The organism is Methanobacterium paludis, assembly GCF_000214725.1.
Taxonomy (GTDB): domain Archaea; phylum Methanobacteriota; class Methanobacteria; order Methanobacteriales; family Methanobacteriaceae; genus Methanobacterium_C; species Methanobacterium_C paludis.
Genome location: NC_015574.1, coordinates 1,341,372 through 1,802,744 on the forward strand (window position 1 = coordinate 1,341,372; position 461,373 = coordinate 1,802,744).

Here is a 461,373-nt window from a genome sequence, read left to right on the forward strand (position 1 = left end):
CTCCTTGAAACTCGTGCAGAAGCTGTTAAAACTTTACAAAGTCTTGATATGATCCCTGACGTTGTTGAGGTTTCCATTTCAAAGGGTAAAATTACAAAAAGGGGTACTATGATGATTGCAAACAATCCAATCACAATTATTTCCGCTACGAAAGTTTAGAGGATAAAATTAAATGATTAAATAGCGGATAAAATCAAATAGAAGAGTAAATAGAGGATTAAATTAATAAATAAAGTAATTAAGACAAATTTGATTAATTAAAATTAGATAAATTATTAATTTTTTATATTTTAAAGCTAAATTTTAAATACCATATATCTAAACAATTATCCATTGCTTTAAACAGACAAATTGTGTTAAATTTTTTTGTTTTTTAAAAAAAGTAAGAGGTAAAGGAATTTATGAAATTTCGTGGATGGAGAGTTCGTATAGGCTTATTACTGGTTTTAGCATCTGCAATTCTTTACGCAACCAACTTTTTAATTTTCCATGATACACATGATTTGTTTTTTTACATCAGCATTGACATTGCATTTGTACCTATCGAGGTTCTATTGGTTGTAATGGTTATAGAAGCAGCCATAGGTGAAAGAGAGAAAAATATAATGCTTGAAAAGCTCAACATGGTGATAGGGGCTTTTTTCAGCGAAGTTGGAACAGATTTATTGAAGGATATTTCTGAATTTGACTCCAGATCTGGAGAAATAAAAAAAAGCCTTATAATAAAAGATAACTGGTCCCAAAAAGATTTCCTTGAAGCTGAAAAATTTATAAACGATTACAACTACAAGCTCGATATTGAAGGAACGGATCCCAATTCAATATCATTCTTAAAGAATACCCAAAGTTTTCTTATCAATAAAAGAAAATTTTTACTTGCTCTTCTTGAAAATCCAAACCTTTTAGAACACGAAACATTCACAGAACTTTTAAGGGCTGTTTTCCATCTTACAGAGGAACTGGAAAACCGAGAAGATATGACCAAACTACCTGAATCAGATTATAAACACCTTAACTTAGATACAGAAAGGGCATACAATTTATTAATCTACGAGTGGTTGCAGTACATGGAACATTTAATGAACAACTATCCTTATCTATTCTCCCTTGCGCTGAGGACAAATCCATTTGACCCTGATGCAAAAGTTGAGATCCAAGATAGTTGAGATCCAAGATCGAACTAAATTTAGCGAAACCAGAAACATTTCATAAGATATTTATGCAAGTATTACCATATAATCCAAAAACTAGTGTGGTTGATTTAATGGAGAGGTTAACTCTCGAGCAGTATAGAAAAATGGTTGACAAGGTAATTAAGTTTGAAAAGTTGAATGGAGAAATGCCAGAATACACTGTTGTAGATGGTTGCAAAATAGGCAAAAAAAACTACATTGATATGATAGAAACTGTGAACAAGTTCCTCCTTGAAATGGGTCGAAGTCCTGGAATTGTTGAAATTGGATCGAGAAGTGGAACAGATTACAGTGAATGCGAATTTTTAATTCGATAGATCATATCAAATCCAATAAAATAATTGGCCTTAAGAATCTCCTTTCACCTTAATATTGTCTAACTAGGGTCATCTTTGATATCCTGATTGTTTTTCATATTCAATTGATCTTGATATTATTTGGGATATTCAATTTGGTATTTTAATTCCTTATTTTTTTATGTTGCAAAAAAAACTAATACAAAAAAAGATACTGTTAAATGGATATAAGAAGCCTTAAAGGATAATAACACTCCTTAAACATAGAATACATTCTATTTATTCTTTTTAAACCTTAATCTAATTGTTTAATTATTGCTTTAAATTAAACGCTCAAAACTTGGAAGCATCCTTAAAATTATTTTCGTAGATGTGTGCACTGATGGAATGGATTGTAATTGGCCCTAAAGTCACTTTAACAGCACCTGCAACGTGATCTGCAAGCCCACTAAGCCCAAAAAAGTTAGGAATCCATGCTCCATATATATCCTGACTTCTCCAGAGTGCTGTGGTATAAAGCTTATTTTTTCTTATCTTAAAGTCAACAAGAATCATGCACGGAATTTCATCCTGATAATGGTCAATAGAAGGGTCAAATGCTGTCATAGTTGCTCTTCTTGTCGTTTTATTCTCCCTTAAACGTTTTATAACAGCCTCAATCTGGTCAGTTTTAACACGATAAATGTTTTTACCAACCTTGAATCCAAAATGTTCCCTCAGCCGGTTACCATAGGTATATGCAAACCCCTGACCATCAGGGTCTAAAAACTGTTTTTTATACCGTTTAAGCTTTTCACCAGTCCAGAAATAGCCTTCAGGCGGTTTTGAAATTGAAGGTTCTTCAACTATTACAACAACATTTAAAAGCTCTTTTGTGACAGAATCCCGTTCATCTTCCAGTTGAATCCCATTTTTCATAACTTGCTTTACGATCATTTTCCATGCATCTTCAGCTGTGGCTGTTTTAATTGTAACCATATTATCTTCCTTTAAAATTCTTTTTATATTATTATTTCCATTACAATCCATAACCCCTTAGCCAATACCAAAAAAATCTTGTATGGACATAAATCTAATTTAATGTTGCTCCATTACTATTTTATTATTTACTATTCAAAAAAATTCAAAAGATTTATTTATGAGAACTGAAAAGGAGAGAAAATTAGGATATTCAGATTAAAAGAAGGGATAAGAAAGTAGATAAGAAAAGAACTGAAAAATAATTGACAGATAATAGGAACCATAATGATATTAAAACTAATAAAATAATTCAAATACTATTAAAACTAATTCAAATACTAATTAAAACTTAAAAACTAGTTCTCATCCAATAACTCAAATATTATTCATCCTTCTTAACATCATCCATCCTGTTCATATTCTGAAAACTCCTACCAGTTTTATCAAGAGACTCAACAGCAACGAATTTAACATTTATCATCTCAATTAAAGATTTAACATTCCTCAAATCATCTTTAAGGATTTTTTCAATCTTTTCTTTGTTATCTTTTTTATAAATGGAATGTAATGGTTCTACACGACCGTCAGGCCATCTTGGAACAACAGCATCAAATCTACTTCCATCTTCACCTTTATCTTCATCATAAAAACTGAAAATCTTCAAAACAAATGATTTTGAAACAAATGGAGAATCACAAGGTAAAACAAGGGCTTCATCTGATTTTATAAGTGAAAGACCTGTTAATATGCCCACAAGTGGCCCCTGATCCTTTATAATATCTGTACAAATTTTAAGGTCTATTTTAAAATTTGATTTTAGGTCGGAATTTAGATCAATTTCAAAGGATTTTAAAATCTTTTTATATGCATCAATCTGCTTTTCATCCCTTAAAACAAGCACAACTTCATCTACAACATTTTCGACAGCTTCAAGGACATGTAGCACCATTGGTTTGCCTTGAATGAGCATTGATCCTTTATCTTTTCCCATCCTCTGACTCAGACCACCACAGAGTATTATACAAGATTTCATGGTTTTTCATCTCAATTTGAGGATATATTTGATCTCAAACTTTTAATCAACTAATTCTGGTTCTCTAGATCTTACGAAGTTCCCTGAGTACAAGATACATATTATATTATTCTATAGATTTTTTTAATACAATATATCATAAACCCCAAAATATTGGACAATGCTTCGATCCAAATATAACTACTCATACTCCTCCAATACTATTAATTTAGTGTATACAATATTTAAATTTTATTAACTAAAAAACAGCTTTTTTTAAAGGAATATTAAAAACCATTCCCTTTTATTCAATGGAAAAACAAGCCTTTCACTAAGTTGAAAGAAAAATAAACAGCAAATAAATTAAAATGACATCAAAAACTTAGACTCCAAAAACATTGGGACAACTTACAAAATTTACAACCACTTTTTCTTAATTTGACTTGAATTGTACGAATAATCTATATTTAGCCTTAAATTATTTTACTATATATTTTTACGTTTGACAATGTCGGAAAATGCTGGAAAATGTCGGAAAATGTCGTTTTCTTTATAAAACCATTATATAATCCGAAACATTCATATATGAAGATATGCATAATTGGTATTAAGAAATGGAGGACTTAAAGAATTTTAGTTATAGAAATAATGGTTTTAACCAGGTAGAAATGTACATACTGTTTTTATATGCTGTAGTGATCAAGAATTAAGTACTAATGAGACTGATATTCTCTATTTTGGACATGATATATCTCCTCACAAAGAAATTCTGGAAGAGTTTGAAATTTTCGACGAAATCCAAGCATATAAAAATAAAAAAATTTTTACCTCAAAACCAAGTAAATCTGACCATTATGGCCCTGATATTATTTATCCTAATCATTTTTCGCCACATGATATAGGAATAATTAGTTTAGTCACGTCAGAACCATTTAAACTGATGTTTTTTATACTAATATTTGAAGAACAAAGCTTAACTATTCAAAAGGTGATTATAACTAGAGTAAGTGATGTATCAATTGAACAAGTTGATTTACAATTTAAGCCGTATATTGGTGGAAATTGAATTATATCATATTATTTTCAAGTGTGTTGAGGGATTTAAGTGAATATATTGGATTGGTTACAAGCTTATAGTGGATTATTATCATTTATATCAAGTATTATACTTGTTGTAGTAACGGGAATCTATGTTTATTTTACTAAAAAAATTATGGATACAAGTATTCGTCAATCTAATTTAGTTAGTAATCCTGTAGTTGGTATTAAACTTGGAAATATGGGAATTAGCACTGTATTTGGCCCATCACGTCGAAATATGGATATTGGATTAAACTTAACAAATGTCGGGAATGCCCCAGCAATTGAAGTTTTAGTTGATGCTGAGATAGAGTATCAATATACAAATATAAATGGAGAAAAAATTATTCCTGCTAGATTTGAACCATCTTCAATTCCATTTATCCGTCCAGGGGAAGAAGTATTAGAAGAAAACCAGCATAATCCTACTTTTGGAAACACTTGTATCGCTCATTTATTTGATGATAAACGTGAAAATTCTCGTCTCAATATTCATAGGATTGAAAACAATCCAAGAAAATATCCTTATCCTCATTCAATTTTAAGAGTTTATATATATTATCGGAATAATTTAGGGCAGTATTTTGAAAGTACTTATGAAACTCAATTTGATGTAGGTAACTCTATAAGAAAAGCAGGAGAGCCTCTAGATTTTATTCCACCTGCAGATGATGAAACTTGTGAATTAAGACAAATATTTATTCCTAGGCCCATATTTCATTCTGGTCCAATAAAAAAAGAAAAAATGGAAAAAGAAATAATCCATAGAGACTCTAAACGGAATTTATGTGGATGGTAAGAGTTTATTATAAAGTGTTGTAGCTGGATTTTTACAAATATCTTCCGTTGTATTTTTCAAAACTATGTTTTTAATATTATCATTATCTTCATTATATTTCCAGAAAGTATATTCCTATCAATATATAAGTTCGTTAAACCGCTCATAACGAAGTATTGTTTAAAAAACAATTTATAGAATCTTATATTAAAAATAGAACAATATAAATGGATGTATAGTTTTTAGGAAAATCAGTTAACAACAGGATGAATCGTGAGATTCTACAAGAGTAATCTTCTAAATAGCCATCTCGAAAAAGTGTATGAGATCCAGAATGTTTTTTAAATATAGATGGCAAGATATGAATTGCACGGAGCGATTTCTGTTTTTGGATGGATTTTTGTAGTTTTAGGCACTGTAATTTTATTTTTTTAGGTTTTCTGTGTTTTTTTATAATGTTAAATTTTTTTAGATGTTTTTGCGAATTTAAGTGATGAATTTTATTTTTTAAGCTGTTTAATATTTTTTGGTTTTTATGGACTTGAAGTAGTTGAACAGACCAAGATCAGCGAAAATTAAGCAGCATTACTAATTGTTTAATATATTGCTCATTAAAGAGGAACTGGATAAATAACTAGAGTAAAATAAGAGTTTATGAGTTTATTTAAAAGCAGTTTTGAGCGAATATGCAGGCAGGAAAGTGAAGATGATTGATTAATATTATAATCGGCATAATTGTTATTGCTGTAACTTCTTATTTATTATATCCTGTTTTACGTCATGAAACCACAAAAATAACTAAAAATAATGGTTTTAACTACTATTTTAGTTGGTCTAGCTAATATAATTGGTGAATTTGCTTTTTAAATAGTCATTTTTTCTATTTTTTAATAAATCTTGATTAGCCATAATGTGGAAATTCATAGTTGAATAAAAGATGCCACCAAGAAAATGCATCCATAATTTTATCATTATCTTCCGCATCTTTAGCATTTTTAGCGCGACTATAAGCTGTAGATAACTTTGAAAGAGATTCTTCCTTCTTTTTTTCAGTTGAGCAAGGTTCTATATAACCACATATACCCTGAGGGTCCTGCATAGAAGATAATTTTGTATCTAGCAGTGATTTAAATATATTCCTTATATCCCACGAGTAAATTATGGGAAAATTCGAAGATGCATATTTAGCCACACGCATTTCTAGATAGAAAGAAGAAATAGGAACATTTTGATAATATTTCCAAGCCTTTATAAATCTAATAAGTGGCTTAACTTTTCCATTACCTTTTGAATTGATCTCATTTACATATTCAATATGTTTTCTAGGGTTAGAAAGCATCCAACCTCCAGATCCGTCAGCAATTTTATAAATTAAGTTATCATTATCATCAAAAAGTGAAGTTGTAGGGATAACCTCGGTAGATTCAGATGCATCTGTTCCAAAAGGAACTAAAACTCCAGGAGTTCTAACAGAAACTCCAGTTTGAGGAAAACGATTATTCAATACCTCTCTAACTTCTCTTAAAGCATATGTGGAGTTAGTATTCATTTTAGATGGGGGTATATTTGCAAAATAATCAACATCACTATATCCTCTTATACTTGTTCCATTACCAAAAGAACCTGTTCTAAAAAAATTCCAAATTCCATATTTACTTTCAAGAGCGCTCTTTATAGAATTCCTATGATTTTTAGCAGCCTCAGATTCTTTTAAAGTTGGGGTAAGTTTCTTATGAAATTCATTAAATCCACTTTGAACAGTAGTAGCCATATTCATCACTCATCCCCATTATTTTTCCCAAAATTTTTATTAAAATCTTCAACCATATGTTCCATAGCAACCTTATTACTTTCTTCTTGCCTTCATGAATTAATTCATTTCTTTTTTTATGTAAAAAATGAATTCTTTTACTTAAAAAAGGATCATTACGATATAATTTGACTATATTTTTCATTATATTCAACATTTGGCCATCATTTTTCTTGCCTGACACTTTAAGGAGATATACATTAAGCTATCAATAAACTAGAAATAACCATGAATTACATAAATATTATATTAGAAACTTAAGTTCGTTAAATTTCTCTATAACGCATCAAAAATATTTAAACTTAATTTTAAATTTAAAACCAATAATTAAATTCATAAATACATTTAATTAAAAAAATGAACTACATTTTTTCGTTTTAATACTTAATTATTTGATTTTAAAATTTCAAAAAAACAACTCAACATTTAATGAACTCATATTATAATGAAACTCGTATTAATATAAATTCAAGAGTTCCATGGATTCTAATCCATACTAAAAAAAATAGAAAAACCCGGGAAAATATTTAATATAAACGAATATTCAAATATTTCTCTTTTTGGCTTAGATAAGCCTTGTTGTTGGATAGTTAGGGCTTTCGTTTGTTATTGTTATATCGTGGGGGTGGCTTTCTGCCATACCTCCTGCTGTGATCCGAACGAACTTGGCTTTTTCCTGCATTTCTTTAATATTATTTGCACCGCAGTAACCCATCGAAGCTTTAAGACCACCAATCAGCTGGAATAAAACCTCATTTACAGGTCCTTTGTAGGGTACAACTCCTTCAACCCCTTCAGGCACAAGTTTAGCATGTTTCATTGGTCCTTTAACATCCTGGAAGTATCTGTCTGTTCCTGCACCTACTCCACCAGTCATGGCTCCAAGGGATCCCATTCCTCTGTATTGTTTGAATTTACGGCCGTTCATTATAACAACATCCCCAGGAGATTCATGGGTTCCAGCAAGCAAACTTCCAAGCATTACAGCATCAGCACCAACAGCTATAGCCTTTGCAACATCACCAGAGTATCTTAAACCGCCGTCTCCTATTACAGGAACATCGTAGTCTTTTGCAACATCTGCAACATCAGATATGGCGGTGAGCTGTGGGACTCCCACTCCGGCTATTATCCGGGTTGTACAAATGGATCCCGGACCTATTCCTACCTTAAATCCATCTACTTCTGCAGCCATGAGGTCTTCTGCTGCTTCTTTGGTTGCTATGTTACCCATGAGCAAATCTGCATCTATATTTTCCTTCATGGTCTTTGCAAACTCAACAATTTCAGGTTTATGAGCGTGTGCACAGTCTATTGAGATTATATCCGCTCCTGCTTCATCAAGTGCTATTGCACGTTCCAGATCGAAGGGTCCTGTTGCAGCTGCAACCAAAAACCTTCCCTTTTTGTCTCTTGATGCATTTGGGAATTTTTTACGCTCAAGTATGTCCCGCATGGTAACTATACCCACTATTTTCCCCTTTTGAACAACTGGAAGTCTTTCTACCTTGTTTTCATACGCAACATCCAGTGCCTCTTCGGGCGTGGTTGACTCTTCAATGGTTACAACTTCTTCAGTCATTATGTCCCTTACTTTCTTTTGAGAGTCTGAATTTAAAATTGGTTTTATGTCCCTTCTACTTATTATTCCAATTACAATTCCATCCATCACAACAGGAAGTCCGCTTATTTCCTCTTCATCCATTATATTCTGGGCTTCTTTTATGGATTCTTCTGGACTGATTGTTATAACATCCCTTATTGTAAGGTCTCCGGAGAGTTTAACCTTATTTATCTCTCCAATTTGCTCGCTTATGGTCATGTTTCTGTGTATTATTCCTAAACCACCTTCTTGAGCCAGAGCTATGGCCATCTCTGCTTCTGTCACAGTGTCCATCGGTGAGCTGACAATTGGAATATTAATGTAATGATTTTTTGAAACACGAGTCTTTGTTACAACATCCTTAGGTTCAACAGAAGATACTGAAGGCACCATTAAAAAATCGTCGAATGTATAACCATTTGGGGCATTTTTTAATTTTTCTGAAAACATATAGTTACCTCCAACCTGTAAAAAGGTTGATTATTTTTAAAAATGATCGAAAACAAAATATCTTAGGATAAATTTTGAGTATACAATTATCCCATAAGATATATTTGCAAATTTTTCTTAAATATTATATTTCAATCCTTTAAAAGTTTTCTATCATTTTCTTCAATTTACTTACAGCACTTCTGTGAATCTTACCTGTATTACGGTCTCCACCCACACAAGCTGCACCCCTGATACCAACAATATCACAGCCAATGTCATAGAGCATTTCAAGCTGTTCTGCTTTCACAGAACCTGCAAGGGCGACTTTGAGGCCATATTTATGAGTATCATCTGTAAATTTGGTTAGAGCATCTTTATCCATGAAGTCAAAGAGTGTTTTACCGTCTTTAACTGCAGTATCCACCATTGCAATATCTGCACCGGATTCTGCAGCAACCCGAGGTATTTCCATTGGATCAACCGCACCAACCCTGTGGGCATCAGCATATCCAGATGCAACAACCAGCGCATCGTGATCAAATTCCCTAACAGATTTTACAACATTTTTCATAACTTCAAGAGCTTCATCATAGTTCTTTGTTCCATAAAGCCCAACTTTTATGTAATCTGCTCCTGAAACAACAGCTCCCGCAGCTGCAAGAGAAACTGTTCCAGGTTTGTAAGGCACGTCTCCAATTGTTGCACTAACGTGCATCGCTTCAGGAGTTAACTCCCTGATACTTTTTATTACCCATGGAAAATTTGCACCCAATGAACCTTCTTTTGGATTTTTAACATCAATTATATCAGCACTACCTTCTACGGCTTCCAGTGCTTCTTCAGTATTTATTGGACTGATTAAGAGAAGCAAATTTTATACCTCCTATTTTTAAATAAAACTACTATTTTCTATACTTATATCTTGTAAGCCCATAAAAATTATATGATAACTAAGGTTATCAAAGACAACCATATAAACATTGTTCTCATTAAGAATCAATGAAATAAAACACCAAAAAAATCATTTTTTATCTTGTTTAAGTCCAACAGAAATTTTTATTTATAAAAAATATTATATTCCACTATTAACCTAATTTGATTCAACTTTTAACCTAATTTAACCTACTAAAAAATGGAAATATGGAAATTATTAAACATTTGCAATTCTGGGAAACCCTCAACTGGGATAAGATGGAAAATATGTAACTTCTATTACTTCTCAACTGCTCCTCCCCAATGAGGATATTATTCTTATTTTCATAAATAATCTTAACTTAATTCAATTTTCGTGGATAAGTAAAGTGGATAGGTAAATATATAAAAAAAGAAAAAGGAAGATGTGAAATATGGTGAGAAGAATACAAAATAATAAAAATCAAGGATGGGAAGAGGTTAAAGATCCTGAAGATAGTATCTGGAGACCTGAGGCCATAGGTGATGAAATTAGTGGAATTTATTTATGCAAAGAGACTGATGTTGGAATATATCATAGTAATAAATACACATTGGAAACTGATAATGGAGAAGTAGATGTTTTTGGATCGGCAGTGTTAGATAAGAAATTTGATGACATTCCAATTGGTTATGAAGTGAAAATAATTTATCAAGGCGAAAAACCAAGCAAACCCCCAAAGAAACCATTTAAATTATTCCAGGTATTTAAAAGATCTGTTAATCCAGATTAAAGGAAGTGATTAAAAAAGCGTTGAGTTGGGAGTGTTGAAAATTTAAAGGAATGATATATCTTATCTTTTAATTTGGGATAAATTTAAGGATGTTATTTTCAATTAATATAATAAAAAAAACTTTAGATTTACAGAACGTCCTATTTTTTAAAGATTTAAAATTAGTCTTCTTTGAAAGAGTATATTATAAACACGCATTAGAATAAGTAGTTAAAGTATATTTATTTTGAGTAGATATCTTTAAAGCAGATATGTTTAAATAATTAAATTTAACAATAATTAAATTTCTTTACAATCAAATTATCTTTACCAATCACAGATTATCTTTACAATCAAATTAATTAAAAAAATAACATAAAACTAGTTATACTAAATCTAAGGGACTTGGAGTAATATAATGTTTTTAGTAGCTCAGAATAATCTTGAATTTATACTGGAAATTGCAATCATAATACAGATAGGGATAGTGTTATTTTTTAATATATTAAAAATGTCATTGAGCCGTGTGCTCTCCTTTTCATTAATTTTAGGGATTGGAATTACACTTCTTTTTAGTATGGATACATTAGGTTTGTTCATATCGTCATTGGGTTTCCATGAGTTTACACACACCTATGGTCCCATAGCACTTATGGTAATTGTAACCTCGTTGGCTGCTTTACCAATGATGGAAAATGTCGGAATAAGAGTAAGAAACCTCAGAGGGTTTATATACCTTCTTATGATCATTATAACAATTGTTGGGGGATTAATGCACAGGGATTTCCTTATGTTATGGTTAATGGGTTTATTTATAGGATTTTTACTAATTTCAAAATCCTTCCGTCAAAAATCATTTTTAACAGTCAAAAGGGTCATTGCTGCAATTGTAATTGTTGCTTTAGCATTTGGTTCACTTGAAGCAGTATCAAGACTGCTTTCCATGACCATATTGAGTCCTGTAACAAGGATAGAACGAATTTATGGGAATGCAATACCCAGCTTACAGCTGGTTATCCAGAATACAACGTTATTTGGTCATGTTCAGGGTTCATCATACTGGGGATCTGCTGATCTTGGAAGTTCAAGCGGTTACTTAGCACTTCCAATATCATTTATTTTGGCTTTTGGACTTCCTCTTCAGGTATTTTATGGAGTACTATCCACAAAAAAAGATGTAATAGATTACTTCCTACCCGGAATTTACGGAGTTGGATTTGACTTTGGATATGTGGCGCTTGTGCTTTTACTCATCTGGTGTGTTTTTGTAATTGTTTTAGGATTAAAAATACTCACCATATACAGAGAAAAAAGAGAAAAAGGAAACAAACGTCTCCTTGGAAGAGAAGCACTCCTCATAGGATCTGTTACAGCATTTGCAGCCCAAGCAATACTCGGACTATTCATACAGAACCGTGGAATAAACGGAACAGCAATGATAACATTCATGTTCCTAAGCGGCATGGTGCTTGCACACGCTTTGATCGTTAAAAGGAGTTAATTAAAAAAGTTAAAATAAAATACCCAACTAATAAAAAGGATACCAAACTAGAAGGGCGAGCCCTTCTTTTGGATCTTATGTGCAATTTTAGAGTGTTCTTCACAAAAAATATCAGATTCAACAGATTCTTTTCTTAATTTTTCGATTAATTGATTGGTTTTAATGCCAACAGGGCATTCTAATGTACATAAACCACATAAAGTGCATGTGAAGAGACCTGAATCAAAGCAAGATTTCTGATCTTCTACGAAACGGCTGAAAACCACACCTCTACCACCTAAATACCGTCTGTATCCAAAATCATATCCAACAGCATTGTAAATTGGACATGAGACAATACAGCTGCCACAGCCAATACATAAAAGGCATTCGCCACCTTCATCAATTGCACGGCTTCTTCCATTATCAAGGAGTATCACAACTACCCTTTTAGCGCCGTACATATCCTTCAAAAGCACTTTTTCAATGTCTGCTGTTTGTGAAGGGCCAGATATAACATTCATATATGCTGGTGTTGTTTGTCCGGTTGCGTATATGGTTTCCAGTTTTACAATTGATACTGCTTCTTCTATGGTTTTGACGAATTTATCTATACCCACAATCACAATATGGGTGTCCAGCATTGATACAAGGCTTATGTTGCCCTCGTTGTGGACTGTTATTATGGAACCATCTTCTGCTGCAACTGAATTTGCACCTGTAATTCCAACTTTACATTTTGAAAGCTTATCAAGAATGTCCGATTTAACTATATTTAATATGGCTCGGGGTTCAGGTTTCACATCCTGATTAAATTCATCTGAAACTATTTCAGATATTTTTTTGACATTTAAATGAGAAGCAGGTGCAGTAGGGTGGGAAGATCTGTTTTCAGGACCAAACTGGACAATTCTATCACCTAAATCAGTTTCAAGAACCTCAACACCATTGTTTTCAAGGAACTCTGAAAGCCTTATTTCCCCAGCAGTATTTGATTTGGACTTTGCAACCATTGATTCATCTTTAACTATATCATATATGGCTTCAAGAGCATTTTTAGAAGTTTCAGCTAATATAACTTCCATCCCATTTTTTTGAAGCTTTTTTATTCCAATATCCATCAATTCATCAAGGTTTGAGATTGAATACTGCCTTATTTCCTTAACCTTGTCTTTAAGTTCGAGAGTTCGCTCATCATTAAGAATGTGGGACCTCCTCTCAGTTAGTATCCCAAATGACCTGTTCATTACTTCAATCTCAGACTTCTTCATCTTCAAACTCCATTAATATGATTTCCGATACATCTAAAACTCTGGAAATATTTGTACTTTCTTTTTTATTTTTTTTAAAAATTTCAAGGGCATTTTTAAGGTTCAAAATACAAAAAGAACAGGATGTTACAATTAAATCTGATCCTGTGTTTTCTGCGTCTTTAATCCGTTTTTCTGCAACTTTTAATGCATTCTCTGGAAATGCAGATTTAACACCTGCACCTGCACCGCAACAGCGAGAATGCTCTCTGTTTCTTTCCATTTCAACCAAATTGGCAGTTTTGCTTAAAATTTCCCTTGGCTCATCATAAACCCCACAATGTCGTCCGAGGTGACATGGATCATGGTAAGTGACATTTACGGGATTTTTTTTAACCTTAAGTTTTCCTTTATTGATAAGATCGTTGAAAAACTGGGACGTGTGAACAACATCCAGTTCTACACCCAATAACTTTTTATAATCATTTTTTAAGGTATTGTAGCATCCAGCACAGGATACAAGTATTTTTTCGCCCTTTAGATCATTCAGAGTTTTTTCCATAACATTAAGTGCCTCACTTTGAAATCCAGTCCTTAAAAGAAAGGATCCGCAGCAGGTTTCATCATCAAGAACTCTGTAATCAACACTTGATAATTTTAATATCTTTTCTGTGGCTTGGGATATGTTTCCAAGCTTTTCTCTTACAACACAGCCTCTGAAGTATATCATTTTGGCACCTGATTATTTTATAGTAAACCCTACTTTCAAATTATCTTAACATTTTAAGAATTAAATATGGAATGTACTTTAAATTTTATTGGTAAAGAAAATATTCATTCAAACAACATCAAATCTACTTAAATCTATCCCATTATTTAATATAAAATTTAATGGTAAATAAAACTCATTTTGTAATTTGAATAATTAATGGTTATTATGAGATCCATGAGGGTTATAACATAATTGAGGGCATCAAAAATGAAGAAAAATCCAAAAGCTTCGTAAAAATTCTTTATGAATTTAAAATCAATGAAGTTGAAAACTTATATTTAATTACCAAGGTAATAGTTATATTAAAAATATTTAACTTGCGAGAAATGAATTGAAAGATAATGAATCATTTTACAGATTGTAATCAACCATCCTTAATTTTAAATTGTTCTACTGAACCAGCATTAATTCAATTATTGAATATCGAGGCAATTAAATGAAAAATAATCCTTTAATCTCTATAATTATACCAACTCTAAATTCTGAAAAAACATTAGAACAATGCTTAAAAAGCATTAAAAACCAAAGTTATCAGAATTATGAAATTATAATTGTTGATGGTGGCTCTGAAGATAAAACTATTGGGATTGCAGAAAAATTTAATGCAAAGGTCATTAATGCAAACATCAAAAATATGAGCAAACAGACTAATATTGGCATATCAAACTCTGATGGACTTTATATTTACCGGGTTGATTCTGATGTTATATTAAATCCTAAAATATTAGAAAAAAGCATTGAAAAATGTGAGAATGAAGGATATGATGGAGTTTGTATAAATTGGATCCCTGATGAATCTATAAGTTTCTGGGCTAAAGTCCGGAAAATCGAAAAAGAAAGTTATGTTAAACATCTGAATTATGTTGGAGCCATCAAATATGATAAAAATGTTGCAGGTGCAACATTTTTAAGAAGAGATGTAATAGACTCGGTTGGGGGATTTGAGGAGAATGTACCCACATTTGGGGAGGATTTTGCCCTTTTCAACAAATTGGCTAAAAGTAAGTTTCACTTTGCTGTTATTGATGTTTATGAACTCCATATTGGTGAACCCAAAACCTTAATGGAAGTAGTAAGAAAGAATTTTAGGTACGGACGTGCAGCAAAAACATTTTTAAAAGATCAAGGAACAAAAAAAGGGGCAAAACAATATTCTCCCGCAGGAAGGATACATTTAACCGATGCTTTTAAAAACGCTTTTAAAAATGATAAACGTCTTTTTTTGGGTCTTGCAATATATATATTCGCTTTATACGCCTCGGCGAGTATTGGGTTTATTTATAGTGTTATCAGAAGATCTCAAAACTGAGTGGAGTCCAAAAATACATTATCAAGTTCTAGAGAGAGGATTGTAAACCATCTAATTAGCAAAATAAATATTAAGGAATAATTTTTATATTTATTACATGAATGTTTAAAAGTATATCAAAGTACATGGTATAAACTCAAGAATTATTTTATTGGTGATAAAATGAACTGGAATAATAAAAATGTTTTGATAACAGGTATAAGTGGTTTTGTTGGTTCTTATTTAGCAGAAGAGCTTCTTAAAAATGATTCAAATGTTTTTGGATTGATCAAACGCCGGGCGGATGGGACGAAAGCCAAAAATCTGGTTGATCATGGTATTGACAATGATTTAAAGCTTTTAGAAGGAGATTTAACTGATATAACATCCCTTGCAAATGCTTTAGATGAATCACAACCAGATTATATATTCCACCTTGCAGCACAATCTTTTGTACCGCGCTCATTCAAAAATCCCATGGAAACACAGATGATAAATTCCATAGGAACAGCAAATTTATTGGATGCAATTAGAATAAAAAATTATGACCCTAAAATAGTTTTTGCAGGTTCAAGCGAAGAATATGGGCTTGTGATATCTTCCCCAACCCAGTATCAACAGGCACAAACACAGTACGGCACCATATTTCCTGAACCCGAAAAAATTCCAGAGGTACCTATAAAAGAAACCAATCCTTTAAGACCCATGTCACCATATGCAGTTTCCAAAGTCTATGGAGATTACCTGATGAGAAATTATTACCATTCTTATGGTTTGAATACAGTTGTTTCCAGGGCATTTAATCATGAAGGGGCAGGTAGAGGTTCAATGTTTGTAACATCAGTTATAACAAATCAGGTTATGAAACTGAAGTTTGAAGAAACAGATAAAATAACCATTGGAAATGTGAATGCTTTTAGAGATTGGTCGCATGTGAAAGACATAATAAAGGGTTATATGGTGCTTGCGGAAAACGGTAAATCTGGAGAAGTTTACAATCAGGGATCCATGAGAACAAATTCCATTTTAAGTTATATACTTTTAAGTTTGGAACATGCAGGTTGGAATATAAATAAAATAGAAACATTTAATGGTGAAAAATCTATCACAGATCCAACAGAAAATGATAACGATAAAATTTATGGAATTAAATTTGACAAAACCAAAGTTGACAAAATGATGCTGGAAGGAAACCTGGAATATTCCATTGAAGATAAAGGAATCCTCCTGGATACAGAAAAAGGCACAGTTTCTGTTGAATTTAATCCGGACAGATTCAGACCCGCTGAAGTTCCAATTCTTTTATCTAACACAGAAAAAATACAGAAGATCGGTGCAAAAACAGATTATAAACTGGATGATATAATAAAGGACCAGTTGAACTATTACATAAAAGAAGGGAATAGGGTTTAATGAAAACTCTCTTTTTAAACTTTTTTAACAAAAATAATTACATTTGACACAACAAAAAAATATGTCCTCCAAACACCCATGAAGGTAAAGAATAGTAGAAATTAGGTGAAATAAGAGAACTAAATGGAAAACCTAAAGGCTTAGTAAATATTTTAACCTTTTGGTAACCTGCATTTTTTATAAGTTTAGATAGTGTTAAAGGAGAAAATTCTGAAACATGTGTGGGGTCATAACAAAATTTTATTTTTTTACACCATGTATATGCCTTTAGGAAGTAAGCCCATTTATTGGGACAGGTGATAATTAACTTGCCTCCACAGTTCAAATTATCTTCTCTTAATTTAATCAATGCTCTTTCAGGTTCTTTAAGGTGCTCAATAACATGTTGCATATATATAATATCATATTTTTCTTTTTTTAATTCAAAAATATCTTTACTCTGAAACTTTAGATTTGGATATTTATCAGTTGCTACTATTATAGCATTTTTATTAATATCTACTCCATAAGTTTCGTTATTATACTTTTCTTTCAGTAAATTACAAAATTCTCCTGTGTTACAACCTATTTCTAAAATTTTATCTGTAGATTTAGGTTCATAAAGCTTGAAAATTGCCTTGAACTCCCAATAATCATTTGGATTTCTCTTTTCATGATCTTTCGCATATTCTAAATTATAAGTACTCCATTTGGTTCCTTTATTTCCCATGTTTTATATTAAAAATGTATTAACCAAAATACTTTTCTTTCAATGTATTTCTAATTTTAAATTTTGATCTTATCTAAAAATGAATAAAACTAGGAAATTTTGGAGTAAAAATTTTGAGGGTATATTTTAAGCATAAAAATACGAAAACTCTCGAACATTCAAATAATCTGTAGAAAATGATTTAAAGTTGATTAAAAATACTTTTAAGATATAAGGATTTAGTAAATTATATTTTCAATTAATATTAATATTAATAAGAAATTCTTAAAGTTGAAAATTTTAGAATTTATACTCAAAAAATTATTTTAGTATAGTTTGAGGGTATTACCCAAAAAGACAAATCAAGGGTGTTTTATGAGTAGAATAAGAACTTTAGCAAAAAATACGACTATGTTGTTCGTAGCAAATGTGATAAGTTACTTATTGGGCTTTTTCACAACGTTGTATACTGCCCGATATTTAGGAGTTGAAGGTTTTGGAGTTTTATCCCTGGCCTTATCTCTTACAGGAATTTTTGGAGTTTTTACAGACTTAGGTTTAGGAACTTTAACTACTAGAGAGGTTTCAAGGGATAAATCTCAGGCGAACAGATATATTGGAAATACTGCTGTGATGAAAGTATTTTTGGCTTTTTTAACCTTTGGACTCATTGCTCTGGCAGTGTACATCTTAAATTATCCTCAAACTGTTAAAAACGTTGTATACCTTATTACGTTGTCTGTTATATTCGGAGCATTTACTGGAATATTCAACTCAATATTTCAGGCATTTGAAAAAATGGAGTATATGTCTTTAAACATTATATTGAATGCTGTTTTAATGCTTGCAGGCGTTTTAACTGTAATATATTATGGATTTGACATCATAGCATTAGCATCAGTTTATTTTATTTCCAGTGGGATAATTCTAATTTTAACTTTCTTTATTTATTCATGGAAATTCTTTTTACCTAAAATCCATTTAGATCTAAATTTCTGGAAACCAACCCTTAATGAGGCATCATTTTTTGGATTATCCAGTATTTTAGTTGTTATTTATTTCTATATAGATTCTGTTATGCTGTCGATCATGGTTGGTAATTCTGCAGTGGGAATCTATAACGCAGCATACAAACTGATTTTTGTCTTACTATTCATACCCAGTGTTTTTGTAACGTCTATTTTCCCGTTAATGTCACAACATTTTGAATCCGCCAAAAATCTATTGAAATTAGAATACGAAAAATCTGTTAAATATCTATTTGCAATTGCCATGTTCATATTTGTGTACGGTTTTGTATTTGCAGACAAAATAATTTTGATTATTTATGGAGGAAATTATACAGCATCCATAGCAGCTTTACAAGCATTGATATTCGTTGTGCCAATAATCTTCATAACAAATTTATTTGGCAATATATTAGGAGCGATTAACAGACAAAAAGCAATTACAATTGTTACAGGTGCAAATGCATTGATTAATATAACTTTAAACTTAATTTTAATCCCAAAATTTAGTTATATTGGTGCTTCTGCCGCAACAGTTGCAACCGAAGGGTTAGGATTTATTTTAATGTTCACATATTTATCTAAATATTTTTTCAAAATTTCTCTGACTCAAAATATTTTGAAAACTATATTTAGCAGTATTTTAGTTTTAATATCCGTTTATTACTTGAAAATTAATGTAAACTGGATAACATCAGCCGTTTTCGGATTATTTGCATATGTGTTACTCCTTTACGCTATGAAAATAGTTACAAAAGATGATATAAAAATCTTTAAAGGAATTTTATAATTATAGTTAAGTACCAAAAGTTTTGCATCCTCAGTCCAAATAAACCTGAAAAAAGCAGTTTTCAGATTAAAAAACAGTTTAGTTGGACTCAGTAATTCAACAAGTTTAATAAGTTACTTCTTTAACTATAAAAAATGTGAATAATCTAATTATGTTTAGACCATTACTCAATAATTTTATTGAAAATATTTTCCATTCTTTTGCTGTAGGCTTCCCATGAATAATTTTCCGATATTGTTTCTGAAGTTTTCAGTGTTTTATCCTTGTACTCGTCGTAGTTATCTTTAATTTCCACTATTTTATCAACCAATTGTTTGATGTTCCCAGTTTCAACAACAAAATGATCATCTGGAAGTATATCCTTAACTCCACACTGATCAGAAATTATAGTAGGTATTCCTCCCAGTATAGTTTCTAATGGAAAAATACCCCACGGTTCAGATTCTGGCACAAAAACTGAGATGTCAGCAATATCATATAAATTATATAGCTCTTCATCTGAAATGGAATCATAAAAAAGTATTTCCAAACCATTTTTATCAGCCAAATCAATCATAGATTTTTTTAGAGTCTTTGAAGAAATACCAACGTTCCCCCCAACGAAGTGCATTCTTATATTTGGAATTTCACTTTCAATCAAAGAAAACGCTTTTATAATATCAAGTTGCCTTTTTCGAGGGTGCAAAGGTCCAACGAAAATAGAATTAAAATATCCATCATCACTGTGTTTGATAGGTCTGTACAAATTAACTCCAGATACATTGATTGCTACTTTGTTTTCAGGATAAATTTCCTGGATCATTTCTTGCATTCTGGAATTGAACGCAAGTGTTAAATTGACATTTGAAGTTAAAGATTTATCCATGCTGTAAAAGTTTAATTTATTTAAAGCTGACGAACCATACCTATAGGGTTCATTGCACGTCCATACTGTAGGTATATCTGTAAATTTAGATATCCATTGTGCAGGGTGATTATGTGCATTTACTATATCATGATCTCCAATTTTTGAGCTGATTTTTTTAATTAAATGAACCCATCTAAATTGGTTAAATCCAAAAATACAATTTATAACCCATTTTGTATCTAACGATATTATATTCACATTTTTAAGCAATGAATCAAAAATATAATTTTCTTCTTTTTCAAATGTATAAATTGTAACTTCATGACCCATTTTATTTAAATGATAACTTAATTCACAGACCTGTTTTTCAGCACCCCTCGGATATATTAATTCCGGATGCACAATTCCAATATCCATATTATCAAACCTACATTTATTCAGTTTTTGATTTTATTCAAAATTAATTTAAATTAATCATTTTATATGTTTTGAAGGTTTTTTTTGCGCTGTCTTCCCAGTTGAAACGTTTTGATTGTTCAAGTCCTTTTTTAGCTAATTCTTCTTTTAAATTATTGTTTGTTAGGACTTCATACATTTTATCAGCCATTAGATCATAGTCTTGTGGGTCTATCATTATACCCGCATCACCCACCACTTCCGGCAATGAAGTAGTGTTTGAGGTAATTACAGGTGTTCCACAAGCCATTGCCTCCAATGGGGGAAGACCAAATCCTGCATAGGCGCATGGATAAACCAAAATGTCAGCGGCATTGTACCATCTGGGCATATCCTCCTCCGGCACATACCCCGCAAAAATAACATCTTCCTGCAAATTCAAATCATTAATTAGATTTAAAATATTCTCACGTGCCTTAATACTCTGTGATTCGCCTATCTTTACCAATTTAACATCAGAAAATCTTTTCTTAAGTTCTGCAAAAGCTTTTATTAAAACTGGAACATTCTGTCTCGGCATTTCAGAACCCACATAAAGCACAACCTTCTCATCCTCTGAAACATCAATTTTACTTAAAATATCTTTATTTCTATTCTCATAATAAACAGAATGATCAACAGCAGGATAAACAATTCTAATCCTTTCCTCAGGATAATCCAAATATTTCATAATCTCTTCTTTAGAAAACTCAGAGATTGTAATAATACAATCCGCAACCCTCAAACCATCCATAATACTTCGCCACAAAGGAGAACGATCCCCTTCATATATCCATGGAATAAGATCATAACATGTTACAATACTTTTTTCAAGCTTAACCAAATTCAAAACAAAAGCAAATTCCTGCGAAGTGATATGATTAATAAATCCTTTTTTAATCTGTTTTTTAATGATTTGACTGTACCTGTATCGATCACTTTTGTCAAGTGTTTTTTTTCCAGTGTTAACTATAAAACTGATTAATTTATTATCTTTTTGTGTTTTGGTTTCAATTACATCATTTGTGAATTTTTCTTGTTTTGGAGTAAGATGAAATTTTTTCTTTATAATTTCAGCTAGAGGTTTGTATTCAATGATATTGAATTCAACTTTATCCAGTCTTTTAAATATTTCCCCTTGATATTTAGATCTTCCAAATATTTTATCGGTTTTTGGCCCATTTATGTAATCAATTTTCATAGAATCACTGTTATACCAATAACAATCAATTATATTTCTTCATATATTTCCAGGGTTTTTTTTGCACTGTCTTCCCAGTTGAAACGTTTTGATTGTTCAAGTCCCTTTTTAACTAATTCCTCTTTTAAACTATTGTTTGTAAAGACTTCATACATTTTATCAGCCATTAAATCAACATCTTGTGGATCTATCATTATGCCTGCATCACCCACCACTTCAGGCAGTGATGTGGTGTTTGATGTGATTACTGGTGTTCCGCAGGCCATAGCTTCTAATGGTGGAAGACCAAAACCTGCATAAGCACAGGGATAAACCAAGATGTCAGCGGCATTATACCATTTGGGCATGTCTTCCTCAGGTACGTATCCTGCAAAAATAACGTCTTCATGTAAATGAAGGTCCTTTATCAACTTTAAAATATTTTCACGTTCCCTATAACTCTGTGATTCGCCTATCTTTACCAGTTTAATGTCAGGAAATTTTTTCTTAAGTTCTGCAAAGGCCTTTATTAAAACTGGAACATTCTGTCTTGGCATTTCAGAACCCACATAAAGCACAACTTTCTGGTCATTTGAAATATTAAGTTTACTTAAAATCTCTTTATTCCGATTTTCATAATAAACAGAATGATCAGCAGCAGGGTAAACAATTTTAATCCTTTCCGCAGGATAATCCAAATATTTCATAATCTCCTCTTTAGAAAACTCAGAGATTGTAATAATACAATCTGCAAGCCTTAAACCCTTCATATTTTCTTTCCATATGGAAGATCTGTTTTTGTCATATGCCCATGGAATAAGATCGTAACATGTTACAATGCTATTTTCAAGTTTAACTGAATTCAGAATATATGCAAGTTCCTGTGATGTTATATGTTTAATGTTACCTTCTTTAACTTCATTCTTGACTGTATGAATATATCTATGTTTATCAAGGGTTTTTAAAGTTTTTTTTCCCATATCCTCAATAAATTTTAGTGATTTGATTTCATATATTGATCTGTTGCCAGTAGTCTGTGAGTGTGATCCGGACTTGGAATTCGCATTATATTTTTTTTCAAGAATTTGCATTAACGAATCATATTCAATAATATTCCACCCAACACCTTCAATTCTTCTGAAGATTTCCATCTGGTACTTGGATACCCCAAATATTTTATCTGTTCTGGGCCCGTTTATATAATCGATTTCCATTAATTTCACCATTAAAAGTATTCATGTCTTTTCATACTATTTGGATAAATGCGCAATTTGGATACATCGGAAAATTAGTATTTATTTTTGGCATTGATCTAAGATTTCAATACTTTTCAAGTAATTTCTTATAAATCTTCTCAGTTTCTTCAGCAATTTTTTCCCATGAATATCTCTTAACCTTTTTTAGCCCGTCATCACCCATTTTTCCCCTAACATCTTCATTTTTTAGCAGGTAAATCAATGCATCTGCCAGGCCTTCAACATCCCCTGGTTTAACAAGTAATCCATTTTCTCCATCTTTAACAATATCTGGGATCCCTCCCAGTTTAGATGATACAATTGGAATGCCTGAAGCCATGGCTTCTAAATTCACAATACCAAAAGATTCTGCCATTGTGGTTGAGGGTAAGCAAAAAACATTTGATGCTTTAAAGTACAGGGGTTTCAAAGATTCATCAACAAATCCCAAAAATTCAATATTTTCATCTAAACCCAATTTTTTAGATAACTCTTCAAGTTCAGTTAACATTGGCCCTCTACCTGCCAAAATTAATTTAACATCAGGAATTTCTTTTTTAACCCTATGAAGAGCTTTTAATAATATGTCTGGCCCTTTGTATGGAACCAAACTTCCCAAAAACAGTATTAAATTTTCATTATCAGGCAATTTCAATTTATTTCTGCATTCTTCTTTTGAATAGCTGGTTGTAACCTCTTCTATGTTTATTCCATTGGGTATTACAACTATTTTATCTTTATATCCCTTTAAAAACTTTGATTCATTCGCATACGAATTTGTAGTGGCTATTATGACGTCTGCATAATCCAGGACTTTATTAATAAAAACTTTGTTGTATAAAAAGACTCCAGCATTACGAATAAAACTTCCACCTGTCTCTTGACCATCATACTGATATGTTAAAATGAATGGAACTTTTTTACGTTTTGCATAGATTAAAGCCGGGATATCAGAGTAAGGAATTGGTGAATGTGCATGTATAATGTCCACATCATGATTTAAAGGTTTAAAAATCAATTTAAATGATGGATTAGCACTGGCAATCTTCATAGTTGTTCCATAACGATGAACCTTCATGTGAGGATAAGTTTCAAGGGAATCTTTTGAATCTATGGATGTTGTAAAAACATCTATTTCATGGCCCATATTTACCATATTAATGGCTAAATTGTAGGCTGCCATCTCTGTACCACCATGCGCATACTTTTTAACATAATCAGGATCATCAAGAAGATCAATATAAGGAAAATGACCGATAAAATATCCTACATTCATGTTTATCACTGCTCTTACAGATTTAAATAATCATTTAACAGTTTATTGCCGTTTTATTTATTTAGATAATTATTTAGCAATTAAATTTTATAATATAAACATCTAAAAATTATCACACACTTTTCAAGTTATATATGCACATTTTCATTATAAGTCTTTACGATTAATTCTTAGAAAATAAACTAAAATTTTAAATTGTGGTTATAATTTATAAAATACTGTATAATAAGCACAATAATTAATATTGATGATTAAAAGAGTCTCAAATCTTCTCATAACTTATCAAATCCTTAATGAATCTGCTTAAATAAATTTCAAATTGAATTTATTCTTAAATAGCACAAATTCTAATTAACCAATGGAATTAAATTATAAAAAAAAATTAATTGACAAATGATTGGAGGTTAACTTTGAAGAACGTTAACGTTGGAGTAATCGGAGTTGGAGCTATGGGTTACAACCATGTTAGGGTTTATTCTGAGCTTGAAAATGCCAACTTAATGGCAATTTCCGATATTATGAAGGGAACTTTGAATGAAGTTTCCCAGAAATTTAATACTATTGGTTTTGTTGATTATGATAACATACTTAAAATGCAAGATGTAGATGTTGTAAGTGTCTGTGTACCCACAACATACCACCATGAAGTTGTGATGGATGCTATCGAACATGGCAAAGATGTTTTAGTCGAGAAACCGATAGCATTCACCCTAAAAGAAGCAGAAGAAATGGTAAAAGCTGCAGATAAAGCAGGAGTTAAACTCGCAACAGGACACGTTGAAAGATTCAACCCTGCGGTTTTGGAGGCTAAAAAACTCATAAACGATCGTGCAATAGGGGACATTGTATCTGCATCAACAAAAAGGGTAGGGCCCTTTCCTCCCCGGATAAAAGACGTCGGTGTTACAACAGATCTCGCCATACACGATATTGACATTATGTTTTACTTGCTTAACAGCCCAATATCTAGGGTATATGCCAACATGGGTAGTAAACTTGAAAAATGTGAATACGAAGACCATGCAGAAATAATGATGAGATTCAAAAATGGTGTAATAGGCATTTTAGAAACTAACTGGCTCACTCCCTACAAAAAAAGACAGCTTGAGATAACTGGTGTTGAAGGGATTATATCCATAGATTATATAGATCAAAGCGTTGATGTTTACGGGAAAAATTCACAGAAAGTGAAATTGGAGCATAAAGAACCGTTGAAAGAAGAACTGAAATCATTTTTATCAGCAGTTACCATGGATGAAAAGCCCCAGATTACAGGAGCAGATGGGATACATGCCCTTAAAGTTGTTCTAGCTTCAATGAAATCTGCTAAAGATAAATCAGTAGTAGAATTAATTTGATTTAAAATTTGATTTAAGGGTTGTTAATTTAGTAGCGTAAAATTTTTAATGGACAGGAAAAAATGAAGAGATTTAAAGATCTTTTTGGAACTGAGTTTCATGAAGTATACACCCACCCATGCGGTCCACAAGTGGCTGAAAACTTTACAATTGGGGTAAAATACAAAAAAACATCTAAATATCCTCTTATTGGGAAAAATCCTCTTATTCGTTCAAACACAATAATATATAATGATGTTGAAATCGGGAACAATTTTAATACAGGCCACAACGTGGTAATACGTGAAAAAACAACAATAGGGGACGATGTACTTCTCGGAACAAATACAGTTATTGAAGGTCACTGTAAGATTGGAAGCAACGTCAGCATCCAATCAAACGTTTACATCCCTAAAAATGTTTTAATCGAAGATTATGTATTTATTGGGCCCTGTGTCTGCTTCACTAACGATAAATATCCAATAAGAGTTGATTACGAACTTAAAGGCCCCACAATTCGTAAAGGAGCTTCAATTGGAGCAAATTCTACTTTTTTATCAGATATTGAAATTGGTGAGGGTGCCATGGTAGCTGCAGGATCCATAGTAACACATGATGTTCCTCCTTTTTACCTGGCAATAGGTACACCTGCAAGGATAAAGAAGTTACCAAAGCATCTGAGAAGCATAAATAAAATTTGAAGATAGTTTCTTAAGGTTTATCTTTCTCATTATCTTCATCTGAAACACCTGAATTCTCATTTTGAATGGCGATCTTCCTCACAAGATCCGTGATCTCTTCTTCCATAGTTTCTAGTTTATTGTATAACTTGAAGATAAGATAGAAACAGGATAAAATACCCAGTATCAAAACAAAATCCAGTCCTCTTCCTATTCCAGCAGATTTTGCCAGAAATGATGTTGATTCAGGATATATGGAGACAAATATAACAATGAGCCAAATTAAAATCCAACCGACAAACATTCCCAGGGACATTTTACCATCTTTAAATCGGAGAATAGTCAGTAGTAAGGCTACAATTCCTAGTAAAATTCCAATTACCTGGTATATCAATATCATTTTAACACCTTCACTTCACGAAATTTAGTTTTCAAGTTTTTCACAATTTTAAGAGCTCTTTTACAAAGAGTTAGAACCCTCAAAATTTATAAATTATAAAACATTCATAACCTTATAAAATTTTTATTATTTTAAGACATTTATTATTAATTTAAGCAGTATTTTAAGTCCCACTTTAAGATTAGTCCCTTTTGACAGGGCATAAGGTGTATAAATTGTTTTAATTGGCACTTCTTCAAGTTTAAGATGATTTTTTTTGATCTCATTGACTATTTCAGATGAAACACCGTAATCCCTGGAGTTAAAATCAATTACCTCTGCAGCTTCTCTCTTAAAAGCTCTAAGACCCGATTGAGAATCATTCACTCGAACTCCATAAAAAATCCATGTTATCATATTCATGATTTGATTTGCAAGTTTTTTTGCAAGGGGCATTTCATTAAAGTCCCTTTTTCCAATAACCACATCCGCCTCACCCTTTATTAAGGGCCTGGAAACCTGGATTATATCCTCAGGGTCGTGCTGTCCATCTGCATCGAATGTCACTATGATGTCTGGATCGTGCAGAAGAGCTGCATCCATACCTGTCTTTAAGGAAGCTCCTAAACCCCTGTTTAAAAGATGTTTGTAAATAAATCCATGGTTTCCCTTTTTATCAATGATATTTTTTGCTATGTTGTATGTACCATCAACAGAACCGTCATCAACCACAAATAACTCAAATCCTCTATTAAAAAGTTCTTCCATGACCTCGGCTACAGTTTTTTCTTCATTGTAAGCAGGTAGAACGACGACTATCTTCATATAATCTCCTTGGATAAAGTAGCATAAGATAAAGTAGCATAAAGTAACGTTGTAATAATTTACTTGTCAGATGTTTATATTATTTAGTTTATATAAAGATTTAATTCTGGTTTTTTAAAATGATTTAATTTTAATGTAAATTCTATTAAAATGGACATAAATGAACTTATTTAAATTAGGAGGCAATTTATTGTATTGATTTTTCATTAAATGGAAATAATTAATACAATGTTCCAATATTCCCCCAGTTAATATCTACCTAACATTCTTTAATCTGTTAACTTCATTGCAAGTTCAGCAACACGTTTTCCAAGATTTTTAGATGTTTTAACACCAAAATCATCATTTTCTGTGTCGCCTTTAGGTCCTCCAACTCCAGTCCCACCGTAATGGGCAAGTGGTGCCCCATCTCCCACAATTATCATATCTTGAATAAGCATGAATTCATGTATTGCAGATATTGTTGTCTCCTGGCCACCGTTTCTTGAACCCCCTACAGCTATGGCACCACCAACTTTATTTCTAAGTTTGAAATCAATCCTTAAAGGTCTTGATCTGTCCATGAGCATTTTCATCTGGGATGTGACCCCTCCAAAGTAAACAGGGCTTCCCATGATTATCCCATCTGCATCCATGAGTTTTTCCATGACCTCCCTCATATCATCGTATATTCCACATTCACCCATAGTTTTACATATGTCACAGGCAATGCATGGCTCAACATCCATCAAAGCTATGTTTATTAGCTCAGTAGCCGCTCCCATTTCTTCTGCAGACTTTAAGGCAGTTTTAACAAGATATGCTGTGTTCCCATCTTTTCTTGGACTTCCTACAATACCAATTATCTTAACCAAGTTGATACCTCCATGTATTTAATCTATTTTAATATCAGTTTCTACTTTAATATAATTGGCAGCATATATATTAGCAAATCTATTAGCTATTAGCAAATCCTGAAAAATTTGAAGTTTGCTTCCAATACATTCATAAATACGGATGCAAAACTACAAGAGTTATTATTTCTTGTGAAAAATCCAAAAATTGATGGAGTAAATAACTCATGTGGTCTTTCTGGATAAAAATAAATAAAGCTAATTTAATAAGATTAGAGTAATTAGAATATTATTTTTTTACTAATAGTTAAAAATGAAAAAGTTGTATATCTGAAAAGCAGTTAAATAACAAGTAATTGATTTGTAATTTAATATAGGAATTTACTAAATTATAAAACCTAATTGATAAAAAGATTAATGAATAAAAGTTGATTTAAAGTATGAATACCCAAAAACACTATAATACACTTACAGTCACAGAAAACGTCTTGAAAATAGTTGAAAACTGGTTTAAAGCCGAAAAATTAGGGGACAAAAATGCAAGATCCCGTGCTGCATATGAATTAAACGAATTTTTAATAGAAACTGATGATGGATCTTATACACTCAGATCAGATGATTTCAATGGAAAATCTGAAACAATGCACACTCACCACGGTGCAATAACAGAATCAATTGAAAAATATGTTAAGCCGTCAAAACTCAAAGAAAAAATGGCTGATGGAAGGAATTTACATGTGCTGGACATCTGCAGCGGTCTTGGATACCATTCAGCTGCATGTATCGAATTTTTAAATGATAGTTTAAATGATAGAAATTTAAATAATGAAAACAAATCTGAACATCCATTAATTAAAGATCATCCAAAAATTTATCCCAAAATTAGAATTGACATGGTTGAAATTTCAATAGAAACCATTGCAGCTAATTTACTTATTCCAAGTCCAGTAAAATCCCATGAAATTATTAAAAAAGCAGTAGAAAACAAACTTTATGACGAAGGGGTCCTTAAATTTAAATTTCAGGATGAATTTCAACTCCAAGATGAATTTAAAAAATCAGATGTTTTGAATAAAAACATTCCAGAAAACCTCAAAATAAGCGAAAATTCAGATATAATCAATGAAAAGCCTGAAATAAAAGAAACACAGAATAAAATCTGTAAAAAGTATGAGGCAAAAGAAAAACCTGATAAAATCTCTAAAAACCTGGATATAAATATATACTGTGAAGATGCACGGGATTTAATTAAAAAAATAGTTAAAACCCATGATAAATCCAAAAATCAGGTTAACGAACATGATTATGGTGAAAATTGCGAAAATTATGATGCAATATTCCTAGCTCCATTCAGTCCTTCTAAATCTCCAGAACTTTGCACCGTTGAATTTTTCAATGCCCTCAAAACTATCCTGAAAGAAGACGGAATGATTTTAACGTACACATCTGCAGCACCTGTACGTTCCGGCCTCATAGAAGTAGGTTTCCATGTAGGGGAAGGACCGCGCTTCGGAAGAACTGGAGGCACAATTGCGTCACCTTCACTCCAAAATATTGACACCCCATTATCAATGAAAGATGAACGTATGATAGCATTAAGTGATGCAGGATTACCATTCAGGGACCATGAATTAAATAGTTCAGGATTTGAAATAGCTGAAAAACGTGCAAATAAACGAAAAATTGTGAGGGGTTCATCTAAATTTGCATCGAGTGTCAAAACACCCTTATATTTAGGTAGAAATATGGAAGATATTGATGATCCGCGATTAAAACGTAGGGTTCTTAAAAACGTTAAAAAACTTGGTTTTGAAGAGTTAAACTGTGAAAAATTAAAATATATTATCTGTCCTCAATTTGATAGTTGCATCTGCGGTTCTAACTGTCAAAAAATAGCAAATTCCCGTGATAGGGTTAAAGAGATGGTAAAAAGGCTTTCTGAACTTGTTGAATAATTTTTAGCATTTTAGTGGATAATTTTTATATTTAATAATAAAAAATAACGATTTATATTAGTTACAGAATTCATATTCATTATAAAAGGTGGAAAAAGTTGAATTTCGAGATAAAATACAAAGATGCAATGGGAAGAGTTGGAATACTCAAAACACCCCATGGAAACATTAAAACACCGGCTTTAATGCCTGTAATCCATCCAGGGAAGCAAACTCTGGACGTTAAAAAATTTGGGGCAGAAATAGTCATAACAAATGCTTACATAATGTATAAAAACGAAGATCTCAGGGCTAAAGTGCTTGAAGAGGGTGTTCATAAGTTCATAGACTTCCCAGGCCCTATTGTTACAGATTCCGGTTCATTCCAGCTTTCTGTTTACGGTGATATTGATGTCACAAACAGGGAGATCATAGAGTTCCAGGAAGCAATAGGCACCGATATAGGTACTTCTCTGGACATACCAACACCACCATATGTAAAAAGGGAACGTGCTGAGAGAGAACTTGAAATAACCCTTGAAAGGGCTAAAGAAGCTTTGGATGTTAGGGATAAACTCTTGTTGAACTCTGTTGTGCAGGGTTCCACATTTCCTGACCTTCGATCCCGATGTGCAGATGAAATAGGAAGTATGGGCTTCGATGTTTATCCAATAGGGGCTGTTGTTCCTTTAATGGAATCTTACAAATATTCAGACCTCCTGGATGTTGTAATGGCTTCTGTAACCCATTTACCTGAATCACAACCAAGACATCTCATGGGTGCCGGGCACCCTATGGTTTTTGCATTTGCAGTTGCCATGGGCTGCGACCTATTTGACTCAGCAGCTTACATTCTCTATGCCAAAGGTGACAGGTTCATGATGCCCACAGGCACCTACAAACTTGAAAATCTTGTTGAAATGCCGTGTTCATGTCCTGTTTGCAACAGTTACACTCCTGAAGACTTAAGGGGCATGGAAAAAGACAAGAGAATGAAATTAATAGCCCAGCACAACCTTCACATTAGTTTAGCAGAGATCAGGACAATAAGACAAGCCATTGTCGACGGTAACCTCATGGAACTTGTGGAGCAGAGATGCAGATCTCATCCTTACCTCCTTGACGGCCTCAGAAACTTCAAAAAATACACTTCAAACTTTGAGGAGTATGATCCTGCCTCTAAAAATTCTGCATTCTTCTATTCCGGCCCTGAATCACTGGCCAGATCTGAGATATACAGACATCTTAAAAAGATGGAAAGGCTTCCACCAAAGGAAAATCTTTTGCTGCTCCCAAGATCCCGAAAACCGTACTCAAAAAGTATTCGCAACGATCTAGGGGATTTTTATAAGGTTCAAAAAGATGGGTCAACTGAAAATATTTGGGACAACCTCCAGGTAGCTGTAGTTGATGTACCATTTGCAGTGATACCCCTAGAGATCGATGAGGTGTATCCTCTGGCTCAAAATGAATCACCCCTTGTAAATGATTTAGATTCCTTAAAATTCGTGAAAAATCAAGTAAAAAAATATATTGAAGGTTTTAATAATGTTATAATTAATGAAAAAGTTTTAAAAACCTTTGATCTTGATTTTAAAACTGAATATTATGATCTAGATCCATTAAAAATAAATATAAATGACAAGGATAAAGTGAAATATATAGCAGATTATCAGTTTGGGAGTGGATCCGGAAATGCGTTATTCAAGGGAGATATTAAGATAATTAAAAGCAAAAAAACCGGGAAAATCAGACACGTGTACGATGGAGAAACTCTTATTGCAACTCTGCGTGCAAGTGATGGTGTTTTCGTCCTTGACAGAGAAGGTGCCAGGAGACTGCATTCCCACCTTGAATATCCTAAAAATAGGGTTGCTGTGAATGCGGATGCTGAACCATTTGCCAAAGAAGGAAAAAGTATATTTGCTAAATTTGTTATAGATTGTGATATAAATATAAAATCTAATGAAGAAGTTTTGATAGTAAATCAAAACGATGATTTGATAGCCTTTGGTAAGGCAATTTTATGCGGTCGTGAAATAATGAATTTTAACACAGGTCAAGCTGTAAAGACAAGAAAAGGAGGATTATAATGTTACCTGGTGCAGGCATGAACCCAAAACAGTTAAAACAGATGCAGAGGTCAATGAAGCAAATGGGAATGGACATGAAGGACGTAAAGGGTGTAATAGAGGTCATCCTTAAATTTAAAAACAAGGAGATCTTAATTAAAAACCCCAAAGTAAATCTCATGGACTTCATGGGTCAAAAAACATACCAGATAAGCGGTAAAATAAAGGAAAGAGAAATTGAAGCCGAACTGGAGATCCCTACTGATGACATTGAACTGGTATCAAATCAAACTGGTGTAACGAAGGAGGAAGCTTTGAAAGCTCTGAAGGATACAGGTGGTGACCTTGCAGAGGCCATTTTGAGGTTAAGTTAAATGGTATTCATCGCTCATATATCTGATTTACACGTCGGATCTGTTAACTTCGAAGAAGATCTTCTCATAAAAGCATTATATGACATCAATGATATGCACCCAGATGTAACAATAGTTACAGGGGATATAACTGAAAACGGTTATTACCTTGAGTTTGAAAAGGCTGCTAAATATCTTGACATGATAAAATCTCCAATGTTAGTCGTTCCTGGAAACCACGATGCAAGACATGTTGGAGATGAATGCTTCGAAGAACTTATAAAAGAAAGATACGGCGTTTTAAACGTCAAAAAACATGGTTTAAAGGTTATTGGACTTGACAGCAGTGAACCAGACCTGGACTTTGGAAAGGTAGGAAGATCACAGCAGAGATGGATGGAAAATGAGCTTGAAAATGCCGGAGGAGATCATCTCTACAAAATAATAGCTCTGCACCACCATATAATACCGGTACCAAGAACCGGACGTGAAAGGAACGTTTTGAGCGATGCAGGAGATATTTTACAGTCTGTGATAAACGGAAACGCAGACCTTGTGCTTTCTGGCCATAAACACATGCCTCATGTATGGATGATGGAAAACACAGCCTTTGTAACAGCAGGTACAGTTTCATCATTGAGACTGAGGGGAAAAGAACTTTCTTCCTTTAACACCATAAATATAGAAGAAGATTTCATTGAAATTATTCTAAACCGTGCTGATGGAACACGGAGATGTCTTGCAAAATATGAAAACACTTGTAAGGTGATCGATTGAAAGCAATTGTTGATGCATCCAATGTAGCCCATTACGGGAAAGTTAAGGATGGAAAACCCATATTAGAAAACATTTTGAATGCTGTGAAGGCCCTTAAAGAATTAGGCTATGAACCTGTTTTAATAGCGGATGCATCGCTTAGACACGAAATAGATCAAAAAGAGGAATTTAACAAACTTCTTGATGAAGAGAAAGTAAAACAGGTTCCCTCAGGCACAACAGCAGACCACTTCATACTCAAAATAGCAGAAGAAGAAGATGCCAAAATACTATCAAACGATGTTTTCAGGGAATATTACGATGAGTTCCGGGATATCAGCAGCAGAAGAATTCCTTACAGTATAAATGATGGTACAGTGTCAATTGGAACCTCATCCAAACCAAAAAAGGTTAAAAACATACTGCAAAAGATATGCTCTCAAATAATGACAGACTTTGAAAAGAAAGGACTCGACAGCTACAAACAGAAGAAAAACAAGAAGTTAAGTGGTATCGCAGTTGCAAAAGAAGCTATCGACAGGATAAGTAAGAGCAAGGAAGAGAGTATTGATTCTAAGATAGAAGATATATTCATGAAAATTCCATTATTTGATAAGTTTCTCAACATGGTTGAAGATGCTGAAGAAACCAGCGATTTTATCATATTTGTACTTGTAAGTCCAAGGGACTACAAGGATGCGGTTAAAAATGCAGGAAACATTGCAGTTACAGTTGGAGATAGGTTAAAACTTGAACATGCCCCACTTGTCGCTGTTAGAAATGATCTTTTCACTAAACCCGGATCCTTTGAGCTTAATATTATTTATTCCGATGAAGTACTTGAAGAATCTCCCTACAATGTTAACATAACCATTAACGACCACGACTACGCATTTGTAAAGAAAAATTCAAGAAACATCGCCAGCACAGTGGCTGCAAGACTTGGAACATGGAAGTTCCCTATTGTGTCAGTAAAACCTAGTATGCTCATGGAAAAACCAGGACACTTCGATATAACATTAGAGAAGGGAGGAGAAAAGTAAATGGTCATGGATTACATCTCAAGAGCCATCTTTGGATTTCTAATAAAACACAGGGTTATAAGCATAGGAACCAAGTACTACCCAACCAATGACATGGAAAGGGATTACGTGGATATGATCAACTACACCAGGACCATGCTCCTTGAAATTGAACCGGCACATATAACAACCCAAAATATCTTTCACAACCTTGTAAATGAGGTAGGAAACGGGAACATTCCCCAAAACAGGAAATTCATTGAGATAAAACCAGCTGAAAATGAAATAAATGAATACGCTCTTTTGAGTAACATAATCATGGGAAGCGACAGATTCCTTTACGTTGAAGTCTTCAGAAGTGATAGAACTCTTATAAACGAATTCGTTGACATCATAAAGAAGGGTAAAGGCCAGATCATAGAGCAAAGTAATAGTGAAATCGTTTCCCGTTTATTATCCAAAAATGATGCTATAAGAATTGCTGTCAAACTCATATCTCTTGGTATGGAGAAGGGAACTGATGTAAGAGCTGCTGTTGGAATGACAGGGGCAGCATCAATAGAAAGATCAATAAATTTGAACAAACAGATTGGTGAAACATCAGGTGTAGGATTCACAAAACTCGGTGGAGAGTTTGCAGTTGTATTCTCATCAGCATTTGGTAGTTTAGAGGGGAACCCTACTTCTTATGATAATTATCTTTTCATTGATGCAGTAGATTCTACTCAGTTCATAGCAGAAAACGGCAGGGACAAGCTCGTTGAAATAATGAACGATGTGACAAATTTCATAGAAAATGACTGCGAAGGTAAGATCGAGGGTTACAGGGAAGGTGGAGACGACCTTATCGCCACCATGCCAACAAAAGACGCTGCACTTCGGGCAGGAATAGATTCTTCATGGCATTCTCTCAACAATGGGTTAAGATTAAGGGCAGGTATAGGTAAAAGCCGACGTGAAGCAGGGGAACGGGCCCAGATGGCAGATAACATAAAGATATGGAAAAACAGTCCAGTTGTGGTGTTTGACCTGGCTGATGGAATATACTCCTATTACATACCCTCAGAATTCACAAGGTCTATACTGGACTTTTTAATGGATAAAAAATCACGGATAGCTGTAATATTCATTTTCGTATTCTTTGCCACACTCATAGGGTGGAACGTTGGACATCCTGAATTCGGCCTTGTTGCAATAGTCTTAGCTGTAATATACGCACTTACAAACTGAATTCATACGATTTTGTCCATTAAATTTTTTGGTATGATTGTAAACAATGCAAAATCAAACCTCTCAAAAAAAATCAACCTCTCAAAAATATTAAACTAATCAAAGGTGCCAGAATGAAACCAAAAGTTAAGGGAAAGATTGCAATTTCAATGATTATTTCCATGATTGCATTTGGATTTGGAACAGGTGCTGCACTGATTGTGGGTATTAACTCCAACAGCACTTTCACCAATTTTAATCTTACACAGGGAGAGTTCCCATCTATACCGTATTCAACATCAAATGATAACATCACTACAACTCAAAATAATACTCAGTATACATCTCCGGTATCACAGACAGGAACTACACAGACCACTAAAAACACTTCAGGTTCTACCAGTTCTAATTCCGGTTCTAGTTCTACTCCAAATAACACCTCAAAAAATAGTAGTAGTAATAAGTAGCTAGATTAAGAGTTAGTAACCTAGTTATGGACTTTGAATGTTTTTGAAATTAAATAAGTCAATAATTAAGAATTACTCTAACAAATTAATGAAAATTAATTTACCTTTAACTAAAGCTAATTAACGGAATAATGCAGATTAATGGAGTAGCATAGATCTAAATAACAAAAAGGAGAAATTCCCATGAAAATAATCGAAGGGGGAATATGTGCTGTAAATGGAGTAACAGCTTCAGGAACATGTGAAGGTGATTATGGTGTTTCTTTGGTAGTTAGTAAAGGAAGCAGCACATCTGCAGTATTTACATCTAACAAAGTGGTTGCAGCACCTGTAATCATCACCAAAGAAGCTGTTTCAAATGGAAAACTATCCGCAATAGTTGCAAACAGTGGAAATGCAAACTGTTTCACAGGCCCTGAAGGCATGGAGGATGGGATGAAAATGGTCAAAAAGGTTGCAGAACATCTTCAACTTAAAGTGGATGATGTTGCAGTTGCATCTACCGGAATAATTGGTAGAAAAATGCCAATGCCCATTATAAGTAGCTTAATAGATGAAGCTATCCAAAATCTTCAAAATTCACCAAAATCTTCAAAAAACGCTGCAGAAGCTTTAATGACCACTGACACATTTCCAAAGGAATTTGCAGTTGAGACAACACTCAAAGATGGTAAAAATGTTAAAATTGGTGGTATAACCAAAGGATCCGGGATGATAGCACCTAACATGGGCACAATGCTCTGTTTCATAACAACAGACGTTGAAGCATCACCTTCCGAACTTCAGGAAGCCTTAAAATCGGCCGTTGATAAAAGTTTCAACATGGTTGTTATCGATGGTGATACAAGCACCAACGACATGGTTGTATTGATGGCAAACGGAAAATCTGGTCATATAGACGAAAACTTCCAGGAAGCCCTTGATTATCTATGTGCAAGCCTTGCAAAGATGATTGCAAAAGATGGGGAAGGTGCAACCAAGTTCATGGAAGTTGAAGTTAATGGGGCCGCATCAATTGACGATGCACGGTCTGCTGCAAAATCTGTTGTATCATCACCACTCGTTAAAACAGCGCTATTTGGTGCAGATCCCAACTGGGGACGTATAGTTGCTGCTGTGGGATATTCTAGTGCGGATATGGATGAAAACAGGATAACAGTGACCCTTCAATCTGAAGACAAAAATGTTAAAATTGTGGACAACGGGAACGTTAAAGCTTATGATGGTTCCCAAGAGCTTGTAACTGCAGAAGAAATAATGGAAAAACCTGAAATTAAAATAGTTGTCGATATAAACCTGGGAAATAATTCTGCAACAGCATATGGATGCGACTTAAGCTACGATTATGTGAGAATAAATTCTGAGTATTCCACATAAGTAACATAAATTCTGAGTATTCCACTAGGTAACAGCCAGAATGCATAGCAACTTACAAAAAATGCACTTACAAAGTTACAAGATTCAACTTACTAAATTGCAAAAAATATTTTCAAGAGTAAATAATATATTCAAATATTTTTGAGGAATTTGAAATGGTTTTTGAGGAATTTGAAATGGTTTTTGAGGAATTTGAAATGGAAACAGTTAATATTTTAGTTGAAGCACTTCCTTACATAAAGAAATTTCATAAGAAAAAGATTCTCATAAAGTATGGCGGACACGCCATGATAGATCAAAATGCCATGGAATCAACAGCACGTGATACCGTTCTTTTGAAATATGTGGGCATGAAACCAATAGTTGTGCATGGCGGCGGTCCTGAAATATCAAGATCAATGACCAAACTTGGGAAACAACCTAAATTCATAGGCGGCCTCAGGATAACTGACACAGAAACAATGGAAATCATTAAAATGGTTCTTGTTGGAAAGATAAATACAGATATAGTTTCAAAGGTGTGTTTACACGGTGGAAAAGGAATTGGGATCTCTGGAAAAGATAATATTCTTCTAAAAGCACGTAAACAGGCTCCTCAAGTGATACTGGATGGTACAACCGGTGAAGAAAAAACCGTTGACTTGGGACTTGTGGGTGAAATAGATTCTGTGAACCCTGAAGTAATTGATATGCTTACTTCAAATGATTATATCCCTATAATTTCCCCAATCGGTGTTGATGACAAAGGAAGCACTTTGAACTTGAACGCTGATACTGTAGCGGGTGATGTAGCATCTTCTGTGGATGCTGAAAAGTTAATAATCTTAACAGATGTACCTGGCATTCTTGAAGATCCAAAAGACCCTGAAACACTTATAAAAAGGGTAAAAGTAGATGAAGTTAAAGAGTTAATTGACAACGGTATTGTTAAAGATGGGATGATCCCTAAAGTTACAACCTGCGTTAATGCAATTCAAAACGGAGTTTCTTCAGCCCATATAATTGATGGAAGGATCAAGCACTCAGTCCTCCTTGAGATATTCACCAAAAAGGGTATAGGAACCATGATAACCAAATAGTTAGTTTTTGTGCATTTTTAATTTTAACTTTTTTATTCTTTATTTTTTAATTAACAATTTTAATTTTCTGTTTTAACTTTTTAATTTTCAGCTTTTTTAATTTTTATTCTCTGTTCACCGTTTTAATTCATATTCTTAAAAATCCTAAGAATTTTTTAACGATGATTTTTCTTACGTTGATTTTTTTGAAAAACATTTAAAAAAACATCTTAATTAAAAAAACATCTAATTTCTATTTAAATTTGCTTTTTTGAAATGTTTAAAAAGATATTAACTCCTAAAAGTTAACAAATTTTAAAAAAAATTTAAAAAATTTAAAAAGTATAGGAGGTTTACTGTATTTAAGACGATTTTAAAGTTATTTAAAACCATTTGGATTAACATTTGAAGTCTGCGCAGAGATAATAAAATGCATTGCATTGCAGTATACCCAACAAACCATGCACCTACCTATTTCCCTTTAAGTATACCATCTTGTGTCCAATATGTTCATTCAGACGGATTTGGAAAATAATGATCATTACCCCAAATACAAATCTTTCATTAATTCTCAAAAAAGACATTAATAGAACTATTTTTGAATTTAAGCAGTTTTAAAATAGTATTGAAATGGCAAAAGAGTATTGAAATGGCTCATTTTAATTTAAATAAATTTTCATAAAATTAAATAAAATCCTTTAAAACTGTTCAAAAAAAAAATAAAAAAAATTGGAAAATTAAAATGGTAGTTCCGCATATGTACCGTATATCGTTGCCGTTGCCGTGTTCCAGTTGTTTATAACTCCAAATGTGTTTCGAGAGCTTATAGCATCTGCACTATACCATTTTCCATCAACATACACCTGTGCCCAGACGTGACCGTACCAGGCAGTTGAAAACTTGCAGTAACCATGCTCATAACGAGCTGGAATACCTGCCGCCCTCTCAAGTGCGATTAGTAAATGAGAGGTGTCAACACAGTTTCCTGTTTTAGCATTCAACGTTCCAACTGCACCATAATTGGTGTTGTAATAGAATGAATAACCAATGTTATCCCTCACCCAATTGAAGATTGCCACTGCCTTAGCATACGTAGTAGTTGCACCGGCATTAGCAATAATAGATTTAGATAGCGCGATTATCTGAGCATTAGTAGACTGACAATTAGCTGTAGCCTGTAGATACTCCTTTAATTCTGCTGGTATTGTTGATGTACTTGTTTTGTTGGTTATTGTTGTCCATGGGCTTACTGTTACGTAGTTTGGTAGTGTACTACTGTTTGTGTAGTAGAAGTTCAGTATTTTGGAGTAAATGTATACCGCTGATTCGAACTGAATATTCCCTAGAGAACTTGAAACATAGTTAGGAGCCGTTCCATTCAAAGAAAAATTAACGATCCTTTGAGCCATGTCAAGATACTCTGTTTTGTTGATGTTTCCAGACTTAACAGTGTCCGTTGGATTTGCAGGTGCACTCACATTTGGCAGCGCAATATTTGATGTTGTTCCATTTTTTATCTGCAACAAACAAACACTCATCATCTGTAAAAACTGAGCCATTGAAACTTGCGTAGTACTTATCGTCACGTAGTTAGGCAAACCATAATTTGCTTCAACATAAGCCTTCACCCTTGCAGATGCATCAAGTATCTGAGCCCTGGTGAATGTCACTGTACTGCTGTCTGTGGTAAATCTGGATACGTAACCTGCTACATTGTTGCCTGCTAAATCTGTCACACTACCCGTGTGGATAAGTAAAAGATATTTAGTATCTTCACTTAGAGCACTGCTGGGCGTCACTGTCAATATATTACCATTGATAGACCAAGTAGTAGGCACAATCGTACCGTTACTGTTTTGAAGCTCGATCCAGCCCGTGCCAGCTTTGATTGATTCACTGAAAGTGACCTTAATCACCTTACTCACTGCAACATTCACTGCGTTGTTTGCAGGATCCACAGCTTTCACAGTAGGTGCAACAGTCTCAACAGTGAATCGAGACACATAACCAGCAATCTTATTACCAGCTAGATCAGTCACACTACCTGTATGGATAAGTAAAAGATACTTAACACCATGACTTAAAACACTGCTAGGCGTTACAGTCAAAACTTTACCATTGGTAGACCAGGTACTTGGTACGATTGTACCGTTACTAGTTACAAGCTCTATCCAGCCAGTACCTGCTTTAATTGCTTCACTGAAAGTGACATTAATCACCTTATCAGCTGCAACGTTCACTGCGTTGTTTGCAGGATCCACAGTTTTCACTGTAGGTGCAGTACTATCCGTGCTGGTGGTGAAACGAGACACATAACCAGCAATATTGTTACCAGCCAGATCCGTCACACTACCCGTATGAATAAGTAGAGTGTACTTAACACCATGACTCAAAACGCTGCTAGGCGTTATGGTCAATATATTACCATTGATAGACCATGTAATGGGTATAAGTGCGCCTTTACTGTTTACAAGTTCGATCCACTTGTTTCCTGCTTGTATGGGTTTGCTGAATGTGACTGTGATTACTTTATCCACTGCAATGCTCACAGCGTTGTTGACAGGATCTACTGCTGTCACCGTTAGCTTGGCAACCTCATTATAAAAGTTCTCATCAATCAGCCCGTATCTGAACAAAGCATAACCTGATGAACCATTACCAATGGCAACTTGTGTGTCATTTATAAGCTCACTGGCTGATAAAGGCGTAGTATCAGTGTCGTTTTTGTAGGTTTGAAGACCCGTCACAACAGGCGTTCCATTTGCATGAGCTACAATATAAGCAGTGGTTGTACCTACCCAAGCACTAGTCGCATTGTAGTTCCCTTTATAGACCATTGCAACCATGAAATCAAGATACTGCGCAAGCGCACTGTAATCCTGCCCATAATACTTAGCATTCACAGATCCTTCAGGCATAACAGCCGCAGAAACAGCCACATCTTGTTTTATAGCCTTCACAGCACTATAAACCCTCTCAACAAAAGAAGTCACAGCATTCGTTGATGCTTGAATATTCGCAGTCTCATTCAATGATGCATTGTTTTTGTAGGCTGTTCCGGGATACCTGACGTAGTCAAGATGAATTCCTGCAACATCGTAGTTTTTAACGATGTTTTCAATAGCAGCGATCACCTCTGCCTCATGAGACTGTCCTGTAGATGATTGAGGATCAATCCAGTTTCCACTGGCATCCTTAAAACAAGTGATCCAAGCATGAACCCCTATTCCTGTGCCGTTAAGCTGAGCTAACACACTAGATAAAACGGTTTGATATGTGGGAGTTGAATAAATATTCGATTTCACAAATACGTCAGTGATGTTTGCCTCTTCCAATTCAGTTACGTTTATATTTTTGTAATCGTTGGTATTAATCCATAATGCATGGATGTTGCTATAAACATCACCAGCAGCAGCTTGCGTTGTATTCTCAGATTGAGTTTGATTAACAATACTGTTTTTGGTAGTACTTGTTATCAAGTTACTACTCTGATTAACGCTAGTCTGGTTAATACTAGAGTTAGTAGCGTTGATCGTCAACTGGCTAGTGATATTTGTAGTGTTTTCTGCACTAGAATTGGTTGAATTTAAGATTGAGGCTGATGCACCACTTAGACCGTACAATGCCACTCCACATAGGAGAAACATTGTCATGAATAATTTCCACTTAATTATACCGCCTCCGTGTCCAATAACGCTAAAAATTATCACTCTTAAACGTTATAGACATAGGATCGTTAATTCCTTTACTATATAAAATTTTTGATTTAAAAATCCAAAAAAAAGGCAGTATTAACCTGTTTTTTTGATTTAAGAAGCTCTATGAGGGTATTGAAATGAGTTAATACGGATAAGCCCGCTCCATTCCTATTTTTATCATATCTCCTTATCTAAAACCATTTTTAATGAAAAAAGAAATATCAAACGCTTTTTCATTCTCCAATACCATTTTAAAATTTAATATCAATGGATTTCTATCTAAATCAAGAAAAAAGAAAGATATAAATGTATTTTTCTGATTAAAAACTTATTAAACGAGTATTGAATGTAAATTTTAATAGTATGTTCCATTAAATCTTGTAAATATCACTTAAAACTGTTTTAAAATTCTATTTAAAACTAAAAAAAGTTTTAATTAACTTATAAAGTTAATTTTAAACTTAAAAAATTGTAATATGATTACACTAAATTTGATTAAAAGGTTTAAAAATCTATTTTTGTAAATTATAAATCTAATTAAAGCTAAAATATTTCATTAATTCTGTAAATTTGATATACGAGATAGTTGAAGGATTATAATCTGGAATAAAGCTTCATTTTCTAGAAATTAGTTTTTATTATTCAAATATCATAAACATTGAATTTTAGATATGTTGAATTTTACATAAGTATCCTGAAAAAATCATGCTAATAACATTCAACAGTTGGATAAATATTCATGGAATTAATTAATTTATTTAAAACTGTTCAAAAAAAAGAAAAATTGGAAATTAAAATGTTAGTTCCGCATATGTACCGTATATCGTTGCCGTTGCCGTGTTCCAGTTGTTTATAACTCCAAATGTGTTTCGAGAGCTTACAGCATCTGCCGCATACCATTTTCCATTGACATAAACCTGCGCCCAGACATGGCCGTACCAAGCAGTTGAAAACTTACAGTAACCATGCACATAACGTGCCTGAATACCTGCAGCCCTTTCAAGTGCTATCAATAAATGGGTTGTGTCAACACAGTTTCCTGTTTTAGCATTCAACGTTCCAACTGCACCATACTTGGTGTTGGAATAGAACGAATAACCAATGTTATCCCTCACCCAGTTAAATATTGCCACTGCCTTAGTATACGTAGTAGTTGCACTTGCATTAGCAATAATAGATTTAGATAAAGCTATTATCTGAGCATTAGTAGACTGGCAATTCTTAGTCGCTTGAAGATAAGGGCTGGGACTGACTGTGGTGAATCTGGATACGTAACCAGCCACATTGTTGCCTGCTAAATCCGTCACACTACCTGTATGAATAAGTAAAGTATATTTAATACCTTTACTTAAGGTACTGTTAGGTGTTATGGTCAACACATTGCCATTAATAGACCAAGTAATAGGTATCACTGTACCATTGCTGCTTTGAAGTTCTATCCAACCGTTATTTGCTTGGATCGGTTCACTGAAGGTAACTTTAATCACCTTATCCACTGCAACGTTCACAGCATTGTTTGCAGGATCCACTGTTTTCACAGTAGGTGCAGTAGCATCAGCAGTGAATCTGGATACATAACCAGCCACATTATTACCAGCCAAATCAGTCACACTACCCGTGTGAACAAGTAGAAGATAGTTAACTCCTTTACTTAAGGTACTGTTGGGAGTTACAGTCAACACATTACCACTGATAGACCAATTACTAGGCACAACCGTACCATCACTAGTTACAAGCTCTATCCAACCAGTACCAGCTTTGATCGATTCATTGAAGGTAACCTTAATCACCTTGCTCAGCACGACTTCCATTGCGTTGTTTGCAGGATCCACAACTTTCACAGTAGGTGCAGTAGCATCAGCAGTGAATCTGGATACATAACCAGCTACATTATTACCGGCCAGATCCTTCACACTACCCGTGTGAATAAGCAGAAGATACTTAACTCCTTTACTTAAGGTACTGTTGGGAGTTACAGTCAACACATTACCACTGATAGACCAATTAGTAGGCACAATTGTACCATCACTAGTTACAAGCTCTATCCAACCAGTACCAGCTTTGATCGATTCACTGAAGGTAACCTTAATCACCTTATCCGCTGCAACGTTCACAGCATTGTTTGTAGGATCCACTGTTTTCACAGTAGGTGCAACACTATCCGTGCTGCTGGTGAATCGAGACACATAACCAGTCACATTATTACCGGTCAAATCAGTCACACTACCTGTGTGAATAAGCAGAAGATACTTAACTCCTTTACTTAAAACACTGCTAGGCGTTACAGTCAACACAGTACCATTGATAGACCATGTGATAGGCACAACCGTGCCGCTACTAGTTACAAGTTCTATCCAACCAGTACCCGCTTGGATTGGCTCTGTGAATGTAACATTAATCACCTTATCCACTGCAACGTTCACAGCATTGTTTGTAGGATCCACTGTTTTCACAGTAGGTGCAACACTGTCAGTACTCTGAACACTAGAACTAATAAGATTGGTTTTCAATTGACTGGTTTTCAATTGACTAGAAGTATTTGGACTAGAAGTATTTGTAGTATTTATTACACTAGAATTGTTTACTACACTAGAATTGGTTGAATTTAAACTTAAGGCCGATGCATCACTTAGATTGTACAATGCTACTCCACATAAGAGGAACATTGCCATGAATAATTTCCATCTAATTATACCGCCTCGTCATGAATAATTTCCACTTAATTATACCGCCTCCGTGTCCAATAAAACGCTAAAGATTATCAATCTTAAACGTTGTAGACGTAAGATCGTTAATTTATTTACTATATAAAATTTTTGGTTTTAAAATCCAAAAAAGAGGCATTATTAACCTGTTTTTTTGATTTAAGAAGCTCTATGAGGGTATTGAAATGAGTTAATACGGATAAGCCCGCTCCATTCCTACTTTTAACATATCTCCTTATCTAAAACCATTTTTAATGAAAAAAGAGATATCAAACGCTTTTTCATTCTCCAATACCATTTTAAAATCTAATACCAATGAATTTCTACCTAAAACGGGAAAAAAGAAAGATATAAATGTATTTTTTCAATTAATAACTTATTAACTGAGTATTGAATCTAAATTTCAAGAATATGTTCCATTAAATCTCACAAATATCATTTAAAATAATTTTAAATTCCTATTTAAAATTAAAAAAACTTTTAATTAACTTATAAAGTTAATTTTGAACTTGAAATAAATTTTAATAGAATTAAATTGAATTTTTTGATTAAAAAAGGTTTAAAAACCATTTATTCTCATTGAGTTTAAACAAAATTTTAGGAGTAACATACTTCCTAATTTTCTCCTAACTTTATTTAAAACATTAATTTTTAATAGAAACAAAATCAAAGAAAAGTTAAGGTGAAAATATGATCAAAGTAGGTATAGTAGGAGCAAGTGGCTACACAGGAGGAGAACTCCTGAGATTCTTAAAAAATCATTCTAATGCAGAAGTTGTTGCTGCAACATCAAGAAAGTTCGATGGCATTCCAATTCACAAAGTTCATCCACATTTAAGGGATATTGATCTTAAATTTGAAAACCTGAAGCCCAGTGAAATTGATGCGGACCTTGTTTTTACCGCAACACCTCATGGGGCTTCCATGAAGATCGTGCCAGAACTCATTGAAGAAGGAGTAAAGGTGGTGGACCTCAGCGGAGACTACCGTTTCGAAGACACTGATGTCTATGAAAAGTGGTACGGTTTCAAACACACAAACCCTTTAGATGCAGTCTACGGACTTCCTGAGATCAACAGGGCTGAGATAAAAAAAGCAGATCTAATTGCAAACCCAGGATGTTTCCCAACAGGAGCAATACTGGCCTGTCTGCCTATTGTAGCTGAAAAACTTGTTGATACAATTATAGTGGATTCAAAAAGTGGTGTAAGTGGAGCAGGTGTGAAACCAACTGAAGCTAGTCATTATCCAAACTGCAGTGATAATGTTGCCCCTTACGCTGTTACAAGCCACAGGCACATGCCTGAGATCCAGGAGAAGCTCAGAAAATTTGGGGATGTAAAAGTATCTTTCACTCCTCACCTTGTACCAGTTACAAGAGGTATCTTAACAACTGCCCACAGCTTCCTCAAAGAAGATGTAAGTTCTGATTATGTGAAAGAGATTTATGATAAATTCTATGAGGGTGAACCATTTGTGAGAGTCCTTGATACAAGCGAAATACCAAGATTAAGTTCTGTCAGGGGATCAAACTACTGCCACATTGGTTGCTTTGATATAGATGAAAATGGAAGGATTGTTTTAGTATCTGCCATTGATAATCTGGTTAAAGGTGCTTCAGGTCAGGCCATTCAAAATATGAATTTAATGTTCAGATTCCCAGAAACAGAATCCATTGAAACGGTGGGACTGCACCCCTAATTTCTTTATAATAGGTCTGGATTATTATAAAGAAATAATTATAAAGATTAAAAAATTGGATCTTGAACAATTTGCTAATTTTTTTTTATCTGATAAATTAACCTTATCTGCTAAATTAATACCATTTATCAGCATTATCATATCGGAAAAACCAAAATACAATTACATAAATGTTAAAGAACGTAAATAATTCAAAATAGCCCATTAAATGATGATCAAATGATAATATCTTCTCGATAAAATGGATTTATGATATAAGTTAAATCATAAAAAACTTTTATCAAAAAACTCTTTAATATGTATACTAATATTATTAACGATATAAAAAATAAAGTAATTATACTAAATAAAGTCATATTAAGTTATATCAACCAAATTTGTAAATATATAAAGTATATAAATATTTAAATTAACATTTATGAATTACCATTTACTCTGGGATTATTAGTAAATATCTTTAATTATCAATAAATTAATTTAAAACTTGTAAATTCACACATTATAACTCTAATAATTCCATAAGGGAATATAATTCATATAAATAATATAGAGATGAGGTGCCTCCATGAAGACCGTAATCTTGTACTATTCAAGAACCCGGAAAACTGCTGTAGTTGCAAAAATCCTTGCAGAAAAAGTTCAAGCTGATACTGTTGAGATTATAGATCTAAAAAATAGAATGGGAGCTTTGAATTATATGGCTGCTTCCATGGACGCTTTGCGAGAAAATAAAACCGATATTAAACCATCTTCTGTCGACCTTACTGAATATGGCCTGGTCTACATCGGCACTCCAACATGGGCCAGTAAACCCGCCCCAGCTATCATCACATTAATCGACAAATGTGACCTAAAGGGTAAAGATGTGATCCTTTTCACCACAATGGGTGGTAGAGGTGGAAGGAACGTTATCGAGAGGATGAAGGAAAAGGTAGAGGCCAGAGGTGGAAGGATGGTAAACTCATTTATAATCAAAAGCGGTAATCGGGAACTTGAAGAGATAAAAGAAGAAGTAGATACAGTAATTGAAGAAATGGACCTAGAGATATATGGAATATAAATGATATGTGAATGATATATGGATAAATGAATATGTGAAGTTCATTTAAGAATATTATAAAAGAACATGATTAATATGAATACGAGATATAATATGAAACTAATACGTGGAATAATCTGGTGATTCAATGGTAACGAAAGAGAAGATTTTAGAGTCTTACAAACCCTTAATATTAATTCCAGTAATAATCACAATACTGGCCTTGGCATTGATAGCAACAAACGGTTTGAATGAGGGTATAGATCTTAAAGGAGGGTCTATAGTTTCATTACAGCTTGAAAAATCCATAAGTCAAGGTGACTTAAAAACTACAATTCAAAATGGGATAGGAATAAGTGATGTGACGGTCTCTGAAAGTGGTAACCAGGCCACAGTCGAGGTAGGGGGCGCTGCAGATGTTGTGAAATTTGCAGACTCCATTAACGGGATAGCAACAATAAATAGTTTTAGATCAGTAGGGGCCTTGCTAAGTAAACAAGCACTGACCCAGGTTTACTGGGCAATTGCATTTGCATTTATTTTCATGTCCATAACTGTTTTCATAATATTCAGGGATTTTGTTCCGTCTATTGCAGTTATACTTTCTGCTTTTGTGGATATAATTGTGGCAGTCGGTGGAATGTCCCTTTTTGGAATACCTCTTTCAGTTGCATCCGTTGGTGCAATACTGATGCTCATAGGTTACAGTGTGGATACGGATATCCTTCTTACAACGCGACTCCTTAAAAGGAAGGAAGGAACCATAAATGAAAGGGCAATTGATGCTATGAAAACAGGTTTCACAATGACAGGAGCCGCCATTGGTTCAATGGTTACCCTTTACCTTGTGGTAGTATTCCTAATACCCTCTGCACAGACCTTGAGTCAGATAGCTTCTGTCTTGATAATTGGTCTTGTTGCGGATCTAATGGCGACGTGGCTTATGAACCTTGGATTACTAAGATGGCATTTGGAGGGTCGCAAATGAAGGAAGGATGGATAAATTTCCTCAAAGATTATCGTGTGATACTGCTTGCAGTGCTCATAGTTGTAAGCATAGGTGCGATCTCAACATTCGGAATACAACAAGGTTTGGACCTAAAAGGAGGATCCCTCATCCAGATACACCTTGATCAGCCGGTTGATCAAAGCACCATGAACACCGTTACAGCGGTACTTGATAAACGTCTAAACTTATACGGTGTTAAAGATGTTAAAGTGAGACAAAGCGGTGATCAGGATGTTATTGCAGAAATAGCAGGTGTGCAACCCCAGGATGTTGCCAATATTGTTGGAACGCCCGGTAAATTTGAAGCAAAAATAGACAATCAAACAGCCCTCCAGGGTTCAGATATAACCACGGTCGAAACTTCCTCAGTTACAGGCACAACATGGAGTGTTCCATTCAAAATATCTGTTGACGGTGCAAACAAGTTTGCACAGGTTGCAAAGGGTAAAGGAGGAGCAACTGTTGAAATGTACCTTGATGACAAGTTGGTGTCAAGTCCGGAGTTAAGTGATGAACTTGCAAATGGAGTGGCTACAACTGAGGTTCAAGTTTCAGGAACTGCCTCAACAAAGGCGGATGCAGAGGTACAGGCCAAACAGATTCAAACAGTTTTACAATCAGGTGCTTTACCTGTTAAAGTGAGTATTGTAGGTATAAGTAGCATATCTGCTGAATTGGGAAGCCAGTTTAAAGATGGGGCTATAATAGCTGGTCTTATTGCGATAATTGTAATATCTACAATAATCTTCATAAGGTACAGAACCCCTAAACTCGTGCTGCCAATCATATTCACAAGCCTCGCAGAGGTTCTCCTGATCTTGGGAGTGGCTTCAATAATCAAGTGGAACATAGACCTTCCTGCAATAGCGGGTATACTGGCGGCCATAGGTACCGGTGTGGACGATCAGATAATTATAACAGATGAAGTTTTAAAGGGCAGTTTAAGTGAAAAATCCAGAAGAAAAGCTACAGGTATAAAAGTGAAGATTCAACATGCATTCTTCATTGTATTCGCTTCAGCAGGTACATTAGTTGCAGCAATGCTTCCATTAGCATACATAGGCTTCGCAAGAGGAACCACCGGAATAGGAGTTCTATCTGGTTTCGCATTTACCACCATAGTTGGTGTGGTAATAGGAGTCTTTATAACAAGACCTGTGTTCGCTAAATTCATAGAACAGTTACTGCTAAAAGACCAACCTGAACCAACATATGCAAGGAAAAAAGCAGCAAAGCCCGGTAAAAAAGGTAAGGATAAGAAAGGTAAAAAAGGTAGGAAAAACTAAAAAACTAAAATTTAGGGAAGAATTTCCTAAAAAACCTTCTTTTTCCTCTTTTTCAATATTTTTTTTCTATTTAATTTTAATTTAAATTTTAAATTTTGATCTATTTTTAAATTTTTTCTAAATCAAATTTTTAGTCTAAATCTATCAAATTTTAAAATAAGATGTGAATTCACATTATTTCAGGTTAACAAAATAAATATTATACATCTTTTGAAATGTAAAATTTTATAAAGTATAAATAATGGATATATTCATTGGATAAACTTCTTAGATAAGCTTCTTAAAATAAAAGGGAGATTTAAGGATATACATGAAAACTCCAAAAGAACTCAAGGTCAAACCGATAAAAAATGGGACAGTTATTGATCATATAACAGCTAATAAAGCTTTAAACGTTCTTAAAATACTCAAATTACCGAGCAAAAAATCTGCAGTAACCATTGCCATGAATGTTCACTCTTCACAGATGGGAAGCAAGGACATAGTTAAAATAGAGGGACGCGAACTAAAGCAGAGAGAAGTTGATAAAATAGCTTTGATAGCACCCAACGCCACCATAAACATAGTTAGGGACTATGAAATTGTTGAAAAGGGTAAGGTAAATCTATTAGATGAAATAAACAATATTCTAGAATGCCCCAACCCAAACTGTATAACCAACACAAACGAACCCGTAAAAACAAAATTTTACGTGATTGAAAAGAAACCAGTAACCCTCAGATGTTACCACTGCGAAAGGATCATGAATAAAGAAGACATTGAATCAGATTTATATTAAATTGAATATTTCAATAAAATCTCATTTTTTAGATGATTTTGTTATTTTAACCGTTCTATTTTTTGTTAGGGTACTTCTATGAACTGTATTGATAATTCTATTGATAATAACTCCTTTTTGATGCTTTTTTTGCTATTCCCTAGTTAATACCAACAATCAAACTACAATCAAACTACAATCAAACTACAATCAAACTACAATCAAACTACAATCAAACTACAATCAAACTACAATCAAACTACAATCAAACTACAATCAAACTACAATCAAACTACAATCAAACTACAATCAAACTACAATCAAACTACAATCAAACTACAATCAAACTACAATCAAACTACAATCAAACTTAAATAATTTTTAATAAAGTTAATCCATTTAGCATATCCATTTGCACATTCATCTTTTACATTATTCCATAGTTACACAATTTTATTACAGCGATAAAAGATATTATAAACATAGAACTCTTTAAAAAATTTATCAAAAATTTATCAAAAAAATAAGTGGTCCTATGAATATGGTAAAGGATATTTTGGATGTAAAAACCAATGAAAGAGTTGAAATTCTAGATATAACACCCCAACTGAAAGCTGCCCTCACTAAAACTGGAATAAAAACTGGACTTGTAACTATTTTCAGCAGGCATTCAACCTCAGGAATTGTTATAAATGAGAATGAATCCGGACTTGTTGAAGACTTTAAGAATGCTTTAGAATCTCTTGTCCCAACAAGCAAAAGTTACAAGCACAACAAGATAGACAACAACGCAGATTCCCATATAAGATCATTTATCATAGGCAGCAGCGAGACGATCCCCATAGAAAGCAGATCTCTTGGTCTTGGCACATGGCAGAGTGTTTTCTTTGTAGAATTGGACGGTCCGAGGAATAGGAAGGTAACTCTTACATTTATTGAGGAATAATTCATATTGAAAAATAGGTTCCGTATTGAAAAATAGGTTCATATTAAAAAATAGATTCGTATTGAAGAGTATTTGGCTTTCAGAGAAAATAATAAGATAATAATTAGTGGATAAAATAGAGAATTAGATGAAATTAAAAATAAAATAAGATAAATGATGGATTAAAGCCATCAAATGTAAAAACACTCAGTTGCTTTTAAATTCAACTTCAAATGCCACAACAGGATATTCAAGCTCAAAGTTGGTTATAACCTTCGGATTGACCTCTCCGAAAAATCCTGTAATGGAACCGTTTGCAGAGATCTCGGAAAGATTTTTCTCGTCCAGTTCTTTGTTATGGATTCCCCTGATACTTGCACATCTTCCACTTATAAATGAAGGATGATCAACAGGTTCTATTTCCATTTTAAGTCCCAGATTTACAACCAGAGCATCAGCAATAGATTTTATTTCTGTGAAATTTGCACTTGAATGCACCACAGCCCCTGCAAGCTTTTTAACGACTTTTGTGTACGTTTCAGCATTTCCATCCAGATATACAACATCCCCAATCTCAAAAATCTTTTGAGGAAGTTCTTCATGTTTATTATCCTCCAGAAACTCCATTAAACCATTTAATAGGCTTTTTCTTATCATGGTTCTGTCCTGGGATATTGGCTGGGCCACCATCACCCTTTCATCTTCTGGAAGTCCCATATATTCGTAGTGATGTTCCTCGTTGGTCAACATCAGACTCATAAATTCGTTGAAGCCCATACCTATCATGATTTCCCGTACTTTGTTTTCAAAAGCATTTGCTTTATTTTCATTGGCTATGGTTGCAATATCTGGAAGTTCTGACCCGATCTTTCGAAATCCGTAGCCAATTGCAATATTTTCAATGACATCAACCTCATGTAAGATGTCTATTCTGTAGGCAGGGACAAGAACATGGATTTTATCCTCATCTTCAGCTTTGGCATCAAGTCTGACACGGCGAAGCATTTTTACAACGTCAGAAGCTGTAAGATCCTCACCTATCAATCTTTCTGCATTTTTAACACTTACGTAGATTTCTTTTGGAGTGAGATCCGGTGTTTGAACCTTATGATCCTCATATATAACATCCACAGTTTTTATTTTACCCCCAACTTCTGCAAAGGATGTTGCAATGATGTTGAGTGCGTTGTTTACAGCCCTTTCATCAGTTCCAGTTACATCAATCAAAACGTTTTTAGTGTCTTGTGAAAGTTTTGTAAGGTCACCATTTATTATAGGTGGCATTGAAAGTACATTACCCTCAGAATCAACTATGAGGGGATATTTATCGAATTTCTGAAGTAATCTTGCGTATTTAACTCCTTTTTTGTGGCTATTGAGTATCTCACGCAGTGTCATCTTCTCAGTCATTTCAAGGGCCACAAATGATTCTTTATCAGGGTCTGCAGCTTTGTAGAAGAAAGGAGGTTTTAAAACATCCAGGTTATGAATTCCAATTGCAACCTTCTTCCTGTCCCTTCCAAGAACCCAGTGAAGGTCCTCCTGGAAGTCCATAAGCTGCCTGAGCTTTTCTTCAGTTATTTCAATATCTTCAACTACACAACAGACCGTGTAAGGTCTTATATTTTCAAGTTCAGGGTCCACAGTCATGCTCATGCCTGAAGGTGAAGTACTGTATTCAGGCATTCCTCCATCTATATCAAGGAATCCTTTAAGAGTTCTTGCTATTCCCTCCACACTGTAGTGGTCTGGTCTGTTAGGGAAAAACTCAACCTTCAATTCTTCATCACCGTAATCTTCTATGTCACTTCCAATCATTGGAAGCATATTTATAAGCTCTTCTTTTGGAATTTCTCTTCCTAAAATTTCGTTAAGATCCTTATAGGTAAAGTTTATAACTGGCATTTCAATCTCCTACTTCAATTGAAAAATTAAATTGATAAAAATTGTCTTTTTGTTTAATTTAGTTTAATTAACTATTTTGAATATCTATTTTGATATTATAAAAAATGATCCCAAATAAGAGTATTGAATAAAAATTTAGAATCATTTTAATACCTTAAAACAATTATCAGATTGAAAATTTCTATAAAAGTTTCCACCTTACAGATTTATAACATATATAAAATAATTTTCATTGTAGTAAAACCTACAACTCTAAAGATTATTGGACTTTACAAATTATAAAGTAATTATTTTCATATACAACCGTCATATAACTAGGAAGTATGTTATTGATATTAGATGAAATATCTTCACTGTAATAAAACAGCTTATAAAATTTGCCATCATATTCTACTTTATAAAGTGTTCCGTTATCTGAATTAAAGGATAGTCTTTTATCCAAAACAACATAACCAATTTTATTTTTTTCAAAGAAAGATTCAGAAAGGTTTTTATTGAAATATTTAAATTTTGTATCACTAGCAAGAGACATTCCAGTCTGGGAAGTTACATAGGTGAGTGGAAAAAGATCATTGGACAGTATACTTTTATTTTTGTCACCGTTTTCATTGAACCAATTTACAAGATCCTCCTCTGAAGAAGAGGGTGGTGCAATCTGAAATGAGCCATATTGATTTGTAATTTCAAAAGAACTTATTAATGGATTTTCTACAGTCAAAACTCCATCAAATGTGGCCAATACAAAAATTGATATTAAAAATGCAGTTCTGAAGTTTTTGGAAGAGAATCTTTTGTAATCCTTGAGTTTATGGTAAACACTGCTTATACCAAAACCTCCCAGAATGGAAACAGGGATTAGAAGATAGACCAGTAAACGATAGGATATGCTGTTTATACCGTTTATACCAAATATGTATGCATTGATCAATAGAATAATTGTAAAAATCCATGTAAGGATAACTATATCTCTTTTTTGTCTTCTTTTAATTGCAGCAACGGCCCCAATTAAACCAAATATCAAAGTTAAAACACCAAGATTTCCATAGCTTGATATTTTTAAAGGTTGACTAGAAGCAACAGACGAAGTGGAAAATGCTTCTTGAACTCCGTGGTTTAAAATGTTGGAGAAAATATTTGTTAACCCTGGAATTAGTCCTAATAGAAATATCAGTAAAGTTAGGATAAGTAGGATTAAGGGAATGACAAGAAATACACCATAATTTTTAAAACTATGAATATTTCTGTAAAAAATCAATTCAACCACTGTAATTGCAGATATTACTAAAAATAAGATTAAAGGAGCACTTTGATGGATTAAAAGGATGATTATCAACAAAGATCCTGCCAGGACTGAATACTTGAGTGATTTTTCTTTTAAGGAATGATAATAGAAATAAACTGCTAAAGGAAAAAATATTAACGCCAAATTTTCTGGCAGGGGAAAAATGAGACGATTTCCTAGAAGCAAACTGGATAAAATCAAAAAGCCCGTGGATATTCCTGCAATGGTTCCATAAAATTTGCGACTTACATAAGAAACTGCCAGTACAATGAACATAACTAAAAATGGTTGAATAAACCTGGCAACCTGGAATAGATCAGCTTTTGTTACCATACCTATTGAAGCTATTAAAAAGTCAAAAAGCGGAGGATAACTTATTTTTTGACCCAAAGGTGCGTTTAATAATGGATTTGTTAAAACAAATCCATATTGTGCATAAACTTGAGCATATTGTACTTGGTAAATTGCATCCCAGCTTAAAGGCCATTGATATTTCAAAGTTGGAATCAAGACCAAAAAAAATGCTATTACAGCAGGTATAATAAAAATCAAACTTTTGAACTTTTTGGTAATTTCCATTTTATCACAAATTAATCAATACTGTGGATTTTTAATGAATTTAAGGTAAGGTAAACATAGTTCATATTACGTTATAAATACTTTGCGTCAGTCATAAAATAAGTATTCTACGTAATTGATAAAAATGAATTAATTATATGTAGCCCATATGGGAACTCTTTTACAAAAACTCCTTAAAATTCCATTTAAAACTTAAAATTAATTATAAAAATTCAAATTATAAATTACTTCAGATACACTAAGTTTAAATATAGTTAATTTCTTATATAATCGCCTATGGAGCTTTATAGAGAGTTTATACATAAATTAAGCACAAAACTTAATAAAAACTGGCCACTATTTATAGCTTTATCCATATTCTGGATTACCATTATATTGTTATCTGTTATTTCTCTTAAAATGAATCACGGCCATTTTGTTTACGGTCTTGATGATGCGTATATACACATGTCAATTGCGAAAAATTTTGCAATTCATGGTGTTTGGGGTGTAACTGAATATGGATTCACTTCTTCTTCATCTTCTCTTCTATGGACTCTTATAATATCTGTTATTTACTATTTAACAGGTGTAAATAATTTAATTCCTTTCATAGTAAACATTATTCTAGGCTCACTCACGATCTGTATAGTTTACTATATCCTTAAATCCCTAAAAATTCGCCCTATTTATACTTTAATAGTTTTACTTGGCATTATATTTTTTGCACCGATCCCCTACCTGATCTTTATTGGAATGGAACACATTCTACAAATAATTTTGGTAACTTCCTACCTTTATCTTTCAGTTCAAATTTTAACAAATTCAAACTCGAAACCTTTAAATGATTACTTATTATTACTATTAACGGTTCCTTTAGCATTGGTTCGCTATGAAAGTTTATTCCTAATTGTTATTGTAGCATTTTTATTTATTTTAAAAAGAAGATTCAAATATGCTTTTCTAATTGTAGGATTTGCAGTTCTTCCTTTAGCAATATATGGGCTAATTTCAGTTTTAAATGGATGGTCTTTTCTACCAAATTCCTTAATAATCAAAAGTTCAATAATCAAAAGTTCCATTAATACCATATCTAATACTGCTCCTGATTTAACTAAATCTTACTCTAATTATATCCCCAAAACAATCACCAGTCTTATAACTTATTCAATGGCAATTATCTCTGCTATTCTTTTCTTAACACTCGCCACATTCCGTTTTAAGAAAAGCAAAACCATATGGGAAGTCCCAACTCTTTGGTTGGTAATCACAGGAACATTGATGTTTATACAACTTATATTTGTTAACAATGACTGGATGTTGAGATACACAGCTTATTTAGTGGTTTTAGGATTAATAGCAATAACATTAGGAGTATCCGATTACATACCAGAAAAATTATATTTCAAATTTAACAAGAAATCTATGACCAAATATTTAGGAATTATCCTACTTCTAATCCTTTTATTATCGCCATTTGCAATTAAAATGTATGATCTAGCAATCACACCACAAGCCACAAATAACATTTATGAGCAGCAGTACCAAATGGCTTTATTTTTAAAAGAATACTATCCAAATGAGTCAGTTGCAGCAAATGATATTGGGCTCATTAACTATGATACAAATATTAAATGTTTGGATTTAGTGGGTTTAAGTAGTAATGATATAGCACAGGCACATGAAAACGATACTTTTGATGCAAGCGAAGTGTATAAACTAGCCAACCAGCATGATGTTAAAATAGCCATAATTTATGATGAATGGTGGACTGGAGATGTACCTTCAAGTTGGATCAAAGTTGGGGAATGGACAACTCCTCATAATGTAATTTTGGGAGGCAGTACAGTTTCATTCTATGCAACTTCCCCACAGTATGAAAATGAGTTAATCCAAAATCTAAAATCATTCTCTCCTAAATTACCAGAGGATATTGAACAAAATGGTCTTTACACAAACAGTTAAATTACCAATGTTTGAGGTTCCCCTGATATTTGGTGATTAACTTATAGTTTTACCATATCCTTTAATTTAAACCCCTCTTTATACATATAAAACAACCATAAAACATCTTTATATACATATTATGGATTATTGTTCCATATTTTTTACATATATCTTGAATGATCGAATGTTGTTGATCAATTTCTGGATTTAATCCTGTATTCTTCTTTAAAAATTATTTTAAATTCAATTGTACTCTTCTTACAGTATTTCTTTTTACTTAATACAAGGCTGTCCCATAGTCCCGAATTTACAAAAAAATAAGGCAAATAAAGCTTTAAATTCAAAAATAAGCAAAATTATAAATGTCAAACGTAATCATAAGACAGCCTCAATATTTAACTAAAAAACTAAAAATTTAGTTAGTTTCAATAATTGAAAATTTTAGGAAAGGATGTTTGAGATCTAAAAAAAAAGAAAATTTAAATAAAAAATTGGATTAATGATACATTTTATCCCAGAGATCCTGCAGACAGGATCAAGATAAAGAATATTGACTCTATTACGAAGTGCAGACATCTATGGTAAAGAGGTTTCAATTCAAGCCCTGAAAACTCGTGGTAAAGATCTATAACCATATGAATTGCAGCACCGAGTATTCCAATTTCAAGCGAGAAAAACACAATTGAAAGCACAATACAGTGAAATACAGCTTCCAGAGCCTCGTGAACTATCCACATCCTTATGTTGGAAACAACGGTTTTCTTAACCAGCCCTGCAAGTACTATATAAAAATCAAAAAATACATTCCACATTATCCTGCTGTGTACTTCGTCGCTTATTGCAAGAACAACTGCTATGTAAAACCACAAGATTTCCATTCGGTATCACCATAAATACATAAACTTTATAGATTTTTATTAGCAACAAATGATTCAATTTATACAATTATTGTTAAGTATTTACCTTGTTGCTAAGTATGTACCAACTCATTAAATATTCTTTACATATGGAAGTGGTTTTCATCCTAAAATAAGTTATCGTAAATCTTTCTACACATTATCAGTTTTCTTACAGTATCAATGGATGGGAGGATAATTCTGTAATTATTATGTTAAATAACAGTAATTTTTTCTCATTTGTTACAAATTTAACATTTTTATGAAAAAACTTTATTTTTGATAATATCCCAAATTAAGCCATAAAACCACTTTAAATCATTTGTATATACAATAATTTATTTATGGCATCACATTTTCATAATTTTTCCTTTTAAATTTATTTAGATCAACGTAAAAATCAATTATAGCATATAAATATTGCTCTTTTGAACTTTCAACAAGCCCATGAGTCCACTTAGAAACATATTTATCTGCAGAAATACTATTAAGCATATCCATTAATTTAGAGTATAATATTAAGAACTATAAAATTGTTAGCAAATGATTTTATCTGTAACATATTTTATCTTAAAACATATAGGATAGTAGTGAATTACTTATCTAAAACCATATAAATTAGTTTATCTTTATTCTTAAACTTATAATAAGCTTATAATTTAAAAAGGAGAAATGAAATGACCAAAGACGACATTCCAAAGGACTACGATCACAAAAAAGAGGTTGAATGGCAAACCCAGTGGCAGAAAGCCAATTTACACAAGTTCACAGGTGATGGAACCAGACCAAGGTACATCATAGACACTCCACCACCATATCCAACAGGTTCAATACACATGGGTCACGTCCTTAACTGGGCTTACATAGACATGATAGCACGATACAAACGCATGAACGGATTTGACGTGCTGTTCCCACAGGGATGGGACTGTCACGGTCTTCCAACTGAGGTTAAAGTGGAAGAAACCCAGGGAATACGAAAAAACGACGTTCCGAGGGATGAATTCAGGAAGATGTGCATAGAACTCACACAGGAGAACATTGCAAAGATGCGAACCCAGATGCAGTCACTGGGATTCTCACAGGATTGGTCAAGGGAATTTGTAACCATGACCCCGGAGTACAAGAGAAAAACACAGTTATCTTTCCTTAAACTCTATAATCAGGGCCTTATATACAGGGCAGTTCACCCTGTAAACTGGTGTCCTCGCTGCGAAACTGCAATTGCATTTGCAGAGGTCGAATACAATGAAAACCAGACCTACCTCAACTACCTCGAATTCCCTGAAACTGATGGGGAGGGAAATGTTCTGATAGCAACAACAAGGCCAGAACTTCTCTGTGCCTGCGTTGCCGTTGTTGTACATCCTGAAGATGAAAGGTACAAACACCTTGAAGGTAAATACGTAGAACTGCCCTTGTACAAACGTAACGTTAAGATAATTACAGACAGGGACGTTGATCCTGAATTCGGTACTGGAGCCGTTATGATCTGTACCTTCGGTGATAAAACAGATGTATCATGGGTAAACAGGTACGACTTAGATATAATTGAAGGAATTGATGAGCAGGGAGTAATGAAAGAAGTTTCAGGGAAATACACCGGGCTCACAATTCCAGAGTGTAAAAAAGCCATAATTGAAGACCTTAAATCTGCAGGATACCTCACCAAACAGGAAAAGGTAGACCAGAACGTCGGCCTCTGCTGGAGATGCAAAACACCAATAGAAATACTGGTAAAAAAACAGTGGTTCGTGGCAGTAAAAGAGCTTACAAGTCAAATTAAAGAGGCAACAGATGAAATGACCTGGATGCCCGAGCACATGAAAACCCGGCTTTTAAACTGGACAGGTTCCATGGACTGGGACTGGTGCATATCCCGTCAGAGACTGTTTGCAACCCCAATACCAATTTGGTACTGTAAAGACTGTGGAAAAGTGCAGTTACCATCCCCTGAGAACCTTCCAATTGACCCAACAGTTGACAAACCAAAAGAAGCATGTGAATGCGGATGCAGCGAATTTATAGGTGAAGCCGATGTTCTGGACACATGGATGGACAGTTCCATAACACCCCTTGTGAATGCAGGCTGGCCTGAACCCGACTTCAAAAAATTTTATCCTGCAGATTTAAGGCCGCAGGGACACGATATCATAAGGACATGGGCATTTTACACAATCTTGCGCTGTAAGGCACTCACAGGTGAAAAACCATTTGAAAGCATAGTTGTAAACGGTATGGTTTTCGGAGAAGACGGCCATAAAATGAGTAAATCCCTGGGCAACGTCATAGCTCCAGAAGAAGTTATTGAAGAGTACGGTGCAGACGCCCTGAGACTCTGGGCTGCAAACAGCGTGCCTGGTTCAGATGTTCCATTCGCCTGGAAAGATGTTAAACACGGTTACAAGTTCTTAAGGAAATTCTGGAACGCCTTCAGGTTCATAAACATGCACATAGCAGAGTTTGAAGTGGAAGGATCCGAAGAAATGATTATAGAAAATCTCAAACCACTTGATAAGTGGGTTCTATCCAAACTGAACCGTCTGGTGGATGATGTGACTGTCGCACTTGAAACCTACAACTTTGCAGAAGCCAGAAATAGGATACAAGCATTTGTATGGCATGATTTCTGTGATGAGTACATAGAAGCTGTGAAATACCGTTTATACACAGATTCTGAGGAAATGGCACTCTCAAAAGAGGCAGCTCAGTACACCCTTAAAACAGTCATAGAAACCTCCCTGAAAATTATGTCACCTTTGACACCCCACTTCACCGATGAAATTTACCAGTACATAGGTGATGAACGAGATGAGAATGTTAGTATCCATACAACATCATGGCCTGCAGTTAAAAAAGATTTAGTTAGTGATGAATCGGAAGAAACTGGTAAAACTGGTGTAACATTAATAGGGGATGTAAGGAGATTTAAATCATCTTCTGGAATGCCGTTGAACACTCCAATAAAATCCACAACCATTTATACATCCAAAAAGGAGTTATATGATAAATTAAGTGGTTTAAAAGAGGATATAATGGGTACAATGAGGATTAAAGACCTTAAAATAGAGATGGGAAAACCTGATGTCCAGGAAAAGGTTGTTGAATTAGAACCAGTTATGGCAAAGATAGGGCCGGAATTTAGAGGAGATGCTCCTAAAATCGTCAAATATTTACAGTCTGCTGATCCGCAGGAGGTTGCAGAGGTCCTTGATAGGGATGGTCAGATTTCAATTGAAGGTTCTGTTTTGACATGGGATTACATAGAATCCAGAAAAGAAGTTATTGGGCGAACCGGTGAAAAAGTTGAAATACTGCAGTCAGAGGAACTTGATGCAGTGCTGGAAGTAGTAAGAAACTGATTTATTTGAGTTAATTAAGTAAAAGAGTTTAAGTAACTTGATTATATCGGAGTAAAAGTTGAGCTAAAAACTGAATCTAGGCAAAAAATTGAGTAAAAGCGGGGTTGTATTTAAGTAAAAACCGGATTACCCGATCAAAACAGTGTTATCATAGGAGATAGTGATTCAATGGAACTTACAGTCCAACAGGCAGAGAGAATTGAAGGAATTGTTAAAGCTCCTCCATCTAAAAGTTACACCCACAGGGCATTTATAATAGCTGCCCTTGCAGAAGGAAAGTCCATAATCAGGGATCCTCTCTACTCAGAGGATACCAACGCATCTCTGGACGCATGTAGGGCCTTCGGATCTGAAGTTCAGGTTGATGAAGATGATGGTCACTGTACAATCAAAGGAGTTGGGGGACAGCTTAAAACCCCTGAAAATGTTTTAAATGTTAAAAACTCCGGTACAACCCTGAGAATAATGACCAGTGTCTCTGCACTTGCTCCGGGGTACACTGTTTTAACAGGAGATAAATCTTTAAGGAAACGTCCAATGCAGGACCTTTTAGATTCACTTAAACAACTTGAAGTATCTGCTTTTTCAACCAGAAACAATGGAATGCCACCTGTGATTGTTAAAGGCGGTTTTAAAGGTGGTAAAACTGAAATAAAAGGTAATGTAAGCTCTCAATTCATATCTTCAATCCTTATAGCCTCACCCTATGCAGAAAATGCTGTAAACCTCCATGTTAAAGGAAAATTCATATCAAAACCCTACGTTGACATGACCCTGGACATTATGAGGAAGTTTGGAGTACAGGCAGAATATGAAAGATCCGAAAGTTCATTTCACATTGAACCTCAAAGCTATAAAAAACGCAATTACACCGTTGAAGGAGATTACTCTTCAGCTTCTTATATAATTGCAGCTGCAGCTGCCCTCAAATCAGATGTTACTATTAAAAATCTTCTACATGATTCAAAACAGGGCGATAAATTGATAGTTGACATTGTCCAGGATATGGGTTGTGATGTTAAAGTTAAAAGGGATGAGGTTAAGATATCTGGACATGGGAAGTTAAAAGGAGTGGATGTGGATCTGCAAAATGCCCCGGATCTTCTGCCCACAGTTGCAGCCCTTGGAAGTATATCCCATGGCAAAACCAGGATAACTGGAGTTGAACATGCACGTTACAAGGAAACAGACCGGATCCAGACCTGCGCATCTGAGCTTTCAAAATTGGGAGTAAATGTTCAGGAAGAAAAAGACGGCCTTCTGATTGAAGGAGGGGTTCATGGTGGTGTTGTTGACTCACATATGGACCACAGGCTTGTTATGGCGCTTTACATAATCGGGCTGAAGGTTGGAAATGTTACAATTAAAAATGCATCTGTCTACGACGTTTCATTCCCCAAATTCCCCGAGATCATGAAAAAACTTTGCAGGCAGGAAAATGACACAAAAAAAGGATACTAAAATCGTTATCTTCGGGTCTTACAATTCTGGAAAGACAACCACCCTTGAGAACATATGCGAGAAAAAAGCCAAAGTTGAATATAAAGGCACAACTGTAGCCCTTGACTATGGGAACACCGTAATCAACGGCGAGAAAGTTCATATCTTCGGAACTCCAGGCCAGGAAAGATTTGAATTTATGCGTGAAATACTCTCAAACGGCCTCAACGGTGCAATTCTTGTCATAGACAACTCAAAAGGGATTACAAGTGCAGAAGAGGTTATACTGGAAAACTTAATTAATAGAAACATTCCTTACGTTGTATTTGCCAATAAACAGGATTTAAATCCAGGATTTCCTGAATTTGAAGGTATAAATAAGGAGGTTCCTGTTATACCAACTGTGGCCCTTAAAGGGAAGGGTATAAACGAGGGCTTGAACCTGCTTCTTGACATGATAAACAATGAAGCTTAAATCATCTGTTAAACTCTATTTTCAGGCTCCAATTAACTTACAATCCAGGATTAGATTAATCCTAATTAGGTTAACCCAATTAGATTACAATTGAAATAATTTAATAAATCTTTAAAACAATTATTTACTATTACTAAAAAGAAGAAAATGAGGTGGTACAGATTCCAAAAAGAATTGAAGAGATAGTAAAGCGTCTACAGGAAGAGTACACCCTCAGGATCTTTGAAGACAGCGACCCTTTTAGAGTTCTTATACGAACTATTCTATCCCAGAGGACAAGGGATGAGAACACAGACGCTGCATCAGCATCTTTATTTGCGAGATACCCTACCGCCAGGTTGATTGCAGATGCACCAATTGAAAATATTGAAATTTTGATTAAAAAATCCGGTTTTTATCATGTTAAAGCCAAAAGGGTGAAGGAAGTATCTAAAATTATCCACGAAGAATATGATGACGTGGTTCCAGATGATATGAAGGAACTTTTATCGCTTCCGGGGGTTGGACGGAAAACTGCAAACTGCGTTCTGGTTTATGGATTCCACAAAGATGCCATACCCGTGGATGTGCACGTGCACAGGATATCAAACCGGATCGGGCTTGTTGACACCAAAACTCCAGAACAGACTGAAGTTGAGCTCATGAAAACCGTGCCCAGGAAGTACTGGCTTCCATTAAACGACCTCTTGGTGCAGTTCGGGCAGACCATCTGCAGACCAATTGGACCGAAGCATGAAATTTGCCCGATAGCAGATCTCTGCGACTACTACAATAACTTGGAAAAAGAATAAAGTTTCAATAACTGTTTTTATTTAGATATTATTTATACAAAAACTTAATTTAGAATTAATTTACTTACTATTAGAATTTAATTTTAATCTACTTTAAAAGTTAATTCAGTTCAGTATTAATTAATTACTTAAACTCAACCTCCATAATAACTTTTGAGGTTTCTGCTGTGTTCCTTTTTTATTTGGAACTTAGAAATTACCATAAAACTATTAATATCAAATAGATAGATAATAAAACAGGAAAATTGAGTATTAGTATTTCAAAATATTTTTTATGGAAATAGATGGAATATAAATCTAATATTCAGATTTAATAAGGATTAAGCCATGGAGAACTGCAATGAATCTATATGCATTCATATCCATTTTTGCATCGATTTTAACCATCTTCCTTGGTAATTTCATTTATTACAAAAATCCAAAAAACAGATTGAACCAGTTAATAGCCATTTTATGCTTTTTAGTAGCTTACCTTTCATTTGTTAACTTTAGTTTGAGGAATGCTGAAAGTTACTATACTGCCTACTTATGGTTAAAGGCAAGTGTTCTCTGGCCTTTGATGACGCCACTTATTTTAACCATAGTTTTAATGGCTACAAAGAATGATCTTTTGAAAAACAGGATATTCTTAGTGTTGCTGTACATTCCATCGATTATAATTTCCATATTACAATTTACAACCAACCAGATCACAAGCAACATTATGGTAATGGAGTACTGGGGCTGGACAAGTCCTACAGCTTTTAATTCTCCAGTTTTATATTTGAGCATGTTATGGATCACCCTTTTGGGAATTACATCAATAACTTTGTCTTATTTGCACTACAGGAAAAGTAAGGGTCTTGAAAAACAACAAACATTCTATATACTAATGGGTTTAACTGTTGTGATAATTTTATCTCTAATTACCGAGGCAATTTTACCCTTAAGTTCAATAGAATTTCCAGGTATTACCTACTTCGCAGCTGCATTGGGACTCCTTCTTGTTTCATATGGAGTAAGTCAGTACAAATTGCCAGCTTTAACACCGGCAATTGCAGCCGATGAAATTGTTTCAACAATAACCAACTTCCTCGTAATAACAGATGACAACCATGAGATTAAATACATAAATCCAGCGGGTTTAAAGCTTTTAGAATATCGTTATGAAGAGATAGAGGGTAAAAATCTTAAAACAATTCTTCCAAAGCACGGAAGTCTGGATTCAAAGAGTTTAAATAGTTCTATAAACATCTCTGAAACCATTTTAAGGGATAGAAATGGAGAGGACATTCCCATATTACTATCAACTTCAGTTATATCAAAAAAATCAAGTTTGCTGGGCATTTTATATATGGGAACTGATATAAGGGAAAGAAAAGCTGTTGAAAGGAAGAAAAAGGCCCTTTCCAAACAAACCATTGTCAGGCAAGGTGTTCTGCTTGAACTTTACAGGGAAGATATATTTGATCTTGAAACAACCCTGAAAAAGCTTACAAAAACAGATTCCAGGACTCTTGATGTGGATCGGGTCGGTGTCTGGTTTTTCAAAAAGGATAAAACACTTATAGAATGTTCTGACATTTACATTTTAAATGAAGACCGCCATGAAGTAGGATTAACATTTAAAAAAGAGGATTATCCTAAGTACTTAGAGGCCCTTAAAAAATCCCACAACATCACTGCAAGAAACGCACAGAAACACCCTGTCACATCAGAATTTTCAGATTCGTACCTGAAACCAAACAGGATCCTTTCAGTGATGAATGTTCCAATATGGCTTCAAGGAGAAATGATTGGTATTTTAGCTCATGAGCAAACAAGAAACCTGAGAGAATGGACCTTGGAAGAGCAGGACTTTGCTGCATCCATTTCATACATGATATCTCTCTCATTAGAAGCTTCCAAACGGGAAAAGGCACAAAAACAAATTATCAATTCCTTGGAAGAGAAAGAGGTTCTGATTCGGGAGGTTCATCACCGTGTTAAAAACAACATGCAGATCATCTCAAGCCTCCTCAGCCTGCAGTCCAGCACCATTGACAACAAAAAAATGAAGGATATTCTCGAAGAGAGCCAGAACAGGGTTAAATCAATGTCAATGATACATGAACAACTTTATCAATCAGAAGACCTTGTAAAAATTGATTTCAGTAGCTACGTTAACGGCCTCGTAAAAAACCTCTTCCAAACTTACTCAACTGTTTCGCAAATTGAATTGGATGTGGATGTTGATGAAGAAGTTAAACTAAACATTGAAACGTCAATACCCTGCGGACTCATCATAAACGAACTGGTAAGCAACTCATTAAAACATGCCTTCAAAGATGGTATCAATGGAAAGATCTGGGTTAAAATGAAGAAAAAAGACGATCAAATTATCTTAAAATTGATTGATAACGGTGCTGGACTTCCAGATGATTTCCAATTAGAAAAAACCTCAACACTAGGTTTAAAACTTGTTAACGGTTTAGTTGAACAGATAAATGGGAAAATAGAGGTTAACACTGAACATGGCACATCTTTCATCATAAAGTTCAGGGAACTGGAATATAAACGGCGGGTGTGAAGTTAAAACATATTTGTAAATTAAAATATTAGTTAATCTAAAATATCAGTTAATCTGTAATTTTACCTCATCATAATAAACCAATCAAATAAAACAGTCAAATAACTAGAAATTAATAAAAAAAACTACAAAAAAAGGTGAAAAATCTTAGATTGACTCAATAAAAAGTAATTAAAACAAAAGTTGTCAAATAAACCCTGTTTTATTAGTTTTACATCAAATTCATCCAGAAAAGTTTACATGAACCTCTGGGAGGTCATGTCAGTCCTGTAAATAAAATCTGGATTTTATTTAGTATTCAATTTACTGAGATTTGCAACTTCATCTGCAAAGGATCCTAAAACCTGTTCAGACAAACCTTCCACAAATTTCAGGGAACCCGCACATTCGTGTCCTCCACCATCTATACCAGCTTCTGGAATTTCAACTGCAAGTTTTGATACGATGTTATTGAGGTTGAAACCGTACATCTCATTTACAGCATCAGTTGCCCTTATAACTGAAAAGTCAGGCCCAAATGCCAGTGTGATTATAGGTCTCTGCTCACCGTAACTTTGAACTATGTTATCGTGCACAAATCCGCATGTTTTACCCGGGGCAGGGTACGTGAACTTGTGGGCAAATTTCTCAACATCCAATATGCTGAAAACCAGTCCGTTTGGAAGTTCTTTGGTTTTGAGGTTTGGAAGAGCTGCCTTCATCTGGGTTGCAACCCTCTTTTGGGATTCATTGTAAAGGGCATCCACAAGTTTTTCGTGTTTTTCCTTGTTTCCAAGGCCGAGAATAGTGTCTATAAGTCCTCTACCATTCATGAACCTCAAGAAAAAGGCTTCAAAGTCTATGCATGTTGCAACTTTATCAAGGTCTTCTTCAGTGTATCCTTTCTCTTCTGCAAGTTTTATGTAAGCTTTTGCCTCTGTGGACCTTGCATGGTCACCTACTGCAGCAATACCTGGTAGATGCATCAGTTTGTCTTCAACTTCAGGATTTATCATCTTTGCAACTTCAACTGCAAGTGCACCGGCTGTTATCTGTGAATCGCCACCAACAAGGTATGGGTTAACGTGTGTGTCAACGTATTCATCTACAGCAACCTTTCCATCGTTCACTTCACCGGGGAAGTGGTGATCTATAACCACTACTTCAATATCGTAGATTTTAACCTGCATAATGGCAAGGATATCCTCTTCGGTGGATCCGTTGTCCAGTAAAACTAAAAGTGGAAGTTTCTGGCCGTGTCTTTCTGTATCTTCAAGGGAAAATGATAGATCCTTTACAACATCTTCTATCTCATAGAAAGGAGCTTTACTTGGTGCTCTTTTAAAGAAATGCCATTCTGCATCGCTGTCGTTGTTGATTTCCTTTAACAATGGTACAACGGCCTTTTCAATGGCAACTCCAGCACATATTCCGTCTGCATCTGCATGGTGCCTTACCAGAACTGATCTACCGTCAAGGATTGCTCTTCTTATGGCTTTTGCAGCCGCCATCATTTTTGGTTTGAGTTTTTCAAGGGTTTCACTTTGAATCAAGAATTCTGTGTCCTCGGGCTTGGCTTTTTCGTCTATTGCTTCATTTATAAGCCTTCTTGCCTCTGAAGCTTCGTCTCCGTCAACCGCTTCTACTGATTCAGATTCTATCTGTATCTTTCCACCATGAAGAGAAACTTCTCCAATGATTTCCACAATGTCTCCGGTGTTTATGCTTGGATAAACCCTTACACCAGGTTCGTCAAAGGCTGCTGCCCATGTTGTTGATGTTTCATCAGAAACCGTGAATATGGTGGGTCCTGAGGTCTGCTGTATCTGAACAATTTCACCAACAAGTTTTACTGTTTTTCCCATAGATTTTGTGGTTACATCACCTATTTTAACCCTTGGTACATTTTTTCTAAGGTTTACAAGTTCATATCCACCTTTGATATTGGACTGTGTAAGGTCTACTTCGCCTTTACCCCTTTTAATCTCAATTATCTTAACAAAAAGTTCATCACCAACTCTGTAGCCAGGTGATCTCATTCTGAGAAGACCGTATGCCTTTTTACTGAGGCTTACAAAGACTCCGTAGTTTTCAACTCGTGTGATTTTACCTTTGTAGTTTGATCCAACCTCAAGGTCGTCTATGTCACAGGATGGGTGAAGGGCATAAACTGTTTCTTTAACTTCACAACCGTCACAGAAGTCGCCAGAATCTATTTCTTTGCCGCATTTTTTGCAAACATTCTTTTCTCCTTTGCCGTTGCAGACAGGGCATGTTTCATGGACTTCTACTTCACCTTTACCGCCACAAACATCACAGGGAACTTCTTCTTCCCCATCGAGCTGGAAGTGTTTCACTGCTTTGGTTGCTACGCCTTTGAAGTGTTTTTTAAGGTCCACTTCACTTTTAACACCTGTACCATTACAGGTTTCACATTCCTTGTAACTTATTACTTTATATCCTTTACCTTTACATTCTAAACATCTTTTTATCATTTATTAACCTCATAACACGATCACTTAAATTTAGAAGGATTTTGTAACACTAAATTGTCTCTATCCGTTTTAAATTCTATTGCTTTATCCATATATCCATTTGAAAGACTGATATGGGTATTTGCATTTACAGTGTCGTTTTCTTGTAGATATGGAATCGCAGTTTTAAGTTCCGTTGTTGCATTTATTTTTGTATCTAACTCTGAAATAACGTACTGCATATAATTTACGTATATATTATCGTTGGAATCCTGCGCATATTTCAAACCAGTCTTTGCAGAGGATTCAGCTAGGTTGAAATCAGATAAAGCGTTGTTACAGTCTGTAAGTGCTTCATCATATTGAAATTTATTTGTAGCATTCGCTGCCTGATTAAAGCTAGCATCACCGCTTTTAAGATGGCTATTTATGGAAGTCGCATCAATGTTAGATGTACTTGAACCTATACATCCGCTCAAGAATACAACGAGAACAACGATAGACAGAATTAAGATTTTATTCTTCATATCAATCCACTTTCTAATTAACTGATATTAATTAATCAATTTTTTAATTTAAGTTATAATTACTCTTCTAAATTAGTTTTATCTTTAAATTATAGATCATCCTTTAGATTAATTTTATCTTAACTTATATATTAATCTCTGATTTCTTTATATGTTGTTTAAGTTTAAAAGAATTTACATTAATAGGTTTAATTTTCCTAAAAACAAGGAACTATTGACGTTTTAAATTAAATAAAATTTAAAAGAAGTATAATATCATATATATGTGTAGTTCATTTAAATAGATTGGGATCGCCATAACCCATGAACAGTACAGTACTCCCTGGCTTTGATAACGTCATTAAATTCTATTTCAAACTCAGCCTCAGGAGCATCACCAGGTTTGAGGAATTTCCTGTATACCCCACCATCTGTTGTTATTGAAATCCATTCTATGAAGTGTTTTTCTTCCATTGGATGTTTTAATGTACTGACTTTAACTTTAACACCTTTATCTGTTTTTTCTATTATTGGGATATGTTTTTCAGCCCCTGTTTCCTGTGGTGTGTCATCCAGAAGTTCCATACCGTTTCCACAGCAATTTAAACTTCCTCCCCCTACATGTATCACTTCAATAATGTTTCCACAAACATTGCACCTGTAAATTTGTCCTCTTTCAACCATAGTATCCCTCTAATTTTAATATGATCTAAATTTGATCTAGTAAGATGATCTAATTTAATCCATGTAATATGATCTAATTTAATCCATCTGGTTAACTCTTTTACTATTTAACTAAATATTTTTAACCAAATACTTTTCAAACTCATATTGTAACTTCAAAGAAAAATAAATTAAAGAAAATTCTCATTAATCTTTTAGTTTTACTGACGTTCATCAGTAAGTTTCACAAAGAATTTCGAAGTATTTGCTTGAATGGCCGCATGCAGGACATTTTGGTATCGGTTCATTTCCTGTATGAACGTATCCACATTTACGGCAGAGCCATTTAACTTCCTGCTCTTTTTTGAACACTGTTCCTGCCTCAACTTCACCTAAAAGTTTTGTGTAGCGTTCTTCATGATGTTCCTCTGCACGTCCGATTGCGCGCAGCCTGACAGCTATAATATCGTACCCTTCTTCATCAGCAGCATCTGCAAATTCAGGATACATCTGGCTGTTTTCGTAGTGTTCACCAGCTATTGCTGCTTTGAGGTTCTCAACCGTGTCACCCATTATTAGAGGTGCTTCTGCTTCCACAGTTACAGCATCTAAATCTTCACTGGACTCCTCTCTAAGCTCTTGTATCAACTTAAAAATCCATTTAGCATGTTGACGTTCATTTTCAGCCGTTACGAGGAATATTTCAGCTATCTGTTCATAACCTTCTTTCTTAGCGATTTTAGAATAAAAACTGTATCGATTCCTGGCCTGACTTTCACCAATGAATGCCTTGCTTAAGTTTTCCAACGTTTTTTTCATCATAAACACCAGCTAACTATTTATAAGTTCTATTTAATAAATTTTTATAATTAGTGATTATATGATTAGTTTCAAAAATTCCTCTTTTTTAATATTTTAGTGGATTTTAAGGTTAATTTGTCATATCCAAACTTCTAAAACCATTATAAACAAAATTCAAGGTTTATTGAAAATATTCCAACAACTTATGGAATCAACGAAACATAGAAGACATTTTAAATAATTTTAAAAAAAATACTCAGTTTTTTTTTCTTTTGCTATCTTGTCAAGTAATGAATTTAGTAACTATTTTTCTAGATCATAATGTTTATATATGGTCATATGTACTGTTATACATATGAAAGAAAATGATATTTGTGAAATTGAATGTATCCATGAAGAAGCAGTGAAACAAGCTAAATCTAATATGATGGATGAAAGTGTCCTCTTAGAAGTATCAGAGACTTTTAAGATATTCGGTGACCTTACAAGACTTAAAATTTTACAAGCTTTATATCACAAAGAGTTATGTGTGTGTGATTTAGCTGCAGTGCTTGATGCGAATCAATCAACAATATCTCACCAATTACGTTTATTAAGGAATAAAAATTTGGTTAAATTCCGAAAAGAAGGTAAAGTAGCTTATTATTCCCTTGCAGATGAACACGTAGTAAAAATAATGGAGATTGGAGTCGAACATGTCACAGAATAACAATAAAACCGAAGAAACCACTGTAGATACATGTAAATATTGTGATGCAAACTTATTTGAGGAAAAAGAAGAGGAAGAGAACAAAATCAAACCAAGTTATATTATAGGAATATCAGCTATAATCTTAGCTGTTGGTTTGTATCTTAACTTCTTTGCAGGCAAAAAATTATTTGCAGAAATCCTTTTTCTTGCAGTTGCAGTAATTTCAGGATATGAAATAATACCAAATGGAATAAAAAAGCTTTTTCAAGGAAAATTTAATATAAGTTTTTTAATTACCATTGCTGCTGCAGGGGCATTCATAATAGGTGAAGGAGCTGAAGGTGCAGCAGTAATATTTCTATTCTTTATTGCAGAGTATTTAGAAGACTATGCTGGAGAAAGAGCCAGAAGGTCAGTTGGAGCGTTAATAAAGCTCACCCCACAAAACGCAGTGGTCAAAAGAGATGGTAAAAATATTGAATTACATGCTCATGCAGTTGATATAAATGAAATTGTGGTTGTTAAGCCTGGAGATAAAATTCCATTAGATGGAATTGTAGTTAACGGTACTTCATCAGTAAATCAAGCTGCAATAACTGGTGAAAGTATACCTGAAACGAAAAAAGAAGGAGACACAGTTTTTGCAGGTACCTTAAATGAAGAAGGTTATCTTGAAGTAAGAGTAACAAAAAAATCAAATGAAACAGTATTATCTAAAATTATAGCGCTTGTTAAAGCATCCCAACAAAAGAAATCAAAAACTGAAGCATTTATAGACAGATTCTCCAATTATTACACTCCTGCAGTAATAGGACTTGCAATAATAGTAGCGACAGTACCACCATTTATTTTTGGCTTAAATTTTGACACATGGTTTTACAGAGCTTTAGTATTGCTTGTAGTATCTTGTCCATGTGCATTAGCCATGTCAACTCCGGTTTCCATAGTTTCAGGAATAACAGCAGGTACAAACAATGGTGTGTTAATTAAAGGCGGGGAATACGTTGAAGCAATGCAAAAAATCAAAACAATGGTTTTTGATAAAACTGGAACACTTACAGAAGGAAAATTAGAAGTAACAGACATTATATCATTAAATAACTATTCTGAAAAAGAAATTCTTCAGATAGCGGGTTCACTGGAATCAAAATCCAAACATCCTCTTGCTGAAGCAGTTATACAATGCATTGAAAAATCAGATATGGACCTAAAAGAAGTAGATAATTTTGAATCTATTACTGGAAAAGGTGTTAAAGGATTAATTAATGAAAAAATGTTTTACATCGGTAAAAGAAGCCTTTTTAAAGGTAGCCCTGATTTACCAGATGACCTCATACGGAAGCATGAAAATGAAGGTAAAACTATTGTTATTATCGGTAATGATGAACATATTATTGGATTGATAAGTTTAATGGATAAAATACGCCCACTTTCAAGAAGCACAATTCAGGAACTTAAAGAAAGCAATATTAAAACCGTAATGCTTACTGGTGATAATGAAGGCACAGCAAAAGCAGTATCATCTAAAATAGGTATTGACAATTATTATGCTGGTCTTTTACCTGAAGATAAGGTTAGAATAATTAATGAGTTACTTGAAAATGGGGAACAAGTTGCTATGGTTGGTGATGGTGTAAATGATGCTCCTGCACTTGCAGTATCCAATGTAGGTATTGCAATGGGCACTGCTGGTTCAGATGTGGCAATAGAAACCGCAGATATAGCTTTAATGCATGATGACATTTCCAAAGTTAATTATCTGATCAATTTAAGCAAAAAAACCATGTCTGTTGTTAAACAAAATGTTTCAGTATCCATTTTAGTTAAAGGGTCCTTCGCATTCTTCGCAGTGCTTGGATTTGTTTCATTATGGATGGCTGTAGCATTTGGAGATATGGGATTAACCCTTGCAGTAATCTTAAACGCTTTAAGAATAGGGAGCGCAGATTAAAGGTATTTTAGACTTTTCTTTATCTTTTTTTGTGGAAATTAAAATACAATCAAAAATCTCATCATATTTTCGCACTAGTTGACCATGGGTAAAAACGCTATATTTGCGCTTCCTTTCGTGTTTTAATCCTAATTTTTGTCATGATCATTGAATTAAACATATATCTAACTTTTAAAGAATTCAAATAATTTAAATTATAAATTTGAAAAATGAAATATTTATGGAAATATTGGATTTATTTAAAAAAAAAGTTATCTTTAGAATAAACACTATAAATAAAAAAGTAATTGTAGATAATCAGATTTTTTTAGGTTTTATCTTTTTAGGTTTTATGCGCCCGGTTATAGCATCACTGATAATATTTGAGTGGCAGGGGTCAGGATAACAAGAACAAAGTAAATTTAGGTTTTTTCCTTCTTCATGCAGCTTCTTCAAGTCGTCAATTCTTTGCCACTGGGGGCTATCCACAGGAAGACCCTTTAAATATTCCTTATATTGATCATTTAGCTTCCTTTTGCAGCCTTTGGTGTATGGGTTTTCAAGTACGGATCCTTTACCCACATACTCAACAAATTCACCTTCTTCACCTTTCCACGTATTTAAATTTCTTACCTTTATTGTCATGTATCGTACCTCACTCCCCTTTGATATTTTAACATGCTTTCTACTTTTATATCTGTCTTACATTACAGATATATTTTATTAATTATGATTGCAGTACTAACATATTTAATTAATTGTGATTGCGTACTTACTTCACATTTATCAAATAAATTAAACGATTTGATTACAATCAAAGGATGGAAAAAAATAATGCAGTGGCAGGACACAAATAGAAAGTGGTGATATAAATGGACGTTGAATGGGTAAGTCTGGAATTAGAAGCTGGTAAGGCAATAACCATTGATAAACGTGTTGACAAAACCATAAGCCTCATAAACCTTGGAACCAGGAAGATAACCATAACCTACAGCAGGAACTCCTACAGGGGCGAACCCTACAAAAGGGTGGTACTTATTTCTAATTTAGTGAGCTACGAGTATCCAGTTTAAAACCAAAAGCATATTCTGAATTTAACTGGCAAGTTCTGATTCAACATCTTCTTTTCAGACATTTATCTAGGTCTAATAAGTTAGACTAGTATATTTTAATGAATATACTTAAGTTCAAAGTTTATACTTTCACAGCATAAATTCAACAGGTTATACTTATTCCATGGGAATCAGTTCAATAACTTATATTGTTCCACATTAGGATATCAATTATTTATGCAGAATTCTCAAAAAATAAGAAACCCAAGGATAAAAAAATGATTTTCATACCCAAAAACTAAATCTTTTGAAATTAGGAAGAATAGACCATTCCATATACACCAAACATTTGAAATACACATGGTTTTCAGGAATTCCATGGACGTTATTATCTAAACATTCATATTAAAAATAGATTCGAAGTTATTATAGTTAGTTCGCTCCAGAACTGTTTGTTTTCCATGCTTTTATATTTAAATTTCGTGATTATTAAATTAGTTTTAAAATTTACCATTAAGTCTTTTTTCTAATACTGTTTGGAAATATAATAAATGGTTAGATAAATATTTAGATTATTAAATAAAGAAAATTTTAGGGAATTTCTTTGAATCTAAACTGGGAGCAAAGAGTTTCTTTTGTATATAAAGAAAAGAAAAATAAGACAGGCAGCTAAATCCTATAAAAAGATCATTAAATAACAGAGGGTTTAACATGTTTGAACGAAAATGCAGTAAATGTGGAAAAGAAACAAATTTTATAACTTATAGTACTAAGCGTTGTGGAAATTGTTTAATTAAGTACAGCCCAACAACAAGAAAACGTTATGAACTATTTAAAGAGATTTTACCTTCAAATTCTGATAAGGGGTTAATAGTCAAAGATATTAGAAAAATATTTAATGAAACGGAATCCTGTATAAATACAGCTTTAAATAATCTTTGGAGGGCAGGATTAGTACACAGGAAAATAAATGAAGATTATGTAGGTCCCGGAAGAGAGTATAAATATTTTATACCGTTGGATAAATGCAATAATGACTGTGAATGGTTTTTTAATAATTGGGACTGCCCGGAATGTAATCCAAAAAAACTCATTAATTCAAACTCATTAAATTAACTATTTATAAAAAAAATCTTTCTTGAAAACTAATAAATTTCAAAACTTCGTTATAGTCTTGTATGGCGAAGTAAAAATTTTTTGAATTGCAAATCATTTTCATTTATAAAACCAGTAAAAAAGCATGTATTTCAAACGCCAGATATACATCTAATCAACTATTTTGACCCAACTTCCAGGTATTTAAAAAAAAGTATGTTAATCTTATTAAAAATCCTTATTCTTGAAAAATAACATAATGACTCTAAAGTACATAATATTAACTAACCCCCATTTACCTTGGGTAAAATTATAAACAAATATAATAATTTTATTAGTTTAGATACTCTTTGATTTTTATCCAGTCCTGCTTTTGTAGTTCCCATTTTCGGTTTATACATCCTAGAGGGCTGCAGTGATACATTGCAAAAAGAATTCTGTCATTGGAAAGTTTAATGGGATTTTTTTTAATTAATTTACTCATTTTGTCTTTGTTAAGTCCATAAATGTCAGCAACAGAATCATAAGCAGGTTTTCCAAGGGTTATGATGATTTTAGGGTCTACAATCTCCAGTGTTGGTTTTAAAAATTCTTTTGAATGTTCTTTAACCCATTTATTTTTAATTTGTTGCGCTCTTATTGCCATTTTTAAGTCCTAAAACGACGTTTGTGAACAGGACGCATCCTTATTCGGGGTATTCAGAAGACCCACATCTATCCCCAATAAACCGAATACTTCTTTCATGCGAGAATTGGTTATGCCATAATCGTCGTGATCTCCTTTATTATCCAGATAATATTTTTCACTACCCCAGTCCTGTCCAATAAGCATAATTTCAGCATTGAGGTTTCCCTGCCACTTAGACCAAGGCCCAATATGGTCTTCTTTATCATAGATGCCTGATTCAATTTCTGATGGATTTTTAAGCCCTTCTGGAAACTTAAATTTCTTTCTTTTGTCTACAAGATCCGTGTAAAGTTCTTCTTTAGTTTTCATTTAATCACTGCGAAATTTATGGAAGTTTCTGTCCTCAACAGATCGCATTAAATCAACATGGTTAAATTAGTCTTTTTCCGTTAGTATTTTGAGGGATGTGAATATTAGTAGTGCACCTAGTATGATTTTCAGTAGTTCTGAAGGGGCATATATGACTAAGAATGCTCCAATTGAGGCACCTATTATGGATCCTATACCCATTGGTAAGACTAGAGCTTTGAGTTCTGATTTTTCAGTGTACATTTTGTTGTTTTTGTGTCTTGTGATTCCAACCATCATTGTGGGTAAGCTAATGATCAGGCTTAGTGTTCCTGCTAGTTTTATGTCTATTCCAAATATTAAGATTAATATGGGTATTATAACTTCTCCTCCAGCAACTCCTAAGAGGCTGCTAATAATCCCAATTAGTAATCCACATAATATGGCTACAATTAGTTCTATATAGATACTGCCAAATGTTACTCCCATTGATCCAAAGGTGAGGAAGCTTTCACTGATAAGAAGCAATCCCATAACCATAAGTAGGGTTAATAATACCTTTTTAAACAAAACGTCAGATATTTTATTGAATAGCCCTATTCCAAAGTAAGCACCTATAGTAGAGCCTACAATTATTCCAATCATTAAAAGTACTTGAGGATAGATAAGAGAGATATCAAAATTATTCATTCTAAAATAAATGGCAGATACAACTGTGATTAAACTTATTAACATATTTAGTGCCACTGCTTTTTTAGCAGTTTTGTTAAAAGTTTTTAATAAGAAAGGCAGCCTAAATTCAGCCCCTCCTAAACCTATTAAACCTCCTAAACAACCAATAGGAGCTCCTATAATAAATGACAAGAATGATGTTTTTTTATTATTCATGTTCTTTGTAAACCTCTATACCTAAAACCTAAATGAATGATTTAGGTTAATGATTATTTGGTTTAAGTTCTGGTTTAAGTTCAAGGTTGAAATGAATTTTTGATAGTTAACACACATTTACAAAGTTAAAAATTTCATAAATCCACCATGGATTTATCTAAAAAGAGTCTTAAACTAAAAAATTATGGATAATTAACAAGCTGATTAAAAAAAAGCTGGTAAAGATAATTCATTCCTCAATAAACTTCATTTGCTTTCTTTTACGGGAATCTTCCAAAGATAACCAACCTTACTTCCTCTTTCCTGTTTATTTTTTCCCTTCTTTTTTTTGACCTGAGCCTCACTACCTTCCCAGGTTCCTAATGTCTCGTCCAAGTATTTGGCTATTTTTTCACTGTAAATCTTCGTTCCAATAGTGTAAGTATCAACTTCATTGTGAATGTAGCCAATTCCCTCACCCTCTCTTTCCATTAACTGGGTTATTTCCATCAATTTTTTATAAAATTTTTCAGAAACCATTTTTACGTCTTCTCCCCTTATATTTTTACCAATAAGCCCTTGTTTATCTACTCTAAAGACGTATTTCATTTTCAAATACGAACAATATCCTATTTATTTATTATATCTGTTTAAAAGGGTATTTTAAATTTTAGGAAAAATAACAACTTCATATTTTTTAGGCTTTTGAATTACATATGTTCATTAGATGCAGATGATAATGATTTTATAGATAAATGAGGGGTATTTTGTATGAGTAACCGGAATAAATTGTACACAAAGAGCTCTGTAACATCTTATGACGGCACCATTATTGGTTATCGGCAAATGGGTAGTGGCCCGGGTCTTATTATCATGCACGGAGGTATAAGTTCATCTCAATACTTTATGAAGCTTGCCATGGTACTTTCCGATGATTTTACGGTATATATTCCAGACCGTCGTGGCCGTGGTTTGAGTGGACCGTTTGGCGATAACTACAGCTTACAAAGGAAAGTTGAAGATTTGGATGCTCTCCTAAAAAAAACAGATGCACACTATCTCTTCGGTGCCTCATCAGGTGCTCTTATCATATTGCAATCAACACTTACTTTGCCAGATATCCATGAAATTGCCCTCTATGAACCGCTCCTTTACGTTAACAAGTCAAAGATGAATAAATTTAACGCCACTGTACAGCGTTATGACAAGAAGATATCTGAGGGCAAATGGATTGCAGCAATGGTAGACATAACAAAAGCTAACGAAAACCCACCTTCAGTGTTTTATAAACTACCAGATTTTTTAATGGCAATAATTTTCACTCTCATATTGTGGATAGATGCCATGAGAGTCAAAGGTGATGATGTAACCATCAAAGATCTTATGCCCACACTGAAATTCGGCGTACAACTGGTCAACGAGACAAAGGGAAAACTTGAAAATTTCAAAGATGTACCTGCAGAAGTGTTACTACTCAACGGCAGCAAGAGCTCAACGTTATTGAAAGATAGCCTCGATGCTTTGAACAAAGTATTGCCACACGTTAATCGTGTTGAACTTCAAGGACTTGACCATGACTCAGCACAAAACTATGGCAAGCCAGAACGCGTCGCACACGAATTAAAACGTTTTTTCCAGTGAATGATTGTATTCCCTTTAAAGCACTATGATGCTGAAATTTATGGTGCTGAAATAGCCATAAAGATTGGAATAGTCCTGATGGTGCTGGAATAGCCCTAAAAGTGTCATGATAAAAAAAATGTAATTACAAATTCTAATTTTTTTTGTATAAATCAAAATGTATATGGACAAACCATTTCACCAGGAATAGATATTTATAAATGGATAAAAGGATAATCTAAAGCCACACAACGTATAAAGGTTTATTTAAAATGAGATCATCATCAAAAAAAAGGTTGGCAACTGCAGTAATTCTCATCATTCTACTTGCAGGACTCTGCCTTTACTATCAAGAAAATTACCAGAAACATACCAACTATCCAGATACCACAATGATACTGGCACACTACCCCCTCGGAGAATATGTATCAGTCTCTGGAGAGGTTAAATCTGTATACCCCTGCGGTTTTGAGCTGGAAGACACAGGAATGAACCAGAAGGTAAATTACAGTGTTGAATCATCCACCTCTGTATCTGTCGGAGATAATGTAGGTGTAATGGGAGTTTTAGAACCTTCATATCATGTTAAGGAGTATAAAATAATTGTAATTTCCAATTGGAGCTACCAATTCATGCTCATACGTTCATTTCTGGCAATCCTATTTTTAGCCTGGCTTTTCAACCGTTACTGGTATTTTAACCCCAAGAAAATGGAATTCAGGAGGCGGAAATAATGCCAGACTGGGTAACCCACATCGCTGCAGCATGGATAATCTGCAGACTTTTACGCTTTAAATATACGAGCTTCGGACCTGAAAACACCGTGCTGGTAATGATAGGAGCTCTGGTACCGGACATTGTGAAATTTGCCATGCTGTTTCAGGCAATGGGCTGGAACATCTGGAACTTCATAGAACCCATACACCTACCTGTAGGATCCTTCACAATTGCAGGTCTGCTATCCCTGCTCTTTCACAACAAAAAAACTGCATTTCTCATGTTAAGCTTCGGAGTGGTCACCCATTACATCCTGGATTTAACCCTGGAAAATGTCAACAACGGCATCTACCTATTTTACCCATTCAACTGGGGTTCATGGCAGTTGGGCTTAACCACAAGTGCTGATTACAACGTTACAGCTGTTGTTTTGGCCCTGGCCCTTGGAGTTTATTTGGTGGGAAGATACACTGACAAAAACCGGACCTAACTATAATTAAGTACCAAAAGTTTTACACCATTATTCAAATAAACCTGAAAAAAGCAGTTTAATCAGACTAAAAAAACAGTTTAATTGGACTTAGTATCTCAACAACTTTAATAAGTTATTTCCTTAAGTATAATTGGATTTACTAACATTACCCAATTTACTCAAAGATCCAATACAATATTTTTAATTATTAAGAATATAATACTACTATGAAAGAAATTTATAGTGAAATTCAGATAAATGCTTCAGCAAGTGTTGTATGGGGTATACTTACAGATTTTGATAAGTTTGGAGAATGGAACCCATTCATTAAGGAAATTTCAGGAACCCTAAAAGAAGGATCTGAACTTAGAATATTCATTGAACCTCCAAATTCAAAGGGTATGGAATTCAAACCAACTTTAAAGAAAGTTGAAATGGAAAAAAAAATTAAATGGCTTGGAAAAGTATGGATTCCAAAATTGATCGATGGAGAACATAGTTGGATTATTAATCAAATTGATGATAACACCGTTTTATTCATCCAAAAAGAAAGATTTACCGGAATATTCGTCCCATTTTTCTCTAAACTATTAAAAAATACTAAATCTGGATTTGAAATGATGAATCAAAATTTAAAACAAAGAGCAGAAAAAATGATGGGATAAAAACTCAATTTTCATTTAAAATCAATCTATTTCATTTAAAGTTTTTTTTATTGTAATTCTACAGAAAATTTTCTAAATTATAGTTAAGTATCCAAAAGTTTTACACTATCTATCTGAATAAACCTGAAAAAAGCAGTTTAATCAGACTAAAAAAACAGTTTAATTGGACTTAATCTCAACAAGTTTAATAAGTTATTTCCTTAAGTATATTAGATTTAAAAAACCTTTGATTAAGATTTGAGAAAATGAAGCTTGTTTATAAAAAAGGAGATAAGATTTAAACTCCTTTTTTTAAAAAAAAATCCTCTTTTGTTCTAAAAAAAAGTTTCAAAACGGGGAAATCATAAATTCATTTGTAACTGTCTTCTGTTAATTTAACTGTTAATTTAACTGTTTTCTCTTAATTTAAACTGTTTTCTGTTAATATCTCGTGAAAAGATTGTTGTTGCACCGATCACAGGAAGGTAAAGGGTCCGTATCGTAGTTGAGATCCCGGCATTCACCACAACCCGTACAAACGTAGGTGCCCCTTCCTGGTTTTTGTCCACTTCTGTAAGGCATTAATTCACCTCCTAACTATTTTTCAAGTAATTTTTGAAGTAATCATGTCCCATCATCGGAAGTAATGATCCTCCAATTTTTACAAGTAACGTATTACTAAATCAAATATAATAATACTATCGATGCACGAACAAAGCAAAAAGTATTAATATATGGTGTAAAAATTTATTTATTTTTAAGGTAAAACAAAAAAAAGATAAATTTAAGATTATTATTAAGTTCAGCCAAACATGTCTTATAAAAATGGTTAAAAACTAGGGATGATCTAGAAATATTAACCCATAAAATAGAATTTAAATTAATTGAAAGATCATCTAATGGGATAAGAAGGATATTAATGGAACGACGCCGAGTTATACTTTAAATCAACTTTTTAAACACGTTTCCCTTATTAAATTGATGAGTACCAAAGGTAAAATGTTTTGCTTACTTTCTTTTATGCTCTTAAACCGTACACAGGAAGCATGAATTCACTTATTTTTTAAACGTCTGGTGATTTGTCTTTAATATTAACAATGGATATAAAAAAAATAAGAAAAGAATTTTATTTAACTTTTAATATTCCTTTTTGTATTTCCCGAGGCTGTGTTACTGGCCACCTTTGATCCTTTACCTTTTGAGTAAATACCGTATAATTTATTATTCCTAGCTGTGTTTTTGGCAATTTTAGCCTTGGCACCTGAAGAATATATTCCATTTTGTTTGTTGTAAGAAGCGGTGTTGTAGTATATGGATGCTAATTTGCCTGTAGAATAAACACCGGTTTGGTAGTTGTTTTTTACTGTATTTTGATAGATGTATGCTGACAATCCTGTGGAACATCCCATGACCTTTATTTGAAAGTACAGTATTTCGGGTTATGGTGGCATATGACCCCACTGAATATATTCCGTTCAGTTTATTGGAATAAATATTATTTCCATAAATAACTGATTTTGATCCTTTAGAATAAACTCCATATTTATTAGCATATACGGTATTGATTTCTATATAAGCCTTGTATCCCGTGGAACTGATACCACAATTAGAATTTGAGTGGACATTACTATTTAGGATTTCAGCAGCAGAACCTGTAGAATAAATTCCATTAGCATTTTTTGTAGCGTTACAATAATATATAACAGCTGCATTACCCAAGGATAGAATACCTTGTTGTTTATTGGAATTAGATGTTGAATTCCTAATGAAAGCACTACTTCCAGAAGAATAAATTCCATTTAATAAGTTGTAGTTTGTATTTGCATAACCTATATAAACCTTGTATCCTGAAGATAAAATTCCATTATTTTTATTGGAATTTGCTTTAACACTTACAATATTAGCATTTGAACCTGTGGAACGTACACCATTTTGTGAATTGGAAGATGCTGTAGCCACATATATTGTTGCATTTTTACCTACAGTGTATATTCCATTTCCTGTGTTGTTACTGGCACTGGGTACGTAATATATATATAGGAAGAATCGCCTGTGCTGTATATTCCGTTTTGTCCATTTTTATCAGCTACAACATAGTCTAAATAAGCGTTATTCCCTGTAGTATAAATACCATTCAAGGAATTGGAATTAGCAGATGATACCCATACAATACGGACATTGTTTCCTGTAGAATAGATTCCATTCTGCTTGTTGCTGGTTGCATTAATACCAAACAAATAAGCATTGATCCCGGTAGTGTAAATTCCATTCATGGTGTTGTAACTAAGTGTTGCAGATGATACTGTATTTTTTTCACCAGTTATATGAATACCATCCCTGGAATTATATGCGGACTGTACAGATTCAAAAGTATTTCCCTGTCCTGCAGAATTAAAACCTGAGTAACTATTTAAATAAGTAGCTGAATTGGTAACAGTATTGTTGTTTCCTGAAACATATATTCCATTCATATAATTGGAATACGCATATGAGTTATTAACTGAATTATTGTTTCCTGAGATGTATATTCCATTACTGTTATAGTGGGTATAATCTTGAGATATGGTGGCTTTATTCCCTTCAGAATAAATTCCGGATTTGTTATTGTAGCTGGCTGTGCTGTTATATATAGTAACGTTGGCTCCGGATGAACTGATTCCGTTGGCAGTGTTATATGTTGCAGTATTAGTATCCAAATAAGCATTATTTCCAGTGGAATTTATTCCATTAGACTTGCTGTAGTGGATGGTATTATTTTTCATGACAACATTAGTTCCAGCAGAGTTTATACCATCTTCTCCACTGGAATTAATGGTATTATTTTCAATACGTGTATTGTCTCCATAAGATTTCACTCCAAATAAGTTACTGCCATTAATTATATTATTGGAAACAATAACATTGGCTCCTGAAACTAAAATGCCATCTCTTGTGGAAGACACTATGCTGTTATTAGTTATAGTTACATTATCTGCTGCTACAGCTAAAGACCCATTAATATAAAATCCAGAAACAAATGTATTTTTAGACGTGTTTAAAATCTGTATAATATGGCTACTGCCATCATAATGAGATTAACACTTCCATTGGCTAAAAGAGTCACAGGTTTATCTAAAATGATTTTCACATCATCATAGACACCATCCATGAATGTGAAAGTATCTCCATCTTCAAAGGTATAATTAGCACCATCCAAACTAAATTCACTTGCAATTCCAGTAGGAGTAAAAATAGTAAGATAACTACTGTTATTTACAGTATAACTGGCCGCCGAAGATGTGCCCGCCAGCGATAAAATAGTCAAGACCAATAATACATCAACAAATTAAACATAATTTATGGATAATTTTTTTCTATATGAAAAATTGTACTTATCGATTAAAAAAAAGAACTTTATAAAGTCAATAATCAACTTTTTAAACGCTTTCCTATATAAAATCCACCACATGGGCAACTATCCACTCTTGTATATAATTGGGACATGTTAACAGAAATAATTTTTCAAAAAAACGAATTATTATTGACCTTGAGATCAAAGCTAACTGAATTTTGGTATATACGGTATATACAAATATACGGTATATACAGCTTCCAGGATACCCTTGATTTTTTACTTATTTATTAATTAATTATTAATTAACATTTTTCAGTTATAATTAACATTTTTTGTAAATAGTTTATTATATTATCAAAACCTTTATATGTTATTAAAATATTCACTTAATATAATATCAGGATACTTAAACAGAGGTGATTTAATATGGACTTAGAAAAAGTTGGAAGTTTTTCCCTCCATAATGGGGGAGGCTTCGTTGCTAAAATACAGTTTAAATACTTGGAAGATGGTGCTTGGAAATATTCCAAAAAGGGAAGTGATATCACACTGGGGGTTACGAAAAAAGCTGATCCAGGGGAATATGGTGTTCCAAATGGAGTTCCTACTAGATTAAAAGTTTTCGTTGTAGCAGGGTATGATAACTTAGCTAATCAACAGTTTATTTATGATAAAAGTTACTCTGAGACTGCAAATTACCTTATTACTGGAACTACTTTGAACAATAAACTTGGCTTAATTGAATCTAAATAAACTAATACTCATTAATCTAGGAAATACTATGATATTAAACATATTTGAACAGGAGTGATTTAGTATGGACTTAGAAAAAGTTGGAAGCGTTTCTCTTCATAATGGCGGAGGCTTCGTTGCTAAAATACAGTTTAAATATTATGATGGTGCTGATTGGAAGGATTCAACCAAAAGTAGAGATATAACAGTAGGTGCTACAAAAAAAGTCGATCCAGGGGACTTTGCTATTCCGAACGGAACCCATATTAAATTAAAAGTTTTCGTTGTAGCAGGAAAAGATAACTTGGCCAACAGAGAATTGATCTATGATAACACATCTGATGAGACAGCTGAATATGTTATTACTGGAACTACTCTGAACAATAAACTTGGCTTAATTGGATTCATCCACTAACTTCCAAATATACTCTTATTTTTAAATCTTTTTTTCTCACTATAAATTCAATTGAAGAGGAAATTATCTTTCTAAACAGTATATGCAGCTTCCAGGATACCTTGATTTTTTATTTATTAATTGAATTATTTACTTATCTTTGGGATCTCTCCACACCCACTCTGAATAAATTTTATAATACTTTAAAAATAAGAGAAAAAATTAGATTAGATAATCTTAAAAATTTTATTAAAAAAGTATTTTCTCCTAAAAATAGGAGTTATTATTTTAAACAATATTTTCTAGGAGTTATGTTGATTTTTTTGTTCTTATTTTTGGAGTTGAGAACAATTTTAAACATTTTCTCAATAGATTCAGACATGTTAATTTCTTTGTTTGATCTCTTTTTTTGTGTTAAATATTCATGTGCAAAAGTTACTTAATCATTAATTGAATAATGTTTTATATTTAACAATCTTATTTTATTTCATGTTTGAAGAATCAACTGTTTTGGTTTTAGGAGCGGGGGCTAGTGCTCCATATGGGTATCCTATAGGAGTCAATAAAAAATATTATAATTGAAAATTTAGACAAAATGGTACGTACTGATTCCGGTTGGGTTAATGAACTGGGATTAGACACAAACTCTGTTTCAGACTTTAACACATATTTTTCAAGGCTCCACAACCTTCTATAGACTCTTTTTTAAAGTATCAAGATGATGAAGAGTTCACAGAAATTGGTAAAATTGCAATAGTGGATGCCATATCTAAATGTGAGAATGAAAGAAATAAGCTTCCAAAAGACAATAAAGATAATTGGTATAAGAAATTTGCTGAAGTCCTTTTTTATTGGCTGATTTAACTCTCGAAAGGTTATTTCGATTTTATCTATCGAAGTTAACATAATACTGACCATATAAAATATTATTAATTTAATATAATAAGTTATTAAAAAAGAGGAATATGGACAGATCCATGAAAAGTCTTGAGAGAATTAAGGTCCACTTTTATAAACTCGCTTTTTTGAAGTCATATCTAGTTTTAGAGATTTTATTAGCGTTTTTTGATTTAAAATTAGAATAACTTATGTTAAATGGAATTTGGTATTTATATATTATTTTTTAGGAGCAAATAGTAAGTTTTATATTGAGCTATCTGTGATAGCTCTTAATTAGGACTTAAAATATTATATTAAGGGTGATATTAACAGGATTCAACATTAAAAACAGTATTTCCAATTCATATATATTTTGTTTTGTGGAATTTAAGTGATTTACAGAAGTTTTCCAGAAGTTTTCATTTCATTTTCACCCATTTTTCTAGTATTTAATTTCCAAAAAAAAATAATTTATCAATTATAAAAGGAGGTGAAAAAGGCTTATGAAAACAAGTAAACACTTAAAAATTCCGTTGTTACTTTTAGGTCTCATGATTTTCATCAGTTTCGGATTAGGAGCAGCAAGCGCTGCTACTCCAGGTGATAATTCAACCATGTATGTCAGTACAACGGGTAATGATATCTGGGATGGACAATCAACAACCTATAATAGTACAACGGGAAGCGGGCCTAAAGCAACAATAAAAAACGCAACAGGTACAGTAACCACTGGTGGAAATGTATACATTGCAAATGGAATCTACAATGAATCCAACATTATCATTGACAAAAATATGAACATAGTAGGTGAAAGCCAAAGTGGGACTATAATAAACGGACAAAAATCCGGAAACAGTATATTCACAATAGCATCAGGAGTAACAGTCACTATAACCAACTTAACACTAACAAACGCAACCACAATCGATGGTGGAGCCATCTTCAACGATCATGGAACTTTAACTGTGAGGAACATTAAATTCACAAACAACACCGTAAATGAGTATGGTGGAGCTATCTTCAACAATGTTGGTAGTTTGACTGTGGAGAACAGTACATTCACAAACAACATCGCAAACGTTGATGGTGGAGCCATCTACAATAATGGTGGTAGTTTAACTGTGGAGAACAGTACATTCACAGGCAACGCAGCAAACAATGGTGGAGCCATCTCCAAAAATGATGGGGATATGACTGTGGAGAACAGTACATTCACAAACAACATCGCAACTGCTGGTGGAGCCATATGCAACAATAGTGGTAGTTCGACTGTGGAAAACAGTACATTCACAGGTAACACCGCAAATTACGGTGGTGGAGCCATTTTCAACTATAATAGTAGTTTGACTGTGGAAAACAGTACATTCACAGATAACGCTGCGCTTAATGGTGGAGCTATTTACAATGAGGGAATATTGGATATAGACTCATCTAATTTCAGTGGTAATACTGCTACTGCTATTGGTACAGGTACTGGAGGCGGAGCTATCTACAATGACGGTGCAATCTTGAATATTAATAAATCTGAGTTCACTGGAAATGCTGCAACTGACAACGCTGGTGGAGCTATCTACAGTTACAGTGGGACTACAATTACTGTGAGTAACTCCAAATTCACACAGAACACTTCTAAAACGGGCGGCGGTGCTATTCGCAATAACGGTAGTGGAACCACACTCACTGTGAGTAATTCCAAATTCACACGGAACCATGCAGAATATGGGGGAGCCATCTGTAACTCAGGAATAGCAAACATTACTAACTCTAACTTCACAGATAACAACGTAACCAACGCAGGAGGAGCCATCTGCAATGACCAAGGAACATTAAACGTAAACAACAGTACATTCACAAACAACACAGCACAAGAAAAAGGAGGAGTTCTCTACAACTACTTAAGCGGAAACTCAAACAGCACAATAACAGTAACAAACAGCACATTCACAGGTAACACAGCCCCTAACGGTGGAATATTCCATAATTCCGGAGGTAACGCAACAATATCATTCAGCGGGATCATAAACAACGGTTCAAACGAAATCTACAATGATCATGGAATGGTAGATGCCAGGTATAATTGGTGGGGATCTAACGACAATCCTTCAAACCATGTTAGTAATGATGTGAATGTTTCTCCTTGGCTTGTTTTGACTGTTACAAATGATAATTCCTCCATACTTATTGGGGGTAAGTCTATTGTAACTGCTGACTTACAACACGATTCCAAGGGAGGATACCATGACCCAGTAAACGGTCATGTGCCTGATGGAACCGTGGTAACCTTTAACCTGTTAAATACCAGGTTAGGCAGTTTAAACACAATATCAACCACATTGACAAACGGCACAGCCATAACAATGTTCACAGCAGCTAACAGTGGTAATGAAAATGTTACAGCGACAATTGACAATCAACTTGAATCAACATTAATCATAATTAACAAATCTAACAATAATAATAACACTAATGGAAACAACATTCCAAGCACAGTAAACGCAGCAACACAAACAATCAGCATGCAACACACAGGTGCACCATTAGCAGGATTAGCACTAGCAATCTTAGCCATATTCAGTGGAATGCTACCACGAAGGAAACAATAAAAACATTTTAACCCTTTTATTTTTTTTAAAACAGTCGGTCAAAAAAGGATTTTAAAAAAGTTTAAAGTAAAAATAACACATCCTATTTCTCCTTCAAAAGTTCCTCAACACGCTTCTGAATCTCCTCATCTTCCATGAAAACCTTTATTAAAGGTGCAAACTCTTTATAATCTTCCATTTCTCGTTTTATATCTTCAAACTCATCCATAGCAGTTTCATATTTTTTCAATTCTTCAGTTTTAACATCCTTAACTTCTGCACCATCCAGGGAAAGGTAAGGTAAAGCTTTCAGGTAAACTTTTTTTAACTTCTCATGATCAGCACGCCAGTAAGCCCGGTCCTGTAGTTCAAACCAAAAATCAACTATTTACTTCTCATCCATGTTTATTCCAACCCTGTTTTAGTCCATATATCCTATCATTTTTGTGTTAGAGAGTGCATGAAAATAAAAAAGTAGCCCACATGAAAAATTTTCTATACAAAATTGATAATTACTAAAAAAAAACGTTTACCCCACTTTGCAATCCATTATTCTATTATGCGAACTCATAAACAAGAAAGAATAATACGTCCATTAAACTAGTGATCGATTCAAAGCATTTTTTTTAAATTTAGAACATTTTTAGACTTTCAAAGTTTAAATTCTTCTTTTTAAATTTGATCTATACCAGTAGGGATTATTAAAACACTTCTGAGGTGTTTAGGCAGATAATAAAGATCTTAGTATAACCACAAACTATTAATACAAGGTTAGATCCACTTAATACGTTACTTGGCAGGTAGCAGTAGTAGCAAACATTTTTTGTTTGTGTTGGGGTAAAGAGGGCAATCAAACGCCCTTGGACGCCTCATTCTATAAAAACTCTTTTTACCATTATTTTCAAGCAGTATTTTAAACTATACCCTTTAAGAGCACTATTTCACCATATTTCCTTAAAGAGTATTAGTTTTAAATTATATTCCTTTAAATAGATTATACTCCCTTAAAATAGATTATATTCCTTTAAAATGGCAATATCTTATTATATTCCCTTAAAAAAACTCTATGATTTGTTAGGGACATCTCTTAGCCTAGATAGATAAAAGATCAAAAGCTGAATGACTTAATTTAAAAAAATATTCTGATTATTCCTTCTTAATTATTCTCCAATTCCTGGCAGATAAAACGAGGTTTACGTCCGTACTTTTTTATGAGATCTTTAATATCAGCTTCGCTGGCATCAACATGGTTTTTAACAATTTCTATTGTTTCTTCCTCAGAATATGAAATCTCAACCACTTCAAAGAGTAACTTAAGAAATCCCCTAATAATTCGGGATAAAACACCCAGATCAGTAAAGATATCGTACTTCTTACCCCTGAAATAAGTTCTCCAGGCTGTCTGGAATACAAGGTTCATGTCCTGAAAGTTCCTGCGGTGTCTTATGTACTCTGCAATGCACAGAATATAAAAATGGGCAGCTCGCCATCCAACAGTGTCTGTCCACATGCTGAAGCCCACCTTACCATGTTCAATATAATGAATATCATGAAACTTATCTGCAAAGAGTACAACATCAAAGTCCAAGAGACGTTTATAACTTTCCTCTTTTGAATTTACACCCAGTTGTTCTTCAAGTGATTTTAAAAATTCACAAAAAACCTCTTTTGAGCTCATTGAATCATTTGAAAGCTCAAACTCGAATTCAAACACGTTAAGGTTTAACTCACCCAGGGCCCTGTGAATATTGGTTGATTTACCGGTTCCAGGAGCCCCTAAAACATGGATTATTCTTCCCTTATCTATTTTTAAGCTTTGAAATTTTTTAGAAAGCTTTCTGTAGGAAGCCGTGCTCACAAAGTTTGTATTGTCCCCACTCGAACTAACCTTGAATTTAGGCATATTTAATGTTCTTTTGTTTAAAAGATATAACCTGTTTCATGATCCAGAGTTATCATAAGTTAGGACCCTACAATATCATGGCACATATAATTTAAGGTTTTTAAAACTTTTTTATTTTTTGGATATGTATAGAGATACGACTTTGAAGGCAATTTCAACCAACACAACAGGATCTGATTAGATCTCGTCATATATTATATCGTCACGTCAAAAATCCCCTGAAAAAATCATCAAGCAACACAGTAACTGCGATAATAAAAAGTTCATTATTTATTATTTGAAATTAATACCCCCCACAAGATCATAACAGTAACATTTATAATATTAAAAATTAGAGTAAGCATGACAATGATTTAGATCATTATTGGGCAATTAATGAAATATAATAAATTAATTAAAAGGTTTTCATGTGATCATTGGGTTTTGTTTATAAAAATATATAAAAGATGGTCAATATAATCTAAATAAGTTATTAGATCGTATTTTTAATACGATTGCAAAAATGGATGGAAGGACAAAATTAAATGACACATATAACAGCAATATTACCTGCATACAACGAACAGGTATCGATCGGAAGTACTGTTTTAAGTGCAAAAAAACATGTAAACCGTGTAATAGTGGTTGATGACGGAAGTACTGACAATACTGCATACATAGCAGATATGGCAGGAGCAGAGGTTATAAAGCACCTTGAAAACCTGGGAAAGGGTGCAGCCCTCAAAACTGGTTTTGACGCAGTTAATGGTTCAGATATCATTGTTACTGTGGATGCCGACGGCCAGCACAGCCCTTCACAGATACCATTACTCATAGAACCTATAATCAACGGGGAAGCAGACGTTGTAAACGGTAGTAGATACCTTAATGGGGGAGAAAAAAACACTCCAAAGTACAGGAGGGTGGGTCAAAGCGTGCTAGATATAGCAACTAACATAAACGGCAGAACCCATATAACTGACAGCCAAAGCGGTTTCAGAGCCTTCGCAGTACATTCAATTCCCGCATTCAGGTTTCGGCAAATGGGTTTCGGCATTGAAAGTGAGATGTTAACAGAAGCTTCAAATGCAGGTCTAAGGATAAAAGAAGTGGAAATAGGTGTCAGGTACGACGTGGCCAACAACAAAAGAAACCCGATAAGCCACGGTGTAGGTGTTTTAATTAAGGTAATTAACGACATGGAATTCAACAGACCGCTCTACTACTTCACAATGCCCGGACTCATACTGATCTTAATAGGATTAGTAGCAGGTCTGATCTTCTTTGGGGATTATCTGGGCGGGGAAAGCAGAAGCCTGGCACCAACAGTTGTTGCTGGTTTGATCTGCATAACCGGTATTTTCATATCATTTACAGGAATAATACTGGACACCATGACGAGAATGATCAACTACAACCTGAATAATAAATGATTCTTCTCTATTTTTTTATTTAAGATTACTCCAGTTTAAATCCAGATCTATTCCATGTATTTACAGTCAGAAAAGAATAGAAAATATCTTTAATATAATTGTTGCAAACCAACATTTTAATGTTGCAAAGCTGTTTAAGACGTTGTTAAGGATTCTTTTGCTTTGGTGATCTTGTATGCGTCGTACGTTGCGTATATAACCAGCACAAAGATTACAAGACCGACTATTGGGAACTTGTAGTATAATAAATAAAGTATTGTTACAGGAACCAGGAATATTAAACCTCTCTTGAATTTACCAGAAAGCATCTGACCTAGTCCGGGAATTACAAAAGAAGCCAATGCTGCTAACGCTGGGGTCATCACTATCCTCATTGTTTTTACCTCCACTATTTTTGTACATTCCACTATTTTTGTACAAATCTTTATAAAATCAAGCTGTACTTAAATACTTAAATTTACTTTAACAACCATACAAATAAGTTTTTCGAAAAAATTCGATTTAATTAAGTTTTATACGTAAATTTAATGATTTACTACTGGGTTTAGATTTAATGATTTAATACGGAGTTTAAATTCAGTCATCCGTTACAAGTTTTAGATTCATCTTCCAGTTAAAATTAAGATCTACAATCTAAATATTTATTTCAATTTTAAGCATCTTAATTTAATTTTAAGCGAATATTTATCTGTGAACAATTGGATTAAGCTAATCAACCCTCAAATTAAAGTTAATCAACCCTCAAATTAAAGTTAATCAACCCTCAAATTAAGCTAATCCACCTCAATAATCAGTGAATTCAAATATTTAATCATAATATGTTCTAACCTAAAAAATGGTTTTTTCTCATATCCTGTCCTTGTACTTCAGCTCCTTGAACTTTATCTGGTAACATGTTCCATTTTCTCTTTTAAGCTTAACAGTCCCGTCAAGCTGATTCACAAGTGCCGATACAAGCTGCAGACCCAAGGACTCTGTTGTTGTGAAATCTATTTCCTCGGGCATTCCAATCCCGTTATCTGATATCTGAAGTTCGAACCCTTCAGGTCTTCTGTGCAGTTTTAAAGTTATTTCACCTTCACCATGTGGAAATGCATATTTTAAGCTGTTTGATACCAGTTCATTTATTATTAAACCCAGAGGCACTGCAGTTTCTATTCCGAGAAAGATCTCCTCAACACCCAGCTTAATTGTTACAGCCCCAGAATTTCCGGTGTAAGAATCAGAAAGGTAATATAACAAACTTTCTATGTATTCTTTGAAGTTTATATGGGTTAGATCGTTGGATTGGTAGAGTTTCTCATGGATTATTGCCATGGACTTAACCCGGTTCTGGCTCTCCTTTAGAACGTTCACGGCTTCACCTTCCACGTAGTTGGACTGGAGCGAGAGCATGCTTGAGATGATCTGCATGTTGTTTTTAACGCGGTGGTGGATCTCCTTTAAAAGCAGTTCTTTCTCATTTAATGAAGTTTTAAGCTCTTTTTCAGCTTTCTCCTTTTCTTTAAGGGTGAAAGCGTTTGAAAGTGCTGTTTGAATGCCATTTGCAAATATTGTGTAAACTCTTCTCTCCCTATCTGTTATGGAGTTGTTACGTTCCATAAAAAGTATCATGGGCTTTTCACAGTTAAATGAAAAGAGGAACTGGTTGGGTTTTCCCTCCTCGATCTTTTTGATCAACAGAGCGGGATCCTTAAAACCGCTTGATGCCATTACATGGTATCCATCACCGCAGAGTGCGACAAGTCCAAAGTAGCGAACACCCAGAAGTAGAGTTGCCATGTTTACAGTTGCATGCAGCAGCTCTTCTTCCCGGTGAAAAGAAGATAGTGAAGAGATACTGTAGATAACTGAGAGTTCTGAAAGAAGTCTTTTTCCTGATTCCCTCTCTGAAGGAGTTAGTTGTTCTTTGGATGATTTATCCCTCTTTGAAACAATTTGTTCCTTGGAGGAATTATCCCCATCTGAAACAATCTGCCTTCCAGATGACTTGTTCCCCTTTGAAACATTCCATTTCTTAGGGGACTTATCTTCATTTGAAACAGCCTGTTTCTGGGAGGGTTCATCCTCCTTTGAAATAACTTGTTTCTGGGAGGGCTTATCTTGCTTCGAAAGATCCGCCTGTTCCTTATTTTTCCCTGAAAGATTTCTTTGCCGGTCCGGTTCATCCACAGTTCAATCCCCCATATCATCGTACACTGCGGTTATTATTAATGATTTGTTCTGCAGTATGGGCACATCAAAGTAACTGCCCACCTCTCCAAAGGTTAAAACTCCAAATATCGGAACATCTTCCCCAAAAACATCCTTTAAAACATCAAATTCTTCTTTAAATTCCCTGTTCACAATGTTGTAACGGAAAAGACAGTTGAATACCAGTACAAAACTTGGCTTTTTACCAGATTTGAGTGTACGTAGTGCAACTTCCCTTGTGTTTTGAAGAATAGCTTCAAGATCTGCCTCCATCAGGTAACCCACAGAGTACCTTGAGATCTCTGTTATGAAATCCATACTACCGTCGGGGTTTATCTCTATTGGATCCCTTATCAGGTAGTTACCTGAAAGATCAGGAAAGCCCAGTGGATTGGGTATGCCGTACTTTTTGAGTTCATAGGGATTGAATGCGTCAGCTTCTTCACAGTAAATATCCCATGCTGTTCTTCCGTTGATTTCGAAAATTCTTTTATCGTGAACCTGGTTCATAATCAGGGGCACCATCTTGGGCTTCCATCCATGACCCAAACATGTTTTTATGGACAGGCCGTCCACAAGGGCAACTGCAAGGGCTCCCTCCTCTGCACCTTCATCTGTGAACTGGTATGAATTTTTGGAGTTGAAGTTGTCACCTGAACCTCCTCCAACGTAGGTGTAATCAGGTCCCATGATGTTGTAGAGACCTGTTATCATTTCTGAAATATTTTTTGAAAGACTTTCAGGAAAGATAAAAACAGTACCCTCTGAAATACCACTTTTTAGAAGGTCTCTTCCTGCAGTCTCACCAACCTCCCGTGGATCGGTATTTCCACATATTTGGAGGGTTGTTTCAGCTTTTAGTTTACCTGCAACCGTCAGGACACCAACACCCTGATCCAGCATTCCATGGGATGTTAAAATACCACCTCCACAGATACCTGCAAACTTGGAGTTTCCAAGAAGTTCCTTTGCTGTTTTAACCACAGCTTCCTGGTCGTAACCAGCGGTTGTGAATATCATTGAAAAAACAGGGTCTTCAAAAACTCTAAAACTTTTTAAGGCTGTATTAATTGCTTCAACTGCTGCAGATTTTGAATCTTCTTTTGAGCTGAAACCGATTCCAAACTTCAAAAAATCACCTAACATTAAACTTCTGTTAAGAACTATTATCTGCTGCCCATTCCCCGCCATTATCCCATACAGCCGTCAGCAACACAGAGTGCCGCCATGAACAAATTAATATTAATTAATCTTTACTTTTACCATCATTTATTATATAAACTGTCCTATTTTCTGAGAGAATGTTGATAATTATTAGGAATAACAGTTTTTATAATATAATGCAAAATAATGTATCCCACTAACTTTTCTTTTATATTAAATTAACGTAATTTAACCTAATTATCATTGCTTATCAAACTATGAATCACTGTTTTGATGGTTACATTGGTTCTTTATTTAACTTTACCAACAGATTGAATAGTAGAGTTTAATAATAAATTTACATAGAAATATACTACACATTGAAGAAGAGGGAATATATGGGCACGGCAAAAAAAATAGCAAAAAATACGAGTTTACTCTTAATCTCCCAGGTTCTAAGTTATGCCATGGGATTTATTTATACAATATACATGGCCCGTTATTTGGGTGTGGAAAACTTTGGAATATTCTCCTTTGCCCTTGCACTTTCAAGTGTGCTTGGAATATTCACAGATTTAGGTTTAAACACATTGATGACACGAGAAATAGCCAGAGACCGATCTAAAACCTCAGAGTATATAAACAACATTTTTTCTATCAAACTGGTTCTTGCTACATTACTCCTGATTTTAACGGTTTTGATATTAAACTTGACATATAATTCAACTACAGAAGTATTTGTCATTTACTTCATTGTTTTGTCCTTTGTTTTCTCAACATTTTCATTGATGTTCTATGCAATGTTCCAAGGATATGAAATCCTTAAATACCAATCCATAGCGGTTATTCTTAATAGTTCATTAATGTTGATAGGTGTTTTTCTTGCTATGGCATTTAAATTTAATGTTATTGGATTTGCATTTATTTATTCTGTTGTTTCAGGACTTACATTGATTTATAATTTGAGGATATCATCTAATAACTTTGTTTTTCCAAAATTTGAGGTAAACTGGGATTTCTGGAGATCTGTGATCGGACTGTCACTGCAGTTTGGATTGATAGGAGTTTTTGCCACTGTGTATGTCTGGATAGATTCCATAATGCTATTTTTTATGCAGGGAAACATTGCAGTAGGACTTTATAATGCAGCATACAGAATTATAATCATCCTATTATTCATCCCCAACGTTATAAATGTTGCAGTTTTCCCTGTAATGTCCAGATTTTATGTTTCATCAAATAAACCAATCAGCAAAATTTTTGAAAAATATTTTAAATTAATGTTAATTATAGGTATTCCAATGGGATTAGGAGTAAGTATCTTATCCAGTAATATAATCAATATATTATTTGGAAATAATTATTCAGGAGCTGCTAATGCACTCCAAATTTTAATATGGGCCACTGTTTTTACATTTTTAAACGCAACCATTATACAGCTCTACCAATCCACAAACAAACAGATGGTTATAACAAAAATAACAGGACTGTGTATGCTAGAAAATATAGCACTTAATCTAGTATTCATTCCTAAATTCAGTTATATAGCTGCAAGTTTCAATACGGTAATTACAGAATTCACAGTTTTAATTTTACTCATTTTAGTTTTAAGTAAAGGTACTTATCGTAATACCATAATAAAAAAGAATATTTTAAATAATATGTTAAAAATAATTTTATCAAGTGCAGTCATGGGATTATCTGTGTGGTATTTCAAAAATTTAAATTTGTTAATACCAATTATAGCGGGCATAATTATATATTTTGCATGTTTATACGTAACCAGAGTGGTAAACAAGGACGATATTACAATATTGACCAATATTTGGAGATGAATTTATGAATAAATCAGGTTTGTATTCTTTTTACAATTCAGTCTTCCCCCACCCTATGGAAGTTTTTAAAAAAGAAATTTCAGGGTTTGATAAAGTTTTAGACGTTGGATGTGGAGATAATTCACCAATTCAATATTGCAATATTCCATTTTCTGTTGGATTGGATCTTTTTGAACCCTACATTCAAAGAAGTAAAGAAAAAGGGATACATGACCAGTACGTGAAATCAGATATTAGATACGCCAATTTTGAACCTGATTCTTTTGACTTAGTAATATGTATGGATGTTATTGAGCATTTAACGAAAAAGGAAGGTTTAATATTGATGGAAAATATGGGCGTGTGGGCTAAAAAAAAGGTTATTGTATACACAACCAATGGTTATGTTTCACAGGATGAGTATGACAGCAATCCATTACAGAAACACCGATCTGGATGGACTGTTCCGGAATTAAGGAATCTAGGTTACGACATCTATGGTATGTATGGCTGGAAGATGTTGAGAGGGCATAAAAGTCAACCTAGATACAGGCCACATATGGCGTTTAGGGTACTATCGGATATCACACAAAAAATAACGTACAGAATTCCAAACTATGCCTTTGGTTTGCTATCTGTTAAGGAGCTTAGTGATGCTGAAAACAATCATTAAATCCGTTAGAAGAGATAAATTAAAAAGGAAAAACGTAATCATAGGTAAGTACACATATGGAAATCCTAAAATTTTCATGTGGACAGATAAATATGTGGTTAAAATAGGGAATTTCTGTTCAATAGCTAAAAATTGTGTTATAATAGTGGATGGAAACCATAGAATGAATTTGATAACAACATATCCTCTCAAAGAAAAATTTATGAAGGAAGAATGTTCAAAATATCCTCTTGGTAAAGGAAAGGGTATTAAAATAGGTAATGATGTCTGGATCGGTTTGAATGTTACTATTTTACCAGGTGTTGAGATAGGTGATGGTGCAATTATTGGAGCCGGTTCTATGGTGACTAAAAATGTTGGAGATTATGAGATAGTGGCAGGTAATCCTACAAAACATATAAAATATCGTTTTAATGAAAAACAGAGGAAAGCACTTAAAAAAATAGCATGGTGGAATTGGGATATAGAACAGATCAGAGAAAATGCAGATATGATTCAATCATCCGAAATTGATGAGTTTATTGATGAGTTTTATGATTAAAATTATGGTATTATAAAATTTAAAGATGTATTCCAATAATTATGCGGAAGTTGATTTTTATGAGAGAATCTGTGAAGGAACTTGTGAAAATTTTTTCAGAAAAATACCCTATTAAAGAACCTGTTTTTGAATTTGGCTCATTTCAAGTACCTGAACAAAAAGATTTTGCAGATATGCGCCATATTTTTCCTGGAAAAACATATTTTGGTTGTGATATGAGATCAGGACCTGGAGTTGATCTTATTCTTGATCTTCATAACATAGATCTAAGTTCAAAATCAGCAGGCACAGTGCTGATACTGGACACATTTGAACATGTTGAATATCCCAGAAAGGCCATCAAAGAAGTGTACAGAATAATGAAATCAGACGGAATCGTCCTGATAACATCAGTTATGAACTTTCCTATCCATGAACATCCATCAGATTACTGGCGTTTTACTCCAGAAGGATTTAAGAGCCTTTTAGAGGATTTCAAATTTAAATACGTGGATTTTGTAGGAAATGAACTTTTCCCACATACTGTAGTAGGGATAGGGGCAAAAGATTTAAGTTACAACTATTATCTGGACAGTTTCAAAGAGGACATTATATCATGGAAAGAAAAGTGGAAAGTATCACCCTATGAAGAGTCCCAATTGAATTTTTATTCATTGATGAAATCCGGCATTAAAAACCCAGATAAAATACCTGATTTCTTGAAAGAAAAAATTTTCAGGAAGCTATGAGTCTAAACTACATCTTACTGTGTTTAATTTATCCAATCTCAAAAATTACAGTTATTAATCCAAAAAATAGTTATTTGATCCATAAAGTGATAAATTTAGTTATCTCTGAATCTTATGAAAGAACCAAAAGTTTCAATATTGATCCTTAACTGGAATGGCTGGAAAGATACTATAGAATGTCTTGAGTCACTTTCTCAGATTAGTTACCAGAATTATTCCGTTACAGTTGTGGATAATTCATCTAACGATGATTCAGTAGATAAGATAATAAACTATTGTAATGGGCATATAAAGATAAAATCCAAATTTTTCAGGTATAAAAATGATAACAAACCATTTAAAGTAGTAAAATTCAATAAAAAAGATATTGAGAATCCTAAAAACTATTTAAATATCAAAAATATGGTTAAAAATGTATACAAAAATAATAATATCACAATAATAAAAAATAAAAATAATTATGGTTTTGCAGAGGGAAATAACATTGGCATTCGATTTGTTTTAGATTATATGAATCCAGACTACATTTTACTCCTTAACAACGACACAGTGGTCGATGAAAATTTTTTATGTGAACTGGTAGAAATAGGAGAATCAAACCAATTTAACGGCATAATTGGCCCCAAAACATATTATTACCATAATCCTACTGTTTTACAGTCCACATCTATACGTTTAAACGTTTTAAAGAATAAATTTATTATAACAGGGGATGGGGAAGTAGATAAGGGGCAATGTAATTCTATTATGAAAACTGACTATGTTCCAGGCTCCTGTATCCTGATTAAAAAAATTGTTTTAGAGACTGTAGGATTACTCAACAGCGATTATTTCTGTTACTGGGAAGAGACAGAATTATGTTTCAGGGCAAAAAAATCCGGTTTTAACTGTATTTACAGCCCAAAATCTTGTATATGGCATAAAGTTTCAGCTGCAGCTGACAGTCAAACCAAGATTTATCTCATGACAAGAAACAAATTCTGGTTTATGGAAAAACAGGATAAGGTCCTACTAATCTCCTCGCTTTTTTATTTTTTCCTATTTGAAATATGGTACAAAATAGCAGTTTGTTTATTTTACCATAAAGATTTAAAATTATTAAAATCATTTTTAGCAGGTTTTATAGATGGTATTAGATAGATGACTGAAAAGGTACTGTTTTTGGTATTGAATATTGTTGAAACAGTACTATTTATCTGTATTTACAATTAAAAAATATTAATAATAAATAGTCACATTTCCATTGGTATAAATTTGGCTTTTCGTGTTGGCAAGAGAACTGTAATCCATATAAAAATCATTTTTTGTAGTTGTATTCTTATTACGAATAAGTATAGTGCCTGTTTTTGTATTGTAATTACCCAAGAATATATAAGAATCTGTTTTTAATTGGGAAAAGTTCTGAGGAATATCTTTGGACTCTGATACTGTAAAAGATCTACTTAAAAGAGATAGTCTATATCCATCGGCGTAGACATAGCCATGTTCCCTGTTGGTTGAAAGCCATTGTAATCCTTGAACTTCCTGATCATTGAAAACAGGATAATCAATATTACTCAAAGAGAATGAAGTGGGGTTATCACCACTAATTTCATAAATAAAACCTGAATAGAATAAGAATAAAACAACAACACCCATATATATTATTTTTAATTGGATATCACGGTCTTTTGTCCATGATTTATTGGATATTTTTGTTAAAAAGAATCTAATGAGTATAATACCACCTATTACAGAAAATGGTGCCAGTAAAAAGAGCGTAATGTGATACAATCGGGTTATATTTAATGCACTTGCAAAGTAAGGCACGACAATGCTTATTATTAAAATGATAAAGTTAACCATAGCAAATACCACATATTCTTTTTTAAATCTGTAATTTTTCAGTCTTCCCATTAAAAGTGCCAGAATTCCGATAAAAATTGAAAATTGAAAAAGTAAGTTGAGATACTTTGCTACTTCATGCAATAAAGACGTTGTTTTAAATGTTATGGCTGCTGCACCCTGAGCAGCTTCAGGATTTAAAAAATCTGTGAAAATACTGCTGGCTATGTGATTTCCTATGTTAAAAATTTTATAAATGATAGATGAACTTGAAAGGTACATGTACCAGGTTAAAGCAAAGACAATAAATAAAAAAACATATGTTGAAGTTAATATCGTTTGATTCCAATTATTAGAATCGGGATCAACGTTCGGTCTAAACTTTCTGACAATTTTTTTAAAAAAAGAACTTTTAACAAAGATCAGGATGATGTAAACCATGACCAAACTCATTAAATAGATGTATGAAAGTCCATAATGGGAAACAATTAGTGAAATTGCGAATATTACAGATAGGATAGCCCTCTTTGTTTTCTTCATGTTCGACGATACCATTAAAATGAACAACATTACCAGGAATAATTCTGCAATTTCCTGCCGTGCAAGTTGGTTCATCTCGGTATAAAATGTGAATATTGCCATTAAAAAGAAAACAGATAAAAAAGCAAGTTTATCATCAGTCTGTTTCTGGAAAAACCGGTATAACCCTAGAGGCACCAGAGAAAATACCAAAGGATAAATCAGTTTGAAAACCCATGTAATGTCCATACCGGTTAATTTAGAGAATATCGGAGCTAATATTACAATACTCAACATTGCATTTGTATTGTAGGGCAGGGAAGGATCCCAGTAAGAATATTCAATAACTTTATTTGCCAGGAAAAACTCATGTTGAATGTCCCAACCCCATAACTGCATTGAAATCAGGGAAGTATGGTATAAAAGGGAAATTGAGATGATAAAAACAAGGAAAGGATAAAATTTCTTCGGAATTTTGTTAAAAGCAACTGCAATCACCATGAATGCTATTAAAATTATTAAAATCATTAAAAGAATGTTTGTAGCATTAAAATTCTTCAAATACGTTCCAAAAATTGCTAAGAAAGGAATTAAACACATAAATAAAAAATAAGGAGAGAATATGTCTTTTGAATTGATAAAATCCGGATGAGAGAATTTCTTATCGATGACATAACTTAAGATACATAAAAAACCCACAAATAAACTGATGGCAACTATTAACACATTTACTGATATAGGTTTAAGAATTCCAAGAGCAGGCAACATGTTAATTAAAAATCCAAAAAACATGATGCTAAAAATACTTAATCCCACAGAGTACAGTAATGTTTCAATGTTTCCAAGTTTATGTATCCGGAAAATCCTGAGAAGAAGAATTCCAGGTATAAATAACAAGTATAAAGTGATTATAACTTCCCTTAGGATAGGAATTTTATGTCCCATTAAATCTAACAATATTATTCCCAGTACTGCGATTTGTACAGTTAATACAACTTTGAGAAACTTCTTTATTTCCCAGTCATTCATTTGGAGTATGTTAATCAATTATTCACCCAACATGTTGATTATTTCAGCAAATCCTGTTTCTTTGGAAAATAGGTCCAGTAAATTTTTACAAACTTTAAATAACATTGTATTAATTTGGGTATGGTTTATATTATTTAGATTTCTGTTCATGGAGAATAAGTTTAAACAATTTTTCAACCTGTGATTCCCATGAGAATTCTTTTGAGAGATTAAGGGCTTTAAAACCAATTTTATCCCTTAATTCTTTGTCTTTTAATAAAATTCTTATGTTATTCGTGAATTGGGCTTCATCTGCAGGATCACTTACAAGTGCTGCATTATTGTCCTTTAAAAACCTTGTTATATCACTTACCTCATCTAAAACCAGTGCTTTTCCAAATGCCATATATTCAAACACTTTTATTGGAGATGCGACCTCCGTACACAGATCCCTATTAAATGGTAATAAAACAATTTCTGAACTTAAAACAGTTTCATAAACTTTATCTATACTTAAGTACCCTGTAAATAGAACATTTTCAAGTTTAAACTTCTTTGCAAGTTCTTTAAGTTCAATGAAACAGTTTCCATCACCAACTATGCAAAATTCTACATTTTCATTTTTCAAATTTCGGGCTGCTTTAATAATTTTATCAACACTCGCCCACTTTGAAAGGGTCCCTACAAATGTAACTCTACCTTTTTTAATTTTAATATCTTTTTTAAATGTATTTAAAACTTTATAACCAAAATAACCATTGCTAATAACCTCAATTTTATCAGAAGATATTTTGAATTCATTAACAACCAAATTTTTCATGGAATCTGAAACCACAACAATCTTCGATGCATTTTTCAGGCCTGCAGATTCCAGATGCTTCACAGCAAACTTTAAAATTTTATGGGGAATATACCATGGTACTTTAGCATGTGCAACCTCATCGAAGTACATTCCGTGAACATCCAAGAAATAGTTATCAAAACCCAAAAAAGCGAAATATCCTCCTAAAAGACCCATCTCGATAACTAATACAGAATCGTCTGTTTTCAGTTCCTTAACCTTTTTTATCAGCTTATAATTTCTGGATAATATATTTACCAATGAGCCCTTTTTCTGTTTTATATCCAGATATTTTAGATAGATCCCCTGATCTTGAAACATCAACTTATTTTCAGAGGGTTCTGGTGTTATAAGAGTCACATGCAATCCTTTTGCAGTCAATTCAGATGCAAATGCCATTGTCCGTACAGTATCCCCACTAAATCTGCTTAAATCTACATCTGCAACTAAAACAACATTCATAGGATTTGAAGTATTCAAACCATTTTCAACGAATATTTTTTCCATGGGGATCCTACTCATTTTCTTTAATGACTTTTGCAGGTATACCTGCTGCTATTGAATTATCTGGAACATCATTTAAAACAACTGCATTTGCAGCAACCCTAGAATTGTTACCAACAGCCAATTTACCAAGTATTTTGGAACCTGCACCAATTTGAACGTTGTCCCCTATTGTAGGATACTCATGGAGCTCTTTTTTAAGTCCTATCGTAACTCCATGAAATACACTCACATTGCGCCCTATTTTACCGCCACCAATAACTATACATTGAGGGTGTGGAATATAAAAACCAGGTCCTATATCAGCCCTGCTGGATATTTCTATTGGGTTTAAAAGTAAATCAAACATTTTAGTCATGTAATATAAATATTTTTTATTATTCACATAGGAATAGCGCAGAATCCTGTAAAGGAAAATCGCCCTAAAACCTTTATAAACAAAAAATGCGGTGAAAATGGATATAACAGAAGGATTATTCTTTTTAGAGTTGTACCTGATGAAATCATTATTAATTGTTGATGGAAGTTCGTGCATTTTTCCCACATCTCTTTTTATAGATATCTTTTATTTTTGAGGTAGCAGATCATGGTAAAGACTTAGAACGCTCTTTGAATATTCATTCCACGTCCATTTTTCGTTTATAACCCTTTTTCGACTGTTTTTTTTCATTTTCTCCATAATTTTTTCATTTTCTATTAGATACTCCAAATTTTCTGCAAGTGCACTGGTGTTACAGGGTTCAAATAACAATCCATTGTAGCCATGTTTCACCTGTTCCGGTATTCCATCAATATCTGTGGCAACCACAGCACATTCACTGGCCATCGCTTCATAAATTGACATGGGTCTTCCTTCAGCAAGGGAAGGCATTACAAATATATCCCCTGCAGAATATAATTCAGTCAATTCCGCTCCCCTCACTTCTCCAAGAAATTTGACGACCCCATCAAGGTCCAGATCCTTTGATATATCTAAAAGCTTCCTTTTTTCAGGGCCATTCCCTGCTATGAAAACTTTAAAGTTTTTACAGGATCTGGAAAGTTTTGAAAGAGCATCAAGAAGATAACTAAGGCCTTTCCTTTTTATTAGCTGTCCTACAAAGATTATGATTTTTTCTTCGTTTACTTTGAGTTTTCTGCAGATTTTTTTCCTATTTCTGGGTTTGAATTTGTCTGTATCAACACCCAGAGGTATGTACTCTGTTTTTTCAGTGCCCAGATCCAGAGATTCAAGGCTGGGTTCAATACTCCGACTTATGTAAATAATTTTATCTGCAAAATTCAGGGTTTTTTTAACTTTATCCTCTGTTCCTCTATATTTTAACCATTTTTCAAGCGAATCTGTACTGTGCAAATCCACTATCAACGGGGCTGACCATTTTTCGCACAGTTTCATCACCCCATAGCCATCAGGATAAACATGATGTGCGTGTATTAGATCGGGTTTTGTGAGTTTTCGGAGTATGTAATCTGACACAGATCTCCTGTAAAAAAATCCCATTAACCCGTAGAAAAGTTTTTTAGGGAGGGGATAAAAAAATCTGGGCCTGTGTACAAGGCCTTCTTCACATATTTCAGTTTCAGGAATTTGTGACAGTTCATTGTATGGAAAATATTTAAACGGTACCAAAATAGGAAGTGGTGCAACCACATCCATATCAACATATCCTAAAATAGCCATGTTTGCTGTTTTATTCCATGGAGCCCATGAATAATATGGATTGGGATAGTTAACAGACACCATCAATGCTTTTATATTTTTCATAGATTCACCACATATTCTTGAGACGAGCTGAGACAGTCAAGGACTTCTGATGTCATGAAAACATCAGGATAATTATTAAAAGGTTCAACAGTTGATACTTTTCTGTTAGATACCTTTGAAACCATTTTAAAGACGTTATCACTCACATTCTGTGAAAATCTTCTCCTTGCAATCTGCCTGTAAAATCCATATGAAAGTCTGAAAAACTTTTCACTTGGAGAATAATCCCATGAAAATGCAGTTTTAAAGGTTAAAGGAAAAGATTGGAGAAAATTATCCCATCCATCCATTTCCCACCTTAACATCAGTCCAGAGGAATTCTTTTTTATCATTTCAAGAGATTTAGTCACATTTTCCATGTACTGCTTATTCCATCGGGATGAGTAAGATAATGATGCTAATGCAAAGCCATATGCTCCAGATAAATAATATGCAAACATTAAACCACTTTTTGACCATTTAAATTTACCATCAGCTTCTTGAACATCAGCAAGCCATTTTGATCCTTTAATCAGGGCTTCCTCTAATTTTTCTTCCCTTAAAACTTCGTGGATATGTGAGAGGTAGTAGAGTGTAACCCCTTGATAATGAATGCATGGAATATTCAGATTAAATGGGTAATTGCCCTTATTTGTGGTGTAAGGAAATGATCCATCGGAAAATTGATTGCTACAAATGTGTTCAGCTGTTCTCAAAGCAGTTTCAATGGCAGTATCATCAGAAAACCTAACACCGTAATCCGCTAAAAAAGAAGCGCATGTTGCATCCACATTAAGATGATCAGCAGTATAACCTTTTGATTTCATAAATTTACCTTCAAATTCCTGTGATAACACATAATCCCTTGCCAAATCCACATTTTCAAAATTTGGAACCAGTTTACGAGCCATCAGAAGTGATCCTGCGATTATGGCTGTTGCAAGTGCAGATGGTTGGCTGTATCTTGGGTGGATCTCGTTCCACGAGCCTTCCTTGTTCTGCCCAAGCAGAATGAAACTGATTATTTTTCGGGTTAAATCAGGGTTTTTTCGGGTCCTGATCAAGGTTTTCACAAGTTCAGCATTGACCCTGTTCCTCTTAATCCCAAAGACAGGGTCCAGAACATATGCAAGTTCTTCGTCTTCTTTTACGTGTTTCAAAATACAGTTGAGTTGATCATCAACCACATCTTTTATATCAGTTTTTAGATCCATTCTATCCCCATATAAATCTACATATTATCTAAAACACTTTTTAAGTCTTTTACTATCTCTTCGCGTCTGTAACAATTTTTAACATGCTTTGAACCGTTTTTTCCCATTTTCTCCCATTTTTTCATAAGTTCAATCATTGCCTCTGCTATTGAATCTGGATGATTGTCTGCAACCACACCTGCTTCTGATTTTTTTGCCAGGGTTTCTATCTCACCTGTTCCACAGCCAAGAAATGGAATTTCACATGCCATGTACTCATATATCTTTGAGGGCACCGCATAATCCAAACTTTCCAGGTTTTTTAGAGGTGCCAAACCAACAACTGACTCTGAAATTAATGTTGGGACCTCTTCACGCGGTACAGGTCCTTTAAACTCCACATATTTCTGGAGATCTCTGGATCTGGTTAATTCTTCCAAATCAGTTCTTTTATCTCCATCCCCAACAATCAAAAGTTTATAACCATATTTTTTTCCCACTTCTTCCATTGCCAGAACACAGTTTTCTAGGTCCTGTGCGTGTCCTATGTTTCCAGAATATATCAGCTGATCTTTTTTAAGTACTGAACGTGGATAAAATAGATCCACATCTACACCATTTGGAATGATTTCTATGGGTTTATAAACACCCTGGACCTTTAGTTTCTTTTTAATGCCTTCAGTTGTAACCAATACAATATCAACTCTATTAAAACAGATTTTAAGAAATTTTCTAGATATTTTTTCTGTTAAACTATCTTTTTTCAAGAATCCAAGAGATATAGCTGCTTCAAGCCACATATCCCGGTAATCTATTATCCACTTTTTTTTAAAAAACAGCTTCAAAAAAAGGCCAGGTATTACTGTGAAAATGGGTGGTGAAGATGTTATTATAACAGAATAACTTTTTGAATAAACAAATGCCCATAACATCGCGTGTAAAGGAAATGTAATATAATAAAGGGTTCTGGAGATAAATCCCGGGTCTTCTTTTCCAGGCTGCCACGAAGACAAGTTAATAACCTTTAACTTCGGATTGATGTTGTTTACATCGTGAGGTTTAAACCTTCTCCTGAAAATTCCATGGGGAAAAGATGGATAAGGGGCGAGTACAGTTAGATTAACATTATCTTTAGAGAGATTATTCGAAATATCATAAATTCTGGATGAATTGCCTGATTTATCCGGTGGAAAATGTTGTGAAACTATTAAAACATCATGAGTTTTAATTTCATCATTGGGCATGTTACAAACCCCCTTCACATTATTTATTATTTTCATCTAATCATTTATATACATACTTAAACAAAATTATTATTTGATTATTTAGTACTCAATGGTTCAAGTAAGGAGGGTATTTTAACATGGATGGTAATGATTTTAAAATAGCTGTATTTGGTCTTGGACATATTGGACTTCCTACAGCTGCAATTTTTGCAGATAAAGGTCTTGAAGTTGTTGGAGTGGCCAGAAATGAAAGAAAAATGGAAATGATAAACAATGGCATACCTCCAATAATGGAAACCGGGCTTAAAACCCTTTTAAATAGTGCAATTGAAAAAAATAAATTCATTGCAACTTCCGATGGAGTAGAAGCCTCTAAAATATCCAACGTCCATATAATAATCGTACCAACACCCAAAGACAATGCAAATAACTCTGAATTATCAGCCGTTACATCGGTAGCTGAAACTATTTCTAAAGGTCTTAAAAGTGGGGATCTTGTTATAGTGGAGAGTACAGTTCCCCCAAAAACCTGTGAAACCATTGTTGTTCCTTTACTTGAAAAAAGTGGATTTAATGCAGGTGAAGATTTTGGAGTGGCTTACACCCCTGAAAGAGCTATTCCCACAAGTACCATCCATGAAATGACCCATAACCCCCGGGTAATAGGAGGTATTGATGATAAAAGTACCGACACAGCTGCAGATCTTTACAGTATGGTTACAGAGGGAAAGATAATAAAGGTTAAAAATACCATGACAGCTGAAATTGTCAAGCTTATGGAAAACATATACAGGGACGTTAACATAGCCCTTGCAAACGAGTTTTCAATGATTTGTCGTGCACTTGGAGCAGATGTTATTGAGGCCATTGACGCTGCAAATCACCATCCCCGAGTTAACATCCACACACCCGGCCCCGGGGTTGGGGGACACTGTATTTCAATAGATCCTTACTTTCTTATTGAAAGTGCAAACAACAACGGTGTTAAAGTTTCTTTAATCCAAACTTCCAGGGATGTGAACAATTCCATGCCTTTACAAGTTGTAAAACTCGTTAAAAGTGCGCTGAAAGAATCTGGAAAATCTGTTTCACACTCAAAAATCGGGATACTTGGGGTTGCATACAAAGGAAACATTGCAGATACCAGAGAAACCCCTGCAAAACCACTCATAGAAACTTTGAATGATGAAGGTGGTGAAATCTACATCCACGACCCCTATGTGCCCCCTGAAACAATCCAGACATTTGCAGGTAAACCCGCAGCCCTCCAAGATGTTTTGAAATGTGATTGTGTGGTTCTTGTAACTGATCATGATTTATACAGAAATATAACCCCCGAAATGGTTGAAAAAAAAGTCTTTGTATCCACAAGACCCATAATAAACCCTGAAGATTTCCGGAAGAAAGGATTCATTTTCAGGGGAATAGGAAGATGCTGAGTTTATTTACAATAAAACTCTCTAAAAATAGCCTGCCAAAATACGATTAGATATTATTATATTTAAGTGCCAAAGGTTTTACACTACCTATCTGAATAAACCTGAAAAAGCAGTTTAATCAGACTAAAAAACAGTTTAATGAACTTATTATCCCAAAAAGTTTGATAAGTTACTTCCTTAATTATAATTTCATAAAAATAGAGGATTTTTTGATTTGGATCATATTTCAGTACAAAAGAATAAAGGGTGTCTCATGAATATTATTGAGTAAATTTTTTATACAATTGAATACTTTTACTCAACCCAACTATTTGTTAAGAATATACATAAAAGAGATTAACGTGTTAAACTCGACTTGTTTTAACCGCATGGTTGCTATATTACATTATAATGAAGTTTTTCTAATTGATAATACATAGTAACGAAATTATCCATTTTTTATGTTAAATTCTGTCTAAAATAGGAATTTACAATTATTTTTTGTGTATTTTAAGTTAATTTTTAGATGATTTTAACCGAAAAATTTATATCACTAATGGTGCATAAGGTTACAATGGTGATATTGGTGATAAAACAGAAATTGATATCAATGATTACAATACATACACATTGGTATAACAACATTTAGAGGTGTAATTATGACTGATGTTACCATAAGAGGAATTGATGACAAAATATACCGTCGTTTCTCTGCAGAAGCAAGAAATAGAGGCATAGCCATAGGTAAACTTGTTACTTTAGCTATGAGCAACCTGCTGGAGGTAAAACCAATGGGAAATTACAAAATAGAAATGAACGAGGAAGTTATAGTATCAAAAAGGGACCTTGAGTCTCTTGAAAAGCCTGTTATATTCGAAAAGATAACAAAACTTACATTTACAGAGGATGTTGACTGGCAAACATTTAGGGATCATGTTGAAAGAATAGAGATGATTGAAGAGCTTAACGTTCTAGGTACAGTAACAAAACTTCAAATTCTAGCTAAATCAAAAATGGTAAATAAACTTAATATCAATAAAAAAAACTGCTAAAATGGACTAGAATTTACTGTAGCCGGCTTTACCACTGAAAAAAGCTTAAGAATTTTTTTTTATGTTATTTCTTTTTAGATGGATTAAATGCTCAAATCCAGTTTATTGGATAAAAAAAAGAGAACACATATTGAAATATTTCTATATCTCAATTATCTAAAGTTTTAAAAAAAAAGTAACTGAATATTAAAAAGAATTTCCCTAAATGTTTTGAGAAAATATAAATTGATGAATTTTAAGGGAATACTCTCTTATTTAGCATCAAAAGAGAAACCAAACATTAAACTGTAAATATTTTATAATCTTTATTTTCATAAACTAATTCAGCATTGTTAAAGATTAACTCTGGAACATTGAAGATGTAAGAACCCGTATCAAGGATTTTTGTATTTTTAGAATTTATTAACCTTTTATCATAAACAAAATAGCCAATACCCAATTTATTTACCTTTGACTTATTAGATAACAACCACATAGAACTTTCTGAAGTTCCAAAACTACCTGTGGGTTGCATTGTTGTTGCTGACAAAAATTGGGTGGTGAAATAATTGTTTGATATCACAACAGATTTTTTATCCCCATTTTTATTGAACCAATCTGCAAGATCAGCATCTGATTCTGTAGGCGGAGCAACTTGAGGAGTTTTAAAATCAGTAGTATTTGTATATTTAGGAATTACACCGAAGTTAGGATCTGTAACCGTTGTAACCGCAAATAAAGAAGCAACCACAAATACTGCAATCAAAAACCCTGATCTAACTTTAACAGATGAAAATTCCTGTTTTTTGAAGTCTTTGTAAAGGTAACTTAAACCTAAACTCCCTAAAATAGAAAATGGAATCAGTAAATGTACCAGAAGTCTGATAGACAAAACATTTACACCAAACCAGTAGGATTTGCTGATTAAAAATATAACTAAAATCCACACCAGAATCAATATATCTTCATTACGCCTCCTTTTCAGTGCTACAACTCCCCCAGCTATTGCAAAAATCAACAAAATTCCCAGATATGCCACATACTTTAAATTACTTATTGGTCCATTGTTTGGAATTGTGGTCATGTATCCTGTAACTACTGTTAAACCATATGTTAAAATTTGTTGTATGAAACCTGGTGAAACAAACCATATTGCAACAACAGTTAATACCGCAACAATCACTGGAATGGTTAAAAACATAAAGTAACTTGTAAAAAACCTGATTTTTCTACGTAATATTCCCAAAACTAAAACAATTGAGGTTATCACCAAAAAAAGGATTAAAGTTGTAGCTTGATGAGTTAAAATCACCAATAAAAACAGGAAACTGGATAATAAAGCATATTTATATTTTTTGTCCAGCACTGATTTATAATAAAAGTACACTACCAACGGCACAAATATAAGCGCCATGGTTTCTGGAAGTGGTGATACCAATCTACTGAATAAATAACTGGACATTATCAAAAATCCAGCTGAAATTCCTGCAATTTCACCATAAAACTTTTTTGAAACATAAGAAACAGACAAAACAACTGAAAAAGCTAAAACCGGCTGTAACAAACGTGCAACCTGAACATAACTAATTTTCAGTAATGTCCCTAAAGCTGCTATAACCAGACTGAACAGAGGAGGATAATTTATCTTATGTCCCATACTGGGATCAATGAGTGGATCTGTTAATGTAAGTCCGTAATGACTGTAAACTTCAGCAATGTGAATATGATAAAATATATCAACAGTAAACGGCCACGGATGCGTCAAAGTGGGAATCAACGCTATAAAAAATGCTACCAGAGCTGGTATAACCCAAAGTAAGTTTTTGATTTGTTCCTTCTCAAAATTCATATTATCCACTAGTTGCGTATCTTAAGAAATTGAAGCAGACTGATATTAAACTATGATGTTTACAGGATTCCTAAATTCTATTTACATTTTGTTGCTATTTCCACTATCCTTAAATTTGTATTAATTAATATAAACGTTTTAGTACCCCTAATTATGTTCATAGTGACTTTTTAGTGATTGAGGTTATCTCACAGTTCAAACTTTGAAAAAAAATAAGAGCAAATAGAGCTCTAAATTCAAAAATAATGAAAATTATAGAAGTCATAAATAATCATGAGCCATCCTCTTTAAAAAAAATAGTAGAACTATCTTAAAGTTGTGATTATTAAAAATAGGAAAAGCCTATTTTAAAGTTGGAACTCTCCAGTATCGATCCATTCACCTTTCAGGAGAGTCCACCAGTCTTCTGCAATTCCATTAAGCACGTATTCATAAGGCAACCATCCGTAGCCCTTATCACCCCAATCTTTTCCCCATGAATTTCGTATTAATAGGGCCCCTGTGGTCTCGCCATTGCATGATGGGTTTTTGATCTTTTTATTGTCATCGAAACCTGCGGCCATTACTGCATGGCCACCTTCAACCTTCTCTCCCTTGCAGGGGTAAGGGATCTTTCCTTTTTCTGCCTGAGAAATTGAACTGTAAACTGTGAAACCAAAAATTGAGGGAAGTCCAGCTGCAAGGTTGGTTTTGATCCGACCTAAAAGCTCATCAGCTGTTGTATTTGGAGGATCAAGTCTTACATATTCTAAAGCTTGATAGTTCTGTGCAAATGCATAGCAGAATGCTGGAGGTTCTTCATCAAATTCTTTTATCTTGTAAGGGTAGTACTCCTCTGGTGGAACACCAAAAAGTGCCAGTGCACCCATGGTTGTTCTCAAGAATGCTCCTGTATCTCCTTCTTCCTTCATCATATTTCTGGTGGTCTTGTAAAGGAACAGTCTGGATGCATCTAAATGTTTCCCAAATGCTTTGCGTTCGTAGTACTCCACTATACCCACACCAGCATTTGCAGTACATGATCCAAGCTGTCCCTGGTCCTCCACTGGAGAGCACCACTGGCTCAAGTCCACAGATTCAGGAAGATCCGAAACAGTTTTTGAAACTCCTACCTTCTCAAGCATGGGCTTTATATTCTCATGGTCAACTGTGTAATCCCTGATGTCTGGGTAGTCAGGCAGCCATCCAAAATTCATTATTTTTATTTTATCCATATTCTACCTCCTTTTTTTGTCAAAAAAGTACAGTAAATAAAAAAATCCGGTCCATCTATCCGAAAATTTTATTACGATAATAATTTTATATACTTATAGATATAATTTGCGATTTTAAGATAAAATTAATTCAGATACTTAAATAATCTTTCATTTAGCATCAAAAGAAAAAAAACATTAAACTCTAAATATTTTATAATCTTTGTTTTCATAAACCAATTTTGCAGTACTTGGAATTAATTTGGGAACATTGAATATGTATGCACCTGTATCAAGGATTTTTGTACTATTTTTAGAGTTTATTAAACGTTTATCATAAACAAAATAGCCAACAGCAAATTTATTTAAGTTTGATTTGTTAAAAGCGGACCAGATACAACTTTCTGAAGTTATAAAACTACCCATAGGTTGTATTGTTGTTGCTGACAAAAATTGGATGGTAAAATAATTGTTTGATATCACAACAGAGTTGTTATCCCCATTTTTATTGAACCAATCCGCAATACCCTCATCTGAATCTGTAGGAGGAGCAATTTGAGGAGTTTTAAAATCAGAGGTGTTAGTATATTTGGGAATTACACCGAAGTTAGGATCTGTAACCGTTGTAACCGCAAATAAAGAAGCAACAACAAATACTACAATCAAAAACCCTGATCTAACTTTAACAGATGCAAATTCCTGTTTTTTAAAGTCCTTGTAAAGATAACTTAAACCTAAACCCCCCAAAATAGAAAATGGAATCAGTAAATGTACCAGAAGTCGAATAGACAAAACATTTACACCAAACCAGTAGGATTTGCTGATTAAAAATACAACTAAAATCCATACCAAAAGCAATATATCTTCATTAAGCCTCCTTTTCAGTGCCACAACTCCTCCAGCAATTGCAAAAATCAACAAAATTCCCAGATATGCCACATACTTTAAATTACTTATTGGTTCATTGTTTGGAAGTGTGGTCATGTATCCTGTAACTGCTGTTAAACCATACATCCAAATCTGTTGTATGAAACCTGGTGAAACAAACCATATTGCAACAACAGTTAATGCCGCAACAATCACTGGAAGAGCTAAAAACACAAAGTAACTTGTAAAAAACCTGATTTTTCTACGTAATATCCCCAAAACTAAAACAATTGAAGTTATCACCAAGAATAGTATTAAAGTTGTAGCTTGATGAGTTAAAATCACCAATAAAAATAGGAAACTGGATAATAAAGCATATTTATATTTTTCATCCATCACTGATTTATAATAAAAATACACAACCAACGGCACAAATATAAGCGCCATGGTTTCTGGAAGGGATGATACCAATCTACTAAATAAATAACTGGACATTATCAAAAATCCAGCTGAAATTCCTGCAATCTCCCCGTAAAACTTTTTTGAAACATAAGAAACAGATAAAACAACTGAAAAAGCTAAAACTGGTTGTAAAAACCGTGCAACTTGAACATAATTAATTTTCAGTAATGTTCCTAAAGCTGCTATAACCAGACTGAACAGAGGAGGATAACTTATTTTAGACCCCATAATTGGATCGGTTAATGTAAGTCCATAATGACTGTAAACTTCAGCAATATGAATATGATAAAATATATCAACAGTGAACGGCCATGGATGTGTCAAAGTAGGGATTAAGGCTATAAAAAACGCAATTACTGCTGGAACAACCCAGAGTAAATTTTTTATTTGTTTTTTCTCAAAATCCATTTATTCCACCAAGTTTACCCAATATTAATAACGTAAGCATGAATATATTCTATTAGTAGCATATAAATGGAAAATTAAAACATAATATCTTGTATAATGGATTTAATTTGGCTTTTAGACAGTTTTTCAACAGAATCAGAGTTATATTCAAAACCATTATCTGGATTACTCTCTTTTTTAGAATTTAAAATAAATACAGTCCCCTCATCAATTGCACAAAGAGCTTCATCTTCTGTCATAAGTTCTTCATACATTTTTTCGCCCAATCTTTTTCCCATAATCTCAATTTCAATTTTTTCAGGATTATATCCATATTCCGGGGCTAACTCTTCGATCATGACATCTGCAAGGTCAACTATATTCACTGAGGGCATCTTAAGTATGAATATTTCTTTACCATGTGCCATCTGGCCTGCCCTAAGTATCAATCCTGCAGCATCGGGAATATGCATTATGAAACGAGTCATTGCAGAATCTGTTACTGTAACTGGACCACCATTTTTGATTTGTTTTTTAAAAGTAGGTACAACTGAGCCTCTGGAATTTAAAACATTACCAAAACGAACACATGAAAATACAGTCCTTTTATTTCCACGATAATAATTTGCAGAGACTGTAAGGCGTTCAGCCAGGAGTTTTGTGGCTCCCATCACATTTATGGGATTGACTGCCTTGTCGGTACTTACCATTATCACTTTTTCTACGTTCTTATCTAAAGCCGCATCAAGAACATTTTGAGTACCGAGTACATTGGTTTTAACGGCATCAAATGGGTTGTATTCACAAAGGGGTACGTGTTTTAATGCAGCAGCATGGAAAATAATATCCACATTTTCAAAAGCCCTTTTTAACCTCTCTTTATCTCTAACATCTCCAATGAATGTTCTTATTTTGTCAGAACGTAATTCCTGTTCCAAATCGAATAATGCGGTTTCGTTGTTGTCAAGTATCCTAACAGATTTGGGTTCAGCTTCTAAAAGTTTTTTTACAATTTCACGGCCAATAGACCCAGAACCACCGGTTACCAGAACTACTTTGTCCTTATAAAAAGATTCCATATTATATCACCTGTAAAATTTTCCAATTGTTTCTGCCATAAAATCCATCTCTTCCCTGCTGAGTGAAGGGTACATTGGAAGAGTGATTGTTCTTTTTGCCATATCCTCTGTAACCGGAAGATCACAGTTATATCCGAGTTTTTCCCTGTAAAAATGGCTTAAGTGTACTGGATCAAAATATATTTTGGTTGTTACACCCTTATCTTTTAAATAAGATATTAAATCATCTCTTTGCTCTGCTATAACCGTGCAAAGCTGGTGAACATGATTATATCCATCAGGAAGTGGTAGTAATTTGATTTTATCGGTTTCTTCCATAATTTTCCGTGTTAAATACTCTGAATTCTTTTGCCTCATATCTATTATCTTATCTGCCTTTTTAATCTGTGATATGCCAAGTGCTGCTGTTATATTTGACATTCTGAAGTTGTATCCAAGATCTATGTAATCAAAGAGTCCTGCTGAACTGAAGTAATCTCCAGTTTCCAGTCTGCCGTGGGATCTTATAAGTAACAATTTTTCATAAATATCTTTGGAATCTGTTACAACTGCGCCACCTTCACCTGTTGTGATTATTTTATTCTGGCAGAAACTTAAAACTGCAGAATCCCCGAATGTACCAACTTTATCATCACCTATGCTTGCACCCATGGCTTCTGCAGCATCTTCTATTAATATTAAATCATTGTCATCTGCTATTTCCCTAAGTTCCCTTATTTTGCATGGGCATCCACCATAATGTATGGGTAAAATTGCCTTAGTTTTATCTGTAATATTCTTTTTTACACTTTCAGGATCTAAACCTAGTGTTTCTTCTTCAATATCTGCAAAAACAGGTTTTGCACCCATAAACATTGGTGAGTTGGCGGTTGCTATAAATGTAAAAGAAGGTACTATCACTTCATCACCTTTTTTTATGCCATGGGCCAACAGTAATGAATGTAGAGCCGATGTTCCGGAGTTGAAAACTGCAGCATAATCTGTTCCAATGTATTCTGCTATCAATTTTTCAAACTGTTCAACACGTGGTCCAACAGCCCAGTTCATTCCAGACTTTATCTCGTTTCCAACATTTTCAACGTCTTCTTCATCCCATAATATTTTGAATAACGGAATTTTAGATGTCATCAATATCCTCTCTTAATTTTTTTACTTCATCCGGACTCATTTCCCTTATCATTTTAACAGGGACCCCAAATGCCACAACATTCTTTGGAATGTCATTATTAACAAAGCTAAAAGCCCCTACAATGGAGTTTTCACCCACAGTAACATTTGGCATGATAATTGAGTGGCTTCCAATTCTACAGTTTTTTTTAAGTATAACCGGCCCTTCCTTGTTATCTATGGTTGAAATAGAGTAAATAGAGCAGTGAGAACCAATTTGAACATTGTCTCCAATTAAAACATCATTTTTAGCATTTATATATGTGAAAGCTCCTACATCTGTTTTATAACCTAATTTGAGATTTTCTTTATGTTGAATTACCCAGTTGTATTTGTTCAATTTTCCTTCTTCAATTATAGGGGGTTTCCAGTTTTCAAATCTTCTATTTTTCATAGATTTAACCTTTTTTCCAGTAATTCTTTATCTAAGGTTATTTTACTTAAAATTTCTGTAACTTTTAAAGAAGTTTTCCCCTTACCATAGGGATTTTCACATTTATTCAATTGTGTTTTAAAATTTTCGTCATAAAGAGCTTTTTTAATTGCATTTTTAATTTCTTTAACATTATAATCCACATCAATAACATTTGAAGCTCGTTCTCTTCCTTTTTGTCTTGAACCTATATTGATTACGGGAAGTTTAAATGAAGGAGATTCTATAATACCACTACTTGAATTTCCAACCAACACACTTGCAACATTCATTAAAATCAAATAATCTTTCCTCTGAATATTCATAAATGTTTTAACAAATGGGAGTTTTTCACATTTTTCTATGAGTTTTATGATCTCTCTACCACCTGCATCTGCATTGGGGTATATTAAGATAGTCTGATACTTCAAATCACAAATTGCTTTAAGGGTTTCCAGCATTTGTTTTGATGATTTTTCAGATTCAAGAGTTACTGGATGTTGTAACACTAAAATTATGGGCCTAGATAAATTTAAATCATATTTCAATGCCAATTGATCTTTTTTGATCATATCAATGTTTAATATTGCATCTAGTCCTGGTGCACCCACCACAAATACATGATCAGGGTTTTCACCCATATTTATTATTCTTTCTGCACTTTTTTCTGTTGCAGGAAGATGTATATTGACCAGTTTAGTGATTGCATGGCGTGCATACTCATCCACAGTGGATGTTATTTCTCCACCATGCAAATGGGCTGTTGGAATGTTTAGATAAGCTCCAACTATAGCACCAGCTAACATTTCACCCCTATCACCTAAAAGAAGTATTATATCTGGTTTTATTTTTTTTACCAGATCTGTTAAAAGTTCTATAAGTTTTCCAACAAATTTAGCCATGGAAAATTTATCATCTTCTTCAAAGACGGCGTTTAATTCATGTATTTTAAACTCATCCTTTCTTATTTCATTAATGGTCCTTCCAAACTCGTTCATGAGATGCATTCCAGTTACAGCCAGTTCTAGTTCCATCTCTGGATTCTTGTCTATTTCAAATAAAACAGAACGCATCAAACCATAATCTGCCCGGGTTCCAGTTATATAAAGTATTTTTCTCGTCATTTTATAAGATTCCATCTTAAAAAATCGTCTTTTTTTATTTTTGAAGTTGTTGTTTTCCCAATTAATGATTTAAGAAATTTAGGTTCAATTCCAGTTCCTGGCCTTTTAATTGCAAGCATTTCTTCAGTTATAACAGTTTCTGAGGGTATATTGGCTCTGGCAACAATACTTTTTCTTGCTATTTTCTTTATTTCTTTTTCTTCAATTGTTAATTCTTTTATTCCCGTGCCCATACCTTTTTCTACATTTCGTATTGCAAGTACCATTTTTTTGAAGTCTGCAGGTTCTAAAGAAGCTTTATGGTCTGGTCCATCTAGATTTTTATTTAATGTGAAATGTTTTTCTATTACACAGCTTCCCAGTGCTACAGCTGCTATGGGCATTTCAATTCCTAAGGTGTGATCTGAAAATCCTACTGGAAGTTTAAAAGTTGACCTGAGAGTTTCAATGACTTTAAGATTTATGTCATCAATCTTTGCAGGATAACTGGTTACACAATGCATTAAAATTAGATCATTTGTTTTATCTTCAAACAATTTTACAGCTTCTTTTATTTCATCCATAGTTGCCATTCCTGTGGATAAAATAACAGGTCTGCCCTTGCTTGCCACATGCTCAAGCAATGGAAAATTTGTAAGTTCACCAGAACCCAGTTTGAACGCAGGAACACCTATTTCATCAAGCAGATCAACACTTTCAAAATCAAATGGAGTGGATAAAAATATAATATCTTTTTCATCTGCATATTTGGCCAGTTCTCTAAAATTATCTTCAGATAATTCCAGTTTCTTAATCATTTCATACTGAGAGTTTTCTGTTGTTGTTTCCTTCTGGTATTCTGCTTTTTCAGCATTTTTTGTGACCAGATTTTCTGTTTTGAAGGTTTGGAATTTTACTGCATCTGCGCCGGATTCTTTTGCAGCATCTATTAACTTTTTTGCTAAATTCAACGAACCGTTATGGTTTACACCGGCTTCAGCCATTATAAAACATGAGCAATTATCTTTATTAAACTTATCAATTTCTTCCATGTTTCTCAAGCCCTTTTATTTTGTTGTATAAACTATTTGCAAGTATATCATGACCCTTTTTTGATATGTGTATACCATCTTCTAAAAGTAATTTTTCTTTATTTTTAGTTAGATCATAAAAATTTAGCAAATTACAAATGTCATAGTTTTTCTTCACAACTTCTTTTATAATTTCATTATAATTTTTTATGTTCTTTTCAAAATCATAAGACTTAAATTTGTTTCTTTCCGTTGTGTCTGCTATATTAATTAATATTATGGAAGAATTGGTCTTTTTTCTTATCTCATTTACTATGTATTCCAACCGTTCCCTAAATTTAGATTCTGAAACAAATGTTTTAGGGAAATAATGAGTCCAAAATCTTCTATATCGGGATTTAAATTTTATGAGTAAATAAGCAAGATTTTTTATAACAGGATATTGAAGAAAAAGATTCAAAATAAAATGCCTCTTTTTACCAAACAACCTAGGAGCACAGTCTACTATTCCAATATGGAAAACTACAACATTTGAACCATTATTTAAAACATCATCTTCCAATTGATAGGACTGACTCAAAAAATCGTTCATACGTTTACTGCGCTGTACCACATGAAACTCTGATCCCAAAAGTTTTTGCAGTTTAAAACTGTAAGTATCTTGATAAACAATTCCCTCAGAAGGACGGACCATAGACAAAGAATCACCAACTACAGTCACAATTTTAATTGATTCCTTATTATTAATTATCATTTAAACACCAAAAAAATAGTTAAAAGGGTTATCCAATTGAAATTTGTAAAGTTAAGATTCAGCTTTCCTTATAAATTTCTTTTTTTATATTTTTTATACTCTCTAAATTATTTTGGTATTCTCTTTCGATCTCTTTTTTTGTTTCATTATCTAAATCCATTTGAGCACAATTTTGATTTATCTGGGCAATTTCGGGGTTTTCATCCAGATAATCAATAATGTCATATAGATTAAGAACATTTTTGGAATGTACATTATTGTATATATTCCGAATTAATTCATAATCTTCCTCATAATCTACCGTAAACCTTAATTCAGGTCTTTTAAGTTTTCCTGTAACATTTATAGTTTTAATTTCAAAAATTTCAGGTCTGATGAAATATCCCCATATCTCTGTATCTTTGATCTTCTTAATTTCGCATACAGTTTCCAATGCTTTAACTCTCATCCCATAAGCAGCTGATCCCAAAGGAAGTCCTTCTAACTTTATAAAATCATATTTACCCGTTTTAATATCATTTATTAACAAATTAGAATAATAAATATCCATCAATGGATTGTCGGCAGTTATACTAACAAAATAATCCAAACTAAATAATTTAGATGCATCAAACAATCTTTTTAGTACATCTTCTTCATCCCCCGCAAAATAATATATACTATTATTTTTAGCAATATCTATTAGTGGCTTGTCTTGAGGATTGGTAGACGTACATAAAATAACCTCAGATATATCTTTAACATTTTTTGCCCTATCAATAACCCGTTCAAGAACGGTTTTGCCGTTTAAATCTTTTATTATCTTAAACGGCAATCGTTTAGATTTTAATCTTGCTGTTATTAAAAAACCAACTTTCATTTTTAACACTAAACCTGTAGATTTGTGAAATCTTCTAAATTGTTGTTTTTAAATTCATATTTAATTTTGTCAAATGTTATTAATTCATCTTCTTTTATATCCTTTATCGCCTTTAAACCCAATAATTTTAAAAATTCGTTTTGTTCTATTGGGCTTTCCTCAATAGTTCGTTTAAACCAAAGATTGTCTAAAGAAAGGTTTTCACCTTCCTTAATGAATTTTTTAGCCACAATTGCCTTCTTCATTGGTCCTACGTTGCCATATTTTTTTTCTGGATCTGAAAGTTCCAGTTCCCCAGTACCATAAACACATAATGCTAATTCAATCAACTTTTTTATTCTCAAAAACTGATTTTTACCAACTGCAGCATGATAATCTATCCTCTCTTTACCAAAATCCGGCGTATAATGTTTTTCTAGAATATTAAAACCCATAGAAGCAGGCATAACACTTACAAATTCATTGTTGGGATCATCAAAGGCTGTGTGATCTGCATATCCCACAGGTAAATCAAATAGGTCTTTGATCCTTATCATTTTAGATAAATTAATATCACTATAATTTGTAGGATAGTTCTGAAATCCATACATCAAAATAATCTTTTCTTTTCCATTATTTCTCAAAAAATTAACAGCATACAAAATTTCATCCAATTTAGATCCACCTATACCTAAAATAATTTCCTTAGGCCAATTAGACAAAGAATCAAGTAAAAAATAATCATTCAAACTTGAAGCATGTAACTCGATAAAATCAACATTTAAATCATTTTTTATGATATAATTGACACTTTCGACATCATCACATAACATTACAACATCCAATTTCTTTTCCTTCGAATAATTAATAAGTTCAAACCACTGATCCTTATTAAAAATCCATTTTTTTAATTCATTTAATAGAACATGTTTCTTGTGGATGTAACTTTGAGGATTTAACAAAATATGAAATTTAACCGCATTTAAACCCAATTCCGATATATCATCCACCATTTTATAAAGATATTCCAAATCACCTTCATGGTTGTAAGCTGTTTCACCAATTATGTAGGGTTTCTTGATATTTAACATAACATCACGATCCAATATTTGTTATCTGCGTTTATATAAATTTAAACAACATTTTAAGGGGTTTATAGATAATATAATTAAGTACCTTATTTATATTTTGTTTAGGTGAAATTTTTGAATGAATATAAGGTTTTTGTACAAAGAATCGGCTTGGTAGGATTTACAAACATTCTCATAGCTTTAAGCTCAATTATATTACTTCCAATCTTAACAAAAAATTTTACGACTAGTGATTATGGTATTTGGGTTCAGATTAATACAACCATATCCCTTATACCCAACCTTGCAATGTTAGGATTGCCCATGTCAATGGTTAGATATTTATCAGCAAAAAAAGAAAAAAAAGAGATACAAGAAGGTTTTTATTCAATTGCAAGCCTAGTTTTCGCTTCAACTATTGTTATATCTGCTCTATTGTTGTTATTTTCTAAAAATATAGCAGTAGCACTCTTTAATGGTAACGTTAATATTGCAATTTTATTAGCAGTAATAGTTTTCTTGGCATGTTTAAATGCACTTTTACTTAATTTCTTCCGAACATTCCAGCAGATGAAAAGATATTCTGTATTTTTACTTATTCAAACTTATTTAGGAGTATTTATTGTTTCTTATTTTGCAATAAAAGGATTCAGCATCTACACAGCAGCATTAGGACTTTTAATTGCAAATTTAATTATATTTGTCATTATGATTTCATTTATAATTTCGGATATAGGCTTGAAAATTCCTAAATTTAAAAATATGATGGAATATTTATCATTTGGATTACCAACAATTCCCAGCAATTTATCGTACTGGATCGTGGATTCCAGTGATCGTTATGCAATTGGAATAATTCTGGGTACATCTTTTGTTGGGTATTATTCCCCCGGTTACACTCTTGGAAACATTATAATAATGATGTTAGCCCCATTTTCCCTTCTTTTACCTTCATTACTTCCAAATTATTATGACAATGAAGAAATAGAAAAAGTCAAAACTTTTTTAAAATATTCCCTGAAATATTTCCTTTTAATTGCAATACCATCTGCATTTGGATTATCTATACTTTCAAAGCCTATTTTAACGATATTAACCACACCCGAAATTGCTTTGAACGGCTATTTGATAACTCCTTTCGTTGCTTTAAGTGCTCTTTTATTTGGTATTTATGGAATTATCAGCAATATAATCGTGCTTAAAAAGAAAACAAAAATTTTGGGCAATGTGTGGATTTTTGCAGCTGTCCTAAATGTTGTTCTGAATATATTACTCATTCCATATATTGGAATAATTGGTGCAGCTGCAGCAACTTTAGTTTCATATTTCATTGCATTCATTATAACTACTGTTTACTCATTCAAATACTTTAAATTTGATTTTGATTTGGTGTTTATAATGAAAAGTATTATTGCTTCAGTTTTAATGTCATTATGTATCTTTTTAATTAATCCAAGTGGAATTTTAAATGTTTTAATAACTGTTATAATTGGTGCAGTTGTTTATATGGGGTTATTATTAGTTTTAAAAGGAATAAAAAAAGAAGAGTTTGAATTCTTTAAAGAAATGTTAACAAACAGTTAGATTCAGTGATCATCTTTGCTTTCAATCATCTTAACTATTCCATCAACTATCCTTTCAGAAGCTTTTCCATCTTGCAAATAAACGTAATTATAAACAAATCGTTTACGGCATTCTGCAAGGTTTTTTCGTATTTTATCATCATACATAATATTGTTAATTTGGGATACAATATCTTTTAGATCTTTAGCTTCCAATGCAACCCCACCTTCAACATATACTGATTTTTGATCTGATAAATTCACACATATCATTGGCTTATCCAGTATAGCAGCATCTATACCCACAGTTGATGATATCATTATCGTAACATCTGCATTTAACAATAACTCTATTATATTGTCATTGTTGTCGGCTACATGGATCATATCATCTGCAAAATGTTCTACAAATTTTTTATAATAATCTGCAGTTTCAGCAGGATGAGGTTTTACAATTAAGTTTATTCCTTCATTTTTCTTTAAAAATAATCCAATTTCATCTATTATTTGAAGGTTTATATTACCTGGAAATGGCTGTGTTGCAAATAATATTGTCTTATTAAGAGGGTTAGTTATAGATTTAGAATAATCGTTCAACTTAGTTATCACTGAATCATATTTAGGAGATCCAGTAACTTCTATTTGATCATTATTTGCACCTGCTTCGACAAGTGCATTTTTAGTTGCTTCACCCCATACAAATATTTTGTCTGAAAGGGGTGTGGCCAGCAGAGAGTTTGTTGTGTAAATCCCATGTTGAACCTCAAAATGAGGAATACCCCTTTTCTTGCAGTACAAAATATCAATTCTAACAGAAGAAGGTGCTCGATCATCACCCACAATTACCAGATTCGGTTTTATAGTTTCAACAACCTTAAGAAAATTTTTTAAGTGATAAAGGAGAGCGGGTAATTTATTTTTATGAGAGTAATATAAATCATCTTCAATTAATTTCCATAAATCAACGTTTTCATATTTAAAAATATTATAATGATTTTTTCTTAAATATGAAAAGTATTTATTCAATTTTTTGTTTAAATCTTTATATTGAACTTTTTTAATCTTAATATTCAAGAAAGATTTGTATTTCTTGATATCATTGGATTTAGCTAACAAAAAAATTTTATAACCCTTAGAAATGAATTTTTGGATTGTGGGGTATACAACATCCAAATGATTTGGATAAGGTACGTCCATCAAAATTTTAATATCACTTTGAAATTTAGAAGCAGTTTGAGTACTATAAACGTTTATTGGATCTATTCCAGTTTTTTTGTACGTTCTATATTTAAGTTTGTTAATAAACCATGTTTTTAATTTCCCATAAAACGAAGGATACAATGGGATACAGTCTAATCCTAAATCTTCACAAATTAATTTAATTGCTTTTCCATCTGGAGAATAAGGATTTTCTATATACACCGTGTTTACTACATTTTTTTCTATTATTGATTTGTAGTTTAAAAATTTTTTAAAAAGCTGATCAATCAATTCCATTGTTTCTTGTTCTGTAGCTTTTCCTAAGTTAATTCCTTCAAAATCTAATAAATGCAAAGAACTCTGGTTATACCAATTTTTTGCAACATATTTACTAAATTTTTTTGATTTTTCTAGTTGATCTTGTGAAAATTGAATATTTCCTACTAAACTCGTTTTAATTCCATTTTTGTTTAAATATCTAGATTCATTAGAGTCTTGAGAACAAATTGTTCCATTCAAATTTCGAATTATCCTTTTTAATCTATATTTTAGTATTTTAAGTTCAAAAGATCTTATTAACTTTTCAAGGGTTACTAGAAAACCTCTTCGTGCACCTTGATTAGGTTCTAAAAGAATCAATGCTTTGTCCATTTCATCCCTGCTTTAATAAATTATAATCATTTAAATAATAACTTAGGATCTCTTGAAAGTGATTTAAATGCCTCACAAGGCGTCCAACATCTACACTTATTCTCTTTAATATGACTACGAATGTTGCTAGCATTTTCAGATAACCAAAAATTATCAAAATTAGTTTCAAGAGCATTACCCATCTTTTCATCAAGCATTATACATGGATAAACATTACCATAAGGATCTAGGAAACATGAGTGAGTTCCAGAGTAACAATTGTTCAAATTATCCCATTTATTTCTTTGAAACTTTACCATATTTCCCATAAAATATCTACTTACATCCAGCTTGTGAGCTATATTTTGCTTTGATCTAACATCAGATATAATCTGATAAATCATGTTTTCAACATCATTTAATTTAGCCGTATCCCACTCAAAACTTTTTTCTGAATTTAAATAGAATGAATCATTTATTTGGGCAAATTGAATTCCAAATCCAATCTCCATAGATTTTGAGAGTTCATAAACTTTTAAAATTTCTTTATAATTTTTGGGTGTTATTGTAAAACTTAAACTTTGTTTCATCTGAGGAAAATTGAGTTTAACAGATTTTATCATTTCCAAAATTTTTTCATAATTTCCAGAAATCCCTCTCATTTTGTCGTGAATTTCTTTGATACCATCTAAAGAAATAGAGAGATGAACATTTTCAAGCATTGGATTATATGTATCTACCAACTTTTCAATTTTACGCAGTAGGATATGAGGGAGTAGACCATTTGTTGATAACCCTAAGTTTATATTTGGATATTTTTCAATAAAAAACCCACATAAATCAACAAAATCTTTCCTGAGAATAGGCTCTCCGCCTGTAAGATTGATCCCTTGAATTCCAGACAAACAAGAAGAATTATTAAATATTGTACATATCTCATCCAACTTTAATTCATCATTTATTTTTTTAGGATTTTTTTTATAAATTTCCCATATATTACACGTTGAACAACGGCTATTGCATCTATAAGTAACTGCAAAATTGATGTGTACAACTTCTTTAGCATTTGGTTTTTTTAAAAACAACTTTGAAGTATTAATTAGATAATTTTGATAAAATTTAATCTTTGAAGTTTTTTCATAAATACTCATTTTATATCCTCACTTAACACCAAAGTTACTTTTTATTTATCACGTCATAATAGAGTTGAGAACCACCATTATCATATATTTTATTTTCAACATCAAATAAATCAGTTAAATTCTTATATTTTGCAACATTCAAATTTACACCTTCTTTATCCAAAACAATAGCTACATTATCATTTACATTCTTCGATCCAAAGAAAAAATAAACTGAATTGTACCTTGAATATTGTTTCATTAGATTAGTATTTAGATCGCTCACAGTTGAATTATTACCGTAAACTCTTGATAACACAACGGGTTCTATACCAAAACTTCTAAGTAAAGGTCTCCTATTATCATCAGAAATCGATATACTTTCAGTCGTGGAAATATTACCAAATTTACTTAATGATCCAAAATCATCCAGCCATTCCACACCATAAAATTCTTCTTGATTATAATTAGCTGTGTCATAAGTTGTATTCAAAGCCATAGATGACGAATCATCATCAAAAACATAATACATAAATCCAACATTGAATAATAAAAATACAACTAAGAATATGGAAATAAGCTTTAAATGAAAACTATCCTTATTTTTTAAAGAAGATTTGAAAATAACCCCAAAAATGAATTTAAAGATTGTTAATCCGCCAATAATACAGAAAGGTGCTAAAAATATAAGTGTAATTTGATATAACCTTTCTACATTAAGTGAACTTGCAAAAAAAGGCACTGTAACTGCCGCAACTAAAATTACAAAATTTACTAAAACAAATAATAAATAATTTCTATCAAAATTCATTCGATTACGTTTGAAGAGAGGAGTTAAAACCCCAATTACGATGAAAAATTGGATAATTAAATAGATATATTTACTTAACCTATGTAACGGAGATTGTATTTGATTCTGAATAACTGATAAGCCTTGTACTGCGTTAGGATTTAAAAAATCTGTTGATATGCTACTTGCAATATGATTTCCTATATTCAATATTGTAGTTAATGGTGCGGAATTTGAAACATACATATACCACGCAATTGTAAAAGTTATAAAAAAGATCACAAAAGTAGAACTGATAATTTGGTAGTTCATATTTTCTTTAAAAGCAATTACATGATTTTTATTTTTGTTTCTAAAACTAAAATCTAGCAATTTTTGTATATCGTAACGATCAAATAGTAAAATTAGCATATAAACAACAATCAAAGAAAACATGTAAATGTAAGACAAGCCGTAGTGTGATATCACTAAAGAGACCCCAAATATTATAAATAAAAGAGATCTTTTAGGATTACTTATCCTTCGATTTATCATTAACATTATCAATAAAACAAGGAAAAATTCCGCTATTTCTTGCCTCGCCAATCCAATCATTTCTGTATAAAATACATAAATAGACATAAATAAAAAACAAGACAAAAAAGCTATTTTTTCATTAGTTTGTTTTTGAAATATTTTATATAGCCCTACTGGCACAAAAGAAAAGATTAATGGATAGATTATCTTAAAAACCCAGTTTAAATTTATTTTTGTAATTATAGAGATTATAGGTGCCAACAGTGTAATACTTAACATTGCATTAACTATTGAATTAATTTTAAAGTTCCAAACAGCATTTTTTATTACAATATTTGCAAGATAATATTCGTTCTGTATATCCCAACCTGTAACATAATTCGAAATCAATGATGTGTGAAATAAAAGTGAAATTGCCACAATAAAAATTGTAAATGGATAAAATTTTTTGGGAATTTTACCATAAGCAAATAAAAGAAGTGTTATACAAATCAAAATTATCAATAACATTAAAACAATATTAATTTTGTGCCAGTTCATTAAATAAGTTCCAAATATTGCTAAAAAAGGAAATAAAGATAAAAATAAAACAACAGGAGATAATAACTCATCAGTATCTATAAAACTTGGCTCAGAAAAATCTTTGTCCCTTAAATAACTGAAAACAGATAAAACAGTAACAAATAGTGTCATTGTGATTATTAATGGCACCATAGATATTGGATTTGAAATTTTTAATAGTGGATAAACTAGGTTAATGATAAATCCTATAAACATTATGCTTGCAATACTAAGACCTACAGAATATAATAAAGATTCAACAGAGCCCAATTTATGCATCTTCAGTATTCTAAGAATCAAAACACCAGGAACAAATAAAAGATAAATTACAGAGATGATCTCTCCTAAAATAAGGAGATTTAAACCTAAACTATCCAATAATACTAAGCTTAATACTGAAATTTGTATGGCAAATATTACTTTAAGAAATTTATTGATTTCCCAATCATTCATTTGAAAAACATTATCAATCTGCATTTAAAACCTCATTATAAACTTTATTTAACGTTTTTTTATAAATTTGCCAATCATATTTAGATTTAATAAGTTTTTTGGCTTCTTTACCCAGTTGAGTTCTTCTTTTTTCATCTTTCAACAGATCATCAATTACAGCTGCAAAACTTTCAATATTATCTTCTATTACAATATGTTTATTATTAACATAATTTATGCCTTCTGCCCCTTTGGAAGTTGATACAACTGGTTTTCCCATTACCATATATTCTAATATTTTTAATCTTGTCCCACTGCCATATCTAAGGGGTGCAATACATATATCTGCTTCAGAAATACATTTTTTTAAGTCTTCAACATAACCTAAAAATTTTACATTTTTGGGTTTACTTTTAATAACGGGATGATTGTTACCAGCTATAAAAAATTCCACATTTTCATCACATTTAGGTGCTATATTATTGCATATGATATTTACAGCATCAGTATTCGGTTGGTAGGAAAGTAATCCCACAAATAACACTTTAAACTTGTTTCCAATATTTTTAAGATTTGCATAATTATCATAATTAACAGTACTAACACAATTGGGGATAACAGTAATTTTTCCTTCAACTTCAGGAACTTCATTTACCATTATCTGTTTATCCCTATCTGAACAAGCCAGCACATGGGTAGCATTTTTAAGAGATTCCATTTCAAGTCTTTTATCCCTTTCAGCTGTCATTTTATTGTAGATTCTATTTTTAAAGTCGAAATTTGGAAATTCTGAAAATTCCCAGTAAACATTTTGTTCATCCAGAACATAATTTTTAATGTTGTGTTGTTTTAGTAAATTATAAACCAGAGGTCCCTCAACATGGAAAACTGTCTTGTCATCATCAAAATTAAGAAAAGCTTTCTTAGATTTCATCAAACTATAATTTTCTGAAAGAAGTCCTTCTGAATAATGTTTAACTTTTTCCAATACATTTTTATGCTTTTTTTCTTGCACTAGATGAATTCCATCGAAATTATGCTCATACTCTTCATTTTCAGAAATACCAAAAATATAAGTTTTAAATTCTTTAGAAGCTAGTTTAGCTAGATTAAACGTCCTTAAAAACCCTCCAGTTAGCTTTTCTTGGTGAATTTGATCAGGGAACAGTATCCGTACTTGTTTTGACATTAAATTACCTCACAATCATAAGATTTTACTAGTCGTTCTTCCATAATTTTCCAGCTGTATTTAGTTTCATAAGCTCTTCTTCCATTTTTGCCCAGTTTTTCTCGGAGATCTGGACTTTGAAGTTTAATTAACGCATCTTTAATAGATTTAATATCTCCATAATTTACAGTAATTCCACAGTCTTCATTTTGAACTATTTTACTTGCACTTGTTTCAGAATTCATGATTATCGGCTTTCCACACATCATAGATTCAAATAATTTGTTAGGACTTGCATATTTATTATTTGGTATTATAGGATCATAGAATGCAAAAAGAACGTCTGCTTGAAAACTTATTTCAAGAACATCATCATGATTAAGCCATCCTAAATAAGTTATATTCTTAGTTAGTTCCGATTCTTTTTCAATGACATTTTTGTAGTTACCATTGCCTGCAATTATTAACTTAGTAAATTCCAGTTCTTTTACAGTAGCAATGATATATTCCAAACCTCTAGATTTGTCTAAAAGACCCGCATAAAATATCACCAAATTATCATTTGGAATTCCTGTTTCGTGGGTAATGGAATAATCAGGGGGAGAATTGTAAATATAAATTAATTTTTTTATTTTTGCTCCTTTAACTTGTTCATAGCGAGACTCATCTACCAAAAATAATGTGTCAGAAAACTTTATTCCACTCTTTTCCAAGAAAGCTATCGTTTTTCTTACAAATTCAGGCAATTTTATGAGGTTATCTGCGTAAAAATCATATATGATATAGAATAGTTTAAATTTTTTGATAAATTTAGCAATTACTGCAGGCCATAACGTATCAAAATCACAAGCATGAATAACATCTGCATTGTGGATTAGTAAAAAATAGAATTCATAAATCCACCACAATGGAAGATAAAACAATGCTGTCCATTTGTCATAAGGTGCTCTTAATGAAAATCTATGAACATTATATCCTTTATTTTCTCTTTTAAGGTTATTTTGCCTGTCCCAAACTAGTAAAGTCACTGAATGTCCATTTTTTGATAGAGTTTCTGCTAATTTAAATACTGCTGAATCTATCGATCTTGAACGTACTAATATTATTTTCATGTGCACTCCAACTAGTTTACCATTAAAAGTATACCCATTTTAAATTTAATGAGTTTAAAATTAGTAGTTTAATACTTCTCCAGTTCCTTAACTACTTCCCTTTCATCAGAATTTCTGAAGTGTTTAGCTACCCCATAGATCAAAGGTGTGACCGGTGAATCCATAACCAGCTTAGCCATGGTTTCACTTTTAAAAAGCAGCGTTGAAAAACTATCAATGATAGTTTTATTCGAACTAAACTGCATTTCAAATTTTTTCCAATCATCATTCATTTTGATCTTTTCAAGGTCAGTTATGCCTAAACCTTCTTTTTCTGCGATTAAAATGTGTTCAACCGTTTTAATTGGAATTCCCATAACAGATGCACCTAAAGAGTCAATTGCAACGGGGTTGTTTGATGAAAATATCATGTCCAATTTTTTTGGTTCCCCATACATAGGTCCGTGTCCATCTAAAGCATATTTAGCGTCCATGAGAACAATTTGTGGATTCAAAGCCTTCGTAATCAATGTTAATTTACGACTCAGATTTTTGTGGTGCAGACCCCTCATGGTGTCGGGATAACATCCCCATAGATTTTTCATACTTAAAGTAACATTTGTCATCACGTGTACCTTCAAAACTGGAACCGATACGAAACAGTCCACATCATTTAAAAGAAGTTCTGGAAGATGAACTTCAACTTTTTTCCCCTGTATGTTATCCTCAACTTTCTTTGAAGGTAATTTAGATAAATTTACCAATTCAACACCTGTTTCTTTACAAATTTCAGGCATGTTATGTCCTTCAAATGCATCATCCGCTGTAAATGAATGATTTCCCCCATCAGATTCGCCTAAAATTACATTATCTGCCCTATCTTTTAAAATTTCAAGGAAAGCTTTAATCAAATCCGGTGAAGTTGTTATACCTTCTTTATAATATGGATATGTGAAATTGGGTTTAACGAATACAGTTGAATCTGATTTAACCCTATCTTTCCATTTTATAAATTCAAGACTTTTTTTTATATCCTCTTTAAGGTCTGTGACCTTGGACATGTACGCTAAATAATCATTCAATTCTAACAACTCCATTCAAAGTACTCTCAAATTCATCAGTGATCTTATTCCAATCATTATCCTCAGCAAATCTCCTTGCCTTCCCACCTTCAATTATAACGTCAATATCAGAAGCCTTCACCAGAACATCAGAAGGTTTTTCAACATAGGAAATACCGTTGTCTTCTCCAAACTCCTTCACAACTCCTGGAAGTCTGGTGGTTATCACAGGTTTGCCCATGGCCATGTACTCATAGATCTTTATGGGTACTATGTCCTGCATTATCTCCTCATCTGGATAGGCAGGCAAAATGCAGATATCTGAGGCTGCCAAAAATTCAGGGATCTCGTTGTAAGGTTTATGTCCTACCAATATAACATTCCCACTTAAATCGTGTTCTTCCACGATATTTTGGAGATCTGAATATGCATCACCGTCTCCAACAATTAAAAGCTTTAAATTTTTATATTTATCTTTTTTGAACTCTAAAGCTACCTCTTTAAGTCCTGCAAACTGGTATAAAAATCCCATAAAGAACAATACTTTATCATCTTCAGTTATACTATACTGCTGGCGTATTGAAGTTCCTTCCAGATCAGGGTTGAACTTCTCAAGGTCTATACCTGCACCTATGACCCTGGTGTTGATGGCACCTAAACCTTTCACAAACTCCTCAAGCTTGTGGTTTATGGTGAGAACCTCTGTGGAATTCTGAATTGTTGCCCTTTCAAGATGCTCACCCAAAGCATGAAATCCTTTCTCAGGAATTAATCTGTGGAGAACATCGATCCAGTAATATATGAATGGTATTCCCTCTTTTTTAGCTGTACGCGAAGCAAAATAAGTGTTTATGATCCCAAATCCCACGATCACATCAGGTTTAAATTCTTTTATCTGGCGTTTTATCTCTCTTCTATGGGATAATATGAGTGAAGGATACACAAGGATCGGTACCTTTAGAATACTTGGACTTATTACATCTACGCTGGCTTCGGCATGGATCTTATGGTAATTTTCGACCACATTTCTCCTTTTGTATCTTCCTTTACACCAGTCAATAGGATAGTCAATAACCTTAACTTTGTGTCCTTTTAATGACAGCCGTTCCATTAAATGGTGCTGCTGGTGTGGGTTCCTTTTGATCCAGTCAGATTCCTGAACAACAAGTATATTCATTTAAAACTCCGCACTCTTGTCGATGTTTTCCCAGTTGTCAACAAACCAGTGGTGAGTCTTCTTCAAACCATCTTCAAAGCTCATTTTAGGTTTATAACCCAAAATATCCTGAGCTTTATCAATTGAAGATAACAAACAGGTTTTTGCATCCCAATTTCTACGCTCTGTGAATTTTATACCGGATTCATTTCCAGTCAAACCGTTCACAAGGTTGGCCATGTCCACAACCTTGTGATCCTTGGATGAACCTAAGTTTATGGCTTCCCCAACTGCTTCTTCAATAACTCCCATAGCTAAGAGTCCGGAAACAATATCCTCAACATAAGTCCAGTCCCTTGTTTCTGTACCGTTTCCAGTTATTGGTAAGGCTTGACCGTTCATGGACCAGTAAAAGAAGTTTGGAATCACGTTACGGTACTTTCCTGGGACTTCACCCGGCCCGAACACGTTAAAAAAACGTGCATTAACAATTGGGAGATTATAAAGATTATGGAAGTAATTGGTGTAAAGTTCCCCCAATAATTTCGTGACCTGGTAAGGTGTGTGAAGGTTTATTGAAATATCGTGTTCTTTGAAGGGCATTTTAGATTCCAATCCATAAACACCGCATCCGGATGAGGAATAAACAAATCTGTCAACACTTGTAAGCTGTGCATACTCCAATACCTTTAGAATTCCGATTCCGTTGACCATTAAATCCTTTTCAGGGTTGTCAACCGAGTTCTGGTTTGCAAAGTGTGCAGCCAGATGGAATACATAGTCAGGATTTTCCTTAAAAACCCTTTTCAAGTCTTCATCGTTGAGAATATCTCCTTCAACAAATTGAACCTTCTCAGAAGAAGGTATGTTCCATTCATAGGCAGATGAAAGGTTGTCAAGTATTATAACTTTTTCAACATCCAATTCAGACAATTTTCGGCATAGATTACTGCCGACACATCCTGCTCCACCTGTAACAAGCACTGTTTTTCCATCATATTCTGAGTAATCCATTTTAATCACCTAATTCCATAGTAACATCCCATTAAACTCTGTAGTACCATTTCATCCATTCAACTGTTTTTTTGATCCCCTCCGCCGGATTAACCTTAGGGTTATGTTTTAAGTCCCTGATAGATTTAGAGAAGTCTATGGTTTTCACCTGAGTTGTGAATGGTTCTGCCTCTTCGTAAGTGACCAGTGAATCATCCACTCCAACAGCATTTAAAACCAGATCAGAATAGTCCTTAATTTCCATTTCCCATTCCTGTTTTCCACCTATGTTGTAGGCCTCTCCTGGTTTGAAGTTATCCACTATATTTGCAAACGTCCTTGCAGTATCTTCAACGTAGTCTATAATACGTTTATGTCCCTTATAGACCGTGTAAGGTTTGTTAAATAGAGAATAATAAATAAATTTTGGTATGAAACCTCTGTAAGGTGTGAAATGTTCCTGCGGACCGTAACAGTTAACTGGGCGTACCCTGACGGTTTCTGTGTCAAACATGCTTGCAGAGTTCATGCACATGAGCTCCCCTGCCCATTTACTTATCGCATAGTCGTTCATTTGATAAGTATCTGAAATAGGATTTTTTTCCATGACATCTTCACTCATCACACCATTATAATCCCCGTAAACTTCAGCTGAAGAGAAAAAGATCATTCTGAAACCCAATTTTTCTTGGAGGCGTATCATGTTCTTTGTACCTATTACATTGGTCTGCCAGAGATTTTCGTAGTAGGCTTCACCGTTCCAGCGTCCGTATTCAGCTGCAAGATGGTAGACATAGTCATATTTTTGACCTTCAAATAGGTTTTCAACTTGCCTGTAATTTCTTACATCCGCCCTTATGTAATCATCTCTCTCATTGTTGTAGAGGTCAGCAGCTGTTACTTCATGGCCCCTGCTCATCAATTCGTTCACGAGGTTTGTTCCTATGAACCCTGCTCCCCCAGTTACCAATATTTTTTGGGTTTCTATTTTAATTCCTCCTAGTTTTGTTTAAAGAGAATGACTTTTCTTTGAAAGAAGTTAATAACTTTTCTGGATAATTATTAATTTAATGAATAAGTATTGATCATATTATAGTGTGTTTTAATTAATCAACATTTAATATAAATTTTTTCAATTAACTGAATGCTGTACTTTCATAAAAAGTCCTTGATCATTTTATAGAACAATCTTTTAACAAACATAGATACATTCCCAAAACAAATCAGTATTCCAATAAACTGCACACCCACAAATAATAAAAAAATATTTAACATAAAAACAATTATTTTCATTGAGATAGTTCTTGATAAACGTGACCATAATAAAGGATTAACACTTAATTGATCAAAATTTTAAGGTTAATAAGAAGGAATAGTGCAAAAAATGGGGGTTTAAACAATTAAAAATGGAGCTACAGTTCTGATTTTAATAATGATTGTACTTATTGTTGGAATATCCGGCTGCACAGAGAAAAAAGCCACAAACGGAACCTGGGGAGAAAAACCAGCTGCAAATTCATCTTCTTTGCAGGTGATAAATTCCACAGGAAATTATTACGATTACAACGGAACAAATTACTATTACGTTTCAGGATATATACAGAACAACGCTGAAAGCGACGCGTCCAACGTTAAGATAGTCACAACTGCATACGATTCATCAGGAAATGTATTTGCAGTCAATGACACTGCATATTTAAAACCACAAACAATCCCTGCAACTGGACAATCTAGGTTTTATGCAGGATTTGAGGATCCTGACAACAATATAGTGAGGTACGATGTGGAAGTAAGTATTACACAGTGAAACTGGTAAAGTTTAACTATTAATAACTGGTTTAACTATTAATAACTCCCTGCACTTCACAGAATGCTTTGAACTTCCCATTTTTAGACACTAGACCATTCCATGTTCCGGATTCAACCAGAGATCCACCATCAATCAGATAGATAACATCTGCCCTACGTATAGTGGACAGGCGGTGGGCAATGATCAGTATGGTTATAGAGCCATGCAGCCGCTCTATTGCTCCCAGTATATGCCTCTCATTTTCTGAGTCCAGGTTGCTTGTGGCCTCATCAAGTATCAAAAGGGAAGGTTTACGAAGAAGTGCCCGGGCCAGTGCTATTCTCTGCCTCTCACCCCCAGACAACTTAACCCCGCGGTCCCCTATAACTGTTTCCAGCCCATCAGGTAAATTTAAAACAAAATCATAGGCGGCTGCAAGCTTCAAAGCATCTTCAATATCCTTTTCATGCGCTTCAGGATTTGCAATTAATAAATTGGAACGTACTGTGTCGTTGAAAAGAAATGTTTCCTGTGCAACGTATCCTATCTGATTCCTCCATGAAACCATCTGATTGGCAGTTAACTTTTCTCCATTTAAAAACATTTCACCATTATCCGGTTGTATTAACCCCATGATCATGTCTGCAACCGTGCTTTTCCCTGCTCCAGATCTGCCGACAATTGCAGTTGTCTCTCCAGTTTTTATCATCAAGTTCAGTTCATTTATAGCAAAATTATTGTCTGAAAGGTAAGAAAATGAAACATTTCGAAGTTCAATTCCTCCATTTAAAACAGGACACTCATCTAAAACCGAACCTCCTTGAGCCTTATTATTTAAAAAAACCCCTGAAATTCCTTTGGAAATAAAGTTTTCTGGAATAGAACCTTTATGAATTTCTATTTCAGGTTCTGCAGCATCTTCACAGCGTTTTTCTAGATCCACAATCGTTCCAAATGCAGGTAACATGTTAATGAAATACTGGTAGCTCTGCTGGATACTTGAAAACATCGGAACCATACGAACAAATAAAAAGATCAACAAAAGAACCCCTGCAGTCGGAACGTTCATAACCTGGATCATAACAGCCACAATTACGCTCAAAAATACCACAGACCCAATTTCAAAGAACGCCCTCACATCTGCATAGCTTCGAATGGCATTGGTATATCTAAGGGCCACCTGGTCTGTTATCTTCGAAAATTCCCCAATATTGCTTTTTTGCATTCCAAAACTTTTGATGGTCTTCATACCGTCCATGTGCTGAATAATGGAGGAGTACATATCTTTGGATGTATAAGATAATTCTTCACCGCTAGAACGAGAGGAACTGGCTTTCTTTTTGAGTATGAGTATAAGCACAACCCCTACAAAGAGGATAAGAATTGTTAACAATCCATATACCTTTAATGTAAAAATTAGGTAAACAAAAAGTACCATTATACTTGATATCATGGTTAAAAACTGGTAGGTGCCGTTGCTTACCCTCTCAATTTCATAGGTTAAAGCATGGGCAAAGTCCGATGCCCTCATTTTAATGAAAAACAGCCAATTGGTATTGGTAATGCTCTTGTAAAGATGTTTTCTCAGGTGAGCTGCAAATTCGTATTCAATGGCGAAGCTTTTAATTGTCTGCCAGCGCCGTAAAATGGCATTCAGACTGATAACTGCCACATAAATAACCAGAACCATTACCAAAGTAGGTTTTAAACCTATAAAAGAAAAGAAGTATGCGGTTAAACCTGCTATCTGGCCCAGAGAACCCTGGCCAACATCCAAACCCACAAGCTGCATAAGTGGAAGCAGTAATAGGAGACCAACGGCTTCTGTGAGACTAATGAAAACCATCAAAGAAATGGCTAAGACAACCTTTCGGGACATAACCCTTTTTAAAGTTGACATATACATCCATGTACTGCTTTTTTGTATTTTGGCTTTAAAATTCTCCTTTTGGAACATTAAGTGCACCTTTAAAAATCATTGATTTTAAGAGATTTAAACAAGTATTGGTTTTGTGATACAAAATTAATATCTGAATGAAACTTATACAAGTCATGCATTTAATTCGGGAATGGAAAGGGTTATAATATTTTTTAATAATCCTTAAAAACATTTATAAACCTCAAAATGTAAGATACTGGTGGCAAAATCAGTTTTAATGATGATTCATCCCATTCTTTGTTTGTTGGATTAAATAAAATATTAAAAAGATCTTTAACCCGATTAGACCTGTTTTCCCGGATATTTAAACGTACATCTGCCATTTGGAAAATATTTTCAGAACCTTCCTGAAAAATCCTCTTTTTAACTTTAAAAACCAGATTTTTAACTTTCTCATCAGATTTTATATCTTCTAAAACAGCATCTGGAAGTTTTAAAGCAAATAGGCCCACCGCCAGAAGAAGACTAACCTTTAAAACTCGCTTAATTCCCAATTCATCAGCTTTTTCAAATACGTGTTCCCAATCCATCTCATGGGACTGGATCAACTTAGATATATCACATATCCACGATAAACGTTCCCAAAGGTGCCCAGAAGCATGTATACAGAGTATTAAAAACATATTCTCAGTTGAAAGAGAAGATATTTCCTTATTATTTACTTTAATCATTGTTCTACTTTCTGGATCCTCTAAAAATTTCGTTTCAGACGAAAATGAGAATGAAACTCCTGGAAACTGCCAGTGAATCTCAATATGCACATTAGTTTTAGGATTAACAAATTTGTACTCTCGCTGTGATTTGAGGAATCTCCTTTGCATGAACCCCTCTACTTCAAATTGGGGTTTGTATCCCTGAGAAACAAGAATTTCTTTAACCTTCAGCACATCCTTTCTATTAACAAAAATGTCAAGGTCATCGAACTGTCTAAGTGAAAGATTTTGGTATGCATAGAGGGCAAGAACCGGTCCTTTATATGGTACAGCAGTTATGCCCCCAGATCCAAACAATTTCAAAACTTTTAAAAGTTCCCCTAACATCAACAGGTTCCTTCGACCATTTCCCTCAAAATTCTCCTTTAACCTATCCAAAATAGTTTCAGGGACATTAAAATCCTTTAAATTCCAGTACAGAAGCTGTGTTAACCTATGTTGAGAAGCTCTCTGAATCAGATAATCCCAATTTAGACTTTCTTCAATTAAAGATCTGATTTTGACCTTAGTTTCAGACTCAAGAACCGTTCTGGCACATAACAAAAGTAATTTATCTTCAGGAACTATTTTCAATGCAAAATCAGTATTTTTTGTCATTTTCATATTTCCTCTTAACTTAAGATTTTTTAATGTTTTTGTGAAATATTAACGTTTTTATTAAAATTTTTGTGAATATCAAATTTTTTTTAAGCTTTTGTGAATTATTAAATTTCCATATTAAATTTTTATGTGAAGTTACTCACAAACTTCTAATCAATCAAAGGTAAATTTTAACGATTAAATAACTGCCTATTCTTTATAAATTATAAAATGCAATTAAATTCATATTCTGCTTCTTTTAATGCTTAAATAATAATATTTTTCGATTCTGCTTCTTTTAAGTGATAATTAATATTTTTAGCAGTTTTAATCCTGTGACTTGAATAGTGAATTTGTAATTCTGTTCCATATCAGTTTTTGTGAAACTATTCACAGTTATATAATAATATAAGTGAAAACTTTAAATAATACTCACATTATTATATACTATATGAGTTATTTATGTGAATCCTTTTCAATCACAATTCATACGATCATTAAAAAAAAAATAATGCGAAAAAATTGAAAAAGAGGTGGGAAAAATAAAAATTTTGAGAAAAAAACAAGTAATGCTGCTTTTATTCTCGTTTGTTTTTATAATTGCAATTTGTGGAACATCTGCAGCAGCCGTAACAGGCCAAAATACAAGTGTCTGTTCAAATGATTCAGTTTCAGCAGCTTCAAACAGTAGCGCTGATCCTGTAATCAATGGAACCGTTACTATAAATGAATATGGTACAGTAAGACCTTTACAAAACGCCACAGTTACTGTAAACTCAATGAGTAACCGAACCCTTGGAAGTGCAACCACTGACCAAAATGGATATTACTCAATAAGTTTTTACAGCACGGATAATCAGTTTAAAGTGACAGCGAGCTATCTTGGATGCAACCCAGTCAGCAAAACCGTAACAGTGACCCTGAATAATACTAACAATATTTCTTACGGTACATCAAACCTTCAATTAACCCCTATGAATGCAACCTTGGTCGACCTCGGAAACGGAGCATATGTCTATATCAAGTCAAAGGACAGTTACAACTTTGCAGGGATAATCCATGTGACTATCAATGGTACCACTTACGACGCCTACTGTATTGACCTGTATACGGATATTAGTACGGGAGATCGCCTTTTAGTTAACGGGGCTCTGCCTGGAACCACTGGAAATTTATCAACCCAGGTGGACTGGGGCAAAGTCAATTACATACTAAGCCACTACAGCGGCACAACCGACACTGAAGCCGCAGCAATACAATGTGCCATCTGGTACTTTACTTCAGTACAGTACGGAGTATACCCTGGAAATGATACATCACATTCAGGATACTACCAGTTCATGACCTACAATAAAAATAATTACAGCAGTGCAACTACACCTTACGATGGATACTGCAGAGGATGGTTTGGGTATGATAAATCTGTTTATAACAGGGCCTGGCAGATTATAAATGCTGCTGTTTCCATGCAGTACCCAACTAACATTACTTTAACTCCCGAAACAACCCGCGTATCCAACGGACAAAGCACAACATTAACTGCAACAGTAACAGACAAAAATGGCAACCCCCTATCTGGGATTACTGTCACATTCAAAACCAGTAAAGGAACCCTAAGCACCACCACAGGTACAACAAACTCTAACGGTCAGGTTTCCACAATTTTATCTGGATTAACAAACAGCACCGCAACAGTTACTGCAGGGGTTAGTGGAAATTACGGAGTATTATTATACGATAATCCAAAAGATCCTAAACAAGATTTAGTTACTGTTAAATTTTTACCTTACATCCTTTCAGACACTTCTATTGTAAACTTTGATGTAACAGCCAACGTTCAACTCAACCAAACAGCAAACTCACCTGTGAACGTTGGAGACAATGTAACTTATACCGTAACAGCTAAAAATAACGGACCAAACACTGCTACAGGTATAATTATTACTGATGCTGTGCCATCCGGATTAACAAACGTCACTGTAACACCATCAGCAGGAACCAGTTATGTAAATGGTGTGTGGACCATACCGACACTCATAAACGGAGCCACCGCAACCCTAACAATAACCGGAAACGCTGGAACAAGCATGGCAGGAACAACCACAACCAACACAGCAACCAGAACAGCACAAAATGAATACAACTCACAACCAACCACAACTTCAGCAAGTGTGTACACTAAAATGGCAGAAGTTAAATTCAGCCAGACTTCAACCACACCAGCAAATGTTGGAGATAACGTAACTTACGTGGTTACAGTAACCAATGAAGGACCAGACACAGCCACCAACACAATTATAACTGATAATGTGCCATCAGGACTGACAAACGTCACTGTAACACCATCAGCAGGGACCACATATGTCAATGGAGTTTGGACCATACCCTCACTAATAAACGGAGCCTCAGCAACCCTAACAATAACCGGAAACGCTGGAGCGGCCATGGCAGGAACAATCACAACCAACATTGCCACTAAAACTGGAGAAACAGAATACGACCCAACCACAATTGGTGAACAAACTACTGCAGATATTTATACTAAAGAAGCTGACGTGGTACTTACACAAACCGGAAATTATTCAGGTAGCACCGTAACGTTCGTTGTAACTGCAACCAACAACGGACCAGACACAGCCACCAACATAAACATAACTGATATAATACCTGCAGGGTTGACAAACTTTACTGTAAATCCAAGCATTGGAACTTACAGCAACGGAATATGGACCATACCAACACTTGCAAACGGAGCCATTGCAACCTTAACAATAACCGGAAATGCCACACCTGAGACAACCACAACCAACACAGCTAACAAAACCAGCCAGACAGAGTATGACCCTACACCTGACAGCACCACCAAGAGCATATACACTCCTGCTGTGGATATTAATGTGTTGCAGTATCCTTGGTATTATGACAGCACTGCAAAAGCATATGTTACAAGCTATGAACTGTATAACACTCCAGTATTCATTGTAGATGTTAGGAACTCTAAACTATATGATGATGCCACAGGCGTAATAATAGAATACATTGTTGGAACTGGTTTCAAATACATCGATCTCGACACCCACGGTATAGGAGTAGCCACATTTGACGGAAACCAAACTATAACATGGATCATTGGCAACATGCCAAAAAATAGTGACGTATTCATGACCGTCATGTGCCAAGCTATTGAAACAGGCAACAAAACAACGGATTTAACTAATATAGCTAAACTAAAAAGCGTGAATGAAAAAGATATGACCAGCACATATAACCAAGCTAACGTATCCATAGAAGTGCCACAATCCGCAGACATTCAAGTAAACCAAACGCAACAAAACAACACTCAAAACGTAACATATACCATAACCGTAACTAACAATGGACCCGAAAACGCCACAGGAGTACAAATAACAGACAAACTATCTACCGGATTAACATTCACATCAGCAGACACACACGGAATAGGAACCTACGACCCAACAACAGGAATATGGGACATAGGAACACTCAACAATGGAACAACAGTAACATTAACCTTAAATGCCAACATAACAGGAACCGGAACCATCAAAAACAACGCCGCAAAAACACAACAAACAAATAACGATTGGAACTTAGACAACAACTCACAACAAAACATCCTAATTATATCTGGACAATACACCCCAACTTGTGATATTCATGTGTTGCAGTATCCTTGGTATTATGACAGCACTGCAAAAGCATATGTTACAAGCTATGAACTGTATAACACTCCAGTATTCATTGTAGATGTTAGGAACTCTAAACTATATGATGATGCCACAGGCGTAATAATAGAATACATTGTTGGAACTGGTTTCAAATACATCGATCTCGACACCCACGGTATAGGAGTAGCCACATTTGACGGAAACCAAACTATAACATGGATCATTGGCAACATGCCAAAAAATAGTGACGTATTCATGACCGTCATGTGCCAAGCTATTGAAACAGGCAACAAAACAACGGATTTAACTAATATAGCTAAACTAAAAAGCGTGAATGAAAAAGATATGACCAGCACATATAACCAAGCTAACGTATCCATAGAAGTGCCACAATCCGCAGACATTCAAGTAAACCAAACGCAACAAAACAACACTCAAAACGTAACATATACCATAACCGTAACTAACAATGGACCCGAAAACGCCACAGGAGTACAAATAACAGACAAACTATCTACCGGATTAACATTCACATCAGCAGACACACACGGAATAGGAACCTACGACCCAACAACAGGAATATGGGACATAGGAACACTCAACAATGGAACAACAGTAACATTAACCTTAAATGCCAACATAACAGGAACCGGAACCATCAAAAACAACGCCGCAAAAACACAACAAACAAATAACGATTGGAACTTAGACAACAACTCACAACAAAACATCCTAATTACTACAACAACTTAAAATCAGTTATCGCAACATTTAGAAAAGAAATGATAGGGTTTACCTTAGGGTTAACCTTATGCATTTTTATATAAGTTTTTACAATACCAAAAACAGACTTAACCTTGCAAAGTGATAAAATGAAAGACAAAAAATCGTTGTATCAAAAACCCGAACTCAAAATTTATGGAAATTTGAAAGAACACACTAAAGGAACTCAATCTGGCGGAGTAGAGAATAACTCATTTAGACCATCCGGTCCAGAATAACCAGAATAACATTTCTTTCATTTTTTTGGTTAATATGACTAAATTCTATTTTTATAATGTTCACGGATTGAATGTTAAATCGTCCATCTATTTCCCAGAATTAACATCTGGAAAACAAGATTTTGATGTAACTATCCATTTTAAGAATGAGAAATCATTTTATCCTATAAAATCTAGTGAAAAGCAGGGTTTTAGCAAAATTATCGATACTGCTAAGAACATCATTTACTTACTGGACAACAAACCTCTTTTTAAAGTTAAAAATGGGCAGGAAATAATAGTAAATCCTAAATCAACTATTAACACAGATATAAACCTCAATTTTTTAAGATCATTAATTTTAGGTGCTGGAATGGGGATATTACTCATGCAAAGGGGTAATCTAGTACTGCATGCTAGTGCCCTAAATATGGGTGGGGGGGCTGTTGCTTTCCTAGGATGGTGTGGATCTGGTAAATCAACCATAGTAACTGCAATGAATAACAGAGGTTATCCCTTTGTAACAGATGATGTTTTAACAGTTAAAATTGATAAAATTGATATTCCCCTAGCATTTCCGAGTTTTCCAAGAGTTAAACTATGGGATGATACCATTAAACATATGCCAGATGATCCCACCTTATTTCAAAAAATTCACCCCGAAGTTCAAAAATATTTTTACAATTTGGAAAATAGTTTTTATCCAAATTCCTTGCCACTTAAAATGATTTATATAATTGAAGATGGTAAAAAAAATGAAATTATCCCCTTAAAAATGCAAGATGCATTGATAAATGTGGCAAAAAATTCGTATTGCATTAATACATTTGATTTTGACAGTAAGATGAAATCTCAAAACTTTTTTCAATGTGCAAATTTAGTGAAAAATGTTCCTGTAAAACGTTTAATAAGATATAAATCACTAGAAAAACTTGAATATTTAACACAAATCATTGAAGAAGATGTTTTTAATGTATTAAAATGAATAAACTTAAATTAAACAAAATTAATCTAATTTAGTGAAATATCACTCTTTTGCATCCATAAAAAGATTAATGTCACTAACCATATGTCCAATGAGTCATTACTATTATTTCCATGACTAAAGTTTCTATAGATATCCTGAAGCCTCTCCAAATCAATAAAATCTTTGATTATTTTATTATCAGAATATATAATATTTTCTAAACGTTTTTTTTCAAACAAAAGATTTCTATTGTACACAGGATCAACACCTGCTTTATAAGGACGCCATTGATTTTTTGGAGGTAATATCTTTTCCATAGAAACACGTAATATATATCGACTCCATCCAAACTTAAATTTCATTTCAGTGGGTATTGCATAACAAAATTCTATGAGTCTTTTATCTAAAAAAGGGAATCTGGACTCAATAGAAAAAGCTGAAGAAGATTTATTTTCTACTTCCATAATATGAAGATCCGTAAAAGAGTTGAGTAGTAGATGGTGAAGTTTTTTAGCTGTATGAATTCCTTGCCTAGGTTCCCAATAAATATCTTTCAGATATTTCTTAGCTTTTACTCTCTTTGCAAAGTCTTTATTTAATATTGAAATATTTGGTTTTTGATTATTATATGATGGTCTCAAACGCTTTATATAATCTGGAATCAATGGAAAAAAAACTTTAGTAAAAAAAAGATTAATAAAACTTATATTAGCCCGATTTGCATATCCTCTAAGCTCTCTTACCAATTTTTTCCATTTGAAGGTAAATGCAAGTTCTTGGAGGTAATTAGTACCGTATGAGATTACATTATCCCCACCGGTACCCCCCAAATTTATACGTACATCATTTTCGTACATTTTTTTGTATACATTCCATTTGGTTGATATAAAAGGAGTAAAAAATGGCTGTTCCTGATACCACAAAATAGTTTCTATTTGTTCCAAAGGACTAATCAAGTCACCAAAAATTAAAATAGATTCAATTCCACCAGTGTTTATTATACTATTGATGTAATATCTTTCATCAGACTGTGGAAATTCATCATAAACTATTGAAAATATTTTTATACTTAAATTGGATTTTTTGTCCTCGTTTAAAATTTTTTTTGCAATTGATACTATTGAAGAAGAATCCATCCCCCCACTCAGTTCAAAGCCTATAGGAAATGCACTTCTCAAACGGCACTTAACAGCTTCAGAAAATATCTCACGAAAAGCCATTATATACTCCTCTTCCGAATCTAATATTATCTCAGATTTCGCATCAATTTCCCAATATTCTTCTACTTTGTGCCCATTATGATCTATTGTTAAAGAATGTGCCGGTGCAAAACTAAAAATGTCCTTATAAAACGTTGATTTACTGTCTTCAATTACCATTAAATAAAATGCAAGGCCCACATCATTCAATTTATAAGGCACCTCAGGAATGATGAAAAGCGCCTTCATCTCAGTAGCAAAGAAAAAAGCATCATCCGACAGGTAATAGTAAAATGGTTTTACACCCATGTGGTCCCTGGCACAGAACAATTTTTCATTGTTTTTGTCCCAGATTGCAAAGGCAAAATCACCTAAAAGTTTATCAGGGCAGTCCTCACCCCATTTCTCATAAGCTTTGAGAATAAACAGACTGTCAGACACTTCTTTATTGTCATCAGGTTCCAAAAGTTCTGAAAGTTCTGCTCTATTATCAATCCGTGCATCTGCTGTTATGACCAGCCCAGACTCTTCATCTTCAAATGGTAGTTTTTCATGCAACGATTCAGGGGTTGTGAAGAGCATCTGGTGGCCAAAGGCAACAGGGCCTTCACACCATGTGCTTGATCCATCATGTCCCCTGTGGGCAAGTCTGTTATTCATTTTCTTTATCAATTCTGGATCAACTGACCTACCATCCCTGTAAAAAATACCTGTTATCGCACTCATGATTCATCCTCATTAAACAATTAATAAGTTAAAATCTACCATATTACATCTCTTATTATAATTAGAGAATCTTTACCACGTTCATTCCAAATTTCTAATTCTAAGACCCTTTAATTTTTATTCAACATCGTCATCATATCCCACATCATCCTCAACTACCCTCACAATTTTATGTATCTCCTCAATTGAATCAGGGATTTCTAAAATAGATACATCAACATTTTTTACAAGATTTTCACACTGAAAGAAGTTATTCGGAAGTTCTGATTTTGAAAACATATCAATTCCAAACGTGTTTTTTACAAGTTCCATAAACGCTTCTTGAGGCTTGAGTGTGGTTACACCTATTGTCTTACCCCTTTGAAGTATGTAAACCTTTTTTAGAGGTAATTTACTGTTTGAGAAAGATTCATGAAGTTCCACATATGTTTTAGGCATTATTTTCGGGTCCAGATCAGATTTCTTTAAACCCATATAACTTCTTGATTCATTTGAGAGTCTAAGGCTTGGAAAGCCTGGAGATACAAAGGGAACTTCCTTATCAAATTCCATGGTTATGTAATCATCTGCCACCACAGGGTATCCCTCTTTATAAAATGCCATGGCAGTGGTGGATTTTCCATAGCCTTTAAAACCTGAAAATGCAACTGCAGAATTATTTATATTAATTGAACTTGCTATGCAGTACAAATAATCCCCTTTGACGTAGAAACGTGGCAAACACTGTTCCCAAAAGAAAATTTCTTAAAACTAGTTTGTTCAGTCCAGAAACTGGATCCACCATAATAGAATCTTTTGTTATTTTAAATTTCCCTATAGTGTCCCAGAACCTGTATATGTTATTTTTTGTAGTTTTAAAACTAAACCCCTCATCTAAAGTGGTTTCTGAGTCTGGATCAACTTTTCCTAATTGGATTGTTAAATCAGGTATTTCTGATTCACAGGGTCTTAATTCTGGAAGTTTTATTTCAGAGTGAATTTTCAGTCCAAATGCTTCATACTCATTGTTAATTCCACATGTTTCATACCTGTTGTTCAGCCCAAATGATTCATACTTGCTCCTCATTGTTCCACATCCAGATCTAAAATAGGGACGTAATCACGTTTCGATTCACCAACAACCACTTCATCCTCAATTTCCACCCATGCGTGGGCTTCAAATTCATCCTCTTTAATCACCCCAATTTTCAGTTGAGAAGGATAGTTATGCCTTGAAAGGAGTATCTGTGCAGCCATGGCCTTTGAAAGGCATGTTGATCTGGGCACATACTCCCCTGCAACATTCACAGCCCACAGCAGATCAACCAAATCACTATTCCCCTTCTGTCCTGAAATCCTGGCTGAAAACTTCCGAACCGTGGAAAAAGGAAGTAAATATAACATTAAACGGATTAAAACGATTAAACATAGACTTTTCATCAGTAAAGTTTTCCTACGAAAGGGGAGCCGCATGAAAGTGTTGATTTTGCCCATAACCGTTACCACTGATTACAATCATTAAAACTCATTACAATCATAATATTTACGTTTCGTTACAACCATTAACTAACCAGTATCAGCCCGTTATCCGAAAGCTCTTTTATTAAATCACAGACGTCCCTTCTGCACTCTTCTAATTCCACATCGTACTCCTCTAAAAGAACTTTCAGGATCTCATCAACAGTTGTTGGTTCCTGCAAAAGGTTCCAGATCCGTGCACCCACAGGATTCAATCCGTAGTAAATTCCTTCTTTAAGGTCCAGGATGGCTGCTTCTCCAGCCAGATCGCATGAAACCACATCCTCTGCCACAACAACCCTCGAAGATTTTGACATATTTTCCATTTGAAACCTCCAGATTAAAGCTGATCTTTAAAAGTATAATAAAATAGTATTTCATAGTTTAAAAGATTTTAGTAGGACATCTCATACCAATCCTCCTGAATTGTGTTTGAAATATTATTTCTGGAGAATTTACTATAATCATATTAACAGATGAAATCTTTTTAATAAAAATAGGTGCATAATATTTTTTTCAGTGAAAAGTAGGTGCATAGTATCTTTGATGAAAAAGTAAGTGCATAATATTATCTTTGGTGAAACTGTGCACACCACCCAGAAATGGTTGTGATAGACATCACAGCCTATAACAAAAACGGATATTAAGTGGTGAATAGCCTTTAAAATCCTTATAAAAGTTAAAAACAATCAACAACCCCCTATTAATATATTTGAATCTTAAAAAATAAATTTATGAACGATTGAAAACTTCTAAATTTAAATATAAGTCAATAATTAAGTTTTAGGAATTTAAACAGCATAAAACGTGCAAATAACGCCCAAATATATTCCAATACCTTTTTATGATAAGAGCATGTCATATTTTAAATATAGATTAAACTAGATTTTTTCCGATCAAATAGGGCTCCGTAAGGAAGGAATGTTATCTCAATAAGCGAATGAATCTATCCCAATACAAAGTGAAAGAATTTATCTCGATACGAATTTGATTATTTCGATATGAATTGATAAAAGAGGTCTTAGTATGAATAAAACCAGACATGATCTGGAAGAGGAAATTATTCAACTAAAGAAGAAAATTGAAGATTTAGAAAATGTGAATAACCAACTTATCGACCAGTCTTCTGAGGGTATGCGGATCATGGACACAAATTACAATATTTTAGAAACTCCAGAATCAACAGTAAAAAGTGGCACAGATAAATATCCAATAAAACCTGCATCCAACGCCAGGATCAAAACAGAAAATATTATAAAAGGCCATCAAACAGGTATCGTGGAAAAATTTTCAGATAAAAGGGAAAAAATAGAGGAATTAAAAAAAAGCGAATCAATGTTCCGTTTGCTGGCTGACAGCTGCCCCGACGTCATATACCGAATTTCCATTCCTGAAGGACGCTACGAATATGTAAGCCCCTCTTCTACAGTTAACTGCGGCCGCAGTCCTGAAGAATTTTATAAAACTCCTTTATTGATAAAAGAAATACTGCACCCCGACTGGAAGGAAGAGTTCACCAAAAAATTTTCGGAAATGATCACAAAAAAATCCGTGTCCTACATAGAGTACCAGATCATCCACAAGTCCGGGGAGGTTGTCTGGGTTTCCCAAAGTGACGTGGTTATAAGGGATGAAAATGGAAATCCTGTGGCATTTCAGGGAATTGCCAGGAACGTAACCGAGAAAAAACGGGCGGAAGAAATAAAGGCCAGATTTGAGTCCATTGTGGAACATTCCAACGACGCTATCATCTCCAAAAATCTTGATGGAACCATAACAAGTTGGAACCACGCTGCAGAGAAGATTTATGGTTACTCAAAAGAGGAAATGCTGGGCAAATCCAACAAAAACCTTATACCCAAAGGTCATGACCCGGAAATATCTTCCTTCCTGGATATCATTCACGATGAGAACTACGACACTTTAAGGGTCAGAAAAGACGGGAAAATCATCAACGTTTCCATGACTCTTTCCCCAATAAGGAACAGTCGTGGGAAGATAACAGGGATCTCAATCATATCCAGAGACATAACCCAACAGAAAAAAGCAGAAAGAGAACTTAAAGCCAGTGAAAAACGTTATAAACTCCTTGTGGAGAATGTTCCCGTTGGAATACTTCATCTCGACAGAAATGGTGATGTAATTGATGTGAACCCCAAACTCATGGATATCGTGGGCTCAAAATCTGAAACTTACACCCGCCTTATTAACGTGCTGGAATTCCCTGAAACTGTTGTATCTGGATTCTCAAACGAATTCAGGGAATGTCTGGAAACTGGTAGGGTCATTAAGGGCAAACGCAGTTACACATCTGCCTGGGGAAAAGAGTCTCATCTGCAGTACCACATCACACCACTTCTGGACTCTGAAAACAATGTTACAAGCATTATTGGAACATGTGAAGATATCACAGAACGTAAAAAGGTGGAGGAAGCTCTTCTTGAAAGTGAGGAGAAGTTCCGTGAGGTTTTTAACAACGTCAGCGATGCAGTATTCTTATGCAAACTTGAAAATTGCTTACCGAAAAAGTTCATTGAGGTAAATGATGTTGCCTGCCAAAAGTTGGGTTACACCCGGGAAGAACTGCTGAAAATGTCCTGTAAAGATATAGATGACCCTCAGATGGAGGATAAATTGCCTTTAATGGCAGATAAACTTTACAAAAATGGAAAGGTCAGTTTTGAAACTTTCCAGATAACTAAAAACGGTTCCACCATACCTGTTGAGATCAACGCTCATATCTTCAAATTGGATGGTATGGATGTTTCAGTTTCAGTGGCCCGTGATATTACAGAGAGAAAAAAGGGTGAAAAGCTGGTAAAAAAGTCCTTGAAAGAGAAGGAACTGCTTTTAATGGAGATTCACCACAGGGTTAAGAACAATCTCATGGTAATCTCAAGCCTCCTGAACATGCAGTCCCGCCAGATCAAGGACAAAGAAGTTTTGAGCCTGTTAAAAGACAGCCAGAGCCGTGCCCGTTCCATGGCACTTATCCATGAAAAGCTTTACAGTTCAAATCTTAAACAGATAAATTTCGGTGAGTACATTCAAGATTTTACAGAAGAACTCTTCAAAACCTACTCAACCAACCCAAACGTAACTCTTAAAATGGATGTGGAAGATCGGATGCTTGACATCAACACTTCCATTCCGCTGGGACTCATTGTAAACGAACTTATCTCAAACAGTCTTAAATATGCATTTGCCAGTGAAGATAAAGGTACTGTGACTGTTAAATTCCATAAAAAAAATGATACTTATACCTTAACCGTTGGGGATGATGGTGTGGGAATACCGGACAATATTGACTGCCTCAACACAGAATCACTCGGAATGAAGCTTGTGACGAGTCTGACAGAACAGTTAGATGGTGAGCTGAAAATTGACACAACAAAGGGCACATGCTTTAACATAAGTTTCAGGGAAACTGAATTCATTTAAAGATTAATATTCATTTAAAGGTTGTAAATATATTTTAACAGTGCCACTGATATCAAGAAACAGATCTTCCGGGTATTATATTAAGAAAAAATTTAGATGGAATAATATCAATGATACAAAATGGAAAGAGAGCTTAAAATATAAAAATCGGATTTCAGTGCGTATTCATCCATTCTAAACATATATCTATTCATCCAATCTAAGCATAAAATATTGTTATTCATTCTAGACATAATAAAAACCACATTACTGCCTCTTACTGAACAAGTAGGACCCTATAACAACTACAGCCACATCAAAGATGCATATGATCAATAGATCGTAGTGCATTGGCAGTAGAGGCTGCCATCCGGGTATCATGACTGATCGTAGAGCATCTACACAGTAGGTCAGTGGATTAACATAGAACACCCATTGTATCCATGAGGGCAGGTTCGTGACAGGGAAAAGTGCTCCGCTTAAAAAGAACATGGGCATGTTGACAAAGGTCACAATCGTCCCGAAACTTTCCAGACTGGTCATGAGACTGGCTATGATAAGACCAATACAGGTCAAACCCACCGTGATGAGCATCATCAAAGGGATTGCCAATCCAACCGCATACCCTGTTAGGGGCACGCCGATGAGAAACCCCAGTACTATAACTATGAGTCCCTGTATCATGGCGCTGGTACCCACTCCAAGCATCTTACCTGTGAAGATGGAGATTCGGCTTATAGGTGCCACCAAAATTTCTTTCATAAAACCGAACTGCCTGTCCCAGATCACTGAGATGCCCAGGAATATGGCTGTAAAAAGAAGAGTTTGGGCAATTATACCTGGCAGGAGAAATTGCTGGTAATTAAAGCCAGACATTGGCAGAGAAAACCGTAAACCTGTACCAAAGATCACAAGCCACAGTACCGGTGTTATCACCGCACTTATCAACCTTGAACGGTCGCGTACAAACCGCTTGAGCTCACGCCGCCATAAAGCATAGATACCCCGAAACTCACTTATTTTATCTGCCCCCTAATTCGGGCAGCCATGCCCGTAAGCTCTTTACCGCCACTCTCCCGGATTTCCCGGCCTGTATGATACATGAACACATCATCCAGGTCGGGTTCGCGTATCGAAATATTGTCCACGTACACTCCTGCAGATACTGCCAGCACAACAACACGCGGCAGTGCCGTATGGGCATTTTTTACGCTCAAATTCAGCCCTTCATCAGTTTTTATGATCTTATCTACGAGGTTGGTCTCAGCAAGCTTGGCAGCAAGTAGATCGTTGTTTTTTGTCTGGATGGTGATCATCTCACTTTCCAGTTGTTCTTTGAGATTGTGTGGAGTATCCAGGGCAATGATCCGGCTTTTGTCTATGATGGCGATCCTGTCGCAGAGCTCATCAGCCTCTTCCATATAATGGGTCGTGAGGATGATTGTGATATTCTCCCTCTCCTTCAAATCTCTTATATAACTCCAGATATGGTCACGGCTCTGGGGATCGAGGCCAAGTGTGGGTTCATCCAGGAACAATATCTTGGGATAATGTATAAGGCTCCTTGCAATCTCGAGCCTGCGCCGCATACCCCCGGAGTAGGTGTTGACAAAACTTGATGCACGATCCTCCAGCTCCACGAGTTTCAGCATTTCATTTATTCTGGAGTGCATGACCTCCCTTGGCACGTCGTAGAGGTCAGCGTGCATTTCCATGTTTTCTCTACCTGTAAGCTTATCATCTATACTGGGATCCTGGAAGACTATGCCTATGGATTTCCGCACATCACCTGGCTGGTGGACAATATCGTAACCGTTCACTTTAGCCGTTCCAGATGTTGGTTTCAAAATTGTGCACAGCATGGAAATGGTTGTGCTTTTTCCAGCACCATTAGGGCCCAGCAATCCGAATATTTCGCCCTCTTCCACCTGTACACTCACCTTGTCAACAGCGGTTAGATCGCCGAACTTTTTCGTCAGGTCCATGGTTTCTATGGCGTGCATTTTTTTCACCTAAGTAAACACTATTTAAATAAAATAAAGGTGAACCCTTAAAAATGATTTTTAGTGGCTATTTTTCTTTTGCAAATCCAAAGTAAATCCTAGAATTGTTTTTTTGATTTTACATTCACCATTATATCATGGTTATTATTTTAACTGAACAATATCTTATATTTTATCTTTACATTTTTCAAGTCTATTGAACGCACTTATTCTTTGGGAATTGTAAAATTACAGTGGTCAACTTTAAAAAGGGATCTGGGTTTTCCAAGAAAACATTAAAGAGGAAGACATGTATATTTATAAATTAAAAACGATATAATTCTAACAAATTTATAAATTCGGAGCCCCATATGAAAAAACAATCCCTAAAAGATACTGCAGCTGTTTTATTGTTAATGATCCTGTCTTTAACTTGGCTGCTTACCCAAACTATCAACGAATTCAACGCAAGCATCATCCCCTACATTTTAATAATGTTTATATTACCTGGATACAGCTTTGTAAATGCATTAGTTCCTATAAAATCTGATTTAAGCCGTATTAAACGATTATTTTTAAGTATTATGACCATTTTTTTAATTACAGGTTTTTTCTTCATAGTTTCACGCCACCAGATCTTTGGAATAACTTTAAAAAGCGTATTTTTAATAATGGCCATGATAATAACAATTTTATCCATAATTACTATTTTAGAGAGACTTGCATTTTCAAACAGGGAAATTGATGTGGTTGAAGTAGATAGATCCAGTCACAATGCGGACTATGATGATCACGGGAAAGAAGAGGTTTACGGGAAAGATATTTACAGTAAAAAAGAGATTAAAAAAGAGGTTTACAGAACAAAAGATGACAGGAAAGAAGAGAGTCATGAAGAAGAGAATTATGATATAATAAAAATGCACAATGAGGATGAGATAAGCACTGATAGAAGAAGGAAGCATAGCACTGTTAAAAGGGGAAGAAAAAAACTTTTCATTCCAACCGACCTCATACTCGTGTTTTTGATCACCGCACTGTGCATTTTATTTGTTTTAACTCCCAAGTTAAGTCATACATTTGTCAGAACTCTTTTGGGATTATTTTTAATACTCTTCATACCAGGATACTCCCTGATAGCGGCTTTATTCCCTAAAAAGGATGATCTGGAGGGTATTGAACGGGCGGCTTTGAGTTTTGGTTTGAGCGTTGCTGTCACACCTCTTATTGGTCTTGCACTCAACTACACATCCTGGGGCATCAGACTCACACCCATATTAATCTCGCTGTCGGCTTTCACATTTATAATGGTGTTTGTGGCTTACCTGAGGAGGATAAGGGCACCTCTGGAGGAACGGTTCTCTGTTCCATTTGGAAGTTTACCCGATAGGATCAGGGGGCAGTTTAAGGGTGAATCCAGAAACAGTAAAATTCTTTCCATCGTCTTGATCATCACAATTGTCCTGGCCGTAGCAACAACTGTTTACATAGTAGTCAACCCCCATCAGGGTGAAAAATTCACAGAGTTTTATATATTGGGGCCCAACGGTACAGCTGCAGACTACCCAACCAACATGACATCTGGAGAAATTGGCAGTGTCATAATTGGTGTTGTTAACCATGAATATCAACCTGTTAATTACAGTCTGGTTGTCCAAGTTAACGGAACAATTCTAAAACAGGAAAACATCACTTTAAACACCACTCAAAAGCTTGAAATTCCGTACAACTTCACTGCAGGGTATGCTACAGGTAAAAAAGAGATAGAGTTCCAACTCTACAAACTACCTGATGAGACGAATGTTTACAGGTCACTGCACCTGTGGATTAATATTGAATAAACTTCAGGAACGTTGCTTTAACGTTCATGTTTATTTTCATGAATTAGGGAAGCTGGGTTTAAAAAGTACATATCATAGAATACGCAGCCATATAAAAAGATATATAAGTGAGTAAGTTAAGATTAAAGGTTATGATATCTACAGTAACTACAACCACTGCAGCTGTGACTACCACTCAGGCTATGACCTTTGGTATAATAGCTGTTCTGGCTTTGATAACATTACTTGCAATCAAAGAGATATTGAGTTCAGAGACAAACAATAAACGCGTGCAATCGTTTGTTAAGGGATCTAATATTGCAATAATACCATTACTGTTAGTCTTTGTGTCCATAGTAGGATTTAAAGTTGTATCTGTCATTTAAGCACTGGTACCATATCAGTGAGCCAGATACCAAATCTTGACCGACAACAACCTAACAATAAGCTCAGAATGATGCAGTTCCGTTATTCAGTACTGAAATTACGGGACCGCAACCAGTGAAGAGAACGTTGCAACGTTACAAACGATAAACGATAAATACTCTTAGTACAGTTAAACACCAACATTGCAATCATGGCACAATTTAAGGTTTTTAAAACCTTTTTTCTTTTTTTTTAGCATGTGAATAATCATCAAAATAACAGTTTAATATTCTTGTTTTTAAGTACTGGAAAATACTATCTTATATAGTTTGTATTCTTGTTTTGGGTTAAAATAAAATAATAAAACTTTTAGGGTCTTAGATTTTTCTCGGGTGAAAGAATGATTTTTCTTTTGTTTTTATGGATCTGAATGAGTATTCATCATCTTATTTCTAAAAATACATTTTTATATTTGTTTTATAAGAATATTAAGTCCTATAAAGCGTTAAATTTAAATATTGATGTTTACATATGATTATTTAGAGAATAAAATGAAGTACCATTTAGATTACAGTAAAGAAGACCCGAATTATATTTTGTTAAAGAAAACATTTAAAATAATCGGTTCTCACTACTTCGTTGTGAGTTTGCTGAACAAATTCAACAATTCTAGAAAATCAAAGATGATAATAGACCTCAAAAGATATTAAAAACATTTTAACAGCTATATTTTTCAATACAACTGTTGAATTCGTTGCTCAAGATTAAAAAGAGATAAAAAACTGAAAAAATTTTTCGAAATCTCCGATGACGTTCCGGATGCTATTCAAGTACTTAGAATTCTTGTCGCGATTTAAATCAACTATGTACGTTAAAATCATAAACAGCATATTAATGCCAATCAAACCTTTAAAAAGACGTGGAAAATTAACATTATTGTTGATGCCACATCTATAGATTTGGATTACAATATTAAACGCGAACATCGTTCTAAAAAACAGTTAAAAAAACAAAATCCTAGAATGGAGCTATTCAGCCCCATATGGTTTTTATATAGGATTTAAAGCAATAATAGTCATTGAACATAAATCTACAACGCCTGTTACCATTATAATCCACTACGAAACACCCCACAAAATTCTAAAATATTCCATGAAATAATAGAAAACTTGAAAAAACGAAGAATAATCCGAAAAGGAGACACAATAATATTCTACAGATAATTTCAAAATCCAAAAATTAAATGACAAATTAACTTATTCTCTGCAAGTATTTAAAGATAAAAAGACTGAAACATAAACTAAAAAACTATACAATACATTAAAAAAGATATTATTTGAAAAAATACAGAATAGGAGCATTACAAACCAGTACGTGGTAAAATCGAAGACTTTTTCAAATTGTGCAAATCATGACTAAGCCTGAAAAAATTACACAAATATACACCAGAATCCGCCGAAAGAACCATCATAATAACTGTATTTTTAGCAGAGCTCATCACAACACTAGGTTACAACTCAAAAACAGCCCTAAAAAAGCTCTCAGAAAACTAAAAAACTAAAAAACTAAAAAACTAAAATATTATATTTCCAATTTAAATGTATATCATCAGATTTAGACAAAAACAGAATTTCTTTGTGACCATTGGCACAAAAAAATTTAAAGATTAATATGAACTTTTATCCAAATCCAATATCTAAAATGGACTATAATTAAATTAAAAATGATATATAAGCATATAATCCATAAACTGACTTTTTAACCAATCCTTTTTAGTATTACTCTCTTTTAATTTTGTTTAATTAAATGATTTTTAGTGATTAGTTGCACCAAACTTTGTTGATATATTATTACATCTGTGAATCAAAAGGGCTACTTAGCTAAAAAAAACTCTAAAAATTAGTTATTGTTTTTTTTAGTTGAAATTTTGTTATAAAAAGATTTTAGGAGGAAAAAAAGATGAAATTAAACAAATTGGTTATAGTTTTGTCAATATTTATTGTTGCAACCATGGGAATTTCCCCAATATTTGCAGCAAACGTAACTACCGGAACTAGCCAGGCTTCAATAGGTGTTGGTGACACAATATCTCTATTAGTAAGTGGCGATGTAAGCTTTACTGATCTTCTTGCTGATAATATAATCTCAAATCAGGGTCAAAAGACTACTCTTACATCTGCATCAAACGTGCCTATAACTGTAGATGTAAATGCTGCTAATTTTGCAGATAACATGCCTATATCAGCACTACAAGTTCAAAATGCCAATACCACATTATACGCTCCAATGGTCTCCACTGGATCAGTAAATGTAATAACCGGCATGCCAGCACCAGCAGTAGGTGCAAGCACTACTCAAGATATCGGCCTACAAGCTCAGGTACCAAACGGTGTTAAAACAGGCACATACAACACAATCCTAACCTGGACTGCAAGTAAAACTGCTACTTAAACCATAAATTGTTTATTTTTTTTCTATTTTTTTAATATTAACCTGCCCAAGAACTGTTTATTCTAATTAAATTCAAATAATAATGTTTAAAGAGGTGCGCTTTATGTTATCTTCGAATTACTTAAAAAAACTCAGTATTATCGCGTTAATCCTAATATCATTAACAACTGCCTGTTGGGCAACTAGTGGACTGTCAGTTTCTCCGGCAGATATAACTGTTAAAATAAACTCCACCCAACTATTTCAAGAAGAAATCGCAGTTGCCAATATAGGTGACTCTACTTTGAACGTGACTATTACAAAAAAACGGATGATGAAAAACAATGCATATACTTTGTATACTGATGATGGAATAGCTACATGGATTACAGTTGATCCAGCTGAATTTACTCTTGCACCAAATGAAACAAAAAGTGTTAAGGTTTCAATTAACATTCCATCCAATTTAAACTACTCTGACGCTATGGGTGCTTTAATAATTAAAGGAAATCCCGTAGAAACCCAAACCAAAAACTCAAGTGGAACTAATTTAATACTTAAACAGGCCCCAGCAATATTAGTACCCGTAGTTGTGGGATTACCTGGCCAAATAATAGAATCTCTAAAACTTTCAAATCATAAATCTTCTCTATTACTTCTAAACTTTATGCCAGGAACCTTCAATTATAACGTGACAAATAACGGAACGGTTTCAGAAAATGCAACAGCCACAACACAGATAAACGGCTGGTTCAGCAAACATCAAGTAAATAGTTCCGGAACGGTGTATCCTGGAGACAATTACTATTTTAAAAATACATGGACACCGGATATCTATGACCTTGGAATGTACACAGCCGAAACCAACATAACCTACGGTAAATACGGTACAACCAAAACCATAGTTCAAAAGGATAATGTCTTTGTCATACCGGTATGGCTAATTATACTAATCATACTGGCTTTAACAGTATGGATTATCAGGAAAAAAGAGATAAAATCTCCAATAGTAATTAAAAGAAGAGATGATTAATATAGCCATCCTCATATTTTTTTTAGTTCCCTCTGGAAATCTTTGATTGACTTTTCTTTTTCTTAGTTTTTATTTTTTTAACTTCAACGTACGGATCTCATTAATCTTTACAAATTTACATCTAGATTAATTACTTCACTTGTTGAAAAAACTAATTTACAGTTAGAGTTGCGTAGTTTGTAGTTAAATGCCCTCAAATCAGGTTACATTTACATAACACCATATAATATGTGGAAGGGCTAGATGTTATTTTTTAGAATTTTCCAGCTGAAAAAATGGATGTAACATAAATAGGAAGTTAATATGGATGAGAATATTTCCATCTACATAAATTTCCATCTACATAAATAAGAAGGGTATTATAATAAACAAGAATGTATTGGATAATCCGTGGGATAGTGTAACTCCAAATAAGCTTCTTGTTTTTTGAAAGGAGTATCCATAAAACATTGCCACTCCAAATACGAAGAAAAGGTCGGGAATTGAGTTCCATCCTATGTGCATGCTTGTGAATATTAAAGCAGTATATAAAAGCCCGAAAAGTTTTCCAAAAACATTTTCTGCATTTTTCTGGATGATACCTCTGAACAGGAGTTCCTCTGCAAATCCTGTGGCTACTAAAAGTATGATCCCTGCAAAAAGAGCAGTTTCAAGGTTCAGTACAGATATAAGGGGTTTTGGTTTTAGTATCATATACTCGATGGCCCCTAGGAAAACTCCGCTTGATGCTATCATAAGTTGAACTGGTATTTTACCAAGCACCAGACCAACATCTGCCCTTCCAAGTCCTTGGGCTTTTATTATGATATAAGATGCTGCAAAGAGGGGTATGGATATTATAGGATACCAGTAAAGCGTTGGTATCTGCATCATAGGTATTGAAAGCCCAATTATTCGTATCATTGGCAGAACCATCATGGACCTCAGGAGATTTGCAAAATTGGAGGATGATTCAAGTGAAGACTGTATAAGGAGCGCAAACAGGATGCAGGTATGTAGTATAAGACCCAGCTCAACACCGTAATAAGTTGTTGTAACCTCTGCTACGATCAGTGCTGCAAGGTACGCTAGAACTGTTAATATCTTCGATTTAAGAGGTCCGTGTTCTTTCCTCTTTTTCGGGATTGTGCTGAGTTTTTTGTTGTACCTGTCCTCTTTTTCCTTGTTTCCGAATTTATTTGAGATATTAGAGGATTTACGGTACCCTGTTATTGCATCTTCCCATGCTTCCTGGGCTTCGTAAGTGTTGGCAATTAATGCTGCGACAATGGCTTCTCTTGAATGGTCTTTTGTTTTTTTGAATTTTTTAATAGATTTTCTGTAGTATGATCTGGCTTGTTCATATTCACCGCGTTTCTCGTTTATCATGCCAATACCTGTAAGGGCATAGCCTGCACCAATATGGTCTTTAACCTTATTATAACATTTTAAAGACATTTCATAATGCTTTTTTGCATTATCATAGTCTTTGATGTCAATGTAAAGATCTCCCATCTGCAGTAAAGTGTCAGCTTCCTTTTCAACAGCTTTAGTTTTTTTGAATATTTTCAAGGCCGTTTTGTAGTAAGATAATGATCCTTCAATGTTTCCATCCTCATAAAATTGGGATCCTTTTTCAAGGGACTTGATAGCTTCTTGTTGATCCATTGGTGACACCGTGTTAATTTCATTCAATTATTAAGTATATTTAGAATATCTTTTTAGGAATATATCTATTACATACATCTATAAATTTTTATCATATCTAAAAAATGGTTTAATTGTAAAAATAAAAGTATATGAAAGAAAGCATATAAACAGATACGTTAAAATGCATCATAAGTTAAGGGCCAATGACAACAGTCATGATATGAGGGGTTTCCATCCCCTGAAGTTCATGTTATATTAATTGCCAATAATGCATGGGATCAAATTCTTAAATATATCATGCTAATTTCATGTTCGTTAATTAACTAATCCCTCTTACTTTTTATCTTTTTAATAAACAATCTTTTTACATCTCTAACTCGTTAAGTAAACAAGATTTTGTACATTTTTATCTCTTTAAGTAACCAATCTTTACATCTACCATAACCAAGCTCTTTAGATCTCATTTTAAGTAAAAAAAACTCTTAAATCTCTATCTCTTTAAGTAACAATTTCTTTACATATTTATGTTAAAATAACCAAGCTTTTTTAAATCTTTAAGTTCGTTAAGATTAATTTTTTAAAACTTAAAATCTCCAAGTTAACCTTAACCTTAAAAATGGGCTCTTCGTTAAAACCAGTTAATCAATGATATTAACTAAAATTGTCCGTAAGTACAGTTGAATTAAAAATTTTAATCTTAACTGAAGGATATTTCCCAGTACAAACTTAGATCTTTAATAATAATCCTAGACAAAAATAATAAAGGCGCCGTTAGATTTGAAACATGTTAACTATAAAACATGGACACAAAGAAGGTTTTATATTATATGGCAGACCTAAATATTATAAGTAAAAGAATAGAATTAAAAATAAAGAATATATTTGGGTTAAGACTGAGGGGAATTATTAATGGTGAAGATAACGGCATTGTTACCTGCTTACAATGAGGAGATATCCATAGGCAGTATGGTGATAAAAACTAAAAAACACGTTGACGAAGTTATAGTTATTGATGATGGTAGTACAGATGCCACGGCAAAAATAGCAGAAGTTGCTGGTGCAAAGGTTATAAAACACGAATCCAACCTGGGAAAGGGGGCTGCCCTTAAAACTGGTTTTGAAGCTGTTGATGGGGCCGATGTTGTGGTCACAATAGATGCAGACGGCCAGCACAGCCCTTCAGAAATACCAAAACTCATAACTCCCATAATAAATGGGGAAACAGATGTTGTAAACGGCAGCAGGTACATTAATGGGGGAGAAAAGAACACTCCAACCTACAGAAGGGTGGGTCAAAGCGTGCTGGACATAGCAACCAACATAAACGGAAGAACCAACATCACCGATAGTCAAAGCGGTTTCAGAGCCTTCGCAGCACACACCATACCCGTGTTCCGATTCCATCAGAATGGTTTTGGTATTGAAAGTGAAATGTTAACAGATGCATCAAATGCAGGTTTAAGGATAGAGGAAGTAAGTGTAAGTGTTGAGTACCATGAAAATTCGCATAAAAAAAATCCCCTCAGCCATGGTGTGGGTGTGCTTGTCAAGGTGCTGCAGGACATGCAGTTCAAAAGACCAATTTATTACTTCACAATTCCAGGATTAGTGCTCATCGTGGTGGGTTTGGCTGCAGGTCTGGTTTTCTTTGGACAGTACCTTGGCGACCCCAATATGGGCGGACCCAGCGGACCGGGTAAGAGTCTTGCAACAACTGTTCTTGCAGGTTTAGTCACCATAACTGGGGTGTTCATTGCATTTACCGGGATAATACTTGACAGCATGACACAGATGATCAAAGAAAACATGATGCACATGAACAAATGATTTTTCAAACTCACTTACTCTTTTTATTTGAATTTAATCCAACTTTTGAGCCAAAACAAGCCAAAATACCAAATCGAACAAAATACCAAATCGAGCCAAAAATTAAATCAGGATAAAACTGAATTTAATTTTGCAGTCTACTATGATTTGCAGTCTAATTTTAACCTAAAACTGATTCAAAGTACGTTATAAGTAATTAACTAACATATTAAAGGTTAAATGACGGTAGCCGGAGTTTAGAATCTATTTTTCAAAAGAATATGTAATAACTTTTAGAGTTTAGGGTTACCTTAAAAAAATTTAGTTTCCATAGATTGTTGGTTTTCCTAAGAAACTCACATAACCCCATTTTTGAGTTTAATACAATAACCAGATTGTAGATGAAAAAATGGTGGATATTACTTTAAATTGGAGTTACATAATTAAATATTCATTTATAATCATTTTTGATTACTTAAAAATCTGTGTTCACCCATCGAAAACTTCAACGATTCCAGTTTAACGATACAACCTCCAGCATATCCCCATAAAAATATTAAATGGACTTTTTTTTGAGTAAGTACAGTTTTAAATGAGCTCTTTCATCAAAAAATGGATTGGATGAGTTTTATACAGATTTAGTGAATTTGAAAACTTCATAATCGGTCTTAAATTTAAAATACAGCACTATGAGGGCCTTTTTTTGTAAAAAAAATGAAAACATTTATATGGAAAGTTAGGGTTAGCTTAATATATTGTTTAATGTCCTATGGCTCTAATTTAGGGCAAAAAGACAAGGAGGTAATACAATCAAGAGAATGTTTACGATGATATTTCTTCTATTTGGAGTGTCAATTCTCTCTTTAAGCTGCGTATCAGCCACTGGATTAAACACAACTGTTACTCCTCATGTTACTGCAGTGAATCCATCCAATAACGCTGTTAACGTTGGGGTAGACAAGGTGATAAACGTCACTTTCAGCGAACCGATAAAGGCCGGTAGCAATTGGATAGAAGTCACAAACAGTAACGGCAAAGCAATACCAATCACCACATCAATCAACGGCAGCACACTAACCATAACACCAACCAACAATCTAACCAAAGCAACCAAATACACAGTACTCATACACACAGGCAGCATAACAGACATGGACAATAATAGCGTGTCTCCTTATGTAAGCCGTTTCACAACAGACAGCACAGTACCCACAGTAAAAACTGCAGACCCTGCAAACAGCGCCGTGAACATCGCAATAACTAAGGTGATCAAAATCACCTTCAGCGAAGCAATAAAAACCGGGAACAACTGGATAGAAGTCACAAACAGTAACGGCAAAGCAATACCAATCACCACATCAATCAACGGCAGCACACTAACCATAACACCAACCAACAACCTGACCAAAGCAACCAAATACACAGTACTCATACACACAGGCAGCATAACAGACCTGGCAGGTAACAACGTAGCAGGATACGTAACCAGATTCACAACAGACGGCACAGCACCCACAGTAAAAACTGCAGATCCTAAAAACAGCGCTACAAACATTGCAATAACCAAGGTAATTACAGTCACATTCAGCGAACCGATAAAAGCTGGTACCAGTTGGATAGAAGTCACAAACAGTAACGGCAAAGCAATACCAATCACCACATCAATCAACGGCAGCACACTAACCATAACACCAACCAACAACCTGACCAAAGCAACCAAATACACAGTACTCATACACACAGGCAGCATAACAGACCTGGCAGGTAACAACGTAGCAGGATACGTAACCAGATTCACAACAGACGGCACAGCACCCACAGTAAAAAGTTCAAACCCTGCAAACAGCGCTACAAACATTGCAATAACCAAGGTAATTACAGTCACATTCAGCGAAGCAATAAAGGCCGGTACCAGTTGGATAGAACTCATAAGCAGTAACGGAACATCGATAGATATCAAAATATCAATCAGCGGCAACACACTAACCATAACACCCACCAGCAACCTGACCAACGCAACCCCGTACACTGTACTCATACACACAGGCAGCATAACAGACCTGGCAGGTAACAACGTAGCAGGATACGTAACCAGATTCACAACCTACATGAACTCATGGTGCAGGCCAGTTTACATTATCAGTGATAACATAATCAACACTACAACAGACAACGCTCGTATAAATCAGATAATTGATGGATTAGCTACGTTGGGAGTTTATGCAGAGAATTGTGGTTTAGGTCCAAATAAACACATCGAAGTGCTGGAAAGTGCGCAAGTACCACAAAATGCACTGGTAGTGGATATATGTGGAGGTGCGTGTGCAGGGACAATCTATGAGATGAACACGACCTGGTATAAAGGTATAAAAGGAAGCAGGAAAGTATTTACAGTATTTTGGGCTCCTACTTCTGTTGATATAACTGGATTAGCATGGTTAGTTAGAGCACACGATGATGATTTCGATCCTGCGAGCTTTACAGGATTGGCACATCCAGATCAGTACATGTTAAGCAATGGGTACAACTACATCTACTCTGGAGATATGAACGCCATAATAAACAGCATATACAATGAATCAAAAATATAAACCCTATTTTCCTTTCTTTTTTATTTTTAGATATATTTTGTAGATAGATTGTTTTTAGATAGAATTTAAAATTAGATTTTGTCCTCAACTAATAGACCTCAACTAATAGACTTTTTTTCAATTAAGATTTAAAATTAGATAATTAGATTTTTTTAATTAGGTTTTAGTTTTAAAGATTTTTATTCTACATTTAGATTTTTTATTTTAGAATTTTAGTTTAGCCGGAGCATATGCTATGGAATTTTTGAAGACGTTTTATGTAATGAATCTGATTTAAATAAAACGTAATTAAATGAATTGGAAATAAACGAAATTTTAGAGTCGTAAAAAAAAGAGGTGGTTAAAAAAAGGATATTGATATCTGAGAAATGAGACCAAAGAAATATGTCTGATTTTCCCAATCAGAAGCATCTGACGTATTCAATCAACTGAAGCCATGGCAAGCCACTAGGTACGTGTCATGAGGTACATGTATCAAAGTATCAAACCAATCCAAATCAACTGCATCCAAAATAATCCCATGACGTATGCATCAGACACCAAACCAATCAACTAGGGGCCATGAAAAAGACCCCTGAATCCATTTATCAGGGGCCAACCAAAAACATCAACTGTTTATCGTGATCTCATATACATTATAGTCCGTATTTTCATAAACCAGTTTCATGTAAGGTAAGACCCATTTATCTGTACCGTAGGTTGCGTTGTTAACAAACGTGTACATACCACGTGTTAATGTCTTATTTTGAGATTTATCGCCGCTGAATGTGAGCCTCTTATCAAAAACCAGGTATCTGATGTTGTACTTAATCAAACTTGCATTATTAGGCATTTTTCCTATGGTGTAATGATTGAATACAGTTTGTCCTGTTGTTGAAACCAGGAACTGGTTGGTGTTCTGGTTGTTTGATACAACACCGTAGCTACTGTTTGCATTTTTGCTGAACCAGTCTGCAAGGCCCACATCCGAAGTTGTAGGCGGAGCAATCTGAGGATTCATTATGCTCATGTTCTGGTATGCGTACACATCGTACTTTGGAATCACATTGAAGTTCGGGTCTTGAACAGTTGTAATTCCATAGAGGGATGAAATCACAAACACTGAGATCAAAAATGCAGATCTGATGGATTTTGATGTGAATTCCTTTTTCTTGTACTCATTGTACAGGTAGCTTAAACCAGAACCTCCCAAAATGGAAAGGGGCAGTAATAGATAGACAAGAAGTCTGATGGAAGTAACATTAACCCCAAACCAGTAAGCTTTACTTGCGATGAGCATAACCACAGCCCAGGTTATGATAAATATATCTGCGGTTCTCCTCTTTTTATATGAAACAAATCCGCCTATAACCACAAACAATAGGAGGATGCCCAGGTATGCAATGTACTTCAGGTTGCTTATTGGGTCGTTTGTAGGTAGGGATGTGTGGTATCCGGTTGCTGCAAGAACACCCTTTGCCAGAACTGCGTGCATGATATTTGGTGCAATCAGGAAGAGTGCAAGGGCAACAATCAGGGCACCTACGATGTTGGTCGCGAGAAAAACAGCGTAGCTTTTGAAAAAGGAGGTATCCCTTTTTAAAATTCCTACAACCAATGTACATGCAGTTAAAATTGCAAATAGACATACTGGTGCTGATTGATGTGTTAAAACCACCAGTATAAACAGAAATCCTGAAATTACAGCGTATAAATATTTTTTATCCACAGCTGACCTGTAGAAAAGGTAAACTGCCAGCGTCACAAATATCAACGCCAGTGTCTCTGGTAAAGGGGACATCAGCCTGCTGAAAAGGAAACTTGATATTAACAGGAATCCTGCTGATATCCCTGCAACTTCACCGTAGAACTTTTTACCAGCATAAGTAACTGTTAAAACGGTTAAAAATGCAAATATGGGCTGTAATGCGCGTGCAACTGTGAAGTAGTTAAGTTTCAGCGTGGATGCCAGGAAAAGGAGCATCAAACTGAAAAGTGGAGGATAACCAATTTTACGCCCTAAACCAGGGTCCATAAGTGGATCTATTAATGTCAGCCCGTACTGGCCGTAAACCTGTGCAACATGTACTTGATAAAATATATCGGTTGTTAAGGGCCATCCATACTTTAAAGTCGGGATCAACGCTATTAAAAACGCCACCACAGCGGGGATAATCCATAAAAATTTTTTAAACTGTTTATAATCGAATGTCATAGAAGAACCATACCTGTAAAATTGTAAAAAACTGTTTTATATCAATGATCTGTATCTGGATGTAAAATTCGTATATAAACTTATTCTACATTTTAACAGTATAAAAATATTGTTACTCTCAAAAAAAATTGAAAAATTTTATATAAAAACTTTAATTGTATGGAACTTAATATAGAAGCAGATTCATGTAAAATCAAGCAGGTATTGAAATGAAAATCAGAATATTTATACTGAGTTGCGGAGAATACGGATCGAGGATCATAAATAATATTGCAAATAAGGGCCTTGGATCCTCCATAATTGGACTGCATGAATTTCCAGATGACCTCCCCGAATTCATAGACGATTTTGAAGAGTACATCCCAAAAGAACTGCCTGAATGCGACCTCATCTTATCACTGGACCTTTACGGGGACATAAACATGGTAATACCAGCCATAGCCCGTAAAACCGGTGCAAAATCCATAATTGTTCCTATACATGACCCTGCACAGATTCCACCTGGTCTTCAAAGGGAGATAGAGGAAGCTGCTGGAGATGTTACCATTGTGTTCCCAAAACCATTCTGTTCCCTTAAACCCACAGGGGATGAGGTTATAGATGAGTTTGTCAAATATTTCGGAAAACCCGAGGTAGAAATTGATTCAGACGAACGCATAAAGAGTGTAAAAATTTTAAGGGACGCTCCATGCGGTGCAGCAGGGTACGTGGCAGAAAACCTTGAAGGTTTGAATGTTGAAGACGCTGAAATGGAAGCAGGAAACAAGATCCATAATTATCCCTGCCTTGCATCCATGAAAACAGACCCCATGATTGGCGACACAATACTGCACCTTGCAGGTTATAAAATAAAAGAAGCCGTAAAGGAGAGTCTGGGATTTGCAGAGGCCTCTGCAGTTGTCGATGAAGAAAGCTGTATGGGAGATACTGAATGCGACCACAACTGCATAGATGTATGTCCAAACGTTAAGATAGGTGACGACACCATCATACTAAAAGACAATGGAAAAGTAGTTATAGACCCGGCTTCCTGCGGATGCTGTGAAATCTGCGTTCGAGAATGTCCTTACGGTGCTATTGAAATTGTAGATGAAGAAATACCTTTAAATAAATAGATCACAAGAAACAACTCTTAAACTTCTTGCAAGATCTTTACAATCTATTTATAAACAAAATAACATAAATCCAAGTCTGAAAGTTTACATTAACGTATCAATATGCTGAAAAATGGCTGTGAAAAACAATGAAAGGAAAAGTAGTATTCATAGGAGGGGGTCCTGGAGACCCTGAACTTTTAACCATCAAAGCATCTAAAGTGCTGAAAAATGCTGATGTTATCATATATGCAGGATCTCTTGTAAATAGGGATGTTTTAGGCTGTGCAAAGGCCGAAGCAGATATCTACAATAGTGCGTCCATGAACCTGGATGAGATCGTTGAACTGATGCGCAGAGAAACAGAAAAGGGCAGAGTTGTGGCAAGGGTTCACACAGGCGACCCATCTATCTACGGAGCTATCGGAGAACAGATAGAACGGCTCAAAAAGATGGAAATACCCTTTGAGATAATTCCGGGAGTTAGCTCACTTTTTGCAACTGCTGCGGCACTTGAAGCAGAGTTAACACTTCCTGAGGTATCCCAAACAGTTATAATAACCCGTCCTGAGGGAAGAACACCAAAACCATCATCTGAGGCTATTTCAAAGCTTGCAGAGCATAACGCAACCATGTGCATCTTCCTAGGGGTTCACATGATCAAAGAAGTTGCAGAGGATCTGAAAACACACTACCCCCCAAAAACCCCTGTTGCAGTTGTTCAGAAGGCTTCCTGGCCCGATGAAAAGGTTGTGAAGGGTACTCTTGAAAACATTGCATCCAGAGTCAAAGAATCTGGAATAGAAAAAACTGCAATAATCGTTGTTGGTAATGTGCTTGGTACATCTCACATCACGCCATCAAAGCTTTATGATTCCGGCTTCACACATGAGTACAGGAAGGGTACAGATTAATTGAAGATCTGCCCGGAACTATATCAAATAAATCAGGATTTTGAATTTTAAGCATAGGATATTTTTTTTATATTTTTATATTTTTATATTTTTTAAAATTTTAGAATTTTTGAAAAAAAGAAGTTTATTCTTTGTTATTTTGAATTTAAAAAAAAATGTTTATCTCTTGTTATTTGAATTTATTAAAATTAGAAAGTTAATCCATCTTATTAATAAAAGTTAATTTCCTGTTATTTTAAAGAATTTTAAGTTAAAATCTTAGATCGAATTTTTTTTAGATAATTCACAGATTCTTTTTAGATAATTAAAAACCCTCATTTTTTTGATCTGACAGTATAACTTTTATTTTTCATGGACTCTTTCACAAAAATTTCTAAGTGTGGAAAAAAGATGTTGAGATAAAACTATGAAACTGACTATTTGAAGGAGAAATAGAATGTGTTTATTTTACTTTAAAGTTTTTTAAAATCCTTTTTTTAACAATATATTTTGCAGTGTTTTAAAAAAAATAAAAAAGGTTAAAATGTTTTTATTGTTTTCTTCTTGGTAACATTCCACTGAATATGGTTAGGATTGCTAAGGCTAATCCTGCTAGTGGTACGCCTGTATGTTGCATGCTGATTGTTTGTGTTGCTGCGTTTACTGTGTTAGTGTTGTTTCCATTGGAATTATTGTTGTTTTGTGCTTGTACGTTGACTGTAAATGGTGTTAGTGGGTTTGTGTTCTGATTAAAGGTTTCTGAGGTTATTGTTGGTGTGATTATGTAACTTCCACTTCCTGATGCCTTGACTGTGAGGTATAAGTAAGGATCTCCCACAGCTACATTAGATAATGTCCAGGTTATTGTCCGATTGGCAGCGTTGTAGGTCCATGTTCCGTTATCAACACTTGCAGTTACAAATTCCAAACCAGATGGTATCTGGAAAGACATTGTAACATTGGTTGCATTATCCGGTCCATTGTTACCTAATTTGTAGGTTATAATGAATGTGTCACCCACAGTGGGGTTCTTGTTGGATGTTGTAGTGTTCAGGTACAGGTATGATGCCGGATTAATTGTTAATGTTGCGTTTCCAGTGCTGTTTCCATAACTTGTATCATTTCCAAAGTTTGCAGTTATGGTATAAGTTCCTGCTTCTGATAGTGTGTAACCTAGTGTAGCAACTCCATTACTATCAGTAACCGCAGTATAATCTTTCCCATTTACTGTGAAAGTAACAGTTTTACCCGTTAAAGGATTTCCATTTTCGTCTTTAAGAGTGGCTGTTAAATTAACATTTTGTCCATTACTACCCGTCACATTACCCACAATTAATGTAGTGTTCAATTTATTGATAGTGATTAATGTTGAAAGTAGTTGATTGTCAACTGTTGCTATAACATTTTCACTACCACTGTTAGTTGATGTGAACAGTGTTGTGGCTGTGCCGTTTGTTAATGTGGTTGATATTGTGCTTAAACTACCTAAACTGGTATCTGACAGGTTAAATATTACGGTGGTTCCATCAGGTACATGCCCTTCTTTTATAGGGTCATGGTATGTTTCTGTTGAGTCGTGTTGTAAGTCAACAGTTACAGTAGAGTTACCCCCAACAAGTATTGTGGAGTTATCACTTGTAACAGTTAAAACTAACCAAGGAGAAACATCCACACCATCGCTAACCTTGCTTGAGGGGTCATCGTTTGATCCCCACCAATTATACCTAGCAGTCACACTTCCAGCATCGTTGTAGATCTCGTTTGCCCCATTGTCTAAAATCCGACAAAACGAAACAGACACATCAGTATACCAGTTGGCGATGGCTCCACCAACATATGCGGTGTTGCCTGTAAATGTACTGTTCCCCACAGTCGAACTACCCCCACAATTGTAGATTGCTCCACCATTATGTGCGGTGTTGCCTGTAAATGTACTGTTCCCCACAGTTAAAGTTCCAAAAAAGTTGCGGATGGCCCCACCACTCACATTAGATCCATCAATTGAATTGTTTGTGAATGTACTGTTCCCCACAGTTAAAGTTCTAAAGTTGGCGATGGCTCCACCACCATATTGATTTGCGGTGTTGCCGGTGAATGTACTATTCCCCACAGTTAAATTACCTTCATTGTATATGGCTCCACCACAATTATCTGCGTTGTTGTTTGTGAATGTACTGTTATTTACAGTCAAATTGCCAAAGTTGCGGATGGCTCCACCATATTCCTCTGCGGTTCCGTTTGTTAGTGTTAGGTTGGTTATGGTGACTGTTACTCCTGATGCTATTGTGAATATGCTGTTTCCGGTTTTTTGTCCGTTTATTATGGTCCCACTTTGGCTTTCACCTATAATGTTCATATTTTTGTCAATGATAATGTTGGATTCATTGTAGGTTCCATTTGTTATGTATACTGTTCCGTTTGGTGCTAATATATTTATAGCGCCGGTTATTGTGGCTTTAGGTCCGCTTGTACCGTTCCATACAGGTGATAGTCCATCGTAATTGTCATTTCCATTGGTGCTGACGTATGCTATCAATGATTCCACGGTCACTGATGTTGATTCAAGTTGATTGTCAACTGTTGCTGTAACATTCTCTGTACCTGTACTTGTTGCTGTGAACATTGTTGTAGCTGTGCCGTTTGTTAGTGTGGTTGATATTGTGTTTAAACTGCCTAACCTGGTATTTGATAGGTTAAAGGTTATCAAAGTTCCATCAGGCACATGACCTTCTTTTGCTGGGTCATGGTATGTTCCCGTTGAGTCGTGTTGTAAGTCAGCAGTTACAGTAGAGTTACCCCCAACAAGTATTGTGGAGTTATCACTTGTAACAGTTAAAACTAACCAAGGAGAAACATCCACACCACTGTTAACGTAAGTTGAAGGATCATTGTTGGCCCACCAATTATACTTGGCAGTCACACTTCCTTGATCGTTGTAGATCTCGTTTGCCCCATTGTCTATGATCTGACAAAACGAAACAGACGCAGTTGAAAGTATGTTGTAGATGGCCCCACCGAAGATGGCTCTACCATTAATGGTTGCGTTATTGCCTGTGAATGTACTATTCCCCACATTTAAAGTTCCTTCATAGCTACTGATGGCTCCACCAGTGTCTGCGGTGTTGTTTGTGAATGTACTATTCTCAATGGTCAAACTACCACCATAGTTGTAGATAGCTCCACCATCCCATGCGGTGTTGCCTGTGAATGTACTGTTGGTTATGTTTAATGTGTTATCGTTGTAGATGGCCCCACCAACCCCACCACCTGAGGTTGCGGTGTTGTTTGTGAGTGTGCTGTTGGTTATTGTTAGTGTTCCACCGTTGTAGATGGCTCCACCAACATTAGTTGTGGTTCCATTTGTTAGTGTTAGGTTGGTTACGGTGACTGTTACTCCTGATACTATTAGGAATATGCTGTTTCCAGATTTTTGTCCGTTTATTATGGTCCCACTTTGGCTTTCACCTATAATGTTCATGTTTTTGTTGATGTTTATTCCGGATTCATAGTAGGTTCCATTTGCTATGTATATTGTTCCGTTTTCTGCAACTATTGTTGTTGCGTTTTTTATTGTTGCTTTTGGTCCACTTCCCGTTGTACTATTATAGGTTGTTGATTGTCCATCCCAACTATCATTACCAGTTGTACTGACATACATGGTTGAATTATCACCTGGAGTAGCAGCACTTACAGTGCTTAATCCGAAACTGATGAAAATCATGAGACCTAAAAGTAACAACGGAATTTTTAAGTGATTACTTGTTTTCATAAGCCTTTTTCACCTCCTTTTATAATTGATAATTATTTTTTTTGGAAATTAAATACCAGAAAAATGGGTGAAAATAAAATGAAAACTTCTGGAAAACTGTTGCAAATTCACTTAAACTCCACAAAATAAAACAAAATACTTAGTGAAAGAATTTGGAAAATACTGTTTTTAATGTTGAATTCTACTAATATCACCCTTAAAATAATATTTTAAGTCCTAATTAAGGTGATATCACAAAACCCCATAAAACTTACTATTCAATCATAAAAAATAATATATAAATACCAGATTCCATTTAACATTAATTACTCTAATTTTAAATCAAAAAACGCCAATAAAAGCCCTAGAACTAAATATGACTTCAAAAAAAGCGAGTTATAAAAGTGAACATCTCCTTTTAATAAAAAAATACTCATAAAAAATTTTATATAAATCTCTTTAAGTTAAAAATAGAGTATTATTTGTTTTAAAGTGAGGAGGAAAAGGGATTCCCTCTCAAAAGACCAAAGTTATAAGCAATGGACTGCTTATCAATCATACTATTTTTAATACAACCATGAAAAAAGTTTAGGGTCTTAGATTTTTTAGGTTTCTGAAAACTTTTTTAGGGCTGTTTTTGAGCTTTAAACCGGTGTTGTTATGAGCCCTGCTAAAAATACAGTTATAATAGTGGTTCTTTCAGTTGAATCTGGTGCATATTTGTGTATTTTAGGTTTACTGTCTAAAACGCCAATAATACCTTTAATTACAACCTCAATAATCTTTGCTTGTGTTCATTTCGGGGTATTATGGTTCAGATGTTTTTTTTTTCGACTGTATATGCAATAGTTAGTATACTTATTGGGGGAATAATTGGGCATAGTGGTATTGGGAGAAAAACAGCGATTGGAGGACATATTGCAAACAATATGTTTCTATCATTAACTTTCACAGGACAAGGAGGTGGACTTGGTAATATACCCCCATATTAACATTTTATAATGATTATTTTTTGGAACAAAAAGAGAAAATCCGTCAAATATTTAAATAAAAATAGTTAACAGAGAAAAATAAATAGACATTTCCACTCATTTATTTAAATTTCAGTTAAATTCCTTTGCAGGTTTTAAACATGAAAAGATATACAAAGATTGGGGCGGTGCTGGTAACTGTTTTGTTGACTGTTTTTGCAGGTCTTACTGGTTTTTTTGAATCTTTGTTCTGGTTTTTATATCCAGTTAAAGTTTATATGTTTTATTTGAACTCAGTTTTTTTGATGCTTGGTATCTGTTTGAATATAATTTCTGAATTTGTTGAAAAAAGGAAAAAATTATTGTTTAACAGTTCTATATTAATTACAGTAATTGGTTTATGCATAGTATCTGTTATTTGGGGTTATACACATCCAGAACAAGTCACAAACATTTCACATGCATATAATCTAACAGATTTTCTGACGAGTTCTATCTCAATATTCCTTGGTAACGTATTAGGTAATTTATTAGCAATTTTATTAAGTCCAACAATACTTGCCCCTTACTTCATACTCAGCCACACTATATACCGGTCTTATGATATAACCGGTGTAGTAAATTATTATGGGGTTAATGGTCTGTTATACTTCTTATTACAGCCCCACATATATGTTGAACTTTTTGCAACAGCATTATCCCTCATAGCAGGATTTAAAATAGTTTCAAAAACAGTTAAATCTGTTATATCCATTAAGAGTATTGGTGTGAAAAATTCATTAATAGAAATAAAGGACGCAGTAGTATACGAACTTAAAAACACCATGCCCAAAGTAATAATCCTATTACTCATTGCAGCACTCCTAGAAACATTATTCCCCATATACTTATTAGGAAAATACTTATTAGGAGTAGGTTTATGAAAAACAATATTATCATCTAAAACATCAGACATTTTAATAGATAGTGTGATAATTGTTTTATCTGCATTGGCTTTTATAATGATTATTTTCTGGAACAAAAAAGAGAAAATCCGTTAAATATTTAAATAAACATGATGCTTAACCTTGTTAAATTGAGGGAAGCTTAGATTAATTTTTTTTAGATAATAAACAGTACCATCAAAACTTAAAAAATAATTTAAAAAAGACTAATAAAAATTTAAAATAAAGTTTTAAAACTAAAATAAAACTTAAAAAATACAAAGAATGAATTTTCCCTAGAGCAGTTCTTCTCTTAGGTCAATTGTATCCTTGAGGTCCGGTCCTGTGGATATTATGGTTACAGGAACTTTTACCTCTGTTTCAATTTCATCTATGAACTTTTTAACTTCAGATGAAAGCTTGGAGTAATCATCTACACGTTCAGACTGCGGATATAACCTGTCAACGCATGTCAGGGCTATCTGGGTTGCACCGTTTATCATGCAGGATTCTTTGGCCATTTCCATGTCGAAGATACCCACCCTTCGCCTTCTTCCTGTGACAGTTCCGTACTCTTCTATGTTCATTTCCTCTGCTTCTTCCTGACTTATCTCTGTTTTGAAAGGTCCTGCACCTACACGGGTTATGTATGCTTTAAATACGTTTATAACTTCATCAACCCTTGTTGGTCCCACACCAACATCTGCTGCTGCGGTGCTTGCTGTGGTGTCCTTGCTTGTAACGTAGGGGTAGGTTCCGTAGTAGAGGGATAATCCGAATCCCTGGGATCCTTCTATGAAAACATCTTCACCCTCGTCAAGTGCCTGGTTGATCTCGGTTGGGACGTCTGTTGTGTGGCCGTTCATCTCCTCAACCTGGCCTGCAAGTTTTGCAGTCCTCATAACTCTTTCCGCATTTGCTGGTCCGCATCCGCTTCCTGTGGTTCCTATGTTCTTTGAAAGATAATCAGAAGACCTGTCCTGATCCATGTGCTTCTGTTCTATGATTGCACATCTGTAATCTGCAAATGTCCTTTCTGCAACTTTGTATTTTTTGAGGTAGCTGAGTTCGTAGAGGAAGACCTCAGGGTTTACCAGAACACCGGCTCCCACAAGTAGCCTTGCTCCTGTGTGCACAAATCCTGATGGAATTAATCTTAATCCATATTTTTCGCCGTTGAACTCTACTGAATGCCCTGCATTTGGGCCTACGCCCGCTCTTGCTATGATATCAGGTTTATCGTTGGAACAGAGGTAGGTGATACATTTACCTTTACCTTCATCTCCCCATTCTCCGCCAACTAATACGTTACATGTCATGTGAAATTCTCCTTATAAATCCATTCATTATAATGCCATATTTCTAACCTCTTTTATATTGTGAGGACTTGAATAAAAACCTTTCTCATCCATAAAAGAAGATCTGAAATTTCGGATCTAAATAGAAATATGGTTAATTTAGTTAATGTTTTTTGTTGATGATCCTCTCAAAGAGCTCTGGAGTGTACTTCCTCTGCAGAGCTATTAAAACGTGTTCATCCAATGCTTCTTCCAGAATATCCTCTGTAATCTGTTCTTCGCCCCGCCTTATCCTCACTGCCTGTGCTATCTGAGCAACATCCCTTGCATGGGCAAAGGTTGGTTTGAGCTGTTCCCCACCTTGAACCAGAGGAATATAAACCTTTTTAAACCTTTCCAAAATTTTATCATCGTACTTTTCGCGCAGGGTGTCTAGATTTTCCCGGAAAACCTCAACTATCTCATCGGGATGTGGAGGTCCGAGCAGAATGTGCATGGGCGCCCTTCGAAGGTGTGCCTCATCAATTATGGTTATTTCCAGGTTGGTTGAAAATGCAGGTATGAAGTGGGTGTGGACCATTGCAGGTGCACCCTTAACGTATATCACATCTTTTTTGTTCTCAAGGGGAACAATTAACCTGTTTAAAATTGCATTATGGTCTTCTTTCTGCCTTCCAAGGTCGTCCAGAAGCAGTACTCCTCCGTTTGCCTTTATAATTGGGGAAGTCTCATAAACACCCTTGTTCGGGTTGTAGTTGGTTTCGAGTTTTTCTGTTGAAAGTTCCGAACCTGTGAAAACAAATGGGGCATAAACCTTAACCCATCTGGGATCTTCAGGCTGTTCAGGGCGCATTTTATGAAAGTCAGGATCAAAAAGTTGTATAACACTTTCGCTGAACTCTATGTACTTTGGAATCAATAGAGGAGGTAGCAAATCTGACATCTTGCTTGTGAGAAATGTTTTACCGGTTCCAGGAGGTCCGTATATGAAAAATCCTTTTCCACCTATTGCAGATGCTACCAGAGTCTTTTTAGCATCCTCAACACCCACAACACCTTTTAATGCCTTCTCAACCACTTCAGGAGGGATTTCCAGGGGAAATCTGCCCTTGAGCTGTACTTCCATTATCTCAAAATACTCTTCATAGCTTACAGGAGCCATTCCAATATAGGGGTTTTCCTGTATGACCTGAAGCGCCTTTTCACGGCCCTGTTTTTTTATGGTGTATTCAACGCTGGGGAAAAGGAAGCCCCCTCCTGTCTGGGCACATAAATCCTGTTTTTCCAGAGCCCTGAGGACTTCCTCAAGGATGTCAACGTTTAAACCGGTTATTTCATTTATCTGGCTTACCTTGATGGACCCATAGGTTGATACTATCTTTAAAACCAGATTTTTTATAAATGAGTCGGATACATCCATATCTTTAAGGGATTTAGGTTGTTCAAGAAGTTTGAATAATTTCTGCATTTTTTCGTCGTGGTAATAGTCCATTGAAAATCACTTGCCTGATTTAAACATTATTCATGAATTTTTATACGCATAAATTTAGGTCACAGTCCAAGGGTATATTAATCCTATAAAATAGTTTTTACTATCCAGTTTAAGTATAATGGATTTGTTTGTCATAAAATCTGCTGATACAGTACGATCTTTCCAGAAAATCCAGATAAACAGGACAAAATAGTAAAGAATAATAAAAAGTTAATATAAAATTGAAAATGGTGTAAACAATGGAAAAATCAGATGAAATCAAAAAGATCAAGGTGGAAGAAGAGTTTAGAAAATGCACGGTCTGTGGATTCAATCGAGGATTTCATGCCTCATTTCTAAAAGATGATGACAGTTCGAAGTACAGGGTAATTTATATATGCCCCGAATGCGGAAGCCGTTACGATGTTGGGTTGAAGGTTGAACTTTAAATTAATCTTTTTTTGTTTTAGATAGAATCTTGACCGACCAAGTAAAGTACAGTAAACAAGTAAAGTCAAATAACAACTATACCCAAGTAAAGTACAATAAAACAAGTAAAGTCAAATAACAACTATACCCAAGTAAAGTACAATAAAACAAGTAAAGTCAAATAACAACTATACCCAAGTAAAGTACAATAAAACAAGTAAAGTCAAATAACAGCTATACCCAAGTAAAGTACAGCAAGCAAGTAAAGTTAAATAACAACTATACCTAAGTATAGTATAGGTGATAAAATGCCAAGTTTGCCATTGGGTATTCCTTCAGATCTGGACAGATACTTCTACAACCGGGAAAAAGAATTGATAAATCTCAAGTCCTTACTGAGTACACTTAATCAGAATGTAGCCAACCAAATCATCATTACAGGCCATAGAGGTATTGGAAAATCATTTCTTTTAAAAAAATTGGTTCAGGAACTTCCTTCTAATATTTTAACCGCTTATGTGGACATATCTAAAATATATGGAATACACAAAGGTGTTCTCACCGAAGAATCAATAATGGACAATCTTCTTGAAGAAATGAATAAAGCAATTGGAGAAGAATCAGATATTTCATTAAAAGTTTATAATGCAGGTAAGGATATTTTAAGAAGAATTAGAAGGAAAAATTATGATTTCAAAGAAGCAGGCAGTATTTTAGGCATACCAATTCCGGACGTTACCGATAATTATGAAAAGCTCAGTAAATTCGTCATGGAATACCCTCAAAAAGTGGTGGAATCTTCAGAAGGAAAAATTAATGGTTTTGTAATTGTAATTGATGAATTCCAACTTATAGGTGAAATAAATTCTCCAGAAGCTTTTTTCTGGATGTTCAGAAGTTACACACAGGACCAGGATAATGTGAGCTACATTTTTACAGGTTCTACATCCTCATCAAGTGATATTGTCGGGAAAATTAATGGAATCAACGGAGCATTTGGGGGTAGGATGATTCAGTTCAACGTTGACAATTTCTCAAGAGATGAAACTGAAGGATACCTTAAAGAAAAAGTTCCTGAAATAAAATTTACTGATGATGGTTTAGAAAGATTCTACAAGTGCACACGGGGATATCCATCTTATATAAACAGTTTCTGTAACACCATGTCCACAAATATTGTTTATGATAACGATAGAGTTGTTGAAGAGTTTTATCAGAAGATCGATCAGATTGCCATAAAATGGATCTTCCAGTGGGCCACCCTCTCTAAACGTGAAAAATGTATAATAACTGTAGTTATTGATAATGGACCTTTAACATGGGGTAATTTAGTGGACAAAGTGGATTTTTCCGATAGAACCCTGGCAAAGTATCTCAGTATACTTAAAAATAAGGGCATCATAACGCATTCTGACAGAAAGTATAAAATCGACGACCACATGCTGTCTGCATGGCTCAAATACAGAAAAGAAAATGACGGATTTTACCCACCCTAAAAGGATCGTCTCTACAATTAACTCCAGTTTTAGCTTTAAATGTACATTACTATAGTCTTCGTCTGCAAAAATGGGAAACCCCGTGGAAGCTAAAATTAAAGTTCATCAAAAACTTCTTTAGCTGCAGTTATACCATTTAAAGCCGCTGGAAAACCTGCATACACAGTCATGAGAATGATGGTTTCTTTTATTTCTTCTTTACTCAAACCTATATTAAGCCCGGCTTTAATATGGAATAAAAGCTGAGGTTGAGCTGTTCCAATTGCTGTAAGTGCAGCTATGGTTGCGATTTGTCTCATCTGAGGGTCAAGATTTTCCCGGGAGAATATATCCCCGTAGCCAAAAGCAACGGTAAATTCAACCATATCCAGGGATATATCTTTAAAATTCTCTTTTAAAACAGTGATTTGGTTTTTATCAAGTTTTGAGAGCCATTCTGCACCTTTAACGAACCTATCTCTTTTGGTGATTTCTTCTATCTGTTTAACATTTAGAGTTTTCTCATTTAAAACCTCTTTTAGAATGTTCATTCCGTTGAGGGCACTTGGAAACCCGCTGTATACAGCCATTTGCATTATGACTTCCACAAGTTCCTCTGGAGAACAACCAACATTCAGTGCTGATTTAATATGAAGCTTCAACTGAGGAGTGGCATTTCCCATGGCTGTTAAAGCTGCAACAACTGCTACTTCCTTCTGTCTAAGATCGGTGCCTTTTCGAGGGTAAATATCACCAAAAGCGAATTCAATAATATATTTACCTAAATCTGGGGCAATATCCTTCAAATTTTCAATAATAGCAAAACCTGCTTCATCGTCAACTTCTTTTAATTTTCTCAACCCTTTAGTGTACCTATCTTCCTCCACATTACCATCTCCACTAAAATGTAATACTTTGAAATATAAAAAAATTTCTGTAAAAAAAATAACTTATTTAATATTGTTTGTAACGTTGCGTTTCACTGAATTAATTTCAAACCCAGTTTTGTACTGTTTCAATCCTAACTTGAAATAATCATATGCCTAAAAATATATGCCTAAAAAATAATAATTAATCATAGTTAGTTATTCCATTATTAACAATTCAAATTTTCAACTGTTTAACGGCATTTTTATCACCATACACGGATGTTGGTACCCTGAATTTGGGGAGGAAATTCTTATTCACAAAAACTAAAAAAATCATTGAAATTAGGGGAGGTAATCCATGAAAAAAATAGATTACATCATGTTAGGGATGTTGTTATGTTTTGTAGTGGCAGCATCAGGATGTGTTAATCCATGGAGTGGGTCAGGAAATCAGACGGGAAATCAAACAGGGAATGGGACTGCAAATCAGACAGATGTTCAGGGAGTTAGTAACGTTGTTTTGAATGGTCCGGGTACTTTAATTATCCAGCAGGGCGACCAGGACTCACTTACTGTGGAAGCTGATAGTAGTATGATGTCCAAAATCACCACTCAGGTATCTGGAAATGCACTGTCAATTAGCAACCTTAACTCTGTCAGCAATGGGGCTGTGAAGTATCGCTTAACCCTTAAAAATCTGGATACCATTACTCTCCATGGAAATGGTGAAGCCCAGGTGACCAGCCTTAACACCAACAAACTCATAACCACAGTTGATGCGGGTAAAATAAGCCTTGCAGGTACAGCCAAAGATCATGTTGCAACTGTCAACGGAGGCGGGCAAATCAACGCCCGTGATCTGCAGAGCCAGACTGCCACCGTGACCATTAACGGAGAGGGTTCAGCAATTGTAAATGCTGTACAGACACTCAAAGCAGTTGTAAACGGGGGAGGTTCGATATCTTATCTCGGCAATCCTCAGGTGACCCAGCAAGTTAATGGTATGGGTACTGTGACAAAGACCAGTTAAATAGTGACTAAGTTGAATAAAGACTACAGATGGGTTAATGACTCAAAATGAAAAAATTTAAAACTGACACAGAACATTGATTCAATTGAAGCTGCACAACCAATATTCATATAAAAACGATTCATCTGACCCATCTCTTATTTACTTACGTTAAATGTTAAACACTGGTCTCAAGAGTTTGTAATTTAATGATTTTATAAAATAAGTTGGTTCATTAGTAGTTATTTTTAGTACACAGAATATCTTGGGCACCCAATAAGGAGGTAAAATGATGCCCAAGAAATTTGTGGTCCATATAGTACTAAGTTCGTAGTAATTAATATTCTTTCTGTTATTATTTCAAGCGAAAAAAACCATGGAAAAATTTTATCATACTGAATAAGACCAATTATCATGTTATAAAGTAAATATCGGAGGAATATTATATGAAAGTTAAATACGCAACCATTGCAGTTAAAGATATGGATGAATCAATAGAATTTTACTCGGAAGTTTTGGGCTTTAAAGTGGATGGTAAAATAAATCCCCATCAGGGATTGAATATCACATTTTTAAGGAATGAGGGAGATGCCATGATAGAACTCATAGAAAATGTGGAAGAACCCGAAAAACAGGGCATATTCATGGTTGGAATGGAAGTTTCTGACATGGAAACCACTGCAAAAGAGTTATTATCCAAGGGGGCTAAATTCACCCGAGGACCCATCGAAGTTGGTGATGGGGCTAAAATCGCCTTTTTAAAAGATCCTAACGGTGTTGAGATCGAACTCATCCAACACTAAAAAAAGGATATTCTTTTCCAGTATCCAATTTCTAAGCATCTTTTTTCCCACTTATTTTTCCCACTACCTTTTTTTTGCACATTCACCTTCTTCTATTACATAACACCTTGGCACGAATGATGGCCATTCCCTCAAACAGTATGGTTTGAGTTACCTTTTTTATGGGGAGATAAGCTAGACTGTTAACTTTTAACGGTATTATATCTTGTTTTACAATGAAAATAGCTAAAAAATAGATAGACGTATATATATGATAATAATAAATTAAGTGCGGAGAGTATTCATGTTAAAATATTTGGGCATATTAAAAGAACCAGAGGGTGGGAAGGATCCAACAGCCTCAAACTTCTTAGTGACGTTTGTGGAAGATGGTAAAGTAACAGAAATAGAATTTGCAAAATTAACAAAATTTATGGGCGAATATTATGGGTTAGCACGTCCTCAAATATCCATTACATGGAATTTAACTTATAACTTTGATTCAACAGTAATAATCCGATTAAAGTTCCAATATTTAGATATAGAATGGCCAAATGATATGATCAGACAGGAAAGACTTAATGAAGTCTTGATAGCCGAATTTGAAATAGTTTATAAGAAATTTTTTGAACCTAAATTGTTTAAATCAAAAATTAAATAATACGAAATAACGAGGAGTAATTATGGGGCTACAATTACATCCAATTATTTCTATACCTTTCGGAGTGATTACAACTATAGTATTCCTTCAAGTCTTTGGAATTCCCACATTACCGCTTGGTGGAAATGCAGGGATTTTAATTTTAATTCCTGTTGCAATTATATTTGGAGGATTCACAGCTACGTATTTTACCGACACTAACGACAAAAAAATAATATACAGTATTTGCGTAGGGATTATAATCTCATTTATAACACTGATCTTAGGATTAAAAGAGTACATAGGATATAACGACGTTGTAGTTATGTTTATATCTTTTTGCGTGATGGCAGGTATTGGTGGTTTTCTTGGAAAAATAGCAGATGAAGTTAACAGAAAAATATTAGAAATAAAATATAAAATATTATCAAATATTTCAGAAAGTAAAAAGAACATATTAAAGAACGTATTAATATCAATTTTATTTGTTGGTATGATGTCATTTATTTTTGTAGGATTAATTTTTATGCCCTTTGGAAATCCGGATATTATCATTATTCAAAGCTCAGGATTTAGCCCAAATTCTACTTTAATATCTCCTAGTACAGTTACTTGGATAAACAACGATACCAAAATACATCGTGTTGTAAGTGATTACGGATTATTTGATAGTGGTAACATAACCCCCGGACAGAGTTACAGTCATTATTTTAGGGACGTTAAAGCGTATCCATATCATGATTCAATAGATCCATCTATGAAAGGGACTGTACTACTCCCCATGTCACCTGGTGAATAAAATTATGAAACCCATTTTGAATAGGAAATTTACACCATCCCTTTTTACTGCGTCCCGTTTGTGATAATATCACTAAAAACTCGTTTTTGTTTAAAAGTCTTTCTGTTTGATTGTAGATCGAAAATAATATATTATTGTTTAAAATGACATAACTTTGGGGGATTGGATGAAATGTTCTGAATGTGGAATGGAGAATCCTGATAGTGCAGAATTTTGTCAGGAATGTGGGGAAAAATTAAACAATAGAAAGAATATTTCTAAAGAGGTTGTAGGTTTAAATTAAATTAAATTAAACGATTCAACTGAAACTAAAAAGGTTGGTTGGTGGAGGAGGCAAACAACAACTGGAAAAGTTTTGTCAATATTTTTTGCTATATGTATAATTGGAATAATATTAATCGTGGCAGTGGGAATCACAATTGCAGACGCTACCAAATTGGAAATTTCTAATCCATCTAATAATACTACTGATAATGATCTACCATTCGATAAATTGACTCTTTTTGGAGTAACTGACCCTAACGCCACAGTCGCAGTATATGTAAATGGTTCACAAATTAATTCTGGGAATATAACAGCCAATCAAAATGGTAAATTTAATTACACTGTAACTAAGCTTCCCTTTGGTGAAACTTTAATCACCGTTGTAGCTAAAGCTCCAAATAAATCACCCTCTCAAACTGCAATATTATATTACACTAGAACTGAATCAAACAGTGGGGAACAAGCTGCGATGAATTTAACCTATAATGCTACCTTTTAAGTTAACAGAACAAGAATTGCATTGCAGGTTATACCCAAACCAAACAAGTTCCCCCTGTTTTTTCCTTTTAATTTCTCCCTAAAAAACGCAGGATCCTCATTGAAAACTATACATAGTTCCAGGTTTTATGAAAATTCTGCCAAAAGGCTGTTTTGACACGAATGGCCTTGAAAACAGCATGAAATATTAAAAGAGTTGATATCCACAAAAAGAAGAATCAAATAACTAATAATTACCAAACAAGCTTAATAAAGGATATTTAGAAGGTTATTGTAGGCAATATCGAGCTTTAAAATAAAAATAAGGAAATAAGATCATATGTTCCTTAACATGTATCTAAATGACGTCATGTAAAGTTTTGAGACACTCCACTTAGTTTTGACTACATTAAATGATTTATAATTTCCCCATGGGGCCTTAGCAGTTGTTACAATCTGAATTTTGTTAGTTGAAATCTTTCTTAAATCTATTGTCATTCTACCAGATTTTCCATTTTTATATTTTACAGTAATGGCTGTTTGGATGTATTTTGTATTGTATTGGGTTGTAGTAAATGACATAGTTCCATAACAATGGAAGTTTGTGCTGTAAACTGTATGTGTATTCTTATCAACCACTTTGGCCGCTGATACAGGACCCATTAGAAGTAGTCCAGCTATCATTAACGCTGAATATTAATATATTCCTTTTCATTTTTTACACCTTTAAACTTGTAATATCCACTTATAACAAAAATAAAGGGAAATTAACCTTTTTTAATCAATATTATCTGATTTATGTGCTTTGTTTACCACACTAGTATCATTCACTAGATTCTTTGCTTGTTGAATTTGCATTTTAGATCCACAGATATAACTTAATTCTTCACCCTTCGTTCTTGTTACATTCTCGTATTACATTTAATATGCTTAAATCTTACGCTTTTAAACCTCTGCTTCTTGGCAAATTTCAATATTAAAGAGTCTGATGCTAACAGGTATTTCAACACTAGTTCTTAGCTTTGCACAACCATTTCAATCCTAAAATAGTCTGATTCTAACAATTTTTCCAGTACTAATATAGTAGTCAAGTATTAAGGTCTAGAATATCTATTTTTTTTATGTATAATTTATCTAAAAAGTATTATCTAAAATTTAAAAATAAACCATCTTATGAATAAATTGTTTAAGTAATATTAAAAACTCAAAAAAGTTGATAAAAAAATTTAGAATATTCTAAAAAATAAAAAAAGTGTTTAAGGATTTTTTTTACGCTGTGCTTGTAATAAAACGGGAAACATAACCGGATACGTTGTTACCCGCTAGATCAGCCACGCTACCTGTATGAATAAGCAAAGTGTACTCAACTCCCTTACTCAAAACACCGGTCGGGGTTACAGTCAACACATTACCATTGATAGACCATGTACTCGGTACAAGCGTACCATTACTGTTCACAAGTTCTATCCAACCAGTACCTGCTTTGATAGATTCACTGAATGTGACTTTACTTGCAACGTTTATATTGTTGTTTCCAGGATCCACAGATTTCACAGTAGGTGCAATAGTGTCCGCAGTGAAGCGAGACACATAACCTTTTGCACTGTTACCTGCTAGATCAGTGACACTGCCTGTGTGGACAAGCAAAAGATAGTTAACTCCCTTGCTTAGGGTACTGTTGAGTGTTATGGTTAACACATTACCGCTTATAGACCAATTACTTGGCACAGCCGTACCATTACTAGTTACAAGTTCTATCCAACCATTACCAGCTTTGATAGATTCACTGAATGTGACTTTAATCACCTTATCATGTGCAACATTCACTGCGTTGTTTGCAGGATCCACAGATTTCACAGCAGGTGCAACAACATCACCAGTGAAACGAGAAACGTAACCTGCAACCTTATTACCCTCCAGATCAGTAACACTGCCTGTGTGGATAAGCAGAAGATAGTTAACTCCTTTAGTTAAAGTACTGTTAAGAGTTACAGTCAAAATATTACCGCTGATGGACCAGCTACTAGGCACAACCGTACCATTACTAGTTACAAGCTCGATCCAACCAGTACCTGCTTTGATTGATTCACTGAATGTGACTTTAATCACCTTATCCAGTGCAACGTTCACAGCATTATTTGCAGGATCCACAGATTTCACAGTAGGTGCAGTGCTAAATGTCACGCTTCCAATATACTTTTTTGATGGATTTTTGGTAGTGATTTTGCTGATATTTTATGCCCCATAAAGATTATATTATCCGGGTTTCCTCTACTTGTTCCAATTAATTTTCCACCATCAAAGGATGCCCATATTTTAATTTTACTTGAACCCATGAGGTTTTCTACTTGGTAGGTAATTATGTTGCGCCTGTTAACACCCCATCTGTCAGTACCTGCCAGGTATATGGCCGCGGATACTGAATCGGATGTAAAACTTCCTTCTCTGTAAAATTTGGGACTGTTAGGCACGCTTACATAACTGCCATCTTTCATTTTAAATATTTTAAGTTTTAGTAATCCAGAATTGTAAGTAACAATTCCCACATTGCCCTTAGGATCTTTAATAAGGAAATGTCCCATTCCCATTTTCTTTATGAGGTTAGAAACTTGGTCCATACGGGTTTTAGTTATCTTTCCTTCCAGGGACATAGATCCTGCAATGCTTTCCAGGTTTTTATTTATCCAGACAACATCTGGACCTCCTGCTGAAACGATCCACCCCTTACTTGTGATTATGGTATGAAAGAAGTATCCATTAACTGTTTTGTACTCTTTAATTGCTTTTTTTCCATACCAGTTTACTTCTACCATGTAGAGATCGGCTGCATATGTTGAATCTCGTCTATATGCAAAAACATCAACACCATCTTTAACATGCAATAGAACAGAACAACATCCAGTTTCGTTAACAGCTGATGGCGATTTAACTGTTGTAAAATTAGTACTGCAAGAATTTTCATATGTACTGTAGTTACTATCTACAGAAGAATTTAAAGAAGAAATAGTTAAATTTGTACTTAAATCAGGAGTAGAATTATCTGAAATATTGTCTGCAGCAGCAGCACTCCCTAAAAATGCTAAATAAAAAATAATAAGTGATATGCTTATGAAAATTAATTTATGGTTCAATAACCTCCCCTCCCCTAATTCAATTATTATATTGCCCTGCATATCTCAGCATTTTCATCAATTGAGATCCACAATTTGAAATTTCATTCCTTCTAAATGAATGAATACCTCCAATTTAACTTTATTAATTTAATGTTTACTAGTTTATGATTTCTGGAACATTAATATATTATTTACTATTATAAACAAATCGGAAGAGTTATATGGATTATTAAAATTCAAATAGAAGATTAAATCAAAAAATAAGAGCTATAAAACTAGTAAACTGTTTAAAATTTCAGGAAAATGTTACATCACTGTTCACATATAATGTAATAATGTAATAATTAAACCATATTATTGAAGCAAATAGTATTATATGTTTAATCTTTATGTTTATTTTTGTAATATTTAAAATTTCAATCCTAAAATAGTCTGATTCTAACTTGTGTGATCTGATTCTATGAATAGTTTATCAGTCACATTTCAATCCTAAAATAGTCTGATTCTAACTGGTATAAGACATAAATTAGATGCATTTATAAATATATTTCAATCCTAAAATAGTCTGATTCTAACAACACCTGCATACAGCAATATCAATTTAATTTTATATATTTCAATCCTAAAATAGTCTGATTCTAACCTTTTAGGAACTGGAGATGGGTTCATAGAAGTAGCCAATTTCAATCCTAAAATAGTCTGATTCTAACTTACCACCCTTAACGGATGGCGTGATTGATGGTGCATATTTCAATCCTAAAATAGTCTGATTCTAACGCATTTGTGGACATCCAGATATTACGGTGTGGATGCTATTTCAATCCTAAAATAGTCTGATTCTAACAGGTTTCAAACCTCTTTCTTCATATTCAAGAGCCTTATTTCAATCCTAAAATAGTCTGATTCTAACAGTTCATAATTTACATCTGTACCAAATTTACTTTCTTATTTCAATCCTAAAATAGTCTGATTCTAACTCATGATCATGGTGTGTTACCTGATAGTGTTGCAATATTTCAATCCTAAAATAGTCTGATTCTAACTAACTCTTTATGGTTATCCATGTTTAACTTATACCAATTTCAATCCTAAAATAGTCTGATTCTAACTCCTTTTCTTCCATACACATCTATATCTCCAATCTTATTTCAATCCTAAAATAGTCTGATTCTAACTCAAAATGAAAATGGATCGAGATGCTTAGTAGGAATATTTCAATCCTAAAATAGTCTGATTCTAACAATTTTGGATTCATACTCCCCTACTCCAAAAGTCAAAATTTCAATCCTAAAATAGTCTGATTCTAACTACACTTATACGGGAACGATAAATTCTAGTATAACTAGATTTCAATCCTAAAATAGTCTGATTCTAACTTAAAACGTTGAAAGACTGCTTCCAAACCGATGAGTAATTTCAATCCTAAAATAGTCTGATTCTAACTGAAAGGGAAATTAGTAAACAGATAGACAAATTAGAATTTCAATCCTAAAATAGTCTGATTCTAACCCGCCATGGGACATGATTGGACACCCTACCCCCTCAATTTCAATCCTAAAATAGTCTGATTCTAACTTTTTTACCATTCCCCTTTAATTCTTCTTTTTCTTCATTTCAATCCTAAAATAGTCTGATTCTAACCAAAATCTATATAAGCTATGCTACCTAAGATCAACAATTTCAATCCTAAAATAGTCTGATTCTAACAAAGTTACAACGCTCTTAACGGGTGACGTGCTGTGATTTCAATCCTAAAATAGTCTGATTCTAACCGCTTTCAAAGTAGGAACGCTCCTTTTAGGTGAAAGATTTCAATCCTAAAATAGTCTGATTCTAACACCTCTTGATGATGAGGAATTAGAGTTTGTAGGCTCATTTCAATCCTAAAATAGTCTGATTCTAACTGCGAGCAGTAAGTGTAGTTGAAACGGAACTGAAAAGATTTCAATCCTAAAATAGTCTGATTCTAACAACCATTGTTCTGAAGAATATATTAAAAAATAAGGAATTTCAATCCTAAAATAGTCTGATTCTAACTCCAACATACACATCTTGGAATGAACTCATCTGTGTATTTCAATCCTAAAATAGTCTGATTCTAACTAATCTTGCATGACGCGACCTCCGTGGTTGTTGTCAATTTCAATCCTAAAATAGTCTGATTCTAACCCTTGTAATAGTAGCAAACAGCAACACCAAAATTGTATTTCAATCCTAAAATAGTCTGATTCTAACCCGCCTTCAAGTTCTTTTAAGATGATATTATTGCTATTTCAATCCTAAAATAGTCTGATTCTAACATTACCTAATTCTAATGTTCAATGCAATGATGCAGAATTTCAATCCTAAAATAGTCTGATTCTAACGATGGATGTTTTAGGGCAGATCAATTAATTAGATTAATTTCAATCCTAAAATAGTCTGATTCTAACGACTTCTACAACACTTATACGGTTGAAAGCTCCAGCATTTCAATCCTAAAATAGTCTGATTCTAACGAATCAAAATATGAAACGGGCTCATTTATGACCAAAATTTCAATCCTAAAATAGTCTGATTCTAACGATGCCAGCATTGCAGATGAAACCCAACATCAGCGAATTTCAATCCTAAAATAGTCTGATTCTAACCAGGTGTTGTCTCATATATGATCCCTGTTCCGAAGGAATTTCAATCCTAAAATAGTCTGATTCTAACACATTTAAGTTGAGGCCTTGAGGGTCGATTTTATCAATTTCAATCCTAAAATAGTCTGATTCTAACTTTAACATTCCCTATGACCAGTAATGAGGTTCAGGATATTTCAATCCTAAAATAGTCTGATTCTAACCAAGAGCAGTAAATCCAATCTTAATACATTCCTCAATATTTCAATCCTAAAATAGTCTGATTCTAACACATCTAATAGAAGCAGTTGCTTCTGTATATTCTCTAATTTCAATCCTAAAATAGTCTGATTCTAACTTGATACTTCAGTTCACTTAGAAACCTTGCTTTTTCATTTCAATCCTAAAATAGTCTGATTCTAACATGACAGGAAATGCCAACAAATAGAGTCGAATCTGGCATTTCAATCCTAAAATAGTCTGATTCTAACAAATCAAAGTTATCCATTTTAAGCTCAGTTATGTTGATTTCAATCCTAAAATAGTCTGATTCTAACATTTTATCAAGTAAGACCTCATGACCTTCCTCACTTCATTTCAATCCTAAAATAGTCTGATTCTAACAACAGATAACCAAACAACTGATAATAATTCAACTGAATTTCAATCCTAAAATAGTCTGATTCTAACAAAAAAAAAGTTAGAAGTGTAAAATTCTACACTTCATTTCAATCCTAAAATAGTCTGATTCTAACCTTAATATCGGTTGGTGTTTCCTTGTAATAACAATTATTTCAATCCTAAAATAGTCTGATTCTAACTCACGCGGTCTTTTTGCTTATGTTTATAAGTAAAAAATTTCAATCCTAAAATAGTCTGATTCTAACTCTTTATATGCGTCTAAATATATTAGGATTGAAAGAATTTCAATCCTAAAATAGTCTGATTCTAACATAATCATCATTATCCCAAACAAACACATGAATGAAATTTCAATCCTAAAATAGTCTGATTCTAACATGGTCATATACTTGTGCAACTGCATCAATCGCATTTATTTCAATCCTAAAATAGTCTGATTCTAACTCAAAAATAGGACGTTTATCATTCCCAAGTATAAGTATTTCAATCCTAAAATAGTCTGATTCTAACTCTTTATATGCGTCTAAATATATTAGGATTGAAAGAATTTCAATCCTAAAATAGTCTGATTCTAACATAATCATCATTATCCCAAACAAACACATGAATGAAATTTCAATCCTAAAATAGTCTGATTCTAACCCATTGTATCACCTCTTTTTCAGGACATACAACCCAATTTCAATCCTAAAATAGTCTGATTCTAACGTTCTAATCCATAAATAAAAGCCTATCATAGAGTGTATTTCAATCCTAAAATAGTCTGATTCTAACTATGTTAGCCCATGTTCCTCTGAGCAATACTTTTTCATTTCAATCCTAAAATAGTCTGATTCTAACTTAAATAATAAATGAACAATAAAACAATGTTTAAAAGATTTCAATCCTAAAATAGTCTGATTCTAACTATCCTTAATTGCTTTGGAACTAAGGTCGTATACTAATTTCAATCCTAAAATAGTCTGATTCTAACAGTAGACTGTTTCAAAGTCATAGGGCGGTCACTCTTATTTCAATCCTAAAATAGTCTGATTCTAACATAAATTTCTCCAACTTCATAATATGTCATATTATATATTTCAATCCTAAAATAGTCTGATTCTAACTAACAATAAATAGTAAATATGTAAGTGCAATAGCTAAATTTCAATCCTAAAATAGTCTGATTCTAACGGTTAAACAAGCTGAAAAAATAATTAATTTAATGAAATTTCAATCCTAAAATAGTCTGATTCTAACTCATAAAGACCATTTCTATAAATACTCATATAAACTATTTCAATCCTAAAATAGTCTGATTCTAACCCAATTTGCAGCGTTTGAAGCCCTCATGGTTTCGGTGATTTCAATCCTAAAATAGTCTGATTCTAACAAGATACAACACATTTAAAATCAATGATAAAAAAACATTTCAATCCTAAAATAGTCTGATTCTAACCTCATTTCTTTTTCAATGTTTCTTCTAATTCATCAAAATTTCAATCCTAAAATAGTCTGATTCTAACTGTAAATGGTGTTGTATCCGAACTTGTATCAACTGAATTTCAATCCTAAAATAGTCTGATTCTAACACATGTCATGGTCTAATGTAGCCCACCCGCCACATTATTTCAATCCTAAAATAGTCTGATTCTAACTGCAAGTTCTTGTTCCGTTCTTGCAACCTCATCAAGGATTTCAATCCTAAAATAGTCTGATTCTAACGGAACATGGACTTTTAGGTGGAATGTGGTTGCAAAATTTCAATCCTAAAATAGTCTGATTCTAACATTGAAAAACTCGATGGAAAAAAGGTTATTCCTTGTATTTCAATCCTAAAATAGTCTGATTCTAACTTGAAAGTCCACTGGCAGATGAACCCCGAAAATTTGATTTCAATCCTAAAATAGTCTGATTCTAACTTAAGTTATGGAGATGACTACACGGAAGATTTGGCATTTCAATCCTAAAATAGTCTGATTCTAACTTGTTTCTCTGTTGCATCTGATAAGCTTGTTACGATATTTCAATCCTAAAATAGTCTGATTCTAACTTTAATCCTTCTAAAGATTATTATGAGGGCAAATTAAATTTCAATCCTAAAATAGTCTGATTCTAACTAACAGATCAGGATCCTACTTTTGCAGAAAATACATATTTCAATCCTAAAATAGTCTGATTCTAACGTTGAACATGAAATCAAAGAACAGCTAAAAATGCGTATTTCAATCCTAAAATAGTCTGATTCTAACTGAAAGATTGAAGATACCAGAAACAATTACAGTTGCATTTCAATCCTAAAATAGTCTGATTCTAACAAATCTTTAGCGTTGATTGTAGCTGTTTGATCAACATTTCAATCCTAAAATAGTCTGATTCTAACAAAAAACCAGCTAAAAGAAGAACTCCAAAAGAAATCATTTCAATCCTAAAATAGTCTGATTCTAACAGGGCCGAAATTTCGCCTATTTCCCATGATACAGCTTATATTTTGGCCAATATCACACTTAAAATTATCCATCCACAATTTACAGATTATTTTATATGGATCAACGATTAATTGAATGAATTTTTTTGAACAAAACAAAATATTAAATGTCCCTAAATTTACTTTGAGAATTAAATATGATGCTACAGTAGAAATAAGAATCAAAAAGATCAATAGAAATAAATTGAAGTTGTTGTAATATTAGATTAAACTTATGTAATACATGAAGAACCCTTAATAAACGATCCAGTAATATCTGTTTAAAATCTCTGAAAAAAGAGTATAATGCCCTAAATAAATTAAAAAATGAAAATTAAAGTATTCCATTAATAGGGGCTTTTTCAACACCCATAACTCCTCGTTTAAATGCTTTCTCGCTCCGCATGGAATAAATTATCACTGAATCTTCTTTTTTATTTATAATACTTCTCAAACCAGATTTTATTTCCTCAAATTCACTTTTTGTAACTTCTCCCTCAAATACAGAGTTTTGAATCCAGTGCATATGGGTTCTGAGAAATGATTTGACCTTATTAACCCGATCAACATTGATATCGTAAACTATAATCACGTACACAAAGATCACCACCACATCACAAAGGGTTTGTACTCCTGCGTACCTAAAAGATGCTTGATTAACTTGTAAGCTTCCAACCGAATTAAACGCCTGTAAGAAACTTTCCTGTTGAGTTCTCTGTGTTTTATGGTTTTTTTGAGCCTTTCATCGTATTTCTTGATAAACCTTTTCCGTCCCTGGTCGTTCAGAAGGCAATAATTCAAGTCTCTTTCAAAATCATCCTCACTCAGCATTCTCTTGTTCACCATGTAAAAGATGAGCCTGTCAACCAGTATTGGTTTGAACATTTCACTTAAATCCAGTGCCAGAGAGTACCTCCTTTCAGAGGGTTCGTGAAGGTAGGAAATAGTTGGGTTGAGCTGGGTGTTATAAATTTCAGAGATAACAGTTGAATAAACAAGGGAGTTTCCAAAGCTTATAAGAGCGTTCACCATGTTTTCAGGAGGTCTTCTGCTTCGGCCTTCCATTTTAAATTTATCCGGCAGTATTTCATCCATTTTGGAGTAGTACTCTGAGCGCATCCTTGCCTCAACGTTCATGGCCTCTGTTATATTGCCAGAACCTTCAATATCATTTAATGTGTGACTTATACCATTTTCAAGACTGTAATAACTCAGAACCTTTTCCATATTCCCTGCAGCACCTTCAATGAATTGTTTAGCCAACCAAAGCCTCTTTTCAGGGTCGAGATAGTGTTCTACCTGTTTAACAAGGAGGTCTCCTGAAAGCAAAGTTTCTCTGGGATAAAAACTGCCATCGTAGAATCCATAATAATTAAAAAAGTGTATGGCAATGCCTTCCTTGGCCAGTAGATGCACAGCCTGGGATGAAAATGTCAATGAGCCGTAGGCATAGATCGCGTAGATCTTGTTTATGGGTATGGGCTTTTTACCGTCTTTATTTACAAAATACAGGGTGTTTTCCTTTCTTTTAAGTATTCCGTCCGACATTAAGTAGTAGTTCTTTTTCGTGTGAATCACCGGCTTTTTAGAATATTAAATGAAATTTAACATTTTAAATGAATGTTCAGTTTTCTGAACATATGTTCATATTTATGAACACTCTCTAAACCCAGCAGAATTCATAGTAAGCACACCTTCTGCATATCTTCATTTTTTCAGGTTCAGGGACATTTCCGCGAATTATCAGTTCAATATCATCCAGTATCTCTTTTAATCTTACTTCTTCAGTTTCATCAAGCTCCACAGCTTCCTTTTTCCTCATCTTCGGGTAGTCTATGGAACCCTTGATTTTCTCTATTCCCTTTTCATGTTTGAGGTAGTAAATGTAGTATAAAAGCTGGTAACGGTGGGCATCCTCCATTTTTGGGGTCTTTTTAACCTCATGGAGTTCCAGATACTCTCCGCGTCTTATGAAGTCCACACTTATAAGATTGTCAATTGTTACGTCCTTCTTCTCACGGCCGTAGGTCTTTTTGTGGAGAAGTTTGCCCATTGAAACATTTTCAGATTCCTGTTCCATCTGGATGTTGTGGGAAAAAAGCCAGAGCTTGGTCTTGCAGATGAAGTAATAGTTTATTTGGGTTCCCCTTATTCGGGGGTGTTTTTGGGTGTTTGATGATATCATTTCCTTTTCGCACTCATCATTCTTTCTAATCATTTTCGTTTCCAACCATTCCAAAGCCCATACTATTTTTTTCTCCCAATCCCGAGTCGTACATGAATTCTAAAAGTTTTGGATCCGCTTCCACATTGAAATACATTTGATAAGCTCGATGATACGTTTCCACACCGTCTTTCTTGATAGTAATCCTTTTACGTTTCACTGAACCCATATCTGGAACTACTTGGACGTACTCATCCCCATTGTAATCACCATAGAATGATCTGTACTTACGCAGGAGATTACCTTGAAGTGCTGTGTAAAATTGGCGATCGCCGGGGTTAAGGTCCCAGATTTTATCTTCCCGTTTTGTTCTGGCCATCACAGGGCTCATGGTTTTCATTATTGCACTTCTTTTGAATTCAGGTTTTTTAAGAAGTTCCACCTGTTCCACAAGAAGTCTGTCTCCCCTAAAAACCACTTGGGGATCTTCAAGGTAGCTTTCCACCATACTCTTAATCAAATAATCATTAGGAGATGAAATGTAAAACTCCAGCTTCCCATCCCTTGAGATAATGCCGTTTTTGGTGGTTCTTCTGTGTGGAACGTAAATTTGAGAAAAAGTAAAAAATTTAAAATCAGATGAGATATGGAGATCACTGGCCAGATCAAGGTCTGCAATCTTTCTGTAGATCAATGAAGAGAGTTGATAGTTATAATTGTAAGGAATCCTGTATTCACCATTTCCTGATGCCAAACTTATCTTTAAACGCATGATTTTTCACCAATTTTATTGTTAACTAACTTATCCAAAACCTAAGTTTGTATTATTCCTTACCCAAATGAACTCTCTTCCAGATCTAATCTTAATCCAAGCTTTTCATCATAAACCATGTTTACAAAATAGGTTTCGTTATCAAATTCCACGTTATCTTCATTTTCAAGCTTTTTAAACTGATTTATACTTATGGAAAGTATGTAACTCATTGCCTCAAAATATTTTTTCTCTTCTAATGCTTTGAGATAATCCAGTTTGTATTTAATAGGAACAACTTCATAGGACTTGAAAAGTGAATAAAAGTCCATTTCACTATTTCTGTCATTTATAAAAGGAACTATCTGTTTGTTGAATGATTCAAAATGATTTTGAACTGTTTCAAATTCCTCTTTATCCTTCCCAGTATACCCCACCCCATAAACATCATCAACAAGGTTCTGGATAAGATCTTCATCCAAAATTCCTACATTTTCAAGGCTTTTAACAGTTTTTTCAACGATTTCAGGAGGATATATGTATTTATCACTTTCTGAGCCTTCAGAAAATACATTCACTGGAGCTAGTTTTTTCCGCCTTCTTCTGTTTACCCTACCAAATCTCTGGATCAGTGCATCAATAGGGGCAGGTTCAGAGTATAGAACATCATAATCTATATCCAGAGATACTTCAATTGCCTGTGTACCAACAAGTAAATCCAAATTATCTAAAGATTTTTCAATTTTTTCCCTATCACGTAGCATAAATCTACTATGCAATAAAGCACTATTTTCTACTTCATCAGATAACTCTTCAAAAACTTCTTGAGCTCTTAAAACCGTGTTACAAACAATCAAAACCCTTTTATCGTTTTCCAGGTCTTCCATGATCAAATCAAGATTATCTATTATATCCTCTGGTACAACACTAACTTCATGCCGTGTGAATTTCTTAAGTTCTTCTTTTCCCATTTTTATTTCTGTTGAAATATCTAAATTTTCTTTAAAAAGAGTTTTAATAAAAGAAGGAAGAGTTGCAGACATTACAAAGATGTTTGCATTGTAATTATTTTTCAGAATTTTCAGGATCTCAAGGATCAACGATGTTGTATGTGCATCATAAGCATGTATTTCATCAAGGATAAAAAGGCCGTTTGTCATTTCTGAAAGCTGCATTTCAAATCCTTTAGATCCAAAAAATGCTTTTAATATTTGGAAAGGGGTTAGTACTTTATAAGGCCTATAAATTTTTTTAGTTAAACCTTTAATATTCCTAATACTGTTTTTTAAAATATTATAATCAGTTATATCATTAGATAACTCTTTATACAAAAAATAAGATGATTTACCATGCATTAATCCTACCAAGTTTTCATTTCCAAAGTCTTTCCGAAGTCTTTTATACATCGCATTTATGCTTGCTGTATACGGAAGCATGTAAAAAACACGTTTGGATTTATTTGGGCTCTGATTGTTGTCACTCCATAAGAGAGAAGCTTCTGTTTTGCCACTGCCTGTTGGAGAAATTAAAAATGCACTTCCTTTAACATTTGAGGCTTCTTCCTGAACTTTCCGAAGTTCTGGAAAGTTGTAGATGGATCTCATATCAGGAATTCCATTTAAAATCTCGTAGCTTGAACCAGAAGCCAGATGATCACATGCATTTACAAATCCTTTCAAGAAAATTCCATATTTTCCATGGAGATCCGTGTATTCCTCATCCTCCCATCTCTGAAAATAAGGATAAACATCGTTTTTATAAACATCTTCCAAATCATCCGGCGAAGAGAGTTTATTAAAATTAGTTACTTCATAACCGAGGTATTCTTTACTCCATTCAGGTATTTTATCAAAATAAGATGAAATCTCATCAAAATTGGGCTCTAACTCTGATAATTTTTTTTGATATAACTTTTTTCCATTGAGGCTTGAAAATGTGTTGTAACGCTCACGAAGCTTGGTTATATCTTTATGATGTGTTATTATTGCAAGTCCTATGGCGTCTTGATATATCTTGTCATAACTTAATGCAGATATAAAGCCTGCAGAGAGAATTTCATGGCGGTACTTCCACGGCGCATTTTGACTCCCTCTTTCAAGCATTTCCTGAAATCCAATAGCTCCCTTTCCAAAATCATGTAAAAATAAGGAGTAAAAAAGATGCTCCCAAAAACCATCAACTCCACATAACTCCGGGATATTAGGATATGCTTGTTTAATACTCTTAAAAACTTTTAAAGTATTTTCTGTATGTTCCAATATTGTTTCATCGGGTTTTGCCAATAAATCCATTTAAAACACCTACCTATGGAACCAAACTCCCCAATCCATTTCTTCATCATAGCAACATTCATTGGAATAGTCAAAAAACTGATTCATTAATATGAAAGGTTTAGTACCTGCTGCTTTTCTTGGTATTGTATCTGTAAAATGGGTCGGTAATGCTTGAATGGTTCCATAAGCCCCATTTAAACCAAAAGGTAAAATAGTTTTTCCAAGTTTTACATTGGCCTTTTTTGCCAGTTCTACTTCTTTGATTTCAGTGATATTCATAAGATCTGTGGAACGTCCAAGCAGGATAGGGTAATGGGGGTGTTCAAAGTATTTTTTGTATTCTGGATCATCTAAATATAGATAGATCTCAGGATCCACCAAAAATTCTCTTTTTATAACGTTTGATTTACCTTTCAAACCAGATAACTCATATATTGTCTCAAGGTCAACTGCCTTTCCATCATGCTTAAAGACGTATCCTATTGAAAGATCTTCAGGAGTAACTAACTCCCCTTTAGCTGCAGATATAAGGCCATAAATTGTACTTAATGGAGGAACAGGTAGAGTAGGTTGAAACCCACTGATAAAAGCAGGGTACCTGAAAGAGGTTACCCAACCTTTAATCAGAACTCTTAATGCTTTCATTCTTTCATCAGCTCTGGAATTTTATCTGAAAACTGATCCACAGTCTCTTTGATTGTTCCCACGTGTATTTTACTATTTTCTCCAGCTAATTTTGTAAGAGGTTCTTCTAACTCGTCCATGAATCCCTTTCTACGCCCCACGTAAACATCTGTGAGTAATGAATCATCGTACTCAGTTATAACTTCTTTAAGTGCTTCAATATCAATTATTGCTTCCCTATCTTCTTCTTTTGCTATGTTCATAAATATGTGGTTGCCACCGTCAATTGCAGCCAGAACTATGAATTTTGGAGAAACATCAGTCAGATGGGATGTTAATTTTGCTCCACCTTGAAGATAAGGAAGAGATTTAATAACATCCTGAGCTCTTCTTGTTCTCACATCATGAGGCATTGTCCATTTCTTACTTTCTTTTTCATGGGATAATCCCCGTTCTTCAGCTATTTCTTCAAGTTTTTGATGCATATTTTTGTAGCCTGTTTTTTCAGTTGAATAGAATACACCTAAACTGTCCAGATCAACTGAGAATATGCCTTTTAAGACTGTTGAATAAAATTCATGTTCATAAGGTACGGGATTACCTTCATGACGAGCCATAACACCAAAATCTTGGGTTGGAGCTTGGTTTATTACCGAAATTAGTGGTGAGTTTTTCAACGGAGATACCCGTGTCACTGTTCCTCCTTCTTTTGCTTTTAAAGCTCTCATATATCCAAAAACATCATCATCATCGTAATCGATTGGATTTGCACTTGTAAATGCTATTTTCTTTTCTCGACTTATAGGGGACATTTTCCAACCAAACCTCTGCTCTAATGTATCTCTCCACCAATACCTCAAAGCCTGTCCTGAAACATAGGGGTATTTTTTTTTCCCTTTCTGAATTGCTTTGACCCTTACAATGTTATCTGTTCTCTCCCCAGCATCTGCACCAGCATTATTGAGCGCTGAGTGCGGTGCATCAACCAACATGAAACCTACTATAGTCTTTGACATTTATTCTTCCTCCTGAATTTCTTCTTCCATTTCAGCCGATGTTAATATTTCATCTTGTTTTCCCTGTTCAATTATCCATGGTTGCAATTTTTCATAGATCCTGAATAAAATCAAATCCTGAGTTTCCCTCCAGGTTAAACTGCCTTCTGGAAAAAGATGATTAACATAATCATCAAATGTGAATAATGGATCTTCAATACCTTTCTCTATCCTTTTTTTGATAATAATCCTAAGTATATTACGATAATTTTTGTAATTACTGGCTGTTTCAAGTTTTTTCAGAGTTTTCGTATCATCAGCAGTTTCTATATATTCTGCAAGTTCATCTGCAACTTCTTTTATCACACCTATCCTTTTTTCATCCATATTTAACACCCCTACCAAATAATTTCTAATTAAATCCCATCCTCCAATTGCTTCCTTGTTTTTTTTATCAATAAAAAATCCAATGATGGATTTTCCTTCTAAAAGATTGTTATAAACAAGATTTTTTTTATTTTTATAGTCTCCTTCTTCTTTCACATTTTCCCAATCAACAAATTGATATCCTCTTTTTACGACTTTGTTCCATTCCGCACTATGTTCATCTTGCTGAATATCTGCTAAAAATTTGAAAACTGTTAATGGAAAATGAAATATATCTAAATTAGCTCCTTGATTAAAATTTTTGAAACGATAAAAAGTTATTGAAACTTCATTTTCAATAGCTCGCTCATTCACACGAACAATCATATCAGTTATAATGTGGAAAAAAGCATTTTTAACATTTTTATATCCTTCATCAAAGCACCCTGCCAGTGCGTTTCCTTTCAAGTTATGAATACTTTTTTTTGACCATATTTTCATTAGTGATTTAGAATCAGAATGGAATAATAAAAGATCTCCACATTTATACATCAACAAAGGCGAAAATTGAACTGCAAAAGCACATGCAGAGCAGTAATCAGCACCCTCTGATGCAAAAGAAAAATAATTTAACATTTTTCCGGAACCTGTCAATGGTATCTCTGATTTAAAAAACCTTCTTTGGATATTTCGTCTTCCACAAGCAATACAAGAACCCTGGTCGTTTAAGAAAGTTATCTCATCAATTAATCCATTAAAATGTTCCATAACCTTTTTTTTACGTTCTTCCAATGGTTTTTTAAAATCTCCAGGATTTGAAACCTTTCCATTTGGAAAAACCATTCCATGGAGGATAGAACTATACCACTTTTTATGTGAATATACTGTATCAAAAATATCTTCTGCAGCTTTTTTAAGGTCATCTTTGTCTAATTCTTCAGGTTTTTTATCATTCCATCGGCTCAAAGCCCAAATTCCGGCATCAACAAAAGGGTTACCAGTGAATTTGTATATTATTTCATTAGACATTTTTATCAGTTCCTTTCAAACTAAGTTCAATTGAATTTTTTTTTAATTTCCAATTGTCGTAGCTATTAATCTTAATTCAAGTTAGTTCACAAGTTATTAAGACAATAAGATCATATAATAACTTATAGAGTTCTGAATAAGAATACTCCATTAAACTATATAAATCTTCATGGTTTAAGGTGTACTGATCTACTTTACAACTATCATCATACTATTTAGTTTATTATGGATCTTCATCTTATAAATATATTTTTGTTTCATGGATTTCTTTCCATTTTATTGGAAATAAAATATTTATAGTATCAACTATTTAAATTGGGAATACAAAAATTAAAAATGGAATCAGACTAAATTAGGATTGAAACATAAAATGGAATGAAAGACCTGAATTTATTTGTTAAAATCTAAAATCAGACTATTTTAGGATTGAAATGCATTCATGTGTATGGTTCTGTTAGTGCCATCAGTAACCCTGGAAATATGCTTTAAAATTAGAATAAGGTTTTTTAGGGTTTAAATATCTTTTAAAACATTTTTTTGATTTTTTTTATAGTGTCCTCAATCTTAAGTGATGCTTCCCCTATTTTAGGGGTTAATCCCTCCAATTTGGCATAAACCCCCTTAAATTGGATTGAAAATACTATATAAATCTTAGACAAATTTCTCTAGTAATCTGTTTATTTCATGAAAGGCCCAGATAATGGCCCTAATTTATATCCAAACTTATTTAAAATAGTTAAATCTCTCTTTTCTAAAGCACCAGTAAATGCCAATATGAAGATATATGTATAAGGAAAAATTAACAGTGCAATTAATAGCCCCATAACTGTTTTAGGGATTAATCCAATTATTATACCCATTAAAACTGAAGCAAATATTATTTTAGCCAAATTAACAAAAGGTAATTGAGAATTGGTTATTATAAGAATTTTTCGCGTTGTAAATATCATGATCAAGAATGTGGCCACTGCTGTGGCCACTGCTGCTCCATTTAAACCATATAATGGAACAAGTGCTACTGTTAACACCAGATTCACAATACTTCCCAAGATTAAAAAGTACATTGGAAGATATGGTTTCCCCAATCCTTGTGAAATACTTGATGACACTACATAAATTGAGAAAAACGCCATTGCTACTATCAGAATCTTCAGAGCACCGCCTGCAAAAAGATAGGCTAAAGGAGCACCTGGAAACATGATAGCTAAGATTGGCTTGGAAAAAAGTATAATAATTACACATAAAGGAATAAGAACTAAAATCATGTATCTATAAGAATGTGCAACATATTTTTTAATCATATTTTTATTATTGAGACTTAAAGCTTCAGAGGTGGCGGGAAGCATGGCAACCGCAAGTGATGATGATATTACGAGTGCAAGTCTTGAAACAGGGCTGACAATATTATAATACCCCACATAGGTTTCATTCAAAAATATGTTAATGATATAAGTTCCCGTATCAAATAAAGCCAGTTCAGCCAGTCCAACTATAGTAACAGGTAATGAAAATATCAAAAGTTTTTTAGCCAAACCAAGTTCTTCAAAATGATTTAATGTTTTCTTGGCGCCTTTGATATCTTTCCATATTTTTTCTTTGAACAGTAATAATGAAACAACTGCTGCTGTAGCAAATTCTATTATAGTACCAATAACTGCACCTAAAACGTACCAACCCAACAATATCAAACTAACTGCTAATATTATCACAAATACTTGTTCAACGGCTCTACTTAAAAGAATAGAGTTCATATCTTGATAACCTTGAAATATGCCTCTTACTAAACCTAAAATTATACTGAAAGGTGTAATTAATCCAATTATCTGAAAAAGAATTATAATATTGGGCTGCCAGTGCAAAATGGGTGCTAAAGGATTTGCTAACAAGAAAATAAGTAAGGTGGCAAAAACACTCGTTATAAGCATAATTTTTGCAGAGGTTTTAATAACCATCTTGACCATATAATCATCATTTTTAGCATGATATTCAGCCACATATTTTGCTACAGCCGGAGGAACTCCCGCAGAAGTAATTAATACCAAAACATTTTGTAAAGGAAGAACAAGACTTACAATACCGTATCCAGATACACCTAATAAATATTGTATTAGTACTCTGTAAAGGTAACCACCTATTCTAAACAGAACAAAAAATAAAAATGAATTTGAACTTAAATATAATTATCATAAAAGAAACAATACGATTATTATAATTGTTGTAATTCATGACCCAATCAAAAAATCCATAAGGTTAGTAACAACATATAATGAATAAATGGTGTTATCTATGAAAAAAAGCAATGTTGAACTATCATTTGATATGGACTATGATTATGACTATCAAAATGATTCATTATTTTTATACATTACTGATGATTACGATTACAAAAGGTCATTACGTTTAGATAACGACTTAATACTCGATTTTGATGAATCAAATGTCCCTGTTGCTATGGAAATACTTCATGCTTCAAAAAGATTCAACACTGCTCGACTCAATTTAAGAAAGCCATTAGGGCTTAATATGAATATAGAAATTGGAAAAGATTATATCCGCATTAAAGCAGCTTTTAATATTAATATAAGGAATAAACCTACCCCTTTAGAATTGAATGCTGAAGGTGAAAATTCTATCAACTTACCTTCATGTGCAACCCATTTTGCTGCTGTTGCATAAATTTTTTATTTTCATACAATTTTTCTCTTTTGATTAAATCTCAACAAAATCAGTAATTGAATCTGTTATGGTTCATTCTTTACATTGAATACATCATAATTTATTTTTAATAATGAATTCAATACGGTTCATTTCTAATAGTGAACCCAACACGGTTCAAAGTTGTGCCTTAAGAAATTCTATTATAATTTTATTGAATTCTTCTTTTAAAATCTCTTCAGCATATCTGATTACTAGGTTAAATAAGAAAAAAAATTAAAATAAAAAAAATAGGAAACCCCTTAAATCTCAAGCTTGGACAATCTTTCCATAGCTTCCTTGGTGTTCTCCAGAGTGTTGAATGCAGTTATCCTGAAGTAACCCTCTCCGCTTGGTCCGAATCCTACACCCGGTGTTCCCACAACGTTGGCCTCTTTCAAGAGTAAATCGAAAAACTCCCAGGAATCCATGTTGTTAGGGGTTTTCACCCAGATATATGGGGAGTTAACTCCACCGTAGACCTTTAAACCAACGGTTTTAAGGCTTTCTCTTATGATCTCTGCATTTTTCATGTAGTAATCAATTGATTCTCTGATCTCCTTCTGCCCTTCCTTTGAGTAAACTGCCTTGGCTGCAACCTGAACAGGGTAAGATACACCATTGAACTTGGTTGTCTGCCTCCTGTTCCATAATGGGTTTACAGACTGCTGGTTGCCCAGTGAGTCTACAGCCATTATTTCCTTCGGCACAACTGTGAATGCACAGCGTGTACCTGTGAAACCTGCATTTTTAGAGAAGCTCCTGAATTCAATTGCAACATCCCAAGCACCTTCAATTTCATAGATGCTGTGGGGTACGTCGTCTTCTGTTATGTATGACTCGTAGGCGGCATCGAAAAGGATTATTGAATCGTTTTTTCTTGCGTATTCCACCCATTTGGCCAGCTCATCTCTGGTCAATGTCATTCCTGTTGGGTTGTTTGGGAAGCAGAGGTAAATGAGATCGACGTGTGTTTTTGGAAGTTCAGGGACAAATTCGTTTTCCTCGGTGCATGGTAGGTAGACCATTCCCTCGTAACGGCCTTCCTCGTTCATTGGTCCGCTTCTTCCTGCCATCACGTTGCTTTCCACGTAAACCGGGTAAACTGGATCTGTGACTGCCACGATATTGTCAAGGCCGAATATTTCCTGTATGTTTCCTGTGTCGCACTTTGCACCGTCGCTTATGAAAACTTCATCTTCTGATAGTTCGATTCCTAAAGGTGCGTAGTCTTTTTCGATTATTTCTTTTATTAAAAAAGAGTAGCCCTGTTCTGGACCGTAGCCCCTGAATGTCTCGGAATTACCCATTTCTTCGACTGCTTCTTTGAACTTGTCCACCACAGCTTTAGGTAGTGGGCGGGTTACATCTCCGATTCCCATTTTAATTATCTGGGCGTCGGGGTTTTCTTCTTGAAATTTATCAACCCTGTGGGCTATTTCAGCAAATATATAGTTGCTTTTAAGTAACTGGTAGTTTTCATTGATTTTTACTGCCATTTAAAAAATCTCTCCATTTTTTAGCTAATCATAAATTTGTGAATCATTTTTTAGCTAATTGTTAATTGTGAAATAAATCTTAAGTGTAGTTTATTTTTTCTCTTCAGATTTATAAAACCTATTCAAAAAAAGAATTAAAATAGTCGGATATCCGATATTTAAGTTCAGTTGAATTATAATTTATCTAACTCATCCAGACCGAACTTCAAACTCTTCCATCCATTTATAAATGAAGTAAGAACTTTAATTCACGGGCTGAATTTCAAACTCCTCAATCCTCATTTATGGGTGAAGTAGAACCTTATTTTGTCACCGACCTCATCAACCCTTGCAAATCCGAATCTTTCAAGCTGGACAATATCGTCAACTTTAAGTTTGGAAGCTGCAGGCTCGATAAAACCTGATACAACCGATGCATCTGGCATTACAACATCTGCAACAATGGATTTTGCAACTGGAACCCACTGAACTATGTGTGCACCAGCTTCCCGGGCTTCTTCAAGGTTTGAACTGTGGTAAACTGCTATCTTTTCACCGCAGCATTTGCATGAACCCTCTTTAAATCGTATGTTCACAGCATCCATCAACCTTAAAATTCCCTTTCCTGTTCTTGATACATCATCAAGCGTAAGGTAAACCTTGCCTGTGAATGGAATTTCACGGTCACCTCTTTCAGGGAAGTTTGGATGAAGGTGTCTTTTTATCGTACCTTCCTCTTCTTCGGGTAGGTTTGCTATCTGCACCTTCACAGGTTTTCCAACGAAGAAGTACCTGTCTGATGAGTCCTCAATAATTGAGCGGTTGAGTCCGTAAACCTTCTTCCAGCTCACTGTTGCATCTGCCATTTTGGAACCGATCTCAACCATCAACTCATAAAGTGCACCTCTTTTTATTCCACGACGTGCTATTGCCCTTATTGTTCCGAGTCTTGGGTCGTCCCAGCCTGTGTATGTACCGTCTTCTATTCCTGCCCTTGCTTTGGATGTGCTTAAGGCCACATCATCCATTTTGAGTCTTCCGTAGTGTATGAAAACCGGGATTTTCCATCCGAAATGTCTGTAAAGATATTTCTGTTTTTCTGAGTTTGCAAGATGGTCTTTACCCCTCAGCACATGGGTCATGCCCATGAGGTGGTCATCCACAGCAACTGAGAAGTTCATCATGGGATAGATCCTGTACTTGTTTCCTGTACGTGGGTGTTCTTCATCAACTATTCTCATTGCAACCCAGTCTCTTATTGCAGGGTTTTTATGATTTATGTCAGTTTTAACACGTAAAACAGCGTCTCCTTCATCCATTTGTCCGAATTTTTTCCAGAGTTCGAGGTTTTCTTCCACGGAAAGATTCCTGCATGGGCATGGTTTGGATTCGTCCTTGAGTTTTTTAAAATCAGCGCCGTTGCAGGTGCACATGTAGGCCTGGCCCAGTTTTATGAGCTCTTCAGCGTACTTGTAGTATATCTCCATACGGTCGCTTTGGATGAATTTTTCATCCCAGTTAAATCCCAGCCACTTCAGGTCTTCCTCTATGGTTTGGTAAGCTTCAGGGTCAACCCTTCGAGGGTCTGTGTCTTCGATCCTCAAGATAAGCTTACCTCCGTAACGTTTAACGTATTCACTGTTGAGGACTGCGGCTCTTGCATGTCCTATATGTAGGGGGCCCGATGGATTTGGGGCGAATCTGAGAACAACTTCACCTTCAACATCAGGCAGGTCTGAAAGTCCCTTCTCCTCAACCTTCTTTTTTTCCTCTTTCAGTCCACCGAGTTTTTCAAGCTCTGATTTTTGAAGCTCTGGATCCATTGCATTTACCTTTGCAACTATCTTTCCAGCTGCTGAACCTACTTCTTTGGCATGGGATCGAAGTTCTGCATGGGAACTCATTATGGAGCCAATTACAGAACCTGGATGTGCTTTACCTTTATGTTTCACGGCATTTATCAATGCATTTTTGTATACAATTTCTTCAAGGTCGTTGCCACTCATTTAGAATCACTTTTAAAGTTTTAAATTACATGAATTTCTTATAATATTTTTTATTTATTTGAATCGGTAGAAATATTCAATTTTTAAAATACATATTTCATTATAATGCAATTAAATAATTTTTAATTAAAATCTATAAGACTCTTTATGGTTTTTTAAATATTTTAATAATGGTTAAAATTCTTTTTATTTTGAGTTATAAAATGTAAAAAATTATGAAATAAAACTTTGAAAAAGGAATAAAAATAAATTTAAAATTTAAATAATTTATAAATCATTGAAATACGTTTAAAATCCACTGAAAACATTGATTCTTCTTAATAGAAAACATGAATCCTTTCTTAACTTGTAAAACATTAACTTTGGAATATTTTTTCTATAGATCATCTGAAATCAAGATTTATAAATCATTAATTTATTTGATAGGTGTATAATTATTGCCTTTTATAAAGATTGTAAATCCTTACCTAGTTGACATTCATTTTTTAAGGTTTAATTATTCCCTATCTTATGTAAGTACTGTTAATGATTCCTCTCCAGCATGAAATCTGCCATCTTGAGGAGTGCTTCTTTTGCAGGTGAGTCGTCTACAACATCAAGGAGCTTTTTGGCCCTTTCAACATTTTGAAGGGAGATGTTGTGGGTGTAGTTGATTGAATCATATTTTTCAAATAGTTCAATGGCTCTTGCAACATTTGTATCGCTTTTAGCATTTAATATGGATATTAACTCCGTTTTATCCTCTGGAGATGCCTTTGAAAGTGCGTTAACAACCATTAGGGTCATTTTACCTTCTACAACATCGCTTCCAACGGGTTTTCCAATGTCTTGCTCGTCGCTTACAACGTCGAGGTAGTCGTCCTGAATCTGGAATGCCAATCCTATAAGTCTACCGTACTCTGCAAGGGCTTCAACCTGTTCGGGACTTCCGCCTCCAACTATTGCGCCGGATTTGGTTGCTGCTGCTATGAGTGCACCTGTTTTCATGTAGATCATCTGCATGTACTCCTCTTCAGCTACATCGAAGTTTCCTTCAAAACACATGTCAAATGCCTGTCCTTCGCAGATCTTTGTACATGAATCTACTACAGTTTTAAGGGTGCCCACAACTCTTTCGTATGATACACCGTCGATTCTGGTTTCAAGAATTGTTTCAAATGCCTTGGAAAAGAGTGTGTCCCCTGCAAGGATTGCCATTGGCTCACCCCATAGAACGTGTACCGATGGTTTTCCCCTTCTCATATTATCTTCATCCATGATATCGTCGTGGATGAGTGAAAAGGTGTGTATCAATTCAACTGCTGCTGCTGTTTTCAGGGCTTCTTCTACATTTCCACCAACAGCTTGACATGTTAATATGACAAGTGCCGGGCGGATTTTTTTTCCGCCGGCTTTTATCAGATGTTCTGATGCTTTTTGAAGTTTTTCTGGGTCGACTGTGTTCAGTGACTTATCGATCTCTTCATCTACAATTGTGGAGTACTTCTTTAAAATGTCGATTACTTCCATTATTATCCCTCATTAGCTTAGTTCATTATTAATAATCTCTCATCCGATTAATCCATTACTAATAATCCCTCATTAGCTTTAATCCATTACTAATCTGATCCATCATTAAAAACTTGTGCCTGTCCATTTCTTAAGATGTGGAGGTTGTCACCCAGTTTGTAGCCCTCTTCTTCAGCAAGTTCTGTGTAAGCTGATAACATTTGGAGGTCTCCGTGGGATGGTATGATATTTTCTGGGTTGAGCATCCTGATAAAATCACGGTGATCTTCACGTCCAGCATGTCCTGAAACATGGACGTTAGGAAATATTCTTGCACCACATGATTTAAGTCTTCGCTCCATCAGGTTACGGTTGGCTATGTTCATTGGGTTTGGTATGACAGATGCGGATATCACAACGTTGTCCCCGGGTTTTACAGTGAACTGTGTTTTTCCGTTTGCAATACGTGGCAGGAGTGCATCTGGCTCGCCCTGATGGCCTGTTGTGATAAGAACGTAATCTGACCTTTTCTCATCAGCCCTTGCAAGAGCCCTGTTAACTGCTTTTGGGCTTCCATATACACTTGCTGTTTTTGGGAGGTTTATTATTCCCAATTTTTCTGCCATTGAACAGTAACGTTCCATTGATCTTCCAAGGAGGAGGATTTTACGGTTGCTTTGATTAGCAACGTCACATATTGCCTGGATCCTTTCTATATGGGACGAGAATGTTGTGACAATCATTCCGTCATTTCCTTTGAGAGGCTCTTCCATGGTATCCTTGAGCAGGATCCTGGCCACCTTCTCAGAGTGGGTTTTAACTTCGTCGTAGTTGGCTGCGTTGGTTGTCTCAACTATGAGTGCCAGTACTCCTTTTCTTCCAAGTTCCCTGAACCTCTGGTAGTTTGGTGGTGGGGAAAGTGTCTGGTGGTTGTCGAATTTAAAGTCGTTTGCGTAGACTATTATACCTTCTGAGGTATGGAGTGCTGCGGTAACCACATGAGGTATACTGTGAGTTGTTCCAACAAATTCCAGGGTTATGTCAGGGGATATCTGGCATTTTTCACCGGCGTTCAGGACTTGAAGTGGGTTTGTAACGTTGAACTTTTTCTCTCCCTTGATGGTCCTCTCTATCAGTCCCAATGTGTAGGGTGTTGCGATTATTGGTGCCTCGTATCTGTGTGCGAGTTTTGCAACTGCTCCTATATGGTCCAGGTGGCCGTGGGTGAAAACTATTGCCCTTACCTTACCGTCAACATCCTTCATGAGGGTGTCGTCTGGTATTATTCCCCTTTCAATTAAATCTAAACTATGCATCCTTGCTATGTCTGTATCTTCGTGAATGTGAATCCTATCAAGGTGAATTCCCATATCAAATATTACAACGTCGTCGCCGACCTTGACGGCGGACATGTTTTTACCTACTTCTTCATATCCGCCAACTGCTATTATTTCAACGCTCATTCTATTAATCTCCTCGCGTATTTTTTAGTATTAAAGCCCCTTTCTGTGAGCCATTCTTTTGTATTTCCTTTTATTATGAGATCTGATTTTCTAAGGTCCTCTATGTTTGATGCCCCGACAAGGAACATTGCAACACGAAGTTCCTCTTTAAACCTCTCAATTGCTGTTATAACGGACTCATGTCCTGTATAAGCTTCTTTTAATAATGGTGATGCTATTCCAACAGCGCTAGCACCTAATGCAAGTGCTTTTGCTGCGTCTAATCCGGTTCTTATTCCTCCGGATGATATTACTGGTAATTTAACAGATTCTAAAACCTCGATAGTGCTCACTGCGGTTGGTATTCCCCAATCCCAGAAGGCTTCTCCAAGGTGGTGGTCCTGAGCTCTGTAAGTTTCAACTGCAGCCCAACTGGTTCCACCAGCCCCTGCAACATCTATGGCATCTGCGCCTGCATTTTCAAGGGCTAATGCATCTTCTGCTTTGATGCCGGCTCCTGTTTCTTTAACTACAATAGGTATGTCAACTGTCTCAGAAATCTTCTTTATGGACTCAATATATCCTGTTGCATCCACATCTCCCTCTGGCTGGATTGCCTCTTGTAAGGGGTTTAAATGTATTGCTAGGGCATCTGCATCCATCATAGCAACGGCTTTTTCCGCATATTCTATCTGTGGCGCGCCGATATTCCCCAGTATAAATGCGTCTGGTGCTTCATCCCTTACAACCGTGTATGTTGGTGCAAGTTCAGGGTTTTCAATTGCTGCACGCTGGCTTCCAACGCCCATTCCTATGTTGAGTTTGTCTGCGGCCTTTGCAAGTTCTCTGTTAATTTTAAGGGATTCAGGATGTCCTCCGGTTATTGCAGAGATTATTATGGGTGCATCCATTTTCTTCCCGAAAAAATTTGCAGATAAGTCTATTTTTTCTTTATTCACCTCGGGAAGGGCTTTGTGGATGAGTTCTATATCCTCAAATCCTGTTTTTTTCTTGTACTCCACATCGCTGTGCAGACATAACTGTAAATGTTCTAATTTTCTATTTGAAATCATTTTTTACGTCCTTTTCATTTTTTTTTACTTTTAATCAAAGTTCCAATTCCTTTTTCACCATTTATGGCTTTTTTTACGAGATTATCGTGACCTGCATTCAAAATTTGCGATTCAATTCCTATTTCTGCAAGGCTCAGGAGTTCTTTGAGTTTACCTCCCATGCCCCCTGTAACGTCAACAGTTCCTGTGCCTTCTGTTGACTCCAGATCCTCAGAAGATGTAACCACCTGCACGAGTTCTGCGTCAGGATATTTTTTAGGATTTTTATCGTATATTCCATCAACATCAGAACCCAGAATAACTCTATTCGGCTTTAATTTTTCTCCAAGATAGTTTATTATCTGATCTCCTGATAATATGGCCATTTTAATGCTTTCGTCCAGATCAAGAACTGTGTCTCCATACAGGACAGGTACGAAACCTAGATCTAGGTATTTTTTAATTAAATCCAAATTAGCGTGATATATTCTCTTATTTTTTGTTACAACAAATGATGAGGGCTGGATTGATACTGCTAAAATTCCATGTTCTCTTAAGTTTTCACAAACCAGACTGTTCAGGTTCTTCACAGAGTTCTGGGTTATGCAGAATCCGAGCTTTTTTTTCTGAAGTTCTTCTTCAGTTTCTATTTTTTCGCCTATGCTGTACTCTTTGGCATATGGATGACCAAAAGAGCCTGCACCGTGCACTATTATTAGTTCATCGTATGATGAGTCTGATATTTCCTTTGCTATTCTACTGAGATTTTCATGATCCAGCAGTGGTGTTGCCGAATCTTTTCTGGTTATAACGCTTCCACCGAGTTTTAGGATTATCAATTGAGTAACACCCTTAAGTTTTTGCCATCATTCTATTATCAACAGGTTTTTTTTGTATCAACAGTTTTTACAATCAATTTTTGGTTTTAATTGATTTTATTGACTTAGTTGATTTTTTAATTGATTTAATTCATTTTAATCCACTGTAATTCTACTCTAATTCTAATTTAATTCATTTGACATCATTTATTTTTGAATTTAAATTTCCATTTTATTTTTGAATTAATTTGAAGATTTTTCTATTTCTAATTTAATTTTCATTTAATGAATTAAATTGTGAATGAATTTGATTCTAATCTTTATTTTTTAACCTAATTTTAATTTTAAATCGATCAAAGCCACTTAAACTCATTTTAATTTAATATCTATTCTAAATTAGTTGCCCAAATCTATTTTAAACTCATTTTTAAGTTAATGTCCAACTTTAAATCAAATTTATTTACTTAAATTTAGTTCATTGATTATAATTGTGAGTTTTATGAATTTGATAGGTAAAATCTCATTTAGTTATTAAATTTTTAAAGGATTTTTTAAAGAAATTTTGTAAAGTTTCAAACTAATGTAAATTTCAATCTATTCAATCTACTTCATCGAATTATAGTATAATCCAAACCAATGTAAACTTCAATCTAATCTACAATCGGAATAATAATGTAATTTCCAATATAGCTAATAAATCTAAATCTTTTAGTGATATTGATTTAATTTTTAATCGATTAAATCAACGTGAGCGTTATCAGATGTTTATCAAATTTTCAGTTTTGTTTTAATTTATTATTTTTACAAAGTTCTTTGAGTTTACAAATTCTTTGTAACTTCATCGACTTCGTTCTATTATTCAACTTCATTTCTTTCTTTATTCAACATCCATTACTATTCAATCTATATTTAATTCAATCTAATTTAGTTTAATCTGAATTGGTTTTAATCATTGACCTCGATTCTAACGCCTTCTTTTGATATCTCCACATTGAAAGCTTTTTCAATTGTATTGAGGTTTGATGTTACTTCTTCGATTTTACCAGGGCAGTAGGCTATGATACTGCCACCACCACCAGCTCCAGTTATCTTTGAACCCTTGGCTCCGGATTTCCGGGCAAGGTAGATCATTCTGGAAAGCTCTGTGGTGTTAACGCCCATGGCATCGAGAAGCCCCTGGTTGATGTTCATAAGTTCCCCTATTTTTTTTTCATCTTTTTTTTGTAGGGATATGACTGCATCATTTGTAAGAGCTTCAACAGCATTTAATATTGGATTTAAAACCTCAGGATAACCTTCTCTTTTCAATCTCACCGATTCAACAAGTTCTCCTGTGTTTCCCCTGTCCTGGGTGCATCCTATAACTAATGGAATGTTCCAGTTTATTTCAAGGGGTACGATATCTTCAGCATTTTTTGAAAGGTATATCACACCACCGTATGTGCTTAAAGTGGTGTCAATTCTGCTTGCAGCCCCCTGAACTTCAAGTTCAACATCATGGGCATATTCAGCTATTTCATCCTTTGAAAGATTCATGTTATTGAATTTTGAAACTGCTGCAATTGTTGCAACAGTAACAGCGGCTGATGATCCAAGCCCTGCTCCAATGGGGATGTCAAGGTTAATTTGAATCTCCATTCCCTGAGCAGATCCATGAACCATTTTCACAGCACTCAGTACATAATTTAAAATACCTTTTTTCGAGTTTTCTCGACTTTCAATTTCTATTTCGTTATTTTCAGGATCAATATATCCTGATAATTTAAGATCTTTAATATCCACATGTATTCTTTCATCTTCACGTTTCTGGACTGTTACATATGCTTTTTTATTTACTGCAACAGCAATGGCTGGTTTTCCATAGACTACAGCGTGTTCACCAAAAAGAATTGCCTTTCCTGGTGCTGATGCTGTAACCTGCATGAAAGATTCACCTATGATCGCGAATTTGAAAATTTTTGGGATATTTATGATAAATGATTTATGAGTGTGAATTTGTGATTTATTTTGATGATTTTTAAGTTTGATTCTTCTGTGAACCTGATTCATCTATAAATCTATTTGATTTATAGGTACTTAACTTGTAGCTATTGTAAATTCTATTTGTAAATTCTATTTCAAGTCTAAAAATTATTTTAAATAGGATATTTTTATTAGTTTTAGTTATAAATTATCCAAATTGAAATTATTAAATTAATATAGGGATTATAAGCTTTTAAACTATTATGTATTCTTATCTACTTTTCTTATTCAAATTTCATTTCCAACTATTTCAGTCAAATATAAATCCAATTAAAAATTCTTATTTTATCTGGTTCAAAATGTTATCTAGTTCAATCGTACGATTTAGATTATACGATTTTCAGGTTATTTAAAGAACACTAGCGAAGCGTATCCGACAACTGAGTTATAATCCTCTGTTGCATCACCGCTGGTTGCATATTTTTCGAATTCGCACCTGTCGGCTCCCCTCAATTTTGATGCTACCATTGTGGCTGCCACAGGTCCGTATCCACACATTGTGACATCAAGTGCTGATACTCTGGCCATCATGAGATTTTCATCCATGGATGTTATTGCATCTATAACCTGCATGTCGCCGTCGTGGGCAATATCTTGGGGTTTGTAGTGGGTGAAGTCTGTACTTGCAATTACAACCACATCTCTACCAAGATCTTCTGCGGTTTTTTGAATTGAAATACCCACTTCCATGGCTGTTTCAATATCTTGCATCCACATGCACACTGGAACAATTTTAAAATCCTTTTCCAAGTACTTATTTTTTAGGTACTGCAAAAATGGGATCTGCACTTCGGCACTGTGCTCCTGCATATGTGCTGATGGGTCTGAATCCATTATACTAGTATTTCTTACCAGATTCTGGGCAAATTCTTCGTCTATTTCCACGTTTCCCAGGGGTGTTTCCCATGCTCCTTCTGTCATGGCTGACACACCGGAACCCAGCCCAGTGTGGTTGGGGGAGAGTATCACGAAGGTCTCTGGAAAACCATCTTCAGCTATTTTGTAGTAGGAGTGTGCGGCCACAGGTCCAGAGTAGATATAGCCTGCGTGTGGGGCTATAACACCAGTAATGTTCCTTTTATTTCCTATTTTCTTTGGAACTTTGCCAGGACCTATCTGGCTTTTAAAGCACCATTCTATCTGTTCATTTAAAGAATCAGGATCTACTTCATAAAAAAGTCCTGCAACTGCAGGTTTTCTTATCATAAAATCACTGCCCTTCTTTTTTTAAAAATCATTAAGTCCTTGATCTATATTATAAGATCTCAAGAATTAATAATTTTTTTTATGGTATTGAAAGATTAAAATTTTTAAATATTAGTTAAATTGTCAAATTTAAACATTAACTAATCGTCAACACCATTTTAAATCCCTTAATTTTTATAAGAACTTGGTCTTTGATATTTTATCTGCAGGCCATTTAGCCATGTGATATCTAAAACCTATTTTAGTCCTTAATTTAAGATTAATTAATTAAAGATTAATTAACCTTCAATATTTGTCCTTTAATATCCTTGAATTACTTAAACTGCAATATTAAACAAAAATTAACCCAGAAAACTTAATTATTGATTAATTAAGAGTTTCTGTGTCTTTATTCTGGTCTTATATTTTGAGTTCAAAGTCTGATGGAAGGACATCAAGTTCTTCATCTTCTGCAAGTGCACCGGTTCCCCTGAGTGTCTGCCTTGCAAGGAGCCAGTATACAAGTGCTATGGCTTTTCTTCCTTTGTTGTTCACTGGTATAACAATATCAACATTTCCAAGGAGGTTTTCTGTGTCGCATAATGCAACTACTGGTATTCCTATCTGTTTTGCTTCAATTATTGCCTGTGAGTCAGATCTTGGGTCTGTGACAACTAGAACTTTAGGTTCTATGAATTTAGCGTAATTTGGGTTGGTTAATGTTCCTGGTATGAACCTTCCAGGGATTGTTTTAGCTCCTGTGATGTCTCCGAATTTTTTGACAGGTGCCTGACCATACTGTCTTGTTGATACAACAAGTATATCGTCTGGGTTGAATTTTGCAAGGAATTTACCTACAGACATTATCCTTTCGTTTGTTCTCTTAACATCAAGTACGTATAGACCGTCTGCTCTTACCCTGTAAATGTAGCGCTCCATATCCTTTGTTTTTTGTTGTGTACCTATGTGTAAACCTGCTGCTAAATATTTATCCAATGGAATTAGTAATTCTGACAACTTAACACCTCATTTAAAATTATTTTAATGATTTTAGAGATTATCCTTTATTTTAAATGTGTTAAACAAATTTTAATTGTTAGGTAATCCATAAAATCTATTTATAAGTTTTTTTTTAGTTCAATTTTATGTTCTACTTTTATTTGTAGTTTTATGTTATTGTAGAGATTCATCTAAAGATTTCATCCACAATTCTACTCTTCTACGTTGACTGCCTCATTTGGGCAGACATCCATGCATACTTCACAGAGACTGCAGTCTTCCTTGTTTTTTATAACTATTTTATCCCCTTCGAGAACAAGAATCTCCATTGGGCAGACGTCTGTGCATTCTGCGCAGTCTGCACCTTCGCATTTGTCGTAGTCGATTGTTATTTTAACCATTTTAAATTCTCCTCTAATTCTGTCTTAACCTGTATCAGTGCTCCTTAATCAGTGCCCCTTAGATTAATCTTAAATCAAAGTTATTCTGAATCTCTTCAATTTATTGTAGTTTTAATGATTTATTCTTTATTTACCTGTATTTGTTGATATCAGCCATTTTTGGATTTGTCATTTCTTCAGCAATCCTGACAAGCTCGTTGAGTTTGGCTATACGTTCACCGCCAACAGCTCCTGTCTTAATGATTGGGGATGAAAATGCCACTGCCATGTGGGCTATGGTATCATCTGTTGTCTCACCAGATCTGTGGGATACTACAGGTACATATTTATTGTTTTTTGCAAGCTCAACAGTTTTATAGGTGTCTGTTAGAGTTCCTATCTGGTTTGGCTTTATTATAATTGCATTACCGGCACCTGCTTCGATTCCCTCAGCAAGGATATCTTTGTTGGTTACGAAAATATCGTCTCCGCAGATTAAACATTTTTTACCGGATTTTTTTGTGAGTTCTGCAAATCCTGCAAAGTCTCCTTCACGAATTGGGTCTTCAACATAGAAGTAACCATATGTGTCAATGATATCAGCCACAAAGTCTACTTGCTCGCCTGTGCTTCTTCTTGCACCTTCTCTGTTGTATACGTACTCTTCAGATGCAGGGTCCCATAGTTCGCTTGCTGCCATGTCAAGTGATGGTTTAACAAGAACACCTGTTTCGTCGCTTACCATTTCACAGGCTTTAACCTGGATTTCAATTGCTTCTTCACTGGTGAGGTTGGGTGCCCATCCTCCTTCGTCTCCTTTACCGCCTGTGAATGATTTGTCTTTGGCTTGTATGAGTTCTCTGATCTTTTTGTGCACATTTACATTTGTAAATACTGCTTCTGTAATTGTTTCAGCACCTACTGGCACTACAAGAAATTCTTGTATGTCCGGTGCATTTTTACCTGCGTGTGCTCCTCCATTTATCATGTTTCCCAGTGGGTATGGTATTTCACATGGTATGTTTCCACCGAGGAATCTGTAGAGTGGCATGTTGTAGGATGATGCTGCTGCCTTGGCTACTGCCATGGACACCGCCACAGTGGTGTTGCCCCCTATTGCCGCCAGATTTTCTGTTCCGTCTATCTCTTTTAAAACAAGGTCTATTTCGTTCAGGTCTTCTGCATCCATTCCAATAAGTTCTGATGAGATTATATCTTCAACTTCACTTATTATTTTGTCAACTCCACCTTCAGGAAATGCCACTACCTCTCGAGCCCCGGTACTTGCACCGCTTGGTGCTGCAGCTCTTCCAAAACCGTTCCAGGTTATGACATCCACCTCTACTGTGGGGTTGCCTCTGCTGTCTAAAATTTTCCTAACACGAATGTCTTCAATAACGCTATCCACAAAAACACCTCTTTTCAAAAAATAGTGGTTATATTAGGTTGTTTGGACTTAGATCGTTTTATTAGTATATATTATACTATCCATTTTATTCAATTTTATATTATACAATTAGTTACATATTCGGAATTTACATTAAAAATTTATTCTACCTCTTGACATCAAGGGGTAGTTTATTCTTTTTAAGTTCCAAAGTTGCAATATCTATTGGATCAATTGAAGCAGATACATCAACCTGTGGTTTTGCTCCCATGGAAAGTTGTAAAGCTCTTGCACCTATTACTCTTGCCTTTTCAAACCTTGTGAGTTTTTTAGCTGGCATTAATATCTATCTCCTATTTTATATCCTTATCAACATTTAAATGGTTAAAACCAAAGGTTAAAACCCTAAATGAGTTGATTTGAATTTTTTATCAAATTTAGTTGATCTTCATCAAAAACATTTTGATTTTATCAATTAAATGATAAGATTAAGTGTAGATTAAGTGTAGATGGGGCCGCCGAGATTTGAACTCGGGTCTCCAGCATTTCGGTGTTTTGACCACATCCCCGTTCCAGTCGAAGAAATATTTGAGGGCCTTCCCGTTAGAGATCAGGTCCATCTGGTTATTTTTTTCAATAGCTGGGAGGATGGACCAAGCTACCCTACGGCCCCTATCATCAATTTTGTTACCACACCTCTACATGGGTTATGAACATTCTTCTACAACAGTATCTTGTGATTCCAAGATCGTCGAGAACTTTTTTTGGGTCCTCCCCATCTGCGGTTCTCTGTTGGTATTCCTCAAAATATGCGGATACCACTTTGCCGCAACTTAAACATCTTACAGGGATCATGATTAATCAGCTTACCTGTAACTTTTCTGTTTTCTTGCTCTTGCTCCAGGTCCACCGTATTTTTTAGGTTCTGTACGGCGTGGATCTCCAACGAGCATGGTTCTGTCATAATGAGTGAACTTTTCTTTTAATTCCATGTCACCTGTCCACTGAACAAGGCCTTTGGCTATTACCATTCTGGCGGCTTCTGCCTGACCCATTATGCCTCCGCCTATGACTTTGACATCTATGTCCACTTTGTCTGCAAGGTCACCTGCAAGTTTTAGTGGTTCTTCTATTTTTAGTCTTGCTAGCTCAGGGTTGTAGAGTTCGACAGGACTCCTGTTTATTCTGACTCTACCTTTTCCTTCTTTGATTTTTCCCCTTGCTATAGCACTTTTCCTTTTTCCACTTGTATGGATTACCTTTTTCATGTTACACGACCTCTACATTTAAAATTTTGATCCGAGTAATGTTGAAATTTTTCCAACTTCAACGCTTTTTGTGATATTTTTTGGCTGGGCTTGAGGTATTTGCTGGGTTTCTTCTCCTTCAAATTCCTTTGGAATTCCTACATAGACTCTAAGCCTTTTAAAGGCAGCCCTTCCAGTTGTGGTTTTGTAAGGGATCATTCCTCTTACAGCCCTTCTAACAATGTCATCTGGTCTTCTTGGATATTTAGGACCCATATCTCTTGGGTTTGAGAGACTAGCTCTGTCAACTCTCTGTTTGTATCTTTTATATGCCCAGTCTTTTGAACCTGATATTATAATTTTTTCAGCGTTTAAGATTATTATGGATTCACCTAAAAGAAGTTTCTTACTAACTACACTTGCAAGTCTTCCCATGACGAGTCCTTCTCCATCTATGATCATGTGATACACCTAACCTTTATTTTTTTCCTTTGATCATTCGATTATTTTTATTCCGCTTCCTTTGGGGTTCTTATCGACAACCTCAAGGATTTCCATGCATTCTCCGCCGGCCATAATGATCTTCTCAGCGGCGGCTTTGGAAAAGTTTAATGCTGCAACCTGCACCTTATGGTCAATTATTCCGCTTCCAAGAACCTTTCCAGGTACGAGGATTATTTCATCCGCGGCTGTGTGCCTGTTTATGTCAGATATGTTGACTTCAGCTTGTCTTCGTGTTGATCTTTCAAGCCTTCTTGCAACATCTTTCCATATCGCAACATCTTCTTCGTTTGATTTTCGTTTAAGACTCCCTAATATATTCTTAAGATTAGGGTTTGTCTTTGTAAGTTTCACCATCCTTAAATTCCTCCTTCACAAAATTCAATAATTTGATCTGTTTTTCCTGATAGAATATCGCAAGCTCGTGTTAGAACTTCTTCAGGGGGTAGTGATCCATCTGTTTCTATTTTGAATATGAATTTGCCTTCCTGACCTTCCACTGTAATTGCATCGGATTCACAGCCTTTAACACATGTCTTGCACATGGAACAGTTTTCAATATCCAGGATGTTTACTTTATTGTTTTCATCGTCAAATTCAAGTATTCCTCTTGGGCATTCTTCAACACATTTGGCGCATGATTCACATTTTTCAGCGTCAATTGTTATTTTTGGGTAGTACTTGTATGCGCATGCTGTTGTTGGCTGCCATTTGGCGTGTTCAAGTCCGATTCCAAGTTGTGCTATTGCCTCAAGTTCAACTTCTTCTCCATCCTTTAATTTCATGATAGGAATAGTATCGTACGTTGGTTTCAACTGAGGATCCTGTGACTTTAAGTCCTTTGAGTAAACTGTTTTTGGGCCTTTTTCTTTCAAAAGTAAGGATACACTACAACGAGGGCAGTGATCCTCGCAGTCACATTCAGATGCGAGTACCATTGATTCAAGATCTGTGGTAAGTGGTATAAGCCCTAATCTGTGTGCTAATGCTTCATCAAATATTTTTGCATCGTTCTTGTAGATATCCACATCTTCGATTGCAAGTGTTGGAACTTCCACTGTGCAGATCCTTCTTATGGCATTTATGAAAGGCACATCAACGCCTTCTACTGTAAACACCAATAGGTTGTCATCCTTATTTTTTATAGTTACATCCATTTTAGACACTTCTTGTTTATTAGACGGTTTTATGCCCATTTAGACTCTTCTACCCCTTTTACCCCCAGGTCGTCCTGTACCATCGTGAGGTATTGGAGTTACGTCTTCAATTTTACCTATTCTAATACCTGCCCTTGCAAAGGCCCTTATTGTTGCCTGTGCACCTGGACCTGGAGTTCTTGGCCCATTTCCGCCTGGTGCTCTTACTTTTATGTGTAATCCAATTATTCCTTTTTCCTTTACATCTTCAGCCGCACGAGTTGCAGCTTCCATAGCTGCAAATGGTGATGATTCCTGTCTGTCTGCACGTACAACTTTACCACCCGACCATTGGGTTATGGTTTCCGCTCCAGTTATATCTGTTACGGTTATTATGGTGTTGTTAAAGGATGAGTAAACGTTAGCTACGCCCCATTTCTCTTTTTCTGCCATTTTATATCACCTAACTTAATTTCTCCTTTCTAATTTATTCTGTCTTTTCTGCAGCTTTTTCCCGTGCTTGGGCTTCTTCTTTATGCTGTTTTTCCACAGCGGAACCTGGATAAAATCCTAAAAGTTCTTCTTCAGCTTTACGGACCATGTATCCTGGTGCGTTTATCTTTTTACCATTTAAAGCTATATGACCGTGAACTATGAATACTCTGGCCTCTTTTGCTGTGTGGGAAAGTCCTGTTTTGTGCACCATGGTCTGCAGTCTTCTGCGAAGTACGTCCTCAACTGTAAGATCGAGTATGTCCTCAAGTTTTGCAGATTCAGCTAGTATTCCGAGTGTTATGAGGTGACCTAAAAGTTGATTACCCTCTGAATTTATACCCTGTATACCCTGCTCTTCTGTTGATGTACCCAAAAGGTATCTTGCATCTCTTCGGTACCTTTTAACAGTGGTTGATGCTTTCCAAATTTCTTTTTTGTTTTTAAGCCCATATTTCTGGACGAGTTTATTTTCCTCTTTTATACGATCTGCATTCCAGGGATGTGATGGTGTATCGTATTGCTTCCTCGCTTTTCTTGGATGTCCCATATAATCGTCTCCTTTTAAATTTTTTTATATAATCGGTTTACCTCAATAAGTATTTTTTACCGTTCTTGTTGTGGTTTTCCTCTTCTTCTTCTAACCCCAACAGATGATCCTTTCCTGAATGTAGATTTGGTTCTCTGACCTCTTACTGGAAGTCCGACTTCGTGTCTTTTTCCTTTGTAACTTCTTATCTTCTTCATTCTGTTTAGGTCATCCCTCAGACTCATCACAAGATCAGATTCAATTAGATGGACTGTTTCGCCTGTTTCGTAATCGTTACGCCTGTTCAACATCCATTCAGGGATGTTGTACTTTTGTGGATCCTTAACAGCTTCTTCAACCCTTACAACTTCAGCATCTGATAAAAATCCGATTTTCTGTTCTGCATCAAAACCCGCAGTTTTGCATATTGCCATTGATAAAGCTCTTCCAACACCTTTTATATCTGCAAGAGCGTTCTCGATTGTTTTATTACCATCAACATCTCTTCTGGCAATACGAACCATGTGTTTAAATTCCTCTTCCATATTATTTACCTCCAAGAATCGTGTCCTGAATTTATTGTAATATACATGATTTTCATATATCCAAATTAATTTTACATTTAAGTTTTACAAACTGTAATCGCTTGAACTTATTTGCAGAATTTATTTGCTATTTCACTTTTTTTTATTATCAAAGGTTTTTATTTATTTATTTTTAAATATTTATTACTTCTCATATTTCAATTTATTTCAAAAGTTTTCTACAAACACAAACAGTTTCAACGAGTTTTTAGTTTACCAGATCTGTTTCAACCGCTAAGTTTTATCAAGTATCAGTTTAACTCTAGTTTAAACTTTGGTTAATATACTGGATATGTTGTATAAGCGCCGGGACTGGGATTTGAACCCAGGAGGAGCAAAGCTCCACAAGATTTCCAGTCTTGCGCCCTACCAGGCTAGACTATCCCGGCATAAGAAAAAAAACCGCCTTTAAACCTTTCATCCGGACCAAGAAATGAGACCATAAGATGAAAATGAAACACGCGTATCACGAGCTTCGATCCTTTCTGAGCTTTAAATAAATCATAACATATTACATGCTATTTTAGCCATTTAATTTCTACAGCTATTTTAAAGCCCCGTAAGGGTTTAAAGTTACATTCAACGTTTTAAAAACGTTTATCTTACTGGCCTCGCCCCTAAAATTTGTTAGAGGTTCTACGGTTTGGATTCTGAAAGTACATTAAAGAGTAGTTTTTACTTCCACATCTTTGGGTATGTTTCAGGTTGCATAAAAACCTTTTTGGTTTTTACCATTATTCCTTTATCTGATTTGTGGATCACACCTGCTGTTTCCACACTTTCACCGGCTGCAACCAGTTCACCCTTAAGTGTTAAGATTGCAACTGTACTTTTTTTATCTATGTCTTGGGAAAGTGATAGTATTCCACCTGCTGCAAGATCTGCACCGTGGCAGATGGCATCAACAGCTGAGTCCCTTATAATAATCTTTGGAAGATGGGAAACTGCACTTTCCATTGGAAGTATGCAATCACGAAGTTGTGATTCATCCCCATCATCTACCCATGCATGATATGCATCAGTTATGTCATGAAGGGTTTTAATTGTTTCATCATCATGAAAAGGTCCTGAAATGGTTCTCCTAAGCTCAGCCATATGTGCACCACAACCCAGAGCTTCACCAATATCATGGCAGTACTTCCGGATGTAAGTGCCTCCTTCACAGCCAATTCTGAATAAAACATCCTGACCTTCTATTTCCAGAATGTTAACATAATATATTCTTCGAACCCTCAGTTCTCGTTTCACTGCAGATTTTAAAGGTGGCAGCTGGAATATTTTTCCTGTAAATTCCTGGAGAATATCCCGTATATCTGCCTCGTCGATCATCTCATGAAGACGCATAAGACAAACGTATTCTTTGGGAGCTCCAAGGAGCATCTGTATAACCCTTGTGGATTGGTTAATGCCCATAGGTAGAACTCCTGTAACACGAGGGTCAAGGGTTCCACCGTGGCCTGTCTTCTCCACATGAAGGATCTTTTTAACCCATGAGTCAATTTCATGGGATGTTGGACCCATTGGTTTATCCAGGTTCACAACACCCATTGAGATATGATCTCTTATGAGTCTTTCTTCGGGAGTAGAACCATATTCTGGGTCTGTCTCACCTTCAGATTTTATGAGAAGATCTGCCATTAAAATGACCTATTGAAGACGTTGCTTACTTTTAAATTAATTACAACATCGTTTAGAACAGATTTAAGCAAGAGCTGCTTCAACTTGTTTTTTTATTTCTTCAACATCTTCTGATTTTATCTCGATTTTCTGATCAACAGGTTCAAGATGCATTATGTTACATTTTCTGTTTTTGATTGATGGACCAACGACTTCAACAAATTTTTCATCTATGATCTCAACGATAACACATTTTTCGCCTGCTTCTCTTCCTGCTATTTTAACACATACTCTTCCTACTTCTATTGCTGGCATGAAATCACCTCAGTTACTTTTAAGATAATGTCAGCTATGCCTTCAGGTTGGAAACTGTGACTGTTTATAACAACGTCATATACTTCCATGTTTCCAATGTCGATGCCGTGTATTTCACGGTACCTTTTGGCTTCGCTTTCTCCTCTTGTAATTATTTCTTTTTTAACAACGTCAATGGATTTATTTTCCCTCTGGCATATACGTTCTGTTCGAACGTCCAATGGTGCTACAAACCATATCTTAAGGTCAGCTTCCACAAAGTATGCGGAAAGTCTTCCTTCAACGATTATATTTTCGCTTTTTTCTGCTATTTTGGCCTGTCTTCTGTCTATTTCAAGGTCTATTTCATCATTACCTTCAGCGAATTTACCGAACTCCAGAATATCCATATCGTTTTCAGCAGCCATCTGACGAAAGATGTCACCTGCAGATATGTAGGGGATACTCAGCTTTTCTGACAGGATCTTTGATGCGGTTGTAGTGCCGCTTCCTGCCAATCCACCGATGGTTATGATCATCAGGACCTTGCCTCTTTCTTGAAGAGTTTACGGGCACACTCTGAACAGAGATATCCGCCGTATGGCCTGTTAGGTCTTTTCTTTGATTTTGAAAGTTTTCTTATCTGGTATGGTCTTCCCCTTGGTACTGAGTGAAGTTGTTTGCCACATTCTGCACAAATGTGTTTTGAGGGCATTTTCTTCTTGTAGTGGAGTACTGTTTTTCCTCCAGGGGTTTTTATGAATGTTCTTTTGTATGATCTAGATCTGTATCTTAATTCAGGCATGTTATACATCTCCTTATTTAATTTTTGATAAAGCAAGTTAATAAAGCAAATTAAACATTAATTTACATTAATTTTTAAGAAATATAAAATTTTAGGAAATATGGAATGAAAATGAATTTCCATCAAATTCAATCTCATAAAATTATGAAATCAAATTTCAATCCCATAAAAATTGAATTTTTAACTCCCTAAACTTCCATTAAATTTCATTGCTTTACCTGCAAATAAACATAAACTGATTACATTGCTCCTTTAAGTCCCAGGTATTTCCTGAATACTAATGACATTGCAAATGACACGAGAATGTACCATCCTAACCATCCTATAGACATCAAAGGAGTTCCAGGATTTGGATGGTAGAACATATGGAAAAGTGGAACCAGAAGTATGTAATATGCAAATGTGGGTAAATTTAGGACAAGATGGGTTATATGTGGTTCCTGTGCCATCCAGTAGAATACCAGGATGATTGGAATGAATGTCACTATCATTGGTTTGAAGGACATGAACATCATTTCCTTCTGCTGACCCATCATTTCCATCTGTTTTTTTTGCATATCTGCCATGCGTTTTGGGTCACCTGATTTTTGAGCCTGCATAGCTTCCTGCTGGAAGCCTTTCATTTCCTGTTGCAAAAAATGCAGCCGGTCTTGGTCGACCAGAAGTTTGTTTGCAAGGGTGATGATGAAGGCAACTATGGTGGCGATAATGAATATCGCAAAGATTGGATTGTTCGGATTTGGATCCATGTAGATAAGCGGGCCGAATACAGCGTCTAAAGCTTGATATATTATTTCAAACATTTTTATTCCTCTCAATATCCATTAATAACCAAATGACCTATTAATTCAATGAGTTAATAAATTTCAAATGGTTTAATAAATGATAATAAATGAAGTGTTCATTTTTTATTGTTCATCTTTCTTTTATTGTTCATCTTATTTATTCAATAATCATTTAAAACTCAATTATTTAATGATTTAGAACTCATATTATTTGAACACTCACTATATAAAATATTCATTTACAATCATTTCAAGGTATTTATCATCTCTTCAACTGATTCTTCCAGTTTATTATCATGATTTTTTATGATATTAACTGTAGCACCCGTAAGCACCGCATATGCCATTGAAGCAGCCCTATTCATCTCTTGATGGAGTTTTATGTCCATTAATTTTTCCATATCCCTTATACGTGTTGTGTCCTTTATTCTTCTCATTAATATCTCGTCGCCGTCTGCTTCTAAAAGCACAAACATGTCAGGTTGGAGTTCGTCAAGTACCCACTTTGGAAGTCCTGGCAAAAATCCTTTTGGTGTTTTTATGGTGCAGTGCGTGTCAACGATTATGTTACTTTGCTTTGATCTTTCTTTTATACTTTTTGCAGCATTTTTCTGGATTTCCTTCTGGACTTGGGGTGCGAGTTTCCTCATTGCATCCCTATCATCCACAAGACCATCCTTCTTGGCTATTTCAAGCATAACATCTCCGTAGTTTATGTGTAGATAGTCAAGATCTTCTAATGCTTTTGTTAATACTGTTGTGCTTCCAGATCCTGGAATTCCTGCAACTACGACTAATTTCATTTAATCACCTAAAAACTTCCTTAACATTGGATGCATGTCCATTAACTGTTCTTGAGCTATTTCTTCATATAATCTGTACACAATACCAACTGTAAGTAAAACACCTGTACCTCCACCTAATGCACCTGTGAGGTCTGCTCCAAAGGCCAGAAGACCCACAAAAGCACCTCCAAGTACTGTTATGGCAGGTATGTACTTTTTAAGTATCTTTTCAAATTGTGCCCTGCTGCTCCTGAACCCTGGGATCTGCATTCCCATCCCATGGAGTTGTTTTGAAACCTGTTTAGGTCCTATTCCACTCAGTTCAACCCACAGGACTGCAAATAGTATACAAGATGCTATGAAAATCACACCATAGAACAGCACCTTTAATGGATCTGTAAATATTATGGAGTAACTTGTGGGTGGTGTTAATAAATATGCGAGTCCGTTTACAGCCTGACCGTTGGATATCGTTCCAAGTATTGGGTGTCCAATTTTTTGGAACACGTTTGCGAAAAGCTGCACGTTCAAAAGAAGTGCGCTTGTAAGTATAACTGGCATGTTACTTGCATATATAAATTTCAAAGGATATTTTCCTCTTGCACCCTTAACTCCTCCATATGAGAGAGGTATTTCCACACGCATACTTTCCGCGTATACAACTATCAAAAAGACAACGATAACTGCAAAAACTGGGATCAGAAGATCGAAGTTTGGCTGTCCAGTTGTGAGGCTGTATAGAAAATGAGGGATTGCTCCTGCAGGAACTCCGGGAGACGTTGCTGAAGATAATGGATTTAATGATCCAACAATTATTTCTTGAGACACTCCTGCCGCAATGAATAATCCTACACCACTTCCGAATCCCCATTTTGATACCACTTCATCAAGGAATATTATGAGTATCCCACCGATGGTTATCTGAAGTATGAGTATCCACGTCATATCTGTTGATGCCGGGGCAAGTGCGCCGGTTAGTACAAGTACACCTGCCTCAAACAAAGTGAATATTATTGCAAGGAGTTTTTGAGTTCCCTGGAAAAATGCTTTATCTTCTGGTTTTGAAAGGTCAAGATTTAGTATCTTACCTCCAACAAGAAGCTGTAGAATAATTGAAGCTGAAACTATGGGTCCAATACCTAAAGTAACAATAGAACCAAAGTTACCGGCCATCACAGCTCTTAACTGTGAAAATGTGTCAACAGCAGTGGAACTTAGCCCAAAAAGGGGTACCACCGTTAGTAAGAAGTATAATATCAGGATTACTCCAGTCCACTTAAGCTTCTCCTTAAAGGGTACCCTGTAAGTTGGAGATCTAACCTGGGGAATTAATGAAAAAATTGGTTGCAGCGTTTCTTTCAACAATGAAATTCACTCCTTGCCCAAAAATTTTTTAGAAAAGATTTAAAAATTTAAGAACTTTAAGAGAACTTAAATTAATTTTCTAAACAATCTTTTTATAATATTCTAATTCTTCTAATATAAAGAATTAATTAAAGGGTTACTGCTTCTCCTCCAGCTTCTTCAATCTTTCGAGCAGCTGTCTCGGAAAATTTGGGGGATTTGATAATTAATGATTTTGTTAACTTTCCTTTTCCAAGTACTTTGTTGTATCCGAGGTCAGTTATGTTTATAACAACTTTATCGTTTTCTTTAGTTGCTAAACCCTTTTCAACAAGTTCTTCCGACTTTTCATCCAGATAGTCCAGATTTATAGGGTTGAATTTGAAGACACTTCCTTGTGGCCTTTTGAAACCATATTTTCCAAAGTGGTTTGGATCGAATTTAACCATCCAGGTCCAGTGGTGTTTGTGACCTCCAGCTAACCCTTTTCCACCTTTGTTACCAGCTCCCCTATTTTTCTTGGAACAACCTTTAGCGACTGTTCTTGAGCCTCGTAACTTTCTTATCTTCCTTGTTTTTCTTATCATATAATCACCTAAATGAGTTTCTGAATTGAGATTTTTTATAGGTTTTGAGTTTTAGAAATTAAAAAGATCTAAAAGATCTTTAATGATCTACTTTTGAACAAACATTCAAAGTTTAGATCATTTTCATTATAAGCTCAACTATATTTTCTCCTCTATATCCCAGGCTTCCGCCTTCTTTAAATGATGTTCGGGTATGTTCATAGCCTTTTCTTGGGGGGTGAAGTCTGAACACAGGTTTTATTCCAGCGTCATCCAGAGTTACTTTGGAATCCACGACTGCCTTTGAAAATTCTTCAATTGAATCGAAATCAGTGTTTTCTTTTAGGTATTCATCTGTAACTTTCTTACCACCAGAAAGCCTTCCCCTTTTTGCTATAACTTGAGATAATGTTTCAGCATCGATCTCGCCCCAGGTTATGTAATCTTTTGCTTTTTGAAGCATTCCTGTGTAACTGGGGTTTTCCTTAATGAGAGCTGCATGATTTATTTGGTTAAGTCTCATCATCATTAGGGTATCTGCTATGTCTTTATTTATTCCTGTTGTACCCCTTATTCTTATTGCTGCTATCATCCATATCACCCTTGATTATATTGTTACTCCGAGGTTTTTGAGATCTTTTTTGGTTGCTTTTACCATGCTTAGCTGTTTTAATGCTTCGAAAACTGCACCAGCAAAGTTTATGGTTGTCTGGGTCTGGCCCATTGTCTGGGACCATACATCATCTATACCTGCAAGTCCTAGGATGGTTTTTCCAACGTTTCCTATTGCAAGTCCAACTCCACCTGGAGCAGGTATGAGGGTTACACGAACGCTGCCTATTTTTCCTTCAACTTTAAATGGTACTGTGTGTTCCCTTCCACAGACACAACCCCAATCACCGCAGCCTCTTCTAACTTTGATGATATTATATTTGGCGTTGTCAACTGCTTTTCTTATTGCAGGGCCTACCTCTTTAGCTTTTCCCTGTCCGAGTCCAACATAGCCGTTTTTGTTACCAACTGCAACAATTACTCTGAAGTTGACTTTACGACCAGATTTATGCATCCTCTGAACAAGGTTAACATCCATGACCTCTTCCTCAAGGTCTGGAAGCAGTGTGTTTACTATGCCGAGTTCCATTATTGGGAGGCCTTTATCAAATATCTCATCAATATCTGTTATTTTGCCTTCCTTCACCATATGACCAAGTTCGGTCTTGGGTTCCCATTCCTCTTTATCGTAGTTATTCATTATGATACCCCTTCCTCAATCTTTTGTTTTATGGTTTCAAAGTGATTAGGGAGGTCTTTTGGAGATAAACCGTTTTTGATGTACTTTGAAAACCTTTGTTTAACTTCTTCGTCACTCAGGGATTCAGCGTATGCTGCAACGTGTTCACCCCTTATTCTTTCATCTGCAGGTAAAATCGCGTCACCGTGTGGAACGTAAAGTCCCGAATCAACTGCCCCTTTAAGTGCTGCAAATACTCTTGCACCTTTTGTTGAGGATTTTAAGCCAATGTCAAGCACAGCTTCGTCTACTCCTGCTTCCAGTGCTTTTTTACCACAGAGGAATCCAGTTAAATAAGCTGCGGAAGTGTTCTTACCGCTTCCAAGCCATCCTTGTTTTTTAAGTTCATTGGTATGTGCTGAAACTACTGTTTCATCCCCATCCTGTGTAACGTTTATGATCTGCACTATTGTGTGATTGTTTGTGATCCTCACAACAAGTCTTGATTTATCTAAACCGACAAGTTTTGATCTGGCTTTGTAATCGGTTTTTCCGTCTCTTCTTCTTTTAAATGCCAGTTTATATCTTGATCCTTGTGCCAATATAATTCCCCCCTCTATCTGAGCAAGTCATGATCCCTTGCATAGGTCTTCATGTAAGATTTGCTTCTGAAGGCACCACCTTTAGCCATTCTGTACAGCTTCCTGTAGGTGGTTTTATTTATGTCCCTGTTCTCTCGCATATCTTTTAATTCTGTTCTTAAAGACCTGATGGTAGTCATCCAAGCTTGTTTCTTTGGATTTCGAGCCCCTTTAGCTCCTTTTATACTACCTCTACCTTTCCTTCTTCCTTTCTTCTTTTGTTCCGCTATTTTCTTTGATCTGTAGCTGCTTATACCTTTTTTAGGTTTTGCTTTTATAGCTCCACTGTCTATGAGCTGTTTTACACTTTCTCGAGTTATAGCCCTTGATACTTCTTCCACACTCTCAGGATCTATCCAAACCCTGTTTACTCCGATTTTGAGTATGTCTGCAGCTAATCTCTTTTGAGTAGTAAGATTCATAAAGAAACCTCCAAACCAAACTTTTTTGAAAGTTTGATCAAAATTTTACACCTGAAACCTGTTTGAAATTTGTTGAAAACCTTCTCAAATTATTCTTTTTCTAAATTCTTTTAATAGTGAACTTAGATTTATTGAACATTTTTAACTTTGAGTCTTTTTAGTTTCCATTTCTAGGGGTTTGCAGGATTTTGGAATCTCTCCTATCGTAAAAAAATTTACGATTTTTTTTTCTTTTCTTGCAGTCATCGCGCATTCGATGATTGCACCCTTTTGTCCCGTTTGCAATGTCTTCGTCAATGCTGCTTGGTTTCTTGGTTATTCCATTTTATTTCAATACTTAATCCTTATTTCCAGCCATATTATCCAAATTAAAGTTGTGAAATATGGTTATTTGGAAAATAAAGATTTAATAGAAGATTGAAATAAAAAATAATTTCCTTAAACTCTTTTGGAGTTTAAAGCCCTTTATTTAGAATTTTTATTCCAAGTTCCTTTGCTTTCTCGAGCATTAATTCTTTTTTTCTTTTACCAATTGTGGAGCTGATCCTTCCAGCCTGTGTAGCTGGTTCCAGTTTTTCCAGATCTGTCATGTTACGGACAAGTATATCCTGGTATCCTGAAGGATGAAGTCCCCTCATAGTTTTTGGAGATCCGTAACCAATTGAGGCCATTGCAGGTTTTCTTGCCTCGTACCGTCTCCTCTTACTTGTTTTTCCTTTGGGCTTCCTGTATTTGTCCCCAAGTTTTTTGTACCTGAAATATTCCTGTCTTTTAAACTTTGGTTTTGTTGGTTTTTTCATTGGACCACCGCCTTATTCCTTACCTACAAGGTATATTCCATCCTGGAAAACCCTCGGGTCTCTTCCCCTTATTTTTGTAGCCTGTTCTAGGTTTGCCATGGTCTGTCCGACATCTTCCTTACTTATTCCAGTTACTGTCACTTCATCACCCTTAACTTGGACTTTCGCATCCCCTAAGATTTTTGCTGATCTTGGGTGTCTTTCACCGAGGAAATTTTCTATTGTAACTTTATTTCCAGCAGCTTTCACAGTCATAGGGAAGTGAGCGTAAACTATTTTCATATGGTAGGTAAAACCTTCTGTCAATCCTACGATCATATTAGTTATGTGGGATTTTATGGTTCCTAACATTGCTTTATCTTTCTTTTTAGGGAATTTAACTTCAAGCACAACGTTGCCATCTTCTTTTGTTATGACAACACTTTTGTGGTTGAATTTTCTGGATAACTGTCCCTTTGATCCTTTAACAGTCACCTCATCTGCTATGGTGACATCTATTCCTTCCGGGATAGGTATTTCTTCCCTTAGAATTGCTAATTGAGCCATTTTATCACCTTAGTAAACGTATACAAGGAGTCTACCACCGATTCCTTTTTCTTTGGCTTCCCTGTGGGTCATTACACCTTCAGGGGTTGTTACTATCATTATTCCAAAGTTTTTGGATGGTAAGTATCTCTTCTCAAATTTTTCAAATTCGTCTTTTTTGACAGCGTGTCTTGGCTTTATTACGCCGCATTTGTTGATGTTTCCTTCGAGTTCAACGATGAACTGCCCTGCCTTCTCATCGTCAACAAATTCAAATTCACCGATATATCCTTCTTTTTGCATTGTCCTTAAAACATGACCGATCATTTTGGAAGCAGGGGAGATTTTGCATCTCTTGTTTCCCTGTGCCTCATTGTTCCTCATGTTTGTAAGAGCGTTTGCGAGAGGATCCATAAGAGTCACTCATAACACCTCTTAGTTATATTTTTTAAATCCTATTCGGGATGCAATTTCCCTGAAACATTGTCTGCAAAGCATAAGATTGTATCTTCTCACAAGTGCAGAGTGATCCCCACATCTACTACATTTTCTTGATGCTTTTCCGTATTTTCTTGGCAATTTATCACCTATTCTAAAATAACCTGGAATTTTTCCTTCATGAATTCCATGGTTTCTTCCTTTTTGACTTGGTGTTTGGTTGGAACTTTCTTGTTCTGAATTTTTCTTCTTCTTATTCTATAACCCGGTTTTTCAAAGGTTATAGCAACATCCATTCCAAATATACCAATATCTGGGTCGTAACGCATTCCAGGGATGTCTATATGTTCGTGTATTCCGAATGAAACATTACCCTGTCTGTCAAACTGACTTGCTTTGATCTTCTTATCGATACCTTCAAGTATTAGTTTAACTGTGCTTACGGCTTTATCTTTCCTAAGTGTAACTTTACAGGCTATTGGCTGTCCTCTCCTTATCCCAAACTCGGGGTTTGTGACTTTGGAGTAGGTACGCACAGGTTTTTGACCTGTGATATTTGTAAGAAGCTTCTCAGCCCTTGCAAGTTCTTCACCAGCAGCTCCAACACCTATGTTAACTGTGGCCTTGTTTATTTTCACCTGTTCCATTGGGTTCATATCTAGTTACCTCCGGGAAGTGAAATAACAGGTTTGTCTTTTCCTATGACAAAAACGTAGTCCGTAAGTGTCAGGAAAGTTTTTTTATCATCTGTTTCAATTAAAACAGTATTTGATTTTGATGATCGTGTTACGTTTATTTCTTTAATTTTACCAAGTTCACCTATGTGTTTACCACCGGTTATAAGACCAATTGTACCACTTTCAAATTTAATGTGGTTCGTAACTGTCTGTTCCGGAACTTCAACCACAACAACATCCCCTGATTTGTATTCTTTTTCAACAAGGCAATTCCTTCCGTCGTGGAGGTTGAGCTGAGTTTTACCACCTTTTATTGTGGTTTTATCCTCAATTCTGCAGAGTTTAAATTCTGCATTTTCCTTGGTTATAGGATAAAGAACTAGGTTACCTTTGTGATTTGGTAATATTCTGTAAACTTTTTCAGATTTTGGTATTTCGATTACATCCATGAATCCCACTGGGAATTTGTAATCTTTTCTTGCACGGCCGTCCACAAGAATATCACCGTTACCGATGATTATTTTTGCTTCCCTTGAATTTTCAGCCACTTTGAGAATATCTCGCACTATGATAAGTAATGGTAATGATTCCTCAATTGAATGTGGGCCTGCACTTGGTTTTACAGTCCATTTATTTTCTTTTGGGTGTATTGGCCAGTGCTCTGGTGATTTAAAACGTTTTAGATGTTTTCTTGATCCCATCTTTGCCATTCTATCCCTTCCTTTCTAGTATATTATTTCTTTCTTCATCATCAAGGTCCAATTCAATTAACATAAGGTTTGAAGGGTGTATTGGATGGTAAATTTTGTTTCCATCAGGTTTTTGAAGTGATGCTCCCTCAACCATTATTCTTAAATTTTTAAGATCGATCTTTTCGACCTTTCCCTCATGATCCTTGAAATCGCCACGCATCACTTTAACAGTGTCTCCGAATTTTACAGGAAGAGATCTTCTTCCATATCTTTCCCTGAGCTCCTCACTGAGATTGACGCTTATTAATTGGTGGCGTATATGTAAAGGTGCCTTATAAATGAGTTTCCTTTGTTTCCTTGGCTGTTTTGACATATTATCACCATAATTTTAAACTATTATACTGGCAGCGCTTCCTATTGCAGGCCATCTGTCAGCTGCTTCTTTTGCAACAGGTCCCCTTACTTCGGAACCTTTCAACAAACCTTCGGGGGTTACTATGACAGCTGCATTATCATCAAATTTGACCCTTAAACCGTCTGCCCTTCTAAATTCTTTTTTCTGCCTTACCACAACAGCTGTTGTGACCTCTCTTCTCATGTCAACTGTACCTTTTTTAACTGAGATCACTACCATGTCACCGACACCTGCAGATGCAAGTCGTCGTCTAACACCTTTGTATCCTTTGACGGATATGATTTCAATTTCCCTTGCACCTGTGTTGTCCACGCACTGAAGTCTTGCACCTATTGGCAGTGCTTTTGTAACATTAGATGGAATAGCCTTCATTTAGTTCTCTCCTTTCACTTCCACTACAACGAAGTTTTTAGTCTTACTGAGACGCCTGCATTCTGCAATTTTAACAGCGTCGCCGACTTTAACATCAATGCAGTCAGGTTTGTGTGCTGTGATCTTTGATTTCCTTTTTTCGTATCTTTCGTATTTCCTGATGAATTTGTAAAAACTTCGTTCTACTGTTATGGTCCTTTCTGCCTTCTCACTTGTAACAATTCCCTCTAATATTTGACCTCTTACAGGGAGAGTTCCGTGAAACGGACAATTGGGATCATCACATTTTGTTTTTGGTTCTTTAACATCGATTCCAACCATATTATCACCTAATATGTCCTCTTATTATATTATTATAACTTTATCTGAGTTTACCAAGTTTCTTTTCAAGTTTAGTTTAAAAGTTATTTTCAACTTTCAAATTTTTTTTTGAATGTCCGCTTACGTTCTTACCAGTGCTTCTTTACCAGTATTTTCTGAATTTTTTCTTTATCCTATCCTCAGGGCGAGCAACGATTATGCGGCCGTCTATTTCAACCACTGTACCGTCAGGCAGTTTAAAATGGAAAGTTGCAACGTTTTTAGGAACCTGTTTTTCAGTTCCATCAACATCCACTGTTATGGTGTTTTTTGTTTCGTCAACAACTTTTCCATGTATCCCGATAAATCCTTCATGTGAGCTTTCATTGACCTTAACAGGAAGGCCTATAAGCTCGTGCCTGAATATGTTTTGTGGAGTGATCATAATTTTTATCCAGAAAGATCTGACAATTGACATTAACGTCTTTTTCTGTGTCTATCGTCTCTTTCCTTTATTTCAATTGTGTCTGAAGAAAAGCCCATTTTTGCAAGAACTTCCTTGACTCTCCTTTTGTGGTCGCCTTGAAGTTCTATTTGACCCTTCTTCGCTGTTCCTCCACAGGCACATTTGGCCTTAAGTTCCTTTGTTAATTCCCTTACGTCGATGTCGTGCTCATCTATTCCCTCGACAATCGTCATAAGTTTTCCGAATCTTCTTCTTACTGTATAGACCTTAACCTTTTGAATTTCTCTGGCTATCTCCTCACAGACGCAAAGTTCTTCTGGAAGACCGCATATCTCACAGACTTTCATCTATTTTATTTCTCCTGGTTTTTTTCGTTCATTATAGTAAGGACACGTGCGATTGTTCTCTTAAGTTCCTTGATTTTACCGGGATTTTCATAAATTCCAGCTGCGGCGCTTTTTGAGATATTTTTCGCATATTCTGCTTTGAGTTCATCCAGTTTAGCCTGGACATCTTCCGTTGCCATTGCCCGTATTTCCTTGCTTCTTAATATTACCATTTCTCTACATCCTTTTATAATTTGTGATAATTTGCCCACAGATTATATTTTATTCTGATTTGTCTGCCTTTTCCTCTGTTTTGGATTTATCCTCAGATTCTGCAGCTTCAGATTTATCGGTATCTTTTGGGCTTGTTTCATCATCTTTAGATTCTACAGGCTCTTCCGATGTTTTCTCATCAGGTTTTGCAGCTTCCTCTTCAGGTTCTACAGCTTCCTCAACAGATTCTTCTGGAACTTCCTCAGGAACTTCCTCTATGTCTTCTGCTTTTTCTTCTGTGATTTCTTCAAGGATATCTTCAGGTTTTACAGCTTCTTCCACAACTTCCACTTTTTCAGCGGATTTAGGTGCTTCTTCTTTTTCGATGTTTTCAACAACTTTTTCAACTGCAGGTTCTTCGATTTCAATATCTTTGATATCTACTTTATCAGGTAGAAGAATGCCTGGTGGCATGATTCTAACATAGATTCCAAGTACACCTGGTTTAAGCTGTACCGTTGCGAATCCTTTCCTAACGTGTTTGTTTGCTGGTTCTCCACATTTTTTGATGTATCCATCTGTGAATTTGGAGCATGCAGATCTTGAACCCCTGATTTTACCTGAGATAGTGACCTCAACACCCTGTGCTCCTGCACCCATTATTCTACGGAGTGCTGTGTATGCGACTCTTCTAAAATGCATACCTCTCTGGAGCATGTTGGCTATTTTATGTGCCATTATTTTTGGGTTTAATTCAGGTACTTCAACTTCTTTAACCTCTACTTGAGGGTTTTCAAGACCATAGTCATTTTTGAGGTTCTGTGTTATGCTTCTAACAGTTTTTCCACCTCGTCCAATGACCATTCCTGGCCTTTCAGCATAGACTACAACCATTGTACCAAGTGGAGTTACCTGAATTTCCATTCCACCATATCCGGCTCTCTCAAGCTGTGTTTCAAGGTACTCATCTATTCTTGTCCTTTTAAGACCTTCTGTTACAAAATCCTTCTCAATCATCAGTCTCTGCCTCCCCTAGAACTATCTGTACATGGGTTGTTGGTGTGTTGAATGGGCTTGCCCTTCCAAATGCTCTTGCTGTCCATCCTTTTATCACATAACCACGGTGGCTTGATATGTGGACGATTTTAAGGTTTTCTGTGTCAAGTCCCTTGTATTCAGCGTTTGCCTCTGCGTTTTTAAGAACTTCAAGTATTTGGGTTGAGGCTTTTACAGGGTATCGGCCTGTTGGCCATCCCTCAAGACCCCTTTTATGACCCACTTTTTTGTTGTGTCTTTTGAATGGTACGGGTCTAGTCATCTCGATTACTTCTTCCAGGTAATCTTGGGCTTCTTCAAGGTACATTCCCCTTATGGCGCTGCATATCTCAACAGCATGTTTTGGGGAGATCTTGAGAGCTCTTCCTGCAGCTTTTGCTGTTTTTCCTTCGTACTCATCTTGATAAGCGTATTTAATCTTTGACATTGTAATTTCTCCTTATTTAAGAGGCACAAACATGGATGATCTTGTTGCACCCATACCTGGATCTCCGTGCTGAACCCTCTGTCTGGTGATTGCGAATTCTCCGAAGTAACATCCAATCATTTCAGGCTGTATCATTACTTCAACAAACTCTTTTCCGTTGTGGATTCCAAAGGTTAACCCAACCATTTCAGGAAGAATTACCATATCCCTGCAGTGAGTTTTAATGATTTGAGGCCTTCCATTTTTATTGCCCTCTTTTTTAACTTTTCTTATCTGTTCTAAGACCTTTTTTTGCCTTGGAAGAAATCCCCTTTTAAGGGATCTTCTTGGCCTAGATGGTAAAAGTTGTATAACATTATCTAGTGGCATATCTTGTAACTCTTCTAGAGTGTAACCGCGATACTTGAATTCTTTTTTTGCCAATTAGTCTCCTCCTAATACTTTTTGTAAATTATTTCCCTATTTTTAATTTATTCAAATTAATAAGCAGATTTTAAGATAAACAAATTTTAAGCTTATCTCCTTTTACCTGTCCTGCTAGCAGCTATTGAACCAACTTTCCTTCCTGCTGGTGCGTTTCTTGAAACTGTTGTTGGTTTACCAGGGTGCTGTTTGTTTCCTCCACCGTGTGGGTGATCTACAGCGTTCATTGCCACTCCTCTAACACTAACTGATTTTTTACCCTTAGCATTGAGTGCGTAGTACCTGTTTCCTGCTTTGAGGTATGGTTTATCCTTTCTTCCTCCACCTGCAACAACACCTATGGTTGCTCTGCAGCGGGGGTTGAATGCCTTTAATTCACCTGAAGGTAATTCTATAATTGCTTTACCAACATCGTGTGTTATTAAAGAAGCGTAAGTTCCAGAAGATCTGACGAATTTACCGCCGTCTCCAGGATTGTTTTCAAGGTTGTATAATGGTGTTCCTTCAGGAATTTCACCGAGAGGTAATGAGTTTCCAGGATTTATTGGTGCTGAAATTCCGCATTCCACCTCATCATTTATTTGTATTCCTTCAGGTGCTAAAATAAGTCTTTTTTCATCATTTTCAAATTTAATAAGTGCAACTGGAGCTGTCCTACCTGGGTCGTGTATTATGTCCACTACTTGCCCCTTAAGACTACCCTGTTTCTCAATGTCATCGTAGGATCTGTAAGCTATTTTTCCCCTGAACCTGTGCGATGCACTTTTGTAAGTAGGAGTTCCTCTTCCTCTCCTCTGGATTATTAATCGTTTTCCCATTGTATTTCCTCCATCCTCATAAGGTTGGTAAAATTGTTAATTATGAAAACAAACATAGTTGTTATCAGAATACACCCATTTTCATTGCTATATCTTCTGCACTGTGTTCTGCTGCAAGTTTTATGTAAGCTAGCTTTACACCAGTAGTAGATCTTATTTGAGTGTTAACCCTTTCAACTTTCACAGCATAAAGTTCTTCAAATGCAGCTTTTATCTGAGTCCTGTTTGCAGTTCTTCTAACTACAAAGGTTAATTCATTATTCTGATCAATTGCATTCATACTTTTTTCTGTTAATTGTGGTTTTATTATTATTGCGTAAGGATCCATTTTTCACAACCCCTTTTATTGCTTGAAAAGTTCTCCTAACTTTTCAACAGCTGATTTTGTGTAAATTGTGAGTCTTCCAGGATGAGTTCCAGGAGCTAGAAGTTCTGCATTTAAATTATCCACAACAACAACGTCAACGCCTGCGTGGTTTCTTGCACCGAGGCTTATTCCTTTATCCTCGCCAACAACTACTAGTGGTCCTTTTGGGTTTTTGTATTTTCTTCCCCTTGTTTTACCTCTTCCAGCCCTTATTTTATGACCAGTTTTAGCCCTTACAACATCGTCCATTATCCCGAGTTTTTCAAATATTTCACGGGTTTCTTTTGTCCTTTTAACTGTTGCAAGTTCATCATCAACCACAAATGGTATTTGAGGTAAGTTTGCGATTCTGTGTCCTCTTCTTTCCACAATATCCCGGTTTGCTGTTGCAGCAACTGCTGACCTTATGGCCAGTCTCCTTTCTTTCCTGTTTATCTTTTCATGAATGATTCTTTCTGTCTTTGGTGGGTGAGCTTTCCTACCTCCAGTGGACTGTGGTATCCTGGCTGCTTTGGAAGCTGCAGGATGTCTTGATCCTTTTACACGTGGGACCATTGCTGCACCACGGCCGGAACCTAATGACTTTGCAGTTGTCCTCATACCTGCCCGAGGGTTTGCTCCCCATGGCTGTATCCTTGCTGTTTGTGATGATATAACTGCCCTTTTTATAAGGTCAGGTCTGAACTCTTCCATGAAAATTTCAGGAAGCTCAATTTCTTCTATGACTTCGCCTTCCAATGAATAAACCTTGATCTTCTCCATTTAAATCACTCTTTAGTTTTATCCTAATTGTTAACTTAAACTCCCTGTTTAGAAGCTGTACTTATGTATGATATCTGAGGAACGTCATCATGTTTTCCGTGGGGCCTAATAGCTTTTCTGAGCATTACCAACCTTTTTGAAGGTCCTGGAACAGATCCTTTAACTATGAAGTAGCCGTTTTTCACGAGACCGTATTTAACAAATCCGCCATCTGGGTTTACAGCATCTACTTCGTCTGCACCGCCTATCTTGAGGATTTTCTTGTTAAACTCTGTCCTTTTGTGGTATCCCATTTGACCTGCCATTGCAACAGTCCACATGGTCCTTGAAGGGTTCCATGGTCCTATTGAACCAACGTGTCTTTCTTTACTACTTCTTGCAGCTTTACCGTACTGGATCCTAATACCGAACCTTTTAACAGGTCCCTGAAATCCTTTACCTTTAGTAATAGCTATTGAATCAGTATGTTCGCCGTCAGCAAAAACATCTGAAGGGTTTAATTCTTTTCCAAGAACACTTACAGCATAATCCAATTTTTCTGCAACTGTCTTTCCACCGACTCCACATTCAAGTATTTCCGGTTTTTTCTTTGGAACACTTGCGAGTCTTGGTTTTGTGTGGACTAAAACCCTTATATCCACTATTTCATCCATTTTTTCTTTGAAATCTTTTAACTTGGCTTCTAAATCATTTTCTTTAGGCAAAGATATTGTTCTTTGAAGATCTTCATCGAGATCATTTGCCAGAATATCTGCCAGAGTTTTAAGTCCACGGGTGTCCTGTCTGTAGGCCCTTATTCCCATGACAACAATTGGAGGGGCTTCCAGTATTGTTACTGGTGTTGATATTTCCATTCCCTCTGTTGGTGAACTTTTCCTTGAGTCTAGCATGGTGATGTGAGTCATTCCCACTTTATAGCCCGGAAATCCTAAGAGACATGCTTCTTCAGTCTCAGGCCAAGCAGTTATTCGTGGTGTTTCACTAGCTGCTCTTTTCCTAGGACTAAATGCAACTGATCCTTTTCTTGGTTGATGATGTCTACTCATTTAATTTTACCTCCTTACTTACACATAATTTTTCCAAATATTCGAGTTAGTCTGCGTTTGAGAGCAAGTTAAACACAGATAAAGTTGATATAACAGCTTCTTCAGTCCTTACAGTCTTAGTCCCCTGTGAGGGAACAGTATTAACTTCAAGATCTATGACTTCTCTTTCTTTCTGGTCTGAGATAAGATCATGTAAGCCTGAATATGGACCACCAAACAAAATAGCCGTGTGTTTGGAGCCCTTTAAACGTTCTTTTACTTCGTCTAAAACAGAAGTGATGGGTTCTGCATACCGCGATGTTCCAATAACCAGATCTGGCTTTGGATCCAACATTCGGATGCTTTGATATATATTTTTATAAGTAGATATTGTTTTATAGCCCCAATAAAATTCTGGGATATCAGGAACTATTAATATATTATCCTTTGCAATCTTCTCTACTTTAAAGCTTAGTATTTTATTTACGCTAAGTTTTTCCTTACAAAGCGCAAGCCTTTCAGCACCGATATCAACCATAGTGCCTTTTTTTGTCCTTTTTATTGTTAATCCCTGTCTATAATCACCTAAACTGAGTTCTCCAGTTGGGTGATGTGGAGTTCTAAGTGGCGGAAGAATACCGACATTTTTCAACTCCCTTGTGAGAGGGAATACCTTTTTTCTAAGGTATTGAGGCGTATTCATATAAGTGAGGACATCACTAATAAACTTTACCTCTTCTTTTGTTGAATCATCACTGTAAACAACGATTCTGTCAGCTTTATAAATCGCTGCAGATCTTCCAATCAAGCCTACTTTGTAAGTTCTTATTCTTAAATCTTTTGTTTCAGCTATTATTGAAGCTGGTATAAAGATGGATAAATGCTTTTGTGCCATCTTTAAATGTTTGTTTTCAGTCTTAATAAACTATACTGAGGATTTTTTAAATTAAGAAAAGCAATTATATAACTAATTGGCAGGATTTCTCCCAGCTTTAAGAAATAAAAAGCATGACTAAGTCCTCAAAGAATATTAAACAATTATTTATTCAATTTACTATTTAAATTTATAGTTGAACAATTCATCACAAAAGTAGATTTCCACAGTAAATTTATTTTATCTTAGAGAGGACATTTTATATAGGTATCAATTTTGGTGCTAAAGTCAAGAAAAAAAATGTTAAATTCACCATTTTTGTTCACTATTTTTCAACCCTTAAAACAACCACATCCACATCAACCTTTTCCTTTTTATGAAAGTCATAAATGTGGGGTATCGGGAATCTGTAATAAAACCTGTGTGTAACTTTACCTCCAATAGATTTGAAAAAGTTCTCCACAAAATTTTCTGTTTCTTTTATATGGAAAGAATAAGCAACAGGGGCAATTTCAATGGCTTTAGCCATGAACTGTCTGTCAGCTTCTTTATTAGCTTTCTGAGCTCCAAATGGAGGGTTCTGGATCACGGTGTCTGCCTTCTCATCAAACTCTTTGATATCCATTGAAATAAATCTGGTTCTCTCACCAAGTCCAATGTCCAAAGCCTCAGATTGTGCAATTTCCACAGCATCAGGGTCCACATCCACACCTACAGCTTCACCAGCACCAAGGAGAGCAGACCCAACTGTAAGGATACCTGTTCCACAGCCAAGATCCACAACTTTTATACCTTCAATATCCCCCATAGCATGTGCATTCCAAAGAATATCTGCAGCTATCACAGCAGGGGTTGAATACTGTTCAAGAGCTACTTTAGGATGCATGTGTGATGGAATACGCTGCAAAGCAATTTCAAGCTGTCTTTTTTTTGTTATTTGCCTTTTAAACATGTTTTTAAAACCATCTTAAACATTAATTAATTTATTATTTTTGAGGCTATCTTTTTGAGGTTATTCTTATGATATTACAATAAATCTTATGATATTACAATAAAAATATACGTAAACAAAGTTATTTTCTTATAAATATTTTCTTATAATATATATGAACTATAATTGAACTATAAATTATTTTGAATATGTGAAGTTGTGATCTCTTTTGACGTACATAATTATTCTATAACTATCTTCTTACTATCTTCTTACCAATAAACCAGAAATAATCTTTAAACCCTTGATAAATTCTACTAGATTTATTTCTATTTTATTTATTCTCTTTTTGATACTTTTAGAATATTTTTAGCTAAGTTAAATCGTTGGAAATCTGATTTAAATAGATTATAAAATTAATTCGAAGTTAAAGTGAAATAAAATATATCACATTAAAAAGGAATTTATGGTTTTAATTTTGCGTTAAATTTGTGTAAAACTGAATTTTTGTTTTTATATGTTTTTTAGAGTTTTTTTGTTTTTATATTAGTTGATCAAGCAAAAAAAATATAATATAAAAAAGGAATAATGAAAATGTATCAGAATAATGAATTGGAAAATAGTGAATTAGAAATAATAAATAATTAAAAACTAAAGATTAGAAACTAAATAATAAAAATATAAGTATAAAATAGATAACTTAAAAAAATAAAAAATAATTAAACTGTTAACATGATTTTAAGAGTTAACAGGATTTTATAAAAGATTGGCAGGACGATATCATGTTTAAAAAAGTCTTGGTTGCAAACCGTGGTGAAATAGCCATACGGATCATGAGGGCTTGCAGAGAACTGGATGTTAAAAGCATTGCTGTTTATTCAGACGCTGATAAAAATTCACTTTTTGCAAAGTACGCTGATGAAGCTTACCATATAGGTGAATCCATACCAGCTAAAAGCTACCTTAATATAGAAAAAATAATTGATGTTGCAGAAAAATCTGGGGCAGAAGCAATACATCCAGGCTACGGATTCCTCGCTGAAAACCCTCTCCTTGGAGAAGAATGTGAAAAACATGGAATCAAACTTATAGGACCTAAAGGTCAAGTCATAAAAGATATGGGGAGCAAAATAACCTCTAAAACTCTTATGAAAAAAGCAGGAGTTCCTGTTGTTCCGGGGGCAAGTAAAGGGATAAGCAGCGCGGATGAAGCTATTTCCATGGCTGAAGCCATAGGATACCCAGTTATTGTAAAGGCATCTGCTGGTGGTGGCGGAATAGGTATGAGAACTGTTTATGAGGAAGATGAAATGATGAGGGCGATAGAGTCCACCCAGTCCGTTGCAGCTTCTGCCTTTGGAGACTCCACAGTGTACGTGGAAAAGTACATAGAAGAACCAAGGCACATAGAATTTCAGGTACTGGCAGATGAACATGGAAACACCATCCACGTTGCAGACAGGGAATGTTCCATCCAGAGAAGGCATCAAAAGCTCATAGAAGAAGCACCATCACCCATAATGACAGATGAACTTCGAAATAAGATGGGATCAGCTGCTGTGAAAGCTGCCTCTGCTGTAGGATACACAAACGCGGGTACAGTCGAGTTCATATATTCAGATGGACAGTTTTACTTTTTAGAAATGAACACCCGTATACAGGTTGAACATCCAATAACAGAAATTGTAACGGGTATTGATCTTGTAAAAGAACAGATCAAGATAGCTTCAGGCAGGGAACTCTGCTGTGCACAGGAAGACATTTCAGTTAGGGGTCACGCAATAGAGTGCCGTATCAATGCAGAGGATCCATTAAATAATTTCGCACCCAACCCTGGTAAAATTACAGGTTACCGTTCACCTGGAGGTCACGGCGTGCGGGTTGACAGTGGAGTGTACATGAATTACTCCATACCCCCGTTCTATGATTCAATGATATCCAAACTCATAGTTCTTGGAAGAACACGTAACGAAGCTATAGCACGTATGAGAAGGGCACTTTCCGAGTACATAATTCTGGGAGTTAAAACAACCATTCCATTCCATAAAGCAATGATGACAAACAGCCATTTCAAAAAAGCGGAACTCCACACGCACTTTGTCGATGAACACAAGAAGGAAATCATAGCAAATGTGGAAAAAGTTGTTCAGGCAGATAAAGAAATGGAAAACAGACTAAAATCAACGTTTTTACCATCAAAAAAAGTTGCAGCAGTGTCCGCAGCTGTTTCAAGTTACATGGCTAACTCCATTAATAACAATACCCTGGAGAGGTAGGTGTTTAAATGAAAAACAGTATACTGAAAATTCTTCATAAAACCCTGGAAAATTATGTTTCAGAGGATGAGATTACATCCCAATTCAACATTTCAAGAACAGAACTGCGGGATCATATCCAAACCTTGAGAGATGATGGATATTTCATAGAATACTCTCCTAAACAGGGTTACAGGCTTCTGAAAACCACAAATCTTTATTTACCATGTGAACTTCAAAAAGACCTTAAAACAGATTACATTGGGCATGAAATCCATTATTTCAATGAGGTTGATTCAACCAACAATGTTGCGAAGGAACTTGCCAAAGACGGAGCAGTTGAAGGTACAATTGTAATAGCAGAAAGCCAGAGTATGGGAAGGGGAAGGCGCGGCAAAAAATGGATTTCACCAGAAGGTGGAATCTGGATGAGTATAATTCTCAGGCCGAAAATAAATCCTGCCAAAGCCCCACAGCTCACTTTAGTCACAGGAGTTGCAGTTGCAGAAACCCTTAAAAATGAATGCGGACTTGACGTGGGCATAAAATGGCCCAATGACATCCTTGTAGGCGAAAAAAAGGTATGCGGCATACTTACAGAAGCTCAAGCCACTACAAAAAAGGTGGAATACCTTATTGTCGGAATAGGAATTGATCTGAACGTTGATGTAAAGCTCTTCCCTCCAAAATTAAGGGAAGGCGCAACATCACTTAAAAATGAGCTTGAAAAGGAAATTCACAGCGCAGAACTTATCCAGAAATTCCTTTTAAACTTCGAAAACAGATACAATGAATTTAAAGAGGATAAATTCCCAGAAATACTTAAGCAATGGAGAATGTTCTCTAAAACGATTGGAAGCTATGTTGAAGTGCATAAACGTGGAAGAACTGTAAAAGGAGAAGCTGTAGGTATAAACAAGGACGGTATTTTGATACTGGAGCTTGAAGATGGAAGTCTTGAAAAAGTGGTATCAGGGGAATGCATACACGTTAAGAAATAATTAAAGGTTAAAACAAATGATTTAGTTAGATTTTAAGATTATTCGAATTTTAATTAAAATCTACTCTTTTTAACCAAACTTTTTTAATTAATCCTTCTATTCTTTTTACATTTAAACTGCAAAATTTAAGTTTTAAAATATTTTTATTAAACGTCTATTTTCGGCGCGGCTTTTAATTTAACCTAAAAATTTTATAGAGGTTCCTATAATAATAATTTTTGATGATAGACAAAAGAGTGATATTGATTTTAATCTTTGCGGTGCTACTTTTAGGGTTAACACTATATTCTTACGGTGGTTACGAAAGTGACAATCTCACGTACCCCAAAGGCCCAGTTATAGGGCATTCAAACAAGGTTCTTGTGGTGGCACCCCATCCAGATGATGAAACCATCGCCAACGCAGGAATCATAAGGTACTGTGTTAAAAACAAGATCCCTGTACATGTGGTTGTGGTAACAAATGGAGAGAATTTCAGAGCTACAGGAATTGAAAGACATTCAGAAAGCATGACTGCAATGAAAAAATTGGGACTTAAAAGTGACGCCGTTACATTTTTGGATTATCCTGAAAATTCAGCATCATTATTCAATCAAAACTGGGGCTACAATAATTTATTTAAAGATGAAAATGGGACATCCCACTCCACTAATTCATTTGCATACGAATTGAATGCACCATACTGCGGTGAAAATCTTGAAAAAAATTTAAAGCAAATAATTGAAGATTTTCAACCAACCATTATTATTTACCCTGATGGAAATGATAAAAACCCTGATCACTGGACAACAAGTGCATTTGTGGACTATGCAACCAATAAACTGAATTACACCTGCAAAAAATATGGATATCTTACCCATACTTATTCACAATGGCCCTACCCAAGATCATATAATCCAGATACGTATCTAGTACCTCCTCCTGAACTCTCAAATCAATCATGGGTCGTATTTCCATTGAATGGAGTGGATGAATCACTCAAATTTGACGCAATAAAATCTTACTCTTCCCAGATTACACCGGACGCATCATATATCATAGCTTTCGTTAAGAAGAACGAGTTATTTTCAGTTTATTCTGATATAAACGTATCCTCACAGAAGAACAATACAAACTACTTCAAGGGCTCATCGTTTCCACCAACGATATTCCAGGACCCTGAAAATGACCTTTTAATTAATGAAATATCAAATTTAATCGATTTAAATCTTGAGAACACAGATTCTTTTGATTTAACTTCAATAGGATTTGAAATGGACCAGAATACGACGTGGCTATCCTTAAAAACCATGGGGGCAATTGCAAATAATACTCCCTACGAATTCCATATAAGGACCTTTGGAAGTGACAATGCCAGCAGAATCGACATTTGGATTCAAAATGGGAAAGCATCCTACGAAATGTTTTCACAAAATAGTGTTAAATCCCATCTTAAAATAAAAACCGTCGTTAAACATGATGGAGTTATAGTGGAAATACCATCAAACATTATAAACAGCAAAAAAATTATGATAAGCGCTGATGTAATGAACCAGCAGGGAATGGTTGATAGAACAGCATGGCGTACTGTAAATATAGTTTGATAAATGAATTTAAGTTTAATATTATAATTTTTTAAAAATGAACATTCTCATATTTTTTTACATTTATTTACTGTTTTTGAATCTACTCCATTTTCATATATGTTATCCTGCTCCATAAAAAAAATGTAAATATTTAAAAAGAAGATTATAAGATTTAAAAATAGAATTCCAAGAACCTCAAAAGATGATTATAAGATTTAAAAACGAATTGCAATAACCTAAAAAGAGTATTATAAGATTTAAAACAGAAATTACAAGACCTCATAAAAAAATCCAAAAAATCAATTCACAGAAATCTCTGCAACATCTCCAAGATCGCCATCAACACGGAAATCTTTCCCTGTGAACTTTTCTACAACGTAAATATTTGTAAGGGTATGTTGTGTGAGCTCTGCTGTTTTAATACGTGAATTACCTGCTAATGCCATGTAAGGAATCATCTGATCACCCATATACTTATCAAAAGCAGCACCCCGGGATATATGATATAAAAGTTCTTCTGCAGCCTTGCGCCCCACAATCTCAGCACGTTTTCCTGGCTCACCTATGGCACTTCCACCTATCCTGGTTTTTCCATCCATCCATAAAACTATGCTAGATCCCGGTCCAAAACCATCATCTGAATGCTGAACCTTAATATCAGCATCAAAACCTTCTTCAGCTAGAATTTTCTCCGCGCTTTCAGCCTGTCTCACTGCAACATGTTCTGGAAGTTTCACAGCATGAGATATACCTTTTATTTTATCAATTTCAAGATCTAATAAATTTAAAGGTTTTAATTTTTTGATTGGATCTATTATGGCCTTTAAAATTCCCCCACCCCTAGGGAAATGTCCCCGCTGAATTAGATCAATCTCAGCCCTGTAACCCATGGATCTGAGAGTGGGTAAAGTCACATTTTCAAGGTAATCAACAGATGGTGACCATCTAACATCCGTACCACCTTTTAAAATTAATTCTACCCGTGAATCTGCAAATGCCGCAGGTATCATTGCTGCCTGGAGTATCAAGGTTACACTGCCTGCTGTTCCAACGTCAACTTTGAAATTTCCCCCCCTAATAGATTCAGGGCGCAATAAAACCTCTTCCGACCAAATGTCAAGTCCACTATAGGAAGCATTGCTCATCATGGCAACAAGCTTTAAAGCATTCAAATGTTGAGCCATAAGTCCGGGTTTGGGTCTGTTAGCCCTTATATTTGTTATCCGAACTGGTTTCAATGTTAAAGTAGATAATGCTGCAGATATGCGGAGAAGAGCCCCACCACCTTCACCATATGCTCCATCGATTTCAATCATTCATTCACATCCAGTTATATAAAAAAAGGAAATAAAAGATTTCAAGAGAAACATTATTAATAAAATTTTAACGGTTTAACAATATAAAAATGAATTTGGTTCATTATATGATTATTTTTTATGCGTATAAAACTGCCCTGCAAACTTTTTCATCGGCAGCAATTGACTCAAATTCTGAAAAAGTTTCTTTAAACATATCAACAATTAAATCCACTCCAATACGCCCAGCATCCTGCGATGCAAGGTCTATTCTTATTGTTGGTGAAGCGCCGGGCATTCCAACTGCAGGAATTGTTATTATGTTCTGCTTCCTTAAAAAGAGCATTGCAAGGGTATCTGAAAGATCCAGAGCCGAAAACCGAGTAGTAATACCCCTATTTTCCAGTTCAAGTTTTAGATCATTCGATGAGAGCATCACACCAGTTGGTGTTTCTTTAACTGACTTTATATCCTTTTTTAGAGCATTGCAAACTTCATGTTTTTTGCTTAATGCTTCAAGAATTTTTTCCGGGCTGAAATTTTCAAATGCACGAACCATACCCGCAACAAGTGGTGATTGTGCCTCCAATCCGAACTGCTGAGCCTTTGATTTCACAAGATCCATTATATCTGCTTTTCCCGCCATCAATCCCCCACGGGGTCCATCCATAAGTTTATCTGTACTTGTTATAGCCATGTCAGCACCCATATCCATTGCCCTCGGCTGTTTGTATATCACAGTACGGAGCCTGGCCCCTGAAGCATCATCCACAAAAACCGGAACGTTCCTGGATTTTGAGATTTTTATAACCTTTAAAAAATCATTTTTATCAATTATCTCATGATCCATGGTTGATCCTGTTATAAAAACCAGAGAAGTATTTTCTCCGACTTCAAAATCGTTTATATCGTCAAATTCCCTGTAACTGGCACCTACAAGTTCAGCACTTCTGGGGATAGATGGGTGGGCTGGGTGTTTAGGTAGATAATGCACAATTTCGTCCCCTTCTTTTACAAGAGCAAGTATGGCTGCAAGTATGCCTGAACTTGTCCTGTTAAGGGCCAAAATCTTATCTCCTCCAAGATGTATCCTCCCTACGACTTGTATTGCATCTTCAAAAATTGCAGAACCTGCATAGGTTTCAAGCAGTCGAATGTCCCCTTCTACAAGTGGAAAGCCACCTGAAAGGCCTGTTAGATCGTAAAGCCCATTTCTTCCCTTTTCCTTAATCGTGGATTTTATTACCCTTAGAGCAGCCTCTCTCCTTTTTACTTCGTCAACTGAGGAATTTACAAGCATTTTGGAGCCTAATCGTGATTATTTCTGGGATTTTCTGATTTCAGTATTATCGCGTCGTCAGCTGAGTTCTGTAGGGCTGCGCTGAAACCGGGTTCGGCACCTATAACTATTGTTTCCTTTCCATTTTCCTTTGCTTTGTTGATTATTGGTAAAAAATCAGCATCACGAGTCATAAGAGCGATAATATCAATATTAGGATTATAAATAAGCTCCATGGCTTCAACTGCCATATAAACATCAGTGTCTCCTGCAACAACAATTGGTGTAAAACCCTGATTAACTATAGCTTCTATGAGCTTATCTGAGGCGTACTGATTAAGTAAAACCTTCCCAACTCTCATATTACCATATTCTGAGATTATCTCCCTTACAAGATCCAGGTTAAGACTGAACTCTTTTCTTAACATATTAGGCCCATCAACAAGGAGTCCTATGTTTTTCAAACCAGATTCACCCCTTTTCAAAGGAATATAATCTTTGAGGGAGCTTAATTTTTCAAAACTACGCATTTAGTATCCTCCATGCATTTTCTAATCATGTCCCATATCGATATAATATCCAAACGGAATTGAACGAACAACATTTGAAAACCCATTTTTAAGAGTTCGTGAGTCTCCAATTAACCCCACTATTTCATATCATGATCCAAAGATGTATTAATTATTTAGTTCTACGAATTAGTTAATTTAAATGATTTAATGAGGGTTATTTTATCAATTTTTCCAAATTCCATTTATATTCTACAGTTATTCTATGAATCTCATGGAATATATAACTAATATAACATTTGTTAGGTTTATGCATATTCTTATATATAGTTTCCAGCTCAGATATGCTAATAATTTTGTATAGTCCCATTAAAATTAATTAATTATCTAAAAAAAAAGTTTTGTAACCGAAAGTCTTCTAAATTAATTAGAAAGAGAACTTAATTCAGATCCTCTCTAATTTATGACCATCGGTTTTTTATGCTGGGAATCTATTCAATTTCAAGTGAGAATGAATCCTGGAATAATTCTTTAACTATTTTAAAATCTTTTTCTATTAATCCTGTAACTTTCATACCCTCTGAATCCTTTAAGTAATATTCTGCACTCATTATTTTTCCTTCATCGTTCATGTACAGGAACAATCCATCCACAAATTTGTCAGGATTTTTTACAGGCAGGTAAACTTCAAACCGGATAAGCACCTCTGAACCCTCAATGCTGTCGTGCAGCTCATTTTTCTTGTCTTCATTTTTAACAGCCGCTCTGAAAAGTCTCATTCGAGCTTTGAGTTCTTTTTGAACCATTTCATCATTTTTTTCCATAATATTCACCATTTCACTTTTAAAATATACTGCATGTTTTGATATAAATTTTAAGTATATTCCATGTTTTTACTCTATTTTAAATTATATCTTATGCCTTTGATATAATGGTTTATACATCCTTTTAAAGGTTTTTGAATTACTCAATAAATAGTAGAATTTACTTCGTTAAACCCATATGTTCTTACCACTGGAAGGATAATATTAGAAAACACTTGTTTAACTTATGAGAAGAACCTGTGTTTTCAAGCTTAAAACATATCATAATACTAATTACTTTGAAAAAAATTAAAAAAAGTTAATTATCTCATGAAAATTGGCCTAATATCTCCACATTGGTTTGATTCAAAAGTTGAACTTCTAATGTATATCCACCATTCTCTTCGATTCGATTTATTTCGATAATTGCGGTTGTAGGCTCTTTATCTGAAACTTTAGCCACAACCGTGACATTCTGGGTACCCAATGGAATATTAGTAATTTTATATGAAAATTTACCCACACTGTCTGGAGTGACAGAATGATTATTGACAGTAATGTTAGCTCCAGACTCTGTAACTCCGCTAATAACCACAATATTGCTTGTTTCACCACTAGCATTACCATAAGTAACATTTAAATCCGTATATGTTGGTAATGATACAACATATCCTACACCGGATATAACACCCAATGCAACGATAGCAAAAAATACTATCAAAACTTTAGCAGTTAACGTTTGTCTTTTCCACCATCCTCTCTTTTTATTTCCATCTTTAGAACTATCTGGCATTTGCATTACCTCCTTTACATAAAATAAGTATATTTTTGAAGATAGTAATATCATTTACTACTATAAACAAATAGAAAGATTTATATTAACAATTTAGGGCAAACAAAATGTCATGTCATTCATGTGGGAGATTCCTGTTATATCAAGAGTATGCAGGAATTTGAAATGCCCCAAGAAATGTTTGGATTCAGTTATTCATACTAATTAATTTTTAAAAAGAGTTGTATGTTATTTTACAATATTTTCTGAAATATATGCACACAATTAACCAATACTAACTCCATTGTAATTTACAATATTTCTACGACATTCACATAATTCAACATGGATAAGTGGAAAATAGATTTCCATGTCAATTTTTGAACCAAACTTTACATGCAAATTTACTTCGTTAAACATTATTGTTCTTAGCCCAATGGACGGATAATATAATCTAAAAAAAACAAATCGAATTGGAAAATAGTTATCGTTAATATTATTTCAGATCTTAAAATAAGAAAATGTTCGTGAATTTTATAACTTAAAGATATCTCAAATAATTAAGATCTCCATTCATATTAAAGTTTAAAAGAAAAGAAAGTAATATCACCAAAATTATTTAAATTAATCCATCCACTGAGTAGCTTCTCGAATATCTGGGCGTGGTGTAACTGATGGTATATTGGCAGGATATCCTATTGCACATCCATTTAAAGCGAATTTTTTAACAGGAAGTCCTAATAATTTCATCAATTCTTCATCTTCCGCCATTTGACTGGTAAGAGATACAAGTTGAAAACCTAAATCCAGAGCAGTAGATTTAAGCCACATATTCTCCAGTACATGAGCTAATGATTCCTGTTCAGATGGTGGAAAACCTCTAAGCTCAGCCACTATGATAAAATAAGGGGCAGTAGTCACTCCAGGAACACCTTTATCCACAACCATTTGAAGCCTATTCAGAAACGGTTGGACTTTAGATTTTATGAACGGTTTTTCAGCTATTAAACTTTCAAAATGCTGAACACTCTCTTCAGCTTTATTTTTCATAAGCAAAGCTAACGTTTCACTACTGCTTGAGTTTTTTTCAAAGACAAAAAAACGTCTAAAATCTTTTACACCGCCAACTGCAGCTGCAGCGTAAGGCGCCAACATTCCAGCCCTAATTATTTCCCCTATACATTTTTTTGGAGGTTTATCATCTTTAAAAGCTCGTACTGAATGTCTGGATTTCACAATTTCATCGAATATTTGGTTACGTTTATTTTGGTTAAATTTTTCCATTATTCTCACCATAAAAATTATGTATTTACATTTAAAACTTGCTAAAATTTCTTTTCTTCATATTTATGGATTTGAAGATCAAGGCTTCTGCTTTTATTGATGTTTTTTATGAATTAAACCTTTAATTTAGCTCTTTATTACATTCTAAGGCTACCAGTTATTTATGTATTTAAAAAATAAAACTAAATACACTAAAACAATTATAATATTGACTAATAGGCGTTGCCAGAATGAATGCCTGAGAAATAAGTAATCTATGCTAACCATTATAACAGCTACAATTACTATAGATAAAATTCTAATTGTTAGGTTAACCATTTTTAATCATCATTTTATATCTTGTTGAATATTACATTTAATTTCATGGATCTAAATTTCAATCAATATTTTATGAATCTATAAATAAAATCTACTCAAATTAAATTTAAATAACCAATTACATTTCTTTAACTTATATATAATTCAGTGGCATTCAGAAGGAGAAAATAGATTTCTATGTCCATTTTTGAACCAAATTTACATGCAAATTTACTTCGTTAAACCATTATATTACGAAGTTTCAGTTTTCATGCTGCTCATTTTCATCATATTTTTTTATCATGGCCTAAATTCATCAATACAACTTACTTATTATAATAAACGAATAATTAAAATAATTTATTTTATTTAAAATCTGATTGAATTGAACACAATATTTTTTGCCTAACAAATTTTTTAAATGAAAATAAAATTTAATGGAATAAACTCCAAAAACATTTCTGAATCAAATTATTGCAAACAAAAATCGAGCCCATTAATTTTAGATAAAAAAAATGATCCCAGATTAAAACAAAGTTTATATAGAATAAAATTCAATCTTGAAAATGAGCTTTTACTTGTGAGTAGCTCAATACCAGAGCCAGAAATAGTATTATCTGGTTATTTTAATAGTCCCGTGGGGTAGTGGCAATCCTGTGAGGCCCTGGACCTTTCGACAGCGGTTCGACTCCGCTCGGGACTACTCTTTTAAATAATATATTTAACGTCTATTTTTATTACTTCTAGCTTCATAAACTGGATCCTATCAAAGTTATGTTTTTTTCATGGATCTTGATCTGTAGATGTAGGGTAAATGATTTATTTTCATGCATTTCTAAGATTTTTAAAAAAATTGAAAACTTGGTTGATTTCTGAATCCCATTATCATAATATGATTATTAAGATTAATAATAATTAACATGATTATTCATTAAGATATGGTTTTTAATTGAACCAAAAAAAGATACAATACTAAAATGGGAATAGGCTTTTGAAATCTAAAAAATGTGTTAAATAAAAAGATTATAAAGAAATTTATGTGAGTTTAGATTTATTTACGCGAAAAATAGTATTGAAACTAGTTTTATTTGTTATCTGTGTAATATTCCAAATTTTTCCATTCCATTTCAAAAACACTTGCCAGGCAAGAGGTAAGTGCTGGACTCGTGATCCATACTGCAATAACATCTTCCATAATGGGAATTTCATCTTTAATATTTGCCATCACGAGAATGACCTCCTTATTATCAACCATAATTGTCTTAAGACAGTATCCATGACCTTCCTTTATTTCAATAACCTGGCTCAAATTCTTTACAGTCTCTAAATCTGCATCATTTTGAGGTTGTGTAATGGATCTTATTCTGACACTCCGTTTTTTAGTCATCATAAGATTATATCTCAAAATATCCGCTTCGTGAGGAAGATACAAACTTCCCATTGACATTATCTCATTTTTAGCATTTCCCATTACTTCTGACTTCATTTGACTAACGCTTTCGGCTGAATACACAATTCTGATCTTTGGAACCTCTTTTTGGATTACATCGTTGTAGATCATTGCCAGTTCATTCGATACACCATCTATCTCATGGTTGAATCGTAGCTTATGTTCTTCCAAAACCTTTCGAGGATATGTCGGTGTTACTGTGGCAGGCCTGCTCTTCTCAATTGTTACCCATCTATCCTTTTCAAGCTTTTTGAGCACTTCATAAATCTTTGTGCGCGGAACTCCAGATTCTTCAGCAATCACAGAAGGTTTTGACACGCCCAAAATCATAAGTGCAAGGTAAGCTTTGGCCTCATAGTAAGTTAACCCCAATTTTTGCAGGGTTGACAATAAATTATCGTTATTCATATAACTAATTTCATATTACCAATTTTATAAAGTTAATGTTTAAATAAAAGGCAGTGTCACTGATAGTTACCTTAAAAGTTACAAAAAATTTAACATATTAAAAAAGGAACGTATAACAATTAGATGGGGGTGATTAAAGGAGTGTTAATAATATTTACGAATTTTAGGATAATAAAAACTTTTAATAACCATATACACATGCTTTGTAAATTTTAAATAGTTAATCATATTTTAAATAGTTATCAAACAATTTTAAAACCATTATAATACCAAATAAATGAATTTTATCTATTTTAAACTAATAGGAGAGATGTTTTATGGGAATTCGTGAAGATGTTGGCGGAATATTAAATGAATTATTAGAAAGAGCACCAGGAGACGTTACTGGAGCAGCACTACTCAGACCAGACGGATTAATGATAGCATCCGTACTATCACAAGACACAGACGAAAAAAGACTAGCAGCAATGGGAGCAGCAATCGTCGGAACCTCACAGCGAACCTGCGACGAACTAAGCAGAGGAAACCTAAACGAAATAATAATCGAAGGAAGCACAGGAAAAGCAACCTTCTCCTTCGCAGGAAACAAAGGAATCCTAGCAGTACTATCACCAAAAGAAGTAAACCTAGGCCTAGTCCTAATGGAAATCGAAAGAACATCCACATCAATAGCAAAAGCAATGGAGTAAATGACTAAAATGGAAAGAGACCCTCAAACTATAGTTTTAACAGGACTTGTAGAATCAATTTGGGACACCCTTGGAGAAGGATGGAGAGCAATATGGAGACAAGTTGGTGAAGATTTCTACGAATCAATGCAAGAAGGTGGAAGAGACCTAAGTACACCTGAAGCATGCTTAAATTCCGTAAAAGAATACTTCATTAAATATGGCACCTTAAGCGACTTGACCTATGAATTAGAAGATGGGGAAGCAATTGTAAAAGTCGAAGGCTGCGCATTCATGCCCACAGTAAATTACATGGATGCCCACAAAATACCAGAAGAATACTCCTGCCCTTACTTCAACAGCTGTATGGTTGCACTGGAACACGCCACAGGAAACATGTACTCCTGGACAAGGGATAAAGATGAAGCAGGCAACTGCCATGCGCATATAAAAAGGATTTAATGCAGTGAAAATGTATTGACCTTCAATTAGCCATTTAAATGAATTATTTTTTAAGTTTAAGGAGAGATGTTTTATGGGAATTCGTGAAGATGTTGGCGGAATATTAAATGAATTATTAGAAAGAGCACCAGGAGACGTTACTGGAGCAGCACTACTCAGACCAGACGGATTAATGATAGCATCCGTACTATCACAAGACACAGACGAAAAAAGACTAGCAGCAATGGGAGCAGCAATCGTCGGAACCTCACAGCGAACCTGCGACGAACTAAGCAGAGGAAACCTAAACGAAATAATAATCGAAGGAAGCACAGGAAAAGCAACCTTCTCCTTCGCAGGAAACAAAGGAATCCTAGCAGTACTATCACCAAAAGAAGTAAACCTAGGCCTAGTCCTAATGGAAATCGAAAGAACATCCACATCAATAGCAAAAGCAATGGAGTAAATGACTAAAATGGAAAGAGACCCTCAAACTATAGTTTTAACAGGACTCATGGCAGCACTATGGAATACCATGGGTGAAGGATGCACAGCACTGTGGAGACAGGGCGCTGAAAACTTCTACGAAATATTGTTAGAATCTGGAAAAGATATGAGTAGCCCAGAAGCAAGTTTAAATTCTGTAAAAGAATACTTTGAAGAATTCAAGTCAGTGAGCAATATGGACTACAAAATAGAAGATGGAGAAGCAGTTGTAAAAGTCGAAGGCTGCAGTGCTATGCCAGTGGCAGAGTACATGGATGCCAACAACATACCTGAAGAACACTCATGCCTGTTTTTCAACTTATCCATGGTTGCACTGGAACACGCCACAGGAAACATGTACGACGTGGAGAGGGAAAGAGACGAACCAGGCAACTGTCATGCACATATAAAAAGGATTTAATGATATTATAAGTTTTTATGAGACTTTAAAACTCATAAAATTATTTTTTAAGAAATTTATGGATGAAAAAAATGGAAAGTGAATTACAAAAGGACATGTTAAAAATCGTTGTTTTTGGGGCACTGGATGCAGGTAAAACCACCTTCGTTGAAACTTTAAGTGGAAAAGAACTCCTGATGAAAGGAGAGGTTGGAAGGATCACCAATAGTTTTGATTTCGTTCAGTTGGATCATGATGATTATTTAATCCAGTTATTTGCCACACCAGGGCATAGAAGATTCTCATTTATGTGGCCTACCCTTGCTACAGGTATGCATGGAGCAATATTTTTAATAGATTCCACAGTTGGCATCTCACCAGTTGATCAAGAACTCATAGAATTTATAAGTAAATACGATGTTCCGTATGTAGTTGCCATAAACAAAGATGATCTTGTTCATTTATCCGTGAAAGATGTGAAAACCAAATTAGAACTTCCAGATGAAATTCCGATAATACATACATCATCATTTACAAAACAAAACTTAGACCTGGTGATGAATACACTTATAGGAATAATAACAAATAGAAATAATAAATAAACAGGATGAAGAGTTTATGATGAATTATAATGTTACCAAAAAGCAGGACTCTGATTTTAAAGAAATTTTAAAGCCAGTAATGAGAATTAATGGCGTGAAAAATTGTATTATTGCTACCATGGACGGCATGCCTGTTGGAAATCTGGATCAAGATGGAGTTATAATCAGCGCCACCAGCGCAGCAGTTTTAGGTGCAATTACTGAAATGGTTAAGAATATAAATTTTGGAATAGCTGAAAAGTTGATCGTTGAAACTGATTTCGGTAAAATAATCATAGAAGAAGTCGGGGACCATGCCATAATAGTACTCACAGAGGACAACGTGAACATTGGAATGGTCAGAATAACTCTCAAAAAAGCTGTAAAAAACCTTCAAAGTTTAACTCAGCCTGTACCTAATGGTTAAAAAATAAAAGATTGATAAAATGGAAGCTATTTCTAATCGAATAAAACGTGTTTTAGATGAAATGCACGGTAAATCAGATATACGAGAATCCTACGTCATCCGAAAAGACGGTCTCATAATCTGCTCACACATTCCAAGTCCCGCAAGCCAGAAGATATCAGCAATGTCTGCATCATTACTGGAACTTGGAAAAAGAACCTTGAAAGAGGTTAGTGATGACAATCTAAAACTCATAATGGTCAAGGGAGAAAAAATAAATATTATCATCTCAGGATCAGAAAATATTGCACTTATCTGTGCCATTGGTGCTGATGAAAATATTGGGATGATTTTCTTACGGATTAAGATAGCAATCAAAAAAATACAAAAAATACTTGATGAAGCTTATGGGGGCATATAATCTCAAAAAAAACCCTGAAAATTTTTATTTAAGGATTTGGTAACCGAAATTTTTTGGGTAATGAAACCCCTATTTTTAATATTACAAACTATTTCTCATTTAAATCTTATTTTAGGATCATTCATATTCAAGATAAAGATTGTAACCAACCAAAAACAAGCATGAGATGGGTTATGGAAATGGTTTTAGGTAAAAAAAATCAAGTTCCACAAATAAAACTGGATCATTCAAAATAAGGGGATTGTTAGAATTAACAAAAAAAAGTTGGGGAGTTGGGGGGGTTCAAAAAGTTGGGAATATCCATTTTTTTTGAACAAAAATATCAACGATTTAAAATTCCTTTGAGTATCTGCTTGTTCCTCTGTGCATTGATATCATCGGGGTCTACTCTCAACGCTTCTTCAAAACATGCCATTGCTGCTTCGAGATTGTCGGAGTTTGCAAGTGCAGCACCCTTATTGTTAAGTGCAAAAGAATTCTCAGGGTCTATTTCTAGGGCTTTATTTAAACTCTCCACTGCACTGGTATAATCCCCCATATCGTAGTAAGTTGCTCCCTTGTTTACCCATGGTTCGAAGTTTTCAGGGCTAAGTTCAATGGCTTTATCAAAGCATTCAATTGATTCCTCGTACCGTCCTAAAAGACGGAGAGCATTACCCTTATTGTTCCAGACCTCTTTAATCATAGGGTCTAACTTTAAAGCATTATCATAGGCTTTTACAGCTTCTTCATAATCTTCCTTGTTAAATAAGTCCACACCTTTATTATTCCATTCAGCAGGATCTTCATATTCATCCATAATATCAGCCTCCTTAAGAGAGTTTTTATTTATGAAATTCAAAGAGCTTAAACTTTTATTGGTAACTTCCAATTTAGATGATCTCCAAAGTTTAGACGATCTTCAGAAAATGTTTAACAGTATTATTCTGTATATCCAAGGTAAAAAGTAGTTTGATTTTTTATTTTCATATTTTTTTTATTTTCATATCTTAACGGGTTAATAAAAGCTTATCAATCCAGTATATTACCAATAAGAAAATACTTATGAAAAAGTACAACTTAGTAGTAATGAGGTGAGATTCTATGGTCAGTATAGAGGATATACCGCCAGAGGTAAGGTGGGAGATTGCAGCCAAGTCATCAGCCAGCCTGGCAATAGGTTACAGCCTGGCATTCCGGCAGGTTCTAAATGATAAGGTCGTGGATAAGATAGAAGAAAGTATATGGGCAGAAGGCGGGAAACAGGTGAAAGATATTGCAGATTCCCTTGGACTGCCATCTGGAAATGTCCAGGAAATCGATGAAACATGGGAAAATAGTTTCCAACATCCTCATTCCTGGAACTGAAGGAGAAATTGTGGATTCCTGCCCGGAAAGGGTAGTCACCAAAGTAACCAGCTGTCCCCTGCTGAACAATAAGAGAAAACTGGGCTTAGATGATGAGGGAATATGTATTGCCTGCAGGGCATTCAACAAAAATGCAGTGGAATCTTTAAACCCATATTACACCCAGAGTTTCATCAGTAGAATGTGCCTTGGTGATGATTACTGTGAAAGTGTGGTTGAGAGAAGTAGGTTTTTTTTAAGTTCTTTTTTAGATTGACCATTTGGATAAAATACCATTTGGATAAATGATTCCCATTAAACGATTCTATAAATGGTACTTTCCTCACTCAACAGTTAATTTTCGTTCAAAACTCATTAAACCCACTAGATAAACTTTCCTTTAGTGACTTTTTAGGTTTACAGCACACCTCTCAAACCAGAATTAACCCCACCATTTTATCTTTATATCTGAGCGTTTAATTTAAATTAAATAAATATACGACCATTATTATCCTAAAATATTTAATATAATTCCATTAGCTCTCGAAAAAGAGTTATAACAACCTTATTAGGCCAATAACCCCCTATAACAAAATACTTATGATATGTGAAACTTAATAATAACATAGAACCTTATTAAGCCAATCTTACTAAAAAGAAAATATTTATGAAAAATGTAAGGTGGTGAGATCTATGAGTATAGAGGATATACCTCCTGAAATTAGGTGGGAAATTGCGGCCAGAGTGTCCTCTAATCTGGCAAGAGGTTACAGCTCGGCCCTCAGGCAAGTTATGAATGAGAAGATCGTGAAAATGGAAGAAATCATTTGGGCTGAGGGAGGGAAACAGATGAAAAATATTGCAAGTTCCCTTGAACTACCAGCTGAAACTGCCCCCGAAGTCAACGATACATGGCTAACAGTTGCCAGTATCATCATTCCGGGAATTAAAAGCGAAGTTAAGGATTCAAGTTTAAACAAAGTGGTCGATAAAATAACCCATTGTTCCATGTACAGCGAACAGAAAAACCTGGGCTTACCTTTACAAGACGTTTGTAAGATATGTAGAGTATTCAACAAGAACGCAGTGGAGTCTTTAAATCCAGATTACACTCAGAATTTCACCAAGAGAATTTGCCGTGGCGACGACTACTGTGAAAGCGTGGTTGAACTGAAAAAGTTTAAAATAAAGTATTATGGGCCGTTTTTGACCTTAATGGGTGGGACAGCTCAGTTTTTTATTTAAGATGAGTTTTTTATTGAAACCTCGATAAATGTGGTAGATAAATCCTATTTAAAATACCGTTTAAGGTTTTCCAAAAAATCTGAAGTTCCATCTAAAACTCTTTGTAAACTCCTCAAGGGATTCTTTAATCTTTTTATCCCTCTTCTTTTTCTTCTCTCTTTGCTTACTCTTTTTGGCAAGCCTGTGAATTTCTTCCCATTGACCATCATCGACCATAAAATGCCTTCTTAGTTATATTTTGTACCTTAAATGTTCAGTTTATTGAATGTTCAACCTAAACTTATAATAAAAAAATTAGTTCATGCATTCGATCTCTTTTTTAAGGCTTGAAAACATCTCATCCTTTAAAACAGGTTTCATACCCGCAATGGGGACTTCATTTTTGAGGTTGGCATACCTGGTTCCACCGTTGGTCTGGACCATCACAGGTTCTTTGAGTTTGTAAACCCGCAAAATCCAGATTTTAGCTTTTTTATTGTTTAAATATGATTCCAAATGTTCTTTGGTCCAGATATGGTATTTATTTAATGTTCCTATCATCTTAGAAGATTTTTCTACCACATCTTCAACTTCTGCATAGTACTTGATCTCTGTTTTACCATCTTCTTTTTTTGGAATGAGATTTGCCGAGGCAAACGCTTTGTATTCAATTTCAAAACTCCTTAAAAAGTCATTTTTAAAAGCATAACTTGCTGTAGGATACAAAAGAAAATTTTCAACTGTTGTCCCGTACTTTCTTATTAAAATTGTCTGTCTTCCCTGACCAAGGGCTTCAACCGTTGCATTCCATTCATTTAGACATTTCTTCATGATTCACACAACCATACCTAACTGTAATAACTTTATACTCACTATTAATTAAACTTAAGCAATTACTCATATGGGAAATTTATAGAGAATCAAAGAGAGTGGTATTTTGAAGATATTGAACACATCGCAATTGCAACAATGAAAGAAAAGTTTGATCTGGAATTACTTTCCAAAAAGGTAGAGAACACTGAAATCAATACCACTTATATTTTGTATAATATTATTAAATTAGGGAGTAGAAAATCTTGGAAATATTTAAAAAGTGAAGAATTAATTATTCATTAAAAAAATATTCTTTTCGGTGTTGAATAAAAAAGTTCCCATTTAAAGTTCAATAAACATTTCCACAACTAGTGATTGTTTAAAAAATAATAAGAAATGGTTTTTATTTGAATATGAATCAAAACGGATCAATTCCACTATAGCTTCACGCTCAAATTTCCCCTTCACTTTTCATCTTCAAGCTTGTACTGAAACCTGCACAGAGGTGGTCTGAGCCCTAACCTGTAATCATGTTCCACACTACCCTCAAGACCCGTCCACATGAAGGAAAGCTCGGTCATTGCTTTACACATGAGGCAGAAAACCTTGTTGTCAATTGCCCTGGTTCCCCAGAGACATTCCTGAATCCAGAACTCCTCAAGATGGGGTTGAACAATGAAACCAAGGTTTGAAAAGAGGTTAGATATCCATACTATGTACTCCTGAAGGAGTTGCTCAGCATCATCCCTGGGTTCGCTGTTGAGTCCAAGTTCCCTATCAAATTTGGGCTTCATGTTGTTTTGAAAAAACCTTGCAAACTCCTTCAAAAATCCCCCAGTATCTTCTATACGCATTTTTGATGTCAAAGCAGGTGTCGAACTTAATATGAAGTCAGTTACAGCCCTTAAGCGCTCTTTATCTTTTAAGTCTTCCTCTCCTGTTTGAATTTCCTTGTTGTATAATGCTATTTCAATGTTGAATTTCAGTTCCTTGTCATCAAAGGGTTTTATAACATAACCTGATGGTTTGGTGATCTTGGCACGTTTGAAGGTGTTCTGATCAGCGTGTGCTGTCAGGTATATTGCAGAAATATTCATACGTTTTGAAATGTGTTCCACAGCATCTATTCCATCCATATCCCCTTTTAAAATTATATCTGCCAGAACAAGGTCTGGTATTGTTTTATCTGCTATTTCAATGGCTTGTTCTCCAGATCCTGCAACTCCAACGACTTCGTGTCCCCAGAGTTCCAGTTTCTTCTGGATCTCCATTGCAGTTATACACTCATCTTCAATGATCAGAATTTTCGCGTCTGGCAACTAAAATCTCTCCATATTCATCCCAAATTTAAAACTTTATAAATTTATGAAAATCAAGGTTAATATCCCTTTTGATTTCCGTGTTATATCCAGATTCAATTCCTTAAAATTGCCAAGCTTAAATTGGGATTATTTTTTCACTATTAAACCTTAGTATGTAAACCATAACTCATTATTAAAAAATTATTATATATAAATGTATATGTTTTCTATTTACAAAATAGTGGAAGTATAGGTAGCATCAATTTTAGGGAGAATATCAATGCAACTCATTTATACTGAGAAAATTATGTAAACTAAATATCTGAAAAATAAGGGTCACGTATACATACCAACAACTGGATCCTAATGATTTAACGAAAAGTATATTAATAATATATAACAATTATTTAATAAAAATTCACAGTATACACGTTGCATAAAGTCATTTTTTTAGATAAGTACTTAACAGAGGGGTTAGTAGAAGTTATAAAGGTTTAAATCAAAAATTAATCTGTATTAATTTATTTATATTAAATATAGAAGAAGTGATACAATGGATTATACCTTAATATCGACAATTTACGCAATAGAACCCGTTATGGTTTGTATAACGAATTTTTCCCCCAAAAAAGTTGTTCTTTTAAGGGAAGAAGACGCACCAAAGGACAAACTCAAAGTAGAAGGAATACTTCAAGATACTGTTGGAAAGTTCATAGAAATAGAAAACAAAATAACAAGCCTTTACGATGTTGTAAGGGTTGCCAAAGATACTGTAGAGATAATCGAAGCTGAAAATGCTTTGGGCAGAAAGATAGTTGTGAACATAAGTGGAGGAAGGAAACCCCAGGCACTTGGAGCTCTTTTCGGCTGCTACGCTAGGCATAAAATGATAGAGAGAATAGTTTACGTCACAGAAGAAGACAGCCACATTCTGGACCTTCCAATACTCAACTTCGGAATATCTGAAACCAAATTAATGGTACTTGAAGAGCTTAAAAAGGGAGAGACCTCGGTTAAAAACCTTGCAATCAGAATAGGAATAAGCAGAGGAATGACCTATAATCACATCAGAGAACTGAGGGAAATGGGCTTCATAGCCCCGGACACACTTGAAATCACAACCGCAGGAAAACTTGCAGTTATTTAAACACTCTCCAACATTTTTAAATATTTTTAACGTAGAAATATTAGCATAGAATAAATTATCAATCTAGAATAGGTACGAGATTGAAGTAAATTCAAATAATAAACCAAATAACTTCTTTTTTTAAATACATTAAACCAACAACAATTTTTTTTATAAATTATATGTATTCAGTTTTTATAAAAAGAACAATGTTTAATGCTGATTCAAGTATAAAACATTAATTCAATATTAAAACTAATTTTAAAGATTAATTATGGTTAAAATCAAATCTAGGTTAAAAATTAAATCCATGATAATGACTATTTAATAGAATAATTACCTTAAATTAATTTAGTTGGTCTTAAAGAATTTAAAAAAAATTACCGTCTAAAAAAAGTTACCTAAAAAGTTTTACAGCTTAAAACAAAAGTTTAGACGGATTTTCAATGCACATTGTGCGTACATCCTTCATGGAGATCCCGTGATCCAGCATCGAATTTACAAACATCCTCATGCCCTGAGCGGGTGTTGGATTATGGGCTTGACCGAAATCTGTGGCCATTATACACCTTGAAGGACCTACCTCTTTTATTGCATCTGCTATAACCGTCGGGTCCAGTTCGTCATGTCCTGGCATGCATGCAACAAAACAGTGCTCCAGATAAGCGTAACGGCTCATCTCTTTTTGTTCATCTAAACTTGCACCGACCACACAAGTCAAGGGATGGTTAACCAGCAAACGATCAACACCAATGCTTCTTGCAGTATCCATGACGAAAAATATATCATCAGCTTTTAGATGTCCTGTTGCAAGGACCATCTGATGTTCTGCAGCCAGGTTGATGATCTCCTCAAGTATCTCAACATTCACCCTATCTAATTCCATAGAAGAATAGGAAACTGTTGGAAACCAGACAAACTTTCCACCCATTGAAGCTGCAGTTTTAACGACCTCACAATTCAGACCCCCAACACTCTGGTTGAGGCAAACCCCTCCAAAGACCTTGAATCCGGTTACCTCTTCTGCAATTTTTGCCCTGCCAGATGTGGGTTCAAAGTGGGATTTTATGACTATAGCTTGCATTCCTTCAGTTGAAGCAGAAATTGCAGCCTCTACATCATTTAAAAGTCTCGGTCTGATATCAGGTGCTGTGTGAATGTGGGTGTCAATGAACCCCTCAAGAAGGTCATTTTCACACGAAACATCAATGCAATCATTATTAGGCATATTAAATCTGTTATACAAATTACTTTTCTCATCAAACACCTGAGAGCCATCAGATAGCTTAATTTCTTTATCTGGGCGAACGTCGTCAAACAAACTAACTTCTTTACCCCAATAGCCATCAGGCAAACTAAGATCTTTACCTCGAGATTTAGCAGGCAAAATAATTTCTTTACCTCGAGAACCATCAATCAAATTAATAAGTTCTTTGTGGCTCTCAAGTGAATTAATTTCTTTAGGACCATCAAACAAACTCTGTTCTCCATCAAACACGTTTCGAGCTCCAGGCAAGTCCAGATTATCCTTGACATGCAGAATATTGTTGTGCCTGTGCAGTTCTCCTTTTTTTAACTTTTTCATAAAGGTTTCCACCTTCAGAGTCCATTGTAACTATCAGAGGGCCAAATTTCTCAACTTCAAGTTCCCAAACAGCTTCTGGAACTCCTAGATCCAGCCAGTGAACATCACGAACACCTAAAACAGATTTCACGTAGTGGGCTGCACATCCACCAACTGCCGTCAGATAAACGGCTTCATTATCAACAAGGGCCTGGGATGTGGCTTTATCCATTCCACCTTTACCTATTATTCCACCCACTCCCATGTTTATAACCGAGGGTTCGTAGGGGTTCATCCTTGTGCTGGTGGTGGGTCCCACTGCAACCATTTCGTATCCATCTTCAGATGATTTTATTATTGGGCCTGCATGGAATATCACAGCCCTATTAAGATCTACTGGGGCACCTTCCTCCACTATTCGTTTATGGGCGCTGTCTCTTGCCGTGTAAATGATTCCGGAAATATATACAATGTCTCCAACCCTTAAATTTTTTGTTTTGTCACCAGATAGAGGTGTTTCAAGCGTCAAACTCATTTAAATTCACCTTTTTTATTAATGCAAAGTTCTTTACCTAGAATGGTATAAAATAATATGAGGGATATAAATCATAAGAGTACAAATAATAGATATTTGACTTCATCACAGATAAATTACAGCACATATAATTCAACAAATTTTAAAAATTACAAAAAAATTCATTAATTTAAAAAAATTCACAAATGTTTAATGATCACAGATTCCTCTAAAAAAACAGATTCCTCTAAAAAGTAATCATCCGTTATAAATTCAGAGATTTCAAACATCATAATCATAAGGAGTAAAAGTTTATGTCCATCGACGATAAAATCGTAGGTCTCAGCAAGTATATGGTGAGCCTTCCATCAACAAGGGCTTCGGTCCTCAGCATGATATTCATAAGTTTCATTTTAGGGTTTATTGTATCGTTAATAGAGCCAACAGCAGATAGATCAATACTTTACAGCTTTATATACGGAGGTTCTGCAGGATTTCTCATGTTCGGACTCATGTCCATAATGGCAGGGGGTATAACCCAGCCGATGATAAACGCCCTTGAAGGCCGCCACATGAAGATGAAACAGTCCATGTTCCTCTCATTTGTGTCAATGATGATGATTGCAGTGATATACGGACTGGGAAGCCTCATATCCACCTATACAATTTACAGTTACACCATAGACGCACTTGTATTTGGATGTGCCGTTATCTTTGCCGTCCGGACCATAGTTTTGTGGAGCACATCAAATATCAGCTTTTTAAAGTCCATAATACCTGCATCAACACAACCGATCCTTATAATAAGTATGGTTATAGTTCTTGTTTCTCTTACAAGTATCACAACCAACATAGGTTACTTCAGCATCATTCCGCTGCTTTTTAAAATCATAATTGCATCGATAATTCTTGTTGTGGCAATTTATTCCTTTGTAACTGTGGTAGAATCTCCTATGAAAAGAAACCTTGGAGTTGGAGGTCTGGAACTGTTGAGTTTGTTCCTTGCCCACACAACTGAAGGTTCTAAGGCATTAGAAGGACTTTTTGAGGATATGGGTGAAGCCATAGATACCATTACCGGAATAATAAGTTTCAAGGGTACGAATGGTCCTAAAGTGCTCTTTTTAACTCCAAGTGTTCATCCTGGACCTGTTGGAAATATTGGCGGTGGGAACATGCCAACCCAGCTTGCAAATAAATTTGATACTTTCACAATGGTATCCCACGGCCCATCAACCCATGATTTCAACCCTGTATCATCCAAGGAAATAAGAAAGGTAGAAAACGTCATAAGAAATGGAATAGAAAATATGGATTACACCCCCAAAGCCAGCAGATTCATCAGAGTGGAACATAACGGTGCTAAAATTGGTGCACAGTATTTTGGAGGTAATCTGCTGCTTCTTGCAACCCTGGCACCTGAAGGTTTTGATGACATCGACTTTGGGGTGGGTCTTGCAATTTCAAACCTTGCAAAGGCATCCTGCAGCACTGAAAATGTAATCCTGGTCGACTGCCACAACTCGTTTAAAGGAGAGGGAGGAAGGGTTCTTCCAGGAAACAAGGAAGTTTTTGACCTTATGGGTGCTGTTGAGAAGCTTCCGGAAATGGAAAAAGAAGAAGGAATGAGAATGGGCTGTGCATACAATCCTATGGACAACATTACCAAGGAAGAAGGCATAGGCCAAAGTGGTATCAAGGTAATGGTTGTGGAAGTTGGAAGCGGAAGCACACTTCAAAGGACAGCTTACATACTTCTGGATTCTAACAACATGTTAATCGGTTTCAGGGACAGGATAGTTGAAAGCGTTAAAGCGCTGGGGATTGATGAGGCAGAAGCAATGACAACAGACACCCACTTCGTGAACACTATTTCTGGGGGACACAACCCTGTGGGCACCAAAAGACAGGATGAAATACTTGAAGCAATCTTGGAGTGCACTAAAAGGGCTGTGGATGATATAGAAGATGTGGAAGCCGCCGGCAAAGTCTGTCATATCAAAGACCTTAAAACTTTAGGGCCGCTGCACTCCACAGAACTTGTTACAACCATAAGCTCAATAGTTGCTGTAAGCAGGATATTTGCACCCTTAATATTCATAATTGCCCTCATATTCGTGTTTATATGGATATTCTACTGGGCACTTTAGGTTTAATTGTTTATAATGAATGAAACTTTAACTGCAGTTAGATTAAAATTAAGCTGTAGTTAAATTTAAAAAAAGAAAATTTTATCTATGCATTAATTCGGTAAAAATAAGCGAAATTCCATTATAATATTAAACTTAAAAAGCATCCCTAAAAATAAAAAAAAATAAAAAACTATGGGCAATAAAGAATTTTTAAAAGAATTTTTGGGCAGTTCACATCAACTTTAATTTATCTAAAAACTGCTTTAGTTCTTTTGAAGATTTACTGCCCTTAATAAAATTTTAATGGCCTTATAAGTTGAAGAATATGACCCATACCATTAGCCAAATGAAGAAAAACGGTACAATTCCGCTCCAGAGCCATCCTTTGGTTCCTCCAACGGCTTCCTTGCCGAAAATTCTCTCTGATACCTGACCTGCTATGTAAAGAATGATCAGGCTTATTAAAACTGCTATGGTCTCATTTTTTCCTATGGCACTTATTAATCCTGTTGAAAATACATATGATATGTAACCTGCAATTATACCTGCGACTGCATGTATGGTTGTTACTTTAGCATCAACTTCCATATTTTTTCCTCCAATCCATGTTTATTATTTAACTGTAACCATAAATATACTATAAGGTGTTTCAATGAAAGCTATGTCCAATGTTGATATTTACACAATTTGCAATGAACTTAAAGAAATTCTAAAGGATGCAAGGGTTGATAAGGCCTACCAACCCACCAGGGACACCGTGCTTATACGGTTCCATGTCCCAGGTAAAGGACGAGTTGATGTCGTCTTCCAGGCAGGTTTAAGGGTTCATACAACCCAGTACCCTCCAGAAAATCCGCAAATCCCGCCATCATTTCCCATGATCCTTCGAAAACATCTAAAAGGAGGTAATGTCACCTGTGTGAAACAGCACAACTTCGACAGAATCCTAAAGATCAACATTCAGAAGGAACATAAATATTCACTGGTTATAGAACTCTTTGCAAAGGGTAATATAATACTTTTGGATGAAGAGGGCACCATTATAATGCCCCTCAAGAGGAAGCTCTGGGAGGACAGAAACATATCCTCCAAAGAGGAGTATAAGTATCCTCCAGAAAGGGGTATAAATCCACTGGAAGTTACAAAGGAAGAATTGGAAACCCTGTTTGCCGAGTCAGATCGTGACCTTATAAGGACCCTGGCAAGCAGCGGTCTGGGCGGTCTCTACGCTGAAGAAGTTATGCTGAGGTCTGGTGTGAAGAAAGATAAACCTTCATCGGACATCACCCCTGAAGAACTGGATTTCATACACAATGCAATGAGTGATGTTTTCAGCCCGCTCAAAACAGCACAGTTCCACCCCCAGATAATATCCAGCGAAAAAGATGATGTTCTCCCTTTGAACCTCACTAAATACGAAAAATACGAGAAAAAAACGTTTGAAACCTTCAATCAAGCTGCAGATGAGTTTTACAGCAGCATAGTTGGAGATGACATTAAACAGGTGCATGAGGATGTCTGGGCCGCTGAAGTGGGTAAGTTTGAAAAAAGGCTCAAAATTCAGATGGAAACCCTTGAAAAATTCAAGGACACCATTGTAAAAACCAAAATCAAGGGAGAAGCAATTTACTCCAATTACCAGAACATTCAAAACATCCTGGATATTATACACAATGCCAGGGAAACCTATTCATGGCTTGACATCATTGACATCATCAAAAAGGGTAAAAAGGAGAAAGTATCTGGACTGGATATTATTGAGTCCCTGGATAAGATGGGGGTCCTGACCTTAAATCTGGACGGGACCATTGTAAATGTGGATTCCAATATGAGCATCCCTGAAAATGCCGAGATTTATTATAACAAGGGTAAAAAGGCCAAGAGGAAGATAAGTGGAGTTAACATTGCCATTGAAAAAACCATGAAGGAAGTAGAAAGGGCCAAAAACAAAAGGGAAATTGCAATGGAAAAGGTTCTGGTACCTCAAAAAAGGGTTAGAAAAGAACTTAAATGGTTTGAAAAGCTTCGATGGTTCTTATCATCAGATGGACTTCTTGTTATTGGGGGCAGGGATGCCACAACCAACGAGATGATCGTTAAAAAACATATGGAAAACAGGGATATTTACTTCCACTCAGACATCCATGGAGCAGCCTCTGTTGTTGTGAAGGCAGGTGAGGGTGAGGTTCCAGAGTCCACATTAAATGAGACAGCATCCTTTGCAGGTTCTTTCTCAAGTGCATGGTCTGCTGGTTTCGGATCCACGGATGTGTACTGGGTCCACCCGGATCAGGTGTCAAAAACACCTCAGTCCGGTGAATTCGTGGGTAAAGGTGCTTTCATAATCAGAGGAAGCCGCAACTTCATCAGAAACGCACCTTTACTTGTAGCTGTTGGAATCGTGGATTATGAAGGTAAAAGAATAATGGCCGGCCCTCCAGAAGCTTTAGTCAAGTACACAGACAATTACGTGGTTATAAAACCGGGCTATACGAAAAAAGAGGAGATGGCCAGGCAAATCCGCCATAAGATCGACGAGGAGAAACTTCTCTCAATTGAAGATGTTGTGAGGGTTCTACCTTCAGGTAAATGCGACTTTGTGGATAAACGACAGTTTAAGGGAAGAGATTTTAAGAGGAAATAAATTCATCTCTTCTACCTTTTAATTAGTCCAATTATTGATAAAAAAAGTGTACATAAAAAAATTAAAAAAATAATATTTAATCCATATTAATAGAAATCGTTGAAGATGGTTACATAAAATAAAAGTATAACCATCATATACTACGACTTCTCCTTATTTTTCATCTGCTTCTTTAAAAGGAAGTTGATATCTATCACATATTTCCCTTCCTCGTCTGAAACTATTATGGAGTCGTCCTTCATGAGGGAAGAAAGATTCACCTCATAAATTCCGTGCTCCTTGACCATTATGGTTTCTATGGAGTCTCCTTTTATTTCACGGATCTCCTTGACCTTACCTTTCTGATGGAATTCAAAGAACTTGCTTCCACACTCGGGGCATCCTTTGAGGATTATATCCTTTGAGTCTCCTTCAAATTCTGCTCCGCATTTAATGCATCTGTGCACTGGAATCACCCAGGTTTGCTATCATTGAAAGGAAGTTGGACTTTTTCTTAACGGTTTTCATAACATTTGCAGGACCTATTATGGTTATTCCAATTGTTTTCTTTTTTGAAAGACCGAAAAACGATTTTTCATCTTTTTCAAGGGTGTATATATCGATCCCCATGAAGTTTTCAACATCTATTTCCCTCATAGTTGTTTCTATTAGCTCGGCCTCTTCTTCAGGGGTTAGGCCACCTTCAATAACAACTAGATCACCGTCTTTGACCTTGTTGACTATCATGGATATTTTTTCCATGCTAGTACTTGATGCAATTGCATCAGAGGAAAGAAAATCCATTTTTAGAGCATTTGTTTTAGCATCATCCATTTTATGACCTCTAAATTTATTAACTGAACCTCTGAACCATTGCCTGGTAAAGATCCGCAACATTCTCACCGTGCAGTGCAGAAATTGGCACCACAGTGTGCTGTGGGAAAACAGAGAATATACGTTCTTGGGAAGCTTCAGGAAGGTCTATTTTGTTTGCAACAATTACAAATGGGATCTTACGAGCTTCCAGGTTTCCTATTATCGTTATGTTGGCCTGAGTCAAAGGATCCTTGGTTGCATCTATAACCAGTAAAACACCGGTCACATCATCCAACCATTTTATTGCCTCTATTATACCCTTTGTTGCCTCTTTTGCCCTTTCTTTTGCCTCTGTTTCCGATAGGCCGAATTCCAGGAAGTTTTTGTAGTCGATCTTGGTGGCTATTCCAGGGGTGTCTATTATGTCAAAGTCCAGTTCAACTCCGTCGTTGGCAATTGTGACATGTTCCTGTTTGTAGACCCTTCGGGTCTCGTGGGGAATCTCCGAAATCAAACCTATAGGTTTTCCTACCCAATCATTTGTCATTCTATTGGCAAGGGTGGTTTTTCCAGAGTTTGGATGTCCATAAAATCCTATTTTAAGTTTTTTATCCTTTCCAATAAGTTTATTCAATATATCTTTAAATAAGCTGTGTCTGAAAAATTTCCGCATACGCATCACTCTTATCACTCTTGGTATATTTGATCTGGTTGGAGAATTACAACCTTTACATTCGGATTGGACCTTCTAACCATATCTGAAAATTCTAATGGATTTTGTTCAATTGCAGGGTATGTGTTGTAATGCATTGGAATGATTATTTCTGGATCCAACCACTCTGCAGCTATTGCAGCTTCAAATGGCCCCATTGTGTAACGGTCCCCTATTGGGAGCATCGCTATGTCCGGCCTGTATATGTCCCTTATCACCGTGCGCATGTCACCGAATACTCCTGTGTCTCCTGCATGGTATATTTTTCTGCCGTTTTCAAGTTCTATTATGAAACCTCCTGCACTTCCTCCTGCGCTCACCTCTTCTATGAAGTCCATGTCAGAGGAGTGTGTTGAGTTAACCATGGTTATTATGATGTCCTGAACCTGTACAGTTCCACCCATATTCATTCCAAGGGTTTCAAAGCCCTGTTTGGAAAGGTACACAGAAATCTCATGGTTGCACACAATTAAAGCCCCTGTTCTATTGGCTATTTCCATTGTGTCCCCGAAGTGGTCTGTATGTCCATGTGTAACACATATAACATCTGCTGAAAGTTCTTCAACTGCCACATCACATGCAGGGTTGTTGCTTATAAACGGGTCGATGAGTATCTTCAAATTTTCATCAGTTATTATCTGGAATGCAGAGTGTCCAAGCCACTTTATCATCATTGTTTTATCTCCAGGTTTATGTCCTTTGAAATACTCCAGGCATCCTCAAATAGCCTTCTGATTTCTTCAATAGATTTATGGTCCTTGTACACAACCCCAACCTCAAAGCTTTCATATATAGGGTCTGTGGATATTATGAGACCGTTTGTATCGTCTGAAACAACCGCCACTGTATGTACATTGGGCATTGTTCTTATTTTAACGTTGTTATCCATTAAAAGTTTTATAAGCTCAACTGAAGTGTCATCATCCAAGCTGGCTTCCTGGATTATCATTCTACTATCTGTATCCATGAATTTTTTTAAAACACCCACGTCGATGTTTCTGACCCATGGGTACATCATCAGTACCGTGTTTGAAGCCTTGGATATTGTATCGTTAAGTGTATCTTTCACATCTCCAGCATCAAAGGACCAGATAATGTTAGGTTCCTGAGACTCAACTTTAAGTTTATCAAGGGTTCCTTTGAAAGAATCCAACCTTTCATCTATGATGTTCTCTATTTCCTTGGCATTTTCAACGTAATTACTCTTCAAACGCTCAAGCCTATTTTTCACAAACTGATCGTCCAACTCATCATCGCTTCGAGATTGTAGAGTTTTTAGATCAACATGTTTTGGTCTGGGTTTTGGATCCTCTTTCTTTTCAGATTTTAAGTCCTTTTTAGGTAATTCCTTTTTAGGTAAATCCTTTTTAGGTAAATCCTTTTTAGGTAAATCCTTTTTAACTTTAGCTTCAGGTTTTATCCTATGGAATCTTTTAAATATTGATTTATGGCCTTTTGAGGGTGTTTCATTAGGAACATCTGATACTCTTGGTGTTTCACTAGGAACATCTGATATTTTTTGTGTAGATGGTATTTTCTTTAGTGATATTTCTTCAGGTTTCTCTTCAAGTTCTTCTTCGTGTTTCTTTTCAGGTTTTTTGGTGGATGGTTCAGGAGATGGTTTTGGAGTTATCTTCCTCATTGGTTTTCCGGGTTCCACCGGCGCTAATTTTTTACTTTCTTCCTCTTCTTTTGTATTTTTAGGTGCTTTTTTAGATTTTACAGGCTTAATTTTTGGTATAGGTTTTCCTTTTGTTGGTATAGGTTCTGCCTTTTTAACTTTTGGTCTGGGTTTTACTGGTTTTTCCTTTTCTTCTGCAGTTTTTTTAATGGTTTTACTTATTGTTTCAAGTTTATCTTTTTTAACCGCTTCTTTAGGTGCCATTTTTGGTGTTTTAAGTGCTTTTTTTCCCATTTGGGGTGTCTTTTCCGGTCTTGAAAAGTTTATTTTACTGCCGAATAACCCCATTAAAAGAAGTCCGAAAACAGAAGAACATAGTCCTAAAAAGAAAAGTAAAAGGTTTGGAGGAGTTAAAAATCCGCGTGACATTCCATAAAATCCGCCAATAAGCAACAGCCCCCCAAAAACTGTAACGAGTAGATTGATCATCTGATACCTCCCAATAATAATGTTATAGGATGTTTAAATTTATAAAGGTTGCTCCCAATCCTCTGCATATTTCAATATGATCCTCACTGCATCTTCTGTTCCACTGTACTTAGAAAACTGTTCCCTGACGATCTCTGCATTCCTCTTCATATCAACATTGTTCAATGTGTTGTTTATATCCTCTGCAATTCCCTCAGCAGTGAGTTTTTTTATATCCTCAACGAGGGATATGCCGTACTTTTCAACATGAACTGCATTTTTAAGCTGTTCTGGATGGTTATTTATTGGCACAACTATGTTGGGAATTCCAAGGGATGTTACCTCCATAACAGTTGTATGACCTGCGAGGGTTACAACAACATCTGCAATTGCCATCCATTCCATCATATCCCATAAAAACTTCTTTTTTATTATTTTTTCACAATCAGGTATAAAATCTGTATCTATCTGAGGTCCGGTTACCATTATCAGTTTATCACAGTCAATCATACTGGATGCGTGGCATATAAGTTTAAGGAGCCCTATACCAAAATCACTTCCTCCCACAGTCACAAAAACCAGTTTATCACCGGATCCAAAACCCAATTTCCTCCGAAGCTCATCCTTATCAGGCATGTTTTCAGGACGTTTTTTGAGGAATGGACCTACATGAGTTGTTATTTCACTCAACCGGGGCGGTATTTTAATTGAATCCTCAACATCAGGCACTATTATTGTTTTACAGAGGTTTGAAACATCTTTAACAAATCTTTCAAGTCCATTTTCAAGGTACTCGACTGTCCTGTCGTTGGGGTTAATATCTGAAAAATTAAAGGTCAGCTCGTTTGTTACAAGAACACAAGGTATTCCAAGGACTTTAGCTGTTATGGGTACTGAAAAATGAGAATCAGCCACTATGATGTCGGGTTTGAATTTTTTTATTACCTTGGATTCCTGGTATATGCTTCTAAGAAAGACGAAAGGAGTATCAATTGATTTTTTCACGGTATATTTTATGTCAAGTTCTCCTACCGGACCGTAGAACTTTAGTTCAGGCAGTTTTACAGCTTTATAATCATTGTACTCCTTCAACATTTCATAGCCAGAACCGTAACTTGCAAAAAGAACATCAGCTCCTTCTTCTTGAAGTTTGCCAGCAAGGGCTATGCACCTTGAAACATGCCCCATACCTATGCCACATGGAATAATAAGAACTTTCATAACCATAAACCCTCATTATCTTTTGAATTCATTGCACATACCTAAATTGAACACGAACTAAAAAATTTTTTGAACCATTGTAAATGTCTGTAGTAAAATCCTCTGTAATAAGAATTTAGAAACTTTAGAAAAATATTAAAGAATTTTCTTTTTTCTAACAATATATAAACGTATCATCACAAGTAACTATCGGTTTCAATCATAATTTACGAGTTTATTTAGAAAAAGTTATATTCAAGATAAAGAGAATTATTAATGTATACTTGTTAATGTATACTTGTAAGTTAGAGGGGTTTTATAATGGGCTTTATAGAAGATGAATGGGGTCAAGGAGCAGCAGAGTATATATTACTGTTTGGTGGTGTGATTGTTATAGCGATAGCGGCACTTTTTGTTTATGATTCCTATTTTAGCGGTGCCAATACATTAAATGCTGCACAAGATATGGATAAAGTAAGATCAAGCATTAAAGTTTAAACTATTTATATGAATCTCAATAATTATTTTTTTCTAAGATAAAGAAGTTATATGAAACCAATTAGGATATCTGAAAGCAATTAGGATTATTTTCATATCAAAAAAATCTTTATATGAAAAAGGATTCATTCAATGGTACTTAACATAATTTATAATGTTTAGAAAAATATCATCTGATCCGTTATCGTTACTCAGACTCCATGCAAGTTTATTCCACAAACTATCTTTTTGCTCTTTTTTCTGGGATTTGATGTAATAAATAGTTCTATTGAAGAACGCATCGAAATCTTCAGTGATCCCCTCTGAGATATTTTTATATTCAAGTTCTTCGAATTTTTTTCTAAAAAGCATTTTTAATTTATAAGAAGCTTTTTTTACAGTTTCCACATCGGTAGTCTCTAACTGAGCTATAAGATTTTCTATTTCAACAAAATTTAATTTAACCCTTCCAAAAACCAGACCTTCTGTTCGTATGGATTGTATTCTCTTAACACCATCATAGATATCAAAATCATAACCTGTTATATAGATCTCATTTTCTTTTAATAAACTCATTAAAGATTCATTAAGAGTTTTATCAGATGTTGAGATCTCAGATTCTCTTCTAATCTCATCAAAAAGTTCAATTTTAGATAGTTCCCTCTTATCAAGCATCTCAAGCATTAATCTTCTTAAATTATAATTTTTTGGCATAGATCACACACATTTCCTTTTGTATGTGATATTATTCACATAAACTCATATAAAAACTAATACCCTGTGAAAGGAAACCAACTCTATAAAAACTAACTCCACAAAAATAGTTGAACCAATCCAAGTCAGGTAAGGGGAGGGTACAAAAGCAACAGTCACACATCAGGATTTAAAAGATAAATTTATATATATTAATGGTATAAAAACTAAAACATTGATATGTAGGGAAAATTTTGATAATATAGGGAGGTAAAACCATGAGTTTTGTAAAAGATGAAGGTGGACAGGGAGCAGCAGAGTATATCTTGCTATTCGGTGGAGTCATCGTTATAGCAATAGCTGCACTGTTAATCTACAGAGCATACTTCAGCAGCAACTCTAATCTAAACGCTGCACAAGATGTGAACAGTGTTAGAGGAAGTATAAAATAGATTATATCCTCTTTGTCATATTTTTTTCTCTTTTTTTTGGGATTTAATGTAATAATAGTTCTTAAAAAGGCATCCAAATCTTCAGTGATTCACTTGGAATATGATTAATCTTCTTTATCAAATTTTCTAAAAACATAGGCATAAAAAAGCTTTTTTCATTTTCTAATCCAAAAATCAGCTTCCTGTTCGTGTAGATTATATTTCTTTTACACCATCATAGATATCAAAATCATAAACAGTTATATAAATTTCATTTTCTTTTAATAAGCTCATTAAATATCCATTAAGAGTTTTATCCAATATTAAATCTTAGATTCTCTTCTAACCTTATCAAAAAGTTCCATAGACAGTTCCTTTCTCAAGCATTAATCTTCTTAAATTATAATTTTTTGGCATAGATTCACACACATTCCTTTGCGAAATATACAACAATATATAAAATTAATATCCTGTGAAAGTAAATCAACTCCATAAAAATAGTTGAACCAACCCAAATTTGGTAAGGGGATGACACAGAAGCAACAGTCACACATTAAGATTTAAAAGATAAATTTATATATACTAAGGGTATAAAAACTTAAATGTTGATAATATATGGAGGTAAAACCATGAGTTTTGTAAAAGATGAAGGTGGACAGGGAGCAGCAGAGTATATCTTATTATTCGGTGGAGTCATCGTTATAGCAATAGCTGCACTGTTAATCTACAGAGCATACTTCAGCAGCAACTCTAATCTAAACGCTGCACAAGATGTGAACAGTGTTAGAGGAAGTATAAAATAAGCAATTAAAAAAATTGGAAGTTACCCATGTTGATTGATGAGAAGGGCCAGATAAGCGCTGAGATGATACTCTTGCTTGGAGCTATTTTAATAATTGTTATTGTAGCAGGGACATATATCTTTGGTATTTCCAAATCAATTGGAGATAACATAAGTGATGTTGTAAACACGGCAAGAGACTCCACAATCGGCAAGATGTAACTTCTAATTTCTTAATTTTTTTTAAAAATTTTTTTTAAATTTAAAAAATAATAAAAAAATAGTTATTAAGTGGTAGCTTTAGGTTCCCATAAGGCCACGTTCTCATTTTCATAGACCTGTTTAAAAACAGTAGAATTACTCCTTTCAAGCCACAATTTTGTGAAAGTTGAATTTTCAAACTGTTTATCTATAACAACAGTTTGCATAGTATCCATAAGAAGTATAACACAGAAACTACTATCTACATTGATATACTGCTTTTTAACATCACCTTTTGTAACGTTTATAAGACAGTACGGTGTTTGGCCGTTCCATGTCACGTTTCCTGTTTCTAAATTCATAGTCACATTGTTAGTTGTGTTTAAAATATTTTTGTTAACCTCCACATCACCATAGGAATAGTTGTAGTTTCCACTTTCCATTTTGTTGAAGTCCCATGTTCCAAACTGGAATATCCAGTACAACCCTTTCAGTCCATTGGTTACAAGTACAAAATGGTGAGGATTACTTGGATGAGTGTATTGCAACACATTTTCTGCAGATTCCTGGTTTAAATTGTAGTTATTCATGAGTATATTCAATGCAGTTGTCTTATTGACCCCTAAAATATTATTCAATATTTCAACACTTTTAGTTGTGTTTCCAGTGTACTTATCAAGGGTTATATAACCTAAATCTCCATTTGTAGCTATCATATTAAAAATACCTAAAGAAAGACTTTCATTATTTGTTACCAATGCTCTATCAATCCAATATTCCCTGGAAGTACTTGGAGATTGAGTTCCAAATGAGTATGCACTGTCAAACTGCCGTGATGGTAGCGTTTCAACATACGCGGTTCTGCCATCAAAAGCAACTGGTCTGTCGGCTATGGCTGAAAAAAAGTGTCCATAACTCCAACTTGTGATAACAACTGTATCGTTGGAAGTGTTGTTGTTGATCCATACTGCTGCATCCCACATATCATCGTTTACACCGGGAGTTAAAGTGGAGAAACTTTCATAAACATTTAAAACTGCAGGAACTGCAATAAGAAGCAGGACACACAGTGAAAGTATTTTGATCAGATTCTTCTTTCTTCTAAAAATATTGAATTTCTCACTTTTTTTAAGAAGACTCAAATAATCAGCAGCCAATCCCACCATAATTCCCGAACTCACAACAAGTGGAGGTATGAGAAGCATTATGAACCTTTCACCTTCTTTAAGGGAAAGAACTCCGATTAAAATCCATACTACTAATAAGGAATAAAAAAACCATGACATTCTGTTTAAAAAACGTTTTTTAAGTTTTTTATTTATCATAACTCTAAATATCCATAAAAGACCAAAAAGTCCCGTAAATAATGCAATTCCCACTCCAGATATCACTTCCTGAAGCGAAGGTTTTGTAAGTTCTGAAACAGATACATAAATATCCGGCCATGGTGACCAAGGTCCCTGGACACTAGATAAACTGAGAAGTTCAGCGGGGCTTGCAAAGAGTTTTAATATGTTCAAAAATCCTGTGAAAACCCCCACCAGTATCAATGTACCAATAGAGAACACAAGAAGAGTGCAAATAAGATTTTTAACTTCGTTACCCCTCAATTTTCTCCATAAAATGTAGATAGCACAAAATAACACGAGTAAATAAAACTGGTACTGCCATCCATTCCATGCAAGGGCAAATAAAAACATGGAAAATGCTGTTAAAATTGAAAGTCCCATCTGATTTTTGATGTTTTTACCCTGAACTGCCTCAACAAAGAGCCACGTAACCAAAAGTGGAAAGAAAACATTGAACATATCTGTGTCAAACCAGCCTGGAACTGTTCTCATAAAATATAATGGTGCCGTAACTGCCAGAATACCTGCAGCAGCAGCACCATACTCATTAGTGAACCTTCTCGTGAAGAAATAAGCCACAACCCCTGCAAGAGGTCCTAAAAAAGCAGGTAACCAGAAACAAACCGTTAGTAGAGGTATACTTGAAAACAGGTTTAAAAACTTGTAAACTAAAGCTGTTAAATATGCTATAAGTGGCGGATAATCCATTGGAACCCCCGAAGGGGCGTATGAGTGCCAATCCCATTGAGTACCATTTACTATGGCATCTCCCATGTAACCATGGTCAAGGTAGTTTTTAGTTAATCTGTAGTTGTAGTACGAGTCCATCTCATACATGTAAGGCAGCCCATTTTGATCCTGATAAAAAGCTTTCTCACTGGTTGGAATCCCTGTAATATGGGTAGTTTCAACCCTAAGGATAAATCCAAGTAAAAATATAATCAGAATAACTGCCATTGTAATTGCTAATCTCTTTTTGGACATTTTTCGCCTCTAATAACCATTATGTGGATTCCCAAACTATTACATTCTTATTTTCATAAACAGATTTAAAATATGTGGTGTTGCTCTTTTCTACCACCAACCTTGAGAACAGAGAATTTTGAAACTGCTTACTAACAACAACTGAGGCGTTATCATCCATGTTAAGAATCACACAGAAATCACTGTTTTTATCAAGATAATGTTTTTCAAGCTTACCACCAGAGACCAACATGACACAGTAGGGCATATTATTGTTCCATGTTAAATTACCAGTTTTTAGGTCCATTAAAATTCCATCATCCGTAGTTAACGTGCTGTTAGTTTCATGTATGTTGCCGTAAGAATATGTAAGGTTACTGCCTTTTAACTGGTTGAAATCCCATGATCCAAAATAAAGCGTCCAGTAACCATCATTTATCATGGAATTATATGTTACAAGTACAAATGGACGTGGATTATCAGGATGAGTATATTTTAAAATATTATCTGCTTGTTCTGGGTTTAGATTGTAATCTTTAATAAGTATCTCTTTTGCAGTTTCTTTATCAACACCCAGTATGTTATTTAAGATTTCAACAGTTTTTGTGGTGTTCTGAGTGTAGGTGTCCAAAGTTAAATAGCCAGCATCGCCACTTGTAGCAATCATTCGAAAAATACCCAGTGCCAACGTTTCATCGTCTGTTGTATATGCCTTATCCATCCAGTACTCCCTCGAAGTACTCGGAGATCTATCTCCAAAAGCATAAGCACTATCATAATTTCGAACGGGCATGGTTTCAATGTAAGCCAACCTACCATCGAAGGATGTAGGGCGGTCAGATATGGCCGTGAAAAAATGGCCGTATATCCAGCTGGATATAACCACAGTATCATTTTGGGTGTTGTTGTGAATCCAGACCCCTGCATTCCACATATCATCATTCATCCGAGGGTTTAAACTAGAGAAATTATCGTATATTACCATGACAGAAGGTAGAGAGATTAAAATTAATATTGAAATCATAAGTAGGTGTTTAAAATTTTTGCTCTTAGGATTTTTTAGAACACTTGCACAGACTCCAACAGAAATTCCAGTTATTACTGCTAAAGGTGGAATAACCATTAATATGAATCTGATGCCTTTTATAAGGGCAAAAAAGCCAGTTATGGTCCATAAAACAATGAATAGGTATGTGGACCAGTTCAACTTATCTAAATATGTTTCATGCCATTTTTTATTACTTAAAACCACTGCAAGAGCTAGAATTCCAAAAATACCCAATCCAAATAAAGCTGGGCCAACCCCTGATATTAAAGCACCTAATGACGGAGGTTGAAGCTCAGAAATTAAGCTATAAACATCTGGCCATGGAGTCCACTCTCCAGTACTGCTAAATATACCTAAAAGTTCCTTAGGACCTAAAATGAAATTTAAAACGTTAAAAAATCCCGTGAAAATGTATATGAGTAATAATGATACTGCAAAAAATATTCCTGCAACTGCTGAAAAGTTTTTAATGCTGTTTCCCTTTATTTTAATGAATACACCATAAAAAACACAAAACAGGACTATGGTGTAGAATAGGTACTGCCAGCCGTTCCATGCCATTGCAAAAAGGAACATAGAAAATGAGGATAACAACGCAAAAAAACTCTTCATTTTAATGTTTTTGCTCTGTAAAGCTTCCAAAAAAAACCAGACAATAAGGAGGGGAAATACTATGTTGAACATGTCGGTGTCAAACCAACCTGGAACTGTTCTCATAAAATAAAAAGGTGCCGTTACTGTTAATATTCCTGCAGCAACAGCCCCATACTCATTTGTAAACCTTCTCACAAATAGATAAGCAACCACTCCACCAATTGGGGCAATAAATGCAGGCAACCAAAAGCATGCCGCCATTAAAGGCACATTTGCAAATAAATTTAAAAATTTGTATACAAATGCCGTTAAATAGACTATAAGTGGAGGGTAGTCCATAGGAACCCCTGAAGGAGCGTAAGAATGCCAATCCCATTGAGTACCATTTACTATGGCATCTCCCATGTAACCATGGTCAAGGTAATTTTTGGTTAGCCTGTAGTTGTAGTAAGAGTCCATGTCGTACATGTAGGGAAGACCGTTCTCATCCTGGTAAAACATCTTTTCATTGTCCGGAATCCCTGATAGATGGGTTGATTCCAGCCGAAGGTAAAATCCTACTGAAAATATCAGTACAATTATAATTAGGATGAACATTAATTCTTTTTTTGACATGTTAATCTTTTTTAGTTCGATTTAAAGGTAAAATGTATGGTTTAATTAAATGGGATTTAATTCTCTCCATTACGCTTGTATATTTTCAAACCCTGTATTTCATCGTTGGTTATTTCCATGTAACCCGGTAATGTAATGTTATCATGATCATCCCAAACAAAGTAGTAATCAATGTTGTTAGCATCCAATTCTCCTTGTAAATCCTTTGAGTTTTCGTTTTTCTTGGTTAAACCATAATATTTACAATTTGAGTAGTAAGCAATACACAGCATTTCTCCCCATTTCTCACTAGCAATATCTTTATCCCATTCATTGTTTGAAGCAAGGTTTCCATGTATTCCATAATCATCTTTTAGATTGTTGCTCAAAATATAAACGTTATCCTCACTAGTGGCAAACAAATTTAGTTCATATATGGGTTCCATTACAAATGATAGGATTAAAACAATTAACAAGATATTTCTTAAAGTTGAATTGAGATTCTTATTTTTGTACAAAGTATCGATCAAATAGAAACCCATTAACATTAACAAGATGAATATGAGAAAATAATACCTCCATTCTGGAACAATAAGGCAGTATCCACCGACATAAATGAACATTGTTATCAGTAGATAGATTAATTTATCTTTTGAGGCTTTTTGAGATTTTGATTTCAATATGAAAAGTACAGCTGCAACTATTATTACAACAGCTATTAAGAAAAATGATTCGATTATTTGGGTTGTGTAAAGAATGTTTGCCCAGATGAGTTTTAATTCATATTCAAAGGATCCCACCGAATCAAATGGACTCCACTTAACCATGTTAATGGTTGAAGGATCGTCCCAGATACTAATGGAACTGTTGTATGGAGGTTTTAACAAACCCATATAATAAATTGGATGTGCTGCGTGTTCTATAGGATTTACAGCATAAACTGGACCCACCAAAGCCTGGTTATGTTCGCCTGAAGTTGAAATAGTTAGTTTTCCGTATTTTTCGCTTATTGTACCTGCCCACAATCCACCTATAACAAAGAACACAAAAAGACCTAAAACCATATTTTTAAGCACATTCCTCCTTTTTTGACTGTTCAAACCCTTAAAATAATAAATTAGATTAAATAAAATGAAATGGGCAAGAAAAAAAGGAAACGCAAAGCTCTTTGTTAAATAAGCCAAAGCACCAAGAAAACCGCACAAAACACCATTAAACCACTTATCAGAATATTCTGGGTCGAATATGATGGCCAAATAGTAAACAAGGACACACACTAACAATAAATCTGGTGTATTGTACATTAAGGAGAAATATAAAATGACAGGTACCAGAGAAAATAGTAATGCTCTTTTAACCACCTTACTCAGTCCAAATGTACGAGATAGTCGGTTTACACTAATTATGGTGAAGAATCCTATGATTATAGATACAATTTTCGATACATAAACTGCATAAAGCGGTGTGGAACCTAATAATAAAAAAGGCGTCATTAACCATGAATAAAGGGGGCTCCAATAACCATTAATAGCATCTCCCCATTTACCCACAGCATACTCATGGGCAATATTGATATAGGAAAGCTCATCTCCCCCGGTTTTATATTGGTAATAATGTAAATATAGAACTGTCAATAAGGAATATAATATCAAAACAATTATTAAATCCCAATTTTTCTTTAAAAAATACTTATTTTCCATTTTGTTACCTATTTTAGTTAGAGACCTTTATTTGTGCAATAGTCCTATTATTAAAATCATTGATTAAAACGTATCTGTCTGACTGGTAAACATTGATTTTCTGGTGTTGATCAGCAAAGCCTCTTGTTGCCCCATATATTCCATCAGGATACATTCCATTGGAGACTTTTCTGCCTGTCATCCAAGCAATCTTTTCTGCAAGATCATTTTGGGCCCATAAAACATCATTTTTATTCGTATTATCTTCAATATAATATTTTACAGGAGCATAATCCCATTCAAATGGATAATTTAGAGCATTCCATCCCATACCGTGTTGATTTGGTAATTCCGCTGAAAAGATTGTAACTCCTAACAGTGAGAGACCCAAAAACATCAAAAGGAAAACAGATGAAAGTAGTGGCCTGTGAGTTTTAGATATGTGATTGTAACCCATTTGCACAGTTAGACCAGAAAGAATTGCCAAAGGCAATGCTATGAATTCTAAAGACCTTAAAAAGTCTCCGTTAAATCCAAATAAGCTGAATCCAACTACTGTTAAGATATAAGTAAGGTACAACTTGAATTGTTTGTTATCCAATTTATACAATAGGTAAAGTCCAATAGTTCCCAGTAACAAAATGGACAGGAATATTAAAAAGGAATAAGATGCAGGATTAACACTTATAAATTTAGGATTGACAAATGAATAAAAAATACCTCCAGTAACCAATCTGTTACTAAAATAAATCCAGTATCCAACCCAAAAAAGCCAGGAAGGTAAAAGAAGAGCAATTATTTTTAGGTTTTTTTTGTCTTTATAATTATCTACAATGAACAAGGGTATAAAACTAGCTAAAGCAGTCATATGAGTCCATAAAGCCAATAAAGACATTGCAAAAGCCTTTTTTTTATCCTGAGGAATATAATAAATGGTTAATACTGCTAAAATTGGCACATAAGTTGCAGGAATAGCTGCGATAAGAGTTGAAGGTGCAGGGATAAACAGTGCAAAGAAACCTGCAAAGAAACCTGCAAAAACGCCGTACCTTTTATTAGCTATCCAAGATGCTACGCCAACTGTTAATAAAACTTGTATTATGCACATAAAAGATTGTGCGAATCTAACACCTCCCAAATACCAAACAAAAGCATAAACTACGTGGAACAACGGTTGGTGCCAAATAGGTCTTCCCATAGGATAATAAGTAATATTATCCCAAAAAAGACCTTGAAGTGGATTTTGAAGTATTTCCATAGCTCTTGCCAAATGGAAATCAGTGTCGCCCCCAACAGGAAATAGATAATAAGGTCTGAGGATCATTAATAAAAAAATTAAGATTAATGGAGCAAATGGAGTAACCATTTTAACTTTATCAATAGTTTTCATATAAACACCGTTAAAAATTTATTTAATCCTTCTTTAGGAATATGAGATAATAGGACCTTTAAATTTAAACTAATATTATGAACATAACAATATTGTGACATTTAATATATTTTAGTTGTGTATCAATAACTAAATTAATAAAAAGAATTATAATATGGCACAGGAAATATTAAAATTCATTAATACACATAAACGAAAGAAACAATAAAATTGTAGACTATCCTATTAAAATATTAAATAATAAATCTCCAATTTTAAACAGAGGGTAAAATGTTGCCTTTCAAAATCTCAGGAAATGGAAATATGGCGAAAATAAAAAGTTTATTTTTTGGATCAGAAGTTCAAAATGTTGTTGAGAGCTCCAAATTTCAGGAAAATATAACCATCGGCCTAAAATATAAAGTGAGATCTAAACCTCCTTTAATTGGAAAAAATTCTCTTATAAGGTCCAATTCAATTATATACAACGATGTGGAAATAGGAGACAACTTCCAAACTGGACACGGAGTTACCATCCGAGAAAAAACTAAAATAGGAGACAACGTCCTTGTTGGAACCAATTCTATTATAGAAGGACACTGTTCAATAGGGGACAACGTCAGTATACAGTCCAACGTATATATTCCCACAAATACCATTATAGAAGATTATGTATTTATCGGACCATGTGCCTGTTTTACAAACGATAAATACCCTATAAGAGTGGATTTTGATCTTAAAGGACCTGTAATCAAAAGAGGTGCATCCATTGGCGCCAATTCCACATTTTTATCCAATGTAAAAATAGGAGAAGGAGCCATGGTAGCTGCTGGGGCCATTGTTACCCATGAAGTACCACCATTCTTCCTGGCAATAGGAGCCCCTGCAAAAATAAAACCCCTTCCAAAACATCTTAAAACTTTGAACAATATTTGATCCAACTCTTAAATTTCAATAAAGAATTTATTACACCCTATTAAAGAAGTATTTTAACAGTTTACTGTTTAAAAATTAATTCCGTCTTTAAAATGGAAATAATGTTCTCAGAAGCTCCTTCTTTAATATATGCCTTTATCTGTTTCATATCATCTAATTTTCCTTCATTATTCAACAGATCAACCACATACTCTGCTATTTTTCTTTGATCAGTTCCTAGAAGCATGTTTTTACCAAGTTCCACGTAGGACATCCATTCGGTGTTATCCCTCAAAATCAGACACGGTACATTTAAAACTGCAGCTTCTTCCTGTACTCCTCCTGAATCTGTCATAACAAACTTTGAGTTGGCCAGTAATCCCATGAAATCTTTATATCCTAATGGATCCGTTAAAATTAAATTATCATTTATCTGAATTTCATATTCATCAATAATATTTTTGGTTCTTAAATGAACAGGAAATACAACCTTTAGTCTATCTGTAATTGTATTTATAGCATTTAAAATCTCTTTTAATTTTTCATGGCCTGTATTTTCTTGCCTGTGAATGGTTAATAATGCATAATTTTCCTTTTCAAGTGAAAAATCATTGAGCTTGTCTTGATTGAATAGTTTCATGGCGCGTAAACAGGCATCTATCGATGTGTTACCCACAAGATAAATTTTTTCACGAGGGACCCCTTCAGCAACCAAATTGTTAAAGGCCTTTTTATCAGGTGCAAATAAAAAATCAGAACAATGATCAACTAAAGTACGGTTTATTTCCTCCGGCATTTTCCTGTCAAAGGATCTGCAGCCCGCCTCAACATGTACAACCTTGATCTGAAGTTTGGAAGCAGTTATTGCACCTGCAAAGGTTGAATTAGTGTCCCCCTGCACCAGAACAACGTCCGGTTTTTCATTCAAAAGCACCTCCTCCAATTTCATGATCATTTTCCCTGTCTGCTGGGCATGAGTACCTGATCCAACGTTGAGAGTGTAATCACAATCTCTGAGTTTCAGATCCTCAAAAAATATTTCATCCATAGTGTAGGAGTAGTGCTGGCCAGTATGAATTAAAACTTGTTCAAATTCTTTATCCAAAAGTGGGATCAACGGTGAAAGTTTAATTATCTCAGGCCTCGTTCCAAGAATTGTTGCAATTTTCATGTATATCTGTGGATATTTTGGAAAAGGATATATAATAAGTCTTCCCCAACAAGTAACATGAGAATTTCTGTTATAATACCCATGTACAATGAAGAAGACAATGTTTTACAAACATTGACCCAAGTTAAAGCTGCCATGAAAAATTATGGAGATTACGAAATTCTGGCGGTAAACGACGGAAGCAAAGACAACACCTTAAAATTAGCAGAAGATTTTGCATCTAAAAATCCGCAAGTGCGTGTTCTAAAGAATCCTGTGAACATGGGGATGGGCAGAGCGTTAAGAACTGGTTTTGAAAATGCAACAGGAGATATAATTGTCACAATCGATGCGGATCTGAGTTATAATACGGATCATATCCTTAAGCTTGCATCTGAATTGATAAATGATGAAAGCTTAGATATGGTTCTTGGTTCCCCTTACATGGAAGGTGGAGAAGTTAAAAATGTTCCATTTGTAAGGTTGTTCATAAGTAAAGTGGCCAACATATTCGTTGGATTTTCAATTCCAGGAGATTTAAGCACAGTCACCAGTGTTTTACGAGCCTACAGAAAAGAAGTTCTGGATTCGTTGGAACTAGAATCAAACGGTACAGAAATCAACCTTGAAATTTTATCAAAAGTTAATGCGAACCATTTCAGAATAAAAGAGGTTCCTGCAGTGCTTGAAGGAAGAAAGTTAGGCCAGTCCAAACTTAAGTTCAGAGCAAAAACCATTACCCATGTTTTATTTTCATTTTATGAAAAACCAATGATGTTATTTGGTATGATCGGGTTGATTTTATGTTTTATTGGATCAATAAGTGCCGTATATCTGTTTTATCAGTATCTAATGGGCACTCTTGATCCTACAAGACCTTTAATGCTGTTCATGGTGCTCATGTTAGTATCAGGAATACAAGTCCTTATCTTTGGATTTGTTGCAACACAGATAAGCCTTCTTAAAAAGGAGATGTATATAATTCAAAAGGAGAATAGATTGATGAGGAAAAGGTTTAAATAATAAATATAAATCTTTTTTAGTAAGTATTAATTCATAATAAACATCAGGTGGTATCATGGATAATCCAAAAGTTTCAATAATAATTTTAAACTGGAACGGATGGAAAGATACCATAGAATGCCTTGAATCAGTTTATCAGATTAACTATTCTAACTATGACATAATCCTTGTAGATAATCATTCTAAAGATAAATCAATCAGACAAATAAAAAATTATGCCGAAGGAAAAATAAAAGTAAAATCTAAATTCTTCGATTACAATTCAAAAAATAAACCTATAAAAATTATTGAATATTCAAAAGAAGAGTCTTTAAAGACTGATGAACCTCAATCTAAAGATTTAAATTCCTGTACCAAACTCATACTTATAAAAAACGAAAAAAATTACGGTTTTGCCGAAGGAAACAATATTGGAATGAGATATGCACTTAAAAACTTAAATCCAACTTATATTTTACTTTTAAATAATGATACTGTGGTTGATAAAGAGTTTTTGGGAGAATTGAGTAACACCGGAGAAATTGATAAAAATATCGGAGTTATGGGGCCAAAAATTTGTTATTATAATAAACCAAACAAATTATGGTCCGTAGGCCGTAAAATAGAATGGTGGAGTGGTTATTTGGGATTTATCAATTCAAAATTTGTCAAAGAAGTTGATTGGGTGAGTGGTTGTGCTCTCTTCATACGTTCGTCTTTAATAAAAAAAATAGGGTTATTAGATTCAAAACTTTTCTTTGGGTGGGAAGATATTGATTATTGTATTAGAACTACAAGATCTGGCTTAAAAGTAATTTACAACCCAAACTCAGTGATAAAACATAAAATAAGTAAGTCTCGGGAAAAACTCTACAAAAATAAATTATTAACACATTATAATCGAATTAAGAATCGATTCTTTTTTTTAAAAGTTTTAAGGAAATATTCCTTATTATATCAAAGTATCTCCCAGTTCATTATATTTTTCTTAGTATATTTGCCATTAATTGGTTTGATAATGCCTTTATACAGTTCTTTTTCAAAAATTTTAAAATAAACAGTTTACAAATTACTAAAAATTTTATTTAAATTTCTTTTTATTACTCTTTTTGAGCTACTAAAATAAGATTGGGAGTTAATATTTCCGGTGCTTTTCCGTTATTTATAATATGAGCAATACTTATAACTTTATAAAAAATAGATCTAATTATATTAGCAATGCGTCTTTTAAACCCAAATTTAGCATAGACTTCTGGAACTAAAGCTATATTTATAAAACCAGCAGCATTCATAATTTGGGATAAAGTTACTTCTGTAAAACCCATTTCATGGGTGAAATCTTGGTATCTAAAACTCAAACCAAAAAGATTGTTCATATTGGGAGTTTTTATAATAATAACTCCTTTACTTTTTAAAGAAGTGATCACATAATCCAATAAAATCATTGTATCTTTTTTTTGGATATGCTCAATAACATCATTCATTATTATAGTATCATAAATGGATTCACAATTTTTTAAATAATCAAGTACATTTGCAGTTTCTACATTTTCAGTAAAATTTCTTCTGCAAAATTCTATCTGATTTTCTTCTATATCTATTCCAAAAAAATTTGTATATCCCTTCTCTTTTAAGTAATATAAGAAGTGTCCCATTCCACAACCCACATCTAATATTTTAACATTTCGATCCTTTGGTAAGAATTGCCCATAATTAGTTTCATAACTCCGAGCAGCAATTTCATACTGTTCATTTGAAGGTTCATTCAGCCGTGTAAGATAATCCAAATAATTATCTGATATTTTTCCATTCATTTATTCACCATATAACTGTATAATTCTTTTAAGACTTTTATTTTATCTCCCATATCAAAATGACTATTTCTTATTATCTCATATGATTTATTAGCAAAATCATTTCTTAAGTTTTTATCCTTTGTAATAATCTTCAATTTATTAGTTAATTCATGTTCATCATTAGAAACCACAACAAATCCATTTAAACCATTTTCAATTATTTCAGATATTCCTCCAACATCAGTAACTAAAACCGGTATTTTACAAGCCATAGCTTCTAAAACAGATAAAGGAAAACCTTCAGTATGTGATGGAAGAACAAAAACGTCTGCCATTTGGTAGTAACTATGAATTTCAGCATGTGGAACAGTACCAATGAGCATTACATAACTTTTCAAACCCAACTGAGAAATCTTCTTTTTGATTTCATCTTTCTTAAGTCCCGTTCCAACCATCATAAGTTTTACATTTTTATTTTCTTTATTTATCCCATAAAATGCATCAACAAGCTCAAATATGCCCTTAAACGTGTCCAAATACCCAACAAAAAGTATTAAAAGTTCATTTTCTTTAACTCCATATTTATGGCGAAGCTCCATGTTTTTAAAAGGTTTAAATCTGTTTGTATCCACGGCATTCCTTAAAATAACGATTTTATCTTTAGTTATACCCAAAGATTTCATTGTTTCTGCAAGATCTCCACTAACTGCTATTGCTTTGTCACAGTGCTTCAAAGAAAATGAGATTAAATGTCCATAAATGGATTTTGCATCAAAATTGTTGATGTCCATACCATGAGCTGTTATAAAAGATGGGCAACCCATAATTTTCGCCACGATAACTCCTATCAATCCTGTAGGAATAACTGAATGTGCATGGATGATGTTAATTTTATATTTTTTAATTATTTTGACTAAATTGAAAAACAGTGAAATTACGTAAGTTAAAAGCCTTAAATTATCTTTTAATCCTTTAAAATGAACAAGAGCCCTGAATTCTTTTGGTTCCAACCATCTAAACCTGTGAACGTGTATTCCATCCATAATTTCTTCATAAGGTATTCCATGATTATGTTGAGTAAGCACATGAACTTCAATTCCATTTTCAACAAGTTTTTTTGCTTCATCATACACAAAAGAACCGTAATAATCTCCTTTGTATTTTGGAAACATTGTTGGAACAATACATAATTTCAAGGTTTACACTCCTCTTAAGATCATAAAAATATTATTTGAATATAATGTTATAAACTCGTATAAACATGCACCATAAATTAAGAACTTCTTTGAAGTAATTCCTTAAAGAATTCTATCTCTTTATTGTTAATGCCTTTTAATATAATGATAGCTGCAACATAAACAACAGCACACAACCCAACAACAATCAAAATATTTAGAACTCCTTCAGGATTAATTAAAACAATTATGGAAGACATTAAGATTGAAGCAACAACACTTTTCAGTACAAATCCAAATTTAAATCTAAAATTAAAGTATTTAATGGAGTAGTGGAGAGTAACTGCAAAGGCAAAAAGGTAGGAAACTAATGTGACCGCAGCAGCAGCAAGAATTCCAAAATGTGGAACCATTACAATGTTTAAGGTTAAGTTCAAGACAGCTGCAATAATCCATATAGTACCAATGATTTTGGTCTTTTTTTCCAATATGAGTATATTATTTATGATTTGATAAATCCCAAATATTAAAGTACCTAAAATGATAAAAGGAGTTACCAAATACCCATTTAAAGTTATAGTTGGTGTTGTGAGTATTGAAAGTATTGGTTTCGATAAAAGTGACAAACCAAATAAGGATGGTATCGCCAAAAGAAGGAAATATTTCAGAGAATAATTTATAAAAGTTCGAACTTTATCCATTTCTTGTTTATCATAGTACTCTGGGAGAACAGAAGGCAAAATTAAAGAAAATGGTGCTAAAAGTAGAATAACAGTACCTAATGTATAACTAGGTGCATAATACCCTACAAACGCCGCCCCCAATAAAATAGAAATCACATAACGATCACTGGATTCAACCACCCAATAAGACATGTTACTTGGAATAGTTGGTACTCCAAAAGCTAGATATTGCTTAAGACATTTGAAATTTGGAATTTTAAACCCAATTTCAGTTATTATATCATAAATCATCACAAAAAAAAAGATTAAATAAGTTATTAAAAGTCCAATTAGCACACTAAACAAATCATGACCAGATAACGTAAGATAAACTGCAAACATCACTGCAAGATAAGTTTGAGAAAGTGTAAACAAAGAATACTTTCTTATCTGCTGGAATGTTCTATAATAATTAAGAAAAACTGAATTAAAACATGCAAAGAATATTATAAATGCCATTAAATTTGCAATCGCGATATTACCATCAAAAAGCCCTACAGCAATTGGTTTTGAAAATATTAACAATATAATGAGTATTATGGAGATTACAAGTAAAGTTACGGAAATTATGGAATAGAATCCTTCTTGTATCATCTCTTTATTTTTTTCCGCAGCCAAAAATCGGATCATAGATGGGAGTAATCCCACAGTTGCTATGTTCGTTAGTAACGCTACGGTTACACCTACTTGAATCCAAATTCCATAACCCACAGCTCCAAAACTCTTTGTTAAAACCGGGATCAGCATTAATGTGCTTAATGCTACAAGAATACTTGTTGCACCCATCAATCCAAGTCTCTGGACAAAAATTTTGTACGCATTCAAAGTTTCACCCACTGTGAGAAAAAAAATCTTATGTCCTATGGCTTTTTTTCATATATAACAACATAACCAAACTGTTTAACAGTTTTGTATGATGTTAAATTCAACCCTTTATTTATACAGAAATAATAATCTACATTATTATTCTTTAAATGTTGGTTAAATGCTTTGCTATCCTCTGGACTAAAATTATAATCTTTAACTCCACCAGAATATGATTGATTATCCTTAAAAATCAACATCAGTTTCACATTGGTCTTTAAATACCATCCAGAATATGGGGACACGTCAGAATATATTGTTTTATTCTTGTAGTCAGGATCATAATTTACAAACCATTCGCTTGCTGAAGCAACATTATCATCCAAAACTTTAAGATTAGTGTTTGCCTGTTTAACACTCGGTAAATATGAAATTGTAGATGCTAATATCATTATAGTCAAAATCAAAGCAAATATTGGAAACATTAAATTCCTGTTTTTGACTTTAAATTTCAATTTCCCTGTAACACCACTCAATCCCAAAATAAGGAAATATGCAACTGCTGGAGCCATTGTGACAAAATATCTATTGTCTTTTATTACAAAGACACTGTGGAATATGAAAAACGCCATAAACCAAGCAAAGAACAATAGATGAATATCCATATCTTTTATATTAAGATTTTTGGAGAGATCATAGAACACATAACACATAACAAAGAAAATTACTTCACTTAACATGTAAAAAATCTGTCCAAATGTTCCAACAAATGTTAATAAAAATACCAAAAATATGGCTAATTTTATTTTTATGTTGGAGCTTTCAAAATTAAAAATAAAAGACAACTTTTTTTTATCTCGGGATTTCCTCAAATTAAAACCCGCATAAATTATAATCCCCAATAGGATTATTAAGATAACTGCAACACCCTGAGCCCCTATATAAGAGGGTAAGTTTTCCAGGAAGTAGAGTAAATTGGTGTTATATGAAAAGTTTTCAGGCGAAATAGGTGTTGATGTGGATGTTAAACCAAAAAAGGCTATAAATGTATATAGTGGGTTGCCAAATTTTTGATAAGAAAATATAAGTACTGGAATTATGAACAAAAGTGATGCAACAATCCCTACTGTTATATCCTTAATTTTTTTAGTTATATCTCTATTTATCAAAATATACAAAAACATTGGGAAAATCATAAGAGCTGCAGGATACCTCGTTAAAAAAGCAAACATCACAAATGGAAATGATAAATAAAAAAACTTTGAATTCTTTTTGACAGCTAAAACTGTGAAATAAAAAGCCCAAATTGATAAGGAAACACTAGGAATATCTGAAAGACCAACACCAACAAATGAAATTACAATTGGAAATGTTGCATATAATAAACTACCTAAAAAGCTTTCAATCTCATTGAAACGGAGTTTTAAAAGTAAGTAAAATCCAATAACTCCAAAAATGAACATAACACCATCCACAACGAAAATTGTTGTTGGAGATGCATATCCTAACCTGAAGAAGATTGAAGTTATGAATGGTAAAAGAGGTGGTCTGGTTAAATCAGCATACCCCATCCCTTGACCTGCAAAAACCAATGCATCTGATAGAAAATCGTAAGTATCCCAGACGGGACCTATCTCTATTTGAATTAATACACGGTAATAAGTGATTAAAGTTACAATCAAGGTTAATATAAAAAGGAAAATATAAGGAGCATATTTCTTCAGAGGGCCATCTAGTTTCCCAAATTTCTTTTTTAAACTGTTTTCAGAATTATCCAAATGAACCACCAATAATAATTTCCTTTAAAATTAATTGTCTATAAAAATTCTTTTATTTTTTTTCAGTTATAACTCTAACGCAATGGATCAAACATCGGCTAATTACTATAATAAAAATCAAAAAATTACATCGTATCACTACTTCCAAAACGTGAAAATTAAATTTTAAGTGCTTTGATTTATTTTTTCATACACAATCACATTCCCAAACTGCTTAATCTGTTTGTATGATGTTAAATTCAAACCCTTTCGAATTGAGAAGTAGTAATCAGCATTATTACCCTCCAAATAATTGTTGAAATCCTTTATATCATTCTGATTAAAAGTTTGATCCTTAACTCCACCAGAATATGATTGGTTATCCTTAAAAACAGGCACCATTTTTACATTGGTCTTTAAATACCAGCTGAAATTGGGCCACAAATCTGAATAAATTGTTTTATTTTTGTAGGCAGGATCATAGCTTGCCAACCATTCAGTTGCTATAATTATGTTCTCATCAGTAATTTTGGTGTCATTGTTTGCCTGCTGAACTGTAGGCAAGTAAGATGCTGTGGATAAAAGTAAAATTAAAGTCAAAACTACTGCAATTAATGGGAATGTAATATTTCTATTTTTAATTTTAAATTTTAATCTATCTGAAACTCCACTCAATCCTAGAATCATGAAATAAGCCACTGGTGGGGCCATTACAACGAAATATCTATTGTCCTTGATCATATATACACTGTGGAATATGAAAAACGCCATGAACCAGGCAAAAAATAGGATGTGGAGATCCATATCTTTTATATTAAGGCTTTTTGAAAGGTCATAGAACATGTAACAGGCAGCAAAGAATATTACTTCACTCAGCATGTAAAAAATCTTGCCAAACGTTCCAATAAATAGTAGTAATAAAAGTGCCAGCAGAATCAACTTTAATTTTGTACCAGCAGTTTCAAGGTGCAGTCCACTAAATAACTGCCTTTTATCTTCAGATTTCCTTCTTAACTTGAGTATACTGTAAATCAGAATACCCACTACAATTATTAGTATAACTAAAACACCATCGAACCCTATAAAAGCAGGAAATTTGTCTATGAAGTAGAGTAAATTAGAATTATATGATGCATTTTCCGGTGAAAGTGGAACTGAAGATGAAGTTGCACCAAAAAAAGACATGAAAGGGTAGATCATGTTTCCGAATTTTTCATAAAAGAAAACAAAAACAGGGACAATTGCTAAAAGTGCGCAGAAAATTCCTATAAATATGTTTTTGAAGTTTATTTTATCCCTATTCATCAGGATATAAAGTGCAATTGGGAATATTATGAGTGCAGAATTGTACCTTGCCAAAAAAGCAAACATTGCAAATGGAAATACTAAATAAAAGAACTTAGAATTCTTTTTAACAGCTAAAACCAGGAAATAAAATGTCCAGATCGTAAAAGAAACACTTGCAAGATCTGAAAACCCACAGCCCAGAACTGCAATGACAATTGGAAAGGTGGAATATATTAAAGCACCTAAAAAGCTTTCAATATCATTAAAACGGAGCTTTAAAAGTAAATAGAATCCAATAACCCCCAAGACAAACAGAACACCGTCAACAACAAAAATTGTGCTGGTGGAAATGTATCCCAATTTAAAGAAGAGGGAAGTTATGAATGGGAAAAGGGGTGGTCTTAACAAGTCTGCATAGCCCATACCCTGCCCTGCATATACCAGTGCATCTGAAAGAAAGTCACAGCTATCTGAAAGTGGACCAATGTCCATTTGAATTAATACACGATAATACGTGATCACACTTACAATCAACGTCAATAGAATAAGTGAAATGTAAGGAGAGTACTTATTTAGAGCACTATAAAATTTATTAGATTTGTTTTCTAAGCTTTTATCATAATTATCCAAAAGAAACCACCAATTCTAGTCTTTGATCTAGTCTTTTGTTCTTTTCAGATATAACTCTAACGAGCGGGGAATATGGTGAATAGACATGAAAATATATAGTGCTTGAGGTGATCAGAATGCAAAAAATGTGGAAAAAAAGATCCTAAAATAAATTTTAATATCTTCCTAAAATATCATTAAATACTAAAATTTAATCCCAATCCCAAAAATAAATCCAATAAAACCTATTTTAATCCTTAAAATAAACTTCTTCATTCATCCTGGGAATCATCGCAGTCAAAACGCATTGCTCGGTATTTTCTGTTCTGTCAAGCATTCCCCTGGAAAGATAGCTGACCGCACCTGCCTTCTCTCCAAGGTCCTCAACACCAGTCACCTTATCCATAACATCTCCAACTTCAACGCCATTTAAAACTTCTTCTATAACCATCGGAGGGTATTCAAACCCGGAACTCACACCCAAAGTTATTTTATCCCCATCAAATACTGCACACCACTGCAAGTCTATGTATCCTGTTATTGAATTGGGGGTTTCCATAAGTCCAGATTCAATGCCAACTGAGAGGTCAAATTCACCAGTAGAATATGCATTTTTTGCCCTGTTTATGGCGCCATTTATGGTCTGATCCAATCCAAAAGGCTGTGATGGTACTTGGGAATCTGCATCCACTGAAAGAACTTCCAAATCTTCATAGATCTTCTCTAAAATGTTTTTAGTGGCTTTGACCTTCACAGGATTTTTAGATCCAACTGCAACTTTCATAAGATCACACGATTAAGTTTTATTTCATTTATAACTAAAAAATATGAAAAATACATTAATATTCCTTAATAATTGTACCAGTCCTGTCTATTTCACCTTTACGTATTCTGGTGGATGAAATTGGTTTTCCATCCTCTGCAAGCACCATATGAATGGTTATGATATCAATCGGTTTCATTCCCTTCTCTTTTCTTATTCTGTTTATCTTGAAGGCTGTTGGTTCTGTTTCCTCACTTACAACTATGGCATCAATATCCTCGTCATCTATAGTTGTGCCGTAGGGTTCGTTCAATTGTTGAATATCGTAGTTTATATGTTTATTCTCAAGTAATCCTTTTAAATTAGACATTCTCACATTGCAAGGGTCAATTTTACCCTTTAATCCTCCAAATGCATTTGAAGTAACACCTATAACAACGTAACTGCCAAGTTCAAATGCTGTGTCAAGGAGCTTCCTGTGACCCTTGTGGAATTTATCAAAAGTTCCACCTACAGCCACTTTTTTGTATTGATCAGGTTCCATTTATTTTACCTTTTGATGATTTTTGATATAATTAAGTCGTAATTCAGTAAATACTAACAAAATTATATTTAATTATTAATTCCATTTCACTATACGTTTACAAAATATAACTATTGAAAATTGTTTATTTTTATATTAGTTTATTTTTGATTATTTTAGATTATCTTATTTAGTTTCCAGATTATTATTTCATTGAATATGTGAATGGATCGATGAAATGGATACTATGAAAATATTGTCAAAGAGATTTGAAATAGATATCTTGATTATGTTTTAGGTTAGATTATAAATTATGCTACGAGAACGAAACGTGGTCCTGAAAAATCCAAGGGATGTTGATGTAAGATTTGCATCATGCTACCCCAACCTTTACAGGAGCGCAATGTCTTCACTGGGTTTCCACATTCTCTACGACTTTTTAAACTCACGTGAGGATACCTACTGCGAGAGAGTTGTCTATCCCTACTCTAAAAGCTTTGAATCCAACACTTACCTCAAAAAATTTGACATCGTGAGTTTCTCCCTCCAGTACGAGCAGGACTATTTCAACGTCCTTGAGATGATGGATAAAGGAGGAATTCCCCTTCGAAAAGAGGATCGAACATCCGATGACCCCCTCATAATTGCAGGAGGGCCTTGTGCAAGTTCAAATCCCCTCCCAATGAGCAAATTCATGGATCTTTTCATTGTTGGAGAAGCTGAGGTTATCTTAGATGATGTTCTCGACAAGTACCTGGAACTGGACAACCCCAGAAAGGACATTGATGCGTTTCTTGACATTGAAGGAGTTTACCTGCCGGATAATCCCGTGAAAATAGCTGTGGTTGAGGATATGAAAGATGCATGGCACCCTTTAAGGCAGATCATACCTGAAACTGATGATAAACAGTTCATGCCCGCTTTTGGAAGGTCATTTCTTCTGGAAGTATCAAGAGGGTGCACCAGAGGCTGTAGGTTCTGCATGGCCGGGTGTATCTACAGACCAAGGCGTGAAATGCCAGTAAAAAAACTTTTTGATATTGCAGAGAAGGGCCGGCAGGCCACAGGACTCAACAGGATAGCTTTGATAGGTGCAGCAGTTTCAGACCATTCCCGGATAGAAGAGCTCTGCATGGGATTACATGAGAGGGGTTTTCAGGTTACAACACCCTCTTTAAGGATAGAATCCATCTCAACAGAACTGCTTGAAATACTTCAGGAGAGCGGACTTAAAACCATTACCATAGCCCCAGAATCAATATGGAAAATCAGAAAAGTTGCTAACAAACCTATAACCGATGAAAAGATAGTTGAAACCATAAAAACCGCTTTTAAGGACAAAATGAATGTTAAACTTTATTTCATGCTGGGTTTACCAACAGAAACTATGGAAGATGTTGAAGATCTGTCCATATTAATAAAAAGACTGACAAAAATGGCAGATAGAAATAAAGCTGTAAGAATAAGCGTAAATCCATTTATACCCAAACCAAATACCCCCTTCCAGTGGGCAGGATTTGATTTCAACGATATAAAATCCAAGATCGATTACTTAAGAAAACTTAATTTAAAGTCGTTTAAAATTGAAAATCCGAAAACATCCCTTGTACAGTACGTTTTATCAAACGGTGATTCAGATTTAGGGGATGTGATCGAAAGATCATGGCGAGACAGGGTTTCAATTGCAGAGTGGAAGAAACTTGCAGTCAGGAGAGATCCAGAAAGCGAGCTTCCATGGAAAAACATAGATGTTGGGGTTAAAGAGGAGTTCCTTCTTGAAGAATATGAAAAAGCCATCAAAGGAGATATAACTCCATGGTGCGAGACCTTTGGCTGTTACAACTGCGGTGCATGCAAATGAACTTGAAAAAAATTAACTTAAGAAATTAAAAAGCATAAAAACTGTTCTTTTCCTTAATCTGTTCAAAAAATTATAGAGATGTCTTAAAAAATGGGCTAAAGCCTTTTCAGGATACATGAACCATTTTGAAAACAGACCTCTTCCCAGAACCATATCCCTTTTCACAGCTTTGATCTCTTCTCCTGTAGCATATCTCCAAAATATGGGTATTCCCAATGCTATAAATACGGCCCCTATAATTATTTGATTCAAAGCACATTGGGTCATCATATAAATACATATAACAATTCCTAAAGCGGGTATTATCTTGGGAAGCCGTATTCCGCCTTCAAACTTCTTCCTCAAAGGAAAAACAGATACACATGTTAACAGGTAACAAAAGAGAAGTGTGAACACCGAAAGAACTATAAGTTGATTTATGGTTCCGAATATAGCTGCTACAAGAGTTATGCTGTTTTGTACAAACAATGAAACGTATGGTGTACCGTATTTTGGATGTACCTTTGCAAATGCATGGGGTAAAAGACCGTCTCCTGCCATTGCATAGGGTATCCTTGCTGATGATAAGATTCCTGCTTCATCAGATCCTGAAATAGAAAATAAAGCACCTAAAGCCAATAAAATGGCCCCTATACTCCCCATAACAGCATATCCTGCCAGTGCAAGTGGTGCAGAGGATGTGGCAAGTTCTTTCCAAGGAACAACACCTAGGATCACGAAGTTGGTCAATACATAAAATAAGGTTACAATACCCATCCCCATTAATATGGCCCGGGGAATGGTTTTTTTTGCATTTATTATTTCATCTGAAGGTACTGTTACAAGTTCAAATCCCACATAAGCCCAGAATATCAGTACAAGGGCGCTTCCAAAACCTCCAAATCCAAGGGGAGATATTGGTGTGAAATTGGATATGAGCTGTGAAGGTTGAAGAATAAAAAATACGACCCCGATTAAGGTCAATATGAAAATTGGTGCAATTTTTAAAACAGTTAATATATCGTTAATTTTTCCTGCTTCTTTAACGCCTCTGTAATTTACAAATGTTAAGAAGAGGACAAATAAAACTTTTATTATTATCTGTTCCCAAAAGGGCATGGCCTGGTAAAAATATCGTAGATATGCCACAAATGCCAGGGGAAATACTGCTATCGCACTCCACTCCGCTATCAAAAGGGACCATCCAACCAAAAAACCCGTAAGATCACCAAAAGCTTCTCTTGCATAAGCGTAAGGTCCTCCAACCCTTGGAATTATTGAGGAACATTCAGCGAAACACAAGGCTATGATTATTGCCATTAACCCTGCAGTTATCCATGCAAAAATGGATGATGGACCTAAAAATCCGGCTCCAAAAGATGCAGCAATGTAAATATCTGCCCCAACTATGGTTCCAACCACCAGACTTACCACATCAAAAAGACCCAGTGAGCGCTTCAATCCAGAATCAGTCATAGTTTCTTTTAAGTACGCTTGTGTATATATAAACTTCTCAACTGCTCTTGGACTTTTAGTATATGTAAGCGTACCACAAATCTTAAAAGAGGCATGTTTATGGATGAAAAAGACGAAAAAACTTAAAAACTGGTTTATAAAAAAGGATTATGGCAAAACAACACAAACAAGTTATAAGCAAGCTTTAGATCTACATACAATAAATCTTTATCTTTCATTCATACTCTCATTTTATGATTCAAATGATATACTCCCTCCAAAATAGACAATATAAAAGTTAAAGAAGTTAAAACTGAAGAGCTTAAAAAATATGAAGCCGTTATGGACAAGTTTGAGGAGATGGAGAAATAAATGGAAGATTATGGGGAATTAAAACCAGTAATGGGAGCTTTCATGGAAGATGAAGAGATTCAAAAAGTTGAGGAACGATTAAATGACAAATAAGAGTTATATATTCAAATATTCTTTTTGTTTTTTGTCAAAGTTTACCGATACAAAAAGAAATAAAAATCATTAAGTTCTTGTTTTGTTAGTTTTAAGTAGGTTTTCTCCAAGTTTAACTGCGTTTTCATTCATTTTATTAATTCTTTTAATTATATCATTCTTATTTTCCAGTAGGACTGTGATGTACCTTTGGTGTTGAGTCAAACTTAGATTTCTAAAACAAATAAATTCATTACTTCCTTTATTTCCTATAGAAATAACGTTAAGACCATCGTTGGAGTTTCCTATTTTTAATATATAATCTCCCGGTAATTCAATCAAATCTCCAGTTTTAACATTCTTTGAAATAATTCTTCTAAGCTCTTCTAATTCTCTAAAAATTTCTCTTTCAACTTCTTTTCTTTTTTTAAAATAATTTACATTCTCCATTTTTTGTGGACTCCTATGATTTAATAAAATATATATCTCTTCATCAGCATCCCCTTTCCATATTAATTTTTTTCTTGATACCTGTTCATAATTTATTTATATTAAATTTAAGATATTTCAAGTGGTGAGTATTATTTTAAATTCGATAACTAAAATCGAAATAACTTTCCAAGAGTTAAATCAGCATTTAAAAAAAGATTTACACTTTGAAAATGGTAATAATAATTTAATTATAACTAAGTAATTAATAAAAATTAATTAATAAATAAGTAAAAAATCAAGGTATCTTGGAAGCTGTATAACCATATATATGTATGCAATATACCCAAAATTCAGTGAGCTTCAATCTCAAAGTCAATTAATAATTCGTTTTTTCATGAAATTTAATTTAATATTAACATGCCCTAAATTATAGCAAAATGAAGATTATATGTGCAGGAGAGTTTAATTTCTTTTATATACGATCTGTGATAAAAATAGATATGGTAATTCTCATGAAAACTTCAAAAAGAGTTAAATCAATAAGTCTTTCAGGAATAAGGAAAATGTTCGAACTCGTTGGGGAAGACTCAATAAACCTAGGGTTGGGAGAGCCTGACTTTGACACACCCCACCACATAAGAAATGCTGCTGTAGAAGCCTTAAAAGAAAGTTTTACACATTACACAGTAAATAAAGGTATTTTAGAACTTAGGGAAGCCATATCCAACAAGTTAGAATGTGAAAATAACGTGGAAGCTGATCCTGAGTCCATAATAGTGACTGTCGGGGCAAGCGAGGCACTTTTCATGTGCATGCAGGCAATTGTTGATAGTGGAGACGAGGTTCTGGTACCGGATCCGGGTTTTGTCTCTTACGACGCATGTGTGAAGCTTTCAGGAGGAGTTTCAGTTCCTGTCAAACTTGAAGAAGAAAATGAGTTCAGGATGACGCCTGAAAACGTCCTTGAAAATATAACGGACAAAACTAAGGCCATAGTTTTGAACTCACCTTCAAACCCAACAGGTGCTGTCATGAAAAAGGAGGATATAAAGGGAGTGGCTGAAATTGCAGACGACCATGATTTAGTTCTGATATCCGATGAGATATACGAAAAAATAATCTATGAAGGCAAGCATTACAGTCCCGGAAGTTTTTGCGAAAATTCTGTGACTATTAACGGTTTTTCAAAGGCTTATGCAATGACTGGCTTCAGGATAGGGTATGTTGCAGCAAATCCTGAGTTAACAGAGGAAATGTTAAAGGTCCATCAGTACAACACAGCATGTGCAAGTTCAATATCCCAAAAAGCTGCCCTTCAAGCCCTCAAAGGTCCGCAAGATAGTGTGGGTGAAATGGTTGCTGAATTCAAAAGGCGGAGAAATCTCATTGTGAAAAGATTGAATGATATGGGGGTTGAGTGCTCAGCACCGCACGGTGCCTTTTATGTTTTCCCTAAAATTGAAAATTCCCAGGAATTCGTTTCTGAATCCTTAAAAAGGGATGTTGTGGTGGTCCATGGGGATGCATTCGGAAAGTATGGCAGTGAAAATGTTAGGTTTTCATACGCCACATCCTACGAGGAAATAGAAGAAGCTATGGATAGGTTGGAGAATATAAACTTTTAATCACATTTCATCCACATTTTTTAGCTTATTCAATTCTAACTATTTTCAATTTAATTATTTCTTGATCCTAATTTTTGATAGTTTTTAAGTTTTTCAAGCTTAACTAAAAAAAATAAAAAAATAAAGGAAATGTTAGGTTTGCCTATTTTATTTCAGTTATTAGGCTTTCCTAATGAACAATGCCAACCCAATTCTTTTTATAACTAAAAAAAGAGAGAATAAAATCCATGAATGAATTATATATCAATAATTGATCTAAAGGGGACTCAATTTTGGATAGAAAAGAGAGAGAGAAAACCGGTAAAAAGGCAGTTTCAGTGGCAATATCCGGAAACATCATATTGACCATTTTAAATTTCGCAGTGGGAACACTTTCTGGCAGTGTAGCTCTTGTTGCAGAGTCATCACACACACTTTCCGATGTTTTAACCTCCATAATAACGGCCATAGGATTCCGAATCGGGATGATACCCCCAGACAGTGATCATCCCTTCGGTCATGGTCGTGCAGAACCTTTAACCGGTCTTGTAATCGTTGTTTTCCTTGTGATCATTGCATTTGAAATACTTTCAGAAGTTTACAGGAAATTAACTGCAGGAGGGGTTTTAACCCCACCAGATATGACTGCGGCACTTATGGCCATCGTTGGAATCGGTGCAAACCTTGCAATGACCACTTACATGATGTGTGCAGGAAATAAAATAAACAGCCCCGCCATAGTTGCAGATGCACAGCATCAGAAGGTGGATATATTTTCATGTTCAGCCATATTAATCGGTGTGATTGGCTCAAGGATGGGAATACCTGTTTTAGACCCAATAGTTGCGATTTTTATATCCATAATGGTTTTAAAGACTGCATTTGACATAGGAAATAAAAATATAAACAGTTTAATGGGCACTCTGCCATCGAAGGAGATTCTGGTTGATATAAAAACAGCAGCCCTGTCTGTTGAAGGTGTTTTTGGAATTCACAAGGTCCGAATAAATTATGTGGGTCCTTACGCTTCCCTTGATCTTCACGTTGAAGTTATGGATAATTTAACCCTTAAAGAAGCACATAAAATAGCCCATAATGTTGAAAAGAAAGTAATCGAAAGGGTTGAAGATATAGCCATGGTAACCGTCCATGTCTGCCCAAAAGGTGAAAGTTTTTGTGTGGAATCCTTAAATAAACCAATACCTAAAAAATAGGTCTTTATACAATAATCCATAGATAGCTGGATATTAAAAATAGTTTTCGGGGCTTTTTGAAATTCTCTTTTAAATTTGTTAATTCTTTGATGGTCTTAATCTTTTAATATATGAATTTAGATGAAAAAATTTTATTCATACACAAAAACAATATTAAATAAATGAAACATGAATCCATTAAAAAAAAGCTGCTTTTAAAGTGCAGAAAACTTGGAATATCCATGGTGGGATTCGCACCGGTTGAAAGATGGGAAAATCCACCAAAAGAACTTCCAAACACATTTAAAGAGTGGATACCCGAAGAATTTTGGCCCCAATCCATATATCCTGAGGCCAAAACCGTTGTTGTTATAGGTCTCCCTGTGCAACTTCCCATAGTTGAAACAGCACCTTCAATCTATTACCATGAACTTTACAAAACTGTAAATGCCCTTTTAGATGAGAAGGCCTATGAAATTTCAAATTTCCTCACAGAAAATGGTTATCCATCCATCTATCTTCCAAGGGATAGTTACGGGGACATAGATGTTCTACTGGAAAAACCCATTGCATTTTTCTCCCATAAACACGCAGCATACCTTGCAGGAATGGGTTCATTTGGGCAGAACAACGTCCTGCTCACCCATGAATACGGTCCGAGAGTCAGGTTCACGTCAATATTCACAACAGCTGAAATAGAACCTGATCCTCTGAAAACAGAAGATCTGTGTACAAGGTGCATGAACTGCGCTGAAAGCTGCCCTGTAAAAGCCATACCATTAACTGAGAATAAAGACGAATTTCCACAACCAATGGATAAAATAACCTGTGCCACAAGGAGTAAAAAACTTAGAAACAAGCATATATCCCCATGTGGTATCTGCATCAAGGTTTGTCCTGTTGGAAACGATAGAAAAGCCTTCAAAAGAGAAGATATTAATATATATTTGGAAGATGAATCTTCCAATAAAGATAAAGATTTTAATAAATATAAAAAGGCATGGGAACATGTTAAAAAATATGGAAGCAAACAATAACGAATATTTAAATAAAGCTAAAAAAGTTAGGGGAATATCCAAATGAAGGATTTATTCGCATCAAGAATGTCAAAAGTTCCAAGATCATTTGTAAGAGAAATTTTGAAGGTCACAGAAGACCCTGAGATCATATCCTTTGCAGGAGGACTTCCAAATCCTAATTCATTTCCCCACAAGGAGATTGCAGAGGCAGCATCCAAGGTTTTGAAAGAAAATGGGAAAGAAGCACTCCAGTACAGCACAACTGAAGGTTACAAACCGTTAAGGGAATGGATAGCAGAGCGCTACAGATCTAAAGGCCTTAAAGTTCATCCAGACAATATATTAATTACAAATGGTTCTCAACAGGGTCTTGACCTTGTTGGAAAGATTTTTGTAGATCGTGACGATAAAATCCTTGTTGAAAGACCCACTTACCTTGCAGCGATACAATCTTTTGGTTTATACGAGCCGAATTTTATTTCAGTTCCCCTAGTTGAAGATGGAGCAGACCCCAGTGCCCTTGAAGATATTCTGAGCTCTGGCAGAATAAAACTGTTTTATTCCATTCCCAACTTCCAGAATCCTACAGGAACAACGTATTCCAAAAAGAGAAGACAGGAAATAGCCAGCATTCTCCAAAAATACGGTACAATACTGGTTGAAGACAATCCCTACGGTGAAATAAGGTTCATGGGTTCAGATATACCTCCAATAAAATGTTACCTGGAAAACTCTGTGCTTCTTGGTTCATTCTCAAAGATAGTTTCCCCTGGAATTAGGCTTGGTTGGATAGTTGCAGATGACGAGGTTATGGAAAAACTGGTCATAGCAAAGCAGGCCTCAGACCTGCACAGTAATTATCTTGCCCAGAGGATAGTTTACAGATATTTAATGGATTATGATGTGGAAGAACACCTAAAAAACATAAAGAAGATGTACAAAAAACAGAGAGACCTTATGGTTGCCATGATAAAAAAGTACTTCCCTCAGAATGTGAAATTCACCCAACCTGAAGGTGGGATGTTTTTATGGGTAACACTACCTCAAGATGTATCTTCAATGGAGCTTTTCAACATTGCAATAAAACAGAAGGTTGCATTCGTTCCAGGCGAAGCTTTTTACACGGATGATCCTGAAAAAAATACACTGCGACTTAACTTCTCAAATTCAAGTAATGAAAAGATAGAAGAAGGAATAAAAAGACTTGGGAATGCTATTAAAAAGTTAATCAATGATAATAAGAAGTAATCGCGAAAATAATTGTCAATAGATGTAATAGGATGAAATAAAAGATAATAAAAGAGAATAAATCCAGATAAATGTTAAAACAAATTTTAAACGAACCAAAAAGAGAATGATTAGCAGTATTTATCTGATAAAAAGAACTCTAAAAAAAATTAGAATTTATTAAATGGGGATAGTTATATTTAATTCCTTTTTCTTCCTTTATCGTCTTTATAACAGTTTATTACTTATTTTACAAATTTTTTGTAGTTGAAATCTGGGACTTAATATCTTTTGTGGAATGATTATTTATGTTTTCAACACCATAATATTAAGAATAGAAATCTTCCGTGGTGGTAACCTTGGTAAAAGCTATAATAATGGCCGGAGGTAAGGGAACAAGATTACGTCCCTTGACATTTATTAGGCCAAAACCTATGATTCCTCTGGTAAACAGGCCCATAATACAGCATACAGTTGAAAGATTGAAACTCTTTGGACTTAAAGATGTTATAATGACCCTGAACTACATGTCAGGCAATGTAAAGAGTTACTTCAAAAATGGCTCTAATATGGGTGTTAACATAGATTACTCTGTAGAAAGATCTCCATTGGGCACAGGAGGGAGTGTTCGGAAAGCTAAAAAGTATGTAGATAAAACTTTCTTAGTTTTAAGTGGCGATGTAATAAGTAATATTAATTTTAAAGATATATTAAAATTTCATAAAGAAAAAGGAGCAATTGCAACCTTGGTACTAACCAAAGTGGACGATCCTTCCCATTTCGGAATAGCTGTGCTGGATGAAGGGGCTAAAATAACAAACTACCTCGAAAAACCAGCTCCCAGCGAAGTATTCAGCAAAATTGCAAATACAGGTATCTACGTTTTTGAACCTGAAATATTCGACTTTTTTGAGGATAAAAAAGGTGAGGTTGATTTTTCAAACGAAATCTTCCCCAAACTCATCGAAGAAAATGCAGGGATATATGGATACGTGTTTGATGGCTACTGGAACGATGTAGGAAGGCCTGAAAGTTATCTTAAGGCAACCTACGATATACTAAACCAGAAGGTCAAACAAACGATTTATAAAGCGATGATAAAACCTGGAATCGGTAAGATTGGAAATATATGGACCGGTAAAAATATCCATATGGGCAAAAGAGTGAGAATTGAAGGGCCTGTGGTAATTGGAAGTAACTGCATAATAGATGATGGCAGTACAATATCTAAAGGCTCTGTTATTGGAGATAATGTATTTATAGGAAAGAACACCAACATTCAGGGCTCTGTAATCCTTAAAGATAGTGTTATAAAAGAAAATTCCTTCCTCAGCGGTTGTATAATAGACACAAAATGTCGCATCGAAAAGAATAGCATAATAGAAGATGGTGTTGTAGCAGGTAGCAGGGTTAGAATAGGGGAAAATTCTGTTGTAAAATCTTCAAGACATATAAAAAATAGGATTAAAATTTTACCAGACTCCATTATAGATGCAGATTTATCGGTAGAATAATTAGATATTTATCAGCAAAATCTGAAGTAAGATTTAATTTTAAGAACCTTTGAGGGCCTAGAATGGATAATCTACGTTTTTACAGGGTAATCTAATAAAATCTTTTAGAAAATACCATAAAAACATGGAAATCACCACGTTTTTCACCTGCCAGGCAAACCCCAATAATATGTTTTGAATAATTGTTAGGAAAAAGAGAGGAATAATCAAAGGAATTGTGGAATTGATGCAAATTGAATGAGAATCTAGGAAAATCTAGAAGAATTTACTATAATCAAATGAACACATTTCTAAAACTATTGACTTAATCCAGATAATGCTCTTAAAGAGGATTTATAATGTCTTTGTATGTCAAAGAAATCAGAGGAGTAGTTAATTCAGAAATAACCAATGAATTTGCCTCAAACATGGGCACGATGATTGGAAATTTCTTAAAACCCGGAAAAAATGTTGTGGTTGGGCGAGATACAAGTTTATTCTCCCAGATGATAAAAAGATCCATTACAGCAGGTTTAATGGCATCAGGAATTGGAGTGATTGACTTTGGAGTGGCCCCAATACCCACGGTACATTACGGGGCTAGTCTGTACGATACAGACGTTATAATAACCATAACTGCATCTCATCTGCGCCCGGATGAGATCGCCATAAAAATATTCAGCGACTACAAAATTCCAATGGCACAAAAACATGCAGAGCGAGTCCCCTGGGACAAGATAGGATATCTCTCATATGTGTACGACTACGTTGACAGATATTTAAATGCAGTCCTCGAAAACGTAGAAAAAGAAATCATACGCAGTATGGGATTAAAAGTGGTTGTAGATTGTGCTAACGCTTCAACTGTACCCTTTATGCCACAACTTTTAAACATACTGGGATGTGAAACCATACTCTTCGGATGCCAGACAACCGAGACGAGCTCAAAAATGTTTGCAGAACCCACACCAGAAACTCTCTCCATGGTTTCAGACCTCGTAAAATCAATAGGCGCAGATCTTGGAATGGCCCTGGATAACGACGGGGATAGAATAATTTTTATTGATGAAAACGGTAACATAATCCGGGATCAGACGGTACTGGGAATATTTGCAAGGGAATCTTTGATCAAAAATCCAGGTGGAACTATTGTATCTTCTGTTGTAGCTTCAAGGGCTCTGGATGAGACAGTGCTAAAGTATGAAGGTAATCTGATAAAAGCCCCTGTAAATTTGGTTTTAAACAAAACCATAGAAAATAAAGCTGTTTTTGGTGGAGATGAGCCAGGGATGTACATATTTCCCGAGTTTCAGGATTGTTTCGATGCCATATTCACCGGTGTAAAGATGATCGAGACCATCTGCAAACAAAACAAAACACTTTCTCAACTGGCAGGGGAGATACCAGAATATCCTAGAACAGGTTTTTCAATAGAATGCGAGCATGAAAATAAAGAGGACGTCCTTAACAATTTAAAAGAGAATTTAGATGAAAAAGGAGTTTCAATAACCACAGATGGTATAAGAATTGATTGGGAAGATGCTTATATTCTTGTGCGGCCTTCAAGATTTGAACCTTTAATGAGAGTTTATATCGAATCCAAAACATCCAAAAAATTGGATGAATTGAGCAATGAATTAAAAAATATGATTCAAGACGTTTAATCAGTTTAATGCTGAAAAATGGAAATGTTCCCAAAAGATGTGCTGCTACTAAAAATTGCTAATAAAAATTTAAGATTTAAAAAACGTAAAAGATTTGGAATTGAAGGCTTGAAAGATTGAAGATTTGAAGTGAAGATTGATAAGACGTTAAATTACCTAAACTCAGTTAAAAATTTGCTTAAAATCAGAAGGAGTTATTATTTGAATTTTCTACATGTTTAAAACTCAAATTAGATATGTAGGAGGTGTAAAAATTCAAAATAATGGCCAAAACGCCAAAATAGACAAATTTTTAGAGGACAAACATTTGATCGTTGCGTCCAACAGAGGTCCAGTTGAATTCCATAAAAGAGATGATGGAAATATAGAAACCAGACGTGGCGCAGGAGGTTTGGTCTCAACCCTGCTTCCAATTATGGAAACTGTTAATGGAACATGGATAGCAAGTGCGATGACAGAGGGCGATGTGGAAGTTGCACGTAAATTTCCCGGATACAGAGTGCCTTTTCCAGAGGATAAACCCAAATTTTGGGTTCCATTTGTTGTGGTTGACCCCGAAAGGTACAAAGAGTACTACAGTGTGATAAGCAATCCATTACTCTGGTTTGTCCAGCATTACATGTGGAATCCTCCTTACACCCCTGAAATTGATGATAGCATCCACAAAGCATGGAAAAATGGTTATGACTATGTTAACAGGAAGTTTGCAGATAAGGTAATAGAAGAAGCAAAAATAAACGGTAAGGAAGCCATGATCATGCTGCAAGACTACCACCTTTATTTATGTCCAACTTACATTCGAGAGAAGCTTGGAGACATATTTTTAAACCAGTTTATCCATATTCCATGGCCACAACCAGAATACTTCTGTATTTTACCAAATTACATGGAAGAATCCATTATAAAAGGACTTCTAGCAAATGACATCATAGGTTTTCACATAAAAAAGTACGTGAACAATTTTTTGAGAACTTGCGAACCCTACGTAGATAATGTGGATTTTAAGAAGGGCACATTAGATTATGAAGGCCGTAAAATCCTTGTTAAGGATTATCCCATCTCCGTTGATGATAAAGGACTTAAAGAACTGTCAAAAACAGATGAAGTTTTAGAAAAGGAAAAAACCATCAATGAAATAAAAGGGGACTGCTTTTTGATCTACAGAACAGACAGAGCAGACCTCAGCAAAAATATAATAAGGGGTTTCAGGGCCTACGACGATTTCCTGGAAAAACATCCGGAATTCCATGGAAAAGTCAAATTTTTAACCACAGGAAAACCAACAAGACAACAGATCAAAGAGTACAGAGCGTACAGAATGGAAATACATAAAATAGTCGGATATATCAACGCAAAATATTCAAAAGAAGGTTGGAAACCCATAGAAGAGATTTTCAAAGCAGATTATCTCCTTGTAACCGCTGCATTTAAGCATTACGACTGTTTAATGGTAAATCCCATCTGTGACGGTATGAACATAGTTTCAAAGGAAGGATCAGTTGTAAACGAGAACGGAGGCGTTTTAATCCTATCAGAACATGCTGGATCCTATGAAGAACTCAAGGATTATTCTTTAAATGTTAACCCATTTGATATCACACAAACTTCAGAAGCAATATACCAAGCAGTTACTATGGGTCAAAAAGAGCGTAAAAGACGTTTAAATGGTATAAAAAAGATCGTTAGTGAAAGAAATATTTACCACTGGATCACGGATCAGTTTGATGATATTGAGACTCATTACTCAGAGAACAGCAGTAATTGCAACCGTAATTAATGCTAAAACAGTAAAGTGAGTAATACTGCAACAGTGAGTAGTACTGCAACAGAAATGCAAACGGATTATCCCCTCATAAACAGTTTCAATCATTTAAAAGCCATTTGAAAAATTTATGGACTTCATCAACATCTTCAACAAAAAAAGAGACATTCTTTTTCAGATAATCTGGAATTTCCTCTGAAAGCACAAGTACTGACTCTCCATCAAGCTTATTTTCACATTTAAGTTGATTAAGCTTGGAAAATGCATCATTATCGGTTATATCATCACCAAAATAAACAAGTTTTTCGACATGGTTTTCAGAAGTGATTTTTTCAAGGATTGTGCCCTTATCATAGCCTATTGGGGGTCTTATCTCCACAATCTTACGTCCTTCCTTAATTTTAAGATTTCCACATCTGTTATCATTTTTTGTAGTTTTAAGGGCATCTTCAAGCGAATCCAATATAATTTCTCTTGCTTTTTCCGGTTCTTTACATAATCTATAATGTATGGAAAAACAGAGACCCTTATCCTCAAAAAGTACTCCCTCAATATTACAAGAGTCCTCTTCTTCTAGTTTACAGGCAACTTCTTTTATAATAGGTACGTACCTTTCAATTTCCTCTTCAACGTGAATTTTACCATTTTTCATGTATTCCAAACCATGGCTTCCAACATAGAGTAAATTATCCACTCCAACAATTTTCTGGGCATCCCTAACAGGCCGTCCGCTTATAACTGCAACCAGTTTAAATTTATCCGCCAATCTGGTTAAAATATTCCCCATTTCAGGAGTTACTACTGCTTCATCCGGCTTAGATGCTATTTGACTTATGGTACCATCTATATCAGTTATTACGGCAGTTTTTGGATCATTTTTGAATTTTTCAAATTCTTTAAGGTGGGAAAAAAGGTATTTCACTATCAACCATTCCTGCTGATTTTTTAATAAGAAATTTACATAATAAATTCTGTTTTAAGTTTTAAATGAATTAAAAATTCTAATGAAGATATAAATGAACATAAAATCATATAACGCCTTTCTTTATGAAAAAAAATTAATTCTGTGTCTAAATTAAGTATTCTAGATTAAATATTGGTGATCTAATGTATGTGCCAAATTCAGGTCATCTACTTGTAAGTGCCATTTGTAGATGGTCTACTGTATAATATTTAGTTAAACCAAGTTCATAATTATTATGGTCGAATTACTCCATGAGGTACTTCCTCAGTGTTATGCCAAAATATTATGTAAATTTTATTTATTTGCCTGAAAATCCATAAAATCGGCAGATTGATTTCCTAAAACAGCTATCAATTTAAAAAAAAATATGAATAGATGTAAACTAAAATATATTTAATTTAAACTCTTTTTCAAAGTCATTCTGTAGGCTAAAAGCAGAACTATAAGAACCACAGGTAATACCATATCAAAGTAAAGCACTGCACCCGCATTTCCGGCTGCGTAGTTTGCATGGTTCATTATGTCCATTACATGACCATAGGCAGCTCCCCAGTAAAATGTAGTAAATGCTACAACTGTTGCTGTCCAGAAGTTGTCACGAAACTTAATGCATAAAATGCCCAGGATACCATAGGACAAGTTGGCCATTGCTACTTCAAACTGGAAGGGATTTCCTGCTGGCCACCCAATATATGCTGCAATCTGATTTGCCAGGAACGCATGCCCTAAAAATGCCCAAATGCTGGTAAAACCAACCATTACCACAAGAGTGTACATTAAAAAAAGTTCTATAACCCTATTTTTAGTTTTAGGAGTTTTACTTAAGAAAAGATGTGCCAAAGCACAGATTACTGCTAAAATGATCCAAAGATATAACATATCCATGTTACCACCTCGCATATAAGTAATATTCTTATTCCTTTTGTATATAAAACAGTACTAAACTAAAACAACTCATAACATGGATTTTTACTTAAAACTCGTTTTATCCTAAAACAATTTAAATCATAAATAGAATTCAAACTTATAATTTAGTTAAGAATAGATAAAGTAAACTAAAACAGATAAGATGGACTAAAACCATTAAATAGTTACTGGTAATAATTAATAAATAATTAATTAAAATAATTTAATTACAAAAAATAGCAACAATTATCCAGGTTTTTCAAATCTAGTTAAAACTAAGCGCCGGGGCCGGGATTTGAACCCGGGTGATCCAAAGGATCAGTGGCTTAGCAGGCCACCGCCGTACCAGGCTGGGCCACCCCGACAATAAATTACCTTTCAAAAACCATTTTATAAAACATTAACAAAAGGTTATAGAAACATCTATCAATCATCGCTTAAAAGCCTTTTGGAATGCGGATTTTATGGATTTGTTATTAAGCTTTATTTTGTTTAAAAGTTTAAGATAAAATGGGCACGTTCAAGAGTGGACAAACCTCCCAAGCACTGGTGATCCAGAAACCCAACTCCACCCCGTTGCTCCACAAGCATCAGCTGTCCATGGTAGGGCTGCTTCTTTCCAGACCTGACCCGTTTCCCATGATTAAGGCAGTTTATTCTGGTCCTACAACCAGAACCCTACCACCACCAATCCTGCGGGACGAGGTTTCGACATCGTGATCCTGGGCCAATACCCAGTCAATTTGCCGCCTCTTGAACTTCGACCGCGCCGTATAGGGGATATGCGCTTACAAAGGACCCCTAACCCTCCGGTCTAGCCCAATTAAACTTTGAGTTTATTAGTATTTTAACCTTACGATCTAATTTACAATAAAAATAAATAAAATAGATTTAACTGGGTAAATCCAACAACAAGTGTATAAATTCATAAGATATTGAAAGTTCTATTTTTATTTACAAATACTATTTCAATGTTAATATCCAAAAATAATGTATATGGAACTTCTATTGGTATTGGGTATTGTAACAGCCATTTACATGGCTTTCAATATTGCTGCAAACGACATTGGAAACTCCATGGGAACTGTTGTCGGAAGTGGAGCTCTTAAAATGAGGAAAGCTCTTTTAATTGGGGCTTTATTTGAATTTTTAGGGGCTATGTTCCTTGGAAGTAACGTTATAAAGACGGTTGGAAGCGGCATTGTGCCTCCTGAGTTTATGACAAGTCTCGGGGCTTTTATCATAACGTTATCTGCAGGCATCTGGATCACCATAACCCTCATAAAAAAAATACCAATATCTGGCTCAGATGCAATTGTAAGTTCAGTTCTGGGCTATGGCATTGCATACGCCGGCCTTAATCATTTGAACCTTCTTACAGCAGGTTACATAGCATTAAGCTGGGTCGTATCCCCCTTAATAGGCCTTGCATCTGGTTTTGGAGTGTATTACATCCTTAAAAAAGGTTTATTAACTAAAACTCGAAAACTGGCATACAAAGACAGGTTGGAGAAGGTTTTCTCTTATCTTCAAATTGGAAGTTCATCCCTTGCTGCGCTAAGCGTTGGTGCAATAGATATAGCGGCAGCAACCGGAGTATTATACGTAACAGTTGGAACAACCGCTGGTTTCGATATTAAATTTTTAGGTGCTCTGGGACTTGTATTTGGAATTTTAATTGCAGGAAATCGGATAACTGACACCATTGGTAGGCGGATAACTGAGCTGGTTCCAACAAGGGGTTTTTCAGCCCAGGTTTCAGCTGGAACCATTACACTTATTTTTGCATCCTTGGGAATGCCAATATCTCCAACACAAACGCTTGTAGGCTCTGTAATTGGGGTTGGAATGGCTCACGGAACCTCAACTGTTAAACTTGACGTTATTAAACATATAGCCACCACATGGATCGTGACCATTCCAGCATGTGTGGCCATTTCTGCAACACTTTACTTCGTTATTTCTTATTTATTTTAATGAAATTTCTCATTTTAAGTTTTAAGGAATTAAAAACTCTAAAAATAGCAAAAAAGTTAAAAATTATATACCGAATAAATTGAATGAAACTTGAATAAATGCTATTTTAATCCATTTTAAATGAATTTTTGGTATGAGAATCTTTCGAAAAAATTCTTTTAGATTCTAATTATTAGTAGTCTTTTTAAAGCGTCTATAAAGTTAAATGATCGAAAATCTTACTACTACATAACATCTGTTTTACAAGTCGAAGCAAAAGGTTCCCTTAATCAGTGATCCATAAAAACTGCAAAAATTAAAAAGACAAAAGCTACTCCAAAAGAAAAAATATCAGTGAAAGTTCAAAGATTATTAGTGGAAGTTCAAAGATGCCTAAAAATGGTTACACACAAAAAGTACAGACAATATCCTTCAAAAAAGCTTTAATTTTGGCATTTATCATTGCAATTGTCTATGCTATGACTCTGTTCGTCTTAAAAGACGGTTCCATCCTCAAAACCACATTTAATGAATTTTCCTCAGCTCTTATAAATTTAATGGCAGCAATAAGCTTGATTTATGCTGCAAAATTATCCATTGTATATGGAAGGCGAGTATATGTGGCCTGGGGACTAATAGCTGCTGCTCAACTTTTTGATGCCATCAACGACATTTTTTTAGGAGTATTCAATATTGGACTGCATCAGACGGCTCCCTCCTTAATGATAGACCTCTTCTTCTTGGCATATTTCATTCTTTTTGCGTTAGGCATTTATTTATTTCCAAGAACTGAGATAATCCAAAAAAGATGGCATAAACTGTCAATTGACGTTAGCATACTATTTATAACAGTTTTCATGGTATCCTGGACCTTTTTCATCATGCCTGTAGTTGGTGTAACAGGAGATCTTTTCGATGCAGCAATCCATTTAATAGGAATAGTTCTCTATACTACTCTTCTGTTTCTGATGGTCGATCTGGTTTCAAGTCAGGCAAAAACCATGTATAAAACTCCACTTCTCTTTTTGGCCGCCAGTGTATCGTTTCAAATCTTAAGCAACATCCTAGCAATATATCCTCCCTTCCAAGAATCCTACGTCCTGATGAATCTGATGTATACAAGCTGGGTTGCAAGTTACTTAACCGCCTTCCTGGCAGGAATGTTGCAGGCCAATACATTAAACATGGAAAAACCCAGGATATCCTCTGAATACAAACCATGGTACACCAAATCAAGTTTGATATCATACTTACCATCAATAGGGGTCCTTTCAGCATATATATTGCTTGTATGGAGTTACAACCAACATATACATGATAATTTCCCGGTTCTAGAAGTGGGCGTTGGCTTTATAATTGGATTGTTGCTTTTACATCAAACCATATCGATAAAAGAAAACGAAAAGCTTTATAAAGCTGCAGAGGATGAAATTAGATACCGAAAGGAAGTTGAAGCCCAGATAGAAACTTCTCTCAGAGAAAAGGAGGCCCTTCTGAAGGAAATACACCATCGTGTTAAAAATAACCTGCAGATAATTTCAAGCCTCCTGAGCCTGCAGTCTGGTTATATTGAAGATGAAACTGCCATTGATATACTTAAAGAAAGTCGAAATCGTGTTAAGTCCATGGCTAACGTACATGAAAAACTTTATCACTCCAAAGACCTTTCAAAAATTAATTTTAAAGGATATATTGAGGATATGGCATATGAACTCTCCAAATCATACGGATCAAACCAAAAAATCCAGATAAATACAGAAATTGAAGATGTTTCCCTTGGAATTGAAACAGCAGTGCCTTTTGGCTTAATAATCAATGAAATTGTTTCAAATTCATTTAAACATGCTTTTCCAAATGGAATGTCCGGTAAAATATCAATAAAACTTACTCGTGAGGGAGAAGATTTAACGCTCATTATAATGGACAGTGGAATTGGATTATCCGAAGATTTAGACTTAAATAAAACAAAATCAATGGGTTTAACACTAGTAAATGCGTTGGTAATGCAGTTGGATGGTAAAATGGAACTTCAAAGAGATGGTGGAACTGCATTTAAGATAAAATTTAAAGAATTAGGATATAAAAAAAGGATTTAAGAAAGTTAAATAATTTTAACCTAAAATAACATTTTATAACATTAACAACACGTATTTCGTGTTATAAATATTTTAAAATCATTAAAACGTTGAAAAGCACTTTCTACTTATTTTTAAATAATATATAGAACTTACAATATAATACTTTATTAAGATTTATTTTAACACCTGAAGGAGGAATAAAATGAAAGCGGATGCAATAAAAATCGTTGACGGAGTATACTGGGTTGGAGTACTGGATTGGGATTTACGAAATTACCATGGATACACTCTTAACGGAACAACTTACAATGCATATATTGTTTTTGGAGATGAAAAAGTAGCTATCATAGACAACACTTATCCTGGAAGTTCTGCTCAGCTTTGGGGAAGAATCAAGGATGCATTCAATGAAGAGGGCCGACCATTAAAGGTGGACGTGATCATCCAGAACCACGTTGAAAAGGACCACAGCGGCGCCCTAACAGAAATCTGCAAAAAATTCCCAGATGCACCGGTTTACTGCACGCAAACAGCAGTTCAAGGATTAAAGAGACATTATCCTTCACTTGAGGGTGTTGACTTCAGGCCTGTTAAAACAGGAGATACCTTGGATCTTGGAGGAAAAGAACTGGTATTTCTCGAGGCCAAAATGCTCCACTGGCCTGACAGCATGTTCACAATGCTCATGGAGGATGGGATACTATTTTCAAACGATGCATTCAGCCAGCATCTCTGCCTCACAGAAAGGTTAGACAGTGAAATTCCAGAATATGTTATAATGGATGCTTCAGCCAAGTTTTATGCCAACTTACTAACCCCACTTTCAGGACTTATACTCAGGAAATTTGATGAAGTAAGCAAATTAGAATTACTCGATGAGATAGAGATGATCGCACCGGCACATGGCCAGATCTGGACAGACCCAATGAAGATAATAGAAGCTTACACCAACTGGGCCACAGGCAAATGTAAGGATAAGGCAACAATCATCTATGATACAATGCATGGATCAACTCAAAAAATGGCTCATGCCATTGCAGAAGGTTTAATGAGCGAGGATGTGGATGTTTCAATGTACTTCCTCCATGAGGATGAACGAAGCGAAATCGTAACGGATATTCTGGAAAGTAAAGCGGTTTTATTTGGTATTCCCACAATGTTCAACGAACCGTACCCCAGTATCGGTGATTTAATCTTCTATTTAAGGGGTTTAAGCTTTAACAGGACAGGTTTAAAAAGAAAAGCCGTTATCTTCGGTTCAATGGGATGGGCCGGTAAAGCTGTCAACAAGCTGGCAGATGAGCTTGAAAAATGTGGATTTGAAGTATATGACAACTACGAGGTTAACTACGTTCCAACAGAAGAGGAACTTGATAAGTGCTATGAAATTGGTAAACAGCTTGCCATAGAAATTAAGAAAATGGGTGAAGACTAGATTAATGATATTTTAATACTAGTTGAGTAAAGGAATTAGGAATGAATAAAGGAATTGGAATTAAATGGGGGTTATAAAAATGAAAACTTTAGAATTTGACAGCCGACTGGACTCAAGGAAAAAATTGATGGCAATTTTATTCTGGACAAACCGTAAAACTGCCAGAACTGAAGGTTGTGCACCTTTTCTCATTAAAAAGATATCAACAGAAGAGAAAACTTATACACCCGAAGGAAAGAAGCTTCTGAAATTAACAGACGAAATTATGGACCATATTATTGAAGATATTGATAATGGTAAGCCCATTGAGTTTGAGATAAGTATGGGGAAAGAGTTCATAAGAGCACAGCTTGAAGGAAACATTTTTTCTGTGTCAACCGAGAAAAGCGGTGAGATAGAAGATGAGATCATAGAAAAATTAGAAACCGAACTTACAAAAAAATATCCCAGCGTATGTTCTTCATTTAAACCACGTGTAACTCCTAAGAGTTGATCTAAAAAATCAACTAGCAACCAATCCTATAAAACCAGCAAATTAATTCTATAGATTCCAAAAAAGTTGATAGAACCTGTATCCCATAAAAATATTCAATAAACATCTGATTAATTTCTTTTTATTTTCTTTTTATTTTCAATTTTTGAATAGTTTCATCAGAATAATCAATCAGAATAATCACATCTTGAAACAAAAACAAAACAGGATCTTATGAAACAACATCACTAAAACGCAACAAATACATCTTTAAAAGAAATGAAATTCAATAAAAGCTTTAATTTTTAAGCTTTTATGGCTCTTATTATGTCTCCATCTGAGATTATGCCCTTTATCTCATGATCCTCAATAACTACAAGCTGGTTTATTATCTCATTTTCGGATCCAAATTCATTCATCTTTTGAACCGTGGTTAAAAGGTCGTCTTCTGGGCTTACATATACAACATCTTTGACCATAACCTTTTCAACAATGGTTCCGAGTTCGTAGTTATCTAATATAAGGTTGTGTCCTAAATCTGTTGCTGTTACAATCCCTACAAGTATATCATTATTATCAACAACAGGAAGCGAGCTCACCCTGTGCTTCATGAGTTTTTCAAAGGCAAAAACAACATCTTCACTTGGTGGAACAGTTATAACGTTCCTTGTCATTACATCTTTAACTTTTAATTTCTCCAACATCTTCTTCACTTCCGTATGTCTTTGTAATATGTTCTATCATGGAGTCTATTGTTGTTGTAACATCAATATTTTCAACAACAGGGACATGATTCTTAATTGCCAGGCCTTCAATATATTTGTGTGTTCTTCTGATTGCCCCAAAATAGTTCATATAACGTTCAAGAGGCCTTCTCGCCCACATTTGCCTGCATCTAGAGTAAAATCTTCCTTTATGTATTTCTTCATCTTGTAGGGTTAAAACAAACATGGACACATTACTTTTACTCACTAACTCTTCTTTGATGAACCCTGGTACTATGTGAACTCCCTCTATAACTATACTTATACCCTCTTTGAGGGCCCTTTCTATGACTGCCTCAACACCAACACTCACAGTATCAACATGGTCACGAAATCCAATTAAAACCTCATCAGATTCTGGAGGGGTAGGTATCCTTAAAGAACTAAAAGCAGTGTAACTCGACTCATATAAAGTTGGTAAAAGCTCTTTGGACACGATTTTACGCATTACTTCCCTTATCATGTCTGTGCTTATCATATTTCTTATTCCAAGTCGGTTTGCAAGTTCAAATGCAATTGAAGATGTTCCAACACCAGAAGCACCACCAATAAGTATTATAAGAGGTTCTTTACATTTTCTAATACTTTTCCAAAGCCCATATTTCTCTGCTATTTCCTTATCTTCTTCTCTGAGTTTTTTTAGGACTATTCTTATGAGATCATCCAGGTTTATCAGATCAACGCCCTCACTTTTCAGGTGAGCTTCTATCTGGGATGCAAAAGTATAAGCCTTGTTAGGATCCATTTCAGCCCGGGTTAAAGATCTGGCTAAAACTCCTTTTGAAAATGGTTCCTCATATTTTTTACCGCTTACTTCTCCTTCAACCATTATCAATTTCAACTTCTCACCTCAAAATAGGATACTGAGCACATTATATATTAATCAACATTGAAACACAATTGATTAGGTTAACCTCATTTAAATTATTGTCGGTTTTAACCCGGATATAAACTTAAAAAATAAAAAACTGTTGATTGGATATTAAAGACTTATGATCTGGGTATTTACCTTTGTATCATCTTCATCAGAATCTTCCACATTTATTAAGCATGCAAATCCCTGCGAGAGTTCACCAGGATTAACAACTTTAGTATTACCAATCTCATCTGTGGCTCTTGCTTCGTGTATATGGCCGCAAATATTTAAAGATGGCTGAAACTCTTCTATTACCTGCCTGATAGCTTCGCTACCTACATGATCACCAGAAGGGATGAGATCTGCCTTGGTTCCTTGTGGAGGGGCGTGGGTTACAAAAAAGGTTACTTTCTGATCCTTTATTTCTTCCATGGCCTTCTTGGCCTCATCATAGATCTGGAACTCCTCAAATTCCAGGGGAGTGTTGAAAGGTGTTGGGTTTGAACCTCCAAATCCACATATGCCTATATTTTTAATTACAACACTTCTTCCATGGATATTAATGGCATTTGAATTATCTATTTTACCATAAATACCTGCAGGGTCACAGTTACCAGGTATTGTAAGAACCGGTGCTCCGAATGAACTTATTTCATTCAGTATTTCTTCTCCCAGCTCTGCAGGTCCGAAGTTTGTTATGTCTCCTGCCAGGATCACAAGGTCAACATGATTTTTTTTTAGATAATTCAAGAGCTTTTGATATTTACCGTGTAAGTCACTTACTGCAAGGATCTTCATGATAAACCTCCTTTAAAACTTTTATAATAAAAGTTCCCCATTTAAACCTGCAGTATCAAATAAGAACTTAATTCAGTTTATTAAGTAATAAAAACTGAAACTGAATGAAAACTGCAAATTTAAACAAGAAATGATAAAAAAAATTCGAATTTTTTTTTAATCCATCTGCTCTTTGAAGAAGGGGGATATTTCTTTTAAACTGTCTTTTATGTGTTCATCATCCCCATAAATTACAACAATTTCGTCGTTTTCAAATTCCATTATTACATTGTGATATTCTTCAATTTCCTGAAGTCTGTCTTCTGAAATTGGCTTTTTGAAAGTTATTCTTACCATTGAAAATCCAGATGGGGCACCCACAACAAATTTAGATTTTTTCTCGCCTAATTTATATAATTGTTCGCCTCGAGAAACTTTTTTGAGCTTTTCCATCCACAGTTCTCGATAATCATCACCCTGCTTTTCTGCAAAGTCCATAAGAGTTATCTGGACAGAGCTCATAAATTCATTTATGCGTTTTACCTCTTTATTTCTCTCAGGATCAGTTGGATCTACTTTGTAGAAGTTTATTAAGGTTTTGGCCATCCTTATATCTTCTATCACGGCTTGAGATATTTCAACACCTTTCTTCTTCAGGTCTGTTAATAAATCAACAAGCACCATCCATGTCTGTTCCATGGGTAAACTATTCATAGGTGTCCTTCCAGTATTTTTTTGGAGTTGTAATTTAATTTAGCTTCTGCTTTTTTTAACTCTTCTTCTATTTCTTTTACATCCTTGTATGAATCTAGAAAAATAACGTGATGACTTTCTGTGCCGCTTATATTTAAGATTGCAATATTATCATCTTCTTTAATGTTTTTCTTCTCAATTGAGGCTTTATACTGTACGAATGGACCATATTTTTCAGGTAGTTCATTGTATTTGAATACTCCAACAAGACTTGCAACAAACAAAAGAAACACCCCTTTGTTTTTGAATTATTTTAAAACGATTTGTTTTAAACGAAATATTTTAAGAATAGATTAATTTTGGTTTTTAGAATTTAAATTTTTTTGGTTAAAAATTTAGACTAAAAAAAAGTTCCAGACTAAAAAATTTAGATTTAGAAAAAAAGAAAGAGGGAGAGAATAAATTATTCTCCTCCAGTTATTATGTCCAATTTTTTGATTGCAGGATCAGCACTTATTTGCTGAACATCTACTGTAATTTCCTCTGGACTTAATCCCATTGCAAGGCCATAAAGCTGTGCAAGGTGGAATACTGGTAGCTGGAAGTTTGTTCCGTATTTTTCGTTCACTTCTTTCTGTCCCACATCGAACTGTAGGTGGCAGAATGGGCAAACGTTCACTATTGCGTCAACACCAGCGTCACTCATGTTCTGGAGTTTTTCTTTGGTGTAGTCGAGTGTGACATCAAGGTCACGTGCTCTTAAACCTCCACCTGCTCCACAGCACATCATTTTTTCTTTGTAAGGTACTGATTTTGCTCCAGTTACTTCAACGAGTTCATCAAGTATTGTTGGTTTCATAGGGTTGTCTATACCTACCTCTGCACGTGGTTTGAGGAAGTGGCAACCGTAGTGAACTGCAACATTGAGGTTTAATGGAGTTGTAACTGCTTCTGATAATTTGTCGAGTCCTACATCATTGTAGAGTACCTCTGCAAAGTGTCTTACATTAACTTCTCCTTTGAACTCCCTTCCAACTTCTTCAAGGACGCCGTTTATTTTTCCTTTGAATTCTTCATCCTCTTTGAGAAGGTTGTTTGTTTCACGTAGTGAGCCGAAACATCCGTTACACTCTGTAAGAACGTCCATACCCATGTCTTCAGCTATGGTTATGTTCCTTGCTGCTATTGAAGCCCATGTTGTTTTATCGAATGATCCGAAAACACCTGGTGCTGGGCAGCATGATGCTCCTTCCATATCTTCAAGTCCAACTCCGAGCTTGTCCATCATGATCCTGGTTGCTTTTTCAATTCCAGGGTACCTGTTGTTCATTATACATCCTAAGAAATATGCGAATGCCATATTGATTCCTCCTTATTCGAGTTCTCCGGTTTCCCAGTTGTATCCGACAAGTTTGTCGAATCCTGTTCTTTTCATCATTGTCTGTAGTTCTTTGAGTGCTTCTGGGAACTCGTGGGTTGTTGGTGGTAATTCAGTTAATCCTACCCTTTTCCTGAGTTCTTTTGTTGCTGAGTTTATTGGCACACCGTGTCCTGTTTTGAGAACAAATGATCCTGTTGCTTTGTGGGCAGGTGCCATGTATCCAGCTTTAGCTGCTTCATTTCTTACAGCTTTAACAATGTCAACAATTTTTATGCCTCTTGGGCATCTTTCCTGACATTCGTAACAAGTTGTGCACATCCATATTGTGTCATCAGATAATACATCGTCTTTAAGACCCATGACGGCTCTTCTTACAACACTTCTTATCCTGTAAGGTGTTCTCCTTCCGGAAGGACATGCTCCGGTACAGGTACCACACTGGAAACAGATTGCTACTGTTTCTGCACCAGCGTCCATTATCTGCTGTTTAAAATCTGTATCTATATTTTCACGGGTTATAACATCAGTTTCTATTCCTTCGAGTAAAGTCATACTACCACTCCTTTCGGTTTTGGTTTTATCAGATTTATTTTCCTTTTCTGTAACTGTTTCTGGCTCTGTTGATTCAATCTTTGTTTCTGACTCTTTTTGTTTTTCTGTTGTCTTTGGTACTTCTTCCTCAGTTTGAGGGTCTTTGATTGTTTCTTTCTTTTGCGTGACTGATTCTGTGGTTTCGGTTTCTTCAACAGTTTTCTGTTTTTTATCTTCCACTGCTTTCTCTGTTTTCACTTCTGAATCTGATTGTTCCACTGAATTCTCTGCTTCTTCTTTATCGGGTTCTTCGTCCCCGGTTAACATTTTTTTTAAGCGTTTTAGGGTTTTCATTCTTGCTCACACCCTGATTGTTTTATGTCTCTGTGTGAAAACTTATAATTTCCATGTTTTAGGTGTGATGAATGCTACATATATAGGTTGTGTAAAAATCAGCAACTGTAACCTTTTTGGTGACAGTGCTTTCCATCAAACTTTTCCCTGCTTCAAATTGGAAATCATTTCAAATAGTGATGTTTTGCAGATTCTCTTATATTTTTTCTAAGGAAAAATTCCTTAACAAGTCCTTACAGGGTGATTTGATGCTCTATACCAAAAAAATCATTCCACCCTTTTAAATATAATAAATGATAGTATCATGTAATAAAATATAGATAGAAGTGATGATAAGAAAAATACAATGTGAATGTGGCGAAAAAACCTTGAAGGCACGGATACTGTCAAATTGTGGGAGCTATTTGAATACTCATAAAACTAGCGAGTTTATAGGAGTTTCAGGGTTTATTTAGAGTTGTGGAGCTTGGATTTGTATTGAGGCAGGGTTAGTATTTCCTATTGATCTTAGTTGCAGGTAATATCTCTACGATTTGAGGAAGAAATACCTAAAAAACGTGGAAAATTTTTGATATGGGCATCAATAGTTGTCAGGATTGTTGCTCTGTACTTACCTAGTTAATATAGTGCTATGCCTGATATGAGTGATCATCATGAGTGATGGATTGATTTTATTTATAATCAGTATGGCTTACGTAGTTACTTTAGCATACTTTCAAAATAAGAAATGGGAGAAAAGACGGAAAGACATTATTATGGGAATTAACGCCATAATTTGGACTATGATAATGATTGCAGCATTAAAATTATGATTATAAATGGATAAAGTTGAATGGGCTGTTCTTAAATTAAAATCAATTTCTAAACGTCTTTTAAATTTCTTTGAAATTGAAGGACACTTCTCGAAAATTTCGCACCTACAGTTACAATTTTCAATAAATATATTTTAATCTTCCGAATTTAGTTAGAACACTACATAAATCTTTAATCTATTTTCATTTTGTTGAATCAAACGATTAGGAAAAACTCTTTTACAAGTTCATCATTATAATATTTACATAGAAAACTTCATGTTTTTAATTCACGTTCTTTGAAATAAAATATTAATATTATACACATGACATTTGGAGGTACCATGATAGAAGTTACACTACACGACGGCCCTGCAAGACTTGGAAAATACGAAGATATAAAAACGCCAGCAATACTCAAACCAGACGATTCATTACCATTTATAAAAGACGAACCAATGCCTTACAACGTTCCAAAATCCATGGCTGAGTGGTCTGTCAATCAAACAGTTGCAAACGCTAAAAAAAGTGATGAACATGGATTGAGTGTTATTCATGGCTCTAAATATCCTGATTTAAGGGTTAAATGTGCTAATGAACTTGAAAAACTTGGAAATAGTGTTTTAATGGTTGCAAATTCAGAGAAGCTTTTGGAAAGGCCCATGGATCTGGTTGAGATTCTTGTGAAGCTGAGGGAAGGCCTAAACCCAAATTCTGCAATTTATTTCCCATTTGCAGATGCTTCATTCATCCCGCTTCTGGCTTATCTGGGTGTGGACTTTTTTTCAGAAGACATATGTGAGTTCTACGCTTATTTAAAGGTCATTATGACCCCAACAACAAAATATGACCTCAAAAAGTACCATATATTTGATATGAACTTTGAAGAGCTCAAAGAATACAATGAAAAAACCATGGACTTCGTTTTGAGGGAAGTGCGTGAAAATATCAAAAATGGAACTCTCAGAAACCTTGTGGAAGAAAGGTGCTGTTCATCTCCAGAGGCAATGACTGCTTTAAGAATATTAGACAGGGATTATCCTGATTTTTTAGATAGATATACTCCTATCTACTGAAATCTCTGAATATCTACTGAAATCTTTTAAAACTAGTCATTTTTTTAAATTTTTAAGTATTTATTTTTTTAAAAAATATTGAAATTTCTAAAAATTAATCTTTAAAAACTGTTAAAATATCTAAAAATTCGTTTTTAGTAAAAAAAACTGTTATAAAGTTCTAAAAAAGAAATAAAAAGAGCATTCTATTAAAAAATAGCAACTGATGTTTTAATTGTTAGATATTTAATTCCTTGTTTAATCCTTTTTAATTGAAGAAACCAGATAATGGTACGGACTCACATCAGCAGTTTCCAGTACCTCAAACCCATATTGATTCAATATACTTTCCACATCTGATGGGCTAATCCTCACCTCAAAGGGCGGACCTCTAACTGATTCTATTTTTTTAAATTCAACCAGGGCAAATATGCCTTCAGGTTTTATAACCCTTCGAATCTCATTCATTACCTCTTCAACTTCATCTTCTGCAACAAAGCCGTGCATAACATTGGCCATAACACCAACATCAATAGAGTTATCTTTTAAAGGTAATTTTTGGGTTAAATCTGCAACCTTTGCCTCAATATTGGTTATTCCTTTATCCTGAACTTGTTTTTTCACTTTGTCTATGGATTCTTCATAGACGTCCAGAGCATGAACCTTACCTTCTTTTCCAACAATAGAAGATGCTACTATTGAGATGTAACCGTCACCGCAGCCTGCATCCAGGAATGTATCTCCAACTTTTAAACCAGTTTTTTCAAGCACTGTTTCAGCACTTAGAACATCCTTACTAGATTTACCGTGATGCTTGTGTCCTTGTTTATCAGACATATTTTATCGCCTCTTCAAATTAATGAATACATTGAAATTTTTAAATTGGTATGATTATGTTTAAATAAATATGTTTAACTCTCTTTTTTACGTTTAATAGTTTATCTTAATATTACTATTAATAAAAAGTTTAATAAAAAAAAGAAAATAGCTGAAAAGCTATTTTCAGCCCACAATATTTGCCATAGATTCCTGTTTTAATTCCTGTTTTAGTGCGTTCTGTTTATGCGGTCCAAAAACATTTTATTAATATTCAACCTTCCGGCCTCATTCTTGTTCTGGAGAATAAGAAAACTCCTATGACAAACAAAATCACTGTAAGTATGAGGCTCATCAGAACATCAAATGATATTGCGTTCCATCCCCCTCCATAGGTTAAAGTAGCACGTAAGGCGTTTAGAGTATTTGTCCATGGAATAAAATCATATACCTGAATTGTGTGGCCCATGAAGGTTCCTATAACTGCTTGTGGGAGCTGAAAGAATGCACCGACAGCGAAACTCATCGGCACCACAATAAGGGTTCCAAGGCTGGATGCCTGCTTTGCATCCCTTGCAAATGCAGCTATAATCATTCCTAGAGATATTGATGATACTCCACCAATCACACCAACAATTACAGCAAGGATTAACGATATGATTCCTCCCTGCCAGTGGAATCCCATTGCTATAGCCACAACGAAGAGTATTATTACTTGTGCTGCTGCAACAAATGACCATGGAATGACTCCGCCAAATAAGAAGTCAAATGATGTCATTTTAGACATTTTAAGTCTTCTAAGTGTTCCACTTTCCACTTCTTTTGTGAGTATTGCAGCAACACTGGTTGCAAGAAGTAGTATTGCAAACACTATCATTCCTGGAGCAATAAAGTCAAAGCTTGTGAATGATTCTGTTCCAGGGATTCCTTCCACCTTACTTTGTATGTATTTTTGAGGTTCAGCACCATGAGTTCCCTTGATACTATTCTGGACATTTGTGACAAGCTGGTCCTGGTACCCACTTAAAACACCTACAAGTATGCCTTGAGTTGTTCCAAAGCCCATGTAACCTGTGTCACCACGGATTATCAAAGTTGAAGTGCTTGTATTTGATGAATTCTGCCCTGTGGTTGTAGTTAATACGCTTGATCCTGAAGTAACTGATTGAGCTGTGATTGTTATCAACGAAGATGCCGATTTTGAGAAGTTCGCAGGGATTATAAGTTCTGCATCTGCATCTCTCTGTTTTACCATTTGATTTGCAGTGGATTCATTGGTTTCCGTAATGTTAAACATATGCACATCACTGCTTTGATATTTAACATCTCCCAAAAGCGTTGTAAGGTTGTCTCCAAAGTTCACTTGCTCACCAGAGAGAGTAGTTCCCTGGTCGTAGTTTACAACTGCAAGGTTGTGTGGCTCATTTGATTCCCCCATATTTCCAAATGCAAATCCAAAAACAAGCATAAACATCATCGGAAATAGCAGGATAAAAAAGAGACTTCTTCTGTCCCTTATTATTTCCTTTAAATCTTTTACTGCTATACTCATGAACTTCATCTTTTCACTCCCTCAGTCCTGACCCTGTCAGCTCTATGAAAACATCTTCAAGTGTGTTCTGGCGCAGGGCAAGATCTTCTATTCTAGCCCCAACCGCCTCAACGTTTTCCATTACTCTTGGGAGCTTACTTACTGCATCCAGCGCCCGCAGGTTGATCCTTCCATCAAGTTCAACCACGGATATGATGTCTTCAAGTTCTTTAAGAGTTTTTATAACGTCCTCATTTTTTTTAGGGTCTGAAAGTTTCATTTCAACCACGTCACCTTCACCAACCTCTTTTTTGAGATTTTCAGGTGTTTCAAGGCGTAACAATTTGCCGTGATCAATTATTGCAACTCTATCGCTCAGCCTGTCTGCTTCATCCATGAGATGCGTGGTTAAAATTACAGTTTTACCCTCCTCATCCCTTAATGAACGTATATAATTCCATAAAACCCTTCGTGACTGTGGATCCAATCCCTCAGATGGTTCATCAAGAACCACAATTTCAGGTCCATGTATAACTGCCAGAGCCAGATTCAACCGACGTTTCATACCTCCAGAAAGCTTTGAAGCTACAACATTTGCTTTATCTGTGAGAAAAAGTTTTTCAAGTAGTGCATCTATGCGTGACTTTAAAATGTCACCGGGCACCTTGTACATATCCCCCATAAGTTTCAGGTTTTCTCTGCACGTTAAGTTTTCCCAGAAAACTAGGTCCTGTGGACAGATTCCAATTGTTTCCTTATCTATCTCATGAACATCCTTTCCGTTTATTGTTATTTGTCCGCTTGTTGGGCGCAGCAATCCCACCATCATATTAATGGATGTTGTCTTTCCTGCACCGTTGGGTCCAAGAAACCCGAAAACTTCTCCTCTTTTTATTTGAAGATCAAGACCATCAACGGCCACAAAATCCCCATATTCTTTTTGAAGATTCATGGCTTCTATAATAAAATCATCCATATCTTACCACCTATTCAAATTTAAGATTATTTGATTTAATGAATTATTAATCTAACTGCATATTAACGTTTGTAAACTTAATTTTCGATTTTTTATTTTTTAATTTAGGTTATAATGCGGAATTGGGCGTATAAAAGTTGCAAACCTCAGCAAACCTCATTAATGTGAACAAATGTTTTTATACTATGTTCAATTTCATTCCATTAATTTTTCATAAAACTCAAGTGAATTTTCCAATTCTTTAATACCATATTCAAGGACTGTAAATGAAATAGGCTGCATGTTAATACCATAAATTTCCTTCTTTTTTAAAGCTTCATGGTACATCTCTAATTTAGCTTCATACACAGGTTTAACTACTTTTATACGGCTTTCCTTAGGTATTAAATCAAAAAACACAGCCTGTACTTTGAATCCAAAGTCATCAATTTCTGGCGTTAAAGGAGTAGCTACCATCTCAAACAACTGATTCTTCCCATTCTCAGTAATATGATATACCTTTTTATTCACTTTTTCACCAAGAATCTCTTTTCCCTCGACAAAGCCATTTTTTTCCAGTTTTGCCAGCGTAGAATATAGTACGTTGTTATTCAACTTGAAATATGGATTTCCAAAGTACTCTTTTAAATTTTTTTTAAGCAGATATCCATGACTTGGCTGGAGGTAGATCATGCCTAAAATCATGAGGTCTGTATTTGCCATTCTTTCACCTGAGATTTTTTTATGTTATTCATTACTTATGTTAAATTTAACATATGTTACTTTTAACATATTATTTTCTGCCATTTATATTTTTCTAAAATTAACCCAACTAATTTAGGAGAAAAAAAATGATATTCTATTGTTTACACTTACCAAACAGTCTTTTTTCATGATATATGTCATTAATTTACCCATTTTCGTTAAATATGTCTGATACTGAGATTATAATATACATAAGGAACCACTGTGTATTTACAAAAAGATCTGGAAGTCAACTAGAAAAATACAGTTTTATATCAGCTTTTGTTTAATAACAAAATCGGTTGCTCACGATACACTCAAGATCAGGACTTGCCTTATTAAAACTGAAATTATTTCATGGATAATATGTATATATTAAACAAATGCAGTTCAGGTGGTAAGATGATAGAAAAGATTGAAATCAGTATGATAAACGGGGCAGTGCATAACTTTAAAAAGGGCGAATTTGGAGTTGAAAACATAGAAATCAATGAAATGAGGGGAGTTATTGAGATAAACTACGGTTATAAGGAGGGTGGGATAAAACATGTAATTTTACCCGTTCAAAACGTGGAAAAGTGCGAATATATTGAGAAAAAATCATGAACAGACAAACCTCCAAAAGATTGAAAACAGGAATATGGATATATTTTGTGAACTGAATTTTATATAAAAAAGTCCTGAACTACATAAAAACAGTAACAGGAATCATTAATGCGGGAATCATTAATGAGAATAATTTCTGACAACTAACTCATTAATATCTCCCCTTTTAGATGCATCGCTATTAATATTCCGTTTTGCAGGCAGCCGTTCAACATTGTAATGTCTATAAAGATTATCAAAGAATTCATCCTTAGGATCTTCATTTTTAGGGTCTGAATTGCTGAGCATTAAATAGGCACCTTTAATATCCATCTGTTCAAAGAAATCTGCCAGTTTTATCTGGTCAAGATCCGTGAAACCGCCCTTAGAATATTCTGTGAAATTTGAAGTTCTGTTTAAGGGCCTGTAGGGCGGATCCAAATAAACAAAGCTTTCCTTTTCTATAAATTTCTGGGATTGTGTGAAATCTCCGCAGAAAATCTCCGTGTTTTTCAAAGCTTTGTTAACCCAGATTATGTTCTCTTCATCACATATTTTGGGGTTTTTATAGCGCCCAAAAGGCACGTTGAATCCACCATCTTTGTTCTGACGGAAAAGACCATTGAAACATGTTTTATTCAGGAATATTAAATAACTGGCACGTTTTATCCAGTCTTCACCGTAGTTTTCATAGTCAAAATCATTCATCTGCACGTTGTAATTGTTTCGTATTGTGTAAAAGTTCTCTTTACGGGCTTCTTCTGATTTTTTAAGATGAAATTCTTCCATTTCTTTTAATTCATCGATTAAGTCTTTAGGATCATGTTTAACAACTTTGTAAGCTAGTATCAATTCCCTGTTGATATCAAACAAGAATGATTCTTTAACATTGTAATGTTTCTTTAAAAAGAAGAACATGGCCCCGCCACCTACAAACGGTTCAACGTATCGTTCAATAGTGATACCATTCTTTATATGGAATGGTAATAGATTATAAAACTTTGGAAGCAGCTGTTTTTTCCCACCAGCCCATTTCAAAAATGGTTTTGCATTTATAAATGTTTTTTGTGAGTCTAATTCCATTTCAACCGCCTATAGATCAATATATAAGATTTTTTCTGCAAGGTTTCATTTTTTTTATTTAAAAATTTAACTGCATTTAAACCCATATAAATTTAAACAAGCCATTATAATCATCTTAATTAAATAAAACAATCTTAATCGTCTTAACTAATGAAACCAATCATAGATCATTCTCAAGAATCTCCTGAGGCGCTCCGCCCAACACAACAAGGGCCTCAGCCTCCATGAAATGGAGATCAGATGGTATGATAAGGCAGTGCAGTGGGCCGCCAAAGTCTTCATGCAGAAGGTTTTTTATTTTATCAGCCCTAACTACTGGTTTTTGGGCACCTGCACGGGCTATTACAACTGCAATGCTATCCTCTGACAAAATATTTTCATTTCTTTCATCTTCAACTTTCATAAGATATTCTAAACCTTGATTTGCAGTCATATAACGATCCTCATGAGCTCTTATATCTAAAAGTACCAGAGTGTGGAGTTTTGATTCCATGTTGGCTTTTATTGCAAGGTAAGGTGAATGTGGAAAGTAATTTTCCTCCGGAAACGGGATTGTGGTAACTTTACCGAACTTGTATGCCTGTAAACCTATTATCCCTGGAGCTGCAGATAGTATGGATGAAGAATGAATAACAGTTGTTTCTATTCCCATTTTTCTGGCTTCAATGAGGAGATCCGAGTGGGTAGTGGCTATTAAAGTGTCCCCTGCACTCAAAAATGCCACATTTTTAGTTTCAGCTTCTTTCAATGGAATGTTTTCTTCTTCAACTTCTTCCCTTGTAAGAATCGTTATTTTCACACTCAGCATGTCCTCAAGGGCAGAAATGCTAGTTCCAAAAAGTCGCGCTGTATAAAATTCAGCATAGATTGCATCTGCCTCTTTAAGAGCTTCTGCTCCTTTAATTGATACATCCTTCTCATCGTAAAGTCCAAGACCAATAAAATAAAGCATTAAATCACCCACATTCCTTTTTTGAATTGATAAATTTTATAATCTTTTATATTCAAATTTAGATTATATATGTAGTTGTATATCTAATCTTAAACTAAGTTTCATAAAGTTTGTGTTGTACATTCAAACTGTATTTAATAAAAAAATCACTTTAAGAGGAATCTCATGATTGGCTTAAAAGTACCAAAGAACATGGCAGATACGATCCGCAGGATCCTACTAAAAAACTCACTTATAAATCTTGAGATGAAAATAAGGCGTTCTGGTGACTTCGTTTTTATACCCATTACAGAAAAACTTGATGATAAAAATTTGAAAGAACTTGGATTATCCGATGTTGAAATTGTAGAAACTGAGTTTGAAATGCAGAAAAAAGCCCCTAAAAGTCTTAAAGGTTATCTCAAAGGAAAAATTGAAGAGGAAAAAATCGATGAGATAAAAAAATCCTTCGATATAATTGGCGACATTGTGATACTTGAAATCCCTGAGGATCTTGAGGATGAAAAGTATTTAATTGGTGAAGCTGCACTTAAATTCACAAGAAGAAAAGCAGTTTACCGTAAAAGCAGTGCTATAAAGGGAATTATACGAACAAGAGAACTTGAACATCTTGCAGGAGTTGATGTTTCCCAAACAGTGCACAAGGAATTCGGATGCAAGTTCATGCTCGATGTTAAAAATGTTTATTTCAGCCCCCGACTTGCCACAGAACGTAGAAGAATAGTTGATCAGGTCAAAGATGGTGAAACCATAATAGACATGTTTGCAGGGGTGGGTCCGTTCTCTGTGGCAATTGCAATGAAACATGAAGTTGATATTTACGCCGTAGACATTAATCCCTCGGCTTATTACTACACAAAAAAGAATATAGAGCTTAACAAGGTTCAGGGAAAAATAAAACCAATTCTTGGCGATGTTTCAGAGGTTTTAAATGATCTAAACATTGAAGCAGACCGTATAATAATGAACCTCCCCGGAACTGCATGGCATTTTCTTCATAATGCAATAAACTCCCTGAAATCTGGTGGAATTTTACATTACTATGAATTTGCATCAGAATATGAAAAGCCAATTGAAAGAATAATAGAAACTGCATATCCACGTAAGGTTGAGATTTTAAATCAGAGAAAAGTTAAATCAAAGAGTCCTGGTGTCTGGCACATGGGGATAGATGCTCAGATTTATTAGAAGGTTAAATTTAAAATTTTTTAAAATAATATGAAAAAAATAAAGATCTAAAACGGCTCTAAAATTCCCTCTTCAGTTATTATGCCAGCTATAAGGTCAGATGGCACGATATCAAAGGCAGGATTCTCAACCTCAGTTCCTTCAGGTGCAATACGGCATTTTCCAAAGTGTAAAACTTCATCAGGGTCGCGTTCTTCAATTTTAACATCATAAATACTGTTTTCCTCATCAAATGTGCTTTTAGGGGCTGCAACATAAAAAGGAACACCAAATCGTTTTGCTGCAAGTGCCACCATGAGAGAACCTATCTTGTTGGCTACCCCTCCCTTTGCAACGCGGTCTGCACCGATTACAATCTTTTGAACCATTCCTTTCTGCATCATGTGCCCTGCTGCACTGTCAACAATGAGTTTAACCGGAATTTTTTCCTGCTGCATCTCAAAAACACTGAGCCTTGCCCCCTGGCCAAGGGGTCTTGTTTCATCACATATCACGTTGATCTTCTTGCCTTCATCTCTTGCAGCCCTTATTACACCAAGTGCTGTTCCGTAATCCACACAAGCCAGAGCTCCTGCATTGCAGTGGGTGAGCACAGTATCACCGTCATCAATAACTGCTGCTCCATTTTTTCCTATGGCTCTGTTGGTTTCAACGTCTTCATCGTACATTTTCAGGGCTTCATCAAGTGCAGAACCTGAACCAGTTTCTTTTGCCTGTAAAACTCTGTCTACTGCCCAGAACAGATTCACTGCCGTGGGTCTGGCACTTTTTATTTCATCTGCAGCTTTTTCCATCTTTTCTCCTGCAAGTTCAGCCAGCGCCATTCCAAATGCAGCAGCCACACCAATTGCTGGGGCACCTCGAACCTTCATAGTTTTTATAGCATCAATTACATCCATATAAGTTTTGCATTGCATGTAAACAACTTCATCTGGTAGTTTGGTCTGGTCTAAAAGATGGAGTTCATTATCCTTCCAGTACATAGTCTTCATTTTACCACTCTTAACTTAATTTGGCTAATTTTGTAATTATAAAGTTTTTAATAAAGTTTTTATAATATTTTCATATGGAAATTCTTCGTGACGGATTCATGAATAAAATAAAATTCATGAATTAAAATTAAATTTTTTTGTTAGTATTGTCCAAAATCATTAAAATCTTAATTGAATCATATTAAGCCTTCTATCTAAAAAATCATTAAAATCAGAGTTATTTAAGATAATTTAAAAAAAGGGATTGGTAGAGGTTTAGAACCTCCTTAGAAATGGCTTGCAGGTGTCATGTCGAGGTGTTTATCCTCTTTTCCAGGTACACCATAAGCATCTGCCCTGCACTGTGTGCACGCCCTGAAAACTGGTATTATCTCTTCCACAGCATCTCTGACTTCACTGAGCTCTGCACAACCGGGTCTTGGTGTGTCCTTGAATTTATAAAGCGGTATAAGTGGAATTATATTCATGAGGGATGCTCCCTGCTCTTTTACCTTTTTAGCTATTTCGATTATGTGCTTGTCGTTGACTCCGGGTATAAGGACGCTGTTAACCTTTACAATAATGCCTTTCTCAGCTATCATTTTTATTCCTTCAAGCTGGTTTTTGGAAAGTATTTTAAATGCTTCCTCTCCTTCGTAGAGTTTGCCATTGTAGAAAACATTTGAATATATCTGTTTTCCTATTTCAGGATCTACAGCATTCACTGTGACTGTTACACTGTTTATGTGGATTTCAGCGAGTTCATCGGCCTTTTCAGGCAGTAAAAGTCCGTTGGTGCTTATGCATTTTATGAGTTCTGGGAATTTCTTGTCCATTTCCCTGAAAAAATCAAATGTTGCCGGGTTAAAGAGTGCATCTCCTGGGCCTGCAACTCCCACAACAGCTATTGGCATTTCCTTTGTAACCTTTTCAACGTGCTTTACAGCATCTTCAACTGTCATGACCCTTGATGCCACTCCTGGCCTCATTTCACATTTGTTAAGTTCCCTTGTGCAGAAACCGCACTGTATGTTACATTTTGGAGCTATAGGAACATGTATCCTTCCAACTTTGTCGTGCATTTTTTCATTAAAGCAGGGGTGCACCTTTGTAAGGTGGGCAAATTTTGATTCATTCATTTCGTTTCCTCCACATAAATTACGTGCCGGATAAAACCTTAAATATTTTTTAAAGTTTTTATAAATGGTTTATTTATTTTTAACTTCTTCTATGATCTTGTCGGTTTTTTCAAGCCATTCATCCTTAATTATTTCATCAGAACACGTCATTGCGATTATATCATCTTCTGATTTATGTTTTATAACCCTGAACCCTTCAGGAATAATTCTGAACATCGCATCATATATCTTTTTCTTCATATCTTCCTGGGGGTCATGTACAACCAGTTTATTGAGATCAACTTTAGGATCATCGATTATAACTTCATACCTGCTGGGTTGATGTATTTTATTTCGTCCTTCAAGCTCCCACAGCTTTTTAAGTAACTCAGGCAGATAAGTTTCATCTTTAATTCTTATAAATACTTCGTTCGCTTGTTTATCATATTCGTATTCTGCAAGGTCTTCAAGCATAATTGGAGACGCTGCTTTCTCAAATTTTATAACTATGATAAATAATGGCTCTCTGGGGTCCACGAATACCCTCAAATCGTTTATAGAACGAATTACTTGGACATCTTGGAGTATTTGTCTAACGATCATATCGTAAACCTTTTCCCCTTCCTTGTCGTAGCATTCTACCTTCATCTGTTAACTCCTATCAATTTGTAACTCATATTAACCCTTATCAATAGTTTGACTTTATCGATACAATTTAACCTTTATTAATATGCAAACTCTTTAATCCATTTATGATGCTAGTTTGCATATTAACAGGTTTAAATTTTTTTATTACTTAAACCGGATACTAAAAGCGATGCACCCACAGCTCCAATGTACTGTGAGTATTCAGGAACTATGATATCTATTCCTCCGAGTATGGAGCTCATAGCATCAACAAGGCCCCCTATAAGAGATGTTCCACCAACCTGTATTAACGGTTCACGAACGTCTATTTCCTGTAACTGCTGTTCATATACCTGTTCTGCAACTGAGAAACATGCTGCTGATGCAACATCTTCTTTACGACCACCTGCTGCAAGTGATGTTACAAGGTCTTGGATACCGAAAACTATACAGTAACTGTTCAGTTCTGCCTTCTCATGGTTTCCCTTCAATGCAAGAGGTCCGAGTTCAGTTATATCAACACCTAATCTGCGGGCTGTCATTTCAAGGAACCTTCCTGATGCACCGGCACATATTCCGCCCATTGTGAAGTTGTCGGGTATTCCGTCGTTTACTGTTATGACCTTGTTGTCCATACCACCTATGTCCAGTACTGTGGCTTCTCCCTTTTGATGGCCTGCCAGGAATACAGCACCCTTTGCATTGACACTGAGCTCCTCTTGAATAAGTCCTGCGTTCATATGGTGTCCTATGGTTAACCTTCCATATCCTGTGACACCCACACCATCAACATCTTCCAGTTTGTAGCCTGTGCCCTCAAAAGCCTGGTCCATTCCAGTATTGGCTGTTTCAATTACGTCTCCTGTTGGAAGCCATCCTGTACCTATTATTTTGTTGTTCTCCATTAGTGTGGTTTTGGTCGTGGTTGAACCTGAGTCTATACCCATTGTGAGTCCTTCCTGTTTTTCACGTGCAAGTAAGCTTCTTCTTGCAACTATTGTGGATAATGCTTCCATTCGTATGAATAATTCATCTGCTTTGGTTCTTTCTGTGAATGAATAGGTTACAACAGGTAATCTTGTGTTATTCTGTATGAAACGTCTAAGCTCATTTCTAACAAGTGCTCCTTCGGCACATCTGAAGCATGTTGCTATGAAAACTGCATCTGCTTTGGTTTTTCCTTCAACTATGGACATGGCCCTTGCTATCATTAATCTTATTCCGGAGCTTGCAGCATTGAATCCAAATTTTTGGTAAGCTTCATCTATGTAGTCCAGATCAGCTTCTGGAATGATAATTTCAGCACCAAATGTTGCAGCTGCCTTTTCTATTTCTTTTTGGACACCACTGTAATCTGTTCCACAGGATATCTGAGCTATTTTAACCATTTTTTTCCTCCAGCCCATCTAAAAATGTGTTGATCTTGTTTACAACTTCTATGGTTTCATCTCTGGTTGTGGGATACTTGAGTTCCAGTAATGGGATTCCCCTTTTTCTGAGGTTGAACATTGTAAGTTCGTTGGTTCTGGCACATCCTATACAGCCAAATCCAAAAGGCGCATCTTCCATTATTATTGCTGCATCTGCTTCTTCAATTATTGGACCAAATATTGCCATTCTACCCCTGACACCTGATGGAACCTCAATTGCAGCATATTTAAGGCCTTTTATAGGATCTTCTTCGGTTATGTTGAGTGGTGGTGAATCTATCTCCACATCTGTAACTCTCTTCCTTATCTCCTTCTGTATTACCAGGGGCTCGTGTCCCCTCCTCTCAACAAGGTCTGCTAATATTAATGAATTTGGTGGGAATACTGCTACCTTCAATTAGAAGTCCCTCCTTGAACTTTCAGATTTTAATTCTGGTCTTTTCGTTATATGCATTATATCACTGTAAATTCCTTTTGTTGTATCAACAACCCCTATTGCACATATAACTTTGCCATTTTCTGTTAATGGGACAACTAAAACTGGTGTACCTTTATATGGACCCTCCTCGGGGGTTGTCTTGCATTTTTTTCCTTCTTCTAATACTTTTTCAAGGATGGGGCCTGTGTAATCATAGTCTAAAACTTCACCTTCTTCTATTCTTACGCCAGTGGAATTTTTTGTGCGCATCGTTATTGGAAGCTTATTTACAAGTTCATGGATTGCAAGTGCTATTGGTTCTATTTCCTTTCCAGTTGATGAGTGATTTATATTCATTCTTCGCTCTCCTTGTCACACTTCTTACAGATTTCTTTAAAAAGATCAATAGGCACTTTTTTCGGCTTCTCCACACTGACCTTTTTGGGATTTTGAAGTGCCTCACTCACAAAGTCCAGTAATTCGAATTCTTTCTCAAGTTGGTGGTATCCTTCCCTTGCAGCTCCTCTTTTTGCCCTGCATCTTCGTGGGTCTCCTGGTGGGAATCCTCTGTCTTTGGTGAATATGTTGCAGTAATCAAGTTTTCTTATTTTTTCTATTGCTTCTTTTACAACTTCTTCTTCACCGTTGACTATGGCCCCGTAACATGTTGATTTTATTGTTAGGGGCAACTCCATCATGTGAAGTTTTCCAATAAGTTCTGTCTGGCTTATGCTTGCAGAAGGTCCTAAAATGATCATACGGGTAACTTTTGAATCTTCACCTTTAAAACTTTCAGATTCTTTTCTAGAAGTTTCAGATATTCTAGGGTTTTTTGAAATATCAGGTCCCTTAAGATTTTTTTGTTGTGACATAAACAGTCTCCCCTTCCTTAAATTTTTTAAGATTTGCAGCTCCACCTATAAATTTCCCTAAAATGTTGGTTCCTTTAAATGGTTCTCCTGTAGGTCCGAATTCATTGTTATCTTCAAACCTTACACCAAGCATTCCAATGTTCCTCTTTGACATGTTGGTCAAACCGATTTCCCCTGCCTTTACGGAAGTTTCAGGAGTGTTTTCAGGTATAAGTCCTTTGGACTGCTTTGAATCTCCTTCAAACATTAACACATTCATTCCCGGGAATGCAAAGTGAATTTTCAGTGCCCCCACAGGTGAATCAAGGAGTCCTGTTATCTTTTTAAAGTACCACGATGATCTTGGAGCATTAGCTTCATCTAAATAAATGTGGAAAAGCTCATCTTCTTTGATACCAAATGTTTTAACCTTTTTTTGGCCGATTATGTCCATTGTGTACAATGGATCCTGAGTTACAACGATGGCATCATCATCAGTAAGCCCATCCCGCACTTGTTCAACACCCTGAGATGATAAAAATTCTTCCGCATCTTTTTGTGTCATTGAAAGAGTCATTATTCTCTTTGGATCTGTTCTTACAGTTATGTAATCGTCAGCTCTTGCCATATCCAAAAGCTGCATTCCACTATGAACTTTTCCTACAACTGTATGGGATGGCGTGGATACCCTGTCCTCTCTGTAGACATAAACGCGCCCAACACCTTTACCTCGGTTTCTAAGGGTTACTGTTCCCCTTCTTCTTTGATCTATATGTTCGGATTCCCTTTCAAGTCCCTGTAAATCATAAAATCCTACGAATGAATTTGACTCATAATCAACCTTCATTTTTCCATTTTCGGACAGTGCAAAGAAATGCTCAACAGATTGTGGAGATTTATCCGTGGGTTTTACTAAAAAGTAGGTAAATATCTCGTTTCCATCTGAAATTGGAGTATCAAGGTTGGTTATTGCAGCACTCTTTACAGTGCTCTCCCTTTCAATTACAGGTTTAACACTGTTTATCACATCATCATCAGTAAGGTCCATTATGGTCTTTTTACCACCAACAACCCTTGCAAAAACTCCTCTGTTTTCTTCAGGTGCTCCGTAAACTGCATCGTGCTTTGCCTTGCTGAATATGATATGGGTTGCATCAGCAGTGAACCCTGAAAGACTTAAAATAACATCCCATCTTTCATATTGATGTTCTTCTCTTGTGGGTGTGAGATCTGTTTTTATTGGGCCAACTGCAACCTCATTCGAGGTTGTCCATCTTATACGAATGTTTTCAAATTCCTTGTAATGGGCTTTCCACGTCTTTACCAGATTTTCAGGGCCTTCAGGTAAAATTTCTATTATTATGCTTCCTTTACCTGTTTTCATGCTGTACTTGTTTGCGTGCCTTTCAACTTCTTCTTTACCTTTTATGAGTCCCAGTACACAGCCTTCCCTGTAGGGTGCGTCTGAAGCTTTTATTGCATCCTGTATCATGGAACCCTCAGGAAGTTCTAGTTCATTCCCATTGACCTTTACAAGCATAAAATCCCCTCTTAAGACCTATTTTCGGACTTTTTTTCCTTAATACCCATTATTTTATCAACATTAAAATCAAAAACAACCTCTTTTTGATCATCACAGGTTAAATAAAGCTTTTTATCTTCAATTATTTCTCCTGCAACATTTGATGTGATATTTACAGATTCAAGTAATTTTATACACTCATTAACATTTTCTTCCTTTACAGTTAACACAAATCCAGATCCCGGATAAAGTTTGAGCCATTCTTCCCATTCAACTGTTTCATTTCTGGGAATCCTGTTAATCTCAAGGGTTGCACCTGCCCCTGATGCTTCAAGGAGCATTCCGACCGTTCCGACCGTTCCAGGATTGCTTATATCCTTCCCTGCAGTTACAAGATGTTTTCTTGCCAGTTCATTCATGACCATTATCTGGGCTTGAACCAACTGGGGAGTTTTTGACGTGGTGGTATCCCAATTTAATGGAAATTTGGGGTGTTTTTGACCGTCGAGATCTATGGCAACAATTAATTTATCCCCAATCTCTGCTCCACAGCTGGTTATCACATCTTCACGACCTATAATTCCAGTTATGGAAACATCAAGGGCATTATAAGGCGTATCAGGATGAAAATGTCCACCTACCATAGGAACTCCAAATTTCTTTACACCGGCAGTTATTCCTTTCATTATCTCGTTACATATCCCCATATCCCGGGTTGAAAGAACGTTGGTCATTCCCATGGGTATACCTCCCATTGCTGCGATATCGTTGACATTCACAAGCACTGAGCAGTATCCTGCCCACCATGGGTCGGCCTCCATAAGCTTGCCCCACATTCCATCTGCTGCCATTAAAAGTAAATTACCATTTCCGATATCTATTGCGGAAGCATCATCTCCAAAACCTAAAAAAGTTCTTCCAGCAATATTATAAGTGTCATTAAGGACTGTTGTAACGTCCGTTATTAAATTTTTCCTTGTGATACCTTCAAAACTTTTTATAGAATTAACAATAGCTTTTAAATCCAATTGGCCACCCCAACTGTGTGTTAATAGTAAATTATTAATTTTAGATAATCATTCATAATATTCTTATTATTTAATAATGTGTTTGAGTGATATGTTTGTTTTTAAACTACTTATCACGTTATTGTTACATAAATAAGTCATTAAACATACGTAATTTGTTAATTCATCAACTATTCATTAATTCATCAAATCAAATTGAATGGTTCATAGATCAACTACTCTGATTTTAATATTCAGTTATTAATTTGATTTTAATGTTATTTGATCTTGATGATGTTGATTTAATTCAATTCATTATTTAAGCAGTTTCAGTTGTATTTTATAATATGGCTGCTGGCGCTGCTGCTTATAATCTGTAATATTTCCTTTTTAAAATTTTCGATATTTTCTATTTCTATGCTTTCTTTGCCATTGAAAAGTTCTAAAAAGATTTTTTCTCCTATAACATCATCCCATCCACTTTCAAGCTCAACTATAAGTGATCCATCCGTTTTAAACCCTTGTTCAACAACTTTGTCCAGATCACCGTCAGTGATGCCAATAATAGGAACGTTGAATCTGTACAGTATATCTGCTGCAACAAGAGTAGTGTCGTCCCCCACAGTCACAACCATGTCAAATCCCCTTAATTTGTATATATCATCTGCAGCATGGTTAAGATACGCAACGTTCCATTTAAAAGTGTTTTCTGATTTCGCATATTTAATTGGTTTAAGGATGCGCGGTTTAACTTTTGACCTTCGAAGCAATCCTGTCTTTACTATGGCATTTTCAAGGTCCACTTCACCAAGTTTTTCAACACCATGCTTTTTGAGATTTCCACCTGTTATACTCGTTATAACACCGTTTTCTGCAACCAGTGTTACATTAGAAGATGTTGATCTTCCAACCACAATTCCGTTTAGGAATATATTTTCATCAGGGGATACTCCCGCAATTTTTCTGCAGATTCTAATTGCATCCTGTCCAGTTTCCTGCCTGCAGTTTGTTTTATCCTTCATCTCTGCTTTTATCTCTTCAGGTGTCACGATTTTAAGGCCTAAAACCCGGGATATTTCCCCTGCAAACTTTACAACTTGATTTCCCCATGGAACCACACTTCCATCCTGTTCTCCAGGCCTTTCTATTTGTATAACATTGAGGTCAGATTTACATCTTCCCGAAACTTTATATCCAAATGCATGACCTGTTACACTGGATTTTCCATAGTCTAAAAGGAATATGACGTCAAAATCTTCATCCAAAAATTTGTCGATGGACTGGCTTGGAAGGAGTCTCTGGCTTATATCTATGGTAGCTTCAAGTTCTGCATCAATGACAGCTGTTCTGCCCATTGTGCCCCCTAACCTCGCTTTTACTGTCCCATAATCCCTAAGAATATCCAAAATTTTTACCGCATATCCTGAATCCAGCATCTGCGGCCCGTGAACAACTACACCTATCCTCATTAGTCTCCCCTACAATTACCATGTCTTTATAAGTATAATCCGTTTGTTATAATGTTTGAATCATAGTTTAATAATTTGCTAAACAACTAGCTGTGAGAAGGAATTAATTATCTTCCATTTATAAAAATAAAAGATTATACTGCTTTTATAACGATCTAAATTTATTATAAGGTTTGAATTTGAAAAGTTGAATTTTTATTTGTGATAGTTAATTATCGGTTCTTTTTTACCCTTTTTCGGATAACACGAGTGCCACATATCTCACATTCATCAAACTTATATTCAGGAGGGTATTTTTTTTTACATCCCTTGCATATCTTAACCCAACCAACTATTTCCTTTATTCCTTCGGTTAAAACACTTCTGTAAGGCATTCCAATAATTTTAAGGACATTTTGCATAGAATAATCGTCTGTCACCAAAGTGGGATTAAATCCCTTATTTTTAAGCGTAACCGCTAATGCTATGATGTTTTTATCAACATCAGAAAGCCTTAATATGTCCCCTGACTCTCTTAGAACCTTACCAAGTTTTTCAACACCCTCAGAATCAGGATCTTGTATCTCAATGTGCCCATCTTCGATGGCTGATTGAAGCATTATTTTTGATTTTAAATCCTTAATCTCAGATGTAACGTCAGATGTTGTGAAATTCATAGTTTTTTTAGAGTAGAATCCTCCTATTATTGCGGAGGCATCCAGAACGTATACTCTGTTTTGCATGTTGTTTTGCATTGATTTTGGTTATCTACCTTTTCGTATTTATATTAACCACATCAGCTTTATAGATGATTAAATGAAAAAGAAAGATTTTAGATAGCTTATTTTAATGAATTGACCATTATATATGCGCTTTATAATTTAAAAACATGCTGTGCAAAAGGTTTTTATGTTATAAAAAAGAAAAATTATGGTTGAGGGAGGGTAAAATTAGACTCCTTTTTAATTTTTCGCAAAGAAAAAACCGCCTCCGATTTGGACCTAATGCCCTCCCTTCATTTAACAACATTAAAGAAAAGTTCTTAAATATTTTTTCTTAAATTTTTAGTAGTGGGAAACAAGGACCAAACAAAAGGTTATCAAACTTTTTTTAGTATCCACTTTTATCTGTTGTCTGTATTTACTTTTATCTAATAGAACATAGTAACTCCATAATATAAATTTTTTTCGTTTTATCCCCACATATTGAAAAAAATTTAGTAAATTGATGAGAAAACTGCATTTTGTAGAAAATTAAGGTGAATATATGAAAAGTAAAAGTATGGAAACCCACAAAAAAAATGCGCCAAAATCTGTGAAAACAGCAGTTATAACCTTAAGCGACTCAAAATATAAGGATTTTCTGGAATCAAAAGACACAGATATATCTGGAAAACTCATAAAGGATGCATTGGAAACTAAACATAACGTTGCACTTTACCGTGTGATACCTGATGATTCAAAGCTATTATTAGCCAACATTGGAGACATAATAGAAAAATATGATGTTGATGTGATAATGACAACAGGAGGAACAGGAATAGGTGTTAGGGACGTAACCATCGAAACTTTAAAACCCCTATTTAATAAGGAATTAAATGGTTTCGGAGAAATATTCCGATACGAATCTTATAAAGAGCTTGGAACAGGTGCAATTATGAGTAGGGCTACTGCAGGAGTTTACAAAGACACATTAATTGTAGCAATGCCCGGTTCTCCAAATGCTGTTAGTCTGGGTTTAAAAATAATTTTGCCAGAATTAGGGCATCTTGTTAAACATATACACGAATGAAAGATGTTAAAATTAAAATTGTTGGAATAAATAAATTCCTTTTTAATTAACTTAGTATATAACTATTTTTTATACTTTTTTTTATTAGTTCAACCAACTAAAACAAATATTGAACAAATGAACATAAATTGAACAAATGAACATAAAAATCATGTTTTTACTATATTTTTAAAAATCATTGATTGAAACTAAAGGTTCGAGATCTATTCCATTCCTCTTCAGGTTTTCAAGAGCTCCTTCAGACCTGTCAACCACTACAAATGCTCTTTTAACAAGGCCCCCATTCTCTGAAACTGCTTTAATGGCATTTATAAGTGAGTTACCTGTTGTTGTTACATCTTCAACAACTACAACCACATCTTCAGTCTCCAAGTCGCCTTCTATTAACTTAGATGTACCGTAACCCTTTTTTGCTTTACGTATCATCAACATTGGAATTTCAGACTTTAAAGAAATTGCTGTTACAATTGGTATTGCTCCAAGGGCAGGACCTGCTATTTTATCTGTCCCAGTCTTATCTATTCTTTCAGATATTATCTCTGCAACTTTGGAAAGTATTTTAGGGTCTGTTACAGCCCTTTTCATGTCCACGTAGTAATCGCTCTTTTTACCTGAGGAAAGAGTAAATTTTCCGAATTTTATGACCTCATTTTCCTTTAGAAGTTCTATGAGTTCTTCTTTTTTGTTTCCCATTCTTCTCGCTCATATTGTTATTATAAAAGTATTTTACTTTTTAAGTAATATAATCAATAGTTTTAGATTAATTAAAACCAATTATTTTAGCTTTAGGTTTAATTAAAATCCAACTATTTATCTTTAGATATTAATTACAACCCATTATTACATTTAAGTCATTTATAATCAGTTGTTTATCTATCTTTAATCTGATAGTGCTATGATTAAAAGTATGATTAGATTTTTTTTGTTTTAAAGTGTGACGTGAATCGTAAGTATTTAATAGCCTCCACTGATTCGTGATGGCTGTCATGGTTCTTTTAGTTTGGTGAGATTTTTACATGGCTTGCAAACGCTCTTTTCAACATCATAGCAATTTTTGCATACGATTCTTCCACATAATGAACATGTGTACATCTTATCTGCTTTACCACATATGCTACAGATTCCCATGATCTCCAAAACAAAACACGCCCAATTTGCCCATATTTAATTTCTTAGCTCAATTTATAATTATCTAATCCTTAGTTCTTATCTAATCCATTAATCTTCTTTATTTTAATCCAGATACTAATCCAGATACTAATCCAGATTTATTAATCCAATTTAATCCATATTTTTATAATATGGAGATTTGTTATCGGGATTTATAATGAATTTTAAATTATAATCACAATTATCTTAATTTACAAGCTTAATCTGTGTTTATAAATCCCCAACTTAATTTCTATAATCCAAGTTTTCTCACATTTCAATGGATTATATCTCAAGTTCACTTTCTTCAATTCCACTTTTAAGAAGTATTTTGTCCCCGATCTTTTTCACCATTTCATACGGCACTATTGTTTCGCCTTTTGAAATTCCAAGGCCCTCAGATATTCCGCCTTTTCCAAGTATGAATGATTCTATTCTCTGGGTTTCAATGTCTATTTCAACATCTTTTACCTTTCCAATTATAATTGCAGAACTATCCAAAACTTCTTTTCCAATAACTTCTTCTATTATTCTCATGATATCACCTTTACTTGATAAGTTGCAGGTAAAATCCTAAATATGAAGCCATTTTTGCAACTCTTTAACATTATTAACTAGGTCACAATTGGTACTTATAGTTTTTATACTTTCTTCTTATCCAGATAGAACTATAATAATTAATAATGATTTAATCATGGATTTCAAGATTTTATTCATGGAGATTTTATTCATGGAATTAAAATACTAAAAGTAAACATTGTGGAAAGTTACGAATGAAATTTCCATGTTTATACAGATAATTCCTGTTTTATATAGATAATTGGAGAAAACTGAAAAATCTCCATTTCACATCAAAATAAGAATAGAATTATAATATTGAATGGATTTAAAAGAAGACAAGCAAAACAGATCATGCCTCACAAACATGACTCATCTTCATCTTCCCCACCTTTATTCCAGTTCAATATACCATAAACTACACATAAAAGCGTTGCAAGTATACAAAGGATATAACCGCCCCAAATCCAGGGATCTGCAATTCCTAAAACCACCACTTTTTCACCTCCACTCCAATTAATCTGTATCTGCACATTATTTTCACTGAAATTCTTCTATTCAACTTTATAGGACTATCAATTATAAATAACTATGAAATATTTTAAAATGTATCTAAATTAAATATGATAAAAAACATAATTTATCTTAATAGACTGTCATACTTAACGATTTGCTTATAAACCCTTAATAGGACATTATAAGCCTACTCAAATTTCAATTTAAGCTATAAAACAATCACAAAACCAATTTCATAGTTGTATCTCAAATTTTACTCATTTAAAGTCTAATAAAATCCTTTTAAAAACCAGTTTAAGAGGTGAATTAACTGATCACGAGTTTCAAACAGGTATTTGAAAAAATAAAATCACACCCTAAAAAGCAGATCTCTGTGGCTGCTGCACAGGATCCAACCGTTCTTGAAGCTGTTACAAAAGCCAAAGAACTGGACATAGCAGATTACATCCTTGTTGGGGATAAAAAAGAAATAATTAAAACTGCAGAAAGTAATGGATTGAAACTTGAAGAAAACAAGATATACAACGAACCAAACGACTTGAACGCCATAAAAAAGGCTGTTAAACTTGTAAGTGAGAACAGGGCAGATATTCTCATGAAGGGTATGGTGCACACAGATGATTTCCTCCGAGGAGTGCTGGACAAAAAAGCAGGTTTGCGCAGCGGGAAACTGATGAGCCACGTTAATGTGCTTGAAAGCTCAGCACTGAATCGTATGTTATTTGTAACCGATGGGGCAATGAACATAGCCCCAGATATCGATGCCAAATGCAGTATAATCCTCAACGCCATTTACCTTGCAAACATATTCAGCATAAACGATCCAAAAGTTGCAGTTACAACAGCAGTAGAGCTTGCAAACCCCAAAATGCCATCAACCCTCGATGCTGCAGTTTTAGCCAAAATGAGTCAGCGCGGACAGTTCAGCGGCAAAATAATAGACGGCCCATTTGCACTTGACAACGCCATTAACCCTTGGGCAGCTGCACATAAGGGTATAAAAGGACCCGTGGCAGGCCAGGCAGATATAATCGTTGTACCTTCAATTGAAGCTGGAAGTATGTTAGCCAAGGCACATGTCTATTTAACAAACGGAAGTTTAGCTGGTGTTTTAGTTGGGGCTCGGGCACCTGTGGTTTTAACCTCCCGCGCTGATACCGCCCAATCAAAGTTAAATTCAATTGCAACTGCCATACTGATGGCAGATATGCATCGTGCACTGACCACCAAATTTGGGAAGGTACACTACTAATTGATTGAAACTTAGGATTAGAAATCAAGGATCTGTTTAAATGTATATTACTTAACGATTACGACTACTATCTGCTGATCAAAACCTTTCTTTTTAAATATTAATTTAAACCCCTCTTTTTAAACATTAAATCTTTAATTCATATTCTTTTCATGGATAATCTATTTTAGTGTTATAGATGAAAAAATGAAGTTGAAAAATTGCAAAACAAAAGTAACAATTAATTCAAGTACATTGTAACAAAATTCCAACATAAAATTTGGTATAAAATCTAATGAAAATTTTCAAAAAAGACCTTTTTTATTCCTTTCTTAGATTCCCATATAATAATACCAAATAACAGCATACTCTTTAGAAAATTATATTACGTATATTTAAATAACCAATTATTGTATAATAAAATAGAATCAATCAAAATTTGAATTAAAGCTGAAACACGCTCTTTGAAGAATTTTGTCAAATTAAATAAGTAACAATATCCTGAAGTAACAATATCCTGCTTTATCTGGTTACAAGACTATAAAGGAAACCAAAAATGTTAATGGGACATTAAAATGCATGCTTATAAAAATACAAATAGTCTAAAACCTTTTATTATCCTGTTAAGTGGTATTTTGATTGTTTTATCTGTTTTACCCATTTATTTAGGGATTAACACTTTATCAGCAAAGGTTTTTGGAGATTTTAGCATAGTTATAATGAACCTTTTAGCCTTGGGCATATTAATATACACAGCATGGTTGTCGTTTAAAAATAACAAAGGAACTTACAAACCATGGTTGATGTTCGTTATAGGTCAATCCTTTTATGCCCTTGCTGAACTGCTTTATCTGGCATCGGATTTCTCCACAAACAATTATTCATTGATAGCTGATCCAACATTTATGATTACTTATCCCTTTTTTATCATAGGCATTTTATTATTCATTAAAAAACCTTTTAAGCTCCAAACTAAGGTTTTTTTGGATCTGATCATCACAATAGCATCAACCTTTTTCATACTCTATTTTTTATTGATAGAACCCAGAATTCAACTTAAAGGTTTATTATCAACATTTTCAGGTTTACTTTACATTTTTTTAGATATTTCACTCCTATTTGTGGTACTGACCTTACTTGTGAGCAAAAACAAGAAAATTTCTGAGTTAACTGTTCTGTTTTTATTAGCAACTGTATTCTCTCAGATTTTGGGTGATTTGGTCTTTGCTTATAACAATCTAGATCCAAACTTATTTTATCAGTGGTTAAGCACCATCATGTACATGTTAAGTCCATCATTTACAGCTTTAGCAGCAGTATCCTTTGTTAAAAATGTTAATTTAGACTTAAGTTTAACATCGTTTTCTAAAATTCTGAAACCTGAAAGAAGTTGGCAATCGTACATACCATTAGTATTAGTTCTTTTTACTTACAGTCTTCTGTTTATCTCAAAAACAGTTGACAAAGTTTTAATAGGATGTGTGGGAGTTATAATAACTTTAATAGTCATACGCGAATTGATTTCATTGGATGAGCTAAAAAAGACCCACAAAGATCTAAAGAAAAACAAAGAATTGATCGAAAAAAGTGAGCAGCAGCTTAATTTCATATCTTCCAACATGATGGACCTTATAACAGAATCAAACGAAGCATTTGTCTACAAATATGTTAATAATTCTTCCCATAGTTTTTTAGGTTATAAACCCGAGGAAATAATGGGAAACAATTTATACGATTTTGTTTATCCAGAAGATGTGGAAATCGTCCAGAGATCCGTTGAAACAGCAATAAAAAATCATTCAAGTGAAAGAGTGCAGTATCGCTGTAAAAAGTCTGCAGGAGATCATGTTTGGGTTGAAACAATAAGAAAACCTATTTTTAATAATGAAAATAAATTTAAAGGTTTTATATGCAGCACCAGAGATATCAGTGCGCAGAAAGAAAATGAAATAATTGTTCAGGATTCATTAAAAGAGAAGGAGATGCTTTTAAGAGAGATACATCACAGGGTGAAAAACAACCTTCAGATCGTGTCGAGTTTACTCAATTTACAGAGCTACCATGTAGATGAAGAAGAAGCTTTGGATGTTTTAACGGAGAGCAAGAATCGAATCAAAACCATGGCGTTAGTTCATGAAGAACTCTACAGATCACCCAACCTCACCAACATCAGTTTCAATGAGTATCTGGAAAGGTTAGTTTCCAACTTATTCTACTCTTACGGAATTAACAAACAAAATATCACACCTAAATTTCATATGGAAGAGATTAAAATCGGTATCGATACTGCCATACCATGCGGACTTATTGTTAACGAGCTTGTGACCAACAGTCTGAAATATGCATTTACAGACGATATGACCGGAAATATTGAGGTTAATTTAAAAGCAGATGGCGACATGTACGCAATGAAAGTTGCTGACAATGGTGTAGGTTTACCTGCAGATATTGAACCTGAAAATGTAGAAACTCTGGGTTTGCAGCTGGTCGCCAACCTGGTAAAACAGTTAGACGGTAACTTTGAGATCAACAGAGCTAATGGCACAGAATTCCAAATTACATTCCCTGAACAGGAATATACAAAGAGAGTTTAGATACTAATAGCTTGAGACAATTGGATCAATCTAGCTAAAAGACAATTGGATCAAAATAAAAGGACCAAAATAAAAGACCATCGGATCAGATCTCTAGTTAAAATTGTTCTATAAAATTTAAAACGTCCATAAAAGTTAAAAGTGTTTATAAATAAGTTTTTATTTCAATTAAAAAGAATATTAAACATTTAAATGAAAAAATAACATTTTATATTCCGCATTAGAACATTTGCCAAACTTCTAACTTACGTGAGACAAAGTTTCTAGTTCATTATATTAATCTAAAAAAACAAACAATTATGCATTCAGAGTTTGATCTATAATCGATGAGTTGATCTATGATTAATAGTAAAAAAGATAAGTAAAAAAAAGGGTGATTGTTTTGGTAAGGGTTTCAAAGCCAATAACATTTAGTCGAGAGCTAAAAGATTTTAAAACCGATTTAATAGTTCCAAAAGACTTTGTTAAGGATTTTCATTTTTCCAGCGAAGAACATCTAATGATAATGCTTCGTGTTGTGGGACCTGACACGACAAAGGTTATAGATTTCTTTGAAGATGGTGAAGGGGAACTTTTCGACTTAAAAACCATTGAAGATGGCATGGGAAAAGAAATATCGGATGAATTCTTACTGGTTTACATGTATATAGATGAAGGACCTCCACTTTCTGTTGATATAGATATAGAGAACCCTATTGTCAGGGTGATTCTGGACTTCCAGAGAAAAAACGTTTGATCTGGCATTCCCAGCATTGAACAGGATCTCAAAGTAGAGAAATTATAAGAGAAGCTGTTATAGTTAGATTCTTTAGTTACTTCATGGTTTCTTCATATGCATTTTCAAATACACTCTGAAGTTCATGGGCGCTTCACTTTTCTATTTTTGCCCTTTTCTATTTCTGCAGTGTTTTTAATAGGATATATAGGATAATTTTATTTGAATTTCAAAGATTATTAAATTTTATCTGCTAGGATGCAAACTAAGTCTCTGCATATCTAATTAATTGTATCACATATTTTTTTTAGCTTTAATTTAAATAGTTATGATGAAATGGAAATATTTTTATGTATAAAGCCCGGAATAGAAATATGGAGTTTAAAGATCTTATATAACCCTTAACAACATGGATCATTCCATGATTAGGACTATGAAATCTGTTGAAAACATCATAAATGGAGAAGTTCAAAAGGACAACTTTTGGAATGTTAACATTGCATAATAATCTTGAGGAATTCCTCAAAACTCCTGTTTTTACAATTAAATAGTGTTGCAGGCATAGATTCAAATTAACTTGTACAAAAAAAGGGATTAATATTTAAGGGATTGAAAAATGCACATATTAAACAGAGATATCACACTAAACAAAGCAGTGCTCAGCTCAAGATTTGATCTTAGACTGATCCTTGTTTTAATTACTTATACCATATTAGGTATTATTCTTTTTAGATACTATCAATACCAGATTAGCTCTGATGGAATAGGATACATCAGTATTGCTAAATCATATATGTCTGGAAATTTTTATGGAGCTATAAGTGATTATTGGGGGCCCCTTATATCATGGTTATTGATACCATTCCTGTTCTTATTTGGACAAACACCTGTGACTGTGTTACATTCAACCAAGATACTGTCTTTAATTATAGGGTTTTTCACAATAACGGTTTAAAACAGCTTTCTTACAGATTTAAGATGGATGAAGTCATTAGAACCGTAATCCTCTTTACAATGATCCCTGTTGTACTTTACTTCGCTTTAAGTATGACCACACCAGATCTGCTAATGGTCTGCGTTCTTGTTTATTATTTAGCAATAATATTTAATCCTAAATATCCTAATAAATTGTCTAACGGAGCATTATGTGGAATATTTGGTGCATTGGCTTATTTATCTAAAAGTTATGGATTTACATTTTTCATTGCCAGTTTCCTGATCTTAAACTTCTTCCAATACTTCATGGATTCAGATAAAATTAGAAGAAGAAAAGTACTAAAAAATCTTATTTTAGGATTTATCGTATTTTTAATGATAAGTGGAATTTGGATAGGTTTAATAAGCAGTAAAGATCAAAAATTAACATTTGGAACATCCGGTGAATATAATCACGCAATTGTTGGTCCTCAATCACAATTACACACCAATTACTCCCAGGAACTTTATAAAGTAGGTCCCGCTGCTAATCCAATTATCTCAAAACAGTGGAGTCCCTTTTCATCGTTGAACAACTTCAAATATCAATTGAGTTTGATATGGAACAATATCTTAAAAACGGGAGTCATACTCAATTCTTTCTCGTACCTGGCTCTTATAATACTTTTAGCTTATATTTTGATGTGTATTCAACCGCCTCGCAAGCTAATTTCACAAAATGAAGTACTATATCCTTTGATAACATTACTCATCTGTGCTGGCGGCTACGTAATGATCGTTGTTGAAGAACGATATATATGGCTTATTTATGTTCTTTTGATATTCATGGGCGGATATTTAATTAATCTACTCTTTAAAACAGATTTCTTTACAAAAGAGAAGTTTGCGAGTACAAGAAAAACAGTGCTTTTAATAATTTTTGCACTTTCATTTGTGATAATGCCTGCAAATTATCTGGTTCACCATGTTAATACTGGAGAAGATATTTACACATTAAGTAATACTTTAACGAACCAATACGGAGTTCATGGTAACGTAGTGACTAACGATAGGTCAAAAATGAGATATTTGTCATATTACATGAATGTTACCTTTTATGGTCCGGCACAAAAAAATATTAGTTCTGAAGAACTTCAAAATGAGTCACAGGAATATGGAATTGATTACTACTTTGTTTGGGACTCAAACCAGTCAACTAATTTAACAGGTTATAATGACATAATCAATGGAAAAATAAAGAATTTGAAGATATATGCTGTAAATGGATGATCTTTTTTCATATTTTTTTTATTATAAACTCATTTTAATCAGGATCAGTTAATTTTAACCGATATTAACCACAACTGAATTTCAATTTAAAGTTTTCCCACATATTTTGGTAAAAGTTTTAATTACAATGAATTCAAATTAATTTATGAATGAAAAAAGCTGGTTATTACCGGAAATTACATTTTATTGATGTATAAAAGGAATATTTTTATATTTTAATTAGAAACATATACCTTAGTTCAACTTCAAACATTCTTTTTTAAAATTCTCACGAATTAAATTCAAATGCGGAATAATACATGTAAAGGTTATTAATAATCATTTAGCGAAAAACAAGTAGATTATTAAAATATCTATTAATGGAGACGGTGCATGGTAATTCGGTCCAAATTAAAGGAATCAAAATATTACGACCAGTTAAGAAAAGTTAGAAATGATTTTAAAGACGAGTTTAACTCATTAAAATATAAGATTAGCTCTGTTAATGTTAAAATTCTAAATTCAGTTAACTTAAGAAAATATCTCAAAAAAGAGAAAGCTCTGACCGAAAGTCAAAAAAAAGAGTTATATGAGTTTATAATAAATAAAAATACGTCATTAGTTGATTTATATTCTTTTAAAGATAATTCGCCGTTAGTTTCTATTATAATATTGAATAGGAATGGTATAAAACATTTAAAAAGGTTGTTTACGGATTTTGAAGAAAATGTCCAGTATCCAGCATATGAAATTATTGTTGTTGATAACGCATCTACAGATAAATCAGTAGACTTTTTAGAAGATCTTTCGGATGAACTGCACTTAAAAATTATTAAAAATACTGAAAATGAATCCTTCTCAAAAGCAACTAATCATGCAGCGAAAATTGCAGAAGGGGCGTATTTACTTCTTTTAAACAATGACGTTGAACCAACCTACGGCTGGCTCAACCAGATGATGCAGACTGCACTGGAGTCTGATGATACTGGGGCTGTAGGGGCAAAATTGGTCTACCCAGACTGTTCTAAATCCCATCATAATAAAAGAAATTCATTTAAAATCCAGCATACCGGAGTTGCTTTTAAGGAAGAATCTGGTTTCATCAAACCGTACAACATGGATAAAGCAGAGATCTTTGGTGAAGATGAAAAGGATACATTGAGGGCAGCAGTTACTGCAGCAGCCCTGCTCGTATCTAAAGATAAATACTGGCAAGTCAACGGAATGGGCGAAAAATACATTTACGGCTATGAAGACGTGGACTTCTGCTTAAAACTCCTAAAAAAAGGATATAAAAATATTTACTGCCCAAAGGCACTTTTATTCCACTATGAATTTGGAACACAGGAAAAAAATAAGAATAAAGAAATTAAAAACAGGCGCTTAAACAATCAAAAATTGTTCCGTCAAAAATGGAACAGCTGGCTTCGCAGGAAACTTTTGATGGATAAATTAAACAACGATCTTCTGTTTTCTGAAAAACCGTTAAAAGTTGCATTTGCAGTTACAGAGACTGGAAAAGATAGTTCTGCAGGGGATTACCTCACAGCATTAACATTTGGGGAAAGCCTGAAGAAATTTGGTTGGGAAATAAGTTTTCTATCACGGAAAGGACATGGAGATTGGTACGAAGTTGAAGAAGACATTGATGTTTTAATATCCATGTTAGACGCTTATAACATCAGTAAAATAAGATCAACGAATAACTTGTTGATTAAAATTGCCTGGCCACGCAACTGGATCAACAGATGGATATCTCATCCAAATTTCAAGGGTTACAATCTTGTATTTGCACCCAGTGAAACTGCTTGCAGCTACATAGAAAATAAAACTGGAATAAAAACATTATTATTACCCCTAGCAACCAACCCAACAAGATTCAACAACAACATACCTGAAAATGAAGAGTTGAAGTGTGATTACTGTTTCACAGGCAGTTACTGGGATGATCCGCGCGAAATAATCGAAATGTTAGACCCTGAAAGCTTATCTTACACCTTTAAATTGTACGGGGAAAACTGGGATAAAATTGATAAATTCAAAAACTACAATCAAGGATTCATAAATTACAGCAAAATACCAGAAGTATACAGATCCACCAAGATAGTTGTTGATGATGCCAACAGAGTAACCAAGCGTTACGGATCAGTAAACAGCAGAGTGTACGATGCCCTGGCCAGTGGAGCCCTTGTAATAACCAACGGAGAAATTGGTGCAAATGAAACGTTTGAAGGAAAAATACCTGTTTACAGAACAAAAGAAGAACTGAACAGTTTAATTGAATACTACATGTCCCATGAAGATGAAAGACGTGCAAAAATCAAGCAATTACAGAAATTTGTACTGGAAAATCATACCTACGACCACAGGGCCGAGACTCTAAAGGATGTTTTAAAGAAACATACCCTGAAAACAAAGATCGCCATTAAAATCCCTGCACCCAACTGGGAAACAATTCAGGAATGGGGAGATTATCACATGGCTTTAGGTTTGAAAAAGGAACTCGAAAAAGAAAATTGTGATGTGATCCTGCAGGTACTACCTGAATGGAATGGTGATGGTGATGCTCGTTGTGATGCCGTTATAGTTTTAAGAGGTTTAAGTAATTACCAACCTAAAAAACAGCATTTCAACATGATGTGGAACATTTCTCACCCGGATGAAATCTGTATAAACGAATATAACCAGTACGATCATGTTTTCATAGCATCCAAAATCTGGGCTGAAAAAATAGGGAAAAAAGTTGACGTTCCTGTAGAAGTCATGCTACAATGTACAGACCCTGAGCTATTCTATCCAGACCAGGATGATGATTACAAACACGACTTGCTCTTCGTTGGAAACTCCAGAAAGGTTTACAGAAAGATAATAAAAGACCTGTTACCAACAGATAAAGATCTGGCAGTTTACGGGACAAACTGGGAAGGAATTATCTCTGAAAAGTACATCAAAGGTGAGCACATACCCAACAGAGAATTAAGAAAAGCTTATTCCTCATGTAAAATTCTGCTCAACGACCACTGGGACGACATGCGAAAGGAAGGTTTCATATCAAATAGGTTATTTGATGGATTTGCAGCAGGAGCATTTATAATATCAGACAATATCCAAGGAGCTAAAAAAGTTTTTGAAGATGCATTAGTTACCTACAATAAACCCGAAGAACTCGTCTCATTAATAGCAAAATATCTAGATAATGAAGAGGAAAGAGCCAAAGAAGTTGAAAAAGGAAAAAGTATTGTTATTAAGAATCATACTTTCCAAAAAAGAACTGAACGTATTTTAGAGATTTTAAATAAAAATTTATCATGAACAGAAAGTTTAATGAACCAATTTATTTAAATTTCTAGACACAAACCCCCATCTAAAATAATTAAAAAAATTTTATTTCAGGATTAAAAAAAGGTTAAAATCTTTAGATCTTACAGAGGGATACATTGATAACTTATCTAAACTACAAAGACCTAAAAATAATCAAAGATTTGAAAAAATTAGGTACGTGGAAGTTTAAGGCAACCGGAGAAGACCCTATCCTTGAAATAAGAAATTTGCCAGATAGTTTAATTCGGGATATATCTATCGTACTTAAAGCAGAGCATGGAGAGATCATAGAAGTTTATTGGAGTTATGAAAAAGATAAACAGTATTCTGATAAATTGTATTCTTCATCTTTACATCAAACACTGGAACCCGGTGTTAAAGGTACATACACGTTTTCAATAAATGCAGAAGAAAAGATTAAAAAACTTAGGATAGACCCAACAAATGCTTCTGGAATAATTGAAATTGAAGAAATCAAAATCAGAACATTTTATATTCCTCCACTTTTTGAAGAGAACTCAAAAAAGTATAATATATTAGATAAATTCATTTCAAACAACGCTAAAAAACTCAAAAAAGAAGAAACAGAAGTCCTTAAAACATACACAGAATTATTAAGCCAGAATAAATTACTCCAAAGCAGAGTAAAACAACTCGAAGAAGAAAAAGCAAAACTCGTCACTGTACCAAATTATAAAGGTATTAAAAAAATTGCTTTAAAAGGTAAAAATGGCTACTTATTTTTGGTGAATGACTCCAATCAAGAGATTAGACAGCACTTTGATAATTCATACAACAATAAATTTAATGCATATCTTTTTAAGAAAAGCTTAAAATTTAAAAAAACATTTTGTACAGACAATAATATTGAATATTCTTTTTTTATAACCCCAGACAAAAGTTTGGTTTGTAAGGACTTTTTACCCTTTGATGTTAAATTAACTAAACGTAATTACGATTCAATAAAAAATTTAGTGCCAGATTTTGTCAAAAATTTAGATCATACTTGCTATTTCAAGAATAACTCACATATTAATTATTCCGGCGGTAAAGAACTATCTTACTCTTATTTACATTATATCGATCCTAACTTTAAAAGGGACGATTTTAACAAGTTAATAGATGAACAGATACAAATTGGCAATGAATTGCACAACGGTGATCTTACAAGGGACAAAAATTGGTCTTATTCTGATGAAGAGAAAGAAGAATACCTTAAGGAGAAAGTAACAGCCTTTAAAAATGAATGTCTCATAGATTTAAGCGAAGATCTTCCTGAAAAATTTAAATTAGTAAAAACGAGAAAAACAGAACATTACAAAAATCCAGAGGGTTTAAAGAAGTTAAGGGTTTTGATCTTTAGAGACTCATCATTAGATTTTTTAAAAGATATATTATCAATTTATTTTAAGGACATCTTACTCTATTGGGATCACTGGTTTTTTAATAAGGAACTGGTTGAATGGTATAAACCCGATATTATTCTGGAAATAAGAACAGAACGATTTTTAGAGAATATGATTTACGAAATTAATAATCAATAACTCGTGTTCCTATAACTATTTGTATATTTCATAGTTTGTTTCATCAAATAGGGATGATTTATAGATTTGGAAATTAACTTTTGAAGTTCATTTTATCCTTACAGAATTTTTGTTAAAGAAACTTTTAATTAAAAAGACAAAAAAAATTTGAAAATAATTAAAATTATATTCAGAACACTGAAAATACCTTAAAGGTTTAATAAAATTTTTAATATTCCTAAAATTTCATGATACGAGGTTTAACTATGAACAGGTTTTGGAATAATTTGATGCGTCCCATTATTGAGCGTGTTAACGCTAATTACATTGTTGAAATTGGATCAGGCACAGGTTTAAACACCAAAAACATTTTAGAGTACTGTGTGGATCATGATGCTCATATGACAGCAATTGACCCATTTCCACAATTTGATATTGACGGATTTAAATCACAATATGGAGATAAATTTGAAATATACAGGGAATTAAGCCTGGAAAGACTATTATTTCTCAAAGATTACGATGTAATTTTAATAGATGGCGATCACAACTGGTACACAGTCTACAATGAATTAAAAACCATAGAAGAAACCTTTAAAAATAAAAAATTTCCCATCGTGTTTTTCCATGATATAACATGGCCTTATGCTAGAAGAGATTTATATTACGACCCGGAAAATATACCTGAAGCCTATAGACAACCCTACAAAAAATTAGGAATGTATCCTGGGCAGACAGATTTGAAGAAGGAAGGTGGATTAAATACTCATCTTTATAATTCTATTTATGAAAATAATCCTCGTAATGGGGTATTAACTGCTGTAGAAGATTTTTTAGATGAATCTGATTTAGAGTTTTCTTTTAAAATCATCAATGCCTTCCATGGGTTGGGAATTTTGTATCATGTAAACAATGAAACAGAAAAAATCGTGAAAAGTTGTATAAAAAAAGCGGATCTCTTAAACTCTCTTGAAGAAGAAAGGGTTAAGCTTAAAATTGCATATTCTGAATCAAAAGGTCAAAATAAATTACTTGAAACAAAATTATGGCATTCAGAAAGCCAGTTAATCCAACAAAAAGAAGCGTACATCACCGCAATGGAAGAAAATCAAAGGAACATTGAAGAACTGAATTCACAGATTGATGGTTTAAAATCACAAATTAACCATTTAAAATCTAGGTTCTATGAAATAGATTATTTACATAATGTTGGTAGACCAATCACTCAGAGGTTAATTTCAAAGTTCCCAAGCTTATACATATTCTCTAACAGGAATACCAAGGGTATAAAAAACGCTTTAATTAATATAAAGGCTTATAAATCAATTAAACAAAATAATCTATTTGATATAGGTTACTATTTAAAAAATAACAGTGATATCAGACGATCTGGCATGGATCCCCTACTTCATTACATGTACCATGGTTTTAGGGAAGGAAGAAAACCTAACTCATCCTTCGATGGGAATTATTATTTAACATATCCTGACGTTAAAAGTTCAAATTTAAACCCGCTCGTACATTATAGTTTATATGGTATAAAGGAAGGAAGAAGAACCTTTAAAAATCAGACAGATACGAATTCATCTTTAAAAGAAGAATATACTGTTAAAGATATTATCAACCAAAATTCACCAACACATAGTTTTGAAATGAGTAAGGTCAGATCAATCACCCCAAGGTTAATCTCAAAATTTCCTAGTTTATATATTATTTTTAATAAAAATAACAAGGGCATAAAGAACGCTTTAATTAATATAAAAGGTTATAAATCAATTAAACAGAATCATCTGCTTGATAATGAGTTCTATTTAAAAAATTACAGTGATGTTAAAGTATCAGGCATAGATCCTGTAATCCACTATATGTACTATGGTTTTAATGAAGGAAAAAAGCCCAACCCCACATTTGACGGGGATTACTATTTAAAGACGTACGAAGATGCTAGAAAATCAAATTTAAACCCGCTCATACATTACAGTTTATACGGAATAAATGGGGAAAGAAAAACCAAAGAAAATTGGTTTGTTTCAATAATAATGCCAACGTACAACAGGAAGGGTATAATCGAAAGAGCGATAAATTCAGTATTAAATCAAACTTTCAACAATTATGAGCTCATAATAATAGATGATGGAAGCACAGATGGTACTGAAAACTTAATTAATGTTAAATATGATGACCATCTAAAAAGTGGGAAAATAAAATATTTTAAACAAAAAAATGGAGGAGTAAGTAAAGCCCGAAATAAGGGATTAAACGAAGCACAAGGTGATATCATAGCATATTTAGATTCTGACAACTATTGGTTTGAAACTTACCTTAAAAAAATGGTTTCTGCATTATTTAATACTAATAGAAATACTGCTTATGCAGCTATAGAAGTAAATAATGCTTATGAAAATAAGAAATATGTTAGAAGAACTAAATATGATAGGAATTTACTGTTAAAAGGTAATTATATTGACCTTAATATATTTGTGCATAAAAAATTTCTGTATGATCAGTTAGGCGGGTTTAACGAATCATTGAAGCGTCTTGTTGATTGGGATTTGATTTTGAGATACACCAAGTCAAATGAGCCTTGCTTTGTAAATGAAGTCTTAGCAGAATATTTCATCAGTAATGAATTGAACAATATTTCTCTTAACGCTAGTTTAGAGGATAATCGTTCAAAAGTTCAGAAGTTGCACCAAGCTGAACTGATAGAAAAATCTATTTTAACTCATGAAGAAATCCAAAAAAACCATAATGATCCCAAAATAACGGCCTTACCCAAAATAAGAGCCTTAAATAATCATACATTAAACAATAGTGTCGAAACAACACTGAAGTCATCCTCATACAACGAAAACGAAATTCATTGTGATACCACATCTAAATTATATAATACAAATTTTGACAGAGGAAACAGTAAACGTATATTGTATGTAACACATCAAGGCAGGAACACCCCCAATATTGATAAAAGCATTATAAATCACGTTCAAAAGACTTTGGAATGCTATCTATTAACATCAACTTCAAAAGGGTTATTATTGTGGAAATACAGAAACGACAGAATTGAAAGAATTGAATCTTGGAATATTAAATGGTCTGGAAGGGAATTTTATAATAAGGAATTCAGAGACATATATTTCAATGTCTTGACGAGATTAAAGATAGACCTTGTACATATTAATCATTTATTCAAGCATACATTTGATTTGCCAGATGTAGCAACAAAATTAGGTTTGCCCGTGATTTTATCTCTTCAAGATTTTTATTTTATTTATCCTTCAGATCAGTTGCATGATAACATCAATGAGTACTGTGCTACAGATGAAAATAAGCAATGCACAGCTACATTATTAGATGATATGTCTCTAAAAACTTTTGTTAATGAATGGAGAGCAGAAGTTACAAATCTGTTATATCATTGTTCATCATTTATTACCAGCAATGAAGTAATAAAAGAGATTTATATTTCCATATATCCTCAATTAGCACAAAAACCATTTAAGATTATAGAAGAGAATTATGCCCAGATCTCACCCGAAACTAAGGCTTCTGAAATTCTTAAATCAACTATACCTGAATCATCAGACCAAATTACAGAAAATGGTGGGTGGATTTCAGATCATAATTCTACATCAAAACCATACAATGAAATCGTAAGAATAGCGAATTCACCAGAGGAATATAAACATTTAAAGAAGTGTATTAACAGTATAAGTTCCAAAAATGCGAAAGAAATAGCTTATGAATATGAATTTACATACTGGCAGAATCTACTCATAAATGAACGTTCTAATATCAATAAAATTTATAGGGTTGCTATCTTTGTTCGTGGCAAAAATGGAAACTTTTCCCCAACAGCCAGTATTCGACTATTATTAGCATTCTATCATCATAAACTATATGGAAAAGTAGTACCGTATGTTATAGATGAAAACGATTTAAATAATCTAAACAAAGATTCCTTTTTGAATAAAAGGATGTACGACTGTATCATAGTGCAACGGGACATTTTAAATGAATCTTTTGCTAAGTTTTTAGTTCAAAGATGTGGAGAATACAATATTAAATTGATCTATGAAATAGACGATGATCTGTTGGATATTGATAAAACACACCCTGAATATGAAAAGTATTTATACAATAGCAAAGTCATCAGATATCTTATTGAAAATGCAGATCTAGTAACTGTAAGTACAAATCATTTAAAAGAGAAATTTGAGAGTATAACTAATGTGAAACTAATACCTAATGCTTTAGATGAAAGTTTATGGTTTACTGGGACAACCAAATCAGCCGCAAAGGATAATACATTGAAAATTGGGTATATTGGATCATTTACGCATGATAAAGATTTAAATATTATCAAAGAAGCCATTAAAAATTTAAAAGAAAAGTTTATTGAAAAGAACTTAAACCTGACTTTTGATATTATTGGTGGAATGAGTGAAAAACCTGAAGAAATTTGGTTTAATCAAATAGAGATTCCATCAAATAAGAGAAGTTACCCCGAGTTTGTTAAATGGCTTAAAGAAACTGTAAATTGGGACATTGCAGTTGCTCCACTAGCAGATACCAATATAAACTGGAGTAAAAGCGAAATAAAGTACTTGGAATATACTGCATTGGGTTTGGCCGCTGTATACAGTGACATAGGACCATATCATGAAACAATAAAAAATGAGTATAATGGTTTATTAGTGAAAAGCAACGATACAAATGAATGGGAAAAACAAATTAATAAGTTAATTACCAATGTCCAATTACGTAACAATATTAAAGTTAATGCTCAAAAAAGTATAATGGACAAATACTTGATGAAATATCGGACGGAAATATGGTATAATATTATTAAAGAGCTGGTGGATGGAAAAAAATAATATTTCACCAATATTTACTCAAATAGACCAAATACAAGTTAACTGGTTTAGATGTTTTTTTTATTCCAAACTGGATAAAAAACCGTAAACTATGAGTTATGTATTTAATTAACCCGGAATCAGTTGGCTAGAAAAGTTAAGATGATAACATGAAACTCACAATAATAGGAACAGGTTACGTAGGATTAGTAACTGGCACATGTTTTTCAGAAATGGGAAATAAGGTGTACTGCGTTGATATCGATGATGGTAAAATTGAAAATCTGAAAAAGGGTATCATCCCTATATACGAACCGGGTTTAGAATATTTAGTGGTAAATAACAGTAAAAACGGTGACTTGTTTTTCACCGAGAACTTAAAAGAAGGTTTGGATAACTCGGATATTTGTTTTATAGCTGTAGGCACACCTATGGGTGAAGATGGGTGTGCTAATTTAGAATATGTATTAGAAGCTGCTAAAGAGATAGGTAATTTAATGTCTCATGATATGATAGTCGTGGATAAATCAACTGTCCCTGTTGGAACTGCAGATAAGGTAAAAAAAACAATAAATGAAGAGTTAGATAAAAGGGGCGTTAAGTACAATGTTCATGTGGTCTCCAATCCTGAATTTTTAAAGGAAGGAGCCGCTGTGGAGAACTTTATGAGGCCAGATAGGGTATTAATAGGTTCTGATGAGGATGACGTCATTGAAACCATGAAAGAGTTGTACGCCCCATTCATAAGGAACCATGAACGATTCATAGTTATGGATGTACGCAGTGCAGAAATGACTAAATATGCAGCCAACGCCATGCTCGCCACCCGTATCTCTTTTATGAATGAAATGGCCAATATCTGTGAAAGGGTGGGTGCTGATGTAAATAACGTCAGAGCAGGCATAGGCAGTGACAGCAGGATAGGGTACAGCTTTTTATATGCTGGTTGCGGGTATGGGGGAAGCTGTTTCCCAAAGGATATCCAAGCTCTGATTAAAACATCTGATGATCATGGATACGATCCAAAGATGCTGAAAGAAGTGGAATCCGTGAATAATCGACAAAAGTTAGCTTTGGTTAATAAAATAACAGAAAGATTTGGTAATGATCTAAGAGGACGTACCTTCGCTTTATGGGGACTTTCATTTAAACCCGAAACCGATGACATGAGGGAATCAACATCACTGGTTATTGTTAATAAATTAACGGAATTGGGCGCCAGGATCAAAGCCTACGATCCAAAGGCCATGGATATTGCGAAAGAATATTATTTTAAAGATAATAAAAATGTAGAATTTTCCAGTGACAAGTACCATGCTGTAGACGATGCAGATTCAATAATACTTGTAACAGAGTGGAAAGAATTCAGAAGTCCAGACTTTGATGAGATAACAAAAAGGATCAAAAACAAAATCATTTTCGACGGCAGAAATCAGTACAACAAAGAGATAATGAAGGATATGGGCTTCGAATATCATCAAATAGGTAATGGAAGCTGATTTTTTCTTTTTTTGATTTATATATTAAAATTTACACGTAGGGATTAAAATGGTAGTTAAAGACACAATAAACCACAGATTTTTTGCTAACTTTAAAAAATATAGGTTTTTACTCGATCAGCTGGTAAAAAGGGATATAAAAATAAAATACAGAAGATCTGTACTGGGAATATTCTGGAGTTTTTTAGAGCCATTGCTATCCATGATAGTGCTTACCATAGTATTTTCAGCGTTTTTTAAACACACCATATCAAATTATCCTGTTTACTATCTAACAGGGATGTTAATATACCAATTTTTTGCAGGGGGATCTAATGCAGCCATGCGTTCCATTAAAAGCAGCGCTTCGATTCTAAAAACAATATACGTCCCCAAGTACATGTTTTCTTTATCAGCCATATTATCTAACTTCGTTACTTTCTTACTATCGCTGATAGTTCTTTTCCTGGTGATGGTGGCCACCAATGCAACGTTCACCATTTACATAATCTTTGCAATTTTACCCATTATTGCATTACTACTCTTAACAATAGGAGTAGGCCTTATTCTTGCCACTGTAAATGTGTTCTTCAGGGACATGGAACATTTGTATGGGGTTTGTTTAATGCTTTTAATGTACGCAATGCCCATATTTTATCCCCCAGAGATCGTGCCTGCAAGTTTCAGGTTCATCCAATATTATAACCCACTTTATGCTGTTATCGGCTGTTGCAGAAGTGTTTTTTTATATGGTACACTTTATAATCCTTTACAGCTGCTGTTTGCCATGGTATCCGGTGCTGCTTTCCTTATTATAGGGATTGCTATGTTTTACAAATATCAAGACAGGTTTATACTTTATGTTTAAATTTTGAAGGTGATTACATTGGGAGAAACAGTTATAAAGGCTGAAAACGTTGGAATGGAATTTAATCTAAGTCAAGAGAAGGTGGACAACCTTAAAGAGTATGTTATCAAATTTCTTAAAAGACAGCTCATGTTTCAGCCATTTTGGGCCCTTAAAAACGTTTCATTTGAAGTGGAAAAAGGGGACAGGGTAGGGTTAGTTGGATTAAATGGAGCAGGTAAAAGTACGTTGCTCAAGTTAATCTCAGGAGTTATGAAACCCACCGAAGGCAGTATAGACGTAAATGGACGCATATCCCCATTATTAGAACTTGGAGCTGGATTTGATCCAGATTACACAGGTAGGGAGAATATATTTCTTAACGGAGCACTGCTTGGTCATCCTAAGAGCTTTTTAGAGAGTAAATTTGATGAGATAGTGGAATTTTCAGAGTTAGAGGAATTTATAGATGTTCCATTGAAAAACTATTCCTCGGGTATGAGAGCCAGACTTGGTTTTTCCATAGCAACAAGCGTACATCCTGAAATATTGATATTAGATGAAGTTTTATCCGTAGGGGACGCTAAATTTAAGGAGAAAAGCCAGCAAAAGATTAAAGCACTCCTTGATGGTAAGGTAACACTCTTATTTGTATCACATTCCATAGGGGATGTTAAAAATCTGTGTAATAAGGCAGTGTGGCTACAGAAAGGTCGAGTGATTACTTATGGTCCTGTTGATGAGGTATGCGAGAAGTATGATAATTGGATTCATGAAAAAACTGTTTAACCATATGTTAAAAAGGAATTAATAAGTATTTAAAGTAACTTCTCATCAAATGGAAACAAAGAGGATTGCATTATGAAATAGTAACGACCTTAAGTAATAGAAGCTAAAAAAATTGTATAATAAAAAAAATAGAGTTTAAAATTTCATATAACCCCGCAAATTCTTAAATTATATTTTTTGACTAAAAATTGAAATTTAAGAATTAAGAAAATTTAGACAAAGGCAATTCATTATAAAGTTCTTCTCTTACATAACAAAAGCTGTAAATATTTTTTGTATGATATACTTTGCTTATTTCCTTAAACCCAACTAATTTACTGTTTAAATCAAACGTATCTAGATGTATTTCTCCCATTATCAAATCAACTTTGTCTAATACGCCTTCACGAATTAGATCATCAATAATTTTATCTTCAGCTCCTTCAGTATCGATTTTAAGTACTATTTTAGAGTTGATATTTTCATTTTGGATAATACCTGACAAAAATGAACCTGCACTTTTTACTTTAGCCTTTTTTATTTTCATTTCTTTTTTTCCACTTTTCCATTCCCCATTAATATCTGTAAACTCTATTCTTGTAGTTGTAAGGCCATCAGATCCTGGAAGACTATATATATCAACCTCACCTTCTTCATCAGAAAGACCAAAATTATAGGGATTAATCTTACGGGATATGGTAGGGTTAAGATTAAAATTTTCTAAAGCAAAATTGTATGTATCATTATCTATTTCAAATCCATAAACTGCTTTACAGGAATCAAAGTTGGCAAATTTTAAAGCAGAATAACCTCTATTCATACCAACATCAAAAACAATGAAATCTTTAAATTGGTATAATACAGGTACTGAATAACCATTACGTGCAAAAATTTCTTTAATTGTATAAAAACGGTTATTTGTTACTAATACAATTCCATCTTCAGTTTTTAGATATATCCTATTCTCAGATGGGGAATAAGATAATAGTTGTATATTATTAAAAAAACACATTTTAAAAAATTCGTCAGTGTTCCTCATTTTGAATAAATGTTCATCACCGTTGAAGAAATAATTTTTACACTCAGCATAATTTGTATTATACTCTCCCAAAAACTTATCAACTTTCTCCTGATTTTTATCATAATCATTTAAAAACTTAAAAATTTTGTCAGAATGCTCCAAAAACAAATTAAAAGATCTATTAGCTTTTTTAATGAAATTTAATGGATTTTTAAGGAATTGCATGATATCTCCTACATATTTGGCTATTAATTTACTATAATCTTTTTTAATTCTTATTAAAATAATTACATTATCTAATTAGTGTTTTCTATCATCTATTAAATTATATTGTACATTAAATAATAAAAAAAATGAATGAATACTAAATAAACGTGAAAAATCAAAAACTTGCATATATCAAATGTTTATAACGGATCGTCACGAGAGGATATATTTCAAATAAACTTAAAATATAGAGACAAAGAAACATCTCTAAAAACGGTGCATTCTATGGATTTAACTATTATTATTCCCAATTACAACGGTAAGGACTTCTTAAAAAAATGTTTTAAGTCACTGGAAAAGCAGGATGCTTCCTTTGAAGTTATCATCATCGACAATGCCTCTGAAGATGGAAGTTCCAACTACATCAAAACAAATTATCCTGAATACACCTTAATAGAAAACCAGGAAAATTTAGGTTTTGCAGCGGCTGTTAATCAGGGAATAAAAGCTTCAAGAACTGATTATGTTTTTCTTTTAAACAACGATGTGGAATTAGAAGAAAATTGTATTTTTAACCTTCTAAAATGTATTGCTAAATATGAAAACATCTTTGCAGTTAGTTCAAAGATGATTCAGTACGATGATAGGAACCTGATTGATGATGCGGGAGATGAGTACACCCTTCTGGGCTGGACCAAAAAGGTGGGCAACAATAAATCTCCAGATTTATATACCGCGAAAAGAGAAGTTTTCAGTGCCTGTGCTGGAGCAGCTATTTACAGGAGACGTGTTTTTGATGAAATAGGATACTTCGATGAAAACTTCTTTGCGTACATGGAAGACGTTGACATCAGTTACAGGGCAAGGATTCATGGCTATAAATGTTTGTACTGTCCTGAAGCTGTTGTTTACCATTTAGGTAGTGGAACCAGCGGTAGCAAATATAATAAATTCAAAACCAGATTAGCTGCCAGAAACAATGTTTATGTTCCCTACAAGAACATGCCATGGCCTCAGTTATTGTTGAATTCCATTTTTTTGTTTATAGGTTACCTTGTTAAGTACCTGTTTTTCCTAAAAAAGGGATATGGATCTGAGTATCTAGAAGGATTAAAAGAAGGATTTAACTCTTTAAATAAAATAAATAAAGTGGAATACAAAAATGAAAGATTTATCAGTTATATGAAAATAGAATGGCTTCTCATCAAGAACACTGTGAAATTTGGTTTTTTATAGACATTTAACAGATCAAGATGCTTTCAGTCTCAAACCTTTAAACATCTCAATACCTTAAAATCTCAATAAAACAATCTTCTTTAAAGAGATATGATAGTTGGATATTGAATGGAATAATAAATATTTTTGAATAAACCTTGAAATAATAGTTTGAATTAATAATAGTTATTCAAACTGTCAAAAAAAGAAAAGTGAAATAAAACTTATTTTTTTCTAAATTTAAATGCAAGCCACCTTCCATGAAATTGAAGCAATTTTTAAAAGCTATCAAATTATAATAAATAATTTAATGAACATCAACATTATCTGATCAAATTCATTCTTACGAAGAAGAGGTATGCATCAAGGAGAAACACAATGGATTTATCTATCATAGTAGTAAACTACCGCACTTATGATCTGACAAAACAGACCATAAAATCTGTAGTCAGTAAAGATCACCCTTTCAGTTATGAAATATATGTGGTGGACAATGCTTCAGAAGATGGTAGTCTTGAAAGGTTGCAAAAAGACTTTTCTAAAGAATCAGCCGATGGCTTGATCAGATTCATTGCAAATACAGAAAACAAGGGCTTTGCTTATGCAAATAATAGGGCCATAACACAAACAAACTCCGAATACATATTATTACTCAATTCTGACACCGTAGTTATGGATAACTGTTTAGAGGAATGTATAAGTTTCATGGAAAACAATGAAAACACAGGTGCTTTGGGATGTAAGGTTGTTTTACCAGATAGTACTTTAGATAAAGCCTGTAGAAGAAGTTTTCCAGATGTTGATGTTTCATTTTACAGGATGATAGGATTATCACATCTTTTTCCAAAAAGTAAGCATTTTGGAAGGTACAATCTTACATACTTGAACGAAGATGAGACTTATGAAGTTGATTGTATAACAGGTGCCTTCATGCTGGTGCGATCCATCGCTATCAACGAGGTTGGACTTTTAGATGAAACATTTTTCATGTACGGAGAAGATATCGACTGGTGCTACCGTATAAAGGCAGCAGGTTGGAAAATAATTTATTATAGCTCTGCAAAAATAGTTCACTATAAAGGAGCAAGCTCTACTAAAAATACAAAACCTAACTTAATACATGAATTTTACAGGGCGATGCATATATTTTATAAAAAACATTATAAAACCCAATATCCCCGGATTATAACGGCAATTGTTTATGCTGGAATATGGAACATGTACGGTTTAAAGTTATTTTTAAATTTATTCAAGAAGTAATTTAATCTAATAAATATTTAAGTGGATAAATAAAAAATATTTAATTGGGTTTAAACTATAAAATCTGTCTTTAATTAGTTTAAATTATAAAGCCAATCTTATGGGTTTAAACTATAAATTCGTTAAATGGGTTTAACCTAGTGATAATGGTTAATGATAGATAACAATCTTTAAAATGGTTACAATATGATTAGAGAGAATCAACGATTTTTAAATATGATATTTGTCTGTATAGATATGGCCATACTCGCTTTTTCACTGATTTTTGCCTGGTATATCCGTTTTGAAACAAGTTTGTTACCTTTCAAGAATAATTGGGGATTAAACTATTACTTGATGTTCCTCTTATTCATTTTACCAATTTATATATTTCTTTACTATTCTTCAGGTTTATATCGTCCCCACAGAACCAAAAGCATTGCTTCTGAATCAATAACGATTGTTAAGATAAATGTTATAGGATTGTTGCTGCTTATAACATTACTGTACGTAACCCATCTTGTCAACTTCTCAAGGTACCTGCTTGCCATGTTTGCCATTTCCAGCACCACCTTTACTATAGTAGAAAGGATTATTCTCAGAAAATCCCTGAGATTTATACGTAGCAAAGGATTTAATATCAAACATATTTTAGTAATAGGGGCAGGGGACCTTGGTAAAAAATTTGCTTGTAAAATTAAGCAAAACGAGTACATAGGATATAATATAATTGGGTATCTAGACGATAACATTGAAAATGGCCATAAGGTTTTGGATTCAAAAGTCATAGGAAATATCAATGATTTAGTTCATGTGATTTTAACAAACCGAATTGACAAAGCGGTTATAACAATATCTCCAATACATTACAAGGTTATAGAAGATATCGTGGACACACTTGAAAAATACGGTGTGGAAGCGGAAATTGTACCTGATTATTACAGGTACTTCCCTGCAAACCCATATATTGACTTAATAGATGATATGCCTATTATAAAATTGAGATACGTGCCCCTTGACAAATCCTTTAACCATTTTATAAAGAGAATTCTGGATATTGTACTCGCCATTGCAATCATCATCATCACGTCCCCTATTCTTGTTTTAACGGCTTTAATGGTGAAAATAAGTTCTCCAGGACCTGTTATTTTTAAACAAGAGAGAGTAGGACTTCATAGAAAAGAATTTAATATATACAAATTCCGCAGTATGAAAGTTCAAGATGAAAAATATGAGAAATATCAGTGGACGAGTGAAGATGATCATCGTAAGACCAAATTCGGTTCATTTATCCGGAAAAGTAATATTGATGAACTACCACAACTTTTTAACATATTAAAAGGGGATATGAGTTTAATAGGTCCTAGACCAGAACGTCCCCATTTTGTAGACAAATTTAGGGATGAAATTCCAAAGTACATGATCAAACATTACGTACGTCCTGGAATGACTGGCTTAGCTCAAGTTAATGGTTTTAGAGGAAATACTTCCATTAAAAAAAGAATAGAATATGATATTTACTATGTGGAAAATTGGAACCTCAAGATGGATATAAAAATATTTTTCATGACATTTATCCATGCTTTTAGAAATGCGTATTGAGGATGGTTACCCTAATTTAAGATAAAAGTACCCAATTTAATAAAATATTTATAAAAAACAGCTCTTTTATCAGAGCTTTTACCTCATTCAAGGACTTTTTTAAGTTCCTGCAGATTCTTTTCAATGAAAGGCTCTGCTTTAGGATCTGCAAGTATTTTCAGCTGTTTTTGATGTGTTTCCTCATACGCCCTACTTAATATTTCCTGAAGTTCAGGGATAGGCATTTCCAGAACCTTTTCTATTTTTGCAGTATTTGAATCCGATAGTTGACTTCTATAATTGTTTATTTGGCTTTCAAAACGTTTCACTACATTTGAATTTCGAGATATCACCATCTTCAGCATGAGCGGTGGAACCTTCGTAAACAGATCCATCATACCAACAACATCTTTTTCAGTTATTTTTACTTCTTCTCGTGACTCCATTTCCTAACTCTCCTTTAAAATAAAAATGATTAACGAAATATCTATACCGAAACAGCTTTTACATGTTTATTTCAAATGCAATTAAAAAAATGCAAACCCCCACTTAATAAACTCCTAAAAGGAGATATGAAACTTATTTTTATGCAAATTAACTTTTTTTAAGTTATATTTTATTAAATCAACTATTTTAGTTTATATTTTATATTATTCTTTTCTATTAACTTTTAAACGTGTTTAAAATGTTTTTTTCCAAACTCAATCACATTCAAAATTGTAAAACTTATCAAATTTACCAAATCGAATGAGAAAATCAATTATTATCTCAACTGTATCATATTTTCTTTTATCCACTGGGCGATGGTGTAAATCACAGCTTCATCCATATGTCCTTCAATTCCATATTCTTGAGGTGTTGATTTCCCATCTCCAACAATAAATAAGTGGTTTAAATTAGGGAAAAGCTTGAGTTGTGCGTTTGATCTGGAATTAAGGGCTGTTTTCCAGCCTTTAAAGTCCTTTTCCGGTAAAACTTGGTAATCACGTCCACCTTGAAGGATCAAAACTGGTATGTTCAATTTTTTAACAGTTTCTGTAGGGCTGTAACCTCGTAAATCCAACCAGTAATCCGCTGAAATCTCCAAAGGTAACTCTTTAGCTGGAACAGCATTTGACAACCCAGGATCCTTCACAAGAGCTATTTTTGCTTTTAAAGCTTCAAGTTCTGTTTTCTGCTCATCTGTCATGGGCCCTGCCAAACTGTTAAGGTAAGTAAATTGATCCAGAATAATGTCCTCAAGTGGGCGAGTGATCCCGGCCATGATGATAAGTCCCGCCAGTTTGGAATTTTGCTTGGCAATGCAGGGAGCAAGGGTGGCACCTAAGCTGTGACCCAGTAAAAAAACCTGTTTTGGGTCTATCTGTGGTGTTTGACACATCAACTGAATTGCCAAGAGTGCATCGTCAGTGACCTCTTCTTTTACAGTCATCTGGGCTATCAACTCTGGAGTAAACATTTGGGCGTGTTTGAAGGTACGTTTTTCATATCTCAAAACAGCAATGCCCTGTGAAGCTAAACCCCACGCAAGATCGCGAAATATTCTGTTAGGGCCTATTGTTTCATCTCGATCACTGGGACCGGAACCCTGCACCAGCACCACACCCGGAAAAGGGCCTTGGTCCAGGGGCAGTGTCAAAGTACCGGGTAATGCCCATTGACCTTCACCCACAGTCACATCAACCTCATGAAATACAGAAGTATCCACATAATCTGGAGCATGGTACTTGGTTTCTGCAGGCATTAAGTTCAACCCGCTTATCTGTCCTTGGATGTTGAAGATGATCTGCACATCAAGGGCAGCCCTTTCAAACTGGCATCTGATAAACACAACCCTGTAACTTTCCATCTCAGCAGTGCGCACCACGGTTAATCGCAACAAATTGCCGGCAGGTCCTATGAAACGTTGCCAGAACTCTTGAAATTTAACTTCAGGAAACACAACTTTCATCTGGTCATCAAATCGACTGCTGGCTGCAGCAAAATCAGCCTGTAAAAACTGGTCCACGAAATTCTGAGCCAGTACCTTTAGATCCTCAAGAGATAAAGGATTCATTTAATGCTCACCATCCTAATCAAACCCTGATCTGGATTCATGAGAAGCAAATGGTTTGATTATCTTTTTATTATAGGTTTAATGTTTTTTATTATCTTATTTTATTCTTATTATTTTTATTTAAATTTATGAGTTTACATTAAATGAGTTTACATTAAAAATTCTTCATTTAAACCATCAAAAAAATTAGATAATTGGAAGTTCAAATAATTAATTAACTAAAAAAAAGGGAGTGTTACAATATGCCAGATTTAGGACCTTTAGGAAGGGGAGGAGCTAGAAGAAGAACAAGAAGGAGAATGGAGAGAATATCAGCAGCTGAAGAAGGTGGTAATGAACCAGAATCAGAAGAAGCTGAAAGCTTGGATAAATTAGAAAAGTTAGCCAAACTTCTAAAGGATAAAGGAGTTATCAGTGAAGAAGAATTTAACCTGATATTCAGTTGAATCATTCAAGATATTAAAATCAAAATAAATAAATAAAATTGTCTTAAAAGGGCATTTATAAGCAGTTATGAGATTTAATGTAGTTTCAACCATATAACACCTTTTAATGAAAATAATTACCTTAGCCACTGCATTAACTAAAAAAAAGTATGTGGGAAAATTAAGTTATTAGGCAATTTTAGATGATTTGATATAAATAATCCATTATAAAGATTGATTAAAAACAAAAAACGTGACTTTTTTTTCTAAACTTCTTAAATATTTTTAAACTTATTAAAAAAATAAAAAAACGAGAAATCGTTCTATCAATCCAATCCCACGGGGATAAGAAATAAGAAGATTCTCATGTCATTTAGTTGGCGCCGGCACCGCCACTTAAAGAATCTGTCGGCATTTGCATCATAAGAGGTTTAGGCAGTTCAATGCTTAGGGTCTCTTTTATGACGTCTTCCACCGTTTCTACAGGGATGAATTCCATTTCAGACTTGACATCTTCTGGAACATCATCCAGATCTTTTACATTGTCTTCAGGCAGTATAACCCGTTTTATTCCTGCACGGTGAGCAGCAAGTATCTTCTCTTTAATACCACCCACTGGAAGTACAGCACCTCTTAAGGATATTTCACCAGTCATGGCCAGTTTAGGGTCCACCGCATGTCCTGTTACCAGGGAAGCAATTGTGGTTAAAAGTGCCACACCTGCAGATGGCCCGTCTTTTGGAATGGCTCCTGAAGGCACGTGGATGTGTAAATCCTTTTTATCAAATTCAACGCTCTTCAAGTTAAATGCCATTCGTGAACGAATCAGGCTTTGGGAAATCTTGGCGGATTCTTTCATTACATCACCTAACTGACCTGTGAGCATTAATTTTCCTGTTCCTGGCATGAAAGCACCTTCAATGAAGAGTATATCCCCACCTACAGGTGTCCATGCTAAACCTGTCACAACTCCAGGGGGGTTATTTTTACCAGCCATGCTAATCTGGGTGAGTTCATGGCCCAAAATATCATATAACATATCTTCTTTAACAACATAGGGTAAATCAACTTTTCCCAGCACGATTTTTTCAGATACAACTCTTGAAACAGCAGCTAACTGCTGTTTAAGACCTCTTACTCCTGCTTCTCTTGTGTACTTTTCAATGATGGTTTTTAATGCGTCATCATCAATTTGAAGCTGAGTTTCATCCAGGCCATTATCTTCAAGTACCGATGCAATTAGGTGATCTTTTGCGATACGGAACTTCTCATGGCTGGTGTAACTACCAATTTCTATGATCTCCATACGATCTCGAAGCGGTGCTGGAATATCCCTTAACGAGTTTGCTGTGGCAATGAAGAACACATCTGACAGGTCGTAGGGAACTTCTAAGTAGTGATCTGAGAAGCTGTTGTTCTGTTCAGGGTCCAGCACTTCCAGTAGTGCACTGGATGGGTCCCCATTTACAGAGGCCATTAGTTTATCCACCTCATCCAAGATGAACACTGGATTTCTACTACCTGCACGTTTCATTCCATGGATTATCCTGCCTGGTAAAGCCCCAACATAAGTTCTTCTATGACCTCTGATTTCTGATTCATCTTTAACACCACCTAAACTGATTCTAACGTATTTACGTTCTAGAGCTTCGGCAATACTTTTACCTAAACTGGTTTTTCCAGTTCCAGGTGGTCCTACCAGAAGTAAAATGGATCCCTGTTTATTCTGCTTCAGTTTCATCACTGTAAGATGCTGGATAATACGGTCTTTGACTTTACGAAGGCCATAGTGTTGTTCATCCAGTAAATTCCTGGCGGCTTCTATATCTATGTCTTTAATTTCGCTCTTGCCCCATGGTAAGCTGGTTAGTAGGTCTAAGTAATTTCTGATGACGTTTTCCTCAGAACTGTTAGAACCTTGCCTTTCCAGCTTGTTCACTTCTTCCAGGGCAACTTCTTTTACCTCTTCCGGCATTTGAGCAGCTTCGATCAGTTTACGATAGTCTTTGTTCCCGTAGCTTCCTTCTGAATCACTTAATTCATCCTGTATGGCCTTTAACTGCTCCTTAAGCATGATTTCTCTGTGTTTTTTATTCATTTCTTCATTTAATCTTGCAGCCATTTCCATCTGGAACTTTATTATTTCTTTTTGCTCGATTAAAATGTCCAGGAATTTTAAGCTTTTTTCTCTCACTGAACGTGTTTCCAGTAAATCCTGTTTTTCTTCCACAGATAATCTCATATAAGGAAATATATAAGCAATAACTTTATTTAGACCATTTAATTGATTAACCTCTTTGAGGTAAGCTTTATCGCCTTTGAAGTCCTCATTTATTTCTGAAACAAGTTTTCTGATATTTGCGAGCATCTCATCTTGACTTTCCTGGTCTAAATCAACTATATCTGGGATGATCCTGTAAGTTGCTCTGTAATTCATATCATCAGGAATCAGTTCCTCTATTTCAACTCTTTCTACAACTTCCACCTTTAGCTGATAGAAATCTTTCATTTTTTTGACGTTCTCAATTTTAATTAAGGTTCCTATACTGTAGAAATCGGATTCTACATAAAAACCTTCAACCTTTCCTTCTTTAACTGCTAGTGCAATACCGTGGAAATCATCATTTTCAACACGTTTGCAGAGTTCGCTTCCAAGTTCATTGTCAATTTTCAGGTTCCTGTTAGTTTCAGGTAATAAGACCGTATTTGGTATAACAATAACGGGTAATTCTTTATTAAGCTTCGTTTCTATCATATTATCCCCCAATAAATAGACATATGGCTTTACAGCCTTGTTTAACTCCTTGGGTTAATTTTAGTTATTTTTTTTGATCACACTTTGCCAGCACACAACTAAATAAAAAATCGATGTTTTTTTTGTGCTTTAACAGAGCGCTTTTATTAAATGTGTAATAAATATAATTACCTTCCTTTTCTGCGTTGAGAATTTTGACTGTTTTCAGTACTTTAAGATGCTGTGATGCTGCAGGTTGGGTTAGACCCATGATCTTCGCCATTTCAGTTACACTGACTTTTTCCACTTCACCCGACGCTAAAGAATAAATCAACAATAGCCTGTTAACATTGGCCAATGCCTTGAATACCTCCTCCAATTCTTCTGATAATTCAGAGTCATATGCAGAATTTATCCTCAACATGAATCATAAGTATATAACTATATGCTTATATACTTTTCGGGCTTGAATTTTTCTAAAAAGATTTCCTATTTTAGGTAGATTCTCTAGATTTTACAGATAGATTTCCTATTTTCCAGTCTTAACTAAGAAAATTGAATAACGATTTAGAAACTTTCAAATTATTTAAATTACGGTTTAAATCATTTATTTTAGAATTGATCTTTTAAAAGTGAGCAGTTAACATTACTATCCAATAAAAAGTATTACGGCGTACTTCAAGATATTAACTATTAAAGTGGAAGTGTTTCATGGATGCTTTTTTTTGAAAATAAGGTTTGAATTGTGTCATTTTGGCTAAAATAAAAACCAAGAAAACTAATCCATGATCAGACAGTTCAATAACTTCTTAAATGGCTCTAAATTAAAAAAGGAGTTCTCTGGATGCCCTTTTTTCTTAAAAAAAATCCAAACTTTTATATGGGATGATGAAGTTATGAAATAGGTGCAAAAAGGTTCTACAGATAAGGTTTTGATAAGTAGAACATGGAGGAGGTAGAATTAATAGAAAAACTACATATACCGCAATATTTGCGTTGTGTGTAATTTTCAGCGCCCTGCCCTTCGCCGGGGCTACTGAAACCCAGAATATTGAAAAAAATAATTTAAACCAAAATTTAATTCAAAATACTGTCGGAACAAACGCGGTTACCGACAAAGACTTAGCCTCAAATTTAGAAAACCTATCAGGACTACAGAAATGGTTCCAAAAGCAGGGCTATTACACAAAAGCCATCAACGGATCCTACAGTCCTTACACAGAAAAGGCTGCAAATATCTTCCCGGAAGATGCTGCAATAGCGTCTGATGAATGGACAAAAACACAGACGTATAAAGCAATGCAAAAATTGACCAACGACAACACCATAACATTTTCAAACAGCAGCGAAAGTGGCTCAACAGTTAAAGCATCAAAATCAACGGATTCAACCAGCAAAACTCCCGTAAGTAAAGCAAGTGCAAAAACAGTGACAACAACAAAATTAACAGTAACAAAAACAACAATCAGCGGCTGGTTTATGCCTACAGGCGCTTATGATTCAGGATATGCATACCAATGGTATTATGTGACATGGTTAAACTACGACCCCTCATCAGGTCGGTGGGGAGTACTTAAATGCAACCCAAAAGGTGCTGCTGGAGGAGAACTAACGTCTTCAGTGACTGGTGCCGATTTTGATGGAGTATCTGGTTATGAAAAAGCATATGATCCACGATGGCAACTCCAAAAGGCATAAAAAACATGACACAATGAATATAATGTATTGAATGCCCTTTCATCGATCATTGAACTTCAACGAGTTATCGAAAGGGATTTCTTCTCTTTTTATTACATATTTACCTGTTTCTTTTATTTGCAGTATCTGTCTCCTAAGAAATTTCTTACTGGTACTCAATTTCATGACTTCTCTCCCAGTAAAAAATATTTTATCTGTTTTTACTCTAGCACTTTTTAATAATTCTAGTTTTTATATTCTAATAATTCTAGTTTTATAATTCTTATTAAAAGAACCTTATTCTAACAAAACGAGACTTCAAAGAAAGAAGGAATGGATGTATTAATAATAGTTCAGTACATACCTAAAATCATGCTTAAATCAATGTTTAATTTAAGATTTTATACTACAAAAAAGCATTAGCTACAATAAGAATTAATATTTTCAGCTTTTCTCATTTTTTTTGTATTTTAATTTAAAATCATAATGGACATAGGATTTGAATAAACAACTTGAGTGATAATTTATGTCAATGAACATTAAAATGGACCCAAACAATGGTCCAAAAAAACCAAAGAACAAAAAACCAGGAATATTGGATAAAATAACTTTTAAAATGACTTTGGATTTTATTGTAATATCTTTAATTGTAGCAGACATTTTTCTACTTACATGGTCGGATTTTTCTAAATTGAGCGTGGAACTTACTCAGAATATAATTTATTTTGATTTAATGGTTTGTTTTGTGTTATTCTGTGAATTTATATTAAGGTTTAAAGATGCAGAAGATAAAAAGGCATTTATTAAAGACAAGCGAAATTGGCTCGATATAATTGCAATGATTCCAATAGAATTTGCTCCATTGCGAATTATAAGGCTTTTAAGAGTGATTATTTTAATAAACAAAATTCCAATACATTTTAAAGGGTTTGTTGAAGAAACTCACCTTGATTGGAGTTTTGGAGTAATACTAATAACCGTTGTTTCAGGTACAATTTTCTTTTACATTGTAGAAGTTGGGGTAAATGGGAATGTGCATAATCTGGGAGACGCTCTCTGGTACATTTTACCAACCATGGCAACAGATGGAGGAAACATAACTCCAGATACCATTTTAGGTAGAATAATCAGCATGATCGTGATGGTTATAGGTATTCTCTTCTTCGGAATGTTCACAGCATCAATAGCTTCATGGCTTACAAAAAAATCCGGAAATAAAGATGAAAAAGAGGAGATACATGAATTAAAAAACGTAGTTAAGGATCTACAATTAGAGATTAAAGAATTAAGAAACTTGGCTCCAGATCTACAAACCGACGTTAAAGAATCAAAAGATTTAGTTCAAGACTTAAAATCAGAAATTATAGAATTAAAAGGAGTAATTAGAAAGGTAAATAAATGACCAAAAATTTTATGCAATCTTAACTTTCAAAATAAGGATCTTCATGCCCACATATTACCTTAACTTCAGGATATTCATTTAAAAACTTTAAAATTTTATCAAGGCTTTTCTGGGCTTTATCCACGTTCCATGTATAATCTGAAGATGCCACTCCCATTTCCAACCCTTCTCTTATGAAACATGCATCTGTTGTGAGGAAAATTGGCCCTTCAAGTCCGTTAACAACAAATGACATGTGCCCACGAGTGTGGCCTGGTGTGGAAACAGCCCAAAGCGACCCGTCGCCCAGTAGGTCTGCGCTTGGCCCTAAAGGAGGTATCGGTTCTACGGTAGAAAAGTCAATTTCATGAAGCGTTTCTATCCCCTTCAAGTAGTTCCCATAAAGAAATGGTTTGTACTCAGGATATTTTTCACCCTTTCCAACGACGTACTGAATGTCTTTCGGCAGTTCCCGAACCCCTGCCATGTGGTCAGAGTGTAAATGGCTTAAAAAAACTCCTTTAAGTTTTAAATGTCTTTTTTGAAGTTTAAATGCAATGTTCTGATTTTTATCCTGGTGAAATTCGTCTGCAAAAAATCTTGCAAGCAGTCCCCGTACATTTCCTCTTGGATCATTGTAATAAGATGCATCGAGACCTGCGTCTATTAAATAAGCTCCAAATTTTTCATGGTGAATAATGTGGGCCATTATCGGCACGTTGAGTGTTTCATCTTTTACATTTACTGCTTTTGGGTGCTGGGGGTTGATAGTTCCAACTTTCTGGATTTCAACCTCCCCTGTCTTAAGGCTTTCAACCGTTACAGGTCGTGGATTTTGGAAGATTTCACTCCAAGTTTTCACCCTACTTTTTTTAACTGGAAATGTGGCTCTTTTCATGATTCAACCTTAAACTCATTAATATCTGTATATAACTGTTTTTTTATAATGTTTCCTAAAAAAGATTCAAACCTTTAAAAAACCTTAGACCTTAAAAATGCTTGAAATATTTAAAAAAAGATAAAAAACTGTTTAAAAAGATAGAAAAAACTGATAAAAAGATAAAAATTGTTTAAAAATTTTTAAAGGGAAGTAAATCCCCTTAAATTTTTAATTTGAACTGATTTTCTCGAAACTACTGTCCAAAACCTCATCTTCAGCTGGTTTGGTTAAAAGGCTCACAACGATTGTCACTACAAATGCAAGCGGGAGTGCAACTACGATTGGGTCAATAACAGGCCATGGCATGGTTGTTATGAGCACACTGCTACCTGTGATCAATTTACAAAGTCCAATACCTGCGGCCTCCTTCTGGTGAACAAATAAAAGCCAAAAAAGGCTCATAAATGTTCCGGTCAGAAGTCCTGCTATTGCACCTTCTTTTGTTGCGCGTTTCCAGAAGAGTGCACATACAAACATTGGCAGGAAAGCTGATGCACAAAGTCCAAAGAATATGGATGTTCCCTGGGCCACCACACTTCCAGGCAGGATGTATGCAAGTATCACAGCAATTATAACTGAGATTAAGATTCCTATACGTGTTATGGAAACTGTTTTTCCGGATTTCTTGCCTCTGAGCGTTTCATATATATCATGACCTACAGCTGTTCCCTGGACATGGAACTGGGCACTTATTGTTGACATGGCCGCTGCAAGTAAGGTGAGCATGAAAAGATATGAAAACCATTCTGGCATGGCCTTATTAATAAAGAGTGGTATTATAGAATCCACATTGCCATTTACAGCTTGTACAGCCAGTTGTCCGAAGTGTTGGAAGAAGTAGACGTTTGATAATGCACCTACAACGTATGCTGTAAAGGTCATAACGAATATAAAAACTCCTCCTATGAGGACTGCTCTGTTAAGTTCCTTGTCTGATTCAACTGTCATGAACCTTACTGCCAGCTGAGGCTGGGCCAGGGCACCTATTCCCACACCAAGTATTACACTCGATACCAGAGTCCACCACCATGCACTTCCAAGTACAGGGAAAGATGTCCATCCTGTTCCTCCTTGAGCTACCACACTCTGTGGAGTGAGGTAGGCCATGTTTGTCAGGGCTTGATGGGCTGCACTTACACCTCCAAGTGTCCAGTAAATTGTACCAAGCAAAATTAACATTCCCACGAACATTATAGTTCCCTGAAGGGCATCTGTATACATAACACCCTTTATACCGCCGAATATAACATATACTCCAATAATAGCAGCCATTATCAACAATGCAATGTCAAAATTCATTGCAAGCGTGGTTTCCATGAACCTCGCCGCACCTATAAGAACAACCGATGCATAGAGAGGCATAGCCCCAAATATTACAATTCCACTAAAATATTGGATGAATTTGCTGTCAAATCTTTTGGATAAAAACTCGGGGAAAGTTAATGCACCCATTTTCTTTCCCATTCTCCGTGTACGTTTTCCAAAAAAGACAAATGCTATGAATATGCCTATTAATATGTTTAAAAAAACAAGCCACAAGATTCCCATTCCAAATTGTCCTGCAACACCTCCAAAGCCCACAATTGCTGCCGTGCTTATAAACGTTGCTCCGTAACTCAGGGCCATGATGTAGGGGTGGGTGTTCCTGCCTGCAACCATGTAGTCCTCAGAACTGCTGGTTCGCTTCCAGGCAACGTATCCAACGTATCCTACCATGAGGAGGTATATCAATACAACTACACTTAATATCAAAATATTCATAATTTCCCTCCATTAAATGTATTATCTTAATTTTATCCTAATTTTAAGTTCTCTAATCGTTAATCATTCAAAGCAATCATAACCATCATTCAAATCCACAACTCTATCATAACTCTCATTCAAATCCACAACTTTATCATAACCATCATTTCTATCATTGCCTAAATGTTAAAAGGTTCCTGCGAGGTCCCTTTTAAATCAGAATTTTAAATAGTATAAATATGGATTCAAAAACAAGTGAATCTATAATGTTTTCTAACCTTTTATTAATTTTATCCATATATAAAACTGTTTTAATAATTTTCCTTAATTCAATAGTGTTATTAGCACACCTTGGTATCAAATATATAAAAATGGTAAGAAAATAGGATGAACAAAAATATGGTAAGTTTTATAAATCCTTCTTCCATAATTCACAGATAGCGAATCTCACAGTCATAGAAATACTTTAAATAAATGTTTTAAAGTTGAATCTTGAAATAAATGTTTTAAAATCAAATCTTGAAATAAATCTCTTAACGGGAATTTTAGAACTTATAAAGGCTAAATAAAAGCAATTTTTACTTAATTTAACAGATAAATCAAGAATAGAATAATTAAATTTGACAGGGGATAAAATGATCTGGAATGAAGAAGTAGAATGCATGTCTGAGGATAATAAAAAAGATTTACAGCTTAAACGATTACAGAGTATTGTAAAAAAAGCCTACGAAAATGTACCTTACTACAAGAAGCATTTTGATGATGCTGGAATTAAACCAGAGGACATTAAAAACTTAAAAGACATAGAAAAGGTTCCATACACCACTAAAAATGATCTCAGAGAAGCTTATCCCTTTGGAATGTTTGCAGTTCCAAGAAAAGAGATAATTGAAGTGCACACATCTTCAGGAACAACTGGAAAACCCACAGTATCAGGGTACACAAGAGGCGACCTTGAAATCTGGAGCGAATGCATGGCGCGAGGTTTGACCATGGTAGGAGTTACAGATGACGACATTATCCAAAACACACATGGATACGGATTGTTTACAGGAGGATTCGGTGTTCACTACGGTGCCCAGAAAATTGGGGCAACTGTGATTCCAATCTCAACGGGCCAATCAAAGAGACAGATGGAGATCATGCATGACTTTGGTACAACTGTTCTGATTGTAACACCATCCTACGGACTTTATCTTGCAGAGGAATTTGCAGATGACGGAATAAATATGGAAGAACTAAATTTGAAGGCTATAGGTTTTGGAGCTGAAGGTTGGACCCAGGAAATGCGTGAAAAGATAGAAGAAAAATTCAAAGCACCAGCATACAACATATATGGACTTACAGAAATAATGGGACCTGGAATAGGGCTCGAATGTCAAGAACAGAACGGATTGCACATATTTGAAGATCATTTCTATCCAGAGATCATAGACCCTCAAACACTCCAAACTCTGCCAGACGGTGAGAAAGGAGAGCTAGTCCTTACAACGCTGACCCGTGAGGGCATGCCACTTATACGTTTCCGAACAAAGGACATTACAACCCTCAGGAGAGGGACGTGCAAGTGTGGAAGGACACTTGTAAAAATGGACAGGATTACCGGACGTTCAGATGACATGCTGAAGATCAGAGGAGTTTCAATCTTCCCATCACAGATCGAGAAAGCCCTTTTAAAGATAGATGGATTGGAACCGCACTACCAGATCATAGTCACAAGACCGGGACAGCTTGATGAACTGGAAATACAGGTCGAAGCTTCACCAGAACTCTTTTCAGATGAAGTCAGAGAACTTGTAGGTATAACAAAGAAAATTGAAGATCATGTCCACAGTGAAATTGGTTTAAGGGTCAATGTAACTCTTGTAGAGCCAAGAACTCTTCCTAGAAGCGAAGGAAAAGCTATTAGAGTTATAGATAAAAGGGAATTATGATAGGGAGATTATGAGATCTTAGAGTTAGGATAAAAACTCAAAAGAGACAATTTAATTTCTTTAAATGCATTTTAGGTTACACGGTGCATTCGGTTAAAAAGTACATACAAAAAAAACAGAAAGGAGGAATAAAATGATAAAACAGCTGTCAATATTTTTGGAAAATAAAAAAGGTAGAATGTGGAAAGCACTTGACGTTCTTGAAGAGGCAGGGATCAACATAAGAGCACTCTCACTTGCAGACACATCTGATTTTGGGATTTTAAGGTTGGTTGTGCCAAAACCAGATGAAGCCAAGGAAGTACTTGAAAAAAAAGGATTCCTAGTCAAAATAGGAGAAGTTATAGCTGTTGGGATCACGGACAAACCCGGAGGACTCAATAAAATTCTCAAGATCCTCAATAGATCAGATATAAACCTTGAATATCTTTACGCATTCGTTGAACAAAATAAAAGCAGGGCAATTGTCATATTACATCCTGAAAACATTGATGCAGGACTTGAAGCACTGCAAAATAGTGATGCAGATGTTTTAACAGATGCAGAGGTTTACGGCATCTAAATTTCCTTTATCTAAATTTTCTTTAAATAATTTTTTTTAATTCTAAATTGGATAAACCCCAAATCAAAGTTCCTAAATCTTTCTCAATAATTTTAGGGTTATTAATTCATATTATAATATCATTTTAAAAAAGAAAATTAAGGTTTTATAGATAATATAAAGAGAGAATAAGAAGTTATAAAAAATTATTTAAAAGGTTATTTGGATGAACAAGCCCTAAGTCCTTCATTAAATGCTTTCATGTTGATTTCAAGACTTTTTTCAGGCAAATTATCCTTCATTGATTCCAGTACAACATTTTTATCCAGCGGAAATCCGCTGACAGCTGTTGCACCACCAATCATAACCATGTTCAAGGAAAGAATGTGCCCAGCATCCTTTGCAATTTTTTCAGCATCGAAAGCTAATACTTTTTTTGATTTGGATTCGAGTTCGTCAATAATCACCGAAACATCAGGGTATGGATCTTTACTTTCCCTTATGTTAAATGGGTATGTTGGGGAAGTGTTCATAACCACGTAAGTTTCTTCACTTATTTTAGAAATGGCCCTTAATGCTTCTAAAGGTTCAAATGCCAGTAAAAGGTCTGCTGTACCTTCTTCTATAATAGGGCTGTGGGCATCACCAATTTTAAGTTCTGTTGATACAACACCACCACGCTGGGACATTCCGTGTATTTCACTCATCAAAACGTTTAAGTTGCTCCTCATTGCAGATTCACCAATAACAATTGATGTTTTGATTATTCCCTGTCCCCCAACACCTGAAATATAAATATCGTAAGATTTCATCGTTGATCTCCTCAATTAAAGATTTATATTAACTAAATTTCATTTTGTAACTCAAGTAGGTGCAATTCTGTTATTTGAAATTTTTTAAAAACTATTTTTTCATTCCAATGGCCTTTTCAGGGCATATCTGTACACAGACGTTACAATTTTTGCAGAGCATGGTGTCTATTTGAACAGAGCCATCTTCAGCACTTGTGAGTGCAGGGCATGCCAGGTCTTTGAGACACGTTTCGCATTCATTGCATTTTTCATTGTTGACACCAAGTAGAATCTCTCTTTGTTTGGGCTGCTTATTTTTAATGAGCATGCATGGTGATCTGGATACAACAACTGCCACCCCATCATATTTTATTGCTTCCTCAATCGTTTCCTGTGATTTTTTTACTAACAATGGGTTTATCGTCCTTAAAAACTTAACACCCGTTCCTTTTACAATATCTTCAATGGAAATCTCAGGAGCTTCATAACCCATTCCATCAACAGGTAAACCCGGGTTGGGCTGGCCTCCAGTCATTGCAGTGGTCCTGTTATCCAGAATAACCACCACAAACCTGTCCTTGTTGTGCACTGCATTTATGAGCGGTGGTACTCCTGCATGGAAGAATGTTGAATCACCTATAAAGCTCACTATTCTCTGATCTGTGGCTTTTGAGAACCCACAACTTGTACCTATACTTGATCCCATTGATAAAAGGTAATCTGCAGATTCATAGGGCGATCCAACCCCCAGGGTGTAGCAGCCAATATCACTGGGATGAATTACATTTTCCAGTCCTAAATTCTCTGCTGCCCTTTTAACTGAATAGTATGCTGCTCTGTGGGGACATCCAGGACATAGGGTTGGTGGACGTACAGGAATTGGTATTTTCGTTGATGAAGCTTTTTTTACCTTTAAATTTGTGTTAAGTACATTACTGAGACCTTTAAGAATTATGTCTGGACTGTACTCGTAGATCATCGGAAACGTACCGTCCAATTTACCGTAAACCTTCTTTTTAAGTCCATTTTTTCCTATTACGGCAAGTACTTCTTTTTCCATTACGGGATCAACTTCTTCTACCACAACGACGCTTTCAAGGTTCTCAATGAATTTCAGTACCAATTCTTCTGGAAATGGGTAGGACAAAGTAATTTTCAGGACGTTCACGTCGAGATCCTTTTCTTCCACAGCATCCATTACGTAGTTGAAGGCGCTTCCACTGGTTATAACACCAATTTTACCACCCTTATCAAATATTTTATTCATGGGGGAGTTGTTGACAACATCCCCTATTTTTTCCATTTTCTGAACCAGTACTTTGTGCATTTCCCTTGCAGCTTCAGGCACCGGTACGAAACGTTTTTGATCCCTTTTGAAGAAGCCCTGCTTCTTAGTTTCATTTTTAGAACTCTTTTCCAGTGGCCCTAATTCCACTATTCCCCTCATGTGGGATACCCTTGTTGTGGTTCGCATGAGAACTGGGAGCTGAAATTCCTCGGATAATTCGAAACCGTACTTCATAAGGTCTTTTAGCTCCTGAGGGCTTGAGGGTTCTATCATAGGCATATTTGCAAGGCGTGCATAGTGTCTGTTGTCCTGTTCATTTTGGGAAGAAAATATTGATGGGTCATCTGCTGATAAAATTATCATACCCGCGTTTACACCAGTGTAAGCAACACTCATGAAAGAATCAGCTGCCACGTTCACTCCAACATGTTTCATGAATGTAAAAGACCTCAAACCTGACACTGCTGCAGCTGCAGCAACTTCAATGGCCACTTTCTCGTTTGTTGAGAATTCAAAGTAGATACCAGCATCATCTGCTATTTTAGATAACACATCACCAATTTCTGAGGATGGTGTTCCAGGGTAGGTTGCTGCAACTCCGATTCCTGCCTCAAGGGCTCCTCGTACAGTTGCTTCGTTACCCAGCATGAAGAGTTTTTCATTTTCCTCTGCGGTCAAAACTTTTTTTATATTCATAAATATCTCCTGTAAAACATTGATACATCCAATTGATTAGTTCTATCCAATTTAGTCATCTTATCTCATAAATTACTTTGTAATTTGCAAATCATTTTCTAAACATTCTGAAATAATGTATTGAAACTAATTATCCTAAAAATCCTAGTTTAAATTTAGTTTTTAAATAGTTTATTTTTGAAGATTTTGGAATAGAAATTATTTATTTAGAAATCTGTTGATTGATTTATCAATCGTTTGAATTAATATTTACTTTAGGAATGCTAATTAATTTCTCTACTTTAGGCCCTTTTTTTATGCCTTTTTAATAAATTAAGTATTATTCTATTTTCATGGAAAAATGCTTTAAATATTCTAATTATTTATTAATTATTCAAGCATTAATAAATAAATTTTCAAAAAAAAATTGAACCTAAATCCTCTCGGATCTAAGTTCTAAATTGGTTTACAAAAAATTGTCATGGTTTTTTGTAAGGCATAGACGTGTATATGTATTAAAAACGATGGGAATCGTTTTCAGCTTAGGAAGATTACCCTCAAATCCTGAAAAGAATAATCTTCCTGTATAATACTTTGTTTTTAGAGACTATAAACTAAAGCGTGAAATTAAGTTAATTCCATACTACAATAACAGATTATTCGTTGTATTTGTTATTTTTATAGCTTTTAACAACCTTTACAATTAAAATTTTCCAAAGTTGTAGATTTAATTTCCTCCTTACTATTTCCCATTCTTTCTCGGATCAAATCACAATATTCAGGATCTTGTTCTATCAAGATACAATCTCTACCTAAATTAGAACATGCAACTCCTGTTGTACCACTACCTGCACAATTATCCAGGACCAAATCACCGGGGTTAGTATAAGTCTTAATAATATATTCAAAGAGTTTAACAGGCTTTTGAGTAGGATGATAGGTTTTCCTATCCCTTGAAAATGTTATAACATCCAATGGGAACCGTTCACCATTACTCTTAGTTTCTGAAGATTTATAAGGTGAATAAACTGTATGTTTTCTTTGATTACCTGAACGTTTTCTATGATATGGTTTACTCATCCACATTTGCGGATTATAAGTGGGTAACTTCTTATAAAATACCAGTAAAACTTCATGAGCTCGTAATGGCATTTTATGTGAATTTAAAAATCCAACAGGACAAGTTTTCTGCCATATCCATTCATAACGGAACATTTCACGATTACTTTGAATTAAATCCGCCGTAAATGGAGGCAACGAAGATAATACAATAGCTCCATGGTCCTTTATAATTCGATTATACTCATTCCAAAGAGGTTCTAATGGAATAATATTATCCCATTTACATGCTGTTGTTCCATAAGGTAAATCACATAAAATTAGATCTACACTTTTATCTTTTATAGATTGCATAATTTCAAGGCAATCTCCTTCATATAAATTATACATAGTTCTCTACACCCCTCTCTCACTAAATTTTTATTAAGAATGCTTACATAAAGCATCCCCTGTGGTTGTAGAAAACCCATCCCCCCATATAAGTATCTTAACTCCACTTTATGGGGGGTTATATTTAATAAAATTCTAAAAAAATAACCTTCTTATCTCTTGAGAAGGCCACATTTAAGCTAATTCCATACTGTAGTAATAGATTTCTCTTCCATCCGTTGCATTGTCAAGGATCGTAGATAAACAGGTTATATTTTCACCTTTTGTTGGATCATTTATCAAGTAATGATCATCACCACTGAGTCCTTTAATCAATACATAATGCCCATAATCTCCTTTGTATCCCAGACATGTTGCATTCTTTGTCTGTATATGTGCTATCACAGGTTTACATTGATTCAATGCTGCCTTAACTCCTGCAATATTCCTACTTATTTTTGTTAGTTTGAAACCTAATTTTGCAGCACCTGCGATCAAGTTCTCAGGTGTGGTCCCTGAACTGGTTGTGTTACATGCTGCCTTGAACTGTGCTTCACTTTTATATTTGAATAGGCCACAACTACCCATGGATAGGCTTGTAGGTCCACATGTAGTTGAACTGTCTTGGTAGTTTTGAGGTATTGGTGATGTACCTGTACCTATCACAGTTCCATAATTCGGGAATATGTCTCCATGATTAACAGCCCATTGAAAAGCCCTTTTATAAAAATCCAGGTAGTTAGCTTTCAATACCTTCTGTTGTTTGTTGTTGCTATCTGTTAACGTTGCATAATTTGGAAAACGTTTATTTGCTTTAATAAAATTTGAAATCCCATTTGCTCCATCAAGGAGTTGTGCTTTATTTATCCTAATTGACATGATTATATCTCTCCAAAAGTTCATAAAATACAATGTGTGGGGAAATGTTCTTGAATTACCAATTGCTCCATTGATATTTATTGAGAAACAGCCCCACACTAAAAAAAAGTTAATCTAATGCTTTTAAATCAGCTTGTAATTGTTTTAAATCAAAACCATCTGGTGATTTACCATTCACAAGGAATTCTTCACTTAATACGCACCATGCCTCATCAACGTACTTATCCCAGAACTTCCAGGTCATGAACTGTTTTTTACCCCAGGTAATTACCCAAATTCCTTCTTTAGTTATCTTAACAATACGTACAACGGCTTCAAGTCTCTTTTTAGATGTTAGTTTTCCATAACCTGCATCAATTACACAATGGCCACCTTCAATACTTGCATTTTTAGTTTGAACATCCCAAGGTTCCCCTTTCTCAAACTGTTCCATAGCATAAGCAGGGACCAAAAATCCAATATTAAGTGCACTAAAAAGATACTGAGCTATCTTAATCTCCTCATGATCTGCTTGATCCAACTGTACGAAAGCACCTATCTTATGTCTTACTCCGTTCTTATCTGGTATCCCTGTATTCTTCCAGTATTTCAGGACATCACGGAGCATACAGCCGTTATCGTTTTCACCAGTCTTTGGATCATATCCGCTGATGGCACTGTAAGCTTCAAGGGCATTTGCATCTGTAAATTCTGGTGTCTTTCCACCCTGAGTAAGCCATAACATCAACATATGCAGAGGTCCTGCAATCGCACAATCCCCTATTTTATCATTAAGAAACATTCCCCAATCAGTAAAGGCTTCATAATCGTTTGTCGAATCTGGTGGTGTTGGTAAGACTGTTTTATCAATATATGCTGCTAATTTTAGATCTCTTTCATCTTTCTCAAAAGGCAATTTTCCAAGTTTTAAGTTAGTCGTATTAATCATCTCCTTTTATAAATTATATAAATAAAAATCAAAAGAAAAATAATGCTTAGATTACTTCCTACAACCAAGAAACGTAAGAATAAAATAAATAGGATAATTTCAAGGATTAAATAAAATCCTTCCAGCATTGTTTCATATAACCAACTGCTCACACGTTATCACCTCAAATCTTTTAAAAAAAGATTTATCAAAAACTGTTATTTCAAAAAAGAACATGAGTTATTTCCAAATTGGAAAATACTGAACTATTAGGAAATTCCTAACGGTTGAGTTATCTTAAAATATCGGATAACTGAAACGGACACAAATTGTATCCATTCGAGTTAGTGCAAAAAATGCACATACTGAACTTACTACAAATTGTAGTAGGTTGAACTAACCGGAAATTCCAGATTGTTGAAAAATTAACGCCCATGACAGGATTTGAACCTGTGAGATCTAACGATCACCAGGTTAGCAACCTGGCGCTGTACCACTGAGCCACATGGGCAAAATTAAATGAACATCAAGAGTATTTTAACAAGAATACTCAACACCATAAATATGAAAAGACCAATGATAAAAATTGCAAATAAGGATACACCAATGACACCAGCACCAAACAAAATATCTTTCACTCCAAAGATTTCCATTTAGATCACCTCAAAATCTTTTAAAAAAAGATTTATCAAAAAATAAAAGTCATTTAGAACTAATAAGGTTTGATGGAATTTTTGCATTGAAATTAGGGTTTAATATGCCTTCTTTCTGCTTATCAAACAATTCTTTTTCCAAAGCAAGTTTATATCCACATTCATCTGAAAAAAAGCCATAATCAAGTGTATGTGGAAGTCCATACCAAGGATGATCCCTACAAACAGCAGGTCTTCTATCATGAACGGAACATTTATTATCCTTCTGAAGAGTACATGTGAAATATTCCCTATCCTCCTTCCATTTACCCACTAAAGAAGGTTTAAGCTTTAATACTTCTCCCTTTGATAACTTTCTCCAGAATGAATATATAAATGTAAAATCGCTCTTAAACCTATCTTCACCTTTTAAACCATTTGGAAACTCTTTTTCAACTGTTTCTTCAATTTCTTTAAAAGAATTACCAATGTTAATAACTTTACAACACGTTCCACATTGCAAACAATCAGACAAGTTAATTACCTCCAAAAAAGGATTAAAAGTCATTTGTTTATAATGACATTCCTAAAAGATTTACATCCTTATATTGACTTATTCTATCAAACATGAGTTCTCCATGGCTTTTTTGAACTGGTGCAATTTCTGCACTTGTTGCATTATTTGCAACAACTGGTTTCGGAACTTCATAATAACTCAAATACACACCAGATCCACCACTTTTACAACGTCCATCAACTGCACAAAAGTCAGAATCACAATGACCGCAGGTCCATTCACCTTCAGCTGTTCCTTTTGGATTCCACTCAAGACACTCATAATGATGACAGAAAGGACAATAGTTTTCAAAGATACCTATGTGATAGGTATATGAATGTTCTCCACAACTGCAAAGAGCCGTGGCCTTTACGTATTTATCCTGAATGCCCACATTATATGCAGTTGAAGCACTTGAAACTGGAAGAATCAAGAACAGTCCTATGATTAAAAGTATTCCAAATAATTTCTTAATTTAATCACGCTCCTAATTTGGTGTTGGTTTACAATCTTAGCATTGCTGTTAGATTGATAGACACTGCCACATTGGAGTTTAACGTCTATTTCAGACGGTAAGGTGCATGTAATCACTCTCCTAATTAATGGTTAGACTGAAAAGGGTATAAACTAAAGCGAGAGATTTAAAAGAAAAATAAGAATTAAGAAAGAAGAAAAATCTTTAAGGACAATATGAACTATTTAATAATAACAACAAGTTAATGAGGACATATGATGAGGGATTATAGATCTATTCTAAAAAATAACTTTGATTTAATCTTAGTTTTGACTTTATATTCCTTATTAAGTGTTTTTTTCTTCAGTTATTATCAATACCTAATTAATGCAGATGGGATTTCATATATTGGAATCGCTCAAAAATACGTCGCTGGTGATTGGTCTAATGCCATTAATGAGTATTGGGGACCTTTATTTTCATGGTTATTAATTCCATTTTTATTATTTAATAAAACAGCACTTTATCCATTATTTTCAGCTAAGATACTATCTTTAATTATAGGTTTTTTCACTATAATTGGGGTGGAAAGGTTATCTCAAAATTTAGGTATTGAACGGATTTTTAGAGTTGCAGTATTGTTTTCCCTAGTTCCAATTGTTTTATATTTTGCAGTGGCTTCTATTACTCCTGATTTATTAGTTACTTGTTTACTTGTTTATTATTTAATTGTTATTTTTGACCCAAAATATTCCAATAAACTTTCAAATGGCATATTCTGTGGTATAATTGGGGCTGCTGCTTATTTGACTAAAACTTATGCATTGCCCTTTTTTTGTTGTTCATTCTGTTTTTTTAGTTTGATCTATTATTTTAAGAGCACTTCAACTGATAAAAAAAGGAATATACTGAAAAATTTCTTTTTAGGAATTTTCATATTTTTTGTTATAAGTGGAGTTTGGATAGGAACAATAAGTGATAAATATGGGCATTCAACTATTGGAACCTCAACTGAATATAACCACGCTTTGGTTGGCCCTACATCTCAAGGCCACCCTATGTATTATCAAGGTCTTCTAAAACCACCAAATAATAGTGCTGTCACTGTTTGGGAAGATCCTTCCAACCTTAAAATGGAACAGTGGAGTCCCTTCGAATCAATAAGCTATTTTAAGTATCAATTAAATATTATTGGTAAAAATGTGCTCTTAATAATTAATTATATTGAAAACTTTTCACTTTTTTCTATTTTAATAATTATTTTCAGTTTAGTTTTCATCTTTAAACCTTCTTCTGAGGATTCAAAGAATAAATTGACATGCTTGTTGGTAACCATAATACTTTATTGTGGAGGTTATACTTTAATTCTAGTAGAAATGAGATATATCTATTTAATATGTATCTTACTACTTTTAATGGCTTTTTATCTGCTTAATATCGCATTTAAACAGAATATCCTTAATGTAAAAATCCGAAATATACTTTTAATGCTTTTAGTAATCTCGTTTATAATCCCATCTACGATTAACTTAATTCAAACTGCAAATATGGGGGAAGGGGCTTATGATTTGAGTCAAACTTTAAAAGCAGATTATGGATTGCAGGGAAACATTGCTTCTAATGGAAAATGGGAATACAGCTTAGATACTTCTTATTATTTAAATGATAAATATTATGGAATAACAAAAAACACAACAAATGCCAATGATTTACAGAGGGAATTAGAAGATAATAACGTAAGTTACTATTTTGTTTGGGATACAAATAGTGATTTACAATTTTCAGATTATAAAAAAATAACTAATGGTAACATGGCGGGTCTAACCATATATTCAAGAATAAACCATTTAAGTAATTAACATGAATTTAATCTGAATATTGGACTATGAATAAAGACGGAGTTCCGATAACCCCTCCGTATAAATCTGTTACAGTTACATTGATGTTGTTATCTCCAGGATTAAGAATACTGCTTAATTCCATAGGGTTCTTACTCCATACACCCCCATAATCACAAGATACCTTTCCTTTTGATGTTGAAGCAGTTAAAAGATCATCAGCATAAATCCCAATAACTGGTTCAGATTGGCATGATTTGAGTATATACACCTTACTTACACCATCCCACGTAAATGTAAATGTACCTAGATTAAAAGTTTCACCTGCCGGGCTTGCAATTCTACTAAATGCATCTGTAATTTTAACACATACCTTGTTTAGAACTTTCACGGCCATTTTATCTCCATTTTGGAGTTTAACAACTGCAACTTGATCCCCGGCTTTGATTGAAGTTAAAGGACAGGCAACCTTATCTCCTGATGCAGTTGTTGCAACTAGAACTGTATCCCCTTCCTTCACACCCTTTGCATCTACGGCAACATTCCCATTGAGTATAATTTTATCCATGTTTTAGGCTCCTTTAGGGGGATCTAAGGTTTTCAACTGTACCTGTATCATTTACATAGACAAGGACACGTCCATTTGCAGCGTCTGCTTGAGCTGTACCGACCTGACATTTAACTTTATCAGCTTCAGTTTTTGCAGCTGCATATATAGTATCAAATTCATTTACAATACTTATCACGGTTTCATCAGTAGATAGATTGAATTCCGTATATATTGCACCATCACCACTTGCTGTTGGTTCGGCGTGGAAGGTTCTATCTGTAATTGTAAAATTTATATCGGAATAATTGGGATTATTTGGGAAATTTATTTGTGTTCCTTTTTCGTAATCGTAGAATCCCCTTAATTTGAGGGTTGCAGTATATACTGGTTGGCTTTTTTGGTCTATTTCAAGCTGCACACGTGCATTTAACTGAGCTTGCGTCATATCAGATTCAGTGATGTCTGGACCAATGCAATGACCATACTTTGCAATACTTGCAGTGTCTGTTGCATGTGCTGTAAGACTGTTATTATCTCCAGCGTATCCCTTCTGGTCATTAACAATGTTTGTGGCATCTTTCGTGACTAAAAATGTTAGAACATTATCCTGATCTTCAAAGATGTATATTTGACTTCCCATCCTGTTGTTTTTTGTTTCAAACCACCTGAGATACCCTGAGAGGTCTACATACCATCTGAACTTTGAAACTCCTGAAAGTTTCACATACTGGGAAAATAGCTGATCAATTGCATCTTTCTTTGTATCCCAACTTCCGCAGAATCTGTCAATTCCAGTGCTGCTTGTGTTTAATGTTATATCCTGTGATAATGCTTGTCCTCTTCCTATTTTAATTCCTGTATCTGTAAGAATCAAGTTCAATAAATCAAGAACTGAATTTGTTTTACTATTTTCAGGTTTGGTACAATCGTATTTGAATGGCTGTTTTGTGAGCATGCGGGCAATGTTACGGCCATAAATCTCATAAATCCTGTTATTGTCAAGGTCATCCCTTTTTACCCTCTCAACTGTTCCCTTAACGACTGAATATCCTTCTTGGAGTGTTGGGTCAATCAGGTTAATTTGGAATACTTCTCCTGTGTCGTATGTATCAGGTGCAAGGGGAGTTTTGCATTGAATTGTCATTTCCGTAACTGCATCACTCATACGATCAACAATATCAATCACTGCCAGAACTTCATTTTCACTACTCATAGACTTTATCCCCTATCATGACGTTAAATGAAATATTACATTCTGCACCGTCTTGTTTCAAGTCATTTATATTATCTGGATTGTATAGTACGCCTGCTTTAACTATCATTAAAAAAGCTATGAGTGGAGGTATGGCTGTTGCTATGGCTCCTGCAGGAGGAGAACTAATAACGACTTGTAATGTTGGAGGATTTGCGGTTAAGGTGGCACTTGCTGGTGGAACCGTGATGGTTATTCCACTGCCCAATTCGACTATTGGGGTTTTTGCGGTTAAAGTACCTATGGCTGGGGAAACTGATATCACACATCCGGTTACCTGCCAACTTCCCATTGTGCCTACAACAGGAGGATTTGGAGTTGTTTGGAGAACCTGAACATAATCAAATTCATAGTAATCGAAAAATGCATAACCATCAGGTTTTGAAGCTAAGATAGAAAGTTTACTTGCAGCTTGTGCTAAAGTGGTATCAAAAAGGTGTGTAATTCCATCATAAACACTAACATTTAAACCATTTACAACTATACGATAATTTCGAGTATCTAAATCAGAAACAGCATGTCCTGCGGGCCAATCTTGTCCATTATATCCACTAATGGCATTTGTTGTTGATTTTGCAGATTGAACAAGGCAGTTAATACCTCCAGCAGCCCCAGCACTTGGATTCCAGTGTCCTAAAAATATTTGAGTTTTGTTTGAAGCATCAACAAGGGCTATACCACATTCAGCAGCTTCGGTACTTATTTGATGGATCTTTTGTTTTGTATGAATTTCATAATTATTTGGAAGAATAACTTTCGATTGATTTTGGTTTCCGGGGCCATTACCTGCATATAACCAACCAGTTGCATTACAATCTGTTATTTGTAAAAGATTGTTTATTGTTTCAGTTAAACTTCCTTGTACATTTGCAGTCCACTTTGTTGTATCAATAGATGTTCCTGAAAAATTATCATACCACAACGAAACGCTTGCAGGATTTGATGTTGTTGTAACTGCTGAATTTCCTGAATAAATCTTGATTATGGTTGCGGCTGGGCTGGCTGGAAGCGATGGGATTAAAACAGTAAAGGTTGCAGTGCTACCGGCGGTATAACTATCAAGAGAGTAACTTAATTCAGTTCCATCACTGAGTGCAAATCGTATATCCCCAAAATCAGAACGCATACGACTTGCATTGTAGGTTATTGTGATTCGAATTGGATAATTAACTTTATCTCCATCTGTTGAACCTGGTTGTGAGTAGGTTGCAACATAATCCCATGCTGAAAAATCAGTCATTTAAAAACCTCTTTAACTTAATGCGTCCTCAAGGATTGAAGTACCATAATCCAATTTAAATTCAATATTACTTGTTGATTTATCCTCTCCAAAATCAGAAAAAGCAATTAATAAATTATCTGCGGTGCTAGCATCATAAATCACTGCATATCTTCCTGTTATTGTTGAAGTTTCCCAGGCCGGATCATCAGCTGTTAACTTAACAACATGATTTGTTGTATCCAACGAAACCGCCACATTTGTAAGTGTGATGCCTCCTGCGGTGTACCTTGTTCCTACTACTTCATTAGCTGAAATGTCTGCGTATTTTTCATAAATGTTCCTGTTTGTTTCAGGATCTATACTTGACGTGAAAAGGGCTACTTTTAAAGTATCGCTGGATAAATCCATCATTTTTTTCCAGAGATTCAATACTCCTTTTCCAAAGAAATGTGCTGTAACTGCCATAATTTAACCTCCAATTTTTATACTTCATTCCATTTTAAAGCCCATCGCATCTCTCCAGGTATCGTATTACTTGCAGGTGCATACCTTGTATAAACTAAAACACTGCTAGAAGCAGGAATTGTAACTATGATAGGATTTGAAAAATTAACATTATCTGTACTGAAAAACTGAGAATTATACGTACTCCCTGCAGTTCCCATCTGGTTTTTATCAGATGCTACGGCCTGTATCTGGATTGTTTTAGCTGTTGTGTATGTGTTTGTGACTGTGAGCTGTTGAATCGTTAAGAGTCCAGCCATAAGGGTTGGAAAATCCAACTCGTAAAGTTGGATCCCATCACTATTTTTAATAATTATCATTCGTAGATCACCCTTATCCAGAGTAACCAGCAGCCACGGTCCATTAACGTATTAGGTTGATCAACTGTAGGATACCATGGTGCAACGTGATTTGAAGTGTGAATATTCACAGCTGTAGATGGATCAAAGTCCTTAAAAGTTAAAGTCTGAACTCCTTGTTTTCCTGAAAGGTTTGCTGGATCTTCACCTACATCATGACAAACACTCCAATCCTGCCTTTCTCCATTTACTTCTATCCATGCTGGAAGCGTACAGGCTGAACCTTTTACCTGAACTTCTCGAACCTTTTTAGTTTCAGTTATGTTGATTATACCAAGTTCATTACCAGCCCATTCTGCAGCATTTGAAGGGTTTGAACCATCTGTACCATTTGAGTAAACCATGTTTGAGTAAGACCAGTACGGAGGGATATATACGAAACTACTGCTTTTACCAGTGGTTTCATAATGGGCAACTATGTCATACCAGATGGCATCATCTGACATGCTGTCTTCTTTGATGTTGACGGATTCAATGGCTGCAGTGTAGGTTATATCCCCTCCAGGTGTAGCCTCTGTGATGGTTATGATATTTCCACCTTGAACCTGGAGTTTGCTTCCACCGTTTAGGAGCTGATCATTGTTAATGATCTGGCAGGCCATAGCGTCAAAGAGTGCAATCTCAGTCCGTGGATCTGCATCCAACAAATCATAGTCTGCAACACAATGAAAGGTGATGATCCGATTTATCGGATCCTTTTCCAAACTTTCAATATTACAAGGTACAATACCTCCAATTGTCCAATCTCCATAAGCCATTTTATCACCTTATAACATTTGTAACGCTGTATCCTCGATTATTAGCTTGTTGGTCTAATCTACCTGCCATACCATCCATCAAGTAACTTCCTGCGTTTTCAACCGTGTCTTTTGTTGCGTTTCCTTCGATTACGACGGCTCCAGCTTGTACTATGAATGTATTTCCTTGAGATCCTGAACCTGATGAGAATACTGAAGGGATACTAGGAATTTTAGGTAGGGAAAATGCTTTATCAAAAGTAAAATTAGAAAGTCCTTTAGCACCTGCACCTACAATACCTGCAGCCCATGACTCCATATTACTTTCTGTTACTGTTGCCAATGGGCCTGCTTTTGGTGGGGAATGTGGGAACCAACTGGAAATTGTATTCAGTCCATTCTGGACTGATGCCTTTCCTTTATCAATTCCACTTCCAATTGCAGAGGTTATACTTGAACCCCAACTTTGAGCTCCACTTGTTAATGTGGATACGCCTGGAAGTTTATTAATATCTGCCAAAATAGTGTTTACTGCATCACCTATGTCTTTAACAACCTTTGCAGCCCCAGAGGTTAAGTTAGGCCATGAAAGTGTTGGGATCTTTGGCTCATGGCTTGTAACCCAATCTTTAAGTCCGTTATATTCACTTTCAACCCATCCAACCGTATCCCAAAAGCCCTTAGATAAATTGCCCCAACTCAAATTAGGAATCTTTGGAAGGTGTGAAGTAATATAAGTTTTTAACCCTCCAAGTGTGGACCCTATACCTGATTCAATAGAACCTAAAGAAGGTAGTTTAATAGTGCCTAAAGTTGGCATTTTTGGCATGTGGTTTTTTATGTAAGTTCCTAATCCACCAAGTGTGGATCCTACGCCAGATTCAATTGAAGATAATGATGGAAGTTTTAAAGAAGGAAGAGATGGAAGTTTGATGTTTTTTACCTTATTTATGGCATTTTGATATGGTTTTACAATAGCATCTGAAGATGTTTTAGGGAATAAGGCATTTCCTATTGCACCTACCTGTTGTTGAAAGCTTGGCCTATCATTTTCTTCCTGTATTGATTTTTGATTACGTTTATCTACTTCTGCTTGTTCTTCTGGAGTTAAATTATGTTTAACAGGGTTCATTTCTGCCAGGGTTGTACCTACCATCATTGGGAGCATTTCAGCATCCCCAAGAACCGATAAAACTCCTCTTCCTAAAGAAGCAGCATTGAATTTAGGAATTAATTTCCAGGTTTTAAGTTTATCAACAATTCCTCCAAGGCCGTTTGAATCTCCTAACCAACCTACATTCTCTTTTCCAGTTTCAGTTTTACTTTCTGGAGGGAGGATCTCATTACCATCTGGTAATTTATAAGCTCCTTCAGTCGAACCAGTTGAGGATCCATAAGGCATGTTCCAAGTTGTACCTGTTTGGCCTGTTGTAGGAATTTCAATTTTTATACTCTTTATTCCCTCATTTATTGATTCAATGATTTGCTGTCCTTCTGTTTTGAAGTCAGGTAACTTTGCTTTTATCCCTGTAAGAATCCTATCTGATATGCTGGTTCCTTCAGCGTCTAGTATTGGAAGTTTTTCATCAATTCCAGCTTTGATGTTATCAATAAGGTTACTACCAAAGCCTTTGATGTTTACTCTGCCTTTTTCATCACCAAAGAACTTAGTTGTGTCATCCGAGATCTCTTTTAATGAATTTTTATAGGTATCATTGAAAGCCTTCATTTCAGACTCTATTGAAGTCCAGTTCTCAGAATATTTAATTCCATCAGAACTACGTGCTCTACTAGATTTAATATCTTCTATTGTAACTTTAGCAACACGGTCTAAACTGTCTAAACCTTTTTTAATATCTTCTATTTCTCCCCCAAATACATATTCAACAGTTTTTCCATATTCACGACCTATATCTCCAAGAACTTTTCCATCAGCAAGGAACTTATCATAAATTTGCTTATCATATTTTTCAATAATAGGCATCCAGTTGTCTAATTCTGCAGCGTATGTATTTTCAATAATTTTTCCATTAGTTGGGTCTATAAACGAGAAATCTCTGCCTGCATTTTGAGCATCCTCAATTCCAGGGGCGTTAAAATGGTATGTGGTTAATTCATCTAAGTATTTTAATGCGTCTATGGCTTTGTCTTTAACGGATGATATCTTGTTTATAAGTCCATCAAAATTGATTCCCTTAATACGGCCTTCCTCATCATCTAGAAACGAATTTGTTTTTTCAGTAGTAATGCTCAAAATCTCTTGAAGTTTATCAAAATCAACTTCAAAATCCACATAATCAACTTCACCTATTACATGGACTCCTTTTGAGATTTTTATTGTACAATTTTTTCCTGAAGATTCCCACTCTGCATTAAATCCTTTCTCTTCAAAGAAATCAACTAATCTTTCTTCAAATGCACTATCCTGTTCTGAATTAAGAATTGGTGCTTCTCCTCGTGTATCCCATCTTACGATATCAGCCCAAGCAGATTCTAATTCATCTTGGATTTCAATAGTTAATTTTCCAATATCAATTCCTTTTAATTCATCTAATGATTTTTTATAAGAATCGTTGAAGGCTTTCATTTCAGGTTCGATATCAGTCCAACCCTCAGAATACTTAATACCGTCCGATTCTTTAGTTATGGCTTTTTGGATATCACTATAGCCTTCATCAATGATGTTAACTGTTTTATCTATAACACTGCCATATTCTCTTCCAAAGTCCGTACCTATCTCTTTTAATGCGTTGGTCTTATCGGCAATCGATTTAATTGTAGAACTTAATTCTTCATCTTCTTTTCCAGCAATTGTTGTGAGGTAAGGATAATTTGTTATTTTGAAATCTTCAGTAATATAAGAAAATTCCTTACCTGAAGATTCTGCATCACTGAGTAAAGATCCCCAAAGATCTATGCTTTTCAGATCCTCTTTAAAACTAGTAATTTTACCTTTTAGTGATGATTGTTTATCCTCAATTCCACTGAAGTCAATTCCTTTGATCCTTCCCTCTTCATCATCAAAGAAACTATTTAAACTTCTATCCCCTTCATTCAAAGAGTCTGTGACTTTATACATTTCATCTGTGATCTGTGTAAATCCTCTACCAGATCTCATCGCATCTTCTAAAGCCACATAATTATCAAATGCTCCTTTAAATCCATCTTGAACTTCTTTGGCACCTGTACTAACTTCATGGGTCCAGTTTGCCCATCTACTGAAAATACCCTCATCAGGATTTACAACCTTATTATCTTCCCATCCACTTATTTGATTTCCAGGATTTACCTGAGTATAACCCTTACCGCTGTCTTCAGCAATCTTCATTAAATCCTGCCATCTGAGTATATTTGCCGTATCCTCAAATGGGGCAGTTAAAATGCCTTTTAGTCCACTTAATTCTGTTTTGATGTTATCTACAAAACTAGAAACTCTTGAAGTTATATCGTTAAGATTTAAGTTTATTCTACCTTTTTCATCGTCAAAGAAACTAGTTGTATCATCTGAAATCTCTTTTAATGAAGTTTTGTATGTATCATCAATAAGAGTAAATCCTTTACCGGATCGTTCAGCATCTTGTAAAGCTACATAGTTATCAAATGCTCCTTTAAACCCATCTTTAACTTCACCAATGCCAGTACTAACTTCTTTAGTCCAATCAGCCCATTTACTAAAAACTCCTTCATCAGGGTTTACTACTTTGTTATCTTCCCAACCTGCTATCTGATTTCCAGGGTTAATTTGAGTATAACCTCGACTAGAATCCTCTGCTTGTTTCATCAAATTCTGCCAAGCTGATATATTTTTTGTCTCTTCAAAAGGAGCTTTTAATATACCATTAAGTTCTTCTATTTTTGGTTTAACTGTATTTACAAAGCTTATTATCTTTGATTCAACCTTATCAATGATGTTAAAGTTCAAATTACCTTTTTCATCACCAAAAAGTATTTTCCAAACATTGGATTCTTTTAATTCTCCAGCTTTAATTTTTATTTTACCCACAAAATCGCTGAATTTAGTATAAGAACTATCTAAAGCTCCTGTATTTAATTTACCTTCCTCTCCAAAGAGATCACCAAATAGTCTGGTATCTTTTAAACTTGCAGCATCTGCTTTAAATTTACGTATGGTGTTGGCAATTCGTGATTCCACAACTTCATATTTGCCGGTTTCAGTTTCAACTGTTTGTAATTCTGCAGACATTTCATCGCTGCCAAATACAGCATGCCAAATATCTTTAGCTTTACTTCCTAAATTTTCAGTAGTACTCTTCACTTTACCTAAAAATTCATAGGTTGTTTTAAGGGCACTTCCAACAAGTTGTAATCCTTTAACTAAGACAACGAATCCTACAGTTATTGCTGCACCTTCAAATAACCATGTTGGTAGGGCTGGAGCATTGGTTATGGTATTCCACAGTTTTTGGAACTGTGTTTGGAGAGTCATTGTATTAGTATTAATCTTAGTCATTGAGGCTGTTGTTTTATCTCCTGTTGCTGTTACTTTAGCACCATACGTATCTGCACTTTCATTTAATTGAGACATTGTTTGTGCAGCTCTACTACCAAATAATAATTGCATAGCTGCAAGTTTAGTCATACCATATTGGGCTTCAAATTGAGAGTCAGACATTGAACTTGATTTATCAAGTACATCACTCATTATATCAGAAACAGATCTAAAATTACCACTAGCATCTTTAGCAGATATTCCCATAGTTTTGAGAACACCTTCAGCATCTGAACCAGAATATTTTGCTTCAGTTAACTGTTTTGAAAGGGTTTTTGCACCTGTTGTTAAAGCACTTGCAGCAACAGTAGCACTTATACCAGAATCTCCAAAGGCACCAATATAATCCACAATATCATTTGCAGTATATCCGACAGATTTTAGAGCTGGGATTAATGCAGTTACAGTACTTAATATTGTACTTGGATCTCCTGCGTTTGAACTCATATCATTGATTGCGTTTGTGAGATATGTTGTGGTTGAAGTCGCTTCAGAAGTACTCAATCCATAAGCCGTAATAATAGATGATAAATCATACATTGCCTCTGAGGTATCAGTGCCTGTTGTTTTAATTAATTTAAAAGCAGGAGGTAATTCAGCTGAAACCATGGACGCATTTTTTAAACCTTTTGCAAGTATGTACAATCCTTCTGATGCTTGATCTGTAGGTATTGCTCCTTGAACTTTACTTAATTCACTACGGAGTTCACTAACATTAGTTGCGGTAACTGAAACTCCTTCATAAGATAAGGCTTTTTGAAGTGATCGTTCTGATCCCATCCTTGTAGCTTCAGCATCCGCAACAGCTACGGCACTTGCAAGTGCAGTTATGGCAGTTGTAGCATCACTGGCAGAAGATGTTACTTCATCTGTTCCGGTTGTTTCCACATCTGCAGATACGGTGGTTCCATCTATCTCATCAAGTCCACTTTCAACTTCATCAATACCTGTCACCGCATCAGAATTATCTACATCTACATTTGCAGATACAGTATCCCCATCTAATTCATCCAATGCATCTTTAACATCAGTTGCTCCAGAGGTATCCCCTGCTACTTCAATGTCAGTGGTTGTAGTGGTATCATTAAGGTCATCCAGTTCATCTTTGAGATTATCCACATTTGCAGTAGGATCTTCTCCTAATTGAATATCTGTGGTGATACTATCTGGAATTTCTGTAAATTTGTTTATAAGGTCTGAGAGTCCAGATAAAACATCATCTATACTCATCTGAACTTGAATACCAAGTGTCTTATCTGCCATAAGGTCACCTCATAATAAGAATAGATTAATCGAAAATGTTAATAGTAAAAATCAAAAAAGGAAGTAGTAAGAGATTAAATAAGGAAAAGGGAAACCTATGAAAAAAAGATACATTATATTGGTTTTTATTCTTGCAGTTGCAATTTTTTTTATAATGGGATCTGCATCAACAACAAGTTATAGCAATAAATATTATTCTTTTGAATATCCTCATAATTGGACCAAAGAGAACGATACTTATAATGCTTACGAAAGTACCACCACATTATACCCCAATTATTCTGATCTGAAAGGAAAAGTCAATATTGTACTAACTGGCCCTGAAGAGGAACCTAATAATTATAGTATAAACGATTCTAGGGATCTTTTCATATACACCAATAGTAAAGTTTTTCCAAATGCGTCCTATTTTGAAGATAAAGATCTAACTAATGATCCTGAGTTCAAGGTCTTGATGAATAAAACGGTCACGATAAATGGGATGAATGGGTTTGATGTCGTTATTTATGATGCAACACCATGGTACCTAAATTCCCCCCATGAAATCATAGAGGAAGTCATGTTACAAAAAGGAAATAAAATTTATACATTAAAATTAACATGTTCTCCAGAGGCTTTAGCACAGGATCCTAACATATTCAATAGCACCCATAGAGAATTTGAAACTGTTGCGAACAGCTTCAAAGTGACTTAATTTTATTTTTATCCCTTTTGTTTTTCCCTGGCTTTACGTTTCAGTTCATTGTTTTTGCGTATATGTTGTTGACGTGCTACTTCCTTCTCTTCTTCAGTCATCTTTGGTTCTTCGTTTGATCTATGTCTGTACATTATATCTTCAGCTTCACTCATCCCCATGTTTAAGACAAGTTCTTTACTGTATCCTGTTTCACATTGGATATGAGCCACCATATACCTTACTTTTTGGATTTGTTCTTTGCTGGTCGGCCTCTTTTTCCTTTTACTTCTTTTTTTTTACCATTTCCAGTTTCTTCTTTCTCTTCAGGACGTGGGACTTCAGGTTGTGCCAGTTGTATCATCATATTTGCAACTGTCTTTGCATAGGAGATAGGTATTCTATAATCTGGAATTTGATTAAGTTCTTCAATAGATACATCATTCTTTAGACCTAAGAGGGCACGTTTCATTCCTCTTTGTGCAAGTTTCCAGTGGATTTTCTCAACTTCGCCCTGTAATTTTTCTATCTTTTTCCATACATCCTGGACTTGATCATTTTCTTCTATAGTATACTCCTTTACAAGTTTATCAGGGCCTATTTCAGTTTCCACTAATTCTGCCCTTTTAGTTACTTTTTGAACTTCATGAGCGTATTCGTTTATTGCAATTATCAAATCGTTATCAACTATTTTATATTCAGTTAATTCCCCTTTCTGCCCATCGAATTCAATCGTTTCAGTTTTATAGAGTTTTGGTATTTCTAAGACCATTTTTAATCTTCCTTTCCTTGATTTTTATAAAAAGTATTGCTAAAAAAATAAAATAAAAAAATAGTTAGTAAATTTAAGACTAACTATTATACTGCATCTGGTAACACAAGAACTGGCATTTTAGCCACTGTCATATCAAGTGTTAATCCACCGTTATCTCCTGCTTTTATGTTAGGTAAATCTGGGGCTATTCTGCACTGATCGAAGTAGATACGGCCTAGGTTATCTCCTTCCCAGTCAATTGTCATGTATCCTTTAAGGTTGATCGGTTTCTTCCTGAGACTGTATGCAGTGTATCCTGTTACGGCTGTTTCATCTCCTGTGTAAGGTCCATAAAAGAGTTTCTTGTAATATTCAAAGAAATCTTTTGAAAGGACCTGTTCAGCTTTTAGGCTGATAGCTATGTTTCCATACGCTGTAACTGTGTCTGTACTCCTAATACGTGCAATATCTTTAGTTGTCTGCTTAACAGTTGGGGTTAAATCCTGTGTGAAAAACGGTTCCATCTCTTCGTAGTAAGATGCAAGTACGCTGTCAACATCAGCTGTAGCTGGAGCTGTTGCTAATGAGAATCCATCTTCTATTGTTTCACCTGTTGCAGCAAGTGAAGTTGTTAAGGCACTGATTGTTGCAACTGTATCAACTGTTCCCTTTCTCAAATATGCTGTTATATCTGCAATTGTTGGAAGTATTCCCATTCCTGCAGCTGGATAAATTGGGGCTCTACTTACTTTGAAGTCTTTATTGGTTCCATTTACAGTTCCCACACATGCTTCTTTAGTTACTGGTGGGGCTACATAAAATCCAAATGTATCCGAACTGAGTATATCTTCATTACTTATATCTACAAACATTTCTTATCATTCCTCCTTTATTTCAGGTTTAGATTCAGGCTTTTTAGGGCCTTTAATCAATTTATCAATCTTTTCAAGTTCTTTATCTACATCAAAATTCTTTATCTGTGGGCCAAAACTGTGCACATAATTTTTTGCACCTTCAAAGTCCTTATTATCACAGTAACGTTTGATAACGTTCGTTAACTGTGTTTTATTCATGTCTGGAATGTTAAACACCTCCAAAATTTAATTAAAAAATAGTTTAAAGCCCAAGCTAGGGGGTACAAAAATTATGGAAAAATTTAATTATACATCTTCAGACTCAATCAAACGACCAGAATATTCAAAATTAAGCTGAGAAGCATAGTAAATAACACTATCAATCTTTAAAAGTGTGTTTATATCTGAATTACAAGCTTTAGGATCAACTCTTCCACCTTGTAACCTTTTACCTAGCGATGGACTTTTAGCCATCATTTGGATAGTAATATCTGGAACTGCTTTGAAACGGTCTTCTGCATCTGCAATAACATTACCGTCTTTATCATAGCGACGGAATAAAAAGAATATTTTCCCACTGCAGGAGACTGTAAATCTTTGATGTGTCCCTCTCTTCAAACTCCCATTAGTAAGAGGATCCTGAACTGTGATTATAGCATTCCTATCTTCAAGGTCTTCAAAAGGTCCGGTTCCAAATGTATCTATGGCCTGTTCTCCTTTGTAATGGACTGTTTTCATCCATTCTAAGAGTATTGTTTCTAATTCTTTTCTCATTCATCCACCATCCAACTTCCAAGTTCATCCAAAGCCGGATCCACTCCAGGATCCATCTGATCACGTGCATCTGCAACATAATCATTAGGTGCAGTTCCAGGATGTTGTACTGATTTAACAGGGTGCATTGCTCCAGGCCAGTATAATGCTTGAACGTTCACGGCACGTATCTCATGTGGTTGTGTTCCACCTATAATCCATATTGCTTGAGGTGCATCAGGCCATGCAACGCCTTCAAGTCCATCCACTTCTACCTTTGTTTCATCACGATTTTGCCCTGTACGAACTGGTGAAAGTACTTCTTCTACAGCTGCAGCAACATTTGTGATTTCCAGTACAGTATCTGATCCTTTTTGAGGGAGATTGTCTAATCTATCCTGGAAAAATTCAAGGATTTCAGATTTATCAGTAGTTGAAGTTATTTCTCCCATTTAGGATCCTCCTGCCCTTGTCAAATAAACATTGATGTGTGTCTTCTTTGGAATCGGTTTTAACATCTTATAGGTATATGTATTACCATATCCATAGTCAACTTTAAGAGTTGTATCCTTATTCAAGTATTGTGCATCTTTTAACATAAAATGAGCTACAGCATCCCCAGATTCTAGGACTGTGTTATTGATTATTCTTTCACTTCCATCTAAAATCTTTAAACTGCATCTGAGAGAAACATCAGTTGTATCAACTTGAACCTGACCATTATCATTTCTCACCTTATTCCCATCTTTATCCAGTTGAGGTGTACGGTAAACTATGTTGACATCAACCCCATAATCTCGGACTATCCTGTTAAAACTAGCAATTGCTGTAGCTAAACCCATCTTACAGCCTCCCACATCCAATATCAAGGTCAGACCCTATGACTGTTGGGGTTATCATGGCACGGTGTAGTTTGTACTGTTCTTCATAACTTTTTCTTCCATTGTTTTCTGCAGCGAATACAACCTGGAAATCCCCATCTTTGAGAGTAGTTGGTTCTTTTGAAGATGGGATCAAATCTTCTGATTCCATCCATGAGAGTACAGCAAATACAACAGCTTTTTTTGCATCCCTGTTTGAACTTGTAAGGCTTGCATTTACATGAGTTAAAAGTTCTTCTGATTCATCTGATATATGCCAGGCTATATTTTCAGCATTAGCGGTCATCACTGCAGAATCAACATTTCCTTCATGCTTTACATCATCAGAGGTACAAAGATCTCCATCTGCCATGATGATCCCCCATCATTTAATTAATTTAAGTTCTTTTAGAATCAGTGCCTGTACTCTTAGGATCTTCTGGTTTTCTTCAGTTAATCTACTTGCATTATTTTCCAGTTTTTCAGATTCTTCTTTAGCCCATCTGAGAGTATGTTTATCTTTCCATATTCCAGGGGCCTGTGTTTCCCATGCGTACCCTTTGGATTTAGTGGCCATCCTTGCTGATGTCTGTTCGGGTTCGTCATGGTACTCTACAAGAGTATATATGAGCTGTTCACATTTTGGACATTCAATTGTAGTGGCCTTACTGCCTTTTTGCATATAATCTTCAGGTTTTAAACCTAAGTTTTTCCCACATTTGGGACATTTAATCTCTTTAATCCTTTTCTCTTCATCTTTGAGGTGGTTCTTTATCTTAACCTGTTTTAATTGTCTGATCTGTAAATCAATTTCAGCATCACTCAATTCCTTTTCTGGTTTTTTCTGAACCTGCTCCTTAACTTCCTCAGTTCCTGAAACCTGTTCTTTAACCTCTTCTGTTTTCTTTCCTTTTGTCATCTTCTTAAACCTCCATTATTTAAAAATAAAAAGTTTAAACTCCTTGTTTAAGGAGTTGTATCAAAGAGGTTCTGAAGTGGTAGGAATGCATCAAAGTGGTGTATATCTGTTGCCTGGAAGGTTTCAGTATTGAAGTATATCATATCTCCCTTGTCAGGAACTCCACCCTGTACTGGGAATGTGTTGATATCCTCTTCAACGTTCCTTTCAGCAATATCTACACCAAAGTATTCAAGAAGACCAGTTCCTGCAGCCAAAGCTGCTGTTGCGTATATATCATTAACTCCATTTTGGAACTGTGGTATCTTTGCTATGAAATCAAGGTATGTTGCACTTGTATTTGGAACCCTTTTAGATAACTGGCCAAATGCAAGAGGATCTAAAGCTAATTTCATAGGCATTCCTGTGTATAGTTGAGTGCTTGCAAGTTCTGCAACAGCTTCAACTATGGTATCATCAGGAACTCCAACCTGGTTCCATGCTTTACCATCTGCTAAAACAAATGGAGTTAAACCTGCATCCTCGTAGATTCCTTTAACGCCTCTATTTTTATCACCATTGAAAATTATGTCATCAAGACTTTCTGCAACAATTCTACCGGACTGCCTTGCATCTTCCCCATTAAGGGCTGAAGTTCCTTCACGTTTGTAGGCATCAAGAGATTTTCTATGCATATCAAAACCGTATGCATGCTCTACAACTTGAACGGTTTTAGGTGTCCTCTCTCCATTTTCACGAGGTATAGTTCTTAATTTAAATCCTCTTTTGGCTTTACCTGTGAAGTTTGCAACCTGATCTCTGGTAACTGTTGCACTACCTGGTGGTAAATCCTCTCCTCTTGCAAGTAAAAATGTTCCTACTAATGGGGCCTTGTAAGCCTTTATAACCTGAGTACTGTAATAATTTGTAATTGCTTGTGGTAAGTATCCCATATTTACGCCTCCTTTTTACAATAATGATTTAAACGGAATTATATCTCCAGTTTGACCTGCTTTGTAAGCTTTACCAAGTCTTGTTTTTGGTTCTGCAAATGCAGCATCTAATTCAGCTTTTGTTGGTGATGCTGAAAATGTCGGTGCAGTTTCTGCAGCTGCAAGTCCTCCAGCCATAGGTACAAGTATATCACCAAAGTTTACAGGGCCTCCAAGTTTAACCCAAAGAGTTCCTGAATCATAAAGGGTTGGACTTTCCCCTATCTGATACCCAGTCCTTTTAACAAAACCTCCATTACCATCAGACATCATTTCATCATCTGTTGGTATTGCAACAGCTAAAGGCTGTGATCCTGCAGTTGCAAGGTTAACTTTTGTTTTATCAGTTGCATCTATGGCAACGATAGTATATTCTGGTATGGCTACACCTGCAGTGAGGTCTAAAGCTATTTCATGTCCATTAAATGGTCTTTTTCCCATCTTAATCACTCCCTTCCTTGTTTATCTAATTCTGCTCTGAGGGCTTTCTCTTCCTTAGCGTATTTGTCTGCATCCTTCTTTAGGCCATCATCAAATACATCAGGTATATCTCCATCAGGAGTTCTTTTGAGGATTCCTTTCATGATTCTACTTCCATCTTTGATGGCTTTATCAAGGTCCTCTTTAACTTCTTCTTCAGTTAGACCGTACTCTTCAACAAGAGCTTTGGTTAAATCCTCTTCTGTGTAATTTGGTTCTGGTTCTTCAGGACCTACAGGGTTTAATTTCTTATGCATTTCAAGAGCTTTAGAAACGAGGATATTGTGGTCTTTCTTCTCAATTCTTTTGTTAAGAGTATCAATCATTGTACCCTGTGTTTTAATGAGCTTATCCTGGTCTTCAACAGTTTTTTCAAGAGTGTTAACCTTTTTTTCCATGTTTATATTTTTATCCACAACTACACCTCCATTTGTAGTAGGGGCTGGATCTCCAGCTCCACCATTTGGTCCAGGTTCTAAACCTGGTTCTTGTGTTGGCTCTTCGATTCCAAGCAATCCTTTAAAGAACTGCTTAACCTCATCTCCACCTTCCTTAATTTTCTTTAATATTCCTTCATCCATCCCTTTTAAATCTTCAGGGAGTTCTAAACTTTTATCTGTCACATTACCACCTCTATTTTTTGGTTTAACGGCTTTAATAACCCATTTACTTTCTTCTAATGATTTTGTAACCATCTGTAAACTAATACGTACAGGATCACCTAATTTGACATCTGTATCTCCATTATCCTTGGTTTCTCGAGTGTATGGGATTTTGTAAATGTCATCACTATTGCTTAAATTCCAACTATCGCTTACGATAATTGAGTCTGGTTGTGTATATTGAAGCTGGCAGTTACGATTATAACCACCATATTGACTAGGAGTTCCGTATCTCTGGTCTAATGCTCCATTTATCTCTGCTTGTATTGTTTCAAAGGCATTGTCTACAGTTATTACATCTTTTTTAACTTTCACATGATTCCCTCCAATAGATTTTTTATTCTCATCGTCGTCAATCAGTTTTAAGAGTTCATCCGCCGCATCATAGAGTGCCGTATTTTTACCAGCTGAACTCATACCTCCTGCAGCTGCAGTTTTAGCAGATATAACTCCTTGACGGTATATTTTACCGTTCTTTCCAATCTCAAAGCCATAACTACCTGATAACTCCGCATCCATGTCTGGATGTACTGCTAAGGCATATTTCTTGTATTCATCAATGTCACTATCAAAATCAGAAAATAATGGTTTACTCCATGGGCCGTTGTTGACATTTCCATCATTTATCTGTTCTTTTGCAAAATCAAGACACGTCTGATTGACTACATAATCGCTCTTTTTGATTTTTTCAAGATCCAATGATTTCATGATCTGATTACACATTGGGCATGCTTTTTCCACTGCTCTTGCTGTTCCTCTTGTATCCCATGCTGCAGGTATATCTGTTAATGCTGCTTTGTAGAGTTCTATTCCATCAATTCCACGTTTTCCTTCTTTGTTCCGAGGTAATGTTTTGGTTGCACTTCCAGTTATGCTTCCACCTAATGGAAGTCCTGTATCAATAATATCTCTGATTGTGTCTTCCCATTCTTTTCTTACCTTTAAATCTACATAGACTATTGAACTTACGCCTTGTTTTTCTTCCCATGAATCAACAACAGGACCTATTAAACTTCTTAAACCGTCTTTATGGTAATCATCAATGTTAATTCCTGTATAAGCCTTAGTATCTGGATTAAAACCTAGGCCTTTTGCTTGCTTGACTATGTCATTGATTGCGTTCTTGGTCATGTAGTCATCTTGTAAGTCATCCTGATCGCTACTAATACCAAACTCGATGTGATAATAGCCATCATTGCCCTCATAAGACTTAGTAATTGGCATCTTGAATGTGAATTCTTTCTTTAATAGGCTTGTCAATTAATCACCTCCAAAAATTAGTTAATTAAAAATAAAAATTATTTAAAAAATTTAGTTAAATGCTTAAAAAATTTAGAAAATAAATTTGAATCTTTTAATCTTTTAGTCCATGAACTGAAAACTTCCTCTTCAGGGAATACAATCACTGGGTCAGCCATTGGGTCATTGCACTGGTCTCCGAAGTGTATTGGCTCTGGAAATTGGTCTGCAGGGTATGGGCCATCATCAACTGCTTGCAAACATTCATCACAAGTATTGGGGCCGGTTGGGTTCCATGGTATTTGAATTGATGCTCCATATTCATTTACGGCCTGGATATAAGTGTCAAGAGCTCCTGATTTATACGCTTCTAAGTCTCCAAACATTCCCATTTTGTCATTAGCTTGTTCGGCCCATCTCATTGAAGTATTTTCAACTGTTCTAGTGTCTTCAAGTCTTCCTTGCTGTTTGAGTTCTTCACCCATTTGTTGATATTGCTTTAAATCCGCATCACTGAAGGCATAGGATAAATCTTGAACTGATGCGTCCATATTTGCGGGGTCTATCTCCATTCTCATGATACTGTTGAAAGTATCATCTGGAATATCACTGACAGATATAGGTGTGTCTGCTAAAACTGGGGAATCTATTGCACCGGAAGGTTGTAAACTTTGAACTACAAATGCAGCACCAAGTAATCCTGCAGTTTCAAAAAGCCAGTTACTATCCTCATCAGATTTTTCATTTGCATCTTGATAATATCCATCAAGATCATAGTCAGGATCATCATCAATCAGCTGAGGTTTAACCTTTTGCTGAGTTGCCATATCCATCCGACCAACCTTTACTGTAAAATGCGTTCCGTATTCTGCCTCTTAAAACTAGTCCGTAATCTTCAATCATTTTTTGTTGCCAATCAATGATAAATTGCAATCTCACAGGATTATCTGGTATTATAGGTTTGTACTTTGCACCTTGTTTTTTAGCAGCTGCAAGAAGGTAAGAAGTTGCCTCATCTGCACCTATTTTATAAGTATTGGTTTGATAATCTTTAACAATCCCTTGTCCATTGGATATATAATCCTCAATATATCCATCAAAAAGTCCTATTTCCTTTTTTATTTCTGAATATTTCTCCTCAAAAGAAGTAGTTGGAAGTTTTTTAGCTAATAATTTAGAGGTAGGAGTATTAACTGAGTCCTCCAAGCATGTTAATAATGATTGACGATATTCAAGGTTCCTTTCTGATGCTTTACCTTCACCAAGATTTAGATTTGGTTTAAAAGTTAATGGTGCAATTTTTTTAAGAACCAAAGGATAATCATGTTCCATTTTTCTTAATTTTACTGCTGCCTTTTCAAGTTCTTTGATTTCTGGAATTGCATTTAAAAGAAGACTATCAAATAGGTCTTCATCAACTGCAATCATTTGTTTAGTCATAGGATAACCTCTAAAACTTGTTTAAAATAAACATGGATGCTAAGTTATAAGTAGTATAAAATTTATAAATAGTATAAGTGATAAGAATGGTTAAAACAATAAAAATATCAAATGAAACACATGAAGAACTCTCTAAAATTGGATCTAAGGGTGAAACATACGAGGATATAATTAAAAGATTGTTAAACTCATATTTGGATGAATATGAAATTGAGATGTTGACAACATCATTAGAGTTAAATCTTAGAGAAAGTTGGAATAAATGGACTAATGAATCACAAAAAACTGCAAAAGATATATTAACCAAACTGGAAAATACGGGATTTTATGAAATTCCAAAAGGAATTAAACAAATAATGGGTGATTAAATGAGTACTGATAAAGAGTTTTTTCAAGGATTACGAGATTATTATAAGGAACGTAATAATCAGCGTATAGATGAATACTATTCCAAAAAACTTAAATATGAATCACATCCAACACAAGAGAATAATGAGGAATATCAAAAGGAAAGAATGGAATTAATTAAATTATTAGGGGAATCTGCAGTTGAATATATTGATTTAAAAGGTTTAGCTCCTTTAAAGGTGATTAAATGATCAATATGGGTAAAATGATTATCAGTTTTAGACCTAATAATATATTATATTCTCAAAGATTGAATGATGGCACAAAAGGAATTTATATGAGTAAAGATACTTTAACATTTTTAAATAAGAATAAATAATCTGTATTAGATTTACTAAACTTTAATTCGCTTATTTTGTTTAATGCTTTCTGTTTGGCTTCAATTTCATTTTTTGCATCAACATTTATTCCTGCTTTTGTTCAATTTTATAAATGTGAACATGGTATTCTGACATATTATCCCCAACTTCGTAAAATCGTGCTATAACGAAGTAAATATTTTGAAGTATTTAATCAAAGCTCTCACGATGCTTGAATTGTACATAATTAGTAAGTCTGAAATGAACAGAATAAGAAAAAATTAGAATAGGGTGAAATATGTTCAAATCAATATTTCACAAAGCATTTAATCCTCTCAATCTTCACTCAAAAATTTATTAATATTCTGAATTACATTAGAAGCACATGCATTTCCAGGGCCTGTTTCTTCATGTTTGCTTTCTCTCACAACACCAGACTCATCTTCTAATCTTAAAATCATTGTAAATTTATCATTGAAACCAAGGTATCTTTCTTTGGTCCTTTTTTCTCTCAATGCCATAAAGGTTTGAAGTTCTTTATCTGTGAACTGTTCTAAAACGTTTTCATCTTTCATTTAATTCCCTCATCACTTTTCCAAATCAATTCTTTTCTTCAAGTCATGCCTTTCTCCAGGGAATTTTCTTTTATTCTTTTTGGACTTCTTTTTCTTAAATTGGAACTCTTGCATGTTGCACGCCTCCATTTATCTGTGCAATTAAACCATATTCTGCTAATACTTTTTTAACCACGTTTAACTGTACCTTCTCACCAGTTGCGGCGGTTACTGCTTGAGGACTTGGCATTGGATCCATATCTTTCCATTCGTCACCACCAAGATCAACTGCTGCAGGTAAGTTTAATTCTCCACGAACTTCAGGTCTAGAAATTGCTCCAGTTGGCCATGCAGCTGCAACAATTTGGGCTGCTTTTAAAAGGTCCTTAGATAAGAAGGGATTATAACTCACTTCAAGATGACCTTCATTAATGTCATTTTGATATAAGACTTCTTGAGCTGTGTTCTGGATTATTGGAGTATATATTGAATTTCTAACTCCATTTTCTTGTTTGGATATGAAAACATCAGTCAATGCTTCCAAAGTAGCTCTATTGACAACCTGTGATTGTGCATAAGCAAGTAATGTTAAAGGTACTCCAAATTTAAAAGCTATACTTTCCAAGGTTTGCTGTTCAAGTTCCACCATCTTAACTTCTTTACCAGCAAATGATGATTGTTCAATATCCATCCAGTCATAGCCTGCAGCTGTTCCACCACGTTCTGCAACTTTTTGGTAATATTTTGCACTGTCATTTAGTAAACCTTTAGCTTCCTGCCAAGAGTTCATGATCTTTGATTTTAAAGGACTTTCTCCCATCTTTGCAGTGTCTATCTTTACTGACTGCATGATCTGACTATAGATATGCCCCAATTTATTTCTGTAATGTGGGAATCTTGCAAGGGTTCGTAAATCAGTTAAAGACCTTTGAATGGCAGAATGGCCTAAAACTGCCCTTGTTGAAAGGTTGTTTTGAGTCCTATATATCACTCTGTCCTGGCTGAAACTAGGTCCTGAAGCTCCATCAATTGGTAACTGTTGAAATTTTAATGTTCCTGTTGAATCTTTCATCACATTACGTATACTTTCATCAGTCAAACCCATTGGATTGATACAATCTACGCCAGTTACTCCTGCATAAGGGTTGCTATAAAATTCTCCAAGTCCATTATACGTTTTTACAATGACACTTCTTGCAAGGACTCTGAAATAGGTTCCAAACTGCATCATCGTAGTGTAAAAATCACGCTGTCTGAAATCCTCTTCAACCAGTTTTTGGGCTGCTTTACCATCCTCTTCATCTTCAAATCCTTTTGGTTTTAAAGTCCAGCCTATGCCAAGATCCACGTAGTTTTGCAGATCTACAAATGGACCTGCACCTCCACGAGTATAATGCAATATGAGCTCCCATTCATTGGCTGCAGGCATGTCTAGAAGTTGTATAATATCCCAGAATCTGAAAGTTGGATCATATCTCTGTATTAAATTAAGGATCTGATCCATCCTATCATCTGCAAGGATTGGAGGATTATCATTTACTGTCATATTTTCACCTACTATATGCTGCACCCATTAATCTTGGATCGAATGGAATGGCTTTTTCTCCCTCATCAGGTATGTCAAATTCACCAAAAGCTCCTGATGAAGCATCAATGAAATCCTTATGCCGTCCACCAGGGAAAGCAGTACACACCTTTTTATAACGATTTATTGCATCTTCCTCTGTTTCATATACTAGTTTTCCCTTTATTTTCAATCCCATCATGTTAGGACCGGGAGCTTTATTGTAAATATATACCTTATTCACTTTAGCCCAATTACTAAAAGGAACAGCCCTTTGTTCTTTGTTCATATTTCTAGGTTCAATTATACCTTCAAACAAATACCCTGGCATCTGCAAACTATACTTTTTGGCTTGTCCTTTACCTGCACCACCCGGATCTTGAGGTACACAGTACTTTTTAAGGTTGCCATTTTGCAACTTTTTACCTCCAAGTCTTGCACTCTGAAGGATATTGGTCATCACAACATCATCCTCTTCCCACATTTCATCCATGTAGGTTATGAAGATACGTCTATCCTGCGTTAATGCTAATCTGATTACAGCAGTTGCGGCTCCACGTAAGCTTATTGGTGTGTTTTCAGGGTATGAAGTTGCTGCAAGGTCTGCCCATTGTACCTCTTGGATGATATTATTTGGGAGGTAATCAACGACTTCAAAATAGTTATCCTGGAAATAGTTTCCTTCACGAGGTTTCGGGTCCTGCTGGTGAATGCAGTTGAACTCATATTCCCCAATATCCTTTTTTATTTGGAGTAAATCATTGCGGTCTCTTTCTTCAGGGTGTAAAGGTTCTCCAGGTTCACGGCCCAATATGTCATTTTCCTCTGCCAGTTCAGGCAAACGAAGATAAACCCATGTAGCCCCTAACTTTTCACCCTTCCTTAACTTGATTAAAGCTTCCTCTGCACTTATCCATTTACGATTTTTTGTCAAAGTTCCGATCAGATCATTTTGGTCTAATCTCTGGTGGGTAACAATTGTAACCGCTTTTTGTCCAGTTACAGGGTCTCTTTCTCTACGTGAAGAGATGGCTGTATTAAACAGTTGTAAAAGCTTTTCTTGATGTCTTTCACTTTGGGCCTCTTCTATGTTTTTGGTAGGATCATCAACTATAATCCAATGTCCACCATGTCCTAAAACTCCACCATTTGTAGAGTTACAATAAAACTCTCCAGGATTTTGAATTTCATCTGTTTTCCTTATTTTAAAGAAGCCTTTTCCTTTCGTATCTTTACTTAAGGTTGGCTTTAATGGAAATAAATAGCCGTAGGTATCTAGATAATCTTTAACGTTTGCTCCAAAACCTCTAACAAGTTCAGCATCATAAGATACAAGAATAATCTTTGCATAAGGTCTATTTCCAAGGATATATGCAGGGAATATATTTGAAATCTGCCATGATTTTCCAAGCCTTGGGGATAAAGAAACTGCTAAATTTTCTATCTGACCATTCATACAGTAATGTAGCAATTCAATTATGAGGTTTAAATAAGGTCTAGGCTCCCAGGTTTCATTTGTTACTATGCGGCTGAAATCCCACAAATCAATAGGTTCACTCTTTGCCTTTGCTACTTGCATAATACTCATCCATTGCCTTTCGCTTAGCTTGGATATATTTAGGATCCTTCATAAGCGAATTAGCAGTATCAATAGAACCACTGTGTCTTTGCTTGATTGTACCGCTCTGTTCAACCTTTTCAGTTGCAACTCCACGAGCTAATCTTTCTGCATCAACACCAATCTTCCAGGTTCTAGCAGCTGCATTCTTACGGCTTTCTAAACTAGCCATTGACCGTTCATCTTCTGTTGCATCTTGAAGGTCATCTAATGCTTCTTTCTGTATTAAAACTGCATCCTCTGCCTGTCTTTCATTCATGTTTTCAATAGCGTTGATGTTCTTTTCACGCTGCCTTTCATCCACATAATCGTCATAGGCCTCTGAACGTTCCACCCAATTATTGTTTGATGAATACTTTTCAAGTTGAGTTGAAGAGATGGATTCTCCCTTACTTTCACCAAACTTTAGCCTTACTTTCTCAATAGATCTTGTAGGCCCTAGGTCACGATAAATACAAAAAAGATGGAAAGCCTTACTTCTTTCCCCTTTTTGTCGGGTCCATATTTGATCGGTCATTTGAATCACTGTAAAAATAGTTTTATGGAACTTTTGTAAAGATCTTTGAAGATCTGAAAAGTTTTCGTAAAGTTCTTGATATTTTTGTAAAGTTTCCTGTAAGTTTCAGGAAGTTTTCTATTAAAATTAGATAGTTATCAAAATTAAACCAGGTTTTTCTTCAACCTTGATACAATTAAAATGATTCTTCAATGTTGCTGCAAGTCCTTTATAATCTTGATATACTTCGACACCCTCACAAGGTAAAGGTTCTTTGATTATTAATTCATGAGCTCCTTTGGCTCTTTGAACTTCACAGTGTGGATGCTCTTCATGGATGTACTCTTCAATAATGTTGAATTTTTGAAGTATTTCCTTGTCAGTACACATCATAATCACCATAAATACTGTGCTAATTTAGTTACAACTACACCCAAAATGATAAATCCCACAGCTTTAATAATCTCTGACCTTTGTTTACTCAATGCTAACTCCGTCCTAAGAGTGCTTAAACCATCCTTTATCTCTAAAAACATTTCTTCAATCTTTTCAGATTTATCTTCAACACCCTTTAATCGTTTTTCAAATGCAGTCCATCTATCCTCATGGAGACATTCGTCATGACCACAATCTTGATTTTGGTTTATTTTGGGGTAATGCACTCCAGGTTCATCTTTGGTTCGTTGTTTTGGCATATTCTGGCCTTCCTTCCTACCCTTCCTAATAAAAAAATAGGATTATTCTTTCCTTTTCTCTGCTATTTTCCTAAACACTCCCGCTACCTTATATTCACCCATTGGTTCATCTAACATTTTAATCAATTTGTTAACTGCTTTCTCCTTATCTAACCTTTCTGATGTTAACTGTGCCTGGAGTAAATTGTTTTCATCATTGATTTTAATACTTGATATCCACTGTGCCAGTATAGCAAAGATAAATACAAGCCATACTACGATAGATCCTACTAGTTGATATTCAGGTGGCATATTATGGACGATTGAATCAATCACATAGCCATAACTACCTACTGCGTTCATTAAAACAATTACAAATGCTGATATCAATGCTATGATACCAGAAATCTTTTGTGCATTTATTGGTTCCATAATTTATTCCTCCGATTTTTTGATTAAACTTTTTTTAAAAGTTTATCAGTAATACTCTAAAATTAGAAATACACGTGTAAACATTTTAAATTAAGCCCTCTAAGGGCTTAGATTAAAGAATAGTAATACTTTTTTTAAAATTATATGAAAATTAGACCTAGGATCGGCTATAAATCCTAGGTTTGGTGGTACATAGATATACAAAAATTCAGTAGGGAGGTAATCCTCTGAAAATTAGAAGGGAACTTTATGTTCCCTTACTAAATGTTGCCCATTGCAATTAATGTGGTCATCTTATACGAATCATAGACAATTTTCTAGATAACCTTTGATGATAATCATCATAATCTGGATTTCCTTCATTATCTAGTTTAACTTTAGGAATTGACATAGTTCCTGGAGTCCATGTTCTCTGAGTTCTTAGTTTTTGGGCATACTCTACTCTTTTCCTTTCAGCCTCATCAAACTTATCTCTTTTTTCCTGTATTCTCTTATTAAATGCCCTCATTTGTAATCTTCTTGCATTTTTAGAACAAACATTAGAACAATACAATCTTTTCCCCTTATTGAGTTGTACAAATAGCTCATGACATATAGGGCAAACCTTCAATACACAACGCCGTGGAGTATATTTAACTCCTTCATGAACTCCCCAACGTGGAACTACCACATTAACACGTCCTCATCTTTCATTTGTACCTGTTGATGTACTAAACCACAGTTGGGACATACTATTTCACCTTTATCTTCATCCATTACATTTACTCTGCAACCACACATCTCACAAGCTGGGGATTCTTTAATTTTATAAATTTGAACTCTCTTTTTATTCTTAATTGCAGCTTCTTGATCGTTTATAACTGATGTAATCCTTGGATGGCTCTTATATTTGATGATAACATCCTGACATCTGTACCCTTTCATTTCAAATTGTCTGAAAAATGATCCTGTACCTCCCTCCACATCAAGAACTCGTGTTGTATTCCCTTTAGAGTATACTTCATCTCCTATCTTCAAGTTTTTCTTAGCAACCAATTCATATACTTTCTTAACTTTTGCAGGCTTCCACTTCTTTTTTATTCGTATATGTGAATAAGGACATGTCCCTATATCTGTTGCAGTTGCATGATGATCTTTGCAACGGGGTTTTCCAGATTGAACTCTTGACGGTAAGGTTTCCAATCCTGGACTAATTGTTGTTTTTTTAATTTTTGAAGGTTGGGAATTTTGTTGTCTTGATTTGGTGATACTCTCAGACTTGTTATTCAAAATAGGCCCCCTTTAGTTCCATAATAATATATCAAACATAAAAGGGTATAAACTAAAGCGAGATATTTGGGTAAAAAATAGGGATAATATTCTTTTGAAAAATTTAAATTTAAAAAAAGTTATTTGCCTATATCTTTAAATTTCTCTTTAAATTATTTCGATCATTTGCTGCTTTTATCTTGCATTTTTTAGAACAATATACTTGTTTTCTTACTCGCGGAACAAAATAATTTCCACATATACATTTACGTTCTTTAAATTCCTGCTTTGGATCATCGATCAATGTCACTGTATTTAACCAATCTTGATAACGTTTATACGCTTCTGTCTGCGTATTAACCATTATCCCCCTCTTTTTTAATGTAGTATAATATTTATGTGCCGCCTCTTCCTCCGTATTACATAGCCCAAAATACTTTATTTTTCCATCTATCTTCCCTCTTGATTCCCATTTTGGGTTTTTACCTGTTTGTTCAAGTTTAACTCCAGGATATATACTATCCATTCCTATTTTTTCATATCCTTGTACATGGCAGGTGTGGGTAACTTCATGGAGATTTTTAAGGCGTAAATCGTGCCTATCCTTGTTGAGGTAATTAATATACGTCTTTTTATATTTCCTGAAAATTGACGGTATGAATTTATACTTTTTGGATATTTTATTATAGCCTGCCACGTATTCATAGTCACTCCCAGTACATTGTGGACCTAAATTGTATTTTTCAATGATATCCTTATTCCCTTGACAATAAATGACTTTGAAAAGTTCCCCTTTTCGTTTTCCTCGTTTTAACGTTCTTGAATATGTGAACGTTTCACATCTTTCACATTGCTTACATAGTGTTTTTGAAATTTCCATTTCAATCCCTTGATTCGTAAAAATTAATCAAAAAATTAATTGCATCATCATAGCCTTCATTGATTTTTCCAGGATATTCAAGATTTTTCAAACACCTTTTAGTTGAACGTTTTATCCTTATTGGAGATGTGGCCTCCTCTGCTTTCCTGTATGTTTTTAACAATCGTTCAATCAAATTGATTGAGTTTGAAATTTCATGAGCTTCATCAACAGTTGCATTTTCTAGTTTATTTTTTAGTTGGTCTAAGTCATATTCTAGTTGGTCTAAACTCTGTTTAGAAGGTTTTTCATTCTTTAATATTTCTTCCAAGACAATGTTGAGATCATCCTGGACTGCAGGTAAGATTATGTTTGACATTGTTAGGTTCTCCTAAAAAGTTTAAAATTAAAATAATTGATTTATTTCCGTTTCAATGTCTTCAAGATGTTCATTGCAAAGTCCCATTAAAACGTCTTGATCCCCTGTGAATGTGTCTTTGTAATCTACAACTATTGCGAGCATGGCACTGTCAAGTTTGTTAATGTCTCTATCATTGAATAATGTCCTTGTTGTTCCCTGTTCAATGCCTTCTGTGATTAATTCTTCACCTTTCATGATTTCTGCTAAAATGACATACACATTTTCACTTGAAAGATCTAAAGGTTCTTCAAACCAATTTTCTACATCTTCGCCTTCGTATACGTCTACAAGTTTTAATTCCACGTTTTTTTCTTCAACCATATTTTCACTCCCCAATCTACCTGTAATTTCCTTTTTCATCTCTTCCAAATTCACTGTAATCTATAATTATTGTGTAACATTCGTCCCATGAGTCCATTTCTGCTTTTATTTCCTCTTTTGTTGCTTTTTTCATTTTTTTCACCTGTTCTTATTTTTTTAGAAGTACTGTTGTACTTCTCTATTATGTAGTACTGTTACTACTTACTTATATACTTTTGTATTTGAATGATAAAAAAAGAAAAATATGATCAAACTCCACCAAATAATGTACAACCAACTAAAACTAATTCTCCTTTTTTTAGATGTTCTGTAGGTTTAACAAGTCCTAATTCAAGCTGTAATTTAGCTATTTCTTCAGGAGTTCCATTCAACATCGTATTCATGAAATCCATGTCTTCATCATGTTTAGTCCAGTCCCAGTTTCCAGTAATACATTCATTTTCCATTAGTTGTACCTCCTTAATTTCGATCAAACCTTTCCTAAAGGTTTGTTTTATTGACTTTCAAGATAGGATATTCCTTTTTGACATTATCTAAAATATGTTCAAGATCCTTTTCAGGACCTTGTAAATTGCATAAAATCTTTGGCATACTGTTCTCATCATTGCTTTTATCCTTGCTTTTGAATTCAGCGTAGATTTCTGCCATTTAATCACCTATTACTTATCAAATAGAAGTGTTACCTTTTCTTTATTTCCACCTAATTCTTTTGCATAGATCTTACCATCAAACAGTTCTCTATGGGCATTATAAATTGGTTTTACTTCAATGAATCCATAATTTTTTACCAGGTCTTCAACTAAGGTTAATGCCTCTTCAGGATTTCCTTCCTTTTCCATTTGCTGTTCACTGAGTTTTACATTAGCATAACTTGCCATCACTATGTCTTGAAACTCTTTAAATGTGAATTTCTTTTGATGAAAAAGTATTGTTGCATCGTTGTAATCATGTCCATAGGATTCTGAAATTTCATAGTAATTTAAGCTTATTTCTGCCATTTAAGACCCCCCCCTTATTTGTAGAACTTAAATTTACTTGAATCCTCATGAGGATCTATATGTGCCCTGTAAAATGATTCTATTTTAATAAATCCATATTTAGTTGTTAATTTTTCAACTACCTCTTCTCTTTCAAGGAATTCCTTATCTTCCTCTACGATTGATGGATCTTTCTTTTTTTCTACTTTCAATTCTTCAATGACTTTATTTAATAATATTTTAAACTCTTCAAAAGTGAATTTCTTTTCATGGGCAACTACTGTTTCTCTATAATCTTCATATTCCCTTTCTGAAATACTATAATAATTTAAACTTTTTTCTGCCATTTAACCACCTACTGTTTTAGTGAAGCTTTTTTAAAAGCTTCTTTAATCTACTTCTATTTCAACCGTATCAAAAATACATTCTGCTACAGGTGCTCTAAACTCTAATTCTAAAGTTACATCTGGAGCTACAACCTGATCCCTGGTAACTTCCATGATTGAAACTATCTTATCTTTAAGCATATCTGCAGTATCCTTATAATCCACCATCACCTCAACTGTTGCTATCTTCCGTTCCCTATCTTTCCGACTTGTAACCCATGCATTATAGTTCCCTGACGTTATAAATGCCCTAATTGTCTTTATTAAATTATCAAATCTATCATAGATTCCATTCTTTTTCATGGCTTCTCTTGCATCAAAATCTTTACCTGCATCATTAGTTCCAGTTGCATTCATTGTTCCATCTTGAACTTTTGTATTGTCACTTACCATGTTTTACTCTCCTTTTATTATGATAGTCTTTCCTACCTTCTTTTCCATCGTATCCTCAAATACAAGATTTCCACAAGATAAACACCTGTAAACCTTCTTGTTTTTTCCACCGTATTTCTCTCTAAATTCCATTTCCTCGTTGCATTCTTTGCAGATTACGGTCATTTCAGGCCCCCAATGCATTTGTAACTCGAACATAAGCTTCAGTTACTCTTGGTTTATGTTTGTACACTTTTTTCAAGTACCATACACCATCAATCTTTTTGTAAGTTGATTCTGTATCAAAAACAGATACGGACATAGTGACTCCGTGCCATTCCATGTAAGAAGGTTCACATCCACTGAAATAAGAACCAATACATTTCACTTCTTTCTTTTTAGTCATTTAATCAGGCCCCTCAACTTCTATTTCACAAATAAGTTCAGGATCAGGTTTTGGAGTCATAAGTGATTTAATAAATCGTCTTGCACTTCCTTTAGTCATAAATGGTCCTGCTTCTGATTCCATAGTAAACGTGCCCTCGGCCCAATGATATTCGCATTCTTTGATTATCCTAACATCATAATGGCAGAATCCATTTTTAATTATTTGATATTTGGTTTTCAATCAAATTACCTCCCTTCAAAAACAGTTATTCCCTTATATTCATCAGTTACAATAATCCTAATCTGGCCTTTGCTCTTCTTTTGACAGATTGGGCAACACCATTCCACACCCACACTAAACTCTTCAGTATCTGCATTAAAATCTAATGAGTTCCTTGTAACTTCTGAAGAGTTCCAGGGTCTGTAACAATAAGGGCATGGGTTCTCTTCATTTTGGTTCATCCAATCCCTTTTCTCTTTTGATGGCATCTTCAACTGAACTTAAAAATATTCTTGTGGATTCTAAAATTCTATCCCTTGGACTTAATGGATCCTGACCTAACATTGGTTCTCCATATTTCTCACATAGGCATGATGGAATGTCTAAATTGCATTTATGGCAGTATATGAATGAATTATACTCACTCCAATCCAAGTTTACTTCATCTTCAGAACTGCAAATAGGACATGAATATCCAAGTTCATGAGGCATGAATACGGCCGTTCCACTTCCTCTTTTACCTAATAATTTCTCTGCTCTTTCATCCTTTGAATAAGATTCTTTTAACTCTGTGTTTAATTCTTCTCTTAAACCTTCAAATTGCATTAAGCTTAATTTAAGCCCTTTATCATCTGGATATTCTTCTAATAAATCCCTTTTAGAGTTAATTCTTTCATTTACCTTTGTTATTTCATTTTTAATCTCTTCAGGTGATCTAGTCATCTAATCCCTCCAATGGCCTCACACGAGTTAAATCATAAGCTCCCTTAGACTCTAAAAATACAACAGGTTGAGTATTACCTCCAAACAAATAAGCTCTGTACTTTGTCACACCTTCAAACGTCTTACCATCGTCATCTGTAACTATGACTTTTGTACCGATGTCATGGGTTGCATTCCAATTATCAACTATGTACTTTGAAAGTTCCATGACTTCTTTGCGTAAAGTTCCATTTTCTTGAATTAGGAACTCCATGGGGTCTTCATTTTGATTTTGGTTATTTGGAGGTTTGCATACGGTCATTTTAGTGGCTCCCATTTCTTTTCTTGCCAGTTCCAAGATTTATTCCAACGACTTTCAGCCAAGAAATTAATCAAACAGGAATCATCCCAAACATCACCTAAATCATTATTTTGAGTGAAATAATAAGGAATTAAATCTCCAGTTACTCCAAAGTGATCTCCAAGTTTTTTAACCAGGTCATCGAGAGAAGGTAAATAAACCAATTCTTTAAATTCTTTAAATGATTCAATCTTACGTGCGTGACCTATGTCGTGCCAATAAAACTTAAAAATAGTTTCTTTTGTTTTAATATCATAAGTTCTAAAAAATGTAAATTTTAAAGTAGTTCTTGACCTATATTCCTGTAATGTTTCAACTTGGGTTTTGTCTTCCCAGATAACAGCCACTTTATCCCCTACTTTTGGCTTCCAGTCCTCTTGAAGTTCTTTCAATTCTCTGCACATTAGAATAAAATCATTCATTTTAATCATCCCTGATATATTTAACAAACGCATAATGTGATGTATCAATGTACCTTAACTCACTACAACCATTTTCAATCATTAAATCTCCATACTCATCAATTAATAAACTACACCGATATGAAGGGTGGAATTTCACACTCTCTTGTATTTCTTCTAGTTTATCATAATCTTCCATTGTAAACAGTTCTTTTTTCCAAACATCAACAAGTACGAACATGTTTAATCACCTACAACAGAATAAACACCAATCACAGTACCATTTTTCCCTTCCTTTTCCATCGTCTTACTCAGTAAACCGAGTTTTATCATGTTACTGAGATAATTTGCAATTGTTTTCCTTGAACGTGGCCATACTTCCGTAATTTCATTTATTGTAAAGCTTGGATGAGTCTCAGAGTATGGAAGTACAATATCATCAAATCTCTTCTTTGCAGAAACAAGTAAGGTCCTATCACGTGCTTTGGCACTGCAAACTTTGCATTCAGATTTACGGCCTTCTGTAGCTACAGATTTCCTATAAAATTCAGTTATTGGTTTTTCTATTCCACATTGCGTACATGTCTTCGTTTTTCCATCTTCTAATCCTTCATGTGGGAATAAGAACATTTTCTGCAAAGCTTTAGACTCTTTAGGTTCTTTAGATTTAGTAATTGGTTTTATATCTTCTTTGACAGGTTTCGGATGTAAACCTCCTAAAAGTCCAGGTTTATTTGATTTTCGTATAATGGTTGGTCTTGCCCTTCCATCAATCCTAATTTTTGCACATTTACGACATTCAGGGCCTACTTTACCTGTCATAGTTAATGGAAACTTATCCACTGATTTGATTTCTAAACAGTTACTGCACATCTTCATGACAGGTTTCTCTTCTTTCACAGTTTCGATTACCTTTTCAGTTGCCATTGCCATTTAATAACCCCCTTACATACAATTCTTCCCTGTAAAGTTCCTGCAAACCTTCCTTACTTTGCAATTTCATGTCTAAATCCATTCTTTCAGGGTATTTCTCTTTTATAGCTTTGATATTTGCAATTTCCCTGGAAACATCAATCCATTCAGCATATAAAATATCATCCCTTACCTCTGAAAAATCAGATATTTTAGACATTCTTATGCCTCCAGAAGGTTCTGTACTGCTTACTTCGAGGGTCATATTTCCTTTCATGAGTGAAACCCAGTTGATCTGACATCCTTCTACCCATACTCCTCAATGCCTTCTTTTTATTCTCTGCAAGAGTTCTATAAGATGGATGAATTAAATTCAAATCCTTCAGGTGGTCGTACATTCCCTCAGATGTGCTTTCACCATAATTCTTTGTGAATTTCTCTTCAAATCTGATTAATTCCTTTTCGTTTTTAACCTGTTTATCCAATTTCAACCATTTTCCACTATTCGTAAAAGCTGTTTGAACCATTTAATCAACCTCCAAAGTGTTCACTAAGGTTTGAAAAAATAATAAAAATTAGAATAAAAAATAAGAAAAATTTAATTTAAGTTATTTGGATTCAGTTGCTGGAAGTTTTGAATCATTATCAAAATTAATATTTAATTCTAAAACATCCAAAACTTTTCCAACATAATCATGGATTTTTTCTCTAATTTCAAATCCAGTAGGTATGTCCCCCCATTCTATTGTAAATCCAGATACAGTAACAACTAAATGGTCTCCATAATCCACAGGATTCATTGAAATCTTTTCGTAAAGTCGTGGATCGAATTCTTTATCTAAAAGACAAATTAAAATCTCTTTACCATCTACATCGAGATTGTTAATCCGTTTATCATATTTTTTAAGATGGACTGTAAAAGCCCATTCATGCCCTTGATTTATTACCATTCCAGATTTATACTCTTCATTAGAGTGCATAATCATCCCTCCAGGAGTTCTGGGTTTTCAAAGATTGTTCCTACTTTCTTAAAACTGGTGAAACGATGGTAAGTCTTATCAAAATCATACCTGTGTTTTGAGCAATAATCTGATGAAGACTTAATAGATCCATCAAAACCCCATAACTCGTGGAACCATACTGTAGGCCCAAATGGGGGAACTAATCCGAAACATCCATTTCGTTTTTCAACTTTGAAAAGTATTTTCTCACGTGCTACTTCTTTGTGAGTGTTTCCAGCCCATACGTGCAATGTTTCAACATATTCAGCTTCTATTAAGTCACCATCATATATTTCGGTTTTATCTTCCAGTACCTTACCTGTGAACTCCCTTAATTCAACATTGCAAATATTCACTTCAGGATGATCATCCTCTCCTTTTTTAGGGATTAAATAAACAGTTTCTACCCCATTTCCAGTCTCATAATCTAAATCAATACGCTCAACTTGGAACATTTCCTTCTTGTCTTTATCCCATGCTTGATATTTGATTTCACAATTCATTTTTCAGTCTCCAGGAGTTCTGGGTTCTCGTAAACTGTTCCTACTCTCTCGTAAGTTCTCCAATCATCATCCATGTCAGTGCATTTCCCCTTGTATTGACCATCAATGAACTCATAAACAAAGCCTCTAGATTTAATCCAAATTACCTTCCCATGAGTTCCACCATGAACTGCATTTTCCCCAAATAGAATAATATCATCTTCAAAAATTAGATCCTTATTTTTATCAATCCTTCCTGTAAACTGCATTAATTCAAGGTCATTTAGGTTGTATTCTGGTTCTGTTTGGTCTTCCTCTTCATCAAAACTATCATAATACCTTAACTCATCTTTAACCCAATTAGAAGTTTCAATCATTACAATCTCAGATCCAAATATGTCCCATTGAATTCGAGTTACTATGAGCATTTCTTTCCTTTTTTTATCCCATGCCCTGTATTGGATTAGATTCATTTCCATTGCATTCATAACCTCATCCCCTTAATTTGACCCCTCAAATGTATAATCTAAGTTCTGTAATAAATCTGCAAAGTCCACCAGTTCCTTAAACCAATCCTTATAACCCTGTAAACCGCCTTTATTAACTCTCCCTAGATTGAATACCTCATTTTTAAAATAGTCCATTGGAATTACTATCTCTTTTTCCGTGAATGTTACAGTTAAAACCCATTCATTAGGGAAAACAGAAGTATGCTGTCCTACAAAGTGGTCATAAGTAGGTAAATCAAAGAAGAAAAAACCTTCATCTAACTTTTGGATCTCACTCCAATAAGCATCCACAACCTCTTTAAACAGAAGACGGTTTCTTCTTTTGACTTCAGGAATCAATGAATTTAAAACTTCTGCCCTTTTATAGCACCATTTATTACAGACATCCCACAGGGTAACTTTGTTACCTTCTTCATCCTGAATTTTAACCTTATCCCCCACATTCTTTTCAGCCCATCTTTCAAGCCCAAAAGGATTTCTAAACCAATTCATTGCGATTATTCCATCTTCACCTTTGTATAAACTTATATCAAGACTCATAACCTCATCCCCTTAACTTCAGCTAACTTAAAATGACATGCCTCACAGTGTTTACAGTGCCAGGTTCCAGGATCTATAATATGGCTCTTGAAATCCCAACATTCACAAATCCATGATGCCTCATAATAATAGACTTTGTAAACTTCGCCTTTGGATCCTTGGACTTCAAACTCATAATAAGCATTTTCCACGTCTGCTTCTATGAGTTTGACAAGTCCTTTTTTGTATAGGCTCCAGCCCGATTCAACCCTATTCGTTGCCATTTTCTCCCAGTAACTTAACTACTGCCTTTGTAATCTCTTCACAGGTGAGAGGTTTCACCCTAGGATCTAAAAATCTCATATTATGGTTCCTATTTGCGAGCATTTGGGCTGCAGTTCTAACCTTTTCATTATAAGAAAGACTTGTAGGATCCACAAAGTCTTTGGTCGGATCATCAATGATAACTAAGTCTGCAAATTTACTTTTAAAGAACGTTCCTGGAGGCTTTTCTTGAGGTATTGAAACCCTTAAAATTAAATCCTTATCTTTATCAAGAATATCCTCTACTTGTTTTTTAGCTGAAATAAGACTTTCAGCCTCAACTTCTGTTTCCATGATTTTCTTATAGACTTTCACAGTGTACTTCATGCTTTCACCTTAAAAAAAATAAAAGAAATTTAATCGAAGTTGATATTTTTAACGACTCTTTTAACGTCTTCAAACTCTTCTTTGGTGAAATCCTCAGTAGGATCATTACGCATCTTCAAAGCCATAGCAGTGATATTCTTCTCATTGATCTTCTCATGCTTTTCTTCTAATTTAAGTGAAATTTCATCTATAACTGCCCAAGTCTTTGAGTCATCTTCAAGGTTCATTTCAGGTTTCTCTTGTTTTGTTTCAGGTTTTGTGTCTTCTTTTGAGTCTTTGCCTGGTTTTCTTGCATAAACTTTGAAGATTTTATAAGGATTTTTTGGAGGTTTCAATGGTTTTTCACCTTTAAAAATAATTGCAACCTCATGACCTACTGGAATCTTCTTAAATGCATTATTTAAGCCAGTAGTTCCCATCACATCGAATTCACCATCTTCATTTTTGATAACATAAACTATGCTATTGTATTGCCCTACACTGGTTTTTTTAGTTAAATAAATTCCTTTAATTGAATCTCCCATCTTTTTAGGGGTCCATCTACCTTCATCATCCGTTTCCACAGGCATCCAACCTTCAGACTCTTTAAACTCTTCCACCATAGTTATGCCTCCTTAATTCCACTAATTGACATCAAATGCTCTTCTAAAACTTTAGCCTCTACCTTTTCCGTTTTCTGCATTGCAACCTTTTCTTCCATTGTTGGTTCTTTGGGATGTTCCATCCTGTACTTCTTGAGCTTTGCATCCATGTACTTGTGGACCTTTTTCTGTGCTTTCTTTGATTCAATGACCAACCTTCTAAATTCTGAGTCCTCTTTGAATATTTTGCCCTCTTCAGTACTCAATCCATCAGAATAGGTGACGGTTTCATATTGTTTTCTCCAGCCTTTCTTGAAACCTGAAATATCATAGCCTGTAATCTCAAATTCCAATCCCTCGACTTCTTCATTAATTTGTTTAAGTTCCAATTCAGACAATGGTTCGACTACTATTTTTTCTTTTTTAACCATCAAATCACCTCATTCACAAGCATAAAGGTCATATTTTAAGGGATGTTCAATTAGAGTTTTTACCTGTTTTAACACAGTTATTATCCTTTGTTTGGATAGTTTATCTCCTTCTAAAAGATTTTCCCATCCTTCAATTTCAGTTATTTTTTCATTTATGATTTTTACAGCTGGACATTTATTTTCAATTTCTTCTTTACTATTTGGCATCATACAACCTCCTTAACCTTAAATTCATAATCCTTAATCATTCCATTAACAACTTTAGGACACGTTTTAACCTCAACCGTCTTACCAACCTTTACAATTCCATTTTTGATTAATTCCTTTAGCTGAACTTCAGGAAGGGTGCATTTCCTGCCATTCTCAAATGAAATTTCACCCATCAAAATACCTTCCCAAATATCAGTAATCTTTCCCTTAGTTGGTATTTCAGTCTGTACCTTTCTTCTAGCCATTTTCAACACCTTTAAGCTTCTTTTGTCGTTCAATAATAAGCAAAAAAGGATCTTTTTTAACAGGATCTACAAGTCCTAATTTAGACCTACGCCATGAAATCTGAGAGATACTACGTTTATTGGGAAGTAATTTCTGTACTTCACTCAAAGGCATGCCGTCATTTTCCATGATGATTTCGTCTTCCTTTTGAGTCCATCTCGTTTTCTTGCGTTCTTTTGGAGTTAAACTGATATTATAACGACGTGCAAGGCCTTTAACTGATTGTTCGCTACGAAATAAATGTTTTCCAATCTTTTCTGCTCCTTGCTTCCTGTTGATTCGGACATAATTGATTTCCCTTTTTTCCCAGGGTCTACCATGCAATTAGATACCTCCTTGAACTGAATGCAGCACGCCCTCATGGCACACTAGCAACACTGAAATCAAAAAAGGAATAAAAACAATTAAAAAAGTGAAAATGTGGGGTAAATAAGGACTTAAAGACTCATAAAAAGAAGGTTTTGACTTGTATAATGATTGTTTCATTTTTCTGTCACCTCTTCACATTCAACCACGTAATAGTCCTGAGCGTATAAAAAACAAACATCTCCAGGTTTCATAGAACGTTCCAACCAGGGGAACTCTTCAAAGTCATCTGGAAGCTCATCAATCCGTTTAATTGTAATTTTTACATCATCTCTTTTAGGTAAGATAGTAGAAGCTGGTTGAAGGCTTTTAAATACATATTTACCTTCATTTGCCAGTTCTTCAACTTGAACATAGTCATTCCATGACTGATGCATCTGAAACCCCCTGTCCTTCTTTAAACAGGAATGTTAAGGATGTACTTGATCCAGTTTGAGTTACATCAAAATCTGGAATTCCAATAAATTCTGCAATCTGTGTAAGTTGTCTTCCACTGAATGTAAGATCGATAGCGTCTCCTTTTGGAATAATGACATTTAAAAACAATTTAAAAGAACCATCATTATATGACACTTTTTGAAAAGACACTCTGACATCTGCTTTTTCCAATAAATCTCTAACTTTTGTTTCAATCTCTTTAATAATCATATTTCTAAGCCGATCTTCTTTGACGTAAACTTGTGAGTACTCTTCTAACTTGTCTTTCATTTAGATCCCCTTCACAAAGCAGCATTCATAAACCATTCCCCAAAGGAGAGCATGATCCCAAACAAAAAGTTTATCTCCGGCCTTAATTTTATTGTCTGACAACATAGGTAATTCATCCCAATTTTCGGGTCGTTTGCTTATCCTAATTTTTACAAGAAATCCATTTACAGGCTTAGCATCCCAGAAACTGAAAGATTTATATGAATCCATTTAAACCACCTCATGACTTATAGATTGAACATATTTCACCTGTTTAGGAGTTTCTTCATCCTGTTTACTCCACATTCTATCAACAAAACGTTCCCAATCCATATTAAACAACTCCTTTGAGTCTTAACCGTTCATGCTGCTTAACTTTGTATAAAGATGTTTCATAACCACAATGGCTGCATTCAAAGTAAACCCACCATTTACCATCTCGGCCTAAGAGCCTGACACCACCTTCATGTGGTCGCATTTTAACAAGCCCTTGGTGAGAGTTACAGGATGCACAACCATTTCCTTTGAAGAGTTTTTCTAGAATTGGGTCCCTGCAAATTTCAATATCTTCAGGATCTTCAAACTGATCAATTGTCAACTGTTCCATGGATTCATGATATGAATCTTCTTTACCCTGGCACCATGCACACGGCCTGTAACCTTCACCATCTGTGCGGGTTTTATGCTCCTCAAGCATCATTTTAATAGCCCTGCAATCTGGTAAGTGTGATATTTTAGTATTCGTATTTCCTATCAACTCACCTTCAGGTTCAAAAAGTTCTATATTAATAGGTCCTGGAATATACCAACCAGGACTAAGCATATCTTCAGGCCCTAATTGGGCCTCTCTAATTTCCTTTACCACATCAACAACGTTTCCCATCATTTTCTCACCTTCTAGTAACTTAACCTACAGCTGTGTCTACGCCTGCAAGATGCACATTCATCATAGCAGGCTGTCATTTCATCTTGGATCTCTTCACGTTCCCTTTGGAATGTGTTGTAATCACTCATTCTTTCTTTCATTGTTTATTCCCCGTTTCTTCTGCACATTTCGGACAAAACACTAAAAAACTATCTTTAAATCGTGGATGTGGCACTTTAATTAAGTTTTCACTTTCTTTAAAACATCTATCACATTTCATAGTTTTTACCTCCTAAATTCCCTTAATTGAGCAAACAAAGCTCATAAATAAATCGAGACAGTGAGAATTGAACTCACCTAAACTCGGTATCTGTATGGTTGCCCATCGAAATGGATTTTCTCGCAGGTACCTACGTTCCTAATCAAAGGATTACAACCACTCTACAGCCGAGCAGTCAACCACTGACTCATGCCTCGTAAAAATTAATAAAATAAATTTTGTGTTTCTTTGTCGTTTTTGTCATCGGGGCCTTACGGTAAGTCTTTCTGATATGGTCATGATCCAGAAACCTTTTGCCCAAACACGTCGTATGACACTTCAAAGATTCCGCCTAGGTCTAATTCCTCAGCCCAAGTGCCTTTAAATCCCCCCGAATTGAAAAGGCAGGGGTTAGCTGGGGGGCAGAAGAAAAAGAATCTGAAACCCCCTGCAACAAGGTTTTACTCTTGTTGTACCTTCCTATGTTGGAAGTTATATAAATAGTTTTCTAGTTTTCTAGAAAGAAAGAAAACTAATATTAAAAAGTGGGAGTAACAGATTAACCTCCTTCTAGTGCATATTGCTTAAATTCAAAAATAAGAGATTCAGGGATATTCTTTTTGATAAATTTATAATTCTTATATCTGTCATTTTCAATGAATAGGGGTCGAAGTATATTCAAAGCCTGTAAAGAATCAACATAACTTCTATGAGTATCTAAATGAGTTCTTCCTGTTTGTTCAATAATAATGTCTCTTAACTTCCTAAATGAAATTTCAGCATTATTGGGGTAGTTCTCATAAAGATACCTGCAAAAAATCTTTGGATTTTTTTTAATTATATGTATGTGTCCGATTTTCTGAGGATTTGATATAGTACTTTTATTTTCGGGCTTTTGATATTCTTTATAAATTCCATATCCTTCAGTAACCATTTTATCAATAAGGGCCTGTTCAACTTCTAAAGCTAAGGTTGCATATGTATGACCATACTTTCCTTTAACAAAGTTCTCAAAATCAGTCCAAACTCCAGGGTGGGGTATTCGAACCTGTAATCTTTTGGACATTAGAAGGCCCCCTCTTCCAAAAGATGTACTCCATCTGAACCCATTTTGTGGGCATTTTCCAAAAGATGTACTCCAGATGTACTCCACTTGGAGTACAAGTTTTGGGGAGATGTACTCCATCTGGAGTACAAGTTTTGTGGGGTTAAAAAAACAGTTATTAAATTATTAAAATAAAAAATAAAATAAAGAATTAAATTATTCCTAATTATTTTTTGGATGTTATAGTATATATATGTTTTTATAGTATTTTTCAATAAAAAAAGCTTTTTCATTGATCTTCCAGATCCTTTCACTGAAAAAACTCCACACATATATAAAAAATTTATTTCAATTCCTGATTTTTTCATAGATTTCCCCCCATGAGCTGCAAACTTGATAGTTTGCTAGTTTTCTTGCATGGTCTATGATCTGTATACTCTAAATATAAATAGTTTTCTAGAAAACTAGAATATAAGAAAGTTAGTAAGTTTGATAAGTAGTTATATATATTATAAGCTACAGAATAAGGGTCAGTGCAATTAAATTGAACGGAGGTATGATTATGGCTGATGAAAAAGGAACAGTTGATGAACAGTTCTCTGTTAGAATCCCACAGGACCTTGCAGCTGAAGTTCGTAAATATTCTCGTCAGGAATATGGTGAAAAGGCAGGTAGTATTAAAAAATTTGTTATCAACGCATTCGAGACTGAAATTTCTAGGATAAAATCTAAAGAATAATTCCCTTTTACAGATAAGATTCATCAAAATTCCTTCTTACCTGCTGGCAATCTGATAGATTTCAGCAGCAATCTTCCTGTTTTTAACAAGAATTTCCTCATATTTCTTACATGTAGGGGATAATTTCTCAAGTTTATCGCTGTTTTTATAAAATTGTTTTGTGAGAGTTTCAAACCTGGAGCTAGCCATGGTTACACCTCAAATCATTATAAAAAAAGTTTACAGCGCTTACGCTAGATCGTACAGATCCTGAAAAATAGTTAATTAAATATAGCCTATTGTATATACCTTCCAATGTCGCTACCTCCCGTAGTGGCGGGGAGGGGTTGGATTTGATCTTGGCGGATATGGGTCCAACTCCTCCCTTTTTTGTTAATAATGTACACTGTAATTGTTTACTATTCTGCTATTTATATCAAGAGTAGAAGAGCACTTGGGAAGTAATGGTTCTAGTGAGCACAAATTATCTATTTTTAATACACTACTATAAATCCTTAGTAAATATATTTAAATGTCTACGATCCTTTAAATTAATATATGAAAACTGGTGATGACCAAAACTTTGTTAAACTATGTATTTGGTTATTAAAAGATGATTATAATATCTTCAAAGTCTTATCCGGATTAAAAAGAACTTGGACTCCTGGATATACTGGTAAAGCAGGTCGTGAAGCTATTTGGCTGTGGATCTGCTATCGTCAACTCTGGGGTAAACAGGTTGATTATATTTATAGCATTGCTCAAAAAAAACATCCACACTTGGAAGACCACGATGCATTAACGCGGGTTATTGTAAAAGAATCAATTGAAAAATATATTGAAGAAAATAAACAGGTACTTGAAAAGGCTTAATCTTTCTTATTTTCTTCCTTAAACTTCTTTTCAGCATCTGCTTGTCTTTTCATTACATCCATAGCATGTTGCATTTTATCTAATCTTTTATTATTTTCCTCCCTTTCCTTAATCATCTGTTCTTTTTCTTTCAAGAACTCCTCATATTCTTTGGTTTTGAAGTCATAAACTTCAACTTTATGAATGCTCAAATCCTTTACAACACGTAGATACTCATTTTTGCAGGTTTTCTTATCAATATGTATGTATGCGGGGTCGGATCCACCCAAAGCCTGGCCCATCATTTTTTTATAAATCGCATAAGGCACACCAGCTTTATTCAAAGTTGTACTGAAAAAAGATCGTAGATTATGTGCATGAAAAAAGCTGTATTCATTCCCTTCAATGTAACCATAATCTAAATTACTATTTGCACTTTTAAATATCTGAATAAACCCTGATTTACTATAAAGCCCTCCAAACTTATTAGTATATAATATTGAATCATTTGATAAATCATTTCGAGTTTTGAGGTATTTCAAAGTATATTCAACAGATTCAGGTGATGAAAAAGTAATTGTATGTTCACTTGTCTTTTCACTGTATAATTCCCAACAAGGAATTACCCTTCTTTTTTCTAAAGTTGAAATTACATTATTTATGTCCCTTTCATCATGATATTCCTCAGTTGCATCAATGAAATCTTGGATAGTAAAATGTCTTATATCCCCACTTCTTAATCCTGAAGAGGCCGCCAGGGCAATTACTGCCTTAAACTTCCAACTATTAGTACTTAATATTGCTTCCCTCACATGATCAATACTAAGTGATTCAGATTCCCGCCTAGTTTTCTTCTTTTTCATTCGAATATTTTTTGGCAGGTCTATATCAAATTCATTATAAAAAGCTCGGATCCTACTCATCATAGTTCTGATAGTTGAATCTTCCAGACCTCTTTCTTCTTTGAGAAATTTATAATACCTAAATAAGTAAGTGTTTATGCTTCGATCCATTTTATCAGGAATTGTTACCTGTTCTTTATAAGCCTCAGATCGTAACTCACTAGGTGTCTTTTTAGTCAATTCACAATAAGGCATAAATGCAGTTACATAACTTGATACAGTGTTCTTTCGTAGTTGTTTACGCAACTCTAACCGCTGCATTAAAGGGTCATTTATGATGTCTTCCTTTAACATGCAGATATTTATTCACATTTATGCCTATAAGGTTGATGAATTTTTAAAAGGTGGAGAAATTACTTAATATTTATCTTCGCTTATGTCTACCATTTATAAAAAAGGTGGAGAAATTTCTTACTCTTTACTTTAGAACTGCAGATATATCTATATTAAGATTTTCATGTAGATTTGAATACTTAACGATTTTTCTTATAAATGATTTTTGATTAAATTGAAATTAATATTTTTATAAATTTTTTATAAATATTAAAATTAAAATAATTTGAAAAACAAACCAAAGTTAGAATATAAAAAATTAGAAATATAAAATTTATTTCTCATTAAAATAACTTGAACGTCTCATGGAGAATACAGCATAAAATGAAGAACAATGTTAAAATCTATGATCTGGATATTGAATATGAAATAATTCATAGAAAAGTTAAATATCCAAGATTAGAACTTAAAACGGACCGTTTACGCTTAATATTACCTTTAGGTTACAACAACCACGAAAAACTCCTTGAGAAACATAAAAACTGGATATACAAGAGAGTTTCATGTATAAAAAGTTCAATGGAAGAGACAAAAAATCGTCAACTCGATTTTGGAAGGACTGAGGATGAATTCAGGGCACTTGTCCAGACGTACATTGAACGTATCTCTCAAGAACTGGATGTGAGCGTTAAACGGGTTTACTTCAGGAAAATGACATCACGATGGGGAAGCTGTAGCTCTAAGAAAAATATAAACATTAACAGGTACATGCAGTACATCCCCACCGAACTCATTGAATACGTTGTATTCCATGAAATGGCGCATCTCGTTGAAATGGGACACAATAAACGATTCAAAAAAATAATATCAACAAGATTTACAAACCACAACGAGATGGAAAGAGAACTGTTAGTTTACTGGCTTTTAATAAAAGAGAATATTCCAATGTATAAAAAAGCACAATCTGTAGAGGATTAAAGTTTTTTTTAAAGTTTTTCTATTAAATCAGATATAATTATTTATAACATATTCACCTAATATCTACTGAACTTATTTCAAATTTATAGTATCTTAAAATTATTCAAGATTACATGTAACAATGAGTTCTATGGAAATAGTAAATATTACCAAAGGATAAAATGTATTTAAATTAAATTTAAAGATATATAAGATATATAAAGTTTCAATTAATGATTTATTATCAAAAAAATTTAATTATCTAAAATTTAATTATCTTAACTATGACTATTAAATTAAATCCATTTTAATCAGCTTTTAAAAATCAGATTAATTCTTAAAAATCCTTAAAAATCTTTTTTAAATATAAATCGGAGATAAACATGATAACAGTTAAAGTTCTAAGATATGACCCAAAAAAGGATGAAAAACCACACTTTGAAACCTACACCATCGAAGAAAAGGACAAAATGAAGGTTTTAGATGCTCTAAACTACATAAATGAGGAGTATAACGCAAACCTTGCATACAGATATTCCTGCCGTGCCGGGCAGTGTGGATCATGTGCTTTGAAGGTTAATGGGGAAGTTAAACTGGCTTGCAAGGCCGAAATAAAAGAAGGGGACATTATAGAACCTCTAGACTTTGATGTGATGAAGGATCTTGTTGTGGATAGAAGTGAAGTTGAAAACAAAGTAAAAGAGATGGGACTCTTTTTAGAAGGAAAATGTGAAGTTCCTGAATGCCCTGAAGTAATAAATCCAGAGGAATATGCGGATTCAAAGAAGATCAGAAGCTGTATTGAATGTTACTCATGCCTTTCAGCATGTCCGGTTATAAAAGAAGCATCTGAATTTGCAGGGCCCTACTTCATGCGCTACATTTCAAAATTCGCCCTTGACCCACGAGACTGTGGGGATCGTGCCCAAGAAGGATTTGACGAAGGACTCTACTGCTGTACATCATGTTCAAAATGTGTAGAAGTATGTCCAAAGGAGATAAACACCTTCGGAGGAGCCATAGAAAAGCTACGTGAAATAGCCTGTCGTGAGGATATAGGACCATTACCACCACATAAAGATCTGAAAGCATCAATAGAGAAAACAGGTCGTTCTGTTGAACCATCCCGAAAAGGTCCATTTGGACAGGGATTCGTGAAAGCTGTTTCAAAACAGCAGCAAAAGGTTGAAAGCTGTGATGATACTGCTGGAAAACCTAAAGTAGCAGTTTTCACAGGTTGTATGGTGGATTATAAACTGCCTGAAATTGGAATGGCACTCCTTAAAGTCCTGAAAAAACACGGTGTTGATGTAATTGTGCCTGAAGATCAGGTATGCTGCGGCTCACCACTGCTCCGGACAGGACAGACAGATATTATGGAAGAACTTGTAAAAAGAAATTATGAAGCTTTAAAGGACTACGACACCATAATAACAATTTGTGCAGGATGCGGTGCCACCCTCAAAAATGACTATCCAAAATACGGCGCCGAACTTAACGTAATGGATATAAGTGAATTTTTAAGGGACAAATTGAACACAGAGGATATGAAACCCGTTGACATGAAGGTAACCTATCACGACCCATGCCACCTTGTTCGCGGCCAGGGAATACGAGATGAACCCCGATCCATACTCAATAGAATAAAAGGCGTTGAATTTGTTGAGATGGAAAAACCGGACCAGTGCTGCGGTGCTGGTGGAGGCGTACGCTCCGGAAAACCTGAAATAGCAGCAGGATTAGGTAGTAAAAAGGCCAAAATGGTCCAGAAACTCGATGTAGACGCTGTTGTGACCATATGCCCCTTCTGTGAGTACAACATCAGGGACTCCCTTGAAAGAGAGGGGATGAAAAATATCAAAGTTATGAACATTCTGAAACTTCTTGAAATGGCTTATGATTGTTAATATAACCTGTTGAATAGATTTAAAGAAGTTATTAATTATCTAAAGATTTATTGCTAATTAAAAAATTTGTTCATAAGCATTTCTTAATTAAATCGCAATACCTTTGATAAATTATGGCAAATAGAACTACCGCAAATTTATAGAAATTAAATTCAATAAACTGTACAAAAAACCAAAATTAACAGTGAAACAAGTGAAAAAATGATCTACGTAGTGTTTGTAGAACCAGAAACCCCTGGAAATATAGGTTTTCTTGCAAGAACCATGAAAAACTTCGGACTTTCAGATCTAGTACTTATAAATCCATGCGAAATCGAAAATGACGCTTATTACAAGGCAATGCACGCCAAAGAGGTTATAACAAATCGCAGAACATATGATTCTTTGCAGGACTTTATTGAAAATGAGGGCATAGATTTCACAGTGGGCACAACAGGAGAAGCAGGGGGAAGTTACAACGTTCCCAGAATCGCTGTTACTCCTGAACAATTTGCAGAAGCTCTCAATGTAACCGGAAAGATCGCAGTCGTATTTGGAAGGGAGGGTGATGGACTCACAAACAAAGAAATATCTCTTTGTGATGTTGTTGTAAGCATTCCAACCCATGAAGATTATCCCATATTAAATATAAGCCACGCTGCTGCGATAGTATTTTATGAACTCTTCAAAAAGGAGAAGAGTTACCCTGTTGAGGAACTTGAAGAGGCATCTACCATTGAAAAAAATGGTTTACTGGACTGCATGGATGAAATAATTGAAAAACTCGGCTATCCGGAACATAAAAGCAAAAACGCATCTTTAGTATTTCGAAGAATCATCGGAAGGGCTTTTATATCTGGAAGAGAAGCACATACACTAAAAGGCACCCTCAGAAGAATAAACAAAAGATTAATTGAAAAATAAACGATTTGCAAGAAATAAAAGTAAGTGCAATTGCATAAAATATTTCTATTAATATTTCCATTAAGACGTGCATTTACAGAATAATGCATTAAATAGATGTTAGAATACAAGATGTGTACAAAAATAAGGTTACTGCATAAATAATCTGATCAAACTTCAAATATTAACTAAAAACAATAAATATTTACCAAAATGTATTAGAATTACTATATATAAACAAAACCATACATTTTCTGATTGTTATTGATATTAAAAACGTTGCTAGAGATAGTTAATATAATAAAGGCAATATAAAAAAAAGGTGGCTAGATGTTGTTCGGTTTCAGTCCTTTAGATGTAATTGGATTGGTAATATTTATCCTGTTAATTTTTACACTTCCCTGGTTTATAAGGACCAGAGCCATGGCAACCATCAGCCGTTTCACATTTGAACTCGAAGAAATGGTTGAAGAAGCTAAAAAAACACTTATTAAAGTCTGTAATGAAAAAGGAACTCCAAAAGAGGATCCTAAAGTTGCTGTAGAAAATTTTTTCGAGTTTTTCGTTGTTACACCCGTTGATCTTGACCCCAATGGGATTATGAGAAAATTCGAGAAGATCCTCGACCTTGGAGAAGAAAGATTTAAACACATGGCAAAAGTTATGGCTCCAAATGCCACTGATGAATGGAAATCCAACATAATAATGACCCTCAAAGCAACCATAGGCATAAATGGGGTTGCAAAGATTGTAAGACACAATTTAGAACTTGCAAAGAAAACAGGAAATATTCAGATACTTTTGATGCTCCAAATGAGCCTACCACTGATCATGAGGACTGTGAAAGCCCAATATGAAGGAACCGGCGCATTTTCAGAGGGAAAACCTGTGGGAGATGGATTAGGACCCCTTGTTGCAGGTAAACTTATTGAAGATTTATCTGAAGATGATCTTCGTGAAATGGATGATATTGTAGTGGCCGAAAGACAAATAAAAAATCGAAATGTGATCATAGCCCGTGCAAAAGGTCCAGGTGCAAGAGTTGGGAAAGTTGGAAAAGTAATAACGTCCATAATAGATGATAAAAATATAAAAAGGATTATAACAGTTGATGCCGCTGTAAAACTTGAAGGAGAAAAAACAGGAGCAGTTGCAGAAGGTATAGGTGTTGTGATCGGCGGCCCCGGTGTTGATAAATGGATGATAGAAGAAGAACTTCTAAAAAGAGAGCTTCAAGTTGACGCTGTGATCGTTAAAATGAGTCCTGAAGAAGCGATACGTCCGATGACAGAGAAAATTCTTGAAGCATCCAAAAAAGCCGTGTCTGTCGTTGAAAATGCAGTTTTACAATCCAAAGAAGGATCAACAATACTCGTTGTAGGTGTGGGTAACAGCTGCGGAATTCCAAACATAGTCAAAGATTTATCAAAGATAAGTATCAAAAAAGAGATCAACAAGAAAAAAGAGGGCAAGAAATGGCCATTTTAAGTGATAAAGACATAAAAGAACATTTAAAAACAGGTAAAATTGTTATAGAACCGTTAGAAAATCCTGAAAGACAAATACAACCATCCTCAGTTGATTTGAGGATTGGAAATGAATTTAAAGGGTTTAAAATAATCAGGAAGCCATGTATAGATCCTATGGACAAAACTGACATGGATTCATATATGGAATCCTTTTACATAGATGATGGACAGCCTTTTATAATCCATCCTGGAGAATTTGCACTCGCAACGACCTATGAAACAATTGAACTTCCCAATGACCTTGTTGCAAGGGTTGAGGGGCGTTCTTCAATGGGAAGACTTGGTATAACCATGCATGTTACAGCCGGTTACATAGACCCTGGATTCTGCGGAAGGATAACCCTGGAAATATCCAATATCGGGAAAATGCCCGTAGCTCTTTACACCGGCCAAAGGGTTTGTCAAATAGTCTTTGAAACCATGACATCACCTTCAGAAAGACCCTACGGACATCCAGGTAGGGAAAGTAAATATATGGGTCAAAAAAGCCCTGAAACAAGTAAAATCAAATTTGACTACGAGATCAAAGGATCAAAGTTAAAACCAACCTTTAAAAAGGATTGATCATAACTTAAGATTTTGATCAACCCTCAAACTTAGATCAACTTCAGCTTATTATATAAAAAGCTTATTTAATGAATATTAGAGAGGATTAAATATGACTGACAATGATGTAATGAATATTGCCAAAAAAAGAGGATTTTTATGGTCTTCATTTGAAATATACTCAGGAGTTGCAGGGTTCTTTGATTACGGCCCTCTGGGTGCCATACTGAAAAACAATATCATAAACAAATGGCGCAGTTACTACGTTGTAAGGGAAGGTTTCTATGAGATAGAATCCCCTACAATAATGCCTGGAGAAGCACTTAAAGCATCAGGACACGTTGACCACTTCACAGACCCTATGACTGAATGTAAAGATTGTATGGAAGTTTACAGGGCAGACCACATCATAGAAGAAGCAATCAAAAAGGATGTTGAGGGCTTTGAAAACCAGAAGCTTACTGAAATAATCTCCAAACATAAGATCCCCTGCCCCAAATGTGGAGGTCACCTGAGCCATGTCTGGAGTTACAACCTCATGTTCCAAACATTAATTGGCGCAAAAGGTAAAAAAACAGGTTATATGAGACCTGAAACAGCCCAGGGAATTTTTATTCCATTCAAAAGACTTCTGCGCTTTTTCAGGGGCAAACTTCCATTCGGAGTTGTCCAGGTTGGTAAAGCCTACAGAAATGAAATATCACCACGACAGGGAGTTATAAGGCTCAGAGAATTCACACAAGCTGAAGCAGAGATATTCGTTGATCCATCCAATAAAAAACACCGCAGATTCCATGAGGTAAAGGATCAAGAACTTACACTTTACTCATCCCAAAATCAGCTGGCAGAAGAAGACCCCATTAAGGTAACTGCAGGTGAAGCTGTTGAAACTGGTCTGGTGTCAAGTGAGATGCATGCCTACCAACTCTGTCTTGCTGAAAGATTCTTATCTGAGCTTGGAATTCCAGATAAGGTCATAAGATTTAGACAGCACCTTCCAACAGAGATGGCTCACTACGCAATAGACTGCTGGGATGTTGAGGTTCAAACCGACAGGTTCGGATGGATAGAAATAATAGGAATAGCTGACAGGACAGATTTTGACCTTAAATCCCACAGTAAATATAGTAAAGAGGATCTGAGGGTTTTCATTGAATACGATGAACCAAAAACCGTCAAAAAACTGGTTGTAAAACCAGATATGAAAAAATTCGGCCCATTGTTTAAGGGTAATTCTCCTAAGATCAAGAATGCTTTGGAAGAGTTTGATGCAAAAACTATTAAAAAATCATTTGAAGATGAAGGACTCTTCAAAATGGAAGTTGAAGGTGAAACCTACGAACTAACCCCAGATTTAATAAGTTTTGGAGAAAAAGATGAAACAATAAGAGGAGAAAAGATATTTCCACACGTTATTGAGCCATCGTACGGTATAGACCGTATTCTTTATTCTGTACTTCTTCATTCATTCACAGAGGATAATGAAAGGGCTTATTTCAAGTTGCCTCTTGACGTAGCCCCTGTGAGTGCAAGTGTCTTTCCACTTGTAAACAAGGATGAGCTCGTGGAAATAGCACACCAGATAAGTGATAACCTGCGATTGAAGGATATAATATCCCAATACGATGCATCTGGAACCATAGGAAGAAGATATGCTCGATCAGATGAGGTGGGTGTTCCTTTCGCTGTTACTGTTGACCACGAGACCCTTGAAGATGAGACCGTTACAATCAGAAACAGGGACGATTTAAAACAGGTCAGAGTTCCGCTTGAAGATGTTTACAATATTTTGAGTGATCTTTTAGCGGGTAAACTGCGTTTTGAAGATATCAAAGGTTGAAAAGCCTTAGGGGGAACTCATTTTTCCTCTATTCTTTAATTCGATCTTCATTTCCATCTAATATACCTATTTTATTTAATTATCCTATTTTCTGCTTATTTTCATTATATTTTCGAATTTTTAAATAATCTTTGAACAATCGTTTAAATTTTTGAAATTATAAAAACTAAAATTATAAAAATTATATAGATTAAAGATGAAATAACTCTGATTTTGCTTTATAATAATCAAAAAGTCTGTTTCCCCATGCAAGAGCATCTGGATCATGACTTACAAGGTCCTTTGTGGAATCGTATTCTCCAGTGCTTGAGAACAATCCCAAAGATAAAAATTTATCTGTAACTGTGAATGCAATCTTTACATTATCTATTTGCCATATTTTGAGATTATCCATTGAAATATAATTCTCCAGGTCGGATAGACATTTATGATCAACGGTACTTAACAATTTAGTTAAAACATCATCTGTAAATATTAACTCCACGTCAGCACCGTCTTCAACTCTTTTTTTGATTGTTTCTACAAGATCTAGCCTGAAAATAGGTGATAAACCTTTAATATTATCAGATTCCAATAGAATATTATTGTAATTCTCAAATGGTTTAAAAAGATCTGTAGGCTCAGATTCCACGAGAATTGAGTCACTAAGATCTCCTAAAGTATTTAGAAGAGCCTTAGGAATATCTTTTATATCATGGTTGAGCCATAATTTTTCCTTTCCCTGCACCGCATAAACAGTTCTTATTCCATCTACAAGTTTAATGCATATAATTTTTCCTTTTTGTGAAAGATTGTATGCATTATCCATTTTAACAACAAATTGTCGTTCTGCAAGATTTTTCAGTGCATGCGATATGGAAGCAGCATCCAAGTTCAACTCTTTTTTAAGATCTCCCAAATTACGAGGACCGTCAATAAGGCTGATAATAACCTTTGTACGAACCCCAGATGTCAAAAGAAATTTTAAATCATCACTAACCACTTCATAAATTTCCAGAATATTTTTTACATTCATATAAATTCACCAACCATAGGCACTCCTTATGAACAAATCAATAAACTACGTTTAATACCTAATAATTTAATAACTTTTTATACAGTTTAATAACCTTTTATATATAATTTATAAACCTTTATATAATTCTTTATTATTTTTTATTAACTAAAAAGTTATTTATCATATTTATTTCACCAGATCCATGAAATTTGAGATCTAGAAGTTACTAATAGAAATTACTAATAAATTCAACCATATAATGGATAATATTAAGGAATAAATTTTAAAAATCATTAGTTGGTGATAAAATGATAGACGCCCATATACACGCAGATACAAGAGCTTATGAAGATTTTGAAAATATGGCTGTGGCTGGTGTTGAAAAGGCCATAAGCTGTGCCCATGACCCTCTCCAGATGAGCACATCCGATGTCTTATTTGACCATTTCAACCGTATATTAGAAAATGACACTAAAAGAGCGGCAAATAACGGTTTAAAATTGTATGTAGCACTGGGAATTCATCCTAGAAGCATCTCACCTGATTTTGAAGTCGTGCTAGATAAACTACCCGAACTGTTGAAAAACAAAATTGTTGTGGCAATTGGCGAAATAGGCCTTGAAAAAGCATCCAAATCTGAGAAAAATGTTTTTAAAAGACAGTTAGAACTTGCCCAGGATTTGAAAAGAAATGTAATAGTACATACACCTAGAACCAACAAAAGGGATATAACTAAAGTAACAATTGCAATGCTTGAAGAAAATATAGATCCTTCCCTTGTACAGATAGATCACATCGATAATTCCATAGTTGACCTGGTAATTGACTCTGAGTGGGTGCTTGGCCTTACAGTTCAACCCCAGAAAATGACAACTGATAAGGCAGTTACAATGCTTGGAGAATACGGCTTTGATAAGTTCGTTTTAGACAGCGACATAAGCTCATCACCATCAGACCCATTATCCGTCCCAAAAACAGTTCACAAGTTGAAACTTGCAGGATTCAATGAAAGGGACATTGAAATGGTTTCAAATAAAAATGCAGCAGATTTTTATGGGATTTAATTAAAAAGGGATATATGAACGATATATCACAAATTTTATGGGTTTTTTTTATGGATTAAAATAAGTTATGGACTAAAATAAGCCATGATTTAATTATTATTAATTAAATTATTATTTTAAAGCCCCTAATCTTCCAACACATTGTGCAGCAACAATATTCCCCATTTTAAGACAATCTTCAAGCTTTTTGTCTTTGACGAAGGATGCAATAAAACCCGCAGCAAAAGCATCTCCCGCCCCTGTCGTGTCCAGAGCTTCAACCCCCCCAGTAGGAGAACTTATCACGTCATTTTCAGTATAAACAGTCGCTCCACTCTTTCCACATGTTACAACAACTATGGGTACGCCCATATTCAAAATAGTCTGCGATCCTTCATTAAAATTTAATCCTGTCAATATTTTGACCTCTTTTTTATTTAAAAAAATGATATGGGCTTTTTTTATGATTTTATCCAAGGTTTTAAGTCCGTAGGAGGATAGTAAAGTTCCAGGATTTAAAGAAAGGAGATTTGCGTGTTTTGATGCTTCTTCAACAACTTCTTTGTACATCCCTGTGATATGGAGTAATTTTGAAGATTTTATGTACTCAATGTCCTCTTTTTCAAGATAAAACTTGGCATTTGCACCCATGAATGTGTACATCGCTCTTTCACCATGTGAATCAACTGCAATAAATGCCATTCCAGTTTTTTCATTTATATGGAGAAGCCTTTCTGTGTCAACTCCCTCGTCCCTAAATTTTTGGACCGCCAATCTTCCAAAGTGGTCTTTACCTATTCTTGTCATTATTCCGGCTTTCAAACCCTGTCTTGATATTCCTACAGCAAAATTAGCCGCTGATCCTCCAATTGAGGGCAAAAGCTCTTGAATATCAACCTCATCATCTGATTCTACAAACCTTGGAACCTTCATTATAAAATCAGCATTGCAAGTTCCAAGTCCAATTACATCGAGACTGAACTTCTTCATTTTTTAAGTCCTGTTTTCAGTGGGTTTTAATCCTGTTTCCATCCTGTTTCCATCCTGTTTCCATTGGTAATTAAATGAATTAAGATATTCTAGAGTCAATAGCTGTATTAATATTCCAAATTAAAAAAATATTCTCGTTAATTTAATATTATTTAATTTTATATAATTAAAATCTTCTAAAGAGATTAATTACAAGTTAAATTAGTATGATATTAGAGTTTATAACATTAAAAATTGATGAAATTTATAAATAGAACTGAATAAACTATAAAAAGTTAGTTAAAAGAGTATTAAAAGTTTAAACCAGATATCAACAAAAAATAAAAGGTAATAGATATTAGTAGATATTCAAAGCTATTTTTCAGATTTACTGAAGTATGGTTTTACAAGTTTCATTCAAGCAATCCCACAAACTTCTTCAATCTTTTAAGAATACCTTTTTTATCAGGTTCAATAGGATTGTAAGGTTTTCCCAGGAGATCCGCTGCAAGCTGCATTATCGCATTACTTATAGGGGCTGAAGGGTTAACTTCAACAACTGATTTCCCCAGGGCCATGGATCTTTCCATTTCCCGGTCGTAGGGTACCAAACCAACCATTGGAACTTCCAGTATGGATTCTATTTCATTTGGTGAGAGTAAGAACTTATCATCGTACCACATATTCAATACAAATCCTACAATCTTAATATTCAACTCTTTAAAAAATATTCTTATCTTCAAAGAATCTGCAACAGAGGGCATTGTTGAATTGGTCACTATTATAAGCTCTGTATCTTGAGGAAGTCCTTCAAAAATATTTGAATTAATCCCTGCAGGCAGATCCATCAAAAAAATATCACCATATTCTGCTATTTCATTCATTATTTTATTCCATGAAATATAATTGGGATTTATGTGTTTCAGGGTTTCAAAGTGAATCCCAGTTGGAACTACATTAACTCCCTGGCCCACCTCATAAACACATTCTTGTATAGGCTTATCACGAACCAAAACATCATTCAATGTTGCTTCAGGGTTTAAAAGACCTGTTATAACGTCCATATTTGCCATTACAAGGTCAAAATCGAGCATTACAATTTCTTCACCAAAAAAGGACATTGCAACACCTAGATTAAATGTTAGTGATGTTCTTCCAACACCACCTTTACCTGAAACAAACGCTATAAACCGCGACATGGTTAACTTCCTTATAAATTGAGAAATTATCTTTTGCCTAAAAGACCTTCAACCAATTTGGCAATAACACTTTTTTTATCTGGTTCAATAGGTTGATATTCTTCCCCAATCATGTCTGCAGCAAGCTGCATTATTGCATTACTTGTTGGAGATTTAGGATTTTTAACAATAATTGGTTCACCATATGCTGCAGCTCTACTTACCTCAGGATCATCAGGTATAACTGCAATTACAGGTACTTCAAGTATGGTTTCAATTTCGTTGAGTGTTAAAAACGTTCTATCATGCTGTTCCCTGTTTATTACAACTCCTATTATGTCAACTCCCAGTTTGCTTGCAATGATCTTGGTTTTCAGGGCATCACTTATGGATGGAACCTCTGGTGTTGTTACCAGTATCATCTCCTGTGCAGCAGCAATAGCTGCAAGAGCGTCTTTCTCCAGACCTGCAGGAGCATCTATAAGCAATATATCCGCATCTTCAATGAGAACTTCCAATGCTTCTTCTAATCTATCTAACCTAATTTTTCGTAACCCTTCAAGGGATATACCTGCAGGCACAACTTTTACACCGCCAGGTCCTTCATATATTGCATCTTCTATCGGTGCTTCCCCTGACAATACATCGTGCAATGTTACAGATTTACCCTCCATTCCTAAAATGAGTTCGAGGTTTGCCATTGCTACATCTGCATCTAATACTATGGTTCTTTCTCCGTAAGTGGATAAAGCAACGCCTAAATTTGCAGTCATCGTTGTTTTTCCAACTCCTCCCTTTCCGGAAGCAACACATATAACTCTTGTCATTTTGATCCTCCCTAATTAACCTCTACATTTATATCAAATTCATCAACAATTTCAGGATACTCTCTAAAGCTCTTCCTTATTTCTATCTGTATTATATTAATTATTTGTCTTTTTAAATTAGTGATATCCTTCGATTCTCCTATCATTCTAGAAAGGAATCCTTTAGATTCATATTCAATTATTACGTTAACCTTTCCAGATAGTCCTTTGGAATTATCAAGAAAAATCATAACCTCAGCGCCTCTAATTTTAGGAATTCCAAAGATGGACTTTTTTATCCTGTTCATGAGCGTCAGTTCTATTTTATCAACATCTTCTTCCGCTATAGAACCTCCCTTGTAGGACTCTAAGATATTTTCAACGTCTTCTTCTTTAATATCTTTAATACCATACATCTTCATGAGAGCAGAACGATCCAGAGGTTGAGTTTCTGTCTCCTGAACCTCAGCAGTCTCCTGAACCTCAGCATCTATTACTTTCTCACTAATTACATCAGCATCTGTATTTTCTGTTACCTCTAAAGTTTCCGCTGACGGTTTTTGATATTCTAAAAAGGTCTTTACCTCATCAATATCATTTACCTCATCAACATTAAATTCTGCGGATTCAAAGGATTTTGGTTTCACCACTTCTTCAATTTCTTTTTCAGATACTGGTTCTTCCAAAGTAGACTCATATTCATTTTTGGGTTCGTCTGTGCCTTCCATATTTGGTACAGGTTCAGTTTTTAGCCCTGATTCCTGTTCTTTTTCAAGCCTCAAAGCAGGTTTAACTTCTTCCTCAATTTCCTGTTCAACATTAGTGGTCTCATGCTTAGCTACAGTTTCAGGACGGGTTATAGTTTCATGCTTAGCTACAGTTTCAGGTTTAACCATATATCCATGATCTTCAGATTCTGGCTCTGCTGATTTTTTAAGCTCCATTATTAGGTCATAATCTGAACTTGAATTCAGAAGGTATGGTTTGTTTAAATCCTTTAAAAAATCAATTTGAGATTCTTTAACATCAAAAACTTCGATTAAGGTATTTTTTTCATCCATTGCATCTTTTATTTTCTCGATCGCATCTACCTTTTGATATTTATCGTAGGAAGCTGCAATCTGTTCACCTTTATTAAAAAGGATATAACCTTCCTCAGAACCTAAAGTCACCCTTATGAACCCGTTGTGCTTGTTATTTGATAGCTCTTCCAAAAGTTTTAAAAAATCCATTTCATCAGCATAAGAAACCATGGATGGTTTTTTTATTGGCAGATCCATTTTTTTACCCCTAGATCAATATGGCCCTTTATCAGATAATTTCAATCTGATTTTATAGGAAATTTCAGTGATATCTAATTTATAGCTTTTATTTTTTGTCGTATAAAGATTATTGGTGTTGTATAAACAATTATTTGTCATTTATACTGAATATAAAGTCTCTTTAATTAAGATCATTTCCTTATAAGTTTGATCTCAGGAGGCGTAATGATTATGGTATTTTTACCGTTTTTACAAAGCAGTATTGCTTCTCCACCGGTTTTAGTACGGAAAGCTTTTAATTTTTCCCCAGCCAATTTAAAGTCTTCAGGACTATCCCTTTCCAGATATCCCATGTCCATTATTATGGGAGTCTTTTCTTCAATAATCTGATTGAGTGCATAATCAAAGTCATCAAGATTCTTGGCTTTCATCATGATTATTTCATAGAAAGAATGTTCCGGTACTATTATGGTATCCTGTTCTTCCTTCACTTCGTCTTCCTCTTCTAAACCAATAGTTTTTTTTATATGATCTAGTACGTCCTTCATTTTTTAGATTCCCCTATATAATCAATAATTACTTTAAGTAATCTTGATGCACCGCCATTTTTAATGTCCACTGTGGGCAGGCCGTATTTTTCTTCATATTTTGATATTTCGCTTTTGTCCTCAACATTCCTTAAATTTAATGAAATTCCAACAACCTTAGTTGGTTCAACTGCTTCTATAGCTTTCACTTCATAGTCTATGCCACGGGGTTCCCTGTAAGGGTGGTTAGGCCTGTGGCAAACCACTGTGGCATCGGGCTTTGCTCCAAAAAGTATGGCAGCTGAAAGACCCCGAGGGTGGGGATTTCCCATTTCTGTTAAGCTTGATTGTCCTTCAACGAAGATTATATCCGGATTTTTATTTTCTTCCATATATTTTATGGTTCCCATAACTGCAGAAGCAACATCCATAACAGATAAGCTTCCTGCACGGAAATTCACATCAGCAGGTTTTTCAAGTCCCATCTCATCAGTTGATATTACAACAGCGTTTAAACCCTGCTCTTTTGCTGCTTTACCTAGGGTTCTTGTGGTTGTTCTTTTACCACATTCTTGGGACGTACCTCCAACAAAAACTACAGGTGCCTTAGCTTTGTAGTTGATCTTGGGTAAGATCTCTGTGCATTGCGGAGGAGCTACTCCGAATATTTTTTTAACAACATCCAAACGGGAACTGATCTCCTTTAATACAACTCCCTTGGATTCGGCAAATTTTATTAAAGATTCATTCTGTGTAACTGGCAACGACCTGAATGATGTAACAACGTTTTTTCCATGATCTATTGCTTCAACTGCATATTTGAGTGCAGTTCCTTCAGCTCCAATGGGCAGCATTATTGCCACGCTTTTCGCATTGGTTTTTTGGATTACTTCTTCCAGATCTCGTGATATGACATTTTTACAGAATTCTTTTCCCTGTTTTTCAGTGTCATCATCAATAAACCCGGCAGCTTCTACTCCTTCAAAATTAGCGAATTTTTCTCCTCCGCCACCACATCCTATGATTATAAACGGACTAAGTTCTTGAAGTTCTTCTACAGAAGTTATAAAATACAAAAAAATCACTCCTATTAATTATATTTTAGTGAAATAAGTGATAAACTTTACATTACCTATTTATTTAATAACTGCTAAACCAAGATATATACTTTGGGTAGCATACTAAATTCTATTATGGAGGCATAGTATGATAGAGAGAGTGCTTAAAGATTTAGGCAGAATCAATGGGGTAAATGGATCGTTAGTTGTAGGAAAAGACGGATTAATTATAGAAAGTGAAGTACCATCAGACATAGACTCAGAGCTTGTAGCTGCTATGTCTTCTGCTGTTTTCGGTACCGCAGAAAGGTCTGCAGAGGAAATGAAACATGATCCACTGCAGCAAGTCATGATCGAAGGTGAGAAAGGTAAAACATTGATGATAGATGCGGGTGAAGGAATTTTAGTTGTAATAACAGAAGTGAATATAAACTTGGGTTTAATAAGGATTGAAATGAGAAGAAGCGCTGAACGCGTAATCGATCTTTTAACATGAGATAAAAGCGTTTCCCTATTCAACACTAATTTGGGGATGGTAAATTGAGAAAACCTTACGTAATTCTTATAGGAAGTGCTTCAGGAATTGGAAAATCAACTATAGCCTCAGAGTTAGCTAAAGAATTAGGGATAAAGCATTTAATTGAAACCGATTTTATAAGGGAGATAGTGAGGGGAATAATAGGTCCAGAATATGCTCCCGCACTTCACAGATCCTCTTTTGACGCATACGTAACCTTAAAAGACAAAGAACGTTTTAAGGGGAACAATGCCGGGCTGATAAGTGCTGGTTTTGAAGAACATGCTTCATTTGTTATTCCTGCAATTGAAAAGGTTATTAAAAGAGCTGTGGATGATTACGACGATGTCGTGATCGAAGGGGTGCATCTGGTCCCTGGCTTGATTGACATTGAAAAATTCAGGGACGAAGCATCCATCCATTTTTTCGTGCTGACTGCAGATGAAGAGATGCACAAAGAACGATTTGTCAAAAGGGCCATGAAAATAAAACGTGGCGGTAAACACCTTGAATATTTCAAAGAAAACAGGATAATAAATGATTACCTTGTGAAAGAGGCTTCTGAACACGGAGTTCCTGTAATAAACAACAAAGGCATTGATTGTACGATCAAACGAATGCTCACCTTGATACGGGAGATATGTAAAATTATGCTCTTCAAACATTCTGTTGATGAACTAGAAGCTGAAACAGATATCATATTAGATAAATATGGTGGTAGAATAGTTGATGTATCCTACTTCCTCCCAGGATTCGGAGAACCGCTTAAAAGGAGAGTAAATGTCTTTGATCCCTACGAGGCAAAACGTTTCATAGGTAATCTGAATAAAAATCCAAAACGGAAAAAAGACCTTGAAGGACTTTACAAACTTTCAGACAATGTCCACAGCCATAAGATATGTGCACCAGATGAAGAAAGTCTTGAAAAGATGATAAAAGACTTGGATGAAATGGGTTTCATTTTCAAAGGAAAAGAATCAGCTGCAGAAAAATTAAGTAAGGAAGAAACATCAACTCAAGATGAAGGGTCAAAAAAGAGTTATCATTGATTAATTCCATCAATGAATATCTGATTTAATACAAGTAGTTGAATACAAATAACCCGAATAGTTGAGTAAAATCAATCAAGGAAATCTTTTATAAATTTTTTATAAATTTTTAAGGAGTGAATTGCATTTGAACAAAATGATGGCAGATTGTCCGGTTTGTAACAGCAAAGGTGCCATGGAAGTTACAACAAAAACAGAAACTATCCCCTATTTCGGGGAAATAATGGAATCTACAGTTAAATGCAGTAAATGTGGGTACAAACATTCTGACACAATATGCCTTGACCAGAAAGAACCTGTTAGATACACCATGACAATAACTAAAGACAATTTGAATGCAAGAGTTGTGAAATCCCAATCTGCAACCGTTACTATCCCAGAATTAGGCCTTAAAGTTGAACCCGGCCCAAAATCCCAAGGATACGTATCAAATATCGAGGGTTTAATTAACAGATTTGAGAATGCAGTTATAACCGCTTTAAA

The 461,373-nt window shown here is 34.7% G+C and carries 451 protein-coding genes, 5 tRNA genes, 1 other RNA gene, 3 pseudogenes and 1 CRISPR repeat array (2 of these 461 running past the window's edge); of the genes and pseudogenes, 153 read left to right on the top strand and 307 right to left on the bottom strand.

Going from position 1 to position 461,373, the window contains the following annotated elements; all coding sequences use genetic code 11:
• The 3 genes from cbiT to MSWAN_RS06250 all read left to right on the top strand — a co-directional run.
• Positions 1–159 carry the 3' portion of a precorrin-6Y C5,15-methyltransferase (decarboxylating) subunit CbiT gene (gene cbiT / locus MSWAN_RS06240; RefSeq protein WP_013825775.1) on the top strand. It extends 405 nt beyond the left edge of the window, so 159 of the gene's 564 nt are visible here — the last part of the coding sequence; its start codon lies beyond the left edge, outside the window; its stop codon occupies positions 157–159.
• 242 nt (positions 160–401) lie between these two features.
• Positions 402–1,166, top strand: a complete 765-nt coding sequence (locus MSWAN_RS06245; protein ID WP_013825776.1) for a hypothetical protein — start codon at positions 402–404, stop codon at positions 1,164–1,166.
• 98 nt (positions 1,167–1,264) lie between these two features.
• Positions 1,265–1,510, top strand: a complete 246-nt coding sequence (locus MSWAN_RS06250) for a pseudomurein-binding protein (protein ID WP_048187964.1) — start codon at positions 1,265–1,267, stop codon at positions 1,508–1,510.
• A 312-nt stretch (positions 1,511–1,822) separates the two neighbouring features.
• Here the strand turns inward: MSWAN_RS06250 and MSWAN_RS06255 are convergent, their stop codons facing one another.
• The gene (locus MSWAN_RS06255) at positions 1,823–2,467 is read right to left on the bottom strand and encodes a thymidylate synthase (RefSeq protein ID WP_013825778.1); all 645 of its coding nucleotides are present in this window, start codon (positions 2,465–2,467) and stop codon (positions 1,823–1,825) included.
• 364 nt (positions 2,468–2,831) lie between these two features.
• Entirely contained in the window at positions 2,832–3,482 is a 651-nt protein-coding gene (locus tag MSWAN_RS06260; RefSeq protein WP_013825779.1) for a molybdenum cofactor guanylyltransferase, read from the bottom strand.
• A gap of 1,084 nt (positions 3,483–4,566) precedes the next feature.
• Here MSWAN_RS06260 and MSWAN_RS06265 point away from each other — a divergent pair.
• Positions 4,567–5,340 carry a hypothetical protein gene (locus MSWAN_RS06265; RefSeq protein WP_013825780.1) on the top strand — a complete coding sequence of 258 codons (774 nt, stop codon included), beginning with the start codon at positions 4,567–4,569 and terminating at the stop codon, positions 5,338–5,340.
• Positions 5,341–6,220: 880 nt separating this feature from the next.
• On the opposite strand, the gene MSWAN_RS06270 is transcribed toward MSWAN_RS06265, so the two are convergent.
• The 3 genes from MSWAN_RS06270 to MSWAN_RS06285 form a co-directional block, all read right to left on the bottom strand.
• Positions 6,221–7,096: a nucleotidyltransferase domain-containing protein gene (locus MSWAN_RS06270; RefSeq protein WP_227716949.1), complete on the bottom strand. Its 876-nt coding sequence runs from the start codon at positions 7,094–7,096 to the stop codon at positions 6,221–6,223.
• Positions 7,097–7,694: 598 nt separating this feature from the next.
• Positions 7,695–9,182, bottom strand: coding sequence for an IMP dehydrogenase (guaB, locus tag MSWAN_RS06280; RefSeq protein WP_013825782.1), 1,488 nt, complete (start codon positions 9,180–9,182; stop codon positions 7,695–7,697).
• A 139-nt stretch (positions 9,183–9,321) separates the two neighbouring features.
• Positions 9,322–10,035, bottom strand: coding sequence for a (5-formylfuran-3-yl)methyl phosphate synthase (locus tag MSWAN_RS06285; RefSeq protein WP_013825783.1), 714 nt, complete (start codon positions 10,033–10,035; stop codon positions 9,322–9,324).
• 475 nt (positions 10,036–10,510) lie between these two features.
• Between MSWAN_RS06285 and MSWAN_RS06290 the strand changes: the two genes are divergently transcribed.
• Together MSWAN_RS06290 and MSWAN_RS06295 are read left to right on the top strand one after the other, a co-directional pair.
• Positions 10,511–10,849: a hypothetical protein gene (locus MSWAN_RS06290; protein WP_013825784.1), complete on the top strand. Its 339-nt coding sequence runs from the start codon at positions 10,511–10,513 to the stop codon at positions 10,847–10,849.
• A gap of 397 nt (positions 10,850–11,246) precedes the next feature.
• Positions 11,247–12,329 carry a hypothetical protein gene (locus tag MSWAN_RS06295; protein ID WP_013825785.1) on the top strand — a complete coding sequence of 361 codons (1,083 nt, stop codon included), beginning with the start codon at positions 11,247–11,249 and terminating at the stop codon, positions 12,327–12,329.
• 47 nt (positions 12,330–12,376) lie between these two features.
• On the opposite strand, the gene MSWAN_RS06300 is transcribed toward MSWAN_RS06295, so the two are convergent.
• The gene (locus tag MSWAN_RS06300; protein WP_013825786.1) at positions 12,377–13,579 is read right to left on the bottom strand and encodes an LUD domain-containing protein; all 1,203 of its coding nucleotides are present in this window, start codon (positions 13,577–13,579) and stop codon (positions 12,377–12,379) included.
• Positions 13,566–14,288 (bottom strand): (Fe-S)-binding protein, encoded by a 723-nt coding sequence (locus tag MSWAN_RS06305; protein WP_013825787.1) that lies wholly within the window; start codon positions 14,286–14,288, stop codon positions 13,566–13,568. Before MSWAN_RS06305 ends, MSWAN_RS06300 begins: the two co-directional genes overlap by 14 nt.
• Before the next feature lie 478 nt (positions 14,289–14,766).
• On the opposite strand from MSWAN_RS06305, the gene MSWAN_RS06310 reads away from it, so the two are divergent.
• Together MSWAN_RS06310 and MSWAN_RS06315 are read left to right on the top strand one after the other, a co-directional pair.
• On the top strand, positions 14,767–15,639 hold the full coding sequence (locus MSWAN_RS06310; protein ID WP_013825788.1) for a glycosyltransferase family 2 protein: 873 nt from the start codon (positions 14,767–14,769) through the stop codon (positions 15,637–15,639).
• A gap of 162 nt (positions 15,640–15,801) precedes the next feature.
• Entirely contained in the window at positions 15,802–17,031 is a 1,230-nt protein-coding gene (locus MSWAN_RS06315; protein WP_013825789.1) for a GDP-mannose 4,6-dehydratase, read from the top strand.
• A 37-nt stretch (positions 17,032–17,068) separates the two neighbouring features.
• Here the strand turns inward: MSWAN_RS06315 and MSWAN_RS06320 are convergent, their stop codons facing one another.
• On the bottom strand, positions 17,069–17,740 hold the full coding sequence (locus tag MSWAN_RS06320; protein WP_013825790.1) for a class I SAM-dependent methyltransferase: 672 nt from the start codon (positions 17,738–17,740) through the stop codon (positions 17,069–17,071).
• Between the two features lie 354 nt (positions 17,741–18,094).
• On the opposite strand from MSWAN_RS06320, the gene MSWAN_RS06325 reads away from it, so the two are divergent.
• Positions 18,095–19,516, top strand: coding sequence for a flippase (locus MSWAN_RS06325; protein WP_013825791.1), 1,422 nt, complete (start codon positions 18,095–18,097; stop codon positions 19,514–19,516).
• A 163-nt stretch (positions 19,517–19,679) separates the two neighbouring features.
• Here MSWAN_RS06325 and MSWAN_RS06330 read toward each other — a convergent pair whose 3' ends face one another.
• The 4 genes from MSWAN_RS06330 to MSWAN_RS06345 all read right to left on the bottom strand — a co-directional run bounded on the left by MSWAN_RS06330 (position 19,680) and on the right by MSWAN_RS06345 (position 24,489).
• A complete protein-coding gene (locus MSWAN_RS06330) occupies positions 19,680–20,780 on the bottom strand; it encodes a glycosyltransferase family 4 protein (RefSeq protein WP_013825792.1) in 1,101 nt (366 codons plus the stop codon).
• A gap of 43 nt (positions 20,781–20,823) precedes the next feature.
• Complete coding sequence (locus MSWAN_RS06335; RefSeq protein ID WP_013825793.1) at positions 20,824–21,999, bottom strand: glycosyltransferase family 4 protein; 1,176 nt, start codon at positions 21,997–21,999, stop codon at positions 20,824–20,826.
• A gap of 29 nt (positions 22,000–22,028) precedes the next feature.
• Positions 22,029–23,192 (bottom strand): glycosyltransferase family 4 protein, encoded by a 1,164-nt coding sequence (locus MSWAN_RS06340; protein ID WP_048187969.1) that lies wholly within the window; start codon positions 23,190–23,192, stop codon positions 22,029–22,031.
• A gap of 106 nt (positions 23,193–23,298) precedes the next feature.
• Complete coding sequence (locus MSWAN_RS06345) at positions 23,299–24,489, bottom strand: glycosyltransferase family 4 protein (protein WP_013825795.1); 1,191 nt, start codon at positions 24,487–24,489, stop codon at positions 23,299–23,301.
• 410 nt (positions 24,490–24,899) lie between these two features.
• On the opposite strand from MSWAN_RS06345, the gene MSWAN_RS06350 reads away from it, so the two are divergent.
• Positions 24,900–25,847 (top strand): Gfo/Idh/MocA family protein, encoded by a 948-nt coding sequence (locus MSWAN_RS06350; RefSeq protein ID WP_013825796.1) that lies wholly within the window; start codon positions 24,900–24,902, stop codon positions 25,845–25,847.
• A gap of 62 nt (positions 25,848–25,909) precedes the next feature.
• A complete protein-coding gene (locus MSWAN_RS06355; RefSeq protein WP_013825797.1) occupies positions 25,910–26,527 on the top strand; it encodes an acyltransferase in 618 nt (205 codons plus the stop codon).
• Between the two features lie 10 nt (positions 26,528–26,537).
• Here the strand turns inward: MSWAN_RS06355 and MSWAN_RS06360 are convergent, their stop codons facing one another.
• From MSWAN_RS06360 to MSWAN_RS06370, 3 genes are all read right to left on the bottom strand, one after another.
• Positions 26,538–26,906: a DUF2304 domain-containing protein gene (locus MSWAN_RS06360; RefSeq protein WP_013825798.1), complete on the bottom strand. Its 369-nt coding sequence runs from the start codon at positions 26,904–26,906 to the stop codon at positions 26,538–26,540.
• Positions 26,907–27,032: 126 nt separating this feature from the next.
• Positions 27,033–27,710 (bottom strand): glycosyltransferase family 2 protein, encoded by a 678-nt coding sequence (locus MSWAN_RS06365; RefSeq protein WP_013825799.1) that lies wholly within the window; start codon positions 27,708–27,710, stop codon positions 27,033–27,035.
• 269 nt (positions 27,711–27,979) lie between these two features.
• Positions 27,980–28,564 (bottom strand): flavodoxin family protein, encoded by a 585-nt coding sequence (locus tag MSWAN_RS06370; RefSeq protein ID WP_013825800.1) that lies wholly within the window; start codon positions 28,562–28,564, stop codon positions 27,980–27,982.
• Between the two features lie 419 nt (positions 28,565–28,983).
• On the opposite strand from MSWAN_RS06370, the gene MSWAN_RS06375 reads away from it, so the two are divergent.
• The 9 genes from MSWAN_RS06375 to argB all read left to right on the top strand — a co-directional run bounded on the left by MSWAN_RS06375 (position 28,984) and on the right by argB (position 38,812).
• Positions 28,984–30,498, top strand: a complete 1,515-nt coding sequence (locus MSWAN_RS06375) for an MnmC family methyltransferase (RefSeq protein ID WP_013825801.1) — start codon at positions 28,984–28,986, stop codon at positions 30,496–30,498.
• A 128-nt stretch (positions 30,499–30,626) separates the two neighbouring features.
• A complete protein-coding gene (gene tgtA / locus MSWAN_RS06380; RefSeq protein ID WP_048188333.1) occupies positions 30,627–32,570 on the top strand; it encodes a tRNA guanosine(15) transglycosylase TgtA in 1,944 nt (647 codons plus the stop codon).
• Entirely contained in the window at positions 32,570–32,923 is a 354-nt protein-coding gene (locus tag MSWAN_RS06385) for a nascent polypeptide-associated complex protein (RefSeq protein WP_013825803.1), read from the top strand. Before tgtA ends, MSWAN_RS06385 begins: the two co-directional genes overlap by 1 nt.
• Positions 32,924–33,679 carry a metallophosphoesterase family protein gene (locus MSWAN_RS06390; protein ID WP_013825804.1) on the top strand — a complete coding sequence of 252 codons (756 nt, stop codon included), beginning with the start codon at positions 32,924–32,926 and terminating at the stop codon, positions 33,677–33,679.
• Positions 33,676–34,701 (top strand): NYN domain-containing protein, encoded by a 1,026-nt coding sequence (locus MSWAN_RS06395; protein WP_013825805.1) that lies wholly within the window; start codon positions 33,676–33,678, stop codon positions 34,699–34,701. The genes MSWAN_RS06390 and MSWAN_RS06395 overlap by 4 nt, the downstream gene beginning before the upstream one ends.
• Positions 34,702–35,910 carry a hypothetical protein gene (locus MSWAN_RS06400; protein ID WP_013825806.1) on the top strand — a complete coding sequence of 403 codons (1,209 nt, stop codon included), beginning with the start codon at positions 34,702–34,704 and terminating at the stop codon, positions 35,908–35,910.
• A gap of 113 nt (positions 35,911–36,023) precedes the next feature.
• Positions 36,024–36,356: a hypothetical protein gene (locus tag MSWAN_RS12625; protein WP_013825807.1), complete on the top strand. Its 333-nt coding sequence runs from the start codon at positions 36,024–36,026 to the stop codon at positions 36,354–36,356.
• Positions 36,357–36,539: 183 nt separating this feature from the next.
• Positions 36,540–37,733 carry a bifunctional ornithine acetyltransferase/N-acetylglutamate synthase gene (gene argJ, locus MSWAN_RS06410; protein WP_013825808.1) on the top strand — a complete coding sequence of 398 codons (1,194 nt, stop codon included), beginning with the start codon at positions 36,540–36,542 and terminating at the stop codon, positions 37,731–37,733.
• Between the two features lie 197 nt (positions 37,734–37,930).
• On the top strand, positions 37,931–38,812 hold the full coding sequence (argB, locus tag MSWAN_RS06415) for an acetylglutamate kinase (protein ID WP_048188335.1): 882 nt from the start codon (positions 37,931–37,933) through the stop codon (positions 38,810–38,812).
• 716 nt (positions 38,813–39,528) lie between these two features.
• Here argB and MSWAN_RS13070 read toward each other — a convergent pair.
• Entirely contained in the window at positions 39,529–42,444 is a 2,916-nt protein-coding gene (locus MSWAN_RS13070; protein WP_013825810.1) for an Ig-like domain-containing protein, read from the bottom strand.
• 836 nt (positions 42,445–43,280) lie between these two features.
• On the bottom strand, positions 43,281–45,161 hold the full coding sequence (locus tag MSWAN_RS12265; protein WP_013825811.1) for an Ig-like domain-containing protein: 1,881 nt from the start codon (positions 45,159–45,161) through the stop codon (positions 43,281–43,283).
• Positions 45,162–45,884: 723 nt separating this feature from the next.
• Between MSWAN_RS12265 and argC the strand changes: the two genes are divergently transcribed.
• The 6 genes from argC (at position 45,885) to MSWAN_RS06455 (ending at position 51,932) form a co-directional block, all read left to right on the top strand.
• Positions 45,885–46,895: an N-acetyl-gamma-glutamyl-phosphate reductase gene (argC, locus tag MSWAN_RS06430; protein ID WP_013825812.1), complete on the top strand. Its 1,011-nt coding sequence runs from the start codon at positions 45,885–45,887 to the stop codon at positions 46,893–46,895.
• A gap of 565 nt (positions 46,896–47,460) precedes the next feature.
• Positions 47,461–47,955: a flavodoxin family protein gene (locus tag MSWAN_RS06435; RefSeq protein ID WP_013825813.1), complete on the top strand. Its 495-nt coding sequence runs from the start codon at positions 47,461–47,463 to the stop codon at positions 47,953–47,955.
• Positions 47,956–48,082: 127 nt separating this feature from the next.
• Entirely contained in the window at positions 48,083–48,922 is an 840-nt protein-coding gene (locus MSWAN_RS06440; RefSeq protein ID WP_013825814.1) for a protein translocase subunit SecF, read from the top strand.
• The gene (locus MSWAN_RS06445) at positions 48,919–50,229 is read left to right on the top strand and encodes a preprotein translocase subunit SecD (protein ID WP_013825815.1); all 1,311 of its coding nucleotides are present in this window, start codon (positions 48,919–48,921) and stop codon (positions 50,227–50,229) included. The genes MSWAN_RS06440 and MSWAN_RS06445 overlap by 4 nt, the downstream gene beginning before the upstream one ends.
• A gap of 310 nt (positions 50,230–50,539) precedes the next feature.
• Entirely contained in the window at positions 50,540–51,007 is a 468-nt protein-coding gene (gene pyrI, locus MSWAN_RS06450; protein ID WP_013825816.1) for an aspartate carbamoyltransferase regulatory subunit, read from the top strand.
• Between the two features lie 520 nt (positions 51,008–51,527).
• Positions 51,528–51,932, top strand: a complete 405-nt coding sequence (locus MSWAN_RS06455; RefSeq protein WP_013825817.1) for a secondary thiamine-phosphate synthase enzyme YjbQ — start codon at positions 51,528–51,530, stop codon at positions 51,930–51,932.
• A gap of 186 nt (positions 51,933–52,118) precedes the next feature.
• Here the strand turns inward: MSWAN_RS06455 and pheT are convergent, their stop codons facing one another.
• Positions 52,119–53,816 (bottom strand): phenylalanine--tRNA ligase subunit beta, encoded by a 1,698-nt coding sequence (pheT, locus tag MSWAN_RS06460; protein WP_013825818.1) that lies wholly within the window; start codon positions 53,814–53,816, stop codon positions 52,119–52,121.
• A gap of 259 nt (positions 53,817–54,075) precedes the next feature.
• Positions 54,076–55,677 (bottom strand): hypothetical protein, encoded by a 1,602-nt coding sequence (locus tag MSWAN_RS06465; protein WP_013825819.1) that lies wholly within the window; start codon positions 55,675–55,677, stop codon positions 54,076–54,078.
• A 276-nt stretch (positions 55,678–55,953) separates the two neighbouring features.
• Here MSWAN_RS06465 and MSWAN_RS06470 point away from each other — a divergent pair, with 276 nt between their 5' ends.
• Positions 55,954–57,621 (top strand): hypothetical protein, encoded by a 1,668-nt coding sequence (locus tag MSWAN_RS06470; protein ID WP_013825820.1) that lies wholly within the window; start codon positions 55,954–55,956, stop codon positions 57,619–57,621.
• A gap of 491 nt (positions 57,622–58,112) precedes the next feature.
• Here MSWAN_RS06470 and MSWAN_RS06475 read toward each other — a convergent pair whose 3' ends face one another.
• Complete coding sequence (locus MSWAN_RS06475) at positions 58,113–58,481, bottom strand: hypothetical protein (protein ID WP_013825821.1); 369 nt, start codon at positions 58,479–58,481, stop codon at positions 58,113–58,115.
• A 695-nt stretch (positions 58,482–59,176) separates the two neighbouring features.
• Between MSWAN_RS06475 and MSWAN_RS06480 the strand changes: the two genes are divergently transcribed.
• The 5 genes from MSWAN_RS06480 to MSWAN_RS12270 all read left to right on the top strand — a co-directional run bounded on the left by MSWAN_RS06480 (position 59,177) and on the right by MSWAN_RS12270 (position 67,115).
• A complete protein-coding gene (locus MSWAN_RS06480) occupies positions 59,177–61,861 on the top strand; it encodes a valine--tRNA ligase (protein ID WP_013825822.1) in 2,685 nt (894 codons plus the stop codon).
• Positions 61,862–62,029: 168 nt separating this feature from the next.
• The gene (gene aroA / locus MSWAN_RS06485) at positions 62,030–63,322 is read left to right on the top strand and encodes a 3-phosphoshikimate 1-carboxyvinyltransferase (RefSeq protein WP_013825823.1); all 1,293 of its coding nucleotides are present in this window, start codon (positions 62,030–62,032) and stop codon (positions 63,320–63,322) included.
• Positions 63,300–63,776 carry a GTP-binding protein gene (locus tag MSWAN_RS06490; protein ID WP_013825824.1) on the top strand — a complete coding sequence of 159 codons (477 nt, stop codon included), beginning with the start codon at positions 63,300–63,302 and terminating at the stop codon, positions 63,774–63,776. Before aroA ends, MSWAN_RS06490 begins: the two co-directional genes overlap by 23 nt.
• Positions 63,777–63,928: 152 nt before the next feature.
• Positions 63,929–64,567 (top strand): endonuclease III domain-containing protein, encoded by a 639-nt coding sequence (locus MSWAN_RS06495; protein ID WP_013825825.1) that lies wholly within the window; start codon positions 63,929–63,931, stop codon positions 64,565–64,567.
• A 340-nt stretch (positions 64,568–64,907) separates the two neighbouring features.
• A complete protein-coding gene (locus MSWAN_RS12270) occupies positions 64,908–67,115 on the top strand; it encodes a histidine kinase dimerization/phosphoacceptor domain -containing protein (protein ID WP_013825826.1) in 2,208 nt (735 codons plus the stop codon).
• A gap of 287 nt (positions 67,116–67,402) precedes the next feature.
• Here the strand turns inward: MSWAN_RS12270 and MSWAN_RS06505 are convergent, their stop codons facing one another.
• The 4 genes from MSWAN_RS06505 to rbr all read right to left on the bottom strand — a co-directional run bounded on the left by MSWAN_RS06505 (position 67,403) and on the right by rbr (position 71,556).
• Positions 67,403–69,589, bottom strand: a complete 2,187-nt coding sequence (locus MSWAN_RS06505) for a DHH family phosphoesterase (protein WP_013825827.1) — start codon at positions 69,587–69,589, stop codon at positions 67,403–67,405.
• 20 nt (positions 69,590–69,609) lie between these two features.
• Positions 69,610–70,047, bottom strand: a complete 438-nt coding sequence (locus MSWAN_RS06510) for a hypothetical protein (protein ID WP_227716950.1) — start codon at positions 70,045–70,047, stop codon at positions 69,610–69,612.
• 324 nt (positions 70,048–70,371) lie between these two features.
• Positions 70,372–70,758 (bottom strand): desulfoferrodoxin, encoded by a 387-nt coding sequence (locus tag MSWAN_RS06515; RefSeq protein WP_013825829.1) that lies wholly within the window; start codon positions 70,756–70,758, stop codon positions 70,372–70,374.
• A gap of 213 nt (positions 70,759–70,971) precedes the next feature.
• Positions 70,972–71,556 (bottom strand): rubrerythrin, encoded by a 585-nt coding sequence (gene rbr / locus MSWAN_RS06520; RefSeq protein WP_048187977.1) that lies wholly within the window; start codon positions 71,554–71,556, stop codon positions 70,972–70,974.
• Between the two features lie 313 nt (positions 71,557–71,869).
• Between rbr and MSWAN_RS06525 the strand changes: the two genes are divergently transcribed.
• Entirely contained in the window at positions 71,870–72,247 is a 378-nt protein-coding gene (locus MSWAN_RS06525) for an ArsR/SmtB family transcription factor (protein ID WP_013825831.1), read from the top strand.
• Entirely contained in the window at positions 72,234–74,180 is a 1,947-nt protein-coding gene (locus MSWAN_RS06530) for a heavy metal translocating P-type ATPase (RefSeq protein WP_013825832.1), read from the top strand. The genes MSWAN_RS06525 and MSWAN_RS06530 overlap by 14 nt, the downstream gene beginning before the upstream one ends.
• Before the next feature lie 297 nt (positions 74,181–74,477).
• Here MSWAN_RS06530 and MSWAN_RS06535 read toward each other — a convergent pair whose 3' ends face one another.
• Entirely contained in the window at positions 74,478–74,804 is a 327-nt protein-coding gene (locus tag MSWAN_RS06535) for a DUF4326 domain-containing protein (protein ID WP_013825833.1), read from the bottom strand.
• 227 nt (positions 74,805–75,031) lie between these two features.
• Between MSWAN_RS06535 and MSWAN_RS06540 the strand changes: the two genes are divergently transcribed.
• Together MSWAN_RS06540 and MSWAN_RS06545 are read left to right on the top strand one after the other, a co-directional pair.
• A complete protein-coding gene (locus MSWAN_RS06540) occupies positions 75,032–75,232 on the top strand; it encodes a hypothetical protein (protein WP_013825834.1) in 201 nt (66 codons plus the stop codon).
• Positions 75,233–75,922: 690 nt separating this feature from the next.
• On the top strand, positions 75,923–76,327 hold the full coding sequence (locus MSWAN_RS06545; protein WP_013825835.1) for a hypothetical protein: 405 nt from the start codon (positions 75,923–75,925) through the stop codon (positions 76,325–76,327).
• Positions 76,328–76,640: 313 nt separating this feature from the next.
• Here MSWAN_RS06545 and MSWAN_RS06550 read toward each other — a convergent pair whose 3' ends face one another.
• From MSWAN_RS06550 to MSWAN_RS06565, 4 genes are all read right to left on the bottom strand, one after another.
• Positions 76,641–76,952, bottom strand: coding sequence for a uracil-DNA glycosylase family protein (locus MSWAN_RS06550; protein WP_048187979.1), 312 nt, complete (start codon positions 76,950–76,952; stop codon positions 76,641–76,643).
• Positions 76,953–76,961: 9 nt separating this feature from the next.
• Positions 76,962–77,303 (bottom strand): hypothetical protein, encoded by a 342-nt coding sequence (locus tag MSWAN_RS06555; RefSeq protein WP_048187981.1) that lies wholly within the window; start codon positions 77,301–77,303, stop codon positions 76,962–76,964.
• A gap of 66 nt (positions 77,304–77,369) precedes the next feature.
• Positions 77,370–78,170: a sulfite exporter TauE/SafE family protein gene (locus tag MSWAN_RS06560; RefSeq protein WP_013825836.1), complete on the bottom strand. Its 801-nt coding sequence runs from the start codon at positions 78,168–78,170 to the stop codon at positions 77,370–77,372.
• A gap of 246 nt (positions 78,171–78,416) precedes the next feature.
• Positions 78,417–78,758 (bottom strand): hypothetical protein, encoded by a 342-nt coding sequence (locus tag MSWAN_RS06565; RefSeq protein WP_013825837.1) that lies wholly within the window; start codon positions 78,756–78,758, stop codon positions 78,417–78,419.
• Positions 78,759–78,920: 162 nt separating this feature from the next.
• Between MSWAN_RS06565 and MSWAN_RS06570 the strand changes: the two genes are divergently transcribed.
• The 4 genes from MSWAN_RS06570 to MSWAN_RS06585 all read left to right on the top strand — a co-directional run bounded on the left by MSWAN_RS06570 (position 78,921) and on the right by MSWAN_RS06585 (position 81,623).
• Positions 78,921–79,790 carry an alpha/beta fold hydrolase gene (locus tag MSWAN_RS06570; protein ID WP_013825838.1) on the top strand — a complete coding sequence of 290 codons (870 nt, stop codon included), beginning with the start codon at positions 78,921–78,923 and terminating at the stop codon, positions 79,788–79,790.
• Between the two features lie 251 nt (positions 79,791–80,041).
• Complete coding sequence (locus MSWAN_RS06575) at positions 80,042–80,503, top strand: hypothetical protein (RefSeq protein WP_013825839.1); 462 nt, start codon at positions 80,042–80,044, stop codon at positions 80,501–80,503.
• A complete protein-coding gene (locus MSWAN_RS06580) occupies positions 80,503–80,976 on the top strand; it encodes a metal-dependent hydrolase (RefSeq protein WP_013825840.1) in 474 nt (157 codons plus the stop codon). Before MSWAN_RS06575 ends, MSWAN_RS06580 begins: the two co-directional genes overlap by 1 nt.
• A gap of 209 nt (positions 80,977–81,185) precedes the next feature.
• Positions 81,186–81,623: an SRPBCC domain-containing protein gene (locus tag MSWAN_RS06585; RefSeq protein WP_013825841.1), complete on the top strand. Its 438-nt coding sequence runs from the start codon at positions 81,186–81,188 to the stop codon at positions 81,621–81,623.
• A gap of 420 nt (positions 81,624–82,043) precedes the next feature.
• Here MSWAN_RS06585 and MSWAN_RS12460 read toward each other — a convergent pair whose 3' ends face one another.
• The 5 genes and pseudogenes from MSWAN_RS12460 to MSWAN_RS12630 form a co-directional block, all read right to left on the bottom strand.
• Positions 82,044–82,184, bottom strand: a complete 141-nt coding sequence (locus MSWAN_RS12460; protein ID WP_013825842.1) for a zinc ribbon-containing protein — start codon at positions 82,182–82,184, stop codon at positions 82,044–82,046.
• Between the two features lie 548 nt (positions 82,185–82,732).
• Entirely contained in the window at positions 82,733–82,993 is a 261-nt protein-coding gene (locus MSWAN_RS13130; RefSeq protein ID WP_083809374.1) for a right-handed parallel beta-helix repeat-containing protein, read from the bottom strand.
• A gap of 16 nt (positions 82,994–83,009) precedes the next feature.
• Positions 83,010–83,561, bottom strand: a pseudogene (locus tag MSWAN_RS13195) (right-handed parallel beta-helix repeat-containing protein); the annotation flags it as partial.
• Positions 83,562–83,581: 20 nt separating this feature from the next.
• A complete protein-coding gene (locus MSWAN_RS06595) occupies positions 83,582–84,652 on the bottom strand; it encodes a right-handed parallel beta-helix repeat-containing protein (protein WP_083809376.1) in 1,071 nt (356 codons plus the stop codon).
• Entirely contained in the window at positions 84,637–84,912 is a 276-nt protein-coding gene (locus MSWAN_RS12630; RefSeq protein ID WP_144011558.1) for a hypothetical protein, read from the bottom strand. Before MSWAN_RS12630 ends, MSWAN_RS06595 begins: the two co-directional genes overlap by 16 nt.
• A 450-nt stretch (positions 84,913–85,362) precedes the next feature.
• On the opposite strand from MSWAN_RS12630, the gene MSWAN_RS06600 reads away from it, so the two are divergent.
• The 3 genes from MSWAN_RS06600 to MSWAN_RS06610 all read left to right on the top strand — a co-directional run bounded on the left by MSWAN_RS06600 (position 85,363) and on the right by MSWAN_RS06610 (position 89,544).
• Positions 85,363–85,689 carry a hypothetical protein gene (locus MSWAN_RS06600; protein ID WP_013825843.1) on the top strand — a complete coding sequence of 109 codons (327 nt, stop codon included), beginning with the start codon at positions 85,363–85,365 and terminating at the stop codon, positions 85,687–85,689.
• 64 nt (positions 85,690–85,753) lie between these two features.
• Positions 85,754–86,083: a hypothetical protein gene (locus tag MSWAN_RS06605; RefSeq protein ID WP_013825844.1), complete on the top strand. Its 330-nt coding sequence runs from the start codon at positions 85,754–85,756 to the stop codon at positions 86,081–86,083.
• Positions 86,084–87,444: 1,361 nt separating this feature from the next.
• Positions 87,445–89,544, top strand: a complete 2,100-nt coding sequence (locus MSWAN_RS06610) for a beta strand repeat-containing protein (RefSeq protein ID WP_013825845.1) — start codon at positions 87,445–87,447, stop codon at positions 89,542–89,544.
• Positions 89,545–89,626: 82 nt separating this feature from the next.
• Here the strand turns inward: MSWAN_RS06610 and MSWAN_RS12790 are convergent, their stop codons facing one another.
• Positions 89,627–89,773, bottom strand: coding sequence for a hypothetical protein (locus MSWAN_RS12790; RefSeq protein ID WP_154645732.1), 147 nt, complete (start codon positions 89,771–89,773; stop codon positions 89,627–89,629).
• Positions 89,774–90,679: 906 nt separating this feature from the next.
• Positions 90,680–91,426 (bottom strand): ATP-binding protein, encoded by a 747-nt coding sequence (locus tag MSWAN_RS06615; protein ID WP_013825847.1) that lies wholly within the window; start codon positions 91,424–91,426, stop codon positions 90,680–90,682.
• Between the two features lie 524 nt (positions 91,427–91,950).
• Between MSWAN_RS06615 and MSWAN_RS06620 the strand changes: the two genes are divergently transcribed.
• The gene (locus MSWAN_RS06620) at positions 91,951–92,838 is read left to right on the top strand and encodes a glycosyltransferase family 2 protein (RefSeq protein ID WP_013825848.1); all 888 of its coding nucleotides are present in this window, start codon (positions 91,951–91,953) and stop codon (positions 92,836–92,838) included.
• 134 nt (positions 92,839–92,972) lie between these two features.
• Here the strand turns inward: MSWAN_RS06620 and MSWAN_RS06625 are convergent, their stop codons facing one another.
• The 3 genes from MSWAN_RS06625 to MSWAN_RS06635 form a co-directional block, all read right to left on the bottom strand.
• Positions 92,973–93,212: a DUF6677 family protein gene (locus tag MSWAN_RS06625; protein WP_013825849.1), complete on the bottom strand. Its 240-nt coding sequence runs from the start codon at positions 93,210–93,212 to the stop codon at positions 92,973–92,975.
• 472 nt (positions 93,213–93,684) lie between these two features.
• Positions 93,685–95,010, bottom strand: coding sequence for a sensor histidine kinase (locus MSWAN_RS12275; RefSeq protein ID WP_013825850.1), 1,326 nt, complete (start codon positions 95,008–95,010; stop codon positions 93,685–93,687).
• Between the two features lie 3 nt (positions 95,011–95,013).
• Positions 95,014–96,162: an FIST signal transduction protein gene (locus MSWAN_RS06635; RefSeq protein ID WP_161597491.1), complete on the bottom strand. Its 1,149-nt coding sequence runs from the start codon at positions 96,160–96,162 to the stop codon at positions 95,014–95,016.
• Between the two features lie 410 nt (positions 96,163–96,572).
• Here MSWAN_RS06635 and MSWAN_RS06640 point away from each other — a divergent pair, with 410 nt between their 5' ends.
• The 5 genes from MSWAN_RS06640 to MSWAN_RS06660 all read left to right on the top strand — a co-directional run bounded on the left by MSWAN_RS06640 (position 96,573) and on the right by MSWAN_RS06660 (position 101,070).
• Positions 96,573–98,009, top strand: coding sequence for a flippase (locus tag MSWAN_RS06640; protein WP_013825852.1), 1,437 nt, complete (start codon positions 96,573–96,575; stop codon positions 98,007–98,009).
• A gap of 4 nt (positions 98,010–98,013) precedes the next feature.
• Positions 98,014–98,661 (top strand): class I SAM-dependent methyltransferase, encoded by a 648-nt coding sequence (locus tag MSWAN_RS06645; protein ID WP_013825853.1) that lies wholly within the window; start codon positions 98,014–98,016, stop codon positions 98,659–98,661.
• Positions 98,642–99,202, top strand: a complete 561-nt coding sequence (locus tag MSWAN_RS06650) for a CatB-related O-acetyltransferase (RefSeq protein WP_013825854.1) — start codon at positions 98,642–98,644, stop codon at positions 99,200–99,202. The genes MSWAN_RS06645 and MSWAN_RS06650 overlap by 20 nt, the downstream gene beginning before the upstream one ends.
• Before the next feature lie 59 nt (positions 99,203–99,261).
• Positions 99,262–99,930, top strand: coding sequence for a methyltransferase domain-containing protein (locus MSWAN_RS06655; protein WP_013825855.1), 669 nt, complete (start codon positions 99,262–99,264; stop codon positions 99,928–99,930).
• 114 nt (positions 99,931–100,044) lie between these two features.
• Positions 100,045–101,070 carry a glycosyltransferase family 2 protein gene (locus tag MSWAN_RS06660; RefSeq protein ID WP_013825857.1) on the top strand — a complete coding sequence of 342 codons (1,026 nt, stop codon included), beginning with the start codon at positions 100,045–100,047 and terminating at the stop codon, positions 101,068–101,070.
• Positions 101,071–101,148: 78 nt separating this feature from the next.
• Here the strand turns inward: MSWAN_RS06660 and MSWAN_RS06665 are convergent, their stop codons facing one another.
• The 6 genes from MSWAN_RS06665 to MSWAN_RS06690 form a co-directional block, all read right to left on the bottom strand.
• On the bottom strand, positions 101,149–103,320 hold the full coding sequence (locus MSWAN_RS06665) for a DUF2206 domain-containing protein (protein ID WP_052296850.1): 2,172 nt from the start codon (positions 103,318–103,320) through the stop codon (positions 101,149–101,151).
• A gap of 112 nt (positions 103,321–103,432) precedes the next feature.
• Complete coding sequence (locus MSWAN_RS06670) at positions 103,433–104,629, bottom strand: glycosyltransferase family 4 protein (RefSeq protein WP_013825859.1); 1,197 nt, start codon at positions 104,627–104,629, stop codon at positions 103,433–103,435.
• Between the two features lie 7 nt (positions 104,630–104,636).
• Positions 104,637–105,161: a serine O-acetyltransferase EpsC gene (gene epsC, locus MSWAN_RS06675; protein ID WP_013825860.1), complete on the bottom strand. Its 525-nt coding sequence runs from the start codon at positions 105,159–105,161 to the stop codon at positions 104,637–104,639.
• 30 nt (positions 105,162–105,191) lie between these two features.
• Positions 105,192–106,391 (bottom strand): glycosyltransferase family 4 protein, encoded by a 1,200-nt coding sequence (locus MSWAN_RS06680; protein WP_013825861.1) that lies wholly within the window; start codon positions 106,389–106,391, stop codon positions 105,192–105,194.
• Positions 106,388–107,584, bottom strand: coding sequence for a prenyltransferase/squalene oxidase repeat-containing protein (locus MSWAN_RS06685; RefSeq protein WP_013825862.1), 1,197 nt, complete (start codon positions 107,582–107,584; stop codon positions 106,388–106,390). Before MSWAN_RS06685 ends, MSWAN_RS06680 begins: the two co-directional genes overlap by 4 nt.
• A 17-nt stretch (positions 107,585–107,601) precedes the next feature.
• Complete coding sequence (locus MSWAN_RS06690) at positions 107,602–108,807, bottom strand: glycosyltransferase family 4 protein (protein WP_013825863.1); 1,206 nt, start codon at positions 108,805–108,807, stop codon at positions 107,602–107,604.
• A 119-nt stretch (positions 108,808–108,926) separates the two neighbouring features.
• Here MSWAN_RS06690 and MSWAN_RS06695 point away from each other — a divergent pair, with 119 nt between their 5' ends.
• Together MSWAN_RS06695 and MSWAN_RS06700 are read left to right on the top strand one after the other, a co-directional pair.
• Positions 108,927–110,228 (top strand): nucleotide sugar dehydrogenase, encoded by a 1,302-nt coding sequence (locus tag MSWAN_RS06695; RefSeq protein WP_013825864.1) that lies wholly within the window; start codon positions 108,927–108,929, stop codon positions 110,226–110,228.
• A 638-nt stretch (positions 110,229–110,866) separates the two neighbouring features.
• Entirely contained in the window at positions 110,867–111,259 is a 393-nt protein-coding gene (locus tag MSWAN_RS06700) for a hypothetical protein (protein WP_013825865.1), read from the top strand.
• Between the two features lie 280 nt (positions 111,260–111,539).
• Here the strand turns inward: MSWAN_RS06700 and MSWAN_RS06705 are convergent, their stop codons facing one another.
• The 11 genes from MSWAN_RS06705 to MSWAN_RS06755 all read right to left on the bottom strand — a co-directional run bounded on the left by MSWAN_RS06705 (position 111,540) and on the right by MSWAN_RS06755 (position 123,486).
• Positions 111,540–113,087: a 6-pyruvoyltetrahydropterin synthase gene (locus MSWAN_RS06705; RefSeq protein ID WP_013825866.1), complete on the bottom strand. Its 1,548-nt coding sequence runs from the start codon at positions 113,085–113,087 to the stop codon at positions 111,540–111,542.
• A 347-nt stretch (positions 113,088–113,434) separates the two neighbouring features.
• A complete protein-coding gene (locus MSWAN_RS06710) occupies positions 113,435–114,301 on the bottom strand; it encodes a C1 family peptidase (protein ID WP_013825867.1) in 867 nt (288 codons plus the stop codon).
• A 177-nt stretch (positions 114,302–114,478) separates the two neighbouring features.
• Entirely contained in the window at positions 114,479–116,017 is a 1,539-nt protein-coding gene (locus tag MSWAN_RS06715; RefSeq protein WP_013825868.1) for a glycosyltransferase family protein, read from the bottom strand.
• A gap of 74 nt (positions 116,018–116,091) precedes the next feature.
• Positions 116,092–117,075, bottom strand: a complete 984-nt coding sequence (locus tag MSWAN_RS12635) for a UDP-N-acetylglucosamine 4,6-dehydratase family protein (protein ID WP_013825869.1) — start codon at positions 117,073–117,075, stop codon at positions 116,092–116,094.
• Between the two features lie 6 nt (positions 117,076–117,081).
• Positions 117,082–118,203 (bottom strand): DegT/DnrJ/EryC1/StrS family aminotransferase, encoded by a 1,122-nt coding sequence (locus MSWAN_RS12640; RefSeq protein WP_013825870.1) that lies wholly within the window; start codon positions 118,201–118,203, stop codon positions 117,082–117,084.
• Entirely contained in the window at positions 118,193–118,636 is a 444-nt protein-coding gene (locus tag MSWAN_RS06730; protein WP_013825871.1) for an acyltransferase, read from the bottom strand. The genes MSWAN_RS12640 and MSWAN_RS06730 overlap by 11 nt, the downstream gene beginning before the upstream one ends.
• A complete protein-coding gene (gene neuC / locus MSWAN_RS06735) occupies positions 118,633–119,778 on the bottom strand; it encodes a UDP-N-acetylglucosamine 2-epimerase (RefSeq protein ID WP_013825872.1) in 1,146 nt (381 codons plus the stop codon). The genes MSWAN_RS06730 and neuC overlap by 4 nt, the downstream gene beginning before the upstream one ends.
• Positions 119,775–120,809, bottom strand: coding sequence for an N-acetylneuraminate synthase (gene neuB, locus MSWAN_RS06740; protein ID WP_013825873.1), 1,035 nt, complete (start codon positions 120,807–120,809; stop codon positions 119,775–119,777). Before neuB ends, neuC begins: the two co-directional genes overlap by 4 nt.
• Positions 120,796–121,542, bottom strand: coding sequence for an SGNH/GDSL hydrolase family protein (locus MSWAN_RS06745; protein WP_013825874.1), 747 nt, complete (start codon positions 121,540–121,542; stop codon positions 120,796–120,798). Before MSWAN_RS06745 ends, neuB begins: the two co-directional genes overlap by 14 nt.
• Positions 121,543–121,600: 58 nt before the next feature.
• Positions 121,601–122,401: a cytidylyltransferase domain-containing protein gene (locus tag MSWAN_RS06750; protein WP_013825875.1), complete on the bottom strand. Its 801-nt coding sequence runs from the start codon at positions 122,399–122,401 to the stop codon at positions 121,601–121,603.
• Positions 122,402–122,409: 8 nt separating this feature from the next.
• Positions 122,410–123,486: an N-acetylneuraminate synthase family protein gene (locus tag MSWAN_RS06755; RefSeq protein WP_227716951.1), complete on the bottom strand. Its 1,077-nt coding sequence runs from the start codon at positions 123,484–123,486 to the stop codon at positions 122,410–122,412.
• A 90-nt stretch (positions 123,487–123,576) separates the two neighbouring features.
• Between MSWAN_RS06755 and MSWAN_RS06760 the strand changes: the two genes are divergently transcribed.
• Positions 123,577–125,034, top strand: a complete 1,458-nt coding sequence (locus MSWAN_RS06760) for an oligosaccharide flippase family protein (protein ID WP_227716952.1) — start codon at positions 123,577–123,579, stop codon at positions 125,032–125,034.
• Positions 125,035–125,036: 2 nt separating this feature from the next.
• On the opposite strand, the gene MSWAN_RS06765 is transcribed toward MSWAN_RS06760, so the two are convergent.
• From MSWAN_RS06765 to MSWAN_RS06805, 9 genes are all read right to left on the bottom strand, one after another.
• Positions 125,037–126,863 (bottom strand): CDP-glycerol--poly(glycerophosphate) glycerophosphotransferase, encoded by a 1,827-nt coding sequence (locus tag MSWAN_RS06765; RefSeq protein WP_013825878.1) that lies wholly within the window; start codon positions 126,861–126,863, stop codon positions 125,037–125,039.
• Positions 126,864–126,889: 26 nt separating this feature from the next.
• Entirely contained in the window at positions 126,890–127,993 is a 1,104-nt protein-coding gene (locus MSWAN_RS06770) for a radical SAM protein (RefSeq protein WP_013825879.1), read from the bottom strand.
• 25 nt (positions 127,994–128,018) lie between these two features.
• Positions 128,019–130,307 carry a DUF2206 domain-containing protein gene (locus MSWAN_RS06775; RefSeq protein WP_013825880.1) on the bottom strand — a complete coding sequence of 763 codons (2,289 nt, stop codon included), beginning with the start codon at positions 130,305–130,307 and terminating at the stop codon, positions 128,019–128,021.
• Entirely contained in the window at positions 130,297–131,451 is a 1,155-nt protein-coding gene (locus MSWAN_RS12280) for a glycosyltransferase family 4 protein (protein WP_013825881.1), read from the bottom strand. Before MSWAN_RS12280 ends, MSWAN_RS06775 begins: the two co-directional genes overlap by 11 nt.
• Entirely contained in the window at positions 131,451–132,542 is a 1,092-nt protein-coding gene (locus tag MSWAN_RS06785; RefSeq protein ID WP_013825882.1) for a glycosyltransferase family 4 protein, read from the bottom strand. Before MSWAN_RS06785 ends, MSWAN_RS12280 begins: the two co-directional genes overlap by 1 nt.
• A 68-nt stretch (positions 132,543–132,610) precedes the next feature.
• Positions 132,611–133,603 (bottom strand): DUF362 domain-containing protein, encoded by a 993-nt coding sequence (locus MSWAN_RS06790; RefSeq protein ID WP_144011559.1) that lies wholly within the window; start codon positions 133,601–133,603, stop codon positions 132,611–132,613.
• The gene (locus MSWAN_RS06795) at positions 133,596–134,759 is read right to left on the bottom strand and encodes a glycosyltransferase (protein WP_013825884.1); all 1,164 of its coding nucleotides are present in this window, start codon (positions 134,757–134,759) and stop codon (positions 133,596–133,598) included. The genes MSWAN_RS06790 and MSWAN_RS06795 overlap by 8 nt, the downstream gene beginning before the upstream one ends.
• Positions 134,760–135,752, bottom strand: coding sequence for an NAD-dependent epimerase/dehydratase family protein (locus MSWAN_RS06800; RefSeq protein ID WP_013825885.1), 993 nt, complete (start codon positions 135,750–135,752; stop codon positions 134,760–134,762).
• 31 nt (positions 135,753–135,783) lie between these two features.
• A complete protein-coding gene (locus MSWAN_RS06805) occupies positions 135,784–136,719 on the bottom strand; it encodes an NAD-dependent epimerase/dehydratase family protein (RefSeq protein WP_048187989.1) in 936 nt (311 codons plus the stop codon).
• Between the two features lie 444 nt (positions 136,720–137,163).
• Between MSWAN_RS06805 and MSWAN_RS06810 the strand changes: the two genes are divergently transcribed.
• Complete coding sequence (locus MSWAN_RS06810; protein WP_013825887.1) at positions 137,164–137,538, top strand: FxLYD domain-containing protein; 375 nt, start codon at positions 137,164–137,166, stop codon at positions 137,536–137,538.
• A gap of 31 nt (positions 137,539–137,569) precedes the next feature.
• Here MSWAN_RS06810 and MSWAN_RS06815 read toward each other — a convergent pair whose 3' ends face one another.
• Positions 137,570–139,477: an ABC transporter ATP-binding protein gene (locus MSWAN_RS06815; protein WP_013825888.1), complete on the bottom strand. Its 1,908-nt coding sequence runs from the start codon at positions 139,475–139,477 to the stop codon at positions 137,570–137,572.
• A 134-nt stretch (positions 139,478–139,611) separates the two neighbouring features.
• The gene (locus tag MSWAN_RS06820; protein ID WP_048187993.1) at positions 139,612–140,775 is read right to left on the bottom strand and encodes a nucleotidyltransferase domain-containing protein; all 1,164 of its coding nucleotides are present in this window, start codon (positions 140,773–140,775) and stop codon (positions 139,612–139,614) included.
• 527 nt (positions 140,776–141,302) lie between these two features.
• Between MSWAN_RS06820 and MSWAN_RS06825 the strand changes: the two genes are divergently transcribed.
• From MSWAN_RS06825 to MSWAN_RS06830, 3 genes are all read left to right on the top strand, one after another.
• Positions 141,303–145,193 (top strand): Ig-like domain-containing protein, encoded by a 3,891-nt coding sequence (locus MSWAN_RS06825; protein WP_144011560.1) that lies wholly within the window; start codon positions 141,303–141,305, stop codon positions 145,191–145,193.
• A gap of 119 nt (positions 145,194–145,312) precedes the next feature.
• Positions 145,313–145,441 carry a hypothetical protein gene (locus tag MSWAN_RS13135; RefSeq protein ID WP_265101166.1) on the top strand — a complete coding sequence of 43 codons (129 nt, stop codon included), beginning with the start codon at positions 145,313–145,315 and terminating at the stop codon, positions 145,439–145,441.
• Between the two features lie 67 nt (positions 145,442–145,508).
• Positions 145,509–146,405: a phosphoenolpyruvate carboxykinase (ATP) gene (locus tag MSWAN_RS06830; RefSeq protein WP_144011561.1), complete on the top strand. Its 897-nt coding sequence runs from the start codon at positions 145,509–145,511 to the stop codon at positions 146,403–146,405.
• Between the two features lie 26 nt (positions 146,406–146,431).
• On the opposite strand, the gene MSWAN_RS12285 is transcribed toward MSWAN_RS06830, so the two are convergent.
• The 5 genes from MSWAN_RS12285 to MSWAN_RS06855 form a co-directional block, all read right to left on the bottom strand.
• Positions 146,432–148,312: a lasso peptide isopeptide bond-forming cyclase gene (locus MSWAN_RS12285; protein ID WP_013825892.1), complete on the bottom strand. Its 1,881-nt coding sequence runs from the start codon at positions 148,310–148,312 to the stop codon at positions 146,432–146,434.
• 117 nt (positions 148,313–148,429) lie between these two features.
• Positions 148,430–149,002 carry a phosphoenolpyruvate carboxykinase (ATP) gene (locus MSWAN_RS06840; RefSeq protein ID WP_048187995.1) on the bottom strand — a complete coding sequence of 191 codons (573 nt, stop codon included), beginning with the start codon at positions 149,000–149,002 and terminating at the stop codon, positions 148,430–148,432.
• Positions 148,977–149,378 (bottom strand): hypothetical protein, encoded by a 402-nt coding sequence (locus tag MSWAN_RS06845; RefSeq protein ID WP_048187996.1) that lies wholly within the window; start codon positions 149,376–149,378, stop codon positions 148,977–148,979. Before MSWAN_RS06845 ends, MSWAN_RS06840 begins: the two co-directional genes overlap by 26 nt.
• The gene (locus tag MSWAN_RS06850) at positions 149,375–149,785 is read right to left on the bottom strand and encodes a lasso peptide biosynthesis B2 protein (RefSeq protein ID WP_013825893.1); all 411 of its coding nucleotides are present in this window, start codon (positions 149,783–149,785) and stop codon (positions 149,375–149,377) included. The genes MSWAN_RS06845 and MSWAN_RS06850 overlap by 4 nt, the downstream gene beginning before the upstream one ends.
• A 68-nt stretch (positions 149,786–149,853) precedes the next feature.
• The gene (locus MSWAN_RS06855) at positions 149,854–150,135 is read right to left on the bottom strand and encodes a PqqD family protein (RefSeq protein ID WP_013825894.1); all 282 of its coding nucleotides are present in this window, start codon (positions 150,133–150,135) and stop codon (positions 149,854–149,856) included.
• Positions 150,136–150,835: 700 nt separating this feature from the next.
• Between MSWAN_RS06855 and MSWAN_RS12290 the strand changes: the two genes are divergently transcribed.
• Entirely contained in the window at positions 150,836–153,250 is a 2,415-nt protein-coding gene (locus tag MSWAN_RS12290) for a PAS domain S-box protein (RefSeq protein ID WP_013825895.1), read from the top strand.
• A 246-nt stretch (positions 153,251–153,496) separates the two neighbouring features.
• Here MSWAN_RS12290 and MSWAN_RS06865 read toward each other — a convergent pair whose 3' ends face one another.
• Both MSWAN_RS06865 and MSWAN_RS06870 read right to left on the bottom strand, forming a co-directional pair.
• The gene (locus tag MSWAN_RS06865) at positions 153,497–154,249 is read right to left on the bottom strand and encodes an ABC transporter permease (protein WP_013825896.1); all 753 of its coding nucleotides are present in this window, start codon (positions 154,247–154,249) and stop codon (positions 153,497–153,499) included.
• Positions 154,246–155,232, bottom strand: a complete 987-nt coding sequence (locus MSWAN_RS06870) for an ATP-binding cassette domain-containing protein (RefSeq protein ID WP_013825897.1) — start codon at positions 155,230–155,232, stop codon at positions 154,246–154,248. Before MSWAN_RS06870 ends, MSWAN_RS06865 begins: the two co-directional genes overlap by 4 nt.
• Before the next feature lie 350 nt (positions 155,233–155,582).
• Here MSWAN_RS06870 and MSWAN_RS12475 point away from each other — a divergent pair, with 350 nt between their 5' ends.
• The 5 genes and pseudogenes from MSWAN_RS12475 (at position 155,583) to MSWAN_RS06890 (ending at position 160,857) form a co-directional block, all read left to right on the top strand.
• A complete protein-coding gene (locus MSWAN_RS12475; protein ID WP_013825898.1) occupies positions 155,583–157,049 on the top strand; it encodes a DUF1616 domain-containing protein in 1,467 nt (488 codons plus the stop codon).
• Positions 157,050–157,156: 107 nt separating this feature from the next.
• Positions 157,157–157,414, top strand: a complete 258-nt coding sequence (locus MSWAN_RS06880; RefSeq protein WP_227716953.1) for a hypothetical protein — start codon at positions 157,157–157,159, stop codon at positions 157,412–157,414.
• A 531-nt stretch (positions 157,415–157,945) separates the two neighbouring features.
• A pseudogene (locus MSWAN_RS12480) lies at positions 157,946–158,947 on the top strand (transposase).
• A gap of 406 nt (positions 158,948–159,353) precedes the next feature.
• Positions 159,354–159,845, top strand: coding sequence for a hypothetical protein (locus tag MSWAN_RS06885; protein ID WP_013825901.1), 492 nt, complete (start codon positions 159,354–159,356; stop codon positions 159,843–159,845).
• Positions 159,846–159,948: 103 nt separating this feature from the next.
• Complete coding sequence (locus MSWAN_RS06890; protein WP_013825902.1) at positions 159,949–160,857, top strand: hypothetical protein; 909 nt, start codon at positions 159,949–159,951, stop codon at positions 160,855–160,857.
• Between the two features lie 339 nt (positions 160,858–161,196).
• On the opposite strand, the gene MSWAN_RS12295 is transcribed toward MSWAN_RS06890, so the two are convergent.
• Positions 161,197–162,504, bottom strand: a complete 1,308-nt coding sequence (locus tag MSWAN_RS12295) for a tetratricopeptide repeat protein (protein ID WP_013825903.1) — start codon at positions 162,502–162,504, stop codon at positions 161,197–161,199.
• An 891-nt stretch (positions 162,505–163,395) separates the two neighbouring features.
• On the opposite strand from MSWAN_RS12295, the gene MSWAN_RS06900 reads away from it, so the two are divergent.
• Complete coding sequence (locus MSWAN_RS06900; protein WP_013825905.1) at positions 163,396–164,313, top strand: glycosyltransferase family 2 protein; 918 nt, start codon at positions 163,396–163,398, stop codon at positions 164,311–164,313.
• A gap of 806 nt (positions 164,314–165,119) precedes the next feature.
• On the top strand, positions 165,120–166,883 hold the full coding sequence (locus MSWAN_RS06905) for an Ig-like domain-containing protein (RefSeq protein WP_013825906.1): 1,764 nt from the start codon (positions 165,120–165,122) through the stop codon (positions 166,881–166,883).
• Positions 166,884–167,490: 607 nt separating this feature from the next.
• Here MSWAN_RS06905 and MSWAN_RS06910 read toward each other — a convergent pair.
• Positions 167,491–169,077, bottom strand: a complete 1,587-nt coding sequence (locus MSWAN_RS06910) for a glycosyltransferase family 39 protein (RefSeq protein WP_013825907.1) — start codon at positions 169,075–169,077, stop codon at positions 167,491–167,493.
• Between the two features lie 209 nt (positions 169,078–169,286).
• On the opposite strand from MSWAN_RS06910, the gene MSWAN_RS06915 reads away from it, so the two are divergent.
• The gene (locus tag MSWAN_RS06915) at positions 169,287–170,192 is read left to right on the top strand and encodes a DUF166 domain-containing protein (RefSeq protein WP_013825908.1); all 906 of its coding nucleotides are present in this window, start codon (positions 169,287–169,289) and stop codon (positions 170,190–170,192) included.
• A 128-nt stretch (positions 170,193–170,320) separates the two neighbouring features.
• Positions 170,321–171,085, top strand: coding sequence for a precorrin-4 C(11)-methyltransferase (gene cobM, locus MSWAN_RS06920; RefSeq protein WP_013825909.1), 765 nt, complete (start codon positions 170,321–170,323; stop codon positions 171,083–171,085).
• 529 nt (positions 171,086–171,614) lie between these two features.
• On the opposite strand, the gene MSWAN_RS06925 is transcribed toward cobM, so the two are convergent.
• Positions 171,615–174,833, bottom strand: coding sequence for an Ig-like domain-containing protein (locus MSWAN_RS06925; RefSeq protein WP_013825910.1), 3,219 nt, complete (start codon positions 174,831–174,833; stop codon positions 171,615–171,617).
• Positions 174,834–175,621: 788 nt separating this feature from the next.
• On the opposite strand from MSWAN_RS06925, the gene MSWAN_RS06930 reads away from it, so the two are divergent.
• Together MSWAN_RS06930 and MSWAN_RS06935 are read left to right on the top strand one after the other, a co-directional pair.
• Positions 175,622–175,804: a hypothetical protein gene (locus MSWAN_RS06930; RefSeq protein WP_048187999.1), complete on the top strand. Its 183-nt coding sequence runs from the start codon at positions 175,622–175,624 to the stop codon at positions 175,802–175,804.
• 140 nt (positions 175,805–175,944) lie between these two features.
• The gene (locus MSWAN_RS06935) at positions 175,945–176,706 is read left to right on the top strand and encodes a stage II sporulation protein M (RefSeq protein WP_013825911.1); all 762 of its coding nucleotides are present in this window, start codon (positions 175,945–175,947) and stop codon (positions 176,704–176,706) included.
• Between the two features lie 296 nt (positions 176,707–177,002).
• Here MSWAN_RS06935 and MSWAN_RS06940 read toward each other — a convergent pair whose 3' ends face one another.
• Positions 177,003–178,025 carry an adenylosuccinate synthetase gene (locus tag MSWAN_RS06940; protein WP_013825912.1) on the bottom strand — a complete coding sequence of 341 codons (1,023 nt, stop codon included), beginning with the start codon at positions 178,023–178,025 and terminating at the stop codon, positions 177,003–177,005.
• A gap of 142 nt (positions 178,026–178,167) precedes the next feature.
• Positions 178,168–179,496 (bottom strand): ATP-binding protein, encoded by a 1,329-nt coding sequence (locus MSWAN_RS06945; RefSeq protein WP_013825913.1) that lies wholly within the window; start codon positions 179,494–179,496, stop codon positions 178,168–178,170.
• A 239-nt stretch (positions 179,497–179,735) separates the two neighbouring features.
• Between MSWAN_RS06945 and MSWAN_RS06950 the strand changes: the two genes are divergently transcribed.
• Both MSWAN_RS06950 and MSWAN_RS06955 read left to right on the top strand, forming a co-directional pair.
• Complete coding sequence (locus tag MSWAN_RS06950; RefSeq protein WP_013825914.1) at positions 179,736–179,924, top strand: hypothetical protein; 189 nt, start codon at positions 179,736–179,738, stop codon at positions 179,922–179,924.
• 288 nt (positions 179,925–180,212) lie between these two features.
• A complete protein-coding gene (locus tag MSWAN_RS06955; protein ID WP_013825915.1) occupies positions 180,213–181,400 on the top strand; it encodes an AAA family ATPase in 1,188 nt (395 codons plus the stop codon).
• Between the two features lie 95 nt (positions 181,401–181,495).
• Here the strand turns inward: MSWAN_RS06955 and MSWAN_RS06960 are convergent, their stop codons facing one another.
• Positions 181,496–182,266, bottom strand: coding sequence for a carboxymuconolactone decarboxylase family protein (locus MSWAN_RS06960; RefSeq protein WP_013825916.1), 771 nt, complete (start codon positions 182,264–182,266; stop codon positions 181,496–181,498).
• Between the two features lie 340 nt (positions 182,267–182,606).
• Between MSWAN_RS06960 and MSWAN_RS06965 the strand changes: the two genes are divergently transcribed.
• The 6 genes from MSWAN_RS06965 (at position 182,607) to MSWAN_RS06985 (ending at position 186,241) form a co-directional block, all read left to right on the top strand.
• Entirely contained in the window at positions 182,607–183,278 is a 672-nt protein-coding gene (locus tag MSWAN_RS06965; protein WP_013825917.1) for a GIN domain-containing protein, read from the top strand.
• A gap of 425 nt (positions 183,279–183,703) precedes the next feature.
• Entirely contained in the window at positions 183,704–184,060 is a 357-nt protein-coding gene (locus MSWAN_RS06970; RefSeq protein WP_013825918.1) for a VOC family protein, read from the top strand.
• A gap of 283 nt (positions 184,061–184,343) precedes the next feature.
• Positions 184,344–184,700 (top strand): hypothetical protein, encoded by a 357-nt coding sequence (locus MSWAN_RS06975; RefSeq protein ID WP_013825919.1) that lies wholly within the window; start codon positions 184,344–184,346, stop codon positions 184,698–184,700.
• Between the two features lie 22 nt (positions 184,701–184,722).
• Entirely contained in the window at positions 184,723–185,478 is a 756-nt protein-coding gene (locus tag MSWAN_RS12300) for a cupredoxin domain-containing protein (RefSeq protein WP_013825920.1), read from the top strand.
• 166 nt (positions 185,479–185,644) lie between these two features.
• Positions 185,645–185,761, top strand: coding sequence for a zinc-ribbon domain-containing protein (locus MSWAN_RS12485; protein WP_013825921.1), 117 nt, complete (start codon positions 185,645–185,647; stop codon positions 185,759–185,761).
• A gap of 72 nt (positions 185,762–185,833) precedes the next feature.
• Positions 185,834–186,241 (top strand): Ig-like domain-containing protein, encoded by a 408-nt coding sequence (locus MSWAN_RS06985; protein WP_013825922.1) that lies wholly within the window; start codon positions 185,834–185,836, stop codon positions 186,239–186,241.
• Positions 186,242–186,555: 314 nt separating this feature from the next.
• On the opposite strand, the gene MSWAN_RS06990 is transcribed toward MSWAN_RS06985, so the two are convergent.
• The 12 genes from MSWAN_RS06990 to MSWAN_RS07045 all read right to left on the bottom strand — a co-directional run bounded on the left by MSWAN_RS06990 (position 186,556) and on the right by MSWAN_RS07045 (position 205,372).
• Positions 186,556–186,903, bottom strand: a complete 348-nt coding sequence (locus tag MSWAN_RS06990; RefSeq protein WP_013825923.1) for a hypothetical protein — start codon at positions 186,901–186,903, stop codon at positions 186,556–186,558.
• A 585-nt stretch (positions 186,904–187,488) separates the two neighbouring features.
• On the bottom strand, positions 187,489–188,403 hold the full coding sequence (locus tag MSWAN_RS06995) for an Ig-like domain-containing protein (protein ID WP_013825924.1): 915 nt from the start codon (positions 188,401–188,403) through the stop codon (positions 187,489–187,491).
• Positions 188,400–189,350: a hypothetical protein gene (locus tag MSWAN_RS07000; protein WP_013825925.1), complete on the bottom strand. Its 951-nt coding sequence runs from the start codon at positions 189,348–189,350 to the stop codon at positions 188,400–188,402. Before MSWAN_RS07000 ends, MSWAN_RS06995 begins: the two co-directional genes overlap by 4 nt.
• Before the next feature lie 395 nt (positions 189,351–189,745).
• A CRISPR array of direct repeats spans positions 189,746–195,008; the repeat unit is 30 nt; unit sequence ATTTCAATCCTAAAATAGTCTGATTCTAAC.
• A 352-nt stretch (positions 195,009–195,360) separates the two neighbouring features.
• Positions 195,361–195,624, bottom strand: a complete 264-nt coding sequence (cas2, locus tag MSWAN_RS07005; RefSeq protein ID WP_013825926.1) for a CRISPR-associated endonuclease Cas2 — start codon at positions 195,622–195,624, stop codon at positions 195,361–195,363.
• A gap of 5 nt (positions 195,625–195,629) precedes the next feature.
• On the bottom strand, positions 195,630–196,574 hold the full coding sequence (gene cas1b / locus MSWAN_RS07010; protein WP_048188005.1) for a type I-B CRISPR-associated endonuclease Cas1b: 945 nt from the start codon (positions 196,572–196,574) through the stop codon (positions 195,630–195,632).
• 115 nt (positions 196,575–196,689) lie between these two features.
• A complete protein-coding gene (gene cas4, locus MSWAN_RS07015; RefSeq protein WP_013825928.1) occupies positions 196,690–197,244 on the bottom strand; it encodes a CRISPR-associated protein Cas4 in 555 nt (184 codons plus the stop codon).
• Complete coding sequence (gene cas6, locus MSWAN_RS07020; RefSeq protein ID WP_013825929.1) at positions 197,237–197,962, bottom strand: CRISPR-associated endoribonuclease Cas6; 726 nt, start codon at positions 197,960–197,962, stop codon at positions 197,237–197,239. Before cas6 ends, cas4 begins: the two co-directional genes overlap by 8 nt.
• Positions 197,963–198,021: 59 nt before the next feature.
• Positions 198,022–200,232 (bottom strand): CRISPR-associated helicase/endonuclease Cas3, encoded by a 2,211-nt coding sequence (locus MSWAN_RS07025; RefSeq protein ID WP_013825930.1) that lies wholly within the window; start codon positions 200,230–200,232, stop codon positions 198,022–198,024.
• A gap of 9 nt (positions 200,233–200,241) precedes the next feature.
• Entirely contained in the window at positions 200,242–200,859 is a 618-nt protein-coding gene (gene cas5b, locus MSWAN_RS07030; protein WP_013825931.1) for a type I-B CRISPR-associated protein Cas5b, read from the bottom strand.
• Complete coding sequence (cas7i, locus tag MSWAN_RS07035) at positions 200,856–201,854, bottom strand: type I-B CRISPR-associated protein Cas7/Cst2/DevR (RefSeq protein ID WP_013825932.1); 999 nt, start codon at positions 201,852–201,854, stop codon at positions 200,856–200,858. The genes cas5b and cas7i overlap by 4 nt, the downstream gene beginning before the upstream one ends.
• The gene (gene cas8a1 / locus MSWAN_RS07040) at positions 201,855–203,228 is read right to left on the bottom strand and encodes a type I-B CRISPR-associated protein Cas8b1/Cst1 (RefSeq protein WP_013825933.1); all 1,374 of its coding nucleotides are present in this window, start codon (positions 203,226–203,228) and stop codon (positions 201,855–201,857) included. It abuts the gene before it with no gap.
• A gap of 677 nt (positions 203,229–203,905) precedes the next feature.
• A complete protein-coding gene (locus tag MSWAN_RS07045) occupies positions 203,906–205,372 on the bottom strand; it encodes a flippase (RefSeq protein WP_013825934.1) in 1,467 nt (488 codons plus the stop codon).
• Between the two features lie 142 nt (positions 205,373–205,514).
• Here MSWAN_RS07045 and MSWAN_RS07050 point away from each other — a divergent pair, with 142 nt between their 5' ends.
• The gene (locus MSWAN_RS07050) at positions 205,515–205,904 is read left to right on the top strand and encodes a DUF2283 domain-containing protein (protein ID WP_052296851.1); all 390 of its coding nucleotides are present in this window, start codon (positions 205,515–205,517) and stop codon (positions 205,902–205,904) included.
• A gap of 281 nt (positions 205,905–206,185) precedes the next feature.
• Here MSWAN_RS07050 and MSWAN_RS07055 read toward each other — a convergent pair whose 3' ends face one another.
• From MSWAN_RS07055 to MSWAN_RS07315, 55 genes and pseudogenes are all read right to left on the bottom strand, one after another.
• On the bottom strand, positions 206,186–207,421 hold the full coding sequence (locus MSWAN_RS07055; protein WP_013825936.1) for an LL-diaminopimelate aminotransferase: 1,236 nt from the start codon (positions 207,419–207,421) through the stop codon (positions 206,186–206,188).
• Between the two features lie 278 nt (positions 207,422–207,699).
• Complete coding sequence (locus MSWAN_RS07060; RefSeq protein ID WP_013825937.1) at positions 207,700–209,406, bottom strand: glutamate--tRNA ligase; 1,707 nt, start codon at positions 209,404–209,406, stop codon at positions 207,700–207,702.
• Between the two features lie 522 nt (positions 209,407–209,928).
• Positions 209,929–210,915: a short chain isoprenyl diphosphate synthase IdsA gene (gene idsA, locus MSWAN_RS07065; RefSeq protein ID WP_013825938.1), complete on the bottom strand. Its 987-nt coding sequence runs from the start codon at positions 210,913–210,915 to the stop codon at positions 209,929–209,931.
• Between the two features lie 89 nt (positions 210,916–211,004).
• A complete protein-coding gene (locus tag MSWAN_RS07070; protein WP_013825939.1) occupies positions 211,005–212,357 on the bottom strand; it encodes an RNase J family beta-CASP ribonuclease in 1,353 nt (450 codons plus the stop codon).
• Positions 212,354–213,409 carry a type 2 isopentenyl-diphosphate Delta-isomerase gene (fni, locus tag MSWAN_RS07075; protein ID WP_013825940.1) on the bottom strand — a complete coding sequence of 352 codons (1,056 nt, stop codon included), beginning with the start codon at positions 213,407–213,409 and terminating at the stop codon, positions 212,354–212,356. The genes MSWAN_RS07070 and fni overlap by 4 nt, the downstream gene beginning before the upstream one ends.
• Positions 213,410–213,423: 14 nt before the next feature.
• Entirely contained in the window at positions 213,424–214,227 is an 804-nt protein-coding gene (locus MSWAN_RS07080) for an isopentenyl phosphate kinase (protein ID WP_013825941.1), read from the bottom strand.
• Positions 214,228–215,151: 924 nt separating this feature from the next.
• A complete protein-coding gene (mvk, locus tag MSWAN_RS07085) occupies positions 215,152–216,129 on the bottom strand; it encodes a mevalonate kinase (RefSeq protein WP_048188009.1) in 978 nt (325 codons plus the stop codon).
• A gap of 444 nt (positions 216,130–216,573) precedes the next feature.
• Complete coding sequence (locus MSWAN_RS07090; RefSeq protein ID WP_013825943.1) at positions 216,574–217,434, bottom strand: MEMO1 family protein; 861 nt, start codon at positions 217,432–217,434, stop codon at positions 216,574–216,576.
• 399 nt (positions 217,435–217,833) lie between these two features.
• Complete coding sequence (gene rpsB, locus MSWAN_RS07095; RefSeq protein WP_013825944.1) at positions 217,834–218,430, bottom strand: 30S ribosomal protein S2; 597 nt, start codon at positions 218,428–218,430, stop codon at positions 217,834–217,836.
• 194 nt (positions 218,431–218,624) lie between these two features.
• Positions 218,625–218,813: a 4Fe-4S dicluster domain-containing protein gene (locus MSWAN_RS07100; RefSeq protein WP_013825945.1), complete on the bottom strand. Its 189-nt coding sequence runs from the start codon at positions 218,811–218,813 to the stop codon at positions 218,625–218,627.
• A 130-nt stretch (positions 218,814–218,943) separates the two neighbouring features.
• A complete protein-coding gene (gene eno / locus MSWAN_RS07105; RefSeq protein WP_013825946.1) occupies positions 218,944–220,200 on the bottom strand; it encodes a phosphopyruvate hydratase in 1,257 nt (418 codons plus the stop codon).
• A 145-nt stretch (positions 220,201–220,345) separates the two neighbouring features.
• On the bottom strand, positions 220,346–220,519 hold the full coding sequence (locus tag MSWAN_RS07110) for a DNA-directed RNA polymerase subunit K (protein WP_013825947.1): 174 nt from the start codon (positions 220,517–220,519) through the stop codon (positions 220,346–220,348).
• A 170-nt stretch (positions 220,520–220,689) separates the two neighbouring features.
• Positions 220,690–220,852: transfer RNA gene (locus MSWAN_RS12675), tRNA-Gln, on the bottom strand.
• Between the two features lie 14 nt (positions 220,853–220,866).
• A complete protein-coding gene (locus MSWAN_RS07115) occupies positions 220,867–221,034 on the bottom strand; it encodes a DNA-directed RNA polymerase subunit N (RefSeq protein ID WP_013825948.1) in 168 nt (55 codons plus the stop codon).
• An 11-nt stretch (positions 221,035–221,045) separates the two neighbouring features.
• Positions 221,046–221,447, bottom strand: coding sequence for a 30S ribosomal protein S9 (locus MSWAN_RS07120; protein WP_013825949.1), 402 nt, complete (start codon positions 221,445–221,447; stop codon positions 221,046–221,048).
• 18 nt (positions 221,448–221,465) lie between these two features.
• Complete coding sequence (locus MSWAN_RS07125; protein ID WP_013825950.1) at positions 221,466–221,888, bottom strand: 50S ribosomal protein L13; 423 nt, start codon at positions 221,886–221,888, stop codon at positions 221,466–221,468.
• Between the two features lie 33 nt (positions 221,889–221,921).
• The gene (locus MSWAN_RS07130; RefSeq protein ID WP_013825951.1) at positions 221,922–222,284 is read right to left on the bottom strand and encodes a 50S ribosomal protein L18e; all 363 of its coding nucleotides are present in this window, start codon (positions 222,282–222,284) and stop codon (positions 221,922–221,924) included.
• Positions 222,285–222,286: 2 nt separating this feature from the next.
• Positions 222,287–223,084 (bottom strand): DNA-directed RNA polymerase subunit D, encoded by a 798-nt coding sequence (locus tag MSWAN_RS07135; RefSeq protein WP_048188367.1) that lies wholly within the window; start codon positions 223,082–223,084, stop codon positions 222,287–222,289.
• A gap of 39 nt (positions 223,085–223,123) precedes the next feature.
• Positions 223,124–223,516, bottom strand: a complete 393-nt coding sequence (locus MSWAN_RS07140; RefSeq protein ID WP_013825953.1) for a 30S ribosomal protein S11 — start codon at positions 223,514–223,516, stop codon at positions 223,124–223,126.
• Between the two features lie 34 nt (positions 223,517–223,550).
• Positions 223,551–224,105, bottom strand: coding sequence for a 30S ribosomal protein S4 (locus tag MSWAN_RS07145; protein ID WP_013825954.1), 555 nt, complete (start codon positions 224,103–224,105; stop codon positions 223,551–223,553).
• Between the two features lie 56 nt (positions 224,106–224,161).
• On the bottom strand, positions 224,162–224,629 hold the full coding sequence (locus MSWAN_RS07150; protein WP_013825955.1) for a 30S ribosomal protein S13: 468 nt from the start codon (positions 224,627–224,629) through the stop codon (positions 224,162–224,164).
• Positions 224,630–224,972: 343 nt separating this feature from the next.
• A tRNA-Ser gene (locus MSWAN_RS07155) sits at positions 224,973–225,057 on the bottom strand.
• A 286-nt stretch (positions 225,058–225,343) separates the two neighbouring features.
• A complete protein-coding gene (locus MSWAN_RS07160; RefSeq protein ID WP_013825956.1) occupies positions 225,344–226,306 on the bottom strand; it encodes an RNA-guided pseudouridylation complex pseudouridine synthase subunit Cbf5 in 963 nt (320 codons plus the stop codon).
• A gap of 63 nt (positions 226,307–226,369) precedes the next feature.
• Positions 226,370–226,600, bottom strand: a complete 231-nt coding sequence (locus tag MSWAN_RS07165) for a 50S ribosomal protein L14e (RefSeq protein ID WP_013825957.1) — start codon at positions 226,598–226,600, stop codon at positions 226,370–226,372.
• On the bottom strand, positions 226,588–227,118 hold the full coding sequence (gene cmk / locus MSWAN_RS07170) for a (d)CMP kinase (protein ID WP_013825958.1): 531 nt from the start codon (positions 227,116–227,118) through the stop codon (positions 226,588–226,590). Before cmk ends, MSWAN_RS07165 begins: the two co-directional genes overlap by 13 nt.
• Positions 227,118–227,384 carry a 50S ribosomal protein L34e gene (locus MSWAN_RS07175; RefSeq protein WP_013825959.1) on the bottom strand — a complete coding sequence of 89 codons (267 nt, stop codon included), beginning with the start codon at positions 227,382–227,384 and terminating at the stop codon, positions 227,118–227,120. Before MSWAN_RS07175 ends, cmk begins: the two co-directional genes overlap by 1 nt.
• A 239-nt stretch (positions 227,385–227,623) precedes the next feature.
• A complete protein-coding gene (locus MSWAN_RS07180; protein ID WP_013825960.1) occupies positions 227,624–228,187 on the bottom strand; it encodes an EMC3/TMCO1 family protein in 564 nt (187 codons plus the stop codon).
• Between the two features lie 227 nt (positions 228,188–228,414).
• Positions 228,415–228,972, bottom strand: a complete 558-nt coding sequence (locus MSWAN_RS07185) for an adenylate kinase (RefSeq protein WP_013825961.1) — start codon at positions 228,970–228,972, stop codon at positions 228,415–228,417.
• A complete protein-coding gene (gene secY / locus MSWAN_RS07190) occupies positions 228,973–230,325 on the bottom strand; it encodes a preprotein translocase subunit SecY (RefSeq protein WP_173361661.1) in 1,353 nt (450 codons plus the stop codon).
• A 122-nt stretch (positions 230,326–230,447) separates the two neighbouring features.
• Positions 230,448–230,885: an uL15m family ribosomal protein gene (locus MSWAN_RS07195; RefSeq protein WP_013825963.1), complete on the bottom strand. Its 438-nt coding sequence runs from the start codon at positions 230,883–230,885 to the stop codon at positions 230,448–230,450.
• 112 nt (positions 230,886–230,997) lie between these two features.
• Positions 230,998–231,456, bottom strand: a complete 459-nt coding sequence (rpmD, locus tag MSWAN_RS07200) for a 50S ribosomal protein L30 (RefSeq protein ID WP_013825964.1) — start codon at positions 231,454–231,456, stop codon at positions 230,998–231,000.
• Positions 231,457–231,471: 15 nt separating this feature from the next.
• The gene (gene rpsE, locus MSWAN_RS07205) at positions 231,472–232,116 is read right to left on the bottom strand and encodes a 30S ribosomal protein S5 (protein WP_013825965.1); all 645 of its coding nucleotides are present in this window, start codon (positions 232,114–232,116) and stop codon (positions 231,472–231,474) included.
• Positions 232,116–232,697 (bottom strand): 50S ribosomal protein L18, encoded by a 582-nt coding sequence (locus MSWAN_RS07210; RefSeq protein ID WP_013825966.1) that lies wholly within the window; start codon positions 232,695–232,697, stop codon positions 232,116–232,118. The genes rpsE and MSWAN_RS07210 overlap by 1 nt, the downstream gene beginning before the upstream one ends.
• 14 nt (positions 232,698–232,711) lie before the next feature.
• Positions 232,712–233,158: a 50S ribosomal protein L19e gene (locus MSWAN_RS07215; RefSeq protein ID WP_013825967.1), complete on the bottom strand. Its 447-nt coding sequence runs from the start codon at positions 233,156–233,158 to the stop codon at positions 232,712–232,714.
• Between the two features lie 455 nt (positions 233,159–233,613).
• A complete protein-coding gene (locus tag MSWAN_RS07220; RefSeq protein WP_013825968.1) occupies positions 233,614–233,958 on the bottom strand; it encodes a 50S ribosomal protein L32e in 345 nt (114 codons plus the stop codon).
• Between the two features lie 12 nt (positions 233,959–233,970).
• Positions 233,971–234,504, bottom strand: coding sequence for a 50S ribosomal protein L6 (locus MSWAN_RS07225; protein ID WP_013825969.1), 534 nt, complete (start codon positions 234,502–234,504; stop codon positions 233,971–233,973).
• Between the two features lie 9 nt (positions 234,505–234,513).
• A complete protein-coding gene (locus tag MSWAN_RS07230; protein ID WP_048188013.1) occupies positions 234,514–234,906 on the bottom strand; it encodes a 30S ribosomal protein S8 in 393 nt (130 codons plus the stop codon).
• Positions 234,907–234,918: 12 nt separating this feature from the next.
• Positions 234,919–235,062 carry a 30S ribosomal protein S14 gene (locus MSWAN_RS12490; RefSeq protein WP_013825971.1) on the bottom strand — a complete coding sequence of 48 codons (144 nt, stop codon included), beginning with the start codon at positions 235,060–235,062 and terminating at the stop codon, positions 234,919–234,921.
• Between the two features lie 8 nt (positions 235,063–235,070).
• Positions 235,071–235,577: a 50S ribosomal protein L5 gene (locus MSWAN_RS07235; protein WP_013825972.1), complete on the bottom strand. Its 507-nt coding sequence runs from the start codon at positions 235,575–235,577 to the stop codon at positions 235,071–235,073.
• Positions 235,578–235,579: 2 nt separating this feature from the next.
• On the bottom strand, positions 235,580–236,308 hold the full coding sequence (locus tag MSWAN_RS07240; RefSeq protein WP_013825973.1) for a 30S ribosomal protein S4e: 729 nt from the start codon (positions 236,306–236,308) through the stop codon (positions 235,580–235,582).
• 1 nt (position 236,309) lies between these two features.
• Positions 236,310–236,663: a 50S ribosomal protein L24 gene (gene rplX, locus MSWAN_RS07245; protein WP_013825974.1), complete on the bottom strand. Its 354-nt coding sequence runs from the start codon at positions 236,661–236,663 to the stop codon at positions 236,310–236,312.
• A gap of 15 nt (positions 236,664–236,678) precedes the next feature.
• Positions 236,679–237,077, bottom strand: coding sequence for a 50S ribosomal protein L14 (locus tag MSWAN_RS07250; RefSeq protein ID WP_013825975.1), 399 nt, complete (start codon positions 237,075–237,077; stop codon positions 236,679–236,681).
• The gene (locus MSWAN_RS07255; protein ID WP_013825976.1) at positions 237,078–237,398 is read right to left on the bottom strand and encodes a 30S ribosomal protein S17; all 321 of its coding nucleotides are present in this window, start codon (positions 237,396–237,398) and stop codon (positions 237,078–237,080) included.
• A gap of 142 nt (positions 237,399–237,540) precedes the next feature.
• The gene (gene rnp1, locus MSWAN_RS07260) at positions 237,541–237,822 is read right to left on the bottom strand and encodes a ribonuclease P protein component 1 (protein WP_048188369.1); all 282 of its coding nucleotides are present in this window, start codon (positions 237,820–237,822) and stop codon (positions 237,541–237,543) included.
• Between the two features lie 32 nt (positions 237,823–237,854).
• Positions 237,855–238,190, bottom strand: coding sequence for a stress response translation initiation inhibitor YciH (gene yciH, locus MSWAN_RS07265; protein ID WP_013825978.1), 336 nt, complete (start codon positions 238,188–238,190; stop codon positions 237,855–237,857).
• Between the two features lie 5 nt (positions 238,191–238,195).
• On the bottom strand, positions 238,196–238,402 hold the full coding sequence (rpmC, locus tag MSWAN_RS07270) for a 50S ribosomal protein L29 (RefSeq protein ID WP_013825979.1): 207 nt from the start codon (positions 238,400–238,402) through the stop codon (positions 238,196–238,198).
• 205 nt (positions 238,403–238,607) lie between these two features.
• Positions 238,608–239,399 (bottom strand): annotated as a pseudogene (locus MSWAN_RS07275) (30S ribosomal protein S3); the annotation flags it as partial.
• Positions 239,392–239,865: a 50S ribosomal protein L22 gene (gene rplV / locus MSWAN_RS07280; RefSeq protein WP_013825981.1), complete on the bottom strand. Its 474-nt coding sequence runs from the start codon at positions 239,863–239,865 to the stop codon at positions 239,392–239,394. The gene rplV and the pseudogene MSWAN_RS07275, both read right to left, overlap by 8 nt.
• Before the next feature lie 12 nt (positions 239,866–239,877).
• Positions 239,878–240,288: a 30S ribosomal protein S19 gene (rpsS, locus tag MSWAN_RS07285; RefSeq protein WP_013825982.1), complete on the bottom strand. Its 411-nt coding sequence runs from the start codon at positions 240,286–240,288 to the stop codon at positions 239,878–239,880.
• A 92-nt stretch (positions 240,289–240,380) separates the two neighbouring features.
• Positions 240,381–241,106, bottom strand: coding sequence for a 50S ribosomal protein L2 (locus tag MSWAN_RS07290; RefSeq protein WP_013825983.1), 726 nt, complete (start codon positions 241,104–241,106; stop codon positions 240,381–240,383).
• A gap of 64 nt (positions 241,107–241,170) precedes the next feature.
• The gene (locus tag MSWAN_RS07295; RefSeq protein ID WP_013825984.1) at positions 241,171–241,434 is read right to left on the bottom strand and encodes a 50S ribosomal protein L23; all 264 of its coding nucleotides are present in this window, start codon (positions 241,432–241,434) and stop codon (positions 241,171–241,173) included.
• Positions 241,435–241,449: 15 nt separating this feature from the next.
• Positions 241,450–242,235, bottom strand: coding sequence for a 50S ribosomal protein L4 (gene rpl4p, locus MSWAN_RS07300; protein ID WP_013825985.1), 786 nt, complete (start codon positions 242,233–242,235; stop codon positions 241,450–241,452).
• A 35-nt stretch (positions 242,236–242,270) separates the two neighbouring features.
• Complete coding sequence (rpl3p, locus tag MSWAN_RS07305) at positions 242,271–243,281, bottom strand: 50S ribosomal protein L3 (protein WP_013825986.1); 1,011 nt, start codon at positions 243,279–243,281, stop codon at positions 242,271–242,273.
• Positions 243,282–243,327: 46 nt separating this feature from the next.
• The gene (locus MSWAN_RS07310) at positions 243,328–244,155 is read right to left on the bottom strand and encodes a putative RNA uridine N3 methyltransferase (protein WP_013825987.1); all 828 of its coding nucleotides are present in this window, start codon (positions 244,153–244,155) and stop codon (positions 243,328–243,330) included.
• A gap of 304 nt (positions 244,156–244,459) precedes the next feature.
• Entirely contained in the window at positions 244,460–245,086 is a 627-nt protein-coding gene (locus tag MSWAN_RS07315) for an METTL5 family protein (RefSeq protein WP_013825988.1), read from the bottom strand.
• Positions 245,087–245,847: 761 nt separating this feature from the next.
• Between MSWAN_RS07315 and MSWAN_RS07320 the strand changes: the two genes are divergently transcribed.
• From MSWAN_RS07320 to MSWAN_RS07330, 3 genes are all read left to right on the top strand, one after another.
• Positions 245,848–247,341: an acetyl-CoA carboxylase biotin carboxylase subunit gene (locus MSWAN_RS07320; protein WP_013825989.1), complete on the top strand. Its 1,494-nt coding sequence runs from the start codon at positions 245,848–245,850 to the stop codon at positions 247,339–247,341.
• Between the two features lie 8 nt (positions 247,342–247,349).
• Complete coding sequence (locus MSWAN_RS07325) at positions 247,350–248,321, top strand: biotin--[acetyl-CoA-carboxylase] ligase (RefSeq protein WP_013825990.1); 972 nt, start codon at positions 247,350–247,352, stop codon at positions 248,319–248,321.
• A gap of 221 nt (positions 248,322–248,542) precedes the next feature.
• Positions 248,543–249,904 (top strand): PIG-L deacetylase family protein, encoded by a 1,362-nt coding sequence (locus MSWAN_RS07330; protein WP_013825991.1) that lies wholly within the window; start codon positions 248,543–248,545, stop codon positions 249,902–249,904.
• Positions 249,905–250,185: 281 nt separating this feature from the next.
• Here the strand turns inward: MSWAN_RS07330 and rtcA are convergent, their stop codons facing one another.
• The 6 genes from rtcA to MSWAN_RS07360 form a co-directional block, all read right to left on the bottom strand.
• Entirely contained in the window at positions 250,186–251,202 is a 1,017-nt protein-coding gene (gene rtcA / locus MSWAN_RS07335) for an RNA 3'-terminal phosphate cyclase (protein WP_013825992.1), read from the bottom strand.
• Between the two features lie 118 nt (positions 251,203–251,320).
• Complete coding sequence (locus MSWAN_RS07340; RefSeq protein WP_013825993.1) at positions 251,321–252,481, bottom strand: TIGR03576 family pyridoxal phosphate-dependent enzyme; 1,161 nt, start codon at positions 252,479–252,481, stop codon at positions 251,321–251,323.
• A gap of 8 nt (positions 252,482–252,489) precedes the next feature.
• Complete coding sequence (locus tag MSWAN_RS07345; RefSeq protein WP_013825994.1) at positions 252,490–252,990, bottom strand: TIGR00288 family NYN domain-containing protein; 501 nt, start codon at positions 252,988–252,990, stop codon at positions 252,490–252,492.
• A gap of 470 nt (positions 252,991–253,460) precedes the next feature.
• Complete coding sequence (locus MSWAN_RS07350) at positions 253,461–253,793, bottom strand: hypothetical protein (RefSeq protein ID WP_144011564.1); 333 nt, start codon at positions 253,791–253,793, stop codon at positions 253,461–253,463.
• Between the two features lie 307 nt (positions 253,794–254,100).
• Positions 254,101–254,565 carry a hypothetical protein gene (locus tag MSWAN_RS07355; RefSeq protein ID WP_013825996.1) on the bottom strand — a complete coding sequence of 155 codons (465 nt, stop codon included), beginning with the start codon at positions 254,563–254,565 and terminating at the stop codon, positions 254,101–254,103.
• A 603-nt stretch (positions 254,566–255,168) separates the two neighbouring features.
• On the bottom strand, positions 255,169–255,828 hold the full coding sequence (locus tag MSWAN_RS07360; RefSeq protein ID WP_048188016.1) for a nitroreductase family protein: 660 nt from the start codon (positions 255,826–255,828) through the stop codon (positions 255,169–255,171).
• Positions 255,829–256,756: 928 nt separating this feature from the next.
• Here MSWAN_RS07360 and MSWAN_RS07365 point away from each other — a divergent pair.
• Positions 256,757–256,828, top strand: a tRNA-Gln gene (locus MSWAN_RS07365).
• A 381-nt stretch (positions 256,829–257,209) separates the two neighbouring features.
• Here the strand turns inward: MSWAN_RS07365 and MSWAN_RS07370 are convergent.
• A complete protein-coding gene (locus MSWAN_RS07370; protein WP_013825998.1) occupies positions 257,210–257,983 on the bottom strand; it encodes a TrmB family transcriptional regulator in 774 nt (257 codons plus the stop codon).
• Positions 257,984–258,300: 317 nt separating this feature from the next.
• Between MSWAN_RS07370 and MSWAN_RS07375 the strand changes: the two genes are divergently transcribed.
• The 7 genes from MSWAN_RS07375 (at position 258,301) to MSWAN_RS07405 (ending at position 261,386) form a co-directional block, all read left to right on the top strand.
• Positions 258,301–258,672 carry a roadblock/LC7 domain-containing protein gene (locus MSWAN_RS07375; protein WP_013825999.1) on the top strand — a complete coding sequence of 124 codons (372 nt, stop codon included), beginning with the start codon at positions 258,301–258,303 and terminating at the stop codon, positions 258,670–258,672.
• Positions 258,673–259,113: a hypothetical protein gene (locus MSWAN_RS07380; protein WP_048188019.1), complete on the top strand. Its 441-nt coding sequence runs from the start codon at positions 258,673–258,675 to the stop codon at positions 259,111–259,113.
• 73 nt (positions 259,114–259,186) lie between these two features.
• Positions 259,187–259,558, top strand: coding sequence for a roadblock/LC7 domain-containing protein (locus MSWAN_RS07385; protein WP_013825999.1), 372 nt, complete (start codon positions 259,187–259,189; stop codon positions 259,556–259,558).
• Entirely contained in the window at positions 259,559–259,999 is a 441-nt protein-coding gene (locus MSWAN_RS07390) for a hypothetical protein (RefSeq protein WP_048188021.1), read from the top strand. It abuts the gene before it with no gap.
• Positions 260,000–260,070: 71 nt separating this feature from the next.
• Positions 260,071–260,580 (top strand): GTP-binding protein, encoded by a 510-nt coding sequence (locus tag MSWAN_RS07395; RefSeq protein ID WP_013826002.1) that lies wholly within the window; start codon positions 260,071–260,073, stop codon positions 260,578–260,580.
• Between the two features lie 19 nt (positions 260,581–260,599).
• Positions 260,600–260,986, top strand: coding sequence for a roadblock/LC7 domain-containing protein (locus MSWAN_RS07400; RefSeq protein WP_161597493.1), 387 nt, complete (start codon positions 260,600–260,602; stop codon positions 260,984–260,986).
• A gap of 19 nt (positions 260,987–261,005) precedes the next feature.
• The gene (locus MSWAN_RS07405; RefSeq protein ID WP_013826004.1) at positions 261,006–261,386 is read left to right on the top strand and encodes a roadblock/LC7 domain-containing protein; all 381 of its coding nucleotides are present in this window, start codon (positions 261,006–261,008) and stop codon (positions 261,384–261,386) included.
• Positions 261,387–261,708: 322 nt separating this feature from the next.
• Here MSWAN_RS07405 and MSWAN_RS07410 read toward each other — a convergent pair whose 3' ends face one another.
• Complete coding sequence (locus MSWAN_RS07410; RefSeq protein WP_013826005.1) at positions 261,709–262,185, bottom strand: tetratricopeptide repeat protein; 477 nt, start codon at positions 262,183–262,185, stop codon at positions 261,709–261,711.
• A 284-nt stretch (positions 262,186–262,469) separates the two neighbouring features.
• Here MSWAN_RS07410 and MSWAN_RS07415 point away from each other — a divergent pair, with 284 nt between their 5' ends.
• From MSWAN_RS07415 to MSWAN_RS07425, 3 genes are all read left to right on the top strand, one after another.
• A complete protein-coding gene (locus MSWAN_RS07415; RefSeq protein ID WP_013826006.1) occupies positions 262,470–262,733 on the top strand; it encodes a hypothetical protein in 264 nt (87 codons plus the stop codon).
• Positions 262,687–262,989 carry a hypothetical protein gene (locus MSWAN_RS07420; protein ID WP_013826007.1) on the top strand — a complete coding sequence of 101 codons (303 nt, stop codon included), beginning with the start codon at positions 262,687–262,689 and terminating at the stop codon, positions 262,987–262,989. Before MSWAN_RS07415 ends, MSWAN_RS07420 begins: the two co-directional genes overlap by 47 nt.
• A 416-nt stretch (positions 262,990–263,405) precedes the next feature.
• Complete coding sequence (locus MSWAN_RS07425) at positions 263,406–263,957, top strand: hypothetical protein (RefSeq protein WP_013826008.1); 552 nt, start codon at positions 263,406–263,408, stop codon at positions 263,955–263,957.
• A gap of 60 nt (positions 263,958–264,017) precedes the next feature.
• Here the strand turns inward: MSWAN_RS07425 and MSWAN_RS12795 are convergent, their stop codons facing one another.
• The 3 genes from MSWAN_RS12795 to MSWAN_RS07435 all read right to left on the bottom strand — a co-directional run bounded on the left by MSWAN_RS12795 (position 264,018) and on the right by MSWAN_RS07435 (position 266,068).
• The gene (locus tag MSWAN_RS12795; RefSeq protein WP_013826009.1) at positions 264,018–264,173 is read right to left on the bottom strand and encodes a hypothetical protein; all 156 of its coding nucleotides are present in this window, start codon (positions 264,171–264,173) and stop codon (positions 264,018–264,020) included.
• 78 nt (positions 264,174–264,251) lie between these two features.
• On the bottom strand, positions 264,252–264,767 hold the full coding sequence (locus MSWAN_RS07430; RefSeq protein ID WP_013826010.1) for a DUF1802 family protein: 516 nt from the start codon (positions 264,765–264,767) through the stop codon (positions 264,252–264,254).
• A gap of 446 nt (positions 264,768–265,213) precedes the next feature.
• A complete protein-coding gene (locus MSWAN_RS07435; protein WP_013826011.1) occupies positions 265,214–266,068 on the bottom strand; it encodes a methanogen output domain 1-containing protein in 855 nt (284 codons plus the stop codon).
• A gap of 535 nt (positions 266,069–266,603) precedes the next feature.
• Here MSWAN_RS07435 and csa3 point away from each other — a divergent pair.
• Positions 266,604–267,197 carry a CRISPR-associated CARF protein Csa3 gene (csa3, locus tag MSWAN_RS07440; protein WP_013826012.1) on the top strand — a complete coding sequence of 198 codons (594 nt, stop codon included), beginning with the start codon at positions 266,604–266,606 and terminating at the stop codon, positions 267,195–267,197.
• 397 nt (positions 267,198–267,594) lie between these two features.
• Here csa3 and MSWAN_RS07445 read toward each other — a convergent pair whose 3' ends face one another.
• Together MSWAN_RS07445 and MSWAN_RS07450 are read right to left on the bottom strand one after the other, a co-directional pair.
• Positions 267,595–268,761, bottom strand: a complete 1,167-nt coding sequence (locus MSWAN_RS07445; RefSeq protein WP_013826013.1) for a DUF6282 family protein — start codon at positions 268,759–268,761, stop codon at positions 267,595–267,597.
• The gene (locus MSWAN_RS07450) at positions 268,700–269,275 is read right to left on the bottom strand and encodes a FumA C-terminus/TtdB family hydratase beta subunit (protein ID WP_013826014.1); all 576 of its coding nucleotides are present in this window, start codon (positions 269,273–269,275) and stop codon (positions 268,700–268,702) included. Before MSWAN_RS07450 ends, MSWAN_RS07445 begins: the two co-directional genes overlap by 62 nt.
• A gap of 293 nt (positions 269,276–269,568) precedes the next feature.
• On the opposite strand from MSWAN_RS07450, the gene MSWAN_RS07455 reads away from it, so the two are divergent.
• Positions 269,569–271,404, top strand: a complete 1,836-nt coding sequence (locus MSWAN_RS07455; protein WP_013826015.1) for a DUF2070 family protein — start codon at positions 269,569–269,571, stop codon at positions 271,402–271,404.
• Positions 271,405–271,695: 291 nt separating this feature from the next.
• Here MSWAN_RS07455 and MSWAN_RS07460 read toward each other — a convergent pair whose 3' ends face one another.
• The gene (locus tag MSWAN_RS07460; protein ID WP_013826016.1) at positions 271,696–271,974 is read right to left on the bottom strand and encodes an EMC6-like membrane protein; all 279 of its coding nucleotides are present in this window, start codon (positions 271,972–271,974) and stop codon (positions 271,696–271,698) included.
• A gap of 64 nt (positions 271,975–272,038) precedes the next feature.
• Here MSWAN_RS07460 and rqcH point away from each other — a divergent pair, with 64 nt between their 5' ends.
• Positions 272,039–274,030 (top strand): ribosome rescue protein RqcH, encoded by a 1,992-nt coding sequence (gene rqcH / locus MSWAN_RS07465; protein ID WP_013826017.1) that lies wholly within the window; start codon positions 272,039–272,041, stop codon positions 274,028–274,030.
• 140 nt (positions 274,031–274,170) lie between these two features.
• On the opposite strand, the gene MSWAN_RS07470 is transcribed toward rqcH, so the two are convergent.
• The 6 genes from MSWAN_RS07470 to MSWAN_RS07495 are packed head-to-tail and all read right to left on the bottom strand — an operon-like array spanning position 274,171 to position 278,847.
• A complete protein-coding gene (locus MSWAN_RS07470) occupies positions 274,171–274,476 on the bottom strand; it encodes a Zn-ribbon domain-containing protein (protein ID WP_013826018.1) in 306 nt (101 codons plus the stop codon).
• On the bottom strand, positions 274,460–274,843 hold the full coding sequence (locus MSWAN_RS07475) for a DUF2073 domain-containing protein (protein ID WP_013826019.1): 384 nt from the start codon (positions 274,841–274,843) through the stop codon (positions 274,460–274,462). The genes MSWAN_RS07470 and MSWAN_RS07475 overlap by 17 nt, the downstream gene beginning before the upstream one ends.
• Before the next feature lie 19 nt (positions 274,844–274,862).
• Positions 274,863–275,498, bottom strand: a complete 636-nt coding sequence (locus MSWAN_RS07480; protein ID WP_013826020.1) for an Era-like GTP-binding protein — start codon at positions 275,496–275,498, stop codon at positions 274,863–274,865.
• Between the two features lie 14 nt (positions 275,499–275,512).
• Complete coding sequence (locus tag MSWAN_RS07485; RefSeq protein WP_013826021.1) at positions 275,513–276,211, bottom strand: metal-dependent hydrolase; 699 nt, start codon at positions 276,209–276,211, stop codon at positions 275,513–275,515.
• Complete coding sequence (locus MSWAN_RS07490) at positions 276,208–277,647, bottom strand: hypothetical protein (protein ID WP_013826022.1); 1,440 nt, start codon at positions 277,645–277,647, stop codon at positions 276,208–276,210. The genes MSWAN_RS07485 and MSWAN_RS07490 overlap by 4 nt, the downstream gene beginning before the upstream one ends.
• A 39-nt stretch (positions 277,648–277,686) precedes the next feature.
• Complete coding sequence (locus MSWAN_RS07495; protein WP_013826023.1) at positions 277,687–278,847, bottom strand: UDP-N-acetylglucosamine--N-acetylmuramyl-(pentapeptide) pyrophosphoryl-undecaprenol N-acetylglucosamine transferase; 1,161 nt, start codon at positions 278,845–278,847, stop codon at positions 277,687–277,689.
• Positions 278,848–279,147: 300 nt separating this feature from the next.
• On the opposite strand from MSWAN_RS07495, the gene MSWAN_RS07500 reads away from it, so the two are divergent.
• Positions 279,148–279,324 carry a class III signal peptide-containing protein gene (locus MSWAN_RS07500; protein ID WP_013826024.1) on the top strand — a complete coding sequence of 59 codons (177 nt, stop codon included), beginning with the start codon at positions 279,148–279,150 and terminating at the stop codon, positions 279,322–279,324.
• Positions 279,325–279,453: 129 nt separating this feature from the next.
• Here the strand turns inward: MSWAN_RS07500 and MSWAN_RS07505 are convergent, their stop codons facing one another.
• Positions 279,454–280,017, bottom strand: coding sequence for a hypothetical protein (locus MSWAN_RS07505; RefSeq protein ID WP_048188026.1), 564 nt, complete (start codon positions 280,015–280,017; stop codon positions 279,454–279,456).
• A gap of 257 nt (positions 280,018–280,274) precedes the next feature.
• Here MSWAN_RS07505 and MSWAN_RS07510 point away from each other — a divergent pair, with 257 nt between their 5' ends.
• The 3 genes from MSWAN_RS07510 (at position 280,275) to MSWAN_RS07520 (ending at position 281,430) form a co-directional block, all read left to right on the top strand.
• Positions 280,275–280,448 carry a class III signal peptide-containing protein gene (locus MSWAN_RS07510; RefSeq protein ID WP_013826026.1) on the top strand — a complete coding sequence of 58 codons (174 nt, stop codon included), beginning with the start codon at positions 280,275–280,277 and terminating at the stop codon, positions 280,446–280,448.
• 608 nt (positions 280,449–281,056) lie between these two features.
• A complete protein-coding gene (locus tag MSWAN_RS07515) occupies positions 281,057–281,230 on the top strand; it encodes a class III signal peptide-containing protein (RefSeq protein WP_013826026.1) in 174 nt (57 codons plus the stop codon).
• A 26-nt stretch (positions 281,231–281,256) separates the two neighbouring features.
• Entirely contained in the window at positions 281,257–281,430 is a 174-nt protein-coding gene (locus MSWAN_RS07520) for a class III signal peptide-containing protein (RefSeq protein WP_013826027.1), read from the top strand.
• 65 nt (positions 281,431–281,495) lie between these two features.
• Here the strand turns inward: MSWAN_RS07520 and MSWAN_RS07525 are convergent, their stop codons facing one another.
• From MSWAN_RS07525 to MSWAN_RS07540, 4 genes are read right to left on the bottom strand one after another with little or no spacing between them, the layout of a single operon-like run.
• Positions 281,496–283,742 carry an STT3 domain-containing protein gene (locus MSWAN_RS07525; protein ID WP_013826028.1) on the bottom strand — a complete coding sequence of 749 codons (2,247 nt, stop codon included), beginning with the start codon at positions 283,740–283,742 and terminating at the stop codon, positions 281,496–281,498.
• A 19-nt stretch (positions 283,743–283,761) separates the two neighbouring features.
• Entirely contained in the window at positions 283,762–285,978 is a 2,217-nt protein-coding gene (locus MSWAN_RS07530) for an STT3 domain-containing protein (protein WP_013826029.1), read from the bottom strand.
• A gap of 56 nt (positions 285,979–286,034) precedes the next feature.
• Entirely contained in the window at positions 286,035–287,657 is a 1,623-nt protein-coding gene (locus tag MSWAN_RS07535) for an ArnT family glycosyltransferase (protein WP_013826030.1), read from the bottom strand.
• 13 nt (positions 287,658–287,670) lie between these two features.
• Positions 287,671–289,026 carry a hypothetical protein gene (locus MSWAN_RS07540; protein WP_013826031.1) on the bottom strand — a complete coding sequence of 452 codons (1,356 nt, stop codon included), beginning with the start codon at positions 289,024–289,026 and terminating at the stop codon, positions 287,671–287,673.
• A gap of 270 nt (positions 289,027–289,296) precedes the next feature.
• On the opposite strand from MSWAN_RS07540, the gene MSWAN_RS07545 reads away from it, so the two are divergent.
• A complete protein-coding gene (locus MSWAN_RS07545) occupies positions 289,297–289,941 on the top strand; it encodes an acyltransferase (protein WP_013826032.1) in 645 nt (214 codons plus the stop codon).
• A gap of 61 nt (positions 289,942–290,002) precedes the next feature.
• Here MSWAN_RS07545 and wecB read toward each other — a convergent pair whose 3' ends face one another.
• Entirely contained in the window at positions 290,003–291,091 is a 1,089-nt protein-coding gene (wecB, locus tag MSWAN_RS07550) for a non-hydrolyzing UDP-N-acetylglucosamine 2-epimerase (RefSeq protein ID WP_013826033.1), read from the bottom strand.
• A 57-nt stretch (positions 291,092–291,148) separates the two neighbouring features.
• Here wecB and MSWAN_RS07555 point away from each other — a divergent pair, with 57 nt between their 5' ends.
• Both MSWAN_RS07555 and MSWAN_RS07560 read left to right on the top strand, forming a co-directional pair.
• Positions 291,149–292,093: a glycosyltransferase family 2 protein gene (locus MSWAN_RS07555; protein WP_013826034.1), complete on the top strand. Its 945-nt coding sequence runs from the start codon at positions 291,149–291,151 to the stop codon at positions 292,091–292,093.
• Positions 292,094–292,148: 55 nt separating this feature from the next.
• On the top strand, positions 292,149–293,129 hold the full coding sequence (locus tag MSWAN_RS07560; RefSeq protein WP_013826035.1) for a glycosyltransferase family 2 protein: 981 nt from the start codon (positions 292,149–292,151) through the stop codon (positions 293,127–293,129).
• A gap of 43 nt (positions 293,130–293,172) precedes the next feature.
• Here the strand turns inward: MSWAN_RS07560 and MSWAN_RS07565 are convergent, their stop codons facing one another.
• From MSWAN_RS07565 to MSWAN_RS07595, 7 genes are all read right to left on the bottom strand, one after another.
• A complete protein-coding gene (locus MSWAN_RS07565) occupies positions 293,173–293,886 on the bottom strand; it encodes a class I SAM-dependent methyltransferase (RefSeq protein WP_013826036.1) in 714 nt (237 codons plus the stop codon).
• The gene (locus MSWAN_RS07570) at positions 293,883–295,064 is read right to left on the bottom strand and encodes a glycosyltransferase (protein WP_013826037.1); all 1,182 of its coding nucleotides are present in this window, start codon (positions 295,062–295,064) and stop codon (positions 293,883–293,885) included. Before MSWAN_RS07570 ends, MSWAN_RS07565 begins: the two co-directional genes overlap by 4 nt.
• A 77-nt stretch (positions 295,065–295,141) precedes the next feature.
• Positions 295,142–296,590, bottom strand: coding sequence for an oligosaccharide flippase family protein (locus MSWAN_RS07575; protein WP_048188027.1), 1,449 nt, complete (start codon positions 296,588–296,590; stop codon positions 295,142–295,144).
• 35 nt (positions 296,591–296,625) lie between these two features.
• Positions 296,626–298,347, bottom strand: a complete 1,722-nt coding sequence (locus tag MSWAN_RS07580) for a glycosyltransferase family 39 protein (protein WP_013826039.1) — start codon at positions 298,345–298,347, stop codon at positions 296,626–296,628.
• Positions 298,348–298,512: 165 nt separating this feature from the next.
• A complete protein-coding gene (locus tag MSWAN_RS07585; RefSeq protein ID WP_013826040.1) occupies positions 298,513–300,243 on the bottom strand; it encodes a glycosyltransferase family 39 protein in 1,731 nt (576 codons plus the stop codon).
• A 229-nt stretch (positions 300,244–300,472) separates the two neighbouring features.
• Positions 300,473–301,006 (bottom strand): inosine/xanthosine triphosphatase, encoded by a 534-nt coding sequence (gene yjjX, locus MSWAN_RS07590; RefSeq protein ID WP_013826041.1) that lies wholly within the window; start codon positions 301,004–301,006, stop codon positions 300,473–300,475.
• 55 nt (positions 301,007–301,061) lie between these two features.
• Positions 301,062–301,529, bottom strand: a complete 468-nt coding sequence (locus MSWAN_RS07595; RefSeq protein WP_013826042.1) for a phosphopantetheine adenylyltransferase — start codon at positions 301,527–301,529, stop codon at positions 301,062–301,064.
• 292 nt (positions 301,530–301,821) lie between these two features.
• On the opposite strand from MSWAN_RS07595, the gene MSWAN_RS07600 reads away from it, so the two are divergent.
• Entirely contained in the window at positions 301,822–303,369 is a 1,548-nt protein-coding gene (locus MSWAN_RS07600; RefSeq protein ID WP_013826043.1) for a radical SAM protein, read from the top strand.
• Positions 303,370–303,381: 12 nt separating this feature from the next.
• On the opposite strand, the gene MSWAN_RS07605 is transcribed toward MSWAN_RS07600, so the two are convergent.
• Together MSWAN_RS07605 and MSWAN_RS07610 are read right to left on the bottom strand one after the other, a co-directional pair.
• Positions 303,382–304,824 carry an amino acid permease gene (locus tag MSWAN_RS07605; protein WP_013826044.1) on the bottom strand — a complete coding sequence of 481 codons (1,443 nt, stop codon included), beginning with the start codon at positions 304,822–304,824 and terminating at the stop codon, positions 303,382–303,384.
• Positions 304,825–305,337: 513 nt separating this feature from the next.
• The gene (locus tag MSWAN_RS07610) at positions 305,338–305,697 is read right to left on the bottom strand and encodes a hypothetical protein (RefSeq protein ID WP_013826046.1); all 360 of its coding nucleotides are present in this window, start codon (positions 305,695–305,697) and stop codon (positions 305,338–305,340) included.
• Positions 305,698–306,191: 494 nt separating this feature from the next.
• On the opposite strand from MSWAN_RS07610, the gene MSWAN_RS07615 reads away from it, so the two are divergent.
• The 7 genes from MSWAN_RS07615 (at position 306,192) to MSWAN_RS07645 (ending at position 315,656) form a co-directional block, all read left to right on the top strand.
• Positions 306,192–307,304: a pyridoxal phosphate-dependent aminotransferase gene (locus MSWAN_RS07615; protein WP_144011632.1), complete on the top strand. Its 1,113-nt coding sequence runs from the start codon at positions 306,192–306,194 to the stop codon at positions 307,302–307,304.
• Positions 307,305–307,576: 272 nt separating this feature from the next.
• A complete protein-coding gene (locus MSWAN_RS07620) occupies positions 307,577–308,497 on the top strand; it encodes a cation diffusion facilitator family transporter (protein ID WP_013826048.1) in 921 nt (306 codons plus the stop codon).
• A 161-nt stretch (positions 308,498–308,658) separates the two neighbouring features.
• The gene (locus MSWAN_RS07625) at positions 308,659–309,513 is read left to right on the top strand and encodes a 4Fe-4S binding protein (protein ID WP_013826049.1); all 855 of its coding nucleotides are present in this window, start codon (positions 308,659–308,661) and stop codon (positions 309,511–309,513) included.
• A 42-nt stretch (positions 309,514–309,555) separates the two neighbouring features.
• Complete coding sequence (locus tag MSWAN_RS07630) at positions 309,556–310,743, top strand: aminotransferase-like domain-containing protein (protein WP_013826050.1); 1,188 nt, start codon at positions 309,556–309,558, stop codon at positions 310,741–310,743.
• Positions 310,744–311,081: 338 nt separating this feature from the next.
• Positions 311,082–312,236, top strand: coding sequence for a sugar phosphate nucleotidyltransferase (locus MSWAN_RS07635; protein ID WP_013826051.1), 1,155 nt, complete (start codon positions 311,082–311,084; stop codon positions 312,234–312,236).
• Between the two features lie 338 nt (positions 312,237–312,574).
• The gene (locus MSWAN_RS07640) at positions 312,575–313,879 is read left to right on the top strand and encodes a phosphohexomutase domain-containing protein (protein ID WP_013826052.1); all 1,305 of its coding nucleotides are present in this window, start codon (positions 312,575–312,577) and stop codon (positions 313,877–313,879) included.
• 214 nt (positions 313,880–314,093) lie between these two features.
• Positions 314,094–315,656, top strand: coding sequence for an alpha,alpha-trehalose-phosphate synthase (UDP-forming) (locus MSWAN_RS07645; protein WP_013826053.1), 1,563 nt, complete (start codon positions 314,094–314,096; stop codon positions 315,654–315,656).
• A gap of 85 nt (positions 315,657–315,741) precedes the next feature.
• On the opposite strand, the gene otsB is transcribed toward MSWAN_RS07645, so the two are convergent.
• From otsB to ffs, 4 genes are all read right to left on the bottom strand, one after another.
• Positions 315,742–316,563, bottom strand: coding sequence for a trehalose-phosphatase (gene otsB, locus MSWAN_RS07650; RefSeq protein WP_227717015.1), 822 nt, complete (start codon positions 316,561–316,563; stop codon positions 315,742–315,744).
• Positions 316,564–316,998: 435 nt separating this feature from the next.
• Positions 316,999–317,490 (bottom strand): DUF6790 family protein, encoded by a 492-nt coding sequence (locus MSWAN_RS07655; protein WP_048188028.1) that lies wholly within the window; start codon positions 317,488–317,490, stop codon positions 316,999–317,001.
• 301 nt (positions 317,491–317,791) lie between these two features.
• A tRNA-Ser gene (locus MSWAN_RS07660) sits at positions 317,792–317,876 on the bottom strand.
• Between the two features lie 143 nt (positions 317,877–318,019).
• Positions 318,020–318,336, bottom strand: an RNA gene (gene ffs, locus MSWAN_RS12495) — signal recognition particle sRNA.
• Between the two features lie 171 nt (positions 318,337–318,507).
• Here ffs and MSWAN_RS07665 point away from each other — a divergent pair.
• The 4 genes from MSWAN_RS07665 (at position 318,508) to MSWAN_RS07680 (ending at position 323,473) form a co-directional block, all read left to right on the top strand.
• Positions 318,508–319,488, top strand: coding sequence for an inorganic phosphate transporter (locus MSWAN_RS07665; RefSeq protein ID WP_013826056.1), 981 nt, complete (start codon positions 318,508–318,510; stop codon positions 319,486–319,488).
• Between the two features lie 368 nt (positions 319,489–319,856).
• Positions 319,857–321,563, top strand: a complete 1,707-nt coding sequence (locus tag MSWAN_RS12305) for a histidine kinase dimerization/phosphoacceptor domain -containing protein (protein WP_013826057.1) — start codon at positions 319,857–319,859, stop codon at positions 321,561–321,563.
• A 184-nt stretch (positions 321,564–321,747) separates the two neighbouring features.
• Positions 321,748–322,980, top strand: a complete 1,233-nt coding sequence (locus tag MSWAN_RS07675; RefSeq protein WP_013826058.1) for an FprA family A-type flavoprotein — start codon at positions 321,748–321,750, stop codon at positions 322,978–322,980.
• A 79-nt stretch (positions 322,981–323,059) separates the two neighbouring features.
• Positions 323,060–323,473 carry a hypothetical protein gene (locus MSWAN_RS07680; protein ID WP_013826059.1) on the top strand — a complete coding sequence of 138 codons (414 nt, stop codon included), beginning with the start codon at positions 323,060–323,062 and terminating at the stop codon, positions 323,471–323,473.
• Between the two features lie 284 nt (positions 323,474–323,757).
• Here MSWAN_RS07680 and MSWAN_RS07685 read toward each other — a convergent pair whose 3' ends face one another.
• The 7 genes from MSWAN_RS07685 to hdrC all read right to left on the bottom strand — a co-directional run bounded on the left by MSWAN_RS07685 (position 323,758) and on the right by hdrC (position 328,808).
• Entirely contained in the window at positions 323,758–324,156 is a 399-nt protein-coding gene (locus MSWAN_RS07685) for a CBS domain-containing protein (RefSeq protein WP_013826060.1), read from the bottom strand.
• A complete protein-coding gene (locus MSWAN_RS07690) occupies positions 324,134–325,051 on the bottom strand; it encodes a 2-phosphoglycerate kinase (protein WP_048188384.1) in 918 nt (305 codons plus the stop codon). The genes MSWAN_RS07685 and MSWAN_RS07690 overlap by 23 nt, the downstream gene beginning before the upstream one ends.
• A 147-nt stretch (positions 325,052–325,198) precedes the next feature.
• Positions 325,199–325,870 (bottom strand): metallophosphoesterase, encoded by a 672-nt coding sequence (locus MSWAN_RS07695; RefSeq protein WP_013826062.1) that lies wholly within the window; start codon positions 325,868–325,870, stop codon positions 325,199–325,201.
• 156 nt (positions 325,871–326,026) lie between these two features.
• Positions 326,027–326,563, bottom strand: coding sequence for a DUF2096 domain-containing protein (locus tag MSWAN_RS07700; RefSeq protein WP_013826063.1), 537 nt, complete (start codon positions 326,561–326,563; stop codon positions 326,027–326,029).
• Positions 326,560–326,826, bottom strand: coding sequence for a DUF749 domain-containing protein (locus MSWAN_RS07705; RefSeq protein ID WP_013826064.1), 267 nt, complete (start codon positions 326,824–326,826; stop codon positions 326,560–326,562). The genes MSWAN_RS07700 and MSWAN_RS07705 overlap by 4 nt, the downstream gene beginning before the upstream one ends.
• A gap of 179 nt (positions 326,827–327,005) precedes the next feature.
• Entirely contained in the window at positions 327,006–327,902 is an 897-nt protein-coding gene (hdrB, locus tag MSWAN_RS07710) for a CoB--CoM heterodisulfide reductase subunit B (protein WP_013826065.1), read from the bottom strand.
• A 12-nt stretch (positions 327,903–327,914) separates the two neighbouring features.
• Entirely contained in the window at positions 327,915–328,808 is an 894-nt protein-coding gene (gene hdrC, locus MSWAN_RS13075) for a CoB--CoM heterodisulfide reductase subunit C (RefSeq protein ID WP_013826066.1), read from the bottom strand.
• 653 nt (positions 328,809–329,461) lie between these two features.
• Here hdrC and MSWAN_RS12800 point away from each other — a divergent pair.
• Together MSWAN_RS12800 and MSWAN_RS07720 are read left to right on the top strand one after the other, a co-directional pair.
• A complete protein-coding gene (locus tag MSWAN_RS12800) occupies positions 329,462–329,620 on the top strand; it encodes a hypothetical protein (protein ID WP_013826067.1) in 159 nt (52 codons plus the stop codon).
• 323 nt (positions 329,621–329,943) lie between these two features.
• Entirely contained in the window at positions 329,944–330,675 is a 732-nt protein-coding gene (locus tag MSWAN_RS07720) for a queuine/other tRNA-ribosyltransferase (protein ID WP_013826068.1), read from the top strand.
• A 237-nt stretch (positions 330,676–330,912) separates the two neighbouring features.
• Here MSWAN_RS07720 and MSWAN_RS07725 read toward each other — a convergent pair whose 3' ends face one another.
• From MSWAN_RS07725 to MSWAN_RS07740, 4 genes are all read right to left on the bottom strand, one after another.
• Positions 330,913–331,491 (bottom strand): class I SAM-dependent methyltransferase, encoded by a 579-nt coding sequence (locus MSWAN_RS07725; protein WP_013826069.1) that lies wholly within the window; start codon positions 331,489–331,491, stop codon positions 330,913–330,915.
• A gap of 253 nt (positions 331,492–331,744) precedes the next feature.
• Complete coding sequence (locus MSWAN_RS07730) at positions 331,745–333,031, bottom strand: ABC transporter permease (RefSeq protein WP_013826070.1); 1,287 nt, start codon at positions 333,029–333,031, stop codon at positions 331,745–331,747.
• A 4-nt stretch (positions 333,032–333,035) separates the two neighbouring features.
• Positions 333,036–333,977, bottom strand: coding sequence for an ABC transporter ATP-binding protein (locus tag MSWAN_RS07735; protein ID WP_013826071.1), 942 nt, complete (start codon positions 333,975–333,977; stop codon positions 333,036–333,038).
• Positions 333,978–334,172: 195 nt separating this feature from the next.
• Positions 334,173–334,679, bottom strand: coding sequence for a PadR family transcriptional regulator (locus MSWAN_RS07740; protein ID WP_013826072.1), 507 nt, complete (start codon positions 334,677–334,679; stop codon positions 334,173–334,175).
• Positions 334,680–335,102: 423 nt separating this feature from the next.
• Here MSWAN_RS07740 and MSWAN_RS07745 point away from each other — a divergent pair, with 423 nt between their 5' ends.
• Positions 335,103–335,306: a hypothetical protein gene (locus MSWAN_RS07745; RefSeq protein WP_013826073.1), complete on the top strand. Its 204-nt coding sequence runs from the start codon at positions 335,103–335,105 to the stop codon at positions 335,304–335,306.
• A 120-nt stretch (positions 335,307–335,426) separates the two neighbouring features.
• Here MSWAN_RS07745 and MSWAN_RS07750 read toward each other — a convergent pair whose 3' ends face one another.
• Both MSWAN_RS07750 and dph5 read right to left on the bottom strand, forming a co-directional pair.
• The gene (locus tag MSWAN_RS07750) at positions 335,427–336,368 is read right to left on the bottom strand and encodes a DNA adenine methylase (protein WP_013826074.1); all 942 of its coding nucleotides are present in this window, start codon (positions 336,366–336,368) and stop codon (positions 335,427–335,429) included.
• Positions 336,369–336,528: 160 nt separating this feature from the next.
• The gene (gene dph5 / locus MSWAN_RS07755; protein ID WP_013826075.1) at positions 336,529–337,320 is read right to left on the bottom strand and encodes a diphthine synthase; all 792 of its coding nucleotides are present in this window, start codon (positions 337,318–337,320) and stop codon (positions 336,529–336,531) included.
• A 165-nt stretch (positions 337,321–337,485) separates the two neighbouring features.
• Here dph5 and MSWAN_RS07760 point away from each other — a divergent pair, with 165 nt between their 5' ends.
• Positions 337,486–338,508 (top strand): class I SAM-dependent methyltransferase, encoded by a 1,023-nt coding sequence (locus MSWAN_RS07760; RefSeq protein ID WP_013826076.1) that lies wholly within the window; start codon positions 337,486–337,488, stop codon positions 338,506–338,508.
• A gap of 47 nt (positions 338,509–338,555) precedes the next feature.
• On the opposite strand, the gene mtnA is transcribed toward MSWAN_RS07760, so the two are convergent.
• From mtnA to MSWAN_RS07815, 11 genes are all read right to left on the bottom strand, one after another.
• Complete coding sequence (mtnA, locus tag MSWAN_RS07765; RefSeq protein ID WP_013826077.1) at positions 338,556–339,500, bottom strand: S-methyl-5-thioribose-1-phosphate isomerase; 945 nt, start codon at positions 339,498–339,500, stop codon at positions 338,556–338,558.
• A gap of 266 nt (positions 339,501–339,766) precedes the next feature.
• Positions 339,767–340,618 carry a radical SAM protein gene (locus MSWAN_RS07770; protein ID WP_013826078.1) on the bottom strand — a complete coding sequence of 284 codons (852 nt, stop codon included), beginning with the start codon at positions 340,616–340,618 and terminating at the stop codon, positions 339,767–339,769.
• 69 nt (positions 340,619–340,687) lie between these two features.
• Positions 340,688–341,245 carry a methanogenesis marker 17 protein gene (locus MSWAN_RS07775; protein ID WP_013826079.1) on the bottom strand — a complete coding sequence of 186 codons (558 nt, stop codon included), beginning with the start codon at positions 341,243–341,245 and terminating at the stop codon, positions 340,688–340,690.
• Positions 341,246–341,376: 131 nt separating this feature from the next.
• A complete protein-coding gene (locus MSWAN_RS07780) occupies positions 341,377–342,612 on the bottom strand; it encodes a methanogenesis marker 15 protein (RefSeq protein ID WP_013826080.1) in 1,236 nt (411 codons plus the stop codon).
• Positions 342,605–343,051 (bottom strand): methanogenesis marker 5 protein, encoded by a 447-nt coding sequence (locus MSWAN_RS07785; protein ID WP_013826081.1) that lies wholly within the window; start codon positions 343,049–343,051, stop codon positions 342,605–342,607. The genes MSWAN_RS07780 and MSWAN_RS07785 overlap by 8 nt, the downstream gene beginning before the upstream one ends.
• Complete coding sequence (locus MSWAN_RS07790; protein WP_013826082.1) at positions 343,052–343,429, bottom strand: DUF2111 domain-containing protein; 378 nt, start codon at positions 343,427–343,429, stop codon at positions 343,052–343,054. It lies immediately after the preceding gene.
• Positions 343,426–343,944, bottom strand: a complete 519-nt coding sequence (locus MSWAN_RS07795; RefSeq protein ID WP_013826083.1) for a methanogenesis marker 6 protein — start codon at positions 343,942–343,944, stop codon at positions 343,426–343,428. The genes MSWAN_RS07790 and MSWAN_RS07795 overlap by 4 nt, the downstream gene beginning before the upstream one ends.
• Positions 343,922–345,463 carry a methyl-coenzyme M reductase-associated protein Mmp3 gene (gene mmp3, locus MSWAN_RS07800; protein ID WP_013826084.1) on the bottom strand — a complete coding sequence of 514 codons (1,542 nt, stop codon included), beginning with the start codon at positions 345,461–345,463 and terminating at the stop codon, positions 343,922–343,924. Before mmp3 ends, MSWAN_RS07795 begins: the two co-directional genes overlap by 23 nt.
• Positions 345,464–345,474: 11 nt before the next feature.
• Positions 345,475–346,473 carry a methanogenesis marker 2 protein gene (locus MSWAN_RS07805; RefSeq protein ID WP_013826085.1) on the bottom strand — a complete coding sequence of 333 codons (999 nt, stop codon included), beginning with the start codon at positions 346,471–346,473 and terminating at the stop codon, positions 345,475–345,477.
• Positions 346,474–346,781: 308 nt separating this feature from the next.
• A complete protein-coding gene (locus MSWAN_RS07810; protein ID WP_013826086.1) occupies positions 346,782–347,921 on the bottom strand; it encodes a DUF2117 domain-containing protein in 1,140 nt (379 codons plus the stop codon).
• Between the two features lie 212 nt (positions 347,922–348,133).
• The gene (locus MSWAN_RS07815; RefSeq protein ID WP_013826087.1) at positions 348,134–348,643 is read right to left on the bottom strand and encodes a PIN domain-containing protein; all 510 of its coding nucleotides are present in this window, start codon (positions 348,641–348,643) and stop codon (positions 348,134–348,136) included.
• Positions 348,644–349,166: 523 nt separating this feature from the next.
• Here MSWAN_RS07815 and MSWAN_RS07820 point away from each other — a divergent pair.
• The gene (locus tag MSWAN_RS07820; RefSeq protein WP_013826088.1) at positions 349,167–349,691 is read left to right on the top strand and encodes a MogA/MoaB family molybdenum cofactor biosynthesis protein; all 525 of its coding nucleotides are present in this window, start codon (positions 349,167–349,169) and stop codon (positions 349,689–349,691) included.
• A 168-nt stretch (positions 349,692–349,859) separates the two neighbouring features.
• On the opposite strand, the gene pyrE is transcribed toward MSWAN_RS07820, so the two are convergent.
• From pyrE to MSWAN_RS12905, 4 genes are all read right to left on the bottom strand, one after another.
• A complete protein-coding gene (gene pyrE, locus MSWAN_RS07825; protein ID WP_013826089.1) occupies positions 349,860–350,384 on the bottom strand; it encodes an orotate phosphoribosyltransferase in 525 nt (174 codons plus the stop codon).
• Between the two features lie 291 nt (positions 350,385–350,675).
• Complete coding sequence (locus tag MSWAN_RS07830) at positions 350,676–350,819, bottom strand: orotate phosphoribosyltransferase (protein WP_083809381.1); 144 nt, start codon at positions 350,817–350,819, stop codon at positions 350,676–350,678.
• A 306-nt stretch (positions 350,820–351,125) separates the two neighbouring features.
• Positions 351,126–351,377, bottom strand: coding sequence for a PRC-barrel domain-containing protein (locus MSWAN_RS07835; RefSeq protein ID WP_013826090.1), 252 nt, complete (start codon positions 351,375–351,377; stop codon positions 351,126–351,128).
• A gap of 380 nt (positions 351,378–351,757) precedes the next feature.
• Positions 351,758–351,931, bottom strand: a complete 174-nt coding sequence (locus MSWAN_RS12905; protein ID WP_154645733.1) for a symporter small accessory protein — start codon at positions 351,929–351,931, stop codon at positions 351,758–351,760.
• 296 nt (positions 351,932–352,227) lie between these two features.
• Here MSWAN_RS12905 and MSWAN_RS07840 point away from each other — a divergent pair, with 296 nt between their 5' ends.
• The 11 genes from MSWAN_RS07840 to MSWAN_RS07885 all read left to right on the top strand — a co-directional run bounded on the left by MSWAN_RS07840 (position 352,228) and on the right by MSWAN_RS07885 (position 371,452).
• A complete protein-coding gene (locus MSWAN_RS07840; RefSeq protein WP_013826092.1) occupies positions 352,228–353,166 on the top strand; it encodes a bifunctional enoyl-CoA hydratase/phosphate acetyltransferase in 939 nt (312 codons plus the stop codon).
• A gap of 614 nt (positions 353,167–353,780) precedes the next feature.
• Complete coding sequence (locus MSWAN_RS12310) at positions 353,781–355,739, top strand: sensor histidine kinase (RefSeq protein ID WP_052296852.1); 1,959 nt, start codon at positions 353,781–353,783, stop codon at positions 355,737–355,739.
• Between the two features lie 373 nt (positions 355,740–356,112).
• The gene (locus MSWAN_RS07850) at positions 356,113–356,475 is read left to right on the top strand and encodes a hypothetical protein (RefSeq protein WP_227716954.1); all 363 of its coding nucleotides are present in this window, start codon (positions 356,113–356,115) and stop codon (positions 356,473–356,475) included.
• 595 nt (positions 356,476–357,070) lie between these two features.
• Positions 357,071–357,409 carry a hypothetical protein gene (locus tag MSWAN_RS12655; protein WP_144011567.1) on the top strand — a complete coding sequence of 113 codons (339 nt, stop codon included), beginning with the start codon at positions 357,071–357,073 and terminating at the stop codon, positions 357,407–357,409.
• A gap of 23 nt (positions 357,410–357,432) precedes the next feature.
• A complete protein-coding gene (locus tag MSWAN_RS07855) occupies positions 357,433–358,659 on the top strand; it encodes a hypothetical protein (protein ID WP_144011568.1) in 1,227 nt (408 codons plus the stop codon).
• 372 nt (positions 358,660–359,031) lie between these two features.
• Positions 359,032–361,950 carry a glycosyltransferase family protein gene (locus MSWAN_RS12315; RefSeq protein WP_013826095.1) on the top strand — a complete coding sequence of 973 codons (2,919 nt, stop codon included), beginning with the start codon at positions 359,032–359,034 and terminating at the stop codon, positions 361,948–361,950.
• A 125-nt stretch (positions 361,951–362,075) separates the two neighbouring features.
• On the top strand, positions 362,076–363,503 hold the full coding sequence (locus MSWAN_RS07865) for a hypothetical protein (RefSeq protein ID WP_013826096.1): 1,428 nt from the start codon (positions 362,076–362,078) through the stop codon (positions 363,501–363,503).
• 245 nt (positions 363,504–363,748) lie between these two features.
• Positions 363,749–368,359 carry a glycosyltransferase gene (locus MSWAN_RS12500; RefSeq protein ID WP_013826097.1) on the top strand — a complete coding sequence of 1,537 codons (4,611 nt, stop codon included), beginning with the start codon at positions 363,749–363,751 and terminating at the stop codon, positions 368,357–368,359.
• A 149-nt stretch (positions 368,360–368,508) separates the two neighbouring features.
• On the top strand, positions 368,509–369,837 hold the full coding sequence (locus tag MSWAN_RS07875; RefSeq protein ID WP_013826098.1) for a UDP-glucose dehydrogenase family protein: 1,329 nt from the start codon (positions 368,509–368,511) through the stop codon (positions 369,835–369,837).
• 49 nt (positions 369,838–369,886) lie between these two features.
• Positions 369,887–370,684, top strand: coding sequence for an ABC transporter permease (locus MSWAN_RS07880; RefSeq protein ID WP_013826099.1), 798 nt, complete (start codon positions 369,887–369,889; stop codon positions 370,682–370,684).
• Positions 370,685–370,693: 9 nt separating this feature from the next.
• Entirely contained in the window at positions 370,694–371,452 is a 759-nt protein-coding gene (locus tag MSWAN_RS07885; RefSeq protein WP_227717016.1) for an ABC transporter ATP-binding protein, read from the top strand.
• A gap of 202 nt (positions 371,453–371,654) precedes the next feature.
• Here the strand turns inward: MSWAN_RS07885 and MSWAN_RS07890 are convergent, their stop codons facing one another.
• The gene (locus MSWAN_RS07890; RefSeq protein WP_013826101.1) at positions 371,655–372,677 is read right to left on the bottom strand and encodes an FkbM family methyltransferase; all 1,023 of its coding nucleotides are present in this window, start codon (positions 372,675–372,677) and stop codon (positions 371,655–371,657) included.
• Positions 372,678–372,944: 267 nt separating this feature from the next.
• Here MSWAN_RS07890 and MSWAN_RS07895 point away from each other — a divergent pair, with 267 nt between their 5' ends.
• The 3 genes from MSWAN_RS07895 to MSWAN_RS07905 all read left to right on the top strand — a co-directional run bounded on the left by MSWAN_RS07895 (position 372,945) and on the right by MSWAN_RS07905 (position 376,715).
• A complete protein-coding gene (locus MSWAN_RS07895) occupies positions 372,945–373,895 on the top strand; it encodes a glycosyltransferase family 2 protein (RefSeq protein WP_048188037.1) in 951 nt (316 codons plus the stop codon).
• A 357-nt stretch (positions 373,896–374,252) separates the two neighbouring features.
• Positions 374,253–375,134, top strand: coding sequence for a glycosyltransferase family 2 protein (locus tag MSWAN_RS07900; RefSeq protein ID WP_013826103.1), 882 nt, complete (start codon positions 374,253–374,255; stop codon positions 375,132–375,134).
• Between the two features lie 186 nt (positions 375,135–375,320).
• Entirely contained in the window at positions 375,321–376,715 is a 1,395-nt protein-coding gene (locus MSWAN_RS07905) for an undecaprenyl-phosphate glucose phosphotransferase (RefSeq protein ID WP_048188038.1), read from the top strand.
• An 83-nt stretch (positions 376,716–376,798) separates the two neighbouring features.
• Here MSWAN_RS07905 and MSWAN_RS07910 read toward each other — a convergent pair whose 3' ends face one another.
• Both MSWAN_RS07910 and MSWAN_RS07915 read right to left on the bottom strand, forming a co-directional pair.
• On the bottom strand, positions 376,799–377,140 hold the full coding sequence (locus tag MSWAN_RS07910; protein ID WP_013826105.1) for a hypothetical protein: 342 nt from the start codon (positions 377,138–377,140) through the stop codon (positions 376,799–376,801).
• A 317-nt stretch (positions 377,141–377,457) separates the two neighbouring features.
• Positions 377,458–378,750, bottom strand: coding sequence for an alpha/beta hydrolase (locus MSWAN_RS07915; protein WP_013826106.1), 1,293 nt, complete (start codon positions 378,748–378,750; stop codon positions 377,458–377,460).
• 242 nt (positions 378,751–378,992) lie between these two features.
• On the opposite strand from MSWAN_RS07915, the gene MSWAN_RS07920 reads away from it, so the two are divergent.
• Positions 378,993–379,196 (top strand): hypothetical protein, encoded by a 204-nt coding sequence (locus MSWAN_RS07920; protein WP_013826107.1) that lies wholly within the window; start codon positions 378,993–378,995, stop codon positions 379,194–379,196.
• Between the two features lie 352 nt (positions 379,197–379,548).
• Here MSWAN_RS07920 and lon read toward each other — a convergent pair whose 3' ends face one another.
• Together lon and MSWAN_RS07930 are read right to left on the bottom strand one after the other, a co-directional pair.
• Positions 379,549–381,930 carry an endopeptidase La gene (gene lon / locus MSWAN_RS07925; protein WP_013826108.1) on the bottom strand — a complete coding sequence of 794 codons (2,382 nt, stop codon included), beginning with the start codon at positions 381,928–381,930 and terminating at the stop codon, positions 379,549–379,551.
• Between the two features lie 64 nt (positions 381,931–381,994).
• Complete coding sequence (locus MSWAN_RS07930; protein ID WP_013826109.1) at positions 381,995–382,333, bottom strand: ArsR/SmtB family transcription factor; 339 nt, start codon at positions 382,331–382,333, stop codon at positions 381,995–381,997.
• Positions 382,334–382,905: 572 nt separating this feature from the next.
• On the opposite strand from MSWAN_RS07930, the gene MSWAN_RS07935 reads away from it, so the two are divergent.
• Positions 382,906–383,607, top strand: a complete 702-nt coding sequence (locus tag MSWAN_RS07935; RefSeq protein WP_013826110.1) for a hypothetical protein — start codon at positions 382,906–382,908, stop codon at positions 383,605–383,607.
• 39 nt (positions 383,608–383,646) lie between these two features.
• Here MSWAN_RS07935 and MSWAN_RS13140 read toward each other — a convergent pair whose 3' ends face one another.
• Entirely contained in the window at positions 383,647–383,772 is a 126-nt protein-coding gene (locus MSWAN_RS13140) for a hypothetical protein (protein WP_013826111.1), read from the bottom strand.
• A 340-nt stretch (positions 383,773–384,112) separates the two neighbouring features.
• On the opposite strand from MSWAN_RS13140, the gene MSWAN_RS07940 reads away from it, so the two are divergent.
• Entirely contained in the window at positions 384,113–384,988 is an 876-nt protein-coding gene (locus MSWAN_RS07940) for an ion channel (protein WP_013826112.1), read from the top strand.
• 19 nt (positions 384,989–385,007) lie between these two features.
• Here the strand turns inward: MSWAN_RS07940 and MSWAN_RS07945 are convergent, their stop codons facing one another.
• Both MSWAN_RS07945 and MSWAN_RS07950 read right to left on the bottom strand, forming a co-directional pair.
• On the bottom strand, positions 385,008–385,865 hold the full coding sequence (locus MSWAN_RS07945; RefSeq protein ID WP_013826113.1) for an MBL fold metallo-hydrolase: 858 nt from the start codon (positions 385,863–385,865) through the stop codon (positions 385,008–385,010).
• 210 nt (positions 385,866–386,075) lie between these two features.
• Positions 386,076–387,668 (bottom strand): sodium:solute symporter family protein, encoded by a 1,593-nt coding sequence (locus tag MSWAN_RS07950; protein WP_013826114.1) that lies wholly within the window; start codon positions 387,666–387,668, stop codon positions 386,076–386,078.
• Between the two features lie 617 nt (positions 387,669–388,285).
• Between MSWAN_RS07950 and MSWAN_RS07955 the strand changes: the two genes are divergently transcribed.
• Positions 388,286–389,584 carry a phenylacetate--CoA ligase family protein gene (locus MSWAN_RS07955; RefSeq protein ID WP_013826115.1) on the top strand — a complete coding sequence of 433 codons (1,299 nt, stop codon included), beginning with the start codon at positions 388,286–388,288 and terminating at the stop codon, positions 389,582–389,584.
• A 133-nt stretch (positions 389,585–389,717) separates the two neighbouring features.
• Complete coding sequence (locus MSWAN_RS07960) at positions 389,718–390,146, top strand: ACT domain-containing protein (protein WP_013826116.1); 429 nt, start codon at positions 389,718–389,720, stop codon at positions 390,144–390,146.
• A gap of 197 nt (positions 390,147–390,343) precedes the next feature.
• Here the strand turns inward: MSWAN_RS07960 and MSWAN_RS07965 are convergent, their stop codons facing one another.
• From MSWAN_RS07965 to MSWAN_RS12320, 9 genes are all read right to left on the bottom strand, one after another.
• Complete coding sequence (locus tag MSWAN_RS07965) at positions 390,344–390,937, bottom strand: indolepyruvate oxidoreductase subunit beta (RefSeq protein ID WP_013826117.1); 594 nt, start codon at positions 390,935–390,937, stop codon at positions 390,344–390,346.
• Positions 390,938–391,028: 91 nt separating this feature from the next.
• Positions 391,029–392,900 carry an indolepyruvate ferredoxin oxidoreductase subunit alpha gene (gene iorA, locus MSWAN_RS07970; protein WP_013826118.1) on the bottom strand — a complete coding sequence of 624 codons (1,872 nt, stop codon included), beginning with the start codon at positions 392,898–392,900 and terminating at the stop codon, positions 391,029–391,031.
• Between the two features lie 666 nt (positions 392,901–393,566).
• A complete protein-coding gene (locus MSWAN_RS07975) occupies positions 393,567–394,328 on the bottom strand; it encodes a DNA-methyltransferase (protein WP_013826119.1) in 762 nt (253 codons plus the stop codon).
• Between the two features lie 174 nt (positions 394,329–394,502).
• Positions 394,503–395,186: a cysteine peptidase family C39 domain-containing protein gene (locus MSWAN_RS07980; RefSeq protein WP_013826120.1), complete on the bottom strand. Its 684-nt coding sequence runs from the start codon at positions 395,184–395,186 to the stop codon at positions 394,503–394,505.
• A 109-nt stretch (positions 395,187–395,295) separates the two neighbouring features.
• A complete protein-coding gene (locus MSWAN_RS07985) occupies positions 395,296–396,081 on the bottom strand; it encodes a C1 family peptidase (RefSeq protein WP_048188040.1) in 786 nt (261 codons plus the stop codon).
• Positions 396,082–396,522: 441 nt separating this feature from the next.
• Positions 396,523–396,604 (bottom strand) — tRNA-Ser (locus MSWAN_RS07990).
• A 4-nt stretch (positions 396,605–396,608) separates the two neighbouring features.
• Positions 396,609–396,746: a hypothetical protein gene (locus tag MSWAN_RS12810; RefSeq protein ID WP_013826122.1), complete on the bottom strand. Its 138-nt coding sequence runs from the start codon at positions 396,744–396,746 to the stop codon at positions 396,609–396,611.
• A gap of 49 nt (positions 396,747–396,795) precedes the next feature.
• Positions 396,796–397,260 carry a YkgJ family cysteine cluster protein gene (locus tag MSWAN_RS07995; RefSeq protein ID WP_013826123.1) on the bottom strand — a complete coding sequence of 155 codons (465 nt, stop codon included), beginning with the start codon at positions 397,258–397,260 and terminating at the stop codon, positions 396,796–396,798.
• A 37-nt stretch (positions 397,261–397,297) separates the two neighbouring features.
• The gene (locus MSWAN_RS12320) at positions 397,298–397,714 is read right to left on the bottom strand and encodes a hypothetical protein (RefSeq protein WP_013826124.1); all 417 of its coding nucleotides are present in this window, start codon (positions 397,712–397,714) and stop codon (positions 397,298–397,300) included.
• Positions 397,715–398,013: 299 nt separating this feature from the next.
• Here MSWAN_RS12320 and MSWAN_RS08005 point away from each other — a divergent pair, with 299 nt between their 5' ends.
• On the top strand, positions 398,014–399,594 hold the full coding sequence (locus tag MSWAN_RS08005; protein WP_013826125.1) for a hypothetical protein: 1,581 nt from the start codon (positions 398,014–398,016) through the stop codon (positions 399,592–399,594).
• 7 nt (positions 399,595–399,601) lie between these two features.
• On the opposite strand, the gene MSWAN_RS08010 is transcribed toward MSWAN_RS08005, so the two are convergent.
• Genes MSWAN_RS08010 through MSWAN_RS08040 form a run of 7 tightly spaced genes read right to left on the bottom strand, consistent with a single transcriptional unit; the run spans position 399,602 to position 409,970 of the window.
• On the bottom strand, positions 399,602–400,141 hold the full coding sequence (locus MSWAN_RS08010) for a hypothetical protein (RefSeq protein WP_013826126.1): 540 nt from the start codon (positions 400,139–400,141) through the stop codon (positions 399,602–399,604).
• Between the two features lie 13 nt (positions 400,142–400,154).
• On the bottom strand, positions 400,155–401,336 hold the full coding sequence (locus MSWAN_RS08015) for a hypothetical protein (RefSeq protein ID WP_013826127.1): 1,182 nt from the start codon (positions 401,334–401,336) through the stop codon (positions 400,155–400,157).
• Positions 401,329–402,615 (bottom strand): DUF2341 domain-containing protein, encoded by a 1,287-nt coding sequence (locus MSWAN_RS08020; RefSeq protein ID WP_013826128.1) that lies wholly within the window; start codon positions 402,613–402,615, stop codon positions 401,329–401,331. The genes MSWAN_RS08015 and MSWAN_RS08020 overlap by 8 nt, the downstream gene beginning before the upstream one ends.
• Before the next feature lie 12 nt (positions 402,616–402,627).
• Positions 402,628–403,062, bottom strand: a complete 435-nt coding sequence (locus MSWAN_RS08025) for a hypothetical protein (protein ID WP_013826129.1) — start codon at positions 403,060–403,062, stop codon at positions 402,628–402,630.
• A gap of 17 nt (positions 403,063–403,079) precedes the next feature.
• Complete coding sequence (locus tag MSWAN_RS08030; protein ID WP_013826130.1) at positions 403,080–403,421, bottom strand: hypothetical protein; 342 nt, start codon at positions 403,419–403,421, stop codon at positions 403,080–403,082.
• Positions 403,418–404,218 (bottom strand): hypothetical protein, encoded by an 801-nt coding sequence (locus MSWAN_RS08035; RefSeq protein ID WP_013826131.1) that lies wholly within the window; start codon positions 404,216–404,218, stop codon positions 403,418–403,420. The genes MSWAN_RS08030 and MSWAN_RS08035 overlap by 4 nt, the downstream gene beginning before the upstream one ends.
• Positions 404,219–404,222: 4 nt before the next feature.
• On the bottom strand, positions 404,223–409,970 hold the full coding sequence (locus tag MSWAN_RS08040) for a phage tail tape measure protein (RefSeq protein WP_013826132.1): 5,748 nt from the start codon (positions 409,968–409,970) through the stop codon (positions 404,223–404,225).
• Positions 409,971–410,067: 97 nt separating this feature from the next.
• Between MSWAN_RS08040 and MSWAN_RS08045 the strand changes: the two genes are divergently transcribed.
• Positions 410,068–410,664 (top strand): PsbP-related protein, encoded by a 597-nt coding sequence (locus tag MSWAN_RS08045; protein ID WP_013826133.1) that lies wholly within the window; start codon positions 410,068–410,070, stop codon positions 410,662–410,664.
• Positions 410,665–410,672: 8 nt separating this feature from the next.
• On the opposite strand, the gene MSWAN_RS08050 is transcribed toward MSWAN_RS08045, so the two are convergent.
• From MSWAN_RS08050 to MSWAN_RS08115, 14 genes are all read right to left on the bottom strand, one after another.
• Positions 410,673–410,879 carry a hypothetical protein gene (locus MSWAN_RS08050; RefSeq protein WP_013826134.1) on the bottom strand — a complete coding sequence of 69 codons (207 nt, stop codon included), beginning with the start codon at positions 410,877–410,879 and terminating at the stop codon, positions 410,673–410,675.
• A 5-nt stretch (positions 410,880–410,884) separates the two neighbouring features.
• Positions 410,885–411,415 (bottom strand): hypothetical protein, encoded by a 531-nt coding sequence (locus tag MSWAN_RS08055; RefSeq protein ID WP_013826135.1) that lies wholly within the window; start codon positions 411,413–411,415, stop codon positions 410,885–410,887.
• 86 nt (positions 411,416–411,501) lie between these two features.
• Complete coding sequence (locus MSWAN_RS08060) at positions 411,502–412,269, bottom strand: hypothetical protein (RefSeq protein WP_013826136.1); 768 nt, start codon at positions 412,267–412,269, stop codon at positions 411,502–411,504.
• A gap of 6 nt (positions 412,270–412,275) precedes the next feature.
• The gene (locus MSWAN_RS08065; RefSeq protein ID WP_013826137.1) at positions 412,276–412,470 is read right to left on the bottom strand and encodes a hypothetical protein; all 195 of its coding nucleotides are present in this window, start codon (positions 412,468–412,470) and stop codon (positions 412,276–412,278) included.
• A gap of 87 nt (positions 412,471–412,557) precedes the next feature.
• Positions 412,558–412,989, bottom strand: a complete 432-nt coding sequence (locus tag MSWAN_RS08070; protein ID WP_144011570.1) for a hypothetical protein — start codon at positions 412,987–412,989, stop codon at positions 412,558–412,560.
• 32 nt (positions 412,990–413,021) lie between these two features.
• The gene (locus tag MSWAN_RS08075; RefSeq protein ID WP_013826139.1) at positions 413,022–413,456 is read right to left on the bottom strand and encodes a hypothetical protein; all 435 of its coding nucleotides are present in this window, start codon (positions 413,454–413,456) and stop codon (positions 413,022–413,024) included.
• Positions 413,457–413,846: a hypothetical protein gene (locus MSWAN_RS08080; protein ID WP_013826140.1), complete on the bottom strand. Its 390-nt coding sequence runs from the start codon at positions 413,844–413,846 to the stop codon at positions 413,457–413,459. It abuts the gene before it with no gap.
• A gap of 1 nt (position 413,847) precedes the next feature.
• Positions 413,848–414,237: a hypothetical protein gene (locus MSWAN_RS08085; RefSeq protein ID WP_013826141.1), complete on the bottom strand. Its 390-nt coding sequence runs from the start codon at positions 414,235–414,237 to the stop codon at positions 413,848–413,850.
• A gap of 12 nt (positions 414,238–414,249) precedes the next feature.
• Positions 414,250–414,783 (bottom strand): hypothetical protein, encoded by a 534-nt coding sequence (locus MSWAN_RS08090; protein ID WP_013826142.1) that lies wholly within the window; start codon positions 414,781–414,783, stop codon positions 414,250–414,252.
• 47 nt (positions 414,784–414,830) lie between these two features.
• The gene (locus tag MSWAN_RS08095; protein ID WP_013826143.1) at positions 414,831–415,715 is read right to left on the bottom strand and encodes an encapsulin; all 885 of its coding nucleotides are present in this window, start codon (positions 415,713–415,715) and stop codon (positions 414,831–414,833) included.
• A 15-nt stretch (positions 415,716–415,730) separates the two neighbouring features.
• The gene (locus tag MSWAN_RS08100; protein ID WP_013826144.1) at positions 415,731–416,195 is read right to left on the bottom strand and encodes a hypothetical protein; all 465 of its coding nucleotides are present in this window, start codon (positions 416,193–416,195) and stop codon (positions 415,731–415,733) included.
• Between the two features lie 5 nt (positions 416,196–416,200).
• Positions 416,201–418,156 carry a hypothetical protein gene (locus MSWAN_RS08105; protein WP_013826145.1) on the bottom strand — a complete coding sequence of 652 codons (1,956 nt, stop codon included), beginning with the start codon at positions 418,154–418,156 and terminating at the stop codon, positions 416,201–416,203.
• 38 nt (positions 418,157–418,194) lie between these two features.
• The gene (locus MSWAN_RS08110) at positions 418,195–418,968 is read right to left on the bottom strand and encodes a hypothetical protein (protein WP_048188041.1); all 774 of its coding nucleotides are present in this window, start codon (positions 418,966–418,968) and stop codon (positions 418,195–418,197) included.
• Positions 418,940–419,575: a hypothetical protein gene (locus MSWAN_RS08115; RefSeq protein ID WP_013826147.1), complete on the bottom strand. Its 636-nt coding sequence runs from the start codon at positions 419,573–419,575 to the stop codon at positions 418,940–418,942. The genes MSWAN_RS08110 and MSWAN_RS08115 overlap by 29 nt, the downstream gene beginning before the upstream one ends.
• An 86-nt stretch (positions 419,576–419,661) precedes the next feature.
• Between MSWAN_RS08115 and MSWAN_RS08120 the strand changes: the two genes are divergently transcribed.
• A complete protein-coding gene (locus MSWAN_RS08120) occupies positions 419,662–419,943 on the top strand; it encodes a DUF7557 family protein (RefSeq protein WP_013826148.1) in 282 nt (93 codons plus the stop codon).
• On the top strand, positions 419,944–420,174 hold the full coding sequence (locus MSWAN_RS08125) for a hypothetical protein (RefSeq protein ID WP_013826149.1): 231 nt from the start codon (positions 419,944–419,946) through the stop codon (positions 420,172–420,174).
• 443 nt (positions 420,175–420,617) lie between these two features.
• Here the strand turns inward: MSWAN_RS08125 and MSWAN_RS08130 are convergent, their stop codons facing one another.
• The 46 genes from MSWAN_RS08130 to MSWAN_RS08340 form a co-directional block, all read right to left on the bottom strand.
• Positions 420,618–420,857 carry a hypothetical protein gene (locus MSWAN_RS08130; RefSeq protein ID WP_013826151.1) on the bottom strand — a complete coding sequence of 80 codons (240 nt, stop codon included), beginning with the start codon at positions 420,855–420,857 and terminating at the stop codon, positions 420,618–420,620.
• 94 nt (positions 420,858–420,951) lie between these two features.
• Positions 420,952–422,382 carry a phage portal family protein gene (locus tag MSWAN_RS08135; RefSeq protein ID WP_013826152.1) on the bottom strand — a complete coding sequence of 477 codons (1,431 nt, stop codon included), beginning with the start codon at positions 422,380–422,382 and terminating at the stop codon, positions 420,952–420,954.
• Positions 422,383–422,386: 4 nt separating this feature from the next.
• Complete coding sequence (locus MSWAN_RS12325; RefSeq protein WP_052296853.1) at positions 422,387–423,979, bottom strand: hypothetical protein; 1,593 nt, start codon at positions 423,977–423,979, stop codon at positions 422,387–422,389.
• Positions 423,954–424,535 carry a hypothetical protein gene (locus MSWAN_RS08145; RefSeq protein WP_013826154.1) on the bottom strand — a complete coding sequence of 194 codons (582 nt, stop codon included), beginning with the start codon at positions 424,533–424,535 and terminating at the stop codon, positions 423,954–423,956. The genes MSWAN_RS12325 and MSWAN_RS08145 overlap by 26 nt, the downstream gene beginning before the upstream one ends.
• Before the next feature lie 126 nt (positions 424,536–424,661).
• Complete coding sequence (locus tag MSWAN_RS08150; RefSeq protein ID WP_048188042.1) at positions 424,662–424,904, bottom strand: hypothetical protein; 243 nt, start codon at positions 424,902–424,904, stop codon at positions 424,662–424,664.
• 5 nt (positions 424,905–424,909) lie between these two features.
• Positions 424,910–425,209, bottom strand: a complete 300-nt coding sequence (locus tag MSWAN_RS08155; protein ID WP_013826156.1) for a hypothetical protein — start codon at positions 425,207–425,209, stop codon at positions 424,910–424,912.
• A gap of 42 nt (positions 425,210–425,251) precedes the next feature.
• Positions 425,252–425,620: a hypothetical protein gene (locus MSWAN_RS08160; RefSeq protein WP_013826157.1), complete on the bottom strand. Its 369-nt coding sequence runs from the start codon at positions 425,618–425,620 to the stop codon at positions 425,252–425,254.
• 289 nt (positions 425,621–425,909) lie between these two features.
• On the bottom strand, positions 425,910–426,290 hold the full coding sequence (locus MSWAN_RS08165; RefSeq protein ID WP_048188044.1) for a hypothetical protein: 381 nt from the start codon (positions 426,288–426,290) through the stop codon (positions 425,910–425,912).
• Complete coding sequence (locus tag MSWAN_RS08170; RefSeq protein WP_013826159.1) at positions 426,284–426,889, bottom strand: hypothetical protein; 606 nt, start codon at positions 426,887–426,889, stop codon at positions 426,284–426,286. Before MSWAN_RS08170 ends, MSWAN_RS08165 begins: the two co-directional genes overlap by 7 nt.
• A 127-nt stretch (positions 426,890–427,016) precedes the next feature.
• Complete coding sequence (locus tag MSWAN_RS08175; protein ID WP_013826160.1) at positions 427,017–427,748, bottom strand: hypothetical protein; 732 nt, start codon at positions 427,746–427,748, stop codon at positions 427,017–427,019.
• 1 nt (position 427,749) lies between these two features.
• Entirely contained in the window at positions 427,750–428,106 is a 357-nt protein-coding gene (locus MSWAN_RS08180; protein WP_013826161.1) for a hypothetical protein, read from the bottom strand.
• 27 nt (positions 428,107–428,133) lie between these two features.
• Complete coding sequence (locus tag MSWAN_RS08185) at positions 428,134–428,484, bottom strand: hypothetical protein (protein WP_144011571.1); 351 nt, start codon at positions 428,482–428,484, stop codon at positions 428,134–428,136.
• A gap of 233 nt (positions 428,485–428,717) precedes the next feature.
• Positions 428,718–428,915 (bottom strand): hypothetical protein, encoded by a 198-nt coding sequence (locus MSWAN_RS08190; RefSeq protein WP_013826164.1) that lies wholly within the window; start codon positions 428,913–428,915, stop codon positions 428,718–428,720.
• A 34-nt stretch (positions 428,916–428,949) separates the two neighbouring features.
• Positions 428,950–429,117: a hypothetical protein gene (locus MSWAN_RS12815; RefSeq protein ID WP_013826165.1), complete on the bottom strand. Its 168-nt coding sequence runs from the start codon at positions 429,115–429,117 to the stop codon at positions 428,950–428,952.
• Between the two features lie 11 nt (positions 429,118–429,128).
• Entirely contained in the window at positions 429,129–429,467 is a 339-nt protein-coding gene (locus MSWAN_RS08195) for a hypothetical protein (RefSeq protein WP_013826166.1), read from the bottom strand.
• A 14-nt stretch (positions 429,468–429,481) separates the two neighbouring features.
• Positions 429,482–429,793, bottom strand: coding sequence for a hypothetical protein (locus MSWAN_RS08200; RefSeq protein WP_013826167.1), 312 nt, complete (start codon positions 429,791–429,793; stop codon positions 429,482–429,484).
• A gap of 42 nt (positions 429,794–429,835) precedes the next feature.
• Positions 429,836–430,225: a hypothetical protein gene (locus MSWAN_RS08205; RefSeq protein ID WP_013826168.1), complete on the bottom strand. Its 390-nt coding sequence runs from the start codon at positions 430,223–430,225 to the stop codon at positions 429,836–429,838.
• Between the two features lie 3 nt (positions 430,226–430,228).
• Positions 430,229–430,390: a hypothetical protein gene (locus MSWAN_RS12820; protein ID WP_013826169.1), complete on the bottom strand. Its 162-nt coding sequence runs from the start codon at positions 430,388–430,390 to the stop codon at positions 430,229–430,231.
• Position 430,391: 1 nt separating this feature from the next.
• Positions 430,392–430,610, bottom strand: a complete 219-nt coding sequence (locus MSWAN_RS08210; protein WP_013826170.1) for a hypothetical protein — start codon at positions 430,608–430,610, stop codon at positions 430,392–430,394.
• Positions 430,611–430,832, bottom strand: coding sequence for a hypothetical protein (locus MSWAN_RS08215; protein ID WP_013826171.1), 222 nt, complete (start codon positions 430,830–430,832; stop codon positions 430,611–430,613).
• 5 nt (positions 430,833–430,837) lie between these two features.
• The gene (locus MSWAN_RS08220; protein ID WP_048188046.1) at positions 430,838–431,053 is read right to left on the bottom strand and encodes a hypothetical protein; all 216 of its coding nucleotides are present in this window, start codon (positions 431,051–431,053) and stop codon (positions 430,838–430,840) included.
• Entirely contained in the window at positions 431,040–431,534 is a 495-nt protein-coding gene (locus tag MSWAN_RS08225) for a hypothetical protein (RefSeq protein WP_013826173.1), read from the bottom strand. Before MSWAN_RS08225 ends, MSWAN_RS08220 begins: the two co-directional genes overlap by 14 nt.
• A complete protein-coding gene (locus MSWAN_RS08230) occupies positions 431,527–431,835 on the bottom strand; it encodes a hypothetical protein (protein ID WP_013826174.1) in 309 nt (102 codons plus the stop codon). Before MSWAN_RS08230 ends, MSWAN_RS08225 begins: the two co-directional genes overlap by 8 nt.
• Positions 431,832–432,296: a hypothetical protein gene (locus tag MSWAN_RS08235; RefSeq protein WP_013826175.1), complete on the bottom strand. Its 465-nt coding sequence runs from the start codon at positions 432,294–432,296 to the stop codon at positions 431,832–431,834. Before MSWAN_RS08235 ends, MSWAN_RS08230 begins: the two co-directional genes overlap by 4 nt.
• 1 nt (position 432,297) lies before the next feature.
• A complete protein-coding gene (locus tag MSWAN_RS08240) occupies positions 432,298–432,516 on the bottom strand; it encodes a hypothetical protein (protein ID WP_013826176.1) in 219 nt (72 codons plus the stop codon).
• Positions 432,517–432,518: 2 nt separating this feature from the next.
• Positions 432,519–433,208 (bottom strand): hypothetical protein, encoded by a 690-nt coding sequence (locus MSWAN_RS08245; protein ID WP_013826177.1) that lies wholly within the window; start codon positions 433,206–433,208, stop codon positions 432,519–432,521.
• A complete protein-coding gene (locus MSWAN_RS08250) occupies positions 433,192–433,407 on the bottom strand; it encodes a hypothetical protein (protein ID WP_013826178.1) in 216 nt (71 codons plus the stop codon). Before MSWAN_RS08250 ends, MSWAN_RS08245 begins: the two co-directional genes overlap by 17 nt.
• Entirely contained in the window at positions 433,400–433,714 is a 315-nt protein-coding gene (locus MSWAN_RS08255; RefSeq protein WP_013826179.1) for a hypothetical protein, read from the bottom strand. Before MSWAN_RS08255 ends, MSWAN_RS08250 begins: the two co-directional genes overlap by 8 nt.
• An 81-nt stretch (positions 433,715–433,795) precedes the next feature.
• Complete coding sequence (locus MSWAN_RS08260; protein WP_013826180.1) at positions 433,796–434,167, bottom strand: hypothetical protein; 372 nt, start codon at positions 434,165–434,167, stop codon at positions 433,796–433,798.
• A 2-nt stretch (positions 434,168–434,169) separates the two neighbouring features.
• Positions 434,170–434,691 (bottom strand): YopX family protein, encoded by a 522-nt coding sequence (locus tag MSWAN_RS08265; protein WP_013826181.1) that lies wholly within the window; start codon positions 434,689–434,691, stop codon positions 434,170–434,172.
• Complete coding sequence (locus MSWAN_RS08270; RefSeq protein WP_013826182.1) at positions 434,688–435,158, bottom strand: YopX family protein; 471 nt, start codon at positions 435,156–435,158, stop codon at positions 434,688–434,690. The genes MSWAN_RS08265 and MSWAN_RS08270 overlap by 4 nt, the downstream gene beginning before the upstream one ends.
• 12 nt (positions 435,159–435,170) lie before the next feature.
• Positions 435,171–435,719: a hypothetical protein gene (locus MSWAN_RS08275; RefSeq protein WP_013826183.1), complete on the bottom strand. Its 549-nt coding sequence runs from the start codon at positions 435,717–435,719 to the stop codon at positions 435,171–435,173.
• Positions 435,716–435,982, bottom strand: coding sequence for a hypothetical protein (locus tag MSWAN_RS08280; RefSeq protein ID WP_013826184.1), 267 nt, complete (start codon positions 435,980–435,982; stop codon positions 435,716–435,718). The genes MSWAN_RS08275 and MSWAN_RS08280 overlap by 4 nt, the downstream gene beginning before the upstream one ends.
• On the bottom strand, positions 435,969–436,349 hold the full coding sequence (locus MSWAN_RS08285; protein WP_013826185.1) for a hypothetical protein: 381 nt from the start codon (positions 436,347–436,349) through the stop codon (positions 435,969–435,971). Before MSWAN_RS08285 ends, MSWAN_RS08280 begins: the two co-directional genes overlap by 14 nt.
• Positions 436,350–436,378: 29 nt before the next feature.
• The gene (locus MSWAN_RS12330) at positions 436,379–436,951 is read right to left on the bottom strand and encodes a hypothetical protein (RefSeq protein ID WP_013826186.1); all 573 of its coding nucleotides are present in this window, start codon (positions 436,949–436,951) and stop codon (positions 436,379–436,381) included.
• Positions 436,952–436,953: 2 nt separating this feature from the next.
• Entirely contained in the window at positions 436,954–437,361 is a 408-nt protein-coding gene (locus MSWAN_RS08295; protein WP_013826187.1) for a hypothetical protein, read from the bottom strand.
• Between the two features lie 9 nt (positions 437,362–437,370).
• The gene (locus tag MSWAN_RS08300; protein ID WP_013826188.1) at positions 437,371–437,568 is read right to left on the bottom strand and encodes a hypothetical protein; all 198 of its coding nucleotides are present in this window, start codon (positions 437,566–437,568) and stop codon (positions 437,371–437,373) included.
• Positions 437,568–437,816 carry a hypothetical protein gene (locus MSWAN_RS08305; RefSeq protein ID WP_013826189.1) on the bottom strand — a complete coding sequence of 83 codons (249 nt, stop codon included), beginning with the start codon at positions 437,814–437,816 and terminating at the stop codon, positions 437,568–437,570. The genes MSWAN_RS08300 and MSWAN_RS08305 overlap by 1 nt, the downstream gene beginning before the upstream one ends.
• A complete protein-coding gene (locus tag MSWAN_RS08310; protein ID WP_013826190.1) occupies positions 437,809–438,180 on the bottom strand; it encodes a hypothetical protein in 372 nt (123 codons plus the stop codon). Before MSWAN_RS08310 ends, MSWAN_RS08305 begins: the two co-directional genes overlap by 8 nt.
• 158 nt (positions 438,181–438,338) lie before the next feature.
• A complete protein-coding gene (locus MSWAN_RS08315; RefSeq protein WP_013826191.1) occupies positions 438,339–438,599 on the bottom strand; it encodes a hypothetical protein in 261 nt (86 codons plus the stop codon).
• Entirely contained in the window at positions 438,580–438,930 is a 351-nt protein-coding gene (locus tag MSWAN_RS08320; protein WP_013826192.1) for a hypothetical protein, read from the bottom strand. The genes MSWAN_RS08315 and MSWAN_RS08320 overlap by 20 nt, the downstream gene beginning before the upstream one ends.
• Entirely contained in the window at positions 438,931–439,140 is a 210-nt protein-coding gene (locus MSWAN_RS08325; protein WP_013826193.1) for a hypothetical protein, read from the bottom strand. It lies immediately after the preceding gene.
• Between the two features lie 103 nt (positions 439,141–439,243).
• Entirely contained in the window at positions 439,244–439,795 is a 552-nt protein-coding gene (locus tag MSWAN_RS08330) for a hypothetical protein (RefSeq protein ID WP_013826195.1), read from the bottom strand.
• 11 nt (positions 439,796–439,806) lie between these two features.
• Positions 439,807–439,935 (bottom strand): hypothetical protein, encoded by a 129-nt coding sequence (locus MSWAN_RS13145; protein ID WP_265101167.1) that lies wholly within the window; start codon positions 439,933–439,935, stop codon positions 439,807–439,809.
• A gap of 657 nt (positions 439,936–440,592) precedes the next feature.
• On the bottom strand, positions 440,593–441,099 hold the full coding sequence (locus tag MSWAN_RS08335; protein ID WP_013826196.1) for a hypothetical protein: 507 nt from the start codon (positions 441,097–441,099) through the stop codon (positions 440,593–440,595).
• The gene (locus MSWAN_RS08340) at positions 441,099–441,446 is read right to left on the bottom strand and encodes a hypothetical protein (protein WP_013826197.1); all 348 of its coding nucleotides are present in this window, start codon (positions 441,444–441,446) and stop codon (positions 441,099–441,101) included. Before MSWAN_RS08340 ends, MSWAN_RS08335 begins: the two co-directional genes overlap by 1 nt.
• A gap of 194 nt (positions 441,447–441,640) precedes the next feature.
• On the opposite strand from MSWAN_RS08340, the gene MSWAN_RS12825 reads away from it, so the two are divergent.
• A complete protein-coding gene (locus tag MSWAN_RS12825) occupies positions 441,641–441,817 on the top strand; it encodes a hypothetical protein (protein ID WP_013826198.1) in 177 nt (58 codons plus the stop codon).
• 36 nt (positions 441,818–441,853) lie between these two features.
• Here MSWAN_RS12825 and MSWAN_RS12830 read toward each other — a convergent pair whose 3' ends face one another.
• Positions 441,854–442,006: a hypothetical protein gene (locus MSWAN_RS12830; RefSeq protein WP_013826199.1), complete on the bottom strand. Its 153-nt coding sequence runs from the start codon at positions 442,004–442,006 to the stop codon at positions 441,854–441,856.
• Between the two features lie 348 nt (positions 442,007–442,354).
• Between MSWAN_RS12830 and MSWAN_RS08345 the strand changes: the two genes are divergently transcribed.
• Positions 442,355–442,669 carry a hypothetical protein gene (locus MSWAN_RS08345; protein ID WP_013826200.1) on the top strand — a complete coding sequence of 105 codons (315 nt, stop codon included), beginning with the start codon at positions 442,355–442,357 and terminating at the stop codon, positions 442,667–442,669.
• On the opposite strand, the gene MSWAN_RS08350 is transcribed toward MSWAN_RS08345, so the two are convergent.
• Complete coding sequence (locus MSWAN_RS08350; protein WP_013826201.1) at positions 442,666–443,844, bottom strand: tyrosine-type recombinase/integrase; 1,179 nt, start codon at positions 443,842–443,844, stop codon at positions 442,666–442,668. The two genes, MSWAN_RS08345 and MSWAN_RS08350, sit on opposite strands and share 4 nt — an antisense overlap.
• 363 nt (positions 443,845–444,207) lie before the next feature.
• On the opposite strand from MSWAN_RS08350, the gene MSWAN_RS08355 reads away from it, so the two are divergent.
• The 6 genes from MSWAN_RS08355 (at position 444,208) to glyS (ending at position 451,484) form a co-directional block, all read left to right on the top strand.
• Positions 444,208–444,801 carry a M48 metallopeptidase family protein gene (locus MSWAN_RS08355; RefSeq protein WP_048188049.1) on the top strand — a complete coding sequence of 198 codons (594 nt, stop codon included), beginning with the start codon at positions 444,208–444,210 and terminating at the stop codon, positions 444,799–444,801.
• Positions 444,802–445,163: 362 nt separating this feature from the next.
• The gene (tfrB, locus tag MSWAN_RS08360; protein WP_013826203.1) at positions 445,164–446,687 is read left to right on the top strand and encodes a fumarate reductase (CoM/CoB) subunit TfrB; all 1,524 of its coding nucleotides are present in this window, start codon (positions 445,164–445,166) and stop codon (positions 446,685–446,687) included.
• 201 nt (positions 446,688–446,888) lie between these two features.
• Positions 446,889–447,590: an RNA methyltransferase gene (locus MSWAN_RS08365; RefSeq protein WP_013826204.1), complete on the top strand. Its 702-nt coding sequence runs from the start codon at positions 446,889–446,891 to the stop codon at positions 447,588–447,590.
• A 309-nt stretch (positions 447,591–447,899) separates the two neighbouring features.
• Positions 447,900–449,057: a DUF1512 family protein gene (locus MSWAN_RS08370; protein ID WP_013826205.1), complete on the top strand. Its 1,158-nt coding sequence runs from the start codon at positions 447,900–447,902 to the stop codon at positions 449,055–449,057.
• Complete coding sequence (gene dcd, locus MSWAN_RS08375) at positions 449,045–449,662, top strand: dCTP deaminase (RefSeq protein WP_013826206.1); 618 nt, start codon at positions 449,045–449,047, stop codon at positions 449,660–449,662. The genes MSWAN_RS08370 and dcd overlap by 13 nt, the downstream gene beginning before the upstream one ends.
• A gap of 94 nt (positions 449,663–449,756) precedes the next feature.
• A complete protein-coding gene (gene glyS / locus MSWAN_RS08380; protein WP_013826207.1) occupies positions 449,757–451,484 on the top strand; it encodes a glycine--tRNA ligase in 1,728 nt (575 codons plus the stop codon).
• 190 nt (positions 451,485–451,674) lie between these two features.
• Here glyS and MSWAN_RS08385 read toward each other — a convergent pair whose 3' ends face one another.
• Entirely contained in the window at positions 451,675–452,499 is an 825-nt protein-coding gene (locus MSWAN_RS08385; protein ID WP_013826208.1) for a helix-turn-helix transcriptional regulator, read from the bottom strand.
• A 290-nt stretch (positions 452,500–452,789) separates the two neighbouring features.
• Between MSWAN_RS08385 and MSWAN_RS08390 the strand changes: the two genes are divergently transcribed.
• Positions 452,790–453,545 (top strand): TatD family hydrolase, encoded by a 756-nt coding sequence (locus MSWAN_RS08390; RefSeq protein WP_013826209.1) that lies wholly within the window; start codon positions 452,790–452,792, stop codon positions 453,543–453,545.
• Between the two features lie 111 nt (positions 453,546–453,656).
• Here MSWAN_RS08390 and MSWAN_RS08395 read toward each other — a convergent pair whose 3' ends face one another.
• The 6 genes from MSWAN_RS08395 to MSWAN_RS08420 all read right to left on the bottom strand — a co-directional run bounded on the left by MSWAN_RS08395 (position 453,657) and on the right by MSWAN_RS08420 (position 459,342).
• Positions 453,657–454,514: a carbohydrate kinase family protein gene (locus tag MSWAN_RS08395; protein WP_013826210.1), complete on the bottom strand. Its 858-nt coding sequence runs from the start codon at positions 454,512–454,514 to the stop codon at positions 453,657–453,659.
• Positions 454,515–454,906: 392 nt separating this feature from the next.
• Positions 454,907–455,692: a cell division ATPase MinD gene (minD, locus tag MSWAN_RS08400; protein ID WP_013826211.1), complete on the bottom strand. Its 786-nt coding sequence runs from the start codon at positions 455,690–455,692 to the stop codon at positions 454,907–454,909.
• A 26-nt stretch (positions 455,693–455,718) separates the two neighbouring features.
• Positions 455,719–456,498, bottom strand: a complete 780-nt coding sequence (minD, locus tag MSWAN_RS08405; protein ID WP_013826212.1) for a cell division ATPase MinD — start codon at positions 456,496–456,498, stop codon at positions 455,719–455,721.
• Between the two features lie 11 nt (positions 456,499–456,509).
• The gene (locus MSWAN_RS08410) at positions 456,510–457,757 is read right to left on the bottom strand and encodes a DUF2226 domain-containing protein (RefSeq protein ID WP_013826213.1); all 1,248 of its coding nucleotides are present in this window, start codon (positions 457,755–457,757) and stop codon (positions 456,510–456,512) included.
• A 173-nt stretch (positions 457,758–457,930) separates the two neighbouring features.
• Complete coding sequence (locus MSWAN_RS08415; protein ID WP_013826214.1) at positions 457,931–458,287, bottom strand: cell division protein SepF; 357 nt, start codon at positions 458,285–458,287, stop codon at positions 457,931–457,933.
• Positions 458,284–459,342, bottom strand: a complete 1,059-nt coding sequence (locus tag MSWAN_RS08420) for a DUF1611 domain-containing protein (RefSeq protein WP_013826215.1) — start codon at positions 459,340–459,342, stop codon at positions 458,284–458,286. The genes MSWAN_RS08415 and MSWAN_RS08420 overlap by 4 nt, the downstream gene beginning before the upstream one ends.
• A 130-nt stretch (positions 459,343–459,472) precedes the next feature.
• Between MSWAN_RS08420 and MSWAN_RS08425 the strand changes: the two genes are divergently transcribed.
• The 3 genes from MSWAN_RS08425 to MSWAN_RS08435 form a co-directional block, all read left to right on the top strand.
• The gene (locus MSWAN_RS08425) at positions 459,473–459,820 is read left to right on the top strand and encodes a roadblock/LC7 domain-containing protein (RefSeq protein ID WP_013826216.1); all 348 of its coding nucleotides are present in this window, start codon (positions 459,473–459,475) and stop codon (positions 459,818–459,820) included.
• A gap of 44 nt (positions 459,821–459,864) precedes the next feature.
• Entirely contained in the window at positions 459,865–460,890 is a 1,026-nt protein-coding gene (locus MSWAN_RS08430) for a 3H domain-containing protein (RefSeq protein WP_013826217.1), read from the top strand.
• Positions 460,891–461,017: 127 nt separating this feature from the next.
• Positions 461,018–461,373: the 5' portion of a ZPR1 zinc finger domain-containing protein gene (locus MSWAN_RS08435; RefSeq protein WP_013826218.1), read on the top strand. Its footprint extends 208 nt past the window's final position; 356 of the gene's 564 nt are visible here — the first part of the coding sequence; its start codon is at positions 461,018–461,020; its stop codon lies off the right edge, out of view.

What these genes read in the sequence shown, in the direction of transcription:
- MSWAN_RS06245 (WP_013825776.1), top strand. Translation starts at nt 402, where the DNA reads ATGAAATTTCGTGGATGGAGAGTTCGTATAGGCTTATTACTGGTTTTA.
- MSWAN_RS06250 (WP_048187964.1), top strand. Translation starts at nt 1,265, where the DNA reads ATGGAGAGGTTAACTCTCGAGCAGTATAGAAAAATGGTTGACAAGGTA.
- MSWAN_RS06255 (WP_013825778.1), bottom strand. Translation starts at nt 2,467, where the DNA reads ATGGTTACAATTAAAACAGCCACAGCTGAAGATGCATGGAAAATGATC.
- MSWAN_RS06260 (WP_013825779.1), bottom strand. Translation starts at nt 3,482, where the DNA reads ATGAAATCTTGTATAATACTCTGTGGTGGTCTGAGTCAGAGGATGGGA.
- MSWAN_RS06270 (WP_227716949.1), bottom strand. Translation starts at nt 7,096, where the DNA reads ATGAATATGGCTACTACTGTTCAAAGTGGATTTAATGAATTTCATAAG.
- guaB (WP_013825782.1), bottom strand. Translation starts at nt 9,182, where the DNA reads ATGTTTTCAGAAAAATTAAAAAATGCCCCAAATGGTTATACATTCGAC.
- MSWAN_RS06290 (WP_013825784.1), top strand. Translation starts at nt 10,511, where the DNA reads ATGGTGAGAAGAATACAAAATAATAAAAATCAAGGATGGGAAGAGGTT.
- MSWAN_RS06295 (WP_013825785.1), top strand. Translation starts at nt 11,247, where the DNA reads ATGTTTTTAGTAGCTCAGAATAATCTTGAATTTATACTGGAAATTGCA.
- MSWAN_RS06300 (WP_013825786.1), bottom strand. Translation starts at nt 13,579, where the DNA reads ATGAAGAAGTCTGAGATTGAAGTAATGAACAGGTCATTTGGGATACTA.
- MSWAN_RS06305 (WP_013825787.1), bottom strand. Translation starts at nt 14,288, where the DNA reads ATGATATACTTCAGAGGCTGTGTTGTAAGAGAAAAGCTTGGAAACATA.
- MSWAN_RS06310 (WP_013825788.1), top strand. Translation starts at nt 14,767, where the DNA reads ATGAAAAATAATCCTTTAATCTCTATAATTATACCAACTCTAAATTCT.
- MSWAN_RS06315 (WP_013825789.1), top strand. Translation starts at nt 15,802, where the DNA reads ATGAACTGGAATAATAAAAATGTTTTGATAACAGGTATAAGTGGTTTT.
- MSWAN_RS06320 (WP_013825790.1), bottom strand. Translation starts at nt 17,740, where the DNA reads ATGGGAAATAAAGGAACCAAATGGAGTACTTATAATTTAGAATATGCG.
- MSWAN_RS06325 (WP_013825791.1), top strand. Translation starts at nt 18,095, where the DNA reads ATGAGTAGAATAAGAACTTTAGCAAAAAATACGACTATGTTGTTCGTA.
- MSWAN_RS06330 (WP_013825792.1), bottom strand. Translation starts at nt 20,780, where the DNA reads ATGGATATTGGAATTGTGCATCCGGAATTAATATATCCGAGGGGTGCT.
- MSWAN_RS06335 (WP_013825793.1), bottom strand. Translation starts at nt 21,999, where the DNA reads ATGAAAATTGATTACATAAATGGGCCAAAAACCGATAAAATATTTGGA.
- MSWAN_RS06340 (WP_048187969.1), bottom strand. Translation starts at nt 23,192, where the DNA reads ATGGAAATCGATTATATAAACGGGCCCAGAACAGATAAAATATTTGGG.
- MSWAN_RS06345 (WP_013825795.1), bottom strand. Translation starts at nt 24,489, where the DNA reads ATGAATGTAGGATATTTTATCGGTCATTTTCCTTATATTGATCTTCTT.
- MSWAN_RS06355 (WP_013825797.1), top strand. Translation starts at nt 25,910, where the DNA reads ATGAAGAGATTTAAAGATCTTTTTGGAACTGAGTTTCATGAAGTATAC.
- MSWAN_RS06360 (WP_013825798.1), bottom strand. Translation starts at nt 26,906, where the DNA reads ATGATATTGATATACCAGGTAATTGGAATTTTACTAGGAATTGTAGCC.
- MSWAN_RS06365 (WP_013825799.1), bottom strand. Translation starts at nt 27,710, where the DNA reads ATGAAGATAGTCGTCGTTCTACCTGCTTACAATGAAGAAAAAACTGTA.
- MSWAN_RS06375 (WP_013825801.1), top strand. Translation starts at nt 28,984, where the DNA reads ATGAATACCCAAAAACACTATAATACACTTACAGTCACAGAAAACGTC.
- tgtA (WP_048188333.1), top strand. Translation starts at nt 30,627, where the DNA reads ATGGGAAGAGTTGGAATACTCAAAACACCCCATGGAAACATTAAAACA.
- MSWAN_RS06385 (WP_013825803.1), top strand. Translation starts at nt 32,570, where the DNA reads ATGTTACCTGGTGCAGGCATGAACCCAAAACAGTTAAAACAGATGCAG.
- MSWAN_RS06390 (WP_013825804.1), top strand. Translation starts at nt 32,924, where the DNA reads ATGGTATTCATCGCTCATATATCTGATTTACACGTCGGATCTGTTAAC.
- MSWAN_RS06400 (WP_013825806.1), top strand. Translation starts at nt 34,702, where the DNA reads ATGGTCATGGATTACATCTCAAGAGCCATCTTTGGATTTCTAATAAAA.
- MSWAN_RS12625 (WP_013825807.1), top strand. Translation starts at nt 36,024, where the DNA reads ATGAAACCAAAAGTTAAGGGAAAGATTGCAATTTCAATGATTATTTCC.
- argJ (WP_013825808.1), top strand. Translation starts at nt 36,540, where the DNA reads ATGAAAATAATCGAAGGGGGAATATGTGCTGTAAATGGAGTAACAGCT.
- argB (WP_048188335.1), top strand. Translation starts at nt 37,931, where the DNA reads ATGGAAACAGTTAATATTTTAGTTGAAGCACTTCCTTACATAAAGAAA.
- MSWAN_RS13070 (WP_013825810.1), bottom strand. Translation starts at nt 42,444, where the DNA reads ATGACAATGTTTCTCCTATGTGGAGTGGCATTGTACGGTCTAAGTGGT.
- MSWAN_RS12265 (WP_013825811.1), bottom strand. Translation starts at nt 45,161, where the DNA reads ATGGCAATGTTCCTCTTATGTGGAGTAGCATTGTACAATCTAAGTGAT.
- argC (WP_013825812.1), top strand. Translation starts at nt 45,885, where the DNA reads ATGATCAAAGTAGGTATAGTAGGAGCAAGTGGCTACACAGGAGGAGAA.
- MSWAN_RS06435 (WP_013825813.1), top strand. Translation starts at nt 47,461, where the DNA reads ATGAAGACCGTAATCTTGTACTATTCAAGAACCCGGAAAACTGCTGTA.
- MSWAN_RS06440 (WP_013825814.1), top strand. Translation starts at nt 48,083, where the DNA reads ATGGTAACGAAAGAGAAGATTTTAGAGTCTTACAAACCCTTAATATTA.
- MSWAN_RS06445 (WP_013825815.1), top strand. Translation starts at nt 48,919, where the DNA reads ATGAAGGAAGGATGGATAAATTTCCTCAAAGATTATCGTGTGATACTG.
- pyrI (WP_013825816.1), top strand. Translation starts at nt 50,540, where the DNA reads ATGAAAACTCCAAAAGAACTCAAGGTCAAACCGATAAAAAATGGGACA.
- MSWAN_RS06455 (WP_013825817.1), top strand. Translation starts at nt 51,528, where the DNA reads ATGGTAAAGGATATTTTGGATGTAAAAACCAATGAAAGAGTTGAAATT.
- pheT (WP_013825818.1), bottom strand. Translation starts at nt 53,816, where the DNA reads ATGCCAGTTATAAACTTTACCTATAAGGATCTTAACGAAATTTTAGGA.
- MSWAN_RS06465 (WP_013825819.1), bottom strand. Translation starts at nt 55,677, where the DNA reads ATGGAAATTACCAAAAAGTTCAAAAGTTTGATTTTTATTATACCTGCT.
- MSWAN_RS06470 (WP_013825820.1), top strand. Translation starts at nt 55,954, where the DNA reads ATGGAGCTTTATAGAGAGTTTATACATAAATTAAGCACAAAACTTAAT.
- MSWAN_RS06475 (WP_013825821.1), bottom strand. Translation starts at nt 58,481, where the DNA reads ATGGAAATCTTGTGGTTTTACATAGCAGTTGTTCTTGCAATAAGCGAC.
- MSWAN_RS06480 (WP_013825822.1), top strand. Translation starts at nt 59,177, where the DNA reads ATGACCAAAGACGACATTCCAAAGGACTACGATCACAAAAAAGAGGTT.
- aroA (WP_013825823.1), top strand. Translation starts at nt 62,030, where the DNA reads ATGGAACTTACAGTCCAACAGGCAGAGAGAATTGAAGGAATTGTTAAA.
- MSWAN_RS06490 (WP_013825824.1), top strand. Translation starts at nt 63,300, where the DNA reads ATGACACAAAAAAAGGATACTAAAATCGTTATCTTCGGGTCTTACAAT.
- MSWAN_RS12270 (WP_013825826.1), top strand. Translation starts at nt 64,908, where the DNA reads ATGAATCTATATGCATTCATATCCATTTTTGCATCGATTTTAACCATC.
- MSWAN_RS06505 (WP_013825827.1), bottom strand. Translation starts at nt 69,589, where the DNA reads ATGATAAAAAGATGTTTAGAATGTAAAGGTAAAGGATATAAAGTAATA.
- MSWAN_RS06515 (WP_013825829.1), bottom strand. Translation starts at nt 70,758, where the DNA reads ATGGTTGAAAGAGGACAAATTTACAGGTGCAATGTTTGTGGAAACATT.
- rbr (WP_048187977.1), bottom strand. Translation starts at nt 71,556, where the DNA reads ATGAAAAAAACGTTGGAAAACTTAAGCAAGGCATTCATTGGTGAAAGT.
- MSWAN_RS06525 (WP_013825831.1), top strand. Translation starts at nt 71,870, where the DNA reads ATGGTCATATGTACTGTTATACATATGAAAGAAAATGATATTTGTGAA.
- MSWAN_RS06530 (WP_013825832.1), top strand. Translation starts at nt 72,234, where the DNA reads ATGTCACAGAATAACAATAAAACCGAAGAAACCACTGTAGATACATGT.
- MSWAN_RS06535 (WP_013825833.1), bottom strand. Translation starts at nt 74,804, where the DNA reads ATGACAATAAAGGTAAGAAATTTAAATACGTGGAAAGGTGAAGAAGGT.
- MSWAN_RS06540 (WP_013825834.1), top strand. Translation starts at nt 75,032, where the DNA reads ATGGACGTTGAATGGGTAAGTCTGGAATTAGAAGCTGGTAAGGCAATA.
- MSWAN_RS06545 (WP_013825835.1), top strand. Translation starts at nt 75,923, where the DNA reads ATGTTTGAACGAAAATGCAGTAAATGTGGAAAAGAAACAAATTTTATA.
- MSWAN_RS06550 (WP_048187979.1), bottom strand. Translation starts at nt 76,952, where the DNA reads ATGGCAATAAGAGCGCAACAAATTAAAAATAAATGGGTTAAAGAACAT.
- MSWAN_RS06555 (WP_048187981.1), bottom strand. Translation starts at nt 77,303, where the DNA reads ATGAAAACTAAAGAAGAACTTTACACGGATCTTGTAGACAAAAGAAAG.
- MSWAN_RS06560 (WP_013825836.1), bottom strand. Translation starts at nt 78,170, where the DNA reads ATGAATAATAAAAAAACATCATTCTTGTCATTTATTATAGGAGCTCCT.
- MSWAN_RS06565 (WP_013825837.1), bottom strand. Translation starts at nt 78,758, where the DNA reads ATGAAATACGTCTTTAGAGTAGATAAACAAGGGCTTATTGGTAAAAAT.
- MSWAN_RS06570 (WP_013825838.1), top strand. Translation starts at nt 78,921, where the DNA reads ATGAGTAACCGGAATAAATTGTACACAAAGAGCTCTGTAACATCTTAT.
- MSWAN_RS06575 (WP_013825839.1), top strand. Translation starts at nt 80,042, where the DNA reads ATGAGATCATCATCAAAAAAAAGGTTGGCAACTGCAGTAATTCTCATC.
- MSWAN_RS06580 (WP_013825840.1), top strand. Translation starts at nt 80,503, where the DNA reads ATGCCAGACTGGGTAACCCACATCGCTGCAGCATGGATAATCTGCAGA.
- MSWAN_RS06585 (WP_013825841.1), top strand. Translation starts at nt 81,186, where the DNA reads ATGAAAGAAATTTATAGTGAAATTCAGATAAATGCTTCAGCAAGTGTT.
- MSWAN_RS12460 (WP_013825842.1), bottom strand. Translation starts at nt 82,184, where the DNA reads ATGCCTTACAGAAGTGGACAAAAACCAGGAAGGGGCACCTACGTTTGT.
- MSWAN_RS06600 (WP_013825843.1), top strand. Translation starts at nt 85,363, where the DNA reads ATGGACTTAGAAAAAGTTGGAAGTTTTTCCCTCCATAATGGGGGAGGC.
- MSWAN_RS06605 (WP_013825844.1), top strand. Translation starts at nt 85,754, where the DNA reads ATGGACTTAGAAAAAGTTGGAAGCGTTTCTCTTCATAATGGCGGAGGC.
- MSWAN_RS06610 (WP_013825845.1), top strand. Translation starts at nt 87,445, where the DNA reads ATGAAAACAAGTAAACACTTAAAAATTCCGTTGTTACTTTTAGGTCTC.
- MSWAN_RS06615 (WP_013825847.1), bottom strand. Translation starts at nt 91,426, where the DNA reads ATGCCTAAATTCAAGGTTAGTTCGAGTGGGGACAATACAAACTTTGTG.
- MSWAN_RS06620 (WP_013825848.1), top strand. Translation starts at nt 91,951, where the DNA reads ATGACACATATAACAGCAATATTACCTGCATACAACGAACAGGTATCG.
- MSWAN_RS06625 (WP_013825849.1), bottom strand. Translation starts at nt 93,212, where the DNA reads ATGAGGATAGTGATGACCCCAGCGTTAGCAGCATTGGCTTCTTTTGTA.
- MSWAN_RS06640 (WP_013825852.1), top strand. Translation starts at nt 96,573, where the DNA reads ATGGGCACGGCAAAAAAAATAGCAAAAAATACGAGTTTACTCTTAATC.
- MSWAN_RS06645 (WP_013825853.1), top strand. Translation starts at nt 98,014, where the DNA reads ATGAATAAATCAGGTTTGTATTCTTTTTACAATTCAGTCTTCCCCCAC.
- MSWAN_RS06650 (WP_013825854.1), top strand. Translation starts at nt 98,642, where the DNA reads ATGCTGAAAACAATCATTAAATCCGTTAGAAGAGATAAATTAAAAAGG.
- MSWAN_RS06655 (WP_013825855.1), top strand. Translation starts at nt 99,262, where the DNA reads ATGAGAGAATCTGTGAAGGAACTTGTGAAAATTTTTTCAGAAAAATAC.
- MSWAN_RS06660 (WP_013825857.1), top strand. Translation starts at nt 100,045, where the DNA reads ATGAAAGAACCAAAAGTTTCAATATTGATCCTTAACTGGAATGGCTGG.
- MSWAN_RS06670 (WP_013825859.1), bottom strand. Translation starts at nt 104,629, where the DNA reads ATGGAAAAAATATTCGTTGAAAATGGTTTGAATACTTCAAATCCTATG.
- epsC (WP_013825860.1), bottom strand. Translation starts at nt 105,161, where the DNA reads ATGCACGAACTTCCATCAACAATTAATAATGATTTCATCAGGTACAAC.
- MSWAN_RS06680 (WP_013825861.1), bottom strand. Translation starts at nt 106,391, where the DNA reads ATGAAAAATATAAAAGCATTGATGGTGTCTGTTAACTATCCCAATCCA.
- MSWAN_RS06685 (WP_013825862.1), bottom strand. Translation starts at nt 107,584, where the DNA reads ATGGATCTAAAAACTGATATAAAAGATGTGGTTGATGATCAACTCAAC.
- MSWAN_RS06690 (WP_013825863.1), bottom strand. Translation starts at nt 108,807, where the DNA reads ATGCCCAATGATGAAATTAAAACTCATGATGTTTTAATAGTTTCACAA.
- MSWAN_RS06695 (WP_013825864.1), top strand. Translation starts at nt 108,927, where the DNA reads ATGGATGGTAATGATTTTAAAATAGCTGTATTTGGTCTTGGACATATT.
- MSWAN_RS06700 (WP_013825865.1), top strand. Translation starts at nt 110,867, where the DNA reads ATGACTGATGTTACCATAAGAGGAATTGATGACAAAATATACCGTCGT.
- MSWAN_RS06705 (WP_013825866.1), bottom strand. Translation starts at nt 113,087, where the DNA reads ATGAATTTTGAGAAGGAACAAATCAAAAACTTACTTTGGGTTATACCA.
- MSWAN_RS06710 (WP_013825867.1), bottom strand. Translation starts at nt 114,301, where the DNA reads ATGGATAAAATAAAAATAATGAATTTTGGATGGCTGCCTGACTACCCA.
- MSWAN_RS06715 (WP_013825868.1), bottom strand. Translation starts at nt 116,017, where the DNA reads ATGGATTTTGAGAAAAAACAAATAAAAAATTTACTCTGGGTTGTTCCA.
- MSWAN_RS12635 (WP_013825869.1), bottom strand. Translation starts at nt 117,075, where the DNA reads ATGGAATCTTTTTATAAGGACAAAGTAGTTCTGGTAACCGGTGGTTCT.
- MSWAN_RS12640 (WP_013825870.1), bottom strand. Translation starts at nt 118,203, where the DNA reads ATGACATCTAAAATTCCGTTATTCAAAATATTATGGGATGAAGAAGAC.
- MSWAN_RS06730 (WP_013825871.1), bottom strand. Translation starts at nt 118,636, where the DNA reads ATGAAAAATAGAAGATTTGAAAACTGGAAACCCCCTATAATTGAAGAA.
- neuC (WP_013825872.1), bottom strand. Translation starts at nt 119,778, where the DNA reads ATGACGAGAAAAATACTTTATATAACTGGAACCCGGGCAGATTATGGT.
- neuB (WP_013825873.1), bottom strand. Translation starts at nt 120,809, where the DNA reads ATGGAAGAAATTGATAAGTTTAATAAAGATAATTGCTCATGTTTTATA.
- MSWAN_RS06745 (WP_013825874.1), bottom strand. Translation starts at nt 121,542, where the DNA reads ATGATAATTAATAATAAGGAATCAATTAAAATTGTGACTGTAGTTGGT.
- MSWAN_RS06750 (WP_013825875.1), bottom strand. Translation starts at nt 122,401, where the DNA reads ATGAAAGTTGGTTTTTTAATAACAGCAAGATTAAAATCTAAACGATTG.
- MSWAN_RS06765 (WP_013825878.1), bottom strand. Translation starts at nt 126,863, where the DNA reads ATGGACAAAGCATTGATTCTTTTAGAACCTAATCAAGGTGCACGAAGA.
- MSWAN_RS06770 (WP_013825879.1), bottom strand. Translation starts at nt 127,993, where the DNA reads ATGAGTATTTATGAAAAAACTTCAAAGATTAAATTTTATCAAAATTAT.
- MSWAN_RS06775 (WP_013825880.1), bottom strand. Translation starts at nt 130,307, where the DNA reads ATGCAGATTGATAATGTTTTTCAAATGAATGATTGGGAAATCAATAAA.
- MSWAN_RS12280 (WP_013825881.1), bottom strand. Translation starts at nt 131,451, where the DNA reads ATGTCAAAACAAGTACGGATACTGTTCCCTGATCAAATTCACCAAGAA.
- MSWAN_RS06785 (WP_013825882.1), bottom strand. Translation starts at nt 132,542, where the DNA reads ATGAAAATAATATTAGTACGTTCAAGATCGATAGATTCAGCAGTATTT.
- MSWAN_RS06795 (WP_013825884.1), bottom strand. Translation starts at nt 134,759, where the DNA reads ATGAATATACTTGTTGTTCAGGAATCTGACTGGATCAAAAGGAACCCA.
- MSWAN_RS06800 (WP_013825885.1), bottom strand. Translation starts at nt 135,752, where the DNA reads ATGGATTACTCAGAATATGATGGAAAAACAGTGCTTGTTACAGGTGGA.
- MSWAN_RS06810 (WP_013825887.1), top strand. Translation starts at nt 137,164, where the DNA reads ATGATTGTACTTATTGTTGGAATATCCGGCTGCACAGAGAAAAAAGCC.
- MSWAN_RS06815 (WP_013825888.1), bottom strand. Translation starts at nt 139,477, where the DNA reads ATGTTCCAAAAGGAGAATTTTAAAGCCAAAATACAAAAAAGCAGTACA.
- MSWAN_RS06820 (WP_048187993.1), bottom strand. Translation starts at nt 140,775, where the DNA reads ATGAAAATGACAAAAAATACTGATTTTGCATTGAAAATAGTTCCTGAA.
- MSWAN_RS13135 (WP_265101166.1), top strand. Translation starts at nt 145,313, where the DNA reads ATGAAAGACAAAAAATCGTTGTATCAAAAACCCGAACTCAAAATTTAT.
- MSWAN_RS12285 (WP_013825892.1), bottom strand. Translation starts at nt 148,312, where the DNA reads ATGAGTGCGATAACAGGTATTTTTTACAGGGATGGTAGGTCAGTTGAT.
- MSWAN_RS06845 (WP_048187996.1), bottom strand. Translation starts at nt 149,378, where the DNA reads ATGAGGAGCAAGTATGAATCATTTGGGCTGAACAACAGGTATGAAACA.
- MSWAN_RS06850 (WP_013825893.1), bottom strand. Translation starts at nt 149,785, where the DNA reads ATGGGCAAAATCAACACTTTCATGCGGCTCCCCTTTCGTAGGAAAACT.
- MSWAN_RS06855 (WP_013825894.1), bottom strand. Translation starts at nt 150,135, where the DNA reads ATGGAAAATATGTCAAAATCTTCGAGGGTTGTTGTGGCAGAGGATGTG.
- MSWAN_RS12290 (WP_013825895.1), top strand. Translation starts at nt 150,836, where the DNA reads ATGAATAAAACCAGACATGATCTGGAAGAGGAAATTATTCAACTAAAG.
- MSWAN_RS06870 (WP_013825897.1), bottom strand. Translation starts at nt 155,232, where the DNA reads ATGCACGCCATAGAAACCATGGACCTGACGAAAAAGTTCGGCGATCTA.
- MSWAN_RS12475 (WP_013825898.1), top strand. Translation starts at nt 155,583, where the DNA reads ATGAAAAAACAATCCCTAAAAGATACTGCAGCTGTTTTATTGTTAATG.
- MSWAN_RS06885 (WP_013825901.1), top strand. Translation starts at nt 159,354, where the DNA reads ATGAAATTAAACAAATTGGTTATAGTTTTGTCAATATTTATTGTTGCA.
- MSWAN_RS06890 (WP_013825902.1), top strand. Translation starts at nt 159,949, where the DNA reads ATGTTATCTTCGAATTACTTAAAAAAACTCAGTATTATCGCGTTAATC.
- MSWAN_RS12295 (WP_013825903.1), bottom strand. Translation starts at nt 162,504, where the DNA reads ATGGATCAACAAGAAGCTATCAAGTCCCTTGAAAAAGGATCCCAATTT.
- MSWAN_RS06900 (WP_013825905.1), top strand. Translation starts at nt 163,396, where the DNA reads ATGGTGAAGATAACGGCATTGTTACCTGCTTACAATGAGGAGATATCC.
- MSWAN_RS06905 (WP_013825906.1), top strand. Translation starts at nt 165,120, where the DNA reads ATGATATTTCTTCTATTTGGAGTGTCAATTCTCTCTTTAAGCTGCGTA.
- MSWAN_RS06910 (WP_013825907.1), bottom strand. Translation starts at nt 169,077, where the DNA reads ATGACATTCGATTATAAACAGTTTAAAAAATTTTTATGGATTATCCCC.
- MSWAN_RS06915 (WP_013825908.1), top strand. Translation starts at nt 169,287, where the DNA reads ATGAAAATCAGAATATTTATACTGAGTTGCGGAGAATACGGATCGAGG.
- cobM (WP_013825909.1), top strand. Translation starts at nt 170,321, where the DNA reads ATGAAAGGAAAAGTAGTATTCATAGGAGGGGGTCCTGGAGACCCTGAA.
- MSWAN_RS06925 (WP_013825910.1), bottom strand. Translation starts at nt 174,833, where the DNA reads ATGAAAACAAGTAATCACTTAAAAATTCCGTTGTTACTTTTAGGTCTC.
- MSWAN_RS06930 (WP_048187999.1), top strand. Translation starts at nt 175,622, where the DNA reads ATGGTTCAGATGTTTTTTTTTTCGACTGTATATGCAATAGTTAGTATA.
- MSWAN_RS06935 (WP_013825911.1), top strand. Translation starts at nt 175,945, where the DNA reads ATGAAAAGATATACAAAGATTGGGGCGGTGCTGGTAACTGTTTTGTTG.
- MSWAN_RS06940 (WP_013825912.1), bottom strand. Translation starts at nt 178,025, where the DNA reads ATGACATGTAACGTATTAGTTGGCGGAGAATGGGGAGATGAAGGTAAA.
- MSWAN_RS06945 (WP_013825913.1), bottom strand. Translation starts at nt 179,496, where the DNA reads ATGGACTATTACCACGACGAAAAAATGCAGAAATTATTCAAACTTCTT.
- MSWAN_RS06950 (WP_013825914.1), top strand. Translation starts at nt 179,736, where the DNA reads ATGGAAAAATCAGATGAAATCAAAAAGATCAAGGTGGAAGAAGAGTTT.
- MSWAN_RS06955 (WP_013825915.1), top strand. Translation starts at nt 180,213, where the DNA reads ATGCCAAGTTTGCCATTGGGTATTCCTTCAGATCTGGACAGATACTTC.
- MSWAN_RS06965 (WP_013825917.1), top strand. Translation starts at nt 182,607, where the DNA reads ATGAAAAAAATAGATTACATCATGTTAGGGATGTTGTTATGTTTTGTA.
- MSWAN_RS06970 (WP_013825918.1), top strand. Translation starts at nt 183,704, where the DNA reads ATGAAAGTTAAATACGCAACCATTGCAGTTAAAGATATGGATGAATCA.
- MSWAN_RS06975 (WP_013825919.1), top strand. Translation starts at nt 184,344, where the DNA reads ATGTTAAAATATTTGGGCATATTAAAAGAACCAGAGGGTGGGAAGGAT.
- MSWAN_RS12300 (WP_013825920.1), top strand. Translation starts at nt 184,723, where the DNA reads ATGGGGCTACAATTACATCCAATTATTTCTATACCTTTCGGAGTGATT.
- MSWAN_RS12485 (WP_013825921.1), top strand. Translation starts at nt 185,645, where the DNA reads ATGAAATGTTCTGAATGTGGAATGGAGAATCCTGATAGTGCAGAATTT.
- MSWAN_RS06990 (WP_013825923.1), bottom strand. Translation starts at nt 186,903, where the DNA reads ATGATAGCTGGACTACTTCTAATGGGTCCTGTATCAGCGGCCAAAGTG.
- cas1b (WP_048188005.1), bottom strand. Translation starts at nt 196,574, where the DNA reads ATGTCGGACGGAATACTTAAAAGAAAGGAAAACACCCTGTATTTTGTA.
- cas4 (WP_013825928.1), bottom strand. Translation starts at nt 197,244, where the DNA reads ATGATTAGAAAGAATGATGAGTGCGAAAAGGAAATGATATCATCAAAC.
- cas6 (WP_013825929.1), bottom strand. Translation starts at nt 197,962, where the DNA reads ATGCGTTTAAAGATAAGTTTGGCATCAGGAAATGGTGAATACAGGATT.
- MSWAN_RS07025 (WP_013825930.1), bottom strand. Translation starts at nt 200,232, where the DNA reads ATGGATTTATTGGCAAAACCCGATGAAACAATATTGGAACATACAGAA.
- cas5b (WP_013825931.1), bottom strand. Translation starts at nt 200,859, where the DNA reads ATGAAAGCATTAAGAGTTCTGATTAAAGGTTGGGTAACCTCTTTCAGG.
- cas7i (WP_013825932.1), bottom strand. Translation starts at nt 201,854, where the DNA reads ATGTCAAAGACTATAGTAGGTTTCATGTTGGTTGATGCACCGCACTCA.
- cas8a1 (WP_013825933.1), bottom strand. Translation starts at nt 203,228, where the DNA reads ATGTCTAATGAAATAATATACAAATTCACTGGTAACCCTTTTGTTGAT.
- MSWAN_RS07050 (WP_052296851.1), top strand. Translation starts at nt 205,515, where the DNA reads ATGAAAAAAAGCAATGTTGAACTATCATTTGATATGGACTATGATTAT.
- MSWAN_RS07055 (WP_013825936.1), bottom strand. Translation starts at nt 207,421, where the DNA reads ATGGCAGTAAAAATCAATGAAAACTACCAGTTACTTAAAAGCAACTAT.
- MSWAN_RS07060 (WP_013825937.1), bottom strand. Translation starts at nt 209,406, where the DNA reads ATGAGTGGCAACGACCTTGAAGAAATTGTATACAAAAATGCATTGATA.
- idsA (WP_013825938.1), bottom strand. Translation starts at nt 210,915, where the DNA reads ATGGAAGTAATCGACATTTTAAAGAAGTACTCCACAATTGTAGATGAA.
- MSWAN_RS07070 (WP_013825939.1), bottom strand. Translation starts at nt 212,357, where the DNA reads ATGAGCGTTGAAATAATAGCAGTTGGCGGATATGAAGAAGTAGGTAAA.
- fni (WP_013825940.1), bottom strand. Translation starts at nt 213,409, where the DNA reads ATGATTTCAAATAGAAAATTAGAACATTTACAGTTATGTCTGCACAGC.
- mvk (WP_048188009.1), bottom strand. Translation starts at nt 216,129, where the DNA reads ATGCAGGTTACAGCATCAGCACCAGGAAAGGCAATTCTTTTTGGTGAA.
- MSWAN_RS07090 (WP_013825943.1), bottom strand. Translation starts at nt 217,434, where the DNA reads ATGATAAGAAAACCTGCAGTTGCAGGACTTTTTTATGAAGTAGATCCT.
- MSWAN_RS07100 (WP_013825945.1), bottom strand. Translation starts at nt 218,813, where the DNA reads ATGGTTAAAATAACAATCGACTACGACAAATGCGAAGGTGCAGACTGC.
- MSWAN_RS07110 (WP_013825947.1), bottom strand. Translation starts at nt 220,519, where the DNA reads ATGCCAGCTAAAAAACTCACAAGGTTTGAAAAGGCAAGAGTAATAGGT.
- MSWAN_RS07115 (WP_013825948.1), bottom strand. Translation starts at nt 221,034, where the DNA reads ATGATCCCTGTAAGATGTTTAAGTTGCGGCAAAGTGGTATCCGCATAT.
- MSWAN_RS07120 (WP_013825949.1), bottom strand. Translation starts at nt 221,447, where the DNA reads ATGAAAAAGGTAATCCATACAAGTGGAAAAAGGAAAAGTGCTATAGCA.
- MSWAN_RS07125 (WP_013825950.1), bottom strand. Translation starts at nt 221,888, where the DNA reads ATGATCATAGATGGAGAAGGACTCGTCATGGGAAGACTTGCAAGTGTA.
- MSWAN_RS07130 (WP_013825951.1), bottom strand. Translation starts at nt 222,284, where the DNA reads ATGGTGAAACTTACAAAGACAAACCCTAATCTTAAGAATATATTAGGG.
- MSWAN_RS07135 (WP_048188367.1), bottom strand. Translation starts at nt 223,084, where the DNA reads ATGGATGTAACTATAAAAAATAAGGATGACAACCTATTGGTGTTTACA.
- MSWAN_RS07140 (WP_013825953.1), bottom strand. Translation starts at nt 223,516, where the DNA reads ATGGCAGAAAAAGAGAAATGGGGCGTAGCTAACGTTTACTCATCCTTT.
- MSWAN_RS07145 (WP_013825954.1), bottom strand. Translation starts at nt 224,105, where the DNA reads ATGGGACATCCAAGAAAAGCGAGGAAGCAATACGATACACCATCACAT.
- MSWAN_RS07150 (WP_013825955.1), bottom strand. Translation starts at nt 224,629, where the DNA reads ATGGAAGAGGAATTTAAACACATGGTTCGTATTGCCAGAAGAGATGTT.
- MSWAN_RS07160 (WP_013825956.1), bottom strand. Translation starts at nt 226,306, where the DNA reads ATGGCAGATCTTCTCATAAAATCTGAAGGTGAGACAGACCCAGAATAT.
- MSWAN_RS07165 (WP_013825957.1), bottom strand. Translation starts at nt 226,600, where the DNA reads ATGCCAGCAATAGAAGTAGGAAGAGTATGTGTTAAAATAGCAGGAAGA.
- cmk (WP_013825958.1), bottom strand. Translation starts at nt 227,118, where the DNA reads ATGATCATAACCATCGGTGGATTGGCAGGAAGCGGCACTACAACCGCA.
- MSWAN_RS07175 (WP_013825959.1), bottom strand. Translation starts at nt 227,384, where the DNA reads ATGCCTGAATTAAGATACAGATCTAGATCATACAAAAGAACATTCATA.
- MSWAN_RS07180 (WP_013825960.1), bottom strand. Translation starts at nt 228,187, where the DNA reads ATGTTTGAAATAATATATCAAGCTTTAGACGCTGTATTCGGCCCGCTT.
- MSWAN_RS07185 (WP_013825961.1), bottom strand. Translation starts at nt 228,972, where the DNA reads ATGAAATTAGTCGTAGTTGCAGGAATTCCAGGATCTGGAAGCACAACA.
- MSWAN_RS07195 (WP_013825963.1), bottom strand. Translation starts at nt 230,885, where the DNA reads ATGATAAGAAAAACAAGGAAGATAAGAAAGTTACGAGGCTCAAGAACA.
- rpmD (WP_013825964.1), bottom strand. Translation starts at nt 231,456, where the DNA reads ATGATAGCAGCAATAAGAATAAGGGGTACAACAGGAATAAATAAAGAC.
- rpsE (WP_013825965.1), bottom strand. Translation starts at nt 232,116, where the DNA reads ATGAATAACTACGATAAAGAGGAATGGGAACCCAAGACCGAACTTGGT.
- MSWAN_RS07215 (WP_013825967.1), bottom strand. Translation starts at nt 233,158, where the DNA reads ATGAATCTTACTACTCAAAAGAGATTAGCTGCAGACATACTCAAAATC.
- MSWAN_RS07220 (WP_013825968.1), bottom strand. Translation starts at nt 233,958, where the DNA reads ATGAAAAAACCAACAAAACCAAAGTTTAAAAGACAGGAATATTTCAGG.
- MSWAN_RS07225 (WP_013825969.1), bottom strand. Translation starts at nt 234,504, where the DNA reads ATGGCTCAATTAGCAATTCTAAGGGAAGAAATACCTATCCCGGAAGGA.
- MSWAN_RS07235 (WP_013825972.1), bottom strand. Translation starts at nt 235,577, where the DNA reads ATGAACCCAATGGAACAGGTGAAAATAAACAAGGCCACAGTTAACATA.
- MSWAN_RS07240 (WP_013825973.1), bottom strand. Translation starts at nt 236,308, where the DNA reads ATGGCAAAGATGGGATCAAGAAAACATCTAAAACGTTTTAAATCACCA.
- rplX (WP_013825974.1), bottom strand. Translation starts at nt 236,663, where the DNA reads ATGTCAAAACAGCCAAGGAAACAAAGGAAACTCATTTATAAGGCACCT.
- MSWAN_RS07250 (WP_013825975.1), bottom strand. Translation starts at nt 237,077, where the DNA reads ATGAAGGCTATTCCATCTAATGTTACAAAAGCACTGCCAATAGGTGCA.
- MSWAN_RS07255 (WP_013825976.1), bottom strand. Translation starts at nt 237,398, where the DNA reads ATGGTTGGAATCGATGTTAAAGAACCAAAAACAAAATGTGATGATCCC.
- rnp1 (WP_048188369.1), bottom strand. Translation starts at nt 237,822, where the DNA reads ATGATCACTCCACAAAACATATTCAGGCACGAGCTTATAGGCCTTCCT.
- yciH (WP_013825978.1), bottom strand. Translation starts at nt 238,190, where the DNA reads ATGAAAGTCTGTGAGATATGCGGTCTTCCAGAAGAACTTTGCGTCTGT.
- rpmC (WP_013825979.1), bottom strand. Translation starts at nt 238,402, where the DNA reads ATGGTAATATTAAGAAGCAAGGAAATACGGGCAATGGCAACGGAAGAT.
- rplV (WP_013825981.1), bottom strand. Translation starts at nt 239,865, where the DNA reads ATGTCAAAGATTAAATACGCTTATCAAGATGAGTACGAAGGAAAAACA.
- MSWAN_RS07290 (WP_013825983.1), bottom strand. Translation starts at nt 241,106, where the DNA reads ATGGGAAAACGATTAATAATCCAGAGGAGAGGAAGAGGAACTCCTACT.
- MSWAN_RS07295 (WP_013825984.1), bottom strand. Translation starts at nt 241,434, where the DNA reads ATGGATCCTTACGCAATAATAATAAAACCACAATTAACAGAAAAAAGT.
- rpl4p (WP_013825985.1), bottom strand. Translation starts at nt 242,235, where the DNA reads ATGGAGAAGATCAAGGTTTATTCATTGGAAGGCGAAGTCATAGAAGAA.
- rpl3p (WP_013825986.1), bottom strand. Translation starts at nt 243,281, where the DNA reads ATGAGTAGACATCATCAACCAAGAAAAGGATCAGTTGCATTTAGTCCT.
- MSWAN_RS07310 (WP_013825987.1), bottom strand. Translation starts at nt 244,155, where the DNA reads ATGGCACAAAAGCATTTATCCATCTTTATACCAGCTTCAATAATAGCT.
- MSWAN_RS07315 (WP_013825988.1), bottom strand. Translation starts at nt 245,086, where the DNA reads ATGTTTAAAAGGCAAATAACAAAAAAAAGACAGCTTGAAATTGCTTTG.
- MSWAN_RS07320 (WP_013825989.1), top strand. Translation starts at nt 245,848, where the DNA reads ATGTTTAAAAAAGTCTTGGTTGCAAACCGTGGTGAAATAGCCATACGG.
- MSWAN_RS07325 (WP_013825990.1), top strand. Translation starts at nt 247,350, where the DNA reads ATGAAAAACAGTATACTGAAAATTCTTCATAAAACCCTGGAAAATTAT.
- MSWAN_RS07330 (WP_013825991.1), top strand. Translation starts at nt 248,543, where the DNA reads ATGATAGACAAAAGAGTGATATTGATTTTAATCTTTGCGGTGCTACTT.
- rtcA (WP_013825992.1), bottom strand. Translation starts at nt 251,202, where the DNA reads ATGATTGAAATCGATGGAGCATATGGTGAAGGTGGTGGGGCTCTTCTC.
- MSWAN_RS07340 (WP_013825993.1), bottom strand. Translation starts at nt 252,481, where the DNA reads ATGCTTGTAAATTCCTCAGTTGACGAAGTAAAAAGGAGAGAGGCTGCT.
- MSWAN_RS07345 (WP_013825994.1), bottom strand. Translation starts at nt 252,990, where the DNA reads ATGCGTAGTTTTGAAAAATTAAGCTCCCTCAAAGATTATATTCCTTTG.
- MSWAN_RS07350 (WP_144011564.1), bottom strand. Translation starts at nt 253,793, where the DNA reads ATGGAAAAAAATGATGAAATGGTTCAAAAAGAACTCAAAGCTCGAATG.
- MSWAN_RS07355 (WP_013825996.1), bottom strand. Translation starts at nt 254,565, where the DNA reads ATGCCAGATAGTTCTAAAGATGGAAATAAAAAGAGAGGATGGTGGAAA.
- MSWAN_RS07360 (WP_048188016.1), bottom strand. Translation starts at nt 255,828, where the DNA reads ATGGAAAAATTTAACCAAAATAAACGTAACCAAATATTCGATGAAATT.
- MSWAN_RS07370 (WP_013825998.1), bottom strand. Translation starts at nt 257,983, where the DNA reads ATGAATAACGATAATTTATTGTCAACCCTGCAAAAATTGGGGTTAACT.
- MSWAN_RS07375 (WP_013825999.1), top strand. Translation starts at nt 258,301, where the DNA reads ATGGGAATTCGTGAAGATGTTGGCGGAATATTAAATGAATTATTAGAA.
- MSWAN_RS07380 (WP_048188019.1), top strand. Translation starts at nt 258,673, where the DNA reads ATGACTAAAATGGAAAGAGACCCTCAAACTATAGTTTTAACAGGACTT.
- MSWAN_RS07385 (WP_013825999.1), top strand. Translation starts at nt 259,187, where the DNA reads ATGGGAATTCGTGAAGATGTTGGCGGAATATTAAATGAATTATTAGAA.
- MSWAN_RS07390 (WP_048188021.1), top strand. Translation starts at nt 259,559, where the DNA reads ATGACTAAAATGGAAAGAGACCCTCAAACTATAGTTTTAACAGGACTC.
- MSWAN_RS07395 (WP_013826002.1), top strand. Translation starts at nt 260,071, where the DNA reads ATGGAAAGTGAATTACAAAAGGACATGTTAAAAATCGTTGTTTTTGGG.
- MSWAN_RS07400 (WP_161597493.1), top strand. Translation starts at nt 260,600, where the DNA reads ATGAATTATAATGTTACCAAAAAGCAGGACTCTGATTTTAAAGAAATT.
- MSWAN_RS07405 (WP_013826004.1), top strand. Translation starts at nt 261,006, where the DNA reads ATGGAAGCTATTTCTAATCGAATAAAACGTGTTTTAGATGAAATGCAC.
- MSWAN_RS07410 (WP_013826005.1), bottom strand. Translation starts at nt 262,185, where the DNA reads ATGGATGAATATGAAGATCCTGCTGAATGGAATAATAAAGGTGTGGAC.
- MSWAN_RS07415 (WP_013826006.1), top strand. Translation starts at nt 262,470, where the DNA reads ATGGTCAGTATAGAGGATATACCGCCAGAGGTAAGGTGGGAGATTGCA.
- MSWAN_RS07420 (WP_013826007.1), top strand. Translation starts at nt 262,687, where the DNA reads ATGAAACATGGGAAAATAGTTTCCAACATCCTCATTCCTGGAACTGAA.
- MSWAN_RS07425 (WP_013826008.1), top strand. Translation starts at nt 263,406, where the DNA reads ATGAGTATAGAGGATATACCTCCTGAAATTAGGTGGGAAATTGCGGCC.
- MSWAN_RS12795 (WP_013826009.1), bottom strand. Translation starts at nt 264,173, where the DNA reads ATGGTCGATGATGGTCAATGGGAAGAAATTCACAGGCTTGCCAAAAAG.
- MSWAN_RS07430 (WP_013826010.1), bottom strand. Translation starts at nt 264,767, where the DNA reads ATGAAGAAATGTCTAAATGAATGGAATGCAACGGTTGAAGCCCTTGGT.
- csa3 (WP_013826012.1), top strand. Translation starts at nt 266,604, where the DNA reads ATGGATTATACCTTAATATCGACAATTTACGCAATAGAACCCGTTATG.
- MSWAN_RS07445 (WP_013826013.1), bottom strand. Translation starts at nt 268,761, where the DNA reads ATGAAAAAGTTAAAAAAAGGAGAACTGCACAGGCACAACAATATTCTG.
- MSWAN_RS07450 (WP_013826014.1), bottom strand. Translation starts at nt 269,275, where the DNA reads ATGAGTTTGACGCTTGAAACACCTCTATCTGGTGACAAAACAAAAAAT.
- MSWAN_RS07455 (WP_013826015.1), top strand. Translation starts at nt 269,569, where the DNA reads ATGTCCATCGACGATAAAATCGTAGGTCTCAGCAAGTATATGGTGAGC.
- MSWAN_RS07460 (WP_013826016.1), bottom strand. Translation starts at nt 271,974, where the DNA reads ATGGAAGTTGATGCTAAAGTAACAACCATACATGCAGTCGCAGGTATA.
- rqcH (WP_013826017.1), top strand. Translation starts at nt 272,039, where the DNA reads ATGAAAGCTATGTCCAATGTTGATATTTACACAATTTGCAATGAACTT.
- MSWAN_RS07475 (WP_013826019.1), bottom strand. Translation starts at nt 274,843, where the DNA reads ATGGATGATGCTAAAACAAATGCTCTAAAAATGGATTTTCTTTCCTCT.
- MSWAN_RS07480 (WP_013826020.1), bottom strand. Translation starts at nt 275,498, where the DNA reads ATGCGGAAATTTTTCAGACACAGCTTATTTAAAGATATATTGAATAAA.
- MSWAN_RS07485 (WP_013826021.1), bottom strand. Translation starts at nt 276,211, where the DNA reads ATGATGATAAAGTGGCTTGGACACTCTGCATTCCAGATAATAACTGAT.
- MSWAN_RS07490 (WP_013826022.1), bottom strand. Translation starts at nt 277,647, where the DNA reads ATGATCAATCTACTCGTTACAGTTTTTGGGGGGCTGTTGCTTATTGGC.
- MSWAN_RS07495 (WP_013826023.1), bottom strand. Translation starts at nt 278,847, where the DNA reads ATGAAAGTTCTTATTATTCCATGTGGCATAGGTATGGGGCATGTTTCA.
- MSWAN_RS07500 (WP_013826024.1), top strand. Translation starts at nt 279,148, where the DNA reads ATGGGCTTTATAGAAGATGAATGGGGTCAAGGAGCAGCAGAGTATATA.
- MSWAN_RS07505 (WP_048188026.1), bottom strand. Translation starts at nt 280,017, where the DNA reads ATGCCAAAAAATTATAATTTAAGAAGATTAATGCTTGAGATGCTTGAT.
- MSWAN_RS07510 (WP_013826026.1), top strand. Translation starts at nt 280,275, where the DNA reads ATGAGTTTTGTAAAAGATGAAGGTGGACAGGGAGCAGCAGAGTATATC.
- MSWAN_RS07515 (WP_013826026.1), top strand. Translation starts at nt 281,057, where the DNA reads ATGAGTTTTGTAAAAGATGAAGGTGGACAGGGAGCAGCAGAGTATATC.
- MSWAN_RS07520 (WP_013826027.1), top strand. Translation starts at nt 281,257, where the DNA reads ATGTTGATTGATGAGAAGGGCCAGATAAGCGCTGAGATGATACTCTTG.
- MSWAN_RS07525 (WP_013826028.1), bottom strand. Translation starts at nt 283,742, where the DNA reads ATGTCCAAAAAGAGATTAGCAATTACAATGGCAGTTATTCTGATTATA.
- MSWAN_RS07530 (WP_013826029.1), bottom strand. Translation starts at nt 285,978, where the DNA reads ATGTCAAAAAAAGAATTAATGTTCATCCTAATTATAATTGTACTGATA.
- MSWAN_RS07535 (WP_013826030.1), bottom strand. Translation starts at nt 287,657, where the DNA reads ATGGAAAATAAGTATTTTTTAAAGAAAAATTGGGATTTAATAATTGTT.
- MSWAN_RS07540 (WP_013826031.1), bottom strand. Translation starts at nt 289,026, where the DNA reads ATGAAAACTATTGATAAAGTTAAAATGGTTACTCCATTTGCTCCATTA.
- MSWAN_RS07545 (WP_013826032.1), top strand. Translation starts at nt 289,297, where the DNA reads ATGTTGCCTTTCAAAATCTCAGGAAATGGAAATATGGCGAAAATAAAA.
- wecB (WP_013826033.1), bottom strand. Translation starts at nt 291,091, where the DNA reads ATGAAAATTGCAACAATTCTTGGAACGAGGCCTGAGATAATTAAACTT.
- MSWAN_RS07555 (WP_013826034.1), top strand. Translation starts at nt 291,149, where the DNA reads ATGAGAATTTCTGTTATAATACCCATGTACAATGAAGAAGACAATGTT.
- MSWAN_RS07560 (WP_013826035.1), top strand. Translation starts at nt 292,149, where the DNA reads ATGGATAATCCAAAAGTTTCAATAATAATTTTAAACTGGAACGGATGG.
- MSWAN_RS07565 (WP_013826036.1), bottom strand. Translation starts at nt 293,886, where the DNA reads ATGAATGGAAAAATATCAGATAATTATTTGGATTATCTTACACGGCTG.
- yjjX (WP_013826041.1), bottom strand. Translation starts at nt 301,006, where the DNA reads ATGAAAGTTGCAGTTGGATCTAAAAATCCTGTGAAGGTCAAAGCCACT.
- MSWAN_RS07595 (WP_013826042.1), bottom strand. Translation starts at nt 301,529, where the DNA reads ATGGAACCTGATCAATACAAAAAAGTGGCTGTAGGTGGAACTTTTGAT.
- MSWAN_RS07600 (WP_013826043.1), top strand. Translation starts at nt 301,822, where the DNA reads ATGCTACGAGAACGAAACGTGGTCCTGAAAAATCCAAGGGATGTTGAT.
- MSWAN_RS07605 (WP_013826044.1), bottom strand. Translation starts at nt 304,824, where the DNA reads ATGACTGATTCTGGATTGAAGCGCTCACTGGGTCTTTTTGATGTGGTA.
- MSWAN_RS07610 (WP_013826046.1), bottom strand. Translation starts at nt 305,697, where the DNA reads ATGGAGAATGTAAATTATTTTAAAAAAAGAAAAGAAGTTGAAAGAGAA.
- MSWAN_RS07615 (WP_144011632.1), top strand. Translation starts at nt 306,192, where the DNA reads ATGAAAACTTCAAAAAGAGTTAAATCAATAAGTCTTTCAGGAATAAGG.
- MSWAN_RS07625 (WP_013826049.1), top strand. Translation starts at nt 308,659, where the DNA reads ATGAAACATGAATCCATTAAAAAAAAGCTGCTTTTAAAGTGCAGAAAA.
- MSWAN_RS07630 (WP_013826050.1), top strand. Translation starts at nt 309,556, where the DNA reads ATGAAGGATTTATTCGCATCAAGAATGTCAAAAGTTCCAAGATCATTT.
- MSWAN_RS07640 (WP_013826052.1), top strand. Translation starts at nt 312,575, where the DNA reads ATGTCTTTGTATGTCAAAGAAATCAGAGGAGTAGTTAATTCAGAAATA.
- MSWAN_RS07645 (WP_013826053.1), top strand. Translation starts at nt 314,094, where the DNA reads ATGTTTAAAACTCAAATTAGATATGTAGGAGGTGTAAAAATTCAAAAT.
- MSWAN_RS07655 (WP_048188028.1), bottom strand. Translation starts at nt 317,490, where the DNA reads ATGGATATGTTATATCTTTGGATCATTTTAGCAGTAATCTGTGCTTTG.
- MSWAN_RS07665 (WP_013826056.1), top strand. Translation starts at nt 318,508, where the DNA reads ATGGAACTTCTATTGGTATTGGGTATTGTAACAGCCATTTACATGGCT.
- MSWAN_RS12305 (WP_013826057.1), top strand. Translation starts at nt 319,857, where the DNA reads ATGCCTAAAAATGGTTACACACAAAAAGTACAGACAATATCCTTCAAA.
- MSWAN_RS07675 (WP_013826058.1), top strand. Translation starts at nt 321,748, where the DNA reads ATGAAAGCGGATGCAATAAAAATCGTTGACGGAGTATACTGGGTTGGA.
- MSWAN_RS07680 (WP_013826059.1), top strand. Translation starts at nt 323,060, where the DNA reads ATGAAAACTTTAGAATTTGACAGCCGACTGGACTCAAGGAAAAAATTG.
- MSWAN_RS07685 (WP_013826060.1), bottom strand. Translation starts at nt 324,156, where the DNA reads ATGTTGGAGAAATTAAAAGTTAAAGATGTAATGACAAGGAACGTTATA.
- MSWAN_RS07695 (WP_013826062.1), bottom strand. Translation starts at nt 325,870, where the DNA reads ATGAAGATCCTTGCAGTAAGTGACTTACACGGTAAATATCAAAAGCTC.
- MSWAN_RS07700 (WP_013826063.1), bottom strand. Translation starts at nt 326,563, where the DNA reads ATGAATAGTTTACCCATGGAACAGACATGGATGGTGCTTGTTGATTTA.
- hdrB (WP_013826065.1), bottom strand. Translation starts at nt 327,902, where the DNA reads ATGGCATTCGCATATTTCTTAGGATGTATAATGAACAACAGGTACCCT.
- hdrC (WP_013826066.1), bottom strand. Translation starts at nt 328,808, where the DNA reads ATGAAAACCCTAAAACGCTTAAAAAAAATGTTAACCGGGGACGAAGAA.
- MSWAN_RS12800 (WP_013826067.1), top strand. Translation starts at nt 329,462, where the DNA reads ATGAGTGATGGATTGATTTTATTTATAATCAGTATGGCTTACGTAGTT.
- MSWAN_RS07720 (WP_013826068.1), top strand. Translation starts at nt 329,944, where the DNA reads ATGATAGAAGTTACACTACACGACGGCCCTGCAAGACTTGGAAAATAC.
- MSWAN_RS07725 (WP_013826069.1), bottom strand. Translation starts at nt 331,491, where the DNA reads ATGTCTGATAAACAAGGACACAAGCATCACGGTAAATCTAGTAAGGAT.
- MSWAN_RS07730 (WP_013826070.1), bottom strand. Translation starts at nt 333,031, where the DNA reads ATGAAGTTCATGAGTATAGCAGTAAAAGATTTAAAGGAAATAATAAGG.
- MSWAN_RS07735 (WP_013826071.1), bottom strand. Translation starts at nt 333,977, where the DNA reads ATGGATGATTTTATTATAGAAGCCATGAATCTTCAAAAAGAATATGGG.
- MSWAN_RS07740 (WP_013826072.1), bottom strand. Translation starts at nt 334,679, where the DNA reads ATGGCAAATACAGACCTCATGATTTTAGGCATGATCTACCTCCAGCCA.
- MSWAN_RS07745 (WP_013826073.1), top strand. Translation starts at nt 335,103, where the DNA reads ATGATAGAAAAGATTGAAATCAGTATGATAAACGGGGCAGTGCATAAC.
- MSWAN_RS07750 (WP_013826074.1), bottom strand. Translation starts at nt 336,368, where the DNA reads ATGGAATTAGACTCACAAAAAACATTTATAAATGCAAAACCATTTTTG.
- dph5 (WP_013826075.1), bottom strand. Translation starts at nt 337,320, where the DNA reads ATGCTTTATTTTATTGGTCTTGGACTTTACGATGAGAAGGATGTATCA.
- MSWAN_RS07760 (WP_013826076.1), top strand. Translation starts at nt 337,486, where the DNA reads ATGATTGGCTTAAAAGTACCAAAGAACATGGCAGATACGATCCGCAGG.
- mtnA (WP_013826077.1), bottom strand. Translation starts at nt 339,500, where the DNA reads ATGAAGACTATGTACTGGAAGGATAATGAACTCCATCTTTTAGACCAG.
- MSWAN_RS07770 (WP_013826078.1), bottom strand. Translation starts at nt 340,618, where the DNA reads ATGAATGAATCAAAATTTGCCCACCTTACAAAGGTGCACCCCTGCTTT.
- MSWAN_RS07775 (WP_013826079.1), bottom strand. Translation starts at nt 341,245, where the DNA reads ATGAAGGTAGAATGCTACGACAAGGAAGGGGAAAAGGTTTACGATATG.
- MSWAN_RS07780 (WP_013826080.1), bottom strand. Translation starts at nt 342,612, where the DNA reads ATGGTTAAAATAGCTCAGATATCCTGTGGAACAGATTACAGTGGTGTC.
- MSWAN_RS07790 (WP_013826082.1), bottom strand. Translation starts at nt 343,429, where the DNA reads ATGAATATAAATCACTCATCAACTGGAAAGGAAATAGAACCAATAGCA.
- MSWAN_RS07795 (WP_013826083.1), bottom strand. Translation starts at nt 343,944, where the DNA reads ATGTCACAACAAAAAAATCTTAAGGGACCTGATATTTCAAAAAACCCT.
- mmp3 (WP_013826084.1), bottom strand. Translation starts at nt 345,463, where the DNA reads ATGCTTGTAAAGGTCAATGGGAATGAACTAGAACTTCCTGAGGGTTCC.
- MSWAN_RS07810 (WP_013826086.1), bottom strand. Translation starts at nt 347,921, where the DNA reads ATGAGGATAGGTGTAGTTGTTCACGGGCCGCAGATGCTGGATTCAGGA.
- MSWAN_RS07815 (WP_013826087.1), bottom strand. Translation starts at nt 348,643, where the DNA reads ATGCAAAACAGAGTATACGTTCTGGATGCCTCCGCAATAATAGGAGGA.
- MSWAN_RS07820 (WP_013826088.1), top strand. Translation starts at nt 349,167, where the DNA reads ATGAAAAGTAAAAGTATGGAAACCCACAAAAAAAATGCGCCAAAATCT.
- pyrE (WP_013826089.1), bottom strand. Translation starts at nt 350,384, where the DNA reads ATGGGAAACAAAAAAGAAGAACTCATAGAACTTCTAAAGGAAAATGAG.
- MSWAN_RS07830 (WP_083809381.1), bottom strand. Translation starts at nt 350,819, where the DNA reads ATGGGAATCTGTAGCATATGTGGTAAAGCAGATAAGATGTACACATGT.
- MSWAN_RS07835 (WP_013826090.1), bottom strand. Translation starts at nt 351,377, where the DNA reads ATGAGAATAATAGAAGAAGTTATTGGAAAAGAAGTTTTGGATAGTTCT.
- MSWAN_RS12655 (WP_144011567.1), top strand. Translation starts at nt 357,071, where the DNA reads ATGCACATATTAAACAGAGATATCACACTAAACAAAGCAGTGCTCAGC.
- MSWAN_RS07855 (WP_144011568.1), top strand. Translation starts at nt 357,433, where the DNA reads ATGGATGAAGTCATTAGAACCGTAATCCTCTTTACAATGATCCCTGTT.
- MSWAN_RS12315 (WP_013826095.1), top strand. Translation starts at nt 359,032, where the DNA reads ATGGTAATTCGGTCCAAATTAAAGGAATCAAAATATTACGACCAGTTA.
- MSWAN_RS12500 (WP_013826097.1), top strand. Translation starts at nt 363,749, where the DNA reads ATGAACAGGTTTTGGAATAATTTGATGCGTCCCATTATTGAGCGTGTT.
- MSWAN_RS07875 (WP_013826098.1), top strand. Translation starts at nt 368,509, where the DNA reads ATGAAACTCACAATAATAGGAACAGGTTACGTAGGATTAGTAACTGGC.
- MSWAN_RS07880 (WP_013826099.1), top strand. Translation starts at nt 369,887, where the DNA reads ATGGTAGTTAAAGACACAATAAACCACAGATTTTTTGCTAACTTTAAA.
- MSWAN_RS07890 (WP_013826101.1), bottom strand. Translation starts at nt 372,677, where the DNA reads ATGCAATTCCTTAAAAATCCATTAAATTTCATTAAAAAAGCTAATAGA.
- MSWAN_RS07895 (WP_048188037.1), top strand. Translation starts at nt 372,945, where the DNA reads ATGGATTTAACTATTATTATTCCCAATTACAACGGTAAGGACTTCTTA.
- MSWAN_RS07900 (WP_013826103.1), top strand. Translation starts at nt 374,253, where the DNA reads ATGGATTTATCTATCATAGTAGTAAACTACCGCACTTATGATCTGACA.
- MSWAN_RS07905 (WP_048188038.1), top strand. Translation starts at nt 375,321, where the DNA reads ATGATTAGAGAGAATCAACGATTTTTAAATATGATATTTGTCTGTATA.
- MSWAN_RS07910 (WP_013826105.1), bottom strand. Translation starts at nt 377,140, where the DNA reads ATGGAGTCACGAGAAGAAGTAAAAATAACTGAAAAAGATGTTGTTGGT.
- MSWAN_RS07915 (WP_013826106.1), bottom strand. Translation starts at nt 378,750, where the DNA reads ATGAATCCTTTATCTCTTGAGGATCTAAAGGTACTGGCTCAGAATTTC.
- MSWAN_RS07920 (WP_013826107.1), top strand. Translation starts at nt 378,993, where the DNA reads ATGCCAGATTTAGGACCTTTAGGAAGGGGAGGAGCTAGAAGAAGAACA.
- lon (WP_013826108.1), bottom strand. Translation starts at nt 381,930, where the DNA reads ATGATAGAAACGAAGCTTAATAAAGAATTACCCGTTATTGTTATACCA.
- MSWAN_RS07930 (WP_013826109.1), bottom strand. Translation starts at nt 382,333, where the DNA reads ATGTTGAGGATAAATTCTGCATATGACTCTGAATTATCAGAAGAATTG.
- MSWAN_RS13140 (WP_013826111.1), bottom strand. Translation starts at nt 383,772, where the DNA reads ATGAAATTGAGTACCAGTAAGAAATTTCTTAGGAGACAGATACTGCAA.
- MSWAN_RS07940 (WP_013826112.1), top strand. Translation starts at nt 384,113, where the DNA reads ATGTCAATGAACATTAAAATGGACCCAAACAATGGTCCAAAAAAACCA.
- MSWAN_RS07945 (WP_013826113.1), bottom strand. Translation starts at nt 385,865, where the DNA reads ATGAAAAGAGCCACATTTCCAGTTAAAAAAAGTAGGGTGAAAACTTGG.
- MSWAN_RS07950 (WP_013826114.1), bottom strand. Translation starts at nt 387,668, where the DNA reads ATGAATATTTTGATATTAAGTGTAGTTGTATTGATATACCTCCTCATG.
- MSWAN_RS07955 (WP_013826115.1), top strand. Translation starts at nt 388,286, where the DNA reads ATGATCTGGAATGAAGAAGTAGAATGCATGTCTGAGGATAATAAAAAA.
- MSWAN_RS07960 (WP_013826116.1), top strand. Translation starts at nt 389,718, where the DNA reads ATGATAAAACAGCTGTCAATATTTTTGGAAAATAAAAAAGGTAGAATG.
- MSWAN_RS07965 (WP_013826117.1), bottom strand. Translation starts at nt 390,937, where the DNA reads ATGAAATCTTACGATATTTATATTTCAGGTGTTGGGGGACAGGGAATA.
- iorA (WP_013826118.1), bottom strand. Translation starts at nt 392,900, where the DNA reads ATGAATATAAAAAAAGTTTTGACCGCAGAGGAAAATGAAAAACTCTTC.
- MSWAN_RS07975 (WP_013826119.1), bottom strand. Translation starts at nt 394,328, where the DNA reads ATGTATAATTTATATGAAGGAGATTGCCTTGAAATTATGCAATCTATA.
- MSWAN_RS07980 (WP_013826120.1), bottom strand. Translation starts at nt 395,186, where the DNA reads ATGTCAATTAGGATAAATAAAGCACAACTCCTTGATGGAGCAAATGGG.
- MSWAN_RS12810 (WP_013826122.1), bottom strand. Translation starts at nt 396,746, where the DNA reads ATGGAAATCTTTGGAGTGAAAGATATTTTGTTTGGTGCTGGTGTCATT.
- MSWAN_RS08005 (WP_013826125.1), top strand. Translation starts at nt 398,014, where the DNA reads ATGAGGGATTATAGATCTATTCTAAAAAATAACTTTGATTTAATCTTA.
- MSWAN_RS08010 (WP_013826126.1), bottom strand. Translation starts at nt 400,141, where the DNA reads ATGGATAAAATTATACTCAATGGGAATGTTGCCGTAGATGCAAAGGGT.
- MSWAN_RS08015 (WP_013826127.1), bottom strand. Translation starts at nt 401,336, where the DNA reads ATGAGTAGTGAAAATGAAGTTCTGGCAGTGATTGATATTGTTGATCGT.
- MSWAN_RS08020 (WP_013826128.1), bottom strand. Translation starts at nt 402,615, where the DNA reads ATGACTGATTTTTCAGCATGGGATTATGTTGCAACCTACTCACAACCA.
- MSWAN_RS08025 (WP_013826129.1), bottom strand. Translation starts at nt 403,062, where the DNA reads ATGGCAGTTACAGCACATTTCTTTGGAAAAGGAGTATTGAATCTCTGG.
- MSWAN_RS08030 (WP_013826130.1), bottom strand. Translation starts at nt 403,421, where the DNA reads ATGATAATTATTAAAAATAGTGATGGGATCCAACTTTACGAGTTGGAT.
- MSWAN_RS08035 (WP_013826131.1), bottom strand. Translation starts at nt 404,218, where the DNA reads ATGGCTTATGGAGATTGGACAATTGGAGGTATTGTACCTTGTAATATT.
- MSWAN_RS08040 (WP_013826132.1), bottom strand. Translation starts at nt 409,970, where the DNA reads ATGGCAGATAAGACACTTGGTATTCAAGTTCAGATGAGTATAGATGAT.
- MSWAN_RS08045 (WP_013826133.1), top strand. Translation starts at nt 410,068, where the DNA reads ATGAAAAAAAGATACATTATATTGGTTTTTATTCTTGCAGTTGCAATT.
- MSWAN_RS08050 (WP_013826134.1), bottom strand. Translation starts at nt 410,879, where the DNA reads ATGGTGGCTCATATCCAATGTGAAACAGGATACAGTAAAGAACTTGTC.
- MSWAN_RS08055 (WP_013826135.1), bottom strand. Translation starts at nt 411,415, where the DNA reads ATGGTCTTAGAAATACCAAAACTCTATAAAACTGAAACGATTGAATTC.
- MSWAN_RS08060 (WP_013826136.1), bottom strand. Translation starts at nt 412,269, where the DNA reads ATGTTTGTAGATATAAGTAATGAAGATATACTCAGTTCGGATACATTT.
- MSWAN_RS08065 (WP_013826137.1), bottom strand. Translation starts at nt 412,470, where the DNA reads ATGAATAAAACACAGTTAACGAACGTTATCAAACGTTACTGTGATAAT.
- MSWAN_RS08070 (WP_144011570.1), bottom strand. Translation starts at nt 412,989, where the DNA reads ATGAAAACAGTCCATTACAAAGGAGAACAGGCCATAGATACATTTGGA.
- MSWAN_RS08075 (WP_013826139.1), bottom strand. Translation starts at nt 413,456, where the DNA reads ATGGGAGAAATAACTTCAACTACTGATAAATCTGAAATCCTTGAATTT.
- MSWAN_RS08080 (WP_013826140.1), bottom strand. Translation starts at nt 413,846, where the DNA reads ATGGGTTTAGCTACAGCAATTGCTAGTTTTAACAGGATAGTCCGAGAT.
- MSWAN_RS08085 (WP_013826141.1), bottom strand. Translation starts at nt 414,237, where the DNA reads ATGGCAGATGGAGATCTTTGTACCTCTGATGATGTAAAGCATGAAGGA.
- MSWAN_RS08090 (WP_013826142.1), bottom strand. Translation starts at nt 414,783, where the DNA reads ATGACAAAAGGAAAGAAAACAGAAGAGGTTAAAGAACAGGTTTCAGGA.
- MSWAN_RS08095 (WP_013826143.1), bottom strand. Translation starts at nt 415,715, where the DNA reads ATGGGATACTTACCACAAGCAATTACAAATTATTACAGTACTCAGGTT.
- MSWAN_RS08100 (WP_013826144.1), bottom strand. Translation starts at nt 416,195, where the DNA reads ATGGGAAAAAGACCATTTAATGGACATGAAATAGCTTTAGACCTCACT.
- MSWAN_RS08110 (WP_048188041.1), bottom strand. Translation starts at nt 418,968, where the DNA reads ATGGATATGGCAACTCAGCAAAAGGTTAAACCTCAGCTGATTGATGAT.
- MSWAN_RS08115 (WP_013826147.1), bottom strand. Translation starts at nt 419,575, where the DNA reads ATGACTAAACAAATGATTGCAGTTGATGAAGACCTATTTGATAGTCTT.
- MSWAN_RS08120 (WP_013826148.1), top strand. Translation starts at nt 419,662, where the DNA reads ATGGTTAAAACAATAAAAATATCAAATGAAACACATGAAGAACTCTCT.
- MSWAN_RS08125 (WP_013826149.1), top strand. Translation starts at nt 419,944, where the DNA reads ATGAGTACTGATAAAGAGTTTTTTCAAGGATTACGAGATTATTATAAG.
- MSWAN_RS08130 (WP_013826151.1), bottom strand. Translation starts at nt 420,857, where the DNA reads ATGAAAGATGAAAACGTTTTAGAACAGTTCACAGATAAAGAACTTCAA.
- MSWAN_RS08135 (WP_013826152.1), bottom strand. Translation starts at nt 422,382, where the DNA reads ATGACAGTAAATGATAATCCTCCAATCCTTGCAGATGATAGGATGGAT.
- MSWAN_RS12325 (WP_052296853.1), bottom strand. Translation starts at nt 423,979, where the DNA reads ATGCAAGTAGCAAAGGCAAAGAGTGAACCTATTGATTTGTGGGATTTC.
- MSWAN_RS08145 (WP_013826154.1), bottom strand. Translation starts at nt 424,535, where the DNA reads ATGACCGATCAAATATGGACCCGACAAAAAGGGGAAAGAAGTAAGGCT.
- MSWAN_RS08150 (WP_048188042.1), bottom strand. Translation starts at nt 424,904, where the DNA reads ATGTGTACTGACAAGGAAATACTTCAAAAATTCAACATTATTGAAGAG.
- MSWAN_RS08155 (WP_013826156.1), bottom strand. Translation starts at nt 425,209, where the DNA reads ATGCCAAAACAACGAACCAAAGATGAACCTGGAGTGCATTACCCCAAA.
- MSWAN_RS08160 (WP_013826157.1), bottom strand. Translation starts at nt 425,620, where the DNA reads ATGGAACCAATAAATGCACAAAAGATTTCTGGTATCATAGCATTGATA.
- MSWAN_RS08175 (WP_013826160.1), bottom strand. Translation starts at nt 427,748, where the DNA reads ATGGAAATTTCAAAAACACTATGTAAGCAATGTGAAAGATGTGAAACG.
- MSWAN_RS08180 (WP_013826161.1), bottom strand. Translation starts at nt 428,106, where the DNA reads ATGTCAAACATAATCTTACCTGCAGTCCAGGATGATCTCAACATTGTC.
- MSWAN_RS08190 (WP_013826164.1), bottom strand. Translation starts at nt 428,915, where the DNA reads ATGGAAAATGAATGTATTACTGGAAACTGGGACTGGACTAAACATGAT.
- MSWAN_RS12815 (WP_013826165.1), bottom strand. Translation starts at nt 429,117, where the DNA reads ATGGCAGAAATCTACGCTGAATTCAAAAGCAAGGATAAAAGCAATGAT.
- MSWAN_RS08195 (WP_013826166.1), bottom strand. Translation starts at nt 429,467, where the DNA reads ATGGCAGAAATAAGCTTAAATTACTATGAAATTTCAGAATCCTATGGA.
- MSWAN_RS08200 (WP_013826167.1), bottom strand. Translation starts at nt 429,793, where the DNA reads ATGGCAGAAAAAAGTTTAAATTATTATAGTATTTCAGAAAGGGAATAT.
- MSWAN_RS08205 (WP_013826168.1), bottom strand. Translation starts at nt 430,225, where the DNA reads ATGGTAAGTGACAATACAAAAGTTCAAGATGGAACAATGAATGCAACT.
- MSWAN_RS12820 (WP_013826169.1), bottom strand. Translation starts at nt 430,390, where the DNA reads ATGACCGTAATCTGCAAAGAATGCAACGAGGAAATGGAATTTAGAGAG.
- MSWAN_RS08210 (WP_013826170.1), bottom strand. Translation starts at nt 430,610, where the DNA reads ATGACTAAAAAGAAAGAAGTGAAATGTATTGGTTCTTATTTCAGTGGA.
- MSWAN_RS08220 (WP_048188046.1), bottom strand. Translation starts at nt 431,053, where the DNA reads ATGAACCAAAATGAAGAGAACCCATGCCCTTATTGTTACAGACCCTGG.
- MSWAN_RS08225 (WP_013826173.1), bottom strand. Translation starts at nt 431,534, where the DNA reads ATGACTAGATCACCTGAAGAGATTAAAAATGAAATAACAAAGGTAAAT.
- MSWAN_RS08230 (WP_013826174.1), bottom strand. Translation starts at nt 431,835, where the DNA reads ATGACCGTATGCAAACCTCCAAATAACCAAAATCAAAATGAAGACCCC.
- MSWAN_RS08235 (WP_013826175.1), bottom strand. Translation starts at nt 432,296, where the DNA reads ATGAATGATTTTATTCTAATGTGCAGAGAATTGAAAGAACTTCAAGAG.
- MSWAN_RS08240 (WP_013826176.1), bottom strand. Translation starts at nt 432,516, where the DNA reads ATGTTCGTACTTGTTGATGTTTGGAAAAAAGAACTGTTTACAATGGAA.
- MSWAN_RS08245 (WP_013826177.1), bottom strand. Translation starts at nt 433,208, where the DNA reads ATGGCAATGGCAACTGAAAAGGTAATCGAAACTGTGAAAGAAGAGAAA.
- MSWAN_RS08250 (WP_013826178.1), bottom strand. Translation starts at nt 433,407, where the DNA reads ATGTCTAAAATATCTGATTTTTCAGAGGTAAGGGATGATATTTTATAT.
- MSWAN_RS08255 (WP_013826179.1), bottom strand. Translation starts at nt 433,714, where the DNA reads ATGGTTCAAACAGCTTTTACGAATAGTGGAAAATGGTTGAAATTGGAT.
- MSWAN_RS08260 (WP_013826180.1), bottom strand. Translation starts at nt 434,167, where the DNA reads ATGCACTCTAATGAAGAGTATAAATCTGGAATGGTAATAAATCAAGGG.
- MSWAN_RS08265 (WP_013826181.1), bottom strand. Translation starts at nt 434,691, where the DNA reads ATGAATTGTGAAATCAAATATCAAGCATGGGATAAAGACAAGAAGGAA.
- MSWAN_RS08270 (WP_013826182.1), bottom strand. Translation starts at nt 435,158, where the DNA reads ATGAATGCAATGGAAATGAATCTAATCCAATACAGGGCATGGGATAAA.
- MSWAN_RS08275 (WP_013826183.1), bottom strand. Translation starts at nt 435,719, where the DNA reads ATGAGTCTTGATATAAGTTTATACAAAGGTGAAGATGGAATAATCGCA.
- MSWAN_RS08280 (WP_013826184.1), bottom strand. Translation starts at nt 435,982, where the DNA reads ATGGCAACGAATAGGGTTGAATCGGGCTGGAGCCTATACAAAAAAGGA.
- MSWAN_RS08285 (WP_013826185.1), bottom strand. Translation starts at nt 436,349, where the DNA reads ATGAAGTACACTGTGAAAGTCTATAAGAAAATCATGGAAACAGAAGTT.
- MSWAN_RS12330 (WP_013826186.1), bottom strand. Translation starts at nt 436,951, where the DNA reads ATGGTGGAAGAGTTTAAAGAGTCTGAAGGTTGGATGCCTGTGGAAACG.
- MSWAN_RS08295 (WP_013826187.1), bottom strand. Translation starts at nt 437,361, where the DNA reads ATGGTTAAAAAAGAAAAAATAGTAGTCGAACCATTGTCTGAATTGGAA.
- MSWAN_RS08300 (WP_013826188.1), bottom strand. Translation starts at nt 437,568, where the DNA reads ATGCCAAATAGTAAAGAAGAAATTGAAAATAAATGTCCAGCTGTAAAA.
- MSWAN_RS08305 (WP_013826189.1), bottom strand. Translation starts at nt 437,816, where the DNA reads ATGGCTAGAAGAAAGGTACAGACTGAAATACCAACTAAGGGAAAGATT.
- MSWAN_RS08315 (WP_013826191.1), bottom strand. Translation starts at nt 438,599, where the DNA reads ATGCATCAGTCATGGAATGACTATGTTCAAGTTGAAGAACTGGCAAAT.
- MSWAN_RS08320 (WP_013826192.1), bottom strand. Translation starts at nt 438,930, where the DNA reads ATGAAAGACAAGTTAGAAGAGTACTCACAAGTTTACGTCAAAGAAGAT.
- MSWAN_RS08325 (WP_013826193.1), bottom strand. Translation starts at nt 439,140, where the DNA reads ATGGATTCATATAAATCTTTCAGTTTCTGGGATGCTAAGCCTGTAAAT.
- MSWAN_RS08330 (WP_013826195.1), bottom strand. Translation starts at nt 439,795, where the DNA reads ATGATGGGAAACGTTGTTGATGTGGTAAAGGAAATTAGAGAGGCCCAA.
- MSWAN_RS13145 (WP_265101167.1), bottom strand. Translation starts at nt 439,935, where the DNA reads ATGAAAGAAAGAATGAGTGATTACAACACATTCCAAAGGGAACGTGAA.
- MSWAN_RS08335 (WP_013826196.1), bottom strand. Translation starts at nt 441,099, where the DNA reads ATGTCCAAAAGATTACAGGTTCGAATACCCCACCCTGGAGTTTGGACT.
- MSWAN_RS08340 (WP_013826197.1), bottom strand. Translation starts at nt 441,446, where the DNA reads ATGAAAAAATCAGGAATTGAAATAAATTTTTTATATATGTGTGGAGTT.
- MSWAN_RS12825 (WP_013826198.1), top strand. Translation starts at nt 441,641, where the DNA reads ATGGCTGATGAAAAAGGAACAGTTGATGAACAGTTCTCTGTTAGAATC.
- MSWAN_RS12830 (WP_013826199.1), bottom strand. Translation starts at nt 442,006, where the DNA reads ATGGCTAGCTCCAGGTTTGAAACTCTCACAAAACAATTTTATAAAAAC.
- MSWAN_RS08345 (WP_013826200.1), top strand. Translation starts at nt 442,355, where the DNA reads ATGAAAACTGGTGATGACCAAAACTTTGTTAAACTATGTATTTGGTTA.
- MSWAN_RS08350 (WP_013826201.1), bottom strand. Translation starts at nt 443,844, where the DNA reads ATGTTAAAGGAAGACATCATAAATGACCCTTTAATGCAGCGGTTAGAG.
- MSWAN_RS08355 (WP_048188049.1), top strand. Translation starts at nt 444,208, where the DNA reads ATGAAGAACAATGTTAAAATCTATGATCTGGATATTGAATATGAAATA.
- tfrB (WP_013826203.1), top strand. Translation starts at nt 445,164, where the DNA reads ATGATAACAGTTAAAGTTCTAAGATATGACCCAAAAAAGGATGAAAAA.
- MSWAN_RS08365 (WP_013826204.1), top strand. Translation starts at nt 446,889, where the DNA reads ATGATCTACGTAGTGTTTGTAGAACCAGAAACCCCTGGAAATATAGGT.
- MSWAN_RS08370 (WP_013826205.1), top strand. Translation starts at nt 447,900, where the DNA reads ATGTTGTTCGGTTTCAGTCCTTTAGATGTAATTGGATTGGTAATATTT.
- dcd (WP_013826206.1), top strand. Translation starts at nt 449,045, where the DNA reads ATGGCCATTTTAAGTGATAAAGACATAAAAGAACATTTAAAAACAGGT.
- glyS (WP_013826207.1), top strand. Translation starts at nt 449,757, where the DNA reads ATGACTGACAATGATGTAATGAATATTGCCAAAAAAAGAGGATTTTTA.
- MSWAN_RS08385 (WP_013826208.1), bottom strand. Translation starts at nt 452,499, where the DNA reads ATGAATGTAAAAAATATTCTGGAAATTTATGAAGTGGTTAGTGATGAT.
- MSWAN_RS08390 (WP_013826209.1), top strand. Translation starts at nt 452,790, where the DNA reads ATGATAGACGCCCATATACACGCAGATACAAGAGCTTATGAAGATTTT.
- MSWAN_RS08395 (WP_013826210.1), bottom strand. Translation starts at nt 454,514, where the DNA reads ATGAAGAAGTTCAGTCTCGATGTAATTGGACTTGGAACTTGCAATGCT.
- minD (WP_013826211.1), bottom strand. Translation starts at nt 455,692, where the DNA reads ATGTCGCGGTTTATAGCGTTTGTTTCAGGTAAAGGTGGTGTTGGAAGA.
- minD (WP_013826212.1), bottom strand. Translation starts at nt 456,498, where the DNA reads ATGACAAGAGTTATATGTGTTGCTTCCGGAAAGGGAGGAGTTGGAAAA.
- MSWAN_RS08410 (WP_013826213.1), bottom strand. Translation starts at nt 457,757, where the DNA reads ATGGATCTGCCAATAAAAAAACCATCCATGGTTTCTTATGCTGATGAA.
- MSWAN_RS08415 (WP_013826214.1), bottom strand. Translation starts at nt 458,287, where the DNA reads ATGAAGGACGTACTAGATCATATAAAAAAAACTATTGGTTTAGAAGAG.
- MSWAN_RS08425 (WP_013826216.1), top strand. Translation starts at nt 459,473, where the DNA reads ATGATAGAGAGAGTGCTTAAAGATTTAGGCAGAATCAATGGGGTAAAT.